Source organism: Winogradskyella arenosi (genome assembly GCF_003337305.1).
Taxonomy (GTDB): Bacteria; Bacteroidota; Bacteroidia; order Flavobacteriales; family Flavobacteriaceae; genus Winogradskyella; species Winogradskyella arenosi.
On the sequence record NZ_QPJO01000003.1, the window covers coordinates 229,958 to 567,109 of the forward strand.

At 35.8% G+C, this 337,152-nt stretch carries 281 protein-coding genes, 7 tRNA genes, 1 pseudogene and 2 riboswitches (1 of these 291 running past the window's edge); of the genes and pseudogenes, 121 read left to right on the forward strand and 168 right to left on the reverse strand.

Annotation, left to right across the window (positions count from 1 at the left end; genetic code table 11):
* The 3 genes in view from DFQ08_RS10120 to DFQ08_RS10130 are tightly spaced (at most 13 nt apart) and all read right to left on the reverse strand, a layout consistent with a single transcriptional unit that may run on beyond the window.
* Positions 1 to 461 carry the 5' portion of a DUF4252 domain-containing protein gene (locus DFQ08_RS10120; RefSeq protein WP_245935415.1) on the reverse strand. Its footprint begins 151 nt before the window's first position, so only the first 461 of its 612 coding nucleotides appear in the window; it begins with the start codon at positions 459 to 461; its stop codon lies off the left edge, out of view.
* Between the two features lie 13 nt (positions 462 to 474).
* Entirely contained in the window at positions 475 to 966 is a 492-nt protein-coding gene (locus DFQ08_RS10125) for a hypothetical protein (protein WP_114309906.1), read from the reverse strand.
* Positions 953 to 1,462, reverse strand: coding sequence for an RNA polymerase sigma factor (locus DFQ08_RS10130; protein WP_114309907.1), 510 nt, complete (start codon positions 1,460 to 1,462; stop codon positions 953 to 955). Before DFQ08_RS10130 ends, DFQ08_RS10125 begins: the two co-directional genes overlap by 14 nt.
* 188 nt (positions 1,463 to 1,650) lie before the next feature.
* Between DFQ08_RS10130 and DFQ08_RS10135 the strand changes: the two genes are divergently transcribed.
* On the forward strand, positions 1,651 to 3,072 hold the full coding sequence (locus DFQ08_RS10135) for a S41 family peptidase (protein ID WP_245935416.1): 1,422 nt from the start codon (positions 1,651 to 1,653) through the stop codon (positions 3,070 to 3,072).
* 113 nt (positions 3,073 to 3,185) lie between these two features.
* Here the strand turns inward: DFQ08_RS10135 and DFQ08_RS10140 are convergent, their stop codons facing one another.
* Complete coding sequence (locus DFQ08_RS10140; protein ID WP_114309909.1) at positions 3,186 to 4,232, reverse strand: YncE family protein; 1,047 nt, start codon at positions 4,230 to 4,232, stop codon at positions 3,186 to 3,188.
* A gap of 10 nt (positions 4,233 to 4,242) precedes the next feature.
* Positions 4,243 to 6,093 carry a TonB-dependent receptor plug domain-containing protein gene (locus tag DFQ08_RS10145; protein WP_114309910.1) on the reverse strand — a complete coding sequence of 617 codons (1,851 nt, stop codon included), beginning with the start codon at positions 6,091 to 6,093 and terminating at the stop codon, positions 4,243 to 4,245.
* 32 nt (positions 6,094 to 6,125) lie between these two features.
* A riboswitch (cobalamin riboswitch) is annotated at positions 6,126 to 6,356 on the reverse strand.
* Positions 6,357 to 6,556: 200 nt separating this feature from the next.
* On the opposite strand from DFQ08_RS10145, the gene DFQ08_RS10150 reads away from it, so the two are divergent.
* The 3 genes from DFQ08_RS10150 to DFQ08_RS10160 are packed head-to-tail and all read left to right on the forward strand — an operon-like array spanning position 6,557 to position 9,576.
* Positions 6,557 to 7,708 (forward strand): ABC transporter substrate-binding protein, encoded by a 1,152-nt coding sequence (locus DFQ08_RS10150; protein ID WP_114309911.1) that lies wholly within the window; start codon positions 6,557 to 6,559, stop codon positions 7,706 to 7,708.
* A gap of 49 nt (positions 7,709 to 7,757) precedes the next feature.
* On the forward strand, positions 7,758 to 8,780 hold the full coding sequence (locus DFQ08_RS10155; protein ID WP_114309912.1) for a FecCD family ABC transporter permease: 1,023 nt from the start codon (positions 7,758 to 7,760) through the stop codon (positions 8,778 to 8,780).
* Position 8,781: 1 nt separating this feature from the next.
* Complete coding sequence (locus tag DFQ08_RS10160; protein ID WP_114309913.1) at positions 8,782 to 9,576, forward strand: ABC transporter ATP-binding protein; 795 nt, start codon at positions 8,782 to 8,784, stop codon at positions 9,574 to 9,576.
* Positions 9,577 to 9,604: 28 nt separating this feature from the next.
* Here the strand turns inward: DFQ08_RS10160 and DFQ08_RS10165 are convergent, their stop codons facing one another.
* Complete coding sequence (locus DFQ08_RS10165; protein ID WP_114309914.1) at positions 9,605 to 10,354, reverse strand: hypothetical protein; 750 nt, start codon at positions 10,352 to 10,354, stop codon at positions 9,605 to 9,607.
* Between the two features lie 463 nt (positions 10,355 to 10,817).
* Here DFQ08_RS10165 and DFQ08_RS10170 point away from each other — a divergent pair, with 463 nt between their 5' ends.
* The 5 genes from DFQ08_RS10170 (at position 10,818) to DFQ08_RS10190 (ending at position 15,765) form a co-directional block, all read left to right on the forward strand.
* On the forward strand, positions 10,818 to 12,329 hold the full coding sequence (locus tag DFQ08_RS10170) for a reverse transcriptase domain-containing protein (protein WP_114309915.1): 1,512 nt from the start codon (positions 10,818 to 10,820) through the stop codon (positions 12,327 to 12,329).
* Between the two features lie 53 nt (positions 12,330 to 12,382).
* Positions 12,383 to 13,771, forward strand: a complete 1,389-nt coding sequence (gene rmuC / locus DFQ08_RS10175; RefSeq protein ID WP_114309916.1) for a DNA recombination protein RmuC — start codon at positions 12,383 to 12,385, stop codon at positions 13,769 to 13,771.
* Between the two features lie 140 nt (positions 13,772 to 13,911).
* Positions 13,912 to 14,529, forward strand: a complete 618-nt coding sequence (locus tag DFQ08_RS10180; RefSeq protein ID WP_114309917.1) for a SatD family protein — start codon at positions 13,912 to 13,914, stop codon at positions 14,527 to 14,529.
* On the forward strand, positions 14,520 to 15,236 hold the full coding sequence (locus DFQ08_RS10185; RefSeq protein WP_114309918.1) for a DUF3307 domain-containing protein: 717 nt from the start codon (positions 14,520 to 14,522) through the stop codon (positions 15,234 to 15,236). Before DFQ08_RS10180 ends, DFQ08_RS10185 begins: the two co-directional genes overlap by 10 nt.
* Positions 15,229 to 15,765, forward strand: coding sequence for an acyl-CoA thioesterase (locus DFQ08_RS10190; protein WP_114309919.1), 537 nt, complete (start codon positions 15,229 to 15,231; stop codon positions 15,763 to 15,765). The genes DFQ08_RS10185 and DFQ08_RS10190 overlap by 8 nt, the downstream gene beginning before the upstream one ends.
* Before the next feature lie 59 nt (positions 15,766 to 15,824).
* Here the strand turns inward: DFQ08_RS10190 and DFQ08_RS10195 are convergent, their stop codons facing one another.
* The 3 genes from DFQ08_RS10195 to rpmH all read right to left on the reverse strand — a co-directional run bounded on the left by DFQ08_RS10195 (position 15,825) and on the right by rpmH (position 19,321).
* Positions 15,825 to 16,133, reverse strand: coding sequence for a T9SS type A sorting domain-containing protein (locus DFQ08_RS10195; protein ID WP_114309920.1), 309 nt, complete (start codon positions 16,131 to 16,133; stop codon positions 15,825 to 15,827).
* A 74-nt stretch (positions 16,134 to 16,207) separates the two neighbouring features.
* Positions 16,208 to 19,060: a carbamoyl-phosphate synthase large subunit gene (carB, locus tag DFQ08_RS10200; RefSeq protein ID WP_114309921.1), complete on the reverse strand. Its 2,853-nt coding sequence runs from the start codon at positions 19,058 to 19,060 to the stop codon at positions 16,208 to 16,210.
* A 99-nt stretch (positions 19,061 to 19,159) separates the two neighbouring features.
* Positions 19,160 to 19,321 (reverse strand): 50S ribosomal protein L34, encoded by a 162-nt coding sequence (rpmH, locus tag DFQ08_RS10205; protein ID WP_114309922.1) that lies wholly within the window; start codon positions 19,319 to 19,321, stop codon positions 19,160 to 19,162.
* Positions 19,322 to 19,496: 175 nt separating this feature from the next.
* Here rpmH and DFQ08_RS10210 point away from each other — a divergent pair, with 175 nt between their 5' ends.
* Positions 19,497 to 20,075: a DUF2892 domain-containing protein gene (locus tag DFQ08_RS10210; RefSeq protein ID WP_114309923.1), complete on the forward strand. Its 579-nt coding sequence runs from the start codon at positions 19,497 to 19,499 to the stop codon at positions 20,073 to 20,075.
* Between the two features lie 9 nt (positions 20,076 to 20,084).
* Here the strand turns inward: DFQ08_RS10210 and DFQ08_RS10215 are convergent, their stop codons facing one another.
* The 4 genes from DFQ08_RS10215 to DFQ08_RS10230 form a co-directional block, all read right to left on the reverse strand.
* Positions 20,085 to 21,398: a Na+/H+ antiporter NhaC family protein gene (locus DFQ08_RS10215; protein ID WP_114309924.1), complete on the reverse strand. Its 1,314-nt coding sequence runs from the start codon at positions 21,396 to 21,398 to the stop codon at positions 20,085 to 20,087.
* Positions 21,399 to 21,446: 48 nt separating this feature from the next.
* Positions 21,447 to 21,543: riboswitch (SAM-I-IV-variant riboswitch) on the reverse strand.
* A 76-nt stretch (positions 21,544 to 21,619) separates the two neighbouring features.
* On the reverse strand, positions 21,620 to 23,068 hold the full coding sequence (cls, locus tag DFQ08_RS10220; RefSeq protein WP_114309925.1) for a cardiolipin synthase: 1,449 nt from the start codon (positions 23,066 to 23,068) through the stop codon (positions 21,620 to 21,622).
* Between the two features lie 3 nt (positions 23,069 to 23,071).
* The gene (locus tag DFQ08_RS10225) at positions 23,072 to 24,025 is read right to left on the reverse strand and encodes a lytic transglycosylase domain-containing protein (RefSeq protein ID WP_114309926.1); all 954 of its coding nucleotides are present in this window, start codon (positions 24,023 to 24,025) and stop codon (positions 23,072 to 23,074) included.
* Positions 24,026 to 24,170: 145 nt separating this feature from the next.
* Complete coding sequence (locus DFQ08_RS10230; RefSeq protein ID WP_114309927.1) at positions 24,171 to 24,833, reverse strand: alpha/beta hydrolase; 663 nt, start codon at positions 24,831 to 24,833, stop codon at positions 24,171 to 24,173.
* A 183-nt stretch (positions 24,834 to 25,016) separates the two neighbouring features.
* Between DFQ08_RS10230 and DFQ08_RS10235 the strand changes: the two genes are divergently transcribed.
* On the forward strand, positions 25,017 to 25,313 hold the full coding sequence (locus DFQ08_RS10235; RefSeq protein WP_114309928.1) for an N-acetyltransferase: 297 nt from the start codon (positions 25,017 to 25,019) through the stop codon (positions 25,311 to 25,313).
* 80 nt (positions 25,314 to 25,393) lie between these two features.
* Here DFQ08_RS10235 and DFQ08_RS10240 read toward each other — a convergent pair whose 3' ends face one another.
* Positions 25,394 to 25,894 carry a hypothetical protein gene (locus DFQ08_RS10240; RefSeq protein ID WP_220235586.1) on the reverse strand — a complete coding sequence of 167 codons (501 nt, stop codon included), beginning with the start codon at positions 25,892 to 25,894 and terminating at the stop codon, positions 25,394 to 25,396.
* A gap of 80 nt (positions 25,895 to 25,974) precedes the next feature.
* Entirely contained in the window at positions 25,975 to 27,309 is a 1,335-nt protein-coding gene (mtaB, locus tag DFQ08_RS10245) for a tRNA (N(6)-L-threonylcarbamoyladenosine(37)-C(2))-methylthiotransferase MtaB (protein WP_114309930.1), read from the reverse strand.
* Between the two features lie 45 nt (positions 27,310 to 27,354).
* Between mtaB and DFQ08_RS10250 the strand changes: the two genes are divergently transcribed.
* The gene (locus tag DFQ08_RS10250) at positions 27,355 to 28,977 is read left to right on the forward strand and encodes an ABC transporter substrate-binding protein (protein WP_114309931.1); all 1,623 of its coding nucleotides are present in this window, start codon (positions 27,355 to 27,357) and stop codon (positions 28,975 to 28,977) included.
* On the opposite strand, the gene DFQ08_RS10255 is transcribed toward DFQ08_RS10250, so the two are convergent.
* Both DFQ08_RS10255 and DFQ08_RS10260 read right to left on the reverse strand, forming a co-directional pair.
* Positions 28,974 to 30,149 (reverse strand): GlmU family protein, encoded by a 1,176-nt coding sequence (locus tag DFQ08_RS10255; protein ID WP_114309932.1) that lies wholly within the window; start codon positions 30,147 to 30,149, stop codon positions 28,974 to 28,976. The two genes, DFQ08_RS10250 and DFQ08_RS10255, sit on opposite strands and share 4 nt — an antisense overlap.
* A 147-nt stretch (positions 30,150 to 30,296) precedes the next feature.
* On the reverse strand, positions 30,297 to 30,548 hold the full coding sequence (locus DFQ08_RS10260; RefSeq protein WP_114309933.1) for a type B 50S ribosomal protein L31: 252 nt from the start codon (positions 30,546 to 30,548) through the stop codon (positions 30,297 to 30,299).
* Positions 30,549 to 30,708: 160 nt separating this feature from the next.
* On the opposite strand from DFQ08_RS10260, the gene DFQ08_RS10265 reads away from it, so the two are divergent.
* The 7 genes from DFQ08_RS10265 (at position 30,709) to DFQ08_RS10295 (ending at position 37,811) form a co-directional block, all read left to right on the forward strand.
* Positions 30,709 to 31,242: a DUF4199 domain-containing protein gene (locus tag DFQ08_RS10265; protein WP_114309934.1), complete on the forward strand. Its 534-nt coding sequence runs from the start codon at positions 30,709 to 30,711 to the stop codon at positions 31,240 to 31,242.
* 44 nt (positions 31,243 to 31,286) lie between these two features.
* Positions 31,287 to 32,249, forward strand: a complete 963-nt coding sequence (locus tag DFQ08_RS10270; protein WP_114309935.1) for a glycosyltransferase family 2 protein — start codon at positions 31,287 to 31,289, stop codon at positions 32,247 to 32,249.
* A gap of 87 nt (positions 32,250 to 32,336) precedes the next feature.
* Positions 32,337 to 34,064 carry a phospho-sugar mutase gene (locus DFQ08_RS10275; protein WP_114309936.1) on the forward strand — a complete coding sequence of 576 codons (1,728 nt, stop codon included), beginning with the start codon at positions 32,337 to 32,339 and terminating at the stop codon, positions 34,062 to 34,064.
* A gap of 3 nt (positions 34,065 to 34,067) precedes the next feature.
* A complete protein-coding gene (locus DFQ08_RS10280; RefSeq protein WP_114309937.1) occupies positions 34,068 to 35,903 on the forward strand; it encodes an ABC transporter ATP-binding protein in 1,836 nt (611 codons plus the stop codon).
* Positions 35,904 to 36,192: 289 nt separating this feature from the next.
* Positions 36,193 to 36,735 carry an RNA polymerase sigma factor gene (locus DFQ08_RS10285; protein ID WP_114309938.1) on the forward strand — a complete coding sequence of 181 codons (543 nt, stop codon included), beginning with the start codon at positions 36,193 to 36,195 and terminating at the stop codon, positions 36,733 to 36,735.
* An 89-nt stretch (positions 36,736 to 36,824) separates the two neighbouring features.
* Positions 36,825 to 37,331 carry a hypothetical protein gene (locus DFQ08_RS10290; protein WP_114309939.1) on the forward strand — a complete coding sequence of 169 codons (507 nt, stop codon included), beginning with the start codon at positions 36,825 to 36,827 and terminating at the stop codon, positions 37,329 to 37,331.
* Between the two features lie 6 nt (positions 37,332 to 37,337).
* Positions 37,338 to 37,811 (forward strand): hypothetical protein, encoded by a 474-nt coding sequence (locus DFQ08_RS10295; protein ID WP_114309940.1) that lies wholly within the window; start codon positions 37,338 to 37,340, stop codon positions 37,809 to 37,811.
* A 46-nt stretch (positions 37,812 to 37,857) separates the two neighbouring features.
* Here DFQ08_RS10295 and DFQ08_RS10300 read toward each other — a convergent pair whose 3' ends face one another.
* The 11 genes from DFQ08_RS10300 to DFQ08_RS10350 all read right to left on the reverse strand — a co-directional run bounded on the left by DFQ08_RS10300 (position 37,858) and on the right by DFQ08_RS10350 (position 46,406).
* Entirely contained in the window at positions 37,858 to 38,946 is a 1,089-nt protein-coding gene (locus DFQ08_RS10300) for a beta propeller repeat protein (RefSeq protein ID WP_114309941.1), read from the reverse strand.
* Positions 38,947 to 39,034: 88 nt separating this feature from the next.
* Positions 39,035 to 39,739 (reverse strand): SCO family protein, encoded by a 705-nt coding sequence (locus tag DFQ08_RS10305; protein WP_114309942.1) that lies wholly within the window; start codon positions 39,737 to 39,739, stop codon positions 39,035 to 39,037.
* Positions 39,714 to 40,334: a toxin-antitoxin system YwqK family antitoxin gene (locus DFQ08_RS10310; protein WP_114309943.1), complete on the reverse strand. Its 621-nt coding sequence runs from the start codon at positions 40,332 to 40,334 to the stop codon at positions 39,714 to 39,716. Before DFQ08_RS10310 ends, DFQ08_RS10305 begins: the two co-directional genes overlap by 26 nt.
* Positions 40,335 to 40,337: 3 nt before the next feature.
* Positions 40,338 to 41,099, reverse strand: a complete 762-nt coding sequence (locus tag DFQ08_RS10315) for a YHYH protein (protein ID WP_114310180.1) — start codon at positions 41,097 to 41,099, stop codon at positions 40,338 to 40,340.
* Between the two features lie 66 nt (positions 41,100 to 41,165).
* Positions 41,166 to 41,654: an EF-hand domain-containing protein gene (locus tag DFQ08_RS10320; RefSeq protein WP_181858397.1), complete on the reverse strand. Its 489-nt coding sequence runs from the start codon at positions 41,652 to 41,654 to the stop codon at positions 41,166 to 41,168.
* 258 nt (positions 41,655 to 41,912) lie between these two features.
* Positions 41,913 to 42,668, reverse strand: coding sequence for a hypothetical protein (locus DFQ08_RS10325; protein ID WP_114309945.1), 756 nt, complete (start codon positions 42,666 to 42,668; stop codon positions 41,913 to 41,915).
* Positions 42,669 to 42,872: 204 nt separating this feature from the next.
* Entirely contained in the window at positions 42,873 to 43,154 is a 282-nt protein-coding gene (locus DFQ08_RS10330) for an EF-hand domain-containing protein (RefSeq protein WP_114309946.1), read from the reverse strand.
* A gap of 208 nt (positions 43,155 to 43,362) precedes the next feature.
* On the reverse strand, positions 43,363 to 44,793 hold the full coding sequence (locus DFQ08_RS10335) for a CotH kinase family protein (protein ID WP_114309947.1): 1,431 nt from the start codon (positions 44,791 to 44,793) through the stop codon (positions 43,363 to 43,365).
* 174 nt (positions 44,794 to 44,967) lie between these two features.
* Positions 44,968 to 45,471, reverse strand: coding sequence for a hypothetical protein (locus DFQ08_RS10340; protein ID WP_114309948.1), 504 nt, complete (start codon positions 45,469 to 45,471; stop codon positions 44,968 to 44,970).
* A gap of 2 nt (positions 45,472 to 45,473) precedes the next feature.
* Positions 45,474 to 45,788 carry a hypothetical protein gene (locus tag DFQ08_RS10345; protein WP_147269469.1) on the reverse strand — a complete coding sequence of 105 codons (315 nt, stop codon included), beginning with the start codon at positions 45,786 to 45,788 and terminating at the stop codon, positions 45,474 to 45,476.
* A 39-nt stretch (positions 45,789 to 45,827) separates the two neighbouring features.
* Positions 45,828 to 46,406 carry an RNA polymerase sigma factor gene (locus DFQ08_RS10350; protein ID WP_114309950.1) on the reverse strand — a complete coding sequence of 193 codons (579 nt, stop codon included), beginning with the start codon at positions 46,404 to 46,406 and terminating at the stop codon, positions 45,828 to 45,830.
* Between the two features lie 220 nt (positions 46,407 to 46,626).
* Between DFQ08_RS10350 and DFQ08_RS10355 the strand changes: the two genes are divergently transcribed.
* The 3 genes from DFQ08_RS10355 to purL all read left to right on the forward strand — a co-directional run bounded on the left by DFQ08_RS10355 (position 46,627) and on the right by purL (position 52,828).
* Positions 46,627 to 47,838, forward strand: a complete 1,212-nt coding sequence (locus DFQ08_RS10355; protein ID WP_114310181.1) for an RsmB/NOP family class I SAM-dependent RNA methyltransferase — start codon at positions 46,627 to 46,629, stop codon at positions 47,836 to 47,838.
* A gap of 19 nt (positions 47,839 to 47,857) precedes the next feature.
* The gene (locus tag DFQ08_RS10360) at positions 47,858 to 48,946 is read left to right on the forward strand and encodes an endonuclease (protein WP_114309951.1); all 1,089 of its coding nucleotides are present in this window, start codon (positions 47,858 to 47,860) and stop codon (positions 48,944 to 48,946) included.
* A 165-nt stretch (positions 48,947 to 49,111) separates the two neighbouring features.
* Positions 49,112 to 52,828 (forward strand): phosphoribosylformylglycinamidine synthase, encoded by a 3,717-nt coding sequence (gene purL / locus DFQ08_RS10365; RefSeq protein WP_114309952.1) that lies wholly within the window; start codon positions 49,112 to 49,114, stop codon positions 52,826 to 52,828.
* Positions 52,829 to 52,925: 97 nt separating this feature from the next.
* Here the strand turns inward: purL and DFQ08_RS10370 are convergent, their stop codons facing one another.
* Positions 52,926 to 55,559: a chondroitinase-B domain-containing protein gene (locus DFQ08_RS10370; RefSeq protein WP_114310182.1), complete on the reverse strand. Its 2,634-nt coding sequence runs from the start codon at positions 55,557 to 55,559 to the stop codon at positions 52,926 to 52,928.
* A 263-nt stretch (positions 55,560 to 55,822) separates the two neighbouring features.
* Here DFQ08_RS10370 and DFQ08_RS10375 point away from each other — a divergent pair, with 263 nt between their 5' ends.
* The 8 genes from DFQ08_RS10375 (at position 55,823) to DFQ08_RS10410 (ending at position 65,593) form a co-directional block, all read left to right on the forward strand.
* Positions 55,823 to 57,595: an AMP-dependent synthetase/ligase gene (locus tag DFQ08_RS10375; protein ID WP_114309953.1), complete on the forward strand. Its 1,773-nt coding sequence runs from the start codon at positions 55,823 to 55,825 to the stop codon at positions 57,593 to 57,595.
* A gap of 316 nt (positions 57,596 to 57,911) precedes the next feature.
* Positions 57,912 to 58,367 (forward strand): MarR family winged helix-turn-helix transcriptional regulator, encoded by a 456-nt coding sequence (locus DFQ08_RS10380; protein ID WP_114309954.1) that lies wholly within the window; start codon positions 57,912 to 57,914, stop codon positions 58,365 to 58,367.
* Position 58,368: 1 nt separating this feature from the next.
* Complete coding sequence (locus DFQ08_RS10385) at positions 58,369 to 60,777, forward strand: 3-hydroxyacyl-CoA dehydrogenase/enoyl-CoA hydratase family protein (RefSeq protein ID WP_114309955.1); 2,409 nt, start codon at positions 58,369 to 58,371, stop codon at positions 60,775 to 60,777.
* 119 nt (positions 60,778 to 60,896) lie between these two features.
* Positions 60,897 to 62,087: an acetyl-CoA C-acyltransferase gene (locus DFQ08_RS10390; protein WP_114309956.1), complete on the forward strand. Its 1,191-nt coding sequence runs from the start codon at positions 60,897 to 60,899 to the stop codon at positions 62,085 to 62,087.
* A gap of 46 nt (positions 62,088 to 62,133) precedes the next feature.
* Positions 62,134 to 62,490: a four helix bundle protein gene (locus DFQ08_RS10395; protein WP_114309957.1), complete on the forward strand. Its 357-nt coding sequence runs from the start codon at positions 62,134 to 62,136 to the stop codon at positions 62,488 to 62,490.
* A 36-nt stretch (positions 62,491 to 62,526) separates the two neighbouring features.
* On the forward strand, positions 62,527 to 64,335 hold the full coding sequence (locus tag DFQ08_RS10400) for an acyl-CoA dehydrogenase family protein (protein ID WP_114309958.1): 1,809 nt from the start codon (positions 62,527 to 62,529) through the stop codon (positions 64,333 to 64,335).
* A gap of 199 nt (positions 64,336 to 64,534) precedes the next feature.
* A complete protein-coding gene (locus DFQ08_RS10405; protein WP_262508881.1) occupies positions 64,535 to 64,792 on the forward strand; it encodes a DUF6265 family protein in 258 nt (85 codons plus the stop codon).
* Positions 64,793 to 64,795: 3 nt separating this feature from the next.
* Positions 64,796 to 65,593, forward strand: coding sequence for a sugar-binding protein (locus DFQ08_RS10410; protein ID WP_114309960.1), 798 nt, complete (start codon positions 64,796 to 64,798; stop codon positions 65,591 to 65,593).
* Here the strand turns inward: DFQ08_RS10410 and DFQ08_RS10415 are convergent, their stop codons facing one another.
* A complete protein-coding gene (locus DFQ08_RS10415; protein ID WP_114309961.1) occupies positions 65,594 to 67,405 on the reverse strand; it encodes a glycoside hydrolase family 15 protein in 1,812 nt (603 codons plus the stop codon).
* A gap of 82 nt (positions 67,406 to 67,487) precedes the next feature.
* Here DFQ08_RS10415 and DFQ08_RS10420 point away from each other — a divergent pair, with 82 nt between their 5' ends.
* From DFQ08_RS10420 to DFQ08_RS10435, 4 genes are all read left to right on the forward strand, one after another.
* On the forward strand, positions 67,488 to 69,695 hold the full coding sequence (locus tag DFQ08_RS10420; RefSeq protein WP_114310183.1) for a bifunctional alpha,alpha-trehalose-phosphate synthase (UDP-forming)/trehalose-phosphatase: 2,208 nt from the start codon (positions 67,488 to 67,490) through the stop codon (positions 69,693 to 69,695).
* Complete coding sequence (locus DFQ08_RS10425; RefSeq protein WP_114309962.1) at positions 69,688 to 71,034, forward strand: M28 family peptidase; 1,347 nt, start codon at positions 69,688 to 69,690, stop codon at positions 71,032 to 71,034. Before DFQ08_RS10420 ends, DFQ08_RS10425 begins: the two co-directional genes overlap by 8 nt.
* 46 nt (positions 71,035 to 71,080) lie before the next feature.
* Positions 71,081 to 72,727 carry a M1 family metallopeptidase gene (locus DFQ08_RS10430; RefSeq protein WP_114309963.1) on the forward strand — a complete coding sequence of 549 codons (1,647 nt, stop codon included), beginning with the start codon at positions 71,081 to 71,083 and terminating at the stop codon, positions 72,725 to 72,727.
* A 104-nt stretch (positions 72,728 to 72,831) separates the two neighbouring features.
* A complete protein-coding gene (locus DFQ08_RS10435) occupies positions 72,832 to 73,404 on the forward strand; it encodes a YdeI/OmpD-associated family protein (RefSeq protein WP_114309964.1) in 573 nt (190 codons plus the stop codon).
* A 94-nt stretch (positions 73,405 to 73,498) separates the two neighbouring features.
* Here the strand turns inward: DFQ08_RS10435 and DFQ08_RS10440 are convergent, their stop codons facing one another.
* From DFQ08_RS10440 to DFQ08_RS10450, 3 genes are all read right to left on the reverse strand, one after another.
* Positions 73,499 to 74,962 carry a MoxR family ATPase gene (locus DFQ08_RS10440; protein ID WP_114309965.1) on the reverse strand — a complete coding sequence of 488 codons (1,464 nt, stop codon included), beginning with the start codon at positions 74,960 to 74,962 and terminating at the stop codon, positions 73,499 to 73,501.
* Between the two features lie 119 nt (positions 74,963 to 75,081).
* Entirely contained in the window at positions 75,082 to 76,212 is a 1,131-nt protein-coding gene (locus DFQ08_RS10445; protein WP_114309966.1) for a vWA domain-containing protein, read from the reverse strand.
* A 169-nt stretch (positions 76,213 to 76,381) separates the two neighbouring features.
* Positions 76,382 to 77,065, reverse strand: coding sequence for a Crp/Fnr family transcriptional regulator (locus tag DFQ08_RS10450; RefSeq protein ID WP_317048384.1), 684 nt, complete (start codon positions 77,063 to 77,065; stop codon positions 76,382 to 76,384).
* Positions 77,066 to 77,165: 100 nt separating this feature from the next.
* Here DFQ08_RS10450 and DFQ08_RS10455 point away from each other — a divergent pair, with 100 nt between their 5' ends.
* The 10 genes from DFQ08_RS10455 (at position 77,166) to DFQ08_RS10500 (ending at position 87,050) form a co-directional block, all read left to right on the forward strand.
* Entirely contained in the window at positions 77,166 to 79,538 is a 2,373-nt protein-coding gene (locus DFQ08_RS10455; RefSeq protein WP_114309968.1) for a heavy metal translocating P-type ATPase, read from the forward strand.
* A 72-nt stretch (positions 79,539 to 79,610) separates the two neighbouring features.
* Complete coding sequence (gene ccoS, locus DFQ08_RS10460) at positions 79,611 to 79,799, forward strand: cbb3-type cytochrome oxidase assembly protein CcoS (protein ID WP_114309969.1); 189 nt, start codon at positions 79,611 to 79,613, stop codon at positions 79,797 to 79,799.
* Between the two features lie 5 nt (positions 79,800 to 79,804).
* Entirely contained in the window at positions 79,805 to 81,997 is a 2,193-nt protein-coding gene (ccoN, locus tag DFQ08_RS10465; RefSeq protein WP_114309970.1) for a cytochrome-c oxidase, cbb3-type subunit I, read from the forward strand.
* 6 nt (positions 81,998 to 82,003) lie between these two features.
* Entirely contained in the window at positions 82,004 to 82,189 is a 186-nt protein-coding gene (locus DFQ08_RS16335; protein ID WP_114309971.1) for a CcoQ/FixQ family Cbb3-type cytochrome c oxidase assembly chaperone, read from the forward strand.
* A complete protein-coding gene (locus DFQ08_RS10475; RefSeq protein WP_114309972.1) occupies positions 82,186 to 83,076 on the forward strand; it encodes a cbb3-type cytochrome c oxidase N-terminal domain-containing protein in 891 nt (296 codons plus the stop codon). Before DFQ08_RS16335 ends, DFQ08_RS10475 begins: the two co-directional genes overlap by 4 nt.
* A gap of 15 nt (positions 83,077 to 83,091) precedes the next feature.
* Entirely contained in the window at positions 83,092 to 84,516 is a 1,425-nt protein-coding gene (gene ccoG / locus DFQ08_RS10480) for a cytochrome c oxidase accessory protein CcoG (RefSeq protein ID WP_114309973.1), read from the forward strand.
* A gap of 144 nt (positions 84,517 to 84,660) precedes the next feature.
* Entirely contained in the window at positions 84,661 to 85,107 is a 447-nt protein-coding gene (locus DFQ08_RS10485; protein ID WP_114309974.1) for a FixH family protein, read from the forward strand.
* Complete coding sequence (locus DFQ08_RS10490) at positions 85,108 to 85,809, forward strand: sulfite exporter TauE/SafE family protein (protein ID WP_114309975.1); 702 nt, start codon at positions 85,108 to 85,110, stop codon at positions 85,807 to 85,809.
* Positions 85,810 to 85,969: 160 nt separating this feature from the next.
* Complete coding sequence (locus DFQ08_RS10495; RefSeq protein ID WP_114309976.1) at positions 85,970 to 86,458, forward strand: YqiA/YcfP family alpha/beta fold hydrolase; 489 nt, start codon at positions 85,970 to 85,972, stop codon at positions 86,456 to 86,458.
* Positions 86,459 to 86,486: 28 nt separating this feature from the next.
* Positions 86,487 to 87,050, forward strand: a complete 564-nt coding sequence (locus DFQ08_RS10500; protein WP_114309977.1) for a hypothetical protein — start codon at positions 86,487 to 86,489, stop codon at positions 87,048 to 87,050.
* A gap of 150 nt (positions 87,051 to 87,200) precedes the next feature.
* Here DFQ08_RS10500 and DFQ08_RS10505 read toward each other — a convergent pair whose 3' ends face one another.
* Both DFQ08_RS10505 and hemN read right to left on the reverse strand, forming a co-directional pair.
* Positions 87,201 to 88,034, reverse strand: coding sequence for a universal stress protein (locus tag DFQ08_RS10505; RefSeq protein ID WP_114309978.1), 834 nt, complete (start codon positions 88,032 to 88,034; stop codon positions 87,201 to 87,203).
* An 11-nt stretch (positions 88,035 to 88,045) separates the two neighbouring features.
* The gene (gene hemN / locus DFQ08_RS10510; RefSeq protein WP_114309979.1) at positions 88,046 to 89,410 is read right to left on the reverse strand and encodes an oxygen-independent coproporphyrinogen III oxidase; all 1,365 of its coding nucleotides are present in this window, start codon (positions 89,408 to 89,410) and stop codon (positions 88,046 to 88,048) included.
* A 152-nt stretch (positions 89,411 to 89,562) separates the two neighbouring features.
* Between hemN and DFQ08_RS10515 the strand changes: the two genes are divergently transcribed.
* The 4 genes from DFQ08_RS10515 to DFQ08_RS10530 all read left to right on the forward strand — a co-directional run bounded on the left by DFQ08_RS10515 (position 89,563) and on the right by DFQ08_RS10530 (position 92,398).
* The gene (locus DFQ08_RS10515) at positions 89,563 to 90,192 is read left to right on the forward strand and encodes a YceI family protein (protein WP_114309980.1); all 630 of its coding nucleotides are present in this window, start codon (positions 89,563 to 89,565) and stop codon (positions 90,190 to 90,192) included.
* A gap of 200 nt (positions 90,193 to 90,392) precedes the next feature.
* A complete protein-coding gene (locus tag DFQ08_RS10520) occupies positions 90,393 to 90,974 on the forward strand; it encodes a superoxide dismutase family protein (protein WP_114309981.1) in 582 nt (193 codons plus the stop codon).
* A 94-nt stretch (positions 90,975 to 91,068) separates the two neighbouring features.
* The gene (locus DFQ08_RS10525) at positions 91,069 to 91,596 is read left to right on the forward strand and encodes an RNA polymerase sigma factor (RefSeq protein WP_114309982.1); all 528 of its coding nucleotides are present in this window, start codon (positions 91,069 to 91,071) and stop codon (positions 91,594 to 91,596) included.
* Between the two features lies 1 nt (position 91,597).
* A complete protein-coding gene (locus DFQ08_RS10530; RefSeq protein ID WP_114309983.1) occupies positions 91,598 to 92,398 on the forward strand; it encodes an anti-sigma factor in 801 nt (266 codons plus the stop codon).
* A 132-nt stretch (positions 92,399 to 92,530) separates the two neighbouring features.
* Here DFQ08_RS10530 and DFQ08_RS10535 read toward each other — a convergent pair whose 3' ends face one another.
* A complete protein-coding gene (locus tag DFQ08_RS10535; RefSeq protein WP_114309984.1) occupies positions 92,531 to 94,003 on the reverse strand; it encodes a T9SS type A sorting domain-containing protein in 1,473 nt (490 codons plus the stop codon).
* A 373-nt stretch (positions 94,004 to 94,376) separates the two neighbouring features.
* Here DFQ08_RS10535 and DFQ08_RS10540 point away from each other — a divergent pair, with 373 nt between their 5' ends.
* Complete coding sequence (locus tag DFQ08_RS10540; RefSeq protein ID WP_114309985.1) at positions 94,377 to 94,937, forward strand: type 1 glutamine amidotransferase domain-containing protein; 561 nt, start codon at positions 94,377 to 94,379, stop codon at positions 94,935 to 94,937.
* 98 nt (positions 94,938 to 95,035) lie between these two features.
* Here DFQ08_RS10540 and DFQ08_RS10545 read toward each other — a convergent pair whose 3' ends face one another.
* A complete protein-coding gene (locus DFQ08_RS10545; RefSeq protein ID WP_114309986.1) occupies positions 95,036 to 95,968 on the reverse strand; it encodes a peptidylprolyl isomerase in 933 nt (310 codons plus the stop codon).
* Between the two features lie 456 nt (positions 95,969 to 96,424).
* Between DFQ08_RS10545 and DFQ08_RS10550 the strand changes: the two genes are divergently transcribed.
* Positions 96,425 to 96,883 carry a hypothetical protein gene (locus DFQ08_RS10550; protein ID WP_114309987.1) on the forward strand — a complete coding sequence of 153 codons (459 nt, stop codon included), beginning with the start codon at positions 96,425 to 96,427 and terminating at the stop codon, positions 96,881 to 96,883.
* A gap of 1,348 nt (positions 96,884 to 98,231) precedes the next feature.
* Here the strand turns inward: DFQ08_RS10550 and recQ are convergent.
* Positions 98,232 to 100,433 carry a DNA helicase RecQ gene (gene recQ, locus DFQ08_RS10555; RefSeq protein WP_114309988.1) on the reverse strand — a complete coding sequence of 734 codons (2,202 nt, stop codon included), beginning with the start codon at positions 100,431 to 100,433 and terminating at the stop codon, positions 98,232 to 98,234.
* An 88-nt stretch (positions 100,434 to 100,521) separates the two neighbouring features.
* Between recQ and DFQ08_RS10560 the strand changes: the two genes are divergently transcribed.
* The 4 genes from DFQ08_RS10560 (at position 100,522) to lptB (ending at position 103,521) form a co-directional block, all read left to right on the forward strand.
* A complete protein-coding gene (locus DFQ08_RS10560; RefSeq protein ID WP_114309989.1) occupies positions 100,522 to 101,487 on the forward strand; it encodes a KpsF/GutQ family sugar-phosphate isomerase in 966 nt (321 codons plus the stop codon).
* Entirely contained in the window at positions 101,487 to 102,317 is an 831-nt protein-coding gene (gene tatC, locus DFQ08_RS10565) for a twin-arginine translocase subunit TatC (RefSeq protein ID WP_114309990.1), read from the forward strand. Before DFQ08_RS10560 ends, tatC begins: the two co-directional genes overlap by 1 nt.
* Before the next feature lie 4 nt (positions 102,318 to 102,321).
* Positions 102,322 to 102,684: a carboxymuconolactone decarboxylase family protein gene (locus DFQ08_RS10570; protein WP_114309991.1), complete on the forward strand. Its 363-nt coding sequence runs from the start codon at positions 102,322 to 102,324 to the stop codon at positions 102,682 to 102,684.
* 96 nt (positions 102,685 to 102,780) lie between these two features.
* Positions 102,781 to 103,521, forward strand: coding sequence for an LPS export ABC transporter ATP-binding protein (gene lptB / locus DFQ08_RS10575; protein ID WP_114309992.1), 741 nt, complete (start codon positions 102,781 to 102,783; stop codon positions 103,519 to 103,521).
* Positions 103,522 to 103,695: 174 nt separating this feature from the next.
* Here lptB and DFQ08_RS10580 read toward each other — a convergent pair whose 3' ends face one another.
* Entirely contained in the window at positions 103,696 to 104,577 is an 882-nt protein-coding gene (locus DFQ08_RS10580) for a DUF808 domain-containing protein (protein WP_114309993.1), read from the reverse strand.
* A 49-nt stretch (positions 104,578 to 104,626) separates the two neighbouring features.
* Positions 104,627 to 105,385: a CDP-alcohol phosphatidyltransferase family protein gene (locus DFQ08_RS10585; RefSeq protein WP_114310184.1), complete on the reverse strand. Its 759-nt coding sequence runs from the start codon at positions 105,383 to 105,385 to the stop codon at positions 104,627 to 104,629.
* Between the two features lie 320 nt (positions 105,386 to 105,705).
* Between DFQ08_RS10585 and DFQ08_RS10590 the strand changes: the two genes are divergently transcribed.
* Both DFQ08_RS10590 and DFQ08_RS10595 read left to right on the forward strand, forming a co-directional pair.
* Positions 105,706 to 106,776: a putative type IX sorting system protein PorV2 gene (locus tag DFQ08_RS10590; protein WP_245935417.1), complete on the forward strand. Its 1,071-nt coding sequence runs from the start codon at positions 105,706 to 105,708 to the stop codon at positions 106,774 to 106,776.
* 11 nt (positions 106,777 to 106,787) lie between these two features.
* Entirely contained in the window at positions 106,788 to 107,963 is a 1,176-nt protein-coding gene (locus DFQ08_RS10595) for a lipoprotein N-acyltransferase Lnb domain-containing protein (RefSeq protein ID WP_114309995.1), read from the forward strand.
* Positions 107,964 to 108,219: 256 nt separating this feature from the next.
* On the opposite strand, the gene DFQ08_RS10600 is transcribed toward DFQ08_RS10595, so the two are convergent.
* The 12 genes from DFQ08_RS10600 to DFQ08_RS10655 all read right to left on the reverse strand — a co-directional run bounded on the left by DFQ08_RS10600 (position 108,220) and on the right by DFQ08_RS10655 (position 121,560).
* On the reverse strand, positions 108,220 to 109,614 hold the full coding sequence (locus DFQ08_RS10600; protein WP_114309996.1) for a sugar transferase: 1,395 nt from the start codon (positions 109,612 to 109,614) through the stop codon (positions 108,220 to 108,222).
* Positions 109,615 to 109,669: 55 nt separating this feature from the next.
* Positions 109,670 to 110,683 (reverse strand): glycosyltransferase family 4 protein, encoded by a 1,014-nt coding sequence (locus tag DFQ08_RS10605; RefSeq protein ID WP_114309997.1) that lies wholly within the window; start codon positions 110,681 to 110,683, stop codon positions 109,670 to 109,672.
* Positions 110,637 to 112,031, reverse strand: a complete 1,395-nt coding sequence (locus DFQ08_RS10610) for an O-antigen ligase family protein (protein WP_114309998.1) — start codon at positions 112,029 to 112,031, stop codon at positions 110,637 to 110,639. Before DFQ08_RS10610 ends, DFQ08_RS10605 begins: the two co-directional genes overlap by 47 nt.
* Before the next feature lie 15 nt (positions 112,032 to 112,046).
* Entirely contained in the window at positions 112,047 to 113,114 is a 1,068-nt protein-coding gene (locus tag DFQ08_RS10615) for a glycosyltransferase (RefSeq protein WP_114309999.1), read from the reverse strand.
* A gap of 2 nt (positions 113,115 to 113,116) precedes the next feature.
* On the reverse strand, positions 113,117 to 113,821 hold the full coding sequence (locus DFQ08_RS10620) for a sulfotransferase family protein (protein ID WP_114310000.1): 705 nt from the start codon (positions 113,819 to 113,821) through the stop codon (positions 113,117 to 113,119).
* A gap of 93 nt (positions 113,822 to 113,914) precedes the next feature.
* On the reverse strand, positions 113,915 to 115,060 hold the full coding sequence (locus tag DFQ08_RS10625; RefSeq protein ID WP_114310001.1) for a glycosyltransferase: 1,146 nt from the start codon (positions 115,058 to 115,060) through the stop codon (positions 113,915 to 113,917).
* Complete coding sequence (locus tag DFQ08_RS16340; protein WP_245935418.1) at positions 115,057 to 115,389, reverse strand: serine O-acetyltransferase; 333 nt, start codon at positions 115,387 to 115,389, stop codon at positions 115,057 to 115,059. Before DFQ08_RS16340 ends, DFQ08_RS10625 begins: the two co-directional genes overlap by 4 nt.
* Before the next feature lie 227 nt (positions 115,390 to 115,616).
* A complete protein-coding gene (locus DFQ08_RS10635; RefSeq protein ID WP_114310003.1) occupies positions 115,617 to 116,774 on the reverse strand; it encodes a glycosyltransferase family 4 protein in 1,158 nt (385 codons plus the stop codon).
* Between the two features lie 5 nt (positions 116,775 to 116,779).
* Entirely contained in the window at positions 116,780 to 117,823 is a 1,044-nt protein-coding gene (locus DFQ08_RS10640) for an exostosin domain-containing protein (protein WP_114310004.1), read from the reverse strand.
* On the reverse strand, positions 117,810 to 119,210 hold the full coding sequence (locus tag DFQ08_RS10645) for a hypothetical protein (protein WP_114310005.1): 1,401 nt from the start codon (positions 119,208 to 119,210) through the stop codon (positions 117,810 to 117,812). Before DFQ08_RS10645 ends, DFQ08_RS10640 begins: the two co-directional genes overlap by 14 nt.
* The gene (gene neuC / locus DFQ08_RS10650) at positions 119,207 to 120,328 is read right to left on the reverse strand and encodes a UDP-N-acetylglucosamine 2-epimerase (protein WP_114310006.1); all 1,122 of its coding nucleotides are present in this window, start codon (positions 120,326 to 120,328) and stop codon (positions 119,207 to 119,209) included. Before neuC ends, DFQ08_RS10645 begins: the two co-directional genes overlap by 4 nt.
* A 191-nt stretch (positions 120,329 to 120,519) precedes the next feature.
* Entirely contained in the window at positions 120,520 to 121,560 is a 1,041-nt protein-coding gene (locus DFQ08_RS10655) for an N-acetylneuraminate synthase family protein (RefSeq protein WP_114310007.1), read from the reverse strand.
* A 129-nt stretch (positions 121,561 to 121,689) separates the two neighbouring features.
* Here DFQ08_RS10655 and DFQ08_RS10660 point away from each other — a divergent pair, with 129 nt between their 5' ends.
* Entirely contained in the window at positions 121,690 to 123,138 is a 1,449-nt protein-coding gene (locus DFQ08_RS10660; protein ID WP_114310008.1) for an MBOAT family O-acyltransferase, read from the forward strand.
* Positions 123,139 to 123,141: 3 nt separating this feature from the next.
* Complete coding sequence (locus DFQ08_RS10665; protein WP_114310009.1) at positions 123,142 to 124,176, forward strand: alginate O-acetyltransferase AlgX-related protein; 1,035 nt, start codon at positions 123,142 to 123,144, stop codon at positions 124,174 to 124,176.
* 42 nt (positions 124,177 to 124,218) lie between these two features.
* Here the strand turns inward: DFQ08_RS10665 and DFQ08_RS10670 are convergent, their stop codons facing one another.
* From DFQ08_RS10670 to DFQ08_RS10715, 10 genes are all read right to left on the reverse strand, one after another.
* Positions 124,219 to 124,884 (reverse strand): acylneuraminate cytidylyltransferase family protein, encoded by a 666-nt coding sequence (locus DFQ08_RS10670; RefSeq protein WP_114310010.1) that lies wholly within the window; start codon positions 124,882 to 124,884, stop codon positions 124,219 to 124,221.
* Positions 124,874 to 126,754, reverse strand: coding sequence for an asparagine synthase (glutamine-hydrolyzing) (gene asnB / locus DFQ08_RS10675; RefSeq protein ID WP_114310011.1), 1,881 nt, complete (start codon positions 126,752 to 126,754; stop codon positions 124,874 to 124,876). Before asnB ends, DFQ08_RS10670 begins: the two co-directional genes overlap by 11 nt.
* A 2-nt stretch (positions 126,755 to 126,756) precedes the next feature.
* Positions 126,757 to 127,869 carry a glycosyltransferase family 4 protein gene (locus DFQ08_RS10680; RefSeq protein ID WP_114310012.1) on the reverse strand — a complete coding sequence of 371 codons (1,113 nt, stop codon included), beginning with the start codon at positions 127,867 to 127,869 and terminating at the stop codon, positions 126,757 to 126,759.
* Positions 127,854 to 128,762, reverse strand: a complete 909-nt coding sequence (locus tag DFQ08_RS10685; protein ID WP_114310013.1) for a glycosyltransferase — start codon at positions 128,760 to 128,762, stop codon at positions 127,854 to 127,856. Before DFQ08_RS10685 ends, DFQ08_RS10680 begins: the two co-directional genes overlap by 16 nt.
* 27 nt (positions 128,763 to 128,789) lie before the next feature.
* Positions 128,790 to 129,644 (reverse strand): glycosyltransferase family 2 protein, encoded by an 855-nt coding sequence (locus DFQ08_RS10690; RefSeq protein WP_114310014.1) that lies wholly within the window; start codon positions 129,642 to 129,644, stop codon positions 128,790 to 128,792.
* Positions 129,641 to 130,645 carry a glycosyltransferase gene (locus DFQ08_RS10695; RefSeq protein WP_114310015.1) on the reverse strand — a complete coding sequence of 335 codons (1,005 nt, stop codon included), beginning with the start codon at positions 130,643 to 130,645 and terminating at the stop codon, positions 129,641 to 129,643. Before DFQ08_RS10695 ends, DFQ08_RS10690 begins: the two co-directional genes overlap by 4 nt.
* Before the next feature lies 1 nt (position 130,646).
* Positions 130,647 to 131,366, reverse strand: coding sequence for a sulfotransferase family protein (locus tag DFQ08_RS10700; protein ID WP_114310016.1), 720 nt, complete (start codon positions 131,364 to 131,366; stop codon positions 130,647 to 130,649).
* Positions 131,367 to 131,368: 2 nt separating this feature from the next.
* Entirely contained in the window at positions 131,369 to 132,646 is a 1,278-nt protein-coding gene (locus DFQ08_RS10705; RefSeq protein ID WP_114310185.1) for an ABC transporter ATP-binding protein, read from the reverse strand.
* Between the two features lie 72 nt (positions 132,647 to 132,718).
* The gene (locus DFQ08_RS10710; protein WP_114310017.1) at positions 132,719 to 133,582 is read right to left on the reverse strand and encodes an ABC transporter permease; all 864 of its coding nucleotides are present in this window, start codon (positions 133,580 to 133,582) and stop codon (positions 132,719 to 132,721) included.
* A 147-nt stretch (positions 133,583 to 133,729) separates the two neighbouring features.
* The gene (locus DFQ08_RS10715) at positions 133,730 to 134,104 is read right to left on the reverse strand and encodes a hypothetical protein (protein WP_114310018.1); all 375 of its coding nucleotides are present in this window, start codon (positions 134,102 to 134,104) and stop codon (positions 133,730 to 133,732) included.
* Between the two features lie 420 nt (positions 134,105 to 134,524).
* On the opposite strand from DFQ08_RS10715, the gene DFQ08_RS10720 reads away from it, so the two are divergent.
* The gene (locus DFQ08_RS10720; RefSeq protein WP_114310019.1) at positions 134,525 to 135,274 is read left to right on the forward strand and encodes a hypothetical protein; all 750 of its coding nucleotides are present in this window, start codon (positions 134,525 to 134,527) and stop codon (positions 135,272 to 135,274) included.
* Between the two features lie 443 nt (positions 135,275 to 135,717).
* Positions 135,718 to 136,080, forward strand: a complete 363-nt coding sequence (locus DFQ08_RS10725) for an endonuclease domain-containing protein (RefSeq protein WP_114310020.1) — start codon at positions 135,718 to 135,720, stop codon at positions 136,078 to 136,080.
* A 540-nt stretch (positions 136,081 to 136,620) separates the two neighbouring features.
* On the opposite strand, the gene DFQ08_RS10730 is transcribed toward DFQ08_RS10725, so the two are convergent.
* The 6 genes from DFQ08_RS10730 to DFQ08_RS10755 form a co-directional block, all read right to left on the reverse strand.
* Positions 136,621 to 137,547 carry an NAD-dependent epimerase/dehydratase family protein gene (locus tag DFQ08_RS10730; protein WP_114310021.1) on the reverse strand — a complete coding sequence of 309 codons (927 nt, stop codon included), beginning with the start codon at positions 137,545 to 137,547 and terminating at the stop codon, positions 136,621 to 136,623.
* Positions 137,548 to 137,622: 75 nt separating this feature from the next.
* Positions 137,623 to 138,603 (reverse strand): SDR family oxidoreductase, encoded by a 981-nt coding sequence (locus tag DFQ08_RS10735; protein ID WP_114310022.1) that lies wholly within the window; start codon positions 138,601 to 138,603, stop codon positions 137,623 to 137,625.
* The gene (locus DFQ08_RS10740; RefSeq protein ID WP_114310023.1) at positions 138,603 to 139,898 is read right to left on the reverse strand and encodes a nucleotide sugar dehydrogenase; all 1,296 of its coding nucleotides are present in this window, start codon (positions 139,896 to 139,898) and stop codon (positions 138,603 to 138,605) included. Before DFQ08_RS10740 ends, DFQ08_RS10735 begins: the two co-directional genes overlap by 1 nt.
* Complete coding sequence (locus DFQ08_RS10745) at positions 139,879 to 140,493, reverse strand: sugar transferase (RefSeq protein ID WP_114310024.1); 615 nt, start codon at positions 140,491 to 140,493, stop codon at positions 139,879 to 139,881. The genes DFQ08_RS10740 and DFQ08_RS10745 overlap by 20 nt, the downstream gene beginning before the upstream one ends.
* A gap of 129 nt (positions 140,494 to 140,622) precedes the next feature.
* Positions 140,623 to 143,103 (reverse strand): polysaccharide biosynthesis tyrosine autokinase, encoded by a 2,481-nt coding sequence (locus DFQ08_RS10750; protein WP_114310025.1) that lies wholly within the window; start codon positions 143,101 to 143,103, stop codon positions 140,623 to 140,625.
* 6 nt (positions 143,104 to 143,109) lie between these two features.
* Entirely contained in the window at positions 143,110 to 143,910 is an 801-nt protein-coding gene (locus DFQ08_RS10755; protein ID WP_114310026.1) for a polysaccharide biosynthesis/export family protein, read from the reverse strand.
* Positions 143,911 to 144,012: 102 nt separating this feature from the next.
* Between DFQ08_RS10755 and DFQ08_RS10760 the strand changes: the two genes are divergently transcribed.
* The 6 genes from DFQ08_RS10760 to secA all read left to right on the forward strand — a co-directional run bounded on the left by DFQ08_RS10760 (position 144,013) and on the right by secA (position 152,605).
* On the forward strand, positions 144,013 to 145,875 hold the full coding sequence (locus DFQ08_RS10760) for an ABC-F family ATP-binding cassette domain-containing protein (protein ID WP_114310027.1): 1,863 nt from the start codon (positions 144,013 to 144,015) through the stop codon (positions 145,873 to 145,875).
* A 114-nt stretch (positions 145,876 to 145,989) separates the two neighbouring features.
* Positions 145,990 to 146,760 (forward strand): O-methyltransferase, encoded by a 771-nt coding sequence (locus DFQ08_RS10765; RefSeq protein ID WP_114310028.1) that lies wholly within the window; start codon positions 145,990 to 145,992, stop codon positions 146,758 to 146,760.
* Positions 146,761 to 146,839: 79 nt separating this feature from the next.
* On the forward strand, positions 146,840 to 147,529 hold the full coding sequence (locus DFQ08_RS10770; protein ID WP_114310029.1) for an ABC transporter ATP-binding protein: 690 nt from the start codon (positions 146,840 to 146,842) through the stop codon (positions 147,527 to 147,529).
* A gap of 174 nt (positions 147,530 to 147,703) precedes the next feature.
* Positions 147,704 to 148,279 (forward strand): cob(I)yrinic acid a,c-diamide adenosyltransferase, encoded by a 576-nt coding sequence (locus tag DFQ08_RS10775; RefSeq protein ID WP_114310030.1) that lies wholly within the window; start codon positions 147,704 to 147,706, stop codon positions 148,277 to 148,279.
* A 428-nt stretch (positions 148,280 to 148,707) separates the two neighbouring features.
* Positions 148,708 to 148,929, forward strand: coding sequence for a DUF2795 domain-containing protein (locus DFQ08_RS10780; protein WP_008272287.1), 222 nt, complete (start codon positions 148,708 to 148,710; stop codon positions 148,927 to 148,929).
* A 319-nt stretch (positions 148,930 to 149,248) separates the two neighbouring features.
* Entirely contained in the window at positions 149,249 to 152,605 is a 3,357-nt protein-coding gene (gene secA / locus DFQ08_RS10785) for a preprotein translocase subunit SecA (protein ID WP_114310031.1), read from the forward strand.
* A 527-nt stretch (positions 152,606 to 153,132) separates the two neighbouring features.
* Here secA and DFQ08_RS10795 read toward each other — a convergent pair.
* A complete protein-coding gene (locus tag DFQ08_RS10795) occupies positions 153,133 to 153,426 on the reverse strand; it encodes a GIY-YIG nuclease family protein (protein ID WP_114310033.1) in 294 nt (97 codons plus the stop codon).
* Positions 153,427 to 153,868: 442 nt separating this feature from the next.
* Positions 153,869 to 154,162 carry a GIY-YIG nuclease family protein gene (locus tag DFQ08_RS10800; protein ID WP_114310033.1) on the reverse strand — a complete coding sequence of 98 codons (294 nt, stop codon included), beginning with the start codon at positions 154,160 to 154,162 and terminating at the stop codon, positions 153,869 to 153,871.
* A gap of 1,041 nt (positions 154,163 to 155,203) precedes the next feature.
* Between DFQ08_RS10800 and DFQ08_RS10810 the strand changes: the two genes are divergently transcribed.
* Positions 155,204 to 157,111: a S9 family peptidase gene (locus DFQ08_RS10810; RefSeq protein ID WP_114310035.1), complete on the forward strand. Its 1,908-nt coding sequence runs from the start codon at positions 155,204 to 155,206 to the stop codon at positions 157,109 to 157,111.
* A 36-nt stretch (positions 157,112 to 157,147) separates the two neighbouring features.
* A complete protein-coding gene (locus DFQ08_RS10815) occupies positions 157,148 to 157,555 on the forward strand; it encodes a hypothetical protein (RefSeq protein ID WP_114310036.1) in 408 nt (135 codons plus the stop codon).
* Here DFQ08_RS10815 and DFQ08_RS10820 read toward each other — a convergent pair.
* On the reverse strand, positions 157,552 to 158,235 hold the full coding sequence (locus tag DFQ08_RS10820; protein WP_245935419.1) for a peptidoglycan DD-metalloendopeptidase family protein: 684 nt from the start codon (positions 158,233 to 158,235) through the stop codon (positions 157,552 to 157,554). The two genes, DFQ08_RS10815 and DFQ08_RS10820, sit on opposite strands and share 4 nt — an antisense overlap.
* Before the next feature lie 208 nt (positions 158,236 to 158,443).
* On the opposite strand from DFQ08_RS10820, the gene DFQ08_RS10825 reads away from it, so the two are divergent.
* The 4 genes from DFQ08_RS10825 (at position 158,444) to DFQ08_RS10840 (ending at position 162,246) form a co-directional block, all read left to right on the forward strand.
* The gene (locus tag DFQ08_RS10825; RefSeq protein WP_114310037.1) at positions 158,444 to 158,998 is read left to right on the forward strand and encodes a DUF2911 domain-containing protein; all 555 of its coding nucleotides are present in this window, start codon (positions 158,444 to 158,446) and stop codon (positions 158,996 to 158,998) included.
* 293 nt (positions 158,999 to 159,291) lie between these two features.
* A complete protein-coding gene (locus tag DFQ08_RS10830) occupies positions 159,292 to 160,023 on the forward strand; it encodes a glycosyltransferase family 2 protein (RefSeq protein ID WP_114310038.1) in 732 nt (243 codons plus the stop codon).
* The gene (locus DFQ08_RS10835; RefSeq protein ID WP_114310039.1) at positions 160,020 to 160,643 is read left to right on the forward strand and encodes a lipid-A-disaccharide synthase N-terminal domain-containing protein; all 624 of its coding nucleotides are present in this window, start codon (positions 160,020 to 160,022) and stop codon (positions 160,641 to 160,643) included. The genes DFQ08_RS10830 and DFQ08_RS10835 overlap by 4 nt, the downstream gene beginning before the upstream one ends.
* The gene (locus tag DFQ08_RS10840) at positions 160,636 to 162,246 is read left to right on the forward strand and encodes an ArnT family glycosyltransferase (RefSeq protein WP_114310040.1); all 1,611 of its coding nucleotides are present in this window, start codon (positions 160,636 to 160,638) and stop codon (positions 162,244 to 162,246) included. The genes DFQ08_RS10835 and DFQ08_RS10840 overlap by 8 nt, the downstream gene beginning before the upstream one ends.
* A 36-nt stretch (positions 162,247 to 162,282) precedes the next feature.
* Here the strand turns inward: DFQ08_RS10840 and DFQ08_RS10845 are convergent, their stop codons facing one another.
* From DFQ08_RS10845 to DFQ08_RS10885, 9 genes are all read right to left on the reverse strand, one after another.
* A complete protein-coding gene (locus DFQ08_RS10845; RefSeq protein ID WP_114310041.1) occupies positions 162,283 to 162,849 on the reverse strand; it encodes a phosphatase PAP2 family protein in 567 nt (188 codons plus the stop codon).
* The gene (locus tag DFQ08_RS10850) at positions 162,849 to 163,076 is read right to left on the reverse strand and encodes a hypothetical protein (RefSeq protein WP_114310042.1); all 228 of its coding nucleotides are present in this window, start codon (positions 163,074 to 163,076) and stop codon (positions 162,849 to 162,851) included. Before DFQ08_RS10850 ends, DFQ08_RS10845 begins: the two co-directional genes overlap by 1 nt.
* 121 nt (positions 163,077 to 163,197) lie before the next feature.
* Entirely contained in the window at positions 163,198 to 164,577 is a 1,380-nt protein-coding gene (locus DFQ08_RS10855) for an MATE family efflux transporter (RefSeq protein ID WP_114310043.1), read from the reverse strand.
* Positions 164,578 to 164,687: 110 nt separating this feature from the next.
* Complete coding sequence (locus DFQ08_RS10860) at positions 164,688 to 165,197, reverse strand: DUF3124 domain-containing protein (RefSeq protein WP_114310044.1); 510 nt, start codon at positions 165,195 to 165,197, stop codon at positions 164,688 to 164,690.
* Positions 165,198 to 165,271: 74 nt separating this feature from the next.
* Positions 165,272 to 166,738 (reverse strand): potassium/proton antiporter, encoded by a 1,467-nt coding sequence (locus DFQ08_RS10865; protein WP_114310045.1) that lies wholly within the window; start codon positions 166,736 to 166,738, stop codon positions 165,272 to 165,274.
* A gap of 194 nt (positions 166,739 to 166,932) precedes the next feature.
* A complete protein-coding gene (locus tag DFQ08_RS10870; RefSeq protein WP_114310046.1) occupies positions 166,933 to 167,874 on the reverse strand; it encodes an NAD(P)H-dependent flavin oxidoreductase in 942 nt (313 codons plus the stop codon).
* A gap of 133 nt (positions 167,875 to 168,007) precedes the next feature.
* On the reverse strand, positions 168,008 to 169,630 hold the full coding sequence (locus tag DFQ08_RS10875; protein WP_114310047.1) for a S8 family serine peptidase: 1,623 nt from the start codon (positions 169,628 to 169,630) through the stop codon (positions 168,008 to 168,010).
* Positions 169,631 to 169,730: 100 nt separating this feature from the next.
* Positions 169,731 to 170,918 carry a tRNA 2-thiouridine(34) synthase MnmA gene (gene mnmA / locus DFQ08_RS10880; protein WP_114310048.1) on the reverse strand — a complete coding sequence of 396 codons (1,188 nt, stop codon included), beginning with the start codon at positions 170,916 to 170,918 and terminating at the stop codon, positions 169,731 to 169,733.
* Positions 170,919 to 171,123: 205 nt separating this feature from the next.
* Positions 171,124 to 171,834, reverse strand: a complete 711-nt coding sequence (locus DFQ08_RS10885; protein ID WP_114310049.1) for a toxin-antitoxin system YwqK family antitoxin — start codon at positions 171,832 to 171,834, stop codon at positions 171,124 to 171,126.
* 65 nt (positions 171,835 to 171,899) lie between these two features.
* Between DFQ08_RS10885 and DFQ08_RS10890 the strand changes: the two genes are divergently transcribed.
* Positions 171,900 to 172,916: a fasciclin domain-containing protein gene (locus DFQ08_RS10890; protein ID WP_114310050.1), complete on the forward strand. Its 1,017-nt coding sequence runs from the start codon at positions 171,900 to 171,902 to the stop codon at positions 172,914 to 172,916.
* A 343-nt stretch (positions 172,917 to 173,259) separates the two neighbouring features.
* On the opposite strand, the gene yidC is transcribed toward DFQ08_RS10890, so the two are convergent.
* The 8 genes from yidC to bshC all read right to left on the reverse strand — a co-directional run bounded on the left by yidC (position 173,260) and on the right by bshC (position 184,923).
* Positions 173,260 to 175,173 carry a membrane protein insertase YidC gene (gene yidC / locus DFQ08_RS10895; RefSeq protein WP_114310051.1) on the reverse strand — a complete coding sequence of 638 codons (1,914 nt, stop codon included), beginning with the start codon at positions 175,171 to 175,173 and terminating at the stop codon, positions 173,260 to 173,262.
* Between the two features lie 132 nt (positions 175,174 to 175,305).
* On the reverse strand, positions 175,306 to 176,922 hold the full coding sequence (locus DFQ08_RS10900; RefSeq protein ID WP_114310052.1) for a CTP synthase: 1,617 nt from the start codon (positions 176,920 to 176,922) through the stop codon (positions 175,306 to 175,308).
* Positions 176,923 to 177,230: 308 nt separating this feature from the next.
* Positions 177,231 to 177,458 (reverse strand): DUF3820 family protein, encoded by a 228-nt coding sequence (locus tag DFQ08_RS10905; RefSeq protein ID WP_114310053.1) that lies wholly within the window; start codon positions 177,456 to 177,458, stop codon positions 177,231 to 177,233.
* A 61-nt stretch (positions 177,459 to 177,519) separates the two neighbouring features.
* Positions 177,520 to 178,059: a DUF922 domain-containing protein gene (locus DFQ08_RS10910; protein ID WP_245935420.1), complete on the reverse strand. Its 540-nt coding sequence runs from the start codon at positions 178,057 to 178,059 to the stop codon at positions 177,520 to 177,522.
* Between the two features lie 89 nt (positions 178,060 to 178,148).
* Positions 178,149 to 180,059 carry a LysM peptidoglycan-binding domain-containing protein gene (locus DFQ08_RS10915; protein ID WP_181858398.1) on the reverse strand — a complete coding sequence of 637 codons (1,911 nt, stop codon included), beginning with the start codon at positions 180,057 to 180,059 and terminating at the stop codon, positions 178,149 to 178,151.
* Positions 180,060 to 180,155: 96 nt separating this feature from the next.
* Positions 180,156 to 181,691: a glutamine-hydrolyzing GMP synthase gene (gene guaA / locus DFQ08_RS10920; protein WP_114310055.1), complete on the reverse strand. Its 1,536-nt coding sequence runs from the start codon at positions 181,689 to 181,691 to the stop codon at positions 180,156 to 180,158.
* Positions 181,692 to 181,950: 259 nt separating this feature from the next.
* On the reverse strand, positions 181,951 to 183,321 hold the full coding sequence (locus DFQ08_RS10925) for a pyridoxal phosphate-dependent decarboxylase family protein (RefSeq protein ID WP_114310056.1): 1,371 nt from the start codon (positions 183,319 to 183,321) through the stop codon (positions 181,951 to 181,953).
* A gap of 6 nt (positions 183,322 to 183,327) precedes the next feature.
* A complete protein-coding gene (gene bshC, locus DFQ08_RS10930) occupies positions 183,328 to 184,923 on the reverse strand; it encodes a bacillithiol biosynthesis cysteine-adding enzyme BshC (RefSeq protein ID WP_114310057.1) in 1,596 nt (531 codons plus the stop codon).
* A gap of 114 nt (positions 184,924 to 185,037) precedes the next feature.
* Here bshC and DFQ08_RS10935 point away from each other — a divergent pair, with 114 nt between their 5' ends.
* Together DFQ08_RS10935 and DFQ08_RS10940 are read left to right on the forward strand one after the other, a co-directional pair.
* Positions 185,038 to 187,518 carry a M14 metallopeptidase family protein gene (locus tag DFQ08_RS10935; RefSeq protein ID WP_114310058.1) on the forward strand — a complete coding sequence of 827 codons (2,481 nt, stop codon included), beginning with the start codon at positions 185,038 to 185,040 and terminating at the stop codon, positions 187,516 to 187,518.
* Between the two features lie 124 nt (positions 187,519 to 187,642).
* The gene (locus DFQ08_RS10940) at positions 187,643 to 190,477 is read left to right on the forward strand and encodes a M16 family metallopeptidase (protein ID WP_114310059.1); all 2,835 of its coding nucleotides are present in this window, start codon (positions 187,643 to 187,645) and stop codon (positions 190,475 to 190,477) included.
* Positions 190,478 to 190,775: 298 nt separating this feature from the next.
* Here DFQ08_RS10940 and rimO read toward each other — a convergent pair whose 3' ends face one another.
* Positions 190,776 to 192,080 (reverse strand): 30S ribosomal protein S12 methylthiotransferase RimO, encoded by a 1,305-nt coding sequence (rimO, locus tag DFQ08_RS10945; protein ID WP_114310060.1) that lies wholly within the window; start codon positions 192,078 to 192,080, stop codon positions 190,776 to 190,778.
* Between the two features lie 111 nt (positions 192,081 to 192,191).
* Here rimO and DFQ08_RS10950 point away from each other — a divergent pair, with 111 nt between their 5' ends.
* The gene (locus tag DFQ08_RS10950; RefSeq protein ID WP_114310061.1) at positions 192,192 to 193,262 is read left to right on the forward strand and encodes a serine hydrolase domain-containing protein; all 1,071 of its coding nucleotides are present in this window, start codon (positions 192,192 to 192,194) and stop codon (positions 193,260 to 193,262) included.
* 202 nt (positions 193,263 to 193,464) lie between these two features.
* Here DFQ08_RS10950 and ftsY read toward each other — a convergent pair whose 3' ends face one another.
* The 12 genes from ftsY to recR all read right to left on the reverse strand — a co-directional run bounded on the left by ftsY (position 193,465) and on the right by recR (position 204,408).
* Positions 193,465 to 194,439 carry a signal recognition particle-docking protein FtsY gene (gene ftsY, locus DFQ08_RS10955; RefSeq protein WP_114310062.1) on the reverse strand — a complete coding sequence of 325 codons (975 nt, stop codon included), beginning with the start codon at positions 194,437 to 194,439 and terminating at the stop codon, positions 193,465 to 193,467.
* A gap of 195 nt (positions 194,440 to 194,634) precedes the next feature.
* Positions 194,635 to 194,787, reverse strand: a complete 153-nt coding sequence (locus tag DFQ08_RS10960; protein ID WP_008271041.1) for a DUF4295 domain-containing protein — start codon at positions 194,785 to 194,787, stop codon at positions 194,635 to 194,637.
* A gap of 6 nt (positions 194,788 to 194,793) precedes the next feature.
* The gene (gene rpmG / locus DFQ08_RS10965) at positions 194,794 to 194,976 is read right to left on the reverse strand and encodes a 50S ribosomal protein L33 (protein ID WP_114310063.1); all 183 of its coding nucleotides are present in this window, start codon (positions 194,974 to 194,976) and stop codon (positions 194,794 to 194,796) included.
* A gap of 32 nt (positions 194,977 to 195,008) precedes the next feature.
* Positions 195,009 to 195,245, reverse strand: a complete 237-nt coding sequence (gene rpmB, locus DFQ08_RS10970; RefSeq protein WP_114310064.1) for a 50S ribosomal protein L28 — start codon at positions 195,243 to 195,245, stop codon at positions 195,009 to 195,011.
* Between the two features lie 114 nt (positions 195,246 to 195,359).
* Positions 195,360 to 196,604: a competence/damage-inducible protein A gene (locus tag DFQ08_RS10975; RefSeq protein ID WP_114310065.1), complete on the reverse strand. Its 1,245-nt coding sequence runs from the start codon at positions 196,602 to 196,604 to the stop codon at positions 195,360 to 195,362.
* Between the two features lie 143 nt (positions 196,605 to 196,747).
* Positions 196,748 to 197,089: an Hpt domain-containing protein gene (locus tag DFQ08_RS10980; RefSeq protein WP_114310066.1), complete on the reverse strand. Its 342-nt coding sequence runs from the start codon at positions 197,087 to 197,089 to the stop codon at positions 196,748 to 196,750.
* Positions 197,090 to 197,701 carry a fumarylacetoacetate hydrolase family protein gene (locus DFQ08_RS10985; protein ID WP_114310067.1) on the reverse strand — a complete coding sequence of 204 codons (612 nt, stop codon included), beginning with the start codon at positions 197,699 to 197,701 and terminating at the stop codon, positions 197,090 to 197,092. It lies immediately after the preceding gene.
* 84 nt (positions 197,702 to 197,785) lie between these two features.
* On the reverse strand, positions 197,786 to 198,562 hold the full coding sequence (locus tag DFQ08_RS10990; RefSeq protein ID WP_114310068.1) for a 3'-5' exonuclease: 777 nt from the start codon (positions 198,560 to 198,562) through the stop codon (positions 197,786 to 197,788).
* Positions 198,563 to 198,784: 222 nt separating this feature from the next.
* Positions 198,785 to 200,866 (reverse strand): hypothetical protein, encoded by a 2,082-nt coding sequence (locus DFQ08_RS10995; RefSeq protein ID WP_114310188.1) that lies wholly within the window; start codon positions 200,864 to 200,866, stop codon positions 198,785 to 198,787.
* Positions 200,867 to 201,238: 372 nt separating this feature from the next.
* Complete coding sequence (locus DFQ08_RS11000) at positions 201,239 to 202,591, reverse strand: dihydrolipoamide acetyltransferase family protein (protein WP_114310069.1); 1,353 nt, start codon at positions 202,589 to 202,591, stop codon at positions 201,239 to 201,241.
* A 91-nt stretch (positions 202,592 to 202,682) separates the two neighbouring features.
* Positions 202,683 to 203,783: a glycosyltransferase family 2 protein gene (locus tag DFQ08_RS11005; RefSeq protein WP_114310070.1), complete on the reverse strand. Its 1,101-nt coding sequence runs from the start codon at positions 203,781 to 203,783 to the stop codon at positions 202,683 to 202,685.
* Between the two features lie 7 nt (positions 203,784 to 203,790).
* A complete protein-coding gene (gene recR, locus DFQ08_RS11010; RefSeq protein WP_114310071.1) occupies positions 203,791 to 204,408 on the reverse strand; it encodes a recombination mediator RecR in 618 nt (205 codons plus the stop codon).
* Between the two features lie 168 nt (positions 204,409 to 204,576).
* Here recR and DFQ08_RS11015 point away from each other — a divergent pair, with 168 nt between their 5' ends.
* The 3 genes from DFQ08_RS11015 to DFQ08_RS11025 all read left to right on the forward strand — a co-directional run bounded on the left by DFQ08_RS11015 (position 204,577) and on the right by DFQ08_RS11025 (position 210,762).
* Positions 204,577 to 206,040 carry a sodium:solute symporter gene (locus DFQ08_RS11015; RefSeq protein ID WP_114310072.1) on the forward strand — a complete coding sequence of 488 codons (1,464 nt, stop codon included), beginning with the start codon at positions 204,577 to 204,579 and terminating at the stop codon, positions 206,038 to 206,040.
* 142 nt (positions 206,041 to 206,182) lie between these two features.
* On the forward strand, positions 206,183 to 209,425 hold the full coding sequence (locus DFQ08_RS11020; RefSeq protein WP_245935421.1) for a VCBS repeat-containing protein: 3,243 nt from the start codon (positions 206,183 to 206,185) through the stop codon (positions 209,423 to 209,425).
* Positions 209,426 to 209,430: 5 nt separating this feature from the next.
* Positions 209,431 to 210,762: a vanadium-dependent haloperoxidase gene (locus DFQ08_RS11025; RefSeq protein ID WP_114310073.1), complete on the forward strand. Its 1,332-nt coding sequence runs from the start codon at positions 209,431 to 209,433 to the stop codon at positions 210,760 to 210,762.
* A 4-nt stretch (positions 210,763 to 210,766) separates the two neighbouring features.
* On the opposite strand, the gene DFQ08_RS11030 is transcribed toward DFQ08_RS11025, so the two are convergent.
* Entirely contained in the window at positions 210,767 to 211,129 is a 363-nt protein-coding gene (locus tag DFQ08_RS11030) for a CoA-binding protein (protein ID WP_114310074.1), read from the reverse strand.
* A gap of 108 nt (positions 211,130 to 211,237) precedes the next feature.
* On the opposite strand from DFQ08_RS11030, the gene DFQ08_RS11035 reads away from it, so the two are divergent.
* The gene (locus tag DFQ08_RS11035; RefSeq protein ID WP_114310075.1) at positions 211,238 to 213,682 is read left to right on the forward strand and encodes an outer membrane beta-barrel family protein; all 2,445 of its coding nucleotides are present in this window, start codon (positions 211,238 to 211,240) and stop codon (positions 213,680 to 213,682) included.
* Between the two features lie 260 nt (positions 213,683 to 213,942).
* On the opposite strand, the gene DFQ08_RS11040 is transcribed toward DFQ08_RS11035, so the two are convergent.
* From DFQ08_RS11040 to DFQ08_RS11055, 4 genes are all read right to left on the reverse strand, one after another.
* Positions 213,943 to 214,755, reverse strand: coding sequence for an SDR family oxidoreductase (locus DFQ08_RS11040; RefSeq protein ID WP_114310076.1), 813 nt, complete (start codon positions 214,753 to 214,755; stop codon positions 213,943 to 213,945).
* 43 nt (positions 214,756 to 214,798) lie between these two features.
* The gene (locus tag DFQ08_RS11045; RefSeq protein WP_114310077.1) at positions 214,799 to 215,893 is read right to left on the reverse strand and encodes a type I phosphomannose isomerase catalytic subunit; all 1,095 of its coding nucleotides are present in this window, start codon (positions 215,891 to 215,893) and stop codon (positions 214,799 to 214,801) included.
* A gap of 24 nt (positions 215,894 to 215,917) precedes the next feature.
* A complete protein-coding gene (locus DFQ08_RS11050; RefSeq protein ID WP_114310078.1) occupies positions 215,918 to 217,192 on the reverse strand; it encodes an Nramp family divalent metal transporter in 1,275 nt (424 codons plus the stop codon).
* Positions 217,193 to 217,412: 220 nt separating this feature from the next.
* Complete coding sequence (locus tag DFQ08_RS11055; RefSeq protein WP_114310079.1) at positions 217,413 to 218,423, reverse strand: 3-oxoacyl-ACP synthase III family protein; 1,011 nt, start codon at positions 218,421 to 218,423, stop codon at positions 217,413 to 217,415.
* A gap of 239 nt (positions 218,424 to 218,662) precedes the next feature.
* Between DFQ08_RS11055 and htpG the strand changes: the two genes are divergently transcribed.
* The 6 genes and pseudogenes from htpG to DFQ08_RS11085 all read left to right on the forward strand — a co-directional run bounded on the left by htpG (position 218,663) and on the right by DFQ08_RS11085 (position 226,044).
* A complete protein-coding gene (htpG, locus tag DFQ08_RS11060; protein WP_114310080.1) occupies positions 218,663 to 220,576 on the forward strand; it encodes a molecular chaperone HtpG in 1,914 nt (637 codons plus the stop codon).
* A gap of 399 nt (positions 220,577 to 220,975) precedes the next feature.
* Positions 220,976 to 221,560 carry a Crp/Fnr family transcriptional regulator gene (locus DFQ08_RS11065; protein ID WP_114310081.1) on the forward strand — a complete coding sequence of 195 codons (585 nt, stop codon included), beginning with the start codon at positions 220,976 to 220,978 and terminating at the stop codon, positions 221,558 to 221,560.
* A gap of 482 nt (positions 221,561 to 222,042) precedes the next feature.
* Positions 222,043 to 222,682, forward strand: a pseudogene (locus DFQ08_RS11070) (biotin carboxylase N-terminal domain-containing protein); the annotation flags it as partial.
* A 192-nt stretch (positions 222,683 to 222,874) separates the two neighbouring features.
* Positions 222,875 to 223,555 carry a DUF4377 domain-containing protein gene (locus DFQ08_RS11075; RefSeq protein WP_114310082.1) on the forward strand — a complete coding sequence of 227 codons (681 nt, stop codon included), beginning with the start codon at positions 222,875 to 222,877 and terminating at the stop codon, positions 223,553 to 223,555.
* 100 nt (positions 223,556 to 223,655) lie between these two features.
* Positions 223,656 to 224,612 (forward strand): 23S rRNA (adenine(1618)-N(6))-methyltransferase RlmF, encoded by a 957-nt coding sequence (gene rlmF / locus DFQ08_RS11080; RefSeq protein WP_114310083.1) that lies wholly within the window; start codon positions 223,656 to 223,658, stop codon positions 224,610 to 224,612.
* A gap of 193 nt (positions 224,613 to 224,805) precedes the next feature.
* Positions 224,806 to 226,044 carry a DEAD/DEAH box helicase gene (locus tag DFQ08_RS11085; RefSeq protein WP_114310084.1) on the forward strand — a complete coding sequence of 413 codons (1,239 nt, stop codon included), beginning with the start codon at positions 224,806 to 224,808 and terminating at the stop codon, positions 226,042 to 226,044.
* A gap of 83 nt (positions 226,045 to 226,127) precedes the next feature.
* Here the strand turns inward: DFQ08_RS11085 and DFQ08_RS11090 are convergent, their stop codons facing one another.
* The 3 genes from DFQ08_RS11090 to DFQ08_RS11100 are packed head-to-tail and all read right to left on the reverse strand — an operon-like array spanning position 226,128 to position 228,322.
* Complete coding sequence (locus tag DFQ08_RS11090) at positions 226,128 to 227,285, reverse strand: hypothetical protein (protein ID WP_114310085.1); 1,158 nt, start codon at positions 227,283 to 227,285, stop codon at positions 226,128 to 226,130.
* On the reverse strand, positions 227,269 to 227,790 hold the full coding sequence (locus DFQ08_RS11095; protein WP_114310086.1) for a hypothetical protein: 522 nt from the start codon (positions 227,788 to 227,790) through the stop codon (positions 227,269 to 227,271). Before DFQ08_RS11095 ends, DFQ08_RS11090 begins: the two co-directional genes overlap by 17 nt.
* On the reverse strand, positions 227,774 to 228,322 hold the full coding sequence (locus DFQ08_RS11100; protein ID WP_114310087.1) for an RNA polymerase sigma factor: 549 nt from the start codon (positions 228,320 to 228,322) through the stop codon (positions 227,774 to 227,776). The genes DFQ08_RS11095 and DFQ08_RS11100 overlap by 17 nt, the downstream gene beginning before the upstream one ends.
* A gap of 204 nt (positions 228,323 to 228,526) precedes the next feature.
* Between DFQ08_RS11100 and DFQ08_RS11105 the strand changes: the two genes are divergently transcribed.
* From DFQ08_RS11105 to DFQ08_RS11115, 3 genes are read left to right on the forward strand one after another with little or no spacing between them, the layout of a single operon-like run.
* Positions 228,527 to 229,504 carry a hypothetical protein gene (locus tag DFQ08_RS11105; RefSeq protein ID WP_114310088.1) on the forward strand — a complete coding sequence of 326 codons (978 nt, stop codon included), beginning with the start codon at positions 228,527 to 228,529 and terminating at the stop codon, positions 229,502 to 229,504.
* Entirely contained in the window at positions 229,497 to 229,847 is a 351-nt protein-coding gene (locus DFQ08_RS11110) for a DoxX family protein (protein WP_114310089.1), read from the forward strand. The genes DFQ08_RS11105 and DFQ08_RS11110 overlap by 8 nt, the downstream gene beginning before the upstream one ends.
* A 7-nt stretch (positions 229,848 to 229,854) precedes the next feature.
* Positions 229,855 to 231,081 (forward strand): MFS transporter, encoded by a 1,227-nt coding sequence (locus DFQ08_RS11115; RefSeq protein WP_114310090.1) that lies wholly within the window; start codon positions 229,855 to 229,857, stop codon positions 231,079 to 231,081.
* Here the strand turns inward: DFQ08_RS11115 and DFQ08_RS11120 are convergent.
* Positions 231,026 to 231,706 (reverse strand): M15 family metallopeptidase, encoded by a 681-nt coding sequence (locus DFQ08_RS11120; protein ID WP_114310091.1) that lies wholly within the window; start codon positions 231,704 to 231,706, stop codon positions 231,026 to 231,028. The genes DFQ08_RS11115 and DFQ08_RS11120 overlap by 56 nt on opposite strands.
* Before the next feature lie 32 nt (positions 231,707 to 231,738).
* Here DFQ08_RS11120 and DFQ08_RS11125 point away from each other — a divergent pair, with 32 nt between their 5' ends.
* The 7 genes from DFQ08_RS11125 to DFQ08_RS11155 all read left to right on the forward strand — a co-directional run bounded on the left by DFQ08_RS11125 (position 231,739) and on the right by DFQ08_RS11155 (position 237,753).
* A complete protein-coding gene (locus DFQ08_RS11125; RefSeq protein ID WP_114310092.1) occupies positions 231,739 to 232,353 on the forward strand; it encodes an alpha-ketoglutarate-dependent dioxygenase AlkB family protein in 615 nt (204 codons plus the stop codon).
* 405 nt (positions 232,354 to 232,758) lie between these two features.
* Entirely contained in the window at positions 232,759 to 233,688 is a 930-nt protein-coding gene (locus tag DFQ08_RS11130) for an alpha/beta hydrolase (RefSeq protein WP_114310093.1), read from the forward strand.
* A gap of 269 nt (positions 233,689 to 233,957) precedes the next feature.
* Positions 233,958 to 234,818 carry an SPFH domain-containing protein gene (locus tag DFQ08_RS11135; protein WP_114310094.1) on the forward strand — a complete coding sequence of 287 codons (861 nt, stop codon included), beginning with the start codon at positions 233,958 to 233,960 and terminating at the stop codon, positions 234,816 to 234,818.
* 111 nt (positions 234,819 to 234,929) lie between these two features.
* A complete protein-coding gene (locus DFQ08_RS16200) occupies positions 234,930 to 235,436 on the forward strand; it encodes a hypothetical protein (protein WP_181858399.1) in 507 nt (168 codons plus the stop codon).
* A complete protein-coding gene (locus tag DFQ08_RS11145) occupies positions 235,436 to 235,612 on the forward strand; it encodes an Arc family DNA-binding protein (RefSeq protein WP_114310095.1) in 177 nt (58 codons plus the stop codon). The genes DFQ08_RS16200 and DFQ08_RS11145 overlap by 1 nt, the downstream gene beginning before the upstream one ends.
* A 66-nt stretch (positions 235,613 to 235,678) precedes the next feature.
* Entirely contained in the window at positions 235,679 to 236,989 is a 1,311-nt protein-coding gene (locus tag DFQ08_RS11150) for a DUF819 family protein (protein WP_114310096.1), read from the forward strand.
* A 53-nt stretch (positions 236,990 to 237,042) separates the two neighbouring features.
* The gene (locus DFQ08_RS11155) at positions 237,043 to 237,753 is read left to right on the forward strand and encodes a DUF4369 domain-containing protein (protein ID WP_114310097.1); all 711 of its coding nucleotides are present in this window, start codon (positions 237,043 to 237,045) and stop codon (positions 237,751 to 237,753) included.
* A gap of 270 nt (positions 237,754 to 238,023) precedes the next feature.
* Here the strand turns inward: DFQ08_RS11155 and DFQ08_RS11160 are convergent.
* The 8 genes from DFQ08_RS11160 to DFQ08_RS11195 form a co-directional block, all read right to left on the reverse strand.
* Positions 238,024 to 238,097 (reverse strand) — tRNA-Thr (locus DFQ08_RS11160).
* A 68-nt stretch (positions 238,098 to 238,165) separates the two neighbouring features.
* Positions 238,166 to 238,435, reverse strand: coding sequence for a hypothetical protein (locus DFQ08_RS11165; RefSeq protein WP_114310098.1), 270 nt, complete (start codon positions 238,433 to 238,435; stop codon positions 238,166 to 238,168).
* A gap of 79 nt (positions 238,436 to 238,514) precedes the next feature.
* Complete coding sequence (locus DFQ08_RS11170; RefSeq protein WP_114310099.1) at positions 238,515 to 239,486, reverse strand: type I phosphomannose isomerase catalytic subunit; 972 nt, start codon at positions 239,484 to 239,486, stop codon at positions 238,515 to 238,517.
* Between the two features lie 2 nt (positions 239,487 to 239,488).
* Positions 239,489 to 239,899 carry a 6-pyruvoyl trahydropterin synthase family protein gene (locus DFQ08_RS11175; protein WP_114310100.1) on the reverse strand — a complete coding sequence of 137 codons (411 nt, stop codon included), beginning with the start codon at positions 239,897 to 239,899 and terminating at the stop codon, positions 239,489 to 239,491.
* A 2-nt stretch (positions 239,900 to 239,901) separates the two neighbouring features.
* Positions 239,902 to 240,423, reverse strand: coding sequence for an isopentenyl-diphosphate Delta-isomerase (gene idi, locus DFQ08_RS11180; protein WP_114310101.1), 522 nt, complete (start codon positions 240,421 to 240,423; stop codon positions 239,902 to 239,904).
* A gap of 127 nt (positions 240,424 to 240,550) precedes the next feature.
* Positions 240,551 to 242,506 carry an OmpA family protein gene (locus DFQ08_RS11185; protein WP_114310102.1) on the reverse strand — a complete coding sequence of 652 codons (1,956 nt, stop codon included), beginning with the start codon at positions 242,504 to 242,506 and terminating at the stop codon, positions 240,551 to 240,553.
* Positions 242,507 to 242,518: 12 nt separating this feature from the next.
* Positions 242,519 to 243,454: a PorP/SprF family type IX secretion system membrane protein gene (locus tag DFQ08_RS11190; protein ID WP_114310103.1), complete on the reverse strand. Its 936-nt coding sequence runs from the start codon at positions 243,452 to 243,454 to the stop codon at positions 242,519 to 242,521.
* A 13-nt stretch (positions 243,455 to 243,467) separates the two neighbouring features.
* On the reverse strand, positions 243,468 to 251,258 hold the full coding sequence (locus DFQ08_RS11195) for a DUF7507 domain-containing protein (protein ID WP_114310104.1): 7,791 nt from the start codon (positions 251,256 to 251,258) through the stop codon (positions 243,468 to 243,470).
* Positions 251,259 to 251,762: 504 nt separating this feature from the next.
* Here DFQ08_RS11195 and DFQ08_RS11200 point away from each other — a divergent pair.
* Positions 251,763 to 253,352, forward strand: a complete 1,590-nt coding sequence (locus DFQ08_RS11200; RefSeq protein ID WP_114310105.1) for a peptide chain release factor 3 — start codon at positions 251,763 to 251,765, stop codon at positions 253,350 to 253,352.
* Between the two features lie 239 nt (positions 253,353 to 253,591).
* Here DFQ08_RS11200 and DFQ08_RS11205 read toward each other — a convergent pair whose 3' ends face one another.
* From DFQ08_RS11205 to DFQ08_RS11330, 26 genes are all read right to left on the reverse strand, one after another.
* Positions 253,592 to 253,915 carry a DUF3467 domain-containing protein gene (locus DFQ08_RS11205; RefSeq protein WP_114310106.1) on the reverse strand — a complete coding sequence of 108 codons (324 nt, stop codon included), beginning with the start codon at positions 253,913 to 253,915 and terminating at the stop codon, positions 253,592 to 253,594.
* Between the two features lie 111 nt (positions 253,916 to 254,026).
* Positions 254,027 to 258,328, reverse strand: a complete 4,302-nt coding sequence (rpoC, locus tag DFQ08_RS11210; protein WP_114310107.1) for a DNA-directed RNA polymerase subunit beta' — start codon at positions 258,326 to 258,328, stop codon at positions 254,027 to 254,029.
* A 110-nt stretch (positions 258,329 to 258,438) separates the two neighbouring features.
* Positions 258,439 to 262,251 carry a DNA-directed RNA polymerase subunit beta gene (gene rpoB / locus DFQ08_RS11215; RefSeq protein WP_114310108.1) on the reverse strand — a complete coding sequence of 1,271 codons (3,813 nt, stop codon included), beginning with the start codon at positions 262,249 to 262,251 and terminating at the stop codon, positions 258,439 to 258,441.
* 122 nt (positions 262,252 to 262,373) lie between these two features.
* Positions 262,374 to 262,748: a 50S ribosomal protein L7/L12 gene (gene rplL, locus DFQ08_RS11220; RefSeq protein WP_114310109.1), complete on the reverse strand. Its 375-nt coding sequence runs from the start codon at positions 262,746 to 262,748 to the stop codon at positions 262,374 to 262,376.
* A 60-nt stretch (positions 262,749 to 262,808) separates the two neighbouring features.
* Entirely contained in the window at positions 262,809 to 263,330 is a 522-nt protein-coding gene (gene rplJ / locus DFQ08_RS11225) for a 50S ribosomal protein L10 (protein WP_114310110.1), read from the reverse strand.
* 19 nt (positions 263,331 to 263,349) lie between these two features.
* Entirely contained in the window at positions 263,350 to 264,039 is a 690-nt protein-coding gene (rplA, locus tag DFQ08_RS11230; RefSeq protein ID WP_114310111.1) for a 50S ribosomal protein L1, read from the reverse strand.
* A gap of 10 nt (positions 264,040 to 264,049) precedes the next feature.
* On the reverse strand, positions 264,050 to 264,490 hold the full coding sequence (rplK, locus tag DFQ08_RS11235; protein WP_114310112.1) for a 50S ribosomal protein L11: 441 nt from the start codon (positions 264,488 to 264,490) through the stop codon (positions 264,050 to 264,052).
* A gap of 66 nt (positions 264,491 to 264,556) precedes the next feature.
* Positions 264,557 to 265,102, reverse strand: coding sequence for a transcription termination/antitermination protein NusG (gene nusG, locus DFQ08_RS11240; RefSeq protein ID WP_114310113.1), 546 nt, complete (start codon positions 265,100 to 265,102; stop codon positions 264,557 to 264,559).
* A 20-nt stretch (positions 265,103 to 265,122) separates the two neighbouring features.
* Entirely contained in the window at positions 265,123 to 265,317 is a 195-nt protein-coding gene (gene secE / locus DFQ08_RS11245; protein WP_114310114.1) for a preprotein translocase subunit SecE, read from the reverse strand.
* 112 nt (positions 265,318 to 265,429) lie between these two features.
* Positions 265,430 to 265,502: transfer RNA gene (locus DFQ08_RS11250), tRNA-Trp, on the reverse strand.
* Between the two features lie 106 nt (positions 265,503 to 265,608).
* Positions 265,609 to 266,796 carry an elongation factor Tu gene (gene tuf / locus DFQ08_RS11255; protein ID WP_114310115.1) on the reverse strand — a complete coding sequence of 396 codons (1,188 nt, stop codon included), beginning with the start codon at positions 266,794 to 266,796 and terminating at the stop codon, positions 265,609 to 265,611.
* A 76-nt stretch (positions 266,797 to 266,872) separates the two neighbouring features.
* Positions 266,873 to 266,944 (reverse strand) — tRNA-Thr (locus DFQ08_RS11260).
* 73 nt (positions 266,945 to 267,017) lie between these two features.
* Positions 267,018 to 267,090 (reverse strand) — tRNA-Gly (locus DFQ08_RS11265).
* 150 nt (positions 267,091 to 267,240) lie between these two features.
* Positions 267,241 to 267,322, reverse strand: a tRNA-Tyr gene (locus tag DFQ08_RS11270).
* A 54-nt stretch (positions 267,323 to 267,376) separates the two neighbouring features.
* Positions 267,377 to 267,450: transfer RNA gene (locus tag DFQ08_RS11275), tRNA-Thr, on the reverse strand.
* Positions 267,451 to 267,562: 112 nt separating this feature from the next.
* A complete protein-coding gene (gene hpf / locus DFQ08_RS11280) occupies positions 267,563 to 267,865 on the reverse strand; it encodes a ribosome hibernation-promoting factor, HPF/YfiA family (RefSeq protein WP_114310116.1) in 303 nt (100 codons plus the stop codon).
* Positions 267,866 to 267,931: 66 nt separating this feature from the next.
* Positions 267,932 to 268,819: a tyrosine-type recombinase/integrase gene (locus DFQ08_RS11285; RefSeq protein ID WP_114310117.1), complete on the reverse strand. Its 888-nt coding sequence runs from the start codon at positions 268,817 to 268,819 to the stop codon at positions 267,932 to 267,934.
* A gap of 106 nt (positions 268,820 to 268,925) precedes the next feature.
* Positions 268,926 to 270,308 carry an alpha-amylase gene (locus tag DFQ08_RS11290; RefSeq protein ID WP_394347184.1) on the reverse strand — a complete coding sequence of 461 codons (1,383 nt, stop codon included), beginning with the start codon at positions 270,306 to 270,308 and terminating at the stop codon, positions 268,926 to 268,928.
* Positions 270,309 to 270,509: 201 nt separating this feature from the next.
* Positions 270,510 to 271,676 carry an acyl-CoA dehydrogenase family protein gene (locus DFQ08_RS11295; protein WP_114310119.1) on the reverse strand — a complete coding sequence of 389 codons (1,167 nt, stop codon included), beginning with the start codon at positions 271,674 to 271,676 and terminating at the stop codon, positions 270,510 to 270,512.
* Between the two features lie 14 nt (positions 271,677 to 271,690).
* Positions 271,691 to 272,566: a ComEA family DNA-binding protein gene (locus DFQ08_RS11300; protein ID WP_114310120.1), complete on the reverse strand. Its 876-nt coding sequence runs from the start codon at positions 272,564 to 272,566 to the stop codon at positions 271,691 to 271,693.
* A gap of 18 nt (positions 272,567 to 272,584) precedes the next feature.
* On the reverse strand, positions 272,585 to 274,210 hold the full coding sequence (locus tag DFQ08_RS11305) for an alanine/glycine:cation symporter family protein (RefSeq protein WP_114310121.1): 1,626 nt from the start codon (positions 274,208 to 274,210) through the stop codon (positions 272,585 to 272,587).
* 97 nt (positions 274,211 to 274,307) lie between these two features.
* Positions 274,308 to 275,330, reverse strand: a complete 1,023-nt coding sequence (locus tag DFQ08_RS11310) for a potassium channel family protein (RefSeq protein WP_114310122.1) — start codon at positions 275,328 to 275,330, stop codon at positions 274,308 to 274,310.
* Positions 275,331 to 275,332: 2 nt separating this feature from the next.
* Positions 275,333 to 275,560 carry a PspC domain-containing protein gene (locus tag DFQ08_RS11315; protein WP_114310123.1) on the reverse strand — a complete coding sequence of 76 codons (228 nt, stop codon included), beginning with the start codon at positions 275,558 to 275,560 and terminating at the stop codon, positions 275,333 to 275,335.
* A 12-nt stretch (positions 275,561 to 275,572) separates the two neighbouring features.
* Complete coding sequence (locus tag DFQ08_RS11320) at positions 275,573 to 276,847, reverse strand: DUF2851 family protein (protein ID WP_114310124.1); 1,275 nt, start codon at positions 276,845 to 276,847, stop codon at positions 275,573 to 275,575.
* Between the two features lie 166 nt (positions 276,848 to 277,013).
* The gene (locus DFQ08_RS11325; RefSeq protein WP_114310125.1) at positions 277,014 to 277,994 is read right to left on the reverse strand and encodes a PLP-dependent cysteine synthase family protein; all 981 of its coding nucleotides are present in this window, start codon (positions 277,992 to 277,994) and stop codon (positions 277,014 to 277,016) included.
* Between the two features lie 157 nt (positions 277,995 to 278,151).
* The gene (locus DFQ08_RS11330; protein WP_114310126.1) at positions 278,152 to 279,384 is read right to left on the reverse strand and encodes an ABC transporter permease; all 1,233 of its coding nucleotides are present in this window, start codon (positions 279,382 to 279,384) and stop codon (positions 278,152 to 278,154) included.
* Between the two features lie 8 nt (positions 279,385 to 279,392).
* Here DFQ08_RS11330 and DFQ08_RS11335 point away from each other — a divergent pair, with 8 nt between their 5' ends.
* Positions 279,393 to 280,697, forward strand: a complete 1,305-nt coding sequence (locus DFQ08_RS11335; RefSeq protein WP_114310127.1) for an exo-beta-N-acetylmuramidase NamZ family protein — start codon at positions 279,393 to 279,395, stop codon at positions 280,695 to 280,697.
* Positions 280,698 to 280,702: 5 nt separating this feature from the next.
* On the opposite strand, the gene DFQ08_RS11340 is transcribed toward DFQ08_RS11335, so the two are convergent.
* From DFQ08_RS11340 to DFQ08_RS11355, 4 genes are read right to left on the reverse strand one after another with little or no spacing between them, the layout of a single operon-like run.
* Positions 280,703 to 281,608, reverse strand: coding sequence for a glycerophosphodiester phosphodiesterase family protein (locus DFQ08_RS11340; RefSeq protein WP_245935422.1), 906 nt, complete (start codon positions 281,606 to 281,608; stop codon positions 280,703 to 280,705).
* Positions 281,571 to 282,413, reverse strand: coding sequence for a sterol desaturase family protein (locus tag DFQ08_RS11345; protein ID WP_114310128.1), 843 nt, complete (start codon positions 282,411 to 282,413; stop codon positions 281,571 to 281,573). Before DFQ08_RS11345 ends, DFQ08_RS11340 begins: the two co-directional genes overlap by 38 nt.
* A gap of 5 nt (positions 282,414 to 282,418) precedes the next feature.
* Positions 282,419 to 283,318 (reverse strand): hypothetical protein, encoded by a 900-nt coding sequence (locus tag DFQ08_RS11350; protein WP_147269470.1) that lies wholly within the window; start codon positions 283,316 to 283,318, stop codon positions 282,419 to 282,421.
* A 51-nt stretch (positions 283,319 to 283,369) separates the two neighbouring features.
* Positions 283,370 to 283,864, reverse strand: a complete 495-nt coding sequence (locus tag DFQ08_RS11355) for a YkgJ family cysteine cluster protein (protein ID WP_114310130.1) — start codon at positions 283,862 to 283,864, stop codon at positions 283,370 to 283,372.
* A gap of 78 nt (positions 283,865 to 283,942) precedes the next feature.
* On the opposite strand from DFQ08_RS11355, the gene DFQ08_RS11360 reads away from it, so the two are divergent.
* Positions 283,943 to 284,641: a class I SAM-dependent methyltransferase gene (locus tag DFQ08_RS11360; RefSeq protein ID WP_114310131.1), complete on the forward strand. Its 699-nt coding sequence runs from the start codon at positions 283,943 to 283,945 to the stop codon at positions 284,639 to 284,641.
* Positions 284,642 to 284,755: 114 nt separating this feature from the next.
* Here DFQ08_RS11360 and DFQ08_RS11365 read toward each other — a convergent pair whose 3' ends face one another.
* From DFQ08_RS11365 to DFQ08_RS11375, 3 genes are all read right to left on the reverse strand, one after another.
* Positions 284,756 to 286,360, reverse strand: coding sequence for an amidohydrolase (locus DFQ08_RS11365; protein ID WP_114310192.1), 1,605 nt, complete (start codon positions 286,358 to 286,360; stop codon positions 284,756 to 284,758).
* A gap of 173 nt (positions 286,361 to 286,533) precedes the next feature.
* Complete coding sequence (locus DFQ08_RS11370) at positions 286,534 to 288,264, reverse strand: TonB-dependent receptor (protein WP_114310132.1); 1,731 nt, start codon at positions 288,262 to 288,264, stop codon at positions 286,534 to 286,536.
* Between the two features lie 49 nt (positions 288,265 to 288,313).
* The gene (locus DFQ08_RS11375; RefSeq protein WP_114310133.1) at positions 288,314 to 291,337 is read right to left on the reverse strand and encodes a tetratricopeptide repeat protein; all 3,024 of its coding nucleotides are present in this window, start codon (positions 291,335 to 291,337) and stop codon (positions 288,314 to 288,316) included.
* Between the two features lie 377 nt (positions 291,338 to 291,714).
* On the opposite strand from DFQ08_RS11375, the gene trpA reads away from it, so the two are divergent.
* From trpA to DFQ08_RS11400, 6 genes are all read left to right on the forward strand, one after another.
* The gene (trpA, locus tag DFQ08_RS11380) at positions 291,715 to 292,485 is read left to right on the forward strand and encodes a tryptophan synthase subunit alpha (RefSeq protein WP_114310193.1); all 771 of its coding nucleotides are present in this window, start codon (positions 291,715 to 291,717) and stop codon (positions 292,483 to 292,485) included.
* 99 nt (positions 292,486 to 292,584) lie between these two features.
* Positions 292,585 to 292,728 carry a hypothetical protein gene (locus DFQ08_RS16205; protein WP_181858400.1) on the forward strand — a complete coding sequence of 48 codons (144 nt, stop codon included), beginning with the start codon at positions 292,585 to 292,587 and terminating at the stop codon, positions 292,726 to 292,728.
* Positions 292,729 to 292,791: 63 nt separating this feature from the next.
* Positions 292,792 to 293,028, forward strand: a complete 237-nt coding sequence (locus DFQ08_RS11385; protein ID WP_114310134.1) for a hypothetical protein — start codon at positions 292,792 to 292,794, stop codon at positions 293,026 to 293,028.
* A gap of 232 nt (positions 293,029 to 293,260) precedes the next feature.
* Positions 293,261 to 293,647 carry a DUF805 domain-containing protein gene (locus tag DFQ08_RS11390; RefSeq protein ID WP_114310135.1) on the forward strand — a complete coding sequence of 129 codons (387 nt, stop codon included), beginning with the start codon at positions 293,261 to 293,263 and terminating at the stop codon, positions 293,645 to 293,647.
* Between the two features lie 96 nt (positions 293,648 to 293,743).
* Entirely contained in the window at positions 293,744 to 294,202 is a 459-nt protein-coding gene (locus tag DFQ08_RS11395) for a tRNA (cytidine(34)-2'-O)-methyltransferase (protein WP_114310136.1), read from the forward strand.
* 100 nt (positions 294,203 to 294,302) lie between these two features.
* The gene (locus tag DFQ08_RS11400) at positions 294,303 to 295,193 is read left to right on the forward strand and encodes a YitT family protein (RefSeq protein WP_245935423.1); all 891 of its coding nucleotides are present in this window, start codon (positions 294,303 to 294,305) and stop codon (positions 295,191 to 295,193) included.
* Positions 295,194 to 295,249: 56 nt separating this feature from the next.
* Here the strand turns inward: DFQ08_RS11400 and DFQ08_RS11405 are convergent, their stop codons facing one another.
* From DFQ08_RS11405 to DFQ08_RS11425, 5 genes are all read right to left on the reverse strand, one after another.
* The gene (locus DFQ08_RS11405; protein ID WP_114310137.1) at positions 295,250 to 295,474 is read right to left on the reverse strand and encodes a VF530 family protein; all 225 of its coding nucleotides are present in this window, start codon (positions 295,472 to 295,474) and stop codon (positions 295,250 to 295,252) included.
* A gap of 77 nt (positions 295,475 to 295,551) precedes the next feature.
* Positions 295,552 to 295,770: a DUF6500 family protein gene (locus DFQ08_RS11410; protein WP_114310138.1), complete on the reverse strand. Its 219-nt coding sequence runs from the start codon at positions 295,768 to 295,770 to the stop codon at positions 295,552 to 295,554.
* A gap of 49 nt (positions 295,771 to 295,819) precedes the next feature.
* Positions 295,820 to 297,106, reverse strand: a complete 1,287-nt coding sequence (locus DFQ08_RS11415) for a DEAD/DEAH box helicase (RefSeq protein WP_114310139.1) — start codon at positions 297,104 to 297,106, stop codon at positions 295,820 to 295,822.
* Positions 297,107 to 297,218: 112 nt separating this feature from the next.
* Complete coding sequence (locus tag DFQ08_RS11420; RefSeq protein ID WP_114310140.1) at positions 297,219 to 298,016, reverse strand: tryptophan-rich sensory protein; 798 nt, start codon at positions 298,014 to 298,016, stop codon at positions 297,219 to 297,221.
* A 243-nt stretch (positions 298,017 to 298,259) separates the two neighbouring features.
* Positions 298,260 to 298,949, reverse strand: a complete 690-nt coding sequence (locus DFQ08_RS11425; RefSeq protein WP_114310141.1) for a uracil-DNA glycosylase family protein — start codon at positions 298,947 to 298,949, stop codon at positions 298,260 to 298,262.
* Between the two features lie 474 nt (positions 298,950 to 299,423).
* On the opposite strand from DFQ08_RS11425, the gene DFQ08_RS11430 reads away from it, so the two are divergent.
* Positions 299,424 to 301,793 carry a TonB-dependent receptor gene (locus DFQ08_RS11430; protein WP_114310142.1) on the forward strand — a complete coding sequence of 790 codons (2,370 nt, stop codon included), beginning with the start codon at positions 299,424 to 299,426 and terminating at the stop codon, positions 301,791 to 301,793.
* A 64-nt stretch (positions 301,794 to 301,857) separates the two neighbouring features.
* A complete protein-coding gene (locus tag DFQ08_RS11435; RefSeq protein WP_114310143.1) occupies positions 301,858 to 302,979 on the forward strand; it encodes a PepSY-associated TM helix domain-containing protein in 1,122 nt (373 codons plus the stop codon).
* A 23-nt stretch (positions 302,980 to 303,002) separates the two neighbouring features.
* Here the strand turns inward: DFQ08_RS11435 and DFQ08_RS11440 are convergent, their stop codons facing one another.
* The 4 genes from DFQ08_RS11440 to DFQ08_RS11460 all read right to left on the reverse strand — a co-directional run bounded on the left by DFQ08_RS11440 (position 303,003) and on the right by DFQ08_RS11460 (position 306,435).
* Complete coding sequence (locus DFQ08_RS11440; RefSeq protein ID WP_114310144.1) at positions 303,003 to 303,725, reverse strand: hypothetical protein; 723 nt, start codon at positions 303,723 to 303,725, stop codon at positions 303,003 to 303,005.
* A gap of 28 nt (positions 303,726 to 303,753) precedes the next feature.
* Complete coding sequence (yaaA, locus tag DFQ08_RS11445; RefSeq protein WP_114310145.1) at positions 303,754 to 304,512, reverse strand: peroxide stress protein YaaA; 759 nt, start codon at positions 304,510 to 304,512, stop codon at positions 303,754 to 303,756.
* A 327-nt stretch (positions 304,513 to 304,839) separates the two neighbouring features.
* Positions 304,840 to 305,877: an RluA family pseudouridine synthase gene (locus DFQ08_RS11455; protein WP_114310147.1), complete on the reverse strand. Its 1,038-nt coding sequence runs from the start codon at positions 305,875 to 305,877 to the stop codon at positions 304,840 to 304,842.
* Between the two features lie 9 nt (positions 305,878 to 305,886).
* Positions 305,887 to 306,435 carry a PASTA domain-containing protein gene (locus DFQ08_RS11460; RefSeq protein WP_114310148.1) on the reverse strand — a complete coding sequence of 183 codons (549 nt, stop codon included), beginning with the start codon at positions 306,433 to 306,435 and terminating at the stop codon, positions 305,887 to 305,889.
* Between the two features lie 125 nt (positions 306,436 to 306,560).
* On the opposite strand from DFQ08_RS11460, the gene DFQ08_RS11465 reads away from it, so the two are divergent.
* Both DFQ08_RS11465 and coaD read left to right on the forward strand, forming a co-directional pair.
* A complete protein-coding gene (locus DFQ08_RS11465; protein WP_114310149.1) occupies positions 306,561 to 307,538 on the forward strand; it encodes a D-alanine--D-alanine ligase in 978 nt (325 codons plus the stop codon).
* A gap of 57 nt (positions 307,539 to 307,595) precedes the next feature.
* Positions 307,596 to 308,054, forward strand: coding sequence for a pantetheine-phosphate adenylyltransferase (gene coaD / locus DFQ08_RS11470; RefSeq protein WP_114310150.1), 459 nt, complete (start codon positions 307,596 to 307,598; stop codon positions 308,052 to 308,054).
* Between the two features lie 12 nt (positions 308,055 to 308,066).
* Here coaD and DFQ08_RS11475 read toward each other — a convergent pair whose 3' ends face one another.
* Entirely contained in the window at positions 308,067 to 309,017 is a 951-nt protein-coding gene (locus DFQ08_RS11475) for a GSCFA domain-containing protein (protein ID WP_114310151.1), read from the reverse strand.
* A 30-nt stretch (positions 309,018 to 309,047) separates the two neighbouring features.
* Positions 309,048 to 311,660 carry an alanine--tRNA ligase gene (gene alaS, locus DFQ08_RS11480; RefSeq protein WP_114310152.1) on the reverse strand — a complete coding sequence of 871 codons (2,613 nt, stop codon included), beginning with the start codon at positions 311,658 to 311,660 and terminating at the stop codon, positions 309,048 to 309,050.
* A 131-nt stretch (positions 311,661 to 311,791) separates the two neighbouring features.
* On the opposite strand from alaS, the gene DFQ08_RS11485 reads away from it, so the two are divergent.
* The 5 genes from DFQ08_RS11485 to DFQ08_RS11505 are packed head-to-tail and all read left to right on the forward strand — an operon-like array spanning position 311,792 to position 314,967.
* Positions 311,792 to 312,763 carry a M23 family metallopeptidase gene (locus DFQ08_RS11485; RefSeq protein ID WP_114310153.1) on the forward strand — a complete coding sequence of 324 codons (972 nt, stop codon included), beginning with the start codon at positions 311,792 to 311,794 and terminating at the stop codon, positions 312,761 to 312,763.
* Between the two features lies 1 nt (position 312,764).
* Entirely contained in the window at positions 312,765 to 313,094 is a 330-nt protein-coding gene (locus tag DFQ08_RS11490) for a MerR family transcriptional regulator (protein WP_114310154.1), read from the forward strand.
* Between the two features lie 12 nt (positions 313,095 to 313,106).
* Positions 313,107 to 313,703, forward strand: a complete 597-nt coding sequence (locus DFQ08_RS11495) for a LemA family protein (protein WP_114310155.1) — start codon at positions 313,107 to 313,109, stop codon at positions 313,701 to 313,703.
* 11 nt (positions 313,704 to 313,714) lie between these two features.
* A complete protein-coding gene (locus DFQ08_RS11500; RefSeq protein ID WP_114310156.1) occupies positions 313,715 to 314,152 on the forward strand; it encodes a TPM domain-containing protein in 438 nt (145 codons plus the stop codon).
* Positions 314,152 to 314,967 carry a TPM domain-containing protein gene (locus DFQ08_RS11505; protein ID WP_114310157.1) on the forward strand — a complete coding sequence of 272 codons (816 nt, stop codon included), beginning with the start codon at positions 314,152 to 314,154 and terminating at the stop codon, positions 314,965 to 314,967. Before DFQ08_RS11500 ends, DFQ08_RS11505 begins: the two co-directional genes overlap by 1 nt.
* Before the next feature lie 192 nt (positions 314,968 to 315,159).
* Here the strand turns inward: DFQ08_RS11505 and DFQ08_RS11510 are convergent, their stop codons facing one another.
* Together DFQ08_RS11510 and der are read right to left on the reverse strand one after the other, a co-directional pair.
* The gene (locus tag DFQ08_RS11510) at positions 315,160 to 317,940 is read right to left on the reverse strand and encodes an outer membrane beta-barrel protein (RefSeq protein ID WP_114310158.1); all 2,781 of its coding nucleotides are present in this window, start codon (positions 317,938 to 317,940) and stop codon (positions 315,160 to 315,162) included.
* Between the two features lie 315 nt (positions 317,941 to 318,255).
* Entirely contained in the window at positions 318,256 to 319,560 is a 1,305-nt protein-coding gene (der, locus tag DFQ08_RS11515) for a ribosome biogenesis GTPase Der (RefSeq protein ID WP_114310159.1), read from the reverse strand.
* A 374-nt stretch (positions 319,561 to 319,934) separates the two neighbouring features.
* Between der and DFQ08_RS11520 the strand changes: the two genes are divergently transcribed.
* The 5 genes from DFQ08_RS11520 to DFQ08_RS11540 all read left to right on the forward strand — a co-directional run bounded on the left by DFQ08_RS11520 (position 319,935) and on the right by DFQ08_RS11540 (position 331,080).
* Positions 319,935 to 322,154 carry a muramidase family protein gene (locus DFQ08_RS11520; protein WP_114310160.1) on the forward strand — a complete coding sequence of 740 codons (2,220 nt, stop codon included), beginning with the start codon at positions 319,935 to 319,937 and terminating at the stop codon, positions 322,152 to 322,154.
* A 364-nt stretch (positions 322,155 to 322,518) separates the two neighbouring features.
* The gene (locus tag DFQ08_RS11525; protein WP_114310161.1) at positions 322,519 to 327,732 is read left to right on the forward strand and encodes a gliding motility-associated C-terminal domain-containing protein; all 5,214 of its coding nucleotides are present in this window, start codon (positions 322,519 to 322,521) and stop codon (positions 327,730 to 327,732) included.
* A gap of 5 nt (positions 327,733 to 327,737) precedes the next feature.
* Positions 327,738 to 328,676: a PorP/SprF family type IX secretion system membrane protein gene (locus DFQ08_RS11530; protein ID WP_114310162.1), complete on the forward strand. Its 939-nt coding sequence runs from the start codon at positions 327,738 to 327,740 to the stop codon at positions 328,674 to 328,676.
* A 10-nt stretch (positions 328,677 to 328,686) separates the two neighbouring features.
* Entirely contained in the window at positions 328,687 to 330,570 is a 1,884-nt protein-coding gene (locus tag DFQ08_RS11535) for an OmpA family protein (protein WP_114310163.1), read from the forward strand.
* A 9-nt stretch (positions 330,571 to 330,579) separates the two neighbouring features.
* A complete protein-coding gene (locus DFQ08_RS11540; protein ID WP_114310164.1) occupies positions 330,580 to 331,080 on the forward strand; it encodes a GTP-binding protein in 501 nt (166 codons plus the stop codon).
* Here the strand turns inward: DFQ08_RS11540 and era are convergent.
* The 4 genes from era to proS all read right to left on the reverse strand — a co-directional run bounded on the left by era (position 331,071) and on the right by proS (position 334,054).
* Positions 331,071 to 331,952 carry a GTPase Era gene (era, locus tag DFQ08_RS11545; protein ID WP_114310165.1) on the reverse strand — a complete coding sequence of 294 codons (882 nt, stop codon included), beginning with the start codon at positions 331,950 to 331,952 and terminating at the stop codon, positions 331,071 to 331,073. The genes DFQ08_RS11540 and era overlap by 10 nt on opposite strands.
* A 165-nt stretch (positions 331,953 to 332,117) precedes the next feature.
* Positions 332,118 to 332,369 (reverse strand): 30S ribosomal protein S20, encoded by a 252-nt coding sequence (gene rpsT, locus DFQ08_RS11550; protein ID WP_114310166.1) that lies wholly within the window; start codon positions 332,367 to 332,369, stop codon positions 332,118 to 332,120.
* Between the two features lie 25 nt (positions 332,370 to 332,394).
* A tRNA-Glu gene (locus tag DFQ08_RS11555) sits at positions 332,395 to 332,466 on the reverse strand.
* A 109-nt stretch (positions 332,467 to 332,575) separates the two neighbouring features.
* Positions 332,576 to 334,054 carry a proline--tRNA ligase gene (proS, locus tag DFQ08_RS11560; protein ID WP_114310167.1) on the reverse strand — a complete coding sequence of 493 codons (1,479 nt, stop codon included), beginning with the start codon at positions 334,052 to 334,054 and terminating at the stop codon, positions 332,576 to 332,578.
* A gap of 101 nt (positions 334,055 to 334,155) precedes the next feature.
* Between proS and DFQ08_RS11565 the strand changes: the two genes are divergently transcribed.
* Complete coding sequence (locus DFQ08_RS11565; RefSeq protein WP_114310168.1) at positions 334,156 to 335,160, forward strand: hypothetical protein; 1,005 nt, start codon at positions 334,156 to 334,158, stop codon at positions 335,158 to 335,160.
* Between the two features lie 33 nt (positions 335,161 to 335,193).
* Positions 335,194 to 336,714 carry an OmpP1/FadL family transporter gene (locus tag DFQ08_RS11570; RefSeq protein WP_114310169.1) on the forward strand — a complete coding sequence of 507 codons (1,521 nt, stop codon included), beginning with the start codon at positions 335,194 to 335,196 and terminating at the stop codon, positions 336,712 to 336,714.
* Positions 336,715 to 337,152 lie beyond the last annotated feature (438 nt).

Genomic DNA, 337,152 nt, shown 5'->3' on the forward strand with positions numbered 1-337,152 from the left:
GAACCTTCGGTTAATTTTTTTAAACCTGTCATATACATCAACAGTTCTTTTACATGGTTTTCGTCATTACCTTCTTTTACGTAAAACTTTACGGTTTGGTCACCGTCTTTAAAACGCATTAACTCTTCAAGTTTAGTAGAATTTAAATAAGACTCTACCGTTGCTTTCATATCGGCTGACACTTTATCATTTCCGGTAGTAAAGACTTTAAGACCCGTTATTTTCTTAACCATCTCTAAAGACTTTTGTTCTTCCGGATCATCTAAATCAATATCAATACTGGCTAACATTCTAAACATCTTCTGATTGATTACAAAAGAAGTGACTTCCTCATTGTCTTCAAATTTATCGAATATCCCCTGAGCAAACGTCAATACGGGAGTCAATAAAAAGGCGGTGATGATTACTAATTTTTTACTCATGCTGATTCTATGATTTAAATATTGGTGAAAATTTTTCATGATTTCTAATGTTTTAATGGGACTTGTTTTTTAAAATTTTGTTTGTAATAGTACTAAATGTTCCTAGCTTACTGGCTTGTTGCACACCTTCTTCGATGTTCTCGCCTACCAAAGCTAGATTTGTTAATTGTGATTTTCCTTCATGCATGCCTATAGAAATTAAACTAAAAGCCTCCATGGTTTGGTTATAGACCAATTGTGCTTCTTGTTTTTCTTTTTCTGTAGGTCCCATAAAATTTGGTACCACTAAACCAAGTATAAGAACGGCAACGGCTGCGACAGAAATCCATGGATACAATGAAGTTTTCTTAGATTTTAATGGAACGTCTTTCGTGTACTGTTCTTTTTTAGATTCTGAAAAGTATTGAAACATGGGTTTATAAGCCTCAAATTGTGGTGCAACATCATCGCTATTGAAGTAGGCTTTTAGCTGCGCTTCTTCTTGTAGAGAGGTTTCTGCATTGAGATACTTTTCTATTAATTTCTCTATATTATTTAATACCATATTGATGTGTATTAGTTAATTTTTCTCTAATTGTTTTTCGTGCTCTAGACAAATTCACCCGAACTGCTGTTTCATTCATATCTAACATCTCGGCGATTTCAGAAAAATCATAGGCTTCAATATCTCTTAACTGCACAATAATTTTTTGTTGTTCTGGCAGGGCTTCCATAATTTTAGACACCCAATCTACACTATCCTTGGCTTCAACTTGCTTTTGTAAGGACGTATGGTCATCGGTATAATTACTATGAACAATTTTTAGATTAGACGCTTGCTTCGATTTTAGGCGGTCTAAACAAAAATTCTTTGTCATCGTCATGCTAAAGGCTTCCACATTTTTATACTCCCCAATCTTTTTACTATTGTTCCATAATTTCAACAATATTTCTTGCGTGGCGTCTTCTGCTTCTTCACGAGATACGAGTAATCGTTTCGCTAAACGAAATACTTTATCCTTAAAGGGCATTACTAAGCTTACAAAATCTGCTTGGTTCATGTTGTGGTTAAATTGGTTGGTCTCATCATTTTTACATGATACAAAGTCCTATTTAAGGCCTTCTATCTTTACGACGACCCAGTTCAGCATTTGTTACAAAGTTTTTTTATTTATAATAATGTCAGTAAATTTAGAGTTTTACTTCTAAGCTTGTAAGAGGGCTCCAAAAAAAAAGAAAAATTGAAAATATGAAAAAGCTAAAAGTTTTATTACTCACTTGCCTTATTGGTTTTAGTGCCAGCAGTTGTTTTGATGACATGGACGACAACATCGTTTCTAGCGTAGAAATTAAGGACTTTATATGGAAAAGCATGAATTATGTTTATTTGTATAAGTCTGAAATTCCAGACTTAGCCGATGACCGCTTTACCTCCTCTTCTGAATATGTCGATTATTTAGACAGTTATAGCTCGCCTGAAGACTTATTTGCTTCCTTAAAATACCTACCTACAGAAGTGGATAGATTTAGCGGAATTTACAGCAATTACTATGACCTTCAAAATTTATTATCGGGGACCACACTTAGCAACGGCATGGAATACAATCTGTATTACGTTCCAGGTAGTCAAACCGAAGTCTTCGGGGTTATCACTTTAGTTTTGGCCAATAGTCCAGCAGAAAGTTTAGGATTGCAACGTGGGCAAATTTTTAGAGCGATTAATGGTGAAAACCTAAGTATTAACAACTATACAACGCTATTAAGTGCCACCTCCTATACGCTTAATTTTGCAGATTATGATGATAATGGTACTACCGAAACTACAGATGACGATACCCTAAGTTTATCTAACGTCAATGCCAGTTTAACAAAAGTGAGCTATACTGAAAACCCTGTGCATAAAACTGAAATCTTAACTATTGGTGGTTCTACCGTAGGTTATCTTATGTATAACGGCTTTACCAGTGATTTTGATAACCAGCTGAATGCTGCTTTTGGCGAATTTAATGCGGCGGGAATTAGTGATCTTATCGTCGATTTACGCTATAATGGCGGTGGATCTGTGCAAACAGCCGCTTATTTAGGAAGTATGGTAACCGGGCAGTTTACAGGACAAGTGTACTCTAAACTGTTTTATAATGAAAATTTAGCCAATAATGATACAGACTACCTCTTTACTAATACCATTAATGGCGGCGGAAGTATTAATAGTGTTAACCTTTCTCGTGTTTATGTGCTCACCTCAGAACGAGGAACGGCCTCGGCTAGTGAACTTCTTATAAACAGCTTAAAACCCTATATAGAAGTGGTGGTAATTGGTGAAAACACCGTAGGAAAAACACAAGCTTCTAGAACGGTTTACGATTCGCCAACGCTATTTTCAGATACCGAAGCCAATCCTAGTCATACTTATGCCTTACAACCTTTAATTGCTAACTCTACTAATGTTGATGAAGAACTGGTGCCTTCAACCGGAATGGTTCCTGATATTTTAATTTCTGAATCGGCAACGAACTTAGGGATACTAGGAGATGTTAATGAGCCGCTTTTAGCCGAAGCTTTAGCCCATATTTCTGGTTCTGGAAGATCGGTAAATCAACCTGAAGCTGCAGCTCTAAAAACCGTAAAACTGCCAATTTCTGCTTTAGAACAGGATATGCACATAGATTAAATAACCAATGAAACTAAAAAAAGCCGCTTTTACACCAAGTAAAAGCGGCTTTTTTATATAACACCTCAATTGCGACACAATACATAGCCAACAATCTGAAGTGGCTTCATTTTTTAGTTGAAATATATTTTTGAAGCCCCTACACCAACACTAAACGTATTTGTTTCTGTTCCTGTAGCTATATCGTAAATCAATAATGTACTGTTCTCTGTAAAGCTAGCATCAGTTACAAATAATTGGTCATCATCTACAGATAAACCATAAGCATAACTCGCATCAATATCAAATAAAGATGTGGTTGGTAAGCTAGTTGCATTATCCGTTAACCCATAAACTCCATTGTTTAAAATATAATAAGCAACTCCGTCCTCATAAGACATTAAGCCTGGGTGGTCTCCTAAAGGAAACTCTAAAGTAGAGATTACTGAATTGTCACTTAAATCGATTTTAACTATTGCTGCCGTTGTTTCTCCAATGGCATTCCAAGAGTTACCACCTTGACATAATACAACTAAGTCACCATCTTCATTAATTGCCATTTCATCTGGTACATCTTTAACCGTAATGGTTTCCACTGAATTATCAACTGTATTAATTACAGAAACAATATTATTGGTACTATAGCCTCCACTGTGAGACACATAAAGTTTATCCGATTCCTCTAAAATTTGTTCAGGACCTTCTGCAACAGCAATTGTTGAAACTACTGTATTAGAGTTTAAATCAATAACTGCAATATAATCATCGGTAGCATCAATTGGATCTCCCCAATCAGAAACATAAGCCTTATCATCTTCAAAAGCAATGTATCTTGGTAATGTTAATCCGGTAGAAATGGTTGCTAATTTTTCAAATGTATAACGGTTAACCACTGTAATTGTACCATCTTGTACGACGATATAGGCTTTTTCATCTTCAAAACCTAAAGACTGCAAGTATACGCCTGTCGTTTCATTATTAACATTATAAAAAATTTGATTTTCTGATGTGGTTAGATCTTCAGAAATAAATGAGATCGATGATGGCCCACCTTCTGCACTCACAATAATTCCATCCTCATAAGCTCCTAATGGCTCAGATGGTGATATAGTATCGTCATCGTCGGTACATGAAACGATAAATAATGACATCGTAAAAATTGATAAAATAACTTTTTTCATTGTAATAGTTTTAAAATTTATATTGAACTTGAAAATTAAAATTACGATCTGGCATAGGTCTAAATGCTACGTTCTCGTAAGCGGTATTAAATAGATTGTTCACTTTTAAGCTTAGATCTATTTGTTGTGATTTTTTATTAAAGAGCGCGTAACTTATCCCTAAATTACTTAAAGTATAAGCCTCTACACTGTAGAAAACACCCGATAGATTTTCTGTTGTGGTAAACACTTCACCGGTATACAACTGCTGAAAATATGCTGATAATTTTTGATAATTATAAGCTAAATTAAAATTTGCTTTATGGTAAGGCACATAAATTAACTGACTCTTGGTTTCTAAATCTTCTGAAATCGTATACGCATAATTAGCATGTACAGAAAACTGATGAGCGTTGACATGATGCGTATAATCTAAGCTCAGCTCAGCGCCATAATTTTGCGTCTTAGCCACATTTTCTGGACTCCAAAATCCGGAAGCACTCGGTTGCCACTGAATGAGATCGCTGGTTTTAATATAATAAGCATTCAGACTTAATTTGGCACTTTTATAGCTAATCTCTTGACCAAAATCTACTTGATAGGAACGCTCTGGCACTAAGTCTAAATTACCACCGGGCTGCCAATACAAATCATTAAAAGTGGGCACGCGATAATTTTTAGAGCCATTTAATTTTAGTTTATAGTACTCAGATACAGCGTAAGCCACATCAAAAGAGAATAATAACGGACTTCTAAAACCTGAAGTAAAATCTTGTCTTAGATTTATTCCATACTCCCATTGGTCAGTTGGTTGGTATTGAAGCAGTGCCGTAGTGGAAAACTCTTTGCGGTTAGGATTGCCAAAGCTACTGCCCTGACCTTCATAATAATTATAGGACAGTATAGGCTTAAAATTCAATTCCTCAGAAAGCTTGATATCTGAAGTATAATTTATAAGGTAAGTATTTACTTTTCCGAAGGAATAATTGGAGGTATTTTTATTCCCGTAATATTTAAAATGCTCTTGCAAATGCGCCACTTTCAATTTAGAAAATGTCTTATCGCCTTGATGCGACCATTCTAACATCGTTCTAAAATTCTTATCGTCATATTTCGCTAAAGAGGTTGAACTTATGGTGCCTGAAAATTCACGTTCTCCTATAAAACTTTGATGATAAATTTTTAACACATTTCTTGGCGATAGCACATAACCAATATTTGCATTAAGACTTCCGTTGTTAAATGCCCCATTTTCATTACGCTGATCAGTATTTAGATATTTATAATCATTGTCTGAATCCACATAGTTAACCCCAATATTAAAACTTAATTTATCATTGGCATAGGAAGACAAATAGCTGATGTTTTTTGTGTTGTAACTTCCGTAAGACAGGCTTAAGGTATTATCAAAATGAGACTCAAAACTCAACGTATTGTTTAGATGAATACTTCCGCCAATGGCACCACTTCCATATTGCACAGAGCCACCACCCGATCTAATTTCAACACTCTTAAAATTTGTGATATTCATGGTATTAAAATCGGTCTGACCTGTGAGCTGGGAGTTAATGGCAATTCCATTCCATATCACAGCCGTTTGCGAAGCATTCGTTCCTCTAAAGGAAGGTGAAGACACCATACCATATCCATTTTCTTTAAAATATAGTGTTGAATTAAAGCGTAAAACATCGGTAAACGAGCCTGTGCTTTGCTTCAGTAAAGAGTCATTGAGTACAGCGACTTTAAATCCATGGGCATAGCGTTTAAGCTTTACATCACTCAACACCACTTCATCTAAACGTTGAATAGAATCCGTAGGCTTTTGGGCCCTAACCATAGGAGCCAAACAGAGTAATAAAAATAAGAGTATTATACGCACCATACTGCAATCACTTTTATCCCGAAAGTTTGATTTCTTTTTAATGAAAATAGGCAGGTCTCCTGACTTGTTTTATCGTATTTAACCTTCCCAGCGTATAGCCAGTGGTGTTGAAGAAAATACAATTGCTCTTAAAAAAGCTGCCCTATTAAATACGGCAAAACTTACAGTTGCGGGAACAGTTCTGGACTTGAAATTAAATTTCTCACCAGATTCCCTTTTAATCCAATCGGTTAACAATTAGAACCTAATTCTGCCGCAAAAATAGCCTTTTAATCATCGTTCAATGCTGATTTTTGTCACTTTTTTTCAGCGTTGTATAAACTTAAGTGATGAAAAGAATTAAAAAATAGGCAGCAATTATTCATGAAATGATATATAGTGTTAAATTTGAAACGTCCCTCTAGACTTTAGAGAGCTTAGAACACCACAGATCGTATTCAATCCTTAGTGACCACAGTGCCCTATGAAAATCATAAAATTCTTCTTGCTTTTACTTGTCTTTAGCGCTTGTAAAAATGAATCCGGAAATCAAAGCCTTCCTCCGTTTAAGGCTTCAGAAGTAAACGAAGTCAATTTAAGCTATGCTAAAGGTTTTAAAATTAAAAAATCAGAAGACCTTACACTTTTAGAGATTACTCAACCTTGGCCAAAAGCTGAAAAAACATATACCTATTTATTGCTTAACAAAGCGCAAGCTGCCAAAACCACCTATAACAAAGCCGATTATGATGGAGTTATAATTACCCCTGTCTCAAAGTTAGTCGTGACATCAACCACGCATATTCCGGCCTTAGAACTTTTAAATATGGAAGAGCGCTTAGTCGGTTTTCCTGGTACAGACTATATTTCCTCTGAGCGTACACGACGTTTAATTGACAATAAAAAGGTGAGAGAGCTCGGTAAAAATGAAGGGATTAATACGGAAGTCCTTTTAGAACTGAATCCTGAAGTGGTTATTGGTTTTGGTGTTGATGGGGTGAATAAAACCTTCGAAACTATAAAAAAAGCTCATATTCCGGTGATTTATAATGGCGACTGGGTTGAGTCTTCTGCTTTAGCGAAAGCGGAATGGATTAAATTTTTCGGATTGCTTTTCAATAAAGAAAAAGAAGCCGATTCTATCTTTACCGCTATTGAGCGCGATTATCTAGCGGCAAAAGCACTAGCCACCCAAGCCCAACAGCAACCCACTGTTTTAAGTGGTGCCATGCATAAAGACGTTTGGTATTTACCTAATGGGTCTAGTCCTGAAGCGCAATTTTTAAAGGATGCCAATGTGAATTACCTTTGGAGCGAGACCACAGGAAATGGTAGCTTAGCCCTTAGTTTTGAAGTGGTGTTAGACAAAGCCAAGAATGCCGATTTATGGTTAAGTCCTTCGTATTACAGCGGCTTAGAACAATTGGAAGAGGCCAATGCTTTATATACCAACTTTAAAGCCTTTAAAACAAAAAACATCTATAGCTTTACAAATACTACGGGCGCAACTGGCGGCGTTTTGTATTACGAGATGGGGACTGCAAGGCCCGATTTAGTCTTAAAAGATATCATTAAAATTTGTCACCCTCATTTATTAGAAAACTACACGCCATATTTTTTTAAAAAATTAAATTAAAACCGATTAGAACCTTAGGAGTTTTAGAACTCGTACGCGCAACGCCTTAATGAAAATCAATTACACATATCAATTTTTAAGTTTAACCGCTCTACTCTTGTTATGCTTTGTCTTTAACTTGAGTTTAGGCTCTATCAGCATTCCTTTTACAGAAGTGTTTAAGAGCCTTTTTGCTTCCACCGAAAATAAAACTTGGGAAGTCATTATTATGGAATTTAGACTTCCAAAGGCACTTACGGCAATTATGGTGGGGTCTGGCTTAGGCGTTACAGGGCTTTTAATGCAAACACTGTTTAGAAATCCACTTGCAGGTCCGTTTGTATTGGGTATAAGTTCTGGTGCCAGTTTAGGTGTCGCTTTAGTAATCTTAGGATCTGGACTTTTCGGAGGCTTATTTGCCACCGCGTTAATCACCAAATGGAGCATTGTTATCGCGGCTAGTTTGGGGAGTTTTTTGGTGTTACTCGCCGTACTCGCCGTTTCTAATAAAGTAAGAGATACGATGGCAATTTTAATTATTGGGTTAATGTTTGGTAGCATCACTGCCGCGGTTGTTAGCGTGTTGTCTTATTTTAGTTCAGCTGAACAACTACAGCAATATATATTTTGGGGTTTTGGGAGTTTAAGTAACTTATCGTGGTCCGAGATTTTAATTTTCTTCTTAATTTATGCCTTAGGTTTAGTACTCAGCATGTTTTCTATCAAAGGATTAAACGGCTTATTATTAGGCGATAATTATGCAAAAAGTTTAGGCTTAAATTTAAAGCAAAGCCGATTGATCATCATTTTAGCAACAAGTTTAATTGCGGGAACCATCACCGCGTTCTCAGGTCCTATTGCCTTTATTGGATTAGCGATACCGCATTTAACACGTCAGATTTTTAAAACCACCGATCATAAAATATTATTACCAGCAGTATTTTTATTTGGCGCCATCGTTATGCTAATTTGCGATAGTATTGCCCAAGTTCCTGGCAGTGATTATACCTTACCGATTAATGCTATTACCGCTTTGGTAGGCGCACCGGTTGTAATTTGGTTATTAGTGAAACAACGTAAAATGATGTTTTAATATGGCAAAAGAAACATCACATAGCATCCTTAAAGTCGAGGAACTTTCCATAGGTTATAAATCGAAGAAGGGCGACACGCTTATTGCTTCTGATATTAATTTTGAATTACAAAAAGGGCAACTCATTGGATTGGTAGGTGCCAATGGTATCGGGAAATCCACTTTATTACGCACTCTAATTAAAGTGCAACCCGAATTGTCTGGTCGATTATTTCTAAACCAGAAAGACCTTAAATCGACTTCAATATTAGAACTCGCTAAACAATTGAGTATTGTTTTAACCGAGCCCTTAAGTTCTAAAAATTTGTCTGTGTTTGAACTGGTCTCCTTAGGACGCCATCCCTATACCAATTGGATAGGACGCCTTACAGAAGCTGATTCAGCCATAATAAATAAGGCTTTAACCCTTGTTAATATTACAGCACTGAAAGACAAAAAATGTTACGAACTTAGTGATGGGCAACTCCAAAAAGTGATGATTGCAAGAGCTTTGGCCCAAGATACCGATTTGATTGTTTTAGATGAACCGACCTCGCATCTCGATATGTATCATAAGGCCTACATCTTAAAATTGCTTCAAAAATTAACCAAGGAAACCGGAAAAACCATCTTGTTTTCTTCACACGAAATTGATTTGGCCATTCAACTGTGCGACACTATGATTGTAATGACCAAAGATCAAGTGGTTTGCAATCAACCTTGTCAATTAATTTCTGAAGGTATTTTTAATGCCCTTTTCCCGAAAGATTTAATTGTTTTTGATGAAAAAACGGGAAGCTTTAGAGTCACCAAATAAGCCTTACCCTTTTAGATAATTTGGCTTTTTATTCTTCGGATTTTGATGAGCATTTATGAGAAACCAAAGTCGAAAAAGGTTGTTCATCTATTAATGATTCTTTAGGTAGAAACTGCTCGCTAAATTTCATTTGATGCGAATTAAACCATTTTACTTTAAAAAACTCGTTGGAAATTATTTTTTTCTTATTCCCATTCGAAAAGTATAAATCCTCAGCATGCTCTTTTTTATATCCACAAAGGATAAATTCAGGAGTTGAATAGTTAACTACATTTTGAATAGATGTTGTAGTCTTTTTTGAATCTTTACCTTTTAAATTTACTATTTCATTTTTAACAGAACTTCTCTTTTTTAAAATTTCAAGTTTTTTCGTTTTGAAGTAAACTATATCTCCGTATTTATAACTAGCATCCTTATACTCGTTTACTTCATCTAAAAGACTTACATATGCTGTATCTTCCTCATCTTTTTTCTCGCCTTCCATTCTAGAAATATAAAAGTTCCTAAAACCACTAAGCATTGACTCATAAATCATTACATCCTTAAACTCATTCTTATTATCATCAAAAAAAAGGCAACCATATTTAATTCTTTCTCCTATAATTTGGCCATTTGAAGTATCTACAATTTTCTTTTTTTTATCTTCAAAAAAAACTTCTTTCACCACCATAAATGGAGGGACCAATTTTCCATCCCCTTTTATATACCGATCATAAAGTAAAGGATGTGTTTTAAATGTTACAATATCACCAATATTAAATTTATTTTCTAAACTCATTCTTACATTTTTTTTAAATAAATAATAGTATATTTACCTGAAAGTAAGAAAGTTCTTTAGTTAAAAGGAATAAAACATTTGTTGAACTACTGTATTGTTTTCAACAATCACTTAACCCGACCTTTTTGTAGATATGAAAGGGATAATAAATACGGCGGTTAAGTACTCAGTAAGTTATGACATTTAGATTTAACTTGCAAGAACTTTGTCCTGCCACTTTCGAAAGTGTTGAACAAATTCTTGCCAAACCATAGATAAACCTTAAGTAATTGGGTATATCAGAGGCATCTAAAGCTGTTAAGACTATCAAGTAAGTAATTGCTATCATATAGTATAAGTATTTATTTTGAACGTAAAATTGCAACGTGAGTCGAGAACTCGGCTAATGGTTCAATCCTTTAATAAGGTGTAAGTTTTATTCTGCTATAAACACGTGCGAGAACTTTTCTTACTTTTATTATTTATGAGAACACAAAAAGATTGGTTTAAAGACAGAGGTTATCCACATTTTACTAATAAGACTCCTATGTCTGTTAGAAAAAAAGTTGAGCGTTATGTTACAGATCAGCAAAAAGTATCTCACCATTCTTTTTCTCCTTTAATTCTTAAAGAAATCAAACAAAGACGCTATAAATCATCCGATTTTAATGGAACAGAAAGACGCTCGCATAAAAAATTAAAAAATGGAAAAATAGCTTCTAATACAAAAATTAGAGAGATTCTATATGCAACACATATAGATGCACATATCTATTCATATTATACGCAACAAATAATTGCACCAAAATACGAAGCATACTTACAGCAAAACAATTTATTATCAAATTCAATTACTGCATATAGACAAATTGAAACAGATGATAAACTAAAATTTAAAAACAATGTTCATTTTGCAAAAGATGTATTTAATGAAATAAAAAAAAGAGAAAATTGTGTTGCTTTAGTTTTAGATATAGAAAATTTCTTCCCTAGTCTTAATCACAAAAAATTAAAATTAGCCTGGGCAAAAATTTTAGGAAATAAAACTTTACCTAAAGATCATTTTAATCTTTTCAAAGCAATCACTCGTTTTTCATATGTAAAACTAAAAGACTTAAAAACTAAGAATGGTCAATTTGATGAAAAAGAATTATCAAAACTTAAACAAGATGGTAAGCACACTTTTTTTGAAAGTATTATAGACCTAATATATTCTGATATAATAATTCATAAGAATCAAAAAAAAGACAGTGACAGAAACTTAATGGGTATACCTCAGGGTTTACCTATTAGTGCATTATTAGCAAACATTTATATGCTTGCTTTTGATGAGACGGTGATAAATGAACTATGCATAAAACAAGACGTATTTTACCGAAGATACTCTGATGATATTGTTATGATCTGTAAAGAGGATCAAATAAATTTGATTGAGGAGTTTGTTAAAAGTGAAATGAATAAATACAGATTAACTGTATCACTAGAGAAAACAGAAAAAACACTTTTCAAACTAAATAAAGGTCAATTACAATCTTATAAAATAAAAAAGAATGGCGGTTTAAAATTAAACATACCTTTAAATTACTTAGGATTTGAATTCTATGGCTATCAAACCTTAATCAAGTCTAAAAATTTAGCTAAGTTTTACAGAGAAATGAAAGAAACGGTAAAACGTAGGCATAAGCGCTCAGAAATAATTAAAGAAAAATATCTATTAGATGAAGCGCCTCTATTTAAACGAAAAATCTACAGACTTTATAGTTTTAAAGGAGAGAAGTCTAGAATGACTCCCACTAAAAGAACTGCATTTATTAATGGTAAAGCAAAAACTGAATCTTTTGACCGAAAATTCAGAGGTAATTATTTAAGATATGCATATAGAGCTTCTGATGACTTGGAGGCACCTGAAATCAAAAGACAATTTCGTAATCATTGGAAAATTTTACAGAAAACATTGAAAAAATATGATTTCTCCAATGTTAGAAAAGATTCATAGTCTAAAATCAATCGCTATAATTTGTTACTTTTACGATAATACATAATTCAACCATGAACGACACCATCATTCTTTTTATAGCAAGCCTTGTTTCAGCAGGACTTGGCGGTTTTATAGGTTTAAAATTTGCACAACTAAAAAGTAAAAGTGATAAAAGCACGCTAGAAGAACGCAATACAAACCTTCAGCAACAATTAAACGAGCTTAAAAAATCGTCTGAATTAGACCTTGAGAAACAAGTTCAATACTTTAATCAGCAAATCACACAAGTTAAAGAAAGCCTTTCTAAAGCGGAATCTGAACGTGAAGAAATCCGAAGAGAAAAAGACTTTTTAAATGCTGAACTTTCAAGACGAAATACCGAATTTGAAAACCTACAGCAACGCCACAAACAACGTGATGAAGAATTTATAGCTCAGCAAGAACAACTGCGTAAAGATTTTGAACTTATGGCTTCTAAAATTCTAGAAGAAAAGTCTGAGAAATTCACCATTCAGAATCGCGATAACATTAAGAACATCTTAAATCCGCTTGAAGAGAAAATTAAAACCTTTGAGAAAAAAGTAGAGGATACACAAAAGGAAAGCATCAGTATGCATTCCGCATTAAAAGAGCAACTTTTAGGCTTGAAAGATCTTAACCAACAAATGACCAAAGAGGCCACTAACCTTACACGCGCTTTAAAAGGCGATAGTAAAACACAAGGTAACTGGGGGGAATTGGTCTTAGAACGCGTTTTAGAAAAATCTGGTTTAGAGAAAGACCGTGAGTATTTTATTCAGCAAAACTTTCAACGCGAAGATGGTTCGCGGGTTTTACCTGATGTGGTGTTATACCTCCCGGATTCTAAAAAAATGATCATTGACTCTAAAGTATCTTTAACGGCCTACGAGCAATTTGTTAATGCAGAAGATGAGGAACGTGCACTGTTATTAAAAGCCCATGTTAACTCTATAAAAAAACACGTCGACCAACTTTCAGCTAAAAATTACCAAGATCTTTACGATATACAATCGCCCGATTTTGTATTGATGTTTATTCCTATAGAGCCTGCTTTTGCCGTGGCTATAAATGAAGACAACAACCTATATAATAAAGCTTTTGAGCAAAATATTGTTATTGTAACGCCATCTACACTTTTGGCCACCCTACGAACTATTGATTCTATGTGGAATAATGAAAAACAACAGCAAAATGCTTTAGAAATCGCCAAACAAGCTGGTGCCTTATACGATAAGTTTGAAGGCTTAGTGACGGACTTAACCGGAGTTGGAAAAAAAATTGATGCCGCTAAAAGTGACTATTCTGCAGCTATGAATAAACTTGTTGAAGGTAAAGGCAATTTAATTTCTCGCGTAGAAAAGATTAAAAAAATGGGTGCTAAAGCTAAGAAATCCCTTCCTGAGAGTATTATAAAACGTGCGGAAGACGAGCAGTTTTAATCCTTTTTTTAAGTCTTCTTCTCCGGCTAATTTATTATATGCCATTTTAAAAGCATAATTAATTTTATTCCTTTAAAATGGCATATTTTTGTTTATTCCATAAATAAGGCATATATTTGAAATACTAATTTTTAGGTCTTATGACAAGCATTATTACAGGAGATATTATAAAATCGCGACAAGCAACAAATGAAGATCTATGGCTTCAGCCCTTAAAGGCCGCCTTGTCAAAACTCGCTACAGATCCCAATTTGTACGCTATTTACCGTGGCGACAGCTTTCAAATAGAATGCAGTACTATCAGTGATAGTTTTAGGTATGCCGTTTATATTAAGGCTTGTTTAAAAACGATTAAAAATTTAGATGTACGCATGGCTATTGGTATAGGTCACAAAGCTTATCAGGGCAATTCGGTGAGTGAATCTAACGGAGAGGCCTTTATTTATTCTGGAGAGACTTTTGAAACCTTAAAAAAAGAAAAACAGAATCTTAAAATAAAAACAAAAAACGAGGACTTAAATAAGGAAATTAATCTTTATTTTAGGCTAGCGCTTATTGCTATGGATCATTGGACGGTAAATTCTGCTGAAATTGTAAAATTAAGTTTAGAACAGCCAAATATGATTCAGGTAGAATTAGCTAAAATCATTGGCATTAGCCAAGATGCTATAAGCAAACGTCAAAAGCGAGCATATTTAGACGAGATTATAGCCTTAGACCAACTATATAGACAAAAAATTAGTCCGCTATGCTCTTAGTGATTTTAAAATTAACTTTAGCCCACCTTATTGGTGATTTCTTTTTACAGCCCAAAACATGGGTGAAGTCTAAAGAAAAGAAAAAACTAAAATCAATATGGTTGTACGTTCATGTGGCTATACATGCGGCCTTAATGTTTCTTCTCGTCTGGAATGTAACATACAGCCTACTCATTATAAGTATTGCCGCAGCACACCTTCTAATTGATGGTGCTAAACTGCTTTTACAAACCAAAAAAACAAAGCGCTTATACTTTTTTATAGATCAACTCTTACACGGTATTACTATTATAGGCCTCCCCTTCTGTTTTGGTTATGGCGCGCTGCCATATATTATGCCTATCCCTACAGACTTCTTTTTGTTAGTCCTCTGTGGAACCTTTTTAACCCTGCCGACCTCCATTATAATGAAAACTATATTTTCTAAATGGAACCTCGCTAAAATCACCAAAGGCAAGGCTTCTTTAAAAGATGCGGGTACTTATATAGGCGTTTTAGAACGCTTGCTTGTTTTTACCTTTATTGCTACCGACCATTGGGAAGCTGTAGGCTTTTTAATCACTGCGAAATCGGTCTTTAGATTTGGAGATTTGACCGCTTCTGGAGAACGCAAGCTTACCGAATACATTTTAATTGGAACCCTTATAAGTTTTGGTCTTGCCATACTTGTAAGCCTTATATACTTAAATTTAAAAGCTCATGTTTAAATCTACAAAAGAATCAAAAATTGAAATATCCGAACTTATGCTACCCTCCAACACTAATTTTGGTGGTAAAATTCACGGAGGCTATATCTTAAGTTTAATGGATCAGATTGCATTTGCCTGCGCCTCTAAACACTCAAGAAGTTATTGCGTAACAGCATCTGTAGATAAAGTCAATTTTTTAAGACCTATTGAAGTGGGCGAATTAGTCACCATGAAGGCTTCTATTAATTACGTTGGAAAATCTTCTATGGTAGTAGGAATCCGTGTTGAAGCTGAAAACATTAGAACAGGCCATACTAAACACTGTAACTCGTCTTATTTTACCATGGTGGCCATTAACGAAGAAGGAAAAACGGAATCGGTTCCTGGGCTCATCATCAGCACAAAAATTGAAGCTAAACGTTTCTTAAGAGCTATAAAAAGACGCCAGGATGATGTTAAAAAAGATGAATATCTCAATGAAATTTATAAAAACGTAGATCAGTATCTCGATATTCTGAAAGACTATAAAGTTCAAGTTGATATCTAATTAAAAAGAAAAAAGCCATTTCAAATGAAATGGCTTTTTTTATATCCGTTACTAAACGTTTATTGCTTTATAAATCTTTTCGTCTGTGTGGTCTTATCATTAGAGACTCTAACTAAATAGACTCCATTTTTCCAATTAGAGACATTTACTGTAGCCTTTAATTTGGTAATAACACCACTATAAACACGTTTTCCTAACACATTGAAAACTTCTAACTTTAAATCGCCTTCCGTATGTGAAAGCGAAATATTAAGACTTGTTTTCGCTGGATTTGGTGATATTGTAAACTCCTCAATAGGATTTGACACTACCTGTGCAAACGAAAATGCTGATATGAAAAATAATAAAATAAGTAATTTTTGTTTCATAGAAGTAGGACATTTGTAAGCTAAGTTAATAATTATAAGCCAATAACAAATATACTTTAACTAAAACTATGCCATTATTTACTTAAATACATTTTTCTTCTTGCATATAAATCATAAAACTGATCGTCCTTTAAACTGTCTATAAATAAGATACTTTCTCCAGTACTTTTCATCTCTGGTCCTAGTTGCTTATTTACATTAGGGAATTTGTTAAATGAGAATACCGGTTGTTTAATCGCATACCCTTCTAATTGTGGGTTAAAATCAAAATCCGTTACTTTTTTCTCGCCTAACATCACTTTTGTTGCGTAATTAACGTAAGGTTCTTTGTAAGCCTTAGCAATAAAAGGAACCGTACGCGATGCTCTTGGGTTGGCTTCAATAATATATACAATATCATCTTTTACCGCGAACTGTACATTGATTAAACCAACAGTGTTTAACGCTAAAGCAATGGTTTTGGTATGGTCTTTAATTTGCTGTAAAACAAACTCACCTAAGTTAAACGGTGGTAATGTAGCATTACTATCCCCAGAGTGTACACCACAAGGTTCAATATGCTCCATAATTCCGATGATATAAACATTTTCACCATCACAGATCGCATCAGCTTCAGCCTCTATAGCGCCATCTAAATAATGATCGAGTAATAATTTATTACCTGGGATAGATTTTAACAATCCTACCACATGCTCTTCAAGATCTTTCTTGTTAATAACAATTTTCATTCCTTGTCCTCCAAGAACGTAAGATGGTCGTACTAAGATTGGGAAATCTAAAACATCTGCAATTGCTAAAGCTTCATCTGCCGTTTCAGCAACATCAAACTCTGGATAAGGAATATTATGTTCTTTTAATATGTTAGAGAAGCTTCCTCTATCTTCAGCTAAATCTAAAGCTTTAAAGCTTGTTCCCATAATTTTAACGCCCCACTTTTCAAGCTTTTCAGCAAGCTTTAACGCGGTTTGTCCTCCTAATTGAACAATAACACCTTCAGGCTTTTCATGCTGAATAATATCGTAGATATGTTCCCAGAATACTGGTTCGAAATATAATTTATCAGCAATATCAAAATCTGTTGATACTGTTTCAGGGTTACAGTTAATCATGATGGTTTCGTAACCACATTCTGCAGAGGCTAATACCCCGTGCACACAACAGTAATCAAACTCAATCCCTTGACCAATACGGTTAGGTCCTGAACCTAAAACTATAATTTTCTTCTTATCTGTTACAACACTTTCGTTTTCAACATAGACTTCACCATCAGCGGTTTCTACTTCACTTTCAAATGTAGAATAATAGTATGGTGTTTGCGCTTTAAATTCAGCTGCACAGGTATCTACTAATTTAAAGACACGGTTAATTTTTAATTCGCTACGCTTGTTATAAACTTCACTTTCTAAACAGCCTAACATATGTGCAATTTGTCTATCGCCATACCCTTTTTGTTTCGCCTCTAAAAGCAATTCTCTATCTAAGGTATTAATAGTATAGGTAGAGATTTCTTTCTGAAGTTCAAAAAGCTCTTCGTATTGACGTAAATACCACATGTCAATTTTAGTAATGGCATGGATACGACTTAATGGAATTCCCATAGCAATAGCATCATAGATCACAAAAACACGATCCCAACTTGCATAGGTTAATTTTTCAATAACGGTATCGTAATTGGTGTAACCTTTACCATCTGCACCTAAACCATTTCTCTTAATCTCAAGAGATTGCGTGGCTTTATGTAGGGCTTCTTGGAAAGAACGACCAATAGCCATCACCTCACCTACAGCCTTCATTTGAAGTCCTAAAGTACGGTCTGAACCTTCAAATTTATCGAAGTTCCAACGTGGAATTTTAACCACAACATAATCTAAAGTTGGCTCAAAAAGTGCCGATGTGGATTTTGTAATTTGGTTAAGTAATTCATCTAAATTATAACCAATCGCTAATTTTGCTGCAATTTTTGCAATAGGATATCCTGTAGCTTTACTTGCTAATGCAGAGGAACGCGATACACGAGGATTAATTTCAATAGCGATAATTTCTTCTTCGTCATCCGGACTTACCGCAAATTGTACGTTACAACCACCAGCAAAATCACCAATACTTCGCATCATATGGATTGCCATATCACGCATTTTTTGATAGGTTTTATCTGATAAGGTCATTGCTGGAGCAACCGTAATAGAGTCTCCTGTGTGGATCCCCATTGGGTCCATATTTTCAATAGTACAGATAATTACAACATTATCATTTTTATCTCTAAGCAGCTCTAATTCATACTCTTTCCAACCAATTAAAGCTTTATCAATCATCACCTCATGAATTGGAGACACCTCTAATCCGCGAGTTAATAATTCATCAAAATCTTCTTCTTTATGAACAAATGAAGCACCGGCTCCACCTAAAGTATAAGAGGCTCTAATAACTAAAGGAAATCCAAATTCTTGAGCGATTTCTTTTCCTTTTAAATACGATGTTGCGGTGGCTTGTGGCGCCATACCAACACCTATCTTTAGCATTAATTCTCTAAACTGTTCACGATCTTCAGTAATATTAATAGCATCAATATCAACACCGATGATATCAACATTAAAATCTTCCCAAATTCCTTTTTCATCAGCCTCAATACAAAGATTTAGAGCTGTTTGGCCACCCATTGTAGGTAAAACAGCATCAATTTGAGGGTGCTCTTTTAAAATCTGAATTAAAGATTTTGTTGTTAACGGCAACAAGTAAACATGGTCTGCCATGGTGGGGTCAGTCATGATAGTTGCAGGGTTAGAATTGATTAAAATGGTCTCAATTCCATCTTCTCTTAACGACCTAAGGGCCTGAGAACCTGAGTAATCAAATTCACAAGCTTGTCCAATAACGATTGGACCAGATCCTATAAGTAGTATCGATTTAATGTTTTTGTTCTTTGGCATGTGTAAAAATTGTTATGGTGTACAAAAATAAGTATCTATTAGGTATAAAAAAAGGCGCTACACCTAAGTAACGCCTAATATATTAACAATTGTTAATCATTATTTTTTATGTCTTGTTTCAGAAGATACAGACAATCTCTTTCTACCTTTAGCTCTTCTACGTGCTAAAACTTTTCTTCCGTTAACAGAAGCCATTCTTTCTCTGAAACCATGTTTGTTTCTTCTTTTTCTTTTTGACGGTTGAAACGTTCTTTTTGGCATTGTCTTATATTTTAAATCTTATAATCTTTTTTTAATTTTTTTGAGAGCTATCCCAAAACTGCGTGCAAATATACAACAACTTTTTACATTAGCAAATAGCAAAAGAAAAATTTTGAATAGAATTTTAACTCTGAGATTTTATTATCTTTGCGCACTGTAAAAATACACCTTAAATATGTTTAATAAAAATATAAAATTAGTCATAGCAGCATTAATAATTGGCTATGGTATATATCAATTTACTGAAGGCTATATAGGAAACGGTATTATGTACCTTTTACTATCTACTATTTTCATTTTCTTATACTTTAAGAACGAAATCATTTTGTTAGCTTTTCTTAAACTAAGAAAGCAAGATTTTGTTGGCGCTAAAAAATGGCTTGATAAAATAAATAATCCTGAAGGCGCCTTAGTAAAAAAGCAACAAGGGTATTTAAATTACCTTAATGGTATTATGGTATCGCAAACCAATATGAATGAAGCTGAAGCTTATTTTAAGAAAGCTATTGATTTAGGCTTATCTATGGATCATGATTTAGCGATGGCGAAATTAAACTTAGCTGGTATTGCATTTTCTAAACGTAGAAAACCTGAAGCTCAAAAATTATTAGCTGAAGCTGAAAAATTAGATAAGCGTGATATGTTAGCGGATCAAATTAAAATGATGAAGCAACAAATGAAAAAAGCTTCAATACCAAAGCACCAATACGGTCAACCTACATCAGCTAGACAAAACCGCAGAAGTAAACGCTAATAGCTTCTTTTACCTTGCTTTTTTCTTTGCTAACAAGGGTTGTATCCCAATTAACACTATCGTTGTTACAAATAAAATAAGTAAATACCAGGTATTCTGAATAAGGTCTAAATAATCGATTTGACCTTTAGAAAAACTTAAAATCATCAAGACTTGTGCTCCATATGGGAGCACTCCTTGTATTATACAGGCAAAGACATCTAAGATAGAAGCTGTTTTTCTATTGGTTAAGCCGTATTCGTCATTAATTGTTTTTGCAATTGGCCCTGATATAATAATAGAAACGGTATTATTAGCAATAGCCATATTTACGGTACTTACCAAGGCCGCAATACCAAATTGCGCTGATGTTTTATTTTTAATAAGCATTTTGATTTTTTTTAAAATATAATCGATTCCTCCATTAATTTCTACCAAAGCGGCTAAACCTCCCGTTAAAAGCGATAACAAGAAGATTTCTGTCATATTAGTAAAGCCTTCATAGGCAATTCGCGTTGATTCCATTAGGGTAAAGTCGCCATAAAACACGCCTAAAATTCCGGCTGAAATAATACCTAAAAACAACGTTACAAAAACATTTACGCCGAGAATAGATAACAAAATCACCAATAGATAAGGAAGTATTTTTACTACAGAATACACATAAGTAACCTCCTCTAGTGCATCAGATTTTAAATCTAAGCCTTGAAAGGTTAAGATCACCAAAGTGATTAAAGCTGCTGGAAGCGCAATTTTGATATTCTCTTTAAATTTATCACTCATTTTACAATCCAATGATTGTGTGGCTGCAATTGTAGTGTCTGAGATGACCGAAAGATTATCTCCAAACATAGAACCTCCTAATAAGGCGCCACAAAGTATAGCGAGGGAAATATCACCTTGACCAGAGAAGCCTACTACAATTGGGGCGAGCGTTACAATTGCGCCCACAGAAGTTCCTGTAGACACCGATAAAAATGCTGCGATCACAAAAACGCCTAAATAAATGTACTGAATGGCAATATAATCTAAGCCTAAATTTACAATAGCATCTACACTCCCTGTAGCTTTAGTCACCGTAGCAAAGGCGCCTGCAAGCAAGTAAATTAAACACATGGTAAGTATCTTATGATCACCACAACCTTTTAAAAGGGTCTGAATTTTAGACTCTACGGAAGATCTAAACATCAAAAAGGCCACAACAATCCCAACCACGACCGCTATGGGAGCTGGCAAAGCATAAAAATCATCTTTATAGATTCCGACGCCTAAAAAGGTAATAACAAATACGAGTAATGGAATTAATGCGGTAACACTTGGGGAAGCAACTTTTGGATTTTTCATTCGATTATGCCTTTAAAAAAGGAGAGCATAGCAAATCAATAGAAAAATTAGATTAACATTTTTTCCAAAGTATTGGCTTATCGCTTTAGCACCTTGCTCGTTATTGCAGGTTGCTATCTCCTTTTAGAGATTCTTGATAATTAATTTAAGGCGGCAAATATATCTATATAAACACATTTAGCACAAACTTTAACGCTTTATTATTATCTGTAAACCCCTTCCTACAATAAAGGCGCCATTAAACGTGCGGTAGCTTCTACAACTTTAGTCCGCTTAGATCGCTTTTTCCAAGAGTCTAGTTCTAATTTTTCGCAATCCTTGAGATCGGATTTAAAAAGTGAGGTCAGATCATCACTAATGGCCTTATTATAAATTAAAGCATTCACTTCAAAATTAATATTAAAGCTTCGGTAATCCATATTAGTTGTTCCAATGGTACTAAATACACCATCCACCACCATGGTTTTTGCATGCACAAAACCTTTAGTATAGTGATATACCTCTACACCTGCTTCTAAAAGCATTTCTAAATAAGAATTGGTTGCATATTCCGCAATCCACGAATCCGATTTTTGAGGAACAATGAGTTTAACTTCAATATTACTTCTGGCTATGACTTGCAGGGCCGTTAAAATTTCAGGATTAGGAATAAAATAAGGGGTCGTGATATAAACATAATCTTCCGCATTGGTTATGGCAACAAATATGGCTTCCATAATATTAGACCAGTCCGTATCGGGTCCGCTTGCCGCAATTTGAAGCGGTACATTAGCTTTACAGTTATGATCAGGGAAATAATTTTTGGAAATCTCTAAGGCATCACCGCTTACAAAGTCCCAAGTGGTAAAAAATAAAATCTGAAGGGGCTTTACCGCCTCCCCTACTAATCGCATATGCGTATCTCGCCAATACCTATCATTATTAGCATTAACGTACGTATCTGAAATATTCACCCCACCAACATAGCCAATTTTACCATCAATAACTATAATTTTACGGTGATCGCGATAATTCATTTGCCCTGTGAATTTAGAGAATAGCACAGGCATAAATGGGTGCATTTCTATTCCACACTCTTTGAGTTGGCGTTTCATTTTAGAGCTTATAGAACTTCCTACATCATCAATAACAATTCTCACTTCTACGCCATCCTTTGCTTTATCGCACAAGAGATTAAGCAATTCGGTACCAATCTGGTCGTCTTTAATTATAAAATACTCTAAATGAATATGATCTGTAGCGTCTTTTATATCTTTGAAGAGGTATTGAAATTTATCATCACCATTTTTAATAAGCTTTACTTCATTATTAATGGTGAGCTTGGATTTCTCACTGTTGTAAAGCAACGGAATTAATTTAGATTTCTGCTCTAACAGTTTATCAACCTCATTAATAGTTTTAGTATCTAGCTCTAACTGATCTTGAATCTTTTTAATTACCGATTGGTTAAGGACATTCTTTCTGCTAAAAATCTTTGTTTTACGATATTCTTGTCCAAAAAGATAATACACAATTAAACCCAAAAATGGCAACGCTAATAAGCCTATGATATAGCTTAGGGCCTTTGTTGGGTTTAGTTTTTTTAGCAGAATGGTAACCACTGCAGACAATGCAATGGTATAATTAAGTATGATTAATACCTGCCAAATATGATTTCTTAAATAATCCAAAGTTTAAGGATGAGTGTTATAATATCCGGCTTCTGGAATTTCTATCTCATACAATTTACGAGAACTATTATTTAAATGGGGCTCTCTTAACCAAGGATTATGAAGTTTTAAAATCTTATAGTTGATTCCGAATTTTTTAGAGAATTGCGCAAAATCTTTTACGGCCGTATCCACCTTAACCTTATACGTTGGGATCTCTTTGTACAAATGCGACTTATTAAAGTTGAAGCCGTATTTATCAGGATGCGATAAAATTTCTTTTAAAGCTACAATTCTAAACACATAACGCCCGGTTTCTTCACCCAAAAGCAAATCGTAGTAATCATTAACATCTTGGGCTTCTAATCGACTAGAAACTCCGGCATTTCCTGCATTATAAGCTGCAGCAGCTTTAGTCCAGGACCCTAAATTAGCTTTTGCTTTCTTTAAGTAATTACAAGCTACCTCTGTTGCCATTTCAATATGGTAACGCTCATCAACATTAGAATTCACTTCTAATCCATTCTCACGTCCTGTAGCGGCCATAATTTGCCACATCCCACTTGCTCCTGCAGGTGATTTCGCTGTTGGTATTAATCCGCTTTCAATAACCGCTAGGTATTTAAAATCGTCTGGCACCCCATTTTTCTTTAAAATAGGTTCTATAATCGGAAAATATTTTTGAGCACGCTTAAACATTAATAAACCATTAGATTGCCAATAGGTGTTTACTAATAATTCACGATCCATACGCTCATAAATATCCGGATCTTCAACAGGAACGGCTTCTCCTGCAAAATTTAAGTTATCTGGCATTTCTAAGGCATAGACATTATAATTGTTAACCACAGGATCTTCATGGCCTAAATTACGATCTGAAGGCGCTTGTGCGTTGGGTGATTTTTGCATTGAAAAGATAAAGAGTCCTGAGACACAAATGACGCCTACTAAGGCTAAACTATTTTTTATAATTTTCATAGGTTTAATTTTAAGTTATAACGGTTTTGAGCTCTCAAATTGGCTTTCCACCTTGAAGTGTACCTTGTGAGGCGCCTACCGTTTAATAGAATTCTATATTTTGCTTTAACATATAAAGATAAGCAATCTGTATAGAGAAATGCATTTAAGCTTCGATAAGTTTTGGTAAATTTTCGTTAAACCACTTATATTTATTGATGATCATTATATGCGTTCCACCACGCAACACAATACAATTATCTTTACAAGAATAAGGAAAGATCACGTCTTTATCCCCATGTATGTATATCGCATCGGGATGCGGCTCCTCTTGGCCCCAACACACCACTTGTTTTATAGACCAATCTAAGTAGGTCTTATCTTTTACGGATAAATACTTTTTATAAAGGTCTACACGCTTTTTAACGGTTTCTCCAAAAGCGTACTTGGCCAGTAAATCTATATTACTCACCAATTGTGTAGGGAGAATTTTATAGGCTTTGGTCACTTTTAGCAATTTAAAGCGTTTAGGCAACTCGTAATGTGATTTTACACTAGACACCACAAACAGTTTTTTCACTTTGATGTATTTTGTCATTTCTTGAACAAGGATACCTCCAAAGCTCACTCCGAGCAAGACCACATTATCATGGACTATAAATTGACACATCCGTTTAGCATAGGCTTCTAAAGACTCTCGCTTGTCAGGAATCTGCCATTCTAACCAATGAATTTCATATTGAGCTTCTGGCAATTTTATATATTCAAATATCGATGGATTTGCAGCCATACCGGGCATTAAATAAACGTGTGTCAGCTCTGTTTTCATCAGTTATTAAGGTCTCAATATTTGTGTTAAAAATTTCTAAAAACAATCTTATAAATCATTACTCAGCAAGGTTTTAACAGTGCCTTTAATAGGTTTATAGCTCATTTTTACGTATCTTCGTGATACAAAACTATATAAAATATAGTACCTACTCTTCAACTGCTAATTATAAATTAAACAAATATGACAGAAACTGCTGAACTGATTGATAATGATTTTTTACGTCAATTTGAATTAAACGTTGAAAATGAGATGGCTATCATAGAATATTCACTGCAAGAACGTAAGATATTCTTAACCAAAATGATTATTCCAGACACTATTAGAACAGACGAATTTGAATTAGAATTTATAGATTTAGTGTTCAAGAATATCAAAGAACGAGACATAAGCGTGGTCCCAACAAGCCCAGAAATCGCAAAATTTGTGAGGCGTAACAGAAAATATAAGCGTATGCTACCTGTAGGGATTCGTATTTAATCCACACTATTTTAAGGTCATAAAAAAAACCGAAACATTCTATGTTTCGGTTTTTTTATGAGCGTATATTTTACCGCTACTTATTTTGTATAAATCAAGGTAAGATCTTTAGTTTCTAAAGCTTCTGAAAAGTCTTCATTATAAATCGTAATGGCATTTTCAAAAACCACCGTCATGGTATCACCTTGGATCTCATAATTTCGTCCTGAAATTTGAACCGTGTTGGCATTAACTTCATCATAACTCGACGCAAAACTTATAAGGCTTTCTTTATTGCAATCCACTTGAAGACCGTAAGTATCGTCTTCATTATTTTTATAAAATTGCATTAGTACTGAAGCTTCATTACCCGAGTAAACGCTCCCATTTTCTTCAAAAGTTAACGTTTCTAAGCTATTACAATCTATTTCTTCAACCAAATTGGTATTTGCTACCCCGTCTTCATTCACATCAAAAGGAATAGCAATAGTGCGTGTGGTTAATTCCCAAACCCCAATCACTTTAGATTTATCATTGTCTGAGCAGGCGCTTGTGCCCCCCATTAAACAAAGTATTAAAAAAGCTTTAAATGTTATTTTCATTGTAAGAATTTACGGAACGGTAAAGATAAAACGAAATAGTTTATTAATTAAAATTTTAAGAAAAAAAGATTATTGTTCAATTAGTTAGGTATTAAATCCGCTAAAAAATTAAACCTTACCAATCCATCAGCATCAATTTCTGTTAATCTCACCTCATGTAGTGTATTGACCAATTCTGGATTCCATGGTGCTTTTACTTTGACATAATTTTCCGTAAATCCGTGGATATATCCTTCTTTGTTTTCTCCTTCAAATAAAACGGTACGATCGGTATTTAATTGTTTTTCGTAAAACGCACGACGTTTTTTAGCCGATAAGCCACGTAACATTTTACTTCGCTTTGCTCTCACATTTTTAGGCACTACCCCTTCCATGGCAGCAGCTTCCGTATTATCGCGTTCAGAATACATAAACACATGTAAATATGAAATATCCAGTTCATTTAAGAAATTATAAGTCTCTAAAAAAATCTCGTTAGTCTCTCCAGGAAATCCTACAATAACATCAACTCCGATACATGCACTAGGCATCACTTCTTTTATTTTAGACACCCGATCTACATAAAGCTCCTTCATGTAGCGACGTTTCATCTTTTTAAGAATTACGTTACTCCCACTCTGTAGCGGCACATGAAAGTGCGGTACAAAAGCTCTTGATTTTGAGACCAAATCAATAGTTTCATTCTTAAGTAAATTAGGTTCAATAGACGAAATTCTTAATCGCTCTATCCCTTCTACTTTATCGAGTTCAGTCACTAAATCTAAAAAGGTATGCTCGTGTTTTTTATTTCCAAATTCACCTTTACCGTAATCCCCAATATTAACTCCTGTAAGCACAATTTCTTTAATGCCTTGTGCAGAAATTTCTTTGGCGTTAGTTAAGACATTACTCATGGTATCGCTACGAGAAATCCCTCTTGCCAATGGAATGGTACAGTAAGTACACTTATAATCGCATCCATCTTGAACCTTTAAAAAAGCTCTTGTTCTATCGCCAATAGAGTAACTCCCTACGTAAAAATCGGCATCCTCAATTTCACAAGAATGCACCTCACCAAAATCATTTTTAGTTAAATCGTTAAGATAGTCCGTGATTTTAAATTTTTCGGTGGCACCAAGAACCAAATCTACACCATCTACATCTGCTAATTCTTCTGGTTTCAGCTGTGCATAACAACCAATAGCTGCCACAAAAGCCTCTGGATTGACTTTCTGCGCTTGCTTTACAATAGATTTAAATCGCTTATCTGCATTCTCAGTTACTGAACAGGTATTTATAACATAAATATCTGCCGACTCTTTAAAATCGACACGGTTAAAGCCCTCTGACTTAAAGCTTCTTGCTATGGTAGAGGTTTCCGAAAAATTAAGTTTACAACCTAGTGTGTAAAATGCGACTTTTTTTGTTGGATTCATTCTTGTATTTTTACCAAGTTGGCAAATTTACAACATATAAGTTATATGCTAAAATTCACATCCTCCTTATTCTACCGACTTCTCTATAGTTTTTTACTTGTAGGCTTATACACTTGTTCTTCTGAGCAAAAAACAAATACAGAAGCGCAAGTCTTTCGGTACAATGAACATAAAAACATAGGCTCTTTAGACCCTGCTTTTTCTAAGGATCTTGCTGATATTTGGGCCAGCAATCAACTTTTTAACGGGTTAGTAGAAATGGATAACCAACTCCATGTACAGCCCGCAATTGCAAAATCATGGACCATTTCTGAAGATGCCCAAACCTATACCTTTAAATTAAGAAAGGATGTGCTTTTTCATAAGCATAAATTATTCGGGAAAGATTCAACACGAACCGTTGTGGCTTCAGATTTTGAATATAGTTTTAAACGACTTTTAGATCCTAAAATTGCCTCGCCAGGAAGTTGGGTTCTTAATAAAGTTGATCATTTTTCAGCCGTTAACGATTCCGTATTTCAAATACAATTAAAACAGCCATTTCCGGCATTCCTAGGTTTATTAACCATGAAATATTGCTCGGTGGTGCCTCAGGAAATTGTAACCCATTACGGCAATGACTTTAGATCGCACCCTATTGGTACAGGCCCTTTTAAATTTAAACGTTGGGAAGAAAACTTAAAGCTTGTATTCAGAAAAAATAACGCCTATTTTGAAACGGATTCTACCGGACAAAACTTACCGTATTTAGAAGCCGTTGCCATCACTTTTTTACCCGATAAACAAAGTGAGTTTTTGCAATTTGCACAAGGGAATATTGATTTTGTTTCAGGCTTAGACAGTTCTTATAAAGACGAAATATTAACCGTAGATGGTCAATTACGTGCCCAGTACGCAGAACGTGTTAGAATGATTAGAGGCCCTTACCTTAACACGGAATATTTAGGCTTTTTTATGCCTTCGGAAATTAAAACCATTCAGTCTAAATCTTTACGAAAGGCTATTAACGTAGGTTTTGATCGGACTAAAATGATGACCTATTTAAGAAATGGTATTGGCATTCCCGCACATGGTGGTTTTATTCCAAAAGGTTTACCCGGTTATGCTAAACATATAGGCTATACCTACCACCCTGAATTAGCAAAACAATTGGTGGCTGAATATAAACAAGAAACCGGCATACAAAACCCAGAAATCACACTAACCACCACAAGTAATTATCTGAGTTTTTGTGAATTCATACAGCGTGAACTCCAGAAAACAGGACTTTTGGTCCATGTTGACGTTATTCCGCCGTCTAGTTTAAAAGATGCTAAATCTAATGGTCAGGTGGACTTTTTTAGAGCGAGTTGGATTGCAGATTATCCAGATGCGGAAAATTACCTTTCCCTTTATTACAGTAAGAATTTTGCTCCTAACGGCCCCAACTATACACATTTTAAAAGCGCTGAATTCGATACCTTATATGAAGCCGCTTACTTAGAAACCGAGGCTAAAAAGCGTGAAGCATTATATACCAAAATGGATGCTTTAATTATGGAATCGGCACCAATAGTCCCTTTGTTTTATGACGAAGTGGTTCGGTTTACACAAAAGAATGTTCATGGCTTAGGCATCAACCCAACCAATTTACTAAGCTTAAAAACAGTAAAAAAAGAAGCGCATTAAGATTTACGATACTTCTGTGTTTCTTCAAAAACGTGCTCTAAAATAGCTTTATCCATTGTGGTGAGTTCTATTTGACGTCTTTGCATGACTACCTCGGCCACCTCAAAAGCTTTTGCGGTTTTGTAAGTTACAAAGCCTTTACTGCCTCCCCATGAAAAACTAGGGACAAAGTTTCGTGGAAAACCACTTCCAAAGATATTCGCACTTACACCAACAACGGTCCCCGTATTAAACATGGTATTAATGCCACATTTACTGTGATCTCCCATCATTAAACCGCAAAATTGCAAGCCTGTTCTAGCAAAACCTTCAGTTTCATAATCCCACAAACGGACCTCGGCATAATTGTTTTTCAAATTACTATTGTTAGTATCGGCGCCAAGATTACACCACTCTCCTAAAACAGAGTTTCCTAAAAATCCATCGTGCCCTTTGTTAGAATACCCAAAAAGTACCGAATTATTTACCTCTCCACCAACTTTACTATGAGGTCCTACAGTGGTAGGGCCGTAAATTTTACTCGCCATTTTTAAGGTGGCATCGTGGCAGAGTGCAAATGGTCCTCTAACAATTGAGCCTTCCATTACTTCAGAATTTCTTCCAATATAAATTGGCCCCGTACTCGCATTTAAAGTCGCAAAGTTTACGGTTGCACCCTTTTCTATAAAAATATGTTCAGGATTAAGAGTATTTACGGTTGCTGGTATTGGTTCTGACTCGCGATCTTTAGTAATTAGATTAAAATCTTCAAGAATAGCCGCTCCATTTTTAGCAAAAATATCCCAAGTGTGTTCAATTTTTAAAATCTCGCCTTCAAATTCTATAGCTTCAAAATCAGAAAAATCAGAATGCTCTTCCCCTTCTTTAGCAAAAAAGGCAATAACATCTTCACCTTTAAATAAAGCTTGATTGTGTTTTAAGTTTTTAACGAGTTCTACAACTTCTAAATTGGGCAAAAACGAAGCATTAATCATAATGTTCTCTTCCATTTCTACCATTGGATACTTTTCCGATAAATAATCTTCAGTAATGGTTGTTGTGGTATACTCTACATAAGATTCCCATTTCTGGCGTATGGTTAATATTCCAACTCTGAGATCTGCAACAGGTCTTGTATAAGTAAAAGGTAAAAGATTATTACGATAAGGACCATCAAATAGAATATAGTTCATCAATTATTTAAATTTAGATTGCTTTTATAATGCGAGCGCCACTCTACTAAAGCAGCTGTACTGAAACTCAAAAATAACGCAATTACAGAACATAAAAAAGCCTTTCTGAAAATCAGAAAGGCTTTTTTAATATGAGTAAGCAAAGTTTTATTTCTTAAACTTAGCGTATTTGTTTTTAAACTTATCAATACGACCAGCTGTATCAACCAATTTAGATTTACCAGTGTAAAAAGGGTGAGATGTTCTAGAGATCTCTAATTTTACTAATGGATATTCAGTACCATCGATATCGATAGTTTCATTTGTATCTGCTGTAGACTTGGTTAAATACACCTCTTCATTAGACATGTCTTTAAACGCTACAACTCTATAATTCTCTGGGTGTATTCCTGCTTTCATTACTAAATGCTTTAAATAAATTCGATTTTTTCGAGGTGCAAATTTAAATATTTTTTACAAACCTACAATCTTTTTCTTAATTTTTATTTTACAAATGTATGTAACATTTATGTAACTTTGACTACTAACAAGTCCATTAACTAAATTAATATCATTTCTTATGGATAAAACTATGAAATCTTCTGCTATGAATTTGGGGCTATATCTAGCACTCATCATCTCTTCTTTTACAATTATAGGTTATGCGATCTACCTCGATTTATTTACACAGTGGTGGTTTGGTATCGGACAAATGTTCTTGGTTATTATCTTCGGAATTATTTCAGCAGTAAAAGCACGTAAGATTAACGGCGGTTTTTTAAGCTTTAAAGAAGCATTTTCAGCATTTTTCATTACCATAGCTATTGGCATATTAGTTCCTGCCCTTATAGGTTTTGTTATCTTTAATATTGTAGATCCTGAAGCTGCAGTGATTCTTCAAGAAAAAATTATCAACTCTCAAGTTGCAATGATGTCTAATTTTGGAGCGCCACAAGACGCCATTGATCAAGCGAGAGCACAATTGGAAGCTGAGGACAGTTTCTTCTCTTTAGGGAATACCATTAAAACAAATGCTTACCAATTAATTGGTTTCTCTGTGATAGGATTAATTGTTGCTGCCGCTACAAAACGAAAAGATCCTGACGCAGCTTAATTAATTTCTTTATTTTTGAAATTTAGAAATTAGACCCAATCTCTATGGATATATCAGTAGTTATACCACTACTAAATGAGGAAGAATCCTTAAAAGAATTACACAATTGGATTGTATCAGTGATGCAATCCAATCAGTTTTCTTACGAAATACTATTTATAGATGATGGTAGTACGGATCAATCTTGGCCGATAATCACGGAATTAAGTCAAGTAAACCCTAATGTAAAAGGAATTAAGTTTCTTAAAAACTTTGGCAAATCTCAGGCTTTACATGCCGGTTTTGCAAAAGCTGAAGGGGATGTTGTCATTACCATGGATGCCGATTTACAAGATAATCCTGAAGAAATTCCGGAACTCTTCAAAATGATTAAGCAAGAGGGCCTTGATTTGGTCTCGGGCTGGAAAAAGAAACGCTACGATTCCGTTATTTCTAAAAATCTACCGTCTAAACTATTTAATTGGGCGGCCCGAAAAACTTCAGGCGTACAACTCAATGATTTTAACTGTGGCTTAAAAGCCTACAATAACACCGTTGTAAAACATATTGATGTTTATGGCGAAATGCACCGCTATATTCCGGTTTTAGCTAAAAATGCCGGTTTTATTAATATTGGTGAAAAAGTGGTGTTGCACCAAGCCCGAAAATATGGGAAAACTAAATTTGGAATGAACCGTTTTATCAATGGTTTTCTAGATTTAATAACCATTTGGTTTATTTCTCACTTCGGAAAAAGACCTATGCACCTTTTTGGGGCCCTTGGGGTGATTATGACTATTATTGGCTTTGGCTTTGCGTTCTATCTTGGAATTGACAAATTGTTCTTAAACCCTTCAGGCCGATTAATTACCCAGCGTCCACAGTTTTATATTGCGCTTTCAACTATGATTATTGGTTCGCAATTTTTTATTGCCGGTTTCTTAGGAGAACTTGTGCTACGTACTAATCGTCCTAATCAACGTCGCTACTTCATTAAAGAGGAATTAAATTTATCTGAAGCGGTATAATTATAAGGTAATTACTTACTAAAAAATTGTTATATTGTTTATTTTTGTTACTCAATCAATTTCATTTTCAACTAATCTCATTTTTCCATGACAACGATAAAACCAGAAATATTAGAGCGTGTTAACGCGTGGTTAACACCAACTTTTGATGACACTTCTCAAACTCAAATCAAAGACCTTATGGCGACAAATCCTAAGGAGCTAGAAGAAAGTTTTTATAAAGATTTAGAATTCGGAACTGGTGGAATGCGTGGCGTTATGGGACTTGGTACCAACCGTATTAATAAGTACACCTTAGGAAAAAACACACAAGGTTTAAGCAATTACTTAAAGGCCTCTTTTCCTGGAGAAGATTTAAAAGTGGCTATTGCTTATGATTGTAGACACAACAGCCAAACTTTTGGAAAATTAGTAGCAGATGTCTTTTCTGCCAACGGTATAAAAGTCTTTTTATTTGAAGAATTAAGACCTACACCAGAATTATCATTTGCTTTAAAGCATTTAAATTGTCATTGCGGAATTGTTTTAACAGCCTCTCACAACCCACCAGAATACAATGGGTATAAAGTGTACTGGCAAGATGGTGGCCAATTGGTACCACCACATGATGCTGGCGTTATTGCTGACATCAATAAATTAGATTATTCTGAAATTAAGTTTGAAGCTAATGACAGTTTAATTCAGTATATCGGTAAAGATGTTGATGATGTATTTATCAACGCCTCTATTGAAAACGGAAGTTTTGACACCCCTAAAGACGCTAAGGAAAATTTAAATATTGTTTTTACGTCTTTACATGGAACTTCTATTACGGCTATTCCAGAAACTTTAAAACGTGCAGGTTATACCAACGTTAATATTGTTGAAGAACAACGCGAGCCTAATGGCGATTTCCCAACCGTGGTATCTCCTAACCCTGAAGAACCAGAAGCTTTAAAAATGGCTATGGAATTGGCAGAGAAAGTAGAAGGTGATATCGTTATTGGTACCGATCCTGATTGTGACCGTTTAGGTGTTGTGGTACGTAATTTAGAAAATGAATTGGTGATCCTTAACGGTAACCAAACCATGATTTTAATGACCAATTTCTTATTAAAACAATGGAAAAATTCAGGAAAAATAAATAACAACCAGTTTGTAGGGTCTACCATTGTGTCTACACCAATGATGTCTGTATTAGCCAATGCTTATGACGTAGAATGTAAAATAGGCCTTACCGGATTTAAATGGATTGCTAAAATGATTAAAGACTTCCCTACCATGGATTTTATTGGTGGTGGAGAAGAAAGTTTTGGTTTTATGGTTGGTGATTTTGTTCGCGATAAAGATGCTGTAACCTCTACCCTATTAGCTTGTGAAATTGCAGCCCAAGCTAAGGCGGAAGGTAAAACCATGTACCAAAGCTTAATTGACTTATATGTTGAACATGGTTTCTTTAAAGAGCGTTTAATTTCTCTAACTAAAAAAGGAATTGAAGGAGCGCAAGAAATTAAACAAATGATGGTCGATGCCAGAGCTAATCCTCTAAAGGAAATCAATGGAGAAAAAGTTGTTTTAATTGAAGACTATCAATTAGCGATCTCTAAAAACCTTCAAACCAATGAAGAAACAGCTATAGACATTCCAAAATCTAATGTTTTAATTTATTACACTGAAGCGGGTAGTAAAATAGCCTTAAGACCTAGTGGTACAGAACCAAAAATAAAATTCTACATCAGTGTTAATACCGACCTTGACAATTCGGCAGACTTTGAAAAAGCGGAGCAATTGTTGGATGACAGAATCGAAGCTATCCTCAAGGATATGAAATTATAATTAATGGACTACATAAAGAAGTTAACACGGTTTATAACCCCGTACAAGAAATATGCTTATCTAAACATATTCTTTAATATTTTATATGCCCTTTTTGGGACCTTATCATTTGTTTCTCTAATGCCAATGCTAAAGGTTTTGCTAAAAACAGCAGAGCCAATTGCAAGCAAACCAATTCCTGCTAATTATGAAGGCATTTTAGAATATGGAGATTATTTAGAGGACTCATTAAATTTCTTTATTACTCAAAAAATTGAAACAGACGGGCAATACAACGTTTTAATTCTAATGATTTGTGTTGTCCTAGCGACGTTTTTACTTAAAAATGCGGCAGGATATTTTTCTAATTTCTTCTTAGCTTACTTGAGAAACGGAATTTTAAAAGACATAAGAAATGAACTCTACAATAAAACCGTAACCCTTCCGATCTCCTATTTTTCAGAAAAAAGAAAAGGAGATATTATAGCGAGGATTTCAGGTGATGTTAATGAAATTCAAAATTCATTATTAGCAATTTTAGAACTGCTTGTAAGAGAACCTTTGACCATTATATTCACCATTATTGTAATGTTCACCATCAGTCTAAAACTTACCATTTTCGTCTTTATATTTATTCCAATTTCAGGAATTATAATCTCTAGAGTTGGAAAAAGTTTAAAGAAACGTTCTAAACGTGTACAAGAAGAAAATGGTGCCTTTCTGTCCGTATTAGATGAAACATTAAACGGGTTAAAAGTTATTAAAGGATTTAATGCTGAAAGTAGATTTAATGCAACTTTTCAGAGATCAACCTCAAGACTGTACAAATTTGCTAACGAATTAGCCCACAGACAGAATTTAGCCTCACCAACCTCTGAGTTTTTAGGTATTGTTGTTATCGCTGTAATCCTATTATATGGAGGTCAAATGGTGTTGGTTGATAAAACCTTAACGCCAGATCAGTTTATTACGTACATGGCATTAGCCTACAACATACTAACACCAGCAAAAGCGATTAGTAAGGCGTCTTATAAAGTAAAATCTGGTAATGCTTCCGCAGATCGTGTTTTAGAGATTTTAAATACAGAATCTATAGTACAAGATCCTAGTGATGCCAAAGTAAAAACAGTGTTCGAGTCAGAACTTAAACTAAATCAAATTTCTTTTAAATATGAAGATGATTTGGTCCTTAAGAATTTCTCTCTTAGCGTACCTAAAGGTAAAAGCATAGCCTTAGTTGGGCAGTCGGGAAGCGGAAAAAGTACGATTGCTAATTTAGTCACACGGTTTTATGATGTTAACGAAGGTACCATTACCATTGATGGCGATGATATTAAACAGATTACGAAGCATTCCCTGCGGGACTTAATGGGCTTGGTAACTCAAGATTCAATCTTATTTAATGACACGGTTGCCCATAACTTAAAAATAGGTAAAGCTGATGCTACAGACGAAGAAATCATCGATGCTTTAAAGATTGCCAATGCTTGGGAATTTGTAAAAGACTTACCGAATGGTATCAACACCAATATTGGAGATTCTGGTGGAAAATTATCTGGTGGTCAAAAACAACGTTTAAGTATTGCGAGAGCGGTTCTTAAAAATCCACCAATTATGATCTTAGATGAAGCCACCTCAGCTTTAGATACAGAGAGTGAAAAACTGGTTCAGGATGCGCTAGAAAAAATGATGAAAAATAGAACTTCTATTGTGATTGCACACCGTCTTTCTACCATTCAAAATGCCGATGAGATCGTCGTTATGAACAAAGGTGAAATTGCTGAACAAGGTACACATGCTGAATTAATTGCTCAGAATGGGGTATATCGCAAACTCGTAGACATGCAGAGCTTTGAGTAATCTTGAAACTTTATTAAATAGAAAAAGGATGTGTCTTACGATACATCCTTTTTTTGTTATCAAACTTGGGGCAATGATAACGCTTATTAGGTTAAGCTCAGACAAACATATAACAAATTCTCCTAGCCACCAAATAAAATATGTATTTTATCGATTTTATTTACACTTTAACGAGCTAAAATACCACAAACACCTGATTATCAACAGAAATAAAAGCAAGGAAAAATATTAACGATAAGGCATTAAACTTTTATTACATTCACAAGTCTAAATAGTAAAGCTTTTATACTTGGTTAACGAATCGGAATTTATTGCGCGCTTACAAGACCCTAAGTCTAAAGAAAATGCCTTTAGAGAATTATTACAACTCTATAAGGAGCGCTTGTATTGGCATATACGAAAAATAGTACTGAATCATGCCGATGCCGATGATGTGCTTCAAAACACTTTTATAAAAATTTATAGAAGTATCGATAAGTTTAAAGGTGAAAGTAAACTCTTTTCATGGATGTATAGAATTGCAACGAATGAATCGATTACTCTAATTAACAAGAACGCAAAGCGCTCACAGATTACTAATGAAGAGTACCAAGACCGGGCCATTAATAATCTAACCGCTGATGTCTATTTTGAAGGAGATGCCATTCAACTTCAATTACAAAAAGCCATTGCGACGTTACCAGAAAAGCAACAACTTGTTTTTAATATGCGTTATTTTGACGAGTTAAAATATAAGGATATTGCTGAAATTTTAGAGACTAGCGAAGGCGCTTTAAAAGCCTCATACCATATCGCAGCAAAAAAAATTGAAGCCTTTTTAACTGCCGATTAAACTATTCTTCCAATTTGAAGTCTAACAGTTATCTAAGCTTTTCTAGGACAGTAAAAATATCTACTGAAAACAGTATAGCCTAAAAAAAAATGAAAAACGAAAACTTACATAAAATCAAATCTACAGGATTAAAAACGCCAGATCATTATTTTGAGTCGTTTGAAACTGATTTTTTTGAACGTCTAAATAAGACCTCAACTTTAGAGGCAATAGAACAACCTGGTTTTAGCGTTCCAGATTCTTATTTTAGCGATGTAGAAGTACAGATTTTAAATCAGGTTGAAGACCCAAAACCTACCCCAGTTATTCCGTTAAAACCCAAACGCTCGTTTTATTATATGGCAGGGATTGCAGCCAGTTTTGTATTATTTTTCAGCTTAATTTTTAACACGAAAAACACGGTATCTTTTGATACTATAGACACCGCAATAATTGAAGGGTATTTATACCAAGAAGAATACACTAATGAAGATTTTACTTCTTTATTTTTGTCCGACGATATCTCGGAGACCGATTTTATAGACCTTTCCATCTCAGATGAGACCTTAGATCAATATTTTGAGCAAATAGACACTGAAGATTTAATTTTTGAATAATAGCCTATGAACGTTTCAAAGACCCACCACAAACAGATTAACCGCACCAAAATTGCCATGACGCTATTTTTAGGGCTGTTGTTCTCCGTAAGCGTATTTGCACAACGCATGGACCGCGAAAAAATAAAAGCCTTAAAAATCGCCCATATTACGGAGCAGCTAGACTTAACTAAAACAGAAGCTCAGAAATTTTGGCCCGTATATAACGCTAATGAAAGTGCTAAAGATAATCTTAGAGATGCCTCTAAAAACCGACGTAAAGAAAAAAAGCTAGAGTCGCTTTCTGAAGCTGAAGCCAAAACCCTATTGTTAGATATCGAAGAGATAGAACAACAGAAAATGACATTGCAGTCTAAGTACTTAAACGACTTACTGCAGATTCTTCCGGCTAAGAAAATAATTAAACTGTATCATGCAGAACATTCTTTCCGACAAAAAATGTTTGAAGAATACAAAAAACGACATGCTAACGATAAATAAGCGTTAGATCACATAAAGAAAGGAAGCCTTATAAGCTTCCTTTTTTTTATAACTGAAATAGCAATTTACTAATCCGACCATTACCTGCGGCATAGGCAACAGAATCATTTAAAAACCGAATCGTATAAAAACCTTCGTCACTTAAATGGGTCCAGGTTTCCCCAGCATCACTACTATAATCCACACCTTTAAACCCTACAGCAACAAGTTTTTGTCCATTGCTATGCGGCACGTACTGTATACAACTTCGATACCCTGGCCCAGATTGGTTTGAAACCACTTCCCAAGTTATACCACCATCCGTCGTTCTTATTTTATTGGCCGTATTGGCATCTGCTTCGGTATAGTCGCCACCAATGGCAAATCCCGTGTAACGGTCGTAAAAATCAATAGAGTAAATCCCTGTTGTTGCCTCACCTTGCACGATAGGCGTTTCAAAAACACGCCAATGAATCCCTTTGTCTGGGGAGTATAAGACTCTACTTACCTTTCCTCCTGTAGCCACCCAAGTGTGATCGCCTACAATGGCAATGTTAGTATCGCTAGCCGCAAAAGCCGCTTCACCTTCTATTATAGGAGGTAAATTATCGCAACTTAATTTAGACCAAGTTTCACCACCATCACGTGTAATAAGAATACTCATACACCCTTCCGTAGGATCGCCAATAACAATTCCTTCTTGATCATTCCAAAAATCCATAGCGTCATAAAATACATCAGGATGATGTTCAGAATACACAATAGTATTCTTTTCTTTATCTGCATTAAGTTGATAGAGTAAGGCTGGATTCCCAATGGTAATTCCGTAGCCCTTGTCTTTATTCACTGCCAAGGCTCTGAAGTTTAATTGAAGGGAGTCTGTAGACAGATTGACCTTGTTATTAGTAAACGATGGAGCATTGAACGTATCTACAGTTTGCAGTACTTTATTTTGAAATAGCATTCCCAACTCCCCTCTAGAGGTTAAATATATAGGACCAACAGAATCTAAGATTTCTAGCGCTCTTACATTTAAGGTGCTATCTTCCACCATATGAACCATGGTTAACAGAGGCGTGTTTTTGGTACTTTGAAAGCCATTCGTTTTACAGGCCCCAAATAGCAAAAGCAGCAAGCCTAAACTTAATAATCGCATAAGATTTCTTTTTTTTATAAAAATAGAAAACCTTCAGGACTTAAGGGTTAAACACCGAAAATAAAGCTGTATTTCTACAAGCGGTCTCCTAATGCGAAGCCTCTTCGTCCTTTAAAGCTTTAGCATCAATAATTAATTGTTGCATAGATGCTCTGTTTAAACCGTTGTATATCCCTCTTATATGTTTATTCTTATCAATTAATAAGAAATTCTCGGTATGTAAAAAATCTTCAAGAGTCTTTGGAGTCCCTAAATCATTTTCAACAAAATATTGGGTTCGGCCCAAGTCGTAGATTTCTGTTCGCTCACCTGTAACCAAATGCCATTTATGCGGAATCACCCCATGCTTATCGGCGTATTGTTTTAAAACAGGTACGGAATCTTGCGTCGGCGTCACGGAATGTGATAAAAACAAAATATCATCATCGTCTTTAAACGTTTCTTGTAATTGAAACATATGTCCTGTCATTTGCGGACAGATTCCGGGGCAACTCGTAAAAAAGAAATCGGTGATATAAATCTTATCCTTAAAAGTATCTTGAGTTACGGTTTCCCCAAGCTGGTTCGTTAGTTTAAAATCTTTAATCTTATGAAAAGCTTGCTCTTCTTCACTACCTGGCACCAACCACTGGGGTGTAAACGATTCTTCATTATAATAGGGCAAGTAGGCTACACGACTATCGGTTTCAACAGCATTAACCGTTTTGGTCTTCGCTTCATTGCAACTCAATAATAGCACCCCAAATACAAGTACACCTAAAATACCCTTATTTCTTCTTAACAACTTTTTCATTTTCTAATTTATAACAAGCGTTCGCACGCATCAGTCCAAAAACTCTATCGTTTTTAACTTCATAATTCACATATAATTTCCCATTGGGTAGCCAGGCCTTTTGTAACCCTTTTTCCTTCCCGCCTTCTAACCAGCGTAATTTTGAAAGTTCACCATTAGAATAAAACTGTTTCTCTTGGCCTTCTTTTTTTCCAGCTTTATAAGTGACCTCTAAAGCCACAAGGCCATTTTCCCAATAACTTGTATAAAGCCCTTCTAATTTATTCTGATGATAATAAGCCTTACTACGCAACACCCCGTTATCGGACCACGTTTTGGCAACACCTTGGCGTTTCCCTTGATAGAATCCTAATTTCTCAATATGCTGCCCTTGCGCATTTTCTTTAACCGCATACCCATTATAAGGCTTATCGTTATAAGACCAGACGCCGTTTAATGGATTTAAGACTAAATCTGACTTTTTAACGAGGGTATCGCTAATAAGCAACTCAAAGTCTTTAGCTTTAGGAGCGTTTTGAGCAACAGAATTGCTCGCCCGCTCCTGACAGCTATAATAAGAAAGTAATACGCTAAGCGCTAAAATTAGAAGTCTCATAAATTAATACCCTTGAAATGGTCCTGCAAAAGCTAAATAAGAACCTGTTGTAGAATACACTTCATTGATAATATGATAATGATATTCTTCCTCTCCATTAGTATATTGGGTTGCAGAAGTATGCCCTCCTGAAACATCTAAATCCGTTGGATACGTTCCGGTAGAAGCACATTGTCTTCCATAGAGAAATACACCATCTAATAAAATACCAACCAAAGCATCGTCATCATCACTGAACGCTTTAGGCTCTAAATGGTAATGATAAACCCCGGGACCAATATGGCCTCCTGTCCAATCTAAAGACCCCGCAGCTTCGTCTAATTGTCCTGCTCCCTCTTGATCATTAAATATGGAAGCCCCACTTACCGCAATGCCGATAGTATCAAAATTTGTAGCAACAGAACTTCCAGTAAGATCTGGCGTTGCATCTACCATTATGGTTACCGCATTATTGTTGCTAGACATAATACTAGGGGTAAGATCTACTGTAGGCTCATCTCTATATAACTCATGGCCTTCTCCCCAATACACGGTTTCGTGATCTGGTAAACCCGAAGTTTCAATAACAACTTGTGATCCTTCTAAATAGATTGTTGTGGCGTCCGAATTAAACGCGGCAAAAGCAGCGTGAAGTTCTGTAACGACCTCATCGTCGGTATCCGATACACCTGATGTTGAATCGTCTGTGCTGTCATCTTCCGAACAAGCGGTATTCAGTGTAAACATTAATACAGTTAAGCCTAATAATTTTAATACATCTTTCATTTCCATATGATTATTTTAGTTAATATTTGTTTGTCTTTAGAGCAGTATAAAAGTGCTCTTATCTTTTTAGTGCTTTCGTTTTTGTGAATCTTCTTTTTGGTAATAGGCTTTTAATTCTTCTTCATCTAACTGAGCATCTCCGTTACGATCAATGGTCTTAAAATTAGCCATCAAGTCGCGTTGATCCTTAGCATTAACCTCTAATTCATTTAGCATCCCATCGCCATCATGATCAATGGCTTCAAGTAGTTTTTCTACCGTTACAGATTTTAAAACCGTTCCATTAAGCGAGGCCTCTAGTTCTTCAAGAGAAACAAAACCGTCACCATCAATATCAATTTCTTCAAAATCCTCAGCAATTTTTCCTCTTCGGTCGTTTGCAGCTTCACGGGCTTCTATTTTACCATCGTTATTGGTATCTAACAGCTCCAAAATTTCTGACGCTTCAGGTTGTTCTCCATTTGGCGGCCCTCCACCTTGACGCCCATCTCTACCGCCTTGCGAAAAAACAAATAGACTACTAGCGAAAGCAAGGAGTACTAAAAATGACTTCATATTCATCCGTGTTATTTATTTTGATTTAAAGTTTAGATGCTATACGATTTATAAACTTGCGGTGTCCCCGTATTTTTTTTAGCTGACATTCAAAAAAAATAATAAAGACTTCGTATTGGTGTACGAAGTCTTATTAAAACAATTTATAAACTTAAACTACAATTTGGTGGAACACCACCTCATCATTAGATTAATCCTATAGCTTTAGATGCCATAACGAGATTAAACTTGCGGCACTTTACTATTTTTTTTTGCAGCTTACTCATTTTCTAATTCTTTAGTAAGCTTATAAGCGATCATTTGAGTTTTATCGCGCAGTGTTTTGGCGTTTTCTAATTGGATTTCCGTTTGCAATACCCGATCTACCAAACAGTTTTGATACGATCTACTTAACAGTAAATTATTATAATTGGAGGCCAAGGTAAACTCTTTGTGCTCCTGACATGGAAACTCACGCTGCGTTAAAATATCAATAAGGGAAATGTATTTTTCTATGGTGGGCTGCAAGCGATTAACTATAATGTTTTCAATTTTAGTTTCTTGATTCTGAAAATTATCTAATTCATTAGGGTAAGCGGCAATTAGATCTTTTAAAAATACACTTTCTATAAACTCAAATTTATTGGTAGTGTTTACAGAATTTATAGCACCACTGTGTAATTGCGTAGGTTTATAAGCCACATCAATAATGGCTTTTTTTTCGTCCTCAGACAATAGCTTCGGCGTCTCTTCTAAAATTAAATCAATAGTACTTTCTAGGTTTTGCACATTTTGAGTATAACTAGCAATGGCATAATCTAAAAGGTCTAAATTGGCGTTTAACTCTTCATTTAAAGATTGGTAAATTTTAATTTCAACAATTTTATTTTTTCGCAACTCATTAAGCGTATTAATTTTCCAGGCAATTAAAACCCCTAGTACAATTAAAATAATCTCTCCAAGAGCGTAAATTAAATAGTTTTTAATCTTACCTGACACCAATAATTTTTTTCTAATTTTTCTAAATATTCGCATAAGAGGTTTGGGTATTTTTAGTTGTTTTTTAGATGAATAAAAAAGCTTCGCAATTTCTTACGAAGCCTTTTCTCAAAACAATCAATCAAACTATCTATTATAAAACCTTGATGCTGCACATGAATATACAGGACCCAATTTTACAATCTTTTTATACCTTTTTAAACGCTTCACACTGAGATTGTATGCTACAGCTTTAGGTACTTATCGTTTTTTTCGTTCTGGTTTTGGTGCGTTTTTAAACTCCTCTTCACTTATAAATCCGTCTTCATCTGTGTCAATTTTAGAAAATTGATCTTTTAAAGGCCCTTTAATTTCAGATTCTGCTAGTTTCCCATCCTCATTCGCATCCATTTCTTCTAATAGTTGTGCAAATGTTGGTGGCGCTTTACGCTCTTGTCGATCTTGAGATTGTGCAAATCCGATACTTGAACTGATCATTAAACCAAATGCTAATACTGCTGTTGTCATTGTGTTACTTTTCATGTCTTTTTATTTTAAGATTATATACTTTTAGATGTGCTTATCACTTTAAACTTGTGCGTTTTCGTGTTAAAAAAAACACAAATAAAAAATGATGATAATAGGGTTTATTGCTAAATAAAATAATGCTGTATACCTTCAAGAAAAAGCTTCGTAAAGATTTACGAAGCTTTCACTAAACTATTACTATTAAAAACTAAAACTTCTTTTTTTACTGATTACTTAAGTACGTGCTTACGGCACTATTACGTGATACCACATGGGCATTTAAAGTACTTACTGCCGACTGAAAATCGGAGCTTCCATTTAAAAATGTATAACCATCCAATTCTGAAGTTGCATAAGGCTCAATTAAAGCCGAGTACGACGCGTATTGTGCCTGAATTTCACTCACGCTAAAGGCACCATCAACAACCTCTTGCACATAAGTATTGTATTGCGCTCTATACACATCATCGGCGTATAAATACCCAATCAATGGCCATTCACTACTGTTTAGTCCTGAGAAATCTAAAGGTAAAGCGCCTTGCATATTTCCGGTTTGTAAGGCTTCATTATTATCCCAAGGAATCCAAGTTAATTTATCAGTATCGGCATCATTATAGAGGAAATAGTTATGGGTCATTCTTCCGTAGGTATCCCAATTTTGAATCACCGTATTGGTGGCTAAATATTTTAAAAACACATCGGTATCTAAAACCGCATCGAGATTGGTTCTCCAGGTTGCAGCATCTGAAGTTCTACTAGCATCATTAAGTATCGTATAAAGACTTTCAACATCAGAGAAATCAGCCTCATCTTCATTGGTTTTCTTCACCAATTCATCTTCATCATAAGAACCATAAGCAAAACTTGCTGCGTCCCCATCTGGCTTATATAAATTACCGTCATTATCTGAGAATTGGGTATCTATAACCGTATCGTCTACTTCTTCAACTAGAGTATAGAGTCCGAAATAAATAGGCCCATCACCATGATCTATATACACCGTATAGAAGGCTGTATGAGATCCTACCAAACCTGCATTTCTAAAAACATCACCTGCAACTTTTTCTCTCAGCATCGATTTATCGTTATAATTATTTTTTAGACTTAACTTTTTAAATCCGTAAAAACGTTGGTTATCAATCTGTGGATAATCATCTTCAAATTCATCAAAATCGAGTTTTAGTGACAGCTTAAGAATACCATTAGCCCAAGAAGAGGCCAAGCTAGAATTTCCTTTAAAGCGCACTCCTACTCTATACCATTCTATGCCATTATAAAAAACTTCAGCAGGCACAAAAATAGGATCTTCATCATCATCTGAGAACGATCCGTTACCATTTCCAAAGGCACCGTATAAATCCGTCATATCGTCTAACATGCTTTCCCATCTAGATTCAGTGATTACAATATCTATTCGTTTTACGACATCGTCTTCAAAGACTTCTTCAAAATTAGGGTCAGCATCTTTACTGTGTGTTTCGGTAGTCCAATCTGTAGCTTCAAAATCACTATCGTCTACCTCTTCAATATCATCATCTGTAGCTGTTGTCGTTGAACTATCATCATCAGTACTACAAGCATTAAAAGTGACTAGAGCGACACTAAATAGTAAGGCGAAGTACAAGCGGTTAAAATTACTTTTTAGGTTTTTCATCTGTTCTAAATTTTAGAGTTTATGTATTATGCGGATAGTCTTATCCTGCTTAAGCTTTTTACAACTTATACACCTTTAGATGTCCTTTTAGTTTTTAACTTGTGTCCTCTTATGTTAAAAAAAAACAAAAAAGACCTTCAATTGCTGAAGGTCTTTTTTTATAGTCTGTAGTTATTAATTTCTTTCGGGTGGTGGCGGTCTATGCCCTTGCCCTTCTCTTGGTGGTGGTCCTTGACCTTGATCGCCTTGACGAAGGGCGTCCATTATAATTCTTTTAAATTTTTCTTTCTGCTTATTATTAGACAATTCTTGAATCATTTTAAAATGATAAAAGATTTCTTTTTCCTTTTCGATCTCTTTTTCACTTATTAATACGGCTAGCGAATCTATGGTAGAGGCCTCAACATGCGCATCAGATAACTTATTATAAAGCTCATCTTTTAGATTTCTAATATCATCAGACAACCGTTTCATTAAGGCATGATGGGCTTCATTTTTAGGATTAAACGCTGCCAATTGTGTGCTAGTAAATCCGAGCTCTTTAACTAAAAACTCTCTATTTTCTTGTGGTGCATTACTGCTCTGCATCCTATTTTTCCCCATATAATTAAACAAGAAAAAACCGTTAACCACAATTAGAAAAATAAGCAATATATAGACGATTATATTTTTCTTCATAATTAGTTAATTATAGACATTTCTAAATTTGTAGATAAACCATAAGACTCTGCAAAACTACTAAGACTCTCATCGTAAGTGGTTTCTTTTAAACTGTTAAATGCCATGATATTTAATATTACAATGGCCACTAATGTTACCAATTGTAATTGAGGCGTAAACCATGACCCCGTAGCCTCCTGAACCTCTTCGGATGCCTGACGAATTTGATGCATTACATTTTCCTTAAAAAAAGGAGACACTTTAACCTCTTCAATAGACGCCATTGCATCAAAGGTGTCTTTAACTTTTTTATTCATTTCATCATTAGTTTTCATAATCATAGCTTTAGATGCATTATTTTAGAAAAACTTGCGCTAATATTCATTTTTATAAAAATTCTCTAAAAGATTTTTTAAATTCTTTTTAGCTCTAAACATTATAGATTCTACAGAAGACAAACTGCGCTTGGTAATATCGGCCACTTCCTGATAACTTTTGCCATCAATTTTATGTAAGGTAAAAACCACTTTCTGACTTTCCGGAAGGTTATTAATGGCCTTAAAGAGCGTTGCACTAAGTTCTTGATTTTCTAATAAGATTCCCGGATGGTTCATTTCCGTAAAATAATTAGTTTTATCAATAGGTACCGCAGTTCCGGTGATGGACTGTAAAAAGGCAAAACGTTTTTTGGTGTTTTTCTTTCTAATAAACTCCAAACATTTATTGGTTGTAATTCTATAAATCCAAGTCGATAATTTAGAGTCGCCTTTAAACTTCCCTATAGAATTGAAGACCTCAACAAACACATCTTGTGCAATATCTTCAGCATCTTCTTTATTAGGCACAAATGAAATACAAGTACTAAACACCTTCTGCTGATAGGCATCCAAAAGGGCACTATACGCCTTTGGGCTCTTAGACTTAAGTTCTTGTATAAATTCTTTGCTTTCCAAAAATATATGATAAATAACAGATTGCTAAATTAATTGAGATCCGATAACTAAAAAATAATTCGGTCATATATTTAGTATTAAAGTAACAGTTTAGAATAAAGTCTTAAACTCTAAAAGTTTTCTCTTACCTTTGCCCGTTATTTAATTAATAATTAGTTCTGTTTATAGAAGTTTTAAAATGTTTAAAATGATAAACAGAAACCCGAATACAAGAATAGAAATGCGACTACACAGAAATTTATGCTTTGCCGTAATTGACGGATTACACCTTATTTTTAATGAAGGTGAATATGCAGATAAAGTCATACAACAATTACTAAAACGCGATAAACGCTGGGGAAGTCGCGACCGAGGATTTGTAGCAGAGACCGTTTACACCATTGTACGTTACCAAAGACTCTACACTGAAATTGCAGATGTAAAAGCGCCTTACGATAGAGACAATCTTTGGAGAATCTTTGCGGTATGGGCCACTTTAAAAGGTATTAAATTACCCGATTGGAAATACTTTACAGACACCCCAACTCGAAAAATTAAAGGCCGTTTTGACGAATTGTCTAAAGTGAGAAAATTTAAAGAGTCAATCCCAGATTGGATTGATGAATTAGGTGTTGCCGAATTAGGAGAAGCAGAATGGTCTAAAGAAATTGCCAAGCAAAACGAACAGGCCGAAGTTATCCTTAGAGTAAATACCTTAAAAACCAACAAAAAAGATCTACAGTTAAAATTAGAATCTGAAGGTATTGAAACGGAATTTTTACCCGATCATGCATCTGCCTTAAAACTGAAAGAACGTGCCAACGTTTTTGTTACAGAAGCTTTTAAAAACGGTTGGTTTGAGGTGCAAGATGCGTCTTCGCAATTAGTTGCCGATTATTTAGAGGTTGAACCAGGTATGAAAGTTGTTGATGTTTGTGCTGGTGCCGGTGGAAAAACCTTACACCTTGCTTCTTTAATGGAGAACAAAGGGCAATTAATAGCCATGGATATTTACGAAAGTAAATTGAAAAAACTCAAAATTAGAGCACGTCGTAATGGCGTTCATAACATTGAGATGAAGGTGATTGATTCTACAAAGCCGATTAAAAAATTACACGGAAAAGCAGACCGTTTATTAATTGACGCGCCTTGTTCTGGTTTAGGAGTGTTACGTCGTAACCCTGATGCCAAATGGAAATTAGAGCCTGAGTTTATAGAAAACATTAGAAACACGCAAGCCGAAGTTTTACAACAGTATTCTAAAATGGTAAAACCTGGAGGAAAAATGGTTTATGCCACTTGTTCTGTGTTACCTTCTGAAAACCAAAAGCAAGTTGATAAATTCTTAAACTCTGAAGCAGGTAAAGACTTCACCTTCGTTAAAGATAAAAAAGTCTTAGCCTACAAATCGGGTTATGATGGATTTTACATGGCTTTACTTCAAAAAAAATAATCCCCTTAAAATTTAAATAATGAAACAAATTTACTTACTACTATTTGTGTTCATTACCACCACGGTATGTGCACAGTTAGTTCCCCCTACAGAGTTAGAATCTTATTATAACACCGTAGATTTTACGGCAACAGGCATTAGTCTTAAAAATGATTTAATTGAAGTTACGGAGAATAAGCACACCAATTACTTAAGTTATAGCGATGTTTGGGAAGCTTCAATGGCTACAGACCTTGACCCAGATAATGCTAATAATGTGCTTTTATTATATGGTTATAACGATACGGATGGCGATGTCACTACAGACCGTACCCGAGGAAAAACTTTAAACGGAGGAAACGTTGGCGATTGGAATAGAGAACACGTTTACCCAAAATCTTTAGGAAATCCAAATTTAGGAACTTCAGGACCAGGATCTGATGCGCAAATGCTAAGACCTAGTGATGTTCAAAGAAATGGCGCCCGTGGTAACTTATTATTTGCAGAAAAAAGTGCCAACCAATTTTTAAACGGTGAATCGGGAAGTACTAATGGAGGTTGGTATCCTGGTGACGAATGGAAAGGCGATTGTGCTCGTATCATCATGTATATGTACATCCGTTATGGCGATCGTTGTTTACCAACAAATGCTGGTATTGGTAGTAGCAACACTACACCTGATGATATGATTGACTTATTCCTTGAGTGGAATGCAGAAGATCCTGTTGTAGAAGGAGGTATTGAAGACCTACGTAACAGCTACCACAGTAACACGAGCAACACTTACGCACAAGGGAATAGAAATCCATTTATAGACAACCCTTATATTGCTACTGCAATTTGGGGCGGACCAGAAGCTCAAAACCGTTGGGACAATCTTTCTATTGAGGACAACGAACAAAACGTTGTAACGATATATCCAAACCCAGTTCGTGGAAATGAGGTTACCATACTTTCTAACCAAGATATTATCGCCGAGGTTTATGATATTTTAGGAAAAAAGGTTAAAGTTCAGAGCATCACAAACAACCAAAAGAAATTAAATATCTCCGGATTATCAAAAGGGGTTTACCTATTAAAATTAAATTCTGAAACCGGAAGTCAGACTAAACGACTGATTAAGCAATAATTACAAAATTTCACCCATTTTATAAAGCGACTCAATGAGTCGCTTTTTTAATGTTTAAAACCTCGTGAATAACTCCCCTATTTTCAATAGCATATTATATACCAAATCACGTTTAAAAAAGGTAAATTTGCATTTTACTAAACACAACTCAAACACCAGACATAAATGATTCATTTCTTCGGAAACCAAAACAGCAAAGTATATGCTGTTCAAGCCACAAAAGAATTATCAACAGAAACCATCTCTAAATTGACATGGTTATTTGGCGACCAGCCCAAACTTGAACAAGCATCAATCGATGCTTTTTTTGTTGGACCTAGAGCTGCGATGATAACCCCTTGGAGTACCAATGCTGTAGAAATTACTCAAAATATGGGAGTTTCTGATCTTATAAGAATTGAAGAGTTTACTTCAGTTTCAGAAGATTTCACGGATTATGACCCTATGATTTCTGAAAAATATCAAGGCTTAAATCAAGAGATTTTTACTATTGATATTCAACCAGAAGCCATTCTCAATATTGAGGACATTGCGGCTTATAACCAACAAGAAGGCTTATCGCTTAGTGATGAAGAAGTTGCTTATTTAGAAGGCGTTTCTAAAAAAATAGGCCGTCCATTAACCGACTCTGAAGTCTTTGGCTTTTCGCAGGTGAACTCAGAACATTGTCGTCATAAAATCTTCAATGGGACCTTCGTTATTGATGGTGAAGAAAAAGGAACCTCGCTTTTTAAACTGATTAAAGAGACCTCGAAACAAAACCCTAATGCTATTGTTTCGGCTTATAAAGATAATGTGGCTTTTATTAAAGGTCCTGTTGTACAGCAATTTGCACCCACCCGTGCCGATGTACCGGATTTTTACACCACAAAAGATTTCGAATCTGTAATTTCATTAAAAGCAGAAACACACAATTTCCCAACTACCGTAGAACCTTTTAACGGTGCTGCTACAGGATCTGGTGGAGAAATTAGAGACCGTCTTGCTGGAGGAAAAGGTTCTTTACCCTTAGCAGGAACTGCGGTTTATATGACCTCTTATTCACGATTGGAAGAAAATAGACATTGGGAAAATAAGTTTGAAGCTAGAGAATGGTTATATCAAACTCCAATGGATATTTTAATTAAGGCTTCTAACGGGGCTTCAGATTTTGGAAACAAATTCGGACAACCTTTAATTACCGGGTCTGTATTAACCTTTGAACATAATGAAAACCCTTCTTCTAGCACCTCTAAAGCTAGAAAATTAGGCTATGATAAAGTTATTATGCAAGCCGGAGGTATTGGTTACGGTAAAGCAGAACAAGCCTTAAAAGATACGCCTAAAACAGGTGATAAAATTGTTATTCTTGGTGGTGAAAATTACCGTATAGGAATGGGTGGTGCTGCGGTATCTTCTGCAGATACGGGCGAGTTTGCTTCCGGTATTGAGTTAAATGCCGTACAACGTTCTAACCCTGAAATGCAAAAACGTGCTGCAAATGCTGTACGTGGAATGGTAGAAAGTGATGAAAATTTCATTGTTTCTATTCACGATCATGGTGCAGGTGGACATCTTAACTGCCTCTCTGAACTTGTAGAAGATACCGGTGGAAAAATTGATTTAGACAAACTTCCTGTTGGAGATCCTACCCTTTCAGCAAAAGAAATTATAGGTAACGAGTCTCAAGAACGTATGGGCTTAGTTATCGGAGATCAGCACTTAGAAACTTTACATAGAATTGCAGATAGAGAACGTTCTCCTATTTACGATGTCGGTGAAGTGACAGGAAATAACCGTTTTACTTTTGAATCGGAATCCGCAGGGGCTAAACCTATGGATCTGGCCTTAGAAGACATGTTTGGGTCTTCGCCAAAAACGGTAATGACAGATAAAACGGTTGCAAGAAATTATAAAAACCCACGTTATAAAACTAAAAATTTAGACATCTACTTAAAGCAAGTGCTTCAGTTAGAAGCTGTGGCCTGTAAAGATTGGTTAACTAATAAAGTAGACCGTTGTGTAGGTGGTAAAGTGGCAAAACAACAATGTGTGGGACCTTTACAGATTCCGTTAAACAACGTTGGGGTTATGGCTTTAGATTACAACGGAAAAGAAGGGGTGGCAACATCTGTTGGTCACGCTCCTATTTCGGCTTTAATTGATCCGGCTGCAGGAAGTAGAAATGCAATTACTGAAGCCTTAACGAACATTATTTGGGCGCCGTTAAAAGACAATTTACAATCTGTATCCTTATCCGCTAACTGGATGTGGCCTTGTAAGAATGAAGGTGAAGATGCGCGTTTATACCAAGCGGTACAAGCGGTTTCAGAATTTTCTATCGACTTAGGCATTAATATTCCTACCGGAAAAGATTCTCTTTCCATGAAACAAAAGTACCCTGATGGTGATGTTATTTCTCCAGGTACGGTTATTATTTCTGCTGCAGGAAACTGTAATGAAATCACAAAGGTTGTAGAGCCTGTTTTACAAGTTGATGGTGGTAATATTTATTACATCAACATCTCTCAAGATAATTTTAAATTAGGTGGAAGTTCTTTCAACCAAGTTTTGAACGCTATCGGAAACGAGACACCTGACATTAAAGATACGGCCTTTGTTAAGACGACATTCAATGCCTTACAAGAGCTTATTAAAGCGGATAAAATAAAAGCAGGACACGATGTTGCTTCAGGAGGTTTAATTACCACTTTATTAGAAATGTGTTTCGCAGATGTAAACATAGGGGCTGACCTAGACTTAAGCGCACTACAAGAAGACGATGCCATTAAGATACTTTTCTCAGAAAATTCAGGAATTGTTTTTCAAGCTGATGCTTCTGTTGAAACTATTTTAAAGTCACAAAACATCGAGTTCTTCACCTTAGGAGAAGCGAATACTTCTGGAACGGTAAACATTAAAAATAATGAAGAGCTGTTCACTTTTGATGTTGCTGAAATGAGAGACGTATGGTTTAGAACCTCGTTCTTATTAGACCAAAAGCAAACGGCGAATAACTTAGCGCAAGAGCGTTATGACAATTATAAAAATCAAGCTTTAGACTTTAAGTTTCCTGAAGGATTTTCAGGAAAATTAAATGAGGTCTTATCTGGCTCTACGGCAAACACTGAGGCTACTCAGAATTCTGTACGCCCTAAAGCTGCTATTCTTAGAGAAAAAGGCTCTAACTCTGAACGTGAAATGGCGAATGCAATGTATTTAGCCGGATTTGACGTGAAGGATGTACATATGACCGATTTAATTTCTGGACGAGAAACCTTAGAAGACATTCAGTTCTTAGGCGCTGTTGGTGGCTTTAGTAACTCGGATGTATTAGGTTCTGCTAAAGGATGGGCTGGCGCTATTAAATATAACGAGAAAGCTAATAAAGTCATTAAAGATTTTTTTAAACGTGATGACACCCTTTCTATCGGAATCTGTAATGGAGCACAACTTTGGATGGAATTAGATCTGGTAAATCCAGAACATGAAGTTCATGGAAAACTGACCTATAACGATTCTAAAAAACACGAAAGCGGATTTACATCTGTAGCCATTCAAAAAAATAACTCAGTGATGTTATCATCTTTAGAAGGGGCGACGTTAGGAGTTTGGATTTCTCATGGTGAAGGAAAATTTAGTCTTCCTTATAGTGAAGAACAATACAATATAGTAGCGAAATACGGTTATGAAGCTTATCCAGCAAACCCTAACGGTTCTGATTTTAATACCGCAATGCTTTGCGATAAAACCGGAAGACACTTGGCTACAATGCCACATATAGAACGTTCTATTTTCCAATGGAATTGGGCTAATTATCCTCAAGGTCGAAAAGATGAAGTTTCACCATGGTTAGAAGCTTTTGTAAACGCTAAAAATTGGATAGAAAAAACCAAAGCTTAAGCATAGACATTAAGCACATTGCTTAAAACTAAAACGAATAAAAAAGACTTCTCAATATGAGAAGTCTTTTTTTGTTTACAGGAAAACTATTCAGCCATTAATCGGAAACGATAATCTTTTTAGATAAGGTTTGTCCTGCTGCACTATTCAATTTTAACACATAAGTACCGTGTTCTAATTTTGAAAGGTCTATTTGAAAAATGCTATTGTTCATCTTTGGTTGCGCTTCTAGAATTAATCGGCCGTCTAAAGCATACAACTCATACCCCCTTACGCTACTCGCTTCCGTTACTTTCACGTTTAACATCTGCTGTACAGGATTAGGGTAAAGTGTGATTTGTTGCTCAAAGCCTACTGAATCGACACTTAAACTCTGTGTCCCAAAAAATTCAATTTCTGTAATGTTGGTCCAAGCACTCACGCGGCTTGTTCCTGCGGTATTAAAGCGTCCAAAACTCAGGAGTTTTACATAACGCGCCTCAGCATCCACTTCATACTGATCAAAATCTACACGAGTTCCGGTAGTAGTTGTAATTTGCAGACCGCTTTGCGCTGGTATTATTTTTGTAAAATCTTCATCCGCCGTTCCGGTGGTTGACACCCATATTTGAAAACCATAAGGATCTGGCTTGTCATCCGTTGCGATTTGAATCATATCTAAATCATAATTGCTACCTAAATCGTAAATGACGTATTCCCCATCTCCTTTAAAATCATCTATTAAAATTGAACCATCAGAAGCTGTCCATTGTGTATCCGTATCTTTATCTAAGGTATTCACCGCATAATTAGTCTTAGGCGGATTAGCATTAAGATCCACTTCTTCTTGTGAAAAGGCAAAAACAGTCACCGGATCATCTTCTAAGCCAGTATTAATAAGATCGTATAAATCTACCAAATCAGCCCCTTCTTGAGTGACATTAAGCACTCTTACAATATCATCACCTCCGGCATCTTGCGTAAAGGTCAATGTCCCTACTCTACTTGAGGTTTCTGTATTTTCAGTAACACTTAAAACTACGGTTGCATCTCCAGACCCTGAACTCGTAGCGATAGTCATCCAATCTGTATTAGAAACTGCCGTCCAACTTACGTTAGCATTAACAGACACGTCGTAACTACCTGCTTCAGGACCTAATGGCTGAAGGGTACTTACCGTTAAACTTTCAGGAATTTCAATGGTACAATCTCCATCTGTAATAGGAGCACCCAAATTATCGACGTAACAGGCACCAATACCATAACCCACCATAGCATCCGTTGTTGGGGTATAAATGCCCATATCAGCACCTATACCTTCAGATTCCGTACCTGTGAAGCTAAAAATTTCACCTGTTGCGATGGCTTCTAGCATTAAGGTTTCTGTAAAGCCCGCATTTGTTTCGCCAAGACTAGTCCCTGCATAAACATTACCGGTATAACTTAAGGTGGTTCCTAAATCTGCGTAAGACGAGGCTGTATCCCCAGAAATAACCGGAGTCATATTCGCATTAGATGCGGTATAATAAATAAGGTTGTTGGTTACTGTTCCTGTAGGATCCGTAGAACCTTTATCCGTATTATAAAAAAGTGGCGCATTGGTATTTACAATCGTATTTTGTGACACGTTTATATTTTCAACTTTTTGGTAACCGTTAGAGGTATTTGATGAAGAACAAGACACATCATTATTTGCACTTCCACCTAAAAAAGTAATCCCATTATTCCACTTCGCCTGATCCCCAACACTAATACAATCTTGAATATAATTATTGGTTACCGTGTGTTCACTGTCTACAATTCTAATGCCTCCAGTTCCTTCTATATTTTCACCTAAAAAATAATTACCATCAACGGTCGCATGAGAACCATGACGTAATACTAAAGAGCCTCTACTACGACGAAAGGTATTATTAATAAAACTATTGTTTTTACTCTTATTGGTAATAATCTCATTTTCACCATCAGCTTGAACAAAATAATTGTTAGTCACTAATACGCTACTATCTACATTTTGGTACGAACTTGTACCAATCCTAATAGTCTCACTGTCGCCAGAGTTCGTTAATTCTGAATCTATTTTTTCATAATTATAAAAATAGTTATTGCTAATAGTATGGCCTACAATAGCGCAACTGTTGTTAACTTCTGGCTCCCCATCATCAACTGGAGGATAGGCATTATAAGCAAGCTCTGCTAAAATCATATTTCCGGCATTTGTTTTATTCATAAAAGAACAATTAATCACCGTATTATAAGTTCCATATAATACCACCCAGTTATGTTTTTGACTTGTCCCAGCTTCAAAATCATCCGGATCTACTGTAAGTCCATCAATCACACAATTCTGTAGCGTACTGTGGTTGGCGTAATCATAGCCGTCCCTAAACTCTATAACAACGCTAGCACCATAACCTCCGTCCCAATAAAAACCGTCTACAATAACGTGGTCGCCGCCAATGCTCATTCGTAAACCTCCGGTAAACTTAACACCTCCAGGTGTTTCTGCCCTAAAGGTAATCGGCAAAGCTGCGGTTCCTGTGGTCGGCGAAAATTTAATACGATCATCTGAAGTGTAAATTCCATTTTCAAGGATAACGACATCCCCAGCTTGCAGCGTTTCAGATAAAGCATCAAGGTCCTCAGGATCATCAATAGTGTAAGTGCTCTGTGCTTTAACACTTAACACACTAAATAAAAAGAAACTAAAGCATAACAAGGCTTTAGTCTTAAAGCGATAGATTGTTGTCATAATTAAAAAATTAAAAATGTTAGAGATAAATTGGTTAACCAATCTGGTTTACCAAATATAAAAAAATATATCATTCCAGAAACCAAGGAATTAATTAATTTTTAGGAAAATATTTAGGCTTTATTATGTAAATCCTGAAATTTAAGGCTAGATATCCCAGTATAAATTCATAATTCTTAATTTATTCTTAGTCCCATTAGTAATTTTATATTCAATATTTTTATACTTTCGTAATATCTCTTACTAAATAAGCGTTGACAACTATGACTAAAGTAACTCGGCTTTTCGATTTTCCATACTATCAATTAAAGCACAAGCCTAACCCTAAATCTCTAGTTACCAAATACAATGGTGAATGGGTCGCGACATCGACGCAAGATTATATCAATAAATCTAATGCCGTCAGTAGAGCTTTACTACGTTTAGGAATTAAAAAAGACGATAAGATCGCTGTAATTTCCACGAACAATCGTACAGAATGGAACATTATGGATATCGGTATTCTGCAGCTTGGTGCTCAGAACATCCCTATTTATCCTACAATTTCTGCGGAAGATTATGAATACATTCTCAACCACAGTGAATCTATTTATTGTTTCGTTTCTGACGAAGGCGTTTTAGAGAAAATTAAAAAAATTCAACATAAAACGAAGCTGAAAGAGGTTTACTCGTTTGATCATATAGAAGGTTGCAAGCATTATTCCGAATTATTTGAATTAGGAAAAGATGAGAGCAATCAACCAGATGTTGAAGCACATAAAGATGCTGTACAACCCGATGATTTAGCTACGATTATTTATACTTCTGGAACCACAGGAAAACCTAAAGGGGTTATGCTATCGCATTGGAATATTACTAGTAACGCCTTAGACAGTTCGCCAAGAGTACCCATAAAACCAGGTGAAAATAGAATATTAAGTTTTTTACCCATTTGTCACGTTTTTGAACGCGTGCTCATTTACATTTATCAATATTCAGGCTTCTCTATCTATTTTGCGGAAGGCATCGATAAAATTGGTGATAATGCCAAAGAGGTAAAACCTCATTTAATGAGTGTGGTTCCTAGATTACTTGAAAAAGTTTTTGATAAAATTATGTTTAAAGGCGAAGAGCTCTCTGGAATTAAGAAAGCACTTTTCTTTTGGGCTGTAAAATTAGGAGGCGAATGGCAACCTTACCAAGCCAATGGCTGGTGGTACGAGTTCCAACTTAAAATCGCCAACAAAATCATCTTTAACAAATGGCGCGAAGCTTTGGGTGGTGAATTAAGCACCATGGTTTCAGGAAGTGCTGCTTTGCAACCGCGATTAGCAAAAGTCTTTGGCGCCGCCAAAATGCAGGTTATGGAAGGCTACGGGTTAACGGAGACCTCTCCTGTTGTTGCTGTAGGCTTGTATAAAAACAACAATTATCGTGTTGGTACCGTTGGTAAACCTATTGATAACGTAGAAGTTAATATTGCGGAAGATGGCGAAATTTTAGTTAAAGGCCCTAACGTCATGTTAGGCTACTATAAAGATCCTAAAAAAACAGCCGAAGTAATGTCTGACGGCTATTTCCATACCGGAGATAAAGGGATGATTGATGCCGACGGATTTTTACAAATTACCGGTCGTAAAAAAGAAATGTTTAAAACTTCGGGTGGTAAATATGTGATTCCACCACTCTTAGAAAATGATATGAAACAATCGCATTTTATAGAGCAAATTATGGTGGTTGGTGAAGGTGAGAAAATGCCTGCAGCTTTAATTCAGCCTAATTTCGACTTTATACGCGATTGGATCGATATTAAAAAACACGATATAGGAAAGACCGATGCTGATATTGCGAGTTCTCCAATTGTGATAGAGCGTATTCAAAAAGAAATTGATAAATACAATCACCATTTTGGTAAATGGGAACAAATTAAACGTTTTGAACTTACACCTGATATTTGGTCTATTGATGGAGGTCACCTTACTCCAACCTTAAAAATGAAACGTGCCATTATCAAAGACAAGTATCAAGATCTTTACGATAAAATTTACCGCTCTTAAGTCACAATAAGGTTCTTATTAAACCTGGATGATGGAAATGTAATGCCCTCTGAAAAACAACAGTCTGAGCATTATACATATTATAAAATGTACACCTTAAAAGGCCAAGTTCCGAGGACGCTCATTATCTTGGCTTAAAAGGTGATAAAGCCCTAAAATTTGAGGCCACCTAAACCTCAGTTTTAAAGATTTAAACCCCTTACTAAATCTTTAGAAATAGGCACAGCCCTTCTCTCCCATTCTTTAACAAAATATTCTCTTAATTTACTATGCGTGCATAGTATTTTTTGTTATATTTGGGTATCAATATATTTTAATGAAAGATAAAACGATAGATTACATACTAAGAACCACTTGGTTAGCGGTGAATAAAATGTATAACGAAGAAGCTGCTAAATTTGACTCAACAATGGCTACGGGCTTTGCCTTGCTTAGTATTGACCCCGAAAATGGCACCCCTTCTACCTCTCTAGGTCCTAAAATGGGAATGGAAGCCACAAGTCTTTCCAGAACCTTAAAGACGATGGAAAAAAAAGGCTTAATAGAACGTCGTCCTAACCCTGAAGATGGACGTGGTGTTTTAATTTTTTTAACCGAATTTGGTTTAGAAAAAAGAAACTATTCTAAAGCCCGAGTTTTAACCTTTAACGAAACCATAAAAGCTAATGTTACCCCCGAGGAACTAGCCAACTTTCAGAAGGTTGCCGAAGTCATCAATAACATGATCTCTAACAAACAAATATACAACCAAAACGAACACATAATAAAGTAATATGAGCAAACGTAGAATTAATAAGATTGCAATTATCGGCTCCGGAATTATGGGAAGCGGTATTGCCTGTCATTTTGCCAATATTGGCGTTGATGTCTTACTCTTGGATATTGTGCCAAGAGTATTAAATGATACAGAAAAAGCGAAAGGCTTAACCTTAGAAGACAAAGTGGTGAGAAACCGCTTAGTTAACGAGGCTTTAGCTGCGTCTATAAAATCGAAACCCGCACCGCTCTATCATACTTCTTTTGCCAGCCGCATTACAACCGGAAATATCGAAGATGATATCTCAAAAGTGAAAGATGTCGATTGGATCATGGAAGTCGTTGTAGAACGCTTAGACATTAAACAACAAGTCTTTGAAACCTTAGAAAAACATAGAACTCCAGGAACCCTGATTACCTCTAATACGTCAGGTATTCCTATTAAGTTTATGAGTGAAGGTCGTAGTGAAGATTTCCAGAAGCATTTCTGCGGAACACACTTCTTTAACCCCGCACGTTATTTAAAATTATTTGAAATTATTCCTGGTCCTAAAACAGATAACACAGTTTTAGAATTCTTAAATGACTATGGTGAAAAATTCTTAGGAAAAACTTCGGTTGTTGCTAAAGATACTCCTGCGTTTATAGGAAACCGTATTGGGATATTCAGTATTCAAAGCTTATTTCATACTGTAAAAGATTTAGACCTTACTATTGAAGAGGTAGACAAACTTACAGGACCTGTTATTGGTAGACCTAAATCGGCCACCTTCCGTACGGTAGATGTCGTTGGTTTAGATACTTTGGTGCACGTAGCCAATGGTATTAGAGAAAATTGTCCTGATGACGAGCGTTTAGAGCTATTTCAACTCCCAGATTTTATCAATACCATGATGGAAAATAAGTGGCTGGGGAGTAAAACCGGTCAAGGGTTCTATAAAAAGACCAAAAATGATAAAGGCAAAACTGAAATTCTTTCATTAGACCTCAACACATTAGAATATAGAGAAAAGAAACATGCCAAATTTGCAACTTTAGAACTTACGAAAACGATTGATAAAGTTGTAGATCGATTTAAAGTTTTAGTCAACGGAAAAGACAAAGCAGGAGAATTCTACAGAAAAAGCTTTGCCGCCTTATTTGCCTACGTTTCGCACCGTATTCCAGAAATTTCAGACGATTTATATAAGATTGACGATGCCATGAAAGCTGGATTTGGGTGGGAACATGGACCGTTTCAAATTTGGGATGCTATTGGCGTTTCCAAAGGAATTGAAATGATGAAAGCTGAAGGCTTAGAACCTAAAGCTTGGGTTAATGACATGTTAGCCTCTGGGCACGACAGTTTTTATACCGTAAAAGATGGGGCAAGCTATGCCTATGACATTCCAAAGAAATCACATACTAAAATACCAGGACAAGACAGTTTTATCATTCTAGATAACATCAGAAAAACAAACGAAGTCTTTAAAAACTCAGGTGTCGTTGTAGAAGATTTAGGCGATGGTATTCTTAATGTAGAATTTCAATCTAAAATGAATACAATTGGTGGTGATGTCCTTGCTGGTCTTAATAAAGCTATTGATTTAGCGGAAAAAGATTTTGCTGGTTTAGTAGTCGGTAACCAAGCCGCAAACTTCTCTGTAGGGGCTAACATCGGAATGATTTTTATGATGGCAGCAGAGCAAGAGTATGACGAATTGAATATGGCCATCAAGTATTTCCAAGATACCATGATGCGTATGCGCTACTCCTCTATTCCTACCATCGCAGCTCCTCATGGAATGGCCCTCGGTGGTGGATGCGAACTTTCTATGCATGCCGATAAAGTTGTTGCAGCAGCAGAAACCTATATTGGTTTAGTAGAATTTGGTGTTGGTGTTATTCCTGGTGGTGGGGGCTCCAAAGAAATGGCTTTAAGAGCATCTGATACTTTTAAGAAAGGTGACGTACAACTCAACACCCTTCAAGAGTATTTCTTAACGATAGGGATGGCTAAAGTAGCGACTTCGGCTTATGAAGCTTTCGATTTTGGCATTCTTCAAAAAGGAAAAGATGTTGTCGTGGTAAACAAAGATCGTCAGATTGCTATCGCCAAACAACACGCTATGCTCATGGCCAATATGGGCTATACCCAACCTGTTAAACGTAAAGACGTTAAGGTATTAGGAAAGCAAGCCTTAGGGATGTTCTTAGTAGGAACCGATTCTATGGAAGACTCTAACTACATCAGTGAGCACGATAAGAAAATTGCGAATAAACTAGCTTATGTTATGGCTGGTGGTGATTTGTCAGAGCCTACGTTAGTGAGCGAACAATATTTATTAGATCTAGAGCGTGAGGCCTTCTTAAGTTTATGTACTGAACGAAAAACTTTAGAACGTATCCAGCACATGTTAACCAAAGGGAAACCGTTACGTAATTAGAAAAAAGAATACAGAGAATAGAACAGAGATTTAAACGAGAATATTTAGAGACCGATTTAATAGTCTTTTCTCTCTACTCTATTTTCTTTTCTCTCATTTACAAAATAAACAATAGAATTATGAAGACCGCATATATAGTAAAAGCATACAGAACCGCAGTTGGTAAAGCACCAAAAGGCGTGTTCCGTTTTAAAAGAACCGATGAATTGGCAGCAGAAACCATCAAACACATGATGAAAGAATTGCCAAATTTAGACCCAAAGCGTATTGATGACGTTATTGTAGGTAACGCTATGCCTGAAGGTTCTCAAGGATTAAATATGGCCCGCCTCATCTCTTTAATGGGCTTAGACATTGTAGATGTTCCTGGAGTCACCGTAAATCGTTTTTGCTCTTCTGGAGTTGAAACTATCGGAATGGCTACAGCAAAAATACAGGCCGGAATGGCCGATTGTATCATTGCTGGTGGTGCCGAAAGCATGAGCGCCGTACCCATGACAGGATTTAAACCAGAACTTAACTACGATATTGTTAAAGCTGGTCATGAAGACTATTATTGGGGCATGGGAAACACAGCTGAAGCAGTAGCCAAACAGTTTAATGTCTCACGTGAAGACCAAGATGAATTTGCCTACAATTCTCATATGAAAGCCTTAAAAGCACAAGCTGAAGATCGTTTTCAAGATCAAATTGTACCTATCGAAGTTGAGCAAACTTACATTGATGCTAATGGTAAAAAAGCAACTAAATCATACACCGTAACTAAAGACGAAGGACCACGTGCAGGAACAAGTAAAGAAGCCTTAGCAAAACTAAGAGCCGTATTTGCTGCAGGCGGAAGTGTTACTGCTGGTAACTCATCTCAAATGAGTGATGGTGCAGCATTTGTAATGGTGATGAGTGAAGACATGGTTAAAGAATTAGGTTTAGAACCTATTGCAAGAATGGTCAACTATGCGGTGGCTGGTGTAGAACCGCGCATCATGGGAATTGGCCCTGTAAAAGCTATCCCTAAAGCGTTAAAACAAGCCGGATTAAAACAAGACGATCTAGCGCTCATTGAGCTCAACGAAGCCTTCGCGTCTCAATCCTTAGCCGTTATTAGAGAATTGAACCTCAACCCTGACATAATTAACGTCAACGGTGGGGCCATCGCATTAGGACACCCCTTAGGCTGTACAGGTGCAAAACTATCCGTACAACTATTTGATGAAATGCGTAAACGCGACATGAAAGGGCAATATGGAGCCGTTACCATGTGTGTGGGTACAGGTCAAGGGGCTTGTGGGATCTTTGAGTTTTTGAATTAGAAACAAGATTAAAAGAGTCAAGAACCAAGACAAAAGACCAAAAATCATGCATAATTTCAAGAAACTAAAAATTTGGAAAGAAAGCATGGATTTGGTTTCCGAGTCTTATAAAATTACGAGAAGTTTTCCAAAATTTGAAACTTATGGATTAATAAGTCAGATGAATAGATGTGCCGTTTCTATTCCTTCAAATATAGCTGAAGGAACAAGTAAAAGTTCAAATAAACATTTTTCAAACTATTTAGAACATAGTTTAGGTTCTGCTTTTGAATGGGAAACACAACTGAATGTCGCTTTTAATGAAAGTTACATTTCAGAAGAAAAATTTAAAGAATTAGAACAAAGAATTAAACAAATACAGAAAATGATTTCAAGTTTCAAATCCGGACTTCAGTCGTCTTGATCCTTGGTTCATAGATCTAAATAAACTAAAAAACATATGGCAACAGAAGAAAAAGACATCCTACGTGGAGGTCAATTCCTAGTAAAAGAAACAAATTGTGAAGATGTGTTTACTCCTGAAGATTTTTCAGAGGAACAAAACATGATGAAAGAATCCGTGATGGAATTCAACGATCGTGAAATTATTGCTCATAAAGCAAGATTTGAAGCTAAAGATTATGCTTTAACCGAAGAGGTGATGCGTAAAGCTGGTGAAATGGGCTTTTTAAGCGTTGCGGTCCCTGAAGCCTACGGCGGAATGGGTATGGGTTTTGTCTCTACAGTTTTAACCTGTGACTATATCTCTTCAGGTACAGGATCATTTAGTACAGCTTTTGGTGCTCATACAGGGATTGGTACAATGCCAATTACCTTATACGGCACTGAAGAACAAAAGCAAAAATACGTTCCTAAATTAGCTTCTGGGCAATGGTTTGGAGCCTACTGTTTAACAGAACCTGGAGCCGGATCAGATGCCAATTCTGGTAAAACCACCGCTGAACTTTCAGCCGATGGCAAGTCGTACAAAATTAACGGGCAGAAGATGTGGATCTCTAACGCGGGCTTCTGTAGTTTAATGATAGTTTTTGCACGTATTGAAGACGATAAAAACATTACCGGATTTATCGTAGAATACGATGCTGAAAATCCTAATGGGATTACGTTAGGCGAAGAAGAACATAAATTAGGAATTCGTGCCTCTTCAACACGACAAGTATTTTTTAATGATACGGTTGTTCCAGTTGAAAACATGTTAGCCGGTCGTGGTGAAGGCTTTAAAATTGCCATGAATGCCCTCAATGTTGGTCGTATTAAATTGGCCGCCGCTTGTTTAGATTCGCAACGTCGAATATTAACAACCGCAGTAGAATACGCTACAGAACGCAAGCAATTTAAAACGCCTATTGCAGATTTTGGTGCTATTAAAACCAAGTTAGCAGAAATGGCCGCCAATGCTTACGCCGGTGAATCGGCGACTTATAGAGCAGCCAAAAATATTGAAGACCGTATTGCCATGCGTGAAGCGGCCGGAAATACACATCAAGAAGCAGAGTTAAAAGGGGTTGAAGAATATGCCATTGAATGTTCAATTTTAAAAGTTGCCGTCTCAGAAGATGTACAAGCTTCTGCAGATGAAGGCATCCAAATATTTGGAGGAATGGGCTTCTCTGAAGATACCCCAATGGAAGCCGCTTGGAGAGATGCAAGAATTGCAAGAATCTACGAAGGAACAAACGAAATTAACCGTATGCTTTGTGTAGGCATGTTGGTAAAGAAAGCCATGAAAGGTCATGTAGACTTGTTAGGTCCTGCACAAAAAGTACAAGAAGAACTCATGGGAATCCCTTCTTTTGAAACTCCGGATTATTCCGAATTATTTTCAGAAGAAAAGGCCATGATTGCCAAATTGAAAAAAGCCTTTTTAATGGTTGCTGGTGGAGCAGTTCAAAAATTCGGACCTCAACTCGAAGAACACCAACAATTATTAATTGCGGCTGCAGATATCTTAATTGAAATCTATATGGCAGAATCAGCAATTTTAAGAACTGAGAAAAATGCAAAGCGCTTTGGTGAAGACTCACAATCAGCACAAATCGCTATGGCTAAATTATATTTATACCATGCGGTAGATATTGTGGAAGAAAAAGGAAAAGAAAGCATTATATCTTTTGCTGAAGGCGATGAACAACGTATGATGCTCATGGGACTTAAACGTTTTACGAAATATCAAAATTACCCAGATATAGTAGATTTACGTATTGAAATTGCAGAAAAAGTAAAAGCAGAAAAGAAATACTGTTTTTAGTAATTTTAAGTTAAGTTAAGTTCAAAAAGCCAATGCTTCCCTTCCATGATTAGGGCCTGCATTGGCTTTTTTTTTAGTTTATTAATGAAACTTTTAGTCTTCCATTATTAAGGCTTTATATATCATATTAGCAATTTCCGTTTGTTTATTCGGGTTGGTAACGATTCCATAATCTTTAACATTCGTTAAATAACAAGTCATCTTCTATGAAACTAAAGTGATCCGAGAAATTGAAAACTCAATAATGCTTCAACTAAAACATTTTAGTTCTGATTTAACAGGTTGGAAAACAAAAGATGAAACGGTAGACTTCCCTTTAAAGGAAATTACAGAAAATAAAGTTACTTTTGAGGGCATGACATTTGAAAAAGTTTCTACCAATGAAATGACTATCGACGTCGCAATTAAAAATAAAAATCAAACGGTAGACACCGTAAAATTTAATTACAACAACTAACCCATGACCAAAGCTGCTTACCTCCTATTTGTTTTAACCCTAGTATGTAATTGTAAAAACAAACCGAAAACAGCCCCCGCACAGACAACCAATACTACAGCAACAACGGATCAAACCATTGCATCAACTAAAACTGAAAAGCAATTACGACATGTGTATAAAGCTAAAGATACCATTGTTATAGATGCCGTGGCTAACGATTCTGCATGGGCAAAAAGTACATGGTATGCTTTAGACCAAGTTTGGTTGGGAGATTCGCTTACCAAAGAGGATTATTCTGGCCGTTTTAAATTAAGTTGGACAGCAGATGCCCTCTATGTTTTAGCTGAAATACAAGATGATACCTTAATAGATACTATTAAAGATCCATTAGAACGGTGGTGGGATGACGACTGTTTAGAGATTTTTGTTGATGAAGATAATAGCGGTGGCGAACACCAATACAACCATAATGCCTTTGCTTATCATATTGCATTAGACGGGAATGTTGCGGATATGTCTACTGAAAAAATCGGGAAACTTTACAATTCTCATGTGGAATCTAAAAATAGAACTATAGGCAACACAACAATTTGGGAAGTAAAAATGGCCTTATATGACGATTCTTACAACGATAAGGGCACAAATACCCCAGTGGCACTAAGTGTAGACAAAAAAATAGGCTTTGCCATTGCCTACTGTGACAATGACAAAAGCCTAGAACGTGAGCATTTTATTGGCTCTATTCCTGTAGAAGGTGAAGATAAAAACAGAGGATGGATTGATGCTAATATCTTCGGGACCCTTCTTTTAAAAGATTAATTAATGTTTCGTTCTTATGATTGTTTTTACGCGCTCTTCTGCTGTAGTCACATTAGATAAGTTAATTGCAGTTTCAATTAAGGCCAAATGCGAATAGGCTTGTGGGAAATTCCCAAGTAAGCGTTTGGTCTTAAAATCTATATCTTCACTAAACAATCCTAAATGATTACTATAAGATAATAATTTTTCAAATTGCTCGGTGGCCTTTTGCTCTTCACCTATTTTATATAAACTGTTTATAAACCAGAACGTACAAATGGTAAATGAAGACGATGGTAAACCAAAATCATCCTTGGTTTTATAGCGGTATAACAATCCTTCGTAGCATAATTCGCGCTCAATAGCTTTAACGGTACTTACAAATTTAGGATGCTTAGCATCAATAAAACCATAAGATTCCATAAGTAACACAGAGGCATCTAAATCTTCTGAATGATACGCTTGGGTAAAGGCCTGCGCCTTTTCATTCCAAGCATTATCCATAATATCTTGCCTAATATCTTGTTCTAAGGCTTCCCACTTGGCTATTTTAGAAGTTTTCCCTAATAATTGAGCCACTTTTAAAGCTTTATCTACGGCGGTCCAACATAAAACTTTAGAAAATGTAAAGTGCTGATCGCCTTCTCTAAACTCCCAAATGCCTTTATCTGGCTCTCTCCAGTGCTTGCTCACCACCCAAACAATTCCTTTAGTCATGGTCCATAACTCTTCACCATTGTCAATATCATTACTAAAATTAACTAATAACTGATGAATTACATCCATTAATATCCCATAGATATCATTCTGCTTTTGCATGTAGGCTGCATTTCCAACGCGCACGGGGCTAGAGTTTTTATAGCCGGAAAGATGGTCTAAGGATTCTTCCGTTAATTTTTTCTCCCCACTAATGCCATACATAATCTGTAGTTTTTCATCCTTATCAGGCATGAGGTCAATAATAAACTGAAGATAACGTCTGGCTATATTTTTATGACCGAGTTGCGACATCACTTTAATCACCATAGAGGCATCTCTAATCCAACAGAACCTATAATCCCAATTTCTAACTTCACCTATTGTTTCTGGTAAAGACGTCGTTGCTGCTGCTAAAACTGCCCCCGTTTTATCATAACTCAGTAATTTTAAAGTCATAGCACTACGCGAAATTTGTTCATTAAATTTCTTATAAGTTGGGGTGCGTTCTAACCAATTTAACCAATAGACCTTTGTACGTTCATATTCTAGACTTGCATATTTTAAGTGCGGTACAAATAACTTTTCATTATAACCAACGAGGAAGAAATGGTCAGACTCCAGTGTTATGGTTTCAGCATTAATCACCGCCGTCTTATCGAGGTCGGTATATAAAAATAGAGTGTCGTAAGTATCTTCGTTATTTAAACTCACAATAAAATCGTCTTTAACATAAGTAGACGTTACCCCTTTGGCATATTCTAATTTAGGATCATAAGCCACTTTTAATTGTGGCGCTCCAGAGATATATTTAAGGTATCTTATAAATTCTGGAGGAGAATGGTAATCGCCATTGGGTTTATGATATCTCGGCATGAAGTCAATCACCTCAAAGACATCATTGCCTTTAGTAAAGCGCGTAACTAAAATGGCCGTATTTTCTTGATAAAACTGATCGGTGCTATAGCCCTCGTCTACCTTAAACCCAAAGCTTCCCCCAATGTTATCATCTAATAACTTTGCGAATACAGATGCAGAATCAAATTTAGGCAAACAACACCAATCAATAGACGCTTCTTTAGATATTAAAGCGGCACTTCTACAATTTCCTATAATTCCGTAATCTAAATTATTCATTAATTTTTTGATTTAAAATGATGATAAAAATTCTAATTTTTTTAAATTAACGAAAATCTTGAAAACCATCCAAAATATTATCATGAATAAAACAATAATAGTTTCTAATAGACTCCCATTACAAATAGCAATTGAAGAAGATAAACTAAACGTAACTCCCAGTGTTGGAGGACTTGCCACAGGAATGAAGTCCGTTCATGCCGATGGAAATGGTGTTTGGGTGGGATGGTCTGGTATTACTGATGAAGATTTAGATGAAGACTTAAAACCTAAAGTCAATGAAAAAATTGAAAACGCTAAATGTAAAGCGGTCGGACTTACAGAAGCCGATGTTGAAGATTTTTATTTAGGATTCAGCAATCGTACCCTATGGCCATTATTTCACTACTTCTTAGAATATACCAAATTTGAAACCGAACAATGGGACGCCTATAAACGGGTTAATGAAAAATTTGCTGAAGTAGTATTAGATACCATAGAAGAAGGCGATACGGTTTGGGTTCACGATTACCAATTACTTCTCTTACCGCAACTTATAAAGGATAAGAGACCAGATGTTACTATAGGATTCTTTTTACATATCCCCTTTCCTTCTTATGAGATTTTTAGAACGTTCCCATGGCGTCAAGAACTCCTAACCGGAATGTTAGGTGCTGATTTAATTGGGTTCCATACCTACGATTACGAACGTCATTTCTTAAGTTCTGTAAAACGTATTTTACGTCTCGATGTTAATTTTAATGAAATAACTTATCATGATAGAATTGTAAAAGTAGATTCGTTTCCAATGGGTATTGACTACGGAAAATTCTCAAATGCCGCATTAGTACATGATAATCCGGACACTAAAAAATCAGAATTACAAAAACGTTTAGATACCCACCTTAATGAAGGCGATGATCAAAAATTCATTTTAAGTATTGATCGTTTAGATTACACCAAAGGAATTCCAAATCGTTTACGAGCTTTTGAGCATTTTCTAAATACCTATCCACAATATAAGGAGAAAGTAAGATTGGTTATGCTTGCCGTACCTTCACGATCTAATGTGCCGCAATACCAAAAGCTAAAACGTGAGACCGATGAATTAGTGGGCCGTATTAATGGTGAGTTTTCTACGGTGAGTTGGACACCAATTTGGTATTTCTACAGATCCTTACCGTTTGAAAACCTTATCGACCTCTACACTTCATCAGACATTGCCTTAATTACCCCTGTTAGAGATGGTATGAATTTAGTCGCCAAAGAATATGTAGCAACACGCACCAAACAAGATGGTGTTCTTATTTTAAGTGAAATGGCCGGTGCTGCAAAAGAAATGAACGAAGCTATTTTGATCAATCCTAATAGCCTTGAAGATTTTGCCACCGCATTAGATAAAGCTTTAACGATGCCTTTAGAGGAACAGCAAAGCCGAATGAAAATCTTACAAAAACGCCTTAAAAGATATGATGTTGAGAAATGGGCTGAAGAATTCTTTAAAACCTTAGAAGCGACCAACCAAATTCAAGAAGTTGCCGTGTCTAAAAAGTTAAATGATACTGAGGAAGCCACTATTGTAGAACAGTTTAAAAACGCTAAAAACCGACTCGTTCTTTTAGATTATGACGGTACTTTGGTAGGCTTTAAAGATAATCCGCAAGATGCAAAACCAGATGCCAAACTGTTCAACTTATTAGACAAGTTTGAAAACCAGAATAATACAAGACTATGTTTAATTAGTGGTAGAGATAAAGCAACCTTTGAAGATTGGTACGCTCAAAAAGATTACGACTTAATTACCGACCACGGTGTTTGGATGCGCGAACATAAAGAATGGACGCCTTTAGAAATTCTGAAAACGGAATGGATGGCCAATATTAAACCTATTCTTGAAACCTTTGTAGACCGAACTCCAGGAACTTTTATTGAAGAAAAAGAATACTCTTTAGCGTGGCATTACCGTACCGCAGACCCTGAATTGGCACAAATCCGTACCTTAGAAATTAATACCGTCCTTACCAGTATGGTTGCCAATAATGAACTATCGGTATTACAAGGCAATAAAGTTATTGAGATAAAAAGTAGTAATGTTAACAAAGGAAGAGCGACGACTCAACTGTTACGAAAAGAAGATTACGATTTTATTTTAATTATGGGTGATGATTGGACTGATGAATACATGTTTGAAGCGGCTCCAGAGTTGGCAACGACCATTAAAGTTGGCTATGTGAAAACAAAGGCTAAGTATCAAATTAAAGGCCCTGAAGAAGTAAGACAACTCTTAGAAAAATTAACTTTAGATGCATAAACCATTATTAGTTCTAACCTTAGCTTTAGGTTTAAATTTAGGCACTCAAACCGATCCTAAAATTTATAATATCATTGATGCGGTATCAGAACAACGTCTTGAAAAAGACATCAAAACTCTTGCTGATTTTGGAACTCGACATACGCTGAGCGATACCGTTTCTAATACCAGAGGTATTGGGGCGGCCCGCCGTTGGATAAAATCGGAATTCGATAATATTTCTAAAGATTGTAACGACTGCTTGGACGTCTTTTATCAAAACAATTTTGTTGAAAAAGGTCGTAATCAACGTATTGTTAAAGACGTTAATGTCGTTAACGTCGTTGCAATACAACGTGGTACTACCTACCCTAATCGTTATATTATAATGAGTGGGGATATTGACTCTAGAGTGACAAACCCTAACGATTATACCTCCGATGCTCCGGGCGCCAATGACAATGCCACAGGAATGGCAGGTGCTATGGAAGCCGCCCGAGTGCTCTCAAAATATCAATTTGAAAATAGTATTATTTATGTGGGACTTTCAGGCGAAGAGCAAGGTTTATTTGGCGGACAAGGTTTAGCCGCTTACGCTAAGGAACAGCAATGGGAAATTATCGGAGTGTTAAATAACGATATGATTGGTAATATTTCAGGCGTAGATGGGGTTATAGACAATAGAACATTCAGAATTTTTTCTGAACCCATAACCACAGCAGAAACTGATCCTGAACGTTTAGCGCAACAAGCCACGGCAAGACGCTTTTATGGTGGTGAAGTGGATGGCGTATCGCGTCAATTAGCACGTTATGTTTATAAAACGACAAAAACCTATATGCCAGAAATGAACCCTATGCTCGTTTACCGACTAGATCGTTTTGGGCGTGGTGGTCATCATAGACCTTTTAACGATGCGGGTTTTCCGGGACTGAGAATTATGGAAGCTCATGAAAACTATACACAGCAACACCAAGATCTTCGTATTGAAAATGGTATTGCCTACGGAGATACCTTCGAGCATGTTAATATTCCTTATTGTAAAAAATTAACGACGGTAAATGCGATTACTATGGCAAGTTTAGCTTCTGCCCCACCTTCACCAAAAACAGTTAGTATTGGCGGTATTGTAGAAGCGTCAGCAAAATTAAAATGGTCTAAAGTCGAAGGTGCTAAGGGTTATAAAATTTACTGGAGAGCAACCACCTCGCCAACCTGGGATCACAGCCGCTATGTAGAAGATGTTACTGAGTTTACCTTAGATGGTATTGTTATTGATAACTACTTTTTTGGTGTTGCAGCTGTAGGTGCCAACGGACACGAGAGTGTCGTGGTCTTTCCTAATAAAATTTTAAGATAAAAACAGCCCCCAAATTTCATCACTTAATTACGATTCGTATCCCCTTATGAAACCTATTATTTTTACACTTTTCATCGTATTATCCGTTACCTTTGGTCATAGTCAAGGACTCTTAACAGATAAAACTAAGTTTACACATCAAGATACGTTGCGGGGAAGTATAACTCTAGAGCGAGAATGGTGGGATTTAACCTATTACCATCTCGATGTCGAAGTGCAACCTGAAACAAAATTTATTTCAGGAAAAAACAGCATTCAATATAAGGTTTTAAAACCCTATCAGGTACTTCAAATTGATTTACAAACACCTTTAGAAATCACTAAAGTCCTTCAAGATGGTAAAGTATTACCTGTTAAAAAAGATGGTAATGCACACTTTATCACATTAGAGCGACCTCAAAACACAGGCGATATAAACACCTTAGACGTTTTTTATAAAGGACATCCTAAAGAAGCAAAACGTGCCCCTTGGGATGGAGGCTTTTCTTGGAAAAAAGATCATAATGGCAAAGATTTTATTGCCACCTCTTGTCAAGGTCTAGGCGCTAGTGTTTGGTGGCCAAATAAGGATCATATGTACGACGAGGTGGATAGTATGCTTATAAGTGTTACCAATCCTAAAGGGCTTACCAATGTTTCTAACGGCCGCTTACGAAAACTTGTAGATAACGGTGATACAGTAACCTCGCATTGGTTTGTAAATAATCCGATTAATAACTACGGCGTAAACATCAATATTGGAAATTATGCTAACTTCTCTGAGGTATACAAAGGTGAAAAAGGGGATTTAGACATGAATTACTATGTTTTAAGAGAGCATTTGGAAATAGCAAAAGTACACTTTAAAGATGCGCCTAAAATGATGGAAGCGTTTGAGTATTGGTTTGGACCATATCCTTTTTATGAAGATAGTTTTAAGCTGGTAGAAGTACCTTATTTAGGCATGGAACACCAAAGCTCTGTGACCTATGGGAATCAGTATAAAAAAGGCTATTTGGGTAGAGATTTATCGGGAACAGGTTGGGGATTAAAATTTGATTTTATTATTATTCATGAAGCTGGGCACGAATGGTTTGCTAACAATATCACCAATAAAGACATTGCTGATATGTGGATCCACGAAGCCTTTACCTCCTATTCTGAAAACCTCTTCTTAGACTATTACTACGGCAAAGAAGCTGCAGCAGATTATGTGATTGGAACCCGTAGGAATATTCAAAATGATCGCCCTTTAATTGGGGTGTATAATGTTAACCATGAAGGTTCTAGTGATATGTATTATAAAGGTGAAAATTTACTGCACACCTTACGTCAATTAGTAGAAGATGATGATAAATGGCGCCAAATCTTACGAGGATTAAACTCGGAGTTTTACCACCAAACCGTGACCACGCAACAAATTGAAGACTACTTAAGTGAACAAACAGGAATCGATTTAACAGCTTTTTTTAATCAATATTTAAGAACAACTAAAATCCCGACTTTAGAATATGAAATAAAAAAGGGAGCATTAAAGTATCGTTGGACAGCCATTGTTGATGGTTTTGACATGCCTATAAAAGTTCTTATTGGCGATAAAGAACAATGGATTTATCCTAAGTCAGAATGGAAATCGCAATCCATAAAGTCGAGTACAACACCATTAGTTATTGACCGAAATTTCTATGTTAATTCAAAAGAAATAAGAAAATAACTCTAAAATTGACTTAAGCTAGACAACGCACTCAACTGAATTCAGTAAGAATAAAAAACTGAGAGGTCTAAAATAAAAGATTCCCGCTTTCTCGGGACCTAAGCATGGAGTTACCTGAATTATATTTTGAATCTGACACGGAATGGCGTGCATGGTTACACGACAATCATGCTTCGGCTAAAGGATTGTATTTAATTTTTTATAACGTTAATCACGAAAAGAAATCAATGCGATGGGAAGAAGCCGTTAAAGTTGCGCTTTGCTATGGCTGGATTGATGCTACCGTAAAAAGTTTAGGCAAAGGAAAACGCCGTCAGTACTTTTGCCCTCGGAAACCCAAAAGCGTTTGGAGTGCCGTAAACAAAAACTACGTTGTAGCGCTGCAACAAAACAATTTAATGCATTCTAGTGGACTTAAAGCTATAACTCTTGCTAAAGCCAATGGCAGTTGGACCGCTTTAGATGATGTGGAGCAAGGTGTGATCCCTGATAATCTTCAGCGTGCTTTTGATAAAAACAAAAACGCTTACTCCAATTTTAACAAGTTTGCTCCGAGTTACAAAAAAGGATATCTCTACTGGCTTAACCAAGCCAAACGTGAGGATACCAAACAAAAAAGAATCGCAGAGATTATAAAACTCTGCGATGCTAATATTAAAACTCGTGGTAATCGGTAGGCTGATACCTCAATAGATTAAACCAGTAAAACCTATTGCCTCACCCCCTTGTAGTCTTTAACTCAAGGCTGTTTTTTCAACCAGATTCTATAACTTATAAGCCACTGATATAATTTCCGTAAGGATCTTGAAACTGCATTCCTTTAGAATAGCGGTATTTACTCAGTTTTTTGTACTGTGTTAATCCCCATAGAATAAATTCTTTTTCAAAATAAACATCCTTCGGATCTATTTCGGGTTGATAATCTGCAATAAGCACATCTAGTGGAGGAACTTCATCTAATTTAGCCTTATATGTTGCATCATCAAATTCATTTAGCAATTCGAAACCATTACTATTGAAAAACCAAGAAATAAGATCATCATAAGGAGTTTCATCGCCATGCTTTTCAAGCTTTTCTACTTTAGGAAAATAGTTTGGGAACAGCGTTTTAACTGCAGCTTCCATTAAGGCGTTGGCCACAAAATCGGCACCCTCTTGCTCCCCTTCGTAAACCAATTCTACTTTCCCTGTAATGGCCGGAATAACGCCAAGAAAATCCGCTAAACGCACCGTAGTTTCACGGTCTCCAGAGAGTAAGGCACGACGTTCAGCCGTACTTAAAAGGTTTTCAAAAGCGGTAATACTCATACGCGCACTAACCCCACTTTTAACATCCACATACTCGCTTTCTCTAGCTTCAAAACTAATCTGCTCTAACAAATCCTTAGCTAATTCAGGTACATAAACCGATTCTGATTGTCGGGTATCTAATTGGGCTTCTTGGGCGGTAATGGTTCGGGCCGTTTCTACACGCTCTGGATAATGTGTTAAGATCTGAGAGCCTATACGATCTTTTAAAGGCGTTACAATACTACCTCTATTGGTATAATCTTCAGGATTCGCCGTAAAGACAAACTGCATATCTAAGGCTAAACGCAACTTAAAACCTCGAATCTGAATATCCCCTTCTTGCAGAATATTAAATAAAGCCACTTGAATACGAGCTTGCAAATCGGGCAATTCGTTAATCACAAAAATACAACGGTTCGCACGTGGAATCATACCATAGTGAATAACACGATCATCTGCATAACTTAATTTTAAATTGGCAGCTTTTATAGGATCAACATCTCCTATAAGATCAGCAACCGTGACATCTGGTGTCGCTAGTTTTTCTGCAAAACGGTCTTCTCTAGGCAACCAAGTAATAGGAGTATCATCGCCTTTTTCGGCAATTAATTCTACGGCATATCTAGATATTGGCGCCAAAGGGTCATCATTAATTTCTGAACCTTCTACAACAGGAATATAAGCATCTAAAAGTTGTACCATCATTCGCGCTAAACGGGTTTTTGCCTGTCCTCTTAGTCCTAATAAGTTAATATTATGACGCGATAAAATAGCACGCTCCAGCTCGGGAATTACCGTATTCTCATATCCGTGAATTCCTTGAAATGTGTTTTTTTTCTGTTTTATATTTTCAATTAAATTATCTCTTAATTCGTCTTTAATAGACTTTGATTGATAACCTGAGGCCTTCAATGCCCCTAATGTTTTTATAGCTTCTTTTTTCATATCTACTTTTATTGAGAAGAGCTCATAGAGAATAGCCGAAGTCATATCTCCCTTCTGTCCTCTTTATTCTCTGTTCTCTTTATTCTTTTTTCTTATTACTTCGTCTTTCTTCTTCCGACCTAGCCTTTAATTCTTTTCTTTCTATTGTTTTCGTAATCTTCAAAAATCATTTCTCCTAAGCCTTTCAATCCCGTGTAAAAGGCTTTTCCTCTATTGGCTTGGGTAAATGCCCTAACAAATTGCATTAAATACGGATCTTCAGCAATCATAAAGGTGGTAATCGGAATATGTAAACGTCTTGCTTGTTGGGCCATACCATAACATTTATTGGTAATATAAGGATCTAGTCCATTACTGTTCTTATAATACTGTCCGTCCGGTAAGCGTAAACAACTAGGTTTACCGTCAGTGATCATAAAAATTTGCTTATTGGTATTCCGTTTCCGTCTTAGCATATCCATAGCGAGTTGCAAGCCCGCAACCGTATTAGTATGGTAAGGTCCCACTTTTAAATACGGCAAGTCTTTAATTTTTATAGGCCAAGCATCATTTCCGAAGACCAAAATTTCTAAGCTGTCTTTAGGGTAACGCGTGGTAATCATTTCGGCTAAAGCCATAGCCACTTTTTTGGCCGGAGTAATACGGTCTTCGCCGTAGAGAATCATACTATGACTAATATCAATCATCAGCACGGTACTCATTTGGCTTTTATGAAGGGTTTCTTCAACCACTAAATCATCTTCCGTTAAACTAAAATCACCGAGACCGTTATTAATTTGCGCATTTCGAAGACTTTCGGTCATGGAGACCTTGTCTAAACCATCTCCAAACTGGTAGGGTCTAAAATCGCCGGTGTGTTCATCGCCTAAACCTATACCCTTGCTCTTGTGATTACCAGAACCACTACTTTTTATTTTACCAAAAATATGATCTAAAGCTTGTTGCCGTATAGCACGTTCCGTTTTTGCTGTAATAGTGATGCCACTATTTCCTGTTCCGTCCGGATCAATCTCTTCTTGAATGTAGCCTTTACGCTTTAAATCTTCAATAAAATCATCAATCGTATACTCTGGAGTGGTTAATTTATATTCTATATCGAGCTGACGTAGCCAGTCTATAGCCTCATCAAAGTCTCCTGAAGTATGCGTAATTAATTCCTTAAAAATTTCAAAAAGTTTATCGAAAGGCGATTGGTACGGGGCTTCATACGATTTAAAGACAAAGCCCGATTTGTTTAGTTTTTCTTTCATAGCGTTATAAAAATAACACTTTTCACGTTCCTAGTAAGACGTGTTAACATCAATTTAGAAGTTGATGCTCTTGATTTCTGTAAATAAGAACAGTTCTTATGTTGAAGAAACGGACTTTCACATTAAAAAGAAGCAGAATACAACCCTAAAAACAACGCTGTATCGTAGATTACTCCACACGTCTTAATCCGTCGAAATCTACAATTTTAACATGCTTTCCGGTGGTTGCGATTAAGCCTTCTTTTTTAAATTGCGATAGAATACGAATAGCAGATTCTGTAGCGGTACCCACTAAACTGGCATAGTCTTCTCTAGAAAGCACCACACTTACATAACCATCTTCATCCTTATCAAAAGTTTCATGTAAATAAGTTAAAACATCTGCGAGACGGCGTTTTACAGATTTCTGCGCCATATCTACAATAATATTATCCGCAACACGAAGTTCGCGCCCCATATCTTGTAACATATCTAAGGAAAAGCTCGCATTTTTGGCCAAATCATGAAGAACTTCATTCTTAGGAATAAAACACACTTCCATTTCATTGACAGCAATGGCCGTTAAATTAGAGACTTCGTCGGTAACCAAAGAGCGTTGCCCAATTAAATCGCCTCTAACAACCAATTTAACAATTTGGTCTTTACCGTTAGCGCTAAGTTTAGACATTTTACAAACCCCACTTTTCACACAATACACGCCATTTATATTGTCGCCTTCTTTAAAAAGGACTTCGCCTTTTTTAATGTATTTTGAAGTCTTACAGCCGGAAATCCGAATTAAATCATCTTTCTCTAAAGCTCTTAAAGAATTAAACTGTTTAATAATGCATTGGTCACACTTACTCATCGTCATAATAGATAGAAGTCAAAGTTATGGAAAACATGACAATTATCATAGGGATTAGATCTTAGTTTATAGACTTTTGTGCCGGTATAAATGAGCAAATAATAAAATGGAAAACAAAACTTGTTTTCACTGTGGAGATGACTGTGGACATCATCCAATAACATTTCAAGATAAATCATTCTGTTGTCAGGGATGCAAAACCGTTTTCGAGATTTTTAATGAAAACGATCTTACTTGTTATTATGATCTACAAAAATCACCTGGTGCGGTTCCTAAAGAAATTGAAGGTAAATATGATTTTCTTACCCAAGAGAACATCATTGATAAACTCACAGAATTTAGAGACGACAACTTAGAGATTACAACTCTTTATATTCCGCATATCCATTGCAGTTCTTGTATTTGGATCTTAGAAAACCTCAACAAATTAGATCCTAACATCACCGGATCGCAGGTCAACTTCGGCAAAAAAACGGTTAGAGTTACCTATAAAAATACCACCAACTTAAAATCTGTAGTCTTACTTTTAAGCGCTATTGGCTATGAACCTTACATCAGTTTAGATGATTTTAGTGCCGGTAAAAAAGAAATTAACCGTTCGCTTATTTATAAATTAGGCGTGGCTGGTTTTGGGTTTGGAAATATTATGTTTTTATCCTTTCCGGAGTACTTTGAGGTGAATGAGTTTTGGCTAGAACAGTACAAACCGTTGTTTCGCTGGCTTATGTTTGCGCTCTCCTTACCCATCGTATTTTACTCCGCACAAGATTATTTTATTTCGGCTTACAAAGGCCTAAAAGCAAAAATCTTAAACATTGACATTCCTATAGTTTTAGGTATTACTGTTTTATTTGTAAGGAGTACCATTGAAATTACTTGGGACTTAGGATCTGGATTTTTTGATAGCTTGGCCGGTCTTATTTTCTTCTTACTCACGGGAAAGTTTTTTCAACAAAAAACCTATGATTTCTTATCCTTTGAACGCGATTATAAGTCCTACTTTCCTATTGCCATCACTAAAATTAATCATGAAGGCTATGAGGAAACCATTCAGGTTTATGATATCAAAAAAGGCGATCGTATTCTTATACGGAATGAAGAATTGATTCCTGTAGACGGCATCCTTATTAATGGAAACGCAAAAATTGACTATAGTTTTGTTACCGGAGAATCGCAGACCTTACGCAAACACTCTGGAGATAAATTGTTTGCTGGCGGTAAACAAACCCAAGGCGTTATTGAAATGGAAGCCCTTAAATCGGTAGAACAAAGTTACCTCACGCAACTTTGGAGTAACGATGTTTTTAATAAAGATAAAGAAGAAGGCTTTACAAACATTACCAATAAAATTAGCAAGCACTTCACGCTAGCTATTTTAACCATATCGCTGATTGCTACGAGCTATTGGTTATTTAGAGACCCCAGTAAGGCGATGAATGTTTTTACTGCCGTTTTAATTATAGCCTGCCCTTGTGCCATTGCACTTTCCGCCCCTTTTACCTTTGGAAATCTTTTAAGGCTCTTCGGAAAACATAAGTTTTACGTTAAAAATGCCAGTGTTATAGAGAAACTCGCGCATATTAATACCATTATTTTTGACAAGACGGGTACCATTACCTCCAATAGAAAAAGCCATGCAAAATACGCAGGAACTGAACTTTCTGAGGAAGAACATCAGGTATTAAAAAGTTCGCTGCGTGGATCTAACCATCCGCTAAGCCGTACGCTCTATAGCATTTTAAAAGCCAATAATATTGAAACCTTAGATACGTTTGAAGAGCATATTGGAAAAGGTATTGTTGTACAACACAAGACCCTTAACATGAAAATTGGCTCAGCCAGTTTTGTGGGGAGTCCAGAAGAGCGTTCGGTATTAAACACTACAGTTCATGTTAGTAGCAATAATGTTTATAAAGGGAAATTCACCTTTTATAACAGTTACCGCAAAGGTGTTTCTAAACTTTTTAACACCCTCAAAAAGCATTATGATTTGGTGATTCTCTCCGGAGATAATGAAGGTGAACGCGAAAACCTAAAAAAATTACTTCCTGCAAAAACCAAACTTATTTTTAATCAAAAACCGGAGGACAAGTTAGAGTTTATAAAATACCACCAAACGGAAGGCGCCAAAATTATAATGATTGGAGATGGCTTAAATGATGCTGGTGCCTTAGCCCAGAGTGATGTTGGTATTGCGCTATCGGAAGACGTTAATGTCTTCTCCCCAGCTTGTGATGCTATTTTAGATGCTACAAAATTTAATACGTTGTATCAATTTATTAAAGCTTCTAAATCCGCTATAAAAATCATTCAATGGAGCTTTGTTCTGTCCTTCATATATAATGTTGTAGGACTTTACTTTGCCGTTACGGGACAATTAGAACCGGTAGTAGCTGCAATTTTAATGCCCTTAAGCTCAATTAGTATTGTGATATTCACCACAATTACCACTAACTTTTTAGGAAAGAAATTGAAATAAATAGGCAATATGATATTTATCATGTTTTTAAACCGGTATCAATACTAATTTTGAGCCGTAACTTCAGTAGGTATGAGTGTTATTTATATATTATTAACCATAAGCATTATTGTGGCTATCGGATTTTTTATTGCTTTTATCCTCGCGGTAAAAAGCGGACAATTTGATGACAGCTACACCCCATCGGTGCGCATGCTTTTTGAAGACGAACTGGTCAAAGAAAAACCAAAATCAACAAATAAAACCACTAAGACTAATTAATTATTATGGAAGTACAACAATTCTATTACGATAATAAAATCGTTAAAAATTTCCTTTATGCCACCATTTTTTGGGGTGTAGTAGGTATGGCTGTAGGATTACTACTCGCATTTATGTTTGTGTTCCCCAACCTTACCGATGGCATTTCATGGCTAAGTTTTGGGAGGTTAAGACCTTTACACACCAACGCTGTTATTTTTGCATTTGTTGGTAACGCTATTTTTGCTGGGGTCTATTATTCCACACAACGTTTATTAAAAGCCCGTATGTTTAACGACACCTTAAGTCAAATTAACTTTTGGGGTTGGCAAGCAATTATTGTGGCAGCGGCAATTACCTTACCTTTAGGGTATACCTCATCTAAAGAATATGCCGAATTAGAGTGGCCTATAGATATTGCTATTACTTTAGTTTGGGTCGTTTTTGGCTGGAACCTTATCGGAACCATATTAAAACGTCGTCAGCGTCACCTATACGTTGCCATTTGGTTTTACCTCGCTACGTTTGTTACGGTTGCCGTTCTTCATATTTTTAATAGTTTAGAACTACCTATTAGTGGCATGAAAAGTTACTCCGTTTACGCTGGGGTTCAAGATGCCTTGGTGCAGTGGTGGTACGGACACAATGCGGTGGCCTTTTTCTTAACCACTCCATTTTTAGGATTAATGTATTACTTTGTTCCTAAAGCGGCCAATAGACCGGTATATTCTTACCGCTTGTCAATTATTCACTTTTGGTCATTAATCTTTATATACATCTGGGCAGGACCGCACCACTTATTATATACAGCCTTACCAGAATGGGCGCAAAACCTAGGAGTTGCTTTTTCTGTAATGTTATTAATGCCATCTTGGGGTGGTATGATCAACGGACTTCTTACACTCCGTGGCGCATGGGATAAAGTTCGTACAGATCCGGTTTTAAAATTTATGGTTGTGGCCCTTACCGGTTACGGTATGGCAACTTTTGAAGGCCCTTTACTCTCCTTAAAAAATGTAAATGCCATTGGTCACTTTACAGATTGGATTATTGCACACGTGCACGTTGGAGCCTTAGCTTGGAACGGTTTCTTAACCTTTGGTATGGTCTACTGGTTAATCCCAAGACTATTTAAAACTAAATTATTCTCTACAAAATTAGCGAATGCACATTTCTGGATTGGAACCTTAGGAATTATCTTCTATGCTTTACCATTATACGTGGCTGGTTTCACCCAAGCGAGTATGTGGAAACAATTTAATCCAGACGGTACTTTAAAATACGGTAACTTCTTAGAAACGGTAACCGAAATTATGCCAATGTACTGGATGCGTGCTATTGGAGGAACCCTTTATATTATTGGTATGCTCATCTTACTTTATAATGTGGTAGCCACAATACAAAAATCTAAAGTTAGTGTTGAAGATGAATTAGCTGAAGCTCCTGCATTACAACGTGTTTCTAAACACAGAGTTGCTGGTGAAGGATGGCATAGTGTATTAGAACGTAAGCCTATTAAACTGACTATTTTTGCAACCATCGCTATTTTAATTGGTGGAATTGTTCAAATTGTCCCTACAATTTTAGTGAAATCAAACATCCCTACTTTAACCAGTGTAAAACCGTATACACCTTTAGAATTAGAAGGGCGTGATATTTACATCCGTGAAGGTTGTGTGGGTTGTCACTCTCAAATGATTCGTCCTTTTAGAAGTGAAGTAGAACGTTATGGCGAATACTCTAAGGCCGGAGAATACGTTTACGATCATCCATTCTTATGGGGAAGTAAACGTACTGGACCAGATTTACACCGTATAGGTGGCAAGTACTCAGACAACTGGCATCTTAATCACATGTACGATCCACAAAGTACCTCATCAGGTTCTATTATGCCATCTTATAAATGGTTGGTAAAAAATGAATTAGATAAGACGCAAACAGAAGCTAAAATGCGAGGTATGGTACAACTAGGCGTGCCTTATACTGAAGAGGACATTGCTAATGCACAACAGCAAATGACCACTCAGGGTACACAAATTGAGAAAAATTTATATGCTGATCCTGATTTTGAAGCGACTTATGAAGCAGATAAACAAAACGGAGGACCTGATTTTGTAGAAATGCGTGATCGCGAAATTGTAGCCTTAATCGCCTATTTACAACGTTTAGGAACAGATATTAAAGTGCAAGACATTGCTCCTGAAACCGCTAAAAATTAATTCACGATGTTAAAATTTGTAAAAAATCATATGGATAGCATTTCTGGAATAGAAATCTATCCCATCATATCACTTCTCATCTTTTTTGGCTTTTTTGTCATCTTATTCTGGTGGGTTGTAACAGCAAAAAAAGAATATATAACTAAGGTAAGTGATTTACCATTTGATAATAAAAACCAAACAGAACTATGAGAAATTTAACACCATCTTGGTTACGAGTTCCAATCCTATTTTTTATCATTTTCGGAATTGTAGAATACTTCGTTGAATCGGGTGATGAACCAGCATTTATAGCCCAACCTTTAATTGCTCTATTTCTAGTCTTAGTACTGTTAATTTTAATAGCTATTGAAGGGATTTCAAAATCCATAAAAAACGTCTTGTATCAAAGTTTAGATGCCGCCGGTAAAGCGCGTTTTGATGCTCGCGAGCAAGAGCCTTCAAAACTTATGCTATGGATCCAAAGTACCTACAAAAAAATGTTGGGATCTAAAGCTATAGAAGAAGAACATGAAATTATCTTAGATCATAATTACGATGGTATTAAAGAGTTAGATAATGATCTTCCGCCATGGTGGTTATATGGGTTTTATGCCTCAATTATTTTTGCAGTTATCTATTTAGTAAAATATGAAGTGTTTGATGGAGATAGCCAAATAGATGAGCTAAAAACGGAGTATGCGCAAGCAGCTATCGCAATTGAAGAATACAAAAAAACAGCTAAAGATCTTGTAGATTATAATACGGTTGAAGTCTTAACCGAAACTGCTGACCTTAACGCCGGAAAAAAGATATTTGAAACCAATTGTGTGGCTTGCCATAAAATTGATGGTGGTGGTGGTATTGGGCCTAATCTTAGCGATAACCATTGGATTTTAGGAGGTGGTATTAAAAATGTTTTTAAAACCATTTCTGAAGGTGGTCGTGATGGAAAAGGAATGATTGCTTGGAAACAAAGTTTAAAACCGGCAGAAATTGCTCAGGTTGCTAGTTATGTATTACAATTCCAAGGCACCACCCCTGCTGAGCCTAAGCCAGCAGAAGGTGATATTATTTGGGACGCAGAAACTGAAGAATAATTTAAACCTCCTATTGTGGAATCCTCAAAAAAAGAAGCCTTTAGAGATAGTATTGGCACGGTAACCGATGAAGGCAAACGCGCCTGGGTATATCCTAAAAAACCTAGCGGAAATTTTTACAGCTATCGTAAAATCGTCAGCTATGGTCTACTGCTCTTTTTATTGGTAGCGCCGTTTATAAAGGTAAACGGTAACCAGTTTCTATTACTTAATATTTTAGAACGTCGTTTTAATGTATTTGGGCTTCCTTTTTGGCCACAAGATTTTTACCTTGTCGTCATCTCAATGCTTATCGCAGTAGTGTTTATAGCACTATTTACAGTAAGTTTTGGTCGTGTGTTCTGTGGATGGATTTGTCCACAAACCATTTTTATGGAAATGGTATTCCGCCGTATTGAGTATTGGATTGAAGGGGATAGAAATAAACAACGGAAATTAGACAAGCAAAAGTGGAATGCAGAAAAAATTAGAAAAAAGGGCTTAAAATGGTTCATCTTTTTAATCATCTCATTCCTTATTGCAAATGTATTTTTAGCTTACCTCATAGGTAGCGATAAGCTTTTACGCTATATCTCTGAGAGCCCTTTAGATCATTTAGGCACCTTGTTGCCCTTGCTTATTTTTACAGCGGTCTTTTATTTTGTATTCGCTTGGTTTAGAGAACAGGTCTGTATTATTGCTTGTCCTTATGGACGATTACAAAGTGTATTATTAGATGAAAAATCTATTGTTGTAGCCTACGATCATAAACGTGGCGAAGCTGAGGAAGGACGTAAAAAGTTTAGAAAAAATGAAGATCGTGAAGCTTTAGGCCATGGCGATTGTATTGATTGTCTTCAGTGTGTCAATGTCTGCCCTACAGGTATAGACATTAGAAACGGAACGCAATTAGAATGCGTTAACTGTACCGCCTGTATTGATGAGTGCGACCATATCATGGAAAGCATAAATAAACCTAAAGGCCTCATTAGATATGCCAGTGAGAACGAAATAGAAAATAAAGCCAAATTTAAACTTACGGCAAGGATGAAAGGCTATATCGCCGTATTATCAATTCTAATCGGTGTATTTGTAGGCTTATTATTTCTAAGAAATGATGTTGAAGCTACAATTTTAAGGCTTCCAGGGCAGTTGTATGAACATAAAGCGAATGAAGTTATAAGTAATGTATTTACCTATAAATTGGTGAATAAAACTACCAAAGATATTGAAAACATTCACTTTAAGTTAAGAACTTATGAGGGCGATATTAAATTGGTATCTACTACAGATAACTTTATTGTACCAGCTCAAGATTTAGCCGAAGGGACTTTGTTTATAGAAATCCCGAAGCGCGAATTATCTGGTGATAAAAATAAACTGATTATTGAGGTCTATAGCAATGAGGAACTAATTGAAACTACTTCTGTTAACTTTTTAGGCCCCCGTAGTTATAATTAAAACCGTTAGTAAACGCTGTTATTAAAAGGTATTTTACTTTTAATGACAACAAATTGAAATACCTATCGAGCTTCTGAAAATTTTTAATTTCAGAATTAGATAACTTAAAATATGGAGATTCCTACACAGATGGGAAGATAAATTATGAAAATAAATTGGGGAACCGGAATTGTTGTTGCATTTATAGGCTTTATAAGCTTCATTATGTATTTTATCATTACCATGAGTGTCAATGACAAATATGATTTTGATCTTGTTACTGAAGATTATTACGGTCAAGAATTAGAATTTCAAGAGGATTTAAATAAAGAAGCTTTATCTAAAACTTTAGCAACAAATCTAAATTGGTCAAAGAATAGCGAAGGCCTTAGCATCAACTTCCCAAAAGACATCGATTATAATACCATTACAGGCACAGTGTTCCTATATAGACCATCTAATAAACAATTTGATTTTGAAATTCCAATTTCATTATCTAACCACAATTTGCTCATACCTGACAAACGTTTATTAGGTGGTCGTTGGAACATTAAAATTGACTGGAAAACAGCAGACAAAGCCTATATTTATAAAACCGAAATTATATACTAAATGTTAATATCGGCACTTATACTGGGGATGTTAGGAAGTTTACACTGCGTTGGGATGTGTGGTCCTATTGCATTTATGCTTCCTGTAGATCGTTCTAACTCGGTAAAAAAAATAAGTCAGATTGCCATTTATCATTTAGGAAGATTATTGGCTTACAGTATCATTGGCCTCTTGTTTGGTCTAGTAGGAAAAAGCCTTTACATTTTCGGGTTTCAACAACAACTCTCTATTGCTATTGGTATTTTAATGATTGTCGTGGTTTTATTACCACAGCGCATCATCGGTAAATACCAACTTTCAAAACCGTTATACAAATTAATAGGAAAGGTAAAATCTTCCTTAGGGCAAGCCCTTAAAAAGAAAACTGCAGACACATTTTTAACTATCGGTTTTCTAAACGGTTTTCTCCCCTGTGGTCTTGTGTATATGGCTGTTTTTGGAGCCGTAGCAACGGGAAATTTACTCCAAGGCAGTTTGTATATGCTTTTATTCGGACTCGGAACAATCCCATTAATGACCACAGCTATTTATTTAGGAAAGTTCTTAAATAGCAACATTAAACAACGCATTCAGAAAGTCATTCCCGTTCTGGTAATGGTTATCGGCGTGCTCTTTATTCTTAGAGGATTAGGTTTGGGTATTCCTTACATTTCACCTGCTCCTATTACAGAAATGGCCACCAGTACTATGGAATGTCATTAAAACCACACCAAGGGTTTTTACCGCTTTAATTTTTAGACCTTAGCGTTACTTTAAAAATTTTAGGGTTTTTACAAAAATAATGCTTGTAATAGGAGTCTACTTGCAATGCATAAGTTATTTTTAGGGTATAAAACTAACGTTATCAATAGCTATAATTCCCATGAAGATTTTATACATACACGGCCTAAACAGTTTACTGAGTCTCGAAAAACGACAAATTTTAGAACAATATGGCGACGTTTTTGCCCCAACCCTTAATTATAAAGAAAACCCAAATGCTATTGCAGATATCATCGCTCAGTATGCAGACCATAGCTTCCAAGTGATTATGGGAAGTAGCATGGGTGGTTTTGCTGGATTTTATGCCTCTAACCATTTTAAATGTCCAGCCTTACTTTTTAATCCCGCCTTATCAAAACGACCGGTAACACAACAGATCCCAGAAACGCTTAAAACCATAACGCATTTTAAACAACTCGTTTTAGGCACCGAAGACGAAGTCGTCAATCCAAAGGATACCCTTCAGTTTATAGCCAATCTTATAGACCAACAGCCTCAAATAACATTGCACCTTAAAAATAAATTAGCGCACCGTATTCCTTTACCGGTTTTTAAAGCGGAAGTAGAAGCTTTTTTCAACACGCTATAATCATCATTCATCTAAAATCCTTTTATTTATGAAACATATGCTTCTCACCTGGCTTTTGGCACTCTCGTTTTTAACAGCCACGGCTCAAGATATTAGTGTTGAAAAATCGACCTACGGTATTCAAGTTGGATTTTTTGGTGTGTATGGACATAACGAATCACGCTTATCTAATACCATTGCCTTGCGGAGTGAATTGGGCTTAGATGCTGCTATTTACAGTAACAATTTTGCAGGCAGTAGAAAATTTGTCTTAGTTCCGGCTTTAACATTGGCACCACGTTGGTATTATAATCTAAAAAAACGGGTGTCCAAGTCGCGACGTATCGATGGCAATAGTGGAAATTTTATTGCCATAAAAACCAGTTACCATCCCGATATGGTTATAGGCCATTTAGATGACAACGTTAATTTTATCAGTGATATTTCAATTATTCCTACCTGGGGCATCCGTAGACATATAGGACAACATTTTACATATGAAACCGGAATTGGAATGGGCTTTATCCATTTTTTTGAAGAAGATAATGTCTACCTTTCTAGCACGAGTGGATTAGCGCTTAATTTGCATTTAAGAATTGGATACCGTTTTTAAACCTAAAACTCCACAGAAAAGAAGTTAATGCTCAAGGCTCAAAACGCCTTTTAAAATAGAGGTGTCTTTTCTAAAAAAACGCCAAAACCCTGCAGCTTTGGCGTTTTTAACACGATGTTAAAATAAAACACTAACTATGAACACCGTTAATTAGAACTTAAATGTCATTACCGGTAAGGTTGAATGGTTGGCAATATCTTCAGAAACGCTACCTTCAAAAAAGTGAGATAAGCCTTTTCTACCGTGAGTTGCAACAGCAATCAAATCGGCACCAATAACATTAGCAAAATGTAATATGCCTTGTTCAATGGTGTAATCGGAAACCACATTAATTTCATTTAATAATTTTAAATCGCCTTCGGCACGTTCCAAAAATTTAGAGACACGTTGATCTATCTCTGATGAACTATTAAAATTACCATCGGGAGAATTCACGTAAACTAGGTGCATCTTAATGCCTAAATTTTTAAACGTTGCCTTAGCCTTCTGATAAGGTGCAATAGCATCTTCAGAAAAATCACAAGCAAAAACTCCATGTTCAAACTCCAACAGAATAGGATTATGCTTAATAACCAATACTGGCACATCAGAATAGCGTACAACTTTCTCGGTGTTAGAACCTATTAGCACTTCTTTGAACCCACTTGTGCCTTGAGACCCCATTACTATAATATTGGCCTCATACGTTTTAGCCACTTCATTAACTTCACTCCAAACTTTAAAGTGTTTAATAACGGGCTTAACCTTTACCTCTTTTAAATAAGGTTTGTCTAAAAATTTATCAAACTTTTGTTCTGCCAGCTTTATAAAATAAAGCGTTTCTTGGTGTAAGGCTTCATTGGCAGACGATATTATTGTATTAGACAACTCTAGCATATGCAAAACAATCAATTCTGCCCCATGTTTCAAGGCTAAACTTGCCGCAGCTTCTAGGGCAAATTCTGATTGTTCAGAAAAATCAACAGGTACAATAATTTTGTTCATTTTTTCAGATTTTAAATGGTCATAGAAAACAACTGTGTTTCTGGCTTTTTGCGTTGTAATAACAAATCAAAAGCCATACATATATTTCTTATAAATGGTTTTCCTTTTTCTGTTACGAGGACTTGTTGGGGTTTAAACACGAGTAAGCCATCGTGTTCAAATTCTTTTAATTTAATAAGGACTTCAGGCAAGGCATCAAACTGTAAGGCATCATCCTTCCACTCCGTTTTAAAATGACACATTAGATTAAGAATGTGTTTTCTAATTACTAAATCCTCATCATTTAAAATATGGCCTTTAAAGACTGGGATAATTCCATGCTCTAATAAGTGGTAATACTCTTGGTTAGATTTTACATTTTGCGCAAAACCATACCAACTATCACTAATAGACGAGACGCCTAAACCTATCATTACGTGCGTCTTTGAAGCGGTATAACCCATAAAATTACGATGTAGCTCTTGGGTTTCCATAGCCTTATACAAGCTGTCTTCTTTTAATGCAAAATGGTCCATTCCTATCTCTACATATCCCGCCTGCTGTAAACGTTGTTTTCCGGTTTCATATTGCTGACGTTTTGATGCTGGTGATGGTAAATCGGCATCACTAAACCCGCGTTGGCCATTACCTTTAATCCATGGCACATGAGCATAACTATAAAAAGCAATTCGGTCTGGCCTCAATTCTTCGGTTTTGTTAATGGTTTCTATAACATCGGCTTCGGTTTGAAAAGGAAGACCAAAAATAATATCGTGCCCTACAGAGGTATAACCAATGGCTCGTGCTAAGTCTGTGGCACGCTTCACGTTTTCAAAAGGTTGTACTCTATTGATGGCCCTTTGAATGGTTAAATTATAATCTTGAACCCCGTAACTCACTCGTCTAAATCCTAAATCGAATAAAGTTTGAAGATGGGCTTCAGTCGTATTATTAGGATGTCCTTCAAAACTAAACTCATAATTATCGGCAAGATCTGAAGCCATTAATAATTCAGAAATTAACAAATGTAGATGTTCAGGAGAAAAAAATGTAGGTGTACCGCCCCCTAAATGCAACTCTTTAATTTTAGGCTTGCCTTCTAATACATCCAAATACAAGCGCCATTCTTTTAAAACGGCCTTGATGTAAGGCATCTCAACTTCATGACGTTTGGTAATGCGTTTATGGCAACCACAAAAGGTGCAAAGACTTTCACAAAAAGGCAAATGGAGATAGAGACTTATCCCTTCTTTGTCATTATGCTCTTCAAAAGAACGTTTTAAAGACGCTTTCCATTGCACTAGAGAAAACGCTTCGGTATTCCAATAAGGAACCGTAGGATAACTCGTATAACGAGGTCCTGATACATTATATTTATCGATTAACGACTGACTCATTTTTATTCAAATTTCAGATGTAAAATTAGACGAATCGCCAACCGTAAACTATGATAATTATCATAATCAAAAAATCATAGCATTGAAGAATCACAAAGAGCTTGCTTTACACTATAGAACTACTTAACTTTACTCAAAATTAAATTTAAGTCATGAAAAGCACAAAATTTTTAGCAGTATTGGTTATTCTTACCTTAGGATTAACATCTTGTAAAGAAGAAAAAAAAGAAGTCAAAACAGAATCGACTGAGACGATAGATAATGCGGTTAAATACGTTATTAAACCCAATGCCACTTCTGTAAAATGGACGGCTTATAAAACCACTGAAAAAGTTCCTGTAGGTGGTGAATTTTCAACTTTAAATTTTGATGCTAAAGAAGGAGCAACACCTCAAGAAGCTTTAAATAATTTAGAATTTGCAATTCCTATTGAAAACCTTTTTACTAAAGATGAGTCTAGAGATTTAAAAATAAAAACTTCTTTTTTCGGTAGCATGTTGAATACTGAATTTATAAAAGGTAAAATAAAATATATTGATAATGCTTATGTAGCATCGATTACAATGAATGGTGTTACTGCAGATTTACCTTTAGAGGTTTCAATTACAGATGAAAGACGTGTGAGCCTAAAAGGGGTTATGCAGTTAAAAGACTGGAATGCATTAGGTGCCTTAGAAGCTTTAAACAAAGTGTGTTTTGATCTTCACAAGGGTGCAGATGGTGTAAGCAAAACTTGGGAAGAAGTTGCTATTGAAGTAAATACGTATTTACGTGATAAATAAGGAAAGTTTTTAAGCTGTTGTTTTACATACGCACGTAAGACAATTACCATATGAACTAACTTTTTTTTCGATTGAGTTCTTAAAACTTTGCGTACTTAATTAATTTGGGATTGCTGTTAAATCATATTTAATAGCAGTCCCATTTTTAGTAATGGGGCTGTACAGCGCAATTATTAACGCAACATAAAATAAGAACACTCATGAAAAATTTAAAATTTTTAATCCTCGGTCTTTCCGTGATTGTAGCAACCGCATGTAAAGACAACAAGAAAGACAATGAAACGGTACAGGAAACTGAAGTTGAAGTTATTGAAACCCCAGAAAAGACGGCAACCAAAATATCGGTAACTCTAGCGCCAAAGAGTGATAGTGATGTTTCAGGAACAATCCACTTTACTCAGAATGATGATAAGGTCACTATGGAGGGAACCGTTACCGGTTTAGAAGAAGGTAAGCATGCCATTCACATTCACGAAAAAGCCGATTGCTCTGCTGCAGACGGGACCTCTTCTGGTGGGCATTGGAATCCTACAGGACAACCACATGGCGCATGGGGAGACGAAGCCGGTTATCATAAAGGCGATATTGGAAATTTAGAAGCCAATGCTAACGGACGTGCAACAATTACTAAAACAACGGACGAATGGTGTATTGGATGTGGTGATCAAACCAAGGATATCTTAGGGAAAGCCGTTATTGTACATGTTGGTGTCGATGATTTTAAATCGCAACCTTCAGGTGATGCAGGCTCTCGTATAGGCTGTGCTGGAATTATAGAATAATTGTAGTACATTTACAATAAAAAAACTAATTGTTAGAACAATTGCGGTGATTTTCTTCCCCATTCTGCGAAAATTCTAAGAAAATGACCTAGCAATGGAAGTAGAACTCCTAGTAAAACAATTTCAAGATAAAAACCATAGCGCCTTCGAGGCGCTTTATGGTATGTATAGTAAAAGCATACACGGTATTATTTACAATATTGTTAAAGACAATGCCATCGCAGACGAAATTACGCAAGATGTGTTTATAAAAGCATGGCACAAATCAGAGACTTACTCGTCTAAAAAAGGGCGCTTTTTTACATGGATTCTCAATATTGCGCGCAATGCAGCAATAGATAAAACAAGGTCTAAAGCCTTTAAACAAAAGAGACAAAACCTTAGTGCCGATAATTTCGTAGATATTATAACCAGCCATGATAATTTAGACCACAGTACCGATGCCATTGGCATTAAAAATTTTGTAACCCAATTAGGTGAAAAATGTAAAGCTGTTATTGAACTCCTTTATTTTAAAGGTTTCACTCAAAAAGAAGCTTCAGAAACGTTACAAATGCCAATTGGTACGATTAAAACGAGAAATCGGAACTGTATACAACAATTAAGAGAGATGGTATTATAATATGGATATTAAAGCATACATAGAATCAGGGATTTTAGAATTGTACGTTGCAGGACAACTTTCTGAAAACGAAAATCAGGAGGTTTATGAACTGTTACGACAACATCCGGAGCTCCTACAGGAAGTTTTAGAAATTGAAGCGGCTGTGCTTAAGCTTACCGCGGCGGCATCACCAGGTGCTCATAGTTTTGAAGCAATTAAAGCCAACTTAAAAGACGCTAACAATCCTAAAGTGGTGAAGTTAGCTCCGAGAAAAACCAATTGGTTGGCTTACACCGGATGGGCAGCCTCTATAGCCTTGGCGGCAGGTTTCTTTTGGACCTTAAATCAGAAAAACGATTTAGAGCAACAACTACAAACCGCAGATATTGAAAACCGTTATTTAGAAACTCAGATTGAAACCGCAAAATCTGATTTGGCAACCACTAAAAATTTATTAGACATCCTTAGAGATCGAGATATTATTAGCGTACCCTTGGGAGGCCAAGGGAATTATGCTTCAAGTTTCGCTAAAGTCTATTGGAACAAATCGGATAATACCATCTATCTAGATGCTGAAGGTTTACCCGACGCCCCTGAAGGTAAGGTATGGCAGGTTTGGTCATTAACTTTAAATCCTCTGACCCCTACTAGTTTAGGGACCATTGACGATTTTAATAGCGATACCAATAAGATTTTCACTATGGCTAATGCTAATGAGAGTCAAGCCTTTGGAATTACTTTAGAACCAGAAGGCGGAAGCGAATCACCAACCATGGAACAACTTTATACGCTAGGTGTTGTAGAGGTCAACCCTTCCTAAACCGGATAAATACAATAAAAAAAAGCCAACTAATAGAGTTGGCTTTTTTTTATTTTTATAACACATACAGAACGTTTTATACAAAAAAGCTCCACCATTGGTGAAGCTTTTATGGGCTGTAATAGCGTTTTATTATTGGATAACTAATTTCTGAGTCATTTTGGTTGTGCCTCCTTTAAACTCTAAAATATAAACCCCTGTTTGTAATTGAAGTGCTACAGTTTGATCGCCTACTTGTAGTTTTCTTTTCGTAATTAACTTACCATCTATCGTATAGATATGCATAACGTTAAAAGTGGTATTACCCGCAATATTTAAAACATCGGTAGCAGGGTTCGGAAAAACTTGTAGGGTCTGAGCCGCAACATCATCAACACTTAAAAATCCACAATTCACAGGATCAAAAGTTACTAAACCTAACGTTGAAATATCATTCGCATGAACAATTACAGCTTCAGCATCGGCTAAAGTATTCGGTGTATTTTCTTCATCCCAACAGTTATTCATTGCCATAAGCGCATTCCCCGTATTGTTATAAAGCGCATAGGTTGTTCCGCCATTTCCATTTTCTGAAAATACATTTTGTCCCACATTGTCTACACCATCACCTAAATTAATAGACGCTTCATCAATGACGGTAATTCCCCAAAGGTTACGTCTAATTTCATTTCCGCTAGCTATAACGTTCATCGTTGCTGAAGGCGAATTAAGTGAGATCCCACTTCCTCCTAAATTAGGACTTCCTTGGGTATCATTATCTTCAATAATATTGTTTCTAATATAAGCAAACGAATTGCCTCCTAATATAGAGATCCCGTAACGGTTGTTGTTGATAATATTATCATCAATAATAGCATTAATGGTAGCTCCGAAAAAGTTAGACACGGCAATAGCGCCAACCTGATCTAAGGCACGGTCTCCAATAATGGTATTCTGAATAATTTGTAAAGGTGACGATGCTAAGGTTGTCCCAAGGTTAATTTGAGGACGGTTGTTATTCGTTTGGTTATTTCCTTCAATATAATTATTAAAAATATAAGGTGATACATCACTATTGGCTCCAGAACTAATAGCTGGAGTATCATTAAAGGTGATGGTATTATTGGTAATCTGAGCTTGCCCTCTAGACAATGCGATAACCCCTCCTGTTGCAGCACCCGAAACATTATTTGTAATTAAACAATTATCAATACTAAAGGTTTCTGTAAGCACACGAAGTCCACCACCATACTGAATTGTGGCATTAGAAATGGTGATAACTGAAAGTTGCTCAAAACGGAAACCTTCGTACGGCATCGCAGGATCAATAGCGGTAAAAACAACATTATCAGCGCTAACGGTAAAGTTCCCCGATACGCTGATTAAAACATCAGCACCAATTTCAATTGTAGCATCTGATGCAATCAACAGGGCATCGGAAGCCGCAATGCTCAAATCATCCGTTAGGGTGTAAACACCATCGGAAACTGAAAGGGTTGATGGACTTAAAGCCACCAAATCGTCTAAGCTATAAGTTACACCTGTATCAGGTGTTGTGTAGCCTTGTGCCACGAGCATACTTATGATACCAAAGTTTGCAAAAAGAGTAAGTAATAGTTTTTTCATGTTTAAAATTGATTTTTTAGTGCCTCTAAATTAAAGGAATTATCAATGCAAACGAAATTAGATCCCTATTTTTATAAGAAAACGATTACAAAATAAGCAGTCTTCGAGAAGTACGACTTCAGAAGCTTTGCTATAGTTCTTACTCCCCTAACCCTTGGTTATATATGTATAATTAAAGCCCATGACCGAGGGAATTATCTTGAAGATGTTAAATCATTTTAACGCTTTTCCTACAATTTAACAACTCTCGTAATGCTTTTAACAAACGGTATTAAAGTCACGTTAAGAGGCCTTTAAAATTCGATATCGACCTCATATCTTTTTATCTTAGTAGTGAATTCAATGAATAATAATTTTAAAAATAATATCACAAATGGAAAATTTAAATAAGAAGACCGTTGCAATTTTAGCAACAAACGGATTTGAGGAAAGTGAGTTAAAAGAGCCAATGCAAGCTTTAAAAGAAGCCGGAGCAGACGTTCATATTATCTCAGATGTTTCAGGTAAAATACGCGGGTGGGAAGACGGAAATTGGAGTAACTCCTATGATGTTGATAAAACTTTAGAAACAGCATCACAATCGGACTACAATGCCTTAATGTTACCAGGTGGGGTTATGAATCCGGATACCCTACGTCAAAATAAGGATGCTGTAAATTTTGTAAAATCCTTTTTTGAACATAAGAAGCCTGTTGCAGCAATTTGCCACGCCCCTTGGTTATTAGCAGAAGCTGATGTGTTACAAGGACGAAAAATAACATCTTACGCCTCTATTAAGAAAGATTTGATTAATGCAGGAGCCGAATGGGAAGATAGCGAAGTGGTTGTAGATCACGGTTTAGTAACGAGTAGAAATCCTAACGATTTACCAGCATTTAATGCAAAATTAGTTGAGGAAGTTTATGAAGGTAAGCATCAAATGCAAACGGCGTAAACCTTTGATATTTATAAAATAAAAAAAGCGAACTTTAAAAGTTCGCTTTTTTTATGTCCGTACTCAACCGTTAAGCTAAGTAGTATGGTTAAGGGGTCTTATTTTGTCCCCATTAATTCAACATCAAAGACTAAGGTTGCATTAGGAGGAATAACGCCACCAGCACCAGCAGCACCATAAGCCAAATCACTTGGAATCACAAAACGTGCTTTATCACCAACGCTTAATAAACAAATTCCTTCATCCCAACCTGGAATCACTTGACCTACTCCAACTTGAAAATCTAAAGGTGAATTTCTTTTATAAGACGAGTCAAAAACAGTACCATCTGCTAACTGTCCTTTGTAGTGTACAGAAACCATATTTCCTTTTTCTGCTTTTTTACCCTCTCCTTTTTGGATAATTTTATAACGTAAACCAGAAGCTGTTTCTTCAAAACCTGCAGCTAATTTATCTAACTCTGCTCTTGCAGCTTCACGCTCTGCAGCAATACGCTTTTCGCGAGAACCTTCAAAAGTTCTAAAAGCTTCAACCGCGTTAAAGTTTTCAGCAGCATCACCTTGTCTTACTATTTCTAAGCTTTCAATCTGATCGCCTTGAGCGATAACATCAACAACATCTTGTCCTTCAACAACATTTCCAAAAACAGTATGCTTGTTATCTAACCAGTCTGTTGCAACATGTGTAATATAAAATTGACTTCCGTTAGTTGCAGGACCAGAATTAGCCATGGCTAAAACTCCAGGACCGCTGTGTCTTAAATCAGGATGAAATTCATCATCAAACTTATACCCAGGATTTCCGGTTCCGGTTCCTTGTGGACATCCCCCTTGAATCATAAAATCTGGAATAACTCTGTGAAATTTTAAACCATCATAATAAGGTGTCCCTTGTGGCTTTACTGCGTTTTCTAAATTCCCTTCTGCTAAGGCAACAAAGTTACCCACTGTTCCAGGAGCTTTTTCAAACTCTAAATTTACTAATATCTCACCTTTTGAAGTGTTGAATTTTGCGTATAAACCGTCTTGCATTGTGTGTGTTTTTATTTAAAGCTGCAAAGATAGTGAATTGAAAGTTGAATACATAAGGCAATAAGTTTAAAGACGCTAATTAAAAATCGATCCCTAAGCATCAGTTTAAGTAACATTTAAATTGAAGCGTAGTGAAGATTTATAGGTTGTATCGAGAACCGTTTAAACCCACCTCATATAAATCACTGCTCCCTAACTGAAAAACAAATCCCTTTTTTAATATATTATATCGAAAAGACTATGTACCAACCATGGTTCTCGATACACCTCCTACGTCGGCACTCGAACTGACGAAAAAGTACAAGACAACCACAAGAAACAATCAAAAAACCACAACCACCCCGTCAGTTCGAGTGACATTTAAATCGAAGCGAAGCGAAGATTAAAATGGTGTATCGAGAACCTCAAAAATTGGGCAAGTAAATTAATAATCTTAGTTTTGAAAAAAACTAAACAATGGCATTTTCAATAGCACAACTTTTCGGTAATAAAACTTCTAAATCTCAAGATTCTATTGAAGCCATTATAAATGATGTCGAAAACAACCCATTCGGAGTTGCCGAAACAAACGTTTTATTTGCAGGACTTAATGAATTAGGAGGCTACTACTTTTTTCAAACCGTAATTGTTGGTGACTTAAATGTAAAATGTAAAAAAGGAGCACAGCTAACGTTCATTGGTGATGGTTTTAAACTGAAACTCGAAGCCGATATGCCTGAGTTTGAATCTGAAAGTTCAGACGTTAAAGGACGCTATGTCACTAAAATCGATTTTCAGATGGAACAAAGTGACGTTGAAAAATTAGAAATAGCCACTTTACAAAAAATTCAATTGAAAGTTAAAGAACAGGATTTGTCTTTTGCTAAATATGTGGTACTTGAAGATTCAGAAGCCCATAACAAAGAAGAGGAATAGAAAAACTCATCTCACGTCAGTTCGAGTGAAATTAAAATTGAAACATCGTGGAAATTTGAATGTTGTATCGAGAACTATTACAAAGCCAATACCTCAAACACCAACTATTTTAACCTCAAACTAAAACCCACCAATCGTCAGTTCGAGTGATATTAAAATTGAAACATCGTGGAAATTTAAATGTTGTATCGAGAACTATTAAAAGACCAATACCTCAAACACCAACTATTTCAACTTCAAACTAAAACCCACCAATCGTCAGTTCGAGTGATATTAAAATTGAAACATCGTGGAAATTTAAATGTTGTATCAAGAACTGTTACAAAGTTATTACTTCAATCACAGACCTTTTAAACTTCAGTCTAAACTTCACCAATCGTCAGTTCGAGTGAAATTAAAATTGAAACAACGTGGAAATTTAAATGTTGTATCGAAACTATTACAAAGCCAATACCTCAAACACCAACTATTTTAACCTCAAACTAAACTTCACCAATCGTCAGTTCGAGTGATATTAAAATTGAAACATCGTGGAAATTTAAATGTTGTATCAAGAACTGTTACAAAGTTATTACTTCAATCACAGACCTTTTAAACTTCAGTCTAAACTTCACCAATCGTCAGTTCGAGTGAAATTAAAATTGAAACAACGTGGAAATTTAAATGTTGTATCGAGAACTATTAAAAGACCAATACCTCAAACACCAACCATTTCAACTTCAAACTAAAACCCACCAATCGTCAGTTCGAGTGAAATTAAAATTGAAACAACGTGGAAATTTAAATGTTGTATCGAGAACCTTTACAAGTCCAGGACTTCGAACACCAACTATTTCAACCTCAGTCTAAACTTCACCAATCGTCAGTTCGAGTGAAATTAAAATTGAAACAACGTGGAAATTTAAATGTTGTATCGAGAACTATTAAAAGACCAATACCTCAAACACCAACCATTTCAACTTCAAACTAAAACCCACCAATCGTCAGTTCGAGTGAAATTAAAATTGAAACAACGTGGAAATTTAAATGTTGTATCGAGAACCTTTACAAGTCCAGGACTTCGAACACCAACTATTTCAACCTCAGTCTAAACTTCACCAATCGTCAGTTCGAGTGAAATTAAAATTGAAACAACGTGGAAATTTAAATGTTGTATCGAGAACTATTAAAAGACCAATACCTCAAACACCAACTATTTCAACTTCAAACTAAACCCCACCAATCGTCAGTTCGAGTGAAATTAAAATTGAAACAACGTGGAAATTTGAATGTTGTATCGAGAACCCTCAAATAAAACGACTCTCGATACAAAATCTATTGTAAACTAAGGCTAGCGCCTCAAAACGTCTTAATTGGCCACTTCACTCATAAACTTAATACGATATAATCTTAATTCTTCATCATCATAATCGCCATCAAACTCTTCAATAGCATCATCAATTTTATCGCTTTCCGTCTCCATGAAATAGTCATGAATTTCTTCCTGTTGATCTTCGTCTAAGATATCATCAATCCAATAGTCGATATTCAGCTTGGTACCAGAAAAAACAATGGCTTCCATTTCCTTTATAAACTTAGACATGTCCATACCTTTAGACTCAGCAATATCATCTAATGGTAATTTTCGGTCTACATTCTGAATGATATATAGTTTTATTGCCGAATTGGTTCCGGTAGATTTCACGACCATATCTTCAGGTCTTAGAATATCATTATCCTTTACATAGTCGGCAATTAGATTTACAAAATCCTTACCGTATTTTTTAGCCTTACTTTCTCCAACTCCATGCACATTGTTTAACTCTTCAATAGTAATCGGATATTTTAAAGACATATCTTCTAAAGAAGGATCTTGAAAAATAACAAATGGAGGCACTCCTAACTTTTTGGCATTACGTTTTCGTAAGTCCTTAAGCATTTTCATTAATTTTTCATCGGCACTAGCGCCACCACCTTTAACATTAGTAACAATACCATCGTTAGAGGTTTCATCAAACACATGGTCTTCTGCCATCATAAAAGAACTAGGCGTCTTTATAAATTCTTGTCCTAATTCACTTAATCTTAAAACGCCATAAGTTTCAATATCTTTCTTTAAATAACGTGCTACTAATACTTGACGAATTAACGCCATCCAATAGCGTGGATCTTTAAACTTCCCTATTCCGAAAAAGGGTTGTTGGTCCGTCTTATGCGATGAAATAAGGGCATTAGAGTTTCCGACTAACACCTGCACTAAATCTTTCGCTTTATATTTTTCGTTAGTTTTAGAAACAGTTTCTAAGAGCATTTTCACATCATCTTGAGCTTCAACCTGCTTTTTAGGGTGACGCACATTATCATCCATATCCCCACCTTCGCCGGTTTCATTGTCAAACTCTTCACCAAAATAATGAAGAATAAATTTACGTCTAGACACCGACGTCTCGGCAAAAGCGACTACTTCTTGCAATAGCGCATGACCAATTTCTTGTTCAGCCACGGGTTTGCCCGCCATAAATTTTTCTAATTTCTCAATATCTTTGTAAGCATAATAGGCTAAACAATGCCCTTCGCCTCCATCTCGACCAGCACGACCTGTTTCTTGATAGTAGCTTTCTATACTTTTAGGAATATCGTGATGAATAACAAAACGCACATCGGGTTTATCAATCCCCATACCAAAGGCAATGGTCGCTACCACCACATCAGTATCTTCCATTAAGAACATATCCTGATGTTTTACACGGGTTTTAGCATCTAAACCGGCATGATAAGGCACCGCTTTTATGCCGTTAACCTGAAGCACTTGCGCTAAGCCTTCCACACGTTTTCGGCTTAAACAATAGATAATCCCTGATTTCCCTTCATTCTGTTTAACAAAACGAATAATATCAGCATCTACATTTTTAGTCTTCGGACGTACTTCGTAGTATAAGTTAGGACGATTAAAAGACGCTTTAAAGGTGACCGCATTTGGCATCCCTAAACTCTTTAATATATCTGCTTGTACCTTTGGCGTAGCGGTAGCGGTAAGTCCAACAATAGGAATGTCGTCACCAATACGTTTAATTATGGTCTTAAGATTTCGATACTCGGGCCTAAAATCGTGTCCCCATTCGCTAATACAATGGGCTTCATCTACGGCCATAAAAGAAATCTTGACGGTTCTTAGAAAGTCAACATATTCTTCTTTGGTTAAAGATTCAGGAGCGACATACAATAATTTTGTAATGCCGTTTGTAATATCGTCTTTTACGCGTTTTACTTCAGTTTTATTCAAAGAAGAGTTTAAAACGTGTGCCACACCTTCGTGTTCTGAGACGGCTCTTATGGCATCAACCTGATTTTTCATCAGTGCAATTAGTGGCGAAACCACAATAGCCGTCCCTTCTTTAATTAAAGCGGGAAGTTGATAACATAAAGATTTTCCGCCACCTGTAGGCATAATCACAAAGGTGTTATTACCTGCAACGACGTTCTTTATTACTTCTTCTTGTAGCCCTTTGAATTCAGAAAATCCAAAGTACTTTTTTAATGCGGAGTGTAAGTCAATTTCTGCAATACTCATTAATCCCTATTGGTATTTTATATACATTTGCAACAAGTTTAAAGATAATAAATTCTTTAAACCAAAAAAACTCAATAAAAAATAAGTTTTGAACACTAAGCAATCCATTTTACAAACGGCAACCTCCACGATAACGTTAGAAAGTAAAGCAATCGCAAATTTGTCTGAATTACTAACCGACGATTTTGCAGAAGCGGTACAATTAATCTATAATTCTAAGGGGCGTGTTATTATCACCGGAATCGGCAAAAGCGCCATTATTGCTAGCAAAATCGTGGCTACGCTAAATTCTACGGGAACACCATCGGTATTTATGCACGCTGCAGATGCCATCCATGGCGACCTTGGATTAATTCTTGAAAACGACATTGTAATTTGTATTTCTAAGAGCGGAAATACGCCAGAAATTAAAGTTTTAGTGCCACTTATTAAGAAAGCAAAAAATAAAATGATTGCTATAACAGGGAATATTGATTCCTTTTTAGGGCAAAATGCCGATTTTATTTTGAATGCTTTTGTTACAAAAGAGGCTTGTCCGAATAATTTAGCACCGACAACAAGCACAACAGCACAGTTGGTTTTAGGCGATGCTTTAGCAGTTTGCTTATTAGAATTACGTGGTTTTTCTAGTAATGATTTTGCAAAATACCACCCTGGTGGCGCCTTAGGAAAACGTCTTTACTTAAGAGTAAATGATTTGTCGTCTCAAAACCAAAAACCACAGGTTAATTTAGAGGCTTCGGTTAAGGAAGTTATTGTAGAAATCTCTGAAAAAATGCTTGGGGTAACGGCTGTTGTTGAAGATGAAAAAATCATAGGAATTATTACTGATGGGGATTTAAGACGTATGCTAAGTAAGAGTGATGATATTTCTAGCTTAAAGGCGAAAGATATTATGAGTAATGCGCCTAGACGTATCCAAGAAGATGCTATGGCTGTAGATGCGAAAGAAACAATGGAGACTTATGGCATTTCACAATTGTTAGTAGAGCACGACGGAAAATACGCAGGCGTTGTACATCTTCACGATTTAATAAAAGAAGGCATTATATAATGGCAAAAAAGAATATAGATGAGATGTCTTTTTTAGACCATCTCGAAGACTTAAGATGGCATTTAGTAAGAGCAACACTTAGCGTTGTCATTGCGGCAACCGTAGCTTTTATTTTTAAACGCTTTATTTTTGATGTCATCATCTTTGGGCCTACCCATATGACCTTCCCTACGTATAAAGGGCTTTGTGCTATGTCGCAACTTTTAGGCATGTCTGATGTGACCTTTTGTGCGGATAAACTCCCTTTTATTATTCAAAATAGAACGGTAGCCGGACAGTTCTCTGCCCATATTTGGACCTCTATTTATGCAGGTTTTATCATTGCCTTCCCTTACGTGTTATATCAACTGTGGAGTTTTATTAGCCCAGGCTTAAAAGCTAGCGAACGTAAAAATTCTAGAGGATTTATTATTGTGGCCTCTATCCTATTCTTTATTGGGGTCTTATTTGGTTACTATATTATTACACCCTTATCGCTAAATTTCTTGGCGAACTATGAAATTAGTGATCAAATTAAGAATGAGTTTGATGTCAGTTCGGTTATTGCCATTGTAAGGTCATCGGCTATTGCTTCCGGTTTTGTTTTTGAATTACCTATTGTAATTTATTTCTTAACCAAGGTTGGATTAGTTACGCCACAAATCTTAAAAAAATATAGAAAATTCGCATTGGTTATTGTCCTTATTATATCGGCAGTGATTACACCACCTGATATTGCGAGCCAGGTTATTGTCGCTATTCCAATACTATTGCTTTACCAAATAAGTATTTACATTTCGGCCATAGTCGTTAGAAAACAAAATAGAAAAAATTCAAAAGTTAAGTCATAAATAGATGTCTGATATAGTAAAAGAATTCAATGATTATCGTGCTAAAATGAACGATAAGATCCTTGCAGATAATAATAAAATTGTAAAACGTATTTTTAACTTAGATACGAATGCCTTTCAAGAAGGGGCCTTAGATAAAAAAACCAAAGAGCTTTTAGGTTTAGTGGCGTCTACAGTATTACGATGTGATGACTGTGTAAAATACCACCTTGAAGCCTCTTATAACGAAGGGATTTCTAAAGCCGAAATCAGCGAGGCTTTAGGGATTGCAACCCTAGTGGGAGGAACTATTGTAATTCCTCACCTAAGACGTGCTCACGAATATTGGGATGCCATAGAGCAGCATCATGCCGATACAGAGGTTTAATTGCAGCGTATAGACAAGGTTAAACTTGTTATAAATGCGCCAAGTGAACCAAAAAATCTATGAGATTTTATTATTTTTAGCATTCTAAAGCCAAATATGAAGTTACGAGCAGAACATTTAATGAAGTCCTACAACGGACGAAAAGTAGTAAAAGATGTGTCCCTAGAAGTCAATCAAGGAGAAATTGTTGGATTATTAGGTCCTAATGGCGCTGGTAAAACCACATCTTTCTATATGATTGTAGGAATCATAAAACCCAATGGTGGTAACATTTATTTAGATGACACCAACATTACCAAGTACCCAATGTATAAGCGGGCTCAAAATGGTATTGGGTATCTGGCTCAAGAAGCTTCTGTGTTTAGAAAACTGAGTATTGAAGATAATATTTTAAGTGTTTTACAACTTACTAAATTAAGTAAGAAAGAGCAACATCATAAAATGGAATCGCTTATTGAAGAATTTGGTCTTGGCCATATTAGAACCAATAGAGGTGATTTACTGTCTGGTGGCGAACGTCGTAGAACAGAGATCGCTCGTGCCCTAGCAACAGACCCTAGTTTTATTCTTTTAGATGAACCGTTTGCAGGTGTAGACCCTGTTGCGGTGGAAGATATTCAGCGTATTATTGCTAAACTAACCAAGAAAAACATTGGTATCTTAATTACAGACCACAACGTCCAAGAAACCTTAGCCATTACAGATAGAACGTATTTGATGTTTGAAGGTAATATTCTCAAGGCCGGAAAACCTGAAGATTTAGCCAGTGATGAAATGGTTCGTAAAGTGTATTTGGGTCAAAACTTTGAACTTCGTAAAAAGAAATTGGAATTCTAAAACCGAGTTCCTTTTTCCTTATTTATTTTATTCAACTTTACCTTTAGAGCGCATATTACGCTAAAGGTTAATTTCGCTAGGTGTAAAAATCTAGCAATAGCCCTCTACGCTATTCCTATACTGCAATAGAAATTCTAAGTTGAAGGCTTTTCAGGTTTAAAAAACAACAAGAGTTTAGTGCGCTTCTTTTTTCTTAGGAAGTAACGCTTTAACAGCGCTTACCAATAACAAACAAGCAATTCCGGCAATTAAACCAACAATAAAATCTCTTAAAATCGCAGGGATCTGTTCTAAAAAGTGATGCATAAACTCCACGTTATGAACAAAAATTCCACCAGAAACTAAGAGCAACGCAATGGTTCCGATAACGGATAAACTCTTAATAACGATCGGTAAGGCTTTTACTAAAAAATTCCCGATGTTAAATAGGAAACCTTTACCGCCATTACTTTTATTAATAAATCGTAAACCTAAGTCGTCCATTCTTACAATTAAGGCTACAATACCATAGACTCCTACCGTCGCGATAAGTGCCACAATAGAAACCACTATAATTTGAGTAACCAAAGGTTCATCAACCACAGTTCCTAAGGCAATAATTACAATCTCTACCGATAATATAAAGTCGGTTAAGACGGCAGATTTAATTTTCTTTTGCTCTGCTTCCAGCAGTTCCGCCTTGGTTAAATTCTCATTGAGATCAACCTTTACCGTTTTTGGATGCGGCACTATAAATTCATAAATCTTTTCGGCACCCTCATAGGCTAAATAGAAGCCTCCGAGAATTAAAATAATGACAATGGCTACCGGCACAAAAGCACTTAGCAAAAAGGCTAAGGGCAAAATAATCAGCTTGTTTAATAAGGAGCCCTTGGTTATGGCCCATAAGACTGGTATTTCTCGAGACGACACAAATCCGGATGCTTTTTCTGCATTAACGGCCAAATCATCACCTAGGATTCCTGCTGTTTTTTTCGTGGTTATTTTAGTCATTACCGCTACGTCATCCATGATTGCTGCGATATCATCTAGTAGTGCAAAAAATCCTGAAGCCATTTATCTGTGTTGTTTTAAATGAATACCTGTTAAACCTTAAGTTAAAATCTTAATGAATTTTAGACTTGGTCAATAATGAAAGTAAAATATAGAGTCCGATTATTAATGGAATGGCTGCAAAATGAAGTACTACAATACACACCACACTTAGCAATAAAAAGATATAACGCACCGCATTATCTTTAAAACCGTAATTTTTAAATTTCAATGCGAATAACTTAATGTTAGAATTTAGCAAGTAGCAACTCAACAAGGTTAACCCGATTAAAAACCACTTATTAATAATGATGTTATTAATAAGGTCGCTATTCTGATACTCTAAAATTAAGGGTAAGGCTAAAATCACTAAGGTATTGGCCGGTACGGGTAAACCTTTAAAATAGGTTTGCTGATCTTCATCAATATTAAATTTAGCCAAACGATAGGCAGAGGCTAGAGGAATAAACAAGCCAATTAACGGAAGTACAGACAATTTAAATCCTTGCCAATGGAAAATGGAATTCCAACTATCACTGTACGCTGCGTAATCTGGAGCATCTACAGTTAGGGAAATCAATTTAAACATAATGATTCCGGGCACAACGCCACTAGTAACTAAATCGGCAAGCGAGTCTAACTGAATCCCCAAGGGACTTTGCACATTGAGTTTGCGCGCCAAGAGTCCGTCGAAAAAATCAAAGAAAATTCCTAAAAACACAAAAATAGCAGCCGCAATAAAGTTTCCGTTTACGGCAAATATCACGGCAATACATCCCGAAAATAAGTTGAGAAGTGTTACAAGGTTAGGAATGTGTCTTTTGAAACTCATAAGTTTATTTTTTGTAAAAATAGAAAAGAATTTTTGTCTGAACGGATATTTTTTCAAATTCAGAGCTTTTGCGTTAAGGGTTCTCGCTGTAGGATTATATTTCAACATAAGATTGGAAACAACACAACATTATAAGACTTCAAAACATTAGGTTCCACCCAAAATAAGACAACAGTAGAACGTTAATTTTGTCCTTTAGACGCATTTGCTATTAGAAAGGGCATTAAAAACAAGATCTTAAAGGATTAAAACAATAAGAACCTTGTTCTAGAGTTAAATAGATAGAAAAATATTATGCATCTTTGTAAAAAACTTTGCTGTTGAAAAATTACTATGTAACGCTCCTAATGCTTGTGACTCTTACAGTTTCAGCACAAACAACGCGGAAATATTCAAATGAATTTATGAATATTGGTGTTGATGCTGCAGCTTTGGGGATGAGTAATGCTGTGGTCTCACAAACAGCGGATGTTAATTCGGGCTATTGGAACCCTGCTGGCTTAGTCCATATAGAAGACAATCAGTTGGCCTTAATGCACTCTAGCTACTTCGCTAATATTGCCAATTACAACTATATTGCCTACGCACTTCCTATAGATAATAAAAGTGCCATGGGGATTTCATTAATTCGTTTTGGTGTCGATGATATTTTAGACACCACACAATTAATTGATGACCAAGGCAATATTAATTACGATAGAATTAGCACTTTTTCTACTGCCGATTACGGACTAACCTTCTCTTACGCAAGAAAACTTCCTTTAGATGGTTTTAATTATGGCGTTAATGCGAAAATCATTCGACGAATTATCGGTGATTTTGCCTCGTCTTGGGGTTTTGGTTTCGATGCAGGAATTCAGTTTGAAGGAAAAAACAATTGGAAATTTGGACTGATGGCTAGAGATATTACCACCACTTTTAATGCCTGGTCTATTGATGAAGAGAAGTTTGAAGCGATTAGTGGTGCTGTTGATGGTGAAAACCAAGAACTTCCTGAAACCACAGAAATTACTATTCCTAAACTTCAAATTGGTATGTCAAAGAAATGGCTATTTAATTATGACTATTCCTTATTAGCAGCAGCGAATTTAAATATGCGTTTTGCAGAGAACAACGATATTATTTCTACCTCATTTGCTAGTATTAATCCGGCTTTAGGCTTTGAGTTTGGTTATACCGATTTAGTATTTTTACGCGGTGGTGTTGGTAATTTTCAGAACGAATTACAGATTGATAACTCAGAACAAGTCACCTTTCAACCTAATTTTGGTGTTGGTTTTAAATACAAAGGCATTGCCATTGATTATGCGTTTACAGATATTGGTGATCAGAGTGCCGCTTTATATTCCAATGTCTTTTCTTTAAAAATAGACTTTAGTGTCTTTAGATAATGTAATACCCTATGAAAGTTAGACTCTCCTTTCTTGTTTTACTTTTCACCTTTAGCTTTGCGTTTACCCAACCTTTTCAACTTTCTGAAAATGCTAAAATCTCAGTATTAACGGTAGGCCCTGGCACTTCTTTAAATGATGCTTTTGGCCATAATGCCTTCAGAATTAAAGATCCATCACGTGGAATAGATGTTGTTTATGGTTATGGCGAATATGATTTTGATGCGCCCAACTTTTATTTGAAATTTGCTCAAGGGAAACTGAATTATCTCATTAGCAGGCATCCCTTTCAGAATTTCTTTTATGCTTATAAGCGCGCCAACCGCACCATTGAAGAACAGGTATTAAATCTTACTTCAGAGGATAAACAGCACTTATTTGACTACTTAGAAAACAATTACAAACCTGATAACAGACGGTATTTATACGATTTCTTTTATGATAATTGTGCGACGAGGATTAGAGATGTCAGCCAAATCAGTACACAAACGCCAATTGTATTTACACCTCCACCAAGTTACGAACCAAAAACCTTTAGAACGTTAATCCACGAGCATGTAGGCCTTAACACTTGGGGAAGTTTTAGTATTGATTTGGCCTTAGGTTCGGTTATTGATCAAAAGGCTTCTCCTGAAGAATTTATGTTTCTTCCAAAGTATATTCACGCCTTTTTTGCGACTGCCAAGTTAAATGCAAACAAACCCTTAGTCAAAAGTTCGGCCACACTGTACCAAAAAAAGGACAGTTATACGCCCGCAAATAGTATAGGAACCCCATTAGTTATTATAGGCTTATTAGCCATAGGGATTCTTTTTATTACCTATAAAGACAAGAAAAACAAAACGAGAAGCGTTTGGCTCGATGTCACACTTTTTGCCCTTACCGGTCTTATTAGTGTGGTATTGCTTTTATTATGGTTTGCTACCGATCATTCTGCCACGGCTTTTAACTATAACCTCTTATGGGCATTTCCCCTTAATTTGTTTGTTATTGGGCAATTGCGAACCTCCAAAGCAAAGACTTGGTTTATTAAATACTTAAAATTACTTGTCATTTTACTGTGTTTATTAACCATGCATTGGATTATTGGCGTACAAGTCTTTGCCTTAGGATTACTTCCGTTTTTGATAGCCTTATTCCTGAGATATCTTTATATAATACAATGGTATAGAAACCATCAAATTTAAAACTAAGACTTTAGGATTTTAAGGCACCGTAAGGATTGCTGAGTTCTAAAAGACGTCGACGCTTTTTTAGGGATAGAATTTACGGAAGTAATTTCATCATCCATTCTTAATTTCTCGGGTTACGCGTTTAAACACCAACGCTCCACTTATTTACAGTCAGTAAAGGTTTATTCCTGATTTAGAAACACGGTTAGTCTTTAGAAAGTGTATTTACGGTATAATTTGGTAGAGCTAACCTTATCAGGGCATACAAAGTTTATTGTCCACGGTAATAGACAATAGTACTCAAGGTTTTTATAAAGATGCTGAAATCTAAGAAGACACTACGGTGTTTTATATAATAGAGATCATATTGCAGTTTGGTGAGGCTATCTTCAACAGAGGCCCCATAACGGGTACTCACTTGTGCCCAACCCGTTAGGCCTGGTTTAATGATATGACGGGTTTCGTAGAAGGGAATAATACGGGCTAATTCACTCACAAAAAAGGGACGTTCTGGTCGTGGACCTATGATACTCATATCGCCTTTAAGTACATTGTAGAATTGCGGAATTTCATCCATCCGAGAGCGTCTTAAAAACATACCGAATTTGGTAATCCGTGTGTCATTTTTTTGTGCCCATTTGGCGCCTTGCGCTTCCGCATCAACCACCATACTCCGTAGCTTAAGAATATTAAAAGGCTTACTGTTCTTACCGACGCGTTCTTGCCTGTAAAACAAAGGCCCTCGGTTCCCTAAGACATTTCCAAGGAGAATAAAGGGTATAAGGACCATTCCTATGACTAATCCTATAATGGAAAATAGGATGTCGAAAGTCCGTTGAAAAAAGATATAGAGCTTATTTTCATTACTGCGACTGAAGGGGAAGTATTTGTAAAAATCCTTACCCACAAATTGAATGGGAACTTTTTGAAGGAGTTCTTCATAAACTTGGGTATAATCTCTAATTTTAAACCCGCGTTCTAACAACACCATTAAATCATGGTAAACCTCAGCCATTATGGCTTCCGAATCAAAACTCGCGACTAAAATTTCAGATATTTTTTCTGTTTCAATGGTTCCTAGAAAGTCGGACGCTTCAAATTCTGGCAAGCCTTTAAACTTTACCGATTCATCTGAAGACTTTTCACTATTGATAAATCCGACAATTTTATAATTGGGATCCGTGGTATTTAAAGCTTTAATAAGGCCATCAATATTGGAAATCTCTCCCACTAATAGCACGCGTTTATAAAAACGCGGTGTTTCTATGAGATAAATGTAGAGAAGGCGCCATGAGAGCACCACCCCTATTAATGTAATATATAAATAGAAAATCTGAATTCGTTCTTCGGGTAAATAGGGCGAAAGCACTGGGGTTAACAGATAAAATAAGACCACCGTCGATACCGTAATAACGAGGTTTTTAAACGTGGTGTCTAAGCGACTGGCTTTTTGTAAATCGTAGAGTTCAAAGATACTGGCAAATATGATGTAATACACGCCTAGCAAGACTAAGGCTACAGTATTGGCAGCACTAAATTCAATATATTCAAATTTCACATAGAGACTTAAGCCATAGACCCCTAAATATAACATAACCAGGTCTAAAATTCTCAAGAGAATCTTGCGCTCCGATACTTCAAAATGAATATTCTTTTTCGCCAACATGATTAAAAAATAGTCTGGGTAAATATAAGAAGTCTATTGGATTTTTAACCTTTAATTAGTTCAAAACCATTTTCCATTGGTGTTTTACATAGTCCCAATCAAATAACTCCACTTTTTCCCGGGCTTTTTTCACCATCGCTTTTCGTTCTTCGGGCTGTGCTTTTAACTTTACAATGGCTTCTACAAAGGCTTTTGAATTGTTAGGGGGCACTAAGATCCCATCGACGCCCGCTTCAATGAGATACGGCATTCCTCCCACATTGGTGGACACAATGGGTAAGCCTAAGGCCATCGCTTCAATAACACTCACCGGCATATTATCAAAATTAGTGGTATTGATAAACACGTTGTAATCCTTTGCCATTGCGGTCCATTGTGCCTTTGTTAATTTCCCTGGCGTATTTACCTTAACGCCCAAGGTTTTCGCATAGGTCGTCACTTTTTCTAAAGATCCATCCGTATCTGGGCCTGCCATACATAAACTGGCTGTATAGCCTAAATCTTGAAGATTTTTTAATATATCTATGGCTAGACAAGGATTATAAATTTCAGAAAAGGAACGCACCCACAATAACTTGATACCTTCTATAGGTCTTGACGCAAAAGGATAGTTTTGTACTTGTAAACTATTAGGAATATAGTGAACCTTCGTAAAGCCTTGCTTTGTGAAGGCTTCCTTTAAATACAACGATGGTGAAACTAGCACTTTAGCCGGCTGAAACAACATTTTGGACAGTTTAGGGTTTTGTTTTAAACGCTGCGGCAAGTTCCCTCCATGTAGAATAGGAATATATGGAATCTGCAATAGACGACACACCTGACTTACGACTAGCGCGTAATAAAAATTTTGAGTGCTATAAGTATCGATTAATACATTATCCATACGGTATCCATACACTAAGGTGCCTTTAACCATATCTAAGATACGGGCTAATTTATTTTGAAATGCCGATTTACAGATGAGCTTAAATCCTTCTCCTTCTAAGGCCTGTGTTAAGCCTTTCATATAAGAAACGTTGGTCTTACGGCTCGATAAGTTGTTTCCTAGGTACAGGACGTTTTTTTTCATAAGTGATGTGTAATAGCGACAAACCGTATATAAACCCAGGTGCGGCAATACGCATGGCCGAGTGGTTGATGGTGGCAAACCAAAAAATCAGAAAAGAATAAAACAGTAAATTCCCTTTATGCTGCAAACGGTACACCAAAGGTGTAAAAATAAGTAAAAGTAAAATTATCAACCCAAAAATACCATGCTCAGAAAATAAACGACTCACCTCATTATGTGAAGCTATAATTTTCCCTTCCTCTTCTAAACGGACTTGTTTCATTCCATTCGCTCCTACTCCAAAAAAAGGATGTCTTAAAAAGCCTTCAAATTCTCTGACAAACAAATCAACCCTACCTGTTGAAAGGTCTTCTTTTTCAACTCCTTTAGCATTCTTATTAGTATATCTATTTTCTATCATTCCCTCGGTTTGACTAGCTGTAATAGACCAAGTAATCATAACACTAAAACCTAATAAGAATAGAGAGCCTATAATTTGTTGCCTACGTTTGTACCTTGATTTTCCATACAAAACTATTAAAAATCCAATTATCATCATAATGGCTGTAATTACCCCACCCCGACTAAAGGTCACCAAAGCCCTAAAAGAGACTAAAGCTAAAAATCCTAAATTAAACAGTTTTAAAAACAAACTTGGTGATTTTAGAAAAAAACGTACCGTCAACACTACCATACCCAAACCTAATAAACTTGCTACTTGATTGGGACCATAGCCACCAGAGGCTTCAAAATTAGACCCAGTCCCTTGTAAAACGTCTTTGATACTAGGGTTATATAAGAATAAATAAATCATCATCGCTAACACAGGAAAGGTCATACAAGCTAAAATTTGTAATAACTGCTCTTGGGTTATTTTTTTATCATAACAATACAAGGCTGAAGCCCCTAAACAAACCGGGCCACTTAATACAAAAGCTATAGACTTTCTAAAGTTTAAATCGTATCCTAATGTGGTAGACGCCACTAAAACCGCAGGCACTAGCAAAATAAAATAGATAAAATAAGGATAACTATTATTTGATACGCCAGTAAAAAACATTCCTACTAATACCAACAATATAATATAGTACTTAGAAAACTCATAAAACAGCCCTCCACCTGTCATCCTAAACAGTGATTCTGCGGCTGCAATATAGGCACACCCAAATAAGACCCACATGGTTTTAGAACGTTTTGGGGACAAGATTACCTTTCCTAGGAAATAAAAACAAACAACCGTAAAATAAAGATTAGAAAATAAAGGAATGAAATATACTCCCGCTCCTATAACCAAATGCAATACCACCAACGCCACATAGAGGTCATTGGTAAAACGGTATTTTTTTTTATAAGTTAGTATTTGATTCATTCTTAAGGGACAAATTTAAACATATAATGCTAGTATTTGCTTTATGCTTGCTGCTTCTGAAAATGTTTCAGCTACAAAATTTTGCAAACGTTTTCCGGTTTGCTGTCTCAGTTCGATATTAGTCATAAACATTTTTAAAGCTTTGGCTAACTCCTTGGGCTTTTGTGGTGGTATAAGCTCCCCATGCAGCTTTGATGGCACCACTAAATGACAATCCCCTACATCCGTTGCAATTACTGCTAGTCCACCTTGACCGTATTCTAATAATGCTAAAGGCAAGCCTTCAGATTTAGAGGCTAAGACCCCGATATCTGCTTGTGCGATAATCGCTGTGGTATCTTTACAACTGCCGTAAAAAAAGAAGCTTTCTTCTAAATGTAATGCTTCTACCGTTGTATTTATTCTTTCTGTATAAGCATCTTCAAAATCTTTCCCCACACAATGCAAGGTCCATTCTGGAAACTGCTGTACTACCTGTTTAAACCCCTTTAAAAGGGTTATATGATCTTTTTGAGCTCGTAAATTGGCTAAACATAAGACCCGTTTTCCTGTCACTCCTTTTAGTTTTGTTATGGTCTTTTTAACTGGATATGATACTACAAAATTGGGCAAAAACACAACATTTTTGCAGTACAGGTTGTGCTTATCCCAGTGTTTTAATACGGCATTTACAGTAATAATAGCTTTAAACGTTTTTGAACAGCATTTTAAAATGGTTTTGGGGCGTTGCTCTAAAAACTCACTATTTCCGTAATGATCATGCCAAATAATAATAAGCTTCGGGTGAACTAATTTTAATAAGGTCGCCATAAAATAAGAGCTCGCATGGGCATGTACAACGGTAATTTGTTCGTGTTTTATAAATTGTAAGAGACGTTTTAAAGCCCAGAAGTCCAAAGTTCTTTTGCGTTTTAAAAAGAGATAACCAACTTCTGCTTTTAAACCCTCCCTTAAAAGTCCTTCAGCTCGCGTGGCACATAAATAAGACCTCTCTACTTCTAAAATCAAAGCATTAGCTAGATTTACTGCCATTCTTTCCGCCCCACCTGCTTCTAAACTATCGATTAATTGAAGTATACGCATGATTATTTATAATATATTTTCTTTAATACTTTTTTTAAACGTGAAGATAACTTACGATTATAATTAGCTTTATTAGCGTATGGAAATTTAGTTCTTGGGGAATTCACATTTAAATAATTACAAATTAGTTGCCATTTATTTATATCATGCTCTAAATCTATAATTAATATTTCTTTTTTCTTTTCAAGAAAAAACATTTTGCACTCATTATTATGTTTATTATAGATCTGCCTATATTTATTTTCATCAGCAAAAGTATCATGACTACCATAAATATAATCATGATATTGAAATGAATTATTTCCGAAATGCCTTTGAATACTTTTTATCCACTTATCCTCATCACGAATAGTTAGGATAAATTTAGCATCAGGAAAAGCATCATATAATTCTTTATAAAATAAAAACCAAGGAGTATCCTGAAATGCATCATATTTCCCTAAAACTTGGCACGTATTTTCTGATAATTCAGATTTAGATGATGATCTAATTTTATCTAAATCAACCCCTTCTTTTAAACTACCACAAACCCGATAGCCTAATATCTGTAATGCTTTACCCATAGAAGATGTACCCGTTTTATGAAAACCTATAATAAACACTTTACTTTTAGGTTTTAAACATAGTCTTCTTCTTAACCCTAATAAAAAAGCGCCTGAAGGTTTCATACTATTTAACTCACTTCTACTTAATTCCGGAAAATTCATATCATTAAAGCTTGCATTAATTATTTAATAAAAAAAATAGAATAAAGAATTAATATGAGTCTATAAATAAAGTTTCATTGGTTTTTTATTGTGTTATACTCTACTAGTAAACCCCCCTTTCAAAACCTCTTGAATATCATTTTCTAAACGATCAAAGGTATATGCCTGTGACCATTCCATGGCTTTTTGCGCCATAAGGTCTAAATTTTGCGATTTAAATACCTTGGCAAATTCTGCTACTGCGGATTCTAGCTCTGGTTCTACTAAAATTCCACGCTCACCATAGCCCATCATCCAATGCACACAAGATACCGCTGTAGAGACAGGTATACAGCCAAAAAACATCCCTTCAGCTACAGCTTTTGGCCAACCTTCACTTTTAGATAATAAAATATTAAAATGGGCTGTTTGCAAAGCTGCCTTTACTACTGTTTTATCTTGGTTACCATGCATGGTCACACAAGACTCTAACTTTTTTTGTTCAATATAGGTTTCTAATTCTAATCGCAAAGGACCATTACCAAACAGCTCTAAACGCGCTGGAATCCCTTGTTGGTTTAGGCGTTCTATAAACTGAATGGTCAACAAAGGTCGTTTTCCAGGTACTAGCATGCCCGCAAATACAAATACCAGTGGTTTTGTATAGTCTTTAGGGCTAAACGGTACGCGTTCTTTATCTCTATAGGTCGCCGAAATAAAAGAATAGACATTAGAGGTTTCTCCAGGCCAATCGCCATAGACCAAGACTTTCATATTACGCGTTAAAACCGTATTTCTTAGAATGGCTTGTTGTAACCTGTACCCTATGGGTTGATTACTATTAGGATCCCAATTCCCTGCATACTTGGTCGATTTTTGCTTAAATGGAAATAGTAGTTGAACAAAGCAAGCAATTAAGCTTACATTAGCAGGACAACGTAAATGAATGTGATCTGCCCATGCCATTGCTCTTATCATCTGAAACACAATTAAAGGCATGCACACTAATGCTTTTAAAATATTAAAGATTGAGTTAAAAGCAAAAAAAGGAATATAATACCGCTCTATCTTTTCTGTACTAAATGACTTAAGCAAAACATCTTCCGGATACGAAAATGGTGCTAAGATGCGTTGTTCTTTTGCGTATTTAAACCACACATCCATTTCGTTAACATAAGGTGCATACGACCAGTATTTCCCCTCCTTCAAAATTGTAGGTGCTAATGCTATCACTAACAATTTATTTGTTTTATAATTCATATATATTCACTTGAATTATGATCATTAATTTTTATCGCTGGTACTCCTAAAACTGTTGTATTAGAAACAACATCTTTCGTTACTAAAGAATTTGCTCCTATAACTGCGCCATCACCAATGTTAATTTTACCAACCACCACAGCATTGGCTCCAATGTAAACGTTATTCCCTATGCTTGGCACCCCTCGTTTTTCTTTAATACCACTCACTCCAATGGTTACCCCTTGTGAAATGTTGCAGTTGTTTCCAATAACAGCATTTGCATTAATAATAATACCTCCAAAATGACCAATATAAAACCGTTCACCAATTGCAGCTGAGTATGGCAATGATATACCTGTTATAACCTCAATAAATTTTTGAGTTATTAAGCAAGGAATTAATAATAGGCGTCTCAACATACTTGGCATACTACTAACATAAATCGAATTTGAAATACGATATACAAATAATGCCCAAAGCCCTTGTTGAGTAAGTAATAGAACTAAACCATTAGTGTTACTATAGTCCTTGTATTTACCTATGTCCTTCTTAAATTTTAAAAACATTTAAATTATTAGGATTTATTACTATTAATGATACGATCATAAAATGCTATGTTCTGTTCTACAATGATATTAATATTGAAACGTTGTAGCACACTTTCTCGAGCATTTACACCCATTTCATCTGCCGCTTCAGGATTTTGAAATACCCATTTAATTTGCTCTGCTATATCCGAAGGATCATATGGATTACATAATAATCCTGTGTTACCATGATTTATAACTTCTGAACCAGGCCCTTCTTTTGTAAACAAAACAGGCTTAGCCATACACATGGCTTCAGGCGCTACTAAACCTAAGGTCTCCATGTGAGAAGGAAACGCACAAACGTGAGCACCAGCATATATTTTTGGCAATTCGTTGTAATCTATGACTCCTTTAAATGTAACACTACCACTGCCTTGTTTTAATTTAGGAACCTCTGTTGCTTTAAGCATTCCTATATAAGAGTCTCCATTAGGATAAAACCAATCTCTACCACAGATATCTAAACTAGCCTCAGGGAAATCTTCTAAAATATTGGCCATAGCTTGAATAAGTTGTCGAATTCCTTTTTTTTCACAGATTGTACCTGCAAAAACAATTTTAAAAGGCGTACTAGTGATCTTCAGAGGCTGGAAATGATTTAAATTTATCGGATAATTAATTCTTTCAACTGGGCGATTATCTAGAGATAAATATTTAGACGTATGTGTTTTAACAAAATCTGATACAGCCACAAATGCATCTGCATTTTTATACGATAGTTGTTCTTGAAATCCTTTCCAAACACCTACTTTACGTTTTTCGGATTCTGCAAAAAAGTGATGTCCACCATGCATCCGTATTACATAAGCAATGCCTTTTAGTTTTGGTAAGAAAGCCAAGCCCATATCTGAAGCCTCTACAATATCGATAGGTGTTTTAGAATGAATCGCTTCTATTTTTTTAGCAATAACCCGTGTATTAAAACACCAAGCTAACCCCTTTATACTTTTTGCGTGTAGCCTATGTACCTCTACTCCATTAACCACTTCCGAATCTGCATTAGGTGTATAATTTTTACCAACCACACTCACTTTAACTCCTTTTTCTACCAATGCTTTACTTATCGTGGCTATAAACGTACCAATGCCACCATGTGGAAATCCGGCTTTAGGGAACTCGTTTGTTAGAAAACAGATGTGCATAAACTTTACTTTAATTCTTTTAATAATACTTTCTTTAACTGTATAAAGAAATTTTCTTTAGTAAAATACGTCTCCCATAATAAGCGATTCGAAACTTGTATTTTTTTAAAATCTTCCACAGTGATTGATTTATGAAAATCTAATAAACGCGGTCCTATATTTGCAATCTCGACTTCATTAATAATAAAACAATGTTTTTTCCAATCGATACTATCTGAAAACGGTAATTTACAATCTGTATCAACAAGTATAGGAATACGCCCCATAGCTAAAGTTTCATAAAATCTAACTGAAAAATTTCCCAATCCTCGCATACAAAATGTATAGGGATTTTTATTCATATTTTCATTAAACTCTATAGTTGTCGCTTCTAAGTCTTTATTCGTTTTAACACCTGCCCTATAACTATTGCGATAAACAAAATTAGTTTTAATCGTAGTCTCTTTTTCTAAAAGATTTAAATATCTAAATCTTAATAAACTAGACGGATAAAAGGGTTGAAAATCAATATGCTTTTTTCCTAAAAAACGAAAAATATTAAGTTTTATAAAGCTTAAAGCCTCCTTCATTAATTTAATAAATCCACCATTAGCATGACCTACAAATCCAATTACTGGGTTCTCTTTTTTTTCTATAGTTAAAAAATTATGTTTTAGTTTCGCATAAGGGTCTTCTATAAACGGTGGCATAATAAAAGTCTCCTTTTCTGTTTTGCTTTTAAAACCGCCTAACCTTAATATTAAAACATTAGCATATTTTAAAGTTATCCCTATGTCTCCAGTAGTAAAGACTAAAACTTTTTTACAAATACTTTTAGCTTTATCTATAAATGCCTCTATTTCTTTTTTTCGACCTAAACCCATCATATAATCGACCGTTAGAGGCAACAAAAACATGTCACAATCTTCAGCGTTTACTACAAATTCGAAATCTGAATTACTAATTAAACCTTTCTCTGTTAATAAGCTATCTATTAAAGGAAACCAATGTACACTGGGCACATTTTCCTTTAACAACGCTGTATCTGTATATAATTTAATTGCTGACATTTTCTACTAAGTTTTGAGCTATGTATCTAGAACTTTCATTTAGCGGATGTAAAACAACCTTTTTCCTCCACTGCTCTTTATCCTTAGCCATATCAGTAGGCTTAGTTAATACTTGATCTATCGTTTTAATTATTTCTTGTTTTGAATTCAACCAAACAACACCTTCCAAATATTTCATGGACCTAAAATGTTGATATTGATATACTGTAGTTACAGACCAATCTTTATTATGCGCTACATCATAATTTATATAGATACAAGGCTTATTAAAAATTGAAAAATCAAAAGCCATCGTAGATCCTAAATTATAAACCAATTCACAATGCATGGCTAAATTTAACTGCAAACTAATATCCTTATAATCAGGGTAATAGCCACCCCAATTTCCACTAATCTTATTCCAAATGGGATCTATGGCTACAATGTGACTCTGAAATTGCTCTAACACTTGGTTATAGCGCTCAGAAAAATCAACTGGGCAACGTCTAAAAATAATTTGGATATTAGATCTTCCTTTTAAAGACGCTGCCAGATCATAAAGATATTGAGGATCATAAGGAGATGTTTTTTCATCATCCCCACTAAAGCAAATCCAAGCTTTATTTTCATCTAAATTATGTTGTTTAGCAAACGCTTTTCTTGTTATAACTTGCTTATCCTCTAAATAAAATTCAAATTGAGGTGTCCCTACTAATTTAATTTGCTCTGAAGGAATTTCGGGATAATAATCCGCCATTTCTTGTTGCATCCAATCTCCCCATACCAAATACTGGTCCGCCGTAACACATAGGCGTGCTTTAGGAAGATTATCCCAAGAAAAAATAGCACTAGTCACCTTTATATTTAATTGTTTTGCAGCTAAACAAATAGGCATTAAACTAGCAACACGCTGGTGAGTGATAAATACAGTTTGCGATTGTAAGGCTTCTAAATCGGCTTTATATTTGGCTATAACTGCCTTCCCCCAATGTTGTTTACTTTGAGCTTCATAGTTTAAAATACGTTTATAGTCTTTAGCTAAATATCCTCCTAATACTTTAGCCATCCTCTGCATACAAGCACGTTTGCTGAGCCCCTTTACTTGTGGCCAATTGGTTAGTATAGATACATTATCCTTAAGTTTTGCATTATGTTTTAATCGTGCATAGGTGGTCGCTTCTCGGTATAAACGCGTTAAAGACGGCTCTGCGATTAAGGTTATCTTTTTATATTTAATTTTAATACCATGTAAACGCTCTACATCTAAAAATACCGCTTTAGGTAAAGGAGACCAAATTACAATTTGTATATCATTAGACTTCAATTCCGCAATAAGATTGGAATAAAGATAATTTTTTATTCCAACACCATCTGGCACTAGAAATAGAACTTTTTTTATCGTCTTCATATATCTCGAAATTGCTTTTGGTGGTTCAAATTCCAAAATGTATCTTTCTGTAAACTTTCTAAGAATAAGGTACCACTATTGCCACCTCCAAATTGGGGTGCTCGTGGCGCTATTTTGGCATTAGAAACTTGCTTTAGGGCTTCTAGAATAGCCACTTCAGAATAGTCAACGTTTATAATTTCTGAATGGGTGACTCGATTTTGCTGTCGGGTACCAATGTTAATCACCGGCACCCCATAATAAGGTGCTTCTCTTACTCCTGCACTACTATTTCCTATAATGCATTGCGCATGCTTTAGCAAGGTTAAAAAGTATTCAAAACGTAAGGATGGAAAGATTTTAAAATTGGCATGGTTTTCAATACGCTTATAAGCCTTTAATATAACCTGACTCCCTAAATCGTTATTGGGATAGATAACCACGTAGCGTCTGTTACTTGCTATTAAGGCATTTACAAAAGCCTTTATGTAAGCCTCCATGTCATTCGCTTCAGTGGTCACGGGATGAAACATTACAATACTGTAGGTTTCAAAATCAATATTATAATAGGTTTTAACTGTATTTAAATCGGGTAAGGTATTAGAGAACATAATATCTACATCTGGAGACCCAATGGTGTAAATCGCCTCTTTCAATTCTCCCATTTGTATTAAACGCGTTTTAGCTTGATTGTTAGATACAAAGTGTACATGACTCATTTTGCTGGTGGCATGGCGTAACAACTCATCTATAGTCCCAGAGACCTCACCGCCTTCAATATGCGCTACAAGGATATTATTTAAACTCCCCACTATAGCCCCTGCTAAAGCTTCTACCCGATCTCCGTGCACTACAATTAAATCGGGGTCTATCGTTTTAACATACTCTGAAAACCCTGAAATGGTATTGGCTAAGGTTAGATCCATTGTGGCTTCATCCGTATGATTTTTAAACGTATGGATATTTTTAAAACCACTTCGTTGTACTTCTATTAGCGTGTAGCCATACAATTCTTGTAAATGCATTCCGGTAACAAAGATGTGAGGTTCAAACCCTTCCGCATCTTGAAGTATGGCCAACAATGATTTTAACTTCCCAAAATCTGCTCTTGTACCTGTTAGGAATACAATTTTTTTCATGGTTACATTTTATAAATTTAGGGATTACAAGAGGTCGTTTCACCTTTTAGAATCGGAAACAATTTTAAGGCTTTTATTTGAGAGGTTAAAAGATTATATGCTGTTTTACCTAATAATTAGCCATAAGGCTAATGGCCTCCTCCGCGTCTTGTGCAGGCTTAACCGATATTAAAGCTACTCCTTGCCTGTATCTATGTGATGTCTGTCTGCTTAAGCTGTACATCTTGAGGTAAATTTACCGTTGCTATTTTACCTAAAACAGCATCAAATTGTTCGGCTAGAATCTCACCTGTTCCAGGTCGTTTTACCCAAATATTAGCTTTTGTAAATACCTCTCCTTTTTTGATGGGTGCAATTGTACAAACCGTTGCAAATGCAAAGTCTATAGTCACTTGCTCTTCTTTTGCAGGGGCTTTAGTCCCTCCTCGCATCAATGCCATTTCTGCACTGTTTACAATAAGCGCTTTACAGGCTTGTTCGTCCATACTACACACAATATCTGGCCCTGTACGTTGCATATGATCGGTAAAATGGCGTTCTAAAATACTCCCACCCAGGGCAACTGCTCCTAAGCACGCATTATTATTAAGGGTATGATCACTTAGACCAAAGACTTTATGAGGAAATGCCTCATGTAATTCTTGCATGGCACCAAAACGCACCAAATGGCTAGGCGTTGGGTATAAGTTGGTGGTATGCAATAAAGCAACAGGCACCTCGTATTTATCAAAAATAGCCACCGCTTTTTTTACACTCTCAATTGTATTCATACCCGTACTGAGAATAACAGGTTTCCCAAATTTGGCTATATGCTCTAAGAGGGGGTAATTGTTACATTCTCCAGATCCAATTTTATAAGCGGGTATATCAAAATGATGTAAACGCTGGGCAGCCGCTCTTGAAAACGGGGTGGAAATAAAAATTATACCCTTACTTTCTACGTACTGCTTTAAAGCCAATTCATCGGCTTCATTTAAAGCACAGCGCGCCATAATATCGTATATAGAGATCTCAGCATTTCCTGGGATGACCTGTTTAGCCGCTCCACTCATTTCGTCTTCTACGATATGCGTTTGATGCTTGACCATTTCTACCCCTGCTCGTGCTGCAGCATCTACCATGGCTTTAGCCACTTCTAAAGACCCTTCGTGGTTAATGCCAATTTCAGCAATGACTAATGGCGGATAGTCCTGGCCTATTTTACGACCTGCAATTTCTATATATGGGTTCATGATTTTATTTTAAGAGGGGTAAACTTAACGAAGATTTTGAAAAAAGCATAATAAAAATACAATGTTAATTCTCCTTCTTTATAATTCTTATGATATATTCGCTGCCTATATTATTATAACGCTATTTAAATGCTATTTAACTCATTAGACTTTGCATTATTTCTACCTATTGTATTTCTTCTTTATTGGTTTATTTTTAATAAGTCTTTAAAACTCCAAAATGCCTTAATAGTAGTTGCAAGTTATACTTTCTATGGTTGGTGGGATTGGCGTTTTTTATCATTAATTTTGTTTAGTACTATTGTAGATTATTCTATTGGAGTTGCCTTATCTAAACAAGAACACCAAACCAAACGTAAAGTATTACTATGGACGAGTATATTAATTAACCTAGGATTTTTAGGGTTCTTTAAATACTACAATTTCTTTCTAGATAACTTTATTGAAGCGTTTTCTTTATTCGGAACACAAATACAAGCCAATACCTTAAATATCATATTACCCGTAGGGATTAGTTTCTACACCTTTCAAACTTTGAGCTACACCATAGATGTTTATAGAAATAAACTTGAGCCAACTAAGGATTTTGTGGCTTTCTCTGCATTTGTGAGTTTTTTTCCTCAATTAGTTGCCGGACCAATAGAACGGGCTTCAAATTTATTACCCCAATTTTACACTGAAAGAGTTTTTAGATATGAAAAAGCTGTTGACGGTATGCGACAAATTCTTTGGGGCTTATTTAAAAAGATTGTCATTGCAGATAATTGCGCCCAATATGCTAATATTATTTTTAATAATTCTGATGACTACTCTGGAAGTACTTTAGTACTTGGAGCGCTGTTTTTTACGTTTCAAATTTATGGAGACTTCTCTGGTTATTCAGATATTGCCATAGGGACATCGCGATTATTTGGATTTGATTTAAAACAAAATTTCGCTTTTCCTTATTTCTCTAGAGACATCGCTGAATTTTGGAGACGGTGGCACATTTCATTATCAACTTGGTTTAGAGATTATTTATACATTCCGCTTGGTGGTTCTAGAGGCTCTAAATGGAATCAAGTTAGAAATGTATTTATCATATTTATTGTTAGTGGCTTTTGGCATGGCGCCAATTGGACTTTTATTGTTTGGGGAGCTTTAAATGCTATCTATTTTTTACCGATGTTACTTTCTGGAAAAAACAGAAATAACCTAGATGTTGTTGCACAAGAAAAATACTTACCCAACCTCAAAGAACTTGGTTCAATGTTAGTTACTTTTAGTCTCACCGTTTTTGCTTGGATTTTTTTTAGAGCTGAGAACATGGAACATGCATTGGATTATACTTTTAGAATCTTTTCAAAATCACTTTTGAATTATCCGGTATTTGAAAAAGATGATTCAGCTAAATTAATATTATTGTTAATAGTACTGTTTATTATTATAGAATGGTTAGGGAGAAGACATAAATATGCTATTGAACAACTAGGCTTGAATTGGAATTCTATGTTTAGGTATACTATGTATTTAATAATTATAATTTTGCTATTTTGGTTTGGAGGAAATGATCAACAATTTATATATTTTCAATTCTAAAATATGAAAAAATTTATTTTAAAAAGCGTTTTCTTTATTGCTCCGTTTCTTTTATTGTATTTATTAAATATAATTTACTACTATCCAAATGAAGGTGATCTTTCAAGGATTGGTTACCTATACAGTAAAAAAGAAACAACAGAAGATGCGTTTAAAGATTTGCATATTGAAAAGAAATATACCACATTTTCTGAACTAAATTTAAATACGAAAAATAATTTCGATGTACTAACTATCGGTGACTCATTCTCAGAGCAAGAAGCAAAGGGTTATAACAATTTTCTTGCAAATAATTTCTCTGTATTACATATGGATAGGTTTTTATCTGAAAACCCAATACAAAAATTAATCGAGCTTATTAATGGTGATTTTTTCCATATGAATCAGTTTAAATATGTCATTTTACAATCAGCAGAGCGATTATTTGTACAACGAACTGAAAATATTGAATTATCTAAAATCACAGACATACAGACGTTAAAATATAGTATAGCAAATAGAACAAATAGCTTTTCTAAGCTAAGTCCATCTTTTTTTTCAGATGCTACTCTAAAGATACCTATTACAAATTTACAATACCTAATCTATGATAAGCCGACATTCTCTAAAACTTATAATGTAAAAACTAATGGTAATAATCTATTTACAGGTAATAAAGACAACCTTTTATTCTTTGAAGATGACTTAAAATTTTTAGTCCATAAAAATGACTCATCAAGAATTTCAAAAAGCAATGTTTTAATGAATAGGATTAGCCAATTACTTGAAGAAAAAAACATTAAACTATTACTATTAATAAGCCCTGACAAATACGATCTTTATTATCCGTATATAAAAAATAAAGACAAATTTAAAGCTCCTCTTTTTTTTAATTATTATACTGACCTATCAAAAGACTACTTGTATATTAACTCTATAGAAATATTGCGCAACGAATTGAATGTAAATAAAAATGTTTATTATTTTAATAGCACGCATTGGTCTCCTATAGGAGCTAAAGCTATTTCTTTAGAAATAAATTCTATTTTGATGAATTAAGAAACGTAATTAACCTTAATACTAAAACAATAGTAATCATCTTTATCTATTTCTGAATAAAAATTCCGCATAATCAAAATCCTCCTGAGTATCTATATCTACTTTAGCAAAGACGTGATTTACAATAAAAGGAAAAGCATCTTCTGTCATAACATACCCCTCACGTATGGCATTCGCTGAGGTAATATATAACAAGCCATTCTCGTAATATAGAGGTTCCAAATCTTGACTGCGTTGTCCTGTTGCATAATTAAAGGGGACAAATTTATGATTTACAATTTCACCTAATTTATCGTGATTACGACTCACCGTAAAAACACTAGAACTATTGTTAGATTTAAATTGAGCAAACACATCTTTAAATAGTGTTGGGGGGCGTAATGGGTTAGTGGGTTGTAATAACACTATGGCCTCAATTTTATCGTCATTTAATTGCTGTAACACATGCTGCAAGGTACTAATTGTAGGCTCTAAATCACCTGATAAAGCTTTAGGCCTATCAATCACCAAAGCACCATAGTCTAAAGCAATTTTCTTTATCTTTTCATCATCTGTACTTACGTAGACAGCATCGATATCTTGTTGTGCTAAGGCATATTTAATACTATGCGCTAATAAAGGTAAACCTCCTAATGGCAAAATATTTTTAAATGGTAAACGCTTAGACCCTCCACGGGCTGGTATAATGGCTATTATTTTATTTTTCATAAAATATTGGGTCTGTCATTTCTATATTTAGATGAAATTCACGAAGCCAAATCTCAAAAACTAAGACACTGTAAAGTAATCGTCCTATTCTAAATGATGGTTTTTCTCTATAACTATTCAGTAATTTAACGACATTTAAAGGATTTATAATCCTTAAATCTGCCGAAATATTTTCATTTACTAATTTTATAAGCAATGTACCCCATTCATTTTTTAAATATTCGTAATATGGAATTGAAAATCCTTTTTTAGGTAATTTAAAGAAACTTTCTGGAATATATTTTGATCCTATTTTTTTTAAAAGCTCTTTATCTTCCCCTGAAGGCATTAGAGTATTTAAAGATAAACTAGACACATAATCTGCAATTCTATAATCTAAGTATGGTGCTCTAGACTCAAGAGAAAAAAGCATGCTAGAAGCATCCATTTTATAAAGAAAATCATTAACAAGCTTATCCTTTATACCTTTATACATAAAAACATCACTTTCTGTAGAAATTTTAGATAATACCTCTTCGTTAACAACATTACCATACACCTTTACATCATTAAAACTAAGTATATTTAAGACTTCTTTAACTGGTGCTTTACTACTTTTATAAAACGATTCTATCCCACCCCATTTAAAGAGTCTACTCATTGTTAATCTATCATTTAGCTGTCTAGATATGTTGCCATTTGCATCTAAGGATTTATCAATAATTTTTTTAGTGAGGTAATTACCTTTAAAATTATTTTGTTCAAACAGTATAGGTGTTTTATAACCCCCAAATATTTCGTCGGCTCCATCACCTGACAACATCACTCTAAAGTCTTTACTTGCCTCTTTTGCTATTGCCATACTTGGTATTAAAGATACATCTGCCAAAGGTTCCATGGTCTTTAATATTTTAGGCAAAAACTTTATAGAACTATTGTCTAGTGGCACTATTTTATGCTTTACTCCAAGATGATTAGCAACAAAACTAGCCGCCTCTGCTTCATCATTAACACTGTTTGGCGTGCTCATAGTCAGTGCTGTGACATATTTCTTTTTTTGTGATGCTAAAGCCGTGATTATGGATGAATCTGTACCGCCACTCAAATAAACCCCTACAGGCACATCTGCCTCTAATTGCTCTGAAACCGACTCAAAAAGCATGGTTTCAATAGTATCTTTTGCTTCAGAAAATGAGGTTTCGATCTTATTTTTGTAATTTAAATCCCAATATATACCTTCTTCAAAACCTTCTCTTGTAATTTCTAGGAAATGGCCTGGTTTTAGTTTACTAACCCCGTTATATATCGTTGATTCTGTTAAATATTGCTGAGTAAACAACTCAAACACCGCTTGTTTATTAATCTCCAAGGGCTTTTCAATTAGAGCCACAATACCTTGTAAGTTTGAAGCAAACGAGAAATTATTGTTTTTGTCAATGGTATAATAAAAAGGTTTTTCGCCAAATCGATCACGAGCAGCAAAACATACATTTTTTACATTATCCCAGATCACGAAAGCAAACATTCCTCTGATTTTTTGAAGAATTGACTTTCCAAAAACAATAAAACCTTTTAATAAAACCTCGGTATCTGAAGTTGTATTAAATTCAACACCTTTATTTTTTAATTCTTTATTAATCTCTTTATGGTTGTATATTTCTCCATTAAAAACAATTGTATATCTTTCATCAGCAGAAGACATAGGTTGATTTGAACGCTTATTTAGATCTAGAATTGCTAATCTATTGTGACCTAAGACTGCATATTTGGATTTAACACTATTTGAATAATCAGGACCTCTATAGTTCATCGCCTTTAAAGAAGTAACCGTTTTATTACCTTCTTTTTCTGTTATACCAGCCCAATTGATTATTCCACTAATTCCACACATTCTTACTTAATTTCTTTTTCACTATTAACTATACTATCTGCAAACTTCTCAGACCATTGCTCTAAAGATAAAATTTGTGAACCAGCTGTTTCATTTTTCCATCCCCCCTTTACGTTTTGATACGCTTCTTCCATTCCAGAAATCCAATCTTTAATAAAGTTAGGATGTTCTATGAATTTCCCATCGGATTTAAACATAAAATCTTTAACTCCGCCATTTGCAGCTGCTAGACAGTAACATCCAGAACTAATTGCTTGAGCTAAACTTAAACCAAAACCTTCTTTCCATAATGTCGGAAAAAGATAAATGTGTGCTAATTTATAGAACGTATGAACTTCATTACTGGCTATTTTTCCTAAAAATTTTACATTTTCTAATGTGTTTTCGGAAGCCACACCTACAATCAGCAATTCAACATCTGTTCTATCTTTTGCCCATATAGACCAAGCCTTTAAAATAACCTTTAATCCTTTTTTAGGTCTATTATGAGACAACCAGAGAAATACTGTTTTTCCTTGAAGATCATAGCCTTGTAAAAGACTAGTTTTTGTCTCTTTAGATATTAATTTAAATTGTTTTTTATCTACAGGATTATGCAGCACAGAAACCTCTGGTATAAATTCTGAATACTTTGCTTTGTTATATTCATAGGCCGATTGAGTTAAAAAAATCATCTTATCAATATTCTTACAAAACTTTATATGTTCACGATCTTCTAAATAATAAGAGAAGCCACAATTATAAAACACAATTGTAACTTTTGATTTTAAATTGTTTTGTTCTAAAAATAAAGACAACTCATTGTTTAACCTAATATTATCCATTACACAGATAATAACATTATCGTTATTACCTATTATTTCTTTTAAAGGATTCATAAAGTTTTTAAACTTTATATTTGGAAATAATTTTAATAAAAATCGGTTATTAACAACCTTACAGTATATAGTCTTTACTTTCTTAAGTTTTTGCTGAGAAGTGGTTGGTCCACAAACTACATAATCAAAAATGTTATAATCACTCTCAAGAAAGTATTTTAATCTTTGTGTCCAAGAGCCATTCTTAGTATCGGGTAACCCATGTTCTGATAATAAAATTTTTATTGTTTTCGGCATACCGTCTTTTTTAAAACCAAGATTGGAAGGTAACAGATTCCTTTTAAATCTAATATCTTAATTTGTTCTTTTAAAACAAAGCGATATACTTTATATGATCTATTAAAAATAAATTGTCTATTCAATCTAAAAAGGAAAATTTGCTTTTGTTTTCTAGTTATTAAATTAGAATAATTCTTAAATAAATATTTATAAAAAAGAAACTCCGCTTTCTTTCCTTTTACAACATCTGAATTAACTCCAGATAAATTATAATTTCCCCTTCTAAAATAAAAAAAGGCTTCATTGATGCTGTAAATATCACCAAAATTACTGGCTAACAATATACTTAAGTCGTCTGAATAATACGCATTAGGAAAATCTATGAATACTTTATTCACATCATCAATGTCGTTCTTAAACACATACTCACTCAAAGAACTCCTTGTTAAACCTTTAGTCTTCCTAACATACGAATCGAGTGCATTTTCAATTATAGGATGATTGTATGGTTCAGATATTTTCTCACCAGTATCTGAAATCAAAATACTTGAGTATCTTACAACCTTAGAATTAGATTGCTTTATTTTTTTAAGATTTTTATAAAAAGAATCAATATAATTAGAGCTAATAACATCATCATCGCAGAGAATCATAAACCATGTCTCTTCTTTAATTAATTCCAAACATCTTTTCCAATGAGAAACTAAAGATTTATGTCCTAAATTATTTTCAAAATAAGTATAAGATATTTCCAAAGCATCAGAATACTCCTTAACCAAATCATCGATAGAGTCTGGGCTTGCATCATTACCAATATAAACCTTAAATTTTTTATTGGTTTGACCTACTAATGAATTAAGAGTTTCTCTAAAAAAAATAGCCTTATAAAAAGGGATAACTATTGCTAACATATTCTTTATTAAAATGTTTAATTTAAATCACTTAAACCCCATCCAAACTTTTAATTTACCCCATTTTTGTAAGACAGGAATTTTCTCTAAAAAATACATTTTCTTTGCTGATTTAGATAAATAAAAGAAATATTTGGCTCCCACATAACATATAAATTCCTTCCTTTCAGGTAGTGTTTTTCCATTATTTATAGCTGTAGCTTGATTGGAATGCAAACGAAATTTTAAAAGTCTTTTATTTTGGATTCCTATTGTGTATTTCTCTAATAATCTATAACTGAATTCCAAATCTAAAATTTGTTTATAATTCTCATTAAAAACACCTAATTCATTAAATATTGATTTATCGTATAAAAAAGTATCTGGTTCTCCGAATAAATTGTGCATAATAGATGAAGAGTACTTAAGGTGCTTTTTTTTAAAGAAAAAGTAATCATTAAAATCTATATTTTTTTGCAAATCATAATTAAATGAATACCACCCTCCAGAATCAACAGGTTCTGAAAATTCATTAATTATTAAACGTTTAGAACAAACTGCCTTTAATTTATTGACTCTCAAAAAATCTACTTGCTCTTTAATACAAGACGTCTCTAAAACATCGTCCTGAAATAAAAATTTTATGTATTCTCCATTTGAATGTTCTATACAATTATTCCAATTAGCCCCAATGCCTTTAGGTAAATGATGATATATATTTACAGAAAAATCTACTTCCGATTTAAATCTCTCTAATATATTTAAAGTATTATCATGAGATGCATCATCGCTGACCACAACCTCAATATTATTATATGTTTGTAGTTTTATACTATTTAAAGCCTCTTTAAGAAAAGCTTCACCATTATAGGTTGGTATACATATCGAAACTAAAGGATTCATTTTTTGTTATTCATTTTTTTAAAGACTAATAATGTCATTTTTTTTCCAATGATAGTTCTTATTGCCTTTTTGAACTGACGCTTTCTGTTTATCTTTTCGGACTTTTTAGAGACTTGCCAATATTCTAAATATTGATCAACACTCTTACTAATATTAAATTCTCTAGAAGCCACATCTCGTAAATAAATTCCGTCTGAAGCATTATATTTTAAAAATTCATCTTTCAAACTAGAATGGTTATATTTTATTTTAAAATACCTTCCAGAACAATTATTCAATAGACTTAATCCTAACTTGTTTTTTATGTATCCATCTCCACAAGACTCAAAATAATGTCTACTGTCATAAACAACTACTGGTCTAGCGCAAGCCATGGCTTCATATGCACTTCTACCAAGCCCAACAACCATATCAGCCTCATTTATTACTCTCTCAATATCCCATACTGAATCTTGATACTTATACGCTTCTAAATAACTTAAATTTAAATCATCACAAACACTCTTTATGGAAGCATTTGCTTCTTGTGAATGACATAAACTTAATACAGTTTTCAATTTTAAATTAATTGGCTTAAATTCTTTAAACCTACTTAGATTGATACCATTATAGATGATTTTATTAGAGAAACCTAAACTAATAAGATGATTTTGGACTTCTTGAGATATAGCAACATGGGTATCCGCTAAATATGATGGTTGCTCTAATATTGGAAAAATACCATGGCATGTTTGTATAACATAACCTAAATAAAATAATTCAGTAACACATGTGTTATGATTTGCTAGGATTAAATCATATCTTTTTAATGATTTGTATTTAACTTTAAGTTCATTTTCTATCTTATCTGAGACAAATCCTTTTTCAAATGTAAAATACTCTACATAAATATCTTCTCTACTCTTGAGTTCTTCAATAAGCGTATAGGTAAATGTTTCGGATCCCCCTAATCTATTTAATCTAGCATTAGCTACTAATATCTTTTTAATTCCTTTAAGCATATTAAAGGTGCTGATTAAATAAAGCTATTTCCACTTTTAACCCTTCTGTTATTAATAATATTTCCTCTTTAGACAAGTCATTTTTAAAAGAATCGCTTTGTCCTTTTCTGTATGCCCCAGAGACACTTACTTTCGTTTTATTTTTATTATCTGAAATTATGGCATCTATATTTTCAGCTGAAACATTTAAGTAGTTTAACACTTTGGTAAATTCAGTTTTAGTGTCTTTTAACAAGTTTTCGTAACTTATAACGTGAGCTGTCTTTGCATTAATTACACCAGACAATACCGAAAAATATTTTTTAACCTCTTCTATAGACTTATCGATATCATAATTTTCAAAAGCCACCATATTTGATGTGTACATTGAGTTAACAATTGCCACTGGATTTCTAAGTATAACAATATCCTTACTATTAGGAAAATCTTTTTTAATTAAATTATACTTAAGCGTATGTAAGGGCGTTTTTTCTATAATAATTTTGCCCTTATTATTTTTGCAAAATGAAACAATAGTTTTTTTAGCTTTTTTAGGTTGTTTTATATAAATCCCTGACTCACTAGTCGCATAATATCCTTCTGCGTCTTTTTCGATACCATTTGTAAATGGCACAATATCTTGGTGAGACTCTAATAGCGACCATAGCCAGGTGGTCCCCCCTCTAGGACAGCCAAAAATAAATGATACTTCTTCTTTTTGCTTTTTAAATAGCTTTAGCATTTCTAATTTATACGTTTAAATGTGTAATCGACCAAAACTCCCTCTTTAGATATTTGCTCTTTCCCACTTTTGAAAAAATCACCACCTACGACATTAAAACTTAAAGCATTCTCAATATCGTCTTGTAGTCCATCAGAACTAAAACACGATAATTGAATTGTGTAATTCCCTTTAGGCAACGGGAATTTAGGAATAAAATATTCTATTACATTATTCTTTGTTGCTTCCAAATTAAATGCTGTGGCATCCACAAAATAGTTATTGCATAAAAACCTAATACTCCCCTTATTATCGATAAATTGAACTCGTACTTTTAAGTTTGCTTGTTTTACTCTTGTTTCGGAACAAATCTGAATTTTATAACTCTCTCCTGATAATAAATTTAATTGATTTTCATTCTTTTCATTTACTATTGAAATGTCTTTAAATAAGAAATCACCATTTCCGGATCTATCTTTACGCTCTGTGAGAGGTATGCTTTCTTGTATTTTATTTTGACTTAAATAGAAATCCACAGCCTCATCCGTAGCCCCTTCAAAAACAGAGGTCCCATTCTCTAAAACAATTGCACGTGTACATAAATTTTTTACTGCTGCCATGTTATGACTCACAAACAACACCGTTCGCCCCTCTCCTTTTGAGATATCCTGCATTTTCCCAATAGCCTTTTTCTGAAACTCAGCGTCACCCACAGCCAATACCTCATCAATGACTAAAATATCAGGCTCTAAAAAAGCGGCTACCGCAAAAGCTAAACGGACGCGCATCCCAGAAGAATAACGTTTTACAGGGGTATCTACATAGCGTTGACAACCCGAAAACTCAATAATCTCGGTTTCTTTGGCTTTTATTTCGGCTTTGGTCATCCCTAAAATCGCCCCATTAAGGTACATATTTTCACGTCCCGTTAATTCTGGATGAAACCCTGTCCCTACTTCCAATAAAGATGCTATTCTACCTCGGGTTTTAATTTCGCCTGTAGTTGGTATGGTTACTCGAGAGAGGAGTTTTAATAAGGTAGATTTCCCTGCCCCATTTTTCCCAATAATACCAAGCACTTCACCCTTTTTAACTTCAAAATTAATATCGCGTAATGCCCAAACATAAGCACTATCCGCTTTTGTACTTCGGTCATTTACGGCTCCTACTTTTAAGTATGGGTCTTCTTTACCACGTATACGTGCCCACCAACGATTGAGGTCGTGACTTATAGTCCCCGTCCCCACTAATCCTAGTCGGTATTGTTTACTTATGTTTTCGGCTTTTAAGATGACACTCATTGTTGTTTTTTGTTTGTGATTGGTGTATCGCTTTCTTCTCACTTCTCACTTCTCACTATTTACTATTCAAAATTAAACTGTATCGATAAAGGTTTTTTCTGTTCTATTGAAAATAATAATCCCAAAAAACAAAATTAGGAACGTAATTATAACTGTATAAGCAATTCCAAAACCATTTATGGTTCCTGTACCTAATAGCATGAATCTTGCGGTCTCAATAATATAAGCCAATGGATTATACTCTACGACCCAAGCTATATTGGGCAATTTATCGCGCATCAGTGCTAACGGATACATTACAGCGGATACATACATTAATAACTGCACACCGAAACTCACCAAAAATTTCAGGTCTCTATACTTCGTTACCAAGCTGGAAATAATCATTCCTATTCCTAAACCTAAAAATCCCATTAATAACACTATAAATGGAAAAAAGACTAGACTACTCTCTACTGCAATGGCAGCTCCATTTGTATAATAATAGATATAAAACGCAATGAAGATAAGTAATTGAATTCCGAATTTCAATAAATTGGATATGATGATGGATAAAGGGACAATGATCCGCGGGAAATAAACCTTTCCAAAAATGGCTTCGTTACTTTTGAAGGTATCACTCGTCGTTGTGAGGCAGGTGCTAAAATAATTCCAAATTGAAATCCCGGCTAAATTGAATAAAAATGGTGGCACTGTTCCGGTTTCAATATTGGCCACCTTATTAAATATTAAAGTAAACGTTAAAGCTGTAAATAAGGGCTGTATTAAATACCAAAGCGGACCTAAAATTGTTTGCTTATAAAGCGTTACTACATCTCTTTTTACGAAAAGCACTAATAAATCTCTATAGTGCCATATTTCTTTGAAATTAAAGTCTATCAGTTTCTTTTTTGAAGAAATAGTATAGAGCCAAGATTCCTCGTTTAGCTTGCTCAATTTTAGTCTATTTTTGATGGGGTAAATATAGTCATTACAACGTAATACTAAAAAATAGACATCTAAATTGTAGCGTTATTTACAATTTATTAAAGCTACTATGATTATCCTTAAATTAAAACCGCTCTGTTTTAGATGATATCATATCTAAGAAGCGATGTCATCCGATTGTTCTTTATTTCTACTTATACGCGTCTTTAAATCTGAAGGCGTCATAAAGATATCAAAATCTTTATGATATAAATAGTTTGAATATCCATCTTCTAATGATTTTTTTTGATACGTACGCCTTATTGCCTCGTCATCCATTGGCCCTTTTTTATAGATGTCTGTATTGACATAATCGAAGACTACTGTTACCGGCAGGTTAAATACAATAGCAAAATCAAAAATCCCTATAACACGTTGATTTCCTAAGTTTCTTTCCGTACGAATATATTGCATCATATTTTGTGCAGAACGCATACTTAAACCCGTTATTTGATGCACATCCGTAGAGTCTAAAAATAATTTTTTCTTCATAATCTGAGGTCTTTAAAATTATATAAATCCTTAATTATCTGTAATTTACATAAAAGCTTTTACCTCATCTACATTTTTCGACAAACGACCACAAAAAATTCAATTTATAATATTCTACTTACTAAAAAACACATTTCAACTCCCTACCCCTCTGATAAACGGTTAATTTTCAAATTTCCACACCTACAAGGCATTTTTCTATTTTTAGTTTTAACGGCAATAATTGTCATAAAGCGCAATACTTGTTTAAAATTTTGAGATTCGGCAATTTGAAAATATACAGCGCTTTAATCGCTCTAAATTTACCACCGTATTCACAGTGCCAGAAACTTATACCCCTATGAAGCGCTAATGAGGTAGAATGTTGAAAACGCTGTAATACCCAAGTTTATTTTTTTTAACCTTTAAATACCATGTATAATGGCAAAATTAAAAAGCATAATCAAGATCGAAGGCACCCTGGGCGATCTTACCTTTTACAAGGGCAAAGAAGGGTATTTAGTAAGAACTAAAGGTGGCGTCAGTGCTAATCGTATTAAAAACGATCCTGCATTTGCACGAACCCGAGAAAATGGTTCTGAATTTGGACATTGTGCCACAAGCGGAAAGCAGCTACGGCACGCTATTGTTGGCTTAATGTCTGATGCCAAAGACAACACGGTTACTTCTAGACTGACACAGGTAATGAGCCAGGTTAAGAACACTGACCTGATCTCGTTACGTGGACAACGCCAAGTTTCTGTAGGTCTTGCGACTACTGAAGGTAGAACGGCTCTTAAGGGCTTTGACTTTAACCGCAATGCTAAACTAACCAGTGTTTTACGAACAGATTTTACTCTAGATCCGGTTATTGGAGAAGTGACCCTTGTGGACTTTGTACCTGAACGTGATTTAGAAATTCCTGGCGGAGCCACCCATGTTAGTTTTTATGCCGGATTTCTAAATTTAGACTTTAGTACGGGAGCAAAAGAATTACAGACTAGCCCTGTTGTTAATTTACCTATTAATATGACTGCAAGCTCTGTAAACTTAGCCCCTGTGGCTGTACCTTCAGGTAGTGGAAATCAGTTATACTTTTTAAAAGTTGCTTTTTTTCAAGAGGTCAATAGTGTGCAATACGCTTTAAATAATGGGGCTTTTAATGCCTTGCAATTAATAGAGGTATTGTAATCTTTAGTGTCAAAGTGTAAAAAGCTGTCTGAAAAGGCAGCTTTTTTTTTTGTTTATCGCTTTTTGTATTATGTTTTAATTTTAAACCCTCCGTCTAAGTCTTCTGCGGCGACTTAGACACCTCCCTTTCTGAAAGGGAGGAGCACTTTGAGGACTTAAATAGTAATTGGAGTGAAAATGACGTTGGTTGGTCTTTTTAGAACTGAACCCTCCGTCTAAGTCTTCTGCGGCGACTTAGACACCTCCCTTTCTGAAAGGGAGGAGCGCTTTGAGGATTTAAATAGTCATTGGAGTAAAAATGACGTTGATTGGTCTTTTTAGAACTGAACCCTCCGTCTAAGTCTTCTGCGGCGACTTAGACACCTCCCTTTCTGAAAGGGAGGAGCGTTTTAAAGATATTCGCTCAATAAACAAAACTTAGATTAATTTCTTATTTTTAATACATGCCAAACAAAAAAATTCATAGTAAAAAAGAATTACAAGACTACAGAAGGGCTTTAAGAAAGAACTTAACACCTTCTGAAGCTTTTTTATGGAAACATTTAAAATCTAGGCAATTACAAAAAAGACGTTTTCAGAGACAGCACAGCATCAATAATTATATTGTAGATTTCTACTGTGCATCTGAAAAACTAATCATTGAATTAGATGGAGATGTTCATAATAATCCTAACGTACAGGAATATGATGAAAAAAGAACACAGTATTTAGAGAACTTAGGATATAGAGTGATCCGTTTTGAAAATAGAATGGTTTTTGACTTTCTTCCTTCTGTTTTAGAAGAAATACAAAGTAATTTTAAATGACACTTATATAACCAAACCCTCCGTCTAAGTCTTCTGCGGCGACTTAGACACCTCCCTTTCTGAAAGGGAGGAGCGTTTTGAGGAGGTAAATTGTAATTTGTGTGTAAATGACGTTGGTTGGTCTTTTTAGAACTGAACCCTCCGTCTAAGCCTTCTGCGGCGACTTAGACACCTCCCTTTCTGAAAGGGAGGAGCACTTTGAGGAGGTAAATTGTAATTTGTGTGTAAATGACGTTGGTTGGTCTTTTTAGAACTGAACCCTCCGTCTAAGTCTTCTGCGGCGACTTAGCCACCTCCCTTTCTGAAAGAGAGGAGCGTTTTGAGGAGGTGAATTGTAATTTGTGTGTAAATGAGTTTGATTAGTTCTTATTAAACTAAACCCTCCGCCTAAGTCTTCTGCGGCGACTTAGACACCTCCCTTTCTGAAAGGGAGGAGCGCTTTGAGGACTTAAATAGTAATTGAAGTTAAAATGTAATTAATTGTTTTTTTAGTCATATAAGAACAATTTAGTAAAACATATAAACCACAAAAAGTGTAAACTATATCGCTTTATAATACGCTATCATTTTTAAAATTCCTTCTTCCAGAGAGACTAAATCGCGACCTAATAATGCTTTCATTTTTGTAATATCCGGACAGCGACGTGTCATATCTCCTTCCTTTAATGATGGTAAAAACTGAATTTCTGACTTTGATTTGGTTAATTCAATGATTTTCTGAGCTAGGTACAAGATACTCACCTCATCTTCATTCCCTATATTAAGCACATCATTAATGAAAGCATCTTCATCTAAAGCTTTAATACAAGTATCTATATTATCATCTACATAACAAAATGAGCGTGTCTGCTCACCTTTTCCGTAAATAGGAATAGGCTTATTTGCTAAGGCTAATTTAATAAATCGCGGCATCACAAAATCATTACTTTGTTGTGGTCCGTAAGTATTAAAAAATCTAAATATGGTATAATCCAAATCGTATTCTTGTTGGTAGGCTTTAAAAAAGGCTTCACCCACATTTTTAACAATAGCATAAGGCAACCTAGAGTTTAACGGCGTTGTCTGTTCATTTTGTGGAATTTCAAAAGGTTCTCCGTAAACCTCTGATGAACTGGAATAAAAAATACGCTCTACACCACAGTTTTTAGATAAGGACAGTACATTTTTTAAACCTTCTATATCTTCAAGAACCACGATAGGATTTTGCAACGTACGCTCTACTCCTACCACAGCCGCTAAATGAAATACATACTTAAATTTATATGTTGTAAAAATCGAGATGATATCATAATAATTATTGACATCTGCTTTAATAAAGATAATATTATCACTTTTAGGAAGTTTTGATTTATCTCCTGTGGATAAGTTATCAATTACAACCACTGTAACATTTGGTTTTTGTGCTAACTTAGAAGCCATAGCACTTCCTAACTGCCCTGCACCACCAGTGACTAAAATATTTGTCATGTATTATTAAAATTTAAGAATTGTTTGTAAATGAATATACATTGAACGCATTGAAAATCTATCTTATTAAAGCGTTTATGAAGTAAAATTATCCCATGTTATTTTTAAGCCTTCTCGTACCGTATATCTCGGTTGGTAGGCTAAGAGTCGTTGCGCTTTGGAGATATCTGCTAAGGAATCTTTGACATCCCCTTGACGTGTTGGACCATGAATTGCTTTTAACTCTGAATTAGCGGCAATACGGAGGGACTCCCATAAATAGTTAATACTAATCCGTTCGCCACAGGCCACATTAAAAACTTCGTTTTTAGCTTCTTGAGACGCAAAGAAACTTTTAATATTGGCTTGTACCACATTATCTATAAAGGTAAAGTCTCGCGTTTGCTCACCATCGCCATTAATGGTTGCTGACCGTTGCTCTTTTAGGGCTTGCATAAATAAAGGGACTACGGCCGCATAAGCCCCATCCGGGCTTTGTTTTGGACCGAAGACATTAAAATAACGTAAACCAATGACATCTGTATTATAGGTTGTACCAAAAACATCTGCGTATAATTCATTTACATATTTAGTAACGGCATAGGGTGATAAAGGTTTCCCAATCGTATCTTCAACTTTAGGTAATACTTTGCTATCCCCATAGGTAGAGCTAGATGCTGCATATACCATCCGTTTAACAGTATTACTTTCTTTTAACGCTATTAACATATTTAAAAAACCAGACACATTCACATCATTAGTCGTGGCAGGATCGTTAATGGAACGGGGTACCGAACCTAAAGCCGCTTGATGCGACACATAGTCTATACCATTCATTGCTTTTTTACAGGTCTCCAAGTCTCGTATATCACCTTCAATTAAGTCAAAGGCTTGATGATCTATAAACTCACTTAAATTTTTGCGATGACCATTAGAAAAATTATCGAGTACACGAACTTTTTTTGCCTTATACTTTAACAAATACTCTACAAGGTTAGACCCTATAAATCCTGCACCTCCGGTAATGAGAAAACTGAATTCTGAAAGGTCTTTGGTATGATGTGGATGGTTATACATTATAATCTAGCGTCTATGGCAGTTTTTGGTAGTAAAGCTTTTACATCAAAAACAACACCGGTTTCTGATTTCAATTTTGAAAGATCTATATTGAGAAATTCATTGTGAGAGACGGCTAAAATTATTGCTTCGTAATCTGTACTTAAGGCCTCAATATCTTTAATTAAGTCTAAGTGATATTCTTGCTGTACTTCTTCTTTGGATGCCCAAGGATCGTACACCTCAACATTTATATCGTAAGTTATTAATTCTCTTATAATATCAATAACCCGAGAGTTTCTAATGTCTGGGCAATTTTCTTTAAAGGTAATCCCCAACACCAAAACCTTGGAGTCTTTTATAGTGGCCCCTTTTTTTATCATCATCTTTACGGTCTCCGTAGCGACGTAGCTTCCCATACTATCATTCATCTTACGGCCAGCTAAAATGATTTCAGGATTATAGCCCGATTCAATGGCTTTTTGTGCTAAATAATATGGATCTACACCTATACAATGGCCGCCGACTAAACCAGGAGAGAAATTTAAGAAGTTCCATTTGGTCCCTGCAGCTTCTAAAACGGCTTTGGTATCAATGTCTAACAATCTAAAAATTTTAGAGAGTTCGTTTACAAAGGCGATGTTAATATCGCGTTGCGAATTCTCAATCACTTTAGCGGCCTCGGCTACTTTAATGGAAGGTGCTAAATGCGTCCCTGCTGTAATGACCTTTAAATAAAGCGCATTGACTTTTTCTGCAATCTCTGGAGTAGAACCCGATGTGACTTTTAAAATTTTAGTTACGGTATGTTCTTTATCTCCTGGGTTGATGCGCTCGGGACTATACCCTGCAAAGAAATCTTTGTTATACGTTAACCCAGATACTTCCGCTAAAATAGGCACACAAATATCTTCCGTTGCCCCAGGATAAACGGTAGACTCATAGATAACAATATCGTTAGGGCTTAAAACCTGCCCCACAGTCTCACTTGCTTTAATTAAAGGCGTAAACACCGGCTTATTTAAAGCATCAGTGGGTGTTGGCACCGTTACGATATAGTACTTAGCCACTGATAGCGCTTCTATATTGTCCGTAATAAACAAGCCCGTATTAGCGTTTAAATCTTGAGTTAAAACTGATTTTAAATCTGAATTTTCAACCTCTAAAGTTTTATCAACGCCGGTATTTAACTCTGTAACACGTTGTTTGTTAATATCGAAACCCACAACTAAAAATTGCTTGGCAAATTCCACTGCGAGTGGTAAACCTACATATCCTAATCCTATAATTGCTATTTTATCCGCGGCGTTTATCATCTGTGTATGGTTGATTTAAAATCGATTTAAGAAGTATACTCAAATCTAAGTAAAAAGTATAATTTTGAACGTATTTTCTATTAATTTTCACTTTATCTACCCAAATAATCGTTCTGTTGTACTCCTCAGGGTTAGGTTGACGGGCTAAAATGTTTTCTTCATGCCTGTATTTTAAAGAGGCTAAACCGGTAAGCCCTGGTTTCACTCTAAGAATAATTCTATCTTCTCCTTTTAAGAGATCTGCAAACCCCGGCAGATCTGGCCGTGGTCCCACCAAACTCATATCGCCTTTGAGCACGTTGTATAACTGCGGAATTTCATTGAGTTTAGAGCGTCGTAAAACATGGCCTATTCTAGAAATGGTTTCAACTGTAGCTCCTGATTTATTTTGCTTTTCCCTTACCGTTCTAAGTTTATAAATCTTAAAAGATTTTCCCTTTTGCCCAATTCTAAGTTGTGTAAAGATTCCCCATTGCTGCGTATCTAAAGTTGCTAGGATGATAAGCATGACCAAGGGTAACGCTAAAATGGGGAGTCCCAACATAACGAGCAGAACATCAAAAATACGTTTCCTATACAGTTGTTTTGTGGTCATTAGAGTTCTTAGTTAAAAACAACACGGCGGCACTAAGACTTAAACCTTGCCAAAGCTTGCAACACCAAACACAAACGTTTTAGCCGTCTTTAAGAGTTATACCTCACAGACTAAGTTTTCAGTTTTAGTCTATATACGCTTTAGAAACTGTTTAATCTTTTTAATTATGGAATTGTCATCTTTTTCGTGATAACTGTTTCCGTACACCCCATAACCATAGCCGTAACCGTATCCATAGCCATAACCGTAACCATAGTTGCTATTATTTTTATGGCGGTAGAAATTAAGAACATAGCTCACATTTTTTAATTCCCCACTACGGTGTTTCGCATTAACTAATTGAAGCATACCTTTTTTGGTATAATCTAAACGGACCATAAATATAGTGGCGTCTACATATTGGGTTAACTCTAAAGCATCCGTTACCAAACCAAGTGGAGGGGTGTCTAGAATAATCACATCATAAGTCTCCTTTAAGGTGGCAATCATAGCTCTTAGCCGCTCACTCATCAGTAATTCTGAAGGGTTCGGTGGAATTGGTCCTGAGGTTATAATATCTAGGTTTTCAATATGGGTATGGGTGATGATATTTTCTAAAGTATCATCGCCAATAAGGTAATTTACCACACCTTGTTCATTGGTAATATCAAAATCATCAAAGATTTTAGGCTTCCGTAAATCTAAACCTACAAGGACAGTTTTTTTTCCGGAAAGCGCATACACTGTCGCCGTATTTATAGAGGTAAAGGTTTTTCCTTCTCCACTAACCGAAGAGGTCACCATTAAGGTGTGTGCTCTCCCCGTCTCGATCTCTTGATTTTTAAAAATAAATTGAAGACTAGATCGGATGGCTCTAAACGACTCGGCTACCGCCGATTTAGGTTTTTCATAGGCCACTAAATTGTTTTTATAGCGATACTTCCCTACCAATCCGAGAATTGGAATATTTGACATCCGAGTTATTTCATCTGAGCCATGAATGGTATTATCTAAAAGGTAGACAATGAAAATAAGAAACATTGGCGTAAAAAATCCTAACATTAGCCCCATCATATAATTAAGGGATTTATTAGGTCCTATTAACCCGCCTCCTATATCTTTAGCCTCATCTACAATACCCAAGTCGGAAATATTCGCTGCTTTTACAATTGCCGCTTCACTACGTTTCGCCAAGTAAATATTATAAGCTTCTTGACTTAAATCTAATTGGCGTTGAATTTTTAAAAACTGCTGTTCTTCTTCAGGTAAATCACTCAATTCTGCTTCTAATAGCGCCATTTTTCGATTTAAAGTTCCGATCCCTACACTTATAGTCCGTTTTGTAGCATCTATGGTTTCGAGTAAGACGTTTTTTTCGGAATCGATACGACGGTCTAAATCTTTAAACAGTCCTGAACCTTCTTTGGTGGTATACTCTAAATTTTGACGTTCTGCCGCGAGCTCTACAATTTTTGATACACTTCTGAGAATATTGGATTCCTCAATCCCAACGCTTGTTGGAGCCGCAATATTGGTATAATCTGTTTTAGTATTTAAATAAACTTCGAGATTATCTAAATAATCTAATTTCGATTCTTCTTGCTGTTTTGCTGTTTCAAATTGGCGTAATTCCTCGGAAATTTGAGCTATTTCAGAACTGACATCAAAAACCTTATTATCACTTCGGAATTTATTCATTTCATCCGTCACCTCCTTAAGATTCGAATTTACCGCAGCCAGACTACTGTCAATAAACTTGATTGTATTTGTTGCATATAAATTTTTACGTTCTAACTCTGTTTGGCTCAATATGGCTGAAGTCGCATTTAAATAATCAACGATTTTCGCTTTATTATGACCTTCAAGTTGTAAGCGTAAAATATTGGACGAGGCTTGAGAATAGGTGCTTATTGCTATTTTTGATTTATAGGTATTAACAAGACCATCAAAATTACTGAACTGAATAAAGTACTCGTCTCCCGGCTTAACTGTCTGATCTGGTTTTACAATTAAACGACCATTAAGAAACGTTAAATCTATTGATGTATTTACCTTAAAGGCTTTTACAAAATCTCCTGTAGGTACTGAAATTCCAAGTTTGGATTTGTCCCCGTACTTTTGTGCAGTAGCATGACTTTCTTCAAAAGCCGTAAATATTTCAAATTCCGTAGCATTTAAAAAACGAATTCCCACAGGATAATTAAGGACTTGTCCTTTTGATTTATCAATAACAAATTCAAAAGGCGCCTTTTTATAAATATCTTCTTTACGATACTTTCCTTCCTTTAAGTAGCTCATGTAATACTGAAGGGAATCGACTACTTTTTCATTGTGTGTTCGGGTTTTAATAGCCGTCATTATTTTTCCGACCTTTCCCGAAACCCCACCCCAGTTAAAGGAAATACTAGTGTTGGCTGTAAAAAACGGATTTTGATCGTTATCAACAGAAATCAACGCATCTAGACGATACACATTTTGTTTTCTGACATTCACAAAATAAGCAATCAAAAGTGCTGTACCAATACAAATCAGTACAAACTTCCAAAGGTTTAACACTTTAAACAGAAATCCTCTAAAATCAAAACTTAAGCCTTGTGCATCTTGATCTTCTATCGCATCGTAATCTTTCATAGGAAATTATAATCTTGTAAAGAGTAAAACCGCTGTACTCAATAATGAGACAACAGATGCTATTGTTGCAATACTAGATACGGCTGTTTCTCCTGTTCCCAAAGCTTTCTGTTTTAAGGGCTTTACATAAATGATATCATTAGGCTGAATGTAATAATAAGGCGATTGCATTACATTGATGTCCGTTAAGTCTAAATGGTGTATTTGCTGACCTTGAGGATATTGCCGAATAATTAACACATCTTTTTTATTTCCTGTAACAGGAATCTCACCTACATTAGCAATGGCCTCGAAAATATTAACCCGCTCTGTAAACAACACCTGACTTCCAGGGGACCCCACTTCTCCATTAGCCGTATAACGTAATCCTGCTAATTTTACAGTGACAAAAATATTAGCGGTTTCTTTAAATTGTTCCTCTAAAAGTTTGGCCTCTATTCTTTTTTCAATTTCTTCAGTGGTAAAGCCTAAAACATTGATATATCCTAAGGTTGGAATTCTAATATTACCGTGAACATCTACCGTAAACCCATCAAAATAAGCGCGTTCCGCACTACTAGCATTTAGATTCTCATCTCCTGAAGGATTTAAAATAGACACGGTTTCTTGGTCTAAAGCCTTCACTCTAATATTTAAAATATCGTTAACCTGTATGCGGTAAGGTTTTTGAATTTCGGTAAGATTATTTACAATACTATCGTTAGTCGCGCCTTCCTTTATTTGTAAGTAAACTGTATCCTTATGAGGGATACAAGAAGATACGATAATGCAACTCAATAGAATGATTAAAAGCTTAATCGGCTTCATAGTTTTATGGGATCTTAGTGGACAAATATAATCTATCAACACTAATATTAAAACTAATACGATTATTTTTGGTTTATTTCCGTTCTTTGTAAAAAAACAACTTTGAATTACCTTAACGTAGAAAATATATCGAAGTCTTTTGGAGAATTAGTTCTCTTTAAAGATTTATCCTTTAGTATTCATAAAGATCAGAAAATTGCTTTTGTCGCTAAAAATGGTAGTGGCAAAACCTCTATCTTAAAAATATTAGCTGGAAAAGACAGTCCGGATGCTGGCCAAATTGTGATTAGAAAAGGGCTACGACTCGCCTTCTTAGACCAAGAACCAGATTTAGATCCTGAATTGACACTTGAAGAAACCATCTTTGCTTCTGATATTCCTATTTTAAAAACGATTGAAGCTTACGAACAGGCTTTAAAAACCCCTGAAGATGCAGACGCCTACCAAAAAGCTTTTGAAGCGATGGATAGAAACAATGCTTGGGAATTTGAAACGCAATACCAACAAACCTTATCGCAGCTTAAGCTTGATGATCTCAGTGTTAAAGTAAAAACACTTTCTGGCGGACAGAAAAAACGCCTCGCTTTAGCCCAAGCTTTATTAAGTAAGCCTGATATTTTAATTCTCGATGAGCCTACCAACCATTTAGATCTTGAAATGATTGAATGGCTAGAAGAGTACTTTGCCAAAACACAGCAAACGTTGTTTATGGTTACGCACGACCGTTATTTTTTAGAGCGTGTTTGTAATGAAATTATAGAACTGGATCACGGAGAGCTTCATACTTACAAAGGAAATTATTCTTACTACTTAGAAAAGAAAGAAGCCCGCATAGAAAACCAAGCTACAGAAGTCGGAAAAGCTAAACAACTCTTTAAAAAAGAATTGGATTGGATGCGTCGCCAACCTAAAGCGCGTACTACAAAATCTAAGAGTAGAATTGACGATTTCCACGAAATTAAATCGAAGGCCCACCAACGCCGTAACGACCACCAAGTGCAATTAGAAATTAACATGGAGCGCTTGGGAAGTAAAATTATAGAATTCCATAAGGTTTCTAAATCCTTTAAAAATAAAACCATCTTAAAGGATTTTGAATACACCTTTAAGAAAGGCGAACGCATTGGGATCATAGGAAAAAATGGAACCGGAAAATCTACTTTTCTCAATTTACTGACGCAAACCCTTGAGCCCGATTCTGGAAAAGTAGTCACCGGAGAAACGGTGAAAATTGGGTATTATACGCAAGGAGGAATTCAAGCCAAGCCCAACCAAAAGGTTATTGATGTTATTAAGGAATTTGGTGATTATATTCCCCTAGCTAAAGGACGCCAAATTAGTGCACAGCAATTATTAGAGCGCTTTTTATTTGACCGTAAAAAGCAGTGGGACTTTGTTGAAAAGCTAAGTGGAGGGGAACAAAAACGCCTGTATCTGTGTACGGTTTTAATTCAGAATCCTAATGTTTTAATTCTCGATGAGCCTACCAACGACTTAGACATTGTAACTCTAAATGTATTGGAGGATTTCCTTATGGATTTCCCAGGCGTGCTTTTAGTGGTCTCTCACGACCGTTACTTTATGGATAAAATTGTAGACCATATGTTTGTGTTTAGAGGTCAAGGCGTTGTTGACGATTTCCCTGGAAACTATTCCGACTTTAGAGCCTATGACAGCAGTCTACCAAAACAAGTTGAAGTTGTAGAGAAAACAGACAACACCAAAGCTATTAAGAAAAACGAAAGCCATAAACTTGATTATAACGAACAAAAGGAACATAAAAACTTAGAATCTAAAATTAGATCTTTAGAACTAGACAAAGCAGCTTTAGAGGCCAAATTCTTAAATCCCGATTTATCTCAGGATGAGATTACAAAGCTCTCTCAAGAACTTCAGGTGATTATAGATACTATTGAAGAAAAAGAAATACGCTGGTTTGAATTGTCTGAGAAACTCGAAGGCTAAACCTAACGTGCCCTCATCAAAGCACGCATCATTAAAATAAAACTTCAAAATCCTTAACGCCACAGTTTTAACGCTGTGGCATTTTAGAGTCTTAAAGTCCCTAATACCACTATTGTGTATCAATTTATATCCTTTATAAAATTCTTAACTAAATCCAGCAATCAGCATGGGGTACACTCCCCTTTTGTCTATAGTTTTGTGACCAAATGTCTGTATAGTAAAACGGCTTATCCAGCTTACGACGACTTATCATCTTACCGAAAAGAACTCAGAGCTTCAGAAACCATTTTAGAGGTTACAGATTTAGGTGAGGGGTCTAAAGTATTGAATGCCAAACAACGGAAAGTGAGCGAAATGGTCAAGGTTTCTAGCAGCTCTAAGAAAGACGTACGTTTGCTGTACCGCATTGCAAAGTATTTCAATTTTAAAACGAGTTTAGAGTTAGGCACTTCTTTAGGGATGGGTACCTATGCGTTGGCTCTAGCGAATCCGGAGTCTCAAATCACCAGTATTGAAGGCTGCCCCAATACCTCCGCATTTACGCAAAGCCAACTTAAAGCTAAAGCCCTACAGCACGTCGATTTGATCTCAGGACCTTTTAAAACCGAACTGCCGCATTTAAAAGCGCCCTATTATGATTTTATTTATTTTGATGGACATCACAATAAAACAGCCACCCTTAATTATTTTGAAACCTTAGTCGTCAAAGCCCATAATGACAGTGTTTTTATTTTTGACGATATTTATTGGTCTAAAGGAATGACGGAAGCTTGGGAGTACATAAAACATCATGAGGCCGTAACGGTGACCGTAGACATCTTTTATATGGGGATTGTTTTTTTCAGAAAAGAGCAAAAGAAAGAACATTTTAAAATTAGACTGTAACAACCGAAAGACTTTGACGTCTTATGGATAAAATATGCCGTAACTTGCAGAATACTAACGCTACCAAGACTATTTAATTATGAGCGACAACGTCATCGAAATTAGAAACATCATTAGAGATTTTAAATTAGGTCAAGAAATTGTTCATGTATTAAAAGGGATTGATTTAGACATTAAGCGTGGCGAATATGTTGCCATTATGGGACCTTCTGGTTCCGGAAAATCGACCTTAATGAATTTATTAGGTTGCCTAGACACTCCTACAGCAGGGAGTTACAACTTAAACGGCAAAGATGTGAGTCAGATGAGTGATGATGACTTGGCGGACATTAGAAACACCGAAATCGGCTTTGTGTTTCAAACCTTTAACCTCCTCCCTAGAACCACAGCTTTAGACAACGTGGCCTTACCAATGGTTTATGCCGGAATTTCTAAAAAAGCTCGAGAAGAACGTGCTTCTGAAGTCTTAAATGATGTGGGTTTAGCAGACCGTATGGACCATAAACCCAACCAACTTTCTGGAGGACAACGTCAGCGTGTGGCGGTAGGACGCGCCTTAGTTAACAAACCTTCTATTATCCTTGCCGATGAACCTACAGGAAATTTAGATTCAAAAACCGGTGTGGAGATCATGAAACTTTTTGACGATATTCACCGCTCTGGTAATACCGTAATTATGGTGACTCACGAAGAGGATATTGCCGCTCATGCCAAACGCGTCATTCGCTTAAGAGATGGCGTTATTGAGAGTGATACCTTTAATGCGTAGTTGATCGTTGTTGGTTAATGGTTGTTGGTAAATAGTTGTTGGTTGTTGGCTCTTTGCTCTTTGCTATCATTTTTCCGCCACTCCTTCAACAATACAACATAAAACTTCTATTTTTTTCTCTGTGTCTTTACGCCTTAGCGTGAAACTTCAAACCATATTCATTAACTTTGAAATATGAAAGTATACACAAAAACAGGCGATAAAGGTACAACTGCACTATTTGGTGGTACACGTGTACCTAAACATCATATTAGAATAGAGAGTTACGGCACTATTGATGAGCTCAACTCTCATATTGGTTTAATTAGAGATCAAGACATTAATCAATTGTATAAAAACACATTAATGCATATCCAAGATCGACTATTTACGGTCGGTGCAATCTTGGCAACGGATCCTGAAAAAGCAGAATTAAAAAACGGTAAAGCGCGTTTAAATATTCCGAAGATCTCTAACGAAGACATTGAGAAATTAGAACGCGAAATGGACCTTATGGAAGATAGCCTTCCTCCTATGACGCATTTTGTTTTACCCGGAGGACACCAAACCGTGTCATTCTGTCATATTGCACGTACAGTTTGCCGTAGAGCAGAACGTTTAGCATCGCATTTAAATGACTTAGAGCCTTTTCAACCCGAAACCTTAATGTATATTAATAGACTATCTGACTACCTTTTTGTGTTGGCACGGAAGTTGTCATATGACCTACAAGCTGAAGAAATTAAATGGATTCCGAATAAGGAATCGTAACACTTTAGCCAGGGGTTTCGGTTTTTTTACTGAAATTAGAATAAAGTTTACAAAATTCACCTCCTCTTGAGTATGCTGACCTTTCAGTTAACAGGTATCGAGAACAAGGTTGAACAAAAACCGTCAGTTCGAGTATGCTGACCTTTTCGTCAGCGGTATCGAGAACAAGGTTGTAACATTTTATTTTCCCCCTCTTAAGACTAAGAAAAGCAAAAACTAGTCTATAAAAAAGTTGAAAAATGACACGTTCTTTCTATTAATGATATTGCATTTATTACTGCGGTTTGAAAGCTTCAAATGGCAAGAAATAAATGTTCAGCGAGACCAATAAATTAATTTATAGCCGTTCCTAGCTAATTAATATGATTTTTTCTTGAATTATTCAACTAAAAAATTATTTTTGCAAAAATTAAATTACACACGCAATTATGTATTGGACACTAGAATTAGCATCTTATTTAAGTGATGCACCTTGGCCGGCAACAAAAGATGAGCTTATTGATTATGCAATTAGAACTGGAGCTCCCTTAGAAGTTGTAGAAAATTTACAAGCGATAGAAGATGAAGGTGATTCTTACGATTCTATTGAAGAAATTTGGCCAGATTATCCAACTGACGAAGATTACCTCTGGAATGAGGATGAATATTAACATACAAAATGATTACAAAAAAGTCTCTCGCGTTACTATAACTGAGAGACTTTTTTTTATTTTCGGATGCTTTTTTAGCCCGAGAATTAAAATATAAAGCTTAATCTGCCTTTTACCATTAAGGTTGCAGATTAAAAACCTTAAAACTAAATGGCACATTTGTAAGATTATAAATAAAGCCATTAACCATGCTATATAAGTCGTAAAAGGCTTATAACGTACAGCATTGTTGGTTGTAAGCGGTGTGATACACCTAAAACTAAATAACTGAAATTAATACCAAGATTAACGCGAGTTAATCCGTTACAAATATTTAAATATGACTTTTTTAGATAAAGTACTTAAAGTTTTTGTTGGAGATAAATCCAAACAAGATGTAAGTGCCATTAAACCTATTGTAGAGAAAATAAAAACTTTCGAGAAAGCTTTAGAGGCCTTATCACATGACGAATTAAGGGCAAAAACGGCCGAATTTAAAGCTAAAATAGCAGAAGTCAGGCAACCTTTAAACACTAAAAAAGAAGCCCTTTTAGAAAAAGCGAAGCTTACTGAAGACATTGATGATCGTGAAGATATCTACTTAGAAGTCGACAAAATTGACGATGAGATCTATGAAGTCACTGAAAAAGTACTTAACGACATTCTTCCTGAAGCCTTTGCAGTTGTTAAAGAAACCGCAAAACGTTTTGTTCACAACACTGAAATTCCAGTAACAGCAAACGCTTTTGACCGTGAAATCTCTGGCGAACATGACTATGTTACCCTAGAAGATGATAAAGCTGTATGGGCCAATTCTTGGGATGCCGCAGGAAAGGCCATTACCTGGGATATGATCCATTACGATGTACAATTAATTGGTGGTATTGCGATGCACCAAGGTAAAATTGCAGAAATGCAAACAGGGGAAGGTAAAACTTTAGTGGCAACCTTACCGGTTTACTTAAATGCTTTAGCAGGGAAAGGTGTTCACTTAGTAACGGTAAATGATTACTTAGCAAAACGTGATAGCGCTTGGATGGCTCCAATATTCCAATTCCACGGAATGAGCGTGGATTGTATTGATTATCACACGCCAAACTCAGATGCGCGTCGTAAAGCTTATAATGCCGATATTACTTATGGTACCAATAACGAATTTGGTTTCGATTACCTCCGTGATAATATGGCTAATTCGCCAGAAGATTTAGTGCAACGTCCACATCATTTCGCTATTGTGGATGAGGTCGATTCTGTATTGGTTGATGATGCGCGTACGCCATTAATTATTTCTGGTCCTGTACCAAAAGGAGATGTACATGAATTTGATGCGCTTAAACCTAAGGTTAATGCTATTGAAGAGGTTCAAAGAAAATATTTAGTTGGTGTTTTAGCTGAAGCCAAAAAATTGATTGCTGCTGGCGACACTAAAGAAGGTGGTTTTCAATTATTAAGAGCTTACAGAGGTATTCCTAAAAATAAAGCCTTAATTAAGTTTTTATCTGAAGAAGGTGTTAAACAACTCCTTCAGAAAACGGAAAACTATTACATGCAAGATAATAATAGAGAGATGCCTACTGTAGATGCAGAACTTTATTATGTTATTGATGAAAAGAACAATCAAGTTGAATTAACAGATAAAGGTGTCGATTTCCTTTCTGGTGAAGATGATCCAGATTTCTTCGTGATGCCAGAAATGGGAACAGAGATTGCAAAAATTGAATCGAAAGGTCTTTCATCTGAAGAAGAAGCTGAGCTTAAAGAAGAATTATTTAGAGATTTCGGAATTAAGTCAGAGCGTATCCATACCCTTAATCAACTTTTAAAAGCTTACGCCTTATTTGAAAAAGACAATCAGTATGTTGTTATGGACAACAAAGTCATGATTGTAGATGAGCAAACTGGTCGTATTATGGATGGGCGTCGTTATTCAGACGGATTACACCAAGCCATTGAAGCTAAGGAAAACGTAAAAATTGAAGCAGCAACCCAAACCTTTGCTACCGTAACGCTTCAGAATTACTTTAGAATGTACCGTAAACTTTCTGGTATGACGGGTACAGCGGTAACAGAAGCTGGTGAGCTTTGGGAAATCTACAAATTAGATGTTGTTGAAATTCCAACCAACAAACCAATTGCTAGAGATGATAGAGACGATTTAGTTTATAAAACTAAGCGTGAAAAATACAATGCCGTTATTGATGAAGTTGTAAGTCTTTCTAACGCGGGTCGTCCGGTACTTATTGGTACAACCAACGTTGAGATTTCAGAGCTTTTAGGAAAAATGTTAAGCATACGCAAAATAGACCATAATGTCTTAAACGCGAAACAACATAAAAAAGAAGCCGATATCGTTGCCCAGGCTGGTAATGCAGGGCAAGTTACCATTGCAACCAATATGGCAGGTCGTGGTACGGATATTAAATTAAGTGACGAGGTTAAAGCTGCAGGTGGTTTAGCCATTGTAGGAACCGAACGTCATGATTCGCGTCGTGTTGATAGACAGTTACGAGGTAGAGCAGGTCGTCAAGGAGATCCAGGAAGTTCTCAATTTTACGTTTCGTTAGAAGATAACTTAATGCGTTTATTTGGTTCTGAACGTATCGCTAAGATGATGGACAGAATGGGCTTAAAAGAAGGCGAAGTTATTCAACATGGCATGATTTCTAAATCTATTGAGCGTGCGCAGAAAAAAGTAGAAGAGAATAACTTTGGTGTACGTAAACGATTACTAGAGTATGATGATGTGATGAACGCACAACGTGAAGTGGTGTACAAGCGTCGTCGTAATGCCCTACATGGTGAACGTTTAAGAGTAGATTTAGCTAATATGATTTACGATACCTCTGAAGGTATTGCGATGAGTAATAAAGAAGCCAACGACTTTAAAAACTTTGAGTTTGAATTGATCCGTTACTTCTCAATGCCATCTCCTATCACTGAAGCTGAATTTGGTAAAAAGAATGCTACAGAAATTGCTGGTATTATTTATAAAGCAGCCTTTAAGCATTACCGTGAAAAAATGCAACGTGCTGCAGATTTAGCATTTCCTGTTATTGAAAATGTTTATAACACGCAACGCGATCGTTTTAAAAGAATTGTAGTGCCATTTACGGACGGTGTTAAAAATCTACAAGTCGTTACAGACTTAGAAAAAGCTTATGAAACTAAGGGAACTCAGTTAATTAATGATTTTGAAAAGAACATTACTTTAGCTATTGTTGATGATGCTTGGAAAGAACATTTACGTAAAATGGACGAATTAAAGCAATCTGTTCAGTTAGCGGTTCACGAACAAAAAGATCCTTTATTGATTTATAAATTTGAGTCTTTTGAATTGTTTAAGGGGATGATTGACCAAGTTAATAAAGATGTGATTTCATTCTTATTTAAAGGTGAAATACCACAAGAAACAGCAGATACTATTCAAGAAGCTAAACAACAGAAGCAAGAGAAATTAGAAACACAGAAGGAAGAAATTCCTAATTTAGATGAGCGTTCTTCTCAAAGCAGACAAGTTGGTGAAGGTGCATCGCGTCAGCAACAGCAAGTTGTAGAAACCGTGGTTAGAGATCAACCAAAAATTGGTCGTAACGATAAAGTGACGATTAAGAATGTAATGAGTGGCGAAAGTAAAGCTGTGAAATACAAACAAGCCATTCCGCTTTTAGAGAAAGGCGAATGGGTTTTAGTTGAATAACCACCTATTATTGATATAAAAAAATCCTGATGTCTTCATCAGGATTTTTTTTAGTTTAAAACATAAATTAAACCCTTAACGTCACTTCGAGTGAAATCTCCTTTTTCAGAGATTTTGTATCGAGAAACTTTTTCACTAACCTCGGTTCTCGATACGTTTTTCGCGCACGCGAAACACTCGAACTGACGAACCAGTACAAATTGACCCCTCAACGTCACTTCGAGTGAAATCTCCTTTTTCAGAGATTTTGTATCGAGAAGCTTTTTCACTAACCTCGGTTCTCGATACGTTTCTCGCACACTCAAAACACTCGAACTGACGGAAGAACACTAATTGAACCCTCTACGTCACTTCGAGTGAAATCTCACTTTTCAGAGATTTTGTATCGAGAAGCATTCCACAACTCATTGTTCTCGATACGTTTCTCGCACACTCAAAACACTCGAACTGACGAACCATTACAAATTGAACCCTTAACGTCACTTCGAGTGAAATCTCCTTTTTCAGAGATTTTGTATCGAGAAGCTTTATGTCTTAAATTTCTTTTTAGCCAGATTAGGTAATGCCGCGTAATCTCCATCAATTAAAGCTTCTTTCTTCGCTCTAGACCATTTCTTTATTTGCTTCTCTGTTTGAATCGCTAAAGTAATATCAGTGAATTCTGCATAAAATACTAGTTGAACAGGTCTCCTGCTATAGGTATAGCTCTCTTTATGCTTTCCTGTTTCGTGCTGCTCCAACCTGTTCGTTAGATTAGAAGTCAAACCCGTGTAATAGGAATTATCTGAACATTTAAGGATGTAAACATAGGACTGTTTCATGATAGCAAGATAATAAAAACAGACTAAACAACTATATATCAGCGACTAACTAAAATTTGGTTCTCGATACGTTTCTCGCACACTCAAAACACTCGAACTGACGAACCATTACAAATTGAACCCTTAACGTCACTTCGAGTGAAATCTCCTTTTTCAGAGATTTTGTATCGAGAAACTTTTTCACTAACCTCGGTTCTCGATACGTTTTTCGCGCACGCGAAACACTCGAACTGACGAACGAATACAAATTAAACCCCAAACATCACTTCGAGTGAAATCTCGTTTTTCAGAGATTTTGTATCGAGAAGCATTCTACCACTCAGGGTTCTCGATACGTTTCTCGCGCACTCAAAACACTCAAACTGACGAACCATTACAAATTAAACCCCAAACGTCACTTCGAGTGAAATCTCGTTTTTTAGAGATTTTGTATCGAGAAGCTTTATGTCTTAAATTTCTTTTTAGCCAGATTAGGTAATGCCGCGTAATCTCCATCAATTAAAGCTTCTTTCTTCGCTCTAGACCATTTCTTTATTTGCTTCTCTGTTTGAATCGCTAAAGTAATATCAGTGAATTCTGCATAAAATACTAGTTGAACAGGTCTCCTGCTATAGGTATAGCTCTCTTTATGCTTTCCTGTTTCGTGCTGCTCCAACCTGTTCGTTAGATTAGAAGTCAAACCGGTGTAATAGGAATTATCTGAACATTTAAGGATGTAAACATAGGACTGTTTCATGATAGCAAGATAATAAAAACAGACTAAACAACTATATATCAGTGACTAACTAAAATTTGGTTCTCGATACGTTTCTCGCGCACTCAAAACACTCGAACTGACGAACCAGTACAAATTGAACCTACAACGTCACTTCGAGTGAAATCTCTTTTTTAGAGATTTTGTATCGAGAAGATTTTTCACTAACCTCGGTTCTCGATACGTTTCTCGCGCACGCGAAACACTCGAACTGACGAACCAGTACAAATTGAACCTACAACGTCACTTCGAGTGAAATCTCCTTTTTTAGAGATTTTATATCGAGAAGCTTTTTCACTAACCTCGGTTCTCGATACGTTTCTCGCACACTCAAAACACTCGAACTGACGAACCATTACAAATTGAACCCTTAACGTCACTTCGAGTGGAATCTCGTTTCTCAGAGATTTTGTATCGAGAAGCTTTTTCATTAACCTCGGTTCTCGATACGTTTTTCGCGCACGCGAAACACTCGAACTGACGAACCATTACAAATTGAACCCTTAACGTCACTTCAAGTGAAATCTCGTTTTTTAGAGATTTTGTATCGAGAAGCATTCTACCACTCAGGGTTCTCGATACGTTTCTCGCGCACTCAAAACACTCGAACTGACGAACGAATACAAATTAAACCCCAAACGTCACTTCGAGTGGAATCTCGTTTTTCAGAGATTTTGTATCGAGAAGCTTTTTTACAAACCTCGGTTCTCGATACGTTTCTCGCGCACTCAAAACACCCAAATTGACGTAGCACTACAAATTAAACCCTCAACGTCACTTCAAGTGAAATCTCGTTTTTCAGAGATTTTATATCGAGAAGCTTTTTCACTAACCTCGTTCTAGGTACATTTCTAGAACAACCCATCTGACCTACAAACCCCGAAACAAAAAAAGCATAAACCTCAACATTCAACTTTATCAAAAAGAAAATTCTTAAATTTACAATTCAGAAAACGACACAAAAATAAGCGCCTTTAAAACCTAAAATCAGCTTCTTTTCCAAGTTATAAATACCCATCCATAATGAAAAATATCGTCCTAATAATAGCCCTTATGTTAAGCAGTACCTTAGTTAACGCACAAAACACCATGACTCCAGAATTACTTTGGCAGGTAGAACGCCTTAGTGTTAACGGCCTAAATGAAGCCGAAACGGAACTATTCTTTACTGTTAAAACACCAAATATCAGCACCAATGGTTTTGACGCTAAATACTATAAAATGACACTTGCTACGGGGGCTCTTAAAGAAATTAAAAAAGATGCCATGTCTGTTAAGGATAAGAACATTTCACCAGATGGACAGTATCAGCTATTTCATAAAGAAGTGGCACTCGAAGCTATAAAAGGGAATGAGGTCTATTCAGATCTTAAAGATGCTGAAGTTTATATCTTTTCCGATTTAGATATTCGTCATTGGGATACGTGGCAAGAAGGGAAATACAACCATGTATTCTATAAATCATTAGACGACCAAAAAGCCTCAGGCATTGATATTATGCCTAATGAACCTTACCATACGCCACAACGCCCTTTTGGTGGTGATGAAGACTACATTTGGGCACCCGATAGTAAATCGATCTACTATGTAAGTAAAAAACTAAAAGGAAAAGATTATGCCACAAGCACCAACACAGATATTTACAAATACGATATAGAAACTAAAACTACTGAAAATATTACCGAAGGAAATAAAGGTTATGATACAGCTCCTGCCTTTTCTTCTAAAGGTGCCCTAGCATGGTTACAGATGTCAACCGACGGTTACGAAAGTGACAAAAACGACCTTATTGTTTTACATCAAGGCATCAAACAAAATTTAACCGCAAACTGGGATGAGTCCGTTAGAAGTTTTCTTTGGAGTCAGGACGGAGAAAGTATTTATTTCACAGCAGCTACAGAGGGGACGATTCAACTCTTTAAGGTCAATTATCCGGGCCGAAAGCGAATGGCTCCGGTAGTTACTCAACTATCTAAAGGCCCTTTTGATGTTACAAGTATTGTTGCGCAAAAAGATCAGACACTTTTAGTGACACGAACTGACATGAATCATGCCGCTGACATTTATAGTTTCAATCTAAAAAAAGAAATGTTTAAGCAACTCACCGCCATTAACAAAGATTTATACGCAAAGGTTGATTTGCCAACCGTAGAGAAACGTTACGTTACAACGACCGACGGAAAGCAAATGTTAGTATGGGTAGTGCTACCGCCAAACTTTGATGCCACTAAGAAATACCCAACTTTACTCTATGCTCAGGGTGGTCCCCAATCTCCCCTATCGCAGTTTTATTCTTACCGGTGGAATTTTCAACTCATGGCTTCTCAAGGATATATTGTTGTTGCTCCAAACCGTCGTGGTATGCAAGGACATGGTGTACAATGGAATGAAGCTATTAGTAAGGACTGGGGCGGACAAGTTATGGACGATTATTTAAGCGCTATTGATGCTATGGCCAAAGAACCCTATGTAGATGCCGATCGCCTAGCCGCAATTGGGGCTAGTTTTGGTGGCTATTCAGTTTTTTATTTAGCAGGAATGCATAACAACAGATTTAAATCCTTTATTGCTCATGATGGTGTTTTTGACACACGTAGTATGTATGGTACTACTGAAGAATTATTCTTTGTAAATCATGATTTCGGTGGTCCATATTGGGATCAATCCAATACGGCAGCACAAAAAACATACAACACGTTTAACCCAATAACCAAAGTTCAAAATTGGGATACCCCAATACTAATTATCCAAGGTGGTAAAGATTTTAGAGTCCCTATAGAACAAGGTTTAAGTGCTTATCAAGCTGCTCAATTATTAGGACTTAAAAGTAAACTTCTTTACTTTCCAAATGAAAATCACTGGGTTTTAAAACCTCAAAATGCTTTAGTTTGGCAACGTGAGTTCTTTAAATGGCTGAAAGACACTTTATAAGCTTTCCTTATATAACCCTTAAAAAAAAATGATAACATGTTAAGATCTATTGCTGCCACTATTATCGGACTGATTTCCGCTTCATTAACGGTCTATGTTATTGAGAGCCTTATCGGACATCATCTTTTTCCATTACCTCTTGGTGCAGATCCTTTAAATATAGAATGGTTAAGCACACATATGCATGAAATTCCGGTGGGCATGAAAATTTGTGTTGTTCTCGCGCATTTTATTGGCATTATGGCAGGAATGTTTGTAGCCGCTAAAATTTCGAAAAAAAGTATAATTCCTAGTTATATAGTGGGAATTATGATGCTTTTCGCCACTTTATCTAATATTATAATGTTACCTAAAGAATTTTGGTTTACACTGTCTGATGGTTCATTGGCCCTACTCGGGTTTTTCTTAGGTAAGAGTCTTGCTAAAAAACAACTTCAGTTTTAAATGTCTAATAGTAAATTAGGATTAGGGCAGTTTTCTTTATAAAAAGCAATGTCCTTTAAATTACTTACCCCAGGATAATCGCCTTTAAAATCTTGAATAGCCCTTATAATTTGAAAGTGTAAATGTGGAGGATAATCACCATTAACCTCTGCCGCTCCCAAACTTCCTATTTGCTGACCTTGGTTTACGGCTTCACCCACACGCCACGATGACATAGACGCTAGACTTAAATGACCGTATAAAGTATAAAACTCAAATCCTTCAATCTTATGTTTTAGGATTAGCGTTGGTCCGTAATCTCCATGATTGGTGTTATTGTTAAAACTATGAATGCTTCCTTTTAAGGGGGCCAAAACCGGGGTATCTACCGCCGTCCATACATCCAATCCTAAATGGATATTTCTTTCCGTATCGACATCTAAAGGTTTAAAATAAGTACTTCGCCTGTAAAGCCCTCGATGCTCTAAATAGCCCCCAACAGCTACTTTTGCTTGCTGACGCGCCATTTCACTCCATATATAAGCCTCTAAAGCTTTAGAAGAAGATAGATCTACCGTTTGTAAAGCTGTATTGGTTAAGGATAAGTTTAGAGGGATAATAGAACTTTTATCCGCTAAGGCTTCAAGCACCACGTGGGTGGGCAATGCACTTAAAAATTGTTCAAAAGGAGACAGCATCATGGGGTTAAATTTTCAAACTCAAAATTACCCATTATAGCTTACAATAAAATTAGGCCTTATGATATTCTCTTAATATTTTATGAATGATAAGAAAAACTTAAAATTCGGTAGATAGCTATCATAAAGTTAGGGATTTGAATTATCTTTAAATATTGAATACTTATGTTTGTGTCATCATTTCAAATTAAAACTCATTAAGACTTACATTATGCTAAAACGCCTCCTTATCTTATTATCTATTTTAGCTTTAGGATTGTTACTTTATTCGGTGTACGTTGAAAATATTTTCTCTCCACGTTTAAGTCCAAAAGATACCGCGAAGATTACGCTAAACGATTTAGATTTAACGGTGGAATATAACCGTCCTTCTAAACGCGATCGTGTCGTTTTTGGTGCGCTTGTTCCTTTTGATGAAGTTTGGAGAACAGGAGCCAATGAAGCTACGACTTTTGAAACCAATAAGCCCCTTTTAATTAATGGAATAGAATTAAAGAGAGGAAAATACACCATTTGGACGGTACCCATGAAAGACCAATGGAAGGTTATGTTTAACTCCAAACAATATGAATGGGGAGTTAATGAAAAAATGGAACCGATGTGGGATCCTAATTACGATGCCTTAGAAATTATTGTACCGGCGCAAAGTCTAGATGTTACCGTAGAACGTTTTACCATTGCTTTTGATAATAAAACAGGCCATCTTAAATTAACCATGGCGTGGGACAATACCCTTATTGAAGTCCCAATTGATGTGATTGAATAATATTAAATTCTTTAGGGTGTCGTATTACTAAAGTTAGGCCTGGTTGCTTGGCCATAATGACTTTTGAATCCTATACCATACTTTAGGCGTTTCACTTTCCACCTAAAAAAGTAAGCCACCCATTTTTTACGGGCCCTATACTTTAAATTACAAGCAACATACACTGCACCACTTTTAAACCGTATAAAACCGTTTATATTTGTAAGTCTTAGACATAAAGCGACATTAAACTGTAAGACTTATGTTCTAAGCTAAAAAAACAATATTTTTGTGCCCACAAAGCTTAACATTGCATGACCTATCAATTTACCATCATCGTTCCTGTATATAATGAGGAAGAAAATCTTGAACGTGTAGAAACAGAACTTTCTAACTACCTTAAAATCGCTTCTGTCCCTACCTCTATCTTATTTGTTAATGATGGTTCTAGCGACAATAGTCAAGCGCTTATTGAAACCATTTGTGCCCGTCAGCCTGATTTTGAATACATTTTATTTAAAGAAAATCGAGGTTTAAGTGCGGCTATTAAAGCTGGTTTCGATACTGTAACGTCGGAATGGGTAGGCTATATCGATTCTGATTTACAAACGGCACCTGAAGATTTTAATATTCTTTTAGAACATATTGGCGAGCATGAATTAGTTACCGGTGTCCGATCTAACCGAAAAGACTCTTTTGTAAAGAACATGTCTTCAAAAATTGCCAACGGAATTAGACGTGCCTTTACACATGATGGAATGGATGATACGGGTTGCCCATTGAAGGTCATAAAAACTGAATATGCAAAACGTATTCCTATGTTTAGAGGTTTACATCGTTTTTTACCGGCGATGATTATGTTACAAAACGGACGTGTTATTCAAGTCACTGTGCAACATTTTCCAAGAATGGCAGGTACCGCAAAATTCGGACTATGGAACCGACTGTTGGGGCCTTTAATGGATTGTTTTGCGTATTTATGGATGAAGAAAAAATATATTAATTACAATATTGCCAAATCAAGTAAAGCCACGACGTCATTTTGAAAGATTGGATTATATATAGCATCGGCTTTATCGCTCAGATCTTATTTTCTTCACGGCTTATAATCCAATGGATTACTTCTGAAAAGCAACGTAAAGTTATTACTCCTAACACCTTTTGGACCCTTAGTCTCATCGCCTCTTTTTTACTCTTTATTTACGGGTATTTGCGTTTAGACTTTGCCATCATGTTAGGACAAAGTCTAACCTATTACATTTATATCAGGAATTTACAACTGCAGAAACAATGGCAAAAGTTTCCTAAAATTGTACAGATTCTGCTCTTTACAATTCCCATTTTAATCGTCATATTCTATTATAACAATAATAAAATAGATCTCGATTTACTTTTTCAGAATGAAAATATCCCAACTTGGTTATTGGTCTTAGGGATTGTAGCCCAAGTAATCTTTACCTTAAGATTTGTATACCAATGGATTCATTCGGAACGTCAGCAAACCTCTACCCTACCCATGGGTTTTTGGGTTTTAAGTTTGGTCGGCGCCGGATTAATCCTTACTTACGCCATAATTAGAAAAGATCCTGTATTATTTATAGGGCATTTGTTTGGCTTAGTCATCTATGCCCGTAACGCCTATTTAATAAGACAATCTGATGATTAAACAGATAGAAAAATATCCCGTTCTCAGTTTATTACTATTCGTAATTACAATGCTAGGGTTTACCATAGATGCCATTCCGGTAAGTATTATGGAAGCTCGAAATTTTATTTCGGCACGAGAAATGCTCACAGATAACCATTGGATCTTAACCACTATGAATGGCGATGCCCGCTATGAAAAGCCTCCCTTACCAACCTGGATTACCGCTGGTTTTGGTTACCTATTTGGCATGGGTTCTGTTTTAGCCCTGCGCTGGCCAGCACTTCTGTTTTTAGCAAGCATTGGGATCTCTATCTATTATTTATCAAAAGCCTTAGAATTACCAAAAGCACATAGCTTAATCAACGGATTTATAGCTTTAACGTCTTTCTACATTATTGGAATTACAATTGAAGCCACATGGGATATTTATACCCATGGTTTTATGCTCATGGCTTTAGTTCAACTGTTCTTTTTATTTAAAAAAGGAAAAACACCGCTTATAAGAAGTCTTCTTTTTGTGGTATTTATTGCGGCATCTGTATTATCTAAAGGCCCTGTTTCCTTATACGTCTTATTCCTTCCTTTTGTTATTGCTTATGGAATTGCCTTTAAATTTAAAGGGAACTTACTTCATTTTTTAAAATTAATAAGCCTTTTAGTCTTTGGAATTACCTTAGGAAGTTGGTGGTATCTCTACGTCAGAACTGCCGATCCTGCTACATTTATGGCCATAGCAGAACGAGAAACCTCAAACTGGCATAGCTATAACGTACGACCGTTTTATTATTATTGGAGCTTTTTTGTGCAAAGCGGTATCTGGACGGTCCCAGCGCTTATCAGTTTATGTTATCCGTATTTAAAAACCAGAGTTACCAATTTAAAAGCCTATCGTTTTAGTTTATTATGGACGCTTATCGCTGTGATTTTGCTCTCCTTAATTCCAGAGAAAAAATCGCGTTATTTAATGCCGGTTCTCATCCCTTTGGCAATTAACATTGGGTTTTATGTGAACTATATTATCCGGGAATTCAAAAACCTTTCCGCTAAGAAAGAAACCTTTCCTGTTTATTTTCAGTTCGGACTCATTGGCCTCATCGCTTTATTCTTTTGGTGTATTGGTTTTAGTTTAGGCCCTTTTCTAACCGGTGTTGTGCTCCTGCGTTTTATATTGATTAGTGCCGTATTATTGCTTATAGGATTCTTAATCTTTAAAACTTTAAAGCATAAAAATATAAAAGCGACCTTCTACCTTACGCTAAGTTTTATGCTGAGTATAGGATTTTTAGCATTGCCTTTTGCACAATTGCAAGGCCAACCTAGTTATTTACCACTTTCTCAATTGTCCAACGACACTATTCCGCTTTATAGCTTAGGTAGTGTATCGCCGGAAGCCATTTATAATTATGGCGAAAAAATTCCATCGTTAAAAACAGAAGAAGGGCTTATGATTCCTTCTGAAAAAACCTTCAGAGTCCTAACCTCGAGCTTAAATCCTGAAGCGTTTAAAGAACTGAATTCGCTGTTTACTATTGAATTTAAAGACAGCTATGACCTCAACTTTTCGAGTAATAATCATAGAGCCCGTTTAGTGAACCATATGTACCTCTTAACTAGAAAATAAGAGTGCTTTTACAAGTCTCGAGACGTGAACATAACTTTAAGCCACGTATTTATTTAGTAAAAATTGATAAAGCTTGTAGAATAAGAAGCCTGCAAAACCTCCGAAGGTTAAACCACAAATAAGGTCTAAAGGATAATGCACACCTACATAAATACGACTGTATGCAATGGTTAAGCTCCATAGTAACAATCCTATAATTAAGTATTTAAAGTAAGGTCTTAATAATAAGCCTGTAAATATAGCTACAGACATAGAATTAGAGGCATGCCCTGAGAAAAAGCCATATTTTCCACATCGCGGCGCTACAAAACGCATAAAATCCTGTACGCCTTCTGCTCTACATGGTCTTGGACGTTGAAAACCATCTTTAAAAAGATTGGTAATTTGGTCTGTAAAGGTAATCATACCCGCCACAACAAACACTAAGAGTAATAAAGCTTTCCAGCCATACTTCTTATATATTAAGAATAGTAAGACGGCATATAAGGGGATAGAATATAACTTGTTGGTTATGGCTAACCAAAGCCCATCCCAAGATGCTGTACCTAGATTATTAAGATATAAGAATAGAGTTTTATCTAATTCTAAGAGCTGCTCTATCATTAATCGTCGTATCGGGCAATTTCTCTATCGTAAAAATCAGTAGCCTGCTGAATGTAGTTTTCAGTTTCAGTCTCTAATTCTTTTTCGTCATGCTGATCAAACTCTTCAAACCATTCTACCTCATCATTTTCAAGATTAATGATAAAGCGTGGAAATTCAGTATGAATGATAAATATTGCTTCTGGATAATCGGTGTTATCGCCTAGTATAAATTTTGGTAATTCCATAGGGTACATTTAAAGTCTTAAGACAAACGCTTAATTTTTAACTTAGGCTACAAATATATTGATTTTGATTGAGCCTATCGATTAATATTACAAGATCGCCTTAGTGTAACGGTTTCGCGTATTAGTGACTTGTTTTTAAGATGAGTTTTTTAGTTAATAAATGAAATCTTATAAATAGTAAAATAGCGGCAACACTAAGCCCTACTATAAGTCCAATCCAAATTCCAAGACTGCCATAAGCTTCAGCCTTTCCTAAATAATAACATATAGGAAAACCAATAACCCAATAAGACACAAAGGTGATCAAGGTTGGTATTTTCACATCTTGAAGGCCTCTTAAAGCACCTAAAGCTATCACTTGTAGACTATCTGTAATTTGAAATACCGCAGCGGCTAATAACAAGATTGCCGCAATTGAAACAACTTCCATAGTATCAACAGCATTAGCGGGATCGTCTAAATCCACATACATCGTCGGCAGCATTTTATGAAAAATGACAAATAATAGCGCAAAAAGGACTGCAAAAATAAAACCTACTATAAAAATAGATTCCGCAATACGGCGTAAAGCGACAAAGTCCTTCAATCCTTTTTGGTTTCCAACGCGGATCATAGCGGCCACACTTAAGCCTGTAGCCACCATAAAGGTCATAGAAGATAAATTTAAGGCAATTTGATTTGCTGCTTGGGCATTAGCCCCTAAGGTACCACTTAGCCAAATTGCTCCAGTGAAAATTCCGACTTCAAAAAACATCTGCATAGCACTAGGCAAACCAAGATTAGTCAATTTTTTAATGGGTTGTTTACTCAAACTGAAAAACTTAATATGAGTAACATAAGCCTTAGACTTATCGCGTTTTGCCAATAACCACCACAAATAGGCTACCATAACAAAACGGGACACCAAGGTTCCGACAGCCGCGCCTACAATCCCCATTTCAGGACAACCAAATTTTCCAAAAATAAGCACGTAGTTTATAGCCACATTAAGCACATTGGCCACAATAGTCGCGTACATAGGATATTTGGTTAAAGAAAGCCCATCACTAAACTGCTTAAAAGCCTGAAAAACGATTAAGGGCACCAAGGAAAAAGCCACCAAGTCTAAATAAGGAATGGCCAAATCGACCACCTGCTCTGGTTGATCCATTACATACATTAAGGGTTTAGCAAACAGCAAACAGACAAATAAGATCAGCCCTAAAACGGTACATAAAAAAAGCCCGTGTTTAAATACCGATTTTCCTTTGTCAAAATTATTTTCGGAATCAGCTTCGGCAACCAATGGCGTAATGGCCGTAGAAAACCCAATGCCTAAAGACATGGCTATAAAAATAAAGCTATTCCCTAAAGAGACTGCCGCTAACTCTGCGGCTCCCAATTGACCGACCATAATATTATCAATAAAACTAACAAAGGTATGACCTAGCATACCCAGCATAACCGGTGAGGCCAGTTTTAGATTGTATCGAAATTCTTTAGTGTATTGACTTAAAACCATGGCGCAAAAATAAGACTTCCATTTAGTTCTTAGAATGAATTATTTCTTAAATAATAGGAAAGTTTAGCGGGCTAATTTTCATCATAAAATACCGATTATATTGGATGCAATTAATCGATTCTTGTAGATTGCGTTAAAAAAGATAAGCCCTGTTGTCCTGAGGTAGATGTCATCACCCCTTCAAAAATAGGTTCAGGACTTGCTTGTGGTATTTGCCAATCGAAAATAAAATTCCCTCCAGTTCCCCCAGCAATATCCTTTTCATTAATCACAATATCCAAGGTTTCCATAGGTACCACATAGACCGGTTGGTCAATATAAGATTTTAATAAAACCCCATGTGTATCATAATACGCCACTTTAGATAAGTACAAGCTATCTTTAGCACTGGTATTTCTAATACTAATCATTGCTGTAAGGTTATACGTCTTATGCTGTGTATAGCTGTAAATTTGTGAGTATACCGATAAGTAAGAGGTTCCTTGTTCTAAGCCTTCTGAAGATGGCAAAGCTGCGATACGGGCTTTCCAATCTATTTTTTCGTAGTCATCCGTGCCTGTAGCCTCGTCACAAGCACAAAAACAATACAGACTGAGAACTAAAATGATGAACTTTTTCATAAGGTATGCTTTAATTAATGACTACAAAATTAGTGTAAAAGCCGCAGATTATAGTCTGCTTAAAAATACAATACCTAAGAGGATAATAAAAGAATCTCTCGTACTTCTTTTAAACTGTCTTCTTTGTCTAAAAGAAAAACAAGCGTATCATTCGCTTCAATAATGGTTGAGCCTCCTGGTCTTACAAATTTATCGTTTCGTTTTATCATTACAATAAATGCTGAAAGTGGTAAATGCAGATCTATAATACGTTTATCTACAGCGAAACTATTTGGAGGAATGGCCACTTCTTCCATTGCCGATTTAGGAAGATTTAAAATGTACCGATCATTTTCTGCAATAGGTTTTACTTTCTCCGGAAGTGCCACTTTTAACCATTTTGCAAAAATGGATAAGGTGGTCCCTTGAATTAAGATAGAGGTCACCGAGATAAAAAAGACAATATTAAAAATCATATTGGCCTTATCTATTCCGGCTAATAAGGGATAGGTTGCAAATACAATAGGAACGGCCCCTCGCAAGCCGACCCAAGAAATATAAAAACGCCTTTTAAGTTTCATTTTAAAAAACATCAGACTTATAAAAACACTAACCGGTCTTGCCACCAAAATAAGGAATACTGAAATCAGTAAACCAATGCCCATATAGGGAATTATTTGCGACGGAAATACGAGTAGTCCTAGGGTTAAGAACAGTACAATTTGCATAAGCCAAGCAATACCATCAAACATTTTTAGGATGGTGGACTTATGAATTAAATCTTGATTTCCTAAATAGACCGCACAAATATAAAGCGCCAGAAAACCATTTCCGCCTACAAAATCGGTAGCAGAAAAGGTAATAAACATCATTGCAATGGCTAGAACCGGATAAAGACCTTCGAACCCTAATTTAATTCTATTAATAATTATTTTGCTTAATTTTCCAAAGGCAAATCCTAGAACTCCACCTAAAATCATTTGTTGGAAAAACAACAATACCATGGAAAAAATGCTCTCATCTTGGTTAATCACCAACGTTAAACACGCTAAGGTAAGCACATAAGCCATAGGGTCATTACTCCCACTCTCTAGTTCTAATGTTGGTCTTAAATTGGTTTTTAACGCTAAATTTTTAGATCGTAAAATAGAAAATACAGCGGCCGCATCTGTAGAAGACACAATAGAACCGAGCAGCATACTTTCGTAAATGGTAAAATCTGTAACAAACCACACAAACAAACCTAGGGTTGCGGCGGTTAGAAAAACCCCCAATGTAGAGAGTATTAATCCCTCTTTTAGAATGGGTTTAATGGCTTTAAAATTGGTATCTAAACCACCCGAAAACAGAATAAAGTTAAGAGAAACAATCCCTATAAACTGTGCTAATTTAGGATCATCAAATCTAATCCCTCCAATACCATCAGAACCGGCTAACATACCTATAGCCAAGAAAAGAATTAATGTAGGCACACCAAACTTATAAGAGGTCTTCCCGACCACAATACTTATAAAAAGCAAAATAGAGCCTACTAATAATATATTTTCAATGGTTAAATTCATGCTTTTCTTGCCTAAGGTCAGTGCAAGCAAATTTAGTTTTTTTATCTTCTAATTACGAGCTATCCGTTGTTTTTAAAATTGAAAAATTAAGGTTTTGCATTCTACCAATAAAGTTAATTGCAGTGTTTTGCAATATTCAAGCAATATGCATGCTTTAATCGTCCGACCTTAATCGTAAACGTACTAAGGTTAATCTATAAGGCTGCTATTTGGTCTTTCGCTGTTTCAAACTCAGCAACCATAGTCTCGACAATTTTAGCCACGGGTTGCACATCATGAATTAAGCCTGCGATTTGTCCAATTTCTAACTCTCCTTCTTCTAAATCACCTTCAAACATTCCTCGTTTAGAACGGGCTCTTCCTAATAATTCTTTAAGCTGTTCTGGAGTAGGACTCGTTTTATAAAGCTCTTGGAGGTCATTGTAAAATTTGTTTTTCACTAATCTAACCGGTGCTAATTCTTTTAAGGTTAATTGGGTATCACCTTCTTTAGCATCGACCACTACTTGTTTAAATGCTTGGTGCGCAGAAGATTCTTCACTGGCTACAAACCGGCTTCCTACTTGTACGCCATCAGCACCTAAAACCATACATGCCAACATGGCTTTTCCTGTGGCAATACCACCAGCTGCAATTAATGGAATATCCAATTGTTCTTTCACCATTGGAATTAAGGTCAAAGTAGTGGTTTCATCTCTTCCATTATGGCCACCAGCTTCAAAACCTTCAGCGACAATAGCATCTACTCCGGCCGCTTGTGCTTTTAAAGCAAACTTAACACTGCTTACCACATGAACTACAGTAATCCCTTGATCTTGTAACCATTTGGTCCATGTCTTCGGATTTCCAGCAGAGGTGAATACAATCTTAACTTCTTCCTCTACAATGATATCCATGATTTCTTTAATGTTGGGATATAACATCGGGACGTTAACCCCAAAAGGTTGATCGGTAGCGGCTTTACATTTTTTAATATGGTCTCGAAACACATCAGGATACATAGATCCTGCTCCAATTAATCCTAAAATTCCAGCATTGCTTGCAGCAGAAGCCAAACGCCAACCGCTATTCCAGATCATTCCGGCTTGGATGATCGGATATTTAATATTGAAAAGTGAAGTGATTCTATTAGTCATCATAAGTGTTCTCTATTTTATGGTGTATAAAATTCGACAATTCAGATGAAAATTACGACGGAAATGACATGAAATTATGAAGATACTTCTATTCCATTACGACGTCTTAAGGTCTAATAAGCTCAGCCCCAATTTAAGGCGTCGTTTTAATAAACTGAAGCGTTTTAACCCCTACTTCTGTAGTAAGTTGTATAAGATAAACCCCTGCGGATAATACGGAAACGTCAAGACTCTCGGTGGTTTCCGTAAGTGTTTCTTGTAAGACTTCTTGACCTAATTGGTTATAAACAACAACCTTGATCTGACTTTGGGTTTCAGGAAAACTGAGATATAGGTCTGAATTTACCGGATTAGGATACAGACGAAGGCCTTCTAAATTGAAATCGTCCACTGATAACGCTAAATTCTTAGCCATGTATAAATTAGGTATTCCGTATCCTAAAAATTGATCTGGAGCATTATACTGTGATGCCGATTGCCTCACCAAATCTTTAAGAACGCTTGGTGTTACATTGGGTAATGCTTGTTTTAAGGCCGCAAGCCCCCCACAAAGAATTGGTGCGCTAAAAGAGGTACCATTATTTTGAACAATACTATTATACTCATCAATAACAAATGCGTTTCCACCTCTTGCCACAACATCGGGTTTCTGATAACCAATTTGCGCAGCACTACCTTGCGAACTAAAAGACACATAATCCCCATCTGCATTTACAGCACCAATACTAAGCACGTTAGGCGAATCTGCCGGAGCACCGACCGTTTGCCACGATGCGCTTCCAGAATTGCCTGCACTTACCACAACTAATAGCCCTTTTTCAGCAGCAATATTAGCGCCTTTAGTAATAAAGGCCGTTTCGCCATTCATGTCTGCAGGGGTATAACTGTAATTCGCATTATCATAAGTGGTATAGCCCAGAGACGTATTTATAATATCTACGCCTAAACTATCGGCACGTTCTGCTGCTTCTACCCAATAACTCTCTTCCACCGGATTTTCACTTGAGGCATCTTCGGTTCTAAATAAATAATAAGACGCATCTGGTGCAGTGCCCACAAAACTATCTTGAATAAAGCCGCCCATAGTACTTAATACTTTAGTTCCATGGTTACTTGAGGTACTGTTAAAAACATCGGTTGTTCGGTCTACAAAATCATACCCGCCTAATAACAACCCTTGGTCTCTTAAATTTTGAAATGCGCCCATGGTATCCGCATTCGGAAATCCGGCATCCATAATGGCAATGTTGACTCCTTCTCCGGTATAGTCGTCGAGATGTAAGTTATCCACCCCAATCATTTCTACCTGATTTTGGGTATGTCCGTAGGTAAACGCAATCGTGACATCTTCAATATCTAAATCCGTATGCTGCTGCTCGGGTCTCCCACTGCTGTTAAGATTAGGGTTTGCAAAAACAACAGCATCTACAAAATCTAAATTGGTAAGCCCATTTATAGCACTTTCCGTTCCTCTCACATGCAGCGCATTAAACCATTTCGATTTTGCCAGGACTTCAATATCTGTTTGCGCTTTAACCGTAGTAATATACCCTTCATTTAGAGGAACATCACGGGCATCTATAGCTATATTAAAATTTTGCTTTCGGTCTATAGCTTTCTGCGTTAGTATACTAATTGGATTTGCAAGCGAAGCCGCTACATTAGGTTTATCCGTAAAATAAATCCAAGCGTCTTCTTGTGCAAAAGTAGGTACGCTTAGGCAGGCTAGAAGAAAAACGAGTACTGTTCTCAACATGGGCTTCGGTTTTAATATGACAAATTGGTCTCTAAAATACAGAAGACCTTTCAGATGAACATCTAAAAGGTCTTCAAACAAATTAACCTTTGCGACTAATTTAAGAAATTACGCCAGAACCTACGAGTTCTTCTCCTAAATACCAGGCTACAAATTGGCCTTCCGTAATCGCAGATTGCCTAGTTTCAAATTCAACATACAATCCAGAAGCTACTTTATGTAAGGTGGCTTTATCTAAATTTTGTCTGTAACGTATTCTTGACAAGACGTCCATAGTTTCTCCGTCATTTAATGCCAAATCTGTACGTACCCAATGTAATTCTTCATTAGACACAAAAAGCACATTTCTGTAAAGTCCTGGGTGTTTTTTACCTTGACCTGTGTAGATAACATTCTCATTAACATCGGTATCAATAACAAATAAGGGCTCTACCGTGCCGCCAACGCCTAAACCTTTCCGTTGTCCTTTGGTAAAATAATGGGCCCCTTGGTGTTTCCCTACCACTTTTCCGTCGGCAACCTTGTATTTTGGTTTTTTAGACCCATAGGCTAATTCTTCTTCTTTAGTACTAAAGGTCGGTGGGACTTGATTGTAACGTTCAAAATTGGCATCAATCTCTACAATCTGCCCTTCTTTAGGCTTTAATTGTTGTTGTAAAAAATCGGGTAACCTCACCTTACCAATAAAACAAAGCCCCTGCGAGTCTTTCTTTTCAGCGGTAATTAAATCTTGCGCTTTAGCAATTTCTCTAACCTCAGGTTTAAGTAATTCCCCAATAGGAAATAAGGCTTTTGCCAATTGCTGTTGCGACAACTGACAAAGAAAATACGACTGATCTTTATTTCCATCTACACCAGCCAAAAGCTGATGCACCTCTTCACCATCTTTTTCAATAGTACTTTTTCTGCAGTAGTGTCCTGTAGCGACGTAATCAGCTCCAAGTTCTAAGGCGATGTCCATAAAAACATCAAACTTAATTTCTCGATTACAAAGCACATCGGGATTAGGCGTTCGACCTTTTTCATACTCGTCAAACATATAATCTACAATACGCTCTTTATACTGTTCACTTAAATCTACAGTTTGAAACGGAATCCCTAATTTATCTGCCACCAACATGGCGTCATTACTATCTTCTAGCCAAGGACATTCGTCTGAGATGGTTACCGAATCATCATGCCAATTCTTCATAAAAAGCCCAATAACTTCGTAACCTTGTTCTTTTAATAAATATGCGGCTACACTTGAATCTACACCTCCCGAAAGCCCTACTATTACTCTTTTCATCCGTTAATATCCTTATTATATTTATTTTAAGTCCTTTTTTGATTGCACTTCTTTTTACATAAAAAGGCTAAACAAAACGTCTTCTAAACATCGTCATCAATTTACATTATGCTTTGTTCGAAAACATTTGGCAAAATTACAAAATAAAAAAGGCAATCTTACATAGATTGCCATTCTCAAATCCTATTTAAACCATAGTTAATCCCTATGGTTTTTTAGATATGACTTTCTGATTGGTGTGATCTACAGTTTTAGTTAATTTACCATCCTTATAATACTTCCAAATCCCTTTCTTCTGATTTTGTTCATAAACGCCTTCTGAGGTTAACTGATTATCGGCATTGTAATAATACGCTTGCCCATGGAGTTTGTCCTTCTTATAAATGGTATGGCGTAAAAGGGTATTTTTCTCAGAATACCACTTGGCTTCACCGTCTAACTTCCCATCTTTATAATGCGCAAGTTCTGCTAAAACACCATTAGGATAATACACAAAACGTTCTCCTGAAAGTAGACCTGCATCATTATAATACTCTTCAATCATTTTTTTTGATGAATTTTTATGGTAAAAAATCCACTTCCCCATAAAGCGCTTCCCATTCATTTGCCCTTCACTAATCACCTTTTTATTTGAGGCATAAAAACTAACCTTAGCAATACTATCAGTTTCATTAAATACTTTGACTGCACTTAATACACTTTTCCCAGCCGATAGCGTGTAATATTTAAAGGTGTCAACTTCCTTACCGTGTTCAAAAACCCCTTCATAGCGTTTTTGATCCGTCTGGTAATAGTTCTTGGTCCACAAGCCATGCCGTTTCTTGTTTTTATCAAACTGATTTACTGCATCTTGTGCCTGTACAGATGTTAAAAATAATGTTAAAGTAAATAAGACGTAAACTAATTGTTTAATCATTTTGTAATTTAGTTAAACAAACTTTTGTAGAGTTTGAATGTTGAACAATTTAAAAACTCAAAACAATGAAAATTATTTCAAAAAACTTCAAATTACTTACAGTATTTCTATTGGTTTTAGGTCTTACTGCATGTAGTGATGATGATGACAACAATCTACCCCCTGCTGAACCTATGACAATCGTAGATGTAGCGATTGAAAACAATTTAACATCTCTAGCTGCCGCTTTAGAAGCTACCGATTTGGTTAGTACATTACAAAGTGAAGGACCTTTTACCGTATTTGCTCCAACGAATGATGCATTTAGTGATTTTCTAACGGAAGCCAATATTGATTTATCTAATATGACGGCTACTGAAATTGTAACCGTAAGAAACGTATTATTTAATCATGTGATTGCTGGAGCTACTATTACCTCTACAGATTTAATTGGTGCAGGTTCTGGTTATGTGAGTACTGAAGCTGCTGGTGTAGCAGGGAACAACATGAGTTTATTTTATAATTTTACTGAAGGTAGCGTTGTACTTAACGGAATGTCTACAGTAACCACTGCCGATGTCACCGCCTCTAATGGTATTGTCCATGTGGTGGATGAAGTGATTACTTTACCTTCAATAGTAACTTTCGCTACTGCAGACCCTAATTTTAGTAATTTAGTTGCGGCTCTAACCGCTGATGGTCAACCTGATTTTGTAACTACATTATCACTACCTAACGGAGTAACGCCAACACCATTTACAGTTTTCGCTCCTGTAAACACAGCTTTCCAAGCCTTATTAGATAGTAACGACAACTGGAACTCTGTTGCGGATATCGATTCGGATTTATTAACAAATGTTTTACAACACCACGTTATTACTGAAGCCAACGTAAGATCAGAAGACCTTAGCGATGGTATGATGCCAACGACCTTAGAAGGGGATATGATAACGATTAACTTACCAGGAAATGACGGGAATCCGGCTAAAATTACCGATGGTGCTGGGAATACAGACATCGATATTATTGCTGCAGATGTACAAGCGATTAATGGTGTAATTCATGCTGTTGAAACTGTATTACTTCCAGATACGACTAATTAAAAATAAAGAAAGTACATACCCCTATATTGATTGATTAATTGCAAAACATCCAAACGACATACAGTTTGGGTGTTTTTTTATGCTGCTTATTTCATCATAACACTTTTCATCCCTAACTCCAACCCTAGCGTCTTCCCTACACCCTTCTATCTAAAGCATGGAATGATACGATAGCTTCTAAGCTTTGAGTTGTATATTCTTTAAGGTTTATATCTAATTTGAAGATTCACCCCTCGCAATTAAATCTCAATACAAGGCAAAAATAAAGCCTTAACACTGCATGTTAAGGCTCTATTAGACTTTTTGAGTCTCTATATAAAGGCGACGTTAAACGCCTGTAGACTTATTTTTTGCGTCCACGTTGTTGCGCTTGCTTTTGTTGCTCGGCTTGCTCCATCATTTCAGCCATTTTTTTCTGAAACTTACTTTGCTTTTTAGGCTTCGTTTTATTCACTTCAATCTTAGCTAAAACTTTGTCCTCGTCAATAATGTAATTTTTAATCACGAGCATAATTCCAATACTAATAGAGTTAGAAATAAAATAATATAAACTTAAACCAGAGGCATAGTTATTAAAGAAGACTAACATCATTAATGGAGAGAAGTAAATCATGTACTTCATCATCTTAGCCATATCTGGCATCCCTTCTTGTGTTGGTTGATTTGCCATTTGCTGACCTGTTGTCATTTTCATATAAAAGAAAATCGCAATCGCTGCCAAAATTGGAAATAAACTAACGTGATCTCCATATAGTGGAATACGGAATGGTAAATCTAAAACCGAATCAAATGAACTTAAATCATCTGCCCAAAGGAAACTTTTTTGTCTTAATGCAAAGGCTGTTGGGAAAAACATGAATAAGGCATAGAATACAGGAATTTGCATTAATCCTGGTAGACAACCACTTAAAGGACTTGCTCCTGCACGGCTTTGAATAGCCATGGTTTCTTGCTGTGCTTTTAATTTATTGTCTTTGTATTTTTCTCTTACTGCATCTAATTCTGGTTTTAAGATTTTCATCTTCGCCTGCGATAAGAATTGCTTGTACTGTACAAAAGATAATAAAATCTTAACTAGAACCGTCATTACAATAATAGCGATACCGTAAGGTAAAAAGCCACTTAAGAAGTTAAATAATGGAATGAATAACATTTTATTTATCCAACCAAAAATTCCCCATCCAAAAGGAATACTTTTCTCTAATCCTTTATCGTATTGTTTTAAGGTTTTACTATCTGTAGGTCCGTAATACAATCCAAAATTCTTATTTAATTCACCACCATTATACGCTAAAGGCATTTTAGCTGTATATAATTTAGTGTATAAGGTATCTATTTCTTCATCTTCAACTAAATTTAACGAGGTCATTGCCACATTATCTAAAGTTGCATTTTCAGCCGCTAAAATAGTACTAAAGAAATGCTGTCTGTAAGAAACCCAATCCACATCACTTACTGTTTCATCGTCATCACCTCCTTGCGATAATTTATCTACTTTACCATCATCATGCATATAGGTTAAACGCGTGTAACGGTTTTCGTAACTGATACTTTTTGAATGACGAATGGTCTTTTGTTTCCAATCTATAGCAATAGGCTGCGATGTATTAAAGACACCGTTTAAACCTTGCGATCGAATTGAAAAGTCAATCATATAATCGTTTGGTTTCAACTCATAACGGTATTCTAAAAAGTCCGATGCAGAGACCTTAAGCTTCATAGAGACTACGGTATTTTCACCGTTTTTAGTCACCGTAGGTTCAAAAGGAAAATCTTGAGTATTTAAAGTTCTGTTATCAGAAGTTCCAAAGGTAAGGTTAAAGGCACTGTTTTGGTCTTTTACCATATATACCGGAACCGAGTCATAGTCTACAAAGTTTCTTAATTTCACTTCTGCTAAATGTCCCCCTTTACGGTTAAATTTTAATTCAAACACGTCCGTAGTCACCCTTGTGTATTGTTCTGACGACTTTGGTAAGGTTAAAGCATAAGCAAATGCGCCTACTTTATTCTGAAGGGCTGCTTTTTGTGTCGAGTCTAAAACTTGTGTATTTTCAGTATAATCACTAGCCGTGGTTACTAAAGCAGCATTCTGTTTACTTTGATTATTTTCTGCTTCTGCCTGAGCTTGCTCTGCTTGCTTTTGTGCTTCAAGCTCCTCTGGTGTAGGTTGATTCTGGTACATTACGTATAATAATATCCCAAAAATGAGTACGAAACCTATAATAGATTTAACGTCGAATTTCTTTTCTTCCATGTCATATTAATTTTCGACCTCTTTAAGTGATAAGTCGCCCTTTATTAGGCATCTCACTTAAGAGGTCTTAAATGGTTCTATTCCGATTCTTCAAATAGTTAACCAATTTTTAGTTTGCGACAAAGTGACGCATTATTTTTTCTTATTGTATTTTAAGGCTGCTTCAATAAAGGCGATAAATAAAGGATGTGGATTTTTCACCGTACTCTTATATTCCGGGTGGTATTGTACCCCAATAAACCAATCATTTGTAGGAATCTCTACAATTTCTACCAATCCTGTTTCAGGATTAAAGCCTGTAGCTTTCATTCCTGCAGCTTCAAATAGTGATTTATAATCATTATTAAATTCAAAACGGTGTCTGTGTCTTTCCGTTATTAATTCAGAATTATAAACACTATGCGCTATACTTTCTTGTTCTAATTTACAATCCCAAGTTCCTAAACGCATGGTTCCTCCTTTATTAGTAACTCCTTTTTGTGAGGCCATTAAACTAATCACAGGGTCTGCAGTTTTATCGTCCATTTCTACAGAGTTTGCCTCCGGTAGTTTTAAGACATTTCTAGCATATTCAATAACCGCCATTTGCATTCCTAAACAAATTCCTAAAAATGGAATATTATTTTCACGTACAAACTGAACGGCTGCAATTTTACCTTCTATACCACGTTCTCCAAAACCTGGCGCCACTAAAACACCATCTAAATGGCCAAGTTTAAATTCAATATTGCTTTCCGATAAGTATTCAGAATGAATTGGTTCTACATTAACCTTTACTTCATTCTCTGCACCGGCATGAATAAACGCCTCTAAAATAGACTTATAAGAATCTTGAAGTTCTACATATTTACCAATAAGACCAATAGTAACTTCGCTTTTAGGATTTTTATGACGCTTTAAAAATTCATTCCATTGCTCTAAATCTGGCACATCGCTTTTAAGCTGAAGTTGGTTTAAGACCACTTTATCTAAGCCTTCCTTAAGCATTAAATTAGGCACGTCGTAAATGGTTGAAGCATCAATAGATTCGATTACCGCTTCTTTTTTCACATTACAAAAACGCGCTAATTTCGTTTTTAAACTGTCACTTAATTTGTGCTCTGTTCTACAAACTAAAATATCGGCTTGTACCCCACTCTCCATCAAGGTTTTTACACTGTGCTGGGTTGGTTTTGTTTTTAATTCACCGGCAGCAGATAAATAAGGCACTAAGGTTAAGTGAATAACACAGGTATTGTGCTCTCCTAAATCCCATTCTAACTGTCTTACAGCTTCGATATAAGGTAAGGATTCAATATCTCCAACAGTTCCTCCAATTTCAGTAATGACGATATCGTAATCTCCAGAATTTCCTAAAATCTGAATTCTACGTTTAATTTCGTCAGTAATATGAGGAATTACTTGAACCGTTTTCCCTAAAAACTCGCCACGACGTTCTTGATCAATAACACTTTGGTAAATTCTACCAGTAGTAACGTTATTGGCTTGTGAAGTGGGCACGTTTAAAAAGCGTTCGTAATGTCCTAAATCTAAATCGGTTTCAGCACCATCATCTGTTACGTAACATTCGCCATGCTCGTAAGGATTTAAAGTACCGGGATCGATGTTAATATAAGGATCTAATTTTTGAATGGTGGCTCTGTAACCTTGTGCTTGAAGGAGTTTAGCTAGTGATGCTGCTATAATACCTTTTCCGAGAGAAGAAGATACGCCTCCGGTTACAAAAATATACTTCGGGTTTGTAGTCATGATACGTTATTAAACGCAGGCAAAATTACAAAATTTAATGAGTTATTCTCTATTTGTTTATGGTTTGTTGATATGTTCTTTTTAATATTCAAAGTAAAGGCCTAAAACAAGGCTTAATCCCTATAGTCCAAGTGCTTGAAAATTAATACTTCCTTTAAAAGCTTATACAAATCCACTAAGCTTTTATGATAATTGAGAAATAAAAAAAGAAGCGTCCCTATTTTAACAAAAGATAAGCTCTGAACGTTCTAAAAAAATAACACATCTAAAGCCCAAAGTTTAGCACTAAAGAAAATAAATGAATGGGGTTACTTCTTAAAATCTCTTCGGATGGTGTAGATCAACTCTTCTAAACCATTAATCTTTATCTCGCACATTTGCGCCATCATACGTCCTAATTTTCCTGGTGGAAAACCTTTTTGTTGGTACCATATGTAGTAAGCCTCAGGAACATCTATAAGATAATAGTTTTTATATTTTCCAAATGGCATTTTATAATGTGCCAACTCAATTAAAACGGTGCCGTCTAATTCCATGCTAACTTGTATCGGTAGGGGTTTTGTTGAATTCTTAAACCTTACTGAAACCGGTTTAATCTTATAAGGATTGAAACGATTCTAGCTGCTTAAGCTCTTGTGTAATGTTGGTTTTCCATTCTTGTTGCGCCGTTTCGTTCATAGAATGATTGGTTTCTAAATCGTAACGTTGTTGACGCTCATTTAAGGCCGTATTGATCTGCGAATGCAAGGCCTTCATTTGTGCCTTTATTTTCCTATTCACCTTTAATAAGGCCAATTCTTTTCTAAACTGACGGGCATAAAGTTCAGTAATATCAAAATGTAATTGTTCGTGGGCCAAAACATGAGGGTTGGCTTTGTCTTTAATATACCATGATTTATGCGGATAAAACTGAGCGGACACCGTGGTAGAAAAATCAACAATTTGGCTTCCTGATGTTTTTACCGTAAAACCAAAAGTTATCCCTGATGCTGTTAAGGCTGCTGCATCAGAATTCGAATCTGGGGGTGCTTTAAAATCGGCCCAAGTCAGTTTTTTATCTTCATTCCAAGTTATGGCATCGTCGTTGGATACGGGCGTCACCACCAGTAAGCTTAGAAAAAGAATTATAATTTTCACGTGTTGTTATCCTATTCATGTAGCATTATATTCTTAAACTCTAAGAACGACTCTAAACTTAAGTCTACTACACCATTACAGCCATCTTTTTAATTTGCGTTTATGATCTTAAGATTATCATATTTCACAATATAAATCGCTTCATTAATATACCCTCCAAATAAGGTTTTCTTGTATCTGAATTTATTTTCAACATACTCCGTTTCAATAGCTTCTAAGTTGCTATCGTATAGATTTTCAGCAGAAGCTAAACGCATCAGTAAATCTAAAGTAATATCGAAACCACGAGCCACATACTTACTCGGCGATACTCCATATTCTGCTCTGTAAGCTTTAACAAAACCGTTAGAGCTTGCTTCGTCGTAGTCTTTACGTACTGATGGATAATGGAAATGTAAATTAGATAAGTTATTATTATCGATATCCTTACCTTCAAAAGCTTTCCCTTTATCTAGGGTCGCTAAGATAATATCTGTTTTAGGTCCTACCAATCCATTAAGCATACTAATAACGCTTGTAGAGTAATTGTAATTATCCGTTTCTAAAAACACTAAGGTTTTCCCTGTTGAAATTACATTTTGCAAATCGGTATGATAGATAAAGAATGCATCTTTACTTTTATTCTTTTTATCTGGACGAGAATAAACAATCTTAGCATTTGGAAACTCTTGCTTAAGTGCCTCGCTACTTGCACGGTGTGCATGGTCTGAAATAATCACCACTTTTGTTTGGCTACTATCAGCTTTTACAAAATTAATCATGGCTTGACGCATCAGTTTTTCTTCCGGTAGCGTTTGAAACACATTGCTAAGCAACTCACTTGGTTTTGTCATAGCCGCTATAACAGGAATATTGTCTCTTTTTAGACTCATAGCTACACGACTAAAACTCTTCTCTTCAATTGGTCCTATAACCGCATCGTAGTCTGAAAAATCATTTTCAACCAAAATATCATTGGTTTTCGCCACGTTATAACGGGTATCAAACACTTTTAAATCTGTTGAAATTCCTAATTGCTTGGCGGAATCTAAAGCCATCATCACACCAATATGAAATTCTAAAACCGTAGACAACAAATTATTATTTTTCATCATCTCCTTAGTCTCTTCCACCGCATCTACATCAATTCGGTCAAGACGGTAAGGCATCATTAAGGCTATTTTTTTAGTCTTAAAATTGGTAAGATTTGTTTTTAAGTTGGTGGTTGAAACCGTTTCTAATTCAGAGGTTCCTCTAACAGTACCAGGAATCTTTAAAACCATTCCCGCTTTTAATCCGGTTTCTTTTAATTCCGGATTTAAATGTTCAAGTTGTTCTTGAGTAAGGTTTAATTTTACCTTTAATCTGTAGAATCCTTCTTTAGGTAATACTTCATAATAGCCAAATTCAGATTCAATCTCTTTTTCTTCTTGATCTTGAATATTAGGCACGTTTAACTCATCTCCAGGCTGAATCGTATCCTTCATAAATGGATTTAACGCCTCGAGATCGGCTACAGAAATCCCAAATTTATAGGCAATTCTCCATTTGCCTTCTTTAGGTTGTACCGTGTACTTTTTAACCGTATTGGTTAAGGTTTGTTTAGAACTCACCGTTTTATAACGTGGAATTCTAATTTTATCCCCTTTTTTTAAATTATTGGCATATAGAAAACGATTAGCTTTTTTAATCTCTTCTTCAGAGACCCCATACTTTTGGGTTAAACCATATAACGTTTCTTTACGTTTTACTTTGTGTGTTGTATATCCGGTAAGTTCTTTGCTTTCTTCTTCAATAGGCGCATTCTTAATCTTAGAATTCGGAATAATTAATACCGAATTAGGTTGAAATTTCCGCTGTGCATCAGGATTTAAAGCATAGATATCGAAAGGGGTTACTAAATAGGCTTTGGCAATACTTTTAATAGTTTCTCCAGGTTGAACCGTATGCTCAATATATTTCTGTTGCGCACTTACAAACGTTGTAACCGCAATTAAAATGATAGCCAAAATTTTCTTCATAAACGCTTTCTTTATACCTACAAGGTTAAAATTAACCTTGTAGGATTTTATAGGTTTTGTTTCGTCTTTACTTAAGACTAAACAGGTCATTTAAATTTACTCCCACTCAATGGTCGCAGGTGGTTTTGAGCTGATATCATAAACAACTCGGTTTACCCCTTTTACTTTATTTATAATTTCATTAGAGGTTTTCTGTAAAAACTCATAAGGTAAGTTTACCCAGTCTGCCGTCATACCATCAGTACTTTCTACCGCTCTTAAAGCGACACATTTTTCATAGGTACGCTCATCGCCCATAACACCAACACTATTAACAGGTAATAACATTGCCCCGGCTTGCCATACTTTATCGTAAAGGTTCCAAGCGCGTAGATTATTAATAAAAATAGCATCGACCTCTTGTAATATACGTACTTTCTCTTCCGTTAGATCTCCAAGAATACGAATTGCTAGTCCTGGTCCTGGAAAAGGGTGTCTTCCTAACAAGTGTTTATCCATATTCATCGAAGCTCCTACACGTCTTACCTCATCTTTAAATAAGGCTTTTAGAGGTTCTACTACTTTTAATTTCATAAAATCTGGTAAGCCCCCAACATTATGATGACTTTTTATCGTTGCACTTGGTCCTCCTGTTGCTGAGACACTCTCAATAACATCAGGGTAAATTGTTCCTTGTGCTAACCATTTTACATCTTGAATTAAGTGGGCTTCATCATCAAAAACTTCAATGAATACACGACCAATAGCTTTTCGTTTTAGCTCTGGATCACTCAATCCTTTTAACGCATCCAAAAAGCGTGCCGAAGCATCCACACCTTTTACATTAAGGCCCATACCTTCGTACTGCGTAAGGACGTCTTCAAATTCATTTTTACGAAGTAAACCGTTATTTACAAAAATACAGTAGAGGTTTTTACCAATAGCTTTATGTAATAACATAGCGGCTACTGAAGAATCTACCCCTCCAGATAATCCTAAAACGACTTTATCATCGCCTAATTGTTCTTGTAAACCTTCAACGGTTTCTTCTACAAAAGATTGTGGTGTCCAATCTTGTTCTACCGCTGCAATTTTTACTAAGAAATTATTTAAAAGTTGGTAACCATCTGTAGAATGGTAAACTTCTGGGTGAAATTGAATGGCATAGGTTTCTTCACCTTCAATTTTATAAGCTGCGTTTTCTACGTCATTAGTACTTGCTAATAAAACACCGCCTGTTGGTAATTGTTTTATCGTATCACTATGACTCATCCAAACCTGACTTCCTTCATGAATATTTTCAAAGAAAGGTTCATCAGTTTTGATGTAGCTTAAATTGGCTCTACCGTATTCTCTGGTATTAGACTCTGCCACTTCGCCACCTGAGAAATGCGCCAAATATTGTGCTCCGTAACAAACGGCTAACATTGGCTTTTTTCCTCTGATGCCTTCCAACTCGGGATGAAGCACGGCTTCTCCTCGAACGGAATTTGGGCTACCAGATAATATAACAGCTTTAAAGCTATCAGAATCTGAAGGAATTTTGTTGAATGGATGAATTTCGCAGTAGATGTTTAATTCTCTAACGCGACGCGCAATAAGCTGTGTGTATTGCGAACCGAAATCTAAAATAAGGACTTTGTTGTGTTGCATGCGCAAAAATAACGATTGATTTTGAAATTTTCGATTTACGAATTACATAAAATTTCAAAAAATATTAAATAATTAAAAAACAATATATTATAGGTTTTATTTTAAAACCCGCTTTTAAGCCTATTGCGTTGGTATAAACTTGGTTATAATCCGTAATGGCTTTAACGATTAAAGCCCTATACTTCATATAATTTTGAAATACTAAAGCCGTTAGCCATGCCAAACACAACTAACGGCTTTAAGACTAAAACTACAGTGGCTATTCCATAGTTTCTAAAATCATTTCTATATCGCGTTCCGTGGTATCCGGATTGATAAAGCAGAAACGAGAACAGGTTTCAAAAGTATCGCCATTTTTCCATTTTGTAGGCGTTACTAATGCGAATCCTTTTTTATGATTCTCGTAAGTCCAATGCGTATAATCTTCCGGCTCCCATCCTATTCTTCGGTATAAAACACAAGAAAGACTTGGCTCTCTCACCAATTCTAATTTAGGATGCGCTTCTATTAAACGGCCTGCAATTTGTGCCAATTCTAATCCACGTTCCACCGCTTCTTTATAACGATCTGTGCCGTGTGTTGCTAAAGAAAACCATAACGGTAAACCTCTAACACGTCTTGTTAATTGAATTTGATAATCGGTAGGATTAAATCCGTGAGCCCCTTCATCTTTAAAAATCTCTAAATAAGAGCCTTGTTGTGAATGTGCATTTTTAGCCAATTCCATATCTCTATAAAGTACTGCTCCACAATCGTAAGGTGAAAACATCCATTTATGAGGATCAATGGTAATACTATCGGCACGTTCAATCCCTTTAAAAAGATGACGTACAGAGTCTGCCACTAAGGCACCACCACCATAAGCGGCATCAATATGAAACCATAAATTCTGAGCTTCACAAACCTCTGCTATACTTGACAGATCATCAATAATACCCGCATTCGTTGTTCCACCTGTAGCCACTACCGCAAATAAACATTTACGTTGGTGCTCGGTTAAGGTTGCAATAGTTTCCTCTAGCATGGCTCCTGTAAGATGCTCTTCAGAATCCACTAAAATAATATCAACATCGGCTACTTTTGCCATGGCTTTAATAGAAGAATGCGCTCCTATAGAGGTAATAATTAATCCTTTTTCCCCTTTAAACTCTGCATTTTCTCTCCAATGTTCTCTTGCCGTAACTATGGCCGATAAATTTGCCGCTGTTCCGCCACTTGTAAAGACTCCGAAAGCCCCTTCTGGCATTCCTGTTAAAGAGACAATCCAACTCATAGCTTCGTTTTCACAGAAAATTCCACCAGCGCCTTCCATCCAATACGCCCCGTGTATACTTGACGCCGACGTTATAAGATCGAACATGATGGCTGCTTTTGTTGGTGATGCCGGCACAAAAGCCAAATTTCGAGGATGATCTACAGGAACATTAGTCTTAGCCAAGTGTTCTTTCCATAAATTAAAAGCGTATTCGCCGCCAACTCCTTTCGGAGTCACGGTATCCCCGACTAAGGCTTTTAAATCTTCCGATTTTCTAGGTTTTCCAATTTGATGTTCTGTTGCTGAAACTCTTCCGATGACATATTTCATGACATCTAAAGTCATCTCAATCAAATCAATATCAATGTGATGCATTAATTATTATAAATTTAATATTAAAAATTCGCCTTGAAGTGGTTTTAAGGCTTTGGTTAGTTGAGGTATCAGTTGGTCGCCGTATTCCAAATACAATTCTGAAAAATTGGTATTTCGTTCTTGTAAACTTTGACCTGGAAACAAGGCTTCTTGCAAAGCTGTACAGCGTTCTATTTGGTCTGCAAGCTTTCGTTTTTGTGCTTTTAATAAGCGCTTTTCAAGATGTTGTAATCCTTTTATTTGTTTTACTTCTTGCGATTTTACGGCCCCCACAAAAGATTGATCTGTTTGTTTCGCTAAATCATAAAGGGCTTTAAACTGCTCTTCTAAATGCTTTACTTGTTCAGAAAAATCGATATCAATATTAGAAATTTTTCGCACTTTCTTGTTAATGAAAGAATGGCGATCTAAGAACAAATCGCGATTAGAAATCTGTAGTCGTTCTAATTTTTCTGCTTGTTTTTCAGATTTTATTAAGGCTGAGTTTCGTAATAACAATATAGGAAAGGTGACATTTTGAGCTTCAAAATTGGCCTTTAACTGCAACCAATAAATCATTTCTCCGCCACCACCAATATAACAAAGGTTGGGTAAAATAACTTCTTGATATAGGGGTCTCATGATCACGTTTGGAGAAAAACGCTCCGGATAAGCTTCTAAATGCTGAAGCAATTCGGGTTGCGTCCATTTAAAATCAGATTCTAAAACAGAAAATTCGCCATCTTGCTCTACAATGCGTTCTCTTAGGCCATCTTTGATATAAAATAAGTTAATTTCTCTAGGATTAACTTGAATGGTTAAGTTTAGATCTTCAAGCTTTTTATTGGTTTCAGCAACTTCTTTAAACGCCGTTTGATCTAATAACTCCTTTTTCATTTGCGGAATAAATAGGCGTTTTAAAGCTTTGTCATCTGCATCTATAATTACTAAACCTTGATCTGAAAATAAGGCATTAGCTAAATAACGTGTGGCATCAGCGAGGTTGTCATGGTTAAGATAGGCCTCTTTAAACCATGTTTTTAATTGTTCTGCATGTTTTCCGGGGCCAAATTCAGAGGCTATAACATTATAAACGGCCTCTAAGCCTTCGGTATTAAAATGTCCAACCGCTCCTGTTTGCTCAGAATTCCACTGTATTTTTTTTCCTTTAAAGTTGAAATAATTAATTTCTTCAAAATCATGATCTTCAGAAGCCATCCAATACACTGGCACAAAATTATACTTAGGATAAGCCGCTTTTAGCTCCTTACTTAAATTGATGGTAGAAATAATTTTATACAGAAAATAAAGTGGTCCCGTAAATAAATTCAGTTGATGTCCCGTGGTAATCGTGAAGGTCGTTTCTGAATTAAGCAGCGAAATATTTTCAATCGTCGCCTCAGAAGCTCGTACGTTTTTATATTGCTGTTCTAAACTCTCTACCAAAACGTTTCGAGACTGAGGTGTTATGGTTCCCTGTTTCTCTTCTAACTGTGCTTTAAAGTTCTCTAATTTTGGAAATCGATGATAGAAGCCTTTTAACTCGGGGGTCTCATCGAGATAATCACAAATAAAGTCTGAAAAATAATGGGTTTCCCTAAACGGAATACAGTCGGTTGGCATACAAATTATTTATTTGGGCATAAATATACTGCACTTCTATTTTTTAACTACTAATTTTTAGTTAATTCAGCCGAGCAATGTATATTTACTAGCTTGTAATTAATCCGCTATTCCATGCAAAAACTTATGCTTGCACTCTTCGTGCTTTTTACCTTCCAACTGTCCTTAGTATCTCAAAACCTACAATCGCCAAGCGAATTCCTAGGTTACCCTATTGGAAGTCAATTCAGTAGAAACCATCAAATTGTCGATTATTTTAAGGCCGTCGCCGCAGCACGCCCTAAACAAGTAAAAATTGAATCTTACGGAACCACCAATGAACGCAGAGGTTTAAACTTAGCGTACATTTCTAGTGAAGAAAATATAAAGAATTTAGAAGCCATTAGAACCAAGAATTTAAAAAACATTGGTCTTTTGGAAGGAAAGGCTACCTCCTCTGAGGTTGCTATTGTCTGGCTAAGCTATAATGTGCACGGTAATGAAGCCTCTAGCTCTGAAGCCGCAATGTTAACCTTGTACAATTTACTTACAAAACATAACGACCTGCTTAAAAATACGGTGGTTATTATCGATCCTTCTGTAAATCCTGATGGTCGCGATCGTTATGTTAATTGGTACAACCAAACTGCAGACAATATCTACAATACAGATGCCCAAGCTAGCGAGCATCAAGAGCCATGGCCTGGTGGAAGACCCAACCATTACCTTTTTGATCTCAACAGAGATTGGGTTTGGGCGACACAAGTAGAAACACAGCAACGCCTCAAAGTTTATAACCAATGGATGCCGCATGTGCATGTTGATTTTCATGAACAAGGCATAAATGAGCCTTATTATTTTGCTCCTGCCGCAGAACCATTTCATGAAATTATAACCGATTGGCAACGCGATTTTCAAACTGAAATTGGAAAAAATCATGCGAAATACTTCGATGCTGAAGGTTGGTTATTTTTCACTCGAGAACGTTTCGATTTGTTTTACCCAAGTTATGGAGATACTTACCCTACCTATATGGGCGCTATGGGAATGACTTACGAACAAGGAGGTCATGGTAGAGCCGGTTTAGGAATTTTAAACGATGAAGGCCATATTTTAACTTTAGTAGAACGCCTTACTCACCATACAACAACGGGACTTTCTACCATAGAAATGGCTTCAAAAAATGCAAAACAACTCAATACTGAATTTAAAAAGTTCTTTAACAATGCCTCGCTTAACTGTAAAAGTTACGTGGTTCAAGGAGAAACTAATCACATTAATAGCCTAAAGGAGCTTTTAAATACTCATCAGATTCAATTTGAAAAACCAGAGGCCAATAAAGTTTCAGGCTACCAGTACAGCACCGCAAAGAAAGGTCAGATGACGATTAATAATTCGGCTTTAGTTATCCATAGCGATCAACCAAAAGGTAAGATGGTTAAAGTCCTTTTTGAACCTAATGCCAAACTTTCAGATTCATTAACTTACGATATCACGGCTTGGTCCCTACCCTATGCTTATGGTTTAGAAGCTATAGCTAGCACCACAAAAGTTAAGAGCAACACCAACTTTACGACTGAAAATCAACCTGCATTAAACGATGCTTATGGTTACGTCAGTGCTTGGAATAGTATGAATGACGCTCAGTTTTTAGCGGAATTATTACAACAAAACTTTAAGGTGCGCTTTACAGAAAAACCGTTCCGTTCAAAAGACAGCAAGTTTGAACGAGGTTCACTCATCATTACTAAAGGTGATAATAAGCATATTGAAAATGCCGTAGCACAATTACAACGTATAGCTAACACCTTTAATCAAGAGTTGACTGAAATTCATTCAGGATTTTCTCAAACCACACCAGATATAGGCTCTCCAGATATTAAGTTAATCAACAAACAAAAGGTTGCCGTACTTTCTGGAGAAGGTACCTCTTCTTTAAGTTATGGCGAAGTATGGTATTTCTTTGAACAAGATTTGCACTACCCTTTAACCTCAATAAACACAGCTCATTTAGACCGCACCAATTTAGATGCTTACCATGTGCTTATCCTTCCTAATGGAAATTATAGAAACGTTCTGAGCGAAAAAACCATGACAAAACTAAAAGACTGGGTACGTTCTGGAGGAAAATTGATTGCCATAGACGGCGCTTTAAGAAATTTTGATAGAGATGAAGATTTAAATTTAAGTTCTAAACGATCAGAAAATAATACGGAAACACCACTATTGACTTCTTATGCTGACCGCGAGCGCGCCTACAGTAACCATTTAATTACGGGAGCAATTTTTAAAGCTAAAGTAGACAACACCCATCCTATGGGCTTTGGGTATGGTCAAGACTATTTCACCTTAAAACAAGGAAGTCACAACTATAATTTGCTTAGCAAAGGTTACAATGTGGCGTATTTAAATAACACCCAAGTTTTTTCTGGTTTTGCCGGACAAGAGGCTTTAAAGCAATTAGACCAAACTTTAATTTTTGGTGAAGAGCCTTTTGGAAATGGAAGTTTTATTTACATGGTAGACAACACGCTTTTCAGGAATTTCTGGGAAAATGGAAAACTCTTTTTAGCGAATTCTATTTTTATGGTGAATAATAACGCTTTTGAATTGTAGTCGCGTTTTCAACTCAAACAATACCGTCTTATAAAAGGACGAACACGTTTATTTTTTAAGATATAAAACCAACCTAAATACGGAACGGACTTAAAAACCACCAGTTCCTTAAACTCTAATATTTATGAAACACCTTAAATCAAGTTTTTTATGTCTATGGGTCCTTTTCGGACTATGGTCTTGCCAAGATGCAACGGAGAAACCCGTACAAGACACAGAAGAAAACTTTAATGTCGATTTTGAAAAATTTACGCTAGACAATGGTTTACAAGTCATCCTTCACGTAGATCAATCAGACCCTGTGGTGGCTGTTGCCTTAACGGCTCACGTAGGATCAGCACGCGAAAAAGAAGGCCGCACAGGCTTTGCCCATTTATTTGAACACTTACTTTTCTTAGAATCTGAGAATTTAGGAAAAGGAGGTTTAGACCAAATGAGTGCTCGTATAGGAGGCTCGGGTGCCAACGGCTCTACAAGTCGCGATCGTACCAATTATTTTCAAACCGTCCCTAAAGATGCTTTAGAAAAAATGATTTGGGCTGAAGCTGATAAATTGGGCTATTTTATCAATACCGTAACTGAACCTGTTTTAGCCAAGGAAAAACAAGTAGTTAAGAATGAAAAACGCCAACGTGTAGATAACCAACCTTACGGATTTAATTCTAGCGTTATCAATAGTAATTTATATCCTGAAGGGCATCCCTACAGCTGGGAAGTTATCGGATCTTTAGAAGATTTACAGAATGCCACGTTAGATGATGTTAAAGAGTTTTACAAGCGCTGGTATGTACCTAATAATGTGACTTTAACTATTGCCGGAGATATTGATGTGGAACAAACCAAAGCCTGGGTAAAAAAATACTTTAATGAAATTCCTAAAGGTGAAGCGATTCCTAAAATAGAAAAACAACCCGTTACTTTAGACGCTATAAAGAAATTATACTATATTGATAACTTTGCGCAATTACCCCAACTCACTATGGCCTGGCCAGGGGTGCCAGAGTATGATAAAGACGCTTATGCCTTAAGTGTTTTAACGAATTATTTAGCACGAGGTAAAAAAGCGCCACTTAACAAAGTGCTTATTGACCAAGAGCAGCTTACCAACCGTGTTAGTTTCTATCAAAACAATGCTGAAATTGCCGGACAACTTATGTTAAATGTTACCGCTTTTAGTGGCAGCAACCTAAATGATGTTGCTGTAGCCATAGACAAGGCTTTTAAGGATTTTGAAACCCATGGTATTTCTGAAAGTGATCTCAACAGAATTAAAGCAGGACAAGAAACAGATTTCTACAGCGGACTTTCTAGTGTTTTAGGAAAAGGATTTCAGTTGGCACAATATGAAATTTTTGCCGGTGACCCTGACTATATTAACCAAGATGTGAAACACATCTTAGCGGTAACTTCGGAAGATGTAATGCGTGTGTACCAGACTTATATTAAAGATAAACCATATATCGCGACTAGTTTTGTTCCTCAAGGACAGCAAGACCTTATTCTAGAAAACTCAGAATTAGCGCAGGTGGTTGAAGAGCAAATTATAGAAGGTGCTGAAGATAGCTTTGATGCCAGTATTGCAGCGGACTACGAAAAAACTCCGAGTCTATTTGATCGCTCTCAAGAACCGCCTTATGGAGCGAGTCCGGATTTAGTGATCCCAAAAGTGTGGAAACAAGATTTAAGTTCAGGACTAAACGTATATGGTATTGAAAATACTGAAGTTCCTTTAGTTGAATTTGAATTGGAAATTAAAGGCGGATTACTTCTAGAATCTATTGAGAAGGTTGGTGTTTCCAATCTTATGGCCAAATTAATGAGTAAAGGCACGCAAAGTAAAACTCCTGAAGCTTTAGAAAACGCCATTGAAAGTTTAGGAGCTCAAATTTATAGCTATGCCAACACCAACAGTGTTACTATTGCCGGTACTACCTTAGCAAAACACTTTGATGCTACGATGGCTTTAATAACAGAAATGCTACTAGAACCACGATGGGATGAGGACGAATTTAGTTTATTAAAACAAAGTACGATTAGTAATATTCAACGCCAAAAAGGAAATCCTAATAGTATTGCTTCGCAAGTTTTTGCAAAACAAGTTTATGGTGAAGATCATATTTTAGCGTACAATCCACAAGGGACTGAAGCTTCTGTAAATACTATTACCATTCAAGATTTAAAAGACTATTATACGGAAAAACTGAGCCCTCAGTTGACTAATTTTCATGTGGTTGGTGCAATTTCTAAAACACAAGTTGTAGAGGCTTTAGAGCAACTGAATACCAAATGGGACTCTAAAACAGTGAATCTCCCTGACTTACCAACACCAGAATATCCAGAAACCTCTAAAGTTTATTTTTATGATGTACCTGGAGCAAAACAATCGGTTATAAAATTTGGTTACCCTTCATTAAAGGCTACTGATAGCGATTATTATGCTGCTACAGTAATGAATTACCGTTTAGGTGGCGGAAGTTTTGCTTCACAATTAACACAAGAATTACGTGAAGGAAAAGGGTACACCTATGGTATTCGTTCTAGTTTTGATGCTGATGCTTACAGTGGTGAATTCACCATTAATAGTAGTGTAAGAACGAATGTGACTTACGAATCGGCCGCCCTAGTGAAAACCATTTTAGAAAATTACGGGCCTAACTATAACGCTAAGGATTTAGAAATTACGAAAGGATTTACCTTAAAAAGTAGTGCTCGCGCTTTTGAAACTTTAGGATCTAAATTACAAATGCTTAGCAAGATTAGTAACTTGGGTTACGCTGACGATTATGCAAAACAACGCCAAAGCATTGTAAGGAACCTTACGGTAGACGATGTAAAGGCCTTGATTGAAACTTACATTAAACCTAATAAAATGATATATGTAATTGTTGGGGATGCTAAAACGCAACTCAACAAATTAGAAGCTTTAGGTTTTGGAGCTCCTATTCTATTAAATCCATAAGAGGATAGCCTTAGCATATCTCTTCTAAAAATTAATAGGCCCATTCTAATACGATATAGAATGGGCCTATTTTTTGTTTTCATTTATACGTCTCAATAAAACTTGTAGCGTTTAAATTGACTATAAATATAGCATAATAAATGAATTAGCGATGTAATGCCAATTGATACAGCAAAGCTGCTATAACGAGATAAGTAAACAGCATTATCAGTCGCATTTGGTTTCTTCTTATAGGAGTCATATAAAAAATATTTTGATAATACTTAGACTCAAAAACCAAACTAAAGTCACACTTTATTTAACTAACAACCTCACCATATAGGTCAAAATCCTCAGCTTCAATAACTTTAATCTTAGCGAATTCTCCTGTTTTTAAATACGTTGTAGAGGCGTCAATTAAAACTTCGTTATCCACGTCTGGAGAATCAAATTCTGTTCTTCCGACAAAATAATTTCCTTCTTTTCTATCGATAACCACTTTAAATTCTTTTCCTATTTTCTCTTGATTTAACTCCCAAGAAATTTGAGATTGAATTTCCATGATTTCATTAACACGTTCCATTTTCACATCTTCAGGAACATCATCTTCAAGATTATAAGCGTGTGTATTTTCTTCATGCGAATAGGTAAAACAACCTAAACGCTCAAAACGCATGGCTTTAACCCAGTCCCTAAGCAACTCAAAATCTTCTTGAGTTTCACCAGGATACCCAACAATTAAAGTTGTTCGTATGGTCATTTCTGGTACTTTAGCTCTAAAATCTTGAAGTAACTTTGTGGTTTTAGCTTCTGTAGTCCCACGACGCATACTTTTTAAGATAGCATCAGAAATATGTTGTAACGGAATATCTAAATAGTTACAAACTTTAGGCTCACGTTTCATAACGTCTAAAACATCCATCGGGAAACCTGTTGGAAATGCATAATGCAAACGGATCCATTCAATACCTTCAACCTTCACTAAATTTTCTAATAACTCCGCAAGGTTTCTCTTCTTATAGATATCTAAACCGTAGTAGGTTAAATCTTGGGCAATAAGAATTAATTCTTTAACGCCATTAGCGGCTAATTTTTCAGCTTCAATAACTAATTCTTCAATAGGTGTACTCTTATGTTTTCCACGCATTAAAGGAATGGCACAAAAACTACAAGGTCTATCACAGCCTTCAGCAATTTTTAAGTACGCATAATTTTTAGGTGTTGTAGTTAAACGCTCCCCAATAAGTTCATGCTTATAATCGGCACCAAGTGCTTTTAGTAAACCTGGTAATTCTGTAGTTCCAAAATACTGATCTACATTAGGAATTTCTTTTTCTAAATCTGGCTTATAACGTTCGCTTAAACATCCTGTTACAAAAACCTTATCAACCTCTCCTTCTTCTTTTTTCTGCATGTACTCCAAAATGGTGTTCACACTTTCTTCTTTGGCATTATTGATAAATCCACAGGTATTAATCACTACGACGTTACCTTCTTGCTCGTGGACCACTTCTTTTCCACTTGCTTTCAACTGCCCCATTAACACTTCGCTATCGTAAACATTCTTACTACAGCCTAAGGTTATCACGTTGATTTTATTCTTTTTAATGGTCTTTGTTCTCATGCTTATTTATAAATCAGTTTGCAAAGATACGGAATGATTTACGATAATTGGTTGCTCCTTAGCTCAATTAAACGTTTTGTATCTTGAAGGGTCTAATTAAAAACCGGATTTATGAAACCAATCTATACGCTTATATTAGGGGTCTGCCTTTTAGGTGTTCTATCATGCTCTACAGATGACTCCTCTGTTACAGTGCCTTCAACTGACCTTTACTTTCCGCCTAATAATTCTGATACTTGGGAGACCACTGCCGCAGAAGACTTAAATTGGGACACGAGCCAATTGCCTGATTTATTAGCATTTTTAGAAGAAAAGAACTCAAAAGCTTTTATCATATTACACCAAGGAAAAATTGTGGAAGAGCATTATTTTAATTCACATAACAGTACCACGCCATGGTATTGGGCAAGTGCCGGAAAAACACTAACAACCGCGGTTACGGGTATTGCTGAAGCAGAAGGTCTAATTGACCTTCAATCCAACGTTTCTGATTATTTAGGCACAGGATGGACCAATGCGCCTAGTAACAAAGAAGCCCTTATTACAAATGAACATCTTTTGCAAATGACCTCAGGTTTAGATGACGGTCTTGGTGATGGTACTTCACCTAGTGATTTACAATATCTTGAAGATGCAGGACAACGTTGGGCGTATCATAATGTGTATGTCAAACTTCAAGATGTTATTGCAACGGCAAGTCTAGAGACTTGGTCTAATTACTTTAATGGTGCGTTAAAAACTAAAATAGGAATGTCGGGTGCTTGGTTAAATGGAGATGACTTTAATGTATACTGGAGTACAGCACGAAGTATGGCGCGTTTTGGACTCTTATCTTTAGCCAATGGCAATTGGAATGGCGAACAAATTGTTCCCGAATTGTTTATGTATGACGCCACTCACGCCACACAAACCCTCAATGAAGCTTATGGCTACTTATGGTGGCTAAACGGAAGCGGTACTTATCGCTTACCCCAAACGCAATACGAATTTCAAGGCGCATTAATTCCCAATGCACCAAGTGACATGTTTGCGGCTCTAGGAAAAAATGATCAAAAGATTTATGTAATCCCAAGTCAAGAATTGGTTATCATTAGAATGGGTGAGGCTGCTGACGAAGAAAATTTTGCCCTCTCAAATTTTGATAACGAACTTTGGGAGAAACTTAATGCCTTTATGAATTAGGGCATTTTGCAATGAATTCTCAACTACCGTTACCCTATTAGCTAAGAAGAATATCCTAGCGTTTCAGCGTTAGAAGTCGGTAGCTATACGGTGTATGCCAATAGTTGTGCTTACACGAGAAAGTGATAAAACGTAAACCGGTCATTTCAGTTTAAAGCGTTAACATTTTAAACTGAAACAACCGGACGATATAAAGTTTTTATTATTTGAAGAAAGAATCGACGAATTCATATTTATTAAAGACTTGCAAATCTTCAATGCCTTCACCTACTCCAATATATTTTACAGGAATTTGAAATTGATCACTAATACCAATGACAACCCCACCTTTTGCGGTCCCATCTAATTTGGTTACGGCTAAAGAGGTCACTTCGGTTGCGGCTGTAAATTGTTTGGCTTGTTCAAAGGCGTTTTGCCCTGTAGATCCGTCTAAAACTAACAAGACATCATGCGGCGCGTCTCCGACTACTTTTTGCATCACACGCTTGACCTTAGTCAACTCATTCATCAAGTTAATCTTATTGTGTAAACGTCCTGCGGTATCAATAATAATCACATCTGCATCTTGACTCACTCCAGATTTAAGTGCATCAAAAGCTACAGAAGCGGGATCAGAGCCCATTTCTTGTCTAATCATAGGCACCTCTACTCGATCTGCCCATACTTGTAATTGGTCTATAGCAGCCGCTCTAAATGTATCTGCAGCACCAAGAACCACTTTTAAACCTTGTTTTTTAAATTGGTAGGCTAATTTTCCAATTGTTGTTGTTTTTCCTACGCCATTAACACCAACAACCATAAGCACATAAGGGGTTTTAGAACCATCGGCTTGTTTAGGAAGTTGAGGAATAACATAATCGGTTTCTTCTCCAGATTTTGTTTCGGATAAAAGCGCCGCAATTTCTTCTCTTAAAATTTTATTAAGTTCTGAAGTTCCTAAGTATTTATCTTGCGCAACACGCGCTTCAATACGGGTAATAACTTTTAATGTGGTATTGACACCAACATCACTAGTCACTAAAATTTCTTCAAGATTATCTAAAACGTCATCATCAACTTTAGACTTTCCTGCAACCGCTTTATTAAGTTTAGTAAAGAAAGAGGTTTTAGATTTTTCTAAGCCTTTATCTAAGGTCTCTTTTTTTTCAGAGGAGAATATTTTTTTAAAAAAACTCATTTGTATAATTCTATTTATACAACACTTAGACAGAAGTATGAATTCTGTTTTAATCGTATTGTTATTCAATTTTGTAACAAACAATAATCTTGCCGATAACAATTTACTGTTAACTTGTCAGACGTTTTCAAATATAAACATAAAAAAACTGCTTTCAAATGAAAGCAGTTTTATAAATCTCTATAGAAATAAAGATTATTTTTTGTTTAAAAAGTCATTGACAAATTCTGGTGCCATTACTGATTCTACAAACATGTAAGCTCCAGTTTTAGGTGACTTCACCATTTTTATCGCTTTTGTCAAACGCTTTGATCCTGTCTGTAAAGACGCTACTGATTTCTTTGCCATGATTTATTATTTTATCTCTTTATGAACTGTCATACGCTTAAGGATAGGATTAAATTTCTTAATCTCCATACGATCTGGCGTATTCTTCTTATTTTTTGTTGTAACATATCTTGATGTTCCTGGTTGACCAGAAGCCTTGTGCTCTGTGCACTCTAAGATAACTTGTATTCTATTTCCTTTTTTTGCCATTGTAAATCGACTTAAGCGTTAACTAAACGCTATTATTTATAAAATCCTTTTGCTCTAGCTTCTTTTAACATCGCATCGATACCAATCTTGTTGATTGTTTTTAACGCTGACGTTGAAACTTTTAATGTTACCCACTTATCTTCTTCAGGAATATAAAAACGTTTCTTAATCAAGTTTGCATCAAACTTGCGTTTAGTTTTATTCATTGCGTGAGAAACATTGTTTCCAACCATCGCTTTCTTCCCAGTAAGTTCACAAACTCTTGACATTGTATTCTTTCTTTAGGTGTATTATTGTTTTCTGTTTACTCCAAATCCAATAATGGATATTTTAAACAAGGGTGCAAATTTAATAAAAGTTTGCGTTTCAACAAATATAAATCACTACTTTTTTAAAATTTCTTTTTGAAGCATGCTAAAAGCCTTATTTGTGGCTCTACCAATCACGTTTTCACGATGCTTTCCGAAGTTAAATTCTTCAGATATAACATAGTCTTTTGTAGCAATGGCAATATGTACGGTTCCCACTTCGGCATCCGAATCACCTTTTGCAGGTCCGGCATTACCCGTAGTGCTTATGGCATAGTCGGACTCAAACATGCTTCTTATATTTTGCGCCATAGCTTCTGCCACGGCCTTACTTACTACTGAATGTTCTTCTATGAGCGCTTCAGGAATTCCTAAGAGTTTCACTTTAGAAGCCGTTGCATACGGCACTAAACCACCTTTAAAAAAAGCTGAAGATCCTGCGTTTGCTGTAAAGGACTGACTAATAAATCCTCCAGTACAACTTTCTGCCACGGCCAAAGTTTTCCCCATAGCAATTAAACGTTGTCCTATAAGGGCTTCTATAGATCGGTCTTCTTCATACCCCACAAAAACATCTTCAATTTGAGGCAATAGCAAATTGACTTGGCGTTGTACTTCTTCTTCTACAAGCACTTTATCTTCTGCTTTTGCTGATAAACGTAAGCGTACACGCCCTAAACTTGGTAAGTACGCTAGTTTTATATAATGTGGTAAATTATCTTCCCAAGCTTCTATACGTTCTGCCAAAGCACTTTCACCAAGACCATAGGTTAATATGGTTTTATGCATAATGTAAGGAAACTTAAACTGCGCTCTTAAATTAGGAATAACCTGCTCCGTTATTAAGGCTTTCATTTCAAATGGCACGCCGGGTAAAGAGACAAATACTTTTCCATTCTTTTCTAACCACATTCCTGGAGCTGTACCGTTATGATTCATTAAGACCTTACACTTAGAAGGTACTAAGGCTTGGTGTTTATTAACGGTTAATAAAGGCGACTTATATTTTGAAAAAATACGTTCTACATTTTCTAAAACGTCTTGATCTTCGACTAAAACATCATCAAAATATTCGCAAATGGTATGCTTGGTTATATCGTCTTTAGTAGGTCCTAGTCCTCCGGTAACAATAATGATATCGGCATTTTCTTCGGCTTCTTTAAGCGCTTTTAAGATATGAGATTTTTCGTCTTGAACGGAAGTAATTTGATAAATTGAAATTCCTATTTTATTAAATTCCTTTCCTAGAAATGCTGAATTTGTATCAACAATCTGTCCGATTAGGATTTCATCACCAATCGTAATTATTTCTGCTTGCATGGGGTAAGTTCTGTTATTTTCTTTTTAAAAGAAGGTCTGCTTACAAAGCTTAAAACACATTTAGCGGTGGTAATATTAAAGGGATCAACGCTATAACGGCCTAAAGTAAGACTGAAACCATTTTGAGAATTGTAGCCTAGGGCTTAAAGTCCGAAATCGGCTTTAATTTCATTGGTTGCATTTTCTACTGCGGTAAGTACCGTTTGCAATTCTGCGGTAATGTCTTTTTCAGTTTGCTCAAATTTCCCCCAGTCTTGAACTTCAATTAAGGTTTCTAAAACTCCTAATTCAAATAAATCTATCGTAGGTTTCATTTTATGCGCGGCCTGATACACATCTTTATAATCTTTTTTTGGTACTCCAACTTTTAAACGCTCGGCGTCTACCGGAACTTCTTCCAAAAATGCAGCTGCAATGGCAGATACGAAATCCTCATCATTATCAGCTAACTCTCGTACACGATCTAATTTATAATATTGTGACATTTATTTAATTTTTATTGAAAACATTTCCTCGTCCTCAAGGTATCCTTTTAATTGATCTTCTGCAAACACTTTACCGACACCTGCTGGCGTTCCTGTAAATATAATATCTCCAATTTTTAACGTAAAATATTGAGAAACATACGCAATGAGTTCATCAATTTTCCAAAGCATAAGCTCTGTATTTCCTTCTTGGACGACTTCTTCGTTTTTTGTTAATTTAAAGGAAAGGTTATCTACCGACGTCAATTGCGTTTTTGGCAACCATTTCCCTACTACTGCTGCCCCATCAAAAGCTTTTGCTTTTTCCCAAGGTAAGCCTTTTGCTTTTAACTGCGCTTGTAAATCTCGCGCTGTAAAATCAATTCCTAAACCAATTTCATCATAGTATTTGTGTGCAAACTTTTTAGCGATGTGTTTACCTACTTTATTAATTTTCACTAAGACTTCAACTTCATGGTGCACTTCATCAGAAAAATCTGGAATAAAAAATGGTTGTTTCTTCAACAAAATAGCGGTGTCTGGTTTTAAAAACACGACCGGATCTGTTGGTTTTTCATTTTCTAGTTCGTTAATGTGATCGGTATAATTACGACCTATACAGATTAGTTTCATATAGCTATGCGTCCTATTCGGATAGAAATTTTATTAATTTTTAAGCCTGATTCTTCAACTAAACGTCTTTAAAAACGCCCGTGATTAGCTTAACTTATTATTAAACTGACTTAATTTAATTGCGGTTAATACTTTTTTGGTGTACAACGGAAAATCGGCATTGAGCAACCATCCAAAATACCCAGGTTCTTTATCTAAGACCTCTAACACGCGTTTTCCTTTATGTTTTCCGAATGAAAAACACTCCTCACCTTCTTTGTTATAAATGATGAAGCCAGCGAAATCTGCGAATTTTTTACGCGAACTAAATTCAGCCAAAAACTTTGTATCATTTTCTAGCTCTTCATACTTATCTAACTGTGCTTTTAAAACCTCGTAAGTAGCCTTTGTATCGGCTTCTGCACTGTGTGCATCTTCAAGACTTTTATTACAGTAAAATTTATAAGCCGCCACTAAAGTACGTTGTTCCATTTTATGAAAAATGGTTTGCACGTCTACAGATTGGGTGTTTTTCATATCAAAATCGACCTCTGCCCGTAACATTTCTTCCGCTAACAACGGAATATCGAAACGGTTAGAATTAAAGCCTCCTAAATCGGAATCTTTAATAAGGTTATAGATTTCTTTTGATAATTCTTTAAACGTAGGTTTATCTGCCACATCAGCATCTGAAATTCCATGAATTGCGGTAACCTCTGCAGGGATTGGCATTTCAGGATTTACAACCCAAGTTTTTGCGAGTTCTTTTCCATCAGGAAAGACTTTAAGAATAGAAATCTCTACGATTCGATCTTTTGAAATATTCACTCCTGTGGTTTCTAAATCGAAAAAACAGATTGGCTTAGATAAATTCAGTTGCATTGGCTATTTAATTTGTGCAAAGGTAATTAGATTCTTTTAAAAAGACTTCTTCGGTCCTTAAAACATATAAAAAATCGCACAGCCATAAACCTACAGTAAGGCTTTCTGCGCTGGCAATTTCGAGATTAAAAATAAAAGAGTACAGTTTTTACACCTGTACTCTTCTTATAATAGTGCTCAATTCTGTTGAGCGTTTCATGTAGAACTTAAAGCCGTCTTGGTTTAGAGTGCCTCTTTCAATAAGTCGGGTTCACTTAGAATTAATTCAATTTTTCTTATGATCACAGTAATCTGATTCATTTGGGCTTCAATATTTCTAAAGAATAAACTGATATCTCGGTTCACCCAACTTTCAGAAATAACTCTAGCACCTAAGCTAATTCTTAACACCGCACTTTGAAGATCGTTACGGTACTTTACATTTACCGCCTGACCGATATGACATTTCTGCCCTGCCAATCTCACAATCTCTAAAGGTGAGCCTTCAAATAAATCTGAAATATCGGAGTTTAAAAGCGTGTACAGCTTTTTAACCTGATTTACCGATAGCACATCTTTATTTTGTAAAATAAAGAACGGAAATATGGTTCTGAAATTACCAATACCAAATTCTTTATTATTGTAACTATTAGGTTTTGTTTCCTCACCATATAAGGGTTCTAAGAATGTGGCATCTGCAATAGAATCTTCCACAAAATTACAGAACATTTCAATTCCCATATTTCTATAGAGAATTGGCGTTTTATAATACCGATCCATTTCTACAATAGCGGCATTCCAACGCATATAAGAACCGTAATTAAACCCTTCTGATAAAGCTTTTGAACAGAACCAAGACTTTGGCCAATCGGAATGGTTATAATATTGAGTTAATCCTTTTGGTAATGGCAGTTTGGCCGCTTGTATTTGCTGGCTCACACTTTCCGGTAAAATTAAAACCCCAGCATAAGGAGGTCCTGTAAAATATTTACTTCCGGTGGTAGAAACAATATAACCTTTTTCTAAATAGGCCTGAATATCTGCAGGATCTAAACGCAATTGAGCAGCATCTACAATAACTTGCATAGAAACGTCTTTAAGCGCATCTAAATCTTGCATCATTTTTTCACTTGGCGACTGGTATCCTAATTTAGAGTGATCCATAACATGTAAAACCACATGTCTGCCTAATTTATTAGTTTCAGTAATCGCTGTAAAAACCTCTTTGTCTAATTGATCATCCGATTTTAACTTCCCATTCTCATCTCTAAAGGTGATTTTGATGAGCTCTACATCTCTAAACCCTTCAATTTTATCTCCTTTTTTAATAGGAACATTAAGCGCTGTAGTATTTTCGAAATGACAACCTTTTAATGCTGCTGGTACACCACTTCCTGTTTCATCGGAAGCTACAAGCACATGAGTAATTTCTTTATCGGTAACAATTTGTGTGATTGCTGCAATTTGAAGCGAAGCATCGGTTCCTGAAGGTGAAAAGATAATTTCGCAGGCATCATTTAATTTAAAAATGTTTTTCAGGTTATTCTTTAATAATTCTGAAAACTCAGTTGTGGTTTTCTTAAAACCATTTTTCAAACTGTTTTTTATAAGAATGCTTCTAACTTTATCTGTTTTATCAAAAGCAAAGTTAGAGACACTCGTAGCCGTAGAAGACGCAAAAGTAAAAGCCTCTGGTCTTGGAAACGGACGACAACCGTACTTATTTAATAAAGCAACCTCATCAATATTCAATCTTAAATCCCCACCAGACATTAATAAATATTCGGTTGGTTTGGCCAAATTCTCTACGATTGGTCCCCAAGATTCTTCAAATGTATTTTCAGAATGATCTAAACTATGAAATCCCTGTAAACCTTCGTGTTGTAATAAGGTTTCAGGACTTAAATCTTCATCGTTCTTAAATAATTCAATTAAGAAGTAATTTAAAGATTTTAATTTCTCTTTATCTTCTTTAGGTAAAAGCTGGTAAAAAATACGAGTCACTTCAAAAGCTGCAATATCACATAAAGCCGCATCGTCAGCCTTATTACTTAAAGCCTTATACCACAATTGCCATTCTATACCGTACCTTAAGTACACTAAGGCTAATACTGGATTTTTTAAATACGCTTCCCCAATAATAATTGACTTATTCGGGACTATTTTAAAAACATCCGGTACAGAGCTTGAAGTAATAATATTAATATTGTTCAGTTTTGGAACGGTATTAAAACGTTTTAAAACATGAACTAGATAATTTACATTATCTCTTTCAAACAGACTTGTTCTTTTATATTGATTTTCAATAATTACATTATTTGTCATAGATGCTTTAATTTTTTCGTCTTTACAAACGAGGTGCTCATACACAAGTGCGGAGTCTTTAATTTGATTCGCTTTATAAGGCCGTTTTTAGGTAGCCTTATAAAATTTCGATAAAAATAGCTTTATTTTAAAAATTTGAAACCATTAGGCTTTTAATTTATTCCATCTTGAAGTACGCAGCAAGCCGTTTAAAACTTAATCCGAACTTTATCCTGTTACTCCTAAGAGACCTAAACACTATGCTTTCATACCTTTAGGACGCCCTCCCAAAGCTCATAAAAAAAGCATAGTCTTAAAACTATGCTTTTTTTTAATCTTTAAATAAAATTAATAGATTTTATTTTATCAGTCATGCTAAAAGCAAGCGCTAATTTATATTTCTCGGTTAGGATCCCAAGCTTCTAAATAATCTTTAACCGCTTTTACAAATTGCCCTCCTAATGCCCCATTAACAACTCTATGGTCGTATGAGTGTGACAAGAACATTCTGTAACGGATCCCCACGTAATCACCTTCTGGTGTTTCTACTACAGCAGGTACTTTTCTAATCGCTCCTAAAGCTAAGATACCCACCTGTGGTTGATTAATAATAGGAGTTCCCATAATACTACCAAATGTACCTACATTGGTTACCGTATAGGTTCCGCCTTGAATATCATCAGGGTTTAATTGGCCCATACGCGCTCTGTTTGCTAAATCATTAACACGTTTTACCATGCCAAGTAAGTTTAACTGATCGGCGTTTTTAATTACAGGTACAATTAAGTTACCATCTGGTAAGGCTGCAGCCATACCTACATTGATCGCTTTCTTTTTTATAATCTTATCTCCTTCAACTGAAATATTCATTAAAGGGAAATCTTTAAGCGCTTTAGCAATCGCTTCCATAAAGATTGGTGTAAAGGTTAGGTTTTCACCTTCACGCTTTACAAACTCATTTTTAACTTTCTTTCTCCAGTTCCAGATCTTGGTAACATCGGCTTCAATGAAAGACTGCACATGTGCAGAAGTTTGTACCGATTCTACCATATATTTAGAAATGAGCTTCCCCATTCTAGACATTTCAATAATCTCATCGCCTCCATCAGTAAGTACAGCATTCGTTGCTGGCACCTCTGCTGTAGGACTTTCTTTAACATTTACTGCCGCTGCTTTATTCTGCGCGGTCCCTGTTTCAGAATTTAACGCCTTGCTTGGTGCTGATGTACGTGATTTTAAATAGGCTTTAATATCATTTTTAGTGACACGAGCATCTTTACCTGTGCCTTGAATGGTATCTAATTCCGCTTGAGAAATACCTTCTTTTTTTGCTATATTTTTAACTAAAGGCGAATAAAAACGACCTTCAGTAGACACTACAGGTTCTACGGTTTCTTTAGCCGCTTCTACGGTGTTTGCTATTTCTGCAACTTCTTTAGGTGCTGTTTCTTCAACCTTAGGTTCTTCTGTACTGTCTTCAGCTTTCACCTCTACAGTATCACCACCTTCAGTTTGGATTATTGCTATAACTTGTCCCACTTGCACCACATCATCCACGTTAAATAGTTTTTCAACTAAAACGCCATCCACTTCACTTGGTACTTCGCTATCTACTTTATCTGTAGCAATTTCTAAAACCGCTTCATCGGCTTCAATAGTATCTCCAACATCTTTAAGCCACGAGGTTATTGTTGCTTCTGCAACACTTTCTCCCATCTTAGGTAACTTAAGTTCAAAATTTGCCATATCATTAATTTGTAGGTCCTTATTTGCTAATCGCGTGCAAAATTACTAAAAAAATACGTGTTTTTCTGAATTTAATTCAACAAAAAACATTTCAGAAGCGTAAAACCTCTCCTCTACTACTTGCACTATCGCTTCCGAGGATAAATTTACAGTTTTTTGAAAGAAATCTAAACACAATTGTGTCTTGTTTAGCATTTCGTTTCATATCCGCCATTACTGCACTAGGCTTCAATAATTTAAAATCGTACACCACCATACTTTCATTTTTAACCTGAGAGGTTAGCTGTTCTAAAACATGAGGTGATTGCGGTAATTGTTCAATTAAAGCAGGGTCTAAATGCTGCGTATAAGCATAAACATGACGAACAGGAATACTAGCCGTTTTGCTTTGGGGACGCATCAATTGCGCCATTTTAATCCCTAACCAAACCATCGCACTCATAAAAACATGCTTTTTAAAATGCTTTTTATAAAAAATCTGCATAGCGCCATAAAAACGCTTTGCATACTGAGCATCTTTTAAGGTACTCTCGCCCTTAAAATGAATTACCGAGGTGGCTCCATAATAGAAATTATGATACCCGGCGTTCTTCACCTTGTAAGACAAGTCAATATCCTCACCGTACATAAAATAGGCTTCGTCAAAACCACCTACCTCTTGGTACACTGCTCTTTTCATCCACATAAATGCGCCTACCAAAATAGCTACCGGCCCAACAGCATCGGTTTGCAAATGGTTGGCATAATAAGCATCCGTGCAGCCTATCACTTTTTGAAAAGCGACTTTAGGGGTTGGAATATGACGTTTACTTTCTGGAAGAAACTGCCCTCGACCATCTATGAGTTGACAACCCACAATACCGATATTTTCTTGCTCTGCAGAAAAGTCCAAAAGCTTTACAAAGCTGTCTTCAGATACAATAGTATCTGGATTTAAAATACAAAGATACTCGCCTTTAGCTTGGGCGACAGCCTTATTATTTCCTTTTGAAAATCCGGAGTTTTCTTTATTTTCAATTAAATGTACAGACGGAAAAAGCTGTTTCACCATAGCACAGCTATCATCAGAAGAATGATTATCAATCACTATAATTTCAGCATCAATATTTGCTATCGCGGTTTCAACGCTTCGAAGACAAACTTCTAAAAAGTAGCGCACATTATAATTTAAAATAACAACAGAAAGTTTCAAATTTAGATTAAGATTTTAGGGACGCTTCAAAAGGAATCCGGTCTATAATACTACGTCCTAGTGTAACCTCATCCGTATATTCTAATTCATTTCCGGCTGCCACACCTCTCGCAATTGTAGAAGTTGACACATTATAATCTTGAATTTGTCTAAAAATGTAAAAGTTAGTGGTATCGCCTTCCATCGTTGGACTCATAGCAAAAATTAATTCTTTCACCTTACCTGCTTTTACTTTTTCTACCAAAGAGGAAATATTTAGATCTTGTGGACCAATACCATCCATCGGTGAAATTTTCCCTCCAAGCACGTGATAGAGTCCCTTAAAAGAACTGGTATTCTCTACAGCCATGACATCTCTAATATCTTCAACCACACAAATTAATTCGCTATTACGACTAGGGTTGGCGCAGATTTCACACAAAATAGTATCACTAATATTATGACAGGATTTACAGAAGTTAATTTCTGAACGCACTTTAGTTAAAGCCTTGGCCAATTGAAAAGTTTGATTCTCGGGTTGTCGTAACATATGCAAAACCAAACGCAATGCGGTACGCTTACCAATGCCTGGTAATTGCGCCATTTCATTAACCGCATTCTCTAAGAGTTTAGATGAAAATTCCATAGCCGCGAAGGTACTGATTTTTACAGATAAAAAAGTAACCCATTTAAAAGTCTCTTAACCCCATTAAAATTTAAAAGACGACACTTTTTTAATAATTAAGTCTGTTTTTTAAGATTCCTTTTTTACAAATACATTACTTTCATACTTTATTTTAAAAATTAGATCCGCATGTCTCCAACCGCCATACTCTTCTTAATTGTATGCTATTTTGCTATCCTTATCGTCGTCTCTTATTTCACCGGAAAAGAAGACTCTAATGCCGCTTTTTTTAAGGCCAATAAATCAGCACCATGGTATTTGGTAGCTTTCGGAATGATTGGCGCCTCCTTATCTGGAGTTACCTTTATCTCGGTTCCAGGAGCCATAGCCACAAAACAATTTGGGTATTTACAAGTAGTGTTTGGCTACTTTTTTGGGTATTTAATAATCGCTTATGTTCTGCTTCCGCTTTATTATAGACTGAATCTCACCTCTATATATACCTATTTAAAAGATCGCTTTGGTATTACCAGTTATAAAACAGGCTCTGTAGCATTTCTTATTTCTAGAACTGTGGGTGCCGCATTTAGACTCTTTTTAGTCGCTAAGGTCTTGCAACTTCTTGTTTTTGATCTCTTTCATATTCCTTTTACAATTACGGTAATGATTACAATTGCCTTAATTTGGCTCTACACCTTTAAAGGCGGTATTAAGACCATTATTTTTACAGATACACTACAAACACTTTTTATGTTGGTTTCTGTAGTGGTTACTATTGTGTTTTTAGCTTCAGCCTTAGACTTTAATAGTATTGGAGAACTTGTAACGTTTACACAAGACAGCTCTTTGAGCAAAGTTTTCTTTTTTGAAGACAGCAATGATGCACAGTATTTCTGGAAGAGCTTCTTATCTGGTATATTTATCACCATCACTATGACGGGTTTAGACCAAGATATGATGCAAAAAAACTTAACCTGTAGAACCCTTAAAGATGCACAGAAGAATATGATCACTTTTAGTGTGGTTCTTATTTTTGTTAACATCTTGTTCTTAGTCTTAGGGTTAATGCTCACCGAATACGCCGCAGCCAATGGCATCACGGCTTCAAAAGACGACCTTTTCCCTACCATTGCAATGCTGCCAGAAATAGGTATCGTAACGTCTGCTTTTTTCTTACTTGGTTTAATTGCAGCTGCTTATTCTAGTGCCGATTCGGCATTAACCTCATTAACCACAGCATTTTGTTTTGACATATTAGACATTGAAAATAAAAAAGAAACCCAGCGTAAAAGCTTAAGAAAACAGGTCCATATTGGATTTAGTATTGCCCTCATTTTAGTCATCCTATTATTCGACTTTATTTTTACTGATGTTTCAGTGATTTGGGAACTATTTAAAGCTGCAGGTTATACCTATGGTCCTTTATTAGGTTTATTTGCTTTTGGATTATTAACAAAATTTCAAATCAAAGATCGTTGGGTCTGGGTTATTGCCATTGCAGCGCCTTTAATTTCCTACTTCTTAAACCTGTATTCTAAAGAATTATTCAACGGTCATGAAATCGGATTCGAAATCCTAATTTATAATGGATTTTTGATGTTTTTAGGACTATTATTGATAAAAACTAATAAAAAAGAAAAACATACTGATTAAATATCACAATCGACTTGACTATTTTCAGAAAAATCAATAATTTTAACAACACTTTTTTAAAAATTCAGCAAATGTTAAAGCTATGTTAAATAAACGTTAATAAAAGTGTTATTTTTATCGCATTGACCAACTCAAACCAGCAATGCGTAAATTAATATTTGCTTTATCAACACTTGCACTTTTATCTGCTTGTACAGAACAGCAACCCACAAAAGTTTCACCACATATACTTCAAAATTTAAGCCCTTTAGATACTGGGGTTGATTTTGCTAATATGGTATCTGAAGATGCCGAACATAGCATCATCAACTACATCTATTATTATAACGGTGGCGGCGTTGCTTCTGGTGATGTTAACAATGATGGACTTCCTGATTTATATTTTGTTTCTAATACAGGTGAAAACAAACTCTACCTCAACCTTGGCGATTTAAAATTTAAAGATGTCTCAAAGACAGCTCAGATTAGCGGGAATTCAAGCTGGAATACAGGAGTTACTATGGTTGATATTAATAATGATGGGTTATTAGACATCTATGTTTGTGCCGTTTCTGGACTTCTAGATTTTGAAGGGCATAATGAACTCTTTATTAACAATGGCGATGGTACCTTCACAGAAAATGCCAAAGCTTACGGCCTCGATTTTAAAGGTTACTCTACCCAAGCCTACTTCTTTGATTATGATAAAGACGATGACTTGGATGTTTATATTGTTAACCACGCGGTGCACACCACACTATCACATGGTAAAGCAGAATTAAGACACGAGAGAAAACCTTTAGTAGGTGATGTTTTACTCAATAATAACAACGGTGTTTTTGAAGATGTCAGCGAGACTGCAAAAATCTTTGGTGGTGAAAATGGGTACGGCCTAAGCGCCTCCATCGCAGATTTCAATAATGATGGTTGGGACGACATCTATGTCTGTAACGACTTTCATGAAGATGATTATTATTACCTCAACAACCAAGACGGCACATTTTCTGAAGAACTTGGAAAAGCCTTTAGTACTATAAGCCGCTTTTCAATGGGCAGCGATGTGGCCGATATTAATGGGGATGGTTACCAAGACCTCATTACCTTAGATATGCTCCCTAATGACGAGCGTACCTTAAAAGAAACAGAAGGCGATGATGTTATGTTTAATATACAGGCGCACTTAAAAAAACTAGGCTATAAAGATCAATATGCCCGAAATATGCTTCAGCTTAATCATCAGGGGCAATATTTCCAAGAAACAGCATTATTTAACAAAGTTGCTGCAACAGATTGGAGTTGGTCCCCCCTTTTTGCCGATTTTAATAATGACGGGCATCAAGATTTATTTATAACCAACGGAATCTTTAGACGCCCTAATAGTTTAGATTTTAAAAAATATGTTTCCAATGCTTTTAGAGGACGTTCTGAACATGAAGCTTTAGCATGGCTTTATAATTCTATTGGGGAAATGCCAAGTGGTAAAGTCACCAACGAAATTTACCAGGGCAACTCAAAACAATTTGAACGCCAAACCGGTCAGTGGATTGAAGACACACCTAGCCTTTCTAATGGCTCTATTTATGTAGATTTGGATGGAGACGGTGATTTAGAACTGATAACTAACAATTTTGGTGCTGCCGCAAGTATATACAAAAATAATACCGACACCTCTAAAAACTATATCGCATTAGACTTTAAGTATAAAGGCGCTAACCAAGAAGGCATTGGCCTTAAAGCCACAATTTATAGCAACAATAAATCACAATTAAAACAATTATTTAGATCTCGCGGCTTCTCCTCTTCGGTCAACAACCAACTCCACTTTGGACTAAACGAAGCCACAACTATCGATTCTCTCGTAATCGTATGGCCCAACCAAAAGGTTCAGACAATTAAAAACCCTAAAATTAATCAAACTTTAACGGTGAATTATTCCGAACAGAGTCGAACGTATCACCCAGAATCCCCTTCAGATTTAGCAAGCACATTTAAGAAAGCGTCTTTTATAGACTTCACCCATCAAGAAGATCATTACAATGATTTCTCTGAGGAAAAACTAATCCCTTATAGGATTTCGACCTTAGGACCGGCTCTAGCTAAAGCTGATATTGACAATAACGGTTATGAAGATATTTTTATAGGGAATAGCTCCGGAAAGAAAGCTCAATTATTTCTGAACAACGGGCATCATTTTACCCCTTTACATATGAAAGCTATAGAAAATGATTCGCTTTTTGAAGATAACGATGCCGAATTTTTCGATGCTGATAATGATGGTGATTTGGATCTTTACATCGCCTCTGGAATCCAAGAAGAACAGCTTGAAGAATTTCAGGTAGACCGACTGTACATCAATGACAACGGGCAGTTTAAACGCTCTCAGTCTCAAATTCCTTTAAATCCTCTAGTAACCACAGTTGTGAGCGCGTATGATTTTGATTCCGATAACGACATGGATCTTTTTATAGGAAACCACTCTGATGCCCATGATTTTGGACAAGCCGTCTCCTCGTATATTTTAGTTAACGACGGAACAGGGCATTTTACAAAACAGCCTAATTTTGAAGTAGAATCTAAAGTTACCAGCGCGCGTTGGGAAGACATTAATGGCGACCAATTAAAAGACTTATTAGTTGCTACGGAATGGGATGCACCCAAAATTTTCTTAAACCAAAGCGGAACCTTAACCCCAACCATCGTACCTCAGCAGCTTAATGGTCTGTGGCAAACCGTTAGCACTTACGATATAGACAAAGATGGCGACCAAGATATTTTATTAGGTAATTGGGGCTTAAATACTAAATTCAACCTCAACTTTGATGGTCCATTACAGCTTTATCATTCTGACTTTGATCAAAATGGAAAAAATGAAACGCTTTTAGCCTACAATAAAGGAGGCTACTACTACCCGTTAAACACTAAAGACGAACTCGCCTCGCAGATGAATGTGATTAATAGAATTTACACGAAACATAAAAGTTATGCTGGTAAAACCATTGAAGAAGCCCTGACTAAAACCACTATCAATAGTGCTAAAAAGTTTGAAGTGCACCAATTAGCTTCAGGCTATATAAGAAATGACCATGGGCAGTTTAATACGTTTATTCCTTTTGACGATGCTTTACAATTAGCCCCGATTACCATATTTTTAAATGTCAACGTAAAGAATGAATCACAGCTTATGGTGGCCGGAAACTCTACTAAGCTAAACAGCTATCACGGTGCTTACACGGCTTTAAAAGGCCTTTTATTAAAAAATGAAAATGATTATAAATTGATTTCAGACTACGGAATGGCTCCGATACATACGCAAGTAAAACAATTAGAAACTCTAAAGATGAAGGATGAAAATTTAATCTTAATCCTTTCTAACGACGATAATTTACTACTTTATACCTACAAGTAATCCCTATGAAACAGTTTTATTTCTCCCTTTCGTTATTAATTGTAGTGCTCTTTTCATCATGTAACACAGAAAACCCTACTATTGAAATTTCTAGTGAAGATTACCACCATGCTGTAGATAAACTCACCCAAATTATGGTACATGATATATTTTCTCCTCCTGTAGCGAGCAGAATTTACACCTATTCTAATATTGCGGCCTATGAAACCTTAAACCAAGAGAGTTCCAACTATCATTCTTTAAGCGATCAACTAAACAACTTGTCGGTCATTAATCCAACAAAAACGAACGATAAAGTGAATTTAAAATTAGCGTCACTCATTGCGTATTTAGACGTTGCTAAAGATTTGGTGTTTTCAAAAGAAGCGATTACCACTTACAGAGATAGCTTATACCAACATTGGAATACGCTTAATCCTGATGAATTAGAAGCTGCTCAAACTTATGGCACAACCATCTCCCAACAAGTAACAACTTGGATGCAAAAAGACCAGTATGCCGAAACCCGCACCATGCCTAACTACAACATTTACTCTGATGATCCTTCGAGATGGCAACCTACACCTCCTTCATACACCACAGGCATAGAGCCCCATTGGAGTAAAATTAGACCTTTTGTTTTAGATTCTGCAGCGCAATTTAAACCTCAAAGACATCCTGAGTTTTCATTAGAGAAAGACAGTCCGTTTTACAAAGAGGTTATGGAGGTATACACGGTTAATCGTGAGATGTCACAAAAAGGCGACGAGAGCCCAGAGGTTCTTATTGCTAAGTTTTGGGACTGTAATCCTTTTGTTTCTGTAAATAAAGGCCACTTTATGTTTGCGGTAAAGAAAATTACACCCGGAGCGCATTGGGTAGGCATCTGTAAAATTGCCTGCAGACAAACAAAGACCGATTTTGAAAAAACCGTTTACGCCTACACCAAAATCTCATTAGGTATTGCCGATGCCTTTATAAGTTGCTGGGATGAAAAATACCGAAGCAATTTGGTACGTCCTGAAACATTAATCAACGCTTATATAGACAAATCTTGGGCGCCGGTCTTGCAAACTCCTCCCTTTCCGGAATATACCAGCGGGCATTCGGTGGTCTCAGGGGCATCTTCAGAAATATTAACCTCTATTTTTGGTGAGGATTTTTATTTTGAAGACCTCACGGAAGTACAATACGGTTTACCCATTAGACCTTTCAATTCCTTTAGAGCAGCAGCCCAAGAGGCGGCGTTGAGTCGGCTTTACGGAGGTATTCATTATAGATCCGCTATAGATATTGGCCTTGATCAAGGGATTAAAGTGGGGACTTTAGTAAATACCAAAGTTAAATTTCTAAAATAATAATTTAGTACTGATCTGTAGCCAAAAGCACTAAGGTACACGCCACTTCATAAGGAATATTTTGCTGTTCTAGCACATTATAAAATTCAGAATTCTCAGTTCCTGGATTAAAAATTACACGCTTTGGATTTAAGCCCACAATATAATCGTAATATGGTTTTTGACGTTGTGGGTTAAGATACAAGGTCACGGTGTGGATATCTTGGTAAGGCATTAATTCGGTATCAATAGGCACCCCTTCCACTTCACCTGATTTTAAACCAAAGGCTTTGACATCGTGTTGGTAACGTCTTAATCTTTTAATAGCGATATTAGAGTAGCGTTCCGGTTTTAAGGATGCGCCTATAACTAGTGTTCTTTTTGTCATATTGTTAAAGTCGTGTTAAGAAAATATATTTAAGTAACATACCCTAAATATAATCGTCTTCTCTTTATCAAACAATCTTAATACCATCAAATTTAATCAATCTAAACAATGAAACAGTTTTTACTTATGCTTATAATAGCTTCATCAACTCTTATAAGCGCCCAGCCAGCGGCTCATTCAGCATTAAAGAATGGCGCTGTATACGGTCGCGTTATCGACGCTGAACTCAACGAACCCTTGCCATATGTTAATATTGTCATTTCAGATATGACAAAAAAAATTATAACAGGAGGAATCACCGACGACGATGGAAAATTCTATATTGATAACCTTCCGGAAGGGAAAATCCTAGTGTCTGTTCAATTTGTAGGCTTTAAAACCACCAACCAAGAAATCACTATTGGAAAAGCAAATTATAAAGTAGATTTAGGAACCATACACTTAGAAGAAGCATCCACAGGCTTAGACGAAGTTACTGTTATAGCCGATGTCTCTTCTATTCAACAACGTGTAGACCGCAAAGTTATTACCATCGGAAAAGATTTACAAACCGCCGGTGCCACAGCGAGTGAGATAATGAATAATCTTCCAGCCGTAAGCGTAGATCAACAAACGGGAGCACTAAGTTTACGTGGCAATCAGAATGTACGCGTTATGGTAGACGGAAAATTATCTAATATTCCGGCGGAACAATTACTAAAACAGATCCCTTCAACCTCTATTAAAAGTATTGAGCTTATTACCAATCCTTCAGCAAAATACAATCCTGAAGGGATGAGTGGTATTATTAATATTATCCTCCACAAAAACACACAAATTGGCTTTAATGGTAATATTAACGTTGGCTTAGCTTATGATATAGAACCAAAATTCAACAGCTCTATAGACGCCAATTACCGTAACGGGAAATTAAATTTCTACGGGTCTTACAGCAATAGTGTGGCTAAAAATGTTAACTACGGACAGATTAATCGTGTGGAACAAAACATTGCACAGAATTTTAATATTTTAAACAATAATAAATCGCACCTCTTTAAAGTAGGGCTTGATTATTACCTTAACGACAAGAACACACTTTCAGTTTTTACCAATCAGAATATTTTTGATGCTTGGAGTGATGTGTATTCGAGTATTGACTACCGTACTAATCCTACTTTAGATGAATCGCAATACACCAGAGGTGATAACGATAACGACTCACAACAATACAATCTGAATTATAAGCACGACTTTAATGAAGAAGGGCACAATATTGAGTTTGAAGCTGATTTCAATACATACAACGGCCTTACGGACACGAGTAACGCTTTTTACAACTCGCAACGCCCTAATTTCATTGAAGAAACCCACACAGACCGAAGCAATACCACATTAAATTTAGATTACGTTAATCCGTTAACGGAGGCTACAAAATTAGAGCTTGGCTTACAAGTACGTTTATTTGATACAGAATTATTTTATGAATCTGATGCGCGTGAAACCAATGCCAATGGCGATTACATCCCAACAACCACACGTTTTGATTATACCAGAGATATTTATTCTGCCTATGCCACTTACGGCACTAAAAAAGAAAAATGGAGTTATCAACTTGGCTTAAGGGCGGAATCTGTTTATGTAGATTCTGATGCTTTTAAACAAGATTTAGCGTCTAATGACGTTTTAAATATTCCTTTTGAAAACAACTATTTTGAGTTGTATCCGTCGGCCTTTTTCACGTATAGCCCTTCAGAAAAAAACAGCTATCAATTGAGTTATAGCCGACGTATAGATCGTCCGGGGATTGGGCAAGTTAACCCTTTACCAGAATGGAATACCCCATTAATATCACAATTTGGAAATCAGGAATTACGTCCACAATTCACGAATTCTATAGAGGCCAACTATACCCGACAGTTAGAAAAAGGTAGCCTTACTGCAGGTTTATTTTACAGAATTATTGAAGATGAAATTCAGCAAGCCATTCTTATAGATCGTACAGACATCAACCGATTGATTATGACCAATCTTAATTTTGACAACAGTACGGCTTACGGAGTTGAAGTATCTTCTAACTACCGTCCAACGTCTTGGTGGAGTGTAAATGCAAGTTTTGATTTGTATGCACAATCTCAGAAAAGTTTAGCAGAGTCTTTTGATGAAGATCAGAATATTCTATTAAATACGGTGAAGGTTGATAATGTTGCTTGGAGCGCTAGAGCTTTCAATAACTTTAAAATTAGTAAAAGTTTTAGTCTTTCGGCCTTCGGAATGTATCGCGGAAAAAACCAAAATATACAATTTGAAATGGAAGATATGCTTATGGTTAACTTAGGGCTTCGTTATACGTTTATGGAGAATAGAGCAAATTTCAGCTTTAGTTATAACGACATTTTTGATACGATGTATGCGGCATTCGAAAGCGCGCGTCCTTATGCGCAACAAGGGCAATTTAATTGGGAGAGTCAACAAATCTCTGCACGTTTATCTTACCGTTTTGGAGGGGGTAACTATAGAGCCAAGTCTAGAAAACAACGTGATAACGATGTGAAAGAAGGTGGCGGTATGTTTTAATCTAAGTCCGCCAAATACACTCTAAATCGGCAATTATCACATTTATGTAATGGACCGTAATCGTTTTCTTTATACTGTTAAATACGCGTTAAATGCGAAAAACGATGTAATAAAAATGAATTTCTAACGTCTTAAGCTATATAGTTTTTAAGTAATAAGATTATAAATTAATTTTTATAATAGTGTTAGTTAAGGTTGGTTAATAGCTGAAAAGCCCAAACGTTTCGTTTGGGCTTTTTAAGTTTTAAAAGTGTTGTGTTTTAAACACCACTGTAGGCACTAAACCCACCATCAACCGGAACAACTATTCCGGTTACAAATTTTGAAGCCTCTGAACAGAGGTAATGTATAGCCCCGTTAAGTTCATCTGCCTCACCAAAACGTCCCATTGGCGTGTTTCTTATAATGGTATGACCTCTATCGGTATAAGTCCCATCTTCATTAGTAAGGAGTGCACGGTTTTGGTTTCCTATAAAAAATCCTGGTGCTACAGCGTTAACACGCATACCTTCGCCATATTTCTGAGCCAATTCTACTGACATCCATTTTGTAAAATTATCTATAGCTGCTTTTGATGCCGAGTAGCCCATTACTCTAGTAATCACCCTATCGGCTGCCATAGAAGACATATTAATAATAGTTCCTTTTTTATGCTTAGACATTTCTTTACCAAAGACCAAAGACGGAAGAATACTGCCAAATAAATTCAGATCTATAACCTGTTTAAATTGCTCTATATCTACATCAAAAACTGATTGACCTGGAGCCACCGTTGCGCCTGGCTTATTACCACCAGCGGCATTAATAAGCACATCAATTTTTCCATATTTAGCCATTATAGTGCTAGCCACTTCTTGAAGACTTTCCTCCTCTACCACATTACATACATAGCCATCAACCTTATCACTTATAGCTTTAAATTCATGGATTCGTTCTAATAAAGGAGTTTCCTTATAATGTAATAAGATTACGGTTGCCTTATTTTCTAATAAGTATTTTGCAATACCACCACCGAGAACACCACAAGCTCCCGTAACAAGAATTATTTGATCTTCTAAATTAAATAAATTCATTTTATATTTTTATTTTCTTTTGATTTGTGAATTGTTAAGCTGTTTAATTTGGCGGGTAACACAGTAAAATTTTAGAAGCGGTGTCTGATTTAAACGTGAGCTCTGAAATTGCTGCTGAAATAAAAATCTCATCCCCTTGTGTGTAGGAATAGGTTTTGCCATTACAGATCATTTGTCCTGCACCGGAATAAATAACCGCCACATAAAAACAAGCATTACCTTTTATAGTGTGTTCCCCATTTAATAGAAGCTCACTTAAACCAAAGCAATTGGTATGCTTAATATTGAATAAGGTTTTAAGCGTATATGCTTCTGTTTGTTCTAAAACTTCAGGTTCAATTTTCCATTCGTTTAAAGCTTCCTCCATAGTAAAGGTGTCGTAGTGAAAACATTCTAACATTTTCGCTTCTCCAACCCCTTGATGAATTAACTCCGGGCCAATTTTTAATCCTGCTGGTGTTGTTTTTTCAACACGCATGGTATAATCTGTAGGCTCTTGTACCTCCATTAAAAAACAACCCGCACCAATAGCATGTGGTACACCACCATAAATCATAAAAGCATCGCCAGGTTGTACTTCTATTTTATGCAAACAATCTAGCATTCCTTCAATATCTTGATTTTCAAAATGCGTTTGCCATAGCGCTTTTGTAACATGCTTTTTAAAGCCCATGTACACCACACTTTTTTTACCATTAATTTCCCTGGTATTCAACACATACCAAGATTCTGTTTTTCCAAATTCAGAATTAAACACGGTTTTAGCATACGCCTTATCCGGATGTACTTGCACGGTTAAACGTTCCATAGAATCGAGCATTTTTATCAATACGCCAGTAGTGCCGTACTTTTTAGCCAGGCCTTCACCTAAATATAATTCCTTATTGGCCTTTATTAGTTCTTTTAAAGAAAACGTACCCTCCGGGGTTTCAATTAGAGAAAGGCCTTCATTTTCGGGCCTACCATTTCCACGAGCCGTCACGGTAGACATAATCCACTGCTCTGGCATCTGCCCATCTGTTTCAGGGCTATGGTTTTTCCAACGGTCAATTAAGGCACCGCCTTCGTAAGTTCTCCAAACGCGATTAGACTTTTGTTTTAAAGGTATATGGGCGTATTTCTGTAAATCTTTACTCATGGGTTTGTAATCTCTTAAAACTTATTAGTGTACAAAATCTATAAATCCAACTAAAGCGACATATAACATATAGCAGTTAAAAATAAACGTCGCTCCCAAGGCAAGGTTCATACCTAGCTTAGGCAGATGCGATGTCATCAGTTGAGATTTATTCAGTAAAATTATTAAAAACAAGGTGATTAATGGCATAACAAAAGGACTTAGTGCTTGCGAGGCAATTAAAATCCAAACCGGTTTTCCGCCTAAAAAAGGCACAATTAAACCCGTTAATGCTACGAGCACCACAATACCTTTAAATAATGGTCTTTTCATATTTCGTGGTGTATTGCTATAGTCTGCAATTAACCAAGGAAATAGTAATAAGTTAGGAAATATTGACGATAAGCCTGCTCCTATGATCCCTAATGTAAATAAGGTGAGAGCAAAATCGCCTGCCCACGGACCTAATGCTGCCATTAAGTCGGTAGCATCATCAACAGGTGTGCCTTTAAAATACAGGGTTCCTGTAGCACTTATCATTATAGCAAGACTAATTAAAAAAGTCATAACCATAGCAGAAAGTGCATCTTTATTTTCTTTCTTTAAATCGTTTAAGCCCCATTTTTCTTCATGGACTAAAATACTACGGGATGCTAAACAAACCCCAGCCATTGTGGTACCTACAATCCCGGCAATTATTAAACCTGTATTATCACCGATAGGCAACTCCGGAAAGAAATCTACAATAGACTTCCCAGACTCTTTTATGACCATAAAACTGGTAAATACAAAAGCCAAGGCCATAAAGCCCACCATAACACTCATCGCTTTAATAAAATTCTCGTGTTTCCCCGTCCAGAACAAACCTATTAACAAGGCCGTAAATAAAGCTGCTATAGCAGGTTTGTTTAAAAACGAAATGGATGTTTTTACGGCAATCCATTCCATAGACACCTCTGCCACCACGCCCATGACGCCAATAACAGAAGAAATAATAGATACAACTAAGGCGGTAATAATAAATAAGGTTATGGGTTTACCAAAATTCTTTTTAAATAAAAACATCAGCGTATCACCTGTAACAATAGTAAGTTTACTAATGGAGATTAAAAGGAAATAGGTAAAAAAACAAGAAAGCAATAAGGCCCAAGAGAGACTTAAGCCAAATTTAGCCCCAGAGACCACCATGGAGGTGACGCTTCCGGTTCCTACGACATAGCCAATGATAAAAAAGGCAGGGCCAAAATCTTTAATTTTCTTTTTTAATTTACTCGCAAAAGTGGGAGGACTCGTATCCATAATTTTGTTGTTCGGGTTCATTAGTTTATCGTCTTAAAATCACGACACAAAATTTCAATATGCTATTGAAAAGTAGAGAATGCGTTCGATGTGATTCATTTTCAAGAGGTCAAGATATAAAATTAGAACACAAAAACGATGGTATACATCGTATTAATAACAAATAAACCTGACCCGTAGAAACAGGTCAGGTTTGTAAATAGTTTTAGGATAGGTAGAACGCTTACTTATAAAAATTTTCTTACCATTTTATAACCGCACTTCCCCAAGTAAACCCACTACCGAAAGCGGCTAACACAACAGTATCTCCAGTTTTAATTTTTCCTTCTTCCCAAGCTTCGGTTAAAGCAATAGGAATAGACGCTGCTGTTGTATTTCCATATTTCTGAATGTTATTAAACACTTGGTCATCTGCCAATTTAAATTTCTTCTGAATGAACTGAGCGATACGCAGATTAGCTTGATGCGGAATTAACATATCAATAGCCGAAACCTCCATTTTATTTTTGGCTAAGCCTTCCATAATGACTTCGCTAAAACGAATCACGGCATTTTTAAACACAAACTGCCCATTCATATGTGGAAAGTAACTTTCATCATTAGGATCATTATCCGCAATAATATCACTTACCCAACGTTTCCCCATTCCGGGTGCAACCAACACTAATTCTTCAGCATGTTCCCCTTCAGAATGCAGGTGTGTGGATAAAATTCCTTTACTGTTATTCTCTTCTCGGGTTAATACCGCAGCACCAGCTCCGTCACCAAAAATTACAGAAACACCTCTTCCTCGAGTGGTTTTATCTAAACCAAAAGAGTGCAACTCACTACCAATAACTAAGATGTTTTTATACATCCCTGTTTTTATAAAATTATCAGCGACTGAAATAGCATATATAAATCCAGAACATTGGTTACGGACGTCGAGTGCTCCTACGGTTTTAATTCCTAAAGCATGTTGCACTTGTACCCCAGGACCAGGAAAATACATATCAGGACTTAAGGTTGCAAAAATAATAAAATCAATATCATCTTTATCAATTCCGGCACGCTCAATAGCCACTTTAGCAGCTTTTACGCCCATCGTTGCAGTGGTATCGTCACTCCCCTTTTCTACCCAACGACGCTCTTTTATCCCTGTGCGCTCTTGGATCCAAGCATCGTTAGTGTCCATCATTTTAGACAAATCGTCATTAGTGACCACGTTGTCGGGCACGTATTTACCTAAACCAATTATTTTTGAATTATACATGTGTCGTTTATTTAAGTTCAGCAATCGCTCTATTATAATATTCTAAAACAAAGCTAATCTTTTCGGAGTTACCATAGATTTAGTTGGACTTATATTTATTATGCACGCATAATACAAAACTTAAGCTTACGGTATATTAACAACACTTTTGTATATGTCATCTTGTCACAATTATTGTCTTGGTATTTTATTTGACTATAGCTAATCGTTCAAATTAATTATACAAAAAACTATATATCATGACAAAAGGAAGTATTAATGTATCGGTAGAGAATATCTTTCCGTTAATTAAAAAGTTCTTATACAGCGATCACGAAATCTTTTTACGTGAGCTTATTAGTAATGGTACAGATGCCACGCTAAAATTAAAACACCTTACAAGTATAGGGGAATCTAAATCTGAATATGGAAATCCACAAATTGAAGTAAAGATTGATAAAGAAGGTAAAAAACTTCATATTATTGATCAAGGTTTAGGAATGACTGCTGAAGAAGTAGAAAAATACATTAATCAAGTGGCTTTTTCTGGTGCTGAAGAGTTTTTAGATAAGTACAAGGATTCTGCACAAGATTCTGGAATTATAGGTCACTTTGGTCTTGGGTTCTACTCTGCATTTATGGTTGCTGAGAAGGTAGAGATTATTACAAAATCACATACTGGAGCTGAGGCGGCACATTGGACTTGTGATGGCTCTCCTGAGTTTACTTTAGAACCTTCTGATAAAGCAGATAGAGGAACTGAAATTATTCTTCATATTGCTGACGATTCTACTGAGTTTTTAGAAGAACAAAGAATCAGCGCTTTATTAAACAAGTATAACAAGTTTATGCCTATTCCAATTAAATTTGGAACTAAGGAAATTAACGATCCAGATTTTACACCGGAAACGACTACAGATGCTGAAGGTAAAGAGACCACTGAGCCTCATAAACAAATTACTGTTGATAACATTATTAACAACCCTAACCCAGCGTGGACAAAACAACCTACAGAGTTAGAGGCAGAAGACTATAAAGGCTTCTACAGAGAATTGTACCCAATGCAATTTGAAGAGCCTTTATTCCATATCCATTTAAATGTTGATTATCCGTTCAACTTAACGGGAATTTTATATTTCCCTAAGATGACCAACGATATGAACATTCAAAAGGATAAAATTCAACTGTATCAAAACCAAGTATACGTAACAGATAATGTTGAAGGTATTGTTCCTGAATTTTTAACCATGCTTCGTGGTGTTATTGATTCTCCAGACATTCCATTAAACGTATCGCGTTCTTACTTACAAGCCGATGGTGCTGTAAAGAAAATTTCTTCTTATATCACGCGCAAGGTTGCAGATAAATTAAAATCACTATTCAACAGCAATAGAGAAGATTTTGAAGCAAAATGGGATGATATAAAAATTGTTATCGAATACGGAATGCTTTCTGAAGAAAAATTCTTTGAAAAAGCAGATGCTTTCGCATTATATCCAAGTGTAGATGGTAAGTTCTATACTTACGAAGAATTATATAATAAAACTAAAGCGAACCAAACCGATAAAGACGGTAAGCTTGTTATACTTTACGCCTCTAACAAAGACCAACAGCACAGCTATATTGAAGCTGCCAAAGCTAAAGGTTATGAAGTATTAATGCTAGACTCTCCTATTGTATCGCATTTAATTCAGAAATTAGAATCGTCTAAAGAAAACATTTCTTTTGCACGTGTTGATGGAGATCATATCGACAACTTAATTAAAAAAGAAGAAACTACGATTTCTAAATTAACGGAAGAGCAACAAACCACTTTAGACACCCTTTTAAAAGAGGTTGTTCCTTCTGAAAAATTCACGGTACAATTAGAGGCTATGGATAGTGATGCTTCACCATTTATCATTACCCAACCTGAATTTATGCGTAGAATGAAAGAAATGCAACAGACCGGTGGAGGTGGTGGTATGAATATGTTTGGTAACATGCCAGAGATATACAACCTTATTGTTAACACCAATTCGCCTTTAGTTGGTGATATTTTAGAAGCGGACTCTAAAGAAGACAAAGAACGTTTAATTACGCAAAGTTTAGACTTAGCACGTTTATCACAAGGTCTTTTAAAAGGTGAAGAGTTAACCAATTTTATTAAACGTAGTTACGAATTATTAAAATAAATAGGTTTTTATTACCTTTATTTTAAATCGATAAATATTCTATTTTAGTAAAACAGTTGTAAAGAAAAAACCACTTTGCTCATGCAAAGTGGTTTTTTTATGAGTTAAATAAATGTATTCTGCTATGTTCCTGTGAAAACTTGAACTTGCCCGGGCTATAATCGCTGAGCTAGTTACTGGTGCTATGATATTGACGCTAATTTTTATTACTTAAAAAGAGATGTCTAAGTTTTAAAACTCAGCATATAGTTAACTTTCTAAATTCCCAAAAAATAATTATCTTTTTTTTAATTGAATTATTCAAATAACTAACAGTTAAACGTATTAAAATATGCATCAACGATACAATAACCTCATTTAAAATTATTTACATACCTTAACCTATTAACATAACTAAAAGTGCAACACCATCACTCCATCATTCAAGAAATCTTTAAAGGCGTATCACTCTCAAATGATGAACTCGATGCTATAGCACCATTATTTGAGAAAGAAACTTACAAAAAAGGGGCTATTATTTTTAAGGCCAATGACACCGTTAACGATCAATACTATATTTATGAAGGCTGTTTAAGAACATATCATATAGATGATGCAGGAAAAGAACACACGGTTCAATTTGGTATAAAAGACTGGTGGATTACAGATTTTATAGGTTATTTTTCCAATTGTAAAGCTATAATGACCCTTGAAGTCATTGAAGATGCTATAGTTTATAAAATCTCTAATAAAAACAAAGACTATTTATACACTAACTTCCCTCAAATACAAAATTTTATCGTCAAAAAACTTGAAGGTGCCTATGCGGCTTTTCAAAAACGAATCATTCTCAGTCTTTCGCAATCAGCAAAAGCACGTTATCTTATTTTTTTAGATACGCATAGCGATTTAGAAAAGAAATTAAAAAACTACCATATTGCCTCGTATTTAGGTATTACCACAGAAAGCCTGAGTCGCATTAGAAAAGAGCTTTATAATCATTAAATCTAATTTATTAACATACATCAATTTTTTACTAATTAAAAAGTATTAATTTTGCCCTTGTACAAAACCCTAATAAATTTGTACACAGATGTTTCCCTAGGATTAATAGCAAAAAATCGCAAGTTTAAGTTCTTGCGATTTTTTTTTACAAGTTATTCTTCTTCCCATATTTTTAAACCATAGGGCACGGCACATAAGAATTCAATCTTTCTTTGTTATTAAAAAGTCCGTTTGCTTTCTCGTTAAATGCAATGGTCTTAACAGACAGCAACGAATCCCTTCCGCATAAAACATTTGTAAATCTTACAATTCAGATGCAAAAAAATATCATTCATAGCATTAAACAAGTTCATCTCACTTTATACCACCCAAAATATAACAAACTAAAAATCAAGACATAATTTCTTATTTTCAAACCCGATTGATTAATATTTTCCGTAACTTAAAAAAATCGCACATCATAAAATAGACGCTTTTAAATGATGAAAATTAAAAAGATATTAGTTGCCAACCGAAGTGAAATTACCATTCGCGTGCTAAGTGCTTATACGGAATTAAATATCGCTACGGTTGCGGTATATACCTACGAGGATTGTTATTCTCAGCTCCGGAATAAAGCCGATGAATCTTACCAAATAGGTGAAGACTACGAGCCTTTAAAACCCCATTTAGATATTAAAGAGATTATTGGTTTAGCAAAGCGCAAACATGTCGATGCCATCCATCCGGGATATGGTTTTTTATCTGAAAATTCAGAATTTGCTAGACGTTGCGCCGAAAATAATATTGTTTTTATAGGACCCGATCCCGAAGTCATGGACGGATGCCTTAGGCTATAAAATAACAGCAAAGAAGATCGCCGTAAAATGTCAAGTCCCTATCATAGAAAGCAACCAAAATAGCCTAACCTCATTAAAAGTTGCACTTTATGAAGCCAATACCATTGGTTAACCCCTAATACTTAAAGCCGCATCAGGCGGTGGTGGTCGTGGAATGCGTGTGGTGCGAAATAACAAAGATTTAGAACAACATTTTGACTCCGCTAAATACGAAGCCTTAAATGCCTTTGGTGATAACACAATGCTCTCAGAGAAATATATAGAAAACCCAAAGCATATTGAATTTCTATATACGAGTAATTTATAAGTGACTTTATTATGAAGTTCACCTGAATATTTTCAAGCAAACACTATAGTCAATTACAAATCAAAACCTTAGTACATAGTGCCACATATTCTAACATTTATTTAACAACAGCATCTTAGCATTGGCAAGACTTTTGAAATTTAAGCCATATAACCAATACTTATATTTATGACCCTATTAAAAACCTTTCCTTTTTTTATTTTCACAATGATGCTTAGCGCTTGTGGTACTACAAAACAAACCACAGAAACCTATTGGGTGAATAGCGCAAAAGTAAATTGTGATGCTGGCGCCGGGAAAACAACTTGCTTACAATGGAGCCAAACTGAAAATTACGAAAATGCAGAATGGTCTAACTTATATACCCCTATTAAAGGCTTTACTTTTGAACCTGGCTATCTTCAAAAGATTGAAGTTTTAAAAACAACTTTAGATAAAAGTAGCACGCCTGCAGACGCCTCTTCACTACACTACGAGTTGGTGAAGGTTTTAGAGAAAAAACAAGATCTTAAATTAGCCATTCACGATATTTGGGTGGCGACCCATATTAATAAAGAAGTCATTACCGCGACTCCAAAAGTTCCAACGCTTGAGATCAATACCACTAAAATGCAAGTCTACGGTACTAATGGCTGTAACAATTATACCGGTCAAATTAAAAAGATAAACTCCGACACCATTAATTTTGGCGCCATGGCGTCCACAAAAAAGATGTGTATGAATATGACCATCCCCGATCGTTTTGATAAAGCCCTGCAGTCCATTACAACCTACAAAAAGGAAGCTAATACCTTAATTTTTTTCAATGCTTTAGGCGAAGAGGTTTTAAAATTTAAAAAAGGCGATTAGGATGTTTTCAAATTGAATTTTAAATAATTGGGTTATTTGGGCTAAGGTCTAATAACCCAATTTCTTTTCCACTACCTTTGTACCTTTAAATTAACATGTATTGGAAAAGAAAAAACAACATCCACAAGTAAAATCAGAACTTCATCCTAGAAGCCAACACCGCACACGCTATAATTTTGAAGCCTTAATAAAGAGCTCACCAGAATTAGCTAAATATGTTGCGCCGAATAAATACGGAGATGAATCTGTAGATTTTTTCAATCCTGCTGCTGTAAAAGCCTTGAATAAAGCTTTATTAATTCACCATTACGGTTTAGAGTACTGGGATATTCCTGAGCATTATTTGTGTCCTCCAATTCCAGGACGTGCTGACTACATTCATAATATTGCTGATTTACTTAAAGGCAACCAATCTGAAATTCCTAAAGGAAAACACATTAAAGGTCTAGACATTGGGGTTGGCGCCAATTGCATATACCCTATTATTGGACAGCATGAATATGGTTGGTCTTTTATAGGTAGTGATACTGATGAAACAGCTATAAGTTCTGCGAAAACTATTGAGCAGAAAAATTACAAACTGCGATCTACCTTAGAAATAAGACGTCAAGAAAAGTCTAATAACTTTTTTTACGACATTTTAAAACCTGAAGAAAAAGTAGATTTCACCATTTGTAACCCTCCTTTTCATGCCTCTGCAGAAGACGCGCAAAAAGCAAGCCTTAAAAAGCAAAAAAACTTAAAAGGAAAACGCCCTAATAAAGTCCTTTTAAATTTTGGCGGACAACACAATGAATTATGGACTAAAGGTGGTGAAGCGCGTTTTGTAAAAGACATGATTTATGAAAGTAAACACTTTGGAAAACAATGTTTTTGGTTTACAAGCTTAATTTCAAAAGAAGCTACTTTAAAACCGACTTATAAAATTTTAGAAAAAGTAAATGCGACTGCCGTAAAAACTATTGAAATGGGACAAGGCCATAAAATTAGTAGGTTTATCGCTTGGACTTTTTTAACGGAACAAGAACAAAACGACTGGATAAAAGAGCGTTGGTAGAACGACTTTGTCACTTCGAGTGTTCCGATTTTTCTATCGGAATGTACCGAGAAGCTATTGAAACAAATTGGTTCTCGATACTATATGCTCATATTTCACAAATAACGCAAACTAACGTGATTTGTAATTTTACAATTTTTAAATCAAAGTTTGAATTCACAAATATTCTACCTTTGTAATAAATACAAAACCTATGTCATTTAAAGACTTACATCTTATTAAGCCAATCCTAAAAGCTGTTGAAGCTTCAGGTTATATAGCACCAACTTTAGTACAACAACGTGCTATTCCTTTTATTCTAGATCGTAAAGACGTCATTGTTTCAGCACAAACCGGAACCGGAAAAACAGCGGCTTTTGCGTTGCCTATCTTGCAAAATCTTTTTGATAAACAAGATGCGCCTAAGAAAGGTAAAAAAATAAAGGCTTTAATTTTAAATCCAACAAGAGAATTAGCTATACAAATTCAAAAGAATTTCAACACCTACGCAGAGTTCACTAATCTCACCTCTTTAGTGGTTTTTGGTGGCGCTTCCATAGAACCTCAAATTGACGTCCTAAAAAAAGGGATCGATATTTTGGTGGCTACACCAGGGCGTTTGCTCGATTTGCACAAACAAGATTATATTAATCTCGACTATGTTGAAACTTTAGTTTTAGATGAAGCCGATCTCATGTTAGACATGGGATTTATAGACGATGTTAAAAAAATTGAGCGTTTGTGTCCTAATGACAAACAAAGCTTATTATTCTCGGCAACGATTCCGGATAAAATTGAAGACTTAGCCACCTCAATCTTAAAAACTCCTGAACGTATTGATGTTACACCAACCAAATCGGTAGCAAAAGATGTAAGTCAGATCTTGTATTATGTTCCTAAACAAAGTAAAATAGAATTGTGTTTACACTTAATGCGCAATACTATTGAAGGCAATGTCCTTATTTTTAGACGTACCAAATATGGGGTAGATAAGCTTGAAAAAACGCTATCTAAAAATGGTTATGCTGTAAATAGTATTCATGGGGATAAAAATCAAAGCGATAGACAAACCGCTTTAAACAAGTTTAAAAATGGCTATGTAAAAATATTGATTGCTACAGATGTGGCCGCGCGTGGTATTGACATTAATGAGCTAGATAATGTGCTTAATTTTGATATGCCAAATGTTGCAGAAACCTATGTGCACCGTATAGGACGAACAGGAAGAGCCGGCCATGTTGGCAAGGCTTATTCTATGTGCTCTGCAGATGAAAAGACCTATGTAAAAACCATACAAAATGCGATCAATGTTCAAATTCCTGTAGAGACGGAACACCCTTATCCTTTAGATCCTAAGGCAAAACCTATTGTACACAAAAAGCAAGGTGGCAGTAAATATAAAAAAGGGCGTAAAAGCGAAGCTTCTAAAAAGAAAAAAAAGCGTTGGTATTAAATTAGTTGTTGGTTGTTAATAAAAAAAAAACAAAAAGCACTTAGATTTTCTAAGTGCTTTTTGTTTTAAGTAAACATTATTATTTATTCTTCTATCTCAATAAAATCCTCAGCAAATCTTATGATACCGTGAACTGAATTAATTTGGATTTTGTTTGGGCTTGTTTCCTCCCCAATTACCATCATTTTTGAAGATTCATTTTTACGACTTGGTGGAACATCAGCACTTGTAAAACCCACATTATGAAAGGTATCATGACCAAAGGTTTCAATATAATAATCAATTTCCTCAGGATAAAAAAGATTGATTTCAGAGTACTCTGTATTCATAATAAATGTACCAAAATCATTAGAAAAATTATGAATCCAAAATTTACTGTTAAAATCAACAATTTTAACATCTTCACCTATTTCTCCTATTTTAGTCGTTGAAAATTCACTATCTATAGTTAGATTTTTTATCTCAGCAATTTGAACTTCATCTACATGAGTAAACCTATAAGAACCTCTATTTAAAGTATTAGATCTAAAACTTCCATTGACAATATCAAAATTATTTAACGGATTTTGTATACTTTGAAATTTTAAATCTGTGTTTCTTGCATTTACGTTTATTTGACCTTCTAAGTCTAGTTTAAACGTCATGTTAGAATTAACTGCCATAAGTCTTATATTTAAATGAGAAGGTATTTTTATTGTAAAATTGGTTCTCAATATTTTTACATGTTTAGAATTAATTTTTCTTTTCTCTCCCTTATCATCAACCTCTCTTAAATTCTTTAGATACTCTTTTAGACTTTTCCCTCTAGAACTACTATTAATCTCTAAAAAATACTGTTTAGACTTCCTAAACATCTTAGTTGTTGGTTCTTTAAAGTTAATATAATCACCTTCAAAAGTAATTCCATAAAGTGTTTCTATAGAATAAGTAACATCACCAGATATGTTATTCCCTTTACTTTTAAACTCTAATTTATCATTTACAATTTGTGATTCTGGTTTAATTACTTTTAAAATTTTATCAATTTCTTTACTTGAATAGTTTTCAAATTCAATGGTATAATCAAAATGAACTTTATTATCGTCGGATGCTCCAATTTCTACAAAAGTTCCTTCTAAATCTAAAACTAAGTTTTTCAGGTTTGTTGCATCATAGCTCTTTTTAAATATATCCTTAATTTGAGATTGAACAGGTAATGATGTGATGAGCATCATAGCCGTAATTTTAAATAGTGTTTTCATACTGTTCGTTGTTTTGATTTAATATTCTGATGTGATTCTGTATATCTTTCAAAATTTGAAGTCGCGTTTGAAGGTTTTCGACTAAGGCTTCAATGACTAAAATGTTATTTGAATCGTCTTTAAATTGAACAGATATCGCTTTATAATCTGCATCTAAATCTTTCAGTTTTTTTCTAAACCGTTCTACCAAAACAGGATCATCTGACAGAGCTATAAAATTTTGCCATTCGGTTTCAATATCAGCCAAATATTCAGCTTCTACGGACTCAATCTGTGCTACAATTGGTGACGGTGAATCTTGGTTGACATAGGATTCTATATCCACCACATTAAAGCCAATGGTTAAGGCGATAATTAAAATAACCGCTACACCTAACCACGCATAAGGATGTTGTTTGGGTTGGGACTGTTTTTTAAGCTTATCGGAAAATTCTGTTCTATGATGTTTAGGAAGCGTTTTTAAATCGTCTTCCTCACTAAATAAGGTTCTAATATCTTGCTTCATTGTACTTGTGTTTTAATAAGTCTTGTAATTTTAACTTGCCACGTCTTAAATGAGTTCGCGATGTTTTTACGGGAATTTCTAAGATCTCAGAAATCTCTTCGTGATCATAGCCTTCCAGCAAATAAAGTTGCACGACTACCTTATGTTTTTCATTGAGTTGAACAATGGCATCTAAAATTTCTTGCTTTGTAATTGCCGCATCAAATTGCCAGTCATCCTCATTTATAATGTCTAATTCTGAAACCTCAACAGCGTCAAATTCGAGTTTATTTTTCTTTAAAACATCTAAACACTGATTAATGATAATACGCTTTAACCAGGCTCCAAATGTCGCTTCCGGTTTGTATGTTTTTATATTTTTAAATGCTTTTAGAAATCCGTCTTGCATCACATCTTTAGCATCTTCTTCATTTTTAAGATAACGACAGGCTATAGTAAACATCGCCTGTGCATAGGCATCATAAACTTGCAGTTGCGCAAGGTCATTTCCTTTTTTGCAAAGCGTAATAAGTTTAGGCTCTAATTTTTGCATTGGTTTGGTTAGCGGTTTCTATTTTAAAAACGATAGAAAAGTATTGAGGTTTCAAATTATCATAAAAAAATTCAATTCCTTAAATTTTTCAGAATTTAATAGGCTTTTATTGTAATGCCGAATTTATTTCAGCATCTTTAGTCTTTACCCCTAATGATATTGCGCTTGGTAACCCTAGCTTAAAACCTTAAAAAAAAATTCAATATGTATAAAACACTCGTCCTATTCCTATGTTTTGGATCTTGCGTATTTGCACAAACCACCATTAAAGACAGTATCACATCGTATCCTGTGAGTTATGCCACCATTTCTTTCGGAAACGGCAATGGTCTTTTCGCAGATGATGAAGGCCAGTTTATTTTTACTGAAAAATTATACCCCGATATCGATTCGCTTTTTATATCGGCTTTAGGTTTTAAAGACTTAAACATCGCCACGAAAAATCTTCCCAAACAACTCCTTATGCAACCACAGGCCCATTTGTTAGACGCCGTGATTATTGCGAATAAAAAAGATCGAAAATATAAAGAGGAAAAGTTAAAACCTTATTTAGATGACGACTACTACAAATGCTGGTTACCCACTATAGAATCTGAAATTGCAGTCTATTTCCCTAAAACCACCACTAAAGATCAAAAACTCTCTGAAGTTTTATTTCCTATAGCCTTAGAATCTAAAGATTGGAGCAAGAGAAAACGTTCTAATAGCGAAAAGAAAAAATTTTCAACCTTATTTAAAGTCAAATTTTATCAGAATAATAATGGGTTTCCAGGTAAGGTTTTAACGTATGAAACGACTGTCTTTAGAGCCACAGAAAAAGAGGGTGACGTGTATCAATTAGATGTTGACGACTTAGATATCCATATTCCTGAAGATGGTTTTTTTGTATCACTTCAGGTTTTAGGCTACACCAATAAAGACGGTAAGTTATTGCCCAATAAAAAGTATAAGGAAATTGTTTCTAAATCTGGAGATGTGATAAAAATCCCTACTAATTTTAGACCATTATTACCTTTTACAGATGAAATTGAGTCGAAAAACACCTTTATTAAACGTGTGTTTATCAATGGAAATAATTGGGTGAAATTTGACAAAGGCAACAAATTCACCTCAACGTTACTCGATAAAGGTTTGTTTAACTATGGCATTGGTCTTACCTATAAAACGTATAAAGATGAATAATTCCATTATTGGCATGGCCGCCATGTATATCATTGCTGGCCTAATGCATTTTATAAGACCTAAATCTTATATGCGCATTATGCCTAGATACTTGCCTAACCATAAAGCTTTAGTCTATCTCAGCGGTGCGGCTGAAATAATTTTAGGTATTGGCTTGTGCTTTCCCGAACTAAAAAACTATGCGATTTACGGTATCATAGCTATGCTTGCCGTTTTTCTATTGGTGCATTTTTATATGTTGTCTGGAGAAAAAGCTTCTGCAGGCCTCCCAAAATGGATTTTAATTTTACGTATTCCCCTTCAATTTGGATTGATGTATTGGGCTTGGTATTATCTAAATTAAAAGTGTTTTGAAAGCTCAAAAACAGTCGTGGATTTTAGCCATTATTATTGGAGCACAGTTTTGCTGCACCTCATTATGGTTTGCAGGAAACGCTGTTACAGATAACTTGCTTCAGCATTTTAACCTTAACACAGAAGCATTAGGAAATATGAGTTCTGCCGTGCAATTTGGTTTTATTGCCGGATCCTTTGTTTTTGCTGTTTTAACCTTAAGTGATCGTTATTCACCATCACGAATTTTCTGTATAAGCGCCTTTTTCGGAGCGCTATGTAATCTAGGATTGCTCTTAGCGAGTAACACGATGTTCTCCCTGTTAGCATTTCGGTTTTTCACCGGATTAAGTTTGGCCGGTATCTATCCGGTTGGGATGAAAATTGCCGCAGATCATTTTGAAAAAGGCTTAGGAAAATCTTTAAGTTTCTTAATTGCCGCATTAGTTTTAGGCACCGCCTTCCCCTACTTTATACAATCTTTTAATGTTAATATTTCTTGGGAAACCGTGATTTGGGCGACCTCGTCCTTAGCCACTTTTGGAGGTTTATTAATTCTGTTTTTCGTCCCTAACGGACCTTACCAAAAGCTTGCAAATCAATTTGAAGTCTCTAAAATCTTTAAGGTCTTTAAAAATTCTAGCTTTCGTTCAGCAGCCTTCGGCTATTTTGGTCATATGTGGGAACTCTATGCTTTTTGGACCTTTGTCCCTGCTTTGTTAGTGCTGCATCAAAAATTTCAAAATGTAGAATTAAACATCCCGCTGTATGCCTTTCTAATTATAGCTTCTGGAAGCCTATCTTGTATCTTAGGCGGTTTTATTTCTAACCGAATTGGTGTTAAAAAAACAGCTGTTTTAGCCTTGAGCCTTTCAGGATTATGTTGCCTACTCTCTCCGCTGTTTATCATTTTTACACCAACAGCAGTATTTTTAAGTTTTGTAGTGCTTTGGAGTATGGCGGTTATAGCAGATTCTCCCTTATTTTCCACTTTAGTCGCTAAAAATTGTGACGCACAATCCATAGGAACGGCTTTAACTATTGTAAACTGTTTGGGCTACAGCATCACCATTATAAGTATTCAACTTTTAAACCTTCTCATCTTAAATTCTGAATGGGCACCCTATGCTTTTGTAATCCTAGCATTAGGTCCCGTAATTGGACTCTTTCATTTAAGGCAAAAGCCATTTATTCCACATCAAAATCAAAATAAGTCTTTGGGTAAGATTCCCAACGCAAAGTAAAATGCCACCACTCTTTAGCATAGCTTCTAAAATTATGTTTTAGCATCACCGTTTGTAATAACTGTCGGTTTTTCTTTTGAATTTCGGTTAAAGACTCATGCGTCACCCAAGATTCATGCCCAAAAAAATCATAAGGACTTCCCATATCTAAAGGTTCACCCGTTTGCCCATCAATAATGGTTAAATCTACTGTACTCCCACGGCTATGTCCGGAGCGTGAAGCGATATACCCCGAATTAAATAAGTTTCTTTTTTTTACTTCCGGATAAAATTCAGATTTATTAAGCGTATCATTTAAATCGCGTGCCCATCTAATAAAATGATTTACCGCTTTTTGAGGTCTATACCCATCATACACTTTTAAACACAGGTTTTGCTCTTGCAATTCCTCTTGAACGCGTTTTAATTTTTCAGCTGTACCTTTGGTAAGTATTAATTGGTTAGCATGATACCCATCAATAGTATCACCAACAAAATTATGAGTGGTATAATACCTTAACTCAACATCTAAATCAGGAATTAGTGAAGACACATAGACAAAACCTTCCGGCAACTTGTTACTTTTCTGAAAACTAAAGGAGATTCCTATAAAGATCGTGAGATAAATGAGCGTTTTATAATTCATTGTGAAGCATTAATTTAGTCAAAAATAAAACTATGAATCTATTTTCGGAAGCGAAACAACACTTTAAACGACCTCAAGCCGAATTAATTTATGTTCCACAATTTTTTTCTAAAGCAGAAGCAGACCGTTTATTACAACAATTGAAAATAGAAATCCCATGGCAACAGGATGACATTACCCTCTTTGGAAAAACCTATAAACAACCCCGTTTAACCGCCTTATACGGTACCACCCAAAAGCCGTACAGCTATTCTAATATTACTATGCACCCCAAGCCTTTAACCGAGACCTTAGACACTATAAAAACCAAGGTTGAAACGTTTAGTGCTACTCCGTTTAATACAATTTTAGCCAATTTATACCGCGATGGTAATGACAGCAACGGTTGGCATTCTGATAATGAAAAAGAATTAGGTATTAACCCCGTAATTGCTTCCCTTAGTTTTGGCGCTGAACGTCCGTTTCATTTTAAACATAAAACGATAAAAACGGAACGTCATAAGCTAGTATTAGAACATGGAAGTTTATTACTCATGAAAGGTGAAATGCAACACTTTTGGCGACATCAAATTGCTAAGACAAAGCAACCGATTACGGAAAGAATTAATTTAACGTTTAGAGCACTTATAACACCTTCAGAGCATTAAAATTATCGTGTAAAAAAAAGTGTATAAAAACAAAAAACCGAGATCCCTCAATCTCGGTTTTCGTTTATTTGCTTTATAATATGCTGGTAGATTCAGGGTCTCTAAGCCATCGCAACATACGGCAAATATTAATTAATTAATCCATTGAACTAAAACTAAATCTTAGTACGAGTCAAATATATAATTCATTTCGTTGCGCGCAGATAAAAAACATATTTAATCGATGAAATACATATAATTTTAACAACTTACGACCAAATAACCTATTTTACCGATAAAAAGTAACTCAACAAAATTGAATATAGAGTTAAAAATGTGCTTATAAGTTCTTAAAAAAATGAAAACTTTGCATAAAATTCACCCGTTATCAATTAACTTTAAACACTCATTAAAACATTATAATAAATGAAAGCTTATATATTTTTTATTTGTATTGTTCTAAGTCGTTTGGTATTTAGCCAAGAGCCCCCGTTTACTGAAGAAGAATTATCCATTTCGCACTGGATTGATGGGACTCTGTTAACACCAAAAGAAACAGAAGCATCTAACTTAGCGATTATAATTGCAGGATCTGGTCCTACCAATAGAGATGGCAACCAAAATTTCCTTAAAAACAATGCTTTAAAAAAATTAGCAGAAGAACTCAGCAAACAAGGCATTGCTACTTTTAGATTTGATAAACGAGTGGTGAAACAAATTAGACAGAATAATGTAGATAACAACATGATGTTTGACGATTTTGTAACTGATGCCACAGATGTTCTCGATTATTTCATAGAAAAAAACAGCTATAACAATATTTATATTATAGGTCACAGTCAAGGCAGCCTAGTAGGAATGCTAGCTGCTAAAAACAAAGCCGACGGTTTTATTTCGTTAGCCGGGGCCGGGAATAATATTGGGGACGTATTAGTAGAACAAATTACAAAAACAGCTCCGATGTTTACTGTAGATACAAAACGTGTCGTTGACAGTTTAAAGGCCGGAAAAACCACTACAGATTATCCCGTAGCTTTAGCCTCAATTTTTAATGCCGATTTACAACCCTTTATGATAAATTGGATATCTTATTCGCCTACCGAAATTCTAAAAGACCTTGATATGCCTATACTTATTATTAACGGCACTAAAGACCTTCAAGTATCAGTAGATGAAGCCGAGCTTTTAAAAGCGGCAAACCCTAAAGCAGAATTGGTCCTTATTGAAAACATGAACCATGTCTTATTTGAAATCGAAGGTGGTGATTTAGAAAACTCTAAATCTTACAATGAATCGTTTAGACCAATCTCACCACAACTCATTGAACAGATTAGTAATTTTATAAGTAAGAAATAAAGCTTATTAACATTCTATAATCATAACAAAAAAAGCATCACTCTAGTGATGCTTTTTCTAACTAACCAACCATAATAATGTTACGATATTGTATAGGTTACACTTTGGTAACTATCATAATTCACATTATATCATATAGTAAGCAAACGCCGTGCCACATTTTTACACTAGTGTAACAAATCTAAAAAGTTGTAGACTAACAAATAAAAGCATATCTTTATGATACCATTTTAATATCACATTAAATCCTAACTTAAACCCACCTCACTATGAAAGAAGAAAAAATTATAGTTCCTGCTAACGGATATTTAATGCTCTTTTTATTTGTCTTACTCTTCTCTGGAAGTATCGTTGGCATAGCCGTGTTAAAAACAGGATGGCCTGTATTTACAATGGTTATTTCTTTAGCCTTAGCCTTTGGATTTTTAATGGTACAACCTAATGGTTCTCGGGTTCTGCTCCTATTTGGAAAATATGTAGGCACGGTAAAAAAGAACGGGTTCTATTGGGTAAATCCATTTTACACCAAAAAGAAAATATCATTAAGAGCCAGTAACTTTGATAGTGAACGTTTAAAAGTAAACGACAAATTGGGTAATCCTGTAATGATTAGTACCATTTTAGTTTGGCGAGTTCAAAACACCTACAAAGCAGCCTTTGATGTTGATAATTATGAAAACTTTGTCCGTGTACAAACCGATGCAGCCGTCCGTAAGCTCGCCAGTATGTATCCTTATGATAATTTTGCAGATGAAGGTGTTGATGAAGATATCACCTTACGATCTAGTGTTAATGAAGTTAGTAATGCTTTAGAAAAAGAAATTGACGAACGTCTAACAATCGCGGGTATAGAAGTGCTTGAAGCCCGAATTGGTTATTTAGCCTATTCTAATGAAATTGCTAACGCGATGTTGAAACGCCAACAAGCTACAGCCATTGTTGCAGCACGACATAAAATTGTTGAAGGGGCCGTAAGTATGGTCGAAATGGCTATTGAACAATTGAACGAGAAACAAGTTGTGGACTTAGATGAAGAGCGCAAAGCCGCTATGGTGAGTAATCTTATGGTAGTGCTTTGTGGGGATAGAGATGCTTCTCCGGTCTTAAACACGGGAACCTTAAATCATTAAGAATTCAATATGTGTACATAACGGAATACATCACCTAAATACCACTGAAATGACGCCTTAATAATTTAATCCCAAAAGAGTAATACCGCCTTTGAATAATAACAAGAGACCATGAGAATTTTTAAAGAAGAACAACGTTTTAATCAAACCTGGCTTATTGTGCTTATGCTCATATCTAGCCTTGTACCATTAGCCCTTTTTATTAATGATTATCTTAAGAATCCTGAAACCTATTCCGTAACAGAATTGTTACTCCTTTTAAGTATTCTTATTTTTGTTGGCTGTTTTATCTTTTTTATAAAACTTAGTACTAAAATAGACCAGCACGGTATCCACTACAAATTCTTTCCCATCCATAGGAGTTTTAAGATCATTCCCTGGACGGCTATAGAACGTATCCATGTAAAAACCTACGATCCTATAAGCGATTATGGAGGTTGGGGATTTAAAGGAGGTGCACTTTGGAACCGATCTAAAGGGCAATCCATAACCGTCTCTGGAGATATTGGGATACAAATAATCCTAAAAAATGGTAAAAAATTATTAATCGGAACGCAACAACCGCAAGCCGCCGAGCGCAGTATTGCTTATTACAAATCAAAATATAAACAGCTATAATGTCTAAAAAGAAAGCCTTTGCATTACGATTAAATGAAGAGATGCTGAAATCTATTGAAAAATGGGCTTCAGACGAGTTTCGTAGTACTAACGGTCAAATAGAATGGATACTCATGCAAGCTCTAAAAAAACATCATAGACAACCAAAATCTGACCATAGTACCGAAGAAAAGTGATCCGTAAGGCTCACTTTTTTTAGTTTTAATTTTTTGTATTTTGCGTCCTCTAAACAAACAACTTCTATGGATAATACTCCCATTTTTACTGATGATACTATTGTATTTGGACTTTTAATGCTAGCTCTTGGTTTTGTGTTTATTACAGAATCTATACAAACAGGGTTTTGGCCTAAATTTTATAAAATTGTTCCGGGACTTTTTATGGCTTATATGCTCCCTGCTGTACTTACAACAACAGGATTAATCTCACCCGAATGGACTACGGTTTCAGAAACTGGTGTTATTACCGAACATAGTTCTAGCTTATATTACGTGGCTAGCCGCTACTTACTCCCTGCAGCTTTAGTCCTAATGACCTTAAGTATTGATTTAAAAGCCGTATTTAATTTGGGATGGAAAGCCTTAGTTATGTTTTTTACAGGTACTCTTGGTATTGTTATCGGTGGCCCTATTGCCATACTTTTAATTGCAAGTGTATCGCCAAGTACAGTTGGTGGTATTGGTCCTGATGCCGTATGGAGAGGACTCTCTACCTTGGCAGGAAGTTGGATTGGTGGTGGCGCTAACCAAACAGCCATGCTAGAAATTTACGGGTATAACCAAGCCAAATATGGCGGTATGGTATTTGTTGATATTGTCGTGGCTAATATTTGGATGGCCGTGATTCTTATTGGTATAGGAAAACGTAATCGTATTAACAAGTGGTTAAAAGCGGATACCTCTTCTATTGAAGAATTAAAAGAAAAAATGTCTACCTTTTCTGAAAAGGTGAAACGTAACCCATCGCTTACAGACATTATGATTATCTGCGCTATTGCCTTCGGAACGGTAAGCATCGCTCATTTAAGTGCTAGTTATTTAGCACCATTTTTTGAAACTTTAGTCTCCGGAATTGCCTCAGCAACCACCAGAAACATTTTTACCTTCTTAGGCTCTAAATTCTTTTGGATGATTAGTGTCTCTACATTAATTGCTATTTTATTATCAAATACAAAAGCCAAAAACTATGAAGGCGCTGGCGCTAGTAAATTTGGAAGCGTCTTTATCTATATTTTGGTCGCTAGTATTGGTATGAAAATGGATTTAACAATGATCTTTGATAATATGGGACTTATTGCCATTGGTGTAGTATGGATGACTATCCATGCCCTACTTTTAATTGTGATTGCCAAAATTATTAAAGCGCCCTATTTTTTCCTCGCTGTGGGAAGTCAGGCCAATGTTGGTGGAGCAGCGTCTGCGCCTATCGTCGCTTCAGCCTTTCACCCTTCACTAGCTACCGTAGGAGTTCTGCTCGCTGTTTTCGGTTATGCTGTAGGAACTATTGCCGCTATTGGTTGTACAATTTTAATGGAATTAGCTTCTATCAGCTAGTAAAATTAAAACTAATATAAGATATTTGCCCACCTAAAATTACACTCTATAACATGACAAAATTAAATAAGATCTTAAGTTTAACCTTTATCGTGGCTTTAGCGTTTTCATGCAGCCAAAGTCCAAATACCAACTTTACACTTAAAGGACGTATTAAAGGTTTAAAAAAAGGGATGGTTTATCTTCAAAAGGATGGCGATTCTAGTATTGTAAATCTGGACTCCGTAGCCATTTCTGGACAGTCTGAATTTAGCTTACATACCGATCTTGAAGAACCAGAGATTCTTTATCTCAAACTGTTTAAAAATGACAAAGACGAGCATTACATTCCGTTTTTTGCTGATCAAGGTGTTACTGAAATCTCTACAACATTAAAAAACTTTAATTACGACTCTAAAATTAAAGGTTCTGAGCAGCAAAATCTATTAAATGAGTACACCAGTGTGGTCTCTAAATACAATTCTAAAAATTTAGATTTAATTGAAGCGAGTTTTATCGCTCAAAAAGCGAACGATTCGGTTACTGCAGATTCTTTAAACCGAGCTTCAGATAAACTTATAAAACGTAAATACGCTTATACCATTCAGTATGCCTTAAATCATAAAGATAACGAGATTGCACCGTATTTGGCTTTGTATGAAACTAGAAACGTAAATCCTGTTTTTATAGACTCCATTTATAAAAGCCTTAGTCCAGAGGTTAAGACTTCGCTTTATGGTAAAAAGCTGGCAGAAACAATTGCAGCTCGTAAGGAAGCCAATTAAAACCTTTTTATAATACATCAAAAAAAATCCAATCAGTTGATTGGATTTTTTTTGATTCTCGCTTAAAGATTTCTTCATTAAACAGAAACTTCTAACCAACCTTATCATCCTAATAGTCGTCATTCCTGTAATAACAATGCGATTTCAGAAGCTTAGGATCAATTAAGACGACCATCTAAGACAGCTTAAATAGGAAGCCTTTAAACGTGTTAAAACAAGAGCAAAAAAAAACTCTAATCACTTTAAAAAAGTGTTAGAGTTTTTATAAAGAGCCGATGGAGGGACTCGAACCCACGACCTGCTGATTACAAATCAGCTGCTCTAGCCAGCTGAGCTACATCGGCAACAATTGCTTACTTATATCGGTAAGCGAGCGCAAATTTAAGATAGATTTTTAAATCTGCAAATAAATTTATTTTAATTTATTTATTTTTTCAATAAGTACTCTCCCTTTAGACTCAAGGTCAGCGTTTATCGCTTTAAAGTGTGCCTTTTTATTTTCTACACTACGGTCATTAACACGAGCAATTAACTCATCAAAAGTAACAATAGCCTCGTCAATAACAGCTTCACTCTCTTTTGTTGGTTTCTCTGCATTGGTCAATTCCCAAACGTAAACTGCTTCAATAATATCTCCTAGTACGTAATTGATATCTTTTTTTAATTCTCTTTTATTAGCCATGATAATTTTATTTTAATAACTGCAAAAATACTAAATCCATTTAGTTAATGAATTGCATTTTCTTAATTTATCTTAAGTTTTAAACGTAAACCTCCAAAAGCTTCCCGTATTCAGACTTTAAACTAAAGTCTTTAACGGCTGCTGGAATCAATATTGTTTCGCCTTTAGAAATCTTAATTGTAATGCTATCCGTTATAATTTCAACATCACCATCAACACACATATAAATTAGAAAAGAATCCCATTGATTATGCTTTTCAATTTTAGAATCTATTGTTATAAAATTGGTTGTAAAATAAGGACAGGTTACCATAGTATTAGAGACATTCTTATCCTTCTTGTAAGACACTCTATAATCGTCTTCCATGTTAAAATCAAAGGCATCAATGGCAATATCATTATGCAATTCACGCTCCTTACCGTTAGCATCAACACGGTCCCAATCATACACTCGGTAGGTTACATCACTAGTCTGCTGTATCTCTGCTAAAAGGACACCCGCCCCAATAGCATGGACTCTACCCGCTTCAATAAAATAGGTATCGCCTTCTTTTACGGTATCAAAATTTAAAATTTTGGTGAGGCGTTTTTCATCCAAATGCTTTAAGTAAATTTCTTTATTTACTTTTTTATTAAAACCTACAATTAAGTTAGCGGCTTCATCAGCTTGCATCACGTACCACATTTCTGTCTTTCCGAAGGAATTGTGACGTTTTTTAGCCAGTTCATCATTAGGATGCAGTTGAATGCTTAGATCTTGTTTAGCATCTATAAATTTAATAAGCAATGGAAAGGCCTTACCAAAACGTTCCCAATTTTTTTCACCTAATAAAGCTGATTGATGCTCATTGACTAAATCTTGTAAAGACTGCCCAGATAAGGCTCCGTTAGAAACAATAGAAACAGCTTCTGGAACGGTACTAATCTCCCAACTTTCGCCCAAAACTTTCGACTCAGAAGCTTTGTTAAAGTATTCATGTAATTTGCTTCCTCCCCAGATTTTATCTTTTAATATAGGTTGAAACTTTAATGGGTATAAACTTGATTTCATCATTAGTTTCCGGAATAAGTTACAAAATTACGTGGTGTTTCATAAAGTGTAATTTCTAGCTGAAATTTAGCATTGAGTTTCGCTTTAAGTTTGTTGTAAATCACCACTACAATATTTTCTGCTGTAGGATTTAAGTCTTGAAATTCTGGGACGTCAAGGTTAAGGTTTTTATGATCAAAAGCATCTTCCACCTCAGACTTGATAAGGCCCTTCAACGTTTTTATATCAATAACGTAGCCTGTTTCAGGATCTATTTCTCCTGTTACACTAGCAATCATTTCGTAATTATGACCATGAAAGTTAGGATTATTACATAATCCAAATACCGCCTGATTCTTCTCAGCACTCCAATCCTTACGATAAAGTCTATGAGCCGCATTAAAATGTGCTTTTCGATGTACGGTAACTTGCATGATTAACTAACGTTTATAAATTCATAAAATTTTTCAAAAATAATTTTAAACCAAGCGGTATAAAGTTCTGGATGCGCTGAAATATCTTTTCGTACAGCTTCTAAACTCATCCATTTCCAATCAGCAACTTCATCAGGATTAATTTGAGGAACACTATTATAATACCCAACCATAATATGATCAAATTCGTGCTCCGTTAATCCATTTTCAAAAGGTGCTTTATAAATAAAAGCTGTTTTTTCTTCCAATTCGGTTACAAACCCCATTTCTTCTTGAAGGCGGCGCTTACCGGCTTCAAGATTAGACTCACCATCGCGCTGATGACTACAACAGGTATTGGTCCACAAGCCTGGCGTGTGGTATTTGTGTAACGCACGTTGCTGAAGCATTAATTCATTTTTGTCATTAAATACAAATACCGAAAAGGCGCGATGTAGCAATGCTTTTTCATGCGCTTCCATTTTTGGCATTAATCCAATCTTATTATCGTTTTCATCAACGAGGATCACTTGTTCTTCTGTCATGCCGTAAAAATACCAAGTTAAACTTTAAAATGCATTAATCTTTTCATAAAAAGGCCATATTACAACTAAAAACATCTTGTTTACAAGCCGTAAACAAGATGCTTTTCCACAAATAATCCAACCCCAATTAGTCCTTAATAATAAACATTGATCGCCTATTAAGTTGATGTTTTTCTTCGCTACAATCTACTCCATTTGCGCATTCATTAATTAACTGCGATTCTCCATAGCCCTTTGCAGACAGTCTACTTTTAGTCACTCCTTTATCATAGAACCATTGCATTGTAGATTTTGCGCGACGTTGCGATAATTTAAGATTATAAGCATCTCGACCTCTTGAATCTGTATGAGATTCTATATGTATTTTTAGTTCTGGATATTGCTTTAATGCTGCTAATATTTTAGCCAACTCTACCTCAGCATCTGCACGGATATTAGATTTATCATAATCAAAATATATAGGTTGTAAGGTTAACTTACAGCCAAGGTCATTAGGTAAACAAGGATCCATAACTTTTAAGGTTAAAGGCATATTTAATACAATTGGCATTACAATTGTTTTGGGATTCTTAGGAGTTTCAAAAATTTCTTCTTTAGGATTATAGCCTTCTTTTTTAGCCCTTATGATATACTGTTGGTTACAATCTAAGTTGAAAGTAAAAAGACCATCTTCCTTAAGAATCACCGACTGAATAACTTCATTATTACTATCTAAAAGCGTCACCTCGGTATCTGGCAGTAACTCGCCAGTATCCGCATCGGTTACAGGACCTTGAATTGTAATTTCACAACGTTCCCAAATTTGATAAATATCATCACTTTTACTCCCCTCATCCCCATCTCTATTGGATGTAAAATAACCTATCCGACCTTCTTTGATAATAAAACTAAAATCATCTTTACTACTGTTAATTGGAGCACCAAACGTTGCAATTTCTCCATGATCATCTGCATTGAGTTTGGTTACAAAAATATCTAAGCCTCCTAAACCTTTAAGGCCATCACTAGAAAAGTATAAATTGTTTTTGGTACTTATAAAAGGAAATGTTTCCCTAGCCACCGTATTGATAGTGCTCCCCATATTTACAGGAGTGGAATAGGTATCATTATCTAAAATATCTACATACCAAAGGTCAGACATACCAATGGTACCCGGCATATCTGAAGCAAAGTACAATCTATTTTCCTCAGGGTTCAATGCCGGATGTCCTACGGAATAACTATCGCTATTAAAAGGGAGTTCTTTTATATGGTCCCAAGTGTCCCCTACTTTTGTAGCCTTGTATATTTTAAGTCGAATAACAAAATCTTTGTCTCGTCGTTTTTTTCCGTCTAAAAAATTATTTCTCGTAAAGTACATCGTACTTCCATCTTTAGAAAACGCGGGTGTAGACTCGTGATACTTGGTATTAATATCACCTTTTAAGGGTTCTACTTCTTTTAAGTTCATTTCATCATCCACCTCAACTTGATACAAATCAAGAAAAGGTTGTTTATCCCAACCGGCAAGATCAACAGCTTCTGTATCAAAATTCTCACTCGCATTATCACTTGAAGCGAATACTATTTTATTGTCATAGAAAGCCGGTCCAAAATCTGAATGTTCAGTATTGGCGCTAATTTTATCGATTTCAAACAGCTTATCGTCCACGCCTTTTTCAAATAAGGTATCGGCAACATTTTTATAAGACGCTATAGTTAAAGCTTTACCACCTTTAGCCTTATAGGTTTCCATTAAGCGTTCTGCCTCGCGCAATTCACCTGTACTTTTTAAACATTGTGCAGCGCGGAAATAATCAATTGGCTGAACGTCATCAGGAAATTCATTTAACAATTTATAATACCATTTTGAGGCGCCCGCATATTCACTATTAAAATAATAAGTGTCGCAGAGTTTTCTATACACCTCAGCCGATCGATACCCATTAGCCACAACTTCTAAGTAAATTTCTCGGGCATCGATATAGTGGTATTTATCATATTTTGCCTTGGCTTTTTCTAATTTCCCTATTTGGGCCAAAGAACTTGCCGAAAACGTCAGTGCAAAAAAACAGAGTATTAATTTATATATATGTAGATTCATAGTTTTTAAGGTTTAGAAAAATCTAGGCGTTAGTATACGTTCAACATTTTTAAGGACATCAAATTTGATAAAGACCTCATACGAACCATCACTATAGGTTTCAATGTCTGTGGTCTGATAATCATATCCCATCCCTATAAATAATCTGTTTGTAATCTGAAAACCTGCCATGGCTGTTACGGCAGCATCAAAACGATAAGCCGCACCAAGCGTAATTTTTTCATTAATGAGAAAATTAGCCGAGATATCCGCCTGAATAGGAGAACCATCCACCAATTTCACCATGGTGGCTGGTTTAAATTTTAGATTTTCATTGAGATCAAACACATACCCCCCAATTAAGAAATAGTGTAGACGTTCTATCGCAAATTCATCGACATTAATATCATCGATATTATCCGTGTTATAATGTTTTGAATTCAGCAAATTAGGCACTGATAACCCGACGTACATTTTATCGGTGTTATAAAAAATTCCGGCGCCTATTTGCGGATAGAGTTTATTGTTGATGTTCTCTGAAAACTGCGAATCATTAGTGTCATAAATATTAAGTTTTGTATAATCTACATCTAGAATATTAACCCCTGCTTTTATACCAAAAGACAATTTAGATACTCGAGAAAACATTAAGGCATAAGCATAATCTACAACGATATTTGTCTCTGTAGATGGACCGATTTGATCATTAACAATAGATAGCCCAAGTCCCATTTTTTTAGCTTCACCAATTGGGGAGCTTAGGGTAAATGTTCCTGTTTCAGGGGCGCCATCAAATCCAACCCATTGCGACCTATACAACAGCCCAAAACTAAGCACGTCTTTAGAGCCTATATAACCTGGGTTAATAACCTGGGTGTTATACATGTATTGCGTGTATTGCGAATCTTGCTGAGAAAAGCTTAAACTAATACTCATAAAAACTAGCAGTATTAAAATATAATATTTCATAAGATTATGGGGTTTAATTATTTTTTATATATAAATATCCTTGATTCGTTAAGGTCTCTCTCCCTACAAATCGTCTTAATATATAGAAGTAGGTTCCTGTTGGTAATTCTTCATCTTTATTAATGGTACCACGACCGTCAGAGACTCCGGTAAATACCTTACCGTTGATGCCGTAGCCATCCATATCATAAATTAACACACCCCAACGGTTATAGATTTTCAAATTATTTTGAGGATAATCTTCTATTCCTATAATTCTGAAGAAATTATTATCACTATCACCATCTGGTGTAATAGCATTAAATATTTCGAATTGCGCATTTAAGATTTCTGGCAAATCCGTAACTGTAGGATCATCGGGTTCATTATCATCATTAAGGTCTATATCGTCAAAATTATTAGGATCATCGGAGGTGTCCGTGTAGGTCACTCCATCTGCTCCGGTTGCCGTAACAATAGCTTGATTGGTGACATGACCGTTGGCAATATCTTCTTCAGTAAGCGTGTAAGTCGCTACAAAAGTGAAGTCATCTATTCCACCTGCTTCTAATTCGGCAATAGGACCGCCTTCGATGATAATACCTGGAAGAGGATCCTCAATGGTTATATCATAAAGCGTTATGAACCCAGTGTTGTAAACCGTAAAGGTGTAGCTTAACGTTTCACCAACTTCTGGAACACCACTTCCGTTTTCATCATTAAAAACTCCCACTTTTTCTAGGGACAGTCCTCCAGATAGACAGATGGCCGTAATGGTAACATCATCTTCCATGGTGCTATCATCATCCGATAAATCCATCAACATGGTTCCGTCCATCAAATTCATTCCTGTAAGCATAGCTTGATTATTAACGATACCAGCTTCAATATCAGTTTCAGTAAGTGTGTAATCTGCGGTATACCACCACGTTTCATTTACATCTAACTCAGTATCGGCATCATCATCTCCAGAAGCAAGCGTCATAACACCGCCAAGCATACTATCTGTTAATTCTACTAAAGGCACACTTAAATTACCTTCATTGGTAACTTGGAATGTATAAGAAATTGTTTCACCTATATTTCCACATCCATCAGAATTATCGTCATTAAAAACACCGGTTTTCACTACTGCGATTGCTGCTTTTTGGCATAAAATCATTTCAGTGATATCATCTTCTGAAGCACTATCATCATCCGATAGATCCATCACAGCAGAACCATCACTAACAGTAATACCTGTAACCGTTGCTTGGTTGTATATAATTCCTATATCAATATCAGATTGGGTAATGGTATAATCGGCAACATAGGTCCACGTTTCATCACTATCTAATTGGCTGTCGCCGTCTGTATCTCCTGAAGCTAAATCCATAAGACCTCCTAGCATCACATCTGTTAATTCTACCGATGCTATACTTGAATCGCCTTCATTAGTCACTGTGAACGTATAAGTAATGGTTTCACCGATATTAGCACAATCATCTGCGTTAAGATCATTATAAACCCCCGATTTGACTACTGCTATTGCTCCAGGCGATAGGCACACTTGTGTTTCTGTTGCATCATCTTCTAATACACTATCGTCATCCGATAAATCTGTAAGTATAGTGCCATCTATTGCACTTATACCATTTACTGTGGCTTGATTACTCACCATTCCTGCATCAATATCAGCTTGAATTAAGGTGTAGTCCGCGGTATAAACCCAGATTTCATTAACATCGAGTTGATTGTCAGCATCTATATCTCCTGATGTAAGCGCGATGAGACCACCAAGCATGGTATCCGTCAACTCTACATTAGTAATGCTAGTGTTTCCTTCATTAGTGACGTTGAACGTATAAGAAATCGTTTCTCCGGCGTCACCACAACTATTGCTATTCTCGTCGTTAACTTCGGCCGTTTTTATAAGTGCTATCGCTGCAGGTAATTGACATACCTCGGTTTCTGTGGCATCATCTTCTAAAACGCTATCATCATCCGATAAATCTGTAAGTGTTACACCATCAATAATGTTTATTCCACTTACTGTGGCTTGATTGCTCACCATTCCTGCATCGATATCAGCTTGTAATAAAGTGTAATCTGCGGTGTAGATCCATATTTCATCAACATCTAACTCATTGTCGGCATCGGTATCTCCTGAAGCTAACGTTAAGAGACCTCCTAACATCGTATCTGTTAATTCAACATTGGTGATGCTTGTGTTTCCTTCATTAGTGACGTTGAACGTGTAAGAAATGGTTTCTCCTGCATCGCTACAACTGTTGTTATTTTCGTCATTAACTTCGGCCGTTTTTATAAGTGCTATACCTGATTCTAATGGCAAGATGAGATCGGTAATATCATCTTCTAAAACGGTATCATCATCCGAAAGGTCTTCTAGCGTTGAACCGTCAATGCTACTTGTTCCGGTTACTACAGCTTGATTACTTACGATGCCTGCATCAATATCTGATTGTGTGATACTATAACTTGCAGCATACAACCAAACTTCATCGACATCTAGGATGTTATCACTATTGTCGTCTCCTGAGGCTAAAGTGAGTTCTCCGCCTAACATAGCATCTGTAAGAACAACATCTGTTATCGTGGCTTGCCCTTGGTTGGTGACTGTAAAACTGTAGGTTATAGTTTCTCCTAAGTTTGCATAACCATCACTATTTTCATCATTAAAAACTGCCGTTTTTATCACTGCGATGCCTGATTCTAATGGCAAGATTAAATCGGTAATATCATCTTCTAAAACGGTGTCATCATCCGAAAGGTCTTCTAGCGTTGAACCGTCAATGCTACTTGTTCCGGTTACTACAGCTTGATTACTTACGATGCCTGCATCAATATCTGATTGTGTGATACTATAACTTGCAGCATACAACCAAACTTCATCGACATCTAAGATGTTATCATTATTGTCGTCTCCTGAGGCTAAGGTGAGTTCTCCGCCTAACATAGCATCTGTAAGAACAACATCTGTTATCGTGGCTTGTCCTTGGTTGGTGACTGTAAAACTGTAGGTTATAGTTTCTCCTAAGTTTGCATAACCATCACTATTTTCATCATTAAAAACTGCCGTTTTTATCACTGCGATGCCTGATTCTAATGGCAAGATGAGATCGGTAATATCATCTTCTAAAACGGTATCATCATCCGAAAGGTCTTCTAGCGTTGAACCGTCAATGCTACTTGTTCCGGTTACTACAGCTTGATTACTTACGATGCCTGCATCAATATCTGATTGTGTGATACTATAACTTGCAGCATACAACCAAACTTCATCGACATCTAGGATGTTATCATTATTGTCGTCTCCGGAGGCTAGTGTTAATTCTCCGCCTAACATAGCATCTGTAAGAACAACATCTGTTATCGTGGCTTGTCCTTGGTTGGTGACTGTAAAACTGTAGGTTATGGTTTCTCCTACATTTGCATAACCATCGCTATTTTCATCATTAAAGAGTACCGTTTTTATCACTGCGATGCCTGATTCTAATGGCAATATTAAATCGGTAATATCATCTTCTAAAACGGTGTCATCATCCGAAAGGTCTTCTAGCGTTGAACCGTCAATGCTACTTGTTCCGGTTACTACAGCTTGATTACTTACGATGCCTGCATCAATATCTGATTGTGTAATACTATAACTTGCAGCATACAACCAAACTTCATCGACATCTAAGATGTTATCATTATTGTCGTCTCCTGAGGCTAAGGTGAGTTCTCCGCCTAACATAGCATCTGTTAATGTCACATCTGTAATACTCGTAGTTCCTTCGTTGGTAACTGTAAAATTATAGGTGATTGTTTCGCCGACATTAGCATAACCATCGTTATTTTCATCATTAAAATCGGCTATTTTAATCACGGCAACTTCTGCAGACTGCGGCAAGTCAATTACCGTAAAATCATCTTCAAAAACAGAGTCGTCATCCGAAAGGTCACTTTCTTCTGTTCCATCATCAACATTAACGGATGTAATGCTTGCTTGGTTACTAACTGAACCTGTATCTACATCGGCTTGTGTAAGCGTGTAGCTCGCAGAATACAACCATATCTCATCGACATCCAATTCATTATCACCATCTGTATCACCAGAAACCAAAGTTAATTCGCCACCCAGCATAGTATCCGTTAACACCACATCGGATAAATCTACGCTACCTTCATTTGTTACGGTAAAGTCATAAGTCAAAGTTTCTCCAACTTCAGCAAATCCATCTGTATTTTCATCATTAAATTCTACTGTTTTAATTACAGCAATATTGGCCGTATCACACAAATTTGAATTTGTTGCATCGATATACCCACCATAGACTTCTATAGAATTAATAACACTAGCGAGTGAGCCTACCGTAATTTGAATTTCATCAAAACTTAAAGTCGTATTAAAAGCCACAACATATAAGCCATTTGTAGTTAATGGCGTTATATTAATTAAACCTAAAGCTTCTAAAGTCAATAAATTACTTGCTGTTTTTTGCTCGCGTTGCAGACCGTTTAAATAGGTGGTTAAGGTTATTGAATTTAACAGATCGACTTCTAATAAATCGTTTGTATCTCTAATAACGAACCCTGCTCTTGTTCCTGCAGGATATTCTAAAAGCACATCTTGTACAGAAAGCGATGCGCTTCCCGCAACCCCTGCTACAATATTGATTAATGCAAAATCACTCCCCTCTTGCGTCAATACATTTTGAGAATTATCAACCTCACAAGCTACGCAGGCCAAACCATCGGTTCCTGTTCTGAAAGAATTAATAATTACAGAATCATTGGGATTGGCTAATACATAAGGATCTTCACAATCTATAGTTCCTGCACAGAAAGCTTCTAAAACCACATTATAAATTCGTGTACTTCCTAAATTCACAGACACGAGTTGAGAGAGGCTTATTTGAACCTCATCAAAAGGGGCAGACGCTACAAATCCAACTCTTATAGCTTCATTACCGGTCAATAACAAACCTGAATTTACAGGTACAAGCTCGGTGGTACCTGTATGAGATTCTACCAAGGCTCCATTATTATAAGTTGATATGGTAATGGCATCTAACAACTGAGTATTTAATAAACTTGCATTTTCAATATCGAATCCGGCATATGTCATTGCTGGGTATTCCGTTAATTCGTCTTTTACGGCTAAGGCTGCAGTTGCTGCAACTCCCGCCAACAAATCTATTGTGGCATAATTTCCTGCATTAGAATCGAACAAGTTATCTATATTATTAACACTGCCCACCCCGAGTAAACCTCCCGTTCCGGTATGTTCATCTACAATTCTCATTGGAAAATCTGGTTTGATTAAGGCCGTTGGCGTATTACACGCTAAATCTGGCCCTTCACAAAATCGGTTTGTTACCGCATGATAGACACGCGTAGAGGACAAAACATTTAATAAACTGGCTATTGAAATTTCAATAGCATCATAATCCATAGTGGTATAAAACCCTATATAATATTTATCGCTCCCTAATAAAGTACTATTTACAACGGCTAAGGCTGAACTTGTTTTAGATTCTTGCTCTACACCATCTAAATACGTTTTAATAACAATTGCTTCTAGTAAATCTGCTTGAAGAATAGAACTGTTCTCTATGAGTAGCCCTGCATAACCACCAGTGGTAAAAAATTCTCCTGCTGTGGCGTCGGTTACTCTAAGCGTATGGGTTGTACCAAGTCCTACTCCTGTAGTGATTGTGGCATAGGTAGATTCATCTCCGTCGATTAAATGAGCGTCATTATAAATCCCACAACCTAACACGCAAGTCCCTGAAGTATTTGTATTCACTGTTAGATCCGTAAACCCAGAACTCGTAATTGGCACAGGATCTACTGTATTACAAGGCACCTCATATTGAACCCCATCGGTATTTACAATAAAGGATTCTGTAGCTTCACAACCTAGCGCATCTGTAACCGTAACCGTATAGGTTCCTGGTGACAATCCTGAAATGGAATTTGTGGTTTCTCCACCCGGACTCCATTCAAAAGTATAAGGCGGTGTACCTCCTGATACCGCTACTGATAAGCTACCGTCTGTAATACCGAGTGTAGTTTCATTAATTACTGTACCTTCAATCTGAATAGTAGTATCTACATAACTTCCGTAAACTTCAATACTATTTATAACAGCAGCTAAAGCACTTACAGAAAGTTTAATTTCATCATAATTGAAGCTGGTTTCAAAACCTACCAATAAGAAACCATCCGTTGTTGCTGGTGTAATATTTATAAGTCCTAATGCTTCTAAAGCGAGTAAATTACTGGCTGTTTTAGATTCTAACAATGTCCCGTCTAAATAAGTACTTACCGTTAAAGAATTTAATAAATCAACTTGTAATAAATCATTGGTATCTCTAATAATAAATCCAGCCGTGCTCCCTAAAGGAAACGTACTTAAGACATTTTCTACTGCTATTGAAGCGGTATTAACTACACCAGCCACGACATTGATCATGGCAAAATCAGAATTACTTTCACTAATCACATGATTGGCATTATCAACCTCACACCCTACACAGGCTAATCCTTCTATACCTGTGTTCGTATTATTGATAATTACAGGCTGTGATGGATTACTCAGAACCGTTGCAGAACTACAGGCAAGTTCTCCTTCACAAAAAGACTTTAAAACTAATCCGTAGACTCTTGTGCTTCCTAAGTTGACAGAAAGCGTTTGGCTTATAGATATTTGTACTTCATCAAAAGGTAAATTGGTTACAAACCCTACCTGAGAACGTTCAGACCCCGTTAGCAAGAGCGCACTATCTAAAGCTATTAACTCAGAACTTCCTGTTTGACTTTCTTGTAGTGATCCATTTAAATAGGTTGAAATGGTGACACCATCAAGTAAATCTAAATTAAGAACAGATGTATTTTCAATATCAAAACCTGCATAAGTATGCTCAGGATACGCTGTAAATTCATCTTTAATAGAGAGACTACCCGTTGCTAACACCCCTAAGGTAAAATCTATACTCGCGTATGAGTTAGCATTAGAATCTACGGCTGCTGTAGCATCGATAACACTCCCTACACCTAAAACGCCGCCGAATCCAGTGTGTTCCTCCACTATTCTAGCCGGAAAATCGGGTTTTGTTAACGTTGTTGGTGTATTACAAACCAAGTCTGGTCCGGCACAAAAGCTATTGGTTACGGCATGATAAATTTTAGTGGAAGAAAGTACCCCTGCTAAACTAGACAATGAAATTTGAATGGCATCAAAATCTTCAGTAGTATAAAAACCTACATAAAACTGATTAGACCCCAACAAGCTCGTATTAATAACCGCTAAGGTATTACTCGATTTTGATTCTTGCTCTACCCCATCTAAAAAGGTCTTGACAACAATATTATCGAGCAAATCTACTTGCAATACCGTGCTATTTTCTAATAAAAATCCGGCATAATTCCCACTGTTATAAAATTCATCTGTTGTTGTATCTTCAACCTTAATAGTATGTGTTACCCCTAGGCCTACAGCAGTCGTTACTGTGGTATAATTAGTCTCATCACTATCTACCAAAGCATTTTCGTTACTTATACCACATCCTAGAATACATAAACCAGAAGTATTACTACTTACCGCTATATCCGTATAATTTGAGGCCGATATAGGTACTGGGCTATCCGTATTACATAGAACGCTTACAGAACTATAGTAAAGATGAGCATCTTTAATAAAAGAATGGAACTCTGAATGTTCGGGCTCTGACCTCGTAACAGACAACAAACTTAACATCAAAACGATGAGAAATAACATTGATTTAAAACGTACAATAAAGCTTTTCAGAATGTGGAATTGGAAAGTAGGTCTATCCATAATGATAATTTTAGAAGATTAATATTATCAGATGAAATTCTAACAAGAAGGAAAGGAGTTGCTCTTGTGAAACTCAGCAGTAGATGAATACAATTCTCGGTTTTTAGAAAGGCTATTTTACTACTGTAAACTGAGTAACGGTACGGGGTTTACAATTAAATGTTTGGGACTTTAATCACAAAATAATCAGGGGCAACTGGTTAAAAAATGTTAAAATAACACCATAAAATAAACTTAATGTAATTACAATTAAATTTATTAGTGATTTTATATGAAATTAACATAATTTATAATAATTTAATAAATATGAGTTTTTTTTCGACCAACTACACGATAATTTAACATTTAACCCCCTGAATATGAGCATAAAAACACACTAATATTCTGAAAAAAGATGGAAATCCTTAAGATGTTGGCAATTTTAAGAAATTTTAAAATGCCCTACGCTGTTCTATTTTTATTGTTGTTAATAATAGTATCTTCGCAGTTATTTTTAAGTTTATTATGAGTTTTATAGAAGAGATTAACAGACGTAGAACATTTGGAATTATATCGCACCCAGATGCAGGAAAAACAACCTTAACAGAAAAGTTACTTTTATTTGGTGGTGCTATCCAAGAAGCAGGAGCCGTAAAAAGTAATAAGATTAAGAAAGGCGCTACGAGTGACTTTATGGAAATTGAACGTCAGCGTGGAATTTCTGTAGCCACTTCTGTTTTAGCTTTTGAATATAATGGGATAAAAATAAATATTTTAGATACTCCTGGTCACAAAGATTTTGCTGAAGATACCTTTAGAACTTTAACAGCCGTTGATAGTGTTATTGTCGTTATTGATGTTGCTAAGGGGGTTGAGGAGCAAACGGAAAAACTGGTTGAAGTTTGTAGAATGCGTAACATCCCAATGATTGTTTTTATCAATAAAATGGATAGAGAGGGAAAAGACGCTTTTGATCTTTTGGATGAAATTGAACAAAAATTAGGCTTAAAAGTCGTCCCATTAAGTTTCCCTATTGGTATGGGTTATGACTTTAAAGGGATTTATAACATTTGGGAAAAGAATGTTAATTTATTTTCTGGAGATAGCCGAAAAGATATCGAGGAAACCATTGAAATTTCAGATTTATCATCTTCTGAATTGGATACCTTAGTGGGCGAAAATGCCGCTAACACCTTAAGAGATGAAATTGAATTGGTAGAAGGCATCTACCCTATTTTTAACAAAGAAGACTATCTTGATGGAACACAACAACCGGTATTCTTTGGTTCTGCTTTAAATAATTTTGGTGTCCGTGAGTTATTAGATTGTTTCGTGGATATTGCACCAAAACCGAGACCTAAACATAGTGAAGAACGTTTAGTACAACCTGATGAGAAGGAATTTAGTGGCTTTGTCTTTAAAATTCACGCCAACATGGATCCTAACCACAGAAATAGACTTGCCTTTATTAAAATTGTATCTGGAGAGTTTAAACGAAACACGGCCTACCTTCATGTTAGAAACAAAAAGAAATTAAAATTCTCTAGTCCTAATGCTTTCTTTGCTGAAAAGAAAGAGATTGTAGATATCTCTTACCCTGGTGATATCGTTGGATTACAAGATACAGGAAGCTTTAAAATTGGAGATACTTTAACTGAAGGCGAAGTGCTTCATTATAAAGGCGTACCGAGTTTTTCACCAGAGCATTTTAGATATATTAATAATGCTGATCCTATGAAATCTAAACAACTTTATAAGGGTATAGATCAATTAATGGATGAAGGGGTAGCCCAACTTTTCACACTAGATTTAAACGGTCGAAAAGTTATTGGTACCGTTGGAGCTTTACAATATGAAGTTATCCAATACCGTTTAGAGCATGAATATGGTGCTAAATGTACTTACGAAAACTTAAATGTTCAAAAAGCCTGTTGGGTACAAACTGACAATCCTAAAAGTGAAGAATTTCAAGATTTCTTACGTGTAAAACAACGTTTCTTAGCCCGAGATAAACAAAACCAATTGGTGTTTTTAGCCGATTCTATGTTTACGCTTCAAATGACACAACAGAAGTATCCGAGCATCACTTTTCATATGACCTCTGAATTTGATTAAGCCCTTGTCTTGTCTTACAATAATGAGACCTAGCATATCTCATGGATATCTCCTTTTTTATTAACTGACAATTTTAGTTTGTTATAGATATTCCATTTGTAAGTAAAGCCACCTTACTTCAATCAATTCATAAAAAAAACCTTAGAAAATTAATTCTAAGGTTTTTTTTATTCCTTTAAGACCTACTTCACATTAAGATTTAAGTCCCCTAACCTATTTCATTTAGTAAACCGGTCTCATTAAGCTTGCCCAGTTGGTCCAAAATTAAGTGGTATAGGTGCTTGCTCATAATCTTTTATTTCGCCATGAGCATTCTCAAAACGCGTTACATTTTCGCCTAAAGCTTTTAATAAACGCTTCGCATGTTGCGGAGTTAAGATAATACGCGACTTAACTTTACTCTTAGGGGTTCCTGGCATAATGCTCACAAAGTCTACAACAAATTCAGAGACCGAATGATTAATGATTGCCAAGTTAGAATAGGTTCCTTCTGCAACCTTTTCGTCTAGTTCTATATTTATTTGTCCTTTTTTAGGATTTGGATTATTGGAATCGTCTGCCATAATAAAACGTATTTATGATTTCTAGTATTTACTTTATAATTAAAAAAGCCTTCTTGTAAAAATACAAGAAGGCTTTTAATTCAATTGTTATTTTGAAACAAAATTCACGAATTAGTTAAAATTCATTTCTTCTTTTGCTTTCATCATTTCATTAAATTCTTCTCTAGAACCTACGATGATGTTATCGTATTCTCTAACACCTGTTCCTGCTGGAATTCTATGTCCAACAATTACATTTTCTTTAAGTCCTTCAAGAGAATCTACTTTACCGTTAACGGCAGCTTCATTAAGTACTTTCGTTGTTTCCTGGAACGATGCCGCAGAGATAAACGATTTAGTTTGTAATGAGGCTCTTGTAATACCTTGTAAGATTGGCGTTGCAGTAGCCGGACTTGCGTCTCTAGCTGTTACAAGGTTCTTATCTTCGCGACGTAAACTAGAGTTTTCATCTCTTAGATCTCTTACTGTTACAATCTGACCTGATTTTAAATTATCAGAATCACCTGCATCTTCCACCACTTTCATTCCGAAAATTTTATCATTTTCTTCAATGAAATCAGACTTATGCACCAATTGGTTTTCTAAGAAAATCGTATCACCAGAATCAATAATTCTAACTTTACGCATCATTTGTCTTACAACCACCTCGAAGTGCTTATCATTAATCTTCACCCCTTGTAAACGATATACTTCTTGTACTTCATTTACTAAGTACTGTTGTACCGCTGATGGGCCTTTAATGTTAAGAATATCGTTTGGTGTTATAGAACCATCTGATAAAGGCATACCTGCTTTTACGTAATCATTTTCTTGTACAAGAATCTGATTCGATAATTTCACTAAGTATTTCTTAACTTCACCAAGCTTAGACTCAATAATAATTTCACGGTTACCACGCTTAATCTTACCGAAAGAAACAACACCATCAATCTCACTTACTACAGCTGGATTAGAAGGGTTACGTGCTTCAAACAATTCTGTTACACGAGGAAGACCACCGGTAATATCACCCGCCTTAGCAGATTTACGAGGTATCTTAACCAAAATCTTACCGATATCAATAGCATCACCATCATCAATCATAATGTGGGCTCCTACTGGTAAATTGTAAGAACGGATAGTTTCTCCTTTAGAATCTTCAATTAATAATGTTGGTATTAATTTCTTGTTTCTAGATTCTGAAATAACCTTCTCTTGGAAACCTGTTTGTTCATCAATTTCAACTTGATAAGTTACCCCTTGTTCGATGTTTTCATACTTCACATTACCTGCAAATTCTGAAATAATAACACCGTTATATGGATCCCAAGAACAAACAACATCACCTTTCTTAAGTTTATCACCTGGCTTCACATAAATAAATGAACCATAAGGGATATTACTTGTACTTAGTACGATACCCGTTTTAGCATCGATTAATTTTAATTCTGAAGTTCTAGAGATGACAACATCAACATCTTTTCCTTCATTATCTTTAGACTTAACTGTTTTAAGATCTTCAATTTCAGCAATACCGTCAAACTTAACCGTTAACTTGTTATCTTCAGAAATGTTACCTGCAATACCTCCCACGTGGAACGTACGTAAGGTTAACTGTGTTCCTGGCTCACCAATTGATTGTGCCGCAACAACACCAACAGCTTCACCTCTTTGTACTAATTTACCAGTAGCAAGGTTACGTCCGTAACATTTAACACAAATTCCTTTCTTAGCTTCACAAGATAAAGGTGAACGAACTTCAATAGAATCTAAAGGAGAATCTCCAATTTTCTTAGCAATAATATCATCGATATGACCACCTGACTCTACTAATAACTCTTCGGTTAATGGGTGGTAAACATCATTTAATGACGTTCTACCCACAATTCTATTCTCTAAGCTTTCAACGATCTCTTCGTTTTTCTTAAGTGCAGAAACCTCGATACCTCTAAGTGTACCACAGTCTTCTTCATAAACAATAACGTCTTGAGAAACATCAACTAAACGACGTGTTAAGTAACCTGCATCGGCCGTTTTAAGAGCCGTATCCGCAAGACCTTTACGTGCACCGTGCGTAGAGATAAAGTATTCTAAAATTGAAAGACCTTCCTTAAAGTTAGAAAGAATCGGGTTTTCAATAATTTCTCCACCACCAGCAGTTGATTTTTTAGGTTTCGCCATTAATCCACGCATACCTGTTAACTGACGAATCTGTTCTTTAGAACCCCTTGCCCCAGAATCAAGCATCATAAATACCGAGTTGAATCCTTGTTTATCTTCACGAATTCGCTTCATAGACAATTCAGTCAATTCAGCATTCGTAGACGTCCAAATATCAATAACTTGGTTATAACGTTCGTTGTTGGTAATAAGCCCCATATTATAGTTCCCCATAATACCATCAACTTGTTTGTTTGCTGAATCAATCATTCCTTGCTTTTCAGCTGGAATAATAATATCACCTAAACTGAATGATAATCCACCTTGGAAGGCAAATTTGTATCCTAAAGTTTTAATTTCATCTAAGAAATCAGCAGTTTCAGGTACACTTGTTTTCTTAAGAATACCGTGAATAATTTCTCTTAATGATTTCTTAGTTAAGACTTCATTGATATATCCTGCTGCTGCTGGTACTTTTTCGTTAAAAAGTACACGTCCAACAGTTGTTTCAATAATTTGAGTTGTTAATTCTCCTTCTTCATTAAAGTCTTGAGTTCTTACTTTAATACCCGCATTTAAGTCAACTTGCTTTTCATTGTAAGCAATATTTACTTCTTCTGGAGAGTAGAACGTTAAACCTTGTCCTTTTACGGTATACTCTTCATCCGTTTTTCTAAGCTTAGTCATATAATATAATCCAAGTACCATATCCTGAGAAGGTACAGTTACTGGAGAACCATTTGCAGGGTTCAGAATATTATGTGAGGCCAACATTAAAAGTTGCGCTTCTAAAATCGCTTCAGGTCCTAATGGCAAGTGAACCGCCATCTGATCCCCATCGAAATCGGCGTTAAATGCCGTACACACTAATGGGTGTAATTGAATCGCTTTACCTTCAATAAGCTTAGGTTGGAATGCTTGGATACCTAAACGGTGTAACGTAGGAGCACGGTTTAATAATACAGGATGTCCTTTAAGAACATTCTCTAAGATATCCCATACTACAGGCTCTTTTCTATCTATAATCTTCTTAGCAGACTTTACCGTTTTTACAATTCCTCTTTCAATTAATTTTCTAATAACAAAAGGCTTGTAAAGCTCAGCAGCCATATCTTTAGGAAGACCACATTCAAATAATTTTAATTCTGGTCCTACAACAATTACCGAACGTGCTGAATAATCCACACGCTTACCAAGTAAGTTTTGACGGAAACGTCCTTGCTTACCTTTAAGAGAATCTGATAATGATTTTAATGGTCTGTTAGAATCTGTTTTTACTGCAGATGATTTACGTGTGTTATCAAATAATGAATCTACTGATTCTTGTAACATACGTTTTTCATTACGTAAAATCACTTCTGGTGCTTTTATCTCAACTAATCTTTTAAGACGGTTGTTACGGATAATTACACGACGGTATAAATCATTTAAATCAGAGGTTGCAAAACGACCACCATCTAAAGGCACTAACGGTCTTAATTCTGGTGGAATTACAGGTACAGCCTTCATGATCATCCATTCCGGTCTGTTTTCTCTGTTTAAGTTTGAATCTCTAAACGCTTCAACAACTTGTAAACGTTTTAAAGCTTCAGTTTTACGTTGCTTAGATGTTTCATTATTAGCTTTGTGTCTTAAATCGTAAGATAACTGATCTAAGTCAATACGCGCTAATAAATCAATCAGACACTCTGCACCCATCTTAGCGATGAATTTGTTAGGGTCTGAATCATCTAAGTATTGATTTTCTTGAGGAATAGATTCTAAAATATTTAGATACTCTTCTTCGGTTAAGAAATCCATTTTTTGTACTGGCTCACCTTCTGCATTCATAGCAATACCTGGTTGAATAACCACGTAACGCTCGTAATAGATAATCATATCTAATTTCTTAGACGGTAATCCAAGAAGGTAACCAATTTTATTAGGTAAAGAACGGAAATACCAAATGTGAGCTACAGGTACCACTAAGTTAATGTGCCCTACACGATCTCTACGGACTTTCTTTTCTGTTACTTCTACACCACAACGGTCACAAACAATACCTTTGTAACGTATTCTTTTATATTTACCACAAGCACATTCAAAATCCTTTACAGGACCAAAAATACGCTCACAGAACAAACCATCTCTCTCTGGTTTGTGTGTTCGATAATTAATAGTTTCTGGCTTCAATACCTCACCGCGAGACGCTCCTAAAACAGACTCAGGTGATGCTAAACCGATAGAAATTTTGTTAAATTTCTGTACTGTATTCTTATCTTGTTTTCTTGCCATGTTATTTTTGTTGTTTGGTATGGGCAACTCTAAAGTTGCCCGTACACTGTTTTTTTCGATTGTTCTCTAGGCCATAAAACTATTGCCCTTACGGAAAAATTCTTTTAAAATTATTCCTCCAATCTAATATCTAATCCTAAACCTTTCAATTCGTGCATAAGTACGTTGAATGATTCTGGAAGTCCCGGTTCTGGCATAGGCTCACCCTTAACGATCGCTTCGTAAGTTTTAGCTCTACCAATAACGTCATCTGATTTTACAGTTAAGATCTCACGTAGGGTGCTTGATGCGCCATAAGCCTCAAGTGCCCATACCTCCATCTCACCAAAACGCTGACCACCAAACTGTGCTTTACCACCTAATGGTTGTTGTGTAATTAATGAGTATGGCCCAATAGAACGTGCGTGCATCTTATCATCAATCATGTGTCCAAGTTTAATCATATAGATCACACCAACAGTTGCTGGTTGATCAAAACGATCTCCTGTTCCACCATCATAAAGATAGGTATGACCAAATCTTGGAATACCAGCTTCATCTGTGTATGCATTAATCTGATCTAATGTTGCACCATCGAAAATTGGCGTTGCATATTTCTTTCCTAAATCTTTACCAGCCCAACCTAATACAGTTTCATAGATTTGACCGATGTTCATACGTGACGGTACCCCTAATGGGTTTAAGACAATATCAACAGGTGTTCCATCTTCTAAGAATGGCATATCTTCTTGACGTACAATACGTGCAACAATACCTTTGTTACCGTGACGTCCTGCCATCTTATCACCTACTTTAAGCTTACGTTTCTTAGCAATGTAAATCTTCGCTAATTTGATAATTCCTGCTGGTAATTCATCTCCTACAGAAATTGTAAACTTCTCACGTCTTAAAGATCCTTGTAAATCATTCTCCTTAATTTTGTAATTATGGATAAGATCTGCAACAAGCTCGTTAGTATGATCGTCAGTCGTCCATTTTCCTGATGTTAAGTGTGTATAATCATCTACAGCATTTAACATTTTTAAGGTATACTTCTTACCTTTTGGAATAATTTCCTCACCTAAATCATTATAGATACCTTGAGCCGTTTTACCGTTAACAATATTGAATAACTTGTCTACAAGTACATTTTTAAGATCATCGAATCTGTTATCATAAACATCTTCTAACTTTTCGATATCTTCTTTATCTTGTGCTCTCTTACGCTTGTCTTTTACCGCTCTAGCGAATAATTTCTTAGCGATAACCACCCCATGAAGTGATGGAGAAGCTTTTAATGAAGCATCTTTAACATCTCCTGCTTTATCACCGAAGATGGCTCTTAACAATTTTTCTTCTGGCGTTGGATCTGATTCACCTTTCGGTGTAATCTTACCAATTAAGATATCTCCTGGTTTAATTTCAGCACCGATGCGAATCATACCATTTTCATCTAAATCTTTAGTTGCTTCTTCAGAAACATTAGGGATATCGTTTGTTAACTCTTCGTTACCTAATTTGGTATCTCTTACTTCTAAAGAATATTCATCAATATGAATTGATGTAAAGACATCTTCTCTTACTACTTTTTCAGAAATTACAATTGCATCCTCAAAGTTATACCCTTTCCAAGGCATAAAGGCTACTTTCATATTTCTACCAAGTGCTAATTCACCATTTTCAGTTGCATAACCTTCACAAAGTACTTGTCCTTTTACAACTTTATCACCTTTTTCTACTATAGGTTTTAAGTTAATAGACGTTCCTTGGTTGGTTTTTCTAAATTTTACTAAAGGATAAGTTTTAGTATCGCTATCAAAACTAACCATAGCTGCCTCTTCGCTACGCTCGTAACGAATTGTAATTTTTTGAGCATCTACATACTCTACAGTACCATCACCTTCAGCATTAATTAAAACACGAGAATCTGAAGCTACTTGACGCTCTAAACCAGTTCCTACAATCGGAGCTTCAGGACGTAATAAAGGAACGGCCTGACGCATCATGTTAGATCCCATTAACGCACGGTTGGCATCATCATGTTCTAAGAAAGGAATTAAAGATGCAGAAATTGACGCAATTTGGTTAGGCGCAACATCTGTATAATTCACATTCACAGGATCAATCACTGGAAAATCACCTTCTTGACGTGAAATAATTTTATCTGCTAAAATCTTTCCATCCTCATCGACATTGATAGTTGCTTGCGCAATTAACATATCTTCTTCCTCTTCAGCACTTAGGTATGTTGGTGTATTTTTAATATCTACAACCCCATCTTCTACTTTACGGTATGGTGTTTCAATGAATCCCATTGCATTTACTTTCGCAAATACAGATAAAGAAGAAATTAATCCAATGTTTGGACCTTCAGGAGTTTCAATAGGACATAAACGTCCGTAGTGTGTGTAGTGAACATCACGTACCTCGAACCCTGCTCTTTCTCTTGATAAACCACCTGGTCCTAATGCTGAAAGACGACGCTTGTGCGTAATCTCTGCAAGAGGATTCGTTTGATCCATAAACTGCGATAACTGGTTGGTTCCGAAGAAAGAATTAATTACAGACGATAACGTCTTAGCATTAATTAAATCTATAGGTGTAAAGACTTCGTTATCACGAACGTTCATACGCTCACGAATGGTACGAGCCATACGTGCTAAACCAACACCAAACTGAGATGATAATTGTTCTCCTACAGTACGTACACGACGGTTAGATAAGTGATCAATATCATCAATCTCTGCTTTAGAGTTGATAAGCTCAATTAAATATTTTATGATAGTTATAATATCTTCTTTGGTAAGCACTTGCTTATCCATTCCGATATCTAACTGTAATTTCTTGTTCATTCTGTAACGTCCAACTTCACCTAAAGAGTAACGTTGATCCGAGAAGAATAATTTGTCTATAATACCACGTGCAGTTTCCTCATCTGGCGGCTCAGCATTACGTAATTGACGGTAGATATGCTCAACAGCTTCTTTTTCAGAGTTTGTTGGATCCTTTTGTAAGGTATTATGAATAATAGCGTAATCTCCTTGTTGCGCGCTTTCTTTATGTAAAAGAATTGTTTTTACTTCGGCCTCAAGAATTTCTTCTATATTATCTTTATCGATAATGGTATCACGGTCTAATACAATTTCGTTACGTTCAATAGAAACTACTTCACCAGTATCTTCATCAACGAAATCTTCATGCCATGTGTTAAGTACACGTGCCGCAAGTTTACGACCGATAACTTTCTTTAATCCAGATTTTGACACTTTTACTTCTTCAGCAAGGTCAAAAATCTCTAAAATATCTTTATCACGTTCAAACCCAATAGCACGGAAAAGGGTTGTAACAGGTAATTTTTTCTTTCTATCAATATAAGCATACATTACTTGATTGATATCCGTGGCAAATTCAATCCAAGATCCTTTAAAAGGAATTACTCTTGCTGAATATAATTTTGTTCCATTAGCATGGAAAGACTGGCTAAAGAATACACCAGGTGATCTATGCAATTGAGAAACGACAACACGCTCTGCACCATTAATACAAAATGTCCCACTAGGAGTCATATAAGGGATGGTTCCTAAATAGACATCTTGAACGATTGTTTCGAAATCCTCGTGTTCTGGATCTGTACAATACAATTTCAATCTTGCTTTTAAAGGCACACTATAGGTTAATCCTCTTTCAATACATTCTTCTATTGAGTATCTAGGTGGATCGATAAAGTAATCTAAAAATTCTAGTACGAATTGATTACGAGTATCTGTTATGGGGAAGTTCTCCATGAAGGTATTGTACAAACCTTCAGTACCTCTTTCTTCTGACTTTGTTTCTAATTGGAAAAAATCCTGGAAGGATTTAATTTGAATATCCAAAAAGTCTGGGTAATCTGTCCTATTTACAATAGAAGAGAAATTAATTCTTTCAGCCTTTTTTGCTAACATTGATGAACGAGATTTTTATTAAATAAAAACTAAAAAATGTATATAACGTTTATATACACAAAAGGGTTTAGGTCTTAGAGTTTACCTCTAGACCTAAACCATATATTGTAGATAAGATAAGCTTACTTAAGCTCAACTTCAGCTCCTGCCTCTTCTAATTGAGATTTTAAAGCTTCTGCTTCGTCTTTTGTAATTCCTTCTTTGATAGCGCTTGGTGCATCATCAACTAATCCTTTTGCTTCTTTTAAACCTAAACCAGTTAATTCTTTAACTAATTTTACAACTGCTAATTTAGAAGCACCTGCTGCTTTTAAGATTACATCAAATTCAGTTTGCTCTTCAGCAGCGTCTCCACCACCTGCAGCTGGTCCAGCCATAGCTACTGCTGCTGCAGCAGGCTCAATACCGTACTCATCTTTTAATATAGTTGCTAATTCATTAACTTCTTTTACTGTTAAGTTAACTAATTGTTCTGCGAAATCTTTTAAATCTGCCATTTTTCTATTGTTTAATAATGTGTGTTATATTTTATTTTCTATTGTGTATATACGATACGATTATCCTTCTCTTTCAGATAATGTTTTAACGATACCAGCGATTGTACCACCACTAGATTTAAGTGCTGAAATAACGTTCTTAGCAGGTGATTGTAATAATCCAACAATCTCACCGATAAGCTCTTCTCTAGACTTAATATCAACTAAGGTATCTAATAACTCGTCGCCAATGTAAACCGCTTCTTCAATGAAAGCACCTTTTAATAAAGGCTTTTCAGACTTCTTACGGAATTCTTTAATTACTTTAGCAGGACCGTTTCCAGTTTCAGAATACATTACAGATGTATTACCTTTTAAAGTCGTTGGTAACTCACCGAATTCTCTATCCGATGCTTCCATTGCTTTCTCTAAAAGTGTATTCTTTACTACTGCTAATTTAATATTAGCTTTAAAACAAGCTCTTCTTAAATTTGAAGTTGTTGCTGCATCTAATCCAGAGATATCTGTTAAATAGATATTTGCATTATCTGCTAACTGAGCAGTCAACTCTTCAATTACTTGGGATTTTTCTTCTCTTGTCATAATATTCTAAGTTTAACTACTATCCTATTTTTGTATCAATTGCTACACTTGGACTCATTGTACTAGACATATAAATGCTCTTTACATAAGTTCCTTTTGAAGCCGTTGGCTTTAATTTCATGATTGTAGATAATAATTCTTGAGCATTCCCAACAATTTTATCTGTACTGAAAGATGCTTTTCCTATTGGAGCATGTACAATACCTGTTTTATCTACTTTAAAATCAATCTTACCAGCTTTTACTTCAGCAACTGCTTTAGCTACGTCCATAGTAACTGTACCTGTCTTAGGGTTTGGCATAAGACCTCTTGGTCCCAATACTCTACCTAATGGTCCTAACTTACCCATAATGCTTGGCATAGTAACGATAACGTCTACATCTGTCCAACCCTCTTTAATTTTTTGTAAGTACTCATCTAATCCAACGTAATCCGCACCAGCTTCTTTAGCTTCTGCTTCTTTATCTGGAGTTACAAGTGCTAAAACCTTCATGTCTTTACCTGTACCATGTGGTAATGAAACTACCCCACGAACCATTTGATTGGCTTTACGCGGATCTACACCTAATCTGATTGCTAAATCGATAGAAGCATCAAACTTTGTGTATGTAATTTCTTTTAGTAAAGCTGAAGCTTCTTCTAAAGAGTAAATTTTGTTGTTATCAACCTTTGCTCTTGCTTCTTTTTGCTTCTTTGTTAATCTTGCCATTTCTAAAAATTTAGTTTGGAGCTTCTCCTCCTTTAACAGTGATACCCATTGATCTAGCCGTACCTGCAACCATTTTCATAGCTGATGCAAGTTCAAATGCATTTAGATCTACCATTTTGTCTTCAGCAATTGCTTTAACTTGATCCCAAGTTACTTTTGCTACTTTACGTCGGTTCGGTTCTCCTGATCCTTTTTTTAGTTTGGCCGCTTCTAATAATTGTACTGCTGCTGGTGGCGTCTTAATTACAAAATCAAATGATTTGTCTTTGTAAACTGAGATTGCCACAGGTAAAACCTTACCTGCTTTATCTTGAGTTCTCGCATTAAACTGCTTACAGAACTCCATGATGTTAACTCCAGCGGCACCTAAAGCGGGTCCTACCGGTGGCGATGGATTCGCAGCACCTCCCCGAACTTGTAGCTTAACTACTTTGTCTATTTCTTTTGCCATTTCTTGATGTTTATACGCCTATCTATATTGGAAGCATAGATATAACGCTCTTTATTGTAACAATTATTAAACTTTCTCTACTTGCATGTAGCTTAACTCTAATGGTGTTTTTCTTCCAAAAATCTTAACCATAACTTCAAGCTTACGTTTTTCTTCGTTAATTTTCTCGATTGTACCATCAAAACCATTGAATGGACCATCAATTACCTTAACAGTTTCTCCCTTTGTAAATGGTATCGCCACACTTGCATCTGCCTCTACAGATAACTCATCTACTTTACCTAACATTCTGTTTACTTCAGACTGTCTCAATGGCACTGGGTCACCACCTTTAGTTTCCCCTAAAAATCCAATAACATTAGTTATAGATTTAATAATGTGAGGAACCTCGCCACTTAAGTTGGCTTGTATCATAATGTAACCTGGAAAATAAACCTTTTCTTTGTTGATCTTTTTCCCATTACGGATTTGTATTACCTTTTCGGTTGGTACTAAAACCTGGTCTACATAATCATCTAAACCTAATCTTGAAATCTCAGTTTCAATATAAGCTTTAATTTTATTTTCTTGACCGCTTACCGCTCTAACAACATACCACTTTTTATCAGACATAATCGCTTCTTGTATATTTGTTAGTGAATCAATTCAAAATAAGCCTTTACCGCTCTACTAAAAGTTGTATCAACTCCCCAAATAGCTAAAGAAAATATAATTGAAAACACAGCAACAATCACAGTTAGTTTCTGAGCTTCTGGCCATGGCGTCCATGACACATTGTTCTTTAACTCTTCAAACGATTCTTTTATATATGTTACTAATCCTGCCATTTGATTATTTACTTTATTTAGGACTTATAAAATCATCCTTTTAATTTAAACGGGGTTGAGAAACACCTTTACGTTAGTTAAGGCTAGGCTTCTCGCCTCTAAATATTATTTGCACGGGTTGAGAGACTCGAACTCACGACACCTGGTTTTGGAGACCAGTGCTCTACCAACTGAGCTAAACCCGTATTCCTGTTTTAAACCTCTTTAGCGGAGGAGTAAAACCTGTAAACAATAATCAAGGCGTCCCGAACCATCGAGACACCTTAATTATAATATTTCAACTATATCAGATTAGTCTAAAATTTCAGTTACCTGACCAGCACCAACTGTTCTACCACCTTCACGGATAGCGAAACGTAAACCTACGTTCATTGCAATTGTGTTAATCAACTCAACAGTAATAGTTAAGTTATCACCAGGCATTACCATTTCAACTCCATCAGGAAGCGCAATGTTTCCAGTTACGTCAGTTGTACGTACGTAGAACTGTGGACGGTAGTTATTGTGGAATGGTGTGTGACGACCACCTTCTTCTTTCTTAAGGATATAAACCTCAGCTTTGAACTTAGAGTGTGGTGTTACAGAACCAGGCTTAACGATTACCATACCTCTAGAGATTTGAGACTTCTCAATACCTCTTAATAAGATACCAGCGTTATCACCAGCTTCACCTCTATCTAAGATTTGACGGAACATTTCAATACCAGTAATTGTAGATGTTAATTTCTCAGCACCCATACCGATGATCTCAACAGGATCTCCAGTGTTAGCTACACCAGTTTCAATACGACCAGTTGCAACAGTACCACGACCAGTAATAGAGAATACATCCTCGATAGGCATTAAGAAAGGCTTATCCATATCACGAACAGGCTCCTTAATCCAGTCATCAACAGCTGCCATTAATTCCATAACAGTGTCAACCCATTTTTGCTCTCCATTTAAAGCACCTAAAGCAGATCCAGCAATTACAGGTCCATTATCACCATCATATTCGTAGAATGATAATAAATCTCTAATTTCCATTTCAACTAACTCAAGTAACTCCTCATCATCAACCATATCCACTTTATTCATGAATACAACGATACTTGGAATACCTACCTGACGTCCTAAAAGGATGTGCTCACGTGTTTGTGGCATTGGACCATCTGTTGCAGCAACAACTAAAATAGCACCATCCATTTGAGCAGCACCTGTAACCATGTTCTTTACGTAATCCGCGTGACCTGGACAGTCAACGTGAGCGTAGTGACGATTAGCAGTTGCATATTCTACATGTGAAGTATTAATTGTTATACCTCTTTCTTTTTCTTCTGGTGCGTTATCGATTTGATCGAAATCTCTCGCTTCAGATAAACCTGCATCAGCTAATACTTTAGTAATAGCAGCAGTTAAAGTTGTTTTACCGTGATCTACGTGTCCAATAGTACCAATGTTTAAGTGTGGTTTTGAACGATCAAAAGTTGCCTTTGCCATGTTTAATTTATTTTAATCTTAATTATATTATTAGTGTTCAATTGTATATTCTAAATGTAATTAACTTAGAAAAAAGAGCCAATGACGAGAATTGAACTCGTGACCTCTTCCTTACCAAGGAAACGCTCTACCCCTGAGCTACACCGGCTTTTCATTTACGATTACCGATTTGGTTAGATTTACGAAGCGTCAAACAACGCATCTCAACTCGTAAATTATTGAGCGAGAGACCGGGTTCGAACCGGCGACATTCAGCTTGGAAGGCTGACGCTCTACCAACTGAGCTACTCTCGCATTTTTATTAATTAAATCGCTTTAATTAAAGGGTTTCAATATTTCAAATAAAGATCATTATTTTACAAATGACCTTAGGTTGCTGACACAACCTAAAATTAACAATAGAATCACAACGTTAACTTTGCAATTCTAAAATTTTAAATTTTGTGGGGAGAGCAGGATTCGAACCTGCGAAGACGTAGTCAGCAGATTTACAGTCTGCCCTCGTTGGCCGCTTGAGTATCTCCCCAAAACTTTAATTCAATATTTCAATTTAAAAACTTTATTTCTAAAGTTTTTAAAGAGCCGATGGAGGGACTCGAACCCACGACCTGCTGATTACAAATCAGCTGCTCTAGCCAGCTGAGCTACATCGGCTTTTTGCTACTTTTATATACTTTCAAAACAAGCATAAAAAAGTCCGCTATTTCTAACGGAATGCAAATGTAAAACCTTTTTTCAGTTATTCAAAACTTTTTTGAAAAAAATTTTAAACTTTTGCTCTTAATTTCTCTTTTCGCTTTTTTATTTGACGTTCTAAAGAGGCAATGGCTGCATCTGCCCCCTCTTCAAAGGTCTTACATTGCTTTTTTACCACAAAAGTATCTCCAGGAACACTCACCTTGGCTTCAAAAATTTTATTCTCTTTATCGCTGGTGTTCTGAACTTTTAAATAGACATCAGACTGAATGATCTTATCATAGAACAAATCTAATTTGTCCATACGCTTTTGAATAAAGTCAATTAATTTAGTATCTGCTGTGAAATTAACGGATTGTGTGTTTACTTTCATGTGATTTGTTTTAGGTTAAAGACTATATAACTTCAACAAGGTTGAACAGGATGCCTATAAAACGACTTAAGATATATTTCTTGGATGTGCTTTGGCATATACCTTTTTAAGTTCTGTTATACTATTATGAGTATAAACTTGGGTTGCCGCTAAACTTGTATGTCCAAGAAGTTCTTTTATAGCGTTTAAATCTGCACCTTGTTTTAGCAAATGTGTTGCGAACGAATGCCTTAAGACATGAGGGCTACACTTTACCTTTGTTGATGCTTCACTAAAGTACTTATTTATTATTCTGTAAACAAGCTTTTCGTATATTTTAATACCTTTTTGGGTTAAAAATAACATCTGCTCATCTTCTATAATATGTAAATTCTTGCGATAGTCTAAATACCGTTTCAAGGTTTGCTTTACGGAACTTAAAAGCGGAATAAACCGTTCCTTATTTCTTTTACCGAGTACCTTTATTTGGTTTTGACTATAATCTACATCTGTAATCTTTAAATTAACCAATTCTATACGCCGCATTCCAGTGGCATAAAACAATTCTATGATTAACTGGTTCCTTGCCGTTTCAAAATCAACAACCGCGATGGCTTGTTCTAAAACGGTTTTCAATTCTAATTCTGAAAAGGGAAGTTGTACTTTTTTGCCCACCTTTAAAGCCTTATGCTTTTTTAATGGGTTCTCCTCTATCGCTTCTATTTTAAGTAAGAATTTATAATAGGTGTTTAAGGAAGAGATTTTTCGGTTAATGGTTCGGTTTGAAATGTGATCTACTAAAGTAACAATCCATTGTCTTATTTCTGAATAGTTTGCCTCTGCCACCGATTCGGCATAATGCTCTGCATCTAGAAATTTCTGAAAGCTTTCAATATCTTTAGTATAGGCCGTAACCGTATGTATAGAATATTTCTTTTCTAATAATAGATAATCTGAAAATGCATTAAGACTCATACTGGTAACTTCCCTAATTTTAAATATAACGAATAAGACGTTTAGAATTGCATATATAAGAAAAAATCCCACTCGAAAGCAGGATTTAAAAAAGAGAATCCCTTTTTTACTTTACAGACCAAACGGAATAGCTTCTTGGTGGCGCTTGGAGTTTAACCCAATTCCCAGATTGTGTTGTTGGCTCCCAATTAGAGTTACCCGTATAATCTTTTATAACCGTGTTAGACCAATTGGTTTCTACCCAACGTTCCTGCCAAACATCTGAATTGTTTATATAAACCACAAGCCCGTTATTATTATACCCATTACGTTTGGCAATATACTCATCCGTATCAACATGTAAGATTGATGTAGACCCACCTGCAAGATTATTGTGAATCCATATAAGATTATTCATTTGGGATTTGTTTAACCATTCTTCATAATCCTTATAAAAGATTGCAGGATAACCTTCATGCGTTAATATATAAGCGTAAGCCAAAATTTTATTATTGATAATTTCATCCGTATCGTGGTTGGTTACAAAAGTTACTGCTCTAGATGCATTTTGTTTCCAAAGCATATCATCATTAAGTGCCGTTAAGTCATTCCCCATAAAAGCATCTTTCATTTTATAGTAGCAGGCAAAATCAAACGCACTAGCTTCAGCGGTACTGGTCCAATAATTTAACGTAGAGACATTACTATCCCAATACTCCCCTACTGAAAATCCTCCGACTTCATTTTTCCATTCTTTAACCACCCACGGTTCAAATCCTTTCACATAATCAAATCTCCAACCATCAAATCCGATGACATCTCTGTAATATTTAGCTATGCTATTTGGGTTTTTCCAAAGCCAATCTTGAACGTAGGACTGATGATGACATAAATCGGGATAACCCCCAAAAGCCCCACTATCATTATTATGTACATTATTGGCATGAAAATCGGTAGCCGAGCGATAAAAATTTCCAGACATAGGATTAAAATCGGTCCAGGTATTCCCTCCCGTATACGGATTGGCTTCACTATCACCTCCACTATTATGATTAATAACGATATCTGCGATAACACTTAGGCCGTTTTCATGTGCCGTATCAATCATGTCAATTAATTCTGAACGCGATCCGAAACGGGTTTCTGTACTTCCCATCTGATTAAATTCACCAAAATCGAAATAATCAAAAGGGTCATACCCCATAGAAAACGGACCATTTTGTGCTTTTGAGGCTGGTGGCAGCCATATGGCATCAATACCGGCATTACTCCAATCGGCCACTTTAGAATTTACAACGTTCCACCAGGTTCCTCCCGCAGGGACGTCCCAATAGAAGGCTTGCATCATTACCCCCGACCCTATAGGTTTTAAACCCGCGCGCTTGGCTATTGGAGCTGCTATTTCGGTTGTTGTAAGATTCTCTGGGGTCTCAACGATATCTTCTTGAGAACAACTGAAGGCACACAGCACCATAAAGGTTGTGCCCAACCATTTAAAATAATTCATAATATAGAGTGTTTATTTAGTTCCTCTAAAATTACTGTGATATCCACACGAAACAAAACCCTAAACAACACGAAAACGTTTTCGTGTTGATAAATTCTGATTTTACCCCACCTTAAATTATCTATAAAACAAAAAACTCGCGAATAAATTCACGAGTTTTTATTTTCTTAAAGCAAATTGCTTTTTATAATCGTACTATAACAATTATGTTGCTGGTTTATAATCTTTATTATCAATAACCATTTTAGCAATGATTTCTTTCAATATTTCTGAAGTACCACCACCTATTGGACCTAAACGACTATCTCTAGACATACGTGCTAACGGATACTCTTCCATAAAGCCATAGCCGCCTAAAAACTGAAGACATTGGTAAATGACATCATCTGCCATTTTTGTTGATTGTAATTTAGACATTGTAGCTTCTTTCACTACATAGTCTCCCATATCTAAACGTTTTGTAACATAGTAGTTAAATTGTTTACATATTTCCATTTGTGTTTGGCAATCTGCAAAAGTATGTCTTAAGGCTTGAAACTTATCAATAGTTCTTCCAAAAGCAGTACGCTCGCTCATATATTGCTTGGCGTATTCTAAAGCATATTCTGCTCTAGCATGAGCATTAACGCCCATAATTAAACGCTCTAACGCAAAATGTTGCATGATATAAGGAAAGCCTTGGTTTTCATTCCCCATTAAGTTCGCTGCAGGAATCACTACATTATCAAAAGCGATTTCGGCAGTATCAGAAGCTCTCCATCCTAACTTATCTAGTTTTGTTGCTGAAATACCAGGGGTATCTCTATCCATAACAAAAATACTAATACCTTTATTTCCTAACTCTGGACTGGTTTTAGCGGCAACCACAAGGTAGTCACTATAAACACCATTTGTTATAAATGTTTTTGAACCATTAATAACATAGGTATCCCCATCTTTTACAGCAGTTGTTCGCATCCCTGCGACATCACTTCCTCCAAAAGGTTCTGTAATACAAAGACAACCTATTTGGTCTCCAGAAATACTATCTGCTAAATATTTTTCTTTTATGGCCTCATCGCCTTCTTTATTAAGATGCGTCATGGCTAAATAAGCATGTGCCCACATTGCTGCGGCAAACCCTCCAGAGTTAATACGTTGTAATTCTTCAAGAAAAATTACGGTATAAAAAAGGTCTAAATCTAATCCGCCATATTGTTCTGGGTAAGCAAGACCAAAGTAGCCCATATCACCAAATTTCTTCCAAATGAATCGTTCTATATGACCAGTTTCTTCCCACTTGTCAATATGTGGAATGACTTCCTTTTGCAAGAATTCCCTTAGGCTTTCTCTGAATAAATTATGTTCTTCTGTAAAATATAAATTGGACATAAATTGTTGTTTGATTAGAGTTGCAAATATAGCTTAATTATCTCTATTTTTTCTTTCGGAAAACCTTCAACACGTAATAAATCCTCTAAGGAATTAAAACCATCACGCAATGTTCTTTCCTCTATAATATTAAAGGCCACCTCGTAATCTATATAAGGGACAGTCACCAATTGATCGCGTTCTGCGGTATTAAGATTTATAACCGTGATAGCGCGTGGTGTCTTTACTGTAAAATGCTGTAGAATCTGTGTAATAACGTCATCCGTTAAACCCCAAACTTCGGAAAGTTCTATATCAGAAACAAAGCCGCCGTCATACTTATTACGATACTTCAAAATACGTTCAGAACGTTTCTTGCCCACTCCATAAACTTTTTCAAGTTGTGCTTGGGTGGCCATATTTAAGTCTATTTTCTGAGCGTAGGTTTTTGGAGTCTTGGATGTAAGATAATATGGTTTATCGTTTTTAGTTTTAGCCTTGCTAGTATTAACCCAATCGGGGAATTTAAAGTAAGGTGCCATTGTTGCTAATAATGAATCGGAAACTAAAGTGATGTTTTGAAATTCTTGGGCTGAATTCACCCAACGGTCTGTTGCTCTAAATTCATGGAGTCGGTCTATCTCTTCAATACGCATTCCTAAAACATAGCCTTTATAATCGGTAATATAATTAGGATTGAAGGGATAGATTTTAGGCTTATTGTTTTCAATTTCCACCTTCCGTAGCGCGTCTATTTCTCGTATAAAGGCTTCTATTTGATCTGACTGCTCTACTGTCTCACTTTTATGAAATGGACTCCACCATAACAGGGCTTGTAATCCTAGTATAAAGCCTATTAACAACAAAATCCCATTCCGTTGTTGTTTAGAAAACTGGAAATGGGATTTCATTGCAATGTGTTTTATTTTTTATAGAATCTCGTTTAAATCTTCAGCACCATCTTCAATAGCATCATCCTTAACACTAATAGCTTTATAATATCTCGATAATTCTTTCTTAATAATCGGAGAAAGAATAATAACACCGATGATATTAGGAACCACCATTGCAAAGATCATAGCATCTGAGAAGTTAATTACTGCACCTAAACTAATAGAAGCACCAACTACGACGAAGAATAAAAATAATATTTTATAAACTAAATCTGTAATTTTTCCTTTTCCGAATAAGAATACCCATCCTTGCATACCGTAGTAAGACCAAGAAATCATAGTAGAAAAGGCGAATAATATAACGGCAATGGTTAAGACTACAGAGAAGTGTGGAATCACAGTATCAAAAGCAGTGGCTGTAATCTCCACCCCTTCGGTAATCTCTACTCCATATTCCATAAAGCCACCATCGAAATTTGTAATTACAATCACTAAAGCCGTCATTGTACAGATAACAACCGTATCTACGAAAGGCTCTAAAAGTGCCACAATACCTTCTGAAGCCGGATATTTAGTACGAACGGCAGAGTGCGCAATTGCGGCAGACCCTACACCAGCTTCGTTTGAAAATGCTCCTCTTCGGATTCCCTGAATCATAACTCCTACAAGTCCACCTGCAATACCTAAACCAGAAAATGCGCCTTCATAGATTAAAGCAAAAGCATCATCAATAAGTGTGAAATTTGCTCCTAAGATAATTAGGGATGCTAAAACATATATTCCTGCCATAAATGGTACTACTTTTTCAGTCACCTTAGCAATACGCTTAATACCACCAATAATAACGATAGCCACTAAAGCTGCCATTACTAATCCGAAGTAAAGACCAGCGTTAGAAGCAGGATCTAATTCAAAAAGTTTAACAAACTGCGCAGCGGCTTGATTGGCTTGGAACATGTTACCACCTCCAAAAGATCCACCGATAACAAAAATGGCAAATAAAACGGCAAGAACTTTACCAAAACCTCCCATGCCTTTAGAACGTAGTCCTTTAGTTAAGTAGTACATTGGTCCACCGTAAACGGTTCCATCTTCACCAACATCTCTATATTTTACACCTAAGGTACATTCAGCAAATTTTGAAGCCATCCCTAATAGACCTGCAACAATCATCCAAAATGTTGCTCCTGGTCCACCAATAGAAAGTGCTACGGCCACACCAGCAATATTTCCAAGTCCTACGGTTGCAGACAAGGCTGCTGTTAAAGCCTGGAAGTGCGAAACCTCACCATCGGCCCCTTCATCTTTAATAGTTTCTATAATATCTTCACCTTCATTTGGTGTACTATCACCATATAAAGTATCAGCGCCGTGCTTTTCGATATCTTCATATTCACCTTTTACCACTTTAATGGCCATTCTAAATCCGGTCACATTGATGAATTTAAAATAAATAGTAAAAAATAAGGCACCACCGACTAAAACGATAAGTACCCAAGGAATTTGATAGGTCTCAGAAAAAGGAATTTCATAAAAAATAGCATCGACAAACCAACCTGTATAATCTTTGAAAATAACGTCTATTTTCTCTGAAGTTGTCTGTTGTGCAAAGTTTAAAAGCGGTAATATCAACGTAAAAATTGATAGAAGATATTTCTTCATTAGTATATTTATTAGTTAAGTTAGAAGTTTTAAAGTTGACAAGATGCAAAAAAAAATTGAGTCAATAAAGTCTGAACTCATAAAATGAGTGATCGGCCTATGCAATTTTAAACACAGAATTGAGTTTAATGATCTGCTCAGGACGTCCTAAAACGATGATATAGGACCCTGGCACAAGCTTGGTATCCGCCTCAGGATTAACAAGATATTCACCAGTAATATTCTTAAAACCAATGACGGTACAGCCGGTTTTATTACGCAAATCTAAGTCTTTAATAGTTTTTACATCTTTTGTGTTATAAAGTTGCTCAACTTGGACTTCTGCCATATTTACATTGCGTTCACCGACAATACTAAGGTTGTCTATAAACTCAATTAGATCTGGAGTAACGACTAAAGAGGCCATATGATCGCCTCCAATTCTATCGGGAAGAATAACGTTATTAGCGCCTGCTAATTTTAATTTACTATAAGAGGTTTCTTCGGAAGCACGACTTATAATATTGAGTTTGGTATTGATTTGGCGTGCCGATAAAACCACAAACAAATTATCGGCATCACTAGGTAATGCTGTGATTAAAGTTGCCGCTCTGGAAATTCCGGCTTGAAGAAGAATTTCGTCATCGTTGGCGTTTCCTAAAACAAATGGGAGATCTTCATCTTGAAACTTATCGAGAACCTCCTTATCTTGTTCAATAATAACAAACGGCTTGTTATAAGACTGTAATTTCTTGGCCGCCTGCTTCCCATTTCTTCCAAAACCACATATAATAATGTGATTAGACATTTCTTCAATTTTCTTTAGCATCTTCCGTTGTTTTATATCCTCAAGATTATTTCGGTTTAAAATATATTCGGTTATAATAGAAATCGCATACCCTACAATGACAACACTTGTTAAAATTAAAAAAATAGTAAAAACTTTAGAGGGCGTATCTAAGGGGTTAACTTCTGCAAAACCTACAGTAGTAACGGTAATCACCGTCATATAAAATGCATCTAACCAAACATACCCTGCGATAAACCGATAACCTAAAACACCAATACACAGCAAAATGCCTAGGAGGAGTATTGCCGTATAGATTTTAGATCTATAAAGTTTTAAAAGGGGATTCTTCATATTTATAAGTCAAAAACTGAGGAGCGTTTTGTATAAATAATATCTTTAATGCGCATCCAAAATGCTAAAAACAGATATAAGGCAAAACCGAATCCTACGGTTACAAACGTCAGATACATAAAAGATGTTCTTACTATTTTTGCCCTAATCCCTAAGCGATCGGCGATACGTTGACACACGTAATAGCCACGTTTTTGGAAATATAATAAAAGTGCGTAGAACCAATTCATGTCGCAATTTACTTATTTTTTTACGATTAGACTATTACCAATAGTACAGTGCAAACATCTATTTTTATCACAGTACTCTTGTTTTAACTGTAATAAGGCTTGAGAACTTAAGGCATTTCTTTCTATTGATTTCAGTTCTAAAAACTTACTGACAATACTGTTGTTTTCTAATTTTAAAGCTTTAATGAGCGTAAACAACTCCTCATCCGTCGCTTTACCTTGAGCTTTCGCATAGCTAAACTTAAGCGGTATTATAGTATTTATAATCAAGAGATCTATAAAGGATTTTGTCATTGATTTTTTAGACACTTTAGACGCCGTACTAAAAGTGTAATGGGTTCTCCAGAATTGCGATACGCCTTTATTAAAAAACTCGTAATAGGCTTCTAAGGTTTTTAAGCTGATCATTTTAGAAAATAAGTGCGGCTCTAAGGTATAGAGATTTGCAAATTGCGACAGCCGAATGGTTGGAAAATTAGGAGGCCTTAACCTGAAAAACTGAGCAGGCACGACATTGCTATTGTCAATATTAAATTTTTGTTTGAGATAGCCGTACTTCTCTTGAAGATCTGTAAAGTAAGGTTCTTCAATATCATTACGTTCTAATAAACCGGCTTGACCAAATAATAACGCTTCTACATTATGAATTTTGTCGAGTAATTTTCTAAATATGCCATAATCAAACGAACTTGCAATACTTAAAAAAGACGGACCATTGACTTTTAACCCAAAATTCTTCAATAGCATTTTGAACAAAACCGCTTCCCAATTATTTTGAGAAACCATTAATAAGCTGGTTATGGTTTCAGATTTTTGTTCTAAGCGTTCTATATAGAGACGCTCTAACCAATTATTAAGAAGAAAATCATCGGTCTCTCCAAACCGCGATTCACAATTAATCCAAGTTTTAGATTTTAAAAGTTTTTTATAATTAGTGCTGTAGCGTTGATCGACATAATGTTTTAGCTCTAAGGTTGGAATCACGGAATTATCTTTCCTAAAGATGTCGGCATCGTGCTCCCAAACCACATGAAGAATAACGTTATCATAGGCCGTGTCCGTTTCGTGATGATGCACATACCAATCTGAAGACTTTACATGAATCTCTACATTGCCCGCCCAAAGTTGTTCTGCAATAACCAGTTGCGCATTGAAAAAATCAGGGCCTGAATTATGATTATGTTGCCCCAAATTTACAATCCGAATCGCCTCTTCCTGAGTGGTTTTTAGCACTACCGATTTAAAGGCTTTATGTTTCCATATATAATGAAGGAAATCTTCTTGCATCCTCTAAAGTAAAGATTTGCCTTTAAAAATGTTTTATTTTTTTAGAAAAATGCGGGTTGTATTTCAACTAAATGCCACATCTGGGCGTCTAAAAAAAAAAATCCTGAGCGATGCTCAAGATTTTGTAAGTCTATGATATGCTTATCCTATTATAGGAAAGTATAATTTAATCGATATAGCCCATATCTCGCATCCATTCGTCATTGTACATTTTCCCTACATAACGACTTCCATGATCATGAAATAAAACCACAACCACATCATCGGGTTTAAATTGATCTTTTAATTGCAACACGCCTTTAATTGCTGAACCTGCTGAATTCCCTAGAAACATCCCTTCTTCCTTACTTAAACGTTGTGTATATACACAAGCATCTTTGTCTGTCACCTTAGTAAATCCATCAATAATATCGAAATCTACATTTTTAGGTAATATATCTTCACCGATACCCTCAGTCACATAAGGGTAGATTTCATTTTCATCAAACTCACCTGTCTCATGGTATTTTTTAAACACCGATCCATAGGTATCGACACCCCAAACTTTGATATTAGGATTTTGCTCTTTTAAATATTTTCCAACACCACTAATCGTTCCTCCGGTCCCTACACCCACAACAAAGTGGGTTATTTTACCATCAGTTTGTTTCCATATTTCAGGTCCTGTACTTAAATAATGTGCTTTAGTGTTACTTGGGTTATCATATTGGTTAACATACCAAGAATTAGGGGTTTCTTCCCCTAAACGTTTAGACACTGAATAATAACTACGAGGGTCTTCTGGTTCTACCGCTGTTGGACAAACCACAACTTCAGCCCCTACGGCTTTAAGAATATCTATCTTTTCTTTAGATTGCTTATCAGCCATCACAAAGATACATTTGTACCCTTTTATAATTGCCGCTAAGGCTAAGCCCATTCCTGTATTTCCTGAGGTCCCTTCAATGATGGTTCCACCTGGTTTTAATCGCCCGTCTGCTTCAGCATCTTCAATCATTTGTAAAGCCATTCTATCCTTTACAGAGTTTCCGGGGTTAAAAGTCTCATATTTAGCAAGTACTAAACAAGGTAAATCCTCCACTAGTTTATTCATCTTAACTAAAGGGGTATTTCCTATTGTACCTAATATATTTTCTACGTAATCCATAATATTATTTTCGAGGTGCAAAAATAAGTGAAATATTAGAAGTAGAAAGTATAAACTTAGAGTATTACAGCTTCGTCTTTAATAAGGAAAAAAAAGCCTCTGAATACAGCTTAGAAAGACAGAAATTCTGAATAAATAACCCATACAAACATTCGGTTTAATCGAAACGAATGGCCTTAACGGGAGAAATTTTGGAGATGATTACCGATGGAATTAACAACATTAATAAACAAGCTACGAATGTCCCTAAATTGAGAAGAATAATATAATCCCAACTGATATAAACCGGAGCATTATTCACGTAATAGGTGTCAGGATTTAAAGGAAATAACTTAAAATATTTTTGTGCAAATAACAGGCCTAAACCAATAGTATTACCCCATAACAGGCCTAAACCTACAAGGTAAGAAGCGTTATAGAGAAACACTTTTCTTATGGACCAATTAGAACTTCCTAAGGCTTTTAGAATTCCGATCATCTGTGTACGTTCTAAGATTAAAACTAACAAGGCTGTTATCATATTAATCCCCGCTACGATAATCATAATAGCAATAATACCGTAGGTGTTCTTATCAAAAATCTTAATCCATTCAAATATGGTATAATACTTTCTTGTAATAGAAGTGGCATTCATCATAGACGGAACGGCTTTATAGACCTCTACCGTTTTTTCTTCAATTTTAGAGAAATCGTCTATAAACACTTCAAAATTTCCAATCTGATCGGCTTCCCATTTATTAATACGCTGAATATGTCTTAAATCTGCAATACAGAATTTCTCATCTAATTCTTGAAAGCCTGAATTATAAATTCCCACAATATTAAATCCCATTAATCTAGGCAAACGGTCTATCCGCTCCGTAAATAAGGTTTGCATTTTATCGCCTACTTTAAAATCTAAGCGATTGGCCAAATATTGAGAAATTAAAATCTCTTCATTTCTATTTTTGGTAAAATCGGGTAAACGTCCGTCAATTAAAAACGCTTCAAAATAATCCCATTTATAATCGGCGCCGACGCCTTTAACCACAACACCTTCAAAATCGGTTTCAGTTCTAATAACAGCAAATTTTTGAGCCACCCCTTGCACGTGGTTAATCCCTTCAACCTCTGCAAAGTTCGGATAAAATTCTTGATCTATAGAGATGGGTACTTGCGATTCATCTGAAGAGTTATTATCGTAATTGGTAATTTCTATATGCCCGTTAAAAGCAACAACTTTATCTCTAATTTTTTGCTGTAAGCCCAAACCGGTGGCTATCGCAATAAGCATTACAATCATTCCAATAGCAATTGCCGCGATACCAATTTTAATAATTGGTGCCGAAACACTACTTTTATACGTTTTATTGCCAATAATGCGTTTTGCTATAAATAACTCAAAATTCAAACTTATATATGCTTTTAAAGGTTTTCAAAAATACAGTTTTATTCTCTATAATAATATCCATTTCATTGGTAACATTTTCTTGTGGACAGCGCACCGAACAAGCCCGTAAAAATGTACTTAAAGATACCTTAGCGTTAAATGATGCTCCGAGTACAAACAGGACCTTACTTAGCGAAAATAAAAACCTCAACGTAGGGGCGAATAAAACGCAGGACTACCTCCCGTTATTGCAAGGCAAACGTGTAGGTATTGTTGCCAACCAAACCAGTGTTATTTTTAAAACCAAACGCTCTAAAGCCTCTTTCTTAAACTATACGCATCTTGTAGATTCTTTAATAGCCATGAATGTTGATGTAAAAAAAGTATTTGCGCCAGAACATGGTTTTAGAGGGGTCGCCGATGCCGGAGAAGTTGTAAAAGATGGCCTAGACACTAAAACAGGACTTCCTATCATTTCCCTCTATGGAAAAAATAAAAAGCCCACTGCTGAACAATTAAAAGGTTTAGATCTTATCATTTTTGATATACAAGATGTAGGGGCTCGCTTCTACACTTACATTTCAAGTTTACATTATGTTATGGAAGCCTGTGCCGAACAAAACATTCCGGTGTTGGTATTAGACCGTCCTAATCCTAATGGGCATTATATTGATGGACCTATTTTAGAAAAAGCGCATAAAAGCTTTGTGGGCATGCACCCTATTCCGGTGGTTCACGGTATGACTATTGGCGAATATGCCCAAATGATTAATGGCGAACACTGGCTAACAAACGGAATACAATGCCAACTCACGGTAATTACTGTAGACCATTACAACCACCAACTCCCATATAAGCTTCCTATAAATCCATCGCCAAATCTTCCTAATGCTAAAGCCATAAACCTTTACCCGAGTTTATGTTTTTTTGAAGGCACCCCAATTAGTGTAGGTCGAGGTACTAATAAACAGTTTCAAGTTATTGGTTCGCCAAAATTTAAAAATGAAGGGTTTCCTTTTCAATTTACACCAACTACCAATGCCGGAGCAAAATATCCTAAGCACGACGGTGAAATCTGTTACGGTTATGACCTGTCTGAATACAAAACTTTAGATGGTTTGAATTTAGAATGGTTAATTGATTTCTACAACAAAAGCCAAACTTTAAATTCTGAAACGCCATTTTTTACCGATTTTTTCACGCTACTTGCCGGTACTCAATCCTTAGAAAAGCAAATTGTGGCAGGATGGTCTGAAAAGGAGATTAGAGCCAGTTGGGAAGCAGGGCTCACTGCCTATAGTAAAACAAGAGCGCAATACCTTTTATACCCTTAAGCGTTCTATTGGCTGCGGGACTCTTTAGATTGAAGTAAATTGATGAGCACATCGGGATAATCTGTTATAATGCCATCCACTTGATAGGCCTGCATTTGGACCATATCTGCTTTGCTGTTCACCGTCCAAGGAATTACCTTATATCCTTGAGCTTGATAGGCCGAAACATTTTCAGCTGAAAGCAACTTAAAATACGGACTTATAATTTCGGGGTGAAATGTGAGCTGTTCTAATTTTGCGTCGATGTCCTCATTACCATCGACTAAAAGTGCCATAGGCATTTGAGGTGCCTGAACTTTAACCGCTTCTAAAATAGCACTATCAAAAGATTGTAAATTAACCCGATCTTCCATTTGATGTGCTTCAATCACCTCTAAAACCAAAGCGACGTAAGCTTCCGGTTGCGGTGTAAACACATTGTAATAACTCGGAACCGATTTAATTTCAATATTAACCTTTACGTTTGAAGCTTTCGTTTTTATAAGCTCAAACACTTCTGAAAGCAAAGGTTTATACGCTTTAAACTTTTCTTGATTAGGATAAGTAGGATGCAATTTGTTTCCGCAGTCAAAAGCCTTTATCTGCTTATAATCCATTTCATATAAATTATAATCCGATTTAGAGTCCTCAGGAAGTTCCGTTCCCTCAGGACTTAGACAAATAACAGGATTCATGTAAGGCTCATGCGAAACGACCACTTTACGATCTTTAGAAATTACGATATCTAATTCTAAGGTTTCTACCCCAAGATCTATTGCCGTAGTAAAGGCCTCTAAAGTATTTTCGGGCATTAACCCTCTACATCCTCGATGTCCTTGAACATCAATATTTTTTTCTGAATTACATCCCATCATAAGACCTATACTTAAAATACTAATTATGAATTTTAGAAGACAATGTTGATTTTTCATAGCGTTGAAAAGGTTGTTTTAGCAAATCCTTGATATTACTATTTTTAACTTCATCGGGAAATACATCCACACCATAAACCAATTTTTCACGATCTAAATAACGATAGGTCCCGAATAGGCGATCCCAAAAACTAAAAATATTACCAAAATTAGAATCGGTATAAGGCAACCTATAATGATGGTGAATTTTATGCATGTCTGGCGACACAATAACATAACTCAAAATCTTATCCAAGCGCTTAGGTATTTTGATATTAGCATGTGTAAATTGCGTAAAAATCAAGGACAACGCCTGATAGATCATAATTATAGCAATGGGACTTCCCACTAAAAAAACACCTAATAAAGTAAAGAAGAAACGAATAAAACTTTCTATGGGGTGATGCCTGTTGGCAGTGGTGGTATCGACGTTATGATCGGTATGATGCACCAAATGGACCATCCACAAAGATTTTACTTTATGTTCTACATAGTGTGCTAAATAGGCTCCGAAAAAATCTAAAAGGACCACACCCAAAAACACATATAAGCCTAAAGGCAGTTTTGGTAACCAATTTATAATTCCGAAGTTATGAACCACAACCCAATCTGAAACGCGTAATAATAAAAAGGCCAAGGCAAAATTTATGACAACCGTTGTTAGGGTAAAAAACAAGTTAGGAATAGCATGCTTCCATTTTTTGTACTTAAATTTAAATAAGGGCAAACCGCCTTCTAACAACCAAAAAAAAGTAAGCCCTCCTACCAAAATGAGACTTCGGTGCGATGAAGGAATGGTGTTAAAGTAAGAGACAATGTTTTCCAAAAAACTTATTTATAGAGGTTAATTAGGACCTGTGCTTTCTTCAAATTTACTGAAGAAAGTTTAGATTTCCACGTCATAACCTCTTTTTGATTGCCTAAAATACGATGTGTGGTATAATATAAAAATGCTAAAAAGCCCTGATTACTTGCGTGTTCTTGGTCAATTTCTAAACGGTTTAACAGACGCAAGGCTTTTTTAGGGCGCTTTAAAATTATATATTGCTGTATGCTTAATAGAACAACACGTTGCGACAACATTGCCTTATCTTCTGCCGTGACCTCCTCTATAAATTGTGAGGCCTCCTCAAGATAAAGCAATCCTAAATCCACCATATTTTCACGAATGGCTTCTTTAACGTACGGTGAAAAATCGAAATATTTTGAGGCCAAGTAATAGGCGGAATAAAAATCTTTTTTCTCTTTGTATTCTTTCAATTCTAGAGCAAAAAACTCGGTATTAATGCCATAATTCTGAATTAACGTTGTGATGTTTTGGTAGCCCTCTGCGGTATGCTTAACATTTAAAATATGGCCATGAACATCCATTATTTTAATACTATCGTCATTAAACTTATCAATGTATTCCTGCGATTGCTTCTCCTTAATATCTAAATACAAACTTTCATAGGCCAGTTCATTAACAATAACGGGCACAAAATACTTCCATATTAAAGGACTTACTTCTTCGTTTTTAAATAAATTCTCAATCAGAATGGCATTACCATTTTCATCATTCACCAAAACATGATAGGGATATTTTGTGGTATCCTCCCAAACCATCAGCACCATTTTATTTTGGGTCAGTGCCAAATCTTGCGCTAAATCTAAATTTGTCATCCATGGTTGAGCGGACGACCATTGAAATGTTAAAACTAAAATTAGTACAATTGTAATTTGATATCTCATAGATTTTAAATTTTGTTAATAGTCACAATAATCATTCCTAAACTATGCTTATTATTTAGGAATTCTCTTTTTCATGGCTTCAACAATATTGTAGGCTGCAGGACAAATAGCCACATTCTTTAAGGTTAAGTTAGAGATCTGCTGAAACTTTTTACGGTCGGTATGCGGAAACTCGCTACAAGCTTTAGGGCGCACATCGTAGATAGAACAGTAATTATCTGCCCCTAAAAATGTACACGGTACGGATTGCAGCACATAATCATTTTCTTCATCGAGACGCAGGTAGGTTTCTATAAACTGTTGTTCTTTCATCCTAAAGAACTTGGCGATACGCTGAATATCTTTAGGCGTAAATAAAGGCCCTGTTGTTTTACAACAATTTGCACAGGCTAAACAATCGGTACGCTCGAACTCTTCTTCGTGCAGTTCTTGCATAATATAATCTAATTGCTTGGGAGGTTTCTTTTTTAACTTTGTAAAAAAGGTTTTGTTCTCCTTATGTTTATCTTTGGCCCACTTTGGAAGGTTATTAATCTGATCTTGCATAGCACAAATTTAAGTAAAGTTCTCGACTCAGTTTCGAGAAAAGCTAAATCGCGCATTAAGTTTTAGACCGTCTTAATTATGAAAGATATTTTTGGCCAAGCCTTATTAGATTATCAAAATGGAAATTACTCTGAAGATCTTATGACCTCCACGAATATTTCTGATAAGGACGAGTTACCGCTCCCCTATTTATTTAGAAGTTATGCTGAAATGCCAGCCTTAGAGCAAGAAGCCTTAAAGTTAAGTCGGGGAAAAATTTTAGATGTGGGTTGTGGTTCTGGTAATCACAGCTTATGGTTACAAGACCAAGGCAAGACGGTAAAAGCCATTGACAGTTCTAAAGGAGCTGTTGAAGTAGCACAACAACGCGGTGTAATTAATGCGGAATTAAAACCGCTTTTAGAGGAAACCGAAAAATTTGATACAATTCTTTTACTTATGAATGGTACTGGGATTTTCCAAGAACTCTCTAAAGTTTCCCAATATTTAGAACATTTAAAAACACTACTTCAAAAGGACGGACAAATTTTAATGGACTCCTCTGACATCTCCTATATGTATGAAGATGAAGATGGCGGCATGTGGCTTGATCTTAATCAGGGTTACCCTGGCGAATTAGACTATTACTTATCTTATAAAGGTATTGAGGAAACCCCGATGAAATGGTTATACCTCGATTTTGAAACTCTAAAAACAGCATGCTTAACCGTAGGCTTACAGTGTAAAAAAATTAAGGAAGGCGAACACTATGATTACTTAGCTCGGATTTCTAAATGAAACCACGGCCTTAAACTTTCTTTTAAGGCCTCCGTACATCATATTTTAAAACAAAAAAATTAAGGTCTACTTGACAGTCTTTTAGCTTAGCATTTAAATGCAGACACAAAAGTTTTAAGATTGCACCTCACCACCAACGACTGTTTTTAAGACTTTTATATTAGGAATTTCTTGAGCGTCCACCGTCATGATATCTTTATCTAGAATAATGAAATCCGCAAATTTCCCTACTTCTAGACTTCCTTTTTCATCTTCTTCAAAATTAGAATGAGCCGCCCAAATGGTCATTCCTCTTAAGGTTTCTTCTCTACTAAGCGCATTTTCCTTCTGAAAGCCCCCTTCTGGGTACTGCTCTAAATCTTGCCTAGCAACGGCCGCATAGAAACTTAAAAACGGACTTACTTTTTCCACCGGAAAATCGGTACCAATAGCCACTTTGCCGTAGGCGTCTAACAATTGTTTATACGCATAAGCATCTTTTAGGCGTTCTTTTCCTACCCGATCTTCAGCCCAATACATATCGCTAGTTGCATGCGTTGGTTGTACAGAAGGAAAGATATTCTTGTATAATTTAAAATCTTCAGGAGATACAATTTGCGCATGTTCTACTCGCCAACGTCTATCGGTTTGGCCAGCTAAAGCTTTTTCATAGGTTTGTAATACGGCATGGTTGGCAGAATCGCCAATAGCATGGGTATTCATTTGAAATTCGGAATCAGCAATACGTTTTGCCGCCGCCGTCATGGTTTCTAAATCGGTAACAAGTAAGCCTAAATGTTCGGGTTTGTCTGAATACGGCTCTCTTAACATGGCGCCTCTTGATCCTAAGGCTCCATCAGCATAAAACTTAAAGGAACGCACATTGAGATAATCCGTTTTTGTAATCCCTTTGTTAAGATAGTAGTCTAAATTCTCTTCGGTATGCGAGACCATAGCATAGATACGCATTTTAAGTGCTCCCGATTTTTGTAAACTATCGATAACCTCAATAGCTTCTTTGCCTAATCCGGCATCATCTACAGTAGTTAACCCTAAATCAAAACACAATTTTTGAGCTTCCAATAAGGCCGTGGTCATCTCTGATTTTGTAGACTTTGGCCAATGGTCCATAACTAAACGTTCTGCATTATCAATAAGAACACCTGTTAATTCTCCATTTTCAACAACCACTTCTCCGCCTTCAATTTTACTGCCTAGAGTAACCTTACCTAGGTCTAAAGCAGCTTGATTGGCTAAAATAGCATGCCCATCAATACGTGTTAAGGCTATTGGTGTGTTAGGATAGAGTTTATCTAATAAATTCTTGTTCGGGAATTCCTTAATCTCCCAATCGTTTTGGTCCCAACCACGACCTAAAATATAGTCTTTATGATGTGTATTCTGAAAATCTAATACACGTTTCATCATATCTTCAAAACTTGTTGTTCCGAATAAATTAACGGTTTGCTGATTAAAACCTAAGCCTAAAAAGTGACAATGTGCATCGATCAGTCCAGGAACAACAGTTTGCCCTTCAGCATTAATAGTATCTGCTGCTGTATACTTTGCTTCTATCTCCGAAGCGCTTCCTACAGCAATGATCTTACCGTCTTTAACAGCAAAGGCTTCCGCTTTACTAAAAGCCTCATCAACGGTATAAATAGTAGCGTTGGTTACCATTAAATCGGCGTTTTCCTTAGCGGGTTCGCAAGACACAAACAAAAATACCCCCCAGTACATAAGGGCTTGCAGACTTAATGTTAAACCTCTTAAGGCAGAAGGGGAATGCTTAAATTTCATCGTATTGGTTTTGGTGGTATGTAAAAATAAGAAAAGCGCTCCAAATTGGAACGCTTTTGTTGTATAAGCTGTTTAAGAAGGCATCTATACTGATACCCCTACTTTCATTGTACTTAGAAATCAAACTGATATGTAGCTCCAGCAAGTACTTGAATACCTTGAACCGGATAATTTAACCAACGCTCATAATTCTGACTCGCTAAATTATTCGCTTTTGCAAAAATTGAAAGTTGATCGTTCACTTTATATCCCAGATGTACGTTGGCATCAAAATAACTATCTAAGCTCACTGTTTCTGAAGATAAGATAGAAGCATCAAACTCATCATAAAAGGTCATTTGATCTTTTCGTTCTCCCACAAAGAATAAACTTCCCCCAGCATACCATTGTTCTGAAATTTGATAATCAAAGAATAAAGATGCTGTAAGGTCTGGTAGATTCCATGCTTCAGCTTCATTATCGGTACTGTACCCATAATAAGCTCCTTTTAAACCTAAAGTAAAGTTTCTATTAAGGTCTACATTTAGCTCTCCTTCCACTGAAAATGTAGTCACATCATCATAAGCAACAGCAAAAGAATTTCCATATTCGTACTCTGACAACGGCACATTTGGTACTTCATTAGATTTAAATAAGGTCTTATTTTTTTCAGACGTATAATTTCCTTTTAAACTATAACCAATATCGCTAGAGAGTTTTCCTTTTACCCCTACAAATGTATGATACTGCTGATCTGTAGGTGTTACCAATAAGGTTGGAGACACAAATGGATTTTCATTGACAAAATCATAGTAAGAATTCTGAATAAGATCCCCTTTAAGTCCACCAAAAGCAATTAAAATCTCATCAACTAAACGGTAAGACGCTTCAATATTTGGATAGATATAGAACTTATTTTCGCTAAATTCGGTATCATTAAGATAGGCTAATTTTACACCTAAATCTAGGGTTAACTCATCTCGAACTAACTGATACGAAGGTGCAAAGGCCAAAGTTATGTTTCCGTAATTAATAGCATCAAGATTGAAATAACCGCTATCAAAACTCCCGCTAATATAATCCACACTTAATTCAGATTTAATCAGTGCATCTCTTAGCACAACATCGAAGCCGGTTTTAGCAACCAATCTATTTTCTCCCGAATCTTGGCTATCTCCAAAATTTCTAAAACGAAGACTAGCATCTTTCACCAAGGCATCTTCAAAATCAATTTTTCCACCAAGATTAAGGTCGGTGTAAGCTTGGCCAGGATCAATGCCATCCAGATCTGAAGACTCGTAATATCCTTTTGGAACGCCGTACCAATTATAGGTCTTTAGGTTAAAGCCTCCATCAACTTGCCAAGTAAAGTCTCTATCGCTCCTTTTATAGTAGGCATTCAGTTTTGTATCTGAAAAATCATCATCTAATTCTACACCATCAATACCACCTTGTGATGAATGATGACTTAAATAGCCCCCAATGGTTTCATCTCTACTCAGCTCATGATTAAGGTAGACTTCCCCTAAAATAGTGGTATAAGTTCCCACACCTAGAGAAGCATAATTATCGTATAATTTTATGGCTTTTGCTTTATCTGCAGTTGCTGCCTTACCTTTAGCCGGCGTAAAAGTTGAAGCCACCGGAATTGAAAATATATTGTATTTAATGGTCTTCTTTTCTACAACATCACCGTCATTTAACATAGGACGGTCTTTAACTTTAAAAGCATCTGAAATAGTAGGCGTATACGGTCTAATAACATTTACCGTCTGCTCTCCAAGGGTATCTTTACTACGTTCTTGAGCGAAACTCAAGCTTATACTCAAGGTCAATATTGATAATATTAAATATTTAATTTTCATTATTAAAATATTAGTATTTGAATTTTTACGATTAACTCTTCGAAGCTTTTTAAGGCTCTTCCGTTTCTACAGAAGAATTGGTTTTAGCTTCCTCCGCTTTTATTTTGTTTAACTCCGTTTGTGCTTCTTCCACCACTTCCGTAAAATCTGAGAAGTTACTGATTACACTTTCTAAAATATAAGTGGCTTGGAACGCATCATTTAACGCATAGAAATTCTTAGCCATAACCACTAAGCCTTTCGCACTAAACAATTTATAACTCCCGTAATCTTGCACTAATTTTTGAAGCGTCGCATTAGAGGTTTCAAAATCGCCTGCTTTATTTTCAAAATAACCTTTGTAATAAAAAGCTTCGGCGGCAACGCTTCCGGTAGCAACTTTCTCAACTTCAGCATAGGCTAGTTTAGCTTTTTGTTCATCACCAATTTTAATAGCCGATCTTGCAATAATGAGTTTTGCATCACTTTGCACCTTATTATCTAACTTAGCGCTGCTCAACACTTTTTCTGCATATGCCTCTGCTTTGGCATAGTCTTCAGTTTGGTAATACGCATTCATTAAGTTAGACTGAGCGTAAATAACATTCTGCGGATAGTCTGCCTCAACCTCTAAGCGTTTGAGTTCAGGAATTGCCTTAGACCATTGCGACTGACTTAAGTAAATTTCACATAGTTTTACGGTAGCCTGTTCTGAAAATTCTGACTTAGGCGATTCCACCACGGCTAAATAATGCGGTTGTGCATTCTCTAACAAGTCTTTTTTGTAATACAACTGCGCCAAGTAGAAATGCGCTTTTAAATTATTGATTCCCTTAGGAAACTCATTTAAATACTTATTGAATTGACGAATAGCCCTATCCGTATCATTATCTAAATACGGTTTTTCCGCTGCTAAATAGGTGGTATTATCAAGATCAACATCGGTAACCTCAACATAATCTAGAGTTCTTACCCAATTGGCATACTCTTCAACACGTCCTAAATCAATATAAATTAAACGCACGGTGGCCACAGCCTGAACGGCTTCTCCAGAACCTGGAAAATCTGTCGCTACTTTTTTAAATTTCGTTAAAGCTTTTGAATTATCATTAGCATTGTAATACACCAAACCTTGACGCAGTAAGGATTTAGACGTAAAAGCGCCTTTTGGATATTCTGAATTTAAACGATTATACATCGCCATGGCTTTATCCGTGGCACTAGCTTTTACGTAAGAATTGGCCAACTCATACATAGCATCGTCCCGTAAGGCCGATTTTTTATAGCTGTTAATAAAGGCATTCAATTCGGCAATTTTTTCAGTCCCTTTCCCTAAATAGCCCAAACTCATGGCTTTCTGGAAAGCTGCATAATCTGTTTCAATTTCATTAATTTGAATAGCTTTTCCGTAGGCCTCAATAGCTTCTTTATACTGACTAGACACAAAATAACCATCAGCCAATCTTAAATACGCATCATTCTGACGTAGTTTATCGTCTGACCTCTTGCTTAGGAACTTTTCAAAATAAAGTGAAGCATTGCTATAGTCTTTCAACTTAAAATAGGTGTAAGCTAAATTATAATTCAGGTTGGCGTTTTCCGATAAACTTTCAATACCCGTAAAACTTGCAAACTGCTTAAAATCGATTAAAGCTTCCTTGTAGTTACTTAAATTGTAGAGTGTTTCACCCTTCCAAAATGTTGCTCTTGCTACAAAATCTGAATCTATAGGTTCTTTTAAAGAACCTTTAAACAAATCTAAAGCGTCATTGTACTCATTTTCATTATACAATTCTACAGCTCTAAAAAAGGCCACTTTTTGATAAGCCGATTTATTCTCAAAACTATTTTTTCCTTTTAAAAGCTCTAAAGCCTCTTTATAATTTTTTGAAGTGATATAAGAATCGATTAACAAGGTTTCTACTTCGTCCTTGTAATTAGTATCAGGATACTGCTCTAAATAAGCATTTAAAACCTGAGGTACGGACTGGTAAGGATTACCAATATCATAACTGATTTTAGCATAGTTAAGCCAAGCATCATCTTGAATTTTTAAATCGAAATCCATTTGAGACGCATTTCTAAATGCATTTAAAGCCTCTTGCTTTTTCTCTAGGTTAATATAACTTTCTCCTAGATGGTAATACGCATTTTGGGCTACGGCATTTTTTCCACCGATAATTTTATTAAATTCTGAAATGGCACTTTCAAAATCATTCTGCTTGTAATAGGCATAGCCTAATTGGTAGTAATCCGTATTGTTCCATTTACGGTCTTTCCCTTTATAATCTTTTAGAAACGGAATCGCTTCATCGTACTGTTCTAAGTTAAAATAACTCTCCCCTATAATTTTAGACAATTCCGATCTTTCAGACGCATTACTTTTAGGCAATTGCTCTGTAGCAAGTGCTATAGCTTTTTCAAATTTTCCTAATTTAAAGTTTAAATCGGCTTGATAATAAGACAACTTTTCTTTGTACTTCTCATTATCACTTACTTGATCAAAATATTCATTAGCGGTATCATAATCATCGCCTTGGTAAGCCATAAACCCAATGTAATATTTGGCTTGCGACCCATATTCTTTAGAACTGATAACACGGTTAAAATATTTAGTGGCTTGCTTTTCATCTTTAGTAGTATAAAGCACATAACCATAATTAAAATTAAAACGCTCCTTTTCTGTTCCTGCAATACTACCCTGATCGACTTTATCGTACCACTTGCGCGCATAAGCGTATTTACCATTATTAAAATAGTAATCCGCGACATCTAAAAAGGCAGTGTTTCTTTTGGTACTAGTAGGATAATCTTCTACAAAAGCAGTAATTAAATTATCTGCATTGTTTTGGTTAAGTCTTACCGCACAATTGGCAATATAATACGCACAATCGGATTCAATAGTGGCATCACTAGTGCTGAGTTTAACATCGTCAAACAAAGCTTGAGCTGCCTTAAACTGATTGTTATTATATAAATTTAGAGCTTTTTGGTAATCTTTATAATCATTTGTATAGATGGCAGATTGTTGTGCCATTCCTAGGGATGAAATGATAAGAAAAAGAATGATTAACGGTCTTTTTAAGAACATCATTAGTTACGTGTTTTAGTGATGATTTTATGTCTAGCAAATATAATTGAATACCCTAGCTATAACGACAGAATTTGCTGATAATTATAAACCGGCTTGTAATTTTTTTTAGCTGATTTACGAATTATCACTCCAATTAAAGTGAGCCATACCACTCCCCTCCACCCCTCGATTTTAAGTTTGACGACCGCTAGAATCCACCTCCAAATTCACAATTTTAATAAACAAGACCACTCTAAACTAGTGTCATTTGACGAATAAGTTTTATTTTTACATTTCATAATTCGGGGTGCTTTATGAAGCCCTCCCAAAACGCATACGGAAATCTAATAACCTCTGAGACGTTTAAGGCTACGCCACAGATAAAACCGCATCTAATTTTGAATAGAATACAAGAAAAGCTACATACAAATCATAAATTATTATCTATTTATTTTACGGCAGGTTATCCTAATCTAGAGGATACCACCACTATTATTGAACGTTTAGAAGAAAGTGATGTAGATATGCTAGAAATAGGACTCCCTTTTAGTGATCCTTTGGCCGATGGCCCTACCATACAAGCCAGTTCTACTGAAGCTTTAAAAAACGGCATGACTAGCGAATTGCTATTTGAACAACTGAAAGACATCCGTAAAACGGTTAGTATTCCCTTAATCATTATGGGGTATTTTAATCCTATCTTACAGTATGGTGTTGAAGCCTTTTGTGAAAAATGCAAAGCTGTAGGTATTGATGGACTTATTATCCCAGATTTACCTGTTGATGTATATAACGAAACCTATAAAGCTACATTTGAAAAATATGGACTTATCAACGTCCTGTTAATTACACCGCAAACCTCAGACGAGCGTATTCGCTATATTGATTCGGTGTCTAACGGATTTATTTACATGGTGAGTTCGGCAAGTGTTACGGGTGGAAATTCTGGTTTTGGTACTACACAAACTGAATATTTTGAGCGTATCGCCAACCTGAATCTCAAGAACCCACAAATTGTAGGGTTTGGAATTTCGGATCAAGAAACTTTTTCTCAGGCTACAAAACATGCTAAAGGAGCTATAATTGGTAGTGCTTTTATAAAGCATTTAAAAACGCATGGTATAACTAAAATTGATGAATTCACCCATAACATAAGACCCATATCTTAAAGGTTTTTAACGTTTTAAGCTTCAACTTTAAGAAATCCTTGTGAGCAAAAACAAAGGGTATTCCTTATCTTCCTGTGAACACAAAAATTAAAATAAATTATGGGAATTATAAAAGACGAAAAAAAGTTTAAACGTAAAACAACACAGAAAAATCCAACCAACTTAACCGCAAACGTCAATCAGACTACGAATACTTTCGACATTGACGAAAAAACCATTAAGAAGCAACAAAATAAAAAATAGTTGTTCAACATAAGTGATTTAAAGTCTATTCATATCTTTGAATAGACTTTTTTATTGTTAACCATGAAACTATTAAACGACTGGAAGCTTATCCTTCTTCTATGTTTTACCCTAGGCCTAGCGCCATTTTTTCCAGAACCACATCTCTTTGGTAAAATCCGATGGGTATTAGGTGGTGCTGTAGGCATGGAATTTAAAGATTATTTCGATCTCCTTTTTCACGGCTTTCCGTTTCTATTACTCCTTAAACTGTTCTTATTTAAAATCGTTAATACAACAACCAAGCCCCCACAACAATAACCAAAACTTAGGCTTAGGCATTAACTTAAAATCCTTATATGAGTGATCAGAATTCATAAAAAAAAGCCTCAAAAACAATAGCCCCCTACAACTATACAAACCAACAAAACATTATATAACAGATAAGTACACTAACTATGTGAGGAATTTTATTACAAAATATCTACATATTTAAACCTTATTTGAAATTAAATTCTATATTTGATGCCATTAACTTAACCCCCTTAAAATTATGGAATGGTATTTAAAAGTCGTAAGAGATAATTACGCAAATTTTTCAGGACGTGCTAGACGTCAAGAGTATTGGATGTTTGTTTTGTTTAACCTCATTATTACATTTGCCCTTGCAATCGTTTTTGGAACTCTAGGTGCACTTTTAGATATCCCTGCACTCTTTTCTTTATATGTCATTTATGCGCTTGCTGTAGTAATCCCAAGTTTAGCTGTTGCCGTTAGACGTCTCCACGATGTAGGGAAAAGCGGTTGGTTTTACCTTATTTCTTTAATTCCTCTTATTGGAGGTATCTGGCTTATTATCTTGTTTGCTACAGAAGGAGACCATGGTGCTAATGCCTATGGACCTGATCCTAAACAAGAAGCATCAAATGCGATCGCTTAACCCATAGAAAGTCTTAAATTTAGATTTTTAAAACTTATATTTCATGCCTATTCATATTTTTGAATAGGCATTTTTAATACTTAAAATTTACCTTTTATGGCCTTAAATATCGTACTCATAGAACCCGAAATACCTAACAACACCGGTAACATTGGACGCTTAGCTTTAGCAAGTGGTTCTAGACTTCACTTGGTAAAACCTTTTGGTTTTGAAATAGATGATAAACGCCTAAAGCGTGCAGGCCTTGATTACTGGCAGCATCTCGATGTTATATATTATGAAAATATTGAAGACTTTTTTTCTAAAAACAACGTCGAAGAGATGGTTTTCCTGTCTAGCCATGGCACCACAGCACATTGGGATATTAACTTTAAAGACAATATGTATTTGGTCTTCGGAAAAGAATCTGTTGGCTTACCAAAGTCTTTAATAGAGCAGTATAAGGCGCAACTCTTTAAGATTCCTTTATTCAGTACTGATATTCGAAGTCTTAATTTGGCAAATTCAGTGGGTATTGTGGTTTACGAAGGCTTACGACAACTAAGACCACTTTAAAATCTTAAATTAAAAAGACTCTTAATTTGTAAATTAAATGTAGAAAACAAGCGATTTCTAAAACGTTTTTGTAACTTTTACAGCATTAAACATCAGCAATTTGAGACACTCTAAATCCTATAATTTCTTTTCAGAACTAGGCCAAATATCAGTTGGTATTATATTGGCAAGTGTAGGTTTAAAAGCCTTTTTACTTCCAAATGGTTTTATGGATGGTGGCGTCACCGGAATAGCCTTGTTGGTCAATAGACTGATTGGTTTAGACATTTCCATGCTCTTAGTCATTTTCAGTATTCCTTTCTTAGTTTTAGGCTTCTATACGGTTTCTAAATCTATTGTTGTAAAATCTATCTTAAGCATTATAAGCTTTGCTTTATTAATTCATTTTGGAGATTACGGGACCATAACCGATGATAAACTGCTAATTTCAATTTTTGGTGGACTCTGTTTAGGCGCTGGAATCGGAATTGCCATAAGAAACGGATCGGTCTTAGATGGCTCTGAAATCTTAGGAATTTATCTCAATGATAAATTTGGATTAAGCATCGGTAAGGTTATCCTTATGTTTAATATTATTCTCTTCAGTATTACCGCTCTGGTGGTCTCTGTAGAAATAGCCCTCTACTCTATATTAACTTATATTGTAACCGCTAAGGTGACCGATTTAACGATTGAAGGTTTTGAAGATTTTATTGGTGTGACTATTGTCTCTAACGACTACGCTAAGATTAAAAAAGCGATTATGATAGAGCTCGGTGTAGGCTTAACCACTTACAAAGGTTCTAAAGGCTTTGGAAGCACAGGAGCCCAACAAGATTTCGATATTATTCACACTGTTATTAACCGTATTGATATTAAAAAAATGCATCGTGTTATTGAAGAAATAGACGAAAACGCATTTATCATTGAGTTTGATGTTAATAACGTGAAAGGTGGTGTTTTACGCCATTATCTCGATAAGAAAAAAGGAAAAACTTTAGGAGCTTTGTAAACATCTTTATTCCGCATTAAAGCCCTTTTATAAAAAGCTTAAACACTAAAATTCAATTAAGCATTACGCTCTAGATATTTAAGATACATGGCTTCTACTTTGGCTCTTGCCCATGGGGTTCGCCTTAAAAATTTCAAACTAGATTTTACAGAAGGATCATGTGTAAAACAGCGAATATTAATTTGATAACCCATATACTCCCAACCATAGTGCGCTTGCAAATCGTTAATGATCTGCTCTAATTTAATACCATGAAGTGGGTTATTGGGTTGTGTAGCCATGATTTAAAGATTCTTGTTCATTTCTGAACACATGATAAAAAACGCATAGAAAAGCCTAAGGTGACGAAAGCCACCTTTTAAGCTTGAGTTTCTATTAATTCTATAATCTTAGTCGCTTTTTCAAAGTGATTAAGCTGATGGGTTTGTATCCACCAAGTTGCCGCTTCCATTAACAGTTCTGGCTGATCATTTTTATTTTTGAAAAACGCATAAAACGATAAGCCCACATTAGGACCTTTCTGCTGTAATTTCTGATTACAGACCTCTAAGATTTTCGTTTTTAAACCGGGAGTCATGATAAAAAGACCTTAATTCTACTTTACACGGCGTAATGCCTTACGTCGATTAACTACGGCTATCCGAACGTTTACGACTCTTATTACGGTTGCGATTGTTCGGTTTATTTTTTTGAGTATTCTTAGCGTTACCACCGCGATTATTACGTTGGCCTCTATTTCGATTCTGACCCGGTTTAATCGGTTCTGTAGAAGCGTTAGGATCAGGTTCAAAACCTTCTAAAATTTCCACTGGAATAGATTCTCCTATTAATTTTTCTATTCCTTTTAAGTAGCTTGTTTCATCTGCACTTACTAAAGACATGGCTTGCCCTTCTGCACCAGCTCTCCCTGTTCTACCAATTCTATGCACGTAATCTTCAGCAATATTAGGTAACTCATAGTTTACCACGTGTGGTAATAATGGAATATCTAATCCTCTCGCCGCTATATCGGTGGCTACTAAAACTCTAATAGATCCATTTTTAAATCCGGCTAAGGCTTTCGTTCTTGCGCCTTGACTTTTATTACCATGAATAGCGGCCGCAGTAATCCCGGCACTTATCATTTTTTTACATAAGTTGTTAGCGCCGTGTTTGGTTCTAGTAAACACTAAAACTTGTTTCCAATCACCATCAGAAATTAATTTAATTATTAATCCTGTTTTCTTTCCTTTGGCAACACGGTATACTTTCTGCTCTATAACCTCTACAGCCGTATTTTCTGGTGTAGCTTCAACCTGTACAGGTTTATTAAGAATAGTATAGGCTAATTTTTTAATATCCTTAGAAAAGGTTGCTGAAAACATTAGGTTTTGACGCTTCGCTGGAATCAGTTTCATAACGCGTTCAATATCGCGAACAAAGCCCATATCTAACATACGGTCAGCCTCATCTAAAACAAATATTTCAACACGTTTTAAGGATAATAATCCTTGACTTTCTAAGTCTAATAAGCGTCCAGGCGTGGCGATTAACACATCTACACCTTGACTTAATTTATTAACTTGTGGTTTCTGATTTACTCCACCAAAAATCACCGTACTTCTTATATTAAGATGCGTACTATATTCTTTAACATTAGCATGAACTTGAGCCGCTAGTTCGCGTGTTGGCGTTAATACCAAAGCTCTAATTGGACGGTGTCTTTGTTCAGTTCTACTAGACGATAGATTATGAAGCATAGGCAATGTAAAACCTGCTGTTTTACCAGTACCTGTTTGTGCCGAAGCCAAAACATCTTTCCCTTCTAATACAGGAGGAATCGCTTTTGCTTGAATTGGAGATGGAGTTTCGTATCCTTTTTCTTGGATCGCTTTTAGGATAGGCTCAGATAAGCCCAATGATTTAAATGACATAAATAGTGTTTACGAAGCAAACTCTATTAATTTAGGTCACTCCTTTAATTTGGCGCGAAGTTACAGCTATTTTAGGGCTGACTCTACTAAATCGTGTATTATATTATAAATACTACGATTTTCGCCATTGCAAAAACTTTATAAAAGGGTTTGTTTTATGATTTTTAAACCCATGGAGCATGCTACTAAGTAGTAAAAGGACAGCTCCTATATAGGCTACTGTTGTAATGGGATTAGACAATTCTGCATTTGCTTTCCCGATACCAATTAAGGCCCAAGCTCCTACTAAAGCAAACTCTCTCATATTACGCTCCCAAGTAATCAAAAGATTTATCGCTATCGCAATACTAATCATAATTAGCGCCCAATGCACCTCTGCAAGTCCCCAACCCGACCAATTTATTTTTACCAAATAAGTAGAAACATTGGCTATACTGGCAACGGTAACCCAACCCGAATAGATAACAAAAGGCCACCAGAGAAACGCAATGACAGGAAAAGGCTTGTCGTCTAACTCCATTCTGTTGTTCATGACAATCTTTAATAATGAAAACAGTAATAAGAAAATAAAAATGCAAGACAGCCCCGTAAATTCATAAATCCAAGCAAAAACCCACAAACTATTAAAAGCACAAGAGGCTACAAACCACCATCCGGTTTTTAAGATAAAATCATCATTAGCCGTTTTTACAAACAAACTTCTTCCCTGATAGATTACAAATCCTAAAAGCAACATATAAATAACTCCCCAAATCGCAAAGGTGTAACCCGCGGGCGTGAATAAGGAACTATAACTTTTGGAGACTTCTCCTATGGTTGTGTCATTTAATGCCCCGGTATTGGATAGGTAATTAATAAATATGGTAATAATTAAGGCTATGGTATTGCTAATCTGTAAACTCTTTTTCATGCGTTATCTGCTTATTGTTTTCGCTTTTGCAAAAATGTATTATAAAGTTCGCCCTTGGGTTGTATTCATAAAATGGCTCACCTAAGGTGCTTAAAGGTAAAAATTTATAATTGCTGCGATATCTCATTTACTACTGAATTTTAACTCAAATCCCCATTCAAAAAAGAACGTAGAGATTAATAAAACGTAATGATTCTCTTATTTTGGGAGGACGAGAGGTTCTAATGAAACTTATCGGTATGCTTAAAGAAACTCTGAATACTGAAGCATTCTAAAATCGAAGGTATTAAAATCTGGATTCCGAGCCTTAAGCTGTTTGTACAGCGGCATTCTACTAATGGAGATATTGGCCGCCCCAGATACTGAGGTTAAGGAAACCGTTTTTATAACCCTAACCGTGTTGGCTCCCCCATGATTTTCTTCTGAAGTTTCAGGTAAATTAAAGCGGTGTACCCGAGGCACATCTGGCTCTACAACTTCTAACTTAAGACCGTGAGTTTTTAAGTGTTTTCTAAATAAATATTCAGGACCATTTTTAGAATTTCCTCCAGTAAACAAAATGGTATCCACATTTGGAAATTGCTTAAGATAGCCTATTATATTACGGAGCTTAATGGCCTGCATTCCAAGATCTGAAGCGTCTATTTTTTCGCGTTTAGCACTTTCTACAATATCACAGATTCCTATACGATGTGTTTTTAAATAGGCTTTACGTTGCTCCACGGCTTCAGCAGAATTGTCAAATCTCAAATTAAGCTTATGTATTTTATCTATAAACAGCCATAAGGAGTTATAATAACTTCCGTAGCAAAAATCAACATCGCTCTCAAATAGCATTCCTGTAGAAAATCGTGGAGGCGGTAGCGTTCCTACAATAAGCTTTTGAGTGTCTTTTCTTATAAAAGGCGGATAAGGATGATGATGTATAAACATAAAGTGCTCTAAGTAATTTTATATAATTTATAAAAATAATTGCAATACCAGTACTTAAAAAAACATAAACGAAACATGTCCTAGTTATTAATTAGACATATTTAGACTCCAATACGCATTTTGAATTATGCTGTTTATTTTACAGCGTTACTCTTCAAGCTCTAGTTTCCTTCAATTCATTTTAGACTAACTTCAATAAAGCCTTATAAGAATGGTTAACGCTTAAAATTAAATTGAAAGTCCCACTTTAAGCTATGTTTTTGAAAGATCAACGCCTTAATCTTTCTCGAAAATTGTTTTTTTAACAGACCAATAAATCATGGTTCATTATTAATTTACAGTCAATTAAAGTCCTGTTCAAAACCCAACACCTCAACTCTATTTAGATTTATTATAAATAATTTGCTTTATAATAATTTCATAAATACTTTTGCCGCCACTAACTATTTGTATTAAGTCTAAATAAAATAAAAGATGAAACATATTTTATCCATTGTAATTCTCTTTGTGAGCTTTCAAATGAGTTTTGCTCAGAGCGCTAGCCTCTCAGGAAAAGTGACCGACAATGACCAAACGCCACTTATCGGAGTGAACGTTATTATTAAAAACAGTACTAAAGGCATACAAACCGATGAGCGTGGCACTTTTAAACTTGACAATATAGCGTCGGGATCTTACACCTTATCTATTTCTTACGTCGGATTTAAAACGAAAGAAATTGATTTTAACCTTAGCGCTGATCAAGATTTAAGTTTAGAAACTATAACTCTTTATGAAGGAAATGAAATCTTAGAAGAAGTAGTTTTAGACGTGAATAGAAAAAACAAATTTTCTAGAAAAACGAGCGCCTATGTTTCTAAAATGCCTTTAAAGAATATTGAGAACTCTCAGGTTTACAATACTATTACTAACCAACTATTGGTATCTCAGTCCGTAAACACCTTTGAAGATGCTTTAAAAAATGCGGCGGGTATCACTAAATTATGGTCGTCTACAGGACGTAGTGGTGATGGCGCAGGGTATTATTCTAGTCGTGGTTTTGCCGTACAACCTCAACTTGTTAATGGTGTTGCCGGTATTACTAATGGTTTTATTAATCCTTCTAATGTAGAACGTGTAGAAGTTATTAAAGGCCCTTCAGGAACATTATTTGGAAGTTCTGTAACCTCTTACGGTGGACTTATTAACATCATTACTAAAAAGCCTCATAGCGGAACTGGTGGAGAAATCACTGTTTCTGGAGGATCTTACGATTTTGCTAAACTCAATGCCGATATAAATGTAAGTCCTAGTGATAAATTATCATTCCGTATCAACACAGGTTTTCAGCAAGAACACAGTTTTCAAGATGCAGGTCTGAAAAAGTCAGTGTTTATCGCACCTTCATTATCATACAAAATAAATAATGATGTTACGCTTAACTTTTCTTATGAAGCCTCTGACAATGAACAAACCAATGAGACGTTTTTATTCTTAAACCGTTATGCACCTTTAGCGTTTAATTCTATTGATGAGCTCGGTTACAATACAGATTTATCCTTCACTAGTAATGACGTTACAATTAGCAACATTACTCAAAATTACCGTGGTGAAGTAGCTTGGAAAATTTCTGACCAATGGTCTTCACAAACCTTAATTTCGGGTGGTTTAGCCAAATCATTAGGGTATTACACCTATTTGTGGAACGGTTCTGATGCCTTATTTAACCTATACGCACAAGACACCGATTCTAGAACAAAGACGCTTAACTTACAACAAAATTTTACCGGTATTTTTAACCTTGGCGATTTAGAAAACAAATTGTTAGTTGGTGCAGATTACTTAGACTACAATATTATTGACAATAGCTCTAACTGGGGATATTTACATACCATTAATATCGATGGTGATTTAGTCTATGGCGAACCTGCTATTAATGAAGAAAACTTAAGTGCGGCGTTATCTGGTTTAAGTTATTTAAATAGTGATATTAGCCAAAACGTTTTTGGTGCTTATGTTTCTGATGTGATTAATATTTTACCATCACTATCTGTAATGGCGAGTGTTCGTTATGACCGATTTGATTACCAAGGAGACCGTAATACGGCTGGAGATGATGATCAAGAATACACTGAATCTACCTTTTCACCTAAGTTCGGAATTGTTTACCAACCTATTCTAGATGAGTTATCATTATTTGCAAACTACCAAAATGGTTTCTCTTACCTTAATCCACAATACATCACCGATTTTAATACAGGTGACGTAACCTTACAATCTTATGACGTAGAGCAAGCTAACCAATTTGAAGTTGGTGCTAAAGCCAATATGTTTAACGGAAAATTAGAGGCCACATTGAGTTATTATAACATCAACGTTGACAATAAGTACTATTGGGCTACCCAAACACAAGATCTAGAAGTCAACAGTCAAGGTGTTGAGTTAGAAGTTAACGCTAATCCAATTTCAAACTTAAATATTCACTCCGGATTTAGTTATAATGATTCTGAAATTACAGATTCGCCTTCAGCAACATTTTTAGAAGGAAACCGTTACGGAGAGTCTGGAGCAGAATTTACTTATAACCTTTGGGCTGATTATAAATTCTTTAAAAACTTTGGTATCGGCGCCGGATTTAACGGACAAAGTAAATACGATACTATGGTAGATTACAAAGCCGTAACCGGTAGTTTTGACATCCCTGCTTACACCATTTTCAATGCCTCTATTTATTATGAAACAGACACCTTTAGAGTGAGTGTAAAAGGAAATAACTTAACCGACGAAACTTATTATTCAGGATGGAGTACCGTAACCCCACAACAGCAACGTGTGTTATTAGGGACCTTCTCTTATAAATTCTAAATTAATCATTTCTAGAGAGCAAACTTTATTTTAAGTTTGCTCTCTTTTTAATTAAATCAGCGTAATGGCATTAAAAAAATTCATCTTTCAACTGCATAAGATATTAGGTTTAGCTACCGGTATTGTTGTATTTATTGTTGCTATTACAGGCTGCTGTTGGGCATTTAGAGAGGAAATTGAAGGCTTGTATGACGACTATAAATACGTTACCCCACAAGATGCTCCGCAATTAACTCCTACACAAGCAAAAACCTTTGCTGAAGCCGTGTTCCCTAACAATTCTGTACATGGCACAGTATTTAAAGGCCCAAAGGACGCTGTTGAAGTTATTTTTTACGATGCCGAACCTGAATTTTACCAGAGTGTATTTCTTAATCCTTATAGCGGTGAAGTCATTCAAGTAGACAACCACCTTACAGGGTTCTTCGCCTTTATCTTAAAAGGACATATGCGCTTATGGCTTCCAAAAGCTATTGGCGAACAATTGGTGGCCGCATCAATCTTAATCTTTATCTTAATTATTATTTCCGGATTTGTGTTATGGTGGCCTAAAAAGCGAAAAAACCTAAAGCAACGTATCACTTTCGATTGGAAAAAATCTACCCGATGGAAACGTAAAAATTTCGACCTTCATACCGTAGTCGGATTTTACATCTGTGCCTTTGCATTAATTATAGCCTTTACCGGATCTGTAATCTCATACAATTGGTTAAAATACGTGGTCTATAAATCTACTGGAGGCGATAAAGTCCCTGCTTTTATTATTCCAAAAAATGAAAGTGAAGCCTTAAATGATCCTGAAACATTACCTATGGATCGCCTTATTGTAAAGCTACAAAAAGAATCACCAAATGCCGTAGCTTACGAGCTTCATTATCCTGAAAATAAGGAAGAAAGTATATATGTTGAAGTTTCAAACAGCGAAGGCCTATATTACGATGCTGATTTCAGATTCTTTGATCAGAATACCCTAGAAGAATTAGAAACTCCGGGAATTTATGGCAAGTATAAGGATGCTAAATTTGCAGATAAGATACTTCGTATGAATTACGATATTCATATTGGTGCCATAGGAGGTCTAGCCGGAAAAATCCTTGCGTTTTTAATCAGTTTAATCACAGCCACCTTACCCGTTACTGGGATCTTATTATGGTATGGACGTCACTATAAAAAGAAACGAAAATAAAAGCGTAAATACGGTCTATTTTATTACAATGTTGCCAATAACCGCTCCACTTCAGCAATTGTACTGCCGTATAATTTGCGGTTAGGTTTGGTTAAGCTTTTAGATTCTGAAGCCATGTCTTGAAGTAAGGTTTTAGCCTCGTCTAACTTCTGTTGGCTTATGTAAAACTTAGCCAATTCTAAACGTTCTGCATAATTAGAAAACGGACGGTCAATGGTTTTCAATTCCGCTTCAGCCGCTTCAGGTTTTCCCAATTCACTTAAGGCTAAACCATAACAAAACTGTTGTTTAGAGCCTTTAAAATCTGTTTTTGTCTTTAAAAATTCAGCCTCCGCCAAAACCTTTTGAAATTCCCCAATCTGAAAATAACACAAGATAAGTTTCTTTCTGGCATAGCTTTCATCTTGCACAGTATCTTCTAAAGTTTTCTCATAGTGCATAATGGCACTGTTATAATCGCCATTGGCGTAATACGCATCTGCTAAATCAATTCTATTGGCATAAGTATCTATAAACTTTAATTGCGCTTCTAAAGTTTTAATTCGTTTTACTGGATTAATTACCGTTGTCGGTTCTTCCTTTATTTGCCCTTGGGGATTACGCCCATTCACCTGTGTAAGGATGTAAATAAGAGACCCAAATGCTGGAATAAAAAATACCACAAAATACCAATAGAATGGTTTTCGGTTTTTATGAGCATGGTAAAAGCAATACACCTGAAGTGCGATAATTAAAAAATAGTACATGCTAAAAAATTAAAGATTTGAATACTAACTATCGTGTGAACACCAGTTCATTTTCCGAAGATAAGGCCTCACTAAAACCGTAGTTTTCATAATTAAAAGCTTTGATGTCATCTAGCGTTTTAGCATCATTATCAATGATATAACGCGTCATTAAACCACGTGCTAATTTTGCATAAAAGGCAACAATCTTATAAGTATCATTTTTAAACTCCTTAAACACAATATTTACAACAGGAACTTTTAGAGCCTTGGTATCAATCGCTTTAAAGTACTCGTTACTTGCTAAGTTGATAAAAAGCTCATCCTCTTCCAATTCGTCATTTAAGGCTTGGGTGACTTTTTTCTGCCAAAATCCATAAAGGTTTTTATGCTCGCCTACTGGCATTTTAGTCCCCATTTCTAAACGGTAAGGCTGCACTAAGTCTAAAGGTTTTAAAACACCATATAAACCTGAAAGTATACGTACGGTATCCTCTACCTTATCTAATTTATCTGTAGCAATTGTGTAAGCGTCAATTCCTTTGTAAACATCGCCACTAAAGGCATAAATAGCCGGCCTAGCATTGTCTTTTGTAAAAGGTAAGGTCCATTCTTGGTTACGCTCGTAATTAAGCTGCCCCAAATTATCTGAAATATGCATCAGTTTTGAAAGTTCCTTTGCCGATTTCGCTTTAAGCACCTCATTCAACTCAGCGGCTTCATTTAAAAATTGACCTTCTGTAGTTTTAGAAGTTGGTAATGGCGTTTCGTAGTCTAAGGACTTTGCTGGAGATAATACTAGTTTCATATGTTATAGCCTGTCTATACAGGTTGGGTATTTAATGTTAATTCGATTTCTTTTGTGAGGTAAAAATACAATGTATCCCAAAAAGTTTCAAACAATAAGAAGTACTAATCTAGATATCACTATAAGCATTTTCTATACCCATGAGAACCCGAAAAGTGCTATGAAGCTCCCCATGCCATATCGGCTTAACGCCCCCAATTTCAAATTAAGTAAAGAAGAGAAGAGATCTGTACAGTATATCCTAATTCAACATTTAAAATAACATCGCTCCATATAAGGTAACTTCTAAGAAGCGTAAAACTCTAGCTCATATCGTTATTCTATAGACTAAGCATCCATATGCCTAGCATAGTGACGCCATTTCTCTATACATTGGCTCATATCTTCAGGAATTTCAGATTCAAAAGACATAAACTCATTTGTAGTCGGATGCACAAAGCCTAAGGTCTTAGCGTGTAGGGCTTGTCGTGGTAAGATCTTAAAGCAATTATCAACAAATTGTTTATACTTGGTAAAGGTGGTTCCTTTTAAAATACGTTCCCCGCCATAGCGCTCATCATTAAAAAGCGTGTGTCCAATATGCTTCATATGCACACGGATTTGATGGGTACGGCCAGTTTCTAACTTACAACTTACCAAAGTAACGTAACCTAAACGTTCTATTACTTTGAAGTGTGTTACTGCTGGTTTCCCTTGCTCCTCTTCATCATCTAAAAACACTGTATTTTGCAATCTATTTTTAGGATGACGACCAATATTTCCTTCTATCGTGCCTTCATCCTCTTCAATATTACCCCAAACGATAGCAACGTACTCACGCTCACTCGTTTTTTTAGCAAACTGATTAGACAGATGCGCCATAGCGTGTTCTGTTTTAGCCACAACCAATAACCCACTCGTATCCTTATCAATACGGTGAACTAAACCAGGTCGTTCACTTGAGTTGTTTGGTAAATTTTCAAAATGAAAAATTAAGGCGTTAATAAGTGTTCCTGAATAATTACCATGCCCAGGATGCACGACCATACCAGCAGGTTTATTCACCACCAATAAATCCTCGTCTTCATAAACCACATCAATAGGAATATCTTCAGCGATTAAAAGGTTTTCATGTGGCGGATGCTCAAACTTTACAGTAATATAATCGTTTGGCTTTACCTTATAATTAGACTTTACAGGCACATCATTTACAAAAATGCTACCGTCTTTAGCCGCCGCTTGAATTTTATTACGCGTCGCGTTTTCTATAAAATTCATCAAGTATTTATCAATACGAAGGGGTTGCTGCCCCGCAACAACTCTAAAAGCATGATGCTCGTATAATTCGTTATCGTTGTCGTCTGAAATATCAGGAATATTTGGCATTATTTAGTATTAAAGTTTACCGTTACCCACCACTAAGTCAATCTTAGAAGTTAAAGGCAACAAGGTGCCAGGTGTTAATGTTTTACCCTCGTGAGACATTGAGATTACCCCTTCACCGATGGCGTCTTTGTAGGTTATTTTACCAATAGTAAACTCTAAAGCCTCTAACTGTGGCTTGGCTTGTCTAAAGGTTCGTTTTAAGATATTAGGAACTTCTACTTTTCGATATCCAGAAGGATTTAAAATTAAGTAGATCTTTCTATTTTCTTTAACCTGTGCTCCTGCTTTAGGGTTTTGTTCTATAACAGAATACTTTGGATATTTTGGATTGTAATTTGCAGAGTCTTGAATCTCTAAAGCTAAATCGTGATCTTTAAGTTCAATCCCTACCGTTTTCAAAGATTTTCCTTTTAAATCCGGAACGGTTACAAATTCTCCATGATTAGTGGTTACACTTAACCATTTTAAAACAATAAAACATAAAACCACAACGGCTACAATAGCTAAAGCAATTTGTTTAAAAAATACTTTACTGGTAAGAAACTTTACAAAACTCATAAGCAAATAATTGTTGGCAAAACTAAGAAATAATAACGACACATATATAAAATACGTACGAACAACTGAATTAGTTTATAAAAAATAAATTATACATTTACACTCGCGCTTTTTTAAACTCTACAATGAAGAAAAATATTGCAATTATAATGGGTGGGTATTCTAGTGAATACCAAATTTCTCTTAAAAGTGGTAACGTGGTTTACAAGGCTTTAGACCAAGACCAATACACGGCGTACCGTATCCATATTTTTAAAGATAAATGGGTCTATGTTAATGATTTGGATGAAGAATTTCCGATTGATAAAAATGATTTTTCTGTACATATAGACGGTTCTAAAATCACTTTCGATTGTGTTTTTAACGCTATCCATGGCGCCCCAGGAGAAGATGGGTATATGCAAGCTTATTTTGAATTGCTCAACCTCCCACAAACCAGTTGCGATATGTACCAAGCGGCATTAACTTTTAATAAACGCGACTTACTTGCCACTCTAAAACCTTACGGCATAAAAACCGCTGAGAGTTATTACCTCAATTTTGGCGATCCTATAGACGAAACAGCCATCATTGCTAAAGTAGGCTTACCTTGTTTTGTAAAAGCCAATAAAGCTGGGAGTAGCTTCGGTATTTCTAAAGTGTATAAAAAAGAAGATCTACAAGCCGCCATTGACAACTCCTTTAAAGAGGATAATGAAATTATAATAGAACAGTTTCTAGATGGTGTAGAAGTTTCCGTAGGTGTAATTTCTTACCAAGGAGAAACCCGTGTATTGCCGATTACCGAAATTGTTTCTGAAAATGATTTCTTTGATTACGAAGCCAAATACTTAGGGAAGTCTCAAGAAATAACACCAGCAAGAATTTCTGAATATTATGCTCAAAAAGTGAGTGTGGAAGCCAAAAGGATTTACGAAACTTTAAAAATGAAAGGCTTTTCTAGAAGCGAATTTATTTTTAAAAATGATGAACCGTATTTATTAGAAGTTAATACCGTTCCTGGCTTAACCAACGAGAGTATTCTACCGAAACAAGCCACACAGGCCGGAATAAGTATGAAAGATTTGTTTGCCAATGCCATTGAAGAAGCTATGACAAAATAATGGTTATCTTTGACTTTAAAACTTATCGCTTTTTAAAAGCAGCACAATCTTTTTAGAATGAAACGAGCATTATTTCCAGGATCTTTTGACCCCTTAACCAATGGCCACTACGATATTATTAAACGTGGCATTAAACTTTTTGATGAAGTTATTGTGGCTATCGGTATTAATTCTGATAAAAACTATATGTTTTCATTAGAGGAAAGAAAACGCTTTATTGAAGAGGCTTTTAAAGACGAATCTAAAGTGAAAGTTGTGACCTATAAAGGCTTAACAATAGATTTCTGTAGAGAGATTAATGCCGAATTTATTTTAAGAGGGCTGCGTAATCCAGCGGATTTTGAATTTGAAAAAGCGATTGCCCATACTAACAGAAAACTCTCTAAAATTGAAACGGTATTCTTATTAACCTCTTCTAAAACGTCCTTTATCTCCTCTTCTATTGTACGCGATGTGCTTAGAAACGACGGTGACTACACGGTATTAGTCCCAGAAAGTGTACGAGTTAATAAATAAACGAGAAATACTTTAAAAAGAGAGCTTTGGAAATTTTTCTTGAAGCTTTTGAATCTTAGTCTCTAAATTCTGAATAAATTTTTGGTGCGCCTCAGACTCAGCATTAAAAGGTCTGTGCTGTAATCCCTTTTGAACGCTAGCAACAGTTTCGGCTGTTTTTATAGCCTCATCCGTTAGCCAAACGCTTTTAAATTTCTCCCAAATATAATCGACAGCAAGCGCATTAGGGTGAAGCAGATCCCTGCCGTAAAACCTGTAATCCCTTAATTCATCCATCATAATTTCAAAAGACGGAAAATAATACTGCTGCGCTCTAGGATCTACCACCTCATGGATGGCAGCAATTAAATGCGATTTACTCTGTGTATTCTCCACAAAACCATCTTTAATATGCCTTACCGGTGATACCGTAAAAATAAAAGAGACCTTAGGATTCACGCTTTTCGCCAAGCTCACTATAGCACTGAGCGACTCTGAGATTTGTGAAACCGGAAGTAGTTCTTTTAAAAATTGTTTTTGAGGAAGTTTATGGCAATTGGCCACCACAGCATCTGAAGCTATATGCCTATACACCCAACTTGTACCTAGGGTAATTACCACATGAGAAGAAGATCGTAGAGCTTTTTCCGTGGCATCAATTTGCGCGTTTAATTCCGCTAACAAATCCGCTTTGTGGGTTCTATTTAATTTGGAATGGGCATCTAAACAAAACCACTGCTCGTTATAAAATTGAACCTCATCTGCTTTATAATAGTCGAGATTAATGGCCCTAGAGATTAAGGTCTCAATTGCTAAAGGATGAAACAGGATCCCTAAAGGATTACTTAGCGATTCAAATTTATGATGCGCAAATTTATCTCCTATATTCTCAGAAAAACAAGACCCAAGCAACAACAGTTGAGAATGATAATCTATAAGATTATGTTGTTGCTTGGGTAATGGTATTGCTGTTTGTAATTTCATAATAGCTGCTGCACGCGTACAGAGAAAATATTAAAGGTATGCTTTAGCCGCTTCTAAAGCCGCTTCAATACCTTCTGGATTTTTACCACCTGCAGTAGCAAAAAATGGTTGTCCACCACCACCACCTTGGATGTGTTTTCCTAATGCTCTTACAATAGTTCCTGCATTTAAGTCGTGACTCGCCACTAAAGGTTTAGAAATATAACAGGATAAAATAGCTTTTCCATCCTTTTCAGCACCAAATAACAAAAATAAGTTGTCAAACTGACTTCCCAATTCAAAACAAACATCTTTAATTCCGGCTGCGTCTAAATCTAATTTCTTCGCTAAAAACTGCACCCCGTTAATATCGGTTAACTCATTTTTAAGTTCCCCTTTAATGTTCTTCGCTTTATCTTTTAAGAAGCCTTCAATTTGCTTCTTTAATTCCGCATTTTCATCTTGAAGATTTTCTAAAGCTTTAACCGGTTCTTTAACGTTGTTAAGCAAGGCTTTCATCTCTAAAAAAGAGGTGTTATTATCTGTAAAATACGATTTTACTGCTTTATTAGTGATCGCTTCAATACGTCTAATTCCTGCTGCTACAGCACCTTCGGAAATAATTTTAAAATGCCAAATATCGGCGGTATTCTTAACGTGAATACCTCCACATAATTCCATAGATTTTCCAAAACGAATGGTTCTTACCGTATCGCCATATTTTTCGCCAAATAAAGCTACAGCACCTTCTTCAATCGCTTTTTCCATAGGTACATTGCGTTGCTCTTCTAAAGGAAGCTTCCCTTCTATTCTAGCATTAACGAAGTCTTCAATATCTTGTAATTCTTCCGAAGTTACTTTAGAAAAATGAGAAAAATCAAAACGTAAAGCGTCTGGTTTTACCAAGGATCCTTTTTGCTCTACATGCGTACCTAAAACGGTTCTTAACGCTTGATGTAATAAATGCGTTGCCGAGTGATTACTTGATGATAAAGCGCGGTGTTCTTCATTCACCACAGCTTTAAAACTTTCATTAATATGTTCTGGTAAATTTTTAGTCAGATGAATAATAACGTTATTCTCCTTTTTAGTATCTAAAATATAAATGAGATCGCCATGAACATCTTGCAAGGTTCCTTTATCTCCAACTTGTCCACCGCCTTCAGCGTAAAATGGCGTTAAGTTAAAGACCAACTGATACATTTCACCATCTTTTTTAGAGGTTACTTTACGGTATCTGGTAATTTTCACATTAGCTTCTAAAGCATCGTAACCAATAAATTCTTCCACCTCATCTTCAACTAAAACAGTCCAATCTTCAGTCGATGTTTCACTCGCTGAACGCGATCTATTTTTTTGCTTTTCTAACTGTGCTTTAAACCCTTTTTCATCTAGCTTTAAATTCTTTTCAGATAAAATTAACGCCGTTAAATCAATAGGGAAACCGTAAGTATCATACAATTCAAAAGCTTTTTCACCAGAAACGGTATCGCCTTTAGTTTCTTCAACGACTTTTTGTAATAAAATCAGACCTTGATCTAAGGTTCTTAAGAAAGACGCCTCCTCTTCTTTAATTACATTTTCTATTAAGGTTTGTTGCGCTTTTAATTCTGGGAAAGCATCGCCCATCTTATTGCGTAGCACTTCTACCAAACGGTAAATAAACGGTTCTTTTTTATCTAAAAAGGTAAATCCGTAACGGATGGCACGACGTAAAATTCGTCTTATAACATAGCCCGCTCCGGTATTACTTGGTAATTGACCATCGGCAATAGAAAATGCGACAGCTCTAACATGATCAGAGATAACACGGATTGCAATATCTGTTTTATCCTCTTTCCCGTATTTTTTATCGGTAATGGTTTCAATTTCGCGAATAATCGGTGTAAACACATCGGTATCGTAATTAGACTGCACACCTTGCAATACCATACACAAACGTTCAAAGCCCATACCCGTATCGATATGCTTATGAGGTAAAGCTTCTAATGTACCATTGGCTCTTCGATTATACTGCATAAAGACCAAATTCCAAATCTCCACAACTTGAGGATGGTCCATATTCACTAAAGATTTCCCATCTACTTTTGCTTTTTCTTCTGCAGAACGGATATCAACATGGATTTCACTACAAGGTCCGCATGGCCCTTGGTCTCCCATTTCCCAGAAATTATCCTTTTTGTTGCCTTTTAGAATACGATCTTCAGAAATAAATTGCTTCCAAAGGTCATAAGCATCCGTATCCATATCTAAATTATCAGCATCATCACTCCCTTCAAACACCGTAACGTATAAGATATCTTTATCTATGCCATATACTTCGGTTAATAATTCCCAAGCCCAAGCAATGGCTTCTTTTCTAAAATAATCGCCAAAACTCCAATTCCCAAGCATTTCAAATAAGGTATGGTGATACGTATCGTAACCCACTTCTTCCAAATCATTATGCTTCCCAGAAACGCGTAAACATTTTTGAGAATCCGTAATTCTATTGCTTTTAGGTTCTGCATTCCCCAAAAAGTATTCTTTAAAAGGTGCCATACCAGCGTTAACAAACATTAAGGTGGGATCATCTTTTAAAACCATAGGTGCAGAGGGCACTATAAGATGCTGTTTTTCTTTAAAGAAATTTAAAAATTTAGAACGGATATCTTGAGACTTCATATATTGAAATTAGATCTTGTTTTTAATTAATTACCAAAAATGCAAAACTATTTTTTTATCTTTGGTCGTTAGGCAAATTAAGAAGCTTATGTACTACTCTTATTAGCTGCAAAAATAGCATAAATTCAAACATGGCTAAAGTAAAATATTATTATGATTCTGAAACGCTTTCTTATCGCAGAATAAAGCGAAAAAAAGCAACAACAATTAAATATGCAGGGGTCTTTTTAACCGCTGCAGCACTCTTTGGATTTCTATTTGTATTTATAGCAAGCCAATATATTGAATCGCCAAAAGAACGTCAATTAGCGCGCGAATTGCAGAATATGGAATTGCAATTTGAATTGATAAACAAGCGTATGGACGATGCTATTGCGGCCTTAGAAAATGTTGAAGAACGCGATAATGCGATTTATAGATTATATTTTGAAGCCAATCCTATCCCTACCGAACAGCGACGTGCTGGATTTGGCGGCATCAATAGATATAAGAAATACGAAGGTTATGACAACTCGCAACTTATAGCTGAAAGTAATAAACGTATGGACATCTTAGAGAAGGCTATTGTAGTGCAATCTAAATCTCTAGATGAAATTGCAAAATTAGCAGACCATAAGGAGAAATTTTTAGAAGCCATTCCCGCCATACAACCCATAAGTAACGAAAATTTAACCCGAATGGCATCGGGATACGGCTACCGAACAGATCCTTTTACAAAAGTTAGAAAGTTTCATTACGGTATGGATTTCACGGCGCCTCGTGGCACTCCTATTTATGCCTCAGGAAATGGCGTTATAAAACGTGCCGATAATAGATCTACAGGTTACGGAAACCATATTAGAATTGATCATGGCTACGGTTATGTTTCACTCTATGCACACTTATACAAATACAACGTAAAAGTCAATCAACGTGTAAAACGAGGCGATCTTATTGGTTTTGTAGGAAGCACAGGTCGTTCTGAAGCACCACACTTACATTACGAGGTGTTTAAAGATGGAGAACGTATTAACCCTATCAACTTCTACTACGGCAATTTATCTGCTGAAGAATATGACATTTTACTGAAAAAAGCATCCTTAGAAAACCAATCCCTAGATTAAGATGCATATAGATTTACCAGAAAAACGTTATTATGGTATTGGCGAAGTGGCTGAAGCTTTTAAAGTCAATTCGTCGCTCATTCGGTTTTGGGAAAAAGAATTTGATGTTTTAAAACCCAAAAAAAATGCGAAGGGCAATCGTAAATTTACACCTGAAGACATTAAAAATCTCAAGTTCATTTACCATTTGGTAAAAGAGAGAGGATTTACCTTAGAAGGCGCCAAAACTCACCTAAAGGAAGAGAAAAAATCAGCTTTAAATAAATTTGAAATTATTGAAAAGCTCGAAAGCATTAAAGCACAATTGAACAAAATAAAAACACAACTTTAAAACTTAACTATCATGAAAAAATGGCTAATTCCTGTTATCGTAATTGCACTTATTGCTTTTGCACTTTACAATTGGGCTGTTGGATTTAATAATACCGCAGTCACTTATGAAGCCGATGCAAAAACAGCATGGTCTAATGTAGAGAGTTCTTACCAACGAAGAAATGACCTTATTGGGAACCTTGTGAAAACTGTACAAGGTGCAGCCGATTTTGAAAGATCGACACTAACCGACGTCATAGAAGCTAGAGCTAAAGCAACGTCTACAAACATTGATGTTAGTAATATAACCCCAGAAAACATGGCTCAGTTTCAACAAGCCCAAAGTGGACTAAGTGGTGCGTTATCTAAGTTATTAGTTTCCGTAGAACGTTACCCTGAATTAAAGGCGAACCAGAACTTCTTAGAGCTTCAAAGCCAATTGGAAGGGACTGAAAACCGTATTAATGTTGCACGAGATCGTTATAATGAAAAGGTTAATATTTACGACATTCACATTTCTAAATTCCCAGGAACTATCTTAGCCGGTTGGTTTGGTTTTGAAGATATGCCAAGATATAATTCTGACCCAGGTAGTGAGAATGCCGTAGACGTTAACTTCGATTTTTAATCCTATAGTTTATGCCAAATATTGAGCAGTTCTTAACCGAAAAAGAAGAAGCCGAGATTGTTGAAGCCATCCGAATTGCGGAAGGAAAAACCTCTGGTGAAATTCGTGTACATATTGAACAGCAATGTGATATTGACACTTATGAACATGCTTTAGAAGTGTTCCATTTTCTAAAAATGGATAACACCCAACAGCGTAACGGGGTTCTTATTTATGTTGCTGTAGACAACAAGTCCTTTGTTATTTGTGGAGACCAAGGGATCAATAATAGTGTTGGTCCTAATTTTTGGAACAGCACCCGCGATAAAATTGCTGCACAATTTAAGTCTGGTCATTTTAAACAAGGCCTAATTGATGGGATTACCGAAGCTGGACAAGCATTGGCAACTTATTTTCCATGGGATCATAATGATAAAAACGAATTAGATAATTCAATTTCAAAAGGGTAATGTACAAACATAAACACATCACGTTTCAAATTTTATTTCTGCTAGTATTGGCTATGCCACTTTTAGGGATGGCACAGTATGAAATACCTGAAAAGCCAGAATTTCAAACGAGTGTTTACGATGAGGAGATTAAATTACTATCCCCTTCAGAAAAAAGTTATTTAGAAGACAAACTCATTCGTTATTCCGATTCTACATCCACACAAATTGTTATCGCTATTATTAGCTCTACCAATGGAGAATATATCAATTATTTAGGAGCTCAATGGGGTGAAAAATGGGGCATTGGACAAGCCGATAAGGATAATGGTATTTTTATTCTTTTAGCTAGAGACGACCGAAAAATAAATATTAGCACTGGTCTGGGTACCGAACATCTTCTCACCGATGCAATGAGTAAGCGTATTATTAATAACGATATCATTCCTTATTTTAAACGTAACGATTATTACGGCGGACTCAACCGTGCCACGGATGCTATTTTTGAAGTCATGACGGGTGAATACCAAGGCACCAGACAAACTAGCGACGACGGATCCCCTATAGGTTTTCTATTTTTTTTAGCCATTATTTTCATCATTTTTGTGATTACAATCTCAAAAAGTAATGGAGGAAATGGTGGTAGTGGTGGTCACCGTTCTGGATCTGGAGGCTTACTAGAAGCCATTATTTTAAGCAACTTAGGACGCGGAAGCTACTCTAAAGGCTCTTCAGGAGGTTTTGGTGGTTTCGGTGGCGGCAGTTCTGGTGGCGGCTTTGGCGGAGGCTTCGGTGGTGGTAGCTTTGGCGGTGGTGGTGCTTCTGGAGGTTGGTAAACCCCAACTGCTTACAGCTAACCTTGAAAATGCATAAACCATGTATTAACTTCAAATCCAAGAATACCATTAATCTGATTTTCGAAGGATAACCATAGCCCATTTTACATACCTATTCGTTGACCTAAGATTCTTAAACCACAACCAAAACACCTTTAAAGTGCTGTGCTTCTCTGTGCCTTTTGTGGACTATTAATCTAAGAAGATAACTCCACCATTATCTGTTTTACCTTTACTTCCTAAGCTATTAAATTTATAACTCAAGCTCAGCATAAAGTAACGTCTTAACACTGTACTTTGGCGATCTTCAATATAATCTTGTGTCGCTACACGGCGCGCATTAGTATTTTGGTCTAACAAATCATAAACCTTTAAAGTTATAACAGCTTTATCGTTAAAAATACTGTAAGCTAAGGTGGAATTCCAAAACCAAGCACTTCTTTGAAATCCTTCGGCAACATCGGGATTATAATTAAAACTGATATCGTTACGCCATTCTAAATTCTCAGGTAGAAATGTTGTTGTTTTTAAACCAAGATCATGATTCGTAAACGTTCTATCTTCAAAAGCCTCAATATCGTAAGCATTATTGGTAAAACTTAAGGTATAATAGGGTTTAAACTCTAAAACTTTATCCCAAATAAAATCGACACCTACACGTGGAGAAAAGGTATTTACATGACTTGCATACTTCACCCCATTATTAAAGTTAATGGTTTTAGACACCCCATAATTCCCTCTTAATCGTAGCTTTAGGGTTCTTAGCGTATCTAGCTTAAAGGCTTTACTATAGTTACCCGACACGTTGTAATTATAATTCCCATCTACATTTTCGTAGGTCGTAGTTCGTTTTAAGGTTTCGGCATCAACAAGGGTCTTACTCACCACATCATTCTTGGTCGCATACCCATAAAAATTCATATAAAACCCTGTTCGTTTTTGCCAATCGAACCCATTGTAACCCCCATAAAAACTATGCCTATTGGAAGGTTCTAAATTGGGATTTCCAATTATGGTTTCCAAAGGGTTAGACACATCGGTATACGCTTGGAGCTGACGTAATGCTGGCGGTGTATTTTCTAAACGATAATCGACATAAAAGGATGACTTTGGACTAAATCTATAGCTGATTCCGGAGTTAATTTCTATATTTTCAAATTGGCGTTCTACGTTAAACAGAGGGCGCAGCACATCTTCATTGGTTAATGTGCGTGAATTGTAAGACACATTAAATCGGGTCCACAGTTTATCGTGACTATAACTAAGTCCAATACTAGGAACACTTTGCTCATCGGCATACTTAAAATCAGTACTGAGTTCGGTGTTAAAGTCGGTAAATCCTAAAGTACTGCCATTATAATCATAAGTGCTTTCTGTATTGGCATCTTTATTAATATCATATTCATATTCAAAATTCAAGAACAATTTTTTAGCGAGTAAAGGCAAACGGTATGCCAGTTCTGCAGCAACACCATAACCTCTATTTTCGCCATCAGTATATTGATTTCTAAGAATAGATTCTGGAGTTTCACCATATACATTGGTATCTGAATTTAGAAAATCATCACTGTCTTCTTGATCTACAGAAGTCTCTAATTTTAAGGTTAGAAATGCTCCTTTATTCCCAAAGCGCTTGGCAGCCTCGATTTGATTTGAAAACGTATTTGCCGTTCGCTCTACATTGGAATTCACATTAGATTGGTTGGTTAACACCAAATCTTCATCTAAGGTTTCTTCAAAACTAGAAAATTGTGTTCGCGATTTTGATAAATTTATAGACGGTGAAATGGTCAACTGAAACGTGGAGTCGGTTTCTATTTCGAACTCTATATTTGCTGAATGGTTATCGATATCACTGTCGGATTTTGAATTGGAATTGGTAAAAAATCTCGAATCGGATAAAATCGTTTCACGCTGTGCTGCTGATTCGTTTTCTGAAACACTTGAGGCGTAAAAATAATCTGCAGAAACCCCTGTTTTCTCACCAATAACATCGGCATAATTAATCCCTGCATTTTGGGACGTCGTAATACCTTCTCCTCCACCGAAGGAACGTCCGCCAATAGAAAAAGAGCCGTTACTGTTAAAACTAACTCCACCTCCAGTACCAAACATTTTAGAAATTTCACCGAAACTAAATCCAGGCGAATTGGTATTATTACCTCCCACAAGGGCACTCACTCTTCTATCGTTATCAAAGACATTGACCATACCGGCAAATTCATAACGTTCATCCGTGCCGCCACCTGCAGACACACGTCCAAAAACACCTTTATTATTTTCTTCTTTAATGGTAAGGTTTATGGTTTTATTTTCCTTATCACCTTCTTCTCCCGTAAAAGCTTCCGATTTGGTTTTGGTATCTACAATCTGAATTTTTTCAATAATGTCCTTAGTAAGATTTTTTGTGGTTATAGTAGGATCGTCACCAAAGAACGGCTTCCCATTAACTAAAATTTTATTTACCGATTTACCATTAACCGTGATTTTCCCTTCTGCATCCACCTCAACACCTGGCAGCTGTTTTAATAAATCTTCGACATTGGCATCCTTCTTCGTTTTAAACGATTTTACATTAAATTCTAAGGTATCCTTTTTTATAGTAATTGGCGCTGTAGATTTTATAAGCACTTCACCCAACGCATTATCTAAAGGCATTGTTATAGTGCCTAGGTTGATCTTTTCTTTATTAATCGCCACTTTTTTAAAATAGGTACGATAGCCAACAAAAGACACATAGAGGTTTAAGTCCTTATCGTAAGTTGTGTTTTCAATTTTAAAAGCACCGTCCTTATCGGAAATGGTATAGGTTACAACCGAGCTATCTTTTACCCGTTCAATATAGACCGTTGCAGATTCTAAAGGGAGATTGGTATCTTCAGCTTTAAGGGCTCCTGTGATTTCGAATGATTTTTCTTGAGAGCAGATAGACGAGGTAAATAGGAAGGCGAAGACTAAAAACAGATTCTTCATATTGATTGATTGATTGATTGATTGATGATTTTACAACACAAGAACGCAATTAACCCTAAATACGATATAAATTATCTTAAAATTTTTATAAAATTATAATATCGCTTTTATTTTAACACCCTCTTTTTCAACTCTACAGAACTCATCAAAGAACCTAAACGCAGTAAATACAAGGTATACAACACTTCTATCTAAACTTAGGAACTTCATAAATTCCGATTAAAACTTCAAGCTTAATAAAACTCTAAAACAAAAAAATCCTCCTAAATACTATATTTAGAAGGATCATTATCGTATTGAATTTACGATATAAACTTATTTCTTTCTCATGTAAACACTAACCGGTACACCATTAAAATCGAACTCTTCACGTAATTTATTTTCTAAGAAACGCTTATAAGGCTCTTTGACATATTGTGGTAAATTACAGAAAAATGCAAATTGAGGTTGCGGTGTTGGCAATTGCATGATGTATTTAATTTTCACAAACTTCCCTTTATATGCTGGTGGTGGCATATGCTCTATAATAGGCAATAAGGTCTCGTTTAGTACACTAGTTTTAATACGCTTCGTTCGGTTTTTATAAACCTCAACCGCAGTTTCAATAGCTTTAAAAATACGTTGCTTATTAAGCACAGACATAAATACAATAGGCACATCTGTAAATGGTGCCATCTCTTGTCTAATATGCTGTTCAAATGCTTTTGCGGTTTTCGTATCTTTTTCAATAAGATCCCACTTATTCACCAAAATAACAATTCCTTTTCGGTTGCGTTCTGCTAACCAGAATATATTCTGAACCTGACCATCAAACCCACGGGTGGCATCTAAAACAACCAAACAGACATCACAATGCTCTATAGCTCTTACACTACGCATTACTGAGTAAAACTCTAAATCTTCCTTTACCTTAGATTTACGACGAATACCAGCGGTATCCACTAAATTAAATTCAAACCCAAAACGGTTATACTTGGTATCTATAGAATCTCTAGTGGTCCCTGCAATATCGGTAACGATATAACGATCTTCTCCAATTAAAGCATTGATAAAAGACGATTTTCCTGCATTAGGTCTTCCTACTACAGCAAAACGTGGCAATTCATCCTCTTCAACTTCTTCTTTCTCTGGTAAGGCTTCAACAACAGCATCTAATAAATCTCCTGTTCCACTACCGTTAATACTTGCAATGGTATAATATTCACCTAAACCTAAAGAATAAAATTCTACGGCATCTTCAGCACGTTTATTATTATCTACTTTATTAACAACTAAGAAAACAGGTTTATCAACTCTTCTTAATAATTTAGCGACATCTTCATCCATTCCTGTGACACCCGTCTCTACATCTACCATAAAAATAATGGCATCAGCTTCATCAATAGCAAGTTCTACTTGTTTATCAATTTCAGCTTCAAAAACATCATCACTTCCTACGACATATCCTCCCGTATCGATTAAAGAAAATTCTTTACCATTCCAATCGGTTTTACCATAATGACGATCTCTTGTAACACCACTCACGGCATCTACAATAGCCTCACGTCTTTTAATAAGACGGTTAAAAAATGTCGATTTCCCTACGTTAGGACGACCCACTACAGCGACAATATTGCTCATTGATTTTAATTTAAGTCTACAAAGATACTATATACTTGTGTCTTATGAGGCACTATTAAGGACTTTTCACTCTATAACGACAACAAAGAATGCAAAATTAAAAAATGTATTACATAATTTAAATCAAAAAATGTCAGCATTCTTTCGATAAGATGTCCTATTTTAGTTAAGTTGACTTTAATTTTTAGTAATTTTAACGCGAATGATGCCATACACCACAAAGCATTTCTATAGTGACCACAAAAAAAGTTTTACTCTTTAAAGAATAGTGCTGTTTTTTTTGTTCATTTATAATATGCTAAAAAATACATACTAAAAAAACCTTACCCTAACAGTATTTATTGTAGGGTTAGAATTAAAATTTTATATTTAAAATGAAGAGATTTTTACCCCTTGTCTTAACTTTAGCGCTAAGTTCAAACCTTATGTTAGCCCAAGAAAGCTATATTGAACATAAAGTAGAAAAAGACGAAACGATATATAAAATCTCAAGACATTATGGGGTGAGTGTCAATAGTATTTTAGCCTTAAATCCGGGATCTAAAGATAATATTTATGTTGGCAGCACCCTACGCATCCCTAATTCAGAACAGACGACAACGACCACGACTCCGATTATAACACAGGAAAAAGTACTAAACTACAAAGTACAACATGGCAACACCAAATTTAGTTTAGCTCGTCAATTTGGAATAAGTATTAATTACTTAGAGCAACAAAATCCACATATTAAACCTATGCTCCAAGCCGGACATATTATTAATATTGACAAATCTATCCCAGAACAAATCCCCCCACTGAAACCAGGAGAACATCGAGTAGCTAAAGATGAAACACTTTGGAGAATTGCTTATAACCATGGAATTAGCCTTGCACAATTAAAAGCCGCTAACACCCATCAGTTAACTGAACATTTAGAAATAGGACAAATTCTCACCATTCCCGAAAAAGATGCGAAATTTTCTATTCCTGGACAATACGTTGTAAAACACGGAGACACTAAATACAGTTTAGCTAAGCGATTTAATTTTTCTATTGCCGAACTTGAGAATAAAAATCCACATATAGTTCCAACCTTAATGGCAGGACAAACACTTAATGTTGATATTAACCACACAGTAACAACTAAAGTAAAAAACAACAATAATAACACGCTTAAACCCACAAAAGTTTCCGAAGCCGTTGTAGCAACAGAACAGCCGACAACAGTTACAGCTAATAAGCAAGAAACCACATCAGCCCCAAAAGACAGCCTATATAAAAATTACGTTATAGAACCGAAACAAACGCTTTATGGTTTATCTCAAATGGCTGGAATGACTATAGAGGAATTTACAGAACTTAACCCTAAATTGAAAACCTCATTTACCGTCGGTGATATTATAAAAATGCCTTTAAAATCATCAGGCGTATCTACAACGACTTCAGCCCTTTCTACAGCACCTAAAAATCAGAATACAACTCCGGTTGCAGTATCATCACCTACAAAAATCTCCCTTCCTTCAACGGCTAAAGGCACGTCTAATAACAAAGCCTTAATAGACAACCTCGTTACGGATAGCTCTAACGGTATTTATTTTTACACACCTTTTTCTAAAGATGAACTCAGTGCTCTTGACCAAAGACAAAAAATGTTAGAGAAAAATAAAGACTACCAAAAATATGTAGACTTTTTTCAAGGTGCACAAATCGCTATTGATTCTGCAAAAGCACTTAATCTAGACATTGAGATTTCATTACTTAAAAAGAATAGTGCTAAAAGAGATATTAATATTGAAAGTACTCACCAAAAGAACGCCCTCTTGGTTCCGTTTTTAGAAAGTGACAATTATTTTACCAGCATCACATCCAATCAAGAACTTTCACTGATTGGCATACAATCTAACTTAGGCCTTAATCCAAATATAAAGACCTATGAGTCCGTTCCTTCGAGCCTTATTCAGAAAACAAAAACCTTAAATTATTTAGCCCAACAGAACGCCAAAGTTATTGTCGTTAGCGATCTAAATGAAGCAACCAATAAAGATTTAATTTTAAAAATTATACCTGACGCTACTTTCTTAAAAGCTGATAGTACAGGTTTTTTTAATGCCAAAACCTTAGAAAAGGCCTTAGATAAAAAACAACTTAACTACATCATCTTTGATAGCAAGAAAACCATTGTCCTTTTAAATACAACTACAATCTTATTAGGACAATTATCAGACCACGACATAGAACTTGTTATGATTGAATCTGACTTATTAAGCAATCTAAACGAAGTTTCTGAAATGCGATATCGCATTTTAAAACTTATTTACCCAACCTCTTTTAGTGCCGAAAATGAAACCGCTGTAAAAGAATTTGAAAAACGATACCTAAACACTTTTGACACTAAGCCTACAGAACAAGCTATTTTAGGTTTTGATGTAACTTTAGATGTTCTACTGCGAATTGCTCAGAACACTTCATTTGAAAATACGATCAAGACTATAAATTCAACACAACCTCATCAAAAGTTTAATTATCAAAAACTCAAAGAAGGTTTTTATTCAAATACCGAGATTTATTTAATGCAATATAACTCAGATAAAGGGGTTAATATAATTGATTAATTTAGTCGAAAAGGACCGCTTAAATTCACTTTAGAAATTTTCAATAAAGTACTAAAGCACCCTAACACCTCCCCTTTATTTTGGTAAAAAAATCTATTAACTACATAAATTTTCGACGAGTAACACGTTAATTTTATCTTAAATTTATATAAACACCTAACAATAAGCTATTTACATAAAAATTAAAACTTTTAAAATGTTCTAAAACTGAAGGCCATTAATTTTGCTATCTATAAGCTATTTATATATATTTGTTTTTCCCTCAATCTTACAACTTAGCAAGATGAACATATAATATTTGAACTTGCTGTTCTTAATCCATGGCACCAATTTCAGAAAAAAGTAATTATTATAAATTTTTTTAATGAAGGCCGAAAAATACAGTTTTCAAAGTGATCCTCTAACACGGGTAGTATTTCTTCTTTTATTCATAGGAATAGGTCTCAGCAGTATCTATGCACAATGTCCTACTGTTGAAAACAACATTCAATCCTTCTGTGATGTAGAATCTTTACTTGTAGGAGATTTAGATGCTACAAATAATGGCGATGGTGTTGTTTGGTATAACAGTGCCACCTCAACAGTACCTTTATCTAATTCCGAAGGTTTAATTGATGGAGAAGATTATTATGCAGATAATAATTCAGGTACTTGTTCTTCAAGAGTTCGTGTCGATGTAAATATTTACGGACCGCCAATTGGAGATAATTTTCAAGGGGTTTGTTTAGATGACGCGACACTTGCTACCGTGAGTAGTTTAGAAGCCACCGGAAATGACGTACAATGGTACTTATCTCCTTACGGAGGTACGCCATTAAACGATTATGATATTTTAATGGACGATACCATTTATTATGCCGATCAAGCAAGTCCGGATGGCAGCTGCAGAACTTCAAGACTCTCTGTCTTGGTAAAAGTAGGTTTTACACCGATGCCAACAGGAGAAATGGTACAACAATTTTGTGCTACATCAACCTATACACCGACCCTCGCAGATTTAGTGGTCACTGGCAACAATAACTGGTATATTTCTTTATATTCAGCACTTCCATTACCCATTTCTACACCCCTAGTTAATGGACAAACTTATTACGCCACTACGGTAGATCCACCTTGTGAAAGTACAGGAAGATTGGCCGTATTAGCTATTATTGATGAAGCGCCTAATGCTGGAGAAGATAGCACCGTAGCGCTTTGTAATAATGACAATTCAACAATAAATTTATTCGACCAATTAGAAGGAAATCCAGACCCAGGTGGAACATGGTCTCCGGCTTTAAACAGTGGAAGTCATATTTATGATCCGAATATAGACGCCCCAGGAGATTATACGTACACCGTGAGTTCTAACAATACTTGTCCTGATGAACAAGCCACCGTCACAGTAACTACCATTCCGGCCCCAAACGCTGGAACAAGTGCTGAAATTGATATCTGTAGTAACAGTGAAGCCATCGACCTATTTTTAAATCTAGGTGGGAATCCTGAAGAAGGAGGCACATGGTTTCCTGAATTAGCAAGTGGCTCTGGACTATTTAATCCTGAAATCGATCTATCTGGTAATTATACTTATACCGTTAGTGGCGAAGCCCCTTGTAATAACGCTACAGCATCGATTAATGTAACCGTTTCGACTTATGAAAACGCCGGTGAAGATGGTGCTCTGGAGGTTTGTGATGATATAGGAATTGTCGATTTATTTAATAGTCTTGGTGGCACCCCTAGCCCAGGAGGAACCTGGACTCCTGCTTTAAACAGTGGCTCAAGTATTTTTGATCCTTTAATTGATCCTCCAGGAGTGTATACTTATGAAATAATAGGAAATTCACCGTGTCCTAATGAAACAGCTACCGTAACGGTAACCGTTAACCCACTACCTATTGCTGGTTCAGACAGCACACTTGAAATATGCAGTAATGATACTGCTATAGTAGATTTATTTGATAGTTTAGGTGGAAATCCAGACCCAAATGGAGTATGGAGCCCTATGCTTACAAGTGGGACTGGAGAATTTGACCCTAGTATTGACGCTTTTGGAACGTATACCTATACTGTAGAAGGCACCCCGCCGTGTTCAAATATAACGGCAGAAGTCAATGTAGTACTTGTACAAGAACCTGATGCGGGTTTAGATGCCATCATTGATATTTGTAGTAATAATGGGCCTTTAAATCTTTATGATCAACTTAATGGTTCGCCTCAACCAGGAGGAACTTGGTCGCCATCTTTAACAAGTGGTACAGATATCTACGATCCTTCAGTAGATACCAATACAACCTATACTTATACAGTTCCTGGTTCAGGACCTTGTGAAGCTACTTCTGCCACTATAAGCATCACTTCAACTCCTTATTTTACTGCTGGTACAGACGGTTCTGTTACAGCTTGTACTGCAGACGGTACGATAGATCTTTTTGATAGTCTTAACGGAACACCACAACCTGGAGGAACTTGGACCCCAACATTAGCAAGTGGCACCGGAATTTTTGATCCTTTGGTGGATGCAGAAGGGACCTACACCTATACGATTTCGGGCTCTGGACCTTGTTTAGATAATTCCGCAGAGGTAACGGTATCCGTAGTAGTATCTCCTGATGCGGGTGAAGATGGTGCTATTGTTTTATGTAGCCTTGTAAACACTATTGATTTATTTGACAGTTTAAATGGCAGTCCACAATCTGGAGGAACTTGGACGCCAACACTATCAAGTGGCTCAGGTACTTTTGATCCTAATTTGGATACTGATGGAGTTTACACTTATACTATTAGTTCTATCTGTGGTGATGCTACAGCGGTCGTTGATGTTACAACAATAGATGCTAACAATGCTGGAATGAATGGAATCTTGGAATTCTGTAGTACAGAAACCAACACCTTTGATTTATTTGAAAGTTTAACAGAATCTCCTGATTATGGTGGTATCTGGACACCAACACTTACAAGCGGAACAGGTATTTTTGATCCCACAGTAGACAGTCCTGGTGTCTATACTTATACCGTTTCTAATAGCGGTACACTTTGTCCAGATGATACTGCTACGGTTTTAGTATCTCTTCTTCCAAATCCTAATGCTGGTAATGATGGTACTTTAAATTTATGTAATTCAACAGAACCTCAAGATCTCTTCAATAGTCTTTCGGGAACCCCTGATACAGGTGGAACTTGGTCTCCTGCACTCAACAGTGGCACTGGAGTTTTTAATCCTAGTATTGATTCGGAAGGCATTTACACCTATACCATAAGTAATACCTGTGGTAGCAGTTCTGCCTCGGTTACGGTTTCATTATCCGGAACTAATGATGCAGGAACTAATGGAGAAATAGAACTTTGTAGTATGGATACTCCTATTAATTTATTTGATAGTTTAGGGGGAACACCTAATGTTGGAGGAACTTGGTCTCCTTCACTTGCAAGTGGCTCTGGCATTTTTGATCCTAGTCTTGATACCGCCGGAATTTATACGTATACGGTATCTAGTTCTAACACCACATGTCCAGAGGCTTCTGCCGAAGTTAACGTTTCTATATTACAAGCGCCAAACGCTGGAAGTGATGGTAGTTTAAACCTATGTAATTCAACTGAGCTTCAAGATCTCTTTAATAGCTTATCTGGAACTCCTGAAACTGGAGGAACCTGGTCTCCTGCTTTAGCAAGCGGAACAGGAATTTTTGATCCTAATACAGACCCTGAAGGTATTTATACCTATACTATAGGTAATTCTTGCGCCACAAGTACAGCGTCAGTTGCCGTTTCTTTATCAGGAACTAATGATGCAGGAAGTAATGGTAGTATTGAACTTTGTAACTCAGAATTGCCTGTAGATTTATTTGATAGCTTAGGAGGTACGCCAGACTTAGGAGGAACATGGTCTCCTACCCTAGCAAGTGGTACAGGTGTTTTTGATCCTAACGTAGATATTCCAGGAATTTATACCTACACCATATCAAGCGCTAATGCCTCTTGTCCGGATGCTACAGCCGAAATTAATGTCTCCGTGTTACAAGCCCCTAATGCTGGTGGTGATGGCACACTTAACTTATGTAACTCAACTGAAGTTTTAAATTTATTTTACATTCTCTCAGGAACGCCTGACACGGGAGGAACCTGGTCTCCTGCTTTAGCTAGCGGAACAGGTATTTTTGACCTCAATACTGATCCAGAAGGTGTCTATACCTACACTGTAAGTAATTCTTGTGGTACAAGCTCCGCATCCATTACAGTAAATTTATCTGAAACCAACGACGCAGGAACTGACGGAGAAATAGAACTTTGTAGTATGGATGCTCCTATTAATTTATTTGATAGTTTAGGAGGCACGCCAGATGAAGGAGGAATATGGTCGCCTGAGTTAACGAGTGGAACTGGAGTTTTTGATCCTAGCCTTGATCCCGCAGGAGTCTATACGTATACCGTATCGAATCCAAGTTCTTTCTGTCCATTAGCTTCTTCGGAAGTCACAGTAACCCTTATACAAGCTCCAAACGCTGGTGAAGATGCTATGCTTAATATATGTACAGGAGATACGACTTTAGTTGATTTATTTGATCACTTAGGAGGAACACCCGATGAAGGAGGTGTATGGTCACCTGCCTTAACAAGTGGAACAGGAGAATTTGACCCTAATATAGATAGCGCGGGCAGTTATACTTACACAACTACATCGTCTCAATGTAATCTTTCAAGTTCAGCAACAATTGCGGTTAGTATCGCAGAGGCTCCTGATGCTTCAGGCTTATCTTTAGATATAGATAATGACACCATATGCTATAATGTTGATGATGCCATTATATATATCGTTGGAGCCAACCAATTACCAGATGGCGATTACACTTTAGTTTATAAACTAAGTATTTCAAATAATTCTGTAAATACGGTAACAATAACAGTCACTGGAGGAAATGCAACATTTATTATTCCTCAAAGTTTATTTCCGGTTTCTGGTTTAACTCTAGTCACAATTTCAGAACTCTCTTATATAGGAACATCATGTAGTTCGATTGTTGATGATACCATTACATTAAAAATTTATTCTGAAGAATTACCAACACCACAACTAATTGATGATAGTATAGTGTATTGTGAAGAAGACAATCTTACTATTTCAGATTTGACAAATAATATTGTACATATTGAAGAGGCTGATAGCGTTCTTTGGTATGACGCTCCTACGGAAGGAACTGAACTTAGTAGCACAGATCTTTTAGAAGACGGAGGTATTTATTACGCTGTATACCTTTCACCAAATGGTTGTGAAAGCATAATAAGATTAGAAGTTCCTGTTAATTTTACTACTTGCGAACTCCTTCTTCTCATACCTGATGGTTTCTCTCCTAATGGAGATTCTATTAACCCTGTTTTTCACATTCTCAATTTGGATGTGTTATATCCAAAATTTAAACTCAGTATCTATAATAGATATGGTAACATTCTATATGAAGGCGATATAAACACTCCTAAATGGGACGGTACAGGTAGAAATAACAATGAAGTTCTTCCTGCTGGTGTTTATTTTTACCTCTTAGAATTTAATGATGGACAACGTGAGCCTAAACAAGGAAGGGTCTATTTAAATAGATAATTTTAATGATAAGCAAAATACCAACTTATAGCATTGCAATAATAATCCTATTTCTAGGCTTATCTACACATGCCCAACAAGATCCTCAATTTACACAGTACATGTATAATATGAGTGTCATTAATCCGGCTTATGCCACGGATGATGAAATCACTTTAAATTTAGGTGTTCTATACCGATCGCAATGGGCAGGGTCGGTCGGAGCTCCGCATACAGCTACTTTATTTGCGCATTCAAAATTAGCCAATCGTATTGAAGGTGGAGTATCTTTTGTTCATGACGAAATTGGTGATGTTGTTAAGCAAACAGGTGCTTATGCAGATATTGCTTATATACTTCCGGTTGGAGTCCATTCAAAATTATCTTTTGGAATAAAAGCAGGAGCCACTTTTTACAGTACTAATTTTAATGGTTTTGTTTATTCAGATCCCCTTCCCGACCCAACTTTTGCAGAAAATATAAACAAAACTTTTCCTAACGTAGGTGCTGGTCTTTACTATTTTACGGATCAGTACTATCTTGGAATCTCTGCTCCAAACCTTTTACAGTCTAAACATCTCGAAGATAATAGCGGTGTTGTATCAGAAGCCTCAGAAAATGTACACTTATTTTTTACAGGAGGCTATGTTTTTACATTAAATGACGATTTTAAATTGAAGCCCGCCTTAATGACTAAGTATGTTAACAATGCCCCAATTAGCGTAGATTTAACAGCTAACCTATTAATGTATAATAAATTAGAATTTGGTTTAGGTTATAGATATGACGATTCAGTCTCGGCTCTAGCAAATTTTGCCCTATCACCGACCTTAAGAATTGGTTACGCCTATGATCATACTTTAACTAATTTAGGTCGTTTTAATTCAGGATCTCATGAAATATTTTTATTACTGGATATTAGTAAGTTTAGAAAGGGCTACGATAAATCACCAAGATTTTTCTAATTAAAAACCTATGAGAATTTTTAATCTATATATCACCATCATCGCGATCGTAACTAGCAGCGTTTGTTTTTCTCAATCTGTTAGAAAAGCCAATTTGCTGTACAAAAACAAAGCTTACCTAGAAGCTGCAGAGATCTTTGAATTGCTACCCAAAACATCAGCTAACTTAGAAAAACTAGGGGATTGTTATTATTATAATTCAGACTATACTCAAGCTTACAATGCCTATATGCAGGTCTATAATTTAAACGAACCGTCAACGCTTAGTGAAAAGTTCTATTTTAAATATTTTGAAGTTTTAAAAGGGACAAAGCGTTATAAAGAGGCAGACGAAATATCCACTCTTTATTTGAACGACTCTATAAACACATTAGAATTTAAGTCTCTTTTAAAGCAGGTAGCACCATATAATTACGAATTACAAAATATCACTGAAAATGTTGGAGGCTCTAGTTTTGGTGTGGGTATATATGGCGACAAGATTGTCTTTTCTTCTACAAAAAATATAGAAAACCCCAATTACAATTGGAATGGTATGCCTTATTTAGATTTGTATGAAGCTACGATAACAGACGGAGAAACCATTGCCCTAGATAGTATCCAGCCCTTAGATAATAAGATAAATACTGCAAAGCAGCACGAAAGTAATGCGGTCTTTACTAAAGATGGAACAATGATGTATTTTTCTAGAAACCTTAAAAAGCGTGTAGATCTCGATTCTACAAAAATTGCAGTTGTTAGCATCTTTAGATCCGAACTAATTGAAGGTGAGTGGACTAAACCTGAACCTGTATCTTTTGCTGGGGACACTTACTCAATCATGCACCCTACCTTAAATGAAAAAGAAGACCGGTTATACTTTTCTAGTGACATGCCCGGAACATTAGGGGACTTTGACATCTTTTATGTAGACCTTTTTACTGATCACTCTTTCGGTCAACCCATTAACCTTGGAGAAACCGTAAATACCAAAAGACGTGAACAATTTCCGTATATAGGCGCAGATAATACCTTATATTTTGCCTCTAATGGCAAACAGGGATTTGGTGGTTTAGATTTATTTTCGAGCCGGATGGAAGACAATAAATTTTTAGAAGCGCTTAATTTAGGAGAAACGATTAACACAGAAAAAGATGATTTTTCTATCGTAGTAATAGATTCAATAAACACCGGTTATGTCTCTTCTAACCGATCCGGACAAGATAACATCTATACCTTTAAACGACTATACAATGAAAGAAGTTACTTTATTGAAGGTATCGTTACAGATAAAATAACAGGAAAAATCCTTCCCAACACCACTGTTACTTTATTTGACATCAATGGCAATCTTATAGCTGAACAAGTCGTCGGAGAAGATGGGAAATACAAACTTTCAACCCTACCTAACCAAAAGTATACCCTAGAAGGTTTTAAACCTAAATATATTCCGCAATTAGAATTTTTTGATACCAATGATAAGGGCAATATTGAATTTAATATAGAACTAGAAATTGAATCCTATAAGGATGCTGAAGACATTGTTACAGACGATGATAAAGGAAACACTTATATTGAATTAGAAAATATTTATTTCGACTTTGGAAAATGGGACATAAAACCACAAGCCGCTAAAACTTTAGATATATTAGTGGCCCTACTAAAAAAATATCCTCGAATGGAAATTCAACTCGGTGCTCATACCGACTCTAGATCTGGTTACGAATTCAACTTAGAACTTTCTAAAAAAAGAGCTCAAGCCACCTTAGAATATCTCGTAGAGAATAATATTTCCAGAACACGTTTAAGATCTAAAGGTTACGGGGAATCACAGCCTTTAGTACCCTGTGGCGATAACTGTACTGAAACCGAATACTCTATTAACAGACGTTGTGAATTTTTAATTTTACGTTAATGTTCGTCTATGAAACCTGCTAATGATCCTCATCTAAGACCGCGATTTAAGCTTGAAATCGCTGAAGATAACAAAACCTTATTAGCATGTTTTGAATCTTTAAAAAAGGAAGAATCAAAATTTATAATCTCTAGAGTAGACGATCATGTATTTATACGATTTCCTAAATGCGATCAGCATTTTTGGAGTCCGCAACTGCATTTAGAAATTACAACAGAAAGCCCAAATAAAGCGACAATACGTGGTTTATTTGGGCCTAGTCCAACTGTTTGGACTTTATTTATGTTTCTTCACTTTATTGTTGCCGCATTAGGGATTGGATGTGGACTTTGGGCTTATACCAATGCTTCTTTAGACAAAGCCTATGCCTTACCCCTATCTTTAGCGGTTCTAATGATAATAGTTTGGATACTGCTTTACATTTTAGGACGTTTAGGTCGGCACAAAGGCCAAGATGAAATGAAAAGCTTATATACATTTATGGAAGATCAGCTTAAAGCTTACTTTTGATTATAACCAAAACGTCTCAATTGCATTTGATTACTTCTCCAGTTTTTATTAACCTTAACATACAATTCCAGGTGCACCTGCTTACCAAAAAACTTCTCTAAATCTTTACGTGCTTCCATACCTACACGCTTTAATGCAGAGCCTTTATGGCCAATGATAATTCCTTTTTGTGTTTCACGTTCAACCATAATTACAGAACGCATTCTTATAATCTCCTCTTCTTCAAAAAATTCTTCAGTATCAACTTCTACAGCATATGGAATTTCTTTTTTGTAGTGTAATAAGATTTTTTCTCTAATAGCTTCGTTAACAAAAAAACGTTCAGGCTTATCGGTTAACTGATCTTTAGGATAAAATGCAGGAGATGCTGGTAAAAGTTCAATAATTCTATTAAATACATTCTGAACATTAAAACCTTCTAAGGCTGAAATAGGAAAAAACTCAGCATTCGGCACTTTTTCCTGCCATAATTGTGCTTGTTCTTCTAATTGTTCTTGATTAGAATTATCGATTTTATTCAATAATAACAATACAGGAATTTTAGAATTGGTTATTTTTTTTAAAAAGGCGTCATCTTTTAATTCCTTTTCTCCAATTTCAACCATATAAATTAAAACATCGGCATCTTCAAAAGCAGATTTTACAAAATCCATCATAGACGCTTGCAATTCATAAGCCGGTTTTATAATCCCTGGCGTATCACTTAAAATCATCTGGAAGTCTTCACCATTGACAATTCCTAAGATTCGGTGTCTCGTGGTTTGGGCCTTAGATGTAATAATGGATAATTTTTCACCAATAAAAGCATTCATTAACGTTGATTTACCCACGTTAGGATTACCTATAATATTTACAAAACCTGCTTTGTGCATTCTATTTTAATTTAGAGTATAAAGATAAGATTAAAAATAATGATCCCTTTATATTTATTATAACTACAGTAAGATAGTCATTTTACGGAGGTCTACCTCAGATTAGAAACAAAAAAAAGTCTTTCCGTTAAGAAAGACTTTTAATTATTTTAAAAGTAACTACAATTATATTGCTGCTACATGTTTAGTTAACTTTGATTTTAAGTTACTTGCTTTATTAGAATGAATTACATTCTTCTTAGCTAACTTATCTAACATACCTATCACAGAAGGCAATAATGCTTGCGCTTCCTTAGCATCTGTAGTCTCACGTAATTTCTTTATAGCATTACGAGTCGTCTTGTGCTGATACTTATTAAGTACACGTCTCTTTTCGTTACTTCTTATTCTTTTTAAAGCTGACTTATGATTTGCCATTATTTTTCTTTCTTATTAAAAATTGTAGCCCGTAGGGGAATCGAACCCCTCTTACATGGATGAAAACCATGCGTCCTAGCCGATAGACGAACGGGCCATTTGGTTGTTTTAATATTTAAATGAACCAGCAACGTTGCCATTGCGGGTGCAAATATACAACTCTTTTTTACTTCTCCAACTATTATTTCATTTTTTTTTAAAAAAATTTAATAAGCCTTGGCAAAAAGCACTCTTTGGGTAGAGGGTTGACCACTAAAAACACATACCCCTTCCTCTTGTATATTGTCCATAGGAATGCATCTGATGGTCGCTTTGGTCAGTTCTTTGATCTTTTGTTCGGTCTCTGCAGTTCCGTCCCAATGTGCTGAAATAAATCCTGTTTTTGTTTCTAAAACTTTTTTGAAAGTTTCAAAATCGTCCACTTTAGTAATATGCGTATCTCTAAACTTTAAAGCTTTTGCAAATAATTCGTCTTGGATCACTTCTAAGAGCTCTTTAACCTTAGGAGCTAATCCATCTAAGGAAACCACTTCTTTAGTTAAAGTATCACGTCGTGCTAACTCTACAGTATTATTATCTAAATCTTTTGGTCCAATAGCAATACGCAACGGTACTCCTTGTAATTCGTGTTGGGCAAACTTAGCGCCAGGTCTATGCGTTGTACGCTTATCAAACTTACAACTTACCCCTAAGGCTCGTAATTCTTTTATAATGTCTTCCGTTTTGGCCGTAATAGCTTCAAATTGTTCATCTGTTTTAAAGATAGGAACTATGACCACTTGCGACGGTGCTAAATTTGGAGGGAGTACTAAACCTTTATCATCACTATGCGTCATAATTAAAGCCCCCATCAATCGTGTAGAGACGCCCCAAGAGGTTGCCCATACATAATCTTGCTTACCTTCATTATTTGTAAACTTCACATCAAAGGCTTTGGCGAAATTCTGTCCAAGGAAATGCGACGTTCCGGCTTGCAATGCTTTTCCATCTTGCATTAGCGCTTCTATACAATAGGTTTCTACAGCTCCTGCAAAACGTTCGCTTTCTGTTTTAACACCTTTTACTACTGGTATAGCCATAAAGTTTTCTGCGAATGTGGCGTAAACGTCATTCATTTGTTCTGCCTCTACTAAGGCTTCCGCTTTTGTAGCATGTGCCGTATGCCCTTCTTGCCATAGAAATTCGGCTGTACGTAAAAATAAACGGGTACGCATTTCCCAACGCACGACATTTGCCCATTGGTTAATCATTATAGGAAGGTCTCTATAACTTTGAATCCATCCTTTATAAGTATTCCAAATAATAGCTTCACTTGTAGGTCTTACAACTAACTCTTCTTCTAGCTTTGCTTCAGGATCTACTCTTAGCTTACCTTCATTATCAGGATCATTCTGTAAACGGTAATGTGTAACTACAGCACACTCTTTCGCAAAACCTTCTGCATTCTTTTCTTCGGCTTCAAATAAACTCTTAGGTACAAATAACGGGAAATACGCGTTCTCATGCCCGGTCTCTTTAAACATTCTGTCTAATTCCGCTTGCATTTTTTCCCAAATAGCATAGCCATAAGGTTTGATCACCATACAACCTCTAACGGCAGAATTTTCTGCTAAATCGGCTTTCACCACCAATTCGTTATACCATTTTGAATAATCTTCAGTTCTACTCGTAAGGTTCTTGCTCATTTTATATGTTTTGGCACAGATATTGCGCTTATGTTAAATGTATTAAATAATACAGCAAAACTAACTATTTTTGCTATGTTCAACAATAAAATAAAAGAGATATGCAATTTAAAAATTTACTAACTCAGAAATTGCCATTTTTTGTTGTACTCGGATTAACGTTCGTGTTAACGTCTTGTGGTTCCTTCCAATACACAGGATATGACAGCGATGGAATTTATGGTGATGATACCAGTTACGAAGCTACTGCCCAACAAGAGGTTATCACAACATCGACTAACGATTCTAACTACTATAAAAATTACTTTGCAGAAAATTCTGCCGAAGTTGATGCTATACAAGAGGAGTCGGAAATTTTCACGAATATCGATTCTTACGAAAGCGATTATACAGAACAACCTATAGATGCCCTAGAACAAGAAACAGCCTATGCCGGTTGGGGACAAACCAATAGTACCGTAACCATTAACTATGTAGATAATGGTTGGTATGGTTATAATGACCCTTGGTTCTATTCTGGATTTGCTTTTGGCTCTTACGGTTGGTATAGACCTTGGCGTTATAATTATGGTTATGGTTGGAATTATAATTGGGGGTATACGGGCTATTATGGCTACGGATTCTATCAGCCTTGGAGTTATGGTTATGGACATGGTTATTATGGATGGAACAATAGATTCCCTAGAAATTCTAGATATGCTTTTAATAATACAAGACGAAACTCTTTACTTTATAATACGACTTTAAGCAGAAGTTATAACAACAGTCTTAGTAGAAGCAGCCGTTCAGCGGTATCTACAAGAAATAACTATTCTACGCGACGCTTATCTACGACTAATAGATATAACCGAACTACAAGATCTAACAATTACTCTACGAGAAACACCACAAGATCCTCTAGAAACACTACGGTAACACGACCAACGCGAAGTATAAGGAGTTCTTCAACGACACGTACAACAACACGGTCTACAACACCTACAAGGTCTTCAAGTGCAACCTCTAGGTCTAGCTCTAGCAGTTCACGATCTTCTAGTACAGCGCGTTCTTCAAGTTCTCGTTCTAGCAGTGGTAGTTCTTCTAGTAGCAGACGCGGTAGAGGATAAACAACTTACGTTACAACTTATAAAACACAGATTATGAAAAAGTTACTTATGCTAGGCATAGGCTTAATAAGCACGTCCTATATTGTAGCCCAAGATATTACGGATGCCGTGCGCTATTCTATGGATAATATCCAAGGTACAGCTCGCTTCAGAGCAATGAGTGGTGCGTTTGGTGCTCTTGGTGGAGATTTATCAAGCATTAATATTAACCCTGCAAGTTCTGCCGTATTTACTTCAAGCAAGGCTTCTGTTTCGCTTGGCGCTTTTAGCAAACAGCAAGATGTAGGCTATTATAATGGTCTTACTTCTTCATCAGATACTAATCTTGATCTTAATCAACTTGGTGCAGCCTTCGTATTTAAAAATACGAATCCGAATTCGGGTTGGAGAAAATTCTCTTTAGGTTTTGCTTATGACCGTTCTGCGGACTACGATAACGATTGGGTATCACAAGGCGTTAACCCCGACCAAACTATTGGAGATTTCTTTTTAAACAATGCACAAGGTTTAAGGCTTGACGAAATTTCAGCCTTTCCAGGAGAATCTTTTACTGATGCTTATGCTGAAATAGGCTCTATCTTCGGAACCCGTAATCAACAAGCGTTCTTAGGATACGAAGGGTATATTATTGACCCCGTTGAAGATACTGATAACAATACAGCTTACGAATCTAACATCAGTGGTGGTGATTATAACCAACGCTACATGTATGCTAGTAGCGGATATAACGGGAAGCTTGGATTTAACTTTGCTACAAGCTATAATAATAGAGTGTTTTTAGGTTTAAATCTGAATTCGCATTTTATCAATTACGAACGTTCTACATTCTTAAGTGAATCTAATTCTAATACGAGTGCATCAGTACGTCAGGTGAATTTTGAAAACAATTTACTAACTACAGGAAGTGGCTTTTCATTTCAACTTGGTGGTATTGCTAAGATCACAGAAGCCTTTAGAGTTGGTTTAGCTTACAACTCCCCTACTTGGTATAGAATTTCTGATGAAACAACGCAATATCTTGCAACCACACGTGTTGAAGAAGGCGCTAGTTTTAATCAAGTGGTTAGTCCTAATATTGTGAATATCTACGAAGAATATAAATTACAAACACCAGGTAAAGTCACAGGGAGTTTAGCTTATGTTTTTGGAAAAACAGGCTTAATCAGTTTTGATTACGCCGTTAAAGATTATAGCAATGCTAAATTTAAACCTAGTTCCGACGTTCTATTTTCTAGTTTAAATACAGAAATCAACAATACCTTAGATTCTTCTGTCTCATATAATTTAGGTGGCGAATACCGTTATGGAGCATTAAGTTTTAGAGCCGGATATCATTTTGAAGAAAGCCCTTATAAAAATGACAATTTCTATGGCGATCTTGATGGCTACTCTTTAGGGCTTGGATATAATTTTGGCAATTTTAATTTAGATATTGCCTTTAGCCAATCGGAACGCGATTACAATTATCAACTCTATAGCACAGGACTAACGGATGCGGCTCAAATTGCGTCTAAAAATTCTGATTTTATTTTGACATTAGGATTTAATCTCTAGATTAAATTTTACAACATATATAAAAGACCTAAGGCCATGCTTTAGGTCTTTTTTTATACCGCACCGTTACACAAATATAATACTGCGCATTCTCGTAAGGCATCACACTAGTAATCCTAATAGACATTAATCTAAAACTAGATCTCCCTCATATTAGAAAAACCATTGTCTCTAACCTAGCTGCAAGAAGCTAAATTATAAAGGACTCCTTACAGAGATGCCGATTCCCTTAGAGTACTCCTATATATACATGGATTAGATTTAGATAATAGCGTTGCTGCTTAAACAAAAAAAAGCCTGAACATTAGTAATGTTCAGGCTTTATAACTATTTGTAATTCTCCTTATCGTTTCAAGGTAAAATGTGCTTTAAATTCTTTGCGTTGTCCGGTACTTGGTTCATCGTACTCTATTGTAAACCAGTAGCCATCGCTTGGCA

Excerpts from the sequence above, each read along its gene's own strand:
- DFQ08_RS10125 (WP_114309906.1), bottom strand. The coding sequence starts at position 966 with ATGGTATTAAATAATATAGAGAAATTAATAGAAAAGTATCTCAATGCA.
- DFQ08_RS10130 (WP_114309907.1), bottom strand. The coding sequence starts at position 1,462 with ATGAACCAAGCAGATTTTGTAAGCTTAGTAATGCCCTTTAAGGATAAA.
- DFQ08_RS10135 (WP_245935416.1), top strand. The coding sequence starts at position 1,651 with ATGAAAAAGCTAAAAGTTTTATTACTCACTTGCCTTATTGGTTTTAGT.
- DFQ08_RS10140 (WP_114309909.1), bottom strand. The coding sequence starts at position 4,232 with ATGAAAAAAGTTATTTTATCAATTTTTACGATGTCATTATTTATCGTT.
- DFQ08_RS10145 (WP_114309910.1), bottom strand. The coding sequence starts at position 6,093 with ATGGTGCGTATAATACTCTTATTTTTATTACTCTGTTTGGCTCCTATG.
- DFQ08_RS10150 (WP_114309911.1), top strand. The coding sequence starts at position 6,557 with ATGAAAATCATAAAATTCTTCTTGCTTTTACTTGTCTTTAGCGCTTGT.
- DFQ08_RS10155 (WP_114309912.1), top strand. The coding sequence starts at position 7,758 with ATGAAAATCAATTACACATATCAATTTTTAAGTTTAACCGCTCTACTC.
- DFQ08_RS10160 (WP_114309913.1), top strand. The coding sequence starts at position 8,782 with ATGGCAAAAGAAACATCACATAGCATCCTTAAAGTCGAGGAACTTTCC.
- DFQ08_RS10165 (WP_114309914.1), bottom strand. The coding sequence starts at position 10,354 with ATGAGTTTAGAAAATAAATTTAATATTGGTGATATTGTAACATTTAAA.
- DFQ08_RS10170 (WP_114309915.1), top strand. The coding sequence starts at position 10,818 with ATGAGAACACAAAAAGATTGGTTTAAAGACAGAGGTTATCCACATTTT.
- rmuC (WP_114309916.1), top strand. The coding sequence starts at position 12,383 with ATGAACGACACCATCATTCTTTTTATAGCAAGCCTTGTTTCAGCAGGA.
- DFQ08_RS10180 (WP_114309917.1), top strand. The coding sequence starts at position 13,912 with ATGACAAGCATTATTACAGGAGATATTATAAAATCGCGACAAGCAACA.
- DFQ08_RS10185 (WP_114309918.1), top strand. The coding sequence starts at position 14,520 with ATGCTCTTAGTGATTTTAAAATTAACTTTAGCCCACCTTATTGGTGAT.
- DFQ08_RS10190 (WP_114309919.1), top strand. The coding sequence starts at position 15,229 with ATGTTTAAATCTACAAAAGAATCAAAAATTGAAATATCCGAACTTATG.
- DFQ08_RS10195 (WP_114309920.1), bottom strand. The coding sequence starts at position 16,133 with ATGAAACAAAAATTACTTATTTTATTATTTTTCATATCAGCATTTTCG.
- carB (WP_114309921.1), bottom strand. The coding sequence starts at position 19,060 with ATGCCAAAGAACAAAAACATTAAATCGATACTACTTATAGGATCTGGT.
- rpmH (WP_114309922.1), bottom strand. The coding sequence starts at position 19,321 with ATGCCAAAAAGAACGTTTCAACCGTCAAAAAGAAAAAGAAGAAACAAA.
- DFQ08_RS10210 (WP_114309923.1), top strand. The coding sequence starts at position 19,497 with ATGTTTAATAAAAATATAAAATTAGTCATAGCAGCATTAATAATTGGC.
- DFQ08_RS10215 (WP_114309924.1), bottom strand. The coding sequence starts at position 21,398 with ATGAAAAATCCAAAAGTTGCTTCCCCAAGTGTTACCGCATTAATTCCA.
- DFQ08_RS10225 (WP_114309926.1), bottom strand. The coding sequence starts at position 24,025 with ATGAAAATTATAAAAAATAGTTTAGCCTTAGTAGGCGTCATTTGTGTC.
- DFQ08_RS10230 (WP_114309927.1), bottom strand. The coding sequence starts at position 24,833 with ATGAAAACAGAGCTGACACACGTTTATTTAATGCCCGGTATGGCTGCA.
- DFQ08_RS10235 (WP_114309928.1), top strand. The coding sequence starts at position 25,017 with ATGACAGAAACTGCTGAACTGATTGATAATGATTTTTTACGTCAATTT.
- DFQ08_RS10240 (WP_220235586.1), bottom strand. The coding sequence starts at position 25,894 with ATGAAAATAACATTTAAAGCTTTTTTAATACTTTGTTTAATGGGGGGC.
- mtaB (WP_114309930.1), bottom strand. The coding sequence starts at position 27,309 with ATGAATCCAACAAAAAAAGTCGCATTTTACACACTAGGTTGTAAACTT.
- DFQ08_RS10250 (WP_114309931.1), top strand. The coding sequence starts at position 27,355 with ATGCTAAAATTCACATCCTCCTTATTCTACCGACTTCTCTATAGTTTT.
- DFQ08_RS10255 (WP_114309932.1), bottom strand. The coding sequence starts at position 30,149 with ATGAACTATATTCTATTTGATGGTCCTTATCGTAATAATCTTTTACCT.
- DFQ08_RS10260 (WP_114309933.1), bottom strand. The coding sequence starts at position 30,548 with ATGAAAGCAGGAATACACCCAGAGAATTATAGAGTTGTAGCGTTTAAA.
- DFQ08_RS10265 (WP_114309934.1), top strand. The coding sequence starts at position 30,709 with ATGGATAAAACTATGAAATCTTCTGCTATGAATTTGGGGCTATATCTA.
- DFQ08_RS10270 (WP_114309935.1), top strand. The coding sequence starts at position 31,287 with ATGGATATATCAGTAGTTATACCACTACTAAATGAGGAAGAATCCTTA.
- DFQ08_RS10275 (WP_114309936.1), top strand. The coding sequence starts at position 32,337 with ATGACAACGATAAAACCAGAAATATTAGAGCGTGTTAACGCGTGGTTA.
- DFQ08_RS10280 (WP_114309937.1), top strand. The coding sequence starts at position 34,068 with ATGGACTACATAAAGAAGTTAACACGGTTTATAACCCCGTACAAGAAA.
- DFQ08_RS10290 (WP_114309939.1), top strand. The coding sequence starts at position 36,825 with ATGAAAAACGAAAACTTACATAAAATCAAATCTACAGGATTAAAAACG.
- DFQ08_RS10295 (WP_114309940.1), top strand. The coding sequence starts at position 37,338 with ATGAACGTTTCAAAGACCCACCACAAACAGATTAACCGCACCAAAATT.
- DFQ08_RS10300 (WP_114309941.1), bottom strand. The coding sequence starts at position 38,946 with ATGCGATTATTAAGTTTAGGCTTGCTGCTTTTGCTATTTGGGGCCTGT.
- DFQ08_RS10305 (WP_114309942.1), bottom strand. The coding sequence starts at position 39,739 with ATGAAAAAGTTGTTAAGAAGAAATAAGGGTATTTTAGGTGTACTTGTA.
- DFQ08_RS10310 (WP_114309943.1), bottom strand. The coding sequence starts at position 40,334 with ATGAGACTTCTAATTTTAGCGCTTAGCGTATTACTTTCTTATTATAGC.
- DFQ08_RS10315 (WP_114310180.1), bottom strand. The coding sequence starts at position 41,099 with ATGAAAGATGTATTAAAATTATTAGGCTTAACTGTATTAATGTTTACA.
- DFQ08_RS10320 (WP_181858397.1), bottom strand. The coding sequence starts at position 41,654 with ATGAAGTCATTTTTAGTACTCCTTGCTTTCGCTAGTAGTCTATTTGTT.
- DFQ08_RS10325 (WP_114309945.1), bottom strand. The coding sequence starts at position 42,668 with ATGCGAATATTTAGAAAAATTAGAAAAAAATTATTGGTGTCAGGTAAG.
- DFQ08_RS10330 (WP_114309946.1), bottom strand. The coding sequence starts at position 43,154 with ATGAAAAGTAACACAATGACAACAGCAGTATTAGCATTTGGTTTAATG.
- DFQ08_RS10335 (WP_114309947.1), bottom strand. The coding sequence starts at position 44,793 with ATGAAAAACCTAAAAAGTAATTTTAACCGCTTGTACTTCGCCTTACTA.
- DFQ08_RS10340 (WP_114309948.1), bottom strand. The coding sequence starts at position 45,471 with ATGAAGAAAAATATAATCGTCTATATATTGCTTATTTTTCTAATTGTG.
- DFQ08_RS10345 (WP_147269469.1), bottom strand. The coding sequence starts at position 45,788 with ATGAAAACTAATGATGAAATGAATAAAAAAGTTAAAGACACCTTTGAT.
- DFQ08_RS10355 (WP_114310181.1), top strand. The coding sequence starts at position 46,627 with ATGCGACTACACAGAAATTTATGCTTTGCCGTAATTGACGGATTACAC.
- DFQ08_RS10360 (WP_114309951.1), top strand. The coding sequence starts at position 47,858 with ATGAAACAAATTTACTTACTACTATTTGTGTTCATTACCACCACGGTA.
- purL (WP_114309952.1), top strand. The coding sequence starts at position 49,112 with ATGATTCATTTCTTCGGAAACCAAAACAGCAAAGTATATGCTGTTCAA.
- DFQ08_RS10370 (WP_114310182.1), bottom strand. The coding sequence starts at position 55,559 with ATGACAACAATCTATCGCTTTAAGACTAAAGCCTTGTTATGCTTTAGT.
- DFQ08_RS10375 (WP_114309953.1), top strand. The coding sequence starts at position 55,823 with ATGACTAAAGTAACTCGGCTTTTCGATTTTCCATACTATCAATTAAAG.
- DFQ08_RS10380 (WP_114309954.1), top strand. The coding sequence starts at position 57,912 with ATGAAAGATAAAACGATAGATTACATACTAAGAACCACTTGGTTAGCG.
- DFQ08_RS10385 (WP_114309955.1), top strand. The coding sequence starts at position 58,369 with ATGAGCAAACGTAGAATTAATAAGATTGCAATTATCGGCTCCGGAATT.
- DFQ08_RS10390 (WP_114309956.1), top strand. The coding sequence starts at position 60,897 with ATGAAGACCGCATATATAGTAAAAGCATACAGAACCGCAGTTGGTAAA.
- DFQ08_RS10395 (WP_114309957.1), top strand. The coding sequence starts at position 62,134 with ATGCATAATTTCAAGAAACTAAAAATTTGGAAAGAAAGCATGGATTTG.
- DFQ08_RS10400 (WP_114309958.1), top strand. The coding sequence starts at position 62,527 with ATGGCAACAGAAGAAAAAGACATCCTACGTGGAGGTCAATTCCTAGTA.
- DFQ08_RS10410 (WP_114309960.1), top strand. The coding sequence starts at position 64,796 with ATGACCAAAGCTGCTTACCTCCTATTTGTTTTAACCCTAGTATGTAAT.
- DFQ08_RS10415 (WP_114309961.1), bottom strand. The coding sequence starts at position 67,405 with ATGAATAATTTAGATTACGGAATTATAGGAAATTGTAGAAGTGCCGCT.
- DFQ08_RS10420 (WP_114310183.1), top strand. The coding sequence starts at position 67,488 with ATGAATAAAACAATAATAGTTTCTAATAGACTCCCATTACAAATAGCA.
- DFQ08_RS10425 (WP_114309962.1), top strand. The coding sequence starts at position 69,688 with ATGCATAAACCATTATTAGTTCTAACCTTAGCTTTAGGTTTAAATTTA.
- DFQ08_RS10430 (WP_114309963.1), top strand. The coding sequence starts at position 71,081 with ATGAAACCTATTATTTTTACACTTTTCATCGTATTATCCGTTACCTTT.
- DFQ08_RS10435 (WP_114309964.1), top strand. The coding sequence starts at position 72,832 with ATGGAGTTACCTGAATTATATTTTGAATCTGACACGGAATGGCGTGCA.
- DFQ08_RS10440 (WP_114309965.1), bottom strand. The coding sequence starts at position 74,962 with ATGAAAAAAGAAGCTATAAAAACATTAGGGGCATTGAAGGCCTCAGGT.
- DFQ08_RS10445 (WP_114309966.1), bottom strand. The coding sequence starts at position 76,212 with ATGAAAGAAAAACTAAACAAATCGGGCTTTGTCTTTAAATCGTATGAA.
- DFQ08_RS10450 (WP_317048384.1), bottom strand. The coding sequence starts at position 77,065 with ATGACGATGAGTAAGTGTGACCAATGCATTATTAAACAGTTTAATTCT.
- DFQ08_RS10455 (WP_114309968.1), top strand. The coding sequence starts at position 77,166 with ATGGAAAACAAAACTTGTTTTCACTGTGGAGATGACTGTGGACATCAT.
- ccoS (WP_114309969.1), top strand. The coding sequence starts at position 79,611 with ATGAGTGTTATTTATATATTATTAACCATAAGCATTATTGTGGCTATC.
- ccoN (WP_114309970.1), top strand. The coding sequence starts at position 79,805 with ATGGAAGTACAACAATTCTATTACGATAATAAAATCGTTAAAAATTTC.
- DFQ08_RS16335 (WP_114309971.1), top strand. The coding sequence starts at position 82,004 with ATGTTAAAATTTGTAAAAAATCATATGGATAGCATTTCTGGAATAGAA.
- DFQ08_RS10475 (WP_114309972.1), top strand. The coding sequence starts at position 82,186 with ATGAGAAATTTAACACCATCTTGGTTACGAGTTCCAATCCTATTTTTT.
- DFQ08_RS10485 (WP_114309974.1), top strand. The coding sequence starts at position 84,661 with ATGAAAATAAATTGGGGAACCGGAATTGTTGTTGCATTTATAGGCTTT.
- DFQ08_RS10490 (WP_114309975.1), top strand. The coding sequence starts at position 85,108 with ATGTTAATATCGGCACTTATACTGGGGATGTTAGGAAGTTTACACTGC.
- DFQ08_RS10495 (WP_114309976.1), top strand. The coding sequence starts at position 85,970 with ATGAAGATTTTATACATACACGGCCTAAACAGTTTACTGAGTCTCGAA.
- DFQ08_RS10500 (WP_114309977.1), top strand. The coding sequence starts at position 86,487 with ATGAAACATATGCTTCTCACCTGGCTTTTGGCACTCTCGTTTTTAACA.
- DFQ08_RS10505 (WP_114309978.1), bottom strand. The coding sequence starts at position 88,034 with ATGAACAAAATTATTGTACCTGTTGATTTTTCTGAACAATCAGAATTT.
- hemN (WP_114309979.1), bottom strand. The coding sequence starts at position 89,410 with ATGAGTCAGTCGTTAATCGATAAATATAATGTATCAGGACCTCGTTAT.
- DFQ08_RS10515 (WP_114309980.1), top strand. The coding sequence starts at position 89,563 with ATGAAAAGCACAAAATTTTTAGCAGTATTGGTTATTCTTACCTTAGGA.
- DFQ08_RS10520 (WP_114309981.1), top strand. The coding sequence starts at position 90,393 with ATGAAAAATTTAAAATTTTTAATCCTCGGTCTTTCCGTGATTGTAGCA.
- DFQ08_RS10525 (WP_114309982.1), top strand. The coding sequence starts at position 91,069 with ATGGAAGTAGAACTCCTAGTAAAACAATTTCAAGATAAAAACCATAGC.
- DFQ08_RS10530 (WP_114309983.1), top strand. The coding sequence starts at position 91,598 with ATGGATATTAAAGCATACATAGAATCAGGGATTTTAGAATTGTACGTT.
- DFQ08_RS10535 (WP_114309984.1), bottom strand. The coding sequence starts at position 94,003 with ATGAAAAAACTATTACTTACTCTTTTTGCAAACTTTGGTATCATAAGT.
- DFQ08_RS10540 (WP_114309985.1), top strand. The coding sequence starts at position 94,377 with ATGGAAAATTTAAATAAGAAGACCGTTGCAATTTTAGCAACAAACGGA.
- DFQ08_RS10545 (WP_114309986.1), bottom strand. The coding sequence starts at position 95,968 with ATGCAAGACGGTTTATACGCAAAATTCAACACTTCAAAAGGTGAGATA.
- DFQ08_RS10550 (WP_114309987.1), top strand. The coding sequence starts at position 96,425 with ATGGCATTTTCAATAGCACAACTTTTCGGTAATAAAACTTCTAAATCT.
- recQ (WP_114309988.1), bottom strand. The coding sequence starts at position 100,433 with ATGAGTATTGCAGAAATTGACTTACACTCCGCATTAAAAAAGTACTTT.
- tatC (WP_114309990.1), top strand. The coding sequence starts at position 101,487 with ATGGCAAAAAAGAATATAGATGAGATGTCTTTTTTAGACCATCTCGAA.
- DFQ08_RS10570 (WP_114309991.1), top strand. The coding sequence starts at position 102,322 with ATGTCTGATATAGTAAAAGAATTCAATGATTATCGTGCTAAAATGAAC.
- lptB (WP_114309992.1), top strand. The coding sequence starts at position 102,781 with ATGAAGTTACGAGCAGAACATTTAATGAAGTCCTACAACGGACGAAAA.
- DFQ08_RS10580 (WP_114309993.1), bottom strand. The coding sequence starts at position 104,577 with ATGGCTTCAGGATTTTTTGCACTACTAGATGATATCGCAGCAATCATG.
- DFQ08_RS10585 (WP_114310184.1), bottom strand. The coding sequence starts at position 105,385 with ATGAGTTTCAAAAGACACATTCCTAACCTTGTAACACTTCTCAACTTA.
- DFQ08_RS10595 (WP_114309995.1), top strand. The coding sequence starts at position 106,788 with ATGAAAGTTAGACTCTCCTTTCTTGTTTTACTTTTCACCTTTAGCTTT.
- DFQ08_RS10600 (WP_114309996.1), bottom strand. The coding sequence starts at position 109,614 with ATGTTGGCGAAAAAGAATATTCATTTTGAAGTATCGGAGCGCAAGATT.
- DFQ08_RS10605 (WP_114309997.1), bottom strand. The coding sequence starts at position 110,683 with ATGAAAAAAAACGTCCTGTACCTAGGAAACAACTTATCGAGCCGTAAG.
- DFQ08_RS10610 (WP_114309998.1), bottom strand. The coding sequence starts at position 112,031 with ATGAATCAAATACTAACTTATAAAAAAAAATACCGTTTTACCAATGAC.
- DFQ08_RS10615 (WP_114309999.1), bottom strand. The coding sequence starts at position 113,114 with ATGCGTATACTTCAATTAATCGATAGTTTAGAAGCAGGTGGGGCGGAA.
- DFQ08_RS10620 (WP_114310000.1), bottom strand. The coding sequence starts at position 113,821 with ATGAATTTTCCGGAATTAAGTAGAAGTGAGTTAAATAGTATGAAACCT.
- DFQ08_RS10625 (WP_114310001.1), bottom strand. The coding sequence starts at position 115,060 with ATGAATTATAAAACAAATAAATTGTTAGTGATAGCATTAGCACCTACA.
- DFQ08_RS10635 (WP_114310003.1), bottom strand. The coding sequence starts at position 116,774 with ATGCACATCTGTTTTCTAACAAACGAGTTCCCTAAAGCCGGATTTCCA.
- DFQ08_RS10640 (WP_114310004.1), bottom strand. The coding sequence starts at position 117,823 with ATGTCAGCAATTAAATTATATACAGATACAGCGTTGTTAAAGGAAAAT.
- DFQ08_RS10645 (WP_114310005.1), bottom strand. The coding sequence starts at position 119,210 with ATGAAGACGATAAAAAAAGTTCTATTTCTAGTGCCAGATGGTGTTGGA.
- neuC (WP_114310006.1), bottom strand. The coding sequence starts at position 120,328 with ATGAAAAAAATTGTATTCCTAACAGGTACAAGAGCAGATTTTGGGAAG.
- DFQ08_RS10655 (WP_114310007.1), bottom strand. The coding sequence starts at position 121,560 with ATGAACCCATATATAGAAATTGCAGGTCGTAAAATAGGCCAGGACTAT.
- DFQ08_RS10660 (WP_114310008.1), top strand. The coding sequence starts at position 121,690 with ATGCTATTTAACTCATTAGACTTTGCATTATTTCTACCTATTGTATTT.
- DFQ08_RS10665 (WP_114310009.1), top strand. The coding sequence starts at position 123,142 with ATGAAAAAATTTATTTTAAAAAGCGTTTTCTTTATTGCTCCGTTTCTT.
- DFQ08_RS10670 (WP_114310010.1), bottom strand. The coding sequence starts at position 124,884 with ATGAAAAATAAAATAATAGCCATTATACCAGCCCGTGGAGGGTCTAAG.
- asnB (WP_114310011.1), bottom strand. The coding sequence starts at position 126,754 with ATGTGTGGAATTAGTGGAATAATCAATTGGGCTGGTATAACAGAAAAA.
- DFQ08_RS10680 (WP_114310012.1), bottom strand. The coding sequence starts at position 127,869 with ATGCCGAAAACAATAAAAATTTTATTATCAGAACATGGGTTACCCGAT.
- DFQ08_RS10685 (WP_114310013.1), bottom strand. The coding sequence starts at position 128,762 with ATGTTAGCAATAGTTATCCCTTTTTATAAGGCTATTTTTTTTAGAGAA.
- DFQ08_RS10690 (WP_114310014.1), bottom strand. The coding sequence starts at position 129,644 with ATGAATCCTTTAGTTTCGATATGTATACCAACCTATAATGGTGAAGCT.
- DFQ08_RS10695 (WP_114310015.1), bottom strand. The coding sequence starts at position 130,645 with ATGCTTAAAGGAATTAAAAAGATATTAGTAGCTAATGCTAGATTAAAT.
- DFQ08_RS10700 (WP_114310016.1), bottom strand. The coding sequence starts at position 131,366 with ATGCTAAAGCTATTTAAAAAGCAAAAAGAAGAAGTATCATTTATTTTT.
- DFQ08_RS10705 (WP_114310185.1), bottom strand. The coding sequence starts at position 132,646 with ATGAGTGTCATCTTAAAAGCCGAAAACATAAGTAAACAATACCGACTA.
- DFQ08_RS10715 (WP_114310018.1), bottom strand. The coding sequence starts at position 134,104 with ATGAAGAAAAAATTATTTTTAGACTCTACGGATGTGCATCAAATAACG.
- DFQ08_RS10720 (WP_114310019.1), top strand. The coding sequence starts at position 134,525 with ATGGCAAAATTAAAAAGCATAATCAAGATCGAAGGCACCCTGGGCGAT.
- DFQ08_RS10725 (WP_114310020.1), top strand. The coding sequence starts at position 135,718 with ATGCCAAACAAAAAAATTCATAGTAAAAAAGAATTACAAGACTACAGA.
- DFQ08_RS10730 (WP_114310021.1), bottom strand. The coding sequence starts at position 137,547 with ATGACAAATATTTTAGTCACTGGTGGTGCAGGGCAGTTAGGAAGTGCT.
- DFQ08_RS10735 (WP_114310022.1), bottom strand. The coding sequence starts at position 138,603 with ATGTATAACCATCCACATCATACCAAAGACCTTTCAGAATTCAGTTTT.
- DFQ08_RS10740 (WP_114310023.1), bottom strand. The coding sequence starts at position 139,898 with ATGATAAACGCCGCGGATAAAATAGCAATTATAGGATTAGGATATGTA.
- DFQ08_RS10745 (WP_114310024.1), bottom strand. The coding sequence starts at position 140,493 with ATGACCACAAAACAACTGTATAGGAAACGTATTTTTGATGTTCTGCTC.
- DFQ08_RS10750 (WP_114310025.1), bottom strand. The coding sequence starts at position 143,103 with ATGAAAGATTACGATGCGATAGAAGATCAAGATGCACAAGGCTTAAGT.
- DFQ08_RS10755 (WP_114310026.1), bottom strand. The coding sequence starts at position 143,910 with ATGAAGCCGATTAAGCTTTTAATCATTCTATTGAGTTGCATTATCGTA.
- DFQ08_RS10770 (WP_114310029.1), top strand. The coding sequence starts at position 146,840 with ATGAGCGACAACGTCATCGAAATTAGAAACATCATTAGAGATTTTAAA.
- DFQ08_RS10775 (WP_114310030.1), top strand. The coding sequence starts at position 147,704 with ATGAAAGTATACACAAAAACAGGCGATAAAGGTACAACTGCACTATTT.
- DFQ08_RS10780 (WP_008272287.1), top strand. The coding sequence starts at position 148,708 with ATGTATTGGACACTAGAATTAGCATCTTATTTAAGTGATGCACCTTGG.
- secA (WP_114310031.1), top strand. The coding sequence starts at position 149,249 with ATGACTTTTTTAGATAAAGTACTTAAAGTTTTTGTTGGAGATAAATCC.
- DFQ08_RS10795 (WP_114310033.1), bottom strand. The coding sequence starts at position 153,426 with ATGAAACAGTCCTATGTTTACATCCTTAAATGTTCAGATAATTCCTAT.
- DFQ08_RS10800 (WP_114310033.1), bottom strand. The coding sequence starts at position 154,162 with ATGAAACAGTCCTATGTTTACATCCTTAAATGTTCAGATAATTCCTAT.
- DFQ08_RS10810 (WP_114310035.1), top strand. The coding sequence starts at position 155,204 with ATGAAAAATATCGTCCTAATAATAGCCCTTATGTTAAGCAGTACCTTA.
- DFQ08_RS10815 (WP_114310036.1), top strand. The coding sequence starts at position 157,148 with ATGTTAAGATCTATTGCTGCCACTATTATCGGACTGATTTCCGCTTCA.
- DFQ08_RS10820 (WP_245935419.1), bottom strand. The coding sequence starts at position 158,235 with ATGATGCTGTCTCCTTTTGAACAATTTTTAAGTGCATTGCCCACCCAC.
- DFQ08_RS10825 (WP_114310037.1), top strand. The coding sequence starts at position 158,444 with ATGCTAAAACGCCTCCTTATCTTATTATCTATTTTAGCTTTAGGATTG.
- DFQ08_RS10830 (WP_114310038.1), top strand. The coding sequence starts at position 159,292 with ATGACCTATCAATTTACCATCATCGTTCCTGTATATAATGAGGAAGAA.
- DFQ08_RS10840 (WP_114310040.1), top strand. The coding sequence starts at position 160,636 with ATGATTAAACAGATAGAAAAATATCCCGTTCTCAGTTTATTACTATTC.
- DFQ08_RS10845 (WP_114310041.1), bottom strand. The coding sequence starts at position 162,849 with ATGATAGAGCAGCTCTTAGAATTAGATAAAACTCTATTCTTATATCTT.
- DFQ08_RS10850 (WP_114310042.1), bottom strand. The coding sequence starts at position 163,076 with ATGGAATTACCAAAATTTATACTAGGCGATAACACCGATTATCCAGAA.
- DFQ08_RS10855 (WP_114310043.1), bottom strand. The coding sequence starts at position 164,577 with ATGGTTTTAAGTCAATACACTAAAGAATTTCGATACAATCTAAAACTG.
- DFQ08_RS10860 (WP_114310044.1), bottom strand. The coding sequence starts at position 165,197 with ATGAAAAAGTTCATCATTTTAGTTCTCAGTCTGTATTGTTTTTGTGCT.
- DFQ08_RS10865 (WP_114310045.1), bottom strand. The coding sequence starts at position 166,738 with ATGAATTTAACCATTGAAAATATATTATTAGTAGGCTCTATTTTGCTT.
- DFQ08_RS10870 (WP_114310046.1), bottom strand. The coding sequence starts at position 167,874 with ATGACTAATAGAATCACTTCACTTTTCAATATTAAATATCCGATCATC.
- DFQ08_RS10875 (WP_114310047.1), bottom strand. The coding sequence starts at position 169,630 with ATGTTGAGAACAGTACTCGTTTTTCTTCTAGCCTGCCTAAGCGTACCT.
- mnmA (WP_114310048.1), bottom strand. The coding sequence starts at position 170,918 with ATGAAAAGAGTAATAGTAGGGCTTTCGGGAGGTGTAGATTCAAGTGTA.
- DFQ08_RS10885 (WP_114310049.1), bottom strand. The coding sequence starts at position 171,834 with ATGATTAAACAATTAGTTTACGTCTTATTTACTTTAACATTATTTTTA.
- DFQ08_RS10890 (WP_114310050.1), top strand. The coding sequence starts at position 171,900 with ATGAAAATTATTTCAAAAAACTTCAAATTACTTACAGTATTTCTATTG.
- yidC (WP_114310051.1), bottom strand. The coding sequence starts at position 175,173 with ATGGAAGAAAAGAAATTCGACGTTAAATCTATTATAGGTTTCGTACTC.
- DFQ08_RS10900 (WP_114310052.1), bottom strand. The coding sequence starts at position 176,922 with ATGACTACAAACCCGAAGTATATTTTTGTAACCGGAGGCGTATCTTCT.
- DFQ08_RS10905 (WP_114310053.1), bottom strand. The coding sequence starts at position 177,458 with ATGGAATTAGACGGCACCGTTTTAATTGAGTTGGCACATTATAAAATG.
- DFQ08_RS10915 (WP_181858398.1), bottom strand. The coding sequence starts at position 180,059 with ATGAAGAAAATTTTGGCTATCATTTTAATTGCGGTTACAACGTTTGTA.
- guaA (WP_114310055.1), bottom strand. The coding sequence starts at position 181,691 with ATGCAACACAACAAAGTCCTTATTTTAGATTTCGGTTCGCAATACACA.
- DFQ08_RS10925 (WP_114310056.1), bottom strand. The coding sequence starts at position 183,321 with ATGCATCACATTGATATTGATTTGATTGAGATGACTTTAGATGTCATG.
- bshC (WP_114310057.1), bottom strand. The coding sequence starts at position 184,923 with ATGCCAACCGACTGTATTCCGTTTAGGGAAACCCATTATTTTTCAGAC.
- DFQ08_RS10935 (WP_114310058.1), top strand. The coding sequence starts at position 185,038 with ATGCAAAAACTTATGCTTGCACTCTTCGTGCTTTTTACCTTCCAACTG.
- DFQ08_RS10940 (WP_114310059.1), top strand. The coding sequence starts at position 187,643 with ATGAAACACCTTAAATCAAGTTTTTTATGTCTATGGGTCCTTTTCGGA.
- rimO (WP_114310060.1), bottom strand. The coding sequence starts at position 192,080 with ATGAGAACAAAGACCATTAAAAAGAATAAAATCAACGTGATAACCTTA.
- DFQ08_RS10950 (WP_114310061.1), top strand. The coding sequence starts at position 192,192 with ATGAAACCAATCTATACGCTTATATTAGGGGTCTGCCTTTTAGGTGTT.
- ftsY (WP_114310062.1), bottom strand. The coding sequence starts at position 194,439 with ATGAGTTTTTTTAAAAAAATATTCTCCTCTGAAAAAAAAGAGACCTTA.
- DFQ08_RS10960 (WP_008271041.1), bottom strand. The coding sequence starts at position 194,787 with ATGGCAAAGAAATCAGTAGCGTCTTTACAGACAGGATCAAAGCGTTTG.
- rpmG (WP_114310063.1), bottom strand. The coding sequence starts at position 194,976 with ATGGCAAAAAAAGGAAATAGAATACAAGTTATCTTAGAGTGCACAGAG.
- rpmB (WP_114310064.1), bottom strand. The coding sequence starts at position 195,245 with ATGTCAAGAGTTTGTGAACTTACTGGGAAGAAAGCGATGGTTGGAAAC.
- DFQ08_RS10975 (WP_114310065.1), bottom strand. The coding sequence starts at position 196,604 with ATGCAAGCAGAAATAATTACGATTGGTGATGAAATCCTAATCGGACAG.
- DFQ08_RS10980 (WP_114310066.1), bottom strand. The coding sequence starts at position 197,089 with ATGTCACAATATTATAAATTAGATCGTGTACGAGAGTTAGCTGATAAT.
- DFQ08_RS10985 (WP_114310067.1), bottom strand. The coding sequence starts at position 197,701 with ATGAAACTAATCTGTATAGGTCGTAATTATACCGATCACATTAACGAA.
- DFQ08_RS10990 (WP_114310068.1), bottom strand. The coding sequence starts at position 198,562 with ATGCAACTGAATTTATCTAAGCCAATCTGTTTTTTCGATTTAGAAACC.
- DFQ08_RS10995 (WP_114310188.1), bottom strand. The coding sequence starts at position 200,866 with ATGACAAATAATGTAATTATTGAAAATCAATATAAAAGAACAAGTCTG.
- DFQ08_RS11000 (WP_114310069.1), bottom strand. The coding sequence starts at position 202,591 with ATGGCAAATTTTGAACTTAAGTTACCTAAGATGGGAGAAAGTGTTGCA.
- recR (WP_114310071.1), bottom strand. The coding sequence starts at position 204,408 with ATGGAATTTTCATCTAAACTCTTAGAGAATGCGGTTAATGAAATGGCG.
- DFQ08_RS11015 (WP_114310072.1), top strand. The coding sequence starts at position 204,577 with ATGTCTCCAACCGCCATACTCTTCTTAATTGTATGCTATTTTGCTATC.
- DFQ08_RS11020 (WP_245935421.1), top strand. The coding sequence starts at position 206,183 with ATGCGTAAATTAATATTTGCTTTATCAACACTTGCACTTTTATCTGCT.
- DFQ08_RS11025 (WP_114310073.1), top strand. The coding sequence starts at position 209,431 with ATGAAACAGTTTTATTTCTCCCTTTCGTTATTAATTGTAGTGCTCTTT.
- DFQ08_RS11030 (WP_114310074.1), bottom strand. The coding sequence starts at position 211,129 with ATGACAAAAAGAACACTAGTTATAGGCGCATCCTTAAAACCGGAACGC.
- DFQ08_RS11035 (WP_114310075.1), top strand. The coding sequence starts at position 211,238 with ATGAAACAGTTTTTACTTATGCTTATAATAGCTTCATCAACTCTTATA.
- DFQ08_RS11040 (WP_114310076.1), bottom strand. The coding sequence starts at position 214,755 with ATGAATTTATTTAATTTAGAAGATCAAATAATTCTTGTTACGGGAGCT.
- DFQ08_RS11045 (WP_114310077.1), bottom strand. The coding sequence starts at position 215,893 with ATGAGTAAAGATTTACAGAAATACGCCCATATACCTTTAAAACAAAAG.
- DFQ08_RS11050 (WP_114310078.1), bottom strand. The coding sequence starts at position 217,192 with ATGAACCCGAACAACAAAATTATGGATACGAGTCCTCCCACTTTTGCG.
- DFQ08_RS11055 (WP_114310079.1), bottom strand. The coding sequence starts at position 218,423 with ATGTATAATTCAAAAATAATTGGTTTAGGTAAATACGTGCCCGACAAC.
- htpG (WP_114310080.1), top strand. The coding sequence starts at position 218,663 with ATGACAAAAGGAAGTATTAATGTATCGGTAGAGAATATCTTTCCGTTA.
- DFQ08_RS11075 (WP_114310082.1), top strand. The coding sequence starts at position 222,875 with ATGACCCTATTAAAAACCTTTCCTTTTTTTATTTTCACAATGATGCTT.
- DFQ08_RS11085 (WP_114310084.1), top strand. The coding sequence starts at position 224,806 with ATGTCATTTAAAGACTTACATCTTATTAAGCCAATCCTAAAAGCTGTT.
- DFQ08_RS11090 (WP_114310085.1), bottom strand. The coding sequence starts at position 227,285 with ATGAAAACACTATTTAAAATTACGGCTATGATGCTCATCACATCATTA.
- DFQ08_RS11095 (WP_114310086.1), bottom strand. The coding sequence starts at position 227,790 with ATGAAGCAAGATATTAGAACCTTATTTAGTGAGGAAGACGATTTAAAA.
- DFQ08_RS11100 (WP_114310087.1), bottom strand. The coding sequence starts at position 228,322 with ATGCAAAAATTAGAGCCTAAACTTATTACGCTTTGCAAAAAAGGAAAT.
- DFQ08_RS11105 (WP_114310088.1), top strand. The coding sequence starts at position 228,527 with ATGTATAAAACACTCGTCCTATTCCTATGTTTTGGATCTTGCGTATTT.
- DFQ08_RS11110 (WP_114310089.1), top strand. The coding sequence starts at position 229,497 with ATGAATAATTCCATTATTGGCATGGCCGCCATGTATATCATTGCTGGC.
- DFQ08_RS11120 (WP_114310091.1), bottom strand. The coding sequence starts at position 231,706 with ATGAATTATAAAACGCTCATTTATCTCACGATCTTTATAGGAATCTCC.
- DFQ08_RS11125 (WP_114310092.1), top strand. The coding sequence starts at position 231,739 with ATGAATCTATTTTCGGAAGCGAAACAACACTTTAAACGACCTCAAGCC.
- DFQ08_RS11130 (WP_114310093.1), top strand. The coding sequence starts at position 232,759 with ATGAAAGCTTATATATTTTTTATTTGTATTGTTCTAAGTCGTTTGGTA.
- DFQ08_RS11135 (WP_114310094.1), top strand. The coding sequence starts at position 233,958 with ATGAAAGAAGAAAAAATTATAGTTCCTGCTAACGGATATTTAATGCTC.
- DFQ08_RS16200 (WP_181858399.1), top strand. The coding sequence starts at position 234,930 with ATGAGAATTTTTAAAGAAGAACAACGTTTTAATCAAACCTGGCTTATT.
- DFQ08_RS11145 (WP_114310095.1), top strand. The coding sequence starts at position 235,436 with ATGTCTAAAAAGAAAGCCTTTGCATTACGATTAAATGAAGAGATGCTG.
- DFQ08_RS11150 (WP_114310096.1), top strand. The coding sequence starts at position 235,679 with ATGGATAATACTCCCATTTTTACTGATGATACTATTGTATTTGGACTT.
- DFQ08_RS11155 (WP_114310097.1), top strand. The coding sequence starts at position 237,043 with ATGACAAAATTAAATAAGATCTTAAGTTTAACCTTTATCGTGGCTTTA.
- DFQ08_RS11165 (WP_114310098.1), bottom strand. The coding sequence starts at position 238,435 with ATGGCTAATAAAAGAGAATTAAAAAAAGATATCAATTACGTACTAGGA.
- DFQ08_RS11170 (WP_114310099.1), bottom strand. The coding sequence starts at position 239,486 with ATGAAATCAAGTTTATACCCATTAAAGTTTCAACCTATATTAAAAGAT.
- DFQ08_RS11175 (WP_114310100.1), bottom strand. The coding sequence starts at position 239,899 with ATGCAAGTTACCGTACATCGAAAAGCACATTTTAATGCGGCTCATAGA.
- idi (WP_114310101.1), bottom strand. The coding sequence starts at position 240,423 with ATGACAGAAGAACAAGTGATCCTCGTTGATGAAAACGATAATAAGATT.
- DFQ08_RS11185 (WP_114310102.1), bottom strand. The coding sequence starts at position 242,506 with ATGAATCTACATATATATAAATTAATACTCTGTTTTTTTGCACTGACG.
- DFQ08_RS11190 (WP_114310103.1), bottom strand. The coding sequence starts at position 243,454 with ATGAAATATTATATTTTAATACTGCTAGTTTTTATGAGTATTAGTTTA.
- DFQ08_RS11195 (WP_114310104.1), bottom strand. The coding sequence starts at position 251,258 with ATGGATAGACCTACTTTCCAATTCCACATTCTGAAAAGCTTTATTGTA.
- DFQ08_RS11200 (WP_114310105.1), top strand. The coding sequence starts at position 251,763 with ATGAGTTTTATAGAAGAGATTAACAGACGTAGAACATTTGGAATTATA.
- DFQ08_RS11205 (WP_114310106.1), bottom strand. The coding sequence starts at position 253,915 with ATGGCAGACGATTCCAATAATCCAAATCCTAAAAAAGGACAAATAAAT.
- rpoC (WP_114310107.1), bottom strand. The coding sequence starts at position 258,328 with ATGGCAAGAAAACAAGATAAGAATACAGTACAGAAATTTAACAAAATT.
- rpoB (WP_114310108.1), bottom strand. The coding sequence starts at position 262,251 with ATGTTAGCAAAAAAGGCTGAAAGAATTAATTTCTCTTCTATTGTAAAT.
- rplL (WP_114310109.1), bottom strand. The coding sequence starts at position 262,748 with ATGGCAGATTTAAAAGATTTCGCAGAACAATTAGTTAACTTAACAGTA.
- rplJ (WP_114310110.1), bottom strand. The coding sequence starts at position 263,330 with ATGACAAGAGAAGAAAAATCCCAAGTAATTGAAGAGTTGACTGCTCAG.
- rplA (WP_114310111.1), bottom strand. The coding sequence starts at position 264,039 with ATGGCAAGATTAACAAAGAAGCAAAAAGAAGCAAGAGCAAAGGTTGAT.
- rplK (WP_114310112.1), bottom strand. The coding sequence starts at position 264,490 with ATGGCAAAAGAAATAGACAAAGTAGTTAAGCTACAAGTTCGGGGAGGT.
- nusG (WP_114310113.1), bottom strand. The coding sequence starts at position 265,102 with ATGTCTGATAAAAAGTGGTATGTTGTTAGAGCGGTAAGCGGTCAAGAA.
- secE (WP_114310114.1), bottom strand. The coding sequence starts at position 265,317 with ATGGCAGGATTAGTAACATATATAAAAGAATCGTTTGAAGAGTTAAAG.
- tuf (WP_114310115.1), bottom strand. The coding sequence starts at position 266,796 with ATGGCAAAGGCAACTTTTGATCGTTCAAAACCACACTTAAACATTGGT.
- hpf (WP_114310116.1), bottom strand. The coding sequence starts at position 267,865 with ATGAAAGTAAACACACAATCCGTTAATTTCACAGCAGATACTAAATTA.
- DFQ08_RS11285 (WP_114310117.1), bottom strand. The coding sequence starts at position 268,819 with ATGAGTCTTAATGCATTTTCAGATTATCTATTATTAGAAAAGAAATAT.
- DFQ08_RS11295 (WP_114310119.1), bottom strand. The coding sequence starts at position 271,676 with ATGTCCAATTTATATTTTACAGAAGAACATAATTTATTCAGAGAAAGC.
- DFQ08_RS11300 (WP_114310120.1), bottom strand. The coding sequence starts at position 272,566 with ATGAAATCCCATTTCCAGTTTTCTAAACAACAACGGAATGGGATTTTG.
- DFQ08_RS11305 (WP_114310121.1), bottom strand. The coding sequence starts at position 274,210 with ATGAAGAAATATCTTCTATCAATTTTTACGTTGATATTACCGCTTTTA.
- DFQ08_RS11310 (WP_114310122.1), bottom strand. The coding sequence starts at position 275,330 with ATGAAGAATCCCCTTTTAAAACTTTATAGATCTAAAATCTATACGGCA.
- DFQ08_RS11315 (WP_114310123.1), bottom strand. The coding sequence starts at position 275,560 with ATGAATTGGTTCTACGCACTTTTATTATATTTCCAAAAACGTGGCTAT.
- DFQ08_RS11320 (WP_114310124.1), bottom strand. The coding sequence starts at position 276,847 with ATGCAAGAAGATTTCCTTCATTATATATGGAAACATAAAGCCTTTAAA.
- DFQ08_RS11325 (WP_114310125.1), bottom strand. The coding sequence starts at position 277,994 with ATGGATTACGTAGAAAATATATTAGGTACAATAGGAAATACCCCTTTA.
- DFQ08_RS11335 (WP_114310127.1), top strand. The coding sequence starts at position 279,393 with ATGCTTTTAAAGGTTTTCAAAAATACAGTTTTATTCTCTATAATAATA.
- DFQ08_RS11340 (WP_245935422.1), bottom strand. The coding sequence starts at position 281,608 with ATGAAAAATCAACATTGTCTTCTAAAATTCATAATTAGTATTTTAAGT.
- DFQ08_RS11350 (WP_147269470.1), bottom strand. The coding sequence starts at position 283,318 with ATGAGATATCAAATTACAATTGTACTAATTTTAGTTTTAACATTTCAA.
- DFQ08_RS11355 (WP_114310130.1), bottom strand. The coding sequence starts at position 283,864 with ATGCAAGATCAGATTAATAACCTTCCAAAGTGGGCCAAAGATAAACAT.
- DFQ08_RS11360 (WP_114310131.1), top strand. The coding sequence starts at position 283,943 with ATGAAAGATATTTTTGGCCAAGCCTTATTAGATTATCAAAATGGAAAT.
- DFQ08_RS11365 (WP_114310192.1), bottom strand. The coding sequence starts at position 286,360 with ATGTACTGGGGGGTATTTTTGTTTGTGTCTTGCGAACCCGCTAAGGAA.
- DFQ08_RS11370 (WP_114310132.1), bottom strand. The coding sequence starts at position 288,264 with ATGAAAATTAAATATTTAATATTATCAATATTGACCTTGAGTATAAGC.
- DFQ08_RS11375 (WP_114310133.1), bottom strand. The coding sequence starts at position 291,337 with ATGATGTTCTTAAAAAGACCGTTAATCATTCTTTTTCTTATCATTTCA.
- DFQ08_RS16205 (WP_181858400.1), top strand. The coding sequence starts at position 292,585 with ATGGGAATTATAAAAGACGAAAAAAAGTTTAAACGTAAAACAACACAG.
- DFQ08_RS11385 (WP_114310134.1), top strand. The coding sequence starts at position 292,792 with ATGAAACTATTAAACGACTGGAAGCTTATCCTTCTTCTATGTTTTACC.
- DFQ08_RS11390 (WP_114310135.1), top strand. The coding sequence starts at position 293,261 with ATGGAATGGTATTTAAAAGTCGTAAGAGATAATTACGCAAATTTTTCA.
- DFQ08_RS11395 (WP_114310136.1), top strand. The coding sequence starts at position 293,744 with ATGGCCTTAAATATCGTACTCATAGAACCCGAAATACCTAACAACACC.
- DFQ08_RS11405 (WP_114310137.1), bottom strand. The coding sequence starts at position 295,474 with ATGGCTACACAACCCAATAACCCACTTCATGGTATTAAATTAGAGCAG.
- DFQ08_RS11410 (WP_114310138.1), bottom strand. The coding sequence starts at position 295,770 with ATGACTCCCGGTTTAAAAACGAAAATCTTAGAGGTCTGTAATCAGAAA.
- DFQ08_RS11415 (WP_114310139.1), bottom strand. The coding sequence starts at position 297,106 with ATGTCATTTAAATCATTGGGCTTATCTGAGCCTATCCTAAAAGCGATC.
- DFQ08_RS11420 (WP_114310140.1), bottom strand. The coding sequence starts at position 298,016 with ATGAAAAAGAGTTTACAGATTAGCAATACCATAGCCTTAATTATTACC.
- DFQ08_RS11425 (WP_114310141.1), bottom strand. The coding sequence starts at position 298,949 with ATGTTTATACATCATCATCCTTATCCGCCTTTTATAAGAAAAGACACT.
- DFQ08_RS11430 (WP_114310142.1), top strand. The coding sequence starts at position 299,424 with ATGAAACATATTTTATCCATTGTAATTCTCTTTGTGAGCTTTCAAATG.
- DFQ08_RS11435 (WP_114310143.1), top strand. The coding sequence starts at position 301,858 with ATGGCATTAAAAAAATTCATCTTTCAACTGCATAAGATATTAGGTTTA.
- DFQ08_RS11440 (WP_114310144.1), bottom strand. The coding sequence starts at position 303,725 with ATGTACTATTTTTTAATTATCGCACTTCAGGTGTATTGCTTTTACCAT.
- yaaA (WP_114310145.1), bottom strand. The coding sequence starts at position 304,512 with ATGAAACTAGTATTATCTCCAGCAAAGTCCTTAGACTACGAAACGCCA.
- DFQ08_RS11455 (WP_114310147.1), bottom strand. The coding sequence starts at position 305,877 with ATGCCAAATATTCCTGATATTTCAGACGACAACGATAACGAATTATAC.
- DFQ08_RS11460 (WP_114310148.1), bottom strand. The coding sequence starts at position 306,435 with ATGAGTTTTGTAAAGTTTCTTACCAGTAAAGTATTTTTTAAACAAATT.
- DFQ08_RS11465 (WP_114310149.1), top strand. The coding sequence starts at position 306,561 with ATGAAGAAAAATATTGCAATTATAATGGGTGGGTATTCTAGTGAATAC.
- coaD (WP_114310150.1), top strand. The coding sequence starts at position 307,596 with ATGAAACGAGCATTATTTCCAGGATCTTTTGACCCCTTAACCAATGGC.
- DFQ08_RS11475 (WP_114310151.1), bottom strand. The coding sequence starts at position 309,017 with ATGAAATTACAAACAGCAATACCATTACCCAAGCAACAACATAATCTT.
- alaS (WP_114310152.1), bottom strand. The coding sequence starts at position 311,660 with ATGAAGTCTCAAGATATCCGTTCTAAATTTTTAAATTTCTTTAAAGAA.
- DFQ08_RS11485 (WP_114310153.1), top strand. The coding sequence starts at position 311,792 with ATGGCTAAAGTAAAATATTATTATGATTCTGAAACGCTTTCTTATCGC.
- DFQ08_RS11490 (WP_114310154.1), top strand. The coding sequence starts at position 312,765 with ATGCATATAGATTTACCAGAAAAACGTTATTATGGTATTGGCGAAGTG.
- DFQ08_RS11495 (WP_114310155.1), top strand. The coding sequence starts at position 313,107 with ATGAAAAAATGGCTAATTCCTGTTATCGTAATTGCACTTATTGCTTTT.
- DFQ08_RS11500 (WP_114310156.1), top strand. The coding sequence starts at position 313,715 with ATGCCAAATATTGAGCAGTTCTTAACCGAAAAAGAAGAAGCCGAGATT.
- DFQ08_RS11505 (WP_114310157.1), top strand. The coding sequence starts at position 314,152 with ATGTACAAACATAAACACATCACGTTTCAAATTTTATTTCTGCTAGTA.
- DFQ08_RS11510 (WP_114310158.1), bottom strand. The coding sequence starts at position 317,940 with ATGAAGAATCTGTTTTTAGTCTTCGCCTTCCTATTTACCTCGTCTATC.
- der (WP_114310159.1), bottom strand. The coding sequence starts at position 319,560 with ATGAGCAATATTGTCGCTGTAGTGGGTCGTCCTAACGTAGGGAAATCG.
- DFQ08_RS11520 (WP_114310160.1), top strand. The coding sequence starts at position 319,935 with ATGAAGAGATTTTTACCCCTTGTCTTAACTTTAGCGCTAAGTTCAAAC.
- DFQ08_RS11525 (WP_114310161.1), top strand. The coding sequence starts at position 322,519 with ATGAAGGCCGAAAAATACAGTTTTCAAAGTGATCCTCTAACACGGGTA.
- DFQ08_RS11530 (WP_114310162.1), top strand. The coding sequence starts at position 327,738 with ATGATAAGCAAAATACCAACTTATAGCATTGCAATAATAATCCTATTT.
- DFQ08_RS11535 (WP_114310163.1), top strand. The coding sequence starts at position 328,687 with ATGAGAATTTTTAATCTATATATCACCATCATCGCGATCGTAACTAGC.
- DFQ08_RS11540 (WP_114310164.1), top strand. The coding sequence starts at position 330,580 with ATGAAACCTGCTAATGATCCTCATCTAAGACCGCGATTTAAGCTTGAA.
- era (WP_114310165.1), bottom strand. The coding sequence starts at position 331,952 with ATGCACAAAGCAGGTTTTGTAAATATTATAGGTAATCCTAACGTGGGT.
- rpsT (WP_114310166.1), bottom strand. The coding sequence starts at position 332,369 with ATGGCAAATCATAAGTCAGCTTTAAAAAGAATAAGAAGTAACGAAAAG.
- proS (WP_114310167.1), bottom strand. The coding sequence starts at position 334,054 with ATGAGCAAGAACCTTACGAGTAGAACTGAAGATTATTCAAAATGGTAT.
- DFQ08_RS11565 (WP_114310168.1), top strand. The coding sequence starts at position 334,156 with ATGCAATTTAAAAATTTACTAACTCAGAAATTGCCATTTTTTGTTGTA.
- DFQ08_RS11570 (WP_114310169.1), top strand. The coding sequence starts at position 335,194 with ATGAAAAAGTTACTTATGCTAGGCATAGGCTTAATAAGCACGTCCTAT.